Annotated in this window: 342 protein-coding genes, 2 tRNA genes and 2 rRNA genes (1 of these 346 only partly in view); 209 read left to right on the top strand and 137 right to left on the bottom strand. The window is 34.7% G+C overall.

What is annotated here, in order from left to right; translation table 11 throughout:
• Positions 1-41: 41 nt before the first annotated feature.
• From nagB to N4T20_RS11885, 4 genes are all read right to left on the bottom strand, one after another.
• Entirely contained in the window at positions 42-1,970 is a 1,929-nt protein-coding gene (gene nagB / locus N4T20_RS11900; protein WP_260669373.1) for a glucosamine-6-phosphate deaminase, read from the bottom strand.
• A gap of 24 nt (positions 1,971-1,994) precedes the next feature.
• Entirely contained in the window at positions 1,995-3,374 is a 1,380-nt protein-coding gene (locus N4T20_RS11895; RefSeq protein ID WP_260669372.1) for a sugar MFS transporter, read from the bottom strand.
• Between the two features lie 165 nt (positions 3,375-3,539).
• Positions 3,540-4,421: a sugar phosphate nucleotidyltransferase gene (locus tag N4T20_RS11890; RefSeq protein WP_260669371.1), complete on the bottom strand. Its 882-nt coding sequence runs from the start codon at positions 4,419-4,421 to the stop codon at positions 3,540-3,542.
• 19 nt (positions 4,422-4,440) lie between these two features.
• Positions 4,441-5,520 (bottom strand): mevalonate kinase, encoded by a 1,080-nt coding sequence (locus tag N4T20_RS11885; protein ID WP_260669370.1) that lies wholly within the window; start codon positions 5,518-5,520, stop codon positions 4,441-4,443.
• 231 nt (positions 5,521-5,751) lie between these two features.
• Between N4T20_RS11885 and N4T20_RS11880 the strand changes: the two genes are divergently transcribed.
• On the top strand, positions 5,752-6,792 hold the full coding sequence (locus N4T20_RS11880; protein ID WP_260669369.1) for a LacI family DNA-binding transcriptional regulator: 1,041 nt from the start codon (positions 5,752-5,754) through the stop codon (positions 6,790-6,792).
• 204 nt (positions 6,793-6,996) lie between these two features.
• Here N4T20_RS11880 and N4T20_RS11875 read toward each other — a convergent pair whose 3' ends face one another.
• The gene (locus N4T20_RS11875) at positions 6,997-7,635 is read right to left on the bottom strand and encodes a carbohydrate-binding family 9-like protein (protein ID WP_260669368.1); all 639 of its coding nucleotides are present in this window, start codon (positions 7,633-7,635) and stop codon (positions 6,997-6,999) included.
• A gap of 680 nt (positions 7,636-8,315) precedes the next feature.
• On the opposite strand from N4T20_RS11875, the gene N4T20_RS11870 reads away from it, so the two are divergent.
• From N4T20_RS11870 to N4T20_RS11835, 8 genes are all read left to right on the top strand, one after another.
• The gene (locus tag N4T20_RS11870) at positions 8,316-11,414 is read left to right on the top strand and encodes a SusC/RagA family TonB-linked outer membrane protein (protein WP_260669367.1); all 3,099 of its coding nucleotides are present in this window, start codon (positions 8,316-8,318) and stop codon (positions 11,412-11,414) included.
• Positions 11,415-11,445: 31 nt separating this feature from the next.
• Entirely contained in the window at positions 11,446-12,957 is a 1,512-nt protein-coding gene (locus N4T20_RS11865; protein WP_260669366.1) for a RagB/SusD family nutrient uptake outer membrane protein, read from the top strand.
• Between the two features lie 97 nt (positions 12,958-13,054).
• Positions 13,055-14,458 (top strand): aryl-sulfate sulfotransferase, encoded by a 1,404-nt coding sequence (locus tag N4T20_RS11860; protein WP_260669365.1) that lies wholly within the window; start codon positions 13,055-13,057, stop codon positions 14,456-14,458.
• A gap of 111 nt (positions 14,459-14,569) precedes the next feature.
• Positions 14,570-15,565, top strand: coding sequence for a c-type cytochrome (locus N4T20_RS11855; RefSeq protein WP_260669364.1), 996 nt, complete (start codon positions 14,570-14,572; stop codon positions 15,563-15,565).
• A 37-nt stretch (positions 15,566-15,602) separates the two neighbouring features.
• Complete coding sequence (locus tag N4T20_RS11850) at positions 15,603-18,605, top strand: glycoside hydrolase domain-containing protein (RefSeq protein ID WP_260669363.1); 3,003 nt, start codon at positions 15,603-15,605, stop codon at positions 18,603-18,605.
• 149 nt (positions 18,606-18,754) lie between these two features.
• Complete coding sequence (locus tag N4T20_RS11845) at positions 18,755-21,850, top strand: DUF5107 domain-containing protein (RefSeq protein ID WP_260669362.1); 3,096 nt, start codon at positions 18,755-18,757, stop codon at positions 21,848-21,850.
• Positions 21,851-21,871: 21 nt separating this feature from the next.
• Positions 21,872-24,055, top strand: coding sequence for a M1 family metallopeptidase (locus N4T20_RS11840; protein WP_260669361.1), 2,184 nt, complete (start codon positions 21,872-21,874; stop codon positions 24,053-24,055).
• Between the two features lie 286 nt (positions 24,056-24,341).
• Positions 24,342-25,721 carry a Gfo/Idh/MocA family protein gene (locus tag N4T20_RS11835; RefSeq protein WP_260669360.1) on the top strand — a complete coding sequence of 460 codons (1,380 nt, stop codon included), beginning with the start codon at positions 24,342-24,344 and terminating at the stop codon, positions 25,719-25,721.
• Between the two features lie 348 nt (positions 25,722-26,069).
• Here the strand turns inward: N4T20_RS11835 and N4T20_RS11830 are convergent, their stop codons facing one another.
• The 4 genes from N4T20_RS11830 to guaA all read right to left on the bottom strand — a co-directional run bounded on the left by N4T20_RS11830 (position 26,070) and on the right by guaA (position 32,144).
• Positions 26,070-26,471 (bottom strand): OsmC family protein, encoded by a 402-nt coding sequence (locus tag N4T20_RS11830; protein WP_260669359.1) that lies wholly within the window; start codon positions 26,469-26,471, stop codon positions 26,070-26,072.
• On the bottom strand, positions 26,471-28,546 hold the full coding sequence (locus N4T20_RS11825) for a LysM peptidoglycan-binding domain-containing protein (RefSeq protein WP_260669358.1): 2,076 nt from the start codon (positions 28,544-28,546) through the stop codon (positions 26,471-26,473). The genes N4T20_RS11830 and N4T20_RS11825 overlap by 1 nt, the downstream gene beginning before the upstream one ends.
• A gap of 94 nt (positions 28,547-28,640) precedes the next feature.
• Positions 28,641-30,551, bottom strand: a complete 1,911-nt coding sequence (locus N4T20_RS11820) for a LysM peptidoglycan-binding domain-containing protein (protein ID WP_260669357.1) — start codon at positions 30,549-30,551, stop codon at positions 28,641-28,643.
• Positions 30,552-30,614: 63 nt separating this feature from the next.
• Positions 30,615-32,144 (bottom strand): glutamine-hydrolyzing GMP synthase, encoded by a 1,530-nt coding sequence (guaA, locus tag N4T20_RS11815; protein ID WP_260669356.1) that lies wholly within the window; start codon positions 32,142-32,144, stop codon positions 30,615-30,617.
• Between the two features lie 709 nt (positions 32,145-32,853).
• Between guaA and N4T20_RS11810 the strand changes: the two genes are divergently transcribed.
• Positions 32,854-33,381: a hypothetical protein gene (locus tag N4T20_RS11810; protein WP_260669355.1), complete on the top strand. Its 528-nt coding sequence runs from the start codon at positions 32,854-32,856 to the stop codon at positions 33,379-33,381.
• A 141-nt stretch (positions 33,382-33,522) separates the two neighbouring features.
• On the opposite strand, the gene N4T20_RS11805 is transcribed toward N4T20_RS11810, so the two are convergent.
• Positions 33,523-34,236, bottom strand: coding sequence for a hypothetical protein (locus N4T20_RS11805; RefSeq protein ID WP_260669354.1), 714 nt, complete (start codon positions 34,234-34,236; stop codon positions 33,523-33,525).
• 294 nt (positions 34,237-34,530) lie between these two features.
• Here N4T20_RS11805 and N4T20_RS11800 point away from each other — a divergent pair, with 294 nt between their 5' ends.
• From N4T20_RS11800 to N4T20_RS11730, 15 genes are all read left to right on the top strand, one after another.
• On the top strand, positions 34,531-35,451 hold the full coding sequence (locus N4T20_RS11800) for a J domain-containing protein (RefSeq protein ID WP_260669353.1): 921 nt from the start codon (positions 34,531-34,533) through the stop codon (positions 35,449-35,451).
• Entirely contained in the window at positions 35,448-35,753 is a 306-nt protein-coding gene (locus N4T20_RS11795) for a chaperone modulator CbpM (protein WP_260669352.1), read from the top strand. Before N4T20_RS11800 ends, N4T20_RS11795 begins: the two co-directional genes overlap by 4 nt.
• Positions 35,754-35,898: 145 nt before the next feature.
• The gene (locus tag N4T20_RS11790; protein WP_260669351.1) at positions 35,899-36,279 is read left to right on the top strand and encodes a RidA family protein; all 381 of its coding nucleotides are present in this window, start codon (positions 35,899-35,901) and stop codon (positions 36,277-36,279) included.
• A gap of 96 nt (positions 36,280-36,375) precedes the next feature.
• Entirely contained in the window at positions 36,376-37,620 is a 1,245-nt protein-coding gene (locus N4T20_RS11785; protein ID WP_260669350.1) for a voltage-gated chloride channel family protein, read from the top strand.
• A 97-nt stretch (positions 37,621-37,717) separates the two neighbouring features.
• The gene (locus N4T20_RS11780; protein WP_260669349.1) at positions 37,718-38,722 is read left to right on the top strand and encodes a DHH family phosphoesterase; all 1,005 of its coding nucleotides are present in this window, start codon (positions 37,718-37,720) and stop codon (positions 38,720-38,722) included.
• Positions 38,723-38,730: 8 nt separating this feature from the next.
• Positions 38,731-39,387: a gliding motility-associated peptidyl-prolyl isomerase GldI gene (gene gldI, locus N4T20_RS11775; RefSeq protein ID WP_260669348.1), complete on the top strand. Its 657-nt coding sequence runs from the start codon at positions 38,731-38,733 to the stop codon at positions 39,385-39,387.
• A gap of 15 nt (positions 39,388-39,402) precedes the next feature.
• Complete coding sequence (locus N4T20_RS11770) at positions 39,403-40,479, top strand: peptidylprolyl isomerase (RefSeq protein ID WP_260669347.1); 1,077 nt, start codon at positions 39,403-39,405, stop codon at positions 40,477-40,479.
• Positions 40,480-40,509: 30 nt separating this feature from the next.
• Entirely contained in the window at positions 40,510-41,637 is a 1,128-nt protein-coding gene (locus tag N4T20_RS11765) for a peptidylprolyl isomerase (protein ID WP_260669346.1), read from the top strand.
• A 222-nt stretch (positions 41,638-41,859) separates the two neighbouring features.
• A complete protein-coding gene (locus N4T20_RS11760; RefSeq protein WP_260669345.1) occupies positions 41,860-42,759 on the top strand; it encodes a DMT family transporter in 900 nt (299 codons plus the stop codon).
• A gap of 87 nt (positions 42,760-42,846) precedes the next feature.
• Positions 42,847-43,203, top strand: coding sequence for a DoxX family membrane protein (locus N4T20_RS11755; protein ID WP_260669344.1), 357 nt, complete (start codon positions 42,847-42,849; stop codon positions 43,201-43,203).
• Positions 43,204-43,228: 25 nt separating this feature from the next.
• Positions 43,229-43,936: an aquaporin Z gene (gene aqpZ / locus N4T20_RS11750; RefSeq protein WP_260669343.1), complete on the top strand. Its 708-nt coding sequence runs from the start codon at positions 43,229-43,231 to the stop codon at positions 43,934-43,936.
• 36 nt (positions 43,937-43,972) lie between these two features.
• Positions 43,973-44,212, top strand: coding sequence for a GlsB/YeaQ/YmgE family stress response membrane protein (locus tag N4T20_RS11745; RefSeq protein ID WP_260669342.1), 240 nt, complete (start codon positions 43,973-43,975; stop codon positions 44,210-44,212).
• Between the two features lie 126 nt (positions 44,213-44,338).
• Positions 44,339-45,166 (top strand): sterol desaturase family protein, encoded by an 828-nt coding sequence (locus N4T20_RS11740; protein ID WP_260669341.1) that lies wholly within the window; start codon positions 44,339-44,341, stop codon positions 45,164-45,166.
• 121 nt (positions 45,167-45,287) lie between these two features.
• Positions 45,288-45,566 (top strand): DUF2805 domain-containing protein, encoded by a 279-nt coding sequence (locus N4T20_RS11735; protein ID WP_008462445.1) that lies wholly within the window; start codon positions 45,288-45,290, stop codon positions 45,564-45,566.
• Between the two features lie 111 nt (positions 45,567-45,677).
• The gene (locus tag N4T20_RS11730; protein WP_260669340.1) at positions 45,678-47,534 is read left to right on the top strand and encodes a peptidase M61; all 1,857 of its coding nucleotides are present in this window, start codon (positions 45,678-45,680) and stop codon (positions 47,532-47,534) included.
• Between the two features lie 200 nt (positions 47,535-47,734).
• Here the strand turns inward: N4T20_RS11730 and N4T20_RS11725 are convergent, their stop codons facing one another.
• A complete protein-coding gene (locus N4T20_RS11725; protein WP_260669339.1) occupies positions 47,735-48,178 on the bottom strand; it encodes a hypothetical protein in 444 nt (147 codons plus the stop codon).
• A 184-nt stretch (positions 48,179-48,362) separates the two neighbouring features.
• Positions 48,363-50,690, bottom strand: a complete 2,328-nt coding sequence (locus N4T20_RS11720) for a GH92 family glycosyl hydrolase (protein WP_260669338.1) — start codon at positions 50,688-50,690, stop codon at positions 48,363-48,365.
• A gap of 136 nt (positions 50,691-50,826) precedes the next feature.
• Here N4T20_RS11720 and N4T20_RS11715 point away from each other — a divergent pair, with 136 nt between their 5' ends.
• Positions 50,827-51,450 carry a M949_RS01915 family surface polysaccharide biosynthesis protein gene (locus tag N4T20_RS11715; protein ID WP_260669337.1) on the top strand — a complete coding sequence of 208 codons (624 nt, stop codon included), beginning with the start codon at positions 50,827-50,829 and terminating at the stop codon, positions 51,448-51,450.
• 20 nt (positions 51,451-51,470) lie between these two features.
• Here the strand turns inward: N4T20_RS11715 and N4T20_RS11710 are convergent, their stop codons facing one another.
• The 10 genes from N4T20_RS11710 to N4T20_RS11665 form a co-directional block, all read right to left on the bottom strand.
• Positions 51,471-52,001: a hypothetical protein gene (locus tag N4T20_RS11710; RefSeq protein ID WP_260669336.1), complete on the bottom strand. Its 531-nt coding sequence runs from the start codon at positions 51,999-52,001 to the stop codon at positions 51,471-51,473.
• A 24-nt stretch (positions 52,002-52,025) separates the two neighbouring features.
• Complete coding sequence (locus tag N4T20_RS11705) at positions 52,026-52,382, bottom strand: hypothetical protein (protein WP_260669335.1); 357 nt, start codon at positions 52,380-52,382, stop codon at positions 52,026-52,028.
• A gap of 361 nt (positions 52,383-52,743) precedes the next feature.
• Complete coding sequence (locus tag N4T20_RS11700; RefSeq protein ID WP_260669334.1) at positions 52,744-53,922, bottom strand: AIR synthase related protein; 1,179 nt, start codon at positions 53,920-53,922, stop codon at positions 52,744-52,746.
• 155 nt (positions 53,923-54,077) lie between these two features.
• Positions 54,078-55,556, bottom strand: coding sequence for a carboxypeptidase regulatory-like domain-containing protein (locus tag N4T20_RS11695; protein ID WP_260669333.1), 1,479 nt, complete (start codon positions 55,554-55,556; stop codon positions 54,078-54,080).
• Positions 55,557-55,640: 84 nt separating this feature from the next.
• Positions 55,641-57,014, bottom strand: a complete 1,374-nt coding sequence (locus tag N4T20_RS11690) for a CsgG/HfaB family protein (protein WP_260669332.1) — start codon at positions 57,012-57,014, stop codon at positions 55,641-55,643.
• Positions 57,015-57,068: 54 nt separating this feature from the next.
• On the bottom strand, positions 57,069-57,536 hold the full coding sequence (locus N4T20_RS11685) for a curli assembly protein CsgF (protein ID WP_260669331.1): 468 nt from the start codon (positions 57,534-57,536) through the stop codon (positions 57,069-57,071).
• A 67-nt stretch (positions 57,537-57,603) separates the two neighbouring features.
• The gene (locus tag N4T20_RS11680) at positions 57,604-58,341 is read right to left on the bottom strand and encodes a curli production assembly/transport protein CsgE (protein WP_260669330.1); all 738 of its coding nucleotides are present in this window, start codon (positions 58,339-58,341) and stop codon (positions 57,604-57,606) included.
• A 3-nt stretch (positions 58,342-58,344) separates the two neighbouring features.
• Positions 58,345-58,824: a hypothetical protein gene (locus N4T20_RS11675; RefSeq protein ID WP_260669329.1), complete on the bottom strand. Its 480-nt coding sequence runs from the start codon at positions 58,822-58,824 to the stop codon at positions 58,345-58,347.
• A gap of 65 nt (positions 58,825-58,889) precedes the next feature.
• A complete protein-coding gene (locus N4T20_RS11670) occupies positions 58,890-59,516 on the bottom strand; it encodes a hypothetical protein (protein WP_260669328.1) in 627 nt (208 codons plus the stop codon).
• A gap of 403 nt (positions 59,517-59,919) precedes the next feature.
• Positions 59,920-62,109: a glutamine synthetase III gene (locus N4T20_RS11665; RefSeq protein ID WP_260669327.1), complete on the bottom strand. Its 2,190-nt coding sequence runs from the start codon at positions 62,107-62,109 to the stop codon at positions 59,920-59,922.
• Between the two features lie 428 nt (positions 62,110-62,537).
• Between N4T20_RS11665 and N4T20_RS11660 the strand changes: the two genes are divergently transcribed.
• From N4T20_RS11660 to N4T20_RS11650, 3 genes are all read left to right on the top strand, one after another.
• Entirely contained in the window at positions 62,538-63,554 is a 1,017-nt protein-coding gene (locus N4T20_RS11660; RefSeq protein WP_260669326.1) for a glutamine synthetase beta-grasp domain-containing protein, read from the top strand.
• 271 nt (positions 63,555-63,825) lie between these two features.
• Positions 63,826-64,797 (top strand): TerC family protein, encoded by a 972-nt coding sequence (locus N4T20_RS11655; RefSeq protein WP_260669325.1) that lies wholly within the window; start codon positions 63,826-63,828, stop codon positions 64,795-64,797.
• A gap of 193 nt (positions 64,798-64,990) precedes the next feature.
• Positions 64,991-66,799 carry a T9SS type A sorting domain-containing protein gene (locus N4T20_RS11650; protein ID WP_260669324.1) on the top strand — a complete coding sequence of 603 codons (1,809 nt, stop codon included), beginning with the start codon at positions 64,991-64,993 and terminating at the stop codon, positions 66,797-66,799.
• A 73-nt stretch (positions 66,800-66,872) separates the two neighbouring features.
• Here the strand turns inward: N4T20_RS11650 and N4T20_RS11645 are convergent, their stop codons facing one another.
• The 3 genes from N4T20_RS11645 to N4T20_RS11635 form a co-directional block, all read right to left on the bottom strand.
• Positions 66,873-67,391, bottom strand: coding sequence for a hypothetical protein (locus N4T20_RS11645; protein ID WP_260669323.1), 519 nt, complete (start codon positions 67,389-67,391; stop codon positions 66,873-66,875).
• A 90-nt stretch (positions 67,392-67,481) separates the two neighbouring features.
• Positions 67,482-68,351, bottom strand: a complete 870-nt coding sequence (locus N4T20_RS11640) for an alpha/beta hydrolase (RefSeq protein ID WP_260669322.1) — start codon at positions 68,349-68,351, stop codon at positions 67,482-67,484.
• A gap of 161 nt (positions 68,352-68,512) precedes the next feature.
• Positions 68,513-69,385, bottom strand: a complete 873-nt coding sequence (locus N4T20_RS11635) for an AraC family transcriptional regulator (protein ID WP_260669321.1) — start codon at positions 69,383-69,385, stop codon at positions 68,513-68,515.
• A 450-nt stretch (positions 69,386-69,835) separates the two neighbouring features.
• Here N4T20_RS11635 and N4T20_RS11630 point away from each other — a divergent pair, with 450 nt between their 5' ends.
• The 4 genes from N4T20_RS11630 (at position 69,836) to N4T20_RS11615 (ending at position 72,978) form a co-directional block, all read left to right on the top strand.
• A complete protein-coding gene (locus tag N4T20_RS11630; protein ID WP_260669320.1) occupies positions 69,836-70,201 on the top strand; it encodes a T9SS type A sorting domain-containing protein in 366 nt (121 codons plus the stop codon).
• Positions 70,202-70,915: 714 nt separating this feature from the next.
• The gene (locus N4T20_RS11625) at positions 70,916-71,320 is read left to right on the top strand and encodes a T9SS type A sorting domain-containing protein (protein ID WP_260669319.1); all 405 of its coding nucleotides are present in this window, start codon (positions 70,916-70,918) and stop codon (positions 71,318-71,320) included.
• A gap of 505 nt (positions 71,321-71,825) precedes the next feature.
• Positions 71,826-72,227 (top strand): T9SS type A sorting domain-containing protein, encoded by a 402-nt coding sequence (locus N4T20_RS11620; RefSeq protein WP_260669318.1) that lies wholly within the window; start codon positions 71,826-71,828, stop codon positions 72,225-72,227.
• 364 nt (positions 72,228-72,591) lie between these two features.
• Positions 72,592-72,978 (top strand): secretion protein, encoded by a 387-nt coding sequence (locus tag N4T20_RS11615; protein WP_260669317.1) that lies wholly within the window; start codon positions 72,592-72,594, stop codon positions 72,976-72,978.
• 66 nt (positions 72,979-73,044) lie between these two features.
• Here the strand turns inward: N4T20_RS11615 and N4T20_RS11610 are convergent, their stop codons facing one another.
• Positions 73,045-73,578, bottom strand: coding sequence for a Hint domain-containing protein (locus N4T20_RS11610; RefSeq protein WP_260669316.1), 534 nt, complete (start codon positions 73,576-73,578; stop codon positions 73,045-73,047).
• Between the two features lie 313 nt (positions 73,579-73,891).
• On the opposite strand from N4T20_RS11610, the gene N4T20_RS11605 reads away from it, so the two are divergent.
• Positions 73,892-74,278 (top strand): flagellar motor protein MotB, encoded by a 387-nt coding sequence (locus N4T20_RS11605; protein WP_260669315.1) that lies wholly within the window; start codon positions 73,892-73,894, stop codon positions 74,276-74,278.
• 156 nt (positions 74,279-74,434) lie between these two features.
• Complete coding sequence (locus N4T20_RS11600; protein WP_260669314.1) at positions 74,435-74,929, top strand: GNAT family N-acetyltransferase; 495 nt, start codon at positions 74,435-74,437, stop codon at positions 74,927-74,929.
• Positions 74,930-75,349: 420 nt separating this feature from the next.
• Here the strand turns inward: N4T20_RS11600 and N4T20_RS11595 are convergent, their stop codons facing one another.
• Positions 75,350-77,053: a DUF262 domain-containing protein gene (locus tag N4T20_RS11595; protein ID WP_260669313.1), complete on the bottom strand. Its 1,704-nt coding sequence runs from the start codon at positions 77,051-77,053 to the stop codon at positions 75,350-75,352.
• Positions 77,054-77,236: 183 nt separating this feature from the next.
• On the bottom strand, positions 77,237-80,677 hold the full coding sequence (locus N4T20_RS11590) for a methylmalonyl-CoA mutase family protein (RefSeq protein WP_260669312.1): 3,441 nt from the start codon (positions 80,675-80,677) through the stop codon (positions 77,237-77,239).
• Positions 80,678-80,968: 291 nt separating this feature from the next.
• Between N4T20_RS11590 and N4T20_RS11585 the strand changes: the two genes are divergently transcribed.
• The 5 genes from N4T20_RS11585 (at position 80,969) to purU (ending at position 85,599) form a co-directional block, all read left to right on the top strand.
• Complete coding sequence (locus N4T20_RS11585; RefSeq protein WP_260669311.1) at positions 80,969-82,543, top strand: murein L,D-transpeptidase; 1,575 nt, start codon at positions 80,969-80,971, stop codon at positions 82,541-82,543.
• Between the two features lie 218 nt (positions 82,544-82,761).
• Entirely contained in the window at positions 82,762-83,184 is a 423-nt protein-coding gene (locus N4T20_RS11580; protein ID WP_260669310.1) for a cytochrome c oxidase assembly factor 1 family protein, read from the top strand.
• Positions 83,185-83,215: 31 nt separating this feature from the next.
• Complete coding sequence (locus N4T20_RS11575; RefSeq protein ID WP_260669309.1) at positions 83,216-83,779, top strand: hypothetical protein; 564 nt, start codon at positions 83,216-83,218, stop codon at positions 83,777-83,779.
• A 143-nt stretch (positions 83,780-83,922) separates the two neighbouring features.
• Positions 83,923-84,642 (top strand): DUF4197 domain-containing protein, encoded by a 720-nt coding sequence (locus N4T20_RS11570; protein WP_260669308.1) that lies wholly within the window; start codon positions 83,923-83,925, stop codon positions 84,640-84,642.
• A gap of 102 nt (positions 84,643-84,744) precedes the next feature.
• Positions 84,745-85,599 carry a formyltetrahydrofolate deformylase gene (gene purU, locus N4T20_RS11565; protein WP_260669307.1) on the top strand — a complete coding sequence of 285 codons (855 nt, stop codon included), beginning with the start codon at positions 84,745-84,747 and terminating at the stop codon, positions 85,597-85,599.
• A 1,021-nt stretch (positions 85,600-86,620) separates the two neighbouring features.
• Here purU and N4T20_RS11560 read toward each other — a convergent pair.
• Both N4T20_RS11560 and pyrF read right to left on the bottom strand, forming a co-directional pair.
• Positions 86,621-87,421 carry an ABC transporter substrate-binding protein gene (locus tag N4T20_RS11560; protein ID WP_260669306.1) on the bottom strand — a complete coding sequence of 267 codons (801 nt, stop codon included), beginning with the start codon at positions 87,419-87,421 and terminating at the stop codon, positions 86,621-86,623.
• Between the two features lie 125 nt (positions 87,422-87,546).
• Positions 87,547-88,368, bottom strand: coding sequence for an orotidine-5'-phosphate decarboxylase (gene pyrF, locus N4T20_RS11555; RefSeq protein ID WP_260669305.1), 822 nt, complete (start codon positions 88,366-88,368; stop codon positions 87,547-87,549).
• Positions 88,369-88,707: 339 nt separating this feature from the next.
• Here pyrF and N4T20_RS11550 point away from each other — a divergent pair, with 339 nt between their 5' ends.
• The 11 genes from N4T20_RS11550 (at position 88,708) to N4T20_RS11500 (ending at position 95,237) form a co-directional block, all read left to right on the top strand.
• A complete protein-coding gene (locus N4T20_RS11550; protein ID WP_260669304.1) occupies positions 88,708-89,181 on the top strand; it encodes a Dps family protein in 474 nt (157 codons plus the stop codon).
• Positions 89,182-89,337: 156 nt separating this feature from the next.
• Positions 89,338-89,523: a CsbD family protein gene (locus N4T20_RS11545; RefSeq protein WP_008462351.1), complete on the top strand. Its 186-nt coding sequence runs from the start codon at positions 89,338-89,340 to the stop codon at positions 89,521-89,523.
• Positions 89,524-89,680: 157 nt separating this feature from the next.
• Entirely contained in the window at positions 89,681-90,232 is a 552-nt protein-coding gene (locus N4T20_RS11540; RefSeq protein ID WP_160783337.1) for a helix-turn-helix domain-containing protein, read from the top strand.
• A gap of 21 nt (positions 90,233-90,253) precedes the next feature.
• Complete coding sequence (locus N4T20_RS11535) at positions 90,254-90,703, top strand: response regulator (protein ID WP_129747364.1); 450 nt, start codon at positions 90,254-90,256, stop codon at positions 90,701-90,703.
• Between the two features lie 13 nt (positions 90,704-90,716).
• Positions 90,717-92,504: a CHASE3 domain-containing protein gene (locus tag N4T20_RS11530; protein WP_260669303.1), complete on the top strand. Its 1,788-nt coding sequence runs from the start codon at positions 90,717-90,719 to the stop codon at positions 92,502-92,504.
• 134 nt (positions 92,505-92,638) lie between these two features.
• Positions 92,639-93,208 (top strand): DUF4142 domain-containing protein, encoded by a 570-nt coding sequence (locus N4T20_RS11525; RefSeq protein WP_260669302.1) that lies wholly within the window; start codon positions 92,639-92,641, stop codon positions 93,206-93,208.
• A gap of 36 nt (positions 93,209-93,244) precedes the next feature.
• Complete coding sequence (locus tag N4T20_RS11520; RefSeq protein ID WP_260669301.1) at positions 93,245-93,892, top strand: porin family protein; 648 nt, start codon at positions 93,245-93,247, stop codon at positions 93,890-93,892.
• Between the two features lie 37 nt (positions 93,893-93,929).
• Positions 93,930-94,082, top strand: coding sequence for a lmo0937 family membrane protein (locus N4T20_RS11515; RefSeq protein WP_111365189.1), 153 nt, complete (start codon positions 93,930-93,932; stop codon positions 94,080-94,082).
• 58 nt (positions 94,083-94,140) lie between these two features.
• On the top strand, positions 94,141-94,425 hold the full coding sequence (locus tag N4T20_RS11510; protein ID WP_129747360.1) for a YtxH domain-containing protein: 285 nt from the start codon (positions 94,141-94,143) through the stop codon (positions 94,423-94,425).
• Between the two features lie 49 nt (positions 94,426-94,474).
• Positions 94,475-94,834 carry a hypothetical protein gene (locus N4T20_RS11505; RefSeq protein ID WP_260669300.1) on the top strand — a complete coding sequence of 120 codons (360 nt, stop codon included), beginning with the start codon at positions 94,475-94,477 and terminating at the stop codon, positions 94,832-94,834.
• Positions 94,835-94,862: 28 nt separating this feature from the next.
• Positions 94,863-95,237: a hypothetical protein gene (locus N4T20_RS11500; protein ID WP_260669299.1), complete on the top strand. Its 375-nt coding sequence runs from the start codon at positions 94,863-94,865 to the stop codon at positions 95,235-95,237.
• A 240-nt stretch (positions 95,238-95,477) separates the two neighbouring features.
• Here N4T20_RS11500 and N4T20_RS11495 read toward each other — a convergent pair whose 3' ends face one another.
• Positions 95,478-96,809 (bottom strand): DUF5723 family protein, encoded by a 1,332-nt coding sequence (locus N4T20_RS11495; RefSeq protein ID WP_260669298.1) that lies wholly within the window; start codon positions 96,807-96,809, stop codon positions 95,478-95,480.
• A 219-nt stretch (positions 96,810-97,028) separates the two neighbouring features.
• Positions 97,029-98,105 (bottom strand): peptide chain release factor 1, encoded by a 1,077-nt coding sequence (gene prfA / locus N4T20_RS11490; protein ID WP_119789747.1) that lies wholly within the window; start codon positions 98,103-98,105, stop codon positions 97,029-97,031.
• Positions 98,106-98,611: 506 nt separating this feature from the next.
• Between prfA and N4T20_RS11485 the strand changes: the two genes are divergently transcribed.
• From N4T20_RS11485 to N4T20_RS11450, 8 genes are all read left to right on the top strand, one after another.
• On the top strand, positions 98,612-99,922 hold the full coding sequence (locus tag N4T20_RS11485; protein ID WP_260669297.1) for a hypothetical protein: 1,311 nt from the start codon (positions 98,612-98,614) through the stop codon (positions 99,920-99,922).
• An 8-nt stretch (positions 99,923-99,930) separates the two neighbouring features.
• Positions 99,931-100,287, top strand: coding sequence for a hypothetical protein (locus N4T20_RS11480; protein ID WP_260669296.1), 357 nt, complete (start codon positions 99,931-99,933; stop codon positions 100,285-100,287).
• A 231-nt stretch (positions 100,288-100,518) separates the two neighbouring features.
• On the top strand, positions 100,519-100,917 hold the full coding sequence (locus tag N4T20_RS11475) for a hypothetical protein (protein ID WP_260669295.1): 399 nt from the start codon (positions 100,519-100,521) through the stop codon (positions 100,915-100,917).
• A gap of 11 nt (positions 100,918-100,928) precedes the next feature.
• A complete protein-coding gene (locus N4T20_RS11470; RefSeq protein ID WP_260669294.1) occupies positions 100,929-101,354 on the top strand; it encodes a hypothetical protein in 426 nt (141 codons plus the stop codon).
• A gap of 4 nt (positions 101,355-101,358) precedes the next feature.
• On the top strand, positions 101,359-101,724 hold the full coding sequence (locus tag N4T20_RS11465; RefSeq protein WP_260669293.1) for a hypothetical protein: 366 nt from the start codon (positions 101,359-101,361) through the stop codon (positions 101,722-101,724).
• Positions 101,725-101,855: 131 nt separating this feature from the next.
• A complete protein-coding gene (locus N4T20_RS11460; RefSeq protein WP_260669292.1) occupies positions 101,856-102,245 on the top strand; it encodes a hypothetical protein in 390 nt (129 codons plus the stop codon).
• Between the two features lie 566 nt (positions 102,246-102,811).
• A complete protein-coding gene (locus N4T20_RS11455) occupies positions 102,812-103,576 on the top strand; it encodes a carbonic anhydrase (protein WP_313771871.1) in 765 nt (254 codons plus the stop codon).
• Positions 103,577-103,820: 244 nt separating this feature from the next.
• Complete coding sequence (locus N4T20_RS11450) at positions 103,821-104,642, top strand: DoxX family membrane protein (RefSeq protein ID WP_260669291.1); 822 nt, start codon at positions 103,821-103,823, stop codon at positions 104,640-104,642.
• 13 nt (positions 104,643-104,655) lie between these two features.
• Here the strand turns inward: N4T20_RS11450 and N4T20_RS11445 are convergent, their stop codons facing one another.
• Positions 104,656-105,447 carry a DUF5995 family protein gene (locus N4T20_RS11445; RefSeq protein WP_260669290.1) on the bottom strand — a complete coding sequence of 264 codons (792 nt, stop codon included), beginning with the start codon at positions 105,445-105,447 and terminating at the stop codon, positions 104,656-104,658.
• A 162-nt stretch (positions 105,448-105,609) separates the two neighbouring features.
• On the opposite strand from N4T20_RS11445, the gene N4T20_RS11440 reads away from it, so the two are divergent.
• Both N4T20_RS11440 and N4T20_RS11435 read left to right on the top strand, forming a co-directional pair.
• Positions 105,610-106,104, top strand: a complete 495-nt coding sequence (locus tag N4T20_RS11440) for an SRPBCC domain-containing protein (protein WP_260669289.1) — start codon at positions 105,610-105,612, stop codon at positions 106,102-106,104.
• A gap of 3 nt (positions 106,105-106,107) precedes the next feature.
• The gene (locus N4T20_RS11435; RefSeq protein ID WP_260669288.1) at positions 106,108-106,347 is read left to right on the top strand and encodes a hypothetical protein; all 240 of its coding nucleotides are present in this window, start codon (positions 106,108-106,110) and stop codon (positions 106,345-106,347) included.
• A gap of 69 nt (positions 106,348-106,416) precedes the next feature.
• On the opposite strand, the gene N4T20_RS11430 is transcribed toward N4T20_RS11435, so the two are convergent.
• Positions 106,417-106,785: a GreA/GreB family elongation factor gene (locus N4T20_RS11430; protein ID WP_260669287.1), complete on the bottom strand. Its 369-nt coding sequence runs from the start codon at positions 106,783-106,785 to the stop codon at positions 106,417-106,419.
• Positions 106,786-107,214: 429 nt separating this feature from the next.
• Between N4T20_RS11430 and N4T20_RS11425 the strand changes: the two genes are divergently transcribed.
• From N4T20_RS11425 to N4T20_RS11405, 5 genes are all read left to right on the top strand, one after another.
• Complete coding sequence (locus N4T20_RS11425) at positions 107,215-107,640, top strand: copper resistance protein NlpE (protein WP_260669286.1); 426 nt, start codon at positions 107,215-107,217, stop codon at positions 107,638-107,640.
• A gap of 76 nt (positions 107,641-107,716) precedes the next feature.
• Positions 107,717-108,121, top strand: coding sequence for a hypothetical protein (locus tag N4T20_RS11420; RefSeq protein WP_260669285.1), 405 nt, complete (start codon positions 107,717-107,719; stop codon positions 108,119-108,121).
• A 200-nt stretch (positions 108,122-108,321) separates the two neighbouring features.
• Positions 108,322-110,646, top strand: coding sequence for a type IA DNA topoisomerase (locus tag N4T20_RS11415; protein ID WP_260669284.1), 2,325 nt, complete (start codon positions 108,322-108,324; stop codon positions 110,644-110,646).
• 317 nt (positions 110,647-110,963) lie between these two features.
• Positions 110,964-111,440, top strand: coding sequence for a DUF6265 family protein (locus tag N4T20_RS11410; protein WP_260669283.1), 477 nt, complete (start codon positions 110,964-110,966; stop codon positions 111,438-111,440).
• Between the two features lie 31 nt (positions 111,441-111,471).
• Positions 111,472-111,609 carry a hypothetical protein gene (locus tag N4T20_RS11405; protein ID WP_260669282.1) on the top strand — a complete coding sequence of 46 codons (138 nt, stop codon included), beginning with the start codon at positions 111,472-111,474 and terminating at the stop codon, positions 111,607-111,609.
• 91 nt (positions 111,610-111,700) lie between these two features.
• Here the strand turns inward: N4T20_RS11405 and N4T20_RS11400 are convergent, their stop codons facing one another.
• A complete protein-coding gene (locus tag N4T20_RS11400; protein WP_260669281.1) occupies positions 111,701-112,861 on the bottom strand; it encodes an MFS transporter in 1,161 nt (386 codons plus the stop codon).
• A gap of 217 nt (positions 112,862-113,078) precedes the next feature.
• Here N4T20_RS11400 and N4T20_RS11395 point away from each other — a divergent pair, with 217 nt between their 5' ends.
• From N4T20_RS11395 to N4T20_RS11380, 4 genes are all read left to right on the top strand, one after another.
• A complete protein-coding gene (locus N4T20_RS11395) occupies positions 113,079-115,382 on the top strand; it encodes a TonB-dependent receptor (RefSeq protein WP_260669280.1) in 2,304 nt (767 codons plus the stop codon).
• A gap of 183 nt (positions 115,383-115,565) precedes the next feature.
• Complete coding sequence (locus N4T20_RS11390; RefSeq protein ID WP_260669279.1) at positions 115,566-116,291, top strand: DUF4198 domain-containing protein; 726 nt, start codon at positions 115,566-115,568, stop codon at positions 116,289-116,291.
• Between the two features lie 285 nt (positions 116,292-116,576).
• Positions 116,577-118,877 (top strand): TonB-dependent siderophore receptor, encoded by a 2,301-nt coding sequence (locus tag N4T20_RS11385; RefSeq protein WP_260669278.1) that lies wholly within the window; start codon positions 116,577-116,579, stop codon positions 118,875-118,877.
• Between the two features lie 332 nt (positions 118,878-119,209).
• Positions 119,210-119,833, top strand: a complete 624-nt coding sequence (locus N4T20_RS11380) for a GyrI-like domain-containing protein (RefSeq protein WP_260669277.1) — start codon at positions 119,210-119,212, stop codon at positions 119,831-119,833.
• 152 nt (positions 119,834-119,985) lie between these two features.
• Here N4T20_RS11380 and N4T20_RS11375 read toward each other — a convergent pair whose 3' ends face one another.
• Positions 119,986-122,619, bottom strand: a complete 2,634-nt coding sequence (locus tag N4T20_RS11375) for a valine--tRNA ligase (protein WP_260669276.1) — start codon at positions 122,617-122,619, stop codon at positions 119,986-119,988.
• 288 nt (positions 122,620-122,907) lie between these two features.
• On the opposite strand from N4T20_RS11375, the gene N4T20_RS11370 reads away from it, so the two are divergent.
• Positions 122,908-123,288: a DUF1573 domain-containing protein gene (locus N4T20_RS11370; RefSeq protein WP_260669275.1), complete on the top strand. Its 381-nt coding sequence runs from the start codon at positions 122,908-122,910 to the stop codon at positions 123,286-123,288.
• Positions 123,289-123,389: 101 nt separating this feature from the next.
• On the opposite strand, the gene N4T20_RS11365 is transcribed toward N4T20_RS11370, so the two are convergent.
• The 5 genes from N4T20_RS11365 to N4T20_RS11345 all read right to left on the bottom strand — a co-directional run bounded on the left by N4T20_RS11365 (position 123,390) and on the right by N4T20_RS11345 (position 131,131).
• A complete protein-coding gene (locus N4T20_RS11365; RefSeq protein ID WP_260669274.1) occupies positions 123,390-123,875 on the bottom strand; it encodes a hypothetical protein in 486 nt (161 codons plus the stop codon).
• 65 nt (positions 123,876-123,940) lie between these two features.
• The gene (locus tag N4T20_RS11360) at positions 123,941-126,070 is read right to left on the bottom strand and encodes an OmpA family protein (RefSeq protein WP_260669273.1); all 2,130 of its coding nucleotides are present in this window, start codon (positions 126,068-126,070) and stop codon (positions 123,941-123,943) included.
• 10 nt (positions 126,071-126,080) lie between these two features.
• A complete protein-coding gene (locus N4T20_RS11355; protein WP_260669272.1) occupies positions 126,081-127,007 on the bottom strand; it encodes a type IX secretion system membrane protein PorP/SprF in 927 nt (308 codons plus the stop codon).
• Between the two features lie 30 nt (positions 127,008-127,037).
• Positions 127,038-129,671 carry a gliding motility-associated C-terminal domain-containing protein gene (locus N4T20_RS11350; RefSeq protein ID WP_260669271.1) on the bottom strand — a complete coding sequence of 878 codons (2,634 nt, stop codon included), beginning with the start codon at positions 129,669-129,671 and terminating at the stop codon, positions 127,038-127,040.
• Between the two features lie 128 nt (positions 129,672-129,799).
• Complete coding sequence (locus N4T20_RS11345) at positions 129,800-131,131, bottom strand: PDZ domain-containing protein (protein ID WP_260669270.1); 1,332 nt, start codon at positions 131,129-131,131, stop codon at positions 129,800-129,802.
• Between the two features lie 123 nt (positions 131,132-131,254).
• Here N4T20_RS11345 and N4T20_RS11340 point away from each other — a divergent pair, with 123 nt between their 5' ends.
• The 5 genes from N4T20_RS11340 to lgt all read left to right on the top strand — a co-directional run bounded on the left by N4T20_RS11340 (position 131,255) and on the right by lgt (position 136,279).
• On the top strand, positions 131,255-132,451 hold the full coding sequence (locus N4T20_RS11340; RefSeq protein WP_260669269.1) for a pyridoxal phosphate-dependent aminotransferase: 1,197 nt from the start codon (positions 131,255-131,257) through the stop codon (positions 132,449-132,451).
• A gap of 204 nt (positions 132,452-132,655) precedes the next feature.
• Positions 132,656-133,327, top strand: a complete 672-nt coding sequence (folE, locus tag N4T20_RS11335) for a GTP cyclohydrolase I FolE (RefSeq protein WP_260669268.1) — start codon at positions 132,656-132,658, stop codon at positions 133,325-133,327.
• A gap of 130 nt (positions 133,328-133,457) precedes the next feature.
• The gene (cysS, locus tag N4T20_RS11330; RefSeq protein ID WP_260669267.1) at positions 133,458-134,939 is read left to right on the top strand and encodes a cysteine--tRNA ligase; all 1,482 of its coding nucleotides are present in this window, start codon (positions 133,458-133,460) and stop codon (positions 134,937-134,939) included.
• Between the two features lie 95 nt (positions 134,940-135,034).
• On the top strand, positions 135,035-135,283 hold the full coding sequence (gene yidD, locus N4T20_RS11325) for a membrane protein insertion efficiency factor YidD (protein WP_008462282.1): 249 nt from the start codon (positions 135,035-135,037) through the stop codon (positions 135,281-135,283).
• A 63-nt stretch (positions 135,284-135,346) separates the two neighbouring features.
• Positions 135,347-136,279, top strand: a complete 933-nt coding sequence (gene lgt / locus N4T20_RS11320; RefSeq protein ID WP_260669266.1) for a prolipoprotein diacylglyceryl transferase — start codon at positions 135,347-135,349, stop codon at positions 136,277-136,279.
• A gap of 56 nt (positions 136,280-136,335) precedes the next feature.
• On the opposite strand, the gene N4T20_RS11315 is transcribed toward lgt, so the two are convergent.
• The 11 genes from N4T20_RS11315 to N4T20_RS11265 all read right to left on the bottom strand — a co-directional run bounded on the left by N4T20_RS11315 (position 136,336) and on the right by N4T20_RS11265 (position 154,805).
• Positions 136,336-136,950, bottom strand: a complete 615-nt coding sequence (locus N4T20_RS11315; protein ID WP_260669265.1) for an acyloxyacyl hydrolase — start codon at positions 136,948-136,950, stop codon at positions 136,336-136,338.
• 83 nt (positions 136,951-137,033) lie between these two features.
• Entirely contained in the window at positions 137,034-140,024 is a 2,991-nt protein-coding gene (gene secDF, locus N4T20_RS11310; RefSeq protein ID WP_260669264.1) for a protein translocase subunit SecDF, read from the bottom strand.
• A gap of 225 nt (positions 140,025-140,249) precedes the next feature.
• The gene (mdh, locus tag N4T20_RS11305) at positions 140,250-141,185 is read right to left on the bottom strand and encodes a malate dehydrogenase (RefSeq protein WP_260669263.1); all 936 of its coding nucleotides are present in this window, start codon (positions 141,183-141,185) and stop codon (positions 140,250-140,252) included.
• Positions 141,186-141,294: 109 nt separating this feature from the next.
• On the bottom strand, positions 141,295-143,235 hold the full coding sequence (gene gyrB, locus N4T20_RS11300) for a DNA topoisomerase (ATP-hydrolyzing) subunit B (protein WP_260669262.1): 1,941 nt from the start codon (positions 143,233-143,235) through the stop codon (positions 141,295-141,297).
• A gap of 341 nt (positions 143,236-143,576) precedes the next feature.
• Positions 143,577-145,190, bottom strand: a complete 1,614-nt coding sequence (gene asnB, locus N4T20_RS11295) for an asparagine synthase B (protein ID WP_260669261.1) — start codon at positions 145,188-145,190, stop codon at positions 143,577-143,579.
• 308 nt (positions 145,191-145,498) lie between these two features.
• Complete coding sequence (asnB, locus tag N4T20_RS11290) at positions 145,499-147,175, bottom strand: asparagine synthase B (protein WP_260669260.1); 1,677 nt, start codon at positions 147,173-147,175, stop codon at positions 145,499-145,501.
• Between the two features lie 614 nt (positions 147,176-147,789).
• Positions 147,790-148,239 (bottom strand): hypothetical protein, encoded by a 450-nt coding sequence (locus N4T20_RS11285; protein WP_260669259.1) that lies wholly within the window; start codon positions 148,237-148,239, stop codon positions 147,790-147,792.
• A gap of 66 nt (positions 148,240-148,305) precedes the next feature.
• Positions 148,306-148,836: a GNAT family N-acetyltransferase gene (locus tag N4T20_RS11280; protein WP_260669258.1), complete on the bottom strand. Its 531-nt coding sequence runs from the start codon at positions 148,834-148,836 to the stop codon at positions 148,306-148,308.
• A gap of 131 nt (positions 148,837-148,967) precedes the next feature.
• A complete protein-coding gene (locus N4T20_RS11275) occupies positions 148,968-150,719 on the bottom strand; it encodes a TonB-dependent receptor (protein WP_260669257.1) in 1,752 nt (583 codons plus the stop codon).
• A gap of 127 nt (positions 150,720-150,846) precedes the next feature.
• The gene (locus tag N4T20_RS11270) at positions 150,847-151,710 is read right to left on the bottom strand and encodes a PhzF family phenazine biosynthesis protein (RefSeq protein ID WP_260669256.1); all 864 of its coding nucleotides are present in this window, start codon (positions 151,708-151,710) and stop codon (positions 150,847-150,849) included.
• Between the two features lie 80 nt (positions 151,711-151,790).
• Positions 151,791-154,805: a tetratricopeptide repeat protein gene (locus tag N4T20_RS11265; RefSeq protein WP_260669255.1), complete on the bottom strand. Its 3,015-nt coding sequence runs from the start codon at positions 154,803-154,805 to the stop codon at positions 151,791-151,793.
• Positions 154,806-155,115: 310 nt separating this feature from the next.
• On the opposite strand from N4T20_RS11265, the gene N4T20_RS11260 reads away from it, so the two are divergent.
• Genes N4T20_RS11260 through N4T20_RS11250 form a run of 3 tightly spaced genes read left to right on the top strand, consistent with a single transcriptional unit; the run spans position 155,116 to position 157,625 of the window.
• Positions 155,116-155,799, top strand: a complete 684-nt coding sequence (locus N4T20_RS11260; protein WP_260669254.1) for a cell division ATP-binding protein FtsE — start codon at positions 155,116-155,118, stop codon at positions 155,797-155,799.
• Positions 155,799-156,683, top strand: coding sequence for a glycosyltransferase family 2 protein (locus N4T20_RS11255; protein ID WP_260669253.1), 885 nt, complete (start codon positions 155,799-155,801; stop codon positions 156,681-156,683). The genes N4T20_RS11260 and N4T20_RS11255 overlap by 1 nt, the downstream gene beginning before the upstream one ends.
• Positions 156,684-156,689: 6 nt before the next feature.
• A complete protein-coding gene (locus N4T20_RS11250) occupies positions 156,690-157,625 on the top strand; it encodes a glycosyltransferase family 2 protein (protein ID WP_260669252.1) in 936 nt (311 codons plus the stop codon).
• Here the strand turns inward: N4T20_RS11250 and N4T20_RS11245 are convergent.
• Positions 157,612-158,025 (bottom strand): sugar 3,4-ketoisomerase, encoded by a 414-nt coding sequence (locus tag N4T20_RS11245; RefSeq protein WP_260673085.1) that lies wholly within the window; start codon positions 158,023-158,025, stop codon positions 157,612-157,614. The two genes, N4T20_RS11250 and N4T20_RS11245, sit on opposite strands and share 14 nt — an antisense overlap.
• Positions 158,012-158,857 carry a glycosyltransferase family 2 protein gene (locus N4T20_RS11240; RefSeq protein WP_260673084.1) on the bottom strand — a complete coding sequence of 282 codons (846 nt, stop codon included), beginning with the start codon at positions 158,855-158,857 and terminating at the stop codon, positions 158,012-158,014. Before N4T20_RS11240 ends, N4T20_RS11245 begins: the two co-directional genes overlap by 14 nt.
• 103 nt (positions 158,858-158,960) lie before the next feature.
• On the opposite strand from N4T20_RS11240, the gene N4T20_RS11235 reads away from it, so the two are divergent.
• A complete protein-coding gene (locus N4T20_RS11235; protein ID WP_260673083.1) occupies positions 158,961-159,845 on the top strand; it encodes a glycosyltransferase in 885 nt (294 codons plus the stop codon).
• Here the strand turns inward: N4T20_RS11235 and N4T20_RS11230 are convergent.
• The 6 genes from N4T20_RS11230 to N4T20_RS11205 form a co-directional block, all read right to left on the bottom strand.
• A complete protein-coding gene (locus N4T20_RS11230; RefSeq protein WP_260673082.1) occupies positions 159,842-161,083 on the bottom strand; it encodes an O-antigen translocase in 1,242 nt (413 codons plus the stop codon). The two genes, N4T20_RS11235 and N4T20_RS11230, sit on opposite strands and share 4 nt — an antisense overlap.
• Positions 161,084-161,117: 34 nt before the next feature.
• On the bottom strand, positions 161,118-162,254 hold the full coding sequence (locus tag N4T20_RS11225; RefSeq protein WP_260673081.1) for a DegT/DnrJ/EryC1/StrS family aminotransferase: 1,137 nt from the start codon (positions 162,252-162,254) through the stop codon (positions 161,118-161,120).
• On the bottom strand, positions 162,251-163,198 hold the full coding sequence (locus tag N4T20_RS11220; RefSeq protein ID WP_260673080.1) for a FemAB family protein: 948 nt from the start codon (positions 163,196-163,198) through the stop codon (positions 162,251-162,253). The genes N4T20_RS11225 and N4T20_RS11220 overlap by 4 nt, the downstream gene beginning before the upstream one ends.
• Positions 163,199-163,200: 2 nt before the next feature.
• Complete coding sequence (locus N4T20_RS11215; protein WP_260673079.1) at positions 163,201-163,803, bottom strand: trimeric intracellular cation channel family protein; 603 nt, start codon at positions 163,801-163,803, stop codon at positions 163,201-163,203.
• 80 nt (positions 163,804-163,883) lie between these two features.
• On the bottom strand, positions 163,884-164,735 hold the full coding sequence (locus tag N4T20_RS11210; protein WP_260673078.1) for a hypothetical protein: 852 nt from the start codon (positions 164,733-164,735) through the stop codon (positions 163,884-163,886).
• A 109-nt stretch (positions 164,736-164,844) separates the two neighbouring features.
• Complete coding sequence (locus N4T20_RS11205; RefSeq protein WP_260673077.1) at positions 164,845-165,588, bottom strand: RDD family protein; 744 nt, start codon at positions 165,586-165,588, stop codon at positions 164,845-164,847.
• 20 nt (positions 165,589-165,608) lie between these two features.
• Here N4T20_RS11205 and N4T20_RS11200 point away from each other — a divergent pair, with 20 nt between their 5' ends.
• The 15 genes from N4T20_RS11200 (at position 165,609) to N4T20_RS11130 (ending at position 182,029) form a co-directional block, all read left to right on the top strand.
• A complete protein-coding gene (locus tag N4T20_RS11200; protein ID WP_260673076.1) occupies positions 165,609-166,589 on the top strand; it encodes a stage II sporulation protein M in 981 nt (326 codons plus the stop codon).
• Between the two features lie 9 nt (positions 166,590-166,598).
• Positions 166,599-167,375, top strand: coding sequence for a DUF4129 domain-containing protein (locus N4T20_RS11195; protein ID WP_260673075.1), 777 nt, complete (start codon positions 166,599-166,601; stop codon positions 167,373-167,375).
• Positions 167,368-168,570, top strand: coding sequence for a DUF4350 domain-containing protein (locus N4T20_RS11190; RefSeq protein WP_260673074.1), 1,203 nt, complete (start codon positions 167,368-167,370; stop codon positions 168,568-168,570). The genes N4T20_RS11195 and N4T20_RS11190 overlap by 8 nt, the downstream gene beginning before the upstream one ends.
• Positions 168,571-168,608: 38 nt before the next feature.
• Entirely contained in the window at positions 168,609-169,622 is a 1,014-nt protein-coding gene (locus tag N4T20_RS11185) for an AAA family ATPase (RefSeq protein ID WP_260673073.1), read from the top strand.
• 191 nt (positions 169,623-169,813) lie between these two features.
• Complete coding sequence (locus N4T20_RS11180) at positions 169,814-170,425, top strand: hypothetical protein (RefSeq protein ID WP_260673072.1); 612 nt, start codon at positions 169,814-169,816, stop codon at positions 170,423-170,425.
• Between the two features lie 67 nt (positions 170,426-170,492).
• On the top strand, positions 170,493-171,779 hold the full coding sequence (locus N4T20_RS11175) for a DUF58 domain-containing protein (protein ID WP_260673113.1): 1,287 nt from the start codon (positions 170,493-170,495) through the stop codon (positions 171,777-171,779).
• Between the two features lie 119 nt (positions 171,780-171,898).
• Entirely contained in the window at positions 171,899-172,984 is a 1,086-nt protein-coding gene (locus tag N4T20_RS11170; RefSeq protein ID WP_260673071.1) for a phosphoglyceromutase, read from the top strand.
• Positions 172,985-173,137: 153 nt separating this feature from the next.
• On the top strand, positions 173,138-173,926 hold the full coding sequence (locus tag N4T20_RS11165) for a TrmH family RNA methyltransferase (RefSeq protein ID WP_260673070.1): 789 nt from the start codon (positions 173,138-173,140) through the stop codon (positions 173,924-173,926).
• Positions 173,927-174,126: 200 nt separating this feature from the next.
• Positions 174,127-176,346: a RelA/SpoT family protein gene (locus tag N4T20_RS11160; protein WP_260673069.1), complete on the top strand. Its 2,220-nt coding sequence runs from the start codon at positions 174,127-174,129 to the stop codon at positions 176,344-176,346.
• A gap of 88 nt (positions 176,347-176,434) precedes the next feature.
• A complete protein-coding gene (locus N4T20_RS11155) occupies positions 176,435-176,899 on the top strand; it encodes a Fur family transcriptional regulator (protein WP_250835238.1) in 465 nt (154 codons plus the stop codon).
• Positions 176,900-176,995: 96 nt separating this feature from the next.
• The gene (locus N4T20_RS11150; protein WP_177210430.1) at positions 176,996-178,267 is read left to right on the top strand and encodes an adenylosuccinate synthase; all 1,272 of its coding nucleotides are present in this window, start codon (positions 176,996-176,998) and stop codon (positions 178,265-178,267) included.
• Positions 178,268-178,317: 50 nt separating this feature from the next.
• Complete coding sequence (locus tag N4T20_RS11145) at positions 178,318-178,902, top strand: NUDIX domain-containing protein (RefSeq protein WP_260673068.1); 585 nt, start codon at positions 178,318-178,320, stop codon at positions 178,900-178,902.
• Between the two features lie 116 nt (positions 178,903-179,018).
• Complete coding sequence (locus tag N4T20_RS11140; protein ID WP_260673067.1) at positions 179,019-179,903, top strand: L,D-transpeptidase; 885 nt, start codon at positions 179,019-179,021, stop codon at positions 179,901-179,903.
• Positions 179,904-180,269: 366 nt separating this feature from the next.
• Entirely contained in the window at positions 180,270-180,860 is a 591-nt protein-coding gene (locus N4T20_RS11135; RefSeq protein ID WP_260673066.1) for a TetR/AcrR family transcriptional regulator, read from the top strand.
• A 29-nt stretch (positions 180,861-180,889) separates the two neighbouring features.
• Positions 180,890-182,029, top strand: coding sequence for an NAD(P)/FAD-dependent oxidoreductase (locus N4T20_RS11130; protein ID WP_260673065.1), 1,140 nt, complete (start codon positions 180,890-180,892; stop codon positions 182,027-182,029).
• A 203-nt stretch (positions 182,030-182,232) separates the two neighbouring features.
• Here N4T20_RS11130 and guaB read toward each other — a convergent pair whose 3' ends face one another.
• From guaB to N4T20_RS11110, 4 genes are all read right to left on the bottom strand, one after another.
• The gene (gene guaB / locus N4T20_RS11125; protein WP_260673064.1) at positions 182,233-183,705 is read right to left on the bottom strand and encodes an IMP dehydrogenase; all 1,473 of its coding nucleotides are present in this window, start codon (positions 183,703-183,705) and stop codon (positions 182,233-182,235) included.
• Between the two features lie 268 nt (positions 183,706-183,973).
• Positions 183,974-185,371, bottom strand: a complete 1,398-nt coding sequence (locus N4T20_RS11120) for a DUF5723 family protein (protein WP_260673063.1) — start codon at positions 185,369-185,371, stop codon at positions 183,974-183,976.
• Complete coding sequence (locus tag N4T20_RS11115) at positions 185,368-185,916, bottom strand: hypothetical protein (protein ID WP_260673062.1); 549 nt, start codon at positions 185,914-185,916, stop codon at positions 185,368-185,370. Before N4T20_RS11115 ends, N4T20_RS11120 begins: the two co-directional genes overlap by 4 nt.
• 78 nt (positions 185,917-185,994) lie before the next feature.
• On the bottom strand, positions 185,995-186,861 hold the full coding sequence (locus N4T20_RS11110; RefSeq protein ID WP_260673061.1) for a hydroxymethylglutaryl-CoA lyase: 867 nt from the start codon (positions 186,859-186,861) through the stop codon (positions 185,995-185,997).
• A 213-nt stretch (positions 186,862-187,074) separates the two neighbouring features.
• Here N4T20_RS11110 and N4T20_RS11105 point away from each other — a divergent pair, with 213 nt between their 5' ends.
• Both N4T20_RS11105 and N4T20_RS11100 read left to right on the top strand, forming a co-directional pair.
• On the top strand, positions 187,075-187,686 hold the full coding sequence (locus tag N4T20_RS11105) for a hypothetical protein (RefSeq protein ID WP_260673060.1): 612 nt from the start codon (positions 187,075-187,077) through the stop codon (positions 187,684-187,686).
• Positions 187,683-188,399 (top strand): DUF3307 domain-containing protein, encoded by a 717-nt coding sequence (locus tag N4T20_RS11100; protein WP_260673059.1) that lies wholly within the window; start codon positions 187,683-187,685, stop codon positions 188,397-188,399. Before N4T20_RS11105 ends, N4T20_RS11100 begins: the two co-directional genes overlap by 4 nt.
• Here N4T20_RS11100 and N4T20_RS11095 read toward each other — a convergent pair.
• On the bottom strand, positions 188,385-189,419 hold the full coding sequence (locus tag N4T20_RS11095) for a quinone-dependent dihydroorotate dehydrogenase (protein WP_260673058.1): 1,035 nt from the start codon (positions 189,417-189,419) through the stop codon (positions 188,385-188,387). The two genes, N4T20_RS11100 and N4T20_RS11095, sit on opposite strands and share 15 nt — an antisense overlap.
• Positions 189,420-189,744: 325 nt before the next feature.
• Here N4T20_RS11095 and N4T20_RS11090 point away from each other — a divergent pair, with 325 nt between their 5' ends.
• From N4T20_RS11090 to N4T20_RS11055, 8 genes are all read left to right on the top strand, one after another.
• Positions 189,745-192,183 (top strand): arylsulfatase, encoded by a 2,439-nt coding sequence (locus N4T20_RS11090; RefSeq protein ID WP_260673057.1) that lies wholly within the window; start codon positions 189,745-189,747, stop codon positions 192,181-192,183.
• Between the two features lie 91 nt (positions 192,184-192,274).
• Complete coding sequence (locus tag N4T20_RS11085; RefSeq protein WP_260673056.1) at positions 192,275-192,853, top strand: hypothetical protein; 579 nt, start codon at positions 192,275-192,277, stop codon at positions 192,851-192,853.
• Positions 192,854-192,875: 22 nt separating this feature from the next.
• Positions 192,876-194,096 carry an OprO/OprP family phosphate-selective porin gene (locus tag N4T20_RS11080; protein ID WP_260673055.1) on the top strand — a complete coding sequence of 407 codons (1,221 nt, stop codon included), beginning with the start codon at positions 192,876-192,878 and terminating at the stop codon, positions 194,094-194,096.
• Between the two features lie 72 nt (positions 194,097-194,168).
• Complete coding sequence (locus tag N4T20_RS11075) at positions 194,169-195,167, top strand: DUF3300 domain-containing protein (protein WP_260673054.1); 999 nt, start codon at positions 194,169-194,171, stop codon at positions 195,165-195,167.
• Positions 195,168-195,264: 97 nt separating this feature from the next.
• Entirely contained in the window at positions 195,265-196,395 is a 1,131-nt protein-coding gene (locus tag N4T20_RS11070; RefSeq protein ID WP_260673053.1) for a formylglycine-generating enzyme family protein, read from the top strand.
• Positions 196,396-196,514: 119 nt separating this feature from the next.
• Positions 196,515-197,792 (top strand): peptidase T, encoded by a 1,278-nt coding sequence (gene pepT / locus N4T20_RS11065; protein ID WP_260673052.1) that lies wholly within the window; start codon positions 196,515-196,517, stop codon positions 197,790-197,792.
• On the top strand, positions 197,792-198,265 hold the full coding sequence (locus tag N4T20_RS11060; protein WP_260673051.1) for a DUF1801 domain-containing protein: 474 nt from the start codon (positions 197,792-197,794) through the stop codon (positions 198,263-198,265). The genes pepT and N4T20_RS11060 overlap by 1 nt, the downstream gene beginning before the upstream one ends.
• A 12-nt stretch (positions 198,266-198,277) precedes the next feature.
• The gene (locus N4T20_RS11055; RefSeq protein ID WP_260673112.1) at positions 198,278-198,376 is read left to right on the top strand and encodes a hypothetical protein; all 99 of its coding nucleotides are present in this window, start codon (positions 198,278-198,280) and stop codon (positions 198,374-198,376) included.
• A gap of 260 nt (positions 198,377-198,636) precedes the next feature.
• On the opposite strand, the gene yajC is transcribed toward N4T20_RS11055, so the two are convergent.
• The 3 genes from yajC to N4T20_RS11040 all read right to left on the bottom strand — a co-directional run bounded on the left by yajC (position 198,637) and on the right by N4T20_RS11040 (position 201,294).
• Positions 198,637-198,912, bottom strand: a complete 276-nt coding sequence (gene yajC / locus N4T20_RS11050; RefSeq protein WP_008462186.1) for a preprotein translocase subunit YajC — start codon at positions 198,910-198,912, stop codon at positions 198,637-198,639.
• A gap of 104 nt (positions 198,913-199,016) precedes the next feature.
• Positions 199,017-199,928: a transcription antitermination factor NusB gene (gene nusB, locus N4T20_RS11045; RefSeq protein WP_260673050.1), complete on the bottom strand. Its 912-nt coding sequence runs from the start codon at positions 199,926-199,928 to the stop codon at positions 199,017-199,019.
• 259 nt (positions 199,929-200,187) lie between these two features.
• Positions 200,188-201,294, bottom strand: a complete 1,107-nt coding sequence (locus N4T20_RS11040; protein WP_313771889.1) for a Glu/Leu/Phe/Val dehydrogenase — start codon at positions 201,292-201,294, stop codon at positions 200,188-200,190.
• Positions 201,295-201,498: 204 nt separating this feature from the next.
• Between N4T20_RS11040 and N4T20_RS11035 the strand changes: the two genes are divergently transcribed.
• The 4 genes from N4T20_RS11035 (at position 201,499) to N4T20_RS11020 (ending at position 205,272) form a co-directional block, all read left to right on the top strand.
• Positions 201,499-203,277, top strand: a complete 1,779-nt coding sequence (locus N4T20_RS11035; protein WP_260673049.1) for an ABC transporter ATP-binding protein — start codon at positions 201,499-201,501, stop codon at positions 203,275-203,277.
• A 68-nt stretch (positions 203,278-203,345) separates the two neighbouring features.
• Positions 203,346-203,714: a PUR family DNA/RNA-binding protein gene (locus N4T20_RS11030; RefSeq protein WP_260673110.1), complete on the top strand. Its 369-nt coding sequence runs from the start codon at positions 203,346-203,348 to the stop codon at positions 203,712-203,714.
• A 160-nt stretch (positions 203,715-203,874) separates the two neighbouring features.
• The gene (locus N4T20_RS11025) at positions 203,875-204,699 is read left to right on the top strand and encodes an alpha/beta hydrolase (protein ID WP_260673048.1); all 825 of its coding nucleotides are present in this window, start codon (positions 203,875-203,877) and stop codon (positions 204,697-204,699) included.
• A gap of 24 nt (positions 204,700-204,723) precedes the next feature.
• The gene (locus N4T20_RS11020; RefSeq protein ID WP_260673047.1) at positions 204,724-205,272 is read left to right on the top strand and encodes an alpha/beta hydrolase; all 549 of its coding nucleotides are present in this window, start codon (positions 204,724-204,726) and stop codon (positions 205,270-205,272) included.
• 667 nt (positions 205,273-205,939) lie between these two features.
• On the opposite strand, the gene N4T20_RS11015 is transcribed toward N4T20_RS11020, so the two are convergent.
• Complete coding sequence (locus N4T20_RS11015) at positions 205,940-206,275, bottom strand: tRNA-binding protein (protein WP_260673046.1); 336 nt, start codon at positions 206,273-206,275, stop codon at positions 205,940-205,942.
• 130 nt (positions 206,276-206,405) lie between these two features.
• Between N4T20_RS11015 and N4T20_RS11010 the strand changes: the two genes are divergently transcribed.
• The 3 genes from N4T20_RS11010 (at position 206,406) to N4T20_RS11000 (ending at position 208,762) form a co-directional block, all read left to right on the top strand.
• The gene (locus tag N4T20_RS11010) at positions 206,406-207,299 is read left to right on the top strand and encodes an alpha/beta fold hydrolase (protein WP_260673045.1); all 894 of its coding nucleotides are present in this window, start codon (positions 206,406-206,408) and stop codon (positions 207,297-207,299) included.
• A 128-nt stretch (positions 207,300-207,427) separates the two neighbouring features.
• Positions 207,428-207,982: a thioredoxin family protein gene (locus N4T20_RS11005; RefSeq protein ID WP_260673044.1), complete on the top strand. Its 555-nt coding sequence runs from the start codon at positions 207,428-207,430 to the stop codon at positions 207,980-207,982.
• Between the two features lie 384 nt (positions 207,983-208,366).
• Positions 208,367-208,762, top strand: a complete 396-nt coding sequence (locus N4T20_RS11000) for a GreA/GreB family elongation factor (protein ID WP_260673043.1) — start codon at positions 208,367-208,369, stop codon at positions 208,760-208,762.
• Between the two features lie 102 nt (positions 208,763-208,864).
• Here N4T20_RS11000 and N4T20_RS10995 read toward each other — a convergent pair whose 3' ends face one another.
• From N4T20_RS10995 to N4T20_RS10955, 9 genes are all read right to left on the bottom strand, one after another.
• Positions 208,865-209,176 carry a cytochrome c gene (locus N4T20_RS10995; RefSeq protein WP_260673042.1) on the bottom strand — a complete coding sequence of 104 codons (312 nt, stop codon included), beginning with the start codon at positions 209,174-209,176 and terminating at the stop codon, positions 208,865-208,867.
• A gap of 100 nt (positions 209,177-209,276) precedes the next feature.
• The gene (locus tag N4T20_RS10990) at positions 209,277-210,209 is read right to left on the bottom strand and encodes a peptidylprolyl isomerase (RefSeq protein WP_008462165.1); all 933 of its coding nucleotides are present in this window, start codon (positions 210,207-210,209) and stop codon (positions 209,277-209,279) included.
• A 42-nt stretch (positions 210,210-210,251) separates the two neighbouring features.
• The gene (locus N4T20_RS10985) at positions 210,252-211,400 is read right to left on the bottom strand and encodes an MFS transporter (protein WP_260673041.1); all 1,149 of its coding nucleotides are present in this window, start codon (positions 211,398-211,400) and stop codon (positions 210,252-210,254) included.
• Between the two features lie 202 nt (positions 211,401-211,602).
• Positions 211,603-211,944, bottom strand: coding sequence for a cupin domain-containing protein (locus N4T20_RS10980; protein ID WP_260673040.1), 342 nt, complete (start codon positions 211,942-211,944; stop codon positions 211,603-211,605).
• Positions 211,945-211,946: 2 nt separating this feature from the next.
• The gene (locus N4T20_RS10975; RefSeq protein WP_260673039.1) at positions 211,947-212,816 is read right to left on the bottom strand and encodes an archaemetzincin; all 870 of its coding nucleotides are present in this window, start codon (positions 212,814-212,816) and stop codon (positions 211,947-211,949) included.
• A gap of 9 nt (positions 212,817-212,825) precedes the next feature.
• Complete coding sequence (locus N4T20_RS10970; RefSeq protein WP_260673038.1) at positions 212,826-213,698, bottom strand: sugar phosphate isomerase/epimerase; 873 nt, start codon at positions 213,696-213,698, stop codon at positions 212,826-212,828.
• 32 nt (positions 213,699-213,730) lie between these two features.
• Positions 213,731-214,267: an NADPH-dependent FMN reductase gene (locus N4T20_RS10965; RefSeq protein ID WP_260673037.1), complete on the bottom strand. Its 537-nt coding sequence runs from the start codon at positions 214,265-214,267 to the stop codon at positions 213,731-213,733.
• An 18-nt stretch (positions 214,268-214,285) separates the two neighbouring features.
• Complete coding sequence (tnpA, locus tag N4T20_RS10960; RefSeq protein ID WP_260673036.1) at positions 214,286-214,747, bottom strand: IS200/IS605 family transposase; 462 nt, start codon at positions 214,745-214,747, stop codon at positions 214,286-214,288.
• Positions 214,748-214,967: 220 nt separating this feature from the next.
• A complete protein-coding gene (locus N4T20_RS10955; RefSeq protein ID WP_260673035.1) occupies positions 214,968-215,318 on the bottom strand; it encodes a hypothetical protein in 351 nt (116 codons plus the stop codon).
• A 184-nt stretch (positions 215,319-215,502) separates the two neighbouring features.
• Between N4T20_RS10955 and trmD the strand changes: the two genes are divergently transcribed.
• From trmD to uvrB, 17 genes are all read left to right on the top strand, one after another.
• Positions 215,503-216,183, top strand: coding sequence for a tRNA (guanosine(37)-N1)-methyltransferase TrmD (trmD, locus tag N4T20_RS10950; protein ID WP_111365359.1), 681 nt, complete (start codon positions 215,503-215,505; stop codon positions 216,181-216,183).
• Between the two features lie 76 nt (positions 216,184-216,259).
• Positions 216,260-217,084 carry a GyrI-like domain-containing protein gene (locus tag N4T20_RS10945; RefSeq protein ID WP_260673034.1) on the top strand — a complete coding sequence of 275 codons (825 nt, stop codon included), beginning with the start codon at positions 216,260-216,262 and terminating at the stop codon, positions 217,082-217,084.
• Positions 217,085-217,189: 105 nt separating this feature from the next.
• Positions 217,190-218,311: an agmatine/peptidylarginine deiminase gene (locus tag N4T20_RS10940; RefSeq protein ID WP_260673033.1), complete on the top strand. Its 1,122-nt coding sequence runs from the start codon at positions 217,190-217,192 to the stop codon at positions 218,309-218,311.
• A 283-nt stretch (positions 218,312-218,594) separates the two neighbouring features.
• On the top strand, positions 218,595-218,945 hold the full coding sequence (gene rplS / locus N4T20_RS10935; protein WP_008462155.1) for a 50S ribosomal protein L19: 351 nt from the start codon (positions 218,595-218,597) through the stop codon (positions 218,943-218,945).
• Between the two features lie 205 nt (positions 218,946-219,150).
• Positions 219,151-220,245: a hypothetical protein gene (locus N4T20_RS10930; RefSeq protein WP_260673032.1), complete on the top strand. Its 1,095-nt coding sequence runs from the start codon at positions 219,151-219,153 to the stop codon at positions 220,243-220,245.
• A 79-nt stretch (positions 220,246-220,324) separates the two neighbouring features.
• Positions 220,325-220,984, top strand: a complete 660-nt coding sequence (locus tag N4T20_RS10925) for a hypothetical protein (RefSeq protein ID WP_260673031.1) — start codon at positions 220,325-220,327, stop codon at positions 220,982-220,984.
• A 298-nt stretch (positions 220,985-221,282) separates the two neighbouring features.
• Positions 221,283-223,502: an NADP-dependent isocitrate dehydrogenase gene (locus N4T20_RS10920; RefSeq protein ID WP_260673030.1), complete on the top strand. Its 2,220-nt coding sequence runs from the start codon at positions 221,283-221,285 to the stop codon at positions 223,500-223,502.
• Positions 223,503-223,644: 142 nt separating this feature from the next.
• The gene (locus N4T20_RS10915) at positions 223,645-226,029 is read left to right on the top strand and encodes a TonB-dependent receptor (RefSeq protein WP_260673029.1); all 2,385 of its coding nucleotides are present in this window, start codon (positions 223,645-223,647) and stop codon (positions 226,027-226,029) included.
• A gap of 27 nt (positions 226,030-226,056) precedes the next feature.
• Positions 226,057-226,878, top strand: coding sequence for a DUF4249 domain-containing protein (locus N4T20_RS10910; RefSeq protein WP_260673028.1), 822 nt, complete (start codon positions 226,057-226,059; stop codon positions 226,876-226,878).
• 2 nt (positions 226,879-226,880) lie between these two features.
• Positions 226,881-227,363 (top strand): GyrI-like domain-containing protein, encoded by a 483-nt coding sequence (locus tag N4T20_RS10905; RefSeq protein ID WP_260673027.1) that lies wholly within the window; start codon positions 226,881-226,883, stop codon positions 227,361-227,363.
• A gap of 4 nt (positions 227,364-227,367) precedes the next feature.
• A complete protein-coding gene (locus N4T20_RS10900; RefSeq protein ID WP_260673026.1) occupies positions 227,368-227,814 on the top strand; it encodes a DinB family protein in 447 nt (148 codons plus the stop codon).
• 57 nt (positions 227,815-227,871) lie between these two features.
• Entirely contained in the window at positions 227,872-228,531 is a 660-nt protein-coding gene (locus N4T20_RS10895; RefSeq protein ID WP_260673025.1) for a thiamine diphosphokinase, read from the top strand.
• 148 nt (positions 228,532-228,679) lie between these two features.
• Positions 228,680-229,630: a 23S rRNA (adenine(1618)-N(6))-methyltransferase RlmF gene (gene rlmF / locus N4T20_RS10890; RefSeq protein WP_260673024.1), complete on the top strand. Its 951-nt coding sequence runs from the start codon at positions 228,680-228,682 to the stop codon at positions 229,628-229,630.
• An 81-nt stretch (positions 229,631-229,711) separates the two neighbouring features.
• On the top strand, positions 229,712-229,948 hold the full coding sequence (locus tag N4T20_RS10885; RefSeq protein WP_260673023.1) for a uroporphyrinogen decarboxylase: 237 nt from the start codon (positions 229,712-229,714) through the stop codon (positions 229,946-229,948).
• 86 nt (positions 229,949-230,034) lie between these two features.
• Positions 230,035-230,976: an alpha/beta fold hydrolase gene (locus N4T20_RS10880; RefSeq protein WP_260673022.1), complete on the top strand. Its 942-nt coding sequence runs from the start codon at positions 230,035-230,037 to the stop codon at positions 230,974-230,976.
• A gap of 365 nt (positions 230,977-231,341) precedes the next feature.
• Positions 231,342-234,449 carry a TonB-dependent receptor gene (locus N4T20_RS10875; RefSeq protein WP_260673021.1) on the top strand — a complete coding sequence of 1,036 codons (3,108 nt, stop codon included), beginning with the start codon at positions 231,342-231,344 and terminating at the stop codon, positions 234,447-234,449.
• A gap of 137 nt (positions 234,450-234,586) precedes the next feature.
• The gene (uvrB, locus tag N4T20_RS10870) at positions 234,587-236,578 is read left to right on the top strand and encodes an excinuclease ABC subunit UvrB (RefSeq protein ID WP_260673020.1); all 1,992 of its coding nucleotides are present in this window, start codon (positions 234,587-234,589) and stop codon (positions 236,576-236,578) included.
• On the opposite strand, the gene N4T20_RS10865 is transcribed toward uvrB, so the two are convergent.
• The gene (locus N4T20_RS10865) at positions 236,575-236,976 is read right to left on the bottom strand and encodes a TerB family tellurite resistance protein (RefSeq protein ID WP_260673019.1); all 402 of its coding nucleotides are present in this window, start codon (positions 236,974-236,976) and stop codon (positions 236,575-236,577) included. The two genes, uvrB and N4T20_RS10865, sit on opposite strands and share 4 nt — an antisense overlap.
• 57 nt (positions 236,977-237,033) lie before the next feature.
• Here N4T20_RS10865 and N4T20_RS10860 point away from each other — a divergent pair, with 57 nt between their 5' ends.
• The 4 genes from N4T20_RS10860 (at position 237,034) to N4T20_RS10845 (ending at position 240,449) form a co-directional block, all read left to right on the top strand.
• Positions 237,034-237,831: an alpha/beta hydrolase gene (locus N4T20_RS10860; protein ID WP_260673018.1), complete on the top strand. Its 798-nt coding sequence runs from the start codon at positions 237,034-237,036 to the stop codon at positions 237,829-237,831.
• A 28-nt stretch (positions 237,832-237,859) separates the two neighbouring features.
• Complete coding sequence (locus N4T20_RS10855) at positions 237,860-238,870, top strand: dipeptide epimerase (protein WP_260673017.1); 1,011 nt, start codon at positions 237,860-237,862, stop codon at positions 238,868-238,870.
• A 1-nt stretch (position 238,871) separates the two neighbouring features.
• On the top strand, positions 238,872-239,897 hold the full coding sequence (locus N4T20_RS10850) for an aminotransferase class I/II-fold pyridoxal phosphate-dependent enzyme (RefSeq protein WP_260673016.1): 1,026 nt from the start codon (positions 238,872-238,874) through the stop codon (positions 239,895-239,897).
• 84 nt (positions 239,898-239,981) lie between these two features.
• The gene (locus N4T20_RS10845; RefSeq protein WP_260673015.1) at positions 239,982-240,449 is read left to right on the top strand and encodes a DUF1456 family protein; all 468 of its coding nucleotides are present in this window, start codon (positions 239,982-239,984) and stop codon (positions 240,447-240,449) included.
• Positions 240,450-241,292: 843 nt separating this feature from the next.
• Here N4T20_RS10845 and sucC read toward each other — a convergent pair.
• A complete protein-coding gene (gene sucC, locus N4T20_RS10840; RefSeq protein ID WP_091131042.1) occupies positions 241,293-242,486 on the bottom strand; it encodes an ADP-forming succinate--CoA ligase subunit beta in 1,194 nt (397 codons plus the stop codon).
• A 416-nt stretch (positions 242,487-242,902) separates the two neighbouring features.
• On the opposite strand from sucC, the gene gltB reads away from it, so the two are divergent.
• From gltB to N4T20_RS10755, 17 genes are all read left to right on the top strand, one after another.
• Positions 242,903-247,417, top strand: a complete 4,515-nt coding sequence (gene gltB / locus N4T20_RS10835) for a glutamate synthase large subunit (RefSeq protein ID WP_260673014.1) — start codon at positions 242,903-242,905, stop codon at positions 247,415-247,417.
• Positions 247,418-247,540: 123 nt separating this feature from the next.
• Positions 247,541-248,995, top strand: coding sequence for a glutamate synthase subunit beta (locus N4T20_RS10830; protein WP_260673109.1), 1,455 nt, complete (start codon positions 247,541-247,543; stop codon positions 248,993-248,995).
• Between the two features lie 651 nt (positions 248,996-249,646).
• The gene (lysA, locus tag N4T20_RS10825; RefSeq protein WP_260673013.1) at positions 249,647-250,939 is read left to right on the top strand and encodes a diaminopimelate decarboxylase; all 1,293 of its coding nucleotides are present in this window, start codon (positions 249,647-249,649) and stop codon (positions 250,937-250,939) included.
• A gap of 295 nt (positions 250,940-251,234) precedes the next feature.
• Complete coding sequence (locus tag N4T20_RS10820) at positions 251,235-251,696, top strand: RDD family protein (protein WP_260673012.1); 462 nt, start codon at positions 251,235-251,237, stop codon at positions 251,694-251,696.
• 56 nt (positions 251,697-251,752) lie between these two features.
• On the top strand, positions 251,753-252,205 hold the full coding sequence (locus N4T20_RS10815) for a hypothetical protein (protein ID WP_260673011.1): 453 nt from the start codon (positions 251,753-251,755) through the stop codon (positions 252,203-252,205).
• A 59-nt stretch (positions 252,206-252,264) separates the two neighbouring features.
• A complete protein-coding gene (locus N4T20_RS10810; protein WP_260673010.1) occupies positions 252,265-252,630 on the top strand; it encodes a hypothetical protein in 366 nt (121 codons plus the stop codon).
• Between the two features lie 36 nt (positions 252,631-252,666).
• A complete protein-coding gene (locus N4T20_RS10805; protein ID WP_260673009.1) occupies positions 252,667-253,026 on the top strand; it encodes a hypothetical protein in 360 nt (119 codons plus the stop codon).
• A 588-nt stretch (positions 253,027-253,614) separates the two neighbouring features.
• Positions 253,615-254,166, top strand: a complete 552-nt coding sequence (locus tag N4T20_RS10800) for a hypothetical protein (RefSeq protein ID WP_260673008.1) — start codon at positions 253,615-253,617, stop codon at positions 254,164-254,166.
• A gap of 31 nt (positions 254,167-254,197) precedes the next feature.
• Complete coding sequence (locus tag N4T20_RS10795; RefSeq protein WP_260673007.1) at positions 254,198-254,665, top strand: DUF1572 domain-containing protein; 468 nt, start codon at positions 254,198-254,200, stop codon at positions 254,663-254,665.
• A 15-nt stretch (positions 254,666-254,680) separates the two neighbouring features.
• Positions 254,681-255,391, top strand: coding sequence for a M949_RS01915 family surface polysaccharide biosynthesis protein (locus N4T20_RS10790; protein WP_260673006.1), 711 nt, complete (start codon positions 254,681-254,683; stop codon positions 255,389-255,391).
• Between the two features lie 108 nt (positions 255,392-255,499).
• Positions 255,500-256,687 (top strand): hypothetical protein, encoded by a 1,188-nt coding sequence (locus N4T20_RS10785; RefSeq protein ID WP_260673005.1) that lies wholly within the window; start codon positions 255,500-255,502, stop codon positions 256,685-256,687.
• A 153-nt stretch (positions 256,688-256,840) separates the two neighbouring features.
• Positions 256,841-257,167, top strand: a complete 327-nt coding sequence (locus tag N4T20_RS10780) for an ArsR/SmtB family transcription factor (protein ID WP_260673004.1) — start codon at positions 256,841-256,843, stop codon at positions 257,165-257,167.
• Positions 257,157-257,654 (top strand): SRPBCC family protein, encoded by a 498-nt coding sequence (locus tag N4T20_RS10775; protein ID WP_260673003.1) that lies wholly within the window; start codon positions 257,157-257,159, stop codon positions 257,652-257,654. Before N4T20_RS10780 ends, N4T20_RS10775 begins: the two co-directional genes overlap by 11 nt.
• 48 nt (positions 257,655-257,702) lie before the next feature.
• Positions 257,703-258,203: an SRPBCC domain-containing protein gene (locus N4T20_RS10770; protein ID WP_260673002.1), complete on the top strand. Its 501-nt coding sequence runs from the start codon at positions 257,703-257,705 to the stop codon at positions 258,201-258,203.
• A gap of 109 nt (positions 258,204-258,312) precedes the next feature.
• A complete protein-coding gene (locus N4T20_RS10765) occupies positions 258,313-258,699 on the top strand; it encodes a hypothetical protein (protein ID WP_260673001.1) in 387 nt (128 codons plus the stop codon).
• A complete protein-coding gene (locus N4T20_RS10760; RefSeq protein WP_260673000.1) occupies positions 258,699-259,562 on the top strand; it encodes an alpha/beta hydrolase in 864 nt (287 codons plus the stop codon). The genes N4T20_RS10765 and N4T20_RS10760 overlap by 1 nt, the downstream gene beginning before the upstream one ends.
• A gap of 359 nt (positions 259,563-259,921) precedes the next feature.
• Positions 259,922-261,148, top strand: coding sequence for an outer membrane beta-barrel protein (locus tag N4T20_RS10755; protein WP_260672999.1), 1,227 nt, complete (start codon positions 259,922-259,924; stop codon positions 261,146-261,148).
• A 72-nt stretch (positions 261,149-261,220) separates the two neighbouring features.
• Here the strand turns inward: N4T20_RS10755 and N4T20_RS10750 are convergent, their stop codons facing one another.
• A complete protein-coding gene (locus N4T20_RS10750; RefSeq protein ID WP_260672998.1) occupies positions 261,221-262,756 on the bottom strand; it encodes a YifB family Mg chelatase-like AAA ATPase in 1,536 nt (511 codons plus the stop codon).
• A gap of 80 nt (positions 262,757-262,836) precedes the next feature.
• On the bottom strand, positions 262,837-263,811 hold the full coding sequence (locus N4T20_RS10745; RefSeq protein WP_260672997.1) for a Gfo/Idh/MocA family protein: 975 nt from the start codon (positions 263,809-263,811) through the stop codon (positions 262,837-262,839).
• Positions 263,812-264,128: 317 nt separating this feature from the next.
• Here N4T20_RS10745 and N4T20_RS10740 point away from each other — a divergent pair, with 317 nt between their 5' ends.
• Positions 264,129-265,445, top strand: coding sequence for an ammonium transporter (locus N4T20_RS10740; RefSeq protein WP_260672996.1), 1,317 nt, complete (start codon positions 264,129-264,131; stop codon positions 265,443-265,445).
• Positions 265,446-265,649: 204 nt separating this feature from the next.
• On the opposite strand, the gene N4T20_RS10735 is transcribed toward N4T20_RS10740, so the two are convergent.
• The 3 genes from N4T20_RS10735 to N4T20_RS10725 form a co-directional block, all read right to left on the bottom strand.
• The gene (locus tag N4T20_RS10735; RefSeq protein ID WP_260672995.1) at positions 265,650-267,731 is read right to left on the bottom strand and encodes a protein-disulfide reductase DsbD family protein; all 2,082 of its coding nucleotides are present in this window, start codon (positions 267,729-267,731) and stop codon (positions 265,650-265,652) included.
• On the bottom strand, positions 267,731-269,041 hold the full coding sequence (gene tilS / locus N4T20_RS10730; protein WP_260672994.1) for a tRNA lysidine(34) synthetase TilS: 1,311 nt from the start codon (positions 269,039-269,041) through the stop codon (positions 267,731-267,733). Before tilS ends, N4T20_RS10735 begins: the two co-directional genes overlap by 1 nt.
• Positions 269,042-269,212: 171 nt before the next feature.
• Entirely contained in the window at positions 269,213-270,511 is a 1,299-nt protein-coding gene (locus tag N4T20_RS10725) for an anthranilate synthase component I family protein (protein ID WP_260672993.1), read from the bottom strand.
• A 298-nt stretch (positions 270,512-270,809) separates the two neighbouring features.
• On the opposite strand from N4T20_RS10725, the gene N4T20_RS10720 reads away from it, so the two are divergent.
• On the top strand, positions 270,810-271,184 hold the full coding sequence (locus N4T20_RS10720) for a DoxX family membrane protein (protein WP_260672992.1): 375 nt from the start codon (positions 270,810-270,812) through the stop codon (positions 271,182-271,184).
• A gap of 56 nt (positions 271,185-271,240) precedes the next feature.
• Here N4T20_RS10720 and N4T20_RS10715 read toward each other — a convergent pair whose 3' ends face one another.
• From N4T20_RS10715 to N4T20_RS10705, 3 genes are all read right to left on the bottom strand, one after another.
• On the bottom strand, positions 271,241-271,783 hold the full coding sequence (locus N4T20_RS10715; protein WP_260672991.1) for a lipocalin family protein: 543 nt from the start codon (positions 271,781-271,783) through the stop codon (positions 271,241-271,243).
• 144 nt (positions 271,784-271,927) lie between these two features.
• Positions 271,928-273,331 carry a dihydrolipoyl dehydrogenase gene (lpdA, locus tag N4T20_RS10710; protein ID WP_260672990.1) on the bottom strand — a complete coding sequence of 468 codons (1,404 nt, stop codon included), beginning with the start codon at positions 273,329-273,331 and terminating at the stop codon, positions 271,928-271,930.
• Between the two features lie 436 nt (positions 273,332-273,767).
• Positions 273,768-274,226 (bottom strand): Lrp/AsnC family transcriptional regulator, encoded by a 459-nt coding sequence (locus tag N4T20_RS10705; protein WP_260672989.1) that lies wholly within the window; start codon positions 274,224-274,226, stop codon positions 273,768-273,770.
• 452 nt (positions 274,227-274,678) lie between these two features.
• Between N4T20_RS10705 and N4T20_RS10700 the strand changes: the two genes are divergently transcribed.
• Positions 274,679-275,905, top strand: a complete 1,227-nt coding sequence (locus tag N4T20_RS10700; protein WP_260672988.1) for an aminotransferase class I/II-fold pyridoxal phosphate-dependent enzyme — start codon at positions 274,679-274,681, stop codon at positions 275,903-275,905.
• A 115-nt stretch (positions 275,906-276,020) separates the two neighbouring features.
• Here the strand turns inward: N4T20_RS10700 and N4T20_RS10695 are convergent, their stop codons facing one another.
• The 4 genes from N4T20_RS10695 to N4T20_RS10680 all read right to left on the bottom strand — a co-directional run bounded on the left by N4T20_RS10695 (position 276,021) and on the right by N4T20_RS10680 (position 282,814).
• A complete protein-coding gene (locus tag N4T20_RS10695) occupies positions 276,021-277,115 on the bottom strand; it encodes a DUF695 domain-containing protein (RefSeq protein ID WP_260672987.1) in 1,095 nt (364 codons plus the stop codon).
• Between the two features lie 74 nt (positions 277,116-277,189).
• Positions 277,190-277,597: a hypothetical protein gene (locus N4T20_RS10690; protein WP_260672986.1), complete on the bottom strand. Its 408-nt coding sequence runs from the start codon at positions 277,595-277,597 to the stop codon at positions 277,190-277,192.
• A 52-nt stretch (positions 277,598-277,649) separates the two neighbouring features.
• A complete protein-coding gene (locus N4T20_RS10685; RefSeq protein ID WP_260672985.1) occupies positions 277,650-279,575 on the bottom strand; it encodes an amino acid permease in 1,926 nt (641 codons plus the stop codon).
• A 329-nt stretch (positions 279,576-279,904) separates the two neighbouring features.
• Complete coding sequence (locus N4T20_RS10680) at positions 279,905-282,814, bottom strand: FAD-binding and (Fe-S)-binding domain-containing protein (protein ID WP_260672984.1); 2,910 nt, start codon at positions 282,812-282,814, stop codon at positions 279,905-279,907.
• A gap of 361 nt (positions 282,815-283,175) precedes the next feature.
• On the opposite strand from N4T20_RS10680, the gene N4T20_RS10675 reads away from it, so the two are divergent.
• From N4T20_RS10675 to N4T20_RS10590, 18 genes are all read left to right on the top strand, one after another.
• Positions 283,176-283,988 (top strand): mechanosensitive ion channel family protein, encoded by an 813-nt coding sequence (locus tag N4T20_RS10675; protein WP_260672983.1) that lies wholly within the window; start codon positions 283,176-283,178, stop codon positions 283,986-283,988.
• 355 nt (positions 283,989-284,343) lie between these two features.
• Positions 284,344-285,552 (top strand): anhydro-N-acetylmuramic acid kinase, encoded by a 1,209-nt coding sequence (locus tag N4T20_RS10670; RefSeq protein WP_260672982.1) that lies wholly within the window; start codon positions 284,344-284,346, stop codon positions 285,550-285,552.
• A gap of 241 nt (positions 285,553-285,793) precedes the next feature.
• The gene (locus N4T20_RS10665) at positions 285,794-287,365 is read left to right on the top strand and encodes a glycoside hydrolase family 10 protein (RefSeq protein WP_260672981.1); all 1,572 of its coding nucleotides are present in this window, start codon (positions 285,794-285,796) and stop codon (positions 287,363-287,365) included.
• Positions 287,352-288,626: an MFS transporter gene (locus tag N4T20_RS10660; protein ID WP_260672980.1), complete on the top strand. Its 1,275-nt coding sequence runs from the start codon at positions 287,352-287,354 to the stop codon at positions 288,624-288,626. The genes N4T20_RS10665 and N4T20_RS10660 overlap by 14 nt, the downstream gene beginning before the upstream one ends.
• A gap of 21 nt (positions 288,627-288,647) precedes the next feature.
• Positions 288,648-288,989, top strand: a complete 342-nt coding sequence (locus tag N4T20_RS10655; protein ID WP_260672979.1) for a hypothetical protein — start codon at positions 288,648-288,650, stop codon at positions 288,987-288,989.
• A gap of 21 nt (positions 288,990-289,010) precedes the next feature.
• Positions 289,011-289,460, top strand: a complete 450-nt coding sequence (locus N4T20_RS10650; RefSeq protein WP_260672978.1) for a GNAT family N-acetyltransferase — start codon at positions 289,011-289,013, stop codon at positions 289,458-289,460.
• Positions 289,461-289,462: 2 nt separating this feature from the next.
• The gene (locus N4T20_RS10645; protein ID WP_260672977.1) at positions 289,463-291,076 is read left to right on the top strand and encodes a glycoside hydrolase family 3 protein; all 1,614 of its coding nucleotides are present in this window, start codon (positions 289,463-289,465) and stop codon (positions 291,074-291,076) included.
• Positions 291,077-291,202: 126 nt separating this feature from the next.
• The gene (locus tag N4T20_RS10640) at positions 291,203-291,841 is read left to right on the top strand and encodes a peroxiredoxin (protein WP_111365461.1); all 639 of its coding nucleotides are present in this window, start codon (positions 291,203-291,205) and stop codon (positions 291,839-291,841) included.
• 238 nt (positions 291,842-292,079) lie between these two features.
• Positions 292,080-292,388 (top strand): thioredoxin family protein, encoded by a 309-nt coding sequence (locus N4T20_RS10635; RefSeq protein ID WP_007805605.1) that lies wholly within the window; start codon positions 292,080-292,082, stop codon positions 292,386-292,388.
• Positions 292,389-292,496: 108 nt separating this feature from the next.
• Entirely contained in the window at positions 292,497-292,754 is a 258-nt protein-coding gene (locus N4T20_RS10630; RefSeq protein WP_260672976.1) for a DUF6952 family protein, read from the top strand.
• Between the two features lie 696 nt (positions 292,755-293,450).
• Positions 293,451-293,948 (top strand): thiol peroxidase, encoded by a 498-nt coding sequence (tpx, locus tag N4T20_RS10625; protein ID WP_260672975.1) that lies wholly within the window; start codon positions 293,451-293,453, stop codon positions 293,946-293,948.
• A gap of 13 nt (positions 293,949-293,961) precedes the next feature.
• A complete protein-coding gene (locus N4T20_RS10620; protein WP_260672974.1) occupies positions 293,962-294,333 on the top strand; it encodes a diacylglycerol kinase family protein in 372 nt (123 codons plus the stop codon).
• An 18-nt stretch (positions 294,334-294,351) separates the two neighbouring features.
• Complete coding sequence (locus N4T20_RS10615; RefSeq protein WP_260672973.1) at positions 294,352-296,805, top strand: DNA translocase FtsK; 2,454 nt, start codon at positions 294,352-294,354, stop codon at positions 296,803-296,805.
• Positions 296,806-296,812: 7 nt separating this feature from the next.
• Complete coding sequence (locus N4T20_RS10610; protein ID WP_260672972.1) at positions 296,813-297,505, top strand: outer membrane lipoprotein carrier protein LolA; 693 nt, start codon at positions 296,813-296,815, stop codon at positions 297,503-297,505.
• Between the two features lie 8 nt (positions 297,506-297,513).
• Positions 297,514-298,968, top strand: coding sequence for an LptF/LptG family permease (locus tag N4T20_RS10605; RefSeq protein WP_260672971.1), 1,455 nt, complete (start codon positions 297,514-297,516; stop codon positions 298,966-298,968).
• 2 nt (positions 298,969-298,970) lie between these two features.
• Positions 298,971-300,104 (top strand): 3,4-dihydroxy-2-butanone-4-phosphate synthase, encoded by a 1,134-nt coding sequence (gene ribB / locus N4T20_RS10600; protein ID WP_260672970.1) that lies wholly within the window; start codon positions 298,971-298,973, stop codon positions 300,102-300,104.
• Position 300,105: 1 nt separating this feature from the next.
• Positions 300,106-300,504: an acyl-CoA thioesterase gene (locus N4T20_RS10595; protein ID WP_260672969.1), complete on the top strand. Its 399-nt coding sequence runs from the start codon at positions 300,106-300,108 to the stop codon at positions 300,502-300,504.
• A 151-nt stretch (positions 300,505-300,655) separates the two neighbouring features.
• Positions 300,656-300,743 (top strand) — tRNA-Ser (locus N4T20_RS10590).
• A 423-nt stretch (positions 300,744-301,166) separates the two neighbouring features.
• On the opposite strand, the gene N4T20_RS10585 is transcribed toward N4T20_RS10590, so the two are convergent.
• The 24 genes from N4T20_RS10585 to N4T20_RS10470 all read right to left on the bottom strand — a co-directional run bounded on the left by N4T20_RS10585 (position 301,167) and on the right by N4T20_RS10470 (position 375,155).
• Entirely contained in the window at positions 301,167-303,107 is a 1,941-nt protein-coding gene (locus N4T20_RS10585; RefSeq protein ID WP_260672968.1) for an alpha/beta hydrolase, read from the bottom strand.
• A gap of 12 nt (positions 303,108-303,119) precedes the next feature.
• Positions 303,120-303,770 (bottom strand): 4'-phosphopantetheinyl transferase family protein, encoded by a 651-nt coding sequence (locus N4T20_RS10580; RefSeq protein ID WP_260672967.1) that lies wholly within the window; start codon positions 303,768-303,770, stop codon positions 303,120-303,122.
• An 18-nt stretch (positions 303,771-303,788) separates the two neighbouring features.
• Complete coding sequence (locus tag N4T20_RS10575) at positions 303,789-308,234, bottom strand: amino acid adenylation domain-containing protein (RefSeq protein ID WP_260672966.1); 4,446 nt, start codon at positions 308,232-308,234, stop codon at positions 303,789-303,791.
• Between the two features lie 189 nt (positions 308,235-308,423).
• Complete coding sequence (locus N4T20_RS10570) at positions 308,424-310,067, bottom strand: cyclic peptide export ABC transporter (protein WP_260672965.1); 1,644 nt, start codon at positions 310,065-310,067, stop codon at positions 308,424-308,426.
• Positions 310,068-310,228: 161 nt separating this feature from the next.
• Positions 310,229-312,676 (bottom strand): outer membrane beta-barrel family protein, encoded by a 2,448-nt coding sequence (locus N4T20_RS10565; RefSeq protein ID WP_260672964.1) that lies wholly within the window; start codon positions 312,674-312,676, stop codon positions 310,229-310,231.
• A gap of 365 nt (positions 312,677-313,041) precedes the next feature.
• Positions 313,042-313,407 (bottom strand): hypothetical protein, encoded by a 366-nt coding sequence (locus N4T20_RS10560; protein WP_260672963.1) that lies wholly within the window; start codon positions 313,405-313,407, stop codon positions 313,042-313,044.
• Positions 313,408-313,476: 69 nt separating this feature from the next.
• The gene (locus tag N4T20_RS10555) at positions 313,477-314,832 is read right to left on the bottom strand and encodes a M56 family metallopeptidase (protein WP_260672962.1); all 1,356 of its coding nucleotides are present in this window, start codon (positions 314,830-314,832) and stop codon (positions 313,477-313,479) included.
• Positions 314,833-314,848: 16 nt separating this feature from the next.
• Positions 314,849-315,229 (bottom strand): BlaI/MecI/CopY family transcriptional regulator, encoded by a 381-nt coding sequence (locus N4T20_RS10550; RefSeq protein WP_260672961.1) that lies wholly within the window; start codon positions 315,227-315,229, stop codon positions 314,849-314,851.
• Between the two features lie 91 nt (positions 315,230-315,320).
• Positions 315,321-316,022, bottom strand: a complete 702-nt coding sequence (locus N4T20_RS10545) for a thioesterase II family protein (protein ID WP_260672960.1) — start codon at positions 316,020-316,022, stop codon at positions 315,321-315,323.
• An 87-nt stretch (positions 316,023-316,109) separates the two neighbouring features.
• On the bottom strand, positions 316,110-317,738 hold the full coding sequence (locus N4T20_RS10540; RefSeq protein WP_260672959.1) for an MBL fold metallo-hydrolase: 1,629 nt from the start codon (positions 317,736-317,738) through the stop codon (positions 316,110-316,112).
• 35 nt (positions 317,739-317,773) lie between these two features.
• A complete protein-coding gene (locus tag N4T20_RS10535) occupies positions 317,774-328,153 on the bottom strand; it encodes a non-ribosomal peptide synthetase (protein ID WP_260672958.1) in 10,380 nt (3,459 codons plus the stop codon).
• Positions 328,154-328,263: 110 nt separating this feature from the next.
• Positions 328,264-329,640, bottom strand: coding sequence for an FAD-binding oxidoreductase (locus tag N4T20_RS10530; protein WP_260672957.1), 1,377 nt, complete (start codon positions 329,638-329,640; stop codon positions 328,264-328,266).
• A 4-nt stretch (positions 329,641-329,644) separates the two neighbouring features.
• Positions 329,645-330,760 carry a VOC family protein gene (locus N4T20_RS10525; RefSeq protein ID WP_260672956.1) on the bottom strand — a complete coding sequence of 372 codons (1,116 nt, stop codon included), beginning with the start codon at positions 330,758-330,760 and terminating at the stop codon, positions 329,645-329,647.
• Between the two features lie 10 nt (positions 330,761-330,770).
• The gene (locus N4T20_RS10520; RefSeq protein WP_260672955.1) at positions 330,771-332,090 is read right to left on the bottom strand and encodes a PLP-dependent aminotransferase family protein; all 1,320 of its coding nucleotides are present in this window, start codon (positions 332,088-332,090) and stop codon (positions 330,771-330,773) included.
• Positions 332,091-332,141: 51 nt separating this feature from the next.
• Positions 332,142-336,710, bottom strand: a complete 4,569-nt coding sequence (locus N4T20_RS10515; protein ID WP_260672954.1) for a MupA/Atu3671 family FMN-dependent luciferase-like monooxygenase — start codon at positions 336,708-336,710, stop codon at positions 332,142-332,144.
• Positions 336,707-339,718: a beta-ketoacyl synthase N-terminal-like domain-containing protein gene (locus tag N4T20_RS10510; protein ID WP_260672953.1), complete on the bottom strand. Its 3,012-nt coding sequence runs from the start codon at positions 339,716-339,718 to the stop codon at positions 336,707-336,709. Before N4T20_RS10510 ends, N4T20_RS10515 begins: the two co-directional genes overlap by 4 nt.
• A complete protein-coding gene (locus N4T20_RS10505) occupies positions 339,702-340,604 on the bottom strand; it encodes a non-ribosomal peptide synthetase (RefSeq protein ID WP_260672952.1) in 903 nt (300 codons plus the stop codon). The genes N4T20_RS10510 and N4T20_RS10505 overlap by 17 nt, the downstream gene beginning before the upstream one ends.
• A gap of 18 nt (positions 340,605-340,622) precedes the next feature.
• The gene (locus tag N4T20_RS10500) at positions 340,623-343,751 is read right to left on the bottom strand and encodes an amino acid adenylation domain-containing protein (RefSeq protein ID WP_260672951.1); all 3,129 of its coding nucleotides are present in this window, start codon (positions 343,749-343,751) and stop codon (positions 340,623-340,625) included.
• Positions 343,752-343,756: 5 nt separating this feature from the next.
• Positions 343,757-354,991 (bottom strand): non-ribosomal peptide synthetase, encoded by an 11,235-nt coding sequence (locus N4T20_RS10495; RefSeq protein ID WP_260672950.1) that lies wholly within the window; start codon positions 354,989-354,991, stop codon positions 343,757-343,759.
• Positions 354,991-364,668 (bottom strand): non-ribosomal peptide synthetase, encoded by a 9,678-nt coding sequence (locus N4T20_RS10490; RefSeq protein ID WP_260672949.1) that lies wholly within the window; start codon positions 364,666-364,668, stop codon positions 354,991-354,993. Before N4T20_RS10490 ends, N4T20_RS10495 begins: the two co-directional genes overlap by 1 nt.
• 157 nt (positions 364,669-364,825) lie before the next feature.
• Positions 364,826-370,426, bottom strand: coding sequence for a non-ribosomal peptide synthetase (locus tag N4T20_RS10485; RefSeq protein WP_260672948.1), 5,601 nt, complete (start codon positions 370,424-370,426; stop codon positions 364,826-364,828).
• Between the two features lie 732 nt (positions 370,427-371,158).
• Positions 371,159-372,397, bottom strand: a complete 1,239-nt coding sequence (locus tag N4T20_RS10480) for a Glu/Leu/Phe/Val dehydrogenase dimerization domain-containing protein (RefSeq protein ID WP_260673108.1) — start codon at positions 372,395-372,397, stop codon at positions 371,159-371,161.
• A 382-nt stretch (positions 372,398-372,779) separates the two neighbouring features.
• Entirely contained in the window at positions 372,780-374,816 is a 2,037-nt protein-coding gene (locus N4T20_RS10475; RefSeq protein ID WP_260672947.1) for a tetratricopeptide repeat-containing sensor histidine kinase, read from the bottom strand.
• A 75-nt stretch (positions 374,817-374,891) separates the two neighbouring features.
• Positions 374,892-375,155: a hypothetical protein gene (locus N4T20_RS10470; protein ID WP_260672946.1), complete on the bottom strand. Its 264-nt coding sequence runs from the start codon at positions 375,153-375,155 to the stop codon at positions 374,892-374,894.
• Positions 375,156-375,366: 211 nt separating this feature from the next.
• On the opposite strand from N4T20_RS10470, the gene N4T20_RS10465 reads away from it, so the two are divergent.
• Together N4T20_RS10465 and N4T20_RS10460 are read left to right on the top strand one after the other, a co-directional pair.
• On the top strand, positions 375,367-376,035 hold the full coding sequence (locus tag N4T20_RS10465; protein WP_260672945.1) for a response regulator: 669 nt from the start codon (positions 375,367-375,369) through the stop codon (positions 376,033-376,035).
• A gap of 264 nt (positions 376,036-376,299) precedes the next feature.
• A tRNA-Ser gene (locus tag N4T20_RS10460) sits at positions 376,300-376,387 on the top strand.
• A 207-nt stretch (positions 376,388-376,594) separates the two neighbouring features.
• Here N4T20_RS10460 and N4T20_RS10455 read toward each other — a convergent pair.
• From N4T20_RS10455 to N4T20_RS10415, 9 genes are all read right to left on the bottom strand, one after another.
• Positions 376,595-377,494, bottom strand: coding sequence for an ROK family protein (locus tag N4T20_RS10455; RefSeq protein WP_260672944.1), 900 nt, complete (start codon positions 377,492-377,494; stop codon positions 376,595-376,597).
• Positions 377,495-377,518: 24 nt separating this feature from the next.
• The gene (locus tag N4T20_RS10450; RefSeq protein ID WP_260672943.1) at positions 377,519-378,982 is read right to left on the bottom strand and encodes a glycoside hydrolase family 125 protein; all 1,464 of its coding nucleotides are present in this window, start codon (positions 378,980-378,982) and stop codon (positions 377,519-377,521) included.
• Between the two features lie 6 nt (positions 378,983-378,988).
• Entirely contained in the window at positions 378,989-381,274 is a 2,286-nt protein-coding gene (locus tag N4T20_RS10445; protein WP_260672942.1) for a GH92 family glycosyl hydrolase, read from the bottom strand.
• 304 nt (positions 381,275-381,578) lie between these two features.
• Positions 381,579-383,840 (bottom strand): GH92 family glycosyl hydrolase, encoded by a 2,262-nt coding sequence (locus N4T20_RS10440; protein WP_260672941.1) that lies wholly within the window; start codon positions 383,838-383,840, stop codon positions 381,579-381,581.
• A gap of 319 nt (positions 383,841-384,159) precedes the next feature.
• Positions 384,160-386,148: a beta-mannosidase gene (locus N4T20_RS10435; RefSeq protein WP_260672940.1), complete on the bottom strand. Its 1,989-nt coding sequence runs from the start codon at positions 386,146-386,148 to the stop codon at positions 384,160-384,162.
• A gap of 431 nt (positions 386,149-386,579) precedes the next feature.
• The gene (locus N4T20_RS10430) at positions 386,580-388,094 is read right to left on the bottom strand and encodes a SusD/RagB family nutrient-binding outer membrane lipoprotein (RefSeq protein ID WP_260672939.1); all 1,515 of its coding nucleotides are present in this window, start codon (positions 388,092-388,094) and stop codon (positions 386,580-386,582) included.
• 12 nt (positions 388,095-388,106) lie between these two features.
• Positions 388,107-391,199, bottom strand: coding sequence for a SusC/RagA family TonB-linked outer membrane protein (locus N4T20_RS10425; RefSeq protein ID WP_260672938.1), 3,093 nt, complete (start codon positions 391,197-391,199; stop codon positions 388,107-388,109).
• 251 nt (positions 391,200-391,450) lie between these two features.
• Positions 391,451-392,461 carry a LacI family DNA-binding transcriptional regulator gene (locus tag N4T20_RS10420; RefSeq protein ID WP_260672937.1) on the bottom strand — a complete coding sequence of 337 codons (1,011 nt, stop codon included), beginning with the start codon at positions 392,459-392,461 and terminating at the stop codon, positions 391,451-391,453.
• Positions 392,462-392,984: 523 nt separating this feature from the next.
• Positions 392,985-393,650, bottom strand: a complete 666-nt coding sequence (locus N4T20_RS10415; RefSeq protein WP_260672936.1) for a S24 family peptidase — start codon at positions 393,648-393,650, stop codon at positions 392,985-392,987.
• A gap of 300 nt (positions 393,651-393,950) precedes the next feature.
• On the opposite strand from N4T20_RS10415, the gene N4T20_RS10410 reads away from it, so the two are divergent.
• From N4T20_RS10410 to N4T20_RS10245, 33 genes are all read left to right on the top strand, one after another.
• Complete coding sequence (locus N4T20_RS10410) at positions 393,951-394,088, top strand: hypothetical protein (protein WP_260672935.1); 138 nt, start codon at positions 393,951-393,953, stop codon at positions 394,086-394,088.
• The gene (locus tag N4T20_RS10405) at positions 394,081-394,359 is read left to right on the top strand and encodes a hypothetical protein (protein ID WP_260672934.1); all 279 of its coding nucleotides are present in this window, start codon (positions 394,081-394,083) and stop codon (positions 394,357-394,359) included. The genes N4T20_RS10410 and N4T20_RS10405 overlap by 8 nt, the downstream gene beginning before the upstream one ends.
• Positions 394,360-394,386: 27 nt before the next feature.
• Positions 394,387-395,103, top strand: a complete 717-nt coding sequence (locus N4T20_RS10400; RefSeq protein WP_260672933.1) for a DUF3164 family protein — start codon at positions 394,387-394,389, stop codon at positions 395,101-395,103.
• A 268-nt stretch (positions 395,104-395,371) separates the two neighbouring features.
• On the top strand, positions 395,372-395,608 hold the full coding sequence (locus tag N4T20_RS10395) for a hypothetical protein (protein ID WP_260672932.1): 237 nt from the start codon (positions 395,372-395,374) through the stop codon (positions 395,606-395,608).
• Between the two features lie 736 nt (positions 395,609-396,344).
• Positions 396,345-396,638, top strand: a complete 294-nt coding sequence (locus tag N4T20_RS10390; protein ID WP_260672931.1) for a hypothetical protein — start codon at positions 396,345-396,347, stop codon at positions 396,636-396,638.
• A 1,291-nt stretch (positions 396,639-397,929) separates the two neighbouring features.
• A complete protein-coding gene (locus tag N4T20_RS10380; protein ID WP_083219804.1) occupies positions 397,930-398,217 on the top strand; it encodes a methyl-accepting chemotaxis protein in 288 nt (95 codons plus the stop codon).
• Entirely contained in the window at positions 398,214-398,666 is a 453-nt protein-coding gene (locus N4T20_RS10375) for a CHAP domain-containing protein (protein WP_260672929.1), read from the top strand. Before N4T20_RS10380 ends, N4T20_RS10375 begins: the two co-directional genes overlap by 4 nt.
• 28 nt (positions 398,667-398,694) lie before the next feature.
• On the top strand, positions 398,695-399,186 hold the full coding sequence (locus N4T20_RS10370) for a hypothetical protein (protein ID WP_260672928.1): 492 nt from the start codon (positions 398,695-398,697) through the stop codon (positions 399,184-399,186).
• Positions 399,187-399,259: 73 nt separating this feature from the next.
• Positions 399,260-401,326, top strand: coding sequence for a hypothetical protein (locus N4T20_RS10365; RefSeq protein ID WP_260672927.1), 2,067 nt, complete (start codon positions 399,260-399,262; stop codon positions 401,324-401,326).
• 31 nt (positions 401,327-401,357) lie between these two features.
• Entirely contained in the window at positions 401,358-405,041 is a 3,684-nt protein-coding gene (locus N4T20_RS10360; protein ID WP_260672926.1) for a hypothetical protein, read from the top strand.
• A gap of 92 nt (positions 405,042-405,133) precedes the next feature.
• Positions 405,134-406,267 carry a hypothetical protein gene (locus N4T20_RS10355; protein ID WP_260672925.1) on the top strand — a complete coding sequence of 378 codons (1,134 nt, stop codon included), beginning with the start codon at positions 405,134-405,136 and terminating at the stop codon, positions 406,265-406,267.
• Between the two features lie 589 nt (positions 406,268-406,856).
• Positions 406,857-413,867 carry a hypothetical protein gene (locus N4T20_RS10350; RefSeq protein WP_260672924.1) on the top strand — a complete coding sequence of 2,337 codons (7,011 nt, stop codon included), beginning with the start codon at positions 406,857-406,859 and terminating at the stop codon, positions 413,865-413,867.
• Positions 413,868-413,880: 13 nt separating this feature from the next.
• The gene (locus tag N4T20_RS10345) at positions 413,881-419,664 is read left to right on the top strand and encodes a VWA domain-containing protein (RefSeq protein ID WP_260672923.1); all 5,784 of its coding nucleotides are present in this window, start codon (positions 413,881-413,883) and stop codon (positions 419,662-419,664) included.
• A gap of 94 nt (positions 419,665-419,758) precedes the next feature.
• A complete protein-coding gene (locus N4T20_RS10340) occupies positions 419,759-422,005 on the top strand; it encodes a hypothetical protein (RefSeq protein ID WP_260672922.1) in 2,247 nt (748 codons plus the stop codon).
• 2 nt (positions 422,006-422,007) lie between these two features.
• Entirely contained in the window at positions 422,008-423,588 is a 1,581-nt protein-coding gene (locus tag N4T20_RS10335) for a BspA family leucine-rich repeat surface protein (protein WP_260672921.1), read from the top strand.
• Positions 423,589-423,635: 47 nt separating this feature from the next.
• Positions 423,636-423,908: a hypothetical protein gene (locus N4T20_RS10330; RefSeq protein ID WP_260672920.1), complete on the top strand. Its 273-nt coding sequence runs from the start codon at positions 423,636-423,638 to the stop codon at positions 423,906-423,908.
• 262 nt (positions 423,909-424,170) lie between these two features.
• A complete protein-coding gene (locus N4T20_RS10325) occupies positions 424,171-425,001 on the top strand; it encodes a DUF5977 domain-containing protein (protein ID WP_260672919.1) in 831 nt (276 codons plus the stop codon).
• Between the two features lie 12 nt (positions 425,002-425,013).
• Positions 425,014-425,895 (top strand): Hint domain-containing protein, encoded by an 882-nt coding sequence (locus tag N4T20_RS10320; protein WP_260672918.1) that lies wholly within the window; start codon positions 425,014-425,016, stop codon positions 425,893-425,895.
• A 205-nt stretch (positions 425,896-426,100) separates the two neighbouring features.
• The gene (locus tag N4T20_RS10315) at positions 426,101-426,562 is read left to right on the top strand and encodes a hypothetical protein (protein ID WP_260672917.1); all 462 of its coding nucleotides are present in this window, start codon (positions 426,101-426,103) and stop codon (positions 426,560-426,562) included.
• Positions 426,563-426,564: 2 nt separating this feature from the next.
• Positions 426,565-428,790, top strand: a complete 2,226-nt coding sequence (locus tag N4T20_RS10310) for a BspA family leucine-rich repeat surface protein (protein WP_260672916.1) — start codon at positions 426,565-426,567, stop codon at positions 428,788-428,790.
• Between the two features lie 70 nt (positions 428,791-428,860).
• On the top strand, positions 428,861-429,325 hold the full coding sequence (locus tag N4T20_RS10305) for a hypothetical protein (protein ID WP_260672915.1): 465 nt from the start codon (positions 428,861-428,863) through the stop codon (positions 429,323-429,325).
• Between the two features lie 2 nt (positions 429,326-429,327).
• The gene (locus N4T20_RS10300) at positions 429,328-430,323 is read left to right on the top strand and encodes a hypothetical protein (protein WP_260672914.1); all 996 of its coding nucleotides are present in this window, start codon (positions 429,328-429,330) and stop codon (positions 430,321-430,323) included.
• Positions 430,324-430,368: 45 nt separating this feature from the next.
• Complete coding sequence (locus tag N4T20_RS10295; protein WP_260672913.1) at positions 430,369-430,506, top strand: hypothetical protein; 138 nt, start codon at positions 430,369-430,371, stop codon at positions 430,504-430,506.
• 44 nt (positions 430,507-430,550) lie between these two features.
• Positions 430,551-430,676, top strand: a complete 126-nt coding sequence (locus N4T20_RS10290; RefSeq protein ID WP_260672912.1) for a hypothetical protein — start codon at positions 430,551-430,553, stop codon at positions 430,674-430,676.
• Between the two features lie 361 nt (positions 430,677-431,037).
• Complete coding sequence (locus N4T20_RS10285) at positions 431,038-431,748, top strand: hypothetical protein (protein WP_260672911.1); 711 nt, start codon at positions 431,038-431,040, stop codon at positions 431,746-431,748.
• 34 nt (positions 431,749-431,782) lie between these two features.
• A complete protein-coding gene (locus N4T20_RS10280) occupies positions 431,783-432,112 on the top strand; it encodes a hypothetical protein (protein ID WP_260672910.1) in 330 nt (109 codons plus the stop codon).
• A gap of 6 nt (positions 432,113-432,118) precedes the next feature.
• A complete protein-coding gene (locus N4T20_RS10275) occupies positions 432,119-432,733 on the top strand; it encodes a hypothetical protein (RefSeq protein WP_260672909.1) in 615 nt (204 codons plus the stop codon).
• A complete protein-coding gene (locus N4T20_RS10270; RefSeq protein ID WP_260672908.1) occupies positions 432,717-433,634 on the top strand; it encodes a hypothetical protein in 918 nt (305 codons plus the stop codon). The genes N4T20_RS10275 and N4T20_RS10270 overlap by 17 nt, the downstream gene beginning before the upstream one ends.
• 61 nt (positions 433,635-433,695) lie before the next feature.
• Positions 433,696-436,485 (top strand): pyocin knob domain-containing S74 family peptidase, encoded by a 2,790-nt coding sequence (locus tag N4T20_RS10265; RefSeq protein ID WP_260672907.1) that lies wholly within the window; start codon positions 433,696-433,698, stop codon positions 436,483-436,485.
• A complete protein-coding gene (locus N4T20_RS10260) occupies positions 436,485-437,057 on the top strand; it encodes a hypothetical protein (protein WP_260672906.1) in 573 nt (190 codons plus the stop codon). The genes N4T20_RS10265 and N4T20_RS10260 overlap by 1 nt, the downstream gene beginning before the upstream one ends.
• Complete coding sequence (locus N4T20_RS10255; protein WP_260672905.1) at positions 437,057-437,884, top strand: DUF6734 family protein; 828 nt, start codon at positions 437,057-437,059, stop codon at positions 437,882-437,884. Before N4T20_RS10260 ends, N4T20_RS10255 begins: the two co-directional genes overlap by 1 nt.
• Before the next feature lie 207 nt (positions 437,885-438,091).
• Complete coding sequence (locus N4T20_RS10250; protein WP_260672904.1) at positions 438,092-439,696, top strand: class I SAM-dependent methyltransferase; 1,605 nt, start codon at positions 438,092-438,094, stop codon at positions 439,694-439,696.
• 7 nt (positions 439,697-439,703) lie between these two features.
• A complete protein-coding gene (locus tag N4T20_RS10245; protein WP_260672903.1) occupies positions 439,704-439,859 on the top strand; it encodes a hypothetical protein in 156 nt (51 codons plus the stop codon).
• Positions 439,860-440,060: 201 nt separating this feature from the next.
• Here the strand turns inward: N4T20_RS10245 and N4T20_RS10240 are convergent, their stop codons facing one another.
• The 5 genes from N4T20_RS10240 to N4T20_RS10220 all read right to left on the bottom strand — a co-directional run bounded on the left by N4T20_RS10240 (position 440,061) and on the right by N4T20_RS10220 (position 448,715).
• Complete coding sequence (locus tag N4T20_RS10240; RefSeq protein ID WP_260672902.1) at positions 440,061-441,878, bottom strand: alkaline phosphatase; 1,818 nt, start codon at positions 441,876-441,878, stop codon at positions 440,061-440,063.
• 244 nt (positions 441,879-442,122) lie between these two features.
• A complete protein-coding gene (locus N4T20_RS10235) occupies positions 442,123-443,658 on the bottom strand; it encodes a RagB/SusD family nutrient uptake outer membrane protein (protein ID WP_260672901.1) in 1,536 nt (511 codons plus the stop codon).
• Positions 443,659-443,677: 19 nt separating this feature from the next.
• Positions 443,678-447,058 (bottom strand): TonB-dependent receptor, encoded by a 3,381-nt coding sequence (locus N4T20_RS10230; RefSeq protein WP_260672900.1) that lies wholly within the window; start codon positions 447,056-447,058, stop codon positions 443,678-443,680.
• Between the two features lie 65 nt (positions 447,059-447,123).
• On the bottom strand, positions 447,124-448,044 hold the full coding sequence (locus N4T20_RS10225) for a FecR family protein (RefSeq protein ID WP_260672899.1): 921 nt from the start codon (positions 448,042-448,044) through the stop codon (positions 447,124-447,126).
• Positions 448,045-448,157: 113 nt separating this feature from the next.
• A complete protein-coding gene (locus N4T20_RS10220) occupies positions 448,158-448,715 on the bottom strand; it encodes an RNA polymerase sigma-70 factor (protein ID WP_260672898.1) in 558 nt (185 codons plus the stop codon).
• A gap of 470 nt (positions 448,716-449,185) precedes the next feature.
• On the opposite strand from N4T20_RS10220, the gene N4T20_RS10215 reads away from it, so the two are divergent.
• On the top strand, positions 449,186-450,106 hold the full coding sequence (locus tag N4T20_RS10215; protein WP_260672897.1) for a bifunctional helix-turn-helix transcriptional regulator/GNAT family N-acetyltransferase: 921 nt from the start codon (positions 449,186-449,188) through the stop codon (positions 450,104-450,106).
• A gap of 258 nt (positions 450,107-450,364) precedes the next feature.
• On the opposite strand, the gene xylA is transcribed toward N4T20_RS10215, so the two are convergent.
• The 5 genes from xylA to N4T20_RS10190 form a co-directional block, all read right to left on the bottom strand.
• The gene (gene xylA / locus N4T20_RS10210) at positions 450,365-451,690 is read right to left on the bottom strand and encodes a xylose isomerase (protein WP_260672896.1); all 1,326 of its coding nucleotides are present in this window, start codon (positions 451,688-451,690) and stop codon (positions 450,365-450,367) included.
• Positions 451,691-451,702: 12 nt separating this feature from the next.
• Positions 451,703-453,184, bottom strand: a complete 1,482-nt coding sequence (locus N4T20_RS10205; RefSeq protein ID WP_260672895.1) for a xylulokinase — start codon at positions 453,182-453,184, stop codon at positions 451,703-451,705.
• Between the two features lies 1 nt (position 453,185).
• Positions 453,186-454,193 (bottom strand): GntR family transcriptional regulator, encoded by a 1,008-nt coding sequence (locus tag N4T20_RS10200; RefSeq protein WP_260672894.1) that lies wholly within the window; start codon positions 454,191-454,193, stop codon positions 453,186-453,188.
• A gap of 287 nt (positions 454,194-454,480) precedes the next feature.
• Entirely contained in the window at positions 454,481-455,218 is a 738-nt protein-coding gene (locus N4T20_RS10195; RefSeq protein WP_260672893.1) for an SDR family NAD(P)-dependent oxidoreductase, read from the bottom strand.
• Between the two features lie 619 nt (positions 455,219-455,837).
• Complete coding sequence (locus tag N4T20_RS10190) at positions 455,838-456,275, bottom strand: PepSY-like domain-containing protein (protein ID WP_260672892.1); 438 nt, start codon at positions 456,273-456,275, stop codon at positions 455,838-455,840.
• 289 nt (positions 456,276-456,564) lie between these two features.
• Between N4T20_RS10190 and N4T20_RS10185 the strand changes: the two genes are divergently transcribed.
• Together N4T20_RS10185 and N4T20_RS10180 are read left to right on the top strand one after the other, a co-directional pair.
• A complete protein-coding gene (locus N4T20_RS10185; RefSeq protein WP_260672891.1) occupies positions 456,565-458,754 on the top strand; it encodes a tetratricopeptide repeat protein in 2,190 nt (729 codons plus the stop codon).
• A gap of 12 nt (positions 458,755-458,766) precedes the next feature.
• Positions 458,767-459,408 carry a response regulator transcription factor gene (locus tag N4T20_RS10180; RefSeq protein WP_260672890.1) on the top strand — a complete coding sequence of 214 codons (642 nt, stop codon included), beginning with the start codon at positions 458,767-458,769 and terminating at the stop codon, positions 459,406-459,408.
• Positions 459,409-459,733: 325 nt separating this feature from the next.
• On the opposite strand, the gene rrf is transcribed toward N4T20_RS10180, so the two are convergent.
• Positions 459,734-459,843: ribosomal RNA gene (gene rrf, locus N4T20_RS10175) — 5S ribosomal RNA — on the bottom strand.
• 181 nt (positions 459,844-460,024) lie between these two features.
• Positions 460,025-461,373, bottom strand: a 23S ribosomal RNA gene (locus N4T20_RS10170) (it continues 1,534 nt past the right edge of the window).

The following is a 461,373-nucleotide window of genomic DNA, read 5'->3' as shown; positions in this document are numbered from 1 at the left end:
GAAGCCTTTGCACCTTTGTCCCTCAGCGCCTTAGAACCTTTTTAATAGTGCCATCTCACGAAAGCCTCCATTGCAGCGTACGTTGCCAAACCTAATTGATGGTACAATTCTGCTGTTTCGCGGTTTCTGTCTTCTGCTCTCTGCCAGAACTCTCTTGCGTCTGTTCCTTGGAAAACAACACCATCTTTTTGAGATTGATGCTTGAAGATTCCGTGACGTTTTGCCAAAACTTGATCTGGACTCATTGGAACAGCCATTTCAACTTCGTCAATTCCCCATTCTTGCCAAGCTCCACGGTATAACCATAACCAGCAGTCATCCATAAATGATTTAGGTTTTAGATTTTTAACCGCTTCAAAAATAGCATCCAAACAAACTTTGTGTGTTCCGTGCGGATCTGCTAAATCTCCCGCCGCATAAATTTGGTGCGGTTTAACCTTTTCGATTAAATCCATTGTCAGTTGTACATCTTCTGGACCGATTGGTTTTTTCTCAATTGTTCCTGTTTCATAAAAAGGCAATTCCATAAAGTGAATTTGAGAATCTGGAAGACCAACAAAATAACTTGTAGCTCTCGCCTCTCCTTTTCTAATCAAACCTTTGATATAACGAACTTCTGGAATATCAATTTCGCTGTTCTTTTTGTTCTGCAAGAATGCTTCTGCTTTTTTGTAGATGTTGTCTGCTTCTTCGCTTTTGATTCCAAATTTCTCATTGTAATCAATTACGAATCTTGCAAAACGCAGAGCTTCATCATCTGCAACTGCAATATTTCCAGATGTCTGGTACGCTACGTGCACCTCATGCCCTTGCTCTTGCAGACGCATAAAGGTTCCTCCCATACTAATAATATCATCATCAGGGTGCGGAGAGAAAATCAATACACGTTTTTTAGCCGGCTCTGCTCTTTCAGGACGATTTGTATCGTCTGAATTTGGCTTTCCGCCCGGCCAACCTGTAATTGTATTTTGTAATTTATTAAATATCTTAATGTTAGTATCGTAAGCTGGGCCTGAATCTGCCAATAAATCGCTCATACCGTTTTCGATATAATCTGCATCAGTAAGCATTAAAATTGGTTTTTTTAGGTCTAATGCCAACCCCAAAACTGCTTTACGAGTCAATTTATCTGTCCAAACAATTTTCTCAACCAACCAAGGCTTGTTAATTCTTGTTAGTTTTGAAGAAGCTTCTTTGTCTAAAACAAAAACCGCATTGTTGTGCTCTTGCAAGAATGACGCAGGAACTCGGTTTGTAACTTCATCTTCAACAGATTTTTTTACAATGCTTGCTTTTCCTTCACCCCAAGCTAACAAGATTACTCTTTTTGCTTCCATGATTTTTTTAACTCCAAGCGTAATTGCTGTTCTTGGCGTATTGTTTAAACCAAAGAAATCTTTGCTTGCAGCAACTCTTGTAATATGATCTAAAGCCACTAAACGTGTTTTAGAGTTTTGAAGCGAACCCGATTCGTTAAAACCAATGTGTCCATTACCTCCAATTCCAAGAATCTGAAGATCGATTCCGCCTAAAGCTTCAATTTTAGCTTCATATTCGTGGCAGTAATCTGCGATTTGCTCTTTAGTCAAAAGACCATCTGGAACGTGTGCGTTTTCAGGTAAAATATCAACATGATCAAACAAAAGCTCTTTCATGAAACGAACATAACTATTGATTGAATTTGGTTCCATTGGATAATATTCATCCAAGTTAAAACTGATTACATTTTTGAAGCTCAAACCTTCTTCTTTGTGCAGACGCACTAATTCAGCATACAAACCTTTTGGAGAAGATCCTGTTGCCAATCCTAAAATACATGGCTTTCCTTCTTTTTGTTTTTCTCTGATTAATGCCGCGATTTCCTGCGCCACTTCTTTTGAAGCTTCAGTTGAGTTTTCAAAAACAACTGTATTGATGTTTTCGAATCGTTTTTCGAAACCTGTTGCTTTGTCGATTTTACTTTTTAACATGATATATTAATTTTTATTTTTTGTTCAACTATTCCATTTCCTGTATTTATGCCCTTTTACAGCATAAAACAAAATCATTGCGTATGAAGGCAGTAGTATTAAATATGCCAATTGGTTACCGCTTTTTGAAATATCTTGCATATTTTTTGCAAGATTTGCAGAATTGATGCTTTCTGTAATCATTCCATAAAATAAAGGAAAAACTGCTCCACCGATAATTCCCATAATCAAAATCGCGCTTCCTATTTTGGTATAGCCTCCTAAATCCTGCAAAGCCATTGGCCATATTGCCGGCCAGCATAGTGCATTTGCCAATCCTAAAAGTGCCACCAAAAATATTACCAAAGGTATATTTGGAGTTCCTGGCAATGCAATCATTATTTTTGGCGAAATCAAAACAATTGCTAGAACCAGTACTAGACCTAGCATTCCAGATGCTTTTAAAGCTGTAACCTGAGAAACATATTTAGGAATCAGCACTATTCCAAGAACATACCCAACAACCATTGCTGACATGGTAAATGAGGTTAATTTGAGATAGAAATTTCCTTCTTCGCCATAAACTCCGAGTTGTTTACCGAAAGCTCCAATAGAATCTCCCGCCAAAACTTCTGCAGACAAATACAGCATTAGCGTAATTACTCCTAAAACTAATTGCGGATGTTTGAAGGCATTTTTAATCTGTTTAAAAACACTTAATTCTGAGACATTACCTTCCTCATCCAAATCAATTTCTGGAAGCGGAGAAAATTTTACCATTACAGCTAAGACAGTAATAATCAACCCCATATAAAGATACGGTGTTTGCAATTGCAAAGCAAGAGAATTTAGCGCGCTGTTTTTTGCAGCTTCATCCATCAAAGCAATTTTGTCTGCGGTAAAGTCCTGCATATTAGACAAAACCAAAACCGTAAGCACAATTGGCGCAACAAATCCTGCTAATTTATTTGCAATTCCTAAAACGCTGATTCTAGCGGCCGCACTTTCTCGCGGACCGATTACAACTACATAAGGATTTGACGCTGTCTGCAAAACCGCCAAACCGGTCCCCATTACAAACAATGCCAATAAAAACAAGAGAAATGTACGGCTAGAAGCTGCTGGATAAAACATAAAAGCTCCCGCAGCGATAATTAATAAGCCTAAAGAAATTCCGTTCTTATACCCTACTTTTTCAATGATATATGAAGACGGAACTGCCATTACAAAATAAGCAATATAAAATGCAAAAGTCACAAAATACGCTTGTGAAGAAGTCAATTCGCAAGCTAATTCAAAAAACGGAATAAGCGGTCCGTTAAGCCAGGTTACGAATCCTAGAATAAAAAACAATAAGGTCAAAATCACCATCGGAACAATGGCACTTTTTTTCTCTACCTGTAATGTACTTTGAATGTTTGTCATAATTTTTGGTTGATTAGTTTATAGATTTATTTAATTCAAAATCTAAATTAGAATCAACTCTCACATTATTGATTGCGTAATTTATGCAAATATCTGCATTTTTTTTGCAAAACAAAAGTACTACATTAAATTTCCTTATTCTCTAATTTAGATATGAAAGTTTTGTTAATTTTTGTTATTCCAGTTTAAATCAGGATAATATTTTGCCAAATATGTTTTTACATCGGCAATATCATCTTTAGCGGTAAGATCTGGAACGTGCTCAGAAAACGGAATTCCGACAGTAGTTTGCGGATTTTCCTTAACAGAATTTAAAAGAACCGTCGGAAGCTCCTTTTCATCGCGCTCTGGATGAACAGGACAATTTTTCAGATGCGTATATAAAGTCTTGCCATTAAATTTAAAAGCATTCATACTAACACGTATCTTCCCTTCAGCATCTTTATATTGCTCCAAATCCTCTTCTGATGGTTTTTCTAAAATATCCAGCAGCTGATTGTTCTGGTCTAATTTGGCAATTGCAAAACGTGAAATACGCTCAAGAGGAAAATCCATCGCATCGCGGTCATAGCTAATAAAAGCATTTGGACTTTCGGTCTCTCTCAACGCACGCAAAGCTTCTGCAGAATACAAATTATCGCTATTGCAAACTGAGTAAAACTGCGAATTTAATTCCGGATATTGCTCCACAGCCTGAAATAAAGCATCTGCAGTTCCAAAAGGCTTCACTCTTCCCTCTGGAATATATTGAACCGCAAACGAAATATTGAGTCCATGAAAATCATTATCCTTTGTTTTGCTCCCATAAAACTCTTTAAACAACTCTCCTTGTTCTCCTATAATAATGTATATATTTTTATAGCCTGCTTTTCGGGCATTCCATAAAAGATAATCCAAAAGAGGCCTTCCGCTTGCGCCAACTCCGATCAAACCTTTACTTCTTTCGTTGGCCTGAGCTATTTCTTCTGGAGATAAATTATTTACAACCGCTTCTTTTTTCATTCGAGAAGAAGCTCCGCCGGCTAAAATCACTAAACTGTCGTGCATTTTATTTTAATTTTCAATATTATTCAATAATTCGTACTCCGGGATCAACATTTACCGCATAGGCTTCTTGAGCCCCTGCGTGCAAAATCGCTTTTATAACCGTATCTTCATGTTTAGGATCGGCGATTACAACAATACTTCCACCACCGCCAGAACCAACTATTTTCGCTCCATATGCACCAGCCCTTAATGCCGCTGTAATCATAGCATCAATTCTTGGAACGGTAATTTTAAGCAAATCGCGAAGAACCGCATGATGGCCATTCATTAAAGCGCCAATTTTTTTTAGATCCAAAACTGGTTTTTCAAATTCTTTTAAAGCTTCTTGGGTATAATGGTAATTCATAATAGCAGCTTCAAAATACGGAATCAAGCGATCTGGAAGACAATTTTTATATTTGCCAATATCTTCTATTTCAGAAGCATTTAAATCAAATTGCGGATAATTTTGCTTTACAAGATCAATTGCCATCAAAGCGTTTCCTTTCAATTCTCCGAGCAATCCGATTGTTTCCTTCGGAACACCAGAAACACCGGTGATCAATCCTTTTAACTGCGTTCCAATAACATTATAAGAGAATGGCTTTTTGGTATTGATGTAAACAATATTTCCAACTCCAATACTAAAATGATCCATCATTCCGCCTGGTTCTCCATGCTCTAAAACTTCAGACTCGTAACCTAATTTTGAAAGAAAGTCAGGAGTAACTTCGTGATCTATCCCAAAAGCTTCTATAAGAAAACGAATCCAGGCCATTAATAAGGCCGAAGAACTTGAAGTTCCTGAATTAATCGGAATATCTCCAGTAATTGTAATTGTATAACCAGATGTTGGTTTACAGCCATATCTGCGCAAAACGCGCAATGAGGACGCAAAATAATCTCTTGGTTCTAATTTTTCGAAAGCCTCATGTATATCGATAACCCGAATTTCATTAATATCAATCATATTCAGAACAAAAGTTTGAGTCTGATTTTCTTTTGCAATTAATTTTATATTCCGATCTATCGCACAGGCTATAACAGGCAGCCCTAAATAATCTTGATGATCTCCAAAAAGACAAGTTCGGCCGGGGGCTAATGACGTAATTTTTTTCACTTAAGCGATTTGTATTAAAACACTACAATTCAACAAATTAAAGTGTTAATTAGTTATAAATTTATTTCAGTTTTTTGGTTTTGATTTCACGAAACTAGAGATTATATTTTTATAAAACAAGAAAAAACACAAAAATGTGCTCGAACACACTTTTTTAATGTTCTCGAGCACATTTAGTAATTCTTACAAAAAATTCATGTTTATTAAATCAAAGTTTTTATATTTGCTTATATGGACAAAAAGTACACAATTAAGGATATAGCACAAATGGCTGGAGTTTCTAAAGGAACTGTAGACCGCGTGCTGCACAACAGAGGAAAAGTCTCTCCTGCGGCGCTTGAAAAAATCAACGAAGTTTTAAATGTTATTGATTACGAACCCAACTTAATTGCGCGAAATTTAAAAAGCACCAAAGTATATCGCATTTGCGTGTTGCTTCCTGATCCTGTATTTGATCCCTATTGGCTTCCTTGCGTTAACGGAATCCAAGATGCCATTAAGGAATTTAAAGCCTACAACGTTATCATACAGACTCATTACTTTAATCCAGAAAGCACCAAATCTTTCCTTAAAACAAATGAAGCCATTATCGCGCAGTCGCCAGATGCTGTTTTATTGGCTCCGCTTTTTCATAAAGAAACAGTAGAAATCATAAAACAATATGACGAAATGGGAATTATGGTAAACACTTTTAATAACCAAGTTGAATCTTCTTCGATAAAAAGTTTTGTCGGACAAGATTTGTATAAAAGCGGACGGGTGGCCGCGAGTTTAATGAATCTGATCCTGCCGAAAGGCCAGATTGCGATTATCCATATTGACGAAAGTTTAAAAAATGCCGTCCATATGCAGGAAAAAGAACGAGGTTTCAGAAGTTACTTTGACGAAAAAAATCTTTCTGATTTCTCTTTAACCACATTAAAACTGAAATACTCCAATATCGAAACCAAACTCACCACTCTTCTGGAAGAAAACCCAGATTTGTGCGGTATTTTTATAACCACTTCTAAAGCCTACCAAATTGCCTCTGCGTTATCCAATTTAACAGACAAAAAAATTGCCTTAATTGGATATGATTTAATTGATAAAAACATCAGCTTTTTAAATCAGGGACTGGTTCATTTTTTAATTCACCAAAACCAGAAGAGACAGGCTTATTTGGGCGTAAGCACTTTGGCAGATCACTTTATATTTAGAAAAGACATTCCAGAAACTATTTTGCTTCCTATCGATATTATAAATGTCGAAAATGCTTCTTTTTATGTTAGCTAGGAATATTTGCCACTAAGGCGCTAAGACGCAAAGTTTTATTTTTTTTACTTACGGGGTTAGGCTAAAGCCTTTTCACCTCTTTAACTTTAATATCTCCAGCTAAAACTGAAGGCAATTCAGATGACATTCTTTTCTTCCAATCAAAATTTCACAAAACATTAAGCCAAATTAAAAAACTTTGCTTCGTTGCGCCTTTGCGGCAAATCATTTCACCAAAACAAACTTTCCAAAAGAAGATGCGATGTGAAAATTTGGCTCCGGCGTATTCGGATTCACCCATGTAATCCAAGTTGGCTCATAATTGCCATTTTCATCTTTGGAGAATTTCGCTCTGTACACTCCTGCTTCAATGGCATTATCGTGAATTAAATTTAGATTTTCTAAAGATGCAATACTTATTATCCCTGCAACCGTAAAAGAAATCTCATCAGTAGCAGATTTCAATTGAATGTGATTTTCAGGCCATTTCCAATTATAATCGAAAATCTTATTTGGGCGAGCATAAAAATCGAGCAATCTTGTCGAAGGATCAATTTCAAGACAGTAATACGGATTAAGCTTATCATTACTTCTAAAAAAGAGCTCCACTCGATCTGAATTGCAAATGCTCTCTACACTATCGTCTTTCTGATCGATATAGACATCTGTATCAAAAACTCTAAAACTAAAATAGAAGTTTTCCTGATCCCAAAGCGCACGAAATTCAATTTTTAAAACAGAATCGCTACTCCATGGAGAAACAAAATCGGTTAAACAATTTGCTTTTTCCCAAAAAAAAGAATCCAAAATATCAGCTTCATTCTTTTGATTTTTATCTATTATCTGTACGTGGTATTCTTTCAAAATTCTTCTTCTTAAAATTTGTTAATTTTTCTTTTTCAAAAAAGGTCAAAATGACCATTAATTCATTTTCCAATTTTAGCTTTTTTCTGCAAGACCAATATAGTTCAAAAATTGAATTGAAAAACAAATCAAATTCATAATTAAATCTAAAATTCCGCTCCCAACCAACATAAGAAAAGACTGCTTAATTTTTACGTTTTTATATTAGTCATTGCGAAATTCACAAGTTTTTACAAAAACAGCTTTTATTATTCAAAAAACGCTCTGTTTTAAGAACTACATTATTTCTAAAATATTTTAAAAATATCTCATCTTTTTAAGTGTAAAAAAACGTTTCGCACAATTTTATGTGCTCGAGAACATAAATTTTGTGTGTTCGAGCACATTTTTTGTGTTTTTTCTTGTTTTATAAAAATATAATCTCTAGTTTCGTCAGAGATTAATCTTAAAACTAAGTTAATTATGCAAAATTTCAGGTGATTTTTAAGCTTCAAAAATGAAGAGAAACAAACTAAACAATCAGTGTTTAGGAACAAATAGAAGACTTGTATTTGTATAAAAAGCAATTCAATCTAAAAACTCAATTACAAAGACAAAATGAATTTCCAGATCAAAAAAGAAATCTAAAACCTACAAACAAAGAAAAAACAATTAAACATTAACCAAAACCAATTTACAGTATGAAATTATTAACCCAAAAAAAGCCAAGAGATTTTCGGATTAACAATTTATCCCGCAAAGAAATCGGAATAACGGTTCTCTCGTTATTAGTTTTTACATTTCAAGCTTCGGCAGCTTCTTCTATAAACATTTCAGACAAAAACAAGACTGCGCTATTTTTTGAAAAAACAATAAAAGGTACCGTAACAGATCAAAACGGAATGCCACTTCCTGGCGCCAATGTTGTTGTAAAAGGCTCTAAAAAAGGTGTTCAGACAGATGTAGACGGAAGTTTTGCTATTACTGTTCCTGACAATGCTACCAAACTTGTGATTACGTACATTGGTATGGAAGATCAAGAAGTAACTATCGGAAGCGCTCCTCTAAAAATTGTCATGAAAGAAGCAGGACAAAAATTAGAGGAAATCGTTATTGGATATGGTAAAGCGAAGAAAAAAGATCTTACAGGTTCTGTCTCTTCTGTTGGAAAAGACAACTTAAACTTAGGCGGTACCGTATCAAATGTTGGGCAAGCTCTTCAAGGACGTGCTTCTGGGGTTCAAGTTCAACAGAACAGTTATGCACCTGGAACTACTCCTACTATTGTTGTCAGAGGAGGAAACTCTATTACAACATCAAATGCTCCATTGTATGTGGTCGACGGCTTCATTACAAGCACGGGTGCATCTATAAGTCCAAACGATATTGAAAGCATCCAGATTCTTAAAGATGCTGCTTCTACTGCCATTTATGGTTCAAGAGGTGGAAACGGTGTTATCATGATTACGACTAAAAAAGGAAAGTCTGGAAAAATGCAGATTGAAGGTGAAATTTCAGATGGTTTCCAAAATATTATTCAGGAACCGTCGTTGCTAAATGGGCAGCAATATGCTTCTATTCAGAATGCCATTGCAGCCGAAAATGGCAGACCGCCAGTTTTTCCTTCAAGTTTTCCAATTGCCAATACAAATTGGTTTGAGGCAGCAACTCGTCCAGGCGAAGTTTTAAACAGAACATTGACTTTTAGTGGAAGCGATAAAACTTCTAAATTTTTCTTATCCGGAAATTATTTAAAACAAACTGGAGCTATAGAAAACACCGATTTTACAAGATATAGCGTTCGTATTGGAACAGAGAAGAAATTCACAGATAAATTAACCGTTGGAGCCAATGTGTATGGAGCCGCAAGTGAAGGGCACAATAGCGATTTTGGCGATAATATTTTATCTCCAATGTTTTCTATTCAGACTGCTCCTCCTTCTATTCCGATTTACAACGCGGATGGTTCGTACTACAAATTTCAAGGAAAAGATAACGCTTTAGCTCTTTTACTAGAACCAACGGACCACACGATCAACAGATTAGTAAACGGAAATATGTTTATGGATTATGAGATCATTAAAGGTTTAACATATCATTTTGGTGCCGGTGCAGAATGGCAGGAAAATATTCAAGGAAAATACACGCCACGTACACTTGTTGCTGGAGCAGCGCTAAATGGTACTGGATCTGAAGAAAACAAAACATACTTCAGATGGAGCACAGAACAATACTTGACTTACAAATTTAATCTCAAAGAGCACCATTCGTTTACTGCCATGATTGGAACATCAAACCAAAAAGACACTTATGAAAGATTGAAAGCTTCTGGTTCTGGTTTTTCAAATGATATCTTAACTTATTATAAGCTTGAAAGTGCTGCGGTTTATTTGAGACCTGAAACTCAAAAACAAGAAACAAAATTGACTTCGTATTTTGGAAGGCTAGGCTATTCTTTTGATGACAAATATTTGGCTTCTTTTACTATTAGACGTGATGGTTCTTCTCGTTTTGGTCCAAATAACAAATATGGAACTTTCCCTTCTGGAGCCGTTGCATGGAGAATATCTAAAGAGGCATTTATGCAAAATGTGGAGACACTTTCAGAATTAAAACTAAGAGTAAGCTACGGTATTACAGGAAATGATGGAATTTTAGACTATCAATATATGTCAAATCTATCGCCTTGGAACGTTACCATTTCTGATGGCTCTTTTGTAGGCGGTACAGAACCTAACAATTTATCAAATCCAGATTTAAAATGGGAGCAGCAAGCTCAAACCAATATCGGTTTGGATATGGGATTCTTCAATGATAGGCTTACAGCTACAATTGATGTATACAAAAAGAGAACAACTGATGCTCTTTTAGACGTGCCTGTTGGAGGATGGTGGGGATTTAACACCCAAACGCTTAACTCGGGTACCGTTGATAATAAAGGAATTGAATTAGGCATCAGCAGTGAAAACTTCAAAAATGACAAATTTTACTGGAGAACATCTTTAAATCTTGCTTACAACAAACAAGAAGTTGTTGCGCTTGCTGATAATGTTAAAATAATCAGCATAAATACTTCTAACCCAAGCGGTACGGTTTCTGGACGTGAGTTTACTAGACTTGAACCTGGAAAAGAAATGGGATTATTGTACGGATTTAAATATGCTGGAGTAATAAAAACAGGTGAAACTTATGCGGCACAGCCAGGATCTAAACCAGGAGACCCTAAATATGAAGATTTAGATGGTGACGGACTAGTTACAGCAAAAGACAGAACATATTTAGGAAATTCTACTCCTCACTACGTTGTTGGTTTTAATAATGACTTTAGATTTGGAGATTTTGATGTGAATATGTTTTTTCAAGGCGCTCTTGATTACTCTGTCTATAACATGACCAGAATGGTTGGAGAATCAACGACAAGCACTGATGCTTTGAATAGATGGGTTGCTGGTACAAATGAAAATACTGATATTCCAAGAGATGGCTATTACAAAAGCGCTTATGGCAGCTACGTAAATTCAAAATTTGTTGAAGATGCATCTTACTTGCGTCTTAAAAATTTATCTATTGGATATTCAATTCCTGAAAGCCTTCTAAAGCCAACTAAATTTATTGACAATATAAGATTATATGCTATTGGTCAAAATTTATTGACAATTACAAAATATTCTGGAAATGATCCTGAAGTAAATGGACATACCAATACTGCTAGGGCGCAAAATCTTGGCGGAGGAATTGATTTTAACTCATTCCCAGCTTCCAGAACGTTTATATTAGGAATCAAAATAGCAATTCATTAATAGCTTTTTCAATAACATTAAACTTATCAAAATGAAAAAATATACAATTCTATTGCTTTTACTTGCTGCAGGACTGCAATATTCCTGCAATGAGGATCTTGATCCTAAAGTATATAGCAGTTTGACGACCACAAACGGATATCAAACCAAATCAGATGCTATTGCCGCAGTCAATTCAATTTACGGCAGATTAAAGGGGCCATCTGTAGGCGATAACTTTTCTTATTGGGCTACAAGACACTTCGCACTGACTGATATTGCAACAGATTTAGGACACTGTCAATACGGAGGTGATCCAGGACAACTGTCTTTGGGCGCATGGAGTTCTACAAATGGCTTGCTTTTAGAAGATTGGAATGCTATGTATAAATTAATTTCTAATGCTAATAATGCGATTTATTACATCGGAAAGATGTCTTCTATTTCGGATGCTGAAAAAGCGCAGTTCATTTCGGAAGCAAAATTTTTACGAGCATCTGCTTACATGGATTTGACTGATTCTTGGGGTCCTGTTATTCTGATGACCGAAGAAAATATAGCAAATCCAAATTACTTGGCGCAGACACCTCCAACATCCGTTGAAGAAATTGATGCTTTTATCATCAAAGACCTTACTGAAATTGCTACTATCTTACCAGTAAACTATAAAGAAAACGCAATTTATGGAAGTAACGATGTTGGCCGTGCTACAAAAGGCGCTGCGCTTACATTGCTGGCAAAATTATATTTGCGCAGTCACGATTGGCAAAAAGTAGTTACACTTACCCAGCAAGTAATAGATTTAAACGAGTATCGTCTTTATCCTTCTTACTTAGGTTTGTTTAAAGAAAGTAACAAATGGTGCAGCGAAAATATCTTCTCTTCATTGAGTGATGCCAACACAAACGGGACAGAATTATTGAACCATTTTGGCCCTATTGATCATCCTGTCGTTCAAAACAGATGGCAGTATTACACTGTAAACTGGGATTTCTACAACACTTTTGGAGATGAAGACGAAAGAAAACAATGTTTCTTCCCAGAATTTGAAGGAACAGACGGCTTACTTCACAAACAAGCTCCATCATTGGGTGCTCAACCGCCTAAAGGAGAATTCTATATGCCAGATGTTTCTACTAGAAAATATGCAGATGATGAAACGACTACTTATTATGATGGCCATAGTGTAAATATCCTTCGTTATGCAGATGTTTTATTAAGCCGAGCTGAAGCCTTAAACGAAATCAGCGGACCGACTCAGGAAGCCATAGATCTTATTAATCAGGTGAAAGGAAGATCACATGCTAAGCTTTTGGCTTTATCTGGTCAAACGCAAACTAGTTTAAGAGATGCTATCTTACAAGAAAGAGGCTGGGAGCTTTTCTACGAAGGAAAACGCCGCGCAGATTTGATCAGAATGAATAAGTATGATGTTTTGGTAAATGCATACCACCTTAGGGTTGGAGAAGCAGCTTTAATCAAAATGCCACAAAACAAATATTATACATATCCACAAAGTCAAGTTGACCTTAATCCAAATTTAAGCAACGCCGATAGACAATAAGAACACTCAATCAAGAATAGACAGTTAAATGTCTGTCTATTCTTGATTTTTTATAACAATAAAAGTATTTTTCTGTTTCACAAAAGAAGCTTTTCAGATGATCAAAAAATTAATATTAAGAGGAAGTTTTATTTTACTGCTTACTTTGGCAAGCTGTTCTAAAAACCAAATTATCTCCACTATCAACATTGGAACTCATAGCAACAACGAATTGAAAATTCAAATCGATGTTACTACGAATGACCAAGCTCAGGTATATGCAGAATATTGGTCAGACAAAAAAGGAAATCAAAGTAAAATGACCTCTCCTATTTCAAATTCTGGTTTAAAACATTCATTAGTACTTTGCAACATAACTCCAGAAACCAACTATAGTTTTCAATTAGTTACAGTTCAAGACGGCAATAAGCAAACTAGTAAAGTTTACACTTTCAAATCAAGAAAGCTTCCAGAATGGCTTCAAAAACAATTCAAAGCCAATTGTCCGAAACCAGAATTGCTTCCTAAGAATTTCAAAAAAGGCTTTATGCTTTTAGCAAAAAGAGAAACTCCTGGAACTGCTTATATTGTTGATTATAAAGGAAATTTGAGGTGGTATCATACAATTGAAGGAACTGGTTTTAAAGTTGTTCATTTTACAAAAGACCAAACCATTCTTTCGATTTTGGGAACAAACGATGAGCCAACAAGCTACGGAAGCGAAATTCTTGAAATCAATCTTCAAGGCGATACTTTAACGCATATTAAAAAAGGACAAGGTGATTTAAAACAAGTTATTCACCACGAAATCATTAAAAAATCGGCTAACGAAATTGTTACCATCACAGTCGATCAAAAAATAATGGATCTAACTGCTATTGGAGGAAAAAAACAAGATACCATCAACGGAGACGGAATTCTGATTTTAGATAAAAAAGGAAAACAGCTTTGGAAATGGAGTGTTTTTGATGACTTAGATCCGCTAAAAGATAAAAATCTATTAAAAACCAAAAAAGACTGGACACACGCCAATAGTTTGAGTTATGATGCAGATGGAAATTTCTTAATCTCTTTCTATAATAACGGCCAGATTTGGAAAATCAATTCGAAAACCGGAAAAGTAATCTGGAAACTAGGAAAAGGAGGAACAATGAAAATGGCTCCAGATACCAATTTCTCTCAGGCGCACGCCGCACATATAGATCAGGAAGGAAGTTTATTGTTTTTTGACAATGGTGTCGATATAAAACAATCTTCTGTTTTTGCCTTAAAAGCTGACGAAAAAACCAATTCAGTAAAACTGGATTTTCATATACAATTGCCAAAAGATATTTATAACGACAGAATGGGAAGCGCTTATATGATTAATAAAGACCTCTTTTTAGTTTGCTGTTCAAAAAGACATATCACGGTTTTAACCAATAAAAAAGGAGTTCTGTTATGGGCTTTAGAATCTGAAATTCCGCCATACAGAACCATCTTTATTCCAGAGGAAAAATTAAAACCTTTTCTTCTGAATTAAAAAAATGATTTCCTGCAAGGTTTTAAAAACCTTGTAGGTATAAAATTTAAAAAAATACCTAACAGGTTTTTGAAACCTGTTAGGATAAGAACAAGATTAAAAATAATGGACATGAAAAAAACAATTCTTATCGGACTTTTTTCAGCATTTTCAGTAGCTGTTTTCAATTCCTGCACCAAATCAAATTCTCAAACTTTGGCTTCAAAAACAGCTGAAGAAGAAGACGAAGGCTACATCACAATTGATACGTCTAAAATTCCAGACGATCAGTTTGGAGAATCGGTTCGCTACGGAAGAGAATTAATGCTGAAAACAGCTTATTATATTGGTCCAAACGGAATAAACGGAAAATATTTAGGCAATAAAATGAATTGCACCAACTGCCATCAAGATGCAGGAACAAAACCTCATGCGTTCAATTTAATGTCTTCACACGATAATTATCCGCAGTATCGCGGGCGCGAAAACAAAGTGCTTACACTGGCAGAAAGAGTTAATAACTGCATTATGCGTCCGCATTCTGGAAAACCGCTTCCGCTGGACAGCAAAGAAATGGTGGCGTTTTTATCTTATTTCAAATGGATCAGCAAATTTGTTCCAAAAGATGGTAATTTTAAAGGAGCCAAAAACTTAGAAATCGAATTTCCAGATGTTGCTGCAAGTCCAGAAAGAGGAAAAGTTTTATTTGCTGAAAACTGTGCAAGATGCCACGGAAATAATGGTGAAGGAGTTTACAATGCCGATAAATCGGGCTACACCTACCCGCCTCTTTGGGGACAATATGGCTATCAGCCAGGTTCTAGTATGCACCGTGTAATCAAACAAGCGCAATGGCTAAAAAACAATATGCCGTATGATAAAGTGCTCCTTGGAAAGCCGTATCTTACAGACAAACAAGCGCTTGATATTGCGGCTTATGTAAATGACGATTCACAGCATACCAGACCAAACCCAAAAACGTTTGATTATCCAGACAAAATGGGCAAACCTATAGATTATGCGCACAGTCCGTTTAGCGACAACTTTTCAGAGGAACAGCACAAATATGGCCCTTACAAACCAATTATTGCTTACTGGAAAAAACAAGGCTGGAAAGCGGTTTACTAAACTCAAAATATTCTATTTAACCTGATTATACAATACAATGAAACTAAACCTAAACAACACAACGCTATTAAGCCGAATATTGATCATGTGTTTTATCACAATCAGTATTCCTCTAACTGCACAGATAAAATATTCAGACGGGAATGACAGCTGGAATCCAAACCAATTAGGAAACCATCGCGCTGTAATTGCCTTTTCTGGCTCAGGGAATGTTGCCAAAACTACAATCGAATGGCGAAGAAGAGATACCAATCCAGAACTTAAAAAAATTATTGTTCAAGATGCGTCTGGAAAAGAAATTCAGAACATAAAAACCGAAAACATCAATAGAGAAAACGGAACTATTTTCTTTGAACCTATTTCTGGAAAAGGAACTTACTATGTTTACTATATGCCTTACGTTGATGAAGGAACTGCAAATTATCCGAAAGGAATTTATCAGAAACCTGAAAATAAAGCCGATGCAAAATGGCTGTCTAACATTAAAGCAAACTTAAAAGACAATGCATCAGTAACTGAAATCCAAAGCGTAAATGCTTTCAATAGCTTTTATCCAATGGAAGTGATTGCTACAGCATCTGAAACTTCTGCTCTTGTGGCAAAAAACAGCGGAAATTCATTTTTAGTTTTCCCAGAAGACAGAGAACATTCCATCAAGCTAAAATCTGATTTGCCGCAAAGATGGATTCAGAAAGGCGTTCAAAACAGTTTTTCTGATACGGCAATGAAAGGCGAGTATTTGACTTTTCAATTAGGAGTTTACGCTCTTGAAGATTTAAAAAATGTAAAAGTATCTTTTACCAATTTAGTAAGCACGACTGGAGCTGCAATAGAAGCTAAAGACATCAGCTGCATCAACACTGACGGAACTCGTTATGATGGCACTCCTTTTACGAACACCGTTTCGGTTTCAAAAGGAAAAATTCAAGCAATGTGGTGCGGCATCGATATTCCGCAAACCGCTGCAACTGGAATTTATAACGGAAAAGCAACTGTAAGCGCTGACGGAAAATCAAAAGAAATTACACTTCAAATTACAGTTTCTAATGAAGTGACAAAAAACGGAGGCATTGACAGTCCAGAAAAAATGACGCGCCTAAAATGGCTCAATTCTACATTAGCTCAAGAAAATACTGTTATTGCGCCTTATACTCCATTAACAGTTAACAATTCTGAAATTGCTTTATTAGGAAGAAAACTAATCTTGGCGCCAAACGGGTTTCCTGCACAGATCCAAACATTCTTTACTCCAGAAATGACTTCTGTTACAGCAAAAGCAAATGATATTTTAAGCTCGCCGATCGATTTTCATTTTGTTGACGCTTCTGGAAAAGAAGTACAATGGAAAAATAGTGGTGTAAAATTCACTAAAAAAGAAGCTGGAACGGTTTCTTGGGAAAATACTTCCGCTTCAAAATCAGTTCAAATGGACGTAAACGCTTCTGTTGAATTTGATGGTTTTGTACATTATACAGTAAAAGTTACAGCTCTTGAGGATGTGTCTTTCAATGACATTAATTTCCAAATGCCAATGCAGCCAACTTCTGCAAAATACATGATGGGATTAGGTCAAAAAGGAGGCGATCGTCCTGCAACTTTCGACTGGAAATGGGATGTCGCTCATAAAAATCAAGACGGTGCGTGGATTGGTGCCGTAAATTCTGGATTGCAGTTTTCTTTGAGAGACGAAAAATACAGCCGCCCACTAAACACAAATTTCTATTTGCAAAAGCCTTTATTATTGCCAACTTCTTGGGGTAACGATAACAAAGGTGGAATCACGATTACGCCAAACCAAAAATCGGTTGTAGTAAATGCGTATAGTGGCGCTAGAACAATGAAAAAAGGCGATGTTTTGTATTATAATTTCAACTTGTTGATTACGCCATTCCATACTATTAATACCGATTTTCAATGGGATACAAAATTCTACCACAAATACAGCCCGATCGATTCTATTGCTAAAACTGGCGCGACTGTAATCAATATTCACCATGCCAATGCAATCAATCCATACATCAATTATCCTTTTATCGAATTTAAAAAGATGAAATCGTATATCGATGAAGCACACGAAAAAGGATTAAAAGTAAAAATTTACAACACCGTTAGAGAGGTTTCAAACAAAGCTTATGAGACTTTCGCTTTAAGAAGTTTAGGCCACGAAATTTATTCTCCAGGAAAAGGAGGCGGATTCTCATGGCTGCAAGAACACGTTGGAGATGATTATATCGCGGCTTGGTTTGTTCCAGAAATTAAAGATGCCGCAATCGTAAACAGCGGAATGAACCGTTGGCACAACTACTACGTAGAAGGAATGAATTGGCTTACTCAAAACGTTGGCATTGACGGAATTTACCTAGACGACGTTGCTTTTGACAGAATCACGATGAAACGAATCAAAAGAGTTTTAACTAAAGATGGCCATCCTGGAATTATCGATTTACACAGTGCAAACCAATACAACAAAAGCGACGGATTTAACAACAGTGCCAATTTATACATGGAGCACTTCCCGTACATCAATAAATTATGGTTTGGAGAATATTTTGATTACGAAAAAAATCAGCCTGACTTTTTCTTGACTGAAGTAAGCGGAATTCCGTTTGGACTAATGGGCGAAATGCTTCAAGACGGTGGAAATCCTTGGAGAGGAATGGTTTACGGCATGACAAACAGATTGCCTTGGAGCGACGGCGCTGACCCAAGAAATATCTGGAAAGTGTGGGATTCTTTCGGAATTAAAGGTTCTGAAATGATCGGATATTGGAGCGAAAACTGTCCTGTAAAAACAAACAACGATAAAGTTCTAGCAACAGTTTACAAAAAGAACGGAACAGCCTTAATTTCAATCGCAAGCTGGGCAGATGCTGATGTAAATGTAAAATTGAATATTGACTGGAAAAAACTAGGAATCAATCCTGCAAAAGCTACAATTACAGCTCCGGAAGTGACCAATTTCCAACCGGCAAAAACGTTCACAGCAAAAGACGAAATACCAGTTTCTAAAGGAAAAGGCTGGTTGCTGATTGTGAAGTAATCAACAATTACCTCGTACTGTTTGTCATTGCGAGAAACGAAGCAATCTCACTAACAAAAGATACAAAGTGTGATTTAGCAAATGAGATTGCTTCGTTCCTCGCAATGAAAAAACGAAAAAAAACAACCACAAAAAACTAGCTATCCATCATGAAAATTAAACCTTTCTTATCAATTCTACTCCTTGGAAGCCTCTTTGTCAACGCACAAAACAAACCCACTGTAAAAGAATACAAAAAAGTATTTACCACATATCCGTTCTCAGATCCTGATCCGATTCCGAAACCAGATACCAAGTTTTATCCATATTTCCGTTTTGATGGTTTTACCGATAAACCCGTCCAAAAAGAATGGAAAGTAATCGAAATTGAAAACGATTATATCAAACTAATGATTCTGCCTGAAATTGGCGGAAAAGTCTGGTCGGCAATAGAAAAATCTACTGGAAAAGATATTGTTTACAATAATCATGTGGTAAAATTTAGAGACATTGCCATGCGCGGACCGTGGACAAGCGGAGGCGTTGAGGGCAATTACGGAATTATCGGCCACACCCCAAACTGTGCAACTCCTGTCGATTATAAAATCATAAACAGAGAAGACGGAAGCATCAGCTGTGTGATTGGCGTTTTAGATTTATTGACGAGAACTTCTTGGAAATTAGACATCAATCTGCCAAAAGACAAAGCATATTTTACCACAAATTCATTTTGGTCAAACACAACCGAATTCGAACAGCCTTATTACACTTGGATGAATACTGGAATAAAAGCTGCCGAAAATCTGCAGTTTATTTATCCAGGGCAGACTTACATTGGCCATAACGGAGAATACAATTCATGGCCAATTGACAAAGAAAATGGCAAAGATTTGTCATTCTACAAAAACAACAATTTTGGAGGCTACAAATCGTATCACGTATTCGGGAAATATGATGATTTCTTTGGAGGATATTATCACGACGAAGATTTCGGGATGGGAAGATATGGCAATCACGATGATAAACCGGGTAAAAAAATCTGGATTTGGGGATTGTCTCAGCAAGGCATGATTTGGGAAAAATTATTAACCGACACCGACGGGCAATATGTAGAAGTGCAAAGCGGAAGATTGTTTAATCAAGCGAGCGAAACCAGCAGTCTCACGCCATTTAAACAGCGTTCGTTTGCACCATATCAAACCGATACTTGGACAGAATATTGGTTTCCCGTAAAACACACAAAAGGCTTTGTAAAAGCCAATAATTATGGTTCAGTCAATATTAAAAACGAAAATGGCTGGCTGAAAATCTATTTTTCTCCGCTTCAAAAATTAAATGAAAAAATTGAAGTTTTTGAAAACGATAAAAAAGTATATTCTAAAGATATTGCATTGAATACCATGCAAACTTTCAAAGATTCCATTCAGGTAAAAGTGGATTCTAATAAATTGAAATTTGTTTTAGGCAGCAATAAACTGGTTTGGAATTCAGCTCCAGAAGACGGAAACATCAATCGTCCTGTCGAAATTCCAAAAGATTTTGACCATAATTCAGTTTACGGATTGTATCTGCAAGGGAAAAATTACATCAGTTTTAAAGATTATGTTCTGGCTGAAGAAAAACTAAATGCTTGTTTAAAACTAGATCCGAACTACGCTCCTGCCCTTTCTGCATTGGCTTCTTTACAAATCAGAAAATTAGATTACAAGGCAGCTGTAAATTCAGCAAGCAAAGCTTTATCAATAGATACTTACGATGCTTCCGCGAATTATTTTTATGCTTTGGCGAATTTCCATTTAGGAAATACTATTGATGCAAAAGACGGTTTTGATATTGCAGCTGCAAGTGTCGAATTCCGCAGTCCAGCTTACACTGCTTTAAGTAAAATTTATTTAGCAGAAAACGACCTGTCTAAAGCTGTTGAATATGCCGAGAAAAGTTTAGTATACAATCAATACAATATAGAAGGCTTACAGGTTTTAGCAGTTTTATATCGTCTTCAGAATAATTCAGAAAAAGCAAATTCAGTTTTAAAAACCATAGCACAACTGGATCCGTTGAATCATTTTGCTGATTTTGAAAAATACCTTTGGCACAATTCAAACGATTCGAAAAATGCTTTTACCGCAGCGATTCAAAACGAAATGCCAGAGCAGACTTTTCTTGAATTAGGAATTTGGTACCATAATATAAGCCGAAAAGAAGACGCGTTAAAAGTATTTTCTATCGCAGAACCAAGCGCTGAAATTATCTATTGGAAAGCTTTCTTAGAAAATAAATCGGTTGATGTAAGCAAAATCAAACCGGGAACAAGTTTTCCTTTTAGAAATGAAACTGCTGAAATCCTAAAATCATTAATTAAAACAAATGACCAATACCAATTAAAATATCATTTAGGTTTAATTGAGTGGAATCGCAACAGTATTTCAGAAGCTAAAGAATTGTTTTTGCAATGCGGTACAAAACCAAATGATCCTGCATTTTATGGTGCAAAAGCATCTTTATTTAAAAACGATGCTTCGGTAGTATTGGCAAGTCTTCAGCAAGCCATAAAATTAGATCCGCAAGGCTGGCGATACCATAAAATGCTGGCAGAGCATTACATCGCTCAAAAACAATTCGACAAAGCGCTTGCAACGGCTGAGTCTTTCTATAAAAAACATCAGGACAATTATTTGATTGGAATGCTGTACGCCAAAACTTTATTGCTGAACAAAAAATACCGTGAAGCTGATACGTTTTTAACCAAATTGCAAATCCTCCCATTTGAAGGCGCAATTGCAGGCAGACAACTGTATCACGAAGCAAAATTGATGCAGGCCTTGGCTGAAATGAAAAGCAAAAATTATAAAAAAGCATTACAATTTATTGCCGATGCCAAACTGTTTCCAGAAAATTTAGGAGTAGGAAAACCTTATGACGAAAATATCGATGAAAGACTGGAAAATTGGCTAGACTATCAATGTTATAGCAGTCTTGGAAACAAAGAAATGGCTTCAAAATCTCTAGAGAAAATTGTTGCTTTCCAGCCTGTAGTTGACAATACGGTCATGAACTTTCTTCCTGCAAATCAATTGGTTTCGGCTTGGGCTATCGAAAAAACTTCTTCTGCTCAAGAAGCTGAAAAATGGATTAAAAAGCAAGCAGAATTATATCCGACAAATAAAATAGTTCAGTGGAGTTTATTGGCTTACACCAAAAAACAGTCGAATATTTTAAGTGAAGATGAAAAAGACGGCGAAGTTAGAATTATCGAAAAATTGTAAAATACTTTCAAAAACAATAAAATGAAAAACCATTTTTTAAAATATACTTTTTTGGGTCTTGTCCTTTTGACGGCTTCAAAAATAGAAGCACAAAACAAAACAGAAAAGATAGATGAATTGTCCATTTATCGCACGACTCCGTTAAAAACGCATGATTTAATTCATACCAAACTAGAAGTGTCGTTCGATTACGGAAAACGTTATTTGTATGGAAAAGAATGGATTACTTTAAAACCTCATTTTTACGAAACCGATTCGCTTAAACTTGATGCAAAAGGAATGGATTTTAAAGAAATTGCTATTATCGATGGCAAAAAAAGTATTCCGCTGCAATACAAATACGATAACGAAGAACTTTCGATTGCTTTAAACAGAAAATATAAAAGAACTGAAAAGTACACGATTTTTATTAATTACACCGCAAAACCAGCAGAACTGAAAAGCAAAGCCGGCGAGTCGATTACGAACTCAAACGGATTGTATTTTATCAATCCTGACGGAAAGGGAGACAAACCAACGCAAATTTGGACTCAAGGCGAGACAGAAGCTTCGTCTTGCTGGTTCCCAACCATTGACAAACCAAATCAGAAAACAACTTCTGAAATTGCGATGACAGTTGAGGCAAAATATACAACGCTTTCAAACGGTAAATTAACCTCGCAAAAAGTGAATAAAGACGGTACAAGAACCGATGTTTGGAAGATGGAACAGCCAAATGCTCCTTATTTATTTATGATGGCTGTTGGTGATTTTAAAATCTATAAAGACTCTTATAACGGAAAAGAAGTCAGCTATTATCTTGAGCCAAAATATGCGCCGTATGCCAAACAGATTTTTTATAAAACGCCAGATATGATGAATTTTTATGGCAAAATGCTTGGCGTAGAATATCCTTGGGCAAAATACGCGCAAATTGTAGTGAAAGATTATTTTGGCGGTGCGATGGAAAATACTTCAGCGACAGTTCATGGCGAATATGTTCAGAAAACAGAACGAGAATTATTAGATGACAATCAAGAAAGTACTATTGCTCACGAGCTTTTTCACCAATGGTTTGGAGATTATGTAACAGCCGAATCGTGGTCAAACTTAACAATGAACGAATCGTTTGCCACTTTTGGAGAAGTGCTTTGGCACGGCCACGATGCTGGACAAGATGCTGAAGACCGTTCGCGTTACGAAAAACTGCAAAATTATTTGCGTTCGCAAAAAAATGGCGATAGTCCTATTCTAGCACGTTTTCATTACAGAAATGCAGACGATATGTTTGATAACATTAGCTACTCCAAAGGTTCTATCATCTTGTATGCCATGAAAAACCAAATGGGTGACGAAGCATTTTTTAAAGGATTAAATCATTATTTAACCACAAATGCTTACAAATCTGGCGAACCGCATCAACTGCGTTTATCGATGGAAGAAGTGACAGGAAAAGACTGGCTGCCTTATTTTGATCAATGGTACTATAATGCCGGAAGTCCGATTCTGGATGTGAACTACAAATATGCCAATGGAAAAATTACCATTACAATAAGCCAATCTCAGGATAGTACAGTGCAAACCTTTACGCTTCCTTTAAAAGTTGACTTTTACGTAAACGGAACTAAAATAAGAAAGGATATTTTAATTGATAAAAGAGAACAAAGCTTTAGTTTTGATCTTCCTTCAAAACCTGAATTTATAGATTTAGACCCAGATAAAATCTTAGTGGGTGAAATTAATGTAGATAAAAAAACTGCAGCCGATTATCTTTTTCAATATAAAAATGCGCCATCGTATTACAATCGAATTGAAGCTATAAAATTTGCTTCAAAAGACAGAAGTCAAGAATCGCAACTTATTTTACTGGAAGGCTTAAAAGATCCGCAAGAAGATTTAAGAGTGCTGAGCATAAAAGCAATCGATTTAAATGAAAAGCAAACAAAAGACCAAGTTTTAAAAACGTTGCTTGATATGGCTAAAAATGATAAAAAAACAATTGCCAGAGCCAATGCTATTGTAAAACTGGCTTCGACAGGAGACGCTTCTTATAAAAACTTAATGGACGAAAGCATTAAAGAACAGTCGTACAATGTAATTGCAGCTGGATTAACAGGATTAAAAAAATACACGCCAGCAGAAGCTGATAAAGCATTGGCCTCATTAGATGACGATACCCAAAAACACGTAACGCCATTAATGAAAAGATTTAGTAGTCAAAAATAATTATTAAGAGTCCTTTAGGTCTGTTTTTGTTTTTGAAAACCTCTCTAATTTGGTTCATTAGAGAGGTTGTTTTTAAAGTTTAATTAAACACATAGAAACAGAGAGTTTTGTTGTTTTTGTTTAAGATTAGGAAAAAGCAAGCTTTTAACACATATTTCTATGTCATTAAAATTAGTGAAATGCCTTTTTTAAGCTTACAATGACTATGTTTCTATGTGTTAAAAAATTATACCCAACGAATTAAAATAGATGCCCGATAAGCATTGAACAAATAAATTACCCGCTTATGAAAACTACTTTTTTTAAATCTGCTGCAGTTTTAATTCTTTTGTTTGGATGGACAATCGCCTCTGCACAAATGATTAAGACCAAAACGCCTTCACGCCCTAAAGGACAGCAAGATGTTTTGAGAATGGCTGCTGATCCAATTCCAACCGTTCGCGTTGCTTTCATCGGACTTGGAATGCGCGGTCCTGGCGCTGTCGAACGCATGACACATATTCCGGGTGTAGAGATTGTGGCGTTGTGCGACATGACTCAGGAAAATACTGCAAAATCAAATGAAATTTTAACCAAAGCTGGTTTTCCAAAAGCGCAAGAATTCTATGGTGATGAAAATGCTTGGAGAAAAGTTACGGCCTTGCCAAATGTAGATTTGGTATATGTTGCCACAGATTGGAAACATCATGCTATAATTGGTGTTCAGGCCATGAAGGATGGAAAACACGTTGCAATTGAAGTTCCGGGCGCTTTAACAATGAAAGAAATTTGGGAATTGATTGATACTTCAGAAAAAACGAGAAAACACTGTATGCAACTGGAAAACTGCGTGTACGATTTCTTCGAATTGACGACTTTAAATATGGCACAGCAGGGTGTTTTTGGAGAAATTCTCCACGCTGAAGGCTCTTATATTCATGGATTGCAACCTTTTTGGGGAGAATACTGGAACAACTGGAGAATGGATTACAACATTAAACACCGTGGCGATGTTTATGCGACACACGGAATGGGACCTGCGTGTCAGGCACTAAATATTCACCGCGGTGACAAAATGAATTTCTTGGTTTCTATGGATACAAAAGCCGTTGGAAATCCTGCTTACATTAAAGAAAAATCAGGACAGGAAATTAAAGATTTTAGAAACGGAGATCATACGATGACAATGATTCGTACTGAAAACGGAAAAACAATCCACATTCAGCACGATGTTACTTCTCCTCGTCCCTACAGCAGAATGTATCAATTGAGCGGCACAAAAGGTTTTGCCAATAAATACCCGTTAGAAGGTTATGCCCTTGATGGAAAAGAATTAAGCGACGATGTAAAACCAAATCACGAAAAATTGAGCGCGCACTCTTTTGTTCCTGAAGAAGTGAAAAAAGCGCTAATGGAAAAATACAAACACCCAATCGCAAAAGGAATAGAAGAACAGGCCAAAAAAGTAGGCGGTCACGGCGGAATGGATTTTATTATGGATTATCGTTTAATTCATTGCCTGCAAAAGGGACTTCCGCTAGATATGGATGTTTACGATTTAGCCGAATGGTCTTGCCTTGGCCCATTGACAGAAATTTCATTAGACCATAATTCTGCTCCTGTAGAAATTCCAGATTTCACACGCGGAGGCTGGAACAAACTTAAAAAATTAGAGTTTTCAGAATAAATATTATTGGTTAGTTAAAAAGGGACAAGAGAGCAAAGTAGATGTTGCTCTCTTGTCTGTTTTAGACTATTCATAAAATTTAGATTCTAAAATATGTCGCTCCTACGGAGCTTTATATTGTAATCCTAATTCTTTGCTATAAATATTTCGCTTCTCCGAAGCTTAAAAAAAATGAAAAGCCCCAGAAGGGCAAAATATTTATAGCATTTCAATCACGTTAATGAAAAAGCTCCAGAGGAGCGACATATTTTAAACGTTTATTTTTGCTATACATATTCCGTGTCTCCAAAGCTTAAAAAAAAGGAGTTGCCTTTTTTTAAGACAACTCCTTTACTATTCAGTTAAGAATTAGTTCCAGTTGAAACTAATTTTCTTTTCAATTTCACTGCTTAAACTTAAAAAAACTGGACAAGTCATTGCAGCACGCTCCAAAATTGTTTTGCTCTTTTCGTCAGCGTTGCTTTTCATTTGAAATACAATCTCGATTGCTCCAATTCTTCTTGGCTCTGCATTCATAATTTTAGTTACTTCTGCTGTAGAACCAACAAAATCAACTTCTAAATCGCGGGCTTTGATTCCCATAATAGTCATCATGCAGCTTGCCAAAGCGTTTGCTACTGTATCTGTTGGAGAAAATGCTTCTCCTTTTCCGTTATTATCTAATGGTGCGTCAGAAATGATTTCGCTTCCTGACTGCACGTGAATCGAACTTGTTCTTAAATCTCCTAAATAGGTTACTTTTGATGTCATTAATTTGCTACTTTTAAAGTTAAGTCACTATCATAATATAAGATGTACACCCCTTTATTAGCGTGTCCGCCATCTTCTTTTCTATAATATTGAAATTTATTATCTACCTGCTGAGTTGTCATCAAATCAGCTGTTTCTTGGAATGTTTTTCCTTGCATTAAACGCATCATCGTATCAAACGTTACGTCAAATCCTCTTGTTGCGTAAGTCGTCGGATTTGCTTTGTTTTTCAAGCGATATTGCTTTTCATAAATTAAAACTGGCTGCTCATCGCTTTCACGAGTTACAGAAGGATACATTAATTTTAGTTTTACCAAATTATCAAAAACAATTTCGTCTGTATCCAATGTGCTATTCGGCTCTAAAATCACCAATTGAACCTGACACGTTTTTTGAGAATCGAGCATCGCTTTTATCGTAGCTTTTACCATCGCTGTATTACCTGTTTCCATCACAACATAATTCATTCTGTTTGGTATCAGCAAGCTCTTCAAATTGGCAACGTCCAAACCGCCAGTTTCAGTCAGAGACGCAAATGCAACCCCTTTCTGATTTTGTTTGATATAATTAATTACCGACTCTTTTTTCTTATCGATTACTGCTACAATATTTCCGTTTTTAGAACGCATATAATCAAAAACTGCATTTCTGATCACATCATTTGAAGGTATTGTTTGGTACAAATTATCAATAGGATTTGCGCTATCTTTTGACAAAGGTGAAATTACAGGAACATTATACGAACGGAGCATACTTGCAGCCGTTTCTGCGTTACTTTGGTAAAATGGTCCAATTACAGCATCTGCATCTTGAAGTTTCTGAGTCAAACCTACAACATTCGAAGTCGTTTTTGTTTCTTGCGAATCGTAAATAGCAACATCAATTGGCAATTTCAATGTTTTTGCAGAATCAATCGCCATCAAAGCTCCAGAATAAAAATCTAAGGTCATATTTAAGAACTTATCATTTTTAATTCTGTTAGCAGTTCCCGAAGTATCGCTTTGCACTTTAGCCAAATTAAAAGGAAGCAATAAAACTACTTTTTTACGTTCATTAATACCTCTTTTTTTGGTTAATTCTACAATTTCTACATTTTCATTTTCCGTTGATTTTACTTTATCAACAATCTTAATTCCTCCGCCAGAGCTTTCTACTGATTTACTTACCGAAGAATCGGCAGGTTTTTCAGCAGGCACTTGCGCAGCTATAATAGGTGCAGGAGCTACATATCCAGCAGGCACTTTCAAAACCATTCCTTCTTTTACTCCTTCAGAAAGTGACGGATTTAATGCCAATAATTCGTCTTGCGATAAATGAAAAACTCTACCTAAACTATAGAAAGTTTCTTTCGGTTTCACCTGATAATCCATATACGTTACCGCTTTTTTAGAGGATTCAGCAGGCTTCTTGCTTTCAGCAGGTTTTGTAGCTTCTGTTGCAACGTGTTCTGTCTTTGGTGCAGTCCCTTTTATTGTAAGCCTGTAACCAACTGGCAAGCTCGAAACAATATCCGGATTGCGTTTTTCTAATTCTTCTACAGTCATATTGTACTGTTTTGCAATTCCAAATTTTGTTTCTTTTGGCTGAACGTCATGGTAAACATATTTTTCGGCACCTTTTTCTTTAGCAGGTTTTGCAGCTGTTTTTGGAGCCGATCCTTTTGCTGGAATAACCAATTTCTGTCCAATCTGAACGCCTGTCTTCTCCAAAAACGGATTTGCTGCTTTTAAAGCTTCGTCAGAGATTCCGTATTTTTTCTCAATGCTGTAAAACGTCTCTTTTGGCTGCACTTCATGAATAATCTCTTTTCCTGAAACCGCTGCAGTTTTAGCCTCAGCAGCTTCTTTTTTTGCCTCCCCTGTTTTAGTTGGAATCAACAGCACAGAATTTGGCACCAACCCTGTTCTTGCGTCTGGATTAAGTTGATAAATATCATAAGGCGTAACCTTAAATTTTTGAGCAATCTGATTAATAGTTTCACCGCTTGACACTTTATACTTCACCACTTTTTCCTGAGAAAAAGCACTTGAACTGATAAAGAATACAAGAGACAATAATGTTAAATAGTATTTCATAATATGGCTTAAAACAATTTAATTTCTTAATTTAAAAATATCTCACAGAGTTGCTAAAAGCAAAATTCGAGCCGTTTGTTATTTCAATCGAAAATCATCTCAAATCGATTTCTACTTTGGCAATTAAGATTTCTTTATATAACTCATCTTCTTCTTTTTTCTTGCATTTATAAAGCACTTCTTCCATGTTTTCGAATTTATCGCTGTAAACATAGTAGGAAAGACTGTTAATATTGAAAAAGAAGCTAGCGTTAAAATCTCCAGAATCAATGAGTTTCATAATAAGCTTATCTCGGTCAACTGCGTCTGTAAATATACCCAAAACTAAGTAATACCCGTTCGAAACTTCTCGAAGATTATCATAAACTTCTACTTTTACTGTTTTATCGGCCCTTAACGGATTGTCTTTCAATTCTTGTTTCATTTCTTCCAGCGAAATTATTTTTGAATTTTCAACAGTATTGTTTTTCTTCTGTTTTTTGACTGCTTCATCCTGATATTTTTTCAGTTTAATCAAAGCCAGTTTGTCATCAAACTTTCGAGCTTCCATACTATAATAGGAAGCCTTGCTGATGTGTCTTTTTACTTCAATTTTTTTCTGAATATCCAGCGAATCCATTTTGGCTATTAAAAGCTGGTTTTGCACATCCCCTTTTTGCTGCTCATCTTTATAACGCTTAATTTCTTCTAATGATAAACGCTGCTGCAAAGGTTCTGCATTGGCCTTTTTCTCGCTTTCGCGAATTTTCTTCTTGTATTCCTGATTCTCCTCAACAGCGATTTTCTCCACTTTATTCATCAAGCCTGCATAAACTTTTCGGTTTTCTGCCAATTCTTTCTTCAATTGAGAAGACAGTTCATTGGTTTTATTGATGCCTTCAAAAGATTGTTTCTCTAATCTTTTTGATTCTTCAACATTTAGAATGTCCATTCGTTTCAATTCTTTCAAATCATCATTCATTGCCACAACAAGCGAATCTAATTTTGCCATTAAAACATCCTGCACATTTTTATTGGCTTCCAAAACCAAACGCAATTTTTCAACCGAGTTTTCTTTAGAACCATTCATATCATTCAGATTCACTTTTAAATCATTAATCTTGATAATTTTCTGATTCATTTCTTTCTGAACAACCAAACGGTCTTTCAAATCTTCTATTTCAACTGTTTTGGCTTTTGTTTTTTCAACCACAACCTGTTTTTCGGCCAGAGCCAGCATCAATTCTTCGCTTTCATTTGCTGGTTTTATCTCTTTGGTATTAATAGCCAATTTGTTTCCAACAATTAATCCGTTTACAATTTCAGGATTTTGAGATTCTAATTGATCTATTGAAATTCCGTATTTCTTGGCAATCGAAAACTTGGTTTCCTTTGGTTCAACGACATGAAAAACCGTTTCCTGATTGATAACACGAACTCTTCCGTCCAATGTTTTTCTTTTGTTTGGAATCGAAATCGTCTGACCAATCTGCAATCCATTAATTAAAATATCTTTATTGAGATTTTCTAAATCCTGAACCGAAACATTGTACTGTCTCGCAATGCTAAACAAAGATTCTTTAGCCACAACTTGATGTGTCGTTTTTGAAAGAACCACATTTTCTGTTGGAGAATGATCTGAATTTTGAGGAATAATCAGTTCTTGACCTATTTGAAGTCCGTTGGCAAGAGTTTCCTGATTGGCTTTCTGAATGGCTTCTACAGAAACCTGATATTGTTTAGATAAGCCAAACAATGTTTCTTTTGGCGCAACAATATGGGTTCGCTGCTTTGAAACCGTGTTTTCTAGGTTGTGAACTGGAATCTTTAAAACCTGATTGTCTTTGATTCCGTTTTGCGATTCGGGGTTGAGTTTGTAAATCTCATCGATAGAAACCTTATACTTTTGGGCAATAAAATAAGCGGTTTCACCTTTTTGAATCTTGTGCTCGATAATTGAATCTTGCGCAATTATTTTGTTAAAAGACAAAATAAACACAAGAGAAATTGTTAAAAGTTCTCTCATAAATAGTAGGTTATAAAAAATTAAGGCCTTACAAATGTAAGACCTTAATTTTAAATTATGCTACTATTCCCACTCAATTGTTGCAGGTGGTTTTGAACTAATATCGTAAACTACACGATTCACACCTTTTACTTTATTGATAATATCATTAGATACTTTCATCAAGAAATCGTAAGGCAAATGAACCCAGTCAGCAGTCATACCATCTGTTGATTCTACAGCTCTAAGCGCCACTACTTTTTCGTACGTACGCTCGTCGCCCATAACACCAACAGAGTTTACTGGAAGCAAAATTGCTCCAGCCTGCCAAACTTTATCGTATAATCCCCAAGACTTTAATCCTTCGATAAATACAGAATCTACATCTTGCAAAATTCTAACTTTCTCTGGAGTAATATCTCCTAAGATTCGAATTGATAATCCCGGTCCTGGGAAAGGGTGTCTTCCCAGCAATTCAGGATCTATTCCTAATGTAGCTCCTACTCTTCGCACTTCGTCTTTGAAAAGCATTCTAAGCGGTTCTACAATTTTTAATTTCATATAATCTGGCAACCCACCAACATTGTGGTGCGATTTAATTGTAGCTGATGGCCCTTTTACCGAAACAGACTCGATAACGTCTGGGTAAATAGTTCCTTGCGCCAACCATTTTACGTCTTCTAATAGGTGCGATTCATCATCAAAAACTTCGATAAATACACGACCGATTGTTTTACGTTTTGTTTCTGGATCACTGATTCCTGCTAATTCGCCAAGAAAACGATCTCCCGCATCTACACCTTTTACGTTTAATCCCATTCCTTTGTATTGGTTCAATACATTTTCGAATTCGTTTTTACGTAAAAGACCGTTATTTACGAAGATGCAATATAAATTTTGTCCGATTGCTTTGTTTAACAAAACTGCTGCCACTGTCGAATCTACTCCTCCAGATAAACCAAGAACTACTTTATCATTTCCTAGTTTTTCTTTCAATTCTGCTACCATTTCATCAACGAAAGCATTTGGAGTAAAGTTTTGAGGAACTTCAGCAATTTTTACTAAGAAGTTTTCAAGCATTTTCTTCCCATCTGTAGAATGGTAAACTTCTGGATGGTATTGAATTGCATAAGTCGTTTCGCCTTCAATTTTGTAAGCAGCAAATTCTACATCATGCGTGCTGGCTAATTTTACAGCATTTGTTGGAAGAGCTTTGATACTATCGCTATGGCTCATCCAAACTTGGCTATTTTCTGAAACTCCTTCAAAGAAAGTTTCGCCTTCTTTAATATAAGACAAGTTTGCTCTACCGTATTCTCTTGTATTAGAAGCAGCTACTTCACCACCGCTGAAATGAGCCAAATATTGTGCTCCATAACAAACGGCAAGCAAAGGCATTTTGCCTCTAATTTGTGATAAATCAGGATGTGGCGCATCTTCTCCTCTTACAGAGAAAGGGCTTCCTCCTAAAATTACGGCTTTATAACTTGATAAATCACTTGGAATGTGATTGTAAGGAAAAATTTCGCAGAATATATTTAATTCGCGAACTCTACGCGCAATAAGCTGAGTATATTGCGATCCGAAATCTAAAATAAGTACGTTGTGTTGCATGCGCAAAAATACTTTTTATATTCGAAATTGAAAAATCGGAACGTTGAAAAAATAAATATTTTTTTTCAACGTTCCGATTTTTAGGATCAAAGGCTCAAAGCGACAAAGGTTCAAAGGTTTACAAAAAACACCAAAGACTATTTGCTTTGTTCCTTTGAACCTTTGCATCTTTGAACCAAGAAAAAAATATTTTTTTTCAACGTTCCGATTTTTAGGGTCAAAGGCTCAAAGCGACAAAGGTTCAAAGGTTTACAAAAACAACAAAGATTATTTGCTTTGTTCCGTTGAACCTTTGCATCTTTGAACCCAGAAAAAAATATTTTTTTTCAACGCTCCGATTTTTAGGGTCAAAGGCTCAAAGCTACAAAGGTTCAAAGGTTTACAAAAACAACAAAGATTATTTGCTTTGTTCCGTTGAACCTTTGCATCTTTTAACCCAGAAAAAAATATTTTTTTTCAACGCTCCGATTTTTAGGGTCAAAGGCTCAAAGCTACAAAGGTTCAAAGGTTTACCAAAAACACCAAAGACTATTTGCTTTGTTCCTTTGAACCTTTGCATCTTTGAACCAAGATTTTTTTTTTCGGTGTAGATTCTAAGATGCTATCCCGAACCGTCGGGATAGAATCTTAACAACTTAGTATCTTCGCAAAAAAAATCCAAACAATCCAAAAATTCGTATTTACGAAAAAAACAAATTTTAAATTAACTATGAAATCAAAAATTATTGCCTTGACTGCTTTTGCATCAGTCTTTTTCTCTTCTTGTAACACGGTTGATGATTTATTGACATTTACCATTTCGAATAATGCTTCGATTAAAATTCAAAGCACTTCTCCAATCAATCTGCCTTCGGAAATAATCACTCCAGATGTTACAACCAATTCTTCGGCTGAGTTTGAAAACAATAAAACAAAAGCAAGTCTGGTAAAAGATGTTAAAATCAGATCGCTGAAATTATCCATTACTGATCCTTCTGACAAAACTTTTACGTTTTTAAAATCGGTTCATCTGTATATTTCGACATCAAATTCAGATGAAATCGAATTGGCTTATTTAGACAACATCAATGCATCCAGCAACACAATCGATTTGATTTGCACCGATCAAAAACTAGATCAATACATTAAAGCAGACAGCTATAAAATAAGAACCAAAGTAACCATAAAAGAAACCTTAACAAAAGATGTTACGGTAAAAGCAGATATGAAGTTTAAGGTGACTGCGGATCCGTTTTAACTTTTTAGGTTCAAAGGGCCAAAGCAGCAAAGGTTCAGAGATTTATACTGCAACTCAATAAAAAAGGTTCAAAGGCAAACGAAGTATAAAAACTTTGTCCCTTTGAACCTTTGTTACTTTGAAACTAGCGCTAAAAGCGCTCTATTCTTTCGTCACAACAATAGACGCCTTAAATCCTGCGGCCAGATTATCCCAATAATCATTTGTTACGAGATTGCCTTTATCGTCATAGACTTGTATCTCTGCTGTGTTTCCTCCTAGCGTACCTATATTTAAGGCTTCAAAATCTAATTTGTTAAAGCCTTGCGTAAGATTAATTTTTACTTGCTGGAAATTAGAATCCAATAAAATTCTGTCGCGGATTACATTATCATTCGAAGAAACCTTAACCAAATCTCCGTCAATTGCTCCAAAATCACGGAACTTTACAATAAAATATTCCGATTTGGTTTTAAAATCTCCTAACGAGATATTTCGCTTTACCAAAACGCCGCGTCCTTCTCTTAAACCAGCATCTTTTAAAGCTTTATCTAAATCTTTCTCCATTTTAGCCACATATCGATCGCCTGGATTGGCAAAATCGGTTTCTGTAGACATTGTAAATTTACTTTTCTCTTCTCCAATCTGAAACTTTGATTTTGGAGTTATAGTCGTATTTTCAAAGACATTTGGAGTTTTAATTGCCGGCATATCATTAAATTCTGCCAACGGATCTTTGGATTGAGGAATCGGAGTCTTTTTAGGCTTTGCCGTAAACTTTCCACCTGAAATAGTTTTGAATTTTGTATTAGACTCGATTTGGGCTGATACAGACAGTGCAGTAAAAAATAATATGAAAAATAAAATGTGCTTCATTGAAAAAAGGATTATCGAATCGGCCTTTATAATTAATATAAACCAAAAGTCTAGCATCACAAAAATAGTATAATTTACTTACTTGCTACAACTTTAGGAGTTTTATAACATATAATTAAGCTAATTTTTGGAATCAAAAAACCTGCCAAGATTTCTTATTTCATAAAAAATAAATTTCAAGTTCTATATTTTACAAATTCAAAAAAATCATATTATAAAAACATACAGCATTTTGATTATTAACAACTTATTCTTAACTTCAAGACTTTATTTTACCATTTAAAATCTCAGAAAATGGATTATATCGATTATTATAAAGTATTAGATGTTACCAAATCTGCAACCGAAGCAGACATCAAAAAAGCATATCGAAAACTGGCAAGAAAATATCATCCCGATCTCAATCCGAATGATAAAGAGGCTGAAAAAAAATTTAAGGAAATTAATGAGGCAAACGAAGTCTTAAGCAATCCTGAAAATCGAAAAAAATACGACAAATACGGAAAAGACTGGAAACACGCTGACGAATTTGAAAAGGCAGGTTATGATCCTAATCAGCAGCAAAGCAGACAGCAAGGCGGTTACCAATATTCTGAAGGCGATTTCTCTGGTTTTGGTGGAGGAGATTTTTCGGGCAGCGATTTTTCAGATTTTTTTAATTCGATGTATGGCGGAGGCAGAAGCAGATCGCAGTCCAAATATAGAGGTCAGGATTTTAATGCCGAACTGGAATTAGATCTTAAATCTGCTTACACAACACACAAACAAAATTTGACCGTAAACGGAAAAAACATCCGAATTACGATTCCTGCGGGCGTTGAAAACGGACAGATTATTAAGATTCCAAATCATGGCGGACCTGGCGTAAATGGCGGACCAAACGGAGACTTGTACATCACATTCATAATTTCGAATAATTCAGATTTTAAACGAGAAGGAAATAATTTATATGCTGATGCTCCAATTGATCTGTACACGGCAGTTCTAGGCGGAGAAACGTACATAAATACTTTTGACGGAAAAGTAAAAATCAAAGTTCCTGCAGAAACACAGCCGGGGACAAAAGTAAAATTGAAAGGAAAAGGCTTTCCTGTTTACAAAAAAGAAAATCAGTTTGGTGATTTATACATCACTTACACTATAAAAATTCCAACAAAGCTGTCGGATAGAGAAAAAGAGTTATTTGAAGAACTAGCAAAACTAAGAAAATCATGAAAAATAGAAATTTAATCCAGATCAAACAGTTTTGTATCTACCACGAAATTGAAAATACCTTCATAACCGAACTTAATAACTATGGCCTCATTCATATTATAACAGAAGAAAATGAAGGATATTTGGAACCCGAACAGCTCCCAACAATCGAAAAAATGATACGTATGCATTACGATCTTAAAATAAATCTGGAGGGGATTGATGCCATTGCAAACCTTTTGAATAAGATTGAAACCTTACAGCAAAATTTGAATACGGTGCAAAACAAGCTTCGTCTTTATGAAGAAAAAGAAACCGAATAAAATATCACAAAAAAGCTTGATTTCTGAATTGATTTCAAGCTTTTTTTTATCGCACACAGAAGCATAATTCTTAAATTGCGGCTACTTTAATTAACCTGAATTTGCTTTTAAAACCGTATAGACAAATTCGCAAAAATTATAAAAAATGAAAAGAGAAAATATCTTAACTGGATCACCGTGGGAAGACAAAATGGGATATTGCCGTGCCGTAAGAATTGGCAATATTGTTGAAGTTTCTGGAACTGTAGCCATTGTTGACGGCGAAAAAGTAAAAGCTGATGACGCTTATGCTCAAACGTATAATATTTTGGAACGAGTAGAAAAAGTTTTAGAAGATTTGAATGTAGGCATGAAAGACGTTATTAGAACAAGAATTTTCACAACAGACGTTTCTACTTTCGAAGAAGTGGCCAGAGCACACTCTGCTTTCTTTAAAGATGTAAAACCAACTACAGGATTTTACGGAATCAGCAAATTGGTTGCTCCAGAATATTTGGTTGAAATCGAATTTACAGCTGTAGTATAATAGTTTTTTGCCACGAATTCACGAATTGTTTTTTATTAAAAAGAATCCAATTCTTTAAATTTGTGAATTCGTGGCAAAAAAATCACTCAAATCTTAATGACTACTCAAAATACAAAACAATTCCTGCTTTCACTTCCTAAATGGATTCTTATCTGTGTTTTAGTCGGTATATTTTCAGGTTCTGCATCTGCTTTCTTTTTAGTTTCTTTAGAATGGGTTACACAATTTAGAATTCAGCATGACTGGATTATTTGGCTCTTGCCTTTCGGCGGATTTTTGGTCGGATTGAGTTACTACTATTGGGGAGAATCTGTTGCAAAGGGAAACAATCTTTTACTTGAAGAATACGAAAACCCTAAGAAAGTCATTCCCTTTAAAATGGCTCCTTTGGTTCTTTTAGGAACATTGCTTACACATTTATTTGGAGGATCTGCAGGACGAGAAGGAACGGCAGTTCAGATGGGGGGCGCAATTTCCGATCAATTTGCCAAATTCTTCAATCTTGACAATTCAGAACGCAGAATTTTAATCATTCTCGGAATCAGTGCCGGATTTGCTTCTGTTTTTGGAACGCCTCTCGCAGGAGCTATTTTTGCTTTGGAGGTTTTATACTTCAGTAAAATTAATTTTAAAAGCATTCTGCTTTCTTTTCTAGTGGCTTACGCTGCTTATTTTACTGTAGAATTCTGGGAAATAAAACATACCCACTACAGCATTCCAACTATTCCCGAACTTAGTTTAAACAATATTATTTTTACCCTAATTGTTGGCATTTTATCAGGATTTGCTGCCTTATTATTTTCCAGAAGCACTCATTTTTGGGGTTCTCTTTTTTCAAAAAGCATTAAATATCCACCGCTTCGTCCTGTAATTGGCGGAGTCGTTTTAGCCATTGCCATTGCAGGTTTAGGATTTACAAAATTCTCAGGATTAGGCGTTCCTGTTATTGTTGATTCCTTTTCAAATCCTAGCCAATGGTACGATTTTCTGCTAAAAATTTTATTTACAGGATTCACACTAGGAGCTGGTTTTAAAGGCGGCGAAGTAACTCCTTTATTTTTTGTCGGAGCAACTTTAGGAAGCGCTTTATCAACAGTAATTCCGATGCCCATTGCACTTTTAGCAGGAATCGGATTTGTGGCTGTTTTCTCTGGCGCGACCCACACTCCTATTGCCTGTACGGTTATGGGAATGGAATTATTCGGAATTGCTCCTGGAATCTTCATTGCAATCGCCTGCACAATTGCGTATTTCTCTTCTGGTTCTGTTGGAATCTACAAATCTCAGATTGTAAAAGGCGCGAAATATAAATTATACCAGAGGTTAAACTCCTATTTTTAAAACTACAAAATCCAAATTCCAAATTTCAATCCTAACTGCCTTTTGAATTCTAAAATTATTTTCAGCATTACATTAAAAAAATGTAAATTCGCACACTATGAAAATACAAGATATTCAAGCAATTCAGTTATTGCTTGCTGCGCCAAAGAAAATCGCAATAATTCCGCACAGAGGACCAGATGGTGATGCCATGGGTTCTACTTTAGCTTTGTACCATTTTTTACTCAAAAATAATCATCAGCCAACCGTTATTTCTCCAAATGATTTTCCTGATTTCTTAGCTTGGCTTCCAGGTTCAGAAACTGTAAAAATCTATGAAAAAGACACTCAAAACTGTATTAAAATATTAGAAGAAGCCGAGCTTATTTTTACGCTTGATTTTAATGCTTTTCACCGCACTGGCGAAATGGAGCATACTCTCGCAAAACTTACTGCTCCGTTTATCATGATCGATCATCACGAGAAACCTCATGATTACGCGGCTTACACATACTCAGACACCTCGTACGGATCTACTTGCGAGATGGTTTATAATTTTATCAGCTTCTTGAATAAAAAAGAAGATCTTGACAAAAACATCGCCACTTGCATCTATACAGGAATTTTAACCGATTCTGGTTCTTTCCGTTTTCCGGGAACAACTGGAAATACGCATAGAATTATTGCCGAACTGATCGATTTAGGAGTCGAAAACACCCAAATTCCAGTCTTGCTATACGATAATAGTTCTTTTAGCCGTTTGCAGTTATTAGGCCGTGCGCTTCAAAACATGAAAGTTTTTCAAGAACATAAAACGTCTTACATGACGCTCACACAGGAAGAACTTGATTCGTTTAACTATGTAAAAGGCGATACTGAAGGAATCGTAAATTACGGATTAAGCATACGCGGAATTGTTTTTACAGCTATATTTATTGAAAACAAAGAAGAAAAAATCATTAAAATTTCTTTCCGTTCTCAAGGAGGATTTGATGTAAACCAGTTTGCAAGAGATCATTTTAATGGTGGAGGGCATATCAATGCTGCCGGCGGAAGGTCTGAAGCTTCTATGGAAGAAACAGTAAATAAATTTGAAGATTTAGTCAAAAAACTAAAATTATAGTCCAAATCATGAATTACCTAAAACTTAGCATTTACACTTTGCTTTTTGCTGTTTTCTTAAGCGGCTGCAAGCATCATGAAGAAGCCAGAAGACCTATTTCTAGAGCTTCAGGAACATTCATGAAAAAATCGGCTGACCGAAATAAAAAGTTAGTGGCAAACGAAGAAGATGTTATTAAAAAAATCATCAAAAGCAATCCGAAAGTAAAATACTACGCCACTCCAAAAGGGTACTGGTTTTGCTACGAAGAAAAGAATGCAGCAGAAACCACAGCACCTAGAAAAGGCGATATTGCATACTTCAATATGGAAGTAAAAGATATTAAAGGAAATGTCATTTATTCTGAATCTGATCTTGGTCCGCAAACCTATTATGTAGACAAACAAGACATTATGATGGGTTTACGCGATGGAATTAAGAGAATGCATAAAAATGAAACGGTTACATTTTTATTTCCATCGCATATGGCATACGGATATCATGGAGACAACAAAAAAATTGGCCCAAACGAATCTTTAATCGTTACCGTTACACTTAGAAATTTTGTTCCAGACCCAACGGCGCAAACAGCAAAACCAGCTTCGCAGTCGACACAAACTGTAACACCGAAACCTACTGTGGCAAAACCTGCAGTACAACCTAAAAAAGACACATTAACTCAATAAAAACAATATCTTAAAATGAAAAAAAGTATTTTATTATTACTAATAGCTGTAAGCTCATTTTATTCTTGTAAGGACGATCACAGTAATCTGCCAGATGGTTTATATGCCGATATCGAGACAAACAAAGGTCACATCATCGTAGAACTTGACTACAAAAAAGCTCCTATAACAGTAGCTAACTTTGTGACTTTGGCTGAAGGCAAAAACGAGTTTGTAACGCACGAAAACCTTAAAAAGAAGCCATTCTTTGACGGTTTAAAATTTCATAGAGTAATTGAAAGTTTTATGATTCAAACCGGAGATCCATTAGGAACTGGTTCGGGAGATACAGGATATAAATTTAAAGATGAATTCTCAGATTTAAAATTTGACAAAGCTGGAGTTTTAGCAATGGCCAATAACGGTCCTGGCACAAACAGCAGCCAATTTTTTATCACTCATGTCGAAACTCCTTGGTTAAATAATCTTCATACTATTTTTGGCCATGTTGTAAGCGCTAAAGATCAGGAAGTGGTAAACAAAGTAGTTCAAGGCGACAATATAGTTTCTGTTACTATTATTAGAAATGGTGAAGCGGCTAAAAAATTTGATGCCGTAAAAGTATTCCACGATTATTTTGCCGACATCGCAAAAGAGCAAAGCAAATATGCAGGAGTTCAAAAAGAAAAAGTAGATTCGTATGCTGCCTTAAAAGCAAAAGCAACAAAAACTGCAAGCGGTTTAGAATATGCAATTACAGAAAAAGGAAATGGCAAAAAACCTGCAGCCGGAAGCCAAATTTATATTAGCTACGCAGGTTTCCTTGAAAACGGAACTTTATTTGATACTAGCATTGCAGAAGTAGCAAAACAATTTGGAAAATATGATCCTGCAAGAGAAGCACAAGGCGGCTACCAGCCAATTCAATTTCAAGCTGGAAAAAAAGACGGTTTGATCCCTGGTTTTATTGAAGGAGTAGAACAATTGTCTTATGGAGACAAAGCAGTTCTTTTCATTCCATCTCACTTGGCTTATGGAGCAACTGGTGCTGGAGGCGTAATACCGCCAAACGCTAATATTATTTTCGAAATTCAGATTTCAGATAAACAATAGTTGAATTATAGACTTAAAAATTAAAAAGCAATGAAATTTAAATTTCTGTTTTTATTTTGCTTAGCAATAGTAAACATTCAGGCTCAAACTAAAAAACCTGCTGCAAAACCAGCAGCAAAGCCTGCAAGTAAAACTGCTGTAGCGGCCAATCCTAACGAAGGGATTTTTGCTACCATCTCTACTACAAAGGGAGATATTGTAGTTTCTTTAGAATATGTAAAAGCGCCCGTGACGGTTGCTAACTTCATCACTTTGGCAGAGGGCAAAAATCCTTATGTAAAAGTAGAGCGTTTAAAAGGAAAGCCATTTTATGATGGCCTAAAATTTCATAGAGTAATAAATGATTTTATGATTCAAGGTGGCGATCCGCAAGGAACTGGCGCTGGAGACCCTGGTTACTCTTTTAAAGATGAATTTGTTGGAGAATTAAAATTTGAAAAAGGCGGCGTTTTAGCTATGGCAAATTCTGGACCCGCAACAAATGGAAGCCAGTTTTTCATCACACACAAAGAAACTCCTTGGCTAAACGGAAAACATACGATATTCGGTCATGTAGTTTCGGGTATGGACAATGTAAATAAAATTGTTCAGGATGATATCATGAATAAAATTACCATTACACGCAAAGGAGCAGCTGCCAAGAAATTTGATGCAGTCAAAATTTTTAGCGATGAAATGAAAAAAGGAGAACTGCAAAAAGAAGAAGCTAAAAAAATTGTGGCTGCAAAAGCGGCTTATTTCAAAGACATGAAAGCTAAAGCTACTGCAACTGCTTCTGGATTGAAATATGTAATCACTCAAAAAGGCAATGGCGTTAAAGGCGCTGAAGGATCTACAATCTACTTTCACTATGCAGGATATTTTGAAGACGGCATCTTATTTGACAGCAGCATGGCTCAGGTGGCAAAAGCATACGGAAAATATGATGCTAACAGAGATGCCCAAGGCGGTTACAAAGCTTTTCCTTTTACAGTTGGCAAAAAAGACGGTATGATTCCAGGCTTTCTTGAAGCGCTTGATATGATGACAGACGGAGAAAAAGCAATTTTCTTCCTGCCTTCAAATTTAGCTTATGGTGAAAAAGGTGCTGGCGGAGTAATACCTCCAAATGCAACTTTAATTTTTGAAATTGAAACCTATCAAAATCAGCCTAAGTAATTGCTAAAGAGAAGATTTATTCTTTATAATCATAAAAAGCCATCAGAATTATTTTTTGATGGTTTTTCTTTTTCAAACATTTTCTTTTTTTAAAGAATCCTTAATTCATGGCCTTAAATTTAAACTTTATTGTCATTAAATCACTATTTTCAACATAGTACGATAGAATCCTAAACAAAATAGCTTACCTTTGCCGGCTTAATTTTTTAAAAATAATAATTTATGACGTCGCAAAATAATGTATTAAAAGGTGTTTTTCTTGTTGCTTTGGGAGCAACCACTTACGGAATGTTGGCCACTTTTGTAAAAATGGCTTATTCTGAAGGATACACAACTGCAGAAGTCACAACCTCACAATTTATTTACGGAATTCTTGGTATTCTTCTAATTAATCTTTTTCAACGCATTAAAAACAAAAATGCAGCCGTAAAAGCATCTCCTAAAAACATTTTCAATTTAATGCTTGCCGGAACTTCATTAGGAATGACAAGCTTATTTTATTATTTGGCCGTAAAATATATTCCTGTTTCTATCGGAATCGTTTTATTAATGCAAACCGTTTGGATGGGAGTTTTACTGGAAATGTTTTTAGAGAAAAAACTGCCCTCAAAGCAAAAAGTAATTGCGGTTTTTATAGTGCTGTTTGGGACCGTTTTAGCAACAAATATTATCAATAATGATATCGAGTTAGACTGGAGAGGATTAGTTTGGGGAATGCTGGCTGCAGCGTCTTTTACTACAACTATGTTTACTGCAAATCGTGTAGCTACAGAAATCTCTTCGGCGCAAAGAAGTCTTTATATGCTTCTAGGTGGCGCTATAATTGTTTTTTCGTTTGCTTTTGCAACTCAGGCAACTGCTTTCAATCTAGAAATTTTCCTAAAATGGGGAATTGTTCTATCGCTGTTTGGCACTATTATCCCGCCTCTTTTAATGACAGCAGGTTTTCCTCTAACGGGAATCGGATTAGGAAGTATTGTTTCTGCTCTTGAACTGCCAGTTTCTGTCATGATGGCCTATGTTTTATTAAACGAAAAAGTAATCTTTTCGCAATGGGTCGGAATTGTATTGATCATTCTTGCCATAATTATTATGAATGTAAATTTCAAGTTAAAAAAATAACTCTCAATAAGCATTATTAAAAAAAGTACATCTGTAATGCAATAATTGTTAATTTTTTTATAAATTCGTGATAAACAATTAAATATCATGATTTTACCTTGGCATTTATATTTAATGGCTTGCTTATATATTCTTGCTGGAATAAATCATTTTAGAAGTCCTGGAATGTATGTAAAAATCATTCCTCCCGCATTTAAAAACCCCAAATTAATAAATATTTTAAGTGGTGCCGCCGAAATCATTTTAGGCATCTTTCTAATCCTGCCTTTTTCGTCACATTTTGCTGCCTGGGGAATTATAATGCTATTAATTGCTGTTTTTCCTGCCAATTTGTATATGTTTCAAAATAAAAAAGCAGGTTTTGGTTTACCAAGATGGATTTTATTTGTACGTTTGCCCTTACAATTTGTTTTAATTTATTGGGCATACCAATATACATTCTAAACATTAACCATTAAATTATTTTATTATGAAAAAATTATTTGCAGAGTTTTTTGGGACTTATTGGCTTGTTTTTGGCGGATGCGGAAGCGCTATTTTTGCTGCTGGAATTCCAGATTTAGGGATCGGATTTGCGGGTGTTGCTTTAGCTTTTGGTTTAACGGTACTTACAATGGCATACGCTGTTGGCCATATTTCTGGCGGTCATTTTAATCCAGCGGTTTCTTTTGGTTTATGGGCTGGCGGAAGATTTTCTGCCAAAGATCTTATTCCGTACATCATTGCACAGTGTGTGGGAGCTGCTGCGGCAGCAGGAACTTTATACACGATAGCCTCAGGAAAAGCGGGTTTTGCAATAGACAATACAAAAGCCGGTGCCTTTGCATCTAATGGTTTTGGAGCTTTTTCTCCTGATGGTTATTCGTTACAGTCTGCCTTTATTGCAGAATTTGTGCTTACTTTATTCTTTTTACTAGTGATTCTAGGAGCAACTGATAAATTTGCAAACGGAAGATTTGCAGGAATTGCAATCGGTTTGGCTTTAACTTTAATACACTTGATCAGTATTCCAATTACGAATACTTCTGTAAATCCAGCGAGATCCTTATCCCAAGCTATTTTTGTCGGCGGGGAGCCATTATCTCAGGTTTGGCTATTTTGGGTTGCCCCTATTCTTGGTGCATTAGCTGCCGGGTTTCTTTATAAGACACTGCTTCAAAATCATGAAGAAGCATAATTAGAAGAAAGAAGTCAACTATCTCATCAAGAAAATATGGAATTTTTATACTTCTTACTTATAGGTGCCATTTCAGGATGGCTTGCTGGTCAAATCTGGAAAGGTTCAGGTTTTGGTTTACTTGGCAATATCATTGTTGGAATTGTAGGCGGATTTATCGGAGGATGGATTGCCGGAAAACTTGGTATTGGAGGCGGAGGCCTTCTGTGGCAGATTCTGATTGCTGTAGGTGGCGCATGGGTTTTACTATTTGTAATAAGCCTCATCAAAAAATAATAGCCAATTATTGGCGCACAATTTAAATCGAAAGAGAAAATCTGATATATTTATATTTGATTTTCTCTTTTTTTTTGGATCAAGATCGACAAAGAAACTTTATTTCAACTCAAATATTATTGTATTATGAACGAAATCATTTCTTACTTCAGTACGATTCCATCGTCGCACAGAAGCCTAATTCTAGTTGGCGGCATTACCATTTTTTGGCTTATCGAAAACAGTTTCCCTTTGTTTAAAATGCAATATAAAAAATGGCCTCACGCTGGGATAAACTTCTTTTTTACGTTCACGACTATTGTGGTCAATTTTATTCTTGCTTTTATTTTAATAAAAACTGCCGCTTGGACAATTGACAATAATTTTGGAATTCTGCAGTGGCTTCCTAAAATGCCAACTTGGCTCTATACCATAATTGGCTTGCTGCTTTTGGATTTGATTGGAGCTTACCTAGCCCATTTGGTAGAGCACAAAGTAAAAATTCTTTGGCAGTTTCATTTGGTGCATCATACCGACACTTGGATTGATACTACGACAGCAAACAGACATCACCCAGGAGAAAGCGTAGTCCGTTTTATTTTTACCACTTTAGGCGTTTTAATTGTTGGAACTCCAATGTGGATGGTTTTTCTATATCAGTCCTTATCGGTTATTGCTTCACAATTTAATCACGCCAATATTTCACTTCCAGAAAAGCTAGACGTTTTTTTAAGCTATTTTATTGTTTCTCCAAATATGCATAAAGTGCATCATCATTACGTGCTGCCTTATACAGATAGCAATTATGGAAATATCTTTTCTGTTTGGGATAGAATTTTTGGAACGTTCACCTATTTGCCCAAAGACCAGCTCGTATACGGTGTAGACACCCATATGCGTGCTGAAGAAAACAATCAATTGAAGAATCTCTTAAAAATTCCATTTCAAAAATCAAGATCCTTTAAAAACAGCTAAATTCTCTAAAAAAAGTGCACTTTACTGAAACAACTTATTATTTTTTTTTTTAATATTGATACAAGAATTGAAAATCAATCTATTAATAATTAACACCCTATTTTGAATTAATTTTCACGAGATGAAAAAGAGTAGCCGCAAAGAATTGACTCCGGAACAGACTGAAAGACTTGTTTCGTTAGCTTTAGAAGAAAGAAATCCATTTGAAATTATAAAAAAAGAATTTGGATTGGCAGAAAAAGAAGTCCTGGACATCATGAAAAAGAAAATGCCTCTTGAAAAATTTGAGATGTGGAAAAAGAAGGCAATTGCAAATAAACCAAAACCAAAACCAGTAAAAATAGATGATTTTGATGAAGATTTGGATGGAAAATATTATATCAAAAACAAATTAGACTAACATAAATGCTCCTGTTTTTCAGGAGTTTTTTTTTATTTTTAAATTTAATGTGATTTTTTAGTAACTTTTTGGTGTTTTTTGTGTCAAATATAATTAACTAAACATATAGAAATGAAAAAAATACTTTACACCTTAGCTCTAGCGGTTACTTTATGGAGCTGTAAAACAGGTAGCACTGGAGCCGCAAAAAGCAATATAGTTGAAGTGAATATCAATTTAACCGATGTTAAAGACGATAAAGTCTTAGTAACTGTGACACCGCCAGCTATAAAAACAGATGAAATTGTTTATAGCATTCCGAAAACTGTTCCAGGAACTTACTCAACAGACAATTACGGAAAATATTCTGAAGATTTCAAAGCATTTGATGCTAAAGGAAACCCGTTAACAGTAAAGAGATTAGGCGACAATTCTTGGTCTATCTCAAACGCAAAAGCATTAAAAAAAATCACTTATTTGGTAAACGACACTTTCGATACTGAAAAAGGAACTGGATTTGGAAATGATGATGTTTTCTCACCAGCAGGAACAAACATCGATGCAGGCAAAAATTTCATGGTAAATACTCATGGATTTGTGGGGTATTTTCAAGACAAATTAGATATTCCGTACAAAGTTACCATTACGCATCCTGAAACACTTTGGGGAGCAACTTCTATGACAGATCAAGATGCAAGCAATACTTCTGATGTGTTTACCACTTCTCGCTACGCTATTTTGGTAGAAAATCCAATTATGTATTCTAAACCAGATTACACTACTTTTAATGTAAACGGAATGGATATTTTAATTGCCGTTTACTCTCCTACTGGAAAATATACTGCAGAAAGCATTACTCCAGAGATGAAAACGATGATGACGGCACAGAAAAACTTTTTAGGAAAAGTAAATTCTACTAAAAAATATACTGTGCTATTGTACTTGTCATCTATGGCAAAAGACGATGCTCATGGATTTGGAGCTTTAGAACACCCAACGGCTACAACTGTGGTTTTGCCAGAATCTATGCCAAAAGAAAAATTGGTAGAATCTATGAAAGATGTTGTTTCTCATGAATTCTTCCATATTGTAACTCCATTGACTATTCACTCAAAAGAAATTCAGTTTTTTGATTACAATACACCGAAAATGTCTGAGCATTTATGGATGTATGAAGGTGTAACAGAATATTTTGCTAATCTTTTCCAAATCAATCAAGGTTTGATTAACGAAGCTGAATTCTACACTCGTATTGCCGATAAAATTCAGCAATCTAAGCAGTTAGACGATACAATGTCATTTACTGTAATGAGCAAAAATGTATTAGAACAGCCTTATAAAGACCAATACTTAAACGTATACCAAAAAGGAGCTTTAATCGGAATGTGCATAGACATTATCATTAGAGAAAAAAGCAATGGCGAAAGAGGCATTTTGGATTTAATGCATAAATTATCTGATGAATACGGAGTTGAAAAACCATTCAATGATGATGAATTATTTGCTAAAATCACTTCATTAACTTATCCAGAAGTTGGAGAATTTTTAAACAAATATGTGGCTGGAACTACTCCAATTCCTTACGATTTCTACTTGGCCAAAGTTGGTGTTACAAAAGCAATGGAGAAAAAAACAGGAAATCCGTTCATCAAAGGACAAACTCCATACATTACAGTTGATAAAGCAACCAAAGAAATTGCTGTTCGTCCAGATTCAGAATCAGTTGAATTCTACAAAAATCTGAATTTAAAAGCCGGCGATAAAATCTTAGCCGTAAACAATAAATCATACAATTTGGATAACATTTATGATTTGGTTACTGAGAGTGAAAACTGGAAAGATAATGATCCAATCACGTTGAAAGTAAAACGCGGCGGAAAAGAAGAAACTATTAAAGGAACCGTAAAATTACCATTCGAAGAAGCTGAAACTTTTAAAGCAACAGATGCTTCAAAAGAGAAACTTAAAAACGCATGGCTAAAAGGATAATTTCTTTTTACAGCATAAAAAAACCGACAAGTGATTGTCGGTTTTTTTTTGTTGCAACTTTGCTAGACTTGTCAGGCTGAGCGGAGTCGAAGCCATCGCAGTTTAAATCTGCACTGAGTTGGGCTTCGACTCCGCTCAGCCTGACAAACTTTACATTTTAACTTTATCAAAGTTTAAAACTTGACGAAGTTTTCGTTGTATTATTTCTTCACAGGAAATTTCCAGTCAAATTCGTCTTTACTATTGATAATAGCTCCAATTTCAAACTTCACAACCTCATCAAATTCAGTTTGAAGAATAAACCAATTGTCTTCGTTGAAGTAATTTTCGAAAGTGTCAAAAGTTTCCTGAGTGTATTTGTTGATTCCTTTTGCAGCAAAATCTTTCTTTACATCAGCAATTTTTCTTCCGATTAATTTGAATCCAAAAACTTCCAAATCATTACTAGAAGCTACAATATATCCTAATTTAAGATCTTCTTCCTGATAGAAAGTCAATCTCATTTTGTGAGCATTGTAAACAAAAATTACATTGTCGTCTTCGTCTTTATAGTTTTTATCAGGTTTTCCTAAGGCTGCTGTTACATCATTCTGCTTCATTCCGAAAAGCAGTTTATCTATTCCCGATTTTAAATTGATTTTCATATTGATTGTTTTATTTGAAGTGCAAATTTCGTGAAGTTTTTTTGTTGTTCTGCCACGAATTGCACAAATTTTCACGAATTTAGATATTACACCGTTTGGTTCATTTACTAACTTTTGTCACCCTGAGCGAAGTCGAAGGGTTTATGTAGCGAATAGCCCTTCGACTTCGCTCAGGGTGACACGTCTAATAACCCTTCTTGTTTGGTTTACTAGCCATATAAAATGTTATTTTCCCGCCATTCATAACATCGCTATGCTTTAAAAATGGTCTTTTTAATTGTTTTCCGTTCAGCAAAACCTTACTCACAAAAACATTTTTATCAGATTGATTAACCGTTTCAACTTCAAACGTTTTTCCGTTTTCTAGATTTAAAACGGCATTCTTCATCAGCGGACTTCCTAATGCATACTCGTCTGAGCCTGGAGCGACAGGGTAAAAACCTAAACTGCTAAAAATATACCAAGCGCTCATTTGTCCGAAATCATCATTTCCTCCCAATCCATCGGCTCCATTTCGGTACATTTTTTTCAAAATCATTCTAATCTTATCTTGTGCTTTCCAAGGAGAATCTGTCCAATTGTATAAGTACACCACATGATGCGAGGGTTCATTTCCGTGAACATAATTTCCTATGATTCCGTCTCTGGTAATATCTTCTGTATTTTCAAAATATTTGTCTGGAAGATGCATATTGAATAACGAATCTAAACGAACTTTAAATTTTTCATTTCCGCCCATCAATTGAATCATATCCGCAGGATCTTGCGGAACGTACAAACTGTAATTCCACGAATTTCCTTCAATAAAACCTTGCCCGTGCGTATCAAGCGGATCAAATTCTTTCTTAAATGTTCCATCATTCAATTTCGGGCGCATAAAGCCTGTCTTCTCATCGTAAACATTTTTATAATTTTTAGATCTGGTGATGAATTCATTATAAACATCCGTTTTCCCTAATTTCTTTGCTGCTTGAGCAATAGCCCAATCGTCGTAAGCATATTCTAAAGTTTTGGAAACCGAAGCGCCACTTTTATCTTCTGGAACATATCCTTTATTCATGTAAAATTCCAGACCATCATAATACGGCACTTTTGCAGTGTTTACACAAGCCTGAAGCGCCTTTTCTGCGTCAAAACTGATATTTCCTTTTACAATGGCATCTGCCACTACCGAAACGGAATGATACCCAATCATGCACCAATTCTCATTTGCATAATGTGACCAGATTGGCAGCATTTTATGCACACTTTGATCAGAATGTGCCAGCATCGAACTCACCATATCGGCATTTCTTTTGGGCTGCACAATATTAAACAAAGGGTGCAAAGCGCGATAGGTATCCCAAAGCGAATAGCTGGTATAATTGGTAAAATTTTCGGCTTTATGAACATTCATATCCAAACCTTTATAATTTCCGTCTAAATCCATGTATTCGGTTGGGCCTAAAAACGCATGATACATTGCTGTGTAAAAATTTACCAGATCCTCTTTTTGGATAGTTTGAACCTGAATTTTATTCAATTCGCTATTCCAAATTTCCTGACTTTGTTTTTTTACTTTTTCAAAATCCCAATCAGGCGTTTCTTTTTTCATGTTTTCCAACGCTCCTGCAGAACTCACTGGCGATAAAGCCATTTTTATTTTGATTTTTTCACCCTCATTCGTATCAAAATCAAAAAACAATTTTAAGTTTTGTCCAGCCATTTCAGGAAAGTTCTTCGTTTGATCAAATCTTCCCCAAAACCCTCTGTAAACGCTTTTTTCCTGAGCTGCTTGTCCGTAGCTTTTAATTGGTTTGCTAAATGTCATTGCAAAATAAACCGTTCTGGTTCTCGCCCAACCATTTGTCTGGCGGTAACCTGTTATCAAAGTATCGTTTTCTACACGAACAAATGTCCAGACATTCTTTTTATCATAATTATAAATCCCTGAAATCAGATCCAGAATAATATGCGATTCATCAGATTTTGGAAAAGTGTATTGATGCATTCCCACACGGGTTGTTGCGGTAAGTTCTGCCTTAATTTTATGATCTTCCAGAAAAACGCTGTAATAGGCTGGTTCTGCTTTTTCTGTCGAATGCGAAAATGCCGATCTATAACCCGACAATGGTTTTGATGCCACGCCCGGATTCAATTGCAGTTTGCCAGTTGTTGGCATAATTAAAAAATCACCTAGGTCTGAATGTCCCGTTCCGCTGAAATGAGTATGGCTGAAACCTACAATCGTTTTGTCTTCGTACTGGTAACCGGCACAGTATTTATAGACTTCTTTATTATATTTTCCGTTCAAACTGTATGCAATTGTATCGGTTTCTGGACTTAATTGCACGCTTCCAAAAGGAACTGTTGCTCCAGGATAAGTATGTCCCATTTTTGCAGTTCCTATCATCGGATCTACATATTGAATGAGGTTTTGCTTTTGAATTGTCTTTCTCTGCGCCATTACTTGGGTTACAGAAAGTAATACGAATGCTCCAAGAAGAAAATTACTGCGTTTTATTTTGATCATTTTTATGGTTTTTCTTTAAAATCTTTGCTTTTCTTTTAATGTAGAAAAGTACAACAAATTCTATTTTTAAAAAACATAAATTTGGCAGGACTCAAATGGTTTAAATATCTTTGATGTACTAAAAGTCAAGCAAAACATGAAAAAATATATTTTAATTTTACTTTCTTTTTCTTCTTCAATTATTTTTTCTCAAAAAATTGAAAGCCATAAATTAACCAAACAGGAAATTACGCAGCGAGAACTTGAAAGCTTAACCGATTTTCCGATTTACAGAGCATTTGAATTTAGCGATAAAGGCGGTGTTTATGAATTGGTTTTAGGCGAAAATCAGAAAGTGATTTCTAAAAAAGATACTTTAAATACTAAAATACAGGCGATTTGCGCCATAAATGATCACGGTGGTTTTTTGGAAAAATGGAGAATTAATGATTTGCTTGAAGATTATGATCCTAAGGAAACTAGTATTTGGTTCTGGACAAAATATTGCAGCACAAAAGATATTGACGGAGACGGCTATACTGATCCTGTGATTGTTTACGGAACAAGGACTGAATACAATGAAATAAGACGGGTGAAGATTATAACGGTTTATAAAAACAAAAAATACGCCATTCGTGCTGTTGAATGCGATTTAGATTATTGCAGAACTTTTAAAAAGGATCAAAATTGGAATGCGCTTCCGCAAAAGATAAAAACGTTTGTCGATCAATTGACTGAAAAAATCAGAAAAGAACAGAATTTGCTGTTGAAAAATGGCTAAAGATATAATTGATATTGCCTTTATAATTTAATTCTATTCTTTAATAAAATTTTTATGTGCCAAAAGATTCCAAATATACCCCCAATTGCCCCTCCTGCGTAACTAAATTTATGCATTTCAGAAACAGCAATTAGATTTTTCACGTTTTCTATTTGCAGAGGAAAACAACAAGTGGACTCTAAACTTGAAAAACCTAGAAAGCCGTAACATAGCCCTAGTAAACCAATTATTATTGTCACAGCCAACATTATAATTATTGCTGTACTAATACTTTTTATCATTTCTTTTGTATTACCACTAAAGAACCCGATAAAACTAAATATAAATCCTGCAGATAAACCGATCCACCAAACAGACCATACGCCAATAATTGAAGCAGTTAATCTTGGAGTATTTCTTCCGTATTCAACAAAACCAAATTTTTCAAACAGATATTCTGTAAAAAATTCATCAGAAATTGTATAAGTGAATTGATTGTGTAAAACGCCGAAAAGTGTGGCGATAAAAATACTTAAGAAGATACTGGAAACAAAGACAATTGCTTTTTTCATTTTACATTTTGTAATAAATGAAACCTACTCGCTCATTTCGTCGTAACGTTCTGGAACTTGGGGATCGTAAAGCGGGCATTTGAATTCTTCCATGACATCAACTAACTTGTTCATGGTTTTTCCTTCGGTTCCGTAACAGTCAATTTTTATGCTTTGCGGTGTGGTAATGACTTGAAATGCGCCTTTCCCTTTTGGGTTCTTCCAACTGTTTTCGTCAACACGCTCCCAGTCTGAAAAGACAGAATTAATTCTATTTACGATTACTTCAACTTGAAGCGCGGCCAGACCTTCAACTTCTTGTTTTTCTACAAGAGCTTCATAAACTTCCTGATTATTCAGGTAAATTTCATCTAGATATCTCCAAAAAAGTAATTCGTACATAGTAAAGTATTTTTAAACCATATAAGTGATATAAGAAAATATAATTTTTTTCTAAGTGAAACAGAAAAGCTGCCATCAAAGTAAGGCTTCTCCCGAAATCTCAGGATCGCTCTGCCTGACAATCTAACTTAAAATGAACTTATATCACTTATATGGTTATTTTTTTTAATAATCCAAGAAGGGCTTCACTCGAAATCTCAGGATCGCTCTGCCTCACAATCTAACTTAAAATGAACTTATATCACTTATATGGTTATTTTTTTTAATAAACCAAGATAGGGCTTCACTCGAAATCTCAGGATCGCTCTGCCTCACAATCTAACTTAAAATGAACTTATATCACTTATATGGTTATTTTTTTTTAATAATTGAATGTTCCGTATTCGCTACTAATAGTCAGCTTTTTATCATCTGAAGCTTCTACTCTACCTACGATCTGTGCATCAACATTGAATGATTTCGAAATTTCGATAATATCTTGTGCGATATTTTCCGGAACATAAAGCTCCATTCTGTGACCGCAGTTGAAAACCTGGTACATTTCTTTCCAATCTGTTTTTGATTGTTCTTGAATTAGCTTGAACAATGGCGGCACTGGAAATAAATTGTCTTTTATAACGTGCAGATCTTTTACGAAATGTAAAATTTTAGTCTGTGCCCCACCGCTGCAATGCACCATTCCGTGAATGTCTTTTGGCGTGTACTTATCTAAAATCTTTTTGATAATTGGCGCATAGGTTCTTGTTGGAGAAAGCACTAATTGTCCTGCATTTATCGGGCTGTTTTCAACTTCATCAGTCAGATTTACTTGTCCTGAATAAATTAGTTCTTCTGGAACTGCTGCATCATAACTTTCAGGATATTTTTTAGCCAAATATTTTCCGAAAACATCGTGACGCGCAGAAGTTAATCCGTTACTTCCCATTCCGCCGTTATAGCTTTTTTCGTAAGTTGCCTGACCAAAAGAAGCCAAACCAACAATAACGTCTCCTGCTTGAATGTTTGCATTATCTACAACATCAGAACGTTTCATTCTTGCCGTTACAGTAGAATCTACAATAATGGTACGAACAACATCTCCAACATCGGCAGTTTCTCCTCCTGTTGAATGAATGGTAACTCCAAACGATTTTAATTCGCTGATTAATTCTTCTGTTCCGTTGATGATTGCAGAAATAACTTCGGCAGGAATTAGGTTTTTATTTCTTCCTATAGTTGACGAAAGCAAAATATTATCTGTCGCACCAACACATAATAAATCGTCAATATTCATGATTAAGGCATCTTGAGCGATTCCTTTCCAAACTGAAAGATCGCCAGTTTCTTTCCAATACATATACGCTAGGGACGACTTTGTACCTGCTCCGTCAGCGTGCATGATCAAACAGTGTTCCTCGTCTTGTGTTAAATAATCAGGAACAATTTTGCAGAATGCCTGTGGAAATAAACCTTTGTCAATATTTTTTATAGCGTTATGTACGTCTTCTTTTGATGCCGAAACACCTCTTTGTGCATATCTTTTGCTAGAATCTGAACTCATGAAAATTAGTTTGTGTTGATGTGGTGCAAAGATAATCCCTTTTTTTAATTCTTTGACTTATTCGATTATTTGATTGATAAAAAAATCGGCAGAAGTTTATATTCTGCCGATCATCCGAAATAAAAATTAGTCATGAAACTATTTATTGCTATCAATTATTTCCAATCTGGCATTGAAGCGTTTTGGAATAAAGTTGTCCTTGTACTGCTATCGGTTGTGCTGGCGGTTTGGATATTTTTTGCCGAAAGTCCATCGTTTGATGTATTCACAAAGATCACTTCTGCTTCATTTGGAGAAAACTTCACATCGAGATCATTGAAACCATTTTCTTTATTTGTAGCCAATTCTGCTGATGTGTTTGTTGCCACAGTGTAAATAAATATTCTGGAATCTAGTCGTCTGTAATCTGAATTTTCAAACCCAGAAACATCTCTTGTATAGACGACTCTTGCATTATCGACCGAAATATCAATTCCGCTTGCACCTCCTGTCACTCCAGAAAGCACTTGGTACAAGACATTTCCATTCATATCTATTGCATAAATTTCTACGCCATAACCTGATACATCATTTACTTTTAAGACAATCTGGCTGCCATCGCGGCTCCATTCGCATTCCGAAATAAATTTGCCGTTAGGGGTTTTAAACAGCTGTATTAAACCTGATCCATCTGAGTTTATACGATAGAGTTTATCAAAATTCGGATAAACGAGCTGGCTTCCGTTGGTGCTCCAAGAATAGCTTACGTTATCCATATTGAAGCCTGCTATCGGTATAAAATTGGTGATTTTTTTTGCATCGGTACCGTCAGGATTCATACTGAAAATCTGGTATAAAGATCCATCAGAACTTATGTAAGCAATTCTATTAATGCTCAAATTTTTTCTTGGTCTAAAGCTATTCACCTCAGCTGATGACAATTGGAGTTCATTTCCGTTTTCATCTGCTGTAAATATGACATTGTTGTTTTTTATCTTTTTAACATACATATACCTTGGGTTTGGAAAGGCTAATGTTCTAAATGAATTTGTCACACTGTTTATGGGCTTATTTATTCCGTCGCTAACCGATACCTGCCAATAATATTTGGTGCTATAACTTAAATCTTTAATATTTAGAGTTGTCGTTTTTAGGTCAGAATATGTTTTGACTTCATCAGTAGTTCCGTTTTTTACCGTAACCGTATAAGTAAGCGGATCTCCTTCTGGGTCTTTGGCTGTCCAGGTCAGATCAAGGCTTAAAGCTTGTCCCGTTGCATTGTCTGCAGGCGCAGTAAGCACCGGAATTTCTGGCGGTTTGTTGGTCGCAGTTGATACTTCTAACTCAAAAATGACTTCTATTTCAATATCCGCTTCGATTGTTGCAGGTACAAATCTGGCAATAAAACCATCTTTTTGAGCCTGAAAAGCATATTTTCCTACGGGTACTTTTTCTATTGTAAAGTAGCCATCTTTATCTGTATAAACTGTGCTTGTAGTGGGGTTTGAAGAAACACGAGCATTTTCGATTCCTGTGTATCCGCGCACGTCTACAACTCTTCCTTTTATTTTTCCTGTTCCTGTATTGTCAAGCTGTTCTTCGCTACAAGACATTAAAAGAATAAAGCACGCCAAAATTTTTAAACCTATTTTCATTTGAGACCTATTTTCATTAAACCTGTTTTGTATTTACTCTTGTAACCACTTTATAAAAAGCCTAAAAAATATCACGAGGGTTTACTATTTTTTCTTGTAATTGCTGCTTTTTGGAAAATAATAGGTTAATCCTAAACCAAACCGCCAATAGTAATCGTCTCGAACACCGTTAACTACATAATCGACATTGTCACTAAAAGGAGCGTTAAACTCTCCATAGGCTTTTATTCCTAAATAGTTTGTTGCGAGATATTCTACTCCAGCCCCGCACTGGACTTTGCTGGCTATATTTTCGTATTTTTTATTAAACTCAACTCCAGTTCCAGCAAAAACGTAGGGAGTAAAGACATCTCGCGGCAGGACTAAACATTCTAAATTGAGGTCTAACGAAACATATCCTACATCGAGCCTATCTTTATTTGCCAGCCAAAATGCATTTGATGAAGCGCTTAAAGCAAATGTTGGCGTAAAGAAAAATTTTGCAGCACCTCTAATCATTGGTTTCGGAACCGGATTTGGATAATCTCCTTGCATTAGAGCAATTCCACCAGAAGCTTCAATTCCAAAACGGGCTCGTCTTTCGGTTAAATTTCTATTGTACAATTGTGCCAAATCGGCTTCACTTCTTTCTCTGTCATATTCTGCTACGAAATCATCAACTTGTTTTTGAGGGGCATTTACTTCCCACAGTTTGTCTTTGATTCCATCAACTATAAGCCCTTCAACAGCTTTTTCTATGGCTTCTGTTACGGCCATCTGAATAGGTTCGTTTCGGGTAAAACCGGTTTCAACCTCCAAAAGCCTGTTTAAATTGACATATCTAAATAAACTCGCATCAATGCTTTGCGATAAGATAGTTTTAGAAACGTAAACCGTATTTAATATTTTTCCGTTTGAAGTGGAAACTAATCTTAAATAAACCGTAACTCTGTCTTGTCTGTATTGGGTTGAACCGCCCGCACCAAAATATCTGGCACCAAAACCGCCTGTAATAATATTGGTATCATAAGAAATAATTCCTCCTTCAAGCAAAACTCCTGCAAACAAAAGCGGTGTTAAGACTGCTTCGTTAGGTTCTGTTTTAGAAGCATATTCCTGACGGGTAGAACGAATAATATTTCTTTCGTTTAAAAGATTCCCCAGATTTTCACGTTCTATGGGCACAAACCATTTTGAATCTTGCAAGGCTTTTATCAAAATAGATGTGGCTCCTTGCGTAACAGCGGTGCTAAAGGTGCTTCCAAGTTCAGTAGGTTTATATTGCCCAGTCTGATCTTTAAATTTGTACACACCAACAACTATCTGCTCTTTGGGTTTTGGCATTTCTACCAATTTGGCAGTCGCAGGAGTATTTTCTCCATATACCGCTTTCTGCACTCCCACAGGCTGATTAAAATATGCTCCACAACCTGAGAATAGGCAAATTAATAAAAATAGAAAAAGGGGACTTTTATTCATAATCTCAATTATTTAAAATAATACCTGAACCTTTTTTTATGGACAAACCAAAATTTATTGCCCTGGAAGAATTACCTGTGTCTGCTCACCTGTATCTGTATCCAAAACATCGACCACCAATCCTAAATTAGAATGGTAAATATCAACTGACAAGGATCCGAAAACATAGGTTCCTGGAGAAAGACTACCGTTTCCAGTACCTGTGCCTGTACCCGTTCCCGTTCCCGTGCCATTACCTGTACCTGTGCTGCTTCCAAATTGGTTTTCGAATAATGAATTTGAAAGCCTGTTTAGCAGCTGATTATTCAAATTGCTTTTAAATCGTTCCAAATCTGTCTGCTGTTTATAGCCCGTATTGGTATTATCTTTATAATCATTTTGGGCCTGCGCCGAACTGAGCAGCCATGGGTAATTGAAGGTTTCTCCTCCAAAATTTGGGTTTGCCGGCTTATAAGCAAGGTTTTGCGCAACAGAAATTGTACTAAAACCCAATAAGCATAGTAATAAAGCTATAGTTTTCATATAGAACTTTTTTAGTTTGAATTAAATAGTAAACTCTTTATCGAAATAGTATACTCAATCCTTGATTTTAGTATTGAGTAATCATTTTGCTCTGCTTTTCTAGATCTTTAAAGTACTTGAACACTTTTGAAGCCGCAGAATCGGCCATGTACTTTAAAAAGTCTTCGTCAGGACGTGAAATAAACTCCTCTATAATATCACTGTCTACCAATATTGTAATTTTTGTCGTGCGCCCAAAAGTCAATTCTTCTTGAACGGTTACAATTTTAGTGGTATGGATCTTCAGTTTAGAATACTGAGCATAAAACGTGTCATAAAAATCATTTCCAAGCTTAGTTTTGGTGTCATTGGCTACAATTCCAACCATTTCTATGCCGTCAGCAGGAATAGATTTTCCCGCATCAGATTCTGTTTCTTCTCCAAAAACAATTCGGTCTTTACCAATTATGGCATCTTTTTCATCATAAATCAATAACATTACAATCACTTCATCCTCTTTTGTATAATTGACTTGTGTTTTGGACAATTCAATTTTTTGAATGGGTTCTAATGTTGCTCTTCCGTTTTGTGCATTGGTTGATTTATTTGAACTTGATTTGTTTTTTTTGAATACACTTAGTTTATATGAAATATTCTTAAACTCTGATTTTAAATTTTCTGCAGTTCCGGTTATAAATAACAAATTCTCAATTTCTTTGACTTCGATTTTCGCTTTTACCTCTTTATTGTATTCGGCTTGTGAAAATCCGTTTTCAGAAAAAAAAATAAAAAAAAATGCAACAATTATGTTTTGATACTTTTTCATGACCTAGCGATTGAATACGTAAATTGTACCAGAATTTCCAGACTGATTAATGATCATATCCTTAGATATTGAATTTGATCCTGAACTGAAAACCGTTAAATTATTGCCATCTTGATTGACCTTCATCGATTCGACTCCGCGGGAGTACAATGAAACATCACTTATATAGTTATTATTACCTGACTGTATATAGGATTGATTTATTTCGTCTGCTTTTTTGTAGACATTCATGTAGTTGTTGTTACCAGTTTGCTGTGCAGTTACATATGCATTGTTACTGATAATGGTGAGGTTGGCTTGATTGAAATTGCCAATTTGTGAAATTTTTACTATGTTATGGCTTATAATGTATTGATTGGTGTTTTGCTGATTTTTATTGTTTGATTCGTTTAAGGCTATTACAAAATCATTTATATTCCTATCAATTGATTGTGAGAATATCATTTCTGTAAAAAGAAACAATATGATTATAATAGCTTTCATGATTTTTTGAAATAATAAAAAAAGGAAGAACTGATATATCGAGTTCTTCCTTTTCCTGGTTTGTTTTAGTTAGATTGGATTACTAAGCTTCCGTTAAGGAATCCAGTTTGTGTAACAGTACTATTGTGAGAGTCTCCAAATTGAGCTGTTGCAGCAAAGTTACCAATTCCATACTGTTGGATGCTTGACATATTGTCGTATCCTAGTTGAAGAGTAAATGCATTATTGAAGATTCCATATTGTTCTGTATTAGCCCAGTTATCATATCCAGCTTGAGCTGTGATTGAATTGTTAAGCCAGCCTACTTGAGTAGTAACAGCTGTATTATCATCTCCTAATTGGTAAATATCTGAAGAGTTGTCTGCTCCAAATTGAGTTACAAATGCTTGGTTTCCTACCCAAAATCCTTGGAAAATATCAGATTCATTGTCATTTCCAATTTGTGTTACAACAGCAAGGTTTCCTGCGCCTAATTGTAGAATTTGAGAATCATTGTTGTCTCCATATTGTCCAACAATAGAAACGTTTGCAATACCAATTTGGTCAACATCTGAAACATTTTGTTCTCCAACTTGAACCACTAACGCACCATTCAACAGACCTGTCTGGTCTACATCACTAGTATTAGCCTGTGCAAAGGCTGCTACACCTGCAAACAGCATCGCGGAGATGCTTAGAATTACTTTTTTCATAATAAATATATTTAATTGGTTATTAATACAACTTATTATGTAGGTTCTTCTGTAGGTTATTATCCTGGGCAGGAAAAGAGGAGCTTTAGACCGTTTTTTGAGAATAATTTTATGCTATTTTCTCAACTTCATGATCAAAATTAGAAAACTTTCTCGAATTGAAACCTAGGTATAAATACCTATTTTACAAGATATTAACCTCTTTTCGATAAACTGTAAAACTATCTCGATGAACTGCCAGAATGATTAAAAATTTTCATAGGAAAAAAGCGACTTATTACAATTTATTTACATTTAAGGCTTTATAGACGCTAAAAAAGAGTTTATGAACAGAAATTTTATTATAATCTCAAAAAAAAGCCTGTCTTTTTGAGACAGGCTTTAACAAAATGTTACATTACTGTTATTTGGTAAACAATAATTCCCTGTATTTAGTCAATGTCCAGCTTTCGTCATCTACTAATAATTCTAATTTATCACAGTGATTGCGAATTTCATCAAAATATGGTTTTACATTATTGCAATATGCTTCTGCCATTTTTTGAGCATCTGTAAGCTGATTTGCTTTTTTTCTTTCATTAGTCATCGCCAACACCTTAGAATTGATCCCTTCTATATGACCTGAAATTTCTTTAATTAAAACGATCTGCTCTTTTGCAATAGTCTCAAAGTCTTTTCCGAAGATTTCTTTTAAACCTTTTACGTTTTCAATTAAAGTATTTTGATAACGAATAGCGGTCGGAATTACATGGTTTCTAGCAATGTCTCCCAAAACTCTTCCTTCGATCTGGATTTTTTTAGTGTATTCTTCCAATTCAATTTCGTAGCGTGCTTCAGCCTCAACATGATTAAAAATTCCCAGCTCTTCAAATAAAGTCAAAGCTTGTTTTGAAACCTTAGCCTTAATAGCTTCTGGAGTTGTTTTAAAATTGCTTAAACCTCTTCTTTCGGCCTCTTTTTCCCAAGCTTCGCTATAACCGTCGCCTTCAAAAAGGATTTTTTTAGATTGCTTGATGTATTCTCTTAAGACATTAAAAATAGCATCATCCTTTTTCATGTCTTTGGTCTCGATCAGGTTTTCTACTTCATTTTTAAAGTCAATTAACTGTTTTGCTACAATCGCATTTAAAGTTGTCATTGCATTTGAACAGTTTGAATTGGACCCTACAGCTCTAAACTCAAATTTATTTCCTGTAAAGGCAAAAGGAGAAGTTCTATTACGATCGGTGTTATCTAATAATACGTCTGGAATTTTACCAACCACGTTCAATTTAAGATCTGTTTTTTCTTCTGGAGAAAGTTTTCCAGTTGTAACGCTTTCTAATTCAGACAAAACTTTAGTCAACTGAGCTCCAATAAATACCGACATAATTGCTGGCGGCGCTTCATTTGCACCTAACCTATGATCGTTGCTTGCCGTTGCGATTGAAGCTCTTAAAAGAGTTTCGTTATCGTTTACAGCTTTTATCGTATTAATAAAGAAAGTCAGAAACTGCAAATTACTCATTGGCGTTTTGCTCGGACTCAATAAATTTACTCCAGTATCAGTTGCCAAAGACCAGTTATTATGTTTTCCTGAACCGTTTACGCCTTTAAATGGCTTTTCGTGAAATAATACTTTAAAATCATGACGCTCTGCCACTCTCTGCATGACATCCATTAATAAGGAGTTGTGGTCAACCGCTAAATTTGTTTCTTCAAAAATCGGAGCCAATTCAAACTGATTTGGCGCAACCTCATTGTGACGCGTTTTTACCGGAATTCCTAATAACATACATTCCTGCTCCAAATCTCTCATATAAGTAAGAGCGCGTGTCGGAATTGATCCGAAATAATGATCGTCTAGCTGCTGCCCTTTTGCAGAAGTATGCCCTAATAATGTTCTTCCTGTCATCATCAAATCAGGGCGAGAATTTGCCAAGGCTTTGTCAATCAAGAAATACTCTTGCTCCCATCCCAATGTTGCCGTTACTTTTTTTACGTTTTTGTCAAAGTACTTGCAAACTTCTGTAGCCGCTTCGTCAATTGCAGATAATGCTCGCAATAAAGGTATTTTGTTATCTAAAGCTTCACCTGTATACGCAATAAAAACGGTCGGAATACATAAAGTTGTACCATATATAAAAGCTGGAGACGTTGGATCCCAAGCTGTATAACCTCTTGCTTCAAAAGTATTTCTAATTCCGCCGTTCGGGAAACTTGAAGCATCTGGCTCTTGCTGCACCAATTGCGCGCCGCCAAATTTTTCAACTGGATCGCTTCCGTCGTAAGAAGTCTCAAAAAAAGCATCATGTTTTTCTGCTGTAGTTCCTGTAAGAGGCTGAAACCAGTGCGTATAATGCGTAACGCCTTTTGCCAAAGCCCATTCTTTCATTCCCATGGCAATATAATCTGCCAGCTTTCGGTCTATTTTTGTACCATGCTGGATAGCATCTCTTACTCCTTTAAAAGCATCTGAAGTTAAATATTGCTTCATTGCTTTTTCATTAAACACATTGGCTCCGAAAAGATTTGACTTTCGGCCAATTTCTTCAAAATGCACCGGCTTTCTGTTAGAAGCTTCTTGTAAAGCTTGGAAACGTAATGTTGACATGGTTATGTATATTTAAATTCGTAATAATTTTCATTAAAAAATGATCAGCAAATATAAACAAATAAAGTACCTACTTGGAATATAAAATTTAGATTTTTGAACGACAATTTTTCAACATAAAATGCTTTTTTCGAAGAATAATGAATTCAAATCATAGAAATATAACAAAACTGTACGGTATTATTGATTAAATAAACATTTTTTCATAATTTCTTAACTCAGAAATTCAAAAATGAGCTGTTATTATTACGAATTTATTTTTTTAAGGTTAATAAAATTGCTTTTTTTAAAATATACCCCTATCAAAATTGCGCTTATCCAAAAAATTATACTTCGTAAAACAAAATAGCCCCCTAATTTTTGGGACTGAAAAAATAAATCTATATTTGACCCAACGAAAAAAAACAAAAAAATTAATTTATATTATTATGGCTAAAATTAAGTTAGAGTACATTTGGTTAGACGGATATGAACCAACTCAAAATCTTAGAAGTAAAACTAAAGTTGAAGAGCACGAAAACTTCAAAGGGACATTAGAAGAACTTGGAAATTGGTCATTTGATGGTTCATCAACAAGACAAGCTGAAGGTGGATCTTCTGACTGTTTATTAGTTCCTGTTGCAATCTATCCAGATCCAACTCGTATCAACGGATGGTTAGTAATGTGCGAAGTTATGTATGCTGACGGAACACCACACCCTTCTAACGGTAGAGCTACAATTGATGATGATAATGATGATTTTTGGTTTGGATTCGAACAAGAGTATTTCATCATGGATACTAAAACTCAACTTCCACTTGGTTTCCCAGTTGGAGGATACCCTGCTCCACAAGGGATGTACTACTGTTCTGTAGGTGGAAAAAACACACACGGTAGAAAATTAGTTGAAGAGCACGCTGACTTATGTATTGCTGCAGGTATCAACTTTGAAGGAATCAACCAAGAGGTTGCTTGCGGACAATGGGAATTCCAATTATTCGCTAAAGGAGCTAAAAAAGCTGGAGACGAAATCTGGGTTGCTCGTTACCTATTAGACCGTTTGACTGAGAAATATGGTTACTATATCGAATATCACCCAAAACCTCTAGGAGACACAGACTGGAATGGTTCTGGAATGCACGCGAACTTCTCTAACACAGTTCTTAGAACGTGCGGTTCTCAAGAAACTTACGAGAAAATCTGCGAGGCTTTCCGCCCTGTTACAAAAGAGCACATCGCGGTTTACGGAGCTTACAACGATCAGCGTTTAACTGGTAAACACGAAACTGCTTCTATCAACGATTTCTCTTACGGAGTATCAGACAGAGGATGTTCTATCAGAATCCCTTTAATGACTGTTCAAAAAGGATGGAAAGGTTGGTTAGAAGACAGAAGACCAGCTTCAAACGGAGACCCTTACAAAATTGCTGCTAGAATTATCAAAACTGTTAACTCAGCGCTATAATTCGAAGCTTACCATACATCTTGAAAGTGCCATCATTTGTTTGATGGCACTTTTTTTTTATCAAAAGCATTTCGACTTCGCTCAATGTGACAACCTTTATCTCAAATTTTCCTTGTGTCAGTTCAAACGGAGTCCGGAACCCCTTTTTACATTTCACATCTGACTCTTGTGCTAACAAAAATTACTTCATTTTAAAAGTAAGTTTCTGATAAATTTAATTTTTAAGTTAGAATTCAAAACTTATCTTTGTAAATCATTAAAAAAAATCATTATGATAGTCTGGTCACTCTTTTTACTTGCTGTAGTTTTTATTCTTGCTTTAGACTTAGGTGTCTTCAACAAAACGCCACATATTATTAGTACAAAAGAAGCCAGCAAATGGACTTTGGTTTGGGTTACTTTATCTTTTCTTTTTTCAGGAGTAATTTATTGGTTATACACCACAGATTATATTGCAAATCCAGACAACTTAAAACCGGCTGTCGCTTCCATGAAGTTTATAACAGGGTATCTGATCGAGCTCTCGCTTAGTGTCGACAACATTTTTGTTATTGCCATTATTTTTGCTTCATTCAAAATTCCGCAAAAATACCAACACCGTGTTTTGTTCTGGGGAATCTTGGGCGCTATAGTTTTCCGCGGATTGATGATTTTCTTCGGAGTAATGCTGATTAATAAATTTGCTTGGACAACTTATGTTTTTGGAGTTTTCTTGATATTTACTGCTATAAAAATGCTTTTTTCTGGCGAAGAAGAAGATTTTCACCCAAAAGATTCTTTTATCTATAAAGCTTTGGGTAAAGTTATGCCTATAACATCTGAAACGGACGGAGAGCGATTTTTCATTTCAACCAAAACAGCAAAAAAAGCCGCTACTCCATTATTTGTAGCTCTAATTGTTATTGAGGTAATGGATGTTTTATTTGCTGTAGATAGCGTTCCTGCAATTCTTGCGATTACCAAAGATCCGTTTTTGGTATTTAGTTCGAATATATTTGCTATTTTAGGATTGCGTTCTATGTATTTCTTCTTAGCAAATATGCTGGCAAAATTCAGTTATTTAGAATACAGCTTGGTAGCAATATTAGCTTTCGTTGGATTAAAAATGCTTTTGCACGATTTCTTCCACGTTCCAGAATGGGCTTCTTTAGGATTTATTGCTTTATCTCTTCTAGTAGGAATTTTGGTTTCTCTTAAGTTCGGCCCAGAAAAAGTTTTAAATGATTCGTCAAGCGAAGAATAATTAGCATCAAAACATATATTCATAAAAAAGGAAATCTTGCGATTTCCTTTTTTTACTACAAACATCTGTATAACTCATTACTTTTCCTATAATTTAACATTAAAAATTAGAGAAATTACCTACAAATAATTATCTTAGACTTTTAATTTAAATTTTTATGAAAAAGAATTACTTACCAATTATTATAATGCTAATGCTAAGCACATTAGTATTTTCTCAAAAAGTCACTTTAACGCCTACAGCGGTAAATAATACTAACGTAAATGCTGGGCCAATTAATCTAGCCTCTGTCCCAAATTCAACTATTTCATTAAATATTAAAGTTGAAATCCCAAGTAATGTCGCTGTCAATGATCAAGGAACAATAACTGTTTACTACTCCAATTTAAACATTGCAAATGCCAATGTTGCAGCTGGCGGAAATGGTGGTAATTTGTATTTTGGTGGTGGAAAAACTGCAACTCGAAGCATGGTAATAAATTTATACTGGACTGATTTTCTAACGTCTGGTGGGTTTATATTTGCCGAATACAAAACAACTGCTGGAACAGCTTATAGAAGTTCGAATTTAGCTGTAATTAAAAATGCAACAATGACAACAGGAACCACTCTAAACCCTCCTGCTGACGCACCAAATCCAACAAAGATAAACAATACATTATGCTGTAATCAAACTGTTAGATTAGGAGACAAGCCACAACTCATAACTGGTTCTCAATTTTTAAATCCTTACGAAAAAGAACCTTATGGCATTAATACTAAATGGGAAACAAAAGGCAACAGCAGCTTAAACACAAAGGCAGATTTTGCTAACAAAACCCTAGACATAGATTATATAACATCTCCTGAAAACTTTACAGTAACAAGAAGTTTAGGATATGTTTATAGAAATGAGTATCCTAACAAAAGCAACACCATCACTGTTACTGTAGTTCAATCTCCAATATTAACCAACAATATTTCCTCAACTGATGGTTCTGTTCCTAACCAAGAAGGGTATTACGAGTTATCTAGCCTCAAAACTCTAAATATAAACGGTCCCGTTTCTAAAGTAAATTTGAATATTTTAAGCGATCCAAATCATACAAATCAAAGAGGTGATGACATTAAAGATGTAGATAGCTATAAATGGGAATATAAAGACATCAAATACAATAGCAATCCATGGATTACTATTCCTAATGCAAATAGCGAATCAATTGATTTTTCAGATCCATCGCAACTTTCAAATTTTGAAGATACATATTACACAGTAAGAAGAATAGCAATTTATAAAAACATTTCAAGAGTAAGTAATGAATTTAAAATTATCGTTAGAAGGTTGCGTTTTAATAATACTATTTGCTGTGATCAAGTTTTAAAGATTAATTCTGAATCGGATTTTGAAAAACCATCAATAATTAATGGCACAACACCAATTATTGATAACTCTGGCATAAATGGGACAAACTTTACCATTAAATCAACAACATTTCAATGGCAAGTACAGAGCATAGACAGATCTTCTTCGACATGGATTAATATACCTGGAGCAACATCAAAAGATTACCTTCCCAATCAAGTTCTTCAAGTAATAAATACAGGACGACAAGGAGCCCAATACAAATTTCAAAATGATTACAATTATCGAAGAATTGTAAAAGCTAATTATGAAATTTATGACAAAAGTTGGATTTCAGGAACATTGATAAGTTATAGTAATGAAACAAATTTAAAATCTATTAGTTCTGAAAACACAATTCCATCGATTGTTGTTTACCCAAATCCAGCCACTTCTATTATTTATATTGAAAATAGCAGAGGCGACATTTTTATCAAAATAGCTTCAAAATCAATAACCATAGCCAATACTAATGGAATAATTGTCAATTCTAATAATTATTCAATAATAAGTCCAACCAAAATAAGTATGGACATTTCCACCTTACCGCCGGGAGTTTATTTTATAAATATCAATACTGGAGATCGCAGAAGCACTCAAGTAACATTTTTAAAAAACTAAAAATCTTTTTACATTCATCCAAAAAAAAAGGGAATCTTACGATTTCCTTTTTTTTATGAAGTTCTCAAAAACATTACAACTTAATTTTTTGGACTTGACTCTCACTTAATTTAGCGGCTTTCATTACATCATTAAGACTATTTTTATTAACTGTCGAAGCTAAGGCAGAAGGAATTATAACAATACGAAAAGATTGGTTATTTATATAACTAGGAGTTTCCGCAAGATTGTAATTTGCTCCTACATAAATTTGAAAATCTTTTTTACTGAAATCATAATCGTATGTTATTTCATCTCCATTATTAAAATAGAGCGTAGTTGGAATTAATTGCCAAATAGGAGTTTGCGGATTTATTGTTCCTTTTAATCTATAAATTAAAACCGTTTCATCATCAAACAAATCATCTCCAATTCTATTTCTAAAAGATCCAGAGATGAAATAACCGTTGTCAACATTATATGAAAAATTTGTGTTTAAAATTTCGAATGCTTCTCCAGTCAAACCATCTCTTCCCGGAGGCCCTTCTGGTCCTTCACAGCTAGAAAATGCAATTAAACCGATAACTGCAAATAAGGTAAGTATCTTTTTCATAATTATTTTTTTTTAAGGATTATACTATAAAGGTATTCCAAAAATTAAACCAAAAAAAGAGATTTGGCTTATTTTGAAATAAAAATGTTCCTATTTTTTCGCAGCACCCTGATTTTTAGCTAGTATTTTATTAAAAAATAATGCGTGGTACGGAAGCGAGTTTTCCCAATAATCCCAAGTATGAGCTCCTGGACGTTCTATATAATCGTGGTCAACTTTATTGTAAACCAATCTTCTGTGCAATTCTCTATTAGGTTCAATCAAAAAATCATCAACACCGCAGTCTATTATTAGCGGCAATTTGTTTGCTTTTATTTTATCTGCCATTCTTAAAACAGAATTTTGCTCGTACAATTCGGTATTTCCGCTTTTGTCTCCAAAAACTGGCTGCATTAATTTTACAATTTGAGCGGACGAATCTCTATTAAGCATCGTACTCATATCTACCGCACCACTCATACTCCCTGCCGCACAAAACAATTCTGGATGTCTGGCCGATAAATACAAAGCACCATGACCACCCATAGAAAGTCCCGTTATTACTCTTCCGCTTTTATTGGCAATGGTTTTATATGTTTTGTCTACTTTCTGGATGACTTCCTGAGTTATAAAAGTCTCAAACTGGCTTTCTTTATTTACAGGACTATCAATATAAAAACTAAACGTCTCGCCTTCTGGCATTACGATAATCATGTTATACTGATCTGCCAGGTTATGAACCAGTTTTTTGTTTGGCGTATTTTTTAGCCAGTCGCTAAAATGTCCGTACGCGCCATGCAGCAGGTACATAACCGGAAAAGCGGTTTTACTTTTAGTATACGAATTTGGCAAAACTACCGCTGCTTTATAGGTTTTACCCATTGCGGTACTGGCAACTTGAAGTGTGTCTACTTTTGCGGCGTATGTCATGGTGGCAAGACACAGCAAAAATGCAGACAATAGCATTTTAAATTTCTTCATTTTGATTTTTTTTCTGGTTAGGGTTTGTAAATATACCTTTTTTCAGAATAAAACATATGAAAAATCCGACCTGTTTGGATGGTGAAAAAATTAGCCACGAACTCACGAATTTATATTAAAAAATTCGTGAATTCGTGGCTGAAAAACTTTTAACCTATAAACTAACTAATTATAATCTTATGTTCATGACGGTATTGCGAAGCGCTTTTACCTGTATATTGTTTAAACGATTTACTAAAGTGGCTGAAATTATTGAAACCGCTTTCGTAGCAAACTTCATTAATACTCATAGGCTGTTCTGCCAAAAGTTTAGATGCGTGCACTAAACGATATTCGTTTACAAACTCTGTAAATGTTTTGTTTGAAATTTTCTTAAAATAACGGCAGAAAGATGGAGTTGTCATACTTACCAGACTTGAAACCTCATCTATTGAAATAGATTCCTGAAAATGATCTTTCACAAAATTGAAAACCACATTCATGCGGTCATTATCTTGAGTCTGAAGTTCCATCGAAAATCCGTCTGCGTTTAAAATGGTATATTCATCAGCCGATTCTAATTCGTCTAAAACACTCAAAAGCGTCATTAGTCTCTGAAACGGCGGTTCATTTTCCATCATTTCGATTTTCTTTCCGATGCGTTTTTTCGTTTCTCCGCCAAAAGCAATTCCGCCTTTAGCCTGCTTCAAAATATTCTGCACTTTTTTCATTTCGGGAGCGACAAAAAAATCGCTTCCTAAAAATTCAGGCTTAATATGGATAACGGTTTCCGTTGTATTCCCTGTCTGTTCGTTTGTAAAACCGCAATGCGGCAAATTAGCTCCTATTAAAAGCAAACTACCATTGGTATAATAAGAAACATGGCTTCCTATTTGTCTTTTTCCAGCCCCACCATTTATATAAACCAACTCAATTTCTGGATGATAGTGCCATAAATGAGCTTTGCTATTGGTCTTTTCGGCGTGTTTAGTGTAGGTAAAAGAACTTCCATATGAGTTAGTTATCACTTCAAGAGCAGGGGCAATTGTCTTCATGATAATTTCTTTAAAAAATAATAGCAAATTTAACAAAATCACCTAAAATAATTTAAATTTTAACCTATAACGGTTTCGTAAATGCGAATTTTACATTAAAACAACACTCAAAATACTGAAAAATTTATATCAAAATTGGCTTTTTTTTAGGGTCTTATTTTTTTTTCCTGTTTTTTTTCTATTTATCCCATTTAAACCTTCTTTTTATGTCAATATGCTAAAAATTGTAAGAAAGATGGAAAATTTAAGATATATATAGTTTTTAAAAAAATTTGAAGAAAAACAATCAAATTAACAAAAACACAACATTAAAGCCAAATTTTAACATATAACGGTTTCGTAAATGAGAATATAGCATATAAATTGGAAAATACAGATGTTAAAATAACACAGATGCCATTATAATTTTGCCTCAGAGAAATGAACGAAAAAAATTTAATACTACAGAATATGAAAAAGATTATGAAATTAAGTTTAGTGTGCGCAGTACTGCTAACAGGAATGAGCACTTATGCAATTGATGGAAATGAAGCGTTAAATCTTCACGTATTAAAAGGAAATGGCAAGGTAATTGCTTTTGGAATTAATCAATTACAAAAAGCAGTAATTAGTATATATGATACAAATGGTAATTTAATCTATACTGAGAATGCTTCTGGTAAAACAGGAATCTTAAGAACTTTCAGTTTAGAAGAATTTCCTCAAGGAAAATACATTTTAGAAGTTGCTGATAGCTTCAAAAAAGTAAAATACGATATTACTGTTAACAATAATAGTTCTGTTTTGTCTTCAAAAGGAACAGTTTCTATTAACTAAGAAAAATATTAAAGTTAAGTGCAATTCTTCACGGCACTTAAAACTTTATACTCTAATACAGTATAAAAAGTGAGGTTAGATAGTTAGTAAGTTAAAAACTTTCAAAAGTTTTAAAAACAGCTCTTTGTGGTTACTGAGCTGTTTTTTTTTGCTCTTTACTTTCCTTAACCATGGAAGTTTTTTAATGCGAAGATTTTTTACCGCATAGTTCGCAAAGTTTATTTTAGACAAAGCTTCGCAGTTAAATTCAGATTTTTTTTTAACGCAAAGGCTTAGAGGTTACGCAATGTTCACAAAGTTTTTATCTAAAGTGATGCATATAAATGTAAAGTTCGCAAAACTATATCTAGATAAACCTTTGCGAACTTTTTTATTCAATAAAATTTACTCAAAAAACCTTTGTGAACTTTGCGTTACAATACACAATCCAAATAAAAACTTAGAATCTCAGCATCTTGGAACCTTAGCATCTTTATAATTCTTACATTTTTAAAACAAATCGTTATCTCATTGTAAATTAAAAATCACGAAAAACGTTAAAAAATAATAATCGAATTGGCAAAAACGATAAATATAATTCAAATTTTAACCTATAACGGTTTCGTAAATGAGAATATAGCATATAAATTGGAGAATATAGTATTGATTTTTTACTTACAACTGAAGTAATTTAGCATCAGAGAATTAGAACTATTAATTTAAAAACTAAATACCATGAAAAAGATTATTAGATTGAGTTTAGTAGCAGCATTGCTTTTCACAGGAATAAGCACATATGCAATTGATGGAGCAGCAGATTTTAATCTGCACGTAATTAGAGCTAATGGCAAAACAATCACTTTTGGTCTTAACCAAACACAAAAAGCCAACTTAGCTATTTATGACAAAGATGGATCTCTAATTTATTCTGAAATAGCTTCAGGAAAAGATGGAATTTTAAGAACTTTCAGTCTTGAAGAGTTTCCAGAAGGAACTTATTTCTTAGAAGTTGAAGACAATATGAAAAAAGCAAAATACGAAATCACAATAACTGATGATGCTTCTGTTTTATCTAAAAACGCAGTTTCTTCAGTTTACAAAGCTGGTTTTGCTAAAAATACAAGCGTGGCAACACGATAAAAAGTTTATGCTTTCATAAAGTATAAAGTGAGGTTAGATAGTTAGTAAGTTTAAAAACTTTCAAAAGTTTTAAAAACAGCTCTTTGTGGTTATTGAGCTGTTTTTTTTTTTACCACAAAGTTTTTTACCGCAAAGCTCGCAAAGATTTACGCAAAGTTCACAAAGTTTTTTTTCACATAACTTTGCGAACTTTTTCGTTTTTATAAAACTCTTGTATAATAATTCTTAGCGCCCTTTGCGTAAATCTTTGCGAACTTTGCATTTAAACACACCTTTTATATGTAAAAAAAACCTTAGCTCAATGTAAAATCAAAATCAAGAAAAAAATTAAAAAATAATAACTGAATTAACAAAAACGTTAAAAATAATTTACTTTTTAACCTATAACGGTTTCGTAAATGAGAATATAGCACAGAAATAGGAAAATACAGTTGCGCTTTTTCATGTAATACATAAGTAATTTAGCATCAGAGAATTAGAACTAATAATTTAAAACCTAAGTACCATGAAAAAGATTGCAAAATTGAGTTTAGTAGCAGCGTTGCTTTTCACAGGAATAAGCACGTACGCAATTGATGGAAATGGAGAATTTAATCTTCATGTATTAAAAGCTAATGGAAAACTGATCACTTTCGCACTTAATAAAGTACAGAAAGCCAATTTAGCTATTTATGACAATGATGGAACTTTAATCTATTCTGAAAGCGCATCTGGTAAAGATGGAATTTTAAGAACTTTCAGTTTAGAAGAATTTCCAGAAGGGACTTATTTCTTAGAAGTGGAAGACAATGCAAAAAGAGCGAAATATGAAATTACGATTAATGATAATGCATCTTTATCAAAAAATGCAGTTTCATTAGTTTACAAATCAGGTTTTGCTAAAAATTCAAGTGTTGCAGCACGTTAAGAATTTATAGAGCCAAAAAGGTATAAAACAAGGTTAAAAAATTTAAAAATTACGATTTAAGAAACAGCTCTTTGTGGTTATAGGGCTGTTTTTTTGTTTAGTGACAAAAGCAAAACAATAAAACGAATCAATTTTCTGAAAATTATTCTTATTAATTACAACCCTTTGATTTTTAAGCACTAAAAAATATTCACAAAAATAAATCCGCGAGCCCAGTAATTACGTACATAGTTCAAACAAAATACAGAAATAATTACAATTCAACAACTTATGCATTTAAAAATGCCTTTTTATTGCAAAAAATTAAATTTGTATTTGTAGTTTTACGCGTTCCACATTTAGTAATTAACAATTTAAAAAAAACATGACAAAATTTACCAAAGCTGGTTTAGTTGCTGCCTTTTTTTTAGCGACTGTGTTTACCTACGCCATTGATGGAAAAGGTGATTACATTTTAAATATCAAAACAGGAAACGGAAAAGTAGTTAGCTTTACTTTAGACACTGTAGAAAATGCATCTTTCTCTATCTACGACGAGAATCACAACTTACTTTATGCGGGAGAGTCTGCAGCAGACAAATTGGAAGTTTCTAAAACAATTAGTTTAGAAAGTTTTCCTGCTGGAACTTATGTTCTTGAAGTGAAAGCAAATGACAAAATTGCGAAACACGAAATTAAAGTTGCTGCTAAAAAAGTTAAGACTGTAAAGTTAGACCAATCTGTAAACCAGAGTCCGGCTTTCCGTCGTTAATTTTTTGCCCTAAAAATTAGAAAAGCAGCTCGTACCAGGAGCTGCTTTTTTTATATCTTCTTTTTTCTATTCTTTTAAACTATTGGGAAGAAAATCAAAAGACACCTGAAAAGCAAAATCTCCTATTATGACTCCTTGAGCCAATAATAAATGGCCATTAGGACTGGTAAATTTATAATCACCAACAGAAATGTTATAAATTATTCCAGAGTATTTTCTCAACGAAATAGTTTTAATCCTAACAGCGTTGCCTTGCCCATCTACAAGTTCCTGTCCTGGTCTTAATTCTGAACCTCTAGCATATTTGCCATTTTTAAGTAAAAAGGGCTGCTCTCGAGTGCAAACAATTTCTCGAGAATTCTCTAAAAGAACATAAAGTTCCTGAGCTTTCTCTGTCGTGCCACTGCTAAAAGTAACTTTTGCTTCTGATGAAGATAATTCAAGTCGGTTTGATTCTAATTTTACAGAAAATGCCAAAACTGAGTCTCCTATTTCGAAATCTAAAATAGATCTTTCTCCTGAAGAAGTAGCAATTTTAGTGTCTCCTGCTGTACATTTAAGAGATAAATCTTTTAATAATTTATCGGAACCTGATTCCATAGTTTTATGTTTTTTAAGTATTGACCAAAAATACATTATAAAAAACTTCCTTTTCAAGGTATAAACACCTGTTTTTAAAGCAACAAGTAATTACTTTAAAAGTGCAATACAACGGGTAAATTCAAAAAACAGCGCTTAAAATCGGTTCATGTTATTGATTTCCATATATTTGCACTATAAAACTCACATTAAGCATACAATAAAAACAAGGATTTGAAGTTTATAATTGTTTTATTGCTGTTTTTTACTGTGAAAAGATTTTCAAAAACAATTAATGAATACGATTAAATACCACAACCAAAACTAAAAACCGATGCAGAAAAAACTAGCTATTTTAGTATTGTTAATCGTATTTTCATTTCGTGCAGCTTCACAAAATGAAACCTTTTATAAAACCGATAAAGTCGGCGATAAGTACGCCTATGTGGATGTGATAAAAACTTACGAAAGGGTGGCTGCAAAAGGCTACAAATCGGTAGACTTGTTTCAAAAACTGGGAAATTCATCGTATTCAAATTGCGAACTCGAAAAAGCAGCCGAATGGTACAGCAAACTATTTTCCCTTACCACAGATTTAGAACCTGTATATTATTACCGTTATGCAGAATCGTTGCGATTTATTTGTGAAAACGCAAAAGCCGATGCTATTATCGAAAAATTAAAGCGTAAACCAAAAACGACTATAAAAACTAAAGTTTAACTAAACTGAAACAGATATAAAAGACCTCTCAATAACGAGAGGTTTTTTATTTAAACTATATTTAATCATCATATTTGTTTTTCAAAAGAATATTCAGGAAAAGGTTTTAGCATAAATACTTATTCAGTCAGAATTTATTTTCAATATATTTGAAATATGAATCAAGACACAAAAAATATATCGATCAGGCGAGCTCTAACTACCGATTTACCTAGACTTGCCGAATTGCTGCAATTATTAGTAAAGGCAGAAAGACCCTTTGACGTAACACTAAAAGACGGAGAGCTTTTTTATTATGATATAGAGGAGCTTATTTTAGATAGCAAGTCAGAAGTTTTGGTTATAGACTTTAACAATCAAATTATTGGTTGCGGATATGCCCAAATCCGACAAGGCAAATCTTACCAAAAACATGATTTTTTTGGACATCTAGGTTTTATGTTTGTCGATCCGGAATTTAGAGGACGAGGGCTTAATAATCTATTAATTGACCATCTAAAAAAATGGATTTTATCTCAGGGAATAACCGAGGTTAGATTAGAGGTATACCATGAAAACAACGCAGCGGTCAACGCTTATAAAAAGGCTGGATTTAAACCAATATTGACAACCATGCGCTGTGATTTAAGCGAAATGGATGGTAATATTTAATTGCAACATTTATACAATTTTTCTAAAAAAGATAAAAATGCGACTATAAATGTTTCGTTGATTTTGAAAATGATTCTGCATTTTTTCCTATGGATGAAATGGAGTTTTTAGGGTTTGTTGGGAAGTTTTTGAATGAATGATTTCCTTTTTTTATTCTAAAACGGTATAGGCATAGCCCGTGGTTTCAACCACGGAAACCTAATATTGTCTTACTCGTTATTGTGTACCCGTGGTTGAAACCACGGGCTATATTTGACAATAGGATTTTGTTTTGTTGCTGGCGCGAGCGTCTCGCTCGTGCATTACTTACTTTGCGCTCACGAGCGGGATGTTAGCGCTAATGGAGGATTTCTTTTATAAATAAAAAAGTAACTCTTAAAAAAATGCTTTTTTTATTATTTTTTTCATCTAATTTTATATCTAAATTTCTAAAAGAGGAAAACTCCATCTCTTCACAGCAAACCGATGTATTTTATCGTGTCTTTTATTAATAGCCTCTATATCCCAAATCGGATCGTCTTCTTTTCCACTATAATATAATTTAATTTCTCCTTGTTGATTAAGCAATGGGTTATTATTATAAGACGCCAATTTATTCTTAAATGGTTGATTTCCTATTGATGCATTATGAGAACCAGAAATCAACATTAAATTCCCTAAACAGTTCAAATAATTATTTTTAAAATTATCAGAATATAAATTATCATCATTGACATCATAACCAGAGGCAATCTTTTCGTTATTAGGAGGAGTTTGAGGAGAAATATGTTCTATCTGTTCTCTATCTAATGACATCGTACCTATTACATAACCAGTATTCTGAATATTAGTTTCATATTCCCAAAGCAAATAGTTAAGAACAGAATTCTCATACATCCATTCATTTAAATAATTTTTAGTTCTTTCATCTCCCCAATACCAGCTTTCATTTAATTTGGATTTAAGGCTTATCAACAAATTATCAATGTTTCCTTTAAACCCCACTAAAACTTCATTGAGCCTAGCCACTATGTCTGCTCTACTATTTATCAAATTATAACGGAATACTAATATTTCCATCATTTTAAACAATTTATCCATCTTATCATTATCATCTCCAAAATATTTATATCCTTTTATAAAAAAAGGGTATATAAAAGCTGGTATTTTCAATTGAATTAACTTATGATAATATTTATTAGTACAATTTTCCAATTTTTTGATATTCGAAAAAGTAGTATGCAATTCGTTCGTAAATTTAATAATCCAATCAACTTTGTCAGATGACTTTTTATATTCCTCTTTAATATCATCCAGTGTTCGATATCCATACCCCTTTTTTAAAAAAGCATTACAATGATAAATTAAGACACTATCTTCATTTAATTTTATATCATTTATCATAACATAAATCAACTTAAATATATTCGAAATACTTTCGATATTCGAATTTGTTTCTTCAGCTTTACTAAAGACATACATTTGATACATAAAGTATGATTTAAGCTTCTCCATGTTGGTTAAATCTCTTCCTCTATTATTTTGTAGTTCAAACATTAATGCCGCATCTTTCTTTTGTTCGAGAGCAATAGTAGTTAATTTAGTAGTTTCTATTTTTTTCAATAAATCTAAAATTAATTCCGAAGTTAACTTTTGAACTTCCTTATTAAAATAGATTTTAGCATCTTTTATTTTCTTTTGAGATATCGAAGAAGTAATAAACGAATTATTACCTTCAATTATTAATGCGTCATAACATGCACGATCATAATCGACTGGTCTTAATTTTTTATTCCCGCTGATTTTAAAATATAAAGACTCTTTTTCTCTAGCTTCTAATTCAATCATTTCTCCATTTTTTTGTCGCTCCATAACAACATCCAAAATTGATCTAATAAGTATTGTGAGTGTAGTTAGTCTTTGTTGACCATCTATAATTTCATATGTTCTATCCTCCGAAATTGTCTCTAGAAGAATATTTCCAAAAAAATAATCATTCCCTCCTTGTGTTTGTTCTCTCAAATCATCCAATAAATCTCTCCATTGATCTCTTTCCCAAGAATATGCTCTTTGATAAACAGGTATAATATAGTTTTTTTGAGAACTATCAAAAAAGCCTAAAATAGTTTGATTAGTAAATTTCATTTTATTTAGTTGTGTAGTGTTATAAATTACTTTATTACAGGCAAATAATTTCTGCTAATATATAGAAACATTTTCCCATAAAATTGAGGAAATCCGTAAACGAAAATATTTAATTAAAATAACAAAATAAAAAACCTCTCATATCCTGAGAGGTTTTTCGATATCATTAAAAAATCAAAATCCTTACATATTCCTTCTATACTGCCCACCAACTTCAAACAAAGCTGAAGTAATCTGGCCTAAAGAACAAACCTTTGTAGCTTCCATTAAATGCTCGAATAAGTTTTCGTTTTTAATAGCCGCTTGTTGCAACGTATTTAAATGCTCGTTTACTTTTTCTTCATGGAAATTGTGCAGATTGTCCAGCATCGTAATCTGGTATTGTTTTTCTTCTTCGGTTGCACGAATAACCTCAGCCGGAATTACCGTTGGCGAACCTTTTGAACTCAAGAATGTATTTACACCTACAATTGGGAAATCTCCGTTGTGTTTTAAGGTTTCGTAATACAAACTTTCTTCCTGAATTTTAGAACGCTGATACATCGTTTCCATAGCGCCTAAAACCCCTCCTCTTTCTGTAATTCTGTCGAACTCTTGTAAAACGGCTTCTTCAACTAAATCGGTTAATTCTTCAATAATGAACGAACCTTGAATTGGGTTTTCGTTTTTCGCCAAACCTAATTCTTTGTTAATAATCAGCTGAATTGCCATTGCACGACGTACAGATTCTTCTGTTGGCGTTGTAATCGCTTCGTCATAGGCGTTGGTATGGAGCGAGTTACAGTTGTCGTAAATCGCGTATAAAGCCTGTAATGTTGTTCTAATATCGTTGAAATCAATTTCCTGCGCGTGTAACGAACGCCCAGAAGTCTGAATATGGTATTTCAGCATTTGTGCTCTTTCGTTGGCTCCGTATTTGTTTTTCATGGCTTTCGCCCAAATTTTACGTGCCACACGACCAATTACCGAATATTCAGGATCGACTCCGTTAGAGAAGAAGAATGATAAATTTGGCCCAAAATCGTTGATGTTCATGCCGCGGCTCAAATAATATTCCACGTAAGTGAAACCATTGGAAAGCGTGAATGCCAATTGGGTAATCGGGTTTGCTCCCGCCTCAGCAATATGATATCCTGAAATCGAAACCGAATAGAAATTACGAACGTTTTTGGTAATAAAATATTCCTGAACGTCTCCCATTAATCGCAAAGCAAATTCGGTTGAGAAAATACAGGTATTCTGTGCCTGATCTTCTTTTAAAATATCGGCTTGAACCGTTCCTCGAACTTGAGCTAACGTTTTTACTTTTATATCATTATAAATTTCCAAAGGTAAAACCTGATCTCCCGTAACGCCCAAAAGCATTAATCCTAAACCGTTGTTTCCTGCTGGAAGTTCACCTTGGTATTTCGGTCTGTCGATTCCTTTGTCTTTATATAATTTGCTGATTTTGGCCTCAACTTCTTTTTCTAAATCATTGGCTTTGATGTAAATCTCACATTGCTGATCGATCGCCGCATTCATAAAGAACCCTAACAACATTGGTGCTGGCCCGTTGATTGTCATACTTACCGAAGTCAGTGCGTGAACCAAATCGAAACCTGAGTATAATTTTTTAGCATCGTCCAAACAGCAGATGGATACTCCCGCATTCCCGATTTTTCCATAAATGTCTGGACGCAAATCTGGGTCGTTTCCGTACAAAGTTACACTGTCAAAAGCCGTAGAAAGACGTTTTGCAGGCATTCCCGCGCTCACATAATGAAAACGCTTGTTAGTTCTTTCTGGTCCACCCTCGCCCGCAAACATTCTTGACGGGTCTTCGCCCTCACGTTTAAACGGATACAATCCCGAAGCAAAAGGAAATTCGCCAGGAACATTTTCCTGTAAATTCCAACGCAAAATATCACCCCAGCCTTCGTATTTCGGCAAAGCAATTTTTGGGATTTGTAAATGCGATAAACTTTCAGAATGTGTTGCAATCTTAATTTCTTTATCACGAACTTTAAACGAGTAAACCGGATTTTTGTATTTTGCTACTTTATCAGCCCAATTCAGGATAATTTCCCAGTTGTATGGGTCTAAATCCATTTTTACTTTATCGAATTGATTTAGTAAAAGGTTTAAAAAGATTCTGTTTTCATCGTGTTCTGCAATTCCACTTGGCAAAACTGTAGAATCGTCGATTCCGGCTTTTGTAATTTGAGGAACTTTTCCGGAAACGGATTCTATTGTTTTGAAAATTCCGTATAATTTCTGCGCTACTTTTTGCTGTGCAATTGCTGTTTCGTCATAACTTCTGTTATTCTCAGCGATTTCAGATAAATAACGAGTTCTTCCCGGCGGAATCACGAATATTTTCTCGCTCATTTCTTTTGTGATGGTGAAAGTCGATTTCAATTCTGAAGCCGTTTTCTCTACCACTTTATCCATAATCGCTTTGTAAAGCGTGTTCATTCCCGGATCGTTAAACTGTGAAGCAATCGTTCCGAAAACTGGCATTTCATCAGGATTTTTATCCCAAAGATTATGGTTTCTCTGATATTGTTTTTTTACATCGCGCAAAGCATCAAGTGCTCCACGTTTATCAAATTTGTTTAAAGCCACTAAATCAGCAAAATCAAGCATATCGATTTTCTCCAATTGAGTTGCTGCTCCAAACTCTGGCGTCATTACATATAAAGAAACGTCTGAATGATCCATAATTTCGGTATCAGACTGTCCGATTCCCGAAGTTTCCAGAATAATCAAATCGTATTTTGCGGCTTTCAAAACCTGAATCGCTTCGGCTACATATTTTGACAAAGCCAAATTCGACTGACGCGTTGCCAGCGAACGCATATACACGCGAGGATTATTAATGGCATTCATACGTATTCTGTCTCCTAAAAGTGCCCCTCCCGTTTTTCTCTTAGAAGGATCGACAGAAATCAATCCGATTGTTTTTTCTGGGAAATCAATTAAGAAACGGCGAACCAATTCGTCTACCAAAGATGATTTTCCTGCTCCTCCTGTTCCTGTAATTCCTAAAACCGGAATTTTAGATGTTGCATTGTTTTCGTGGATTTTATCGAAAACTGGTTTTGCAATTTCAGGGAAATTCTCAGCCGCAGAAATCAATCGGGCAATTGCTGTTGGAACTTTATTTTCGATATGATCGATTTCTCCATTCAATTTATCTCCAATAGGAAAATCGGCACGCTGCACCAAATCGTTAATCATTCCCTGAAGACCTAAAGAACGGCCATCATCTGGAGAATAAATTCGCGTAATACCATATTCGTGCAATTCTGAAATTTCACTTGGCAGAATTACACCACCTCCTCCACCGAAGATTTTGATATGCCCCGCTCCTTTTTCGCGAAGTAAATCATACATATATTTAAAGTATTCGTTGTGCCCGCCTTGGTAAGACGTCATTGCAATAGCATTGGCATCTTCTTGAATAGCGGTATTTACCACTTCTTCAACGCTTCTATCGTGGCCTAAATGAATTACCTCAACACCTGTAGACTGAATGATGCGTCGCATAATATTTATGGCTGCGTCATGTCCGTCAAAAAGCGAAGCAGCAGTAACAATCCTTACTTTATTTTTAGGAATATATGGTATTTGTTGTTCCATTTTATGAATATGATAATTTTAAGCGACCAATGTACAAAATATTTTAATATTTGATTAAGACTATAGCTTTATGTTAACAAAAATAAATCGATTTCGTGGCGCTGCAGGGTAACAAATCTACTAACTAGCTGATATAGTTAAAGAAAGCTTAAAGACATGGCAATTTCGCAACATTTAAATAAAATCTGAAAACGTGTTTTGAGTGCTCTAATAGTAATTTAGCAGTGTAGAAAGGCCCCAAATTTTTACCTACGACTTACATAGAAAAGTAATAACGTAAAAATTAAAAAAATGAAAACATTTTATTCATTCACCGTAATTTTAGGTTTGAGTTTTTTTGTATTTTCTTTTAACAGCATTGAAAAAAGTGATTTTACATATAAGAATACAAAAGCTTCAAATCATTTAACCGTTTACAATAATTCAGATGATGTAAACGAAATTTCGAACGACTTCTTTAAAAGATATTCAGATTTGAAAAAATACAAATCAGATGTCATGTCGCTGTACAAAAACAGAACGCTTGGAACGATTTGGTTTGACGAGAACGAAATCAACGAATTTGGCTCTGTTTTGTATGAAAAAGCAAAAAAAACAAATGATTTAATTATTCCTTATCAAAAAGAAATTGACCAGCTGTTTAATGCTTCATCAGATAAAAGCACCCTTTCTCAAACAGATGCAGATATGCTTTTGAGTTCATTGTATGTATTGTACACCAAAAAAAGCAACACCGACAAGAAAAAAATTGCTTATGATGCCATGCTAAAGGATTTCTTAAACTATAGCACTATAGAAGAAGCTACCACAGCAACAGCTGATGCAAAGGTTGAATATGACCAATACTACAAATTGCAAGACGTTCTAAAAAAATACAAAAGATTAGAAAAATCCAGCAAATGGAAACCAATTGTTCCAGCAGAAACTCCCTACAAAGATTTGCGCCCAGATGCCGTTTCGAGCACTATAGCACAAGTTAGAACTCGTTTATATTTGTTGGGTGATTTAAAAACCGATTCGAAAAGCGATGTTTATGATCGTGAATTGATGGATGCTGTAATGAAATATAAAGTTCGCAATGGTTTTAAACCTAATTACATTTTAGCTGAAGAACATATTAAAGAAATGAATGTTCCGCTTGAAGATAAGGTTGCGACTTTAAAACTTAATATGGAAAGATGTCGTGAAATTTCGGCTCAACTTGCTGCCAGCGATGAGTATGTTTTGGTCAATGTTCCTTCTTTTGAATTGATTTATGTAAAAAACGGAAAAATTCAATTGACTTCGCCAGTTTTTGTTGGTGCGCCTTTAACCAAAACAACCATTTTTAATGGCGAAATTGACAGAATTGTTTTTAGCCCTTATTGGACAGTACCACAAAGTATTGTAAATAATGAGTTGAAATCTAAAATTGCTGCAGATCCCAATTATCTTGCAGAAAAAAATATGGAAATCGTTAACGGTCAAGTAAGACAAAAACCAGGACCAGAGAATTCTTTAGGATTAGTAAAATTTATGTTTCCAAATCCTGATGACATTTATATGCACGATACGCCATCTAAAACTTTATTTGATTTTGAAAAAAGAACTTTCAGCCACGGATGCATTAATGTGAAAATGGCTAAAGAACTGGCTGTTGCCATGCTGCAAGATTATCCAGAATGGACACAGGCAAAAATTGATAAGGCTATGGCTGGCAAAGTAGAAAACAGTTTTAAACTGACGAAAAAAGTACCGATTTACATTACTTATTTTACTTCGTTGGTAAATGAAAATGGAGAAGTTGGCTTCTTTCAAGATGTTTATGAAAAAGATGCCAATTTAAATCAAGAATCGCTTCCCGACACTTCAATTGTAAATCAATAATTTACGCCAATAATTTTGAGGGAATGTATCAAATATACTTTTGATGCATTCCCTCTTTCAATTTTACCAGCTAAAGCAAAAAAAGCTGAAATCACAATTCCCTTAAAAACAGCTGTTTTTTAAATATTTGAGCATCAAATCTTTTTACACAAAAAACTCTCAATACATAAGAATTTTATCCTTATTTTAGCTTTGTCATTTCACCAAAACTCAAATTTATGGAAGATTCTAACGAATTAGTGCAAAGTAAAAGCTGGCTAAACAGAAACTGGAAATGGCTGATTCCCAGCGGCTGCTTAACTCTTATATTATTAGTGGCTTTGTTTATAGGGGGAATTTTCTATGAAGTTACTTCTGTATTAAAAGATTCTGAAGCGTATAGAGAATCTATGACGGCACTGCAAAACAATAAATTGGTAGTCGAGAAACTTGGCTCTCCTATAGAAACAGACGGAATTGTTTCTGGAAGTGTCACTTCTTCCAATAGTGTTAAAACTTGCGATGTGCAAGTTCCAATAAAAGGCCCTAAGGGAAAAGGAACTTTGTTTGTTGTGGGCGAGAAAAGAGGAAAATGGAAATACAGTGAAATGTCGGTTTATATTGAAAATACTCAGGAGAAAATAGATTTATTGCAGAAATAAAAATCTAACTTGCCTACACAAAAATGATATAATGAAATCTGTTTTTACGCTATTCCTAGGGCTTTTTCTATATGCTTCATCTTTTGCACAATCTGCCGAAAATTATCAGATTTACGCCAATCGAATCAAACAATTCTCCAAACCTGCTAGACTAGTGCGCAAGGATGTTAATGCGCAGGGAAATGGCTCTATCGAATTTACAAATGCCAAAAAACAGATCCTTCGTTTTCGATTGCAGAACAATAAACTTCAATTGGGGTCTTGCCGAATTGCTTTTGAAATATATTATTATGAAAATAATTATTTGAGAAGAATTGAATCGCTTGACAGCAGCGGGAATTTAATCGGATGCAATCTAAAATTAAACGGAGAAGCTGTTACAGAATTTAGCATTGAAAAACCAGCCTTATATCTTCAAAAAAAGAAAATGATTGATGATGCCGAAGGAAACATTGATATGAAAGATGATTCCGATGAAAAAATTATTCGAGTCCAATATTTTGATGCATACAATAACCCCATAATACTGCAAAAGCCCGTTTATATTTCGAGTAAAACCTACTGGCAGGACAATATTCGAATGGCTTGGCCGTAAATTGAAATTCTAAAAAAAATGAGATTCTAAGTTACTAAGTTCTCTTGTGTTAAGTTTACAACAAAATGTTAGTTTGCTTAAAATAAAATTGTGGCGTTGTTTTTGAATAAGTAGTATTTTTGAAACTTAAATAAAACCCCATAATGAAAAAGATTTTACTATTAGCCGTTACATTTTCGCTTACTTCTTGCGCACAGGTACAACAGACTTTAAATCAACTGCCTCAAATCGCATCTCAGATTCCAACTACCGGAACTGTTGACATTGCTTCTGGATTAAAAGAAGCTTTAAATAAGGGAATTACACAACAAGTGAGCAAATTAACTGCTGTAGATGGTTTTTATAAGAACGAAGCTGTAAAAATTTTAATGCCCGAAGAATTGCAGAAAGTAGACGCGACCCTGCGTAAAGTGGGATTGAGCTCTCTCGCAGATGAAGGAATCAAAATGCTGAATCGTGCTGCTGAAGATGCCGTAAAAGAAGCAACTCCAATTTTTGTTACAGCAGTAAAAAACATGACTTTTACAGATGCTAAAAACATTCTTTTAGGAAATGACAATGCCGCAACAAATTATTTGCAAACTAGTACAACCACTGCACTATACGCCAAATTTAATCCTGTAATTAAAAGTTCTTTCGAAAAAGTTGGCGCAGATGCTGTATGGACAAAAATTATAACCAAATACAACACTATTCCGTTAGTTAAAAAAGTAAATCCAGATTTGACTGATTATACAACCAATCAAGCTTTGTCTGGTGTTTTTAAAATGATTGCTGTTGAAGAAAAAGAAATCAGAAACGATATTTCTGCAAGAACAACGCCTTTATTGCAAAAGGTTTTTGCTATGCAGGATGGAAAATAAATTTAGAGGTTCAAAGGTTCAGAGACACATAGGTTCAAAGATAAGAAGTAACCTATGTAACTTTGAACCTATGTACCTTTGTCACTAATCAAAAAAACTAAAATGCAAAAAATTACCATACTTATTCATTGCAAGGACCAAAAAGGAATTATTGCTGCAGTGACTACTTTTATTGCTAAGGTAGAAGGAAACATTACATACATCGACCAGCACGTTGATGTAGAACAAAATGTATTTTTTATGCGTTTAGAATGTGAATTTACCAATCAGGGCAATAGTATTGATGCCATAAAAGAAGAATTCAGCAGAACGCTTGCCGCCGATTTTAATATGTCTTGGGATTTGTACAATCAGGAGCAGAAGCCTAAAATGGCTTTGTTTGTTTCTAAGTACGATCACTGCTTATTCGACATTTTAGGACGTTACAGTGCTGATGAATTGGGTGTGGAAATTCCGATGATCATAAGCAATCATAATGATTTGCGTTCGATAGCTGAACGTTTCGATATTCCGTTTCACTATGTTCCTTTTACAAAAGACAATAAAGAAGAAGGCGAAGCAAGGCAAATAGAGCTTTTGAAAAGATATCAGATCAATTTTATCGTTTTGGCGCGTTATATGCAGATTGTCACGCCAAAAGTGATTTCGCTTTACGAAAATAAAATCATCAATATCCATCACTCCTTTTTACCAGCTTTTCCAGGTGCAAAACCGTATCATTCGGCTTTTAAACGCGGCGTAAAAATTATTGGAGCTACAAGTCATTACGTAACAGAAGAATTAGACGAAGGTCCAATCATCGAACAAGATATTGCTAGAGTCTCACACATCCATTCTGTAGAAGATTTTATCATGAAAGGCCGTGATTTGGAACGAATTGTTCTAGCACGAGCCATTAAACTTCATGCCGAAAGGAAAACAATGGTTTATAGCAATAAGACGGTTGTTTTTTCATAAGTTTTATTTTCTTAAGATTCTAAATTTTTAATCTATATTAAATAGCAAACCCGACAGTTTTTAAAAATCTGTCGGGTTTTATTTTGCGCTTTTTGCTTCAATTGTTAATTTTTTATTTTATCACAAAATACTGACTTTCAATACTTATCATGCAATTAGACTTATCATTAGCACATTCATAAGTAAAATTGATAATTATTACATTTTAATAACCAACCATTATTTAACACTGTAAAAATCTCAAAACAGGCGCTTTACAAATCTTAACTTATGACCAACAAAGTAATAACAAAACCTTAACAGCATAAAATTGATATATGTCGGACATTTGTAATGTAATAAACTGGTTATTTATTATTTTGGTTTTGGTTAGTTAAATGATGCCGGCGTCTTCGAGATGCCGGCATTCTTTTTTTGCGAAAACTTGTTTTGTTTCAGGTTTCAAGTTTCAAGTTTCAAGTTGCTTACTTTGAACATAATTACTTCGAGCACGCTACAGTTTTTTATTCAAGAGAATTTGCACAAAACGCAATCCCAAAGCCTCGGCATCGCGTAATTCTTAGCTATCTATAACTATCTGGACTTATGTTAAAAAAAATCTTTGCAACATTAACTTATATCCAACAAAGTAATAACAAGATCTTAACAGCATAAGATTGATTTATGTCGGACATTTGTAATGTAATAAACTGGTTATTTATTATTTTGGTTTTGGTTAGTTAAATAATGCCGACGTCTTCGAGATGCCGGCATTCTTTTTTTGTGAAAACTTGTTTTGTGTCAGGTTTCAAGTTTCAAGTTTCAAGTTTCAGGTTTCAAGTTTCAGGTTTCAAGTTTCAGGTTGTTGGAAGTTTAACGCAAAGGCCGCAAAGTTATACGCAAAGTTATACGCAAAGTTTTTTACACAAAGTTTTACGAACCTTGCGATAAAATTATGTTCAAAGTAAGCAACTTGAAACTTGAAACTTGAAACTTGAAACCTGAAACTTGAAACCTGAAACAAAAAACTTAAAACAAAAAACTAATTCTTCAATCTTTCGTGCAGTAATTTAAAATACGAAAATGCTTTTAGCAATCTGCTGCCGTGCCATGAGAACATTTCGCCATCAACAAAAACAGTTTTGGCGTGATGCGTAAACCTTCCTATTTCGAAAGCATCTTCTTCTTTGAAAGGATACGGCTCAGAAGAAAGGAAAACAATATCTGGATCGCCTTCCAAACGCATTTTCTTTAATTCAATTTCTGGATAGCGCCCTTTATCTTCGTAAATATTTTTAAAATGATTGAGCTTTAAGATCTCATTGATATAAGTATCTTTTCCTGCGACCATGTAAGGATTTTTCCAAATAAAATAGGCCGCTTTCTTTTCCTTTATATCTTTTATATAATTTTTAAAATCGCTTAAGGCAAAAGCCAGTTTGTCATTCCATTTTTGAGCTTCGGTTCTGCAATTGAATAATTGTCCAAAATCTGAAATCATCTGAAAATTATCTTCAATTGTAATGATATTCGTCACCCAAACCGGACAGATTGCGCTTAACTGCTCTACAATCTCAAGTGTGTTTTCTTCTTTATTGCAGATAATAATATCGGGCTCAAGAAGCTTTATTTTTTCGAAGTGAATTTTCTTGGTTCCGCCAACAGTTTTTTTGGTAGATTTAAAATGAAACGGATGAACACAGAACTTCGTTATTCCGATAATTTTTTCTTCTAAACCTAAATCATAAAGCAATTCTGTTTGCGAAGGAACTAGGGAAATAATACGTTTTGGAGCTGTTTCAAAAGTATGAACAGTACCAAGCTGATCGGTTAGTTGTTTCATGTTTAGATTGTGTTTTTTAACCGCAAAGTTCGCAAAGTCTTTCGCTAAGCACGCAAAGTTATGTTATTTGCGAACCTTGCGTAATCCTTTGCGAACTTTGCGGTTAAATCTGTTTTGTATTGTAATTAAAATCTGCTGTCAATAATAGCTGCCATTTCTTTTTGAACTGATAATGCTTCTTCTCTAGCTTTTTCAGCAAAGTCTGTTCCTTTTGAAGCATAAATAATTGCTCTTGCAGAATTTACCAAAAGTCCCACTTTATCATTCATCCCGTATTTGCAAACCTCAGACAGACTTCCGCCTTGAGCGCCAATTCCTGGAACCAATAAGAAACTGCCAGGAACAATTTTTCTAATTTCGGTAAAATATTCTGCTTTTGTTGCTCCCACAACGTACATTAAGTTTTCGCTGTTTTTCCAGGTTTTAGAAGTTTCCAGAACTTGCTTGTACAACTCTCTTCCGTTTGTATTTAAAGTCTGAAAATCAAAAGCTCCTTCATTTGAAGTCAAAGCCAACATAATGGTATGCTTGTTTTCGAAAGCCAAGAAAGGCTCAACAGAATCTTTCCCCATATAAGGCGCAACCGTTACGCTATCAAAATTCAAATCTTCAAAAAAGGCTTTAGCATACATACTAGACGTGTTACCGATATCGCCTCTTTTTGCGTCTGCAATCGTAAAAATATCAGGGTAATTTTCGTTAATGTAATTAATCGTTTTCTGCAGAGACATCCATCCTTTTATTCCGTATGCCTCAAAAAAAGCGGTATTTGGTTTGTACCCTACAGTCAAATCGTGTGTTGCATCGATTATCGCTTTATTAAATTCAAAAATAGGATCTTCCGTTTCTAATAAATGCTGCGGAATTTTAGTCAGATCTGGATCTAAACCAACGCATAAAAATGATTTTTTTTGAAGAATTTGTTCGTGTAGCTGTTGTGTTGTCATATTCTTTTTTTGCTTGTGCGGCAAAATTACAAATTATAATGGTTAATGAGTTAATGGTTAATGGTTAATTGTTGATGGTTGGTGGTTGGTGGTTGATGGTTGATGGTTGATGGTTGGTGGTTGGTGGTTGGTGGTTGGTGGTTGGTGGTTGGTGGTTGGTGGTTGGTGGTTGGTGGTTGGTGGTTGGTGGTTGGTGGTTGAACGTCCCGAAACTTCGGAACGTTCAACCTGACATTTATTTATGTCAACATTAAATTCTATAACATCTGTCAAAAATTGTGTAATAGAAAAATTTGGAACTAAAAGTAACTTTGAAAATAAACCATTAAAAAGACAATTATGAGCCCAAATATTGGAATTACACCAAAAAACTTAAAAAAGAGCGCGGCAATATTGGCCACAATTTTATCAAACGAAATGACTTTGTACGTAAAAACCAGAAAATTTCATTGGAATATTTCTGGAAATAGTTTTATGGAACTGCATAAATTATTTGAAGAACAATATCGCGTACTTGAAGCTCAAATTGATGAAGTCGCAGAGCGCATTAATCAATTGGGAGAAAAAACAATTGGCACGATGAAAGAGTTTATAGATAATTCTACACTTAAAGAATCGCCCAAAGAATATGGTTCGCAAAAAAATATGCTGTCTGAGCTTCTAGAAAACCATGAACAGCTGGTGACAGAATTTAGAAGCTACATTCCAGTTTTTGAAAATGAGACTGACGATGCTGGTTCTGCCGATTTCGTAACTGGCTTACTGCAGGAACATGAAAAAATGGCTTGGATTCTGAGAAGATACCAGGTTTAGTTATGAGTTATGAGTTATGAGTTATGAGTTATGAGTTATGAGTTACGAACTTTAATGAAAGTGAAAATTATGCAACAGTCAGAAAAATAAATGTAACGCGATGTTGGCTGATAATTTGCAATTTTACCATACAATAAAAAACTTAAAAGAGATACCATGAATACTACCGAGATAAAAGGAAACTGGAACGAGTTGAAAGGAAAACTAAAGCAAAAATATGCCGAGTTAACAGATGACGATTTGATGTTTGCTGAAGGAAAAGAAGACGAAATGTACGGAAGACTTCAGCAGAAACTGGGAAAAACAAAAGAGGAATTTCATCAAATCCTGTCAGAATTGTAAAACCTTGCAACTCAATCAGGGAAATACCGTCTAGTAAAAATATTAGACGGTATTTTTTTGAAAATTTTATTTTAAAATGACATTTACTTGTAATTCTATATCCTTTAAAAACAAAAACACAAAATAAAATAAGTATCTTTAACCAAATTTCTATAAAATGAAACTATTTATAAAGTTCGACATTAATACCATTTGCTCTCTTTATTTAAAACAAAATCTGGAACAAAATAATGTAAATTTTACAACTCTAGGATTTGGTGAAATTGAGATTGAAGACAATCTTGATGCCGAAGCATTGGAGAATTTAAAAACCAAATTGGCTCCGTGCGGTTTTGAAGTAGTTGAAAATCAAAAAAGTGTATTAGTCCAAAAAATAAAAGATGCGATTATCGAGCTTGTATTTATGGATGACAATAATAATTACAAGAGTTCTGTGTTTTTGGCAGAAAAGCTGAACCACAGTTACGGATATTTATCTAATGTTTTCTCAGAAGTAACTTACTCTTCTATAGAAAATTTTATTATTTTACAGAAAATTGAAAGAGCAAAACAGCTGATTATTATCAACGAAATGAGTCTGACCGAAATTGCCTTTTTACTCAACTACTCTAGTGTTGCCCATCTGAGTACGCAGTTTAAAAATACAACCGGTATTACTCCGTCTGCTTTTCAGAGAATTATTAAAAAACGAAGAGAAAATTTAAAATAAAAACCCAAATACCACATTAAAATGCAAAAAAACGCATTACACATTTTATTGGCTGATGATGATGAAGATGACCGTCTTTTCTTTAAAGATGCATTTGAAGAAATAAAGATACAAACAAATGTAAGTTTTGTTCATGACGGGATGCAGCTTATGGATCATTTGATGGATACAAACAATAAACTTCCAGATATTTTGTTTCTAGATTTAAATATGCCTAAGAAAACAGGTAAAGAATGTTTGATTGAAATCAAAAAAACGGATCATTTAAAAGATATAATTATTGCCATCTACTCTACTTCTTCATCTGAGGAAGATATCGAGGACACCTTTATTCAAGGCGCTAATATTTACATCAAAAAGCCAAGCGATTTCAATACGCTCAAAAAAATAATTAATGAAGTCGTGACCGTAAACTGGCATTATCATACTTCTGGTCTAAACCGTGATAATTTCTTGCTGCGACTAAAATAAAGCATACCAAATAATGAAGTGGATACCCAATTTTAATTCTTCAAACTCTTTGAGAGTTATTTTTGTAATCGCAGTTTTCATTCTGTTATTTCTTTCTTCAATTGCTTACAAACATAATCAGGACTTGAATGCATCGAGCAAACTGGTTATGCACGCTTACGAAATCAACATACAGCTCGAACGATTAATGTCGGCTATTAAAGATGCAGAAACGGGCCAGCGCGGGTATATTATTACTCGCAATGCCCGTTTTTTGACTCCGTACATTTATTCTCGAGACAAGGTAAATACTTCTTTTATTACCTTAAAAAAACTAACTGCTGATAATCCGAAACAGCAGGAAAACCTTCAAAAACTATTCAAACTCATTACACAGCGTTTTGTTTCTTTTGAAAATTGCCTAAAATACAGCGATCCCAAAACGTACGACAAAAGAAAACTGGACAATCATATGTTCGGCGGCCGAATTTTAATGGAAAACATCCGTTTTAAGGTTGACGAAATGAACGATATTGAAAAAGAGTTTCTAAAGAAAAGGCTTAAAATTTACGATTCGGAGATCTCTTTGAGTCCGCTTTTCTCGATTTCATTATTTCTGGTGGCGTTGAGCTTTATTTTATTGGCTTACCGTCAGATTAGCCGTGATTTTGAGCGTTTGAAAGTATTCAATAAAAAACTTCTCATCTCAAGCGGTTTAATTTCTGAGTCTGAAAACATTGGTAAATTCAGCACTTGGCAATGGGATTTGGATTCTGATAAAATAGATTTTTCAGACAATCAGTTCCGATTATTGGGCCTTGAGCCAAAATCTTTTGCTCCTAACAAAGCTACGCTTATAAAATATGTTCATCCAGATGACAAAGAATCTGTCGCGAAAGCCATAGACGGAATTGTAGAAAAGAAGCATCTTCCGTTTGTGTATTATAAAATCGTACGTCCCGATTTTGAAGTGCGCTATTTTAAAACTACAGGCAAATTGGTGACCGACCAGCAAGGCAGTAAAATTTTACTCGGAATCAATTTTGACATTACAGACGAGCATCTTCTTAACATTGAACTTCAGGAACGAAATAAAGAACTGGAGAAAAGCAATAAAGAACTGGCTTCTTTTAACCATGTGGCCAGCCACGATTTACAAGAACCGCTTAGAAAAATACAAACCTTTATTTCGAGAGTTTCTAGTGCCGACAAAGAAGTCATGTCTGAAAGCGGTAAAAATTATATTACCAAAATAGAAAGCTCGGCAAAAAGAATGCGTGTTTTAATAGACGACCTTCTTTTGTTTTCTAGAACCAATACCACGAAAAAGGAATTCATTAAAATCAATCTTAATGAACTTCTGGACAATGCAGAATCTGAATTGGGAGAAGTGATCGAAGAAAAGAAAGCCGTAATTCAGCGCATTGGCAAGCTTCCGAAGCTTTCTGTTATTCCGTATCAGATTGAGCAGCTGTTTATTAATTTAATTGGAAATTCACTAAAATACAGCAAACCAGATGCTGATCCGGAAATTTCAATTTCGAGCGAAAAAGTAAGTTCTTCCGACTATCCTGAAATCTTAGAACAGTCTGTAAAGAAATTTCACAAAATCACTTTCACAGATAACGGAATGGGATTTGATCCTCAATTTAAAGAAACTATTTTTATTCTTTTTCAACGTCTGCATTCCAAAACAGATTATCCAGGAACCGGCATCGGATTGGCAATCTGCAAAAAAATCGTTGAGAACCACAAAGGCCATATTATTGCCGACAGTACTTTAGGAAAAGGCTCTGTATTTACGGTATTTCTACCCGATTAAATTTCATCAAAAAAACACGTAAAAAACGTTATATAAATCTACTATGGGAATTATATAACGTTTCTTTTTTATGCTGTAAAGCAAAATCTTTCATTCGTTAGCATCTTTGTAATGTAATACTTTAGGAAACAATAATGAAAGTAATCCCACCCTTAAAGACTGCATATTTTAGAGTCTTTTTCTTATTCGTATTAGCACTCTGCACGACGTCTTGCAGAAAGATTAATCCGATTGAAAACACTTTAAAAAATCAGGCTTTTGCAAAAAATGACAGAGAAGAAACAGAAGTCTTCTTTTTCATTTCGACGGCGAATATTAGCAAATCGATTATTTCCAAAAGTCAAATTGCACAACAAAAAAGTTCAGATGTTATTGTTCAGGAACTAAGCAAAAGAATAGAAGTTCAAGAAAGCCAATTGTTGGAGGAAATAACCAAAATGGCAACATCAAAGCTTATCGTTATTACCGAAATAAATGCCACGCACAAACGAGATCTGTACAACCTCATAGATGCCAGCAGCAACGATTTTAACAATATCTATCTAAACGCCATGAAAGAAACGATATCCGATCAGATTGAGCTGTTTGAAAAGATTTCCAGAGAAACCAACGATAAAGAAATACTTGAACTCGTTCTTAGATTTTTACCCGAACAATACAAACTCTTACGAGAGACTGAAAGAATACAAAAACAAAATGTATAAACGCCTATTATCTATCTATTAACTAATTTTTTTACTATGAAATTACAAGCCAATTTTTTATGCGCCTTAACACTTTTTTTATCAGCATCATTCGGAATGCTGCACGCTCAGGACAATAATGTAAATACCGAGTTCGGTGTAAAGGGAGGATTTAATATGTCTAACCTATATGGCAGCGGGGACGATGTAGATGACAACAACATTTTATACGGATTTAATGCTGGGGTTTATGCCACGCTTCCTATCTCAGATTTTGTTGCGATACAACCAGAGCTTTTATTTACGACAAAGGGTTCAAAATTAGAATACAATAGCGCTTTTGCAAGTGGGGATGCAAAATTTAGACTGAATTATATTGAGCTTCCGCTTTTGGTTCGAGTTAATGTTACTAAAAACTTTAACATTCACGCCGGTGGTTATGCTTCTTACCTAGTAAGTTCTAAAGTAAGCGGAAATGGCAGCTTTGATTTTGAACAGGAAATTGACACAGACGATCTAAACAAGTTTGACGCAGGTATTTCTGCAGGTGTTGGGGTCGATTTTAATCCCATCAGCATCGGATTGCGTTACAATTATGGTTTGACCACTGTGGGTAAAGAAAGAACTGTTGCAGGAACTACATACACCTTTCCTGATGCAAAAAACAGCAACCTGACATTATACCTTTCGTATAAGTTAAACTAAACAAGAAATTGATTATTAACCGCTAAAATATAAAACCATGTCAAACTTATTATATACCATAGCAGTGATTCTGGTAATACTTTGGGCTCTAGGGTTCTTTGTCTACAGTTTCGGAAGCATTATCCATATTCTGCTCGTAATCGCCATTATTGCCGTATTGCTTCGCTTAATTAAAGGCCGCGAAGTTTAAAAATCACATTTATTAAATCAACAAATTATTAATATTAATCCATTTAAAATTATTTATTATGAAAACTAGTAGCACAATTTTAGGAATTTTAGGAGCCGCAGCGGCGGGAGCATTCATAGGTGTTTTATTTGCACCAGACAAAGGGTCAAACACAAGAAAAAAAATCAAAGATAAATCAAAAGATTACGGGGATAACTTGAAATCAAAATTTGATGGCATCGTAAACACAATCACTTCAAACGGTAAAGAAATTATCGAAGAAGGAAAATCTAAACTTAACCAAGTTAAAGAAGATTACAACACACTGAAAGACGATGTGAAAACAGTAAAATCAAACTATTAATATTAGTTGTATTAATTAGTGAAATTTTCAAACCATAAAACCCTATATCATGGAACCAAATGCAACAACAAACGAGAATTTAAATCTTTATGAGAAAGCAGAAAACTATGCTAAAACAAGTTTAGAATTATTAAAACTAAAAACAGTATGTTCTGTTGCTGATGGTGCATCATCATTGGCATCTAAGATAGCGATTGGTATTGTTGTTGCATTTTTTACCTTGTTCCTCAATATCGGGATAAGTTTATGGATTGGAAAAGAACTTGGAGAGTATTACTACGGCTTTTTTATCATGGCACTATTCTATCTCATTCTAGTGATTATTGTGGTAAAATCACATCATAAATTGATCAAAACTCCGATTGGAAATACAATTATCTCCAGCATTCTGAAAGAAACAAAAAACTGATTTAATTTATTAATAAACATAAAAGACTATGGAAGCCATTTACAATATTGATCAGTTAAATCGAAAAATTGAGGAATTAGAAGTTCGCCAGGATGCAGAATGGTGTGCCATAAAAGACCATATCGATGACATTAAGGAAAACTTGAAACCGATTAACCTGATTCGCAACACGGTTGAAGAAATTAACGAAACTGTTGGTTTTAAAAGTCATATTGCCCAATCGGCAATCAGTATCGGAATTGGGTATTTGGCCAAAAGATTTATTGTCGGAAAAGGCGACTCGATGTTTAAAGGAATTCTTGGCTCAATCGTTCAGCTTATTGTAACCAATCTGGTTTCGAAACCTCATCATGAGTCTTCTGAAGATGAAGAAGATTCTCAATACGAACCATCAAGAGAGTAATTTGTCTAACTTAATTTAATTATTATGGAAAAGCTAAGCGAAATAGTAATAAAAAATGGTGTATACGTTTACTCGAATCTATATAAATGTTTTGAATACACAAGGGTATTTTTAGGGGTATAGCCTTTTTTAAGGTACAAAGTTACAAAGGCTCAGAGGTGCAAAGTTTAAATACTTTGTGTTTTCTGAGCCTTTTTTTAAACCTTTGAGCCTTTGCAACTCTGAACCTTTGCCCGTTTCCTACCTATAATCCTGATAAATAGGCAATTTCAGACCTGCATAAATATTACACCCTTTTGAATTGTTTGAAAACAGACTCGAAAAAAAAGTTCCTGAACCAATAAATATAGGGCCAGCTCTAAAACCTGCTCCGATAGCTGTTCCGCTGTATTGCATATAGGTTACAGGAACATAGAAACTAAACTGCCTAGTCTCGTATCTTGGAGTAAAAGTTACAGAATTGGCAATTGCCGTTCCGTTTATTTTTTTAGCATTTACTAAATTGAAATCACCGCTTACATTCAAGTAAAATCTCTGATCGATATTCCAATCAAAATTGGTGTGCAAAGCCGTTGGAAGATTTGCCTTTACTCCTTTTTTAGAAGAGATTTTAGTATAGTTCGAATCAAAAAACTCAAAAATATCATCGGCGTTGTCTACATCTGCCTGAGTTACTCTTCCTGTTATATTATAAGTGTTCTCGACAATATTCTTATAATTTAATTTTCCAATATCAGTTACAGAAGCTGCTGCTTTAAACTTGTAACGGTTTCCCTCGCAAGTATGGCAGTTCGTGCGGTATTCGTACGTGAAACCTAAATCGACACCCACTCCAGCCGAAGCTGCATCAAACTTTGCATTATCTCCATTTGCATAATCGTAACTTGCAGCTGTTCTGATAGTTCCTGTCGAAATATATTCGCTCATAGCAGGATCAGTATTGTTTTTATTGAAAGCTACGCTCAAATCGCTTCCGTTAATGTAGCCGTTTACTCCTGCCATTAAGTATTTTAAAGTAATCCCGCCTTTTACAAAATGATCGTCACGATCCATCAGAACCGTCGCATAACTCGCTCCTATTTCAGCCCAAGAATTTGTAACCCCATTCGGATTCCCGCCGGTGATTAAAAAGTTTTTTGAAGCATTGACATCTTTGTTCACCTCATCAATAAGCTGACCGTTTATGCCGACAAGATTCGTAACACTTCGCACACGCGTAAAAAGTGCTACGCTATGCACAGGCGTAATATTCATCATAAAAGAAGGTCCAAGCATATCGACATTAAAATTCCCTCTGTTGTTCGATTTGAAATTTTTACTGGCATCGGTTGCCAAATCATAATCGCCATCTAATGCGTCTAGAATATTAACTCCATACAAATCATTTTGCACGGTTCCGCTTGCAGAGAAAAGCGTAACATCAGCACGATACTTAGATTCAACAATGTTAGACGGATTAAATAAAGCACTTTGAACTCCAGCATAATTATCATCCCTAAATCCGAAATACGATTGCGACCGCGCATAAAAAAAGCTTCCAAAGAAGCAAAATAAAAGTAAAGTTCTCTTCATAAATTAATGTTAGTTGGTTGTTTTTAGCACAGCAAATATGAGGTAAAAAAATTAAAAAAAATAGATTTTTTTTAATAGGCGCTAAGATGCTAAGCCACTAAGAAGCTAAGCTTTTTTCCATAAAAAAAGCCGAACAAAAGTTCGGCTTAAAAATATATTGAGTTCTAAGAGGAAAACCTCTGAACCTTTGCATCTATGTCCCTTTGAACCTGTGCACAATTAGTACACCTCAGAAGCTTCTTTCAATTTCTCCATATTATTAACCAGTTGAAGCTCAGAAACGATTTTCTGAATATCTCCATTCATAATATTTCCTAAATCGTAAAGCGTCAAACCAATACGGTGATCGGTTACACGGCCTTGCGCATAGTTGTACGTACGGATTTTTGCCGAACGGTCTCCAGAACTTACCTGAGAACTACGCTTTTTAGCATCTTCTTCCTGCTTTTTGGCCAATTCCATTTCGTACAGACGAGAACGCAATACCATCAAAGCTTTATCTTTATTCTTATGCTGCGATTTCTCATCCTGACATTGCGCTACCAATCCTGTCGGAATGTGCGTTAAACGCACAGCCGATTTCGTTGTATTTACCGACTGTCCTCCAGGTCCAGACGAACAGAAAAAATCTACACGAACATCATTCATATCTACCTGAACATCAAACTCCTCAGCTTCTGGCAATACCATAACCGTTGCAGCCGATGTATGCACACGTCCTTGAGTTTCTGTCTGCGGAACACGCTGTACACGGTGAACACCCGCTTCAAACTTCAAAGTTCCATACACATCTTCTCCCGTAACTTCAAAAATAACCTCTTTGAAACCTCCAGAAGTACCCTCATTCATATCTACAACAGATGATCTCCATCCCATAGATTCGCAATATTTCGTGTACATTCTAAACAAGTCACCTGCAAAAATACTCGCTTCGTCCCCACCCGTACCGGCGCGGATCTCCACCATAACGTTTTTCGCATCTTCAGGATCTTTAGGAATCAGCATAAATTTGATTTCCTCCTCCAATTCTGGCAAACGCTCTTTTGCTTCATCCAATTGCATTTTAGCCATTTCCACCATTTCAGCATCGCTTCCGTCAGCAATAATTTCGTTTGCTTCGTCAATATTTGCTAAAACTATAATGTACTCTTCTCTCTTTTCAACCAGCGCTTTAATACCTTTATATTCTTGGTTAAGCTGCTTATAACGTTTTTGATCAGAAATAACATCCGGCTGAATAATCAAATCCGAAATCTCATCGAAACGCTGCTTTACATATTGAAGTCTATCTAACATTTTGTTTTTCCTTTATTTTGGACTGCAAAATTACAAAATTTTTATCGAAAATTCTAGTGTTGATTTTTTAGGGATTTTAAGTTGAATATTTTGAGGAATTAGCGTGATTTTTAGGAGCTATTTCCTGCTCCCGAAGCCTCGGGACGCTATATCTTTTTAGGCAGAAAGTCTCGATTTTAATTAAGAAGTTTTTATTTCCCTAAAAAGGATGCCGCTGCTATCAGGGCTAAAAGTTTAAATATTCAAAAGAAACACTACTTTTTCTATAAAATTATTGAAGCAAAGAAAGTCAATCTCACCTAATCGATTTTGTTTAGTTATAACTTAAAATAAAAATCCACCATTTTTTCTTTCCAAAATCAAAATAGCAATCATGATTTTAGTAATTTTTACAATAAAATCGTAATCTTTTTCCTAAAATTTTTAAAATAACACTTACATTTGTAAGAATTAAACTATTTAACCATTTTATTATGAAAAAATTTATAAGCCTTATAAAGGGCAGTATGCTTCTAGTATGCGTTCTTTTAATTACAAACTGCGCCTCTGAGGATAACAGCAGTAATCTGAATGTCCAACCAACTGCAGAAGCAAAAAGTTGGTTCAATAATCACGAAGCAGACTACAATACTTCTATTCTTCAATATATTGGCAGTTTGCAATGGGAAAATGCCATCGTATCAGACGGCAAGGATGGAGAGGTAATTGAAGTGCCTTTTACACTCAAAGAAAACTTAAGCACTTCAGATGAAAAAGGAAAATTATACAATGACCATCACCGTTTAGTATTTATAAAAAATGAACCTAATAACTTTAAAATGTACTATGTCCAAGCATTTACAGAAAGTGAGAGTGCTAATATCTCAGATAAAAACTACAGTTATTACTCTATAAAAGATAATTTTAACGGCCAGATATTTATACAAGACTTAAGTTCAAACAAAAGCAATGCTTTTCAATTTAAGAATGGCCAAAAAACTCAGCCGTCATTAACTGCAAAATGGCGTGAAGAGTATTACGACTATACTTTTATAGGTTATTGGAGCGAGGGAGGCACTTTTTCACCAATAAAATTGTTATATTGCAATGGAGGAAGTGGCTCTGATGATGGGGGACCAACTTATGGAGGTGGACCAATTGCAGGCGGTGGCGGATCAGGGACAAAAAATCCGACAGAAACAACTATAATAATAATTACTGATCCGTCATTTTCGAACAATCCTTGTTTAGCTTCTATATTTGCTAAGTTGGGAGGGTCAGCAACTTTTCAAAAATATCTAAGTAATTTTGATGGTAATTTTTCGGTTGCAAACTTAAAATTATCTGCAAGTAGTACTATATCAAATGGTGTAAATGCAGAAACAAGTCCTCCTTCAAATTATCTTATTGATATTTCTTTTAATCTCAATAATTTGAATAGACCAGGGCTTGATGTAGCAAGAACGTTTATGCACGAAATGATCCATGCTGAAATGTTTAGAAAACTATTAAGCCTGTCTTCTGTTAATGGAGAAATTGATGCTACTAAATTAAATCAAATGTTAACACAACATAATTATCCAGGTCTTTATGACTATTACACAAGATATGGTGTAAATGGAATGCAGCATGAACAAATGGCAGCTCATTACATGGATACAATTATTTCTTTTTTAAGAGGATATGATTCTGGACTAACTCAGTCTCAGTATGAAGCTATTGCTTGGGCAGGCCTAAAAGGGACTGCATCTTGGAATGCATTATCAGAAGCAAAAAAACAAAGTATTACAAGCACATATAACTCATGGCTTTCAACGGGGAGTACACAATGTAATTAACATAGAATATGAAAAAGATTTTAATAACAATATTAATGACTGTGAGCTTGCAAGTTTTCTCACAAAATCAGAAAAAAATCATTTTTAAATTTGACAAGAAAGTTGATGAAATCGTGTATAGAAAAAACACTAACAATCAAGAAATATCAGGTTTCAAATTTATGATAAATAATAAAAAAATTTTCTTTAGTTCGAATCCTATTTCAAGTAGTAATAAATTAACAATAAATACCAGTAGAGACCAGCTAAATACTATTGTACAAAATGACAATGCAAATAAAAATTATTACTTCGTTGTCTATTTAAAAGACAAAAGAAAATCTTATGCTGTTGACCATCTTGTAAGGAAAATTATTTGCGAGTAAAATATCTAAATATACCCTGCTGACATTAGTGCTTATACTGCATTCTATGGCGAAGCACCAAATGATGCATTTTACGAGGCTCTTGCGTGGGGAGGGTTGAGAGACAGTAATGTAAAAGCTTGGAATGAATTACCAGCTGCACAAAAAGCATCTATAGAAGCTCTTGCTAGTAGAGTGGAGAAATTCTCCAAAACAAGCCCGTGTGGTAATTAATAATAAAAAATAAACGATATGAAAATTGCCATACTTATTATTTTGTCTTTATTTCCAAGGTTTGTAAAAGCTCAAGAAAAAGTAAAAGACACACTATTCTTTTCTTATGATAGCCAATATATTATTACTCACACAGAAATTCCGAATCATTTTTACATAAAAGATGGTAGTGGTGCAAATATCGGGGACTTTTACTTTACAGGAGTTCAAAAGATACAGAATTACGAGACTAAAAAAAGAGAAATTGGTCTTAAAGAATTTATTAGATCATCTAAATTCTATGATGAAAATAGAAGGTTAAAATTAAGAGATTATGACCTTTGGGATTACCTTAAAAATTATGTTATTTTTTTAGTCAAAACTGAAAATGGTGAAAAAAGTTACTTACAAGTAGAAGCAAGTTTTGAAATTGAATAAAAAATCAAAGCATGAAAAATAAGTTTAAAAATATCTTTTTAAAAACCAATATTAGTCTTTTACTGGTAGCTATGATTTCAATAAATCTTCAAGCTCAAAAAAAAGTAAAAGACACACTTTTTTTTGCTTATGATGGTAATTATATTACTATACATACTGAACCAAACTATTATTATATACAAGATGGGAGTGGTGCTCGTATTGGAGGCTTTTACTTTACTGAAGTTCAAAAGATAAAGAATTACAAGACTAAAAAAAGAGAAATTGGTCTTAAAGAATTTATTAGATCATCTAAATTCTACGACGAAAATAGAAGATTAAAATTAAGAGATTATGAACTTTCTGACTACCTCAAAGATTACATTATTTTTTTAGTCAAAACTGAAGATGGCAAGAAAAAATATATACAAGTTGAAGCAAGTTTTGAAATTGAATAAGAAAATGAAGAATAATTTTTTAGTGTTTTTAACAATTATAATGGCTGCGAGCTTTCAAGTTTTCTCACAAAATCAGAAAAAAATCATTTTTGAATTTGACCAGAAAGTTGATGAAATCGTGTATAGAAAAAACACTAACAATCAAGAAATATCAGGTTTCAAATTTAGGATAAATAATAAAAAAATATTTTTTAGTTCGAATCCTATTTCAAGTAGTAATAGATTAACAATAAATACTAGTAGAGACCAGCTAAATAGTATTATCCAAAATGACAATGCAAATAAAAATTATTACTTTATTGTCTATTTAAAAGATAAAGGAAAATCTTATGCCGTTGACCATCTTGTAAGAAAAATTATTTGCGAGTAAAATATTCAAATAACTCTCCAAGAGTCTTGCTGGAGGAGTTTGTTCACTATTTGTTAATGAAGCTATACCTTATGAGACTGTTCCATACGAGGAAGAATCTATAAATCTTTAAGAAATAAAAACTAGCAACAATGATAAATATAGAGTTAAATAAAACTGTAGAAATGTTAGAGAAATTCAATTATAAATACAAATTAAACAGCAGCTATATTACTGTAACTCTTGAATTTTCTCAAAATGTTGTAATTGATTTATCGAATCCTTCAAAAATTATCATTTCAGATTATCTTGAAAATTGGAATTTTTTAACAGGATGTATCAAAATGAGTTTAAAAAATGCGATTCTATATAATTTTTTCCTGCTTTTATTCTTTGGCTTTTTATGCCAATATTTACAATTTACAGGAAGCTCATTAACCAATTTACTTTTAACTTTCATGGGATGGGTATTGTTATTTTCAACATATTATTTAATTAAACTTGAAGGTTTTAAATTACAACTCAAAACAATAGTAAAGTAATTTTCCCTCGCTACACGAAGTGTTTAACTAAAAAGCTACGCAAATGTCTCTGACTTTGCGTTTTTTTATCCCGCTCCACGAGTCTTCAACTGAAACGCTACGCAAATGTCTCTGACTTTGCGTTTTTTATTTCATATAAATCTTAAAACCACTTAAAAGTCTCCGACTTTTTATTGATTGTTCTAAAAATAATTAATTTAAGACATGACTAATATAAAGTCAGAGATTTTTGAGACGTTTATGTTTTCAGATTAATAATCGTGAAAATGGCGCAAAGTCGGAGACATTTGCGCAGCACCGAAAAACAAATTAAATCAGTATTCTAGACGAACCTTACAGAAACCATCCAACAGTTCCATTCCATCTTCTGGTAATAATTGCACGGGAATTTCAAGTAAAGTTGTTACATTCCTAAAGTGATTAGAAGATTTAGCTTATTTTGTTATTTTTAAAACTTATAGGATATTATTTACAAAAACATTACAAGTAATTTCGTTTCCGCTGGTGCGAGCATCTCCTTACGGGCGCGACCTTCATTTTACTTTAATATTTAAATAAATATCTTGATGAAACATCTTATAACTGTATTTTTTACTATCGTTCTTTTTGCCAATCAAAACACATATGCTCAGAGTATAACCGATTCTATACGTTGGAGAAAAGAAAACAACATTGTGAATCGCGATTCTGCTTATGCTAATCCATATTATGGAATGCAGAAGTTATTAGGAGGAAACAGTAGATTTCAGCGCGGAAAAAGTATTTTCCCAAGGCAGAATCATAAAGTAATCAAAAAATTATCTGAAGGACAGCATCCATTTGCAACTATTGTCGGGTGTTCAGATTCACGGGTTTCGGCAGAAATCCTTTTTGATCAGGGTTTTGGCGACCTATTTGTTTGCCGAACCGCTGGTCAGGTGATGGCTGAAGCTACTTATGGAACTATTGAATACTCGTATCTCAATCTCGGAACAAAACTTATTGTAGTACTGGGACATACGGGTTGCGGTGCAGTTCATGCCGCCATTAAAAGGCCCGAAGCTCCCCCAGGTCATATTGTTTGCCTGATTAATGCCATAAAGCCAGCGGTTAAAGAAGCAGAAAATATGCCCGGAAATAATGAACATAATGCTATACATCTAAACGTAATCAATCAGGTAAATCAACTCAGACAGCTAGAACCAGTACTTAGCCGAGCTTATGAAAATGGTGAGTTATTGATTGTTGGAGCGATTTATGACCTTGGAACTGGGAAGTTTGAATTTCTAAAAGAAACTATTGAAAATTTACCTCCAACCCAATATTCTAAACGCAACATTACGGGATTATAACACCTCATAAAAAAGTTCATATTTAAAAAAAACTGCGCAAATGTCTACTATTTTGCGCTTTTTTTTACATCAGTAATCTGCTCTTCCTTTATTTTGTGTTTCCATGCTTCTTAATTGTTTTTCTTCGAAACGAATTAAAAGACAAAATAAAAAAAATACAATCCTCATTAAATCAGTATTTTAGTCAATAAATTTATATATTTGGTCATACCAAAAACAAATTTACTATCTAAAACCACTATTAATGAAAGGACTTATTAAAATCGGCCGTTTATTTTACGGTATCGGTATCATTGCCTTGGGAGTGCATCAGCTTATTATTAAAGATTTTCGATCTGAAATTTTATCTCCTTTTCCCGCTTGGGCACATGAATATCCTGTTTTTTCCATCCTTACCGGAATCATTTTAATATTGGCAGGAATCATTATTTCAGGAATCGTTACCATTAAATTTATAGATGCCAAAAAAGTCTGTCTCTATTTAGGTTTTGCTTTTCTTGCCGCTTTTATTGTTTCTCATCTGCCTTTTATTTTCGTTTTTAATACCGATAAAACCAACGCTACACAAATTTGGATCAATGCTATTGAAGAACTAACATATAGCGGTGGAGCGTTTGTATTGGCGGGTTCGTATAGTGCGCACAAAAGCGAAAGCAAATTTGACTCATTTCTAGAAAAACTTATTCCAGTTGGGCGAATTTTCTATTCGCTTTTAATGCTTTTGTTTGGTTTAAGCCATTTTCTTTTTGCTGAGTTTGTGTCAACAATGGTTCCTAAATGGCTGCCAGGAACAATGTTTTGGACTTATTTTGTAGGTGTTGCACTTATTTGTTCGGGCATTGCGATTATTTTCAAGCTTTGGATAAAACCAATTTCGCTTCTTTTAGCTTTAATGCTTTTACTTTTTGTACTTTTTTTCCACCTACAAGATGCTATTGCAAATCCGACTGTGGGTGGCGGAAATGAAATTGTACGCGCTATTATTGCTTTACTTTTCTGCGGAATTGCGTTGGTAATTGCTCTAACTAACGATTCTGAAAAAAAACTTTCAACTGAAACCATTTAAACGTAACTGTAAATCAAGCCACGACACATTCCATATTTTTTTCTTCCATGATTTGCATATCGATTATTTTTTGAGCGATAGTTCCTCTTTCAAATAAGCGAATGAATTTAAAAACGGCACTCACAAAATAACCCGGATTCGAAACCAATCGGGCGATTTCGGTTATTCGCTGGTCTCTTAGCTGTGTGCAGGCTTCTCTTTCGCTTTCTGGAACTGCTACAAATTCGTTGGCAAATTTCCATGCGCCGTTTCTTGCTGTTTCCATGCTGAAATCTATAAAGAAATTGTCTGCTTTGCCTGTAACTTTTAATATCCACGTAAGTGTTGGCCAAATTTTAATTAAGCATTTTTCGACACCGCCAACCAAACTGCTCAGAATGAAATTTATTTTATCAAAATCGGCTTTTAAATCCTCGATATTTTCTACTGTGCTGACTTCTGCTGAGGCAATTCCTAAATCGAGGTTTATATGCGCGTTGATTCCGAGTAATAAATGCTGCAAAACTATTGGCCAGAAATTTTCGGCTTGTTCAAAAGCAAACGCCCAGCATTCAGAAGGTTTTTCTTTGGCTTGATATTGATAATACGCTTTTAGATATCTGTTAGCAAAAATAACATCGAGTTTTTCCATTCTTTCGCCATTCTGAAAAGAACCAGCCAGAATACCTTCTTTTACTCTTACCGTAACTTCGCGATATAAAATAGCAAATAACCCTAAATTGCTCTGATCTATTTTTGATTTTTCTATTATTTCATCCAAAAACAGAATAACTTCGTCTATAGTTTCAGCTTGTTTCATACTCATTTATAATTGGTTATGATTAAATTGAGAAGAACGAATTTAATTATTTTAAGCTTTCAATGAACGGATTTTGATAAATCGCCTCGAGATTTACAATGCTTTTTTTAGTACCAAAACCGACACGAAATATCTTATATTTGATAAAGCAATAAAACCTGATATCAAATGGAAAACTTCGACTGGACATCTTTCACGAAAAAAATAGCAGTTAAGGCAAAACTTACAGACATTTATAATGCCTGGACAATTGCAAATGAACTGGAAAAATGGTTTCTAGAAAAAGTATCTTTTTTTGATGCTACTGAAGATCCAATCGGCAAAGACCAAAATATTTTAGAAGGTTCTACTTATGAATGGCTTTGGTACTTGTACAACGACTCAATGAAAGGAAAAATTACTGCTGCCAACGGAAAAGACTATCTGCAGTTTACTTTTGAAGGAAATTGTCTGGTAGATGTAAAATTGAGCGAAACAAATGGCTACACAATTATTGAACTTCGCCATCATAATATTCCAACAGATGATTATTCGAAACAATACATCAGATTGGGCTGTTCCAACGGCTGGCATTTTTATTTGACCAATCTGAAATCGGTTTATGAAGGCGGATTGGATTTGCGCAATAAAGATGAGAATTTGAATCCTATGATAAATAATTAAATAATGGATCTTGAAGAAATAATATCTGGGCGAATTATTCTAGAGTTTTTGGGAGCTTCTACACGATTTTTAGGTTTCAATTTATGGACTCTTTCCAATGATAATGATTTTAGAACATTTTCAAGTTTCTGGTCGGCAGGCGGCAGTATCAAAAAAAGAGATGGTAACAGCGATCGAAATCACATGATTGGAGGTATAACGTTAGGAAGTTTTGTTATATTGCTGATTATTTTTAATTCGTAAGCAATAAAAACATCCCAAAAGAAATCTCTTTTGGGATTGTTACTAAACTTAAAACGAAACGTATTACACCTATTCTTCGACTTTTAAAATTTCTAGTTTCAGATTTCCTTTTTTAGCAGGCCATTCAATAATATCGTCTTCTTTGTAGCCAATCATTGCAATCCCTTCGTCTGAAAGAACCGAAATTTTGTTTTTGCTCACTTTTGCTTTTTCAGGACCTACTAGAAGAATGGTTTTTTCTTCGTTATTAATGTGGTCTCTGTAAGTCACTTTTCGATCTATCGAAACAACATCCTCAGGCAGATTTTTTCGCAATACCTGAGAGGCATATTTCAGTTCGCCTAACAAAAGCTCTTCTTCTTGAGCGGTTACTTTTTTTCTTCTTACGTGATCTTTAATTAAATCGTAGGTTCCTGTGGTTAAAATTATATGTGACATGACTTTCTTGTATGCTTCATTTTTTTCTTAAATATAACGCAACTCTTTACTGAACAGAACGCAAAGCGAACTGTTCAATACCATCATATCCTAAAAAAAAATGAGATTAAATAATAAAAAATTAAGCTATAAAAAATATCCCCTGTCTAGAGTTGTGACAGGGCAAAAGAAATAAACTCTTTTGAGCTTTTCAAGAAAGTATCGTCATGCAAATACAGCAATGTGCACATTAAGCACATCAGACAGCTGTTTATTAAATAAAAATTTGCAGTGATCATTACGGTATTAATTCTAATCTTTTCAGCAAGATACATTTTTTTTGACAATAAAAAAACTATAAAATTTACAATACGGTTTTACGTAAGGATTTTGATTTAAAACCTTTTATTTTTGAAAAAAACTCTTAAAATCATCCGAAAAACCAAACCCATGAAACTAATACTAGCTGCGTTACTTTTAATTTTAAAACTAAATTTATTTGCACAGTCTAATCAGTTTGCAGGCGATTACACTCGTTCGCTTTCTGGCGAAGATCATAAAATTGAATATCAAATGACTTTAAATCCAGACGGAACTTTTGAGTTTCACTATTATTCCAATATACAAGGGCGAACTCCGCAAGAAGTCAATAAATACGCAAAAGGAAAATGGAATGCAAAAGACAATTTAATTACTTTCTCTTCAGATAAAAAAACAGACTCAGACGAAAAATACAATCTAGATTTTAACAATTCAACGGCAAGATTTATCACTAAAAACCCAAGAGATAAAAGTGACAAAATTGTGAAAACAAAACTTCAATTTTTGGAATCGGAAATTGGTTTTATGAAACGAATTGATATTTTTAAAATATAAAGCTAATCTGTTCTACAAGTATTCAAATCAGTTTTTAACATATCAAATAAATTATACAAAAAGAGCCTTTAAACGCATGAAAAAAATCGTTTTTGCAGTTCTAACCTCTATTATATTAACTTCTTGCTTTGGTTTTTACGATTATGAAGTCGAAACGATTATCGATGACTATGAAGTTCTTTGGATTGATGTGCATGAATCAAGATCTTTAAAAAAAGGAGAAACATTAATTCCTGCATTTGTTTTTGCCACAGGGTATAACTCGAAATATATTTATTCCAAACAGCATCCGCTTTTAGAAAACTCCAAAGAAAAAATAAACATCAGCATAACCAACTATTATATTATTGAAAGGACAAAAAGCATTTTTCAAGACAAGCCAATTTTTGGACCATTCAATAAAACGGAGTTTGAAAAAAAATGCCAAGAGCTCGCCATCAAAAAACCAGAATTCAACTTAACTTTTTCAACCGAATTTTAATTAAAATTCAAGCCAATAAAAATTTGCCCTTTTTTGATGTAAACAACTTATTATCATTAGTCATACCCTCCGACTCCGCTCAGGGAGACAAAGAATGAGAATTACAGTCCAGAAAAACTTAGAGCCTTAGTATCTTAGAACCTTAGCAACTTTTCAGCAAAAAATCCCTATTTTCGCTCTTTCAATAAGAAAAGGAAAAAATGAAGGTCTGTATTGCTGAGAAACCAAGTGTAGCACGTGAAATAGCATCTGTTTTGGGCGCAAATACCAAACATGACGGCTATTATGAAGGTAATGGATATGCCGTGACATACACTTTTGGGCATTTATGCACCTTAAAAGAACCCAACGATTACAAACCGCACTGGAAAAGTTGGGATTTGAACAATCTGCCAATGCTTCCTGAAAAATTTGAAACCAAAGTGGTTCAGAATTCAGGAATTCAGAAACAGTTTAAAATTATTAAAAGCCTTTTTGAAAAAGCCGAAGTGGTCATTAACTGCGGGGATGCTGGACAAGAAGGAGAACTGATTCAGCGTTGGGTAATGAATGAAGCGCATTACAAAGGCGAAATTCAGCGTTTATGGATTTCATCGCTAACTACTGAAGCAATTAAAGAAGGTTTTGAAAACCTAAAACCATCAGCCAATTACGACAATTTATATTACGCCGGATTTTCCAGAGCTATTGGCGACTGGCTGCTGGGTATGAATGCCACACGTTTATACACTGTAAAACATGGCGGCTACAAACAAGTTTTGTCTATCGGGCGTGTGCAGACACCTACGCTCGCAATGGTTGTAGACCGTTTTAGAGAAATTGAAAACTTTAAACCCCAACCTTATTGGGAATTGCAGACTTTGTACAGGGAAACGCTTTTCAGTTATGAAGAAGGCCGTTTTTTAAACAAAGAAGATGGAGAAATTATCGCTGCAAAAGTAAAAGAAAGCGATTTTGAAATTGTTTCTGTAGATAAAAAGAACGGAAACGAATATGCTCCGAAACTCTTTGATTTAACAGGTTTGCAGGTTTATTGCAATCAGAAATTTGGATTTTCGGCAGAAGAAACGCTGAAAATTGCTCAGACTTTATATGAGCAGAAAGTAATCACCTACCCTAGAGTTGATACGACTTTTTTGCCAAATGACATTTATCCTAAAGTGCCGGGAATTTTGCAGAAATTGACCAATTATGCCGAATTGACCCAGCCTATTTTAGAGAAAAAAATCAAGAAATCGCCAAAGGTTTTCAACGACAAAAAAGTAACCGATCACCATGCGATTATTCCAACCGGAATTCAAAACAATCTGCCTCATAATCAGCAGCAGGTTTATGATATTATCACCAGACGCTTTATTGCCGTTTTTTACGATGATTGTCTTGTTGCCAATACCACGGTAATCGGAAAAGCTGCCGATGTGACTTTTAAAGCAACAGGAAAAGAAATCTTGAAAAAAGGTTTCCGTGTTGTTTTTGATACTTCGTCTTCGCTCAGTACGAACGCAAAAGAAAAAGAACCCGATTTATTACCCAGTTTTACGGTGGGTGAAAAAGGTCCGCATGAACCGTCATTTCTTCAAAAAGAAACCAAACCGCCCAATCAGTTTACTGAAGCGACTTTACTGCGCGCTATGGAAACGGCTGGAAAACAGGTTGACGACGAAGATTTGCGCGAATTGATGAAAGAAAACGGAATCGGGCGTCCGTCAACTCGTGCGAATATTATTGAAACACTTTTCAAACGCCAATATATAGTCCGAAACAAAAAACAGGTTTTACCGACTTTAACTGGAATTCAATTGATCGATACGATTCAGAACGAATTGGTAAAATCAGCAGAACTAACAGGAACTTGGGAAAAACAGCTGAAAGATATTGAAAAAGGCACTTTTACGGCTGCCGCGTTTATCAGAAATATGAAACATATGGTGGAATCATTGGTCTATGAAGTTCGAAGCGAAACCAAACACGCCAATATTTCTCATGCTGCAACGATTCAGAAACCTGTGGCAAAGGCTGAAAAAGAGAAAAAGAAAGCTTCTGGAATTTCGGCAGAAACTTGTCCGAAATGCCAAAAAGGAAATATACTGAAAGGAAAATCGGCTTTTGGATGCAGCGAGTACAAATCGGGTTGTGATTTTGTACTGCCTTTTGTTTTCCATGATAAAAAAATTACGGAAAGCCAGTATTTAAGACTGGTTCAAAAAGGCTCTACGGTAAACATAAAAGGTTTTAAAACCGATTCTGGAACCGTTGAAGGTTTAATTCGTTTTGAGGAAAATTACAAACTGAAATTAGAGCCAAAGAAAACCGATAAAAAAGCAGAGCCAAAAGAAAACTCAGATTCTTTGATGTGTCCGAAATGCAAAAAGGGAACTATTCTAAAAGGCAAAACGGCTTATGGCTGCGCCGAATACAAATCGGGCTGTGATTTTAAAGTCACTTTTGATGAAGTTCGAGAAAAACTAAAAGATCAAAAACCAACTAAGGAATTGGTTTATTCTATTTTGAGTGAAAGTGTTTGATTTTTTTTTAGCCACGAATTACACGAATTTTCACGAATTATTTTTTAAAATTACTGTGTCTTTATTATTTGCCACAGATTAAAAGGATTAAAATGTTTTTTTTGCTACAAATTGCACAAATTTCCACGAATTTATTTCACACAGATTTAATTTGATTTATTATTAAATCTGCTTAAATCTTTTTAAATCTGCGTGAGACAAAATCATTTTAATCCTTTTAATCTGTGGCAGATATCAAAAAATTAATTCGTGAAAATTAGTGCAATTCGTGGCAAACATTTTTTTCATACATTAGTGCTATCAAAAACCTTATAAATATGTTTCAGAAAATTACTCTTTTAGCACTTGTATTAGCTGCAGTTTCTTGCCAGAAAAAAGAAACGGTAGAAAAAGATAAAATCAAAAAAGCCGACTGGCTAATCGGGAACTGGGAAAATAAATCTCCTGAAGGAGTTTTATCTGAAAACTGGCAAAAGTTAAACGACAGCACTTTCAGCGCTTCTTCTTATTTCATCAAAGGAAAAGACACTTTGCACTTTGAAACTATTATTCTTGCGCAGCTAGGCGAAACGCTTACTTACAAAGCAACCGTAAAAGGACAGAATGACGATAAACCGGTTTTCTTTCCTTCTACTTCTGAAACAGAACAAAAATTGGTTTTTGAAAATCCAAAACACGATTATCCTCAAAAAATCACGTATACAAAAGGTGTAAATAATACTTTAACAGCAGAGATTTCTGGGAATTTGAACGGAAAACCGAGTTCTGAGAAGTTTGTGATGACGAAGAAATAAACTAAAAATCTATCTCAAAAAACATTTTTGAATGGAAGATATTGCAGTACTTTTAAATGGTTTCGATGGCTTTGATGGAATTGTAGATAAAATATCAGTTGAATATAATTCTAAAAATATCCAATTAGCCATTAAACAGTGGAGTTATGGTGAAACACATAATCTTTAACTTTTAAATCCTTAACTATATTTTCAAAATAAAACTCAGTAAAAGAAAGCCTTAGAACCTCAGCATCTCAGAACCTCAGCACCTTAAAAAATCACTCATTCTCCCCGATCTTATTCACCATAAAAATCATCAGAATTCCGAGAAGTGCCATAATAAGAAACGCCCATTTCATACTCAGGTATTCAGAGATAAAACCAACCATTGGCGGCACCAATAAAAATCCGAGGTAGCCAATTGTGGATATCGAAGTTAAAGCAGAACCGCTGCTTAATTTTGATGATCTTCCAGCAATGCTAAACACTAGCGGAACTACGCAAGAAACCCCAAATCCAATTAAAACGTAACCGAAAATAGTTGGGTAAGCATACGGCATGATAAAACAAATTCCGAAACCTGTTGTTATTAAGATTCCGCTGTAAAGCAGTATTTTTTTAGTTCCAAATTTCATTACGCCATAATCGCCAAAAATACGTCCCAAAGTTACTGCCGAAGCAAAAAATACAAAGGCAGCACTGGTTAGTTTTGGAGAAGCTTTTAAGATATTTTCAAAATAAATTCCGCTCCAGTCGTACATCGTATTTTCGCACGCCATCGAAACGAAACAGATCAAGGCAAATTTTATCAGATTTTTTTCTGGCATCGAAAAGAACTTCTTTTTAACGGGAACAGGTTCGTTGTGAATGCTCATCGGATAAAAACAAGCCGTCAGCGCCAGCATGAAAACACTTACTCCCAATAAATGATGCGATGGCGCAATATGCTGTGTTACCATTACGTAACCTAATCCTGCGCCCGAAAAGACAGCTATACTCCAAACCGCATGGAATCGGGTTATAATAGATTTTGGATATAATTTCTGCACTTCAAGAGATTGCGCATTAATCGATAAATTGAAAATATTACGAGAAGCTCCAAAGAATAAAAGTATGATGACCAACTGCCAAACAAATGCGGCCAAACCGGGCAAAGACAACGCAACATTAAACATAACTGCTCCAAGCAGCATAATGTAACGGCTGCTGTATTTATTTAACAGTTTTCCTGTAAAGGGCATTGTAAGCATTAAACCTATTGGAAAAGCAAATAAAACCGCTCCAAATTCGGCTTCAGAAAGTTTCAATTGGGCCTGTATGTGTGGGATTCTTGAAACCCAAGAAGAATAACCAAAACCCGACAGAAAGAAAAAAACAGTGTTGGCAATGCGGTATCCTGTAGGCGTATTTTGAATCTTTTTGAAGAATGGTAAAATCATTGGGTCTTTTTTCTAGCCGCAAAATTAAGGCTTTTTAAACTTTATACTGCTAAAACATCTGCTAAGAATTTTATTTAATTGCTTTCAAAATCACCTTTTAACAATTTAATCTGCAAATGATAAAAATAAAAATTGTTAAAGTTATTTTAATTTCTACATTTGCACTGTTTTTATTTGTTCTAAATAAAATTAATTACAAACCAAATTTAAAATAATAATGAATTATCTCAATTTGAAAACTTCGCGTTTTCTATTTTCAATCAGTTTTATATTTTCGTTTTTATCTGCCTTTGCACAAAACCATGGAAAAATTAAAGGGACAATTACAACATCTGATGGCGATGCCGCTGCTGGCGTAAATATCATCCTTAAAAACACTAAATATGGTACCGTTTCTACTGATGACGGCAATTTTGACTTTAATAAAGTAAGAGCCAATTCTTATACGCTTCAAGTATCTTTAACGGGTTATGAAACCTTAGAAACTGAAGTTACCGTAACAGAAAACGAAACCACTACGGTCAATTTACAGCTAAAGGTTTCTAATAAGGAATTACAAGAAGTGGTAATTAGCAATCCAAAAAGCATTATATCTAAAAAAACAGACTACGTTGCCAGAATGCCGCTTAAAAATTTAGAAAATCCGCAGGTTTATAATGTGATTCATAAAGAGCTTTTATTAGAGCAGGTTTCTGTAGATGTTAGAAGCGCTGTACAAAACTCTCCTGGCGCTGTACCTGTAACTTATCCTTCTGGCGGCGTTGGCGTAACCTTTAGAGGTTTCACCACAGGAATTAATGCTAGAAACGGAATGGAAACGGCAACAAACCGTTCTTCTACAGATCTTGCCAATGTGGAAAGAATTGAAGTTTTAAAAGGGCCATCAGGAACTTTATTCGGGTCAACTATTTCTTCTTTTGGGGGCGTGGTAAACTTAGTTACCAAAAAGCCTTTTGAAACAGCCGCAACCGAAGTATCTTACACAATGGGAAGTTATAACTTAAATCGTTTTACTGCAGACATCAACACTCCTTTAAAGAAAGACAAAAGTGTTTTATTCAGATTAAATGCAGCGGTCAACAGAGAAAAAAGCTTCTTGGATTTTGGCTTCAACAATACTGTCGCTATAACGCCTAGTTTGACTTATAAGGCAAGCGAAAAATTAACTTTTAATATTGATGCAGAATACATTAGCTCAAACAATACAAGACGCACTTATCACCGATATGATGCCAAATCTGGAATCACAAATCCTAGAGATCTACAAGTGGGCTACAGAAAATCGCTGTTTCATGATGATAATGATGCTAAAACTTCGGCGAATAAAGTTTTTGCTCAAGCAGAATATCAAATATCTGAAAATTGGAAATCGACAACATTATTCTCTTTTATGGGAGAAAATGTAGAAAGAAGCTACCAAACCTACACCCTTTGGCTTACACCATATCTGGCCGCAAGAAGAGTTGGCAATTGGGGACCTATTTACAACAACTACACTAATATTCAAGAAAATATAAATGGACAATTTGCAACGGGAAGCATCAAACATAGACTTTTAGTAGGTGCAAATTACAGTTTCAATAAAAATAGTTTTTCTTCTGGAGTTACAGCTTACCTAGATACTGTTGATGTTCGAGCACCTTTCGATCCTTTAAGAAGAAAAACAGTCGATGCAACTCTAAAACAGACAACATATCCTGTTGATGGCGACCAAACCTTTAGTATCTACGCTTCTGATGTCGTAAATTTTACCGACAGATTATCTGCTATGCTAAGTCTTCGTGTAGACAATTACAAACGCAAGGAAGTCGAGGGTACTGAAGGATATAATCAGACTGCTTTATCTCCAAAACTTGGATTGGTCTATCAGGTCGTTAAAGATCAGGTTTCTGTTTTTGCCAATTACATGAACGGATTCCAAAATTCTCCTCCCGCAACGCAACCTGACGCAACAAAATTGATTTTAGACCCTGTCTATGCCGTACAATATGAAGCTGGTGTAAAAATCGAAGCGTTTAATAAAAAACTGAGCACTACTTTGAGTTATTACAACATCACAATTGATAATGCAATTCGATATGATTCGAATGGCTTTGCATTTCAGGATGGAGTTCAAAAAAGCAAAGGCTTAGATTTTGAATTAATAGCCAATCCAATAAATGGCTTAAACATTATCGGGGGGTATGCATACAATGAAAATCGTATTCAAGAATCTGGAGCTACAGCCCCTGGAGCTCCAGAAAATGTAGCCAACTTTTGGACCACTTATACTTTGCAAAATACTGTAAAAGGCTTAGGAGCTGGTTTTGGATTAAATTATGTTGGAAAAAGCTATCTGTTTGAAGACAATGTTTTCTATATGCCATCCTATACAACTGCAAATGCTACTGTCTTTTATGACCAGCCTACTTGGAGAGTTGGAATTAAATTCAATAATATTTCAAGTGAAAGATATTGGGATTTTTACGGAAACTCACAAGCGTTGTCCAATTTCTTGGTTAATCTGACATTGAAATTCTAAAGTTTTTCTCTTTTCTAAAAACACCTCTGCCCTTTAGAAAAAGAACAGAATTGTAAAAACATAACATAAATCCTAGAAATCTTTGGCTTTTCATTGCAGTTTTCAAGACTTTTTATTTTTAATTATTCTAAATAAAACTTATGTTTGTAAAAAATATCATTCTAATAATTTAAACTTGATCGTATGAAATCAAATATTTTAAAAACAGCGAGCTTTTTATTTCTAATGCTTTTTGCCGCACCTCAGCTTTTCGCCCACGCACTTTGGATTGAAACTAAAGCAACAGGAACAAAAGGCAAAGCTCAAGAAATTTCGGTTTACTTTGGAGAGTTCTCTGATAACGACATTACAAAAGCTGATAAATGGTTTTCTGATTTAAAGGATTTCTCTTTAGTGGTAATTTCTCCATCTAAAAAAGAGGTTAAATTAACCTCTAAGGCTTTAGATAATAAATACCAAGCTTTTTTTACACCAGAAGAAGATGGGGTCTATACCATTGTGATGCACCATACCGTAAAAGACGTTTATGGCACTATGAAATTAGATTATAATTCTAGCGCAACTGTTGTAGTTGGAAATAAAACTGCTGGAAATACTATTGCTTCTAACACGAATAAAATTGCCGTTTTCTCAGAAAATGCGGACACAGCAAAGAAAGACGCTAAAATTACAGGCGTTGCCTCTTATGACGGAGCTATTGCTAAAGAAGCTAAAATTAAAGTAATTGCACCAAACGGCTGGGAAAAAGAATTGTGGACAAACGATAAGGGAGAATTTTCTTTTACACCAATCTGGTCAGGAAACTATATGGTTGAATATGCTCATACAGAAAAAGCTTCTGGAGATCATAACGGAAAAAAATACGATGAAATCTGGAAAATGGCAACTTATCAAATTGTTGTAAAATAATTTCCAGAAACTTCATTCTTAGGTTTTAATTTCAATTTAAAATAGGGTTGACTCAAAATTGAGACAGCCCTGTTTTTTTTTGCAAAATAGCCTTTACAGCACACCCTATCACTATTTAAACTCAAATTATTTACAAAATTAAAACAACATTAAAAAATTCTTAAGCAAATATTAAGACAAAACTAAGTAAGGTTTAAGCAATAAATCCATCTCATAATTTCCTGTTAAAGTGTCTGTTCATTTATATTTGCACTCTATAATTTTTATTGAATCTAAATAAATACCATGAAATATAATTTACTACTTGCACTAGGATTATTAAGTTTTGCCTCTTATGGTCAAGATTATTCAAGTAATGAAACGACTTCTTCTGTTACCGACACTGTAAAAAATAAAAAAGGAGAAATTCTAAACGAGGTTGTGGTTACCAAAACTAAAGAGCCAAAACCAGTAACAGCAGTTCGTTCCGGATTGAAACCTATGGATAATCCGCAAACCTTACAGGTTATCGGTTCTGAAGTTATCGAACAGCAGCAAGCCATCAGATTAAGCGAAGTTCTTAAAAATGCCAACGGTGTTTATGTAAGTTCTGCTCGTGGTGGCGCGCAAGAATCTTTCTTCTCAAGAGGTTATGATATGTCTGCTAATAATATGTTTAAAAACGGATTCCGTTACAATTCTGGCTCTATTCCTGATGTTTCAGGTTTAGAGAAAGTAGAATTTCTAAAAGGTGGTTCTGCACTACTATACGGAAATGTTGCTCCGGGAGGAATTGTAAACCTAGTAACCAAAACGCCACAGTTTAAAAGCGGAGGAGAAATCTCTATGCAAATGGGAAGCTACGCTTACTACAAGCCTGCTTTTGATTTTTATGGTGGCCTTACAAAATCAATTGCTTTTAGAATTAATGGTTCTTACGAAAACTCAGAAAGCTTTAGAGATGTTGTAAAAAACGAACGTATTTATGTAAATCCATCGTTGCTTTTCATTATTAACCCAAAAACTCAAATCACTGTACAAGGAGATTATTTAAGCGCAGACTGGACACCAGATTTTGGAACTGGAATTATTGGTAAAGAAATTTTAGATTTACCTCGTAGTGCTTTCTACGGGTCACTTTGGTCAAATGGAAATACAAAATCTGCTAGTGCATCTGTATTATTAAATCACGATTTTAACAAAAATTGGAAATTAAACTTTAACTCATCTTTCCAAAATTATAATAGAGGAAGCTATTCTACAGCACAATTATCAGGTCTTGACACTTATCCAACTCCTGGTGACTGGAATAGAGGTTTAACTAAAAACAAAAACTTAGAACAAATTCTTGGAGACCAATTGAGTTTACAGGGAACTTTTAATACCGGATCTGTAAAACATCAAATCTTTACTGGTGTTGATTGGGAAAACTCATTTGCAACAGCTTACACTTTTACATTTGATGAAAAATATGTGCAAATCGGCATTAAAGATGGCAAACCTGTTTATGGACCAACACTTTATGACAAGATAAACTTATTCACTTTTGATCCTGCAGACCAAAGAATGGACATTCCAACAACTGACAGAGCAACTCAAATTACAAAAACAGACACAAATCGTTTTGGGGTTTATTTTCAAGATTTCATTTCGATCACAGATAAATTTAAAGTCTTGGCAGGTATAAGATGGTCTTGGCAAGAAGCTGAAGTTAGCACATACAAAGAAACTAAAACTGGTGCAGGAAATCCTCAAGATGCTGTTCCAACAGTAACGCCAAAACGCTTAGATAATGCATTTTCTCCAAAAGCTGGATTAGTGTATCAGCCGACAAAAGATATTTCAGTATTTGGAAGCTATTCTACTTCTTTTACTCCAAATACAGGAACAACTGTAGATTTACAGCCTATTGAAGCTTCTATTATCGATCAATACGAGGTTGGAGTAAAGAAAGATTGGTTTAACGGATTGTTAAGCACAAATGTTACAGTTTATCAAATTACAAACAGCAACTTGGCTCAAATGGCACCATATAAAGCTGACGGAAGCGATAATTTTGATGCAAACATTAAAATGCTAAGCGGAGAAACCAAAAGTAAAGGTGTCGAAGTTGATGTTACAGCAGCGCCAGCAGATGGTTTAAATATTATTGCAGGATACAGCTACAATGATATGCGCTACACCAAAACTTCAGGATTGAACGGTAGTTTTGTTGAAGGAGACCGAGTAGCGAGAACGCCGCTAAATACTGCTAACTTAAGTTTCTTTTATACTCTGCAATCAGGATTATTTAAAGGAGTTTCTTTTGGAGCAATCGGAAACTATATCGGAGATCGTTTAGGAGGATGGAATGATGATTATGTATGGACAGAAAATAAACCTTCAACAAACCCGAAAACGTACACTGTAACAATTAGAGATCGTGATATTCCGCTAGAAGGTTATTTTACAATTGATGCTTCTGTTGGATATACTTGGAGAAAATTCTCGATTCTTTGCAAATTATCAAACATTACAAACACATTAAATTATACTGTTCACGAAAATTATAGCGTGAACCCAATTGCTCCTCGTCAGGTTATGACAAGCTTGCGATACAAGTTCTAAAATATTGAATTAGATGTTTTTTTATCCCAAGATTTTCTGACTTTCTAAAACAGAAAAATCTTGGGATTTTTATTTTAAGTTCAGCTCAAATCCAATTGCAATATTTTTTCCTTGAGTAAAAAACAGCCACGACGCAAGCGAAAGCGAACAAGCAAAGCATTTCAAGATTTTTATTTTTAAAATCTATTCGTGAATCATTATTTCATTCAAAGATTGTAAAAAATAAAATTTGTGAATTCGTGGCAAAAAAAAAAAAAAAATAAAGCACAACTTCTGCTGACATACCCTTGTCACTTCATCCCTTTTAATTTGCATTATAAAACCTAAAAAAGATGAGCAAATTAGATTTAACCAAAACAGACAAGACTTACTATAATGCTAAAACTATTCCCGAAATCGTTTATATAGAAAAAACGAATTACATATCGCTTATAGGTCAAGGAGATCCTTCTGGAAAAGAATTTTCAGAAAAAATTCAAGCATTGTACACCACGGCTTATGTCATTAAATTTATGCAGAAGGCAATGAACAATGACTTTGTTGTTCCAAAACTAGAAGCATTATGGAGTTTTGACGATAAAAAATACGCATCTATTTCTATGGATGAAGCTCCGCAAAAAATACCCCGTTCTGAATGGAATTACAGAATCATGATTAGAATGCCCCATTTTGTAACAAAGGAACAAACCAAAGAAGCTATTGCAATTGCGGTCAGCAAAAAACAAAATGAATTAGCAAACGCAATTGAGTTCTTTGAACTAAAAGAAGGCAAAGTCATTCAGATTCTTCACATTGGCCCTTTTGATACTGAACCACAAACTCTTAAAAAAATTCAAGATTTTAGCATTCAGAACAATCTGCAGCAAAATGGGCTGCATCATGAAATTTATCTTTCAGATTTCCGTAAAACAGCTCCCGACAAATTAAAAACAATACTTAGAGAGCCTGTAAAATAGTTTTTTTTTACAGCCACAAATTCACGAGTTTTATTCTTAAACTAATATTTCACTCAAAGATTGTGAAAAATAAAATTCGTGAATTCGTGGCAAAAAAAAAGACCTAACAAGTTTTAAAAACCTGTTAGGTCTGCTTATAAAAGAAATATTTTTTATTTCAAGCCAGCCAAACTCTGCTCGATTGTAGCAATTTTTGCTAGAGCATCTGCTTGTTTTTGTTTTTCTAAATTAAGAACCTTCTCTGGAGCTCCATTTACGAATTTCTCGTTTGAAAGTTTTGCTTCAACAGATTTCAAGAATCCTTTTGTGTAATTTAATTCTTCTGTAAGTTTTGCAATTTCAGCTTCTACATCAATATTTCCTGTAATCGGAATGAAATATTCATTTGATTTTACACGGAAAGACAATGCTCCGTCTACTTTTTCAGAAACATATTCGAAAGCCGAAACATTTCCTAGTTTTGTTATGATTGAATCAAAATAAGTAGAAACATTTTCGCTGTTGATTCCTTTTAATTCGATTGCATCCTTAAACGGAATATTTTTGTCTTTACGAATCGTTCTGATTCCAGAAATCACTTCAATTGAATTTTCGAAATCAGCAATCAATTTGGCATCAAATGGTTTTACTTCTGGCCAAGTTGAAACAATTAAAGCTTCTTCTGGGGTTCTTTCAGCAATTAATTGCCAGATTTCCTCAGTCAAGAAAGGCATAAACGGATGCAATAACTTCAAGTTGTTTTCTAGCATTTCGATCGCTTTCGCGAAAGTTACGCTGTCAATTGGCTGCTGGTAAGCCGGTTTGATCATTTCTAAGAACCATGAACAGAAATCATCCCAAACCAATTTATAAATTGCCATCAATGAATCAGAAATTCTGTATTTCTCAAAATTATCTTCGATATCTACTAAAGTCTGCTGCAATTTTGCTTCGTACCATTCGATTGCCACTTTTGATGATTCTGGCTGTGGAATTGTTTCAGAAACTTCCCAACCTTTAATCAATTTGAAAGCATTCCAGATTTTGTTTGAAAAAGCTTTTCCTTGAAGGCATAATTCTTCGTCAAACATAATATCGTTTCCTGCAGAAGCACTTAAAAGCAATCCTACACGAACACCATCGGCACCAAATTTTTCAATTAAATCTAAAGGATCAGGAGAGTTTCCTAATGATTTAGACATTTTACGGCGCTGTTTATCACGAACTAAGCCTGTTAAATATACATTCGTAAATGGTTTTTCACCTGCATATTCGTAACCCGCAATAATCATTCTCGCAACCCAGAAAAATAAAATATCCGGACCGGTTACCAAGTCATTTGTTGGATAGTAATATTTAAAGTCTGGACTTTCTGGATCCATAATTCCGCCAAAAACTGACATTGGCCATAACCAAGATGAGAACCATGTATCTAAGGCATCAACATCTTGTTTTAAGTCAGATGTTGTCAGTGAGCTGTTAGATGTTTTTTCTTTTGCTAAAGTTAAAGCGTCTTCAATATTTTCTGCAACTACGAAATCTTCTTTTCCGTCTCCGTAATAGTATGCCGGAATTTGTTGTCCCCACCATAATTGGCGAGAAATATTCCAATCGCGAATATTGTTTAGCCAGTGCGCATAAGTATTTTCAAAACGTTTTGGATGCAATTTAATGTCTCCCGTCTCTAAAACCGACTTAATGGCTGGTTTTACCAATTCTTCCATTTTCAAGAACCATTGGTCTGATAATCTTGGTTCGATTACCGCTTTTGTTCTTTCAGAAGTTCCTACTTTATTTAAGTGCGTTTCTGTTTTTGCCAAAGCGCCAATTTCTTCCAATTCTTTTGCAATTTCAGTACGAACCACAAAACGGTCTTTTCCTTGATAGTGCAATCCGAAACTGTTTAAAGTAGCATCTTCATTAAAAATATCAACGATTTCTAAGTTGTGTTTTTCACCCAGCGTTTTATCGTTCATATCGTGCGCAGGCGTAACTTTCAAACATCCTGTTCCGAATTCTACGTCTACATATTCATCTTCAATAATAGGAATTACTCTTCCGCAGATTGGAACAATGGCTTTTTTACCTTTTAAATGTGCAAAACGCTCATCGTTTGGATTGATACAGATTGCAGTATCTCCAAAAATAGTTTCCGGACGTGTTGTAGCGATGGTTAAGAAATCTTCTGAACCTTCGATTTTATATTTTAAGAAAAATAATTTTCCTTGCTGTTCCTCATAAATTACTTCTTCGTCAGAAAGAGTAGTTTTTGCTTCTGGATCCCAGTTCACCATACGGTATCCTCTGTAGATTAACCCTTTGTTGTATAAATCTACAAACGATTTAATTACAGATGCAGACATATCTGGATCCATCGTGAATTTCGTACGTTCCCAATCGCAAGAAGCACCTAATTTTTTAAGTTGCTCCAAGATTGTTCCGCCATATTTATCTGTCCATTCCCAAGCGTGTTTTAGGAATTCTTCGCGGGTCAAATCGTTTTTATTAATTCCTTCTGCTTTTAATTTCGCTACTACTTTTGCTTCAGTAGCAATAGATGCGTGATCTGTTCCAGGTACCCAACAAGCGTTGAAACCTTTAAGACGCGCTCTACGAATTAAAACATCCTGAATCGTATTATTCAACATATGTCCCATGTGAAGGACTCCAGTGACGTTTGGCGGCGGAATTACAATGGTGTACGGTGTTCTATGATCTGGTTCTGAATGAAAATAGTTGTTTTTCATCCAGTAATCATACCATTTACTCTCAATCGTCTTAGCGTCAAATTGTGCTGGAATTGTCATTTACTAGGGTTGTTTAATCGTTAATTTTTTAACCGTTTTAATCGGTTTTGATCATTGGATTTCAAATTGAACCGTTTTCTTAATTTTCTGTTTAAAGCATCATTTATAATTCAATCTCAACGACTAAACAAATAAAGGATTAAACGGTTAAATAAAAAACTGGTTCAATTTTTGTATTTATAACTGACAGCAAAAGTAAATAATTAAGTAGACTATAAAAAGAGAAATAATAATTTGTGTGTTAATTAAAAGAATGTATATTTACTTACAATTAAAAAAAGATTTCATATGAAAAATGCAGCCTCTTTTATTGCAGTTCTAGTATTTAGTGCAATAAGTTATGCTCAAAACGGCCCAAAAATTGAATTTGCAGCCCCAGACAATACTATTGATTATGGAAAAATTTCTAAGGGTGACAATGGGCTTCGTTCCTTTGAATTTACAAACACTGGAGATGCTCCTTTATTAATTACAGGGGCAGAATCTACTGTAAGTTCTATTGTTGTAACAAAACCTGCGGCAGCAATTATGCCTGGCAAAAAAGGAAAAATCGATGTAAAATATAATATGGTCGCAGGACCGATCCGTAAAACGATTACTGTTGAAACAAACGCAGTAAACTATCCTGACGGAAGAGTAGCTCTTAAAATTAAGGGTGAAGTTCAATAAGAACAAAATATTCTAAAAGAACAAAAGCCGTTTCTAAATCTAGAAACGGCTTTTTATTTTAAAGTAAAAACATCTTCTTGTTAAGTCTTTCTTCTGAGACTTTATTTTTTCTCAGCGCATTCAGCAGTATCAAACTTGTATTTTACGCTTTCAAAATCAATAGGTTTGTCTTTTACCAAATAAGTAACTCCCATTGTAGTCTGCATGGTTCCGTTTCCTAAAATAAGCTGATTGTTACGTTTTAAAAACGCCATCGGATTTTTGAATGTTTTCTCTCCGTTTACATTATCTTTAAAAGTATAATCTACAAACAAAGTATCTCCATGAAACTCGCCCGCAACTTCTCCTGTTCTAACAGTTGAAGGCGCAACCTTCATAATCATGTCTCCAGCCAGTTTTCCATTCTTTAAAGTATTCAATTTTAAATCTATTGTATCCTTTTCATAAATTGCTTTGTAGCAAGCTGTGCTTACTACGGCTTCACCTTCTGCTTTTGCAGCTTCGGCAGCTTTTTGTTTTTCTTCATTTTTACAGCTTTGCAATCCAATGAAGGATAAAAGCAAACAAGACAAGGTTAGATTTCTCATAATTTTTCTATTTTATTGATGTCAGCATAAAATTAAAGAAAAAAGATTTTCTTCTGATCATAATTTTATAAATTTTTAATTACAAATTCAGATCTTCTGTTTAATTCGTGTTCTTCTTCTGAGCAAGATTCATCTGTTTTGCATTTTACAATCGGAACCGATTCGCCATAGCCTTTTGCAGAAACCCTTTTGGCTTCAATTCCAGATTGGACAATAAAATCTCTAGTTGAGTTTGCTCTTTTCTGAGATAAATCAGCGTTGTACTTCTCGTTTCCTCGTGAATCGGTATGCGAGCCTATTTCGATTGCCATATCAGGATATTTCTTCATCAATTCGACAACTCTTCCTAAAATTACTTTTGATTCTTTACGAATGTACCACAAATCATAATCAAAGTAAATTGGATCTGTTTTAATGATTAAACGGTCTTTGTCTTTTACGACATCTTTTTCCTTTGCTAGAATCTCTTTTACCTTTTCCTGCTTTTTAATTTCAGCAGCAACGATAGCCGCTTCTTTGGTTTTTTTCTCTTTTTCTTTTAACTCAAGTGCCGCCAAAGCTTCTTTTTTCTTGTTTTCTTCTTCAATAATAATTTCCTGCTTTCTCTTATTTTCGGCAATCTGTTTTTCTTCTTTTTTAATTGCTTCTAAAGATTTCAAAGCCAAAGAACCATCATTTACTTTATCTCTAGTTTTATCTAATGTTAGTATTTTAGAAGCATTCGTATAATTTTCTTTGAAAGCGCTAATTTTGTACGAAGCCTCACAAGCAACCGTAAAACTAAATTTCCCGTCAGCAGAAGTTGTAATCGTGCTTAAGGTTTTATTTTCTGAATCTTGCAGTAATACCGTTGCGTTTTCAAGAGCCAACCGGGTATCAATATCGGTAATGGTTCCAGCAATAAACTGTTTGCAGTCTTCAACAATCAAGTCTTTTATTTCCTTGAATTGATAAATATCGTCGCTTCCTTTCCCTCCTTCTCTATTCGATGCAAAAAATCCTTCTTTGGTATTGGAATCAATATTAAAAGCAAAATCATCTAAATTAGAATTCAGCGGAAGTCCGACATTTACAGGTTTTGAATATTCATTTCCATTAATTTCCGAAACAAAAACATCTAAAGATCCGTAACCTAAATGCCCATCTGATGAAAAATATAATTTATTGTCTGCCGAAGCAAAAGGAAACTGTTCTCTCTTGTAGGTGTTAATTTCAGAACCTAAATTCTTCGGAGTATCAAATGCGCCTTTATTTATGTTTACTGAATAAATATCAAAAGACCCCAAAGACCCGGGCATATCTGAAGCGAAGTACAATATTTTTTCGTCTGCGCTCAAAGCGGGATGCTCAACAGAATAATTAGGGCTATTGAATGGAAGCGACGTAATATTTGTCCATTTTCCTTCTACCAGTTCTGCTTTAAAAATCTGAAGATTGGAAACTTTTTTATCATCTTTTTTCTTCTTTCCGTTTTTAGAATTGTTTCGGGTAAAATATATGGTCTTGCCATCTTTTGTAAAAACGGCATTCGATTCGTGCATTCCTGTTTTTAATTCTTTGGCAAAATAATGAACGATGGAATCTGCCGAATTCATGTTTTTTAAAGGAATTGAAACCAAATTCAAATAGGTTTCATTGTCCCATTTAAATTTTTTGTCAAACAGGCCTGGCTTCAACTTTACTCCCGCAAAAACTAACTTTTCTTGGTATTTAACCGCTCCGAATTCAGAATTTGGAGTGTTTATGGCTAGATTTTTTATTTCGAAACGCTTGCCGATTGCGGTAACATTTTCTAAAGTTTTAAGTTCTTTTTCAAAATTGGCAATATCTTCTGGATTAGAAGATTTGGCATAATATTCTTTTAAATTGGCGTTTGCATCATCGGTGCTATTGGTTGCTTTTAAAGTCTGCGCGTGTCTAAAGTAATATTCCCGGTCTACATTATTGCTGTAATTTGAAATTAAAAGACGATAATAACGCTGTGCTTTTACCAAATCATTAGTATAGAAATAAGAATCGGCCAAGTTTTTAATGACTTCTTGCGAAGGTCTTTCGTCTGCTAATTTTTGGTATAAAATAATGGCTTCGCTGTAGTAGGTTTTATCAAAAAAACGTTTTGCTCTAATCAATTCCTGATCCTGGGCTTTTATAAACTGTATTGAAAATACGAATATAATAACGAGTAATTTTTTCATATTTTTCATTTTAGAAGAATCTTGGTGATTTATCAAATCCTTTTCCTAACAAGTCCAAATCAAACAGCAGCATAATTTCATGCGTTCCAGAATTAAACTGGCCAAAGTTTGTGAGCGTATAATCATACGCATAACCTACTCTCAGCGTAGGCGTAACATTGATATTGAATAAAGCGCTTACTGAATCATCAATTCTGTATGCGGCTCCAAATTCAAACTTTTCGTTGTACAGAACATTCGCAGTAACATCTAAAGTGATTGGCGCGCCTTTTACAAATTTTGACATAAAGGCAGGCTTTAATTTCAGCTTATCGTTAACTTGAAAAACATAACCAGCCGTTAAAAAAGTGTGCATTTCTTCAGCACCAAAAGCATTAATTCCTGATTTTTCTTCAATGTATTTTGATTTCAGCAGATTAGGCACAGATAGTCCAACATACAGATTATCTCTAAAATAGTAGGCTCCAACTCCAATATTTGGTTTTGTTGCATTTATATTTTCTGAAAAGGCAAAATCTGTCTGGGGATCTGTAAAATGAAAACCGTTAAAATTGGTTTGCATAGATGAAAATCCAGCTTTTAAACCCAGCGACAATTTATTTTTTCCGCCTAATTTTAAAACATAGGCAAAATCAGCGTAAACATTATTTTCTTTTTTGGCTCCATCACCAATATCATCCGAAATAAAAGAGATGCCTGCTTCTATTTTGTCATTGATCGCAGTATGTCCAAAAAACGTAAATGTTTTTGGAGAACCGTATGCGCCCACCCATTGCGTTCTGTACAACCCGCCAAAATTCATCATGGCAGGAACTCCCGTTGCATACGCAGGATTGACCACGCTCATATTGTACATATAATGCGTGTATTCTGGATCTTGCTGCGCTGAGACCGATAAATAGAAAAGGAAATGTATAAGGAGTATTATTTTTTTCATTTGAAAACCATATTAAAATGTAAAAAAGGATTATCGATTTAAATAAAGACGGCCTTGTTTTGGCGGTTTATTGTCTTTATTGAAATGCAGCACATAAAAGTAAACTCCATTGGGTGCAATGCCTCCAGCGATACCGCTCTTTTCATAGTTTTTGCCATCCCAAGCTGGCTTACTGTTATCTCCTTTATACATTCCGTTTCCGTATCTGTTATAAATTTCAAGCGTATAATTTGGATATAAAAATTCAATATCTTTTATCACAAACGAATCGTTTACGCCATCTCCGTTTGGCGAAAATCCGTCTGGAATAAAAAACTCATACGCCGCAACCTCACAGTCCTGCAATGAAACTTTTATTTCTTTGTAGTTTTCTGAAAGGCATCTAGTTGTTTCGTTTAAATCGTATCCGTAATAAGTTGCATTATGAACTAATAATGTTGCAGAAGGCAATAAATTACCGTCTACTGCATCGTACCAAGAAACTGTTGAAGGAACATTTGTTTTGTTAGAAAGATCACTTATTTTAGGGTTTGCCAATCCGCAGAAGTCTGCTGTTCCTGTCATTTCTGGTGCTGGCGTATCATGAATAATGACCGAAACTTTTGCTGGTTCTGATGTACATCCTGCCGTAGAAGTTTCTCGAACGAAATAATCTTCTGTTTTTAAAACATAATCAACCGCAAGGGGCGCTGTTGCTGCTGCAGCATTATACCATTTATATTGCGATCCTTTTGGTTCTAAATTGGCTATTACGGCTCCATCAACTTTACAAAACTGCTGGTCTGCAACAATTGGCGCTAGCGGAATCGGATTAATTACAAAATCATCTGCGGCATTGCTTAAATTTACATTACAGTTTGTAACTGTATTAGTTAAATTCAATAATGTAATTTTTGTCGTTCCTGCAGTTAAAAGCAATTCGGCAGGAATAACAAAATCTAATCTGCCATTTGCCACAGCTTTGGCAATTGTCTGTACAGAAGAAGAATTAGCTCCTGAAAGCGTGTATGAAATACTCGCATTTGTCAAATTGCCTAAACCCGAAACTGCGACTGTAACGGGTGCATTCAGACAGTAATCATTAACTTTTGCAACCACCGTTACGGCATTGGGCAACGGATTTATATTTAAATTTCCTGCAACATTTGCTGTATTGGTGCATTGAGGTGAAGGGTTTGTAATATCAGTTATGCTATAAATGGTAACCACAGACAATCCGCTTCTTACAGTCAGGTTTCCGGGAATTGTAAAAGATGCTTTTCCGCCAACTGCAAGCATTTCTGCTGTTTCGCCAAGAGCCAGATTTTCTCCATTTATGTTATAAGAAATAAGATATTTTCCGTCTGGCAATTGAGGCGTAATAACTTGAATTGTCGCAGGATCATTTTGACAAATAGGAAGTGCCGATAATGTGGCATTAGTCAATCGCGGTAACGGATAAATGGTTAAAATAGTTGAAAACGGACTAAAAATATCTACACATTTTCCTTTGCTAGATGTTGAGACGATGCGCGTAACCGTAATAGTATACTTGCCCACTTGTCGAAAATAAGCGGATTTGATTGGAAAGTTAAATACTCCATTCACAAAATCACCTCTTACATTTTCAAATCCAGATGTTTCAGGTCCTGCAACACTATAAGTAATGTCATATTCTCCATTTGGAATACTTTCTGTCCCTTGTATAATCTTTGCCGAATACGTTGCCGTGGCAATTTCCGATTCGCAGATATCTTTACTAACTGCGATTTTTGATCCTGTAAAATCAAGTCTTTTTTCAAGCAATATCTTTACAGTAGCATCATCATTTTCACATATATAGTTGTTAGGAACTGCTAAAACAGTATAAGTATAAAAATATTCTCCTGGCCCATTTGCATCGAACAATTCTTGAAGATTAATATTATGATCCGTGGCCGATGATATTCCGATGCCTGTCCATGTGCCTCCGCTGTCTTCACCAGTAAGCTGATCATTTAAATCTAAATTGGTATATCCTGCTAAATCAGTAGTGCCGCATAATTCCAAATTTTGAGGGTCTCCTGCTTCTGGAGCTATATAAATTGTCACCTGTACATTGGTCGATTTTTCGGCAGGAGAACAAGCGGGCACGGCAGGCACAGTATAGATAAAGTGAAGCGTAGTTTTAGCTGTATATTGGTCAATCTTTATGCTGGATTCTACAGGCACCCCTTTGTCGGTTGTAAATTTACCATTTACATGAGGCCCCATTACTTTACTGTCAAAAGCTGTAAAAAGATTAAAAAACCTATCTTTACTACAAACTGTTGCTTCCGATCCAACTCCCACATATGCACCTATCGTAATCGTGACTACAGCCTTGTTATCTGTACATCCGGAAGTTGCTGGAGCGGTATAAGTATAATAATATGTTCCGCCGCCAAGAATAAGCTGTGCGTTTAAAATACCATTGGAAGCATCTAGACCTTGCTTACTACTCCCCGTCCATGTTCCGCCAGGAACTGGAGAACCGCCTAATAAAGAAAATAAATTTACAGATTGATAGATTGGATTAGAAACATCGCAAATTAATTCATTTGTATTATCGTCACCAGCACATTGTGCCGTTAGTTTGGAAGGAAATAACGTAAAAAAAATAAAAAACAATACAAAATGGAGGGGGCTAATGTAGTTTTTTGCCATAGATTAAATTTTCCCTAAACATAAGAAAATATTTAACAAAAAAACTATTTTTTAGTAAACTTATTTTCACAAAAAAGAGACAATCCTCCAATACAGCATCGTAAAACGTAGTTTTTATAATTTATAATTTACAATTCATCTTCAAGCTTAAATCTAAATTTTAGCACCAAACTATTTCGTTCAACCTCCATATTAATCCAGATATCATCTTCTGATTTTAAAAGATTGTTGATCTGCTGCAGAGTATATTTATAGGGCTGTGTGTTATTAATGCTTACAATTATATCTCCTTTGCGCAATCCGCACTTCTCGGCGGCAGAATTCTTGCGCACATTTACAATTTCGTAAACTGGCTTAAGAGCAAATTTATATTTAAAATTATTGTTATTGTTATTTTTATCTTTCTCCTGCAATTCTTCCATCGTCGAAGCAACTCGCACTGTTTCTAAATGCACTGTTTCCTGCACCCACTGAAGTCCGTTGTGCTGAATTGAGATTCCGCTCTTATTATAAGTAAACGGCTCTCCGTATTTGGCATTTTTTCTTAGGTACAGTTTTTTTTCTTTATAATCCAAAACCAGTGTAAATCGTTTCAAGACTTCGCCCCCAACAGATCCAATACGTCCTGGGACCATCTTAACATTACGAACCGAAACAGAATCTGGAAAAGAAACTATTGGTTTTTTAAAATCAAATTCATCGATCGAAAATTTATCAATTTTAGCGCGGTGCCCTTCAATGTCTCCGCTAAATCCTTTTCCCAAAAAGTCCGGAAAATTTTTGTTAGGAAGTTTGATTTTATCATTTTCAAAAATCCAAAAAGCATCACTATTTCCAATATCAATTAAAAGCTTTGCCGGAATTTCTTCATTGTTTACTGTAGCTGTTGTCATGATATAAGGTTTAGCTTTTTCTACAGTGATCGGAACCATTCTAAACTGTTTGTTTAGTTTTTCCTCAAACTTGGCACTCTTAGCATGAACTATTATTTTCTTTTTTTGGTAATTCACTTCAACCAAATTATTTCTAAAGAATTTATGGCCGATAATTCCGTTAACAGGAATTCCGATATGAGAAGACAGATTAAAACTTTGATCCAAAATAATAAAAACCATATGGTCATTTGATTTCAGACCATGTGTTTCTAGAATATTTTTTGTCGATTTTAGACCTTCAATTTCTTCCTCGCTTCCTAAACCGCGAAGTTTGATTTTTTCCACATTATTAAAACTGACTTCCTGTTTTTCTTCCATACTAAACAGAATTGTTTCTTCAACGCCAGAATCTAAGAGGAAATTTAACTCTACTCCATTTACTTTTATAGGAATAAAAATAAGATTGTTGATCAATTTAAAAGGTATTGTGGCCTTTGTTGCATTGTTTTCCAATAAAAAATCGCCTTGTCCAAAAAGCAAAAAAGGTAAGAATAACCCAAAAAACAACACTATATATTTTTTCATTGACAATATTTTATTATAAAATTAGTAAATATATTTATTATTGTTACATTTTTGCAAGTCCTTGTATTGTTTACGTTAAATTGGAAAAAAAAATGCAAATTTGCACTTCAATAATTTATACTCATGCCGACAATTTCACTTAAGGGAAAAAATATGCCCGAATCTCCGATACGCAAGCTGGCTCCTTTTGCTGATTTAGCAAAGAAAAAAGGACACAAAGTGTATCACTTAAACATTGGTCAACCGGATATCAAGACACCGGAAGTGGCCATCGAGGCGGTAAAAAATATTGATTTGAGTATTATAGAATACAGTCCGTCTGCCGGATATGAAAGCTATAGAAAAAAATTAGCTCATTTTTACCAGCGCCAAAATGTAAACGTTAACACAGAAGACATCATTGTTACCACTGGTGGTTCTGAAGCCTTACTTTTTGCACTGGCCACAATTACAGACCCTGGAGATGAAATTATTATCCCAGAGCCTTTTTATGCTAATTATCACGCCTTTGCTTCTTCTACAAGCGCAACGGTAGTGCCTCTTGTTTCTACTATCGAAACGGGTTTTGCTCTGCCTAGCATTGATGAAGTTGAAAAATTAATAACACCAAAAACAAAAGCCATTCTGATTTGCAACCCTGGAAATCCGACTGGATATTTATATTCTGAAGCCGAAATTAAACAGCTGGCTCATTTAATTAAAAAACACGATTTGTACTTAATCGCTGATGAAGTGTACCGTGAATTTTTATATGATGGAGACGATGTTCATTTTTCTGTAATGAATCTTGAAGATGTACAGCAAAATGTAATCATGGTCGATTCTGTTTCTAAACGTTATAGTATGTGCGGAGCAAGAATTGGATGTCTGGTAACAAAAAACAAAGACGTTTTGGCAACTGTAATGAAGTTTGCCCAAGCGCGTTTGAGCCCGCCAACTATTGAGCAGATTGCGTGCGAAGCCGCTATAGACACTCCGCAAAGTTATTTTGACGAAGTAATTGGCGAATACAAAGAACGTCGCGATACCTTGATCGCCGAATTAAACAAGATTGAGGGTGTTGTGGTTACAAAACCAAAAGGCGCTTTTTATTGCATTGCCGAGCTTCCGATAGCAGATTCAGATGATTTTGCACAATGGCTTCTTGAAAGTTATAATTTAAATGGCGAAACGGTAATGATTGCTCCAGCCAAAGGTTTCTATTCGACACCTGGAATGGGACTTAATCAAGTTCGTATTGCGTATGTTTTAAACAAAAAAGATTTGATTACAGCCGTAAATATTTTAAAAGAAGCTTTATTGGTTTACAACAACAGATAATCAATTCATTATAATGCACTTTAAAAAGACAATAACGTTTTTCGTTGTTGTCTTTTTTGTTTTTAATAACAGTATTTCTCTCCAAAATTTAAATTATATCCAAAAAGGAGTAATTAAATCCTAAAAACCATAGAAAAGGTTTCCCATTTATTAATTATCTTTACCGCCTTAAAAAGATATACCACATTATAATAGTAGTTCTTAATGATAAATAACGAAGAATTTTTAGACGAAATAGGTGACAGTCATTTCAGCAGTAATGCAAAAAACCCTTTAAGAGAGGATGCTTTTGACATCACTGATGAAGAAAAAATAGAAAAAATTAAAAAAGATGTCGAAAACATCCTGCAAACATTAGGAATGGATTTGACAGATGACAGCATTAAAGGAACTCCAAACCGAGTTGCAAAAATGTTTGTAAAAGAAATTTTCGGAGGTCTTAACCCTGCAAAACAGCCAAAAGCCTCTACTTTTGACAATAATTACAAATATGGCGAAATGCTTGTAGAAAAAAACATTACAGTATATTCTACCTGCGAACACCATTTACTGCCTATCATTGGGCGCGCTCACGTTGCTTATATCTCAAGCGGACGCGTAATCGGTTTATCAAAAATGAACCGTATTGTAGAGTATTATGCCAAAAGACCTCAAGTACAAGAGCGTCTAACTATGCAGATTGTTCAAGAACTTCAAAAAGCTCTAGGAACTGAAGATGTTGCCTGCGTAATCGATGCAAAACACCTTTGCGTAAACTCTCGCGGAATTAAAGATATCGAAAGCAGCACTGTAACTTCTGAGTTCGGAGGAAAATTCAAAGAGCCACAAACAAAAAGAGAATTTTTAGATTATATCAAACTAGACACTCAATTTTAGTTTTATATAGTATTTCTATTATATTTATGATTTAGCCCTGATAGAAGCGGCATCCTTTTATGGTGGGGTTCACCATAAAAGATACAGCGGATAGCAGGATTAGCTCCTATAAAACATCAATAAACTTAATATGCCATTATATACAACACAACCCCTGAAAATATACAATTCACTTTCGGGTGAAAAAGAAGATTTCAAACCAATCCATGAAGGAAATGTTGGAATGTATGTTTGTGGACCTACCGTATATAGTAATGTTCACTTAGGAAACGTGAGAACTTTTATGTCTTTTGACGTAATCTTCAGGTATTTTCTGCATTTAGATTATAAAGTTCGCTATGTTCGAAATATTACCGATGTTGGACATATCGTAGATGATGTGGATGAAGGTGAGGATAAAATTGCTAAAAAAGCACGTTTGGAGCAACTGGAACCAATGGAGGTTGTACAGCGTTACACCGTAGATTTTCATAACATCCTAAAGGCTTTCAACTTTTTGCCTCCAAGTATTGAGCCAACAGCAACTGGCCATATTATTGAACAAATTGAAATCATCAAAAAAATTATCGATAAAGGCATTGCTTACGTTGCCAATGGATCGGTATATTTTGATGTTGTAAAATATAATGAAACCAATAACTACGGTATTTTAAGCGGCAGAAATATCGATGATATGCTGGCGAACACTAGAGATCTTGACGGACAGTCTGATAAGAGAAACCCACAAGATTTTGCATTGTGGAAAAAAGCCGAACCAGAACATATCATGAGATGGCCTTCTCCTTGGAGCGATGGTTTCCCTGGATGGCATTTGGAATGTACTGCTATGAGCACCAAGTATCTTGGCAATCATTTTGACATTCACGGAGGCGGAATGGATTTAAAATTCCCTCACCACGAGTGCGAAATCGCGCAAAATGAAGCTTGCACAGGTCAGGCTCCTGTAAATTACTGGATGCACGCCAATATGCTTACCTTAAACGGGAAGAAAATGGCTAAATCGACTGGAAACAATATTCTTCCGGGCGAAATACTTAGCGGAGACAACAACATCTTAAGCAAACCATTTTCTGCTTCTGTAACTCGTTTTTTCATGCTTCAAGCACATTATAGAAGTATTTTAGACTTCTCTGATGATGCTATTGTTGCAGCCGAAAAAGGGTACAAAAGATTAATGGAAGCGCTTGATGCTTTACCAAATATTACGGCAGGAAATTCAAGTTCAATAGATTTTACTGCATGGAAACAGCTTTGCTACGATGCTATGAATGATGATTTCAACACGCCAATTTTAATTGCACAGCTATTTGAAGCCGTTCGTTACATCAACTTGTTAAAAGACGGCAAAGAAACCATTTCTACCGAAGATTTGGCCGATTTCAAAACAGCCGTAAACGCTTTTGTATTTGACGTTTTAGGACTTAGCGACGATAAAGCTGCTGATGGCGATAGCGGCAAATTGGACGGTGTGGTTAATATGCTTATTGAAATGAGAAATCAAGCCAGAGCAGATAAAAACTTTGCTCTTTCTGATCAGATTCGCGACCAATTAATTGCTTTAGGAATTCAGCTTAAAGACGGAAAAGAAGGAACTACTTTTAGCATCCAATAAAAAAGTGACCCAGTGTTCAGTTTTTTTTTTAGTTTCAGATTCAAACTTTAAACTGACTGAACACTGAACACGAACCTAAACGATACAAGAAAAATATGTTTTCAAAAATTCTAATATATCCGTTTGTATTGTTAGTTCGGTTTTATCAGACTGCTATATCTCCGTTTACCCCGGCTGCTTGCAGATTTGAACCAACTTGTTCGACTTATATGATTCAGGCACTACAAATTCATGGATTATTTTACGGAGGATTTTTAGGCATCAAACGCATTTTAAGCTGTCATCCTTGGGGAAGAAGCGGTTATGACCCTGTGCCAGAAAAGAAATGCAACCACAAACATTAACTTTTTAGAAAGCGGTACTTTACATTAAATATTTATTTTTACAGCTATATAAAACATTTATACATGACACACGCCTTAAATTTAGTTTGGAATCCTTCTGAGGGAATCAACTTAGGATTTTTTATGATTCGCTATTACAGCTTAATGTTTGTAATTGCTTTTGGTTTAGGATGGTTCCTAATGAAAAAGATGTTTGAAAGAGAAAACGAATCGATTGAAAAACTAGATTCTCTATTTGTCTGGACTGTTTTAGCCACTTTAATAGGCGCTCGTTTAGGTCATGTTTTCTTTTACGATTGGGAATACTTCAGAAATCATCTACTTGAGATTTTCCTTCCATTTAAATTTGAACCAGAATTTCAATTTACAGGTTTCCAAGGATTAGCAAGTCACGGAGCAGCTATTGCAATCATAGTTGCCATGTACTACTATAGCAAAAAAATCCTAAAACGTCCATTGCTATGGATTTTAGACCGAGTTGTAATTCCTGTTGCAAGTGGCGCCATTTTTGTTCGTTTAGGCAATTTCTTTAATTCAGAAATTATCGGTCACGAGACTACATCTGCATTCGGAATCCGTTTCCTTCACGATAAATTCAGCAAAACCGAAGCTGTACAAAAAACTGGAATAGCTGATCCAAAAGAAGCTTACAATGCAATAGCTACAGATCCAAGATTTGCGAATATATTAGCCGAAGTGCCTTCAAGACATCCTACTCAATTGTACGAAGCTATCTGTTATGTTTTTGTATTTGCAATTTTATACTTTTTATACTGGAAAACAAATGCTAGACTTAAATCTGGACTTTTATTCGGATTGTTTTTAGTTCTTTTATTTGTTGTGCGTTTTATAGTAGAATTTGTAAAAGAGAGCCAAGGCGGTTTTGAAAGCGAATTAGGGTTATTTTCTACGGGACAATGGTTAAGCATACCTTTTATCATTATTGGGCTTTTCTTTGTTATTAGAGCGCAAAGAAATCCATTAGCAGAATCATAAAACAATTTCAATTCATAAAAAAATGCCCAATATCTCAAGTATTGGGCATTTTCTTTTTACAACTGATAGGAAATACCAAATTCTATGTTCTTGGTATTATATCCCGCGTTATTGCTTCCTAAGCCAGCATTAGAAACGTGACGTAAACTCGGACGAATATCAAACTGCATTTTATCATAACTAAAGGTAAAACCAAGCGCTAAAACATCAGCAAAGGCAAAACCTTTAGACATTCTTTCTGTTTCTGTATCTGTAATTAAAGGCCCAACACTTCCTAATACATATAGCGAGCACATCTTGCCAATAGGTTTTCTAACTATAAAGCCGATGTTCAAGACATATTCCCTCACCTCTTTCAGTTTCATGTACTCTATTCTTTTCTGCTCAAAATTGGGTCTCTCAGGTTTTACAAAATAATAATTCAGCAATTGATGCTTTCCAAAATTGATTTCAGGCTGAACCAAAATTTCGTATTGGAAATTTTTGGATTTTTTTAATTTATAATACAGCTGTACTTTATAAAAATGATTCTCAAAAGTGTAATCGGCATTATTAAATTCACTTCCAAAACCATAACTCAAACCTACTTTATAATCACCGCTTTTCTCCTGTGCTGTGAGCTGCATTGCCATTAATAAAACAGCAATAAAAAATACTTGTTTTTGAATCATAATTTGTTTTGGGTTGTCAGATACAAACATAAAAAAAAGATCCAGTTTTCACTGGATCTTTCTATTATATAAAAAAGGTTTAATTATGCCTTATTATGTTTGTCTTCGATTGTGTGTTTCTCATCACTTGAAATCGTATCAACCAATACTGGCGTAGCGATAAATAATGAAGAGTAAGTACCCACGATAATACCAATTAACATTGCGAAGATAAATCCTCTGATAGACTCTCCACCGAAGATAAACATTGTTAATAATACAATGATCATCATTAATGAAGTATTCAATGTTCTAGATAATGTAGTATTAATAGAAGCGTTTACGATATCTTCGAAACTTCCTTTACGGTTTCCGATGATAAACTCTCTCACCCTGTCAAATACGATTACCGTATCGTTCATAGAGTAACCAATTACAGTTAAGATCGCAGCGATAAAGTGCTGATCCATTTCCATGTGGAATGGCATGAATTTGTAGCATAATGAATAAACTCCCAATACAAAGATTACGTCGTGCGCAACAGCTGCAATTGCACCTAATGAATATTGCCATTTACGGAAAGAGACCATCAAGTATAAGAAAATAACTGCCATTGCACCAAGAACCGCCCAGTAAGAGTTAGTCTTAATATCTTCAGAGATAGAAGCACCTACTTTAGAAGCTTGCAATACTCCAACTTTTTTACCATCAAAAGAGTTGATGAATTTATCGTAAGTTGTATTTGGGAAATATTTCTGCAATGCAGCATATAATTTCTGGTTCACTTCTTCGTCGATAGCTACACCATCTTCTTTGATTTTATATTTAGTCGTGATTTTCAATTGATCATCATCACCTAAAATCTTAGCTTCAACCGGAGTACCAAAAGCAGCAGACAATTCATCTGAAACTGCAGTTGCATCGACTGGTTTTTCGAATTTAACTTGGAAAGTTCTACCTCCAACAAAATCAACACCTTCATCTAATCCGTTAACGAAGAAGATAGAAACTAAACTTACTACAACTACGATAGAAGAGAAGATATAAGTGAATTTTTTGATTTTGATGAAATCAAAATGGAAGTTTGTAAACCAGTTTTTAGTAATATTTGTTGAGAAAGTCAAATCTCCTTTTCCTGCAATATTTCTGTCAATAAAGATTCTCGCAATAAAGATTGATGTAAACAATGAAGTTACGATACCAATTAATAATGTTAATGCGAAACCTTTGATAGGACCTGTTCCAAAGATAAATAAGATAGCTCCAGTTAAAACGTGAGTAACGTTAGCATCAATAATAGAACGCATTGCACCATGCCATCCGTAAGAAGCTGTAACTGCTTCAGAAAGTGATTTTCCTTCACGCAATTCCTCTTTCGCTCTTTCGTAGATAATAATGTTCGCATCTACCGCAGTACCTAATGTAAGTACGATACCTGCAATACCTGGCAATGTCAATACAAAACCAAAACTTGCCATAATTCCGAATAAGAATAGTAAGTTTAATAATAAAGCAAGGTTTGCATACCAACCAGCTTTACCATAATAGAATACCATCCAAACACATACTAGTAAGAATCCTAATACAGAAGAAATTGTACCTGCATCAATAGCCGCTTGCCCTAAAGATGGACCAACAACAGTTGATTGGATAATATCTGCAGAAGCTGGTAATTTACCTGCATTTAATACGTTAGCTAAATCTTTTGTTTCAGCTACATCAAATGAACCTGTAATCTCAGATCTTCCTCCAGCAATAGGACCGCTTGTTACACCTGGAGCAGAATATACGATATCATCTAATACAATAGCAATGTAGCTTTTTTGAGCGAATGCTCTTCCTGTCAATTCTTCCCAAACTTTAGCTCCTTGGCTGTTCATTTGCATAGAAACAGCTGGTTTACCCATTTGGTCAAAAGTATCTTTTGCATCAGTTACAACTCCACCGCTCATTGCTGGGTTATTGTCTCTGTTTCCTTTTAAAGCATATAATTCAACAGCTTCGATATCAGCTGCACTTTTTATGTCTTTAGCTTTTGGATCTTTTATAGTTGTTGGCTTACTCCATACAAATTTTGCATAGTGCTGGTCAGCAGCCAATAATACTCTAATTTCTGGTCTTTTGAAATATTCATTGATAGCAGCAGTATCTTTAGGAGCAAAATAACCTAAAACTGGTCCACCACCGTTAACAATCATTTTATCAAATAAAGGATTGTTTCCTTTTTTAACATCTGAAGAATCTTTAGCATCAGTTAATAATGCATTTAATGAATCTTTAGCAACAGTTTTAGTTTCTGTCTTTTTAACTTCAGTTTTCTTTAAAGCTTCGTTTGCCGATACTAGGAAATTACCGATTTCTTCAATTTTGAAAGTTTCCCAGAACTCTAATTGAGCTTTTCCACCTAATAATTTTTTAATTCTATCAACGTCCTTAGCACCTGGAAGCTCTACCAAGATTCTTCCTGTTTCTCCTAATTTTTGGATGTTTGGCTGTGTAACACCAAATTTGTCGATACGCTCTCTTAATACTTTAAAAGCACTTTCTACAGACTCATCAACTTTTCTTTTGATAACTTTTTGAACTTGTGCGTCAGACATTTGAAAGTCTACCCCACCTTCTCCTTGAAGACTTCTGTTAGCAAAAATATCTGGAGATGCTAATTTTACAGTTCCTTTTGAATTTGCTTCAAAAGCTTCAAAAAACTTATTTAAATATGTTTTGTTTCCTTCTAAGTTTGCAGATGCATCAGCTAATGATTTATTAAAAACTGGATTTTTAGAATTATTAGCCAAACCTTTTAATACATCTTTAATAGAAATTTGAAGAATTACGTTGATTCCTCCTTCTAAGTCAAGACCTTTATTAAGCTGTTTGTTTTTCACTTCGTTATAAGTGAAATCAGTAAAACCAAGATTTAATACTTTTTCTTTACCAATAGAATCTAAATATTTCAGCTCCTTATCAGGATTATCTCCTGCAAAAGCTTTAGCTTCACTTTTGACACCATTTGCCACAAAAGTGAAGGATAGTTGGTAAATACTTACCAATGCAAATAGAATTGCGAAAAATTTAATAAGTCCTTTATTCTGCATTATTACTAAAAATTAATTATGTTTTATTTTTGTTTTTGTTTTAAAGTCCCATAAAATAAGCCCTGACATGATTTTTTAAAACAAAAAAACGAGATCACGAATTACCAATTTTTTTTTAAACCGAGCAAATATATAATTAACGAAAATATTAACCAATTTATTTATTAATTAATCTCAAAAAAAAAGCTGCAAAAGTGCAGCTTCTTTTCTTTTTTTCGGTTTTTATTATACTAAAATCGTTTTTAGGGCATCATTCATACTACGAACTGCATCTGCACTTTTAGCAAATAACGCCTTTTCCTGATCGTTTAAGTTTATATCTAGAATTTCTTCTACTCCGTTTTTACCAATTATACATGGCACTCCAATACAGATATCATTTTGGCCATATTCTCCTTCTACGAATACAGAACACGCAATCATTTTTTTCTGATCATTCAAAATGCTGTCTACTAAATATGCCACAGAAGCACCTGGAGCGTACCAAGCCGAAGTCCCCAGAAGTCCTGTAAGAGTTGCTCCTCCCTCCATTGTATCTGCAGCAACTTTCTGCAGCACTTCTTCCGAAAGAAACTGTGACACTGGAATTCCGTTATAAGATGCCAAACGTGTTAATGGAATCATAGTAGTATCACCATGTCCTCCAATTACCATTGCCGAAATATCGTTTGCTGGTTTATCTAAAGCTAATGAAAGGTAAGTTCTAAAACGAGAACTATCCAAAGCACCGCCCATACCTATAATTCTATTTTTTGGAAGTCCTGTAGCTTTTAAAGCCAAATATGTCATAGTATCCATTGGATTAGAAACTACAACAATTATAGTATTTGGCGAATATTTAAGCACATTTTCGGCAACTGTTTTTACGATACCCGCATTAATGCCTATTAGTTCTTCTCTTGTCATTCCTGGTTTTCTTGGAATTCCTGATGTAATTACAACTACATCACTTCCTGCAGTCTTAGAATAATCGTTGGTAACTCCAGAAACTTTGGTATTAAAACCTGTGTTTGTGGCGCACTGCATTATATCAAGTGCTTTACCCTCTGCAAAACCCTCTTTAATATCCAACAGCACTACTTCACTTGCAATTCCTCTATAAGAAATAACATCTGCACAGGTAGCTCCAACATTTCCTGCTCCTACAATGGTAACTTTCATATTTTTTACTTTATCGGTTATTAATTCTGTCTATTCTTTAAAAAGACAATTCGTTTAATTGTCTAGTAAATTTAAACATTAAACGAATTGAAATTATTAATTTTTTATTTTATGCGTCGATATTTGCATAAACTGCATTTTTCTCGATAAATTCTCTACGAGGAGGCACTTCATCCCCCATTAGCATAGAGAAAACCTGATCTGCTTCTGCAAGACTTTCAATATTCACCTGACGCAGTGTTCTGAAATTTGGATCCATTGTAGTTTCCCACAATTGCTCCGCGTTCATCTCTCCAAGACCTTTATAACGTTGAATGTTTGCACTTCCTCCCATTCTTTCGTTAGCCTGATCACGCTGAACATCATTCCAAGCATATTCTTTTTTATTTCCTTTTTTAACTAAGTACAAAGGCGGAGCCGCAATATATACGTGCCCCTCTTCGATAAGCTCTTTCATGAAACGGAAGAAGAACGTTAATATTAAGGTAGAAATGTGGCTACCGTCGACATCGGCATCACACATGATGATTACCTTATGATATCTAAGTTTTTCAAGATTTAATGCTTTACTGTCTTCAGCAGTACCAACTGTCACTCCCAAAGCCGTAAAAATATTTCTAATCTCTTCGTTTTCGAACACTTTATGATGCATCGCTTTTTCTACATTCAGAATCTTACCACGCAATGGCAAAATCGCCTGAAAGTTACGATCACGACCTTGTTTTGCTGTTCCACCAGCCGAATCTCCCTCGACAAGGTAAACCTCACATCTTGCTGGATCCTGCTCAGAACAATCTGAAAGTTTTCCTGGCAATCCGCCACCGCCCATAACGGTTTTACGCTGTACCATTTCACGCGCTTTTTTCGCTGCGTGACGTGCCTGAGCCGCTAAAATTACTTTTTGGATGATTACTTTAGCATCATTTGGATTTTCTTCCAAATAATTCTCCAACATCTCTCCTACCGCCTGAGAAACCGGAGAAACTACTTCTCTGTTTCCAAGTTTGGTTTTAGTTTGCCCTTCGAATTGAGGTTCTGCAACTTTTACCGAAATAATCGCTGTTAATCCTTCACGGAAATCGTCTCCTGAGATTTCGAATTTCAATTTATCTAACATTCCAGAGGCATCAGCATATTTTTTAAGTGTTCTTGTCAAACCACTTCTAAAACCTTGCAAATGCGTTCCTCCTTCGTGCGTATTGATATTGTTTACATAAGAAAAAATATTCTCAGTATAACTTGTATTATAGATCAAAGCAACCTCGACTGGAATTTCTCCTTTTTCGTGATCCATACTGATTACATGAGAAATAATCGGCTCACGGTTTCCATCTAAATAACGAATGTATTCTTTTAATCCTTCATCAGAATGGAAAACTTCGCTTCTAAATTCTCCTTTTTCATCAACTTCTCTCTTATCGGTAAACGTAATTGTGATTCCTTTATTCAAGAAAGAAAGCTCACGCATACGCGCTGAAAGCGTATCATATGAAAACTCAGTTGTCTGAGTAAAGATTGTATTATCTGGATAAAAAGTCTGACGAGTACCTCTTTTATCTGTTTCTCCGATTTGTTTTACCGGATACAAAGATTTTCCTCTTTCATATTCCTGCTCATAAATTTTACCTTCTCTAAATACAGTAGATTTCATGTGAACAGAAAGGGCGTTTACTACAGAAACCCCAACCCCGTGCAAACCTCCTGAAACTTTATATGAATCTTTGTCGAATTTACCTCCGGCACCAATTTTTGTCATTACAACCTCAAGTGCAGAAACACCTTCTTTTTTATGCAAATCAACTGGAATACCACGACCATTATCCTCAACCGTTACCGAACCGTCTTCGTTTATTGAGACACCAATTGTGTCGCAATGTCCTCCCATCGCCTCATCAATAGAGTTATCAACAACCTCGTAAACCAAATGGTGTAGTCCTCGAACCCCTACATCACCAATATACATCGACGGACGCATTCTTACGTGCTCCATCCCTTCTAATGCCTGAATACTATCTGCTGAATAATTGTTCTTCTTGATTTCTTCGCTCATATAATTTATTCTAAAAATGTAATTAATGTCTAACACGCAAATATATAAAAACGCGAGCTATATACCCAGTAAATTACAACTTAAAGCACCTAAGTTATTAACACAATCGTCTGAAAAACCAAAAAATAAACCCAAAAATGAATTTAAATTCCAAATTTCTGAAATTCCAAAACTGGAAATAACGCAAAAAAATAAAATTCAAAATTCAAGTTTCTAAAACTTCAAATTCTTAAATTGATTTTCTGTTATATAAAAAAGCCGAAACTACATTTTTAATGCATTTCGGCTTTACAATATTTCACTCCTAAATTGGAGTTTATTATATTTTTGAAATTTAATTTTTATACAGTCATTCCAGATTTTACATTTTCAAAATTACCGTTTAAGTGTGCAGCATTTGCTCTTCCGCTCGGATCAAGGTTTTCCTGCCATTTTGGTATCCATTTGCGAACTGTCTGCGCAGCGCTAACCTGCGGGTAGAATTTATGAAAAATTGATCGATACAAGTATGCTTCTTTAGTTGTTGGCGAATTGTATGGAAATTCTGCACTTGCACCAGCTAATTGTTCATCTGTAACTTGAGAAGCACAATATTCTATCAATTCATCTACCCAACTGTATCCTACGCCATCAGAGAATTGCTCTTTCTGACGCCATAAAACTTCTGAAGGCAAATAAGGATCTTCTGTATCAAAAGCTTTTCTTAAAATGTATTTTTCAACACCGTCATAAGTTTTTGGCTGCTTCTCTTCTGTTTTTATTCGAATGGCAACATCTAAAAACTCTGTATCCAAAAACGGAATTCGAACTTCCAAACCATTTGCCATTGTCGTTTTATCTGCACGTAGCAAATCGGCTGTAAAAAGCTTCTGTACTCGTTCTATCGTTTCATCCTGAAATTCTTCTTCTGAGGGCGCATTTCTAAAATAGAGGTGGCCTCCAAAAACCTCATCTGCTCCCTCGCCAGACAAAACAACTTTAATTCCTTGCTCAGCAATGGCTTTCGAAAGCAAATACATTGGCACTCCAGATCGCACAGAAATGATATCGTAAGTTTCGATATGATAAATTACTTTTTCTAAAACTTTAACGCCTTCTTCTACAGAAAAATGGATTTCATGATGTTCTGTCCCCAAAAATTCAGCTGCTTTTCTAGCAGAAACATTGTCTGGAGCATTTGCATCCAATCCGATAGAAAACGAATGCAGCTTTTCGCCTTTTTCTTTTAGCAATCTTGAAGTAATTGCCGAAATTAAAGAAGTATCCAAACCTCCTGACAGCACCACTCCTAAAGGCACTTCTGCCAACAGACGTTTGCGTGTTGCTTGAATGAGGCTTTCACGGATTAACTCTAAATCTAATGGCTGATTTGCATTTTTATGATCCTCGTATTCTGGGCGGTAATATTTTACAAAACCAGTTTTTGCCGTATAATAATGGCCCGGAGGAAAAGTAGAAAACGATTTGCACTGATCTGCAATAGATTTCATTTCTGATGAAAAATAAATTCGCCCCCTTTCATCTAAGCCATAATACAAAGGTTTCACACCAATTGGGTCACGGCCTGCAATATATTTATCTCCATCAATAACCACAAAGGCAAAATCTCCATCTAGTTTGTTACAGAAATCGTATCCAAATTCTTCGTAAAGATGCACAATCACTTCTGAATCTGATTCTGTTCTAAAAGTATGGTTCTTTAAAACTGTATTTTTAAGTTCCTGATAATTATAGATTTCCCCGTCATGCACCATCCATGCCTTATTGGTTCCTTGGATAGGCTGTCTTCCTGAGTTAAGATCAATGATCGATAAACTTTCATGGCAAAGTATGCTGCCATTTTCCATGATATGAACATCACTTTCATCAGGACCGCGGTGAGACATTCTTTCTGAAAGTTCTTTAACAAGTTTTGGGTCTTTTCCTTTTCCAATTACGGCCAATAATCCAGACATAATACGCTATTTTTATTTTATTTTCTATTCAGTTTTTAGGCTAACTGAACATTAAAAAATCATTAAAATTTTTCGAACAAAGCAAAACTAAATATTAATTTTTGCTTTCTGCCATTAAATTCTTAAAACATAAAGGCATTTAACGTTTTTTCTATGGGGTTTCAAATATATTAAAAGAAAGTTAAATAATCGCAAATAACAAATCTTAGAAAGGTCTTAATGCTTATTTTAACAGTCTAGACAAAAAAACGCTCTCAAAAGAGAACGTTTTTCCGCAATATATACTAATTCTAAAAATTTAAACTTAATTACGCTTTAACGTAAGCATCATCGTGAACATTTGCTACTGCTCTTCCTGATGGGTCGTTTAGGTTTTTGAAAGCTTCGTCCCACTCCAAAGCGATTTTTGTACTGCAAGCCACACTTGCTTCTTGAGGCACACATAATGCTGCAGCATCACTTGGGAAATGTTCAGTAAAAATTGAACGATAGTAGTACTCTTCTTTTGAAGTTGGCGTTTGCAATGGGAATTTAAATCTTGCATTTGCCAATTGCTCATCAGATACTTCTCTTGCTACCACTTCCTTCAAAGTATCAATCCAACTGTATCCAACTCCATCAGAGAATTGTTCTTTTTGTCTCCATGCTACACTTTCTGGAAGCATATCTTCAAAAGCTTTACGAACTACCCATTTTTCCATCGGATGCTCTTTGTTGATCATTTTATCTTGCGGGTTGATGCGCATTGCAACATCCATAAATTCTTTATCCAAGAACGGTACACGACCTTCAATTCCCCATGCAGCCAAACTTTTGTTTGCACGTAAGCAGTCGTACATATGAAGTTTTCCTAATTTACGAACGTTTTCTTCGTGGAATTCTTTAGCATTTGGCGCTTTATGGAAATATAAATATCCTCCGAACAACTCATCTGCTCCTTCTCCCGAAAGAACCATTTTGATTCCCATAGATTTGATCACTCTTGCCATTAACCACATTGGAGTTGAAGCTCTTACAGTTGTTACATCATACGTTTCAAGGTTGTAAATTACATCGCGAACGGCATCTAATCCTTCTTGGATAGTGAATTTAATTTCGTGGTGAATTGTTCCGATATGATCTGCCACTTTTCTTGCTGCAGCCAAATCTGGTGAACCTTCTAAACCAACTGAGAAAGAGTGCAATTGCGGATACCAAGCATCTGTAGTATCATCTGACTCAATTCTTTTTTGAGCAAATTTCTTAGCCACAGCCGAAGTAATAGAAGAATCTAAACCTCCTGAAAGTAAAACTCCGTAAGGAACATCACTCATTAATTGTCTGTGAACCGCAGCTTCCAATGCTTTTCTGATTTCAGGAATGCTTGTTTCGTTATCCTTTACTGCATCATATTCTGTCCAGTCTCTTTTGTACCATTGCACAAATTCACCGTCTTTACTTGATAAATAATGTCCTGGAGGGAATAATTCGATTTTTGTACAATATCCTTCAAGAGCTTTTAATTCAGAAGCTACATAAAAAGTTCCGTGCTGATCCCATCCAATATATAATGGAATGATTCCCATATGGTCACGAGCTACAAAATATTCATCTTTATCTACATCATAAATTGCAAATCCGAAGATTCCGTTTAATTCATCAACGAAATCTGCTCCTTTTTCTTTGTATAACGCCAAAATAACTTCGCAGTCGCTTTCTGTTTGAAAGTTGTATTTTCCAGCAAATTGTTTGCGAAGGTCTCTATGGTTATAGATTTCACCATTTGCAGCCAAAACCAATTTTTTATCTTCTGTAAATAAAGGCTGTTTTCCGGACGCTGGATCTACAATTGCCAAACGCTCATGAGAAAGAATCGCTTTATCATTGCTGAAAATCCCGCTCCAGTCTGGTCCACGGTGACGAATGATTTTTGACATTTCTAATACTTGAGGTCTTAACGCTTCGGCTTTTTGTTTAAGATCAAAGGCACATACAATTCCGCACATAATTTTATATTTTTATTTTTTAAATTTTAATTTGATAGGGCAAAGATGGAGCATTAGTTACAATTAGAAAACACATTTGGTAATTTCAATTACAATTTTAAACCACAATTTAATTTTTACATACAAAATGTAAAATTTAAACAATAAAAAAAGGTTTAAACTTGAAAATTCTAATTTCAGGTGTAAAACTGCTTTAAAATTTAAAGTTTAAAACGGTTTTTTGAATTAAATTATAAGTTATTTCAAATCTAAATGAAGAATTCGTAAAGAGAAGACAGAAAGCTGTTCTGGAATTATTGTTTATACAATTACGTATTAATTCCAATAAAGAAAATCCTTAAAAGTAGTTCGACAAAGTTTTTGCATTATTAATTTTAAAATATAGCCCGCGGTTTCAACCGCGGGAAGCAATATATACAATACGTTTCCCGTGGTTGAAACCACGGGCTATGTTTAATAAAATAAGTAGTTGTTTACGAAGATTTGCTTCGCCTATTCGCTATCGCTCAGCTCTTGTTCGAAATGATAAACTGTGTGGAATTACTTTATGTCTAATCTTTAGAGAACTTTGTCAAAGTTTGAAACTTTGACAAAGTTGTTCATAAACGAATACATTACTCAACGCTTTGAATAGTATAATGCGTCTTGTTTATTTCAAACTGAAACCCCGCTTTATTTCCCATTAAATGATTTCCTAAGGGAGATTGCGGAGAAAGCGCAATAACATTGATACCATCAATTGCAATTTTCGGAAGAGCTACACTCACGTACAAATAAATTCCGTTTGCTTTTACCAAGCTTCCTAAAACAATATTTTCTGTTGTCTTAAGCGGATCTATTTTATCTAAAATTGCTTTTTGCTCTAGCGCTTCCTTTAATTTATTAGTCAATTTTTCCTGCTCGATATGCATCATCGACAGAGCTGTTTCGTGTTTATCGCCTGCCGAGCCTTTGGCATCGTTTTTTGAATCTTCGGTTAGACCAGAAATCATGTCTCTAAAAACATCAATTCGATCCTGAACCATTTGAGTGTAGTGGGAATATATTTTTTCTTTGAAAGTCATTTTTTTTTAAAGGTACTGAGGTTCTAAGGAACAAAGGTGCAAAGGTTTTTTTCTTTGTCTAAATTTTTATTCAAAAAAAACACTTGGATAAACTACTTCTCCATTTACATTCTTTAAACCATCTTCGGTTAATGCAATAACCATACAATTTTCAGCTGGAACATCAAACGGCATTTTGATATTGTATTTTTCACAAAGTTCATATCCAAACCTTGGATAATAATCCTGATGTCCTAGTAAAATTACCGATTTATAACCTAAATCCTTTGCAATTTCATGTCCATGCAAAATTAATTTTGAGCCAATTCCCTTTCCTTGAAATTCTGGCAAAACCGAAACTGGGGCGAGTGCCAGAGATTCAAATGAATTTAAATCGTTTTTTATTTTCAGTTTGGTAAACAAAATATAACCGACAATTTTACCGTCAAGTTCTGCAACGATAGATAGCTCAGGAATAAAAGCATCTGATTTTCTAAGTCTTTCTACTAAAAACTGCTCTTTATGATCGCTGTATTCTTCCTTTTCAAAAGCTTTTTCTATCAATTGAAAAACACTTTGAAAATCATTTTTATTTTCTTGACGTAATGTAATTTCCATTTTATAAAATTAAAAAAAACAGCCACGAATTCACGAATCTACTCCAAAAAATTCATGAGCTCATGGCTGAAAAAAAAAAGGCACATTCATTTTAAATGTTTTAGTGCCTTGGTATCTTTATGGCAATACGCCTAAAAATCGAACTTATAATTTGCACCTCCTAAAACTTGGAATCCTTGCACTGGATAATTCAGCCATTTTTCATAAGCTTGATTTCCAATATTATTTAGTTTTAAGAAAAACGTCAAACGCTCGCTGAATTTATAACCAACGTGCGCATTGGCATCAAAATAACTTTTTAAAGTAATTGGAGCAGCATCTATTCCTAAAGAAGTATTTGTCTGCATATCTTTTCTTTCTCCAACATAAAATACATTCAGTCCAGCATACCACTGCTTTGTAATATTAACGTCTAAAGTCGAACTTAATTTCATTGATGGTAAATTCCATGCTTCAACTGCGTTATCAGTATTGTAGCTATTAAAGGTTCCGTTGATTCCAAAAGTTACATTTTGAGAAAAATCAGCTTTTAATTCTCCATAAAAACGGAAAGTTCTAATGTCTTCATACACTACCCCAAATGAGTTTCCGAAAGCATAATCTTCATTTGTAATTACTTCTGTATAATCATTTGCCTTAAACAATGCTTTATCTTTTTCATTTAAATAAGAAGCTGTCAAGTTATAATTTACATTGCTAGCCAATTTTCCTTTCAAACCTGCAAACACATTATATTGCGTGCTTGACGGACGCATATTTAGGGTTGGAGACACAAACGGATTATCTGTGACAAAATCTGCATATGAATTTTGGTTTAAAGCTCCATTTACACCAGTATAAAAAATCATTAAATCGCCAACCAATCGGTAAGAAGCATTTACTTTTGGATAGAAATAGAATTTATTTCCGCTGTTTTCAGAATCTGCACTGTAATAAATTCCCGCTCCCAATTCCAAAGTCCACTCATTTTCATTGATTACAAAACTTGGTTCAATTCCAACATTTGTAAAACTATATTTTAAAGCTTCTGTATTGTCTTGAAAATAATTATTTTTGAAAGAACCGCTTACATGATCCACGATTACATTTGTTTTAATTGCCTGATCCATTACATCAACAGTAAAAGTTGGCTTGACAAAAAACCTATTTTCTGAGGAAGAATAGCTGTCTGAAAAATGCGTAAATTTTGCCGAAAGTTTACTAAAAATACTTTCTGTAAATTCAGCATTTCCCCCAACCCAAATGGTATTATAAGAATGATCTGGATTGATGCTGTTTACCAAATCATAACGCTGGTCTGGAATGGTTGAACCAAAATCTGACGGAAGTCCGTACCAATTGTAAATCTGATTTTGATACCCTAAATCGACACCCCAAGTCACATCTCTGTTATTTTGGCCGTAACCTACATTAATTGACGTATCATAAAACTCATCATTCAATTCGACATCTTTTATACCGCCTTGAGAAGAATGATGGCGAAACATTCCTGCCACATAATCATTGTTTCCTAAATCTTGGTTTACAAACAATTCTCCATTCAAAGTACTGTAATTTCCAAGTCCTAAAGTAGCATAATTATTAAATAATCTTTCTTTTTTAGCTTTCTCAACTCCCTCTGCTTTTCCTTTTGAAGGCGTAAAAGTAGATGCCACAGGAACAGACAAAATACTGTATTTAATCACTTCTTTCGGCTGATTCCCGCTATCGTCAAGCGAAGGCGTTTCTTTTACTTTAAAAGCATCTGAAATAGTCGGCGAATACGGTTTTACCACGTTTACTGTCTCAGTTCCGATACTCTCATTTTTCTTCTGGGCAATCGAAAACTGGCCTACAAATAACACTAGCAAAACGATAATTTTATACTGGCAATTTAATTTCATATTTCTTTTATTTTGTGAAATGTTGTTCATGAAATGTAAAATATGCTATTTTCACATTTCACCTTTCACATTTGACATTTCACTCTTTACATTATCTAATTTTCTAATTATCTTAATTATCTAATTTCTAAGCTTCCCATTCGCCTTTAGCAATAAATTGAGCTTTTCCTCCTATTCTAATATCAAACTGATCATCGCTTAGTTTTCCATTAAAATAGATTTCAGATGGACGGCCAATGTAATCTCCCTGATAATTTATCAATTCAAATTCAGGTTTATGGTATTTTAAAAGAAAAGCCTGCAAACAGGTGCTGGCACTTCCCGTAGCAGCATCTTCAACCAATTGATTATGCTCAATGCACAACATTCTGCTAAATAATTTTTCTCCTTCTAAATAATAAAAATATAAAGCTCTATGATCTGTTTTACAGTGCTGTTTCATCCATTCATCTGTTTTATCTTTATCTAAAACCAAATTTTCCAAAGCTCTTTTACTGCTTAATCCAACCATCACAAAAGCGCTTCCTGTTGTCACTTCTTGAATTGGAAACTGATTTTCGAAATCGCTTACCTGCAGGTTGCTGAAAAATGTAAAATCTATTTTAGAAAAAGTATCCCAAAACTTCGGTTGCGCTGCTTTTAGCCAAATCAAATCTTCTGTTTTATTAATTGAAATTGGTCCAATTGGAACTTCTAGTTTTATTTCATTAGGCGAATTCTCAAAAATCTTATTCATCAGAACCCAAGAAGTTCCAATGATCGGATGACCCGCAAACTGCATTTCGTGAGCAGGAGTAAAAATTCTTATCTCTGCTTTGTTATTTTCTTTGTCTATTTTCGTCACAAATGTGCTTTCCGCAAAATTAATTTCGCGTGCCATCTGCTGCATTTCTTTCGAACTTAAATTTTCCGCATTCAAAAAAACCGCCAACTGATTTCCAGCGTATTTTTTATCAGCAAAAACATCAACTATGTAAAAAGGTAAACTCATTTCTTTCTTTTATATTTAAAGAGGCAAGAAGAAAGACTTTTACAAAATCTTCCTTCTTGCTTCTTTCTTCTACAACATTCTTATCTATTAATCGACGAATTCGTTTTTGACTCTTCTGCTTTTATAGCCGTCAATTCTTTTTTCGCCTCTTCTACAACATCTGGATAATCTGTAAAATTGTTGATTACGTTATCCAAAATATAAGTTGCCTGATAGCTGTCTTTTAATCCGTAGAAGTTTTTCGCCATCAGAACCAAACCTTTTGCTCCATAATATTTATAGGCAGAATAGCTTTTTGCCAATTTCTGCACAGCAGTGTTTGACGCTTCAAATTTTCCTTCTTTTGTTTTAAAATATGCATCATAATATAAAGCTTCTGCAGCTAATTCTCCTTTTGAAGTCGAAAGTAATTTAGCGTAAGCTGCTTTTGCTTTATCTTCATTTCCTGTTTGAATCGCGGCTCTGGCTACAATAATCTGCGCATCGGCTTTTACTCCTGCATCAGATTTTGGGTTTTCTAAAACTTTTTCAGCCGCAGTAACCGAATTGTCATAATCTTTTTTGTCATAATAACATTTCATTAGGTTTGCTTGCGCGAAAGTTTTGTTCTGCGGATAATCTGCTTCGCTTTCTAAACGTTTTAAAACCATAATTGCTTTATCACAATCTTTTGCTTTCAAATGAATCTGAGCCAATCTGTTTAAAGCCTGTTCGGTAAATTCATTTCTTGGCTGATCGATCACAAACTGATAATTAGCAATCGATTTTGTTTCAGAACCTTCTGCATAAGTAAGTTGCGCCAAATAGAAATTTGCTTCTAGCGCGTGCATTCCGTTCGGGAATTTTGCGATATAACCCGAAAATCCTGTAATAGCTTGTTTTGAATTGTTTTGACTGTATTGCTTGAAAGCCGCATCGTACGTATCATTGTCCAATTCTGCATCTGTAACAGCCACAAAATCAAGCGTACGTACCCAAGTCGCATATTCGTCTACTTTTCCAGAATCTACATAAATCAATCTTGCTGTTGCAACTGCTTCTAGGGCTTCTGGAGTTTTTGGAAATTCAGCAGCTACTTTCTTGAATTTTGTCAAAGCCTGTTCGTCACGATCAGAATTATAATAAATCAGACCTTGTTTTAAGATGGCTTTTGAAGTAAAAGATCCGTTTTGAAATTCAGAAATCAACTGATCATAAGCCTTTAAAGCCTGATCGTTTTTCTTCTCCGCAACGTAAGTATTTCCTAATTCGAATAACGCATCATCTCTATAAGATGATTTTTTGTACATCTGAAGAAAATTATTCAACTCATCAACTTTCTTCGCATTATTTGACATAAATCCATAAGAAAGCGCTTTTTGAAATTGCGCATAATCGGCATCTACACCTTTTGCAGCAATTGCTTTTGCGTATGCCTCGTTTGCCGCGCTGTATTTTGAAGTCACAAAACGGCAGTCTCCCAAACGCAGATAAGAATCGTTTAAACGGCTTTTGTCTGAAGGCGAATTATCAATCTGAGCTTGAAAAGAGTTTGCTGCCTGATCGTATTCTTTCAATTTAAAATACGTGTAGCCAATATTGTAATTGATGTTTTTATACTCGTCTGTAGATTTTGCTGCGGCCATTCCGGCAAATTGCTTGTAAGTGAGCAAAGCATTTTGCATATCATCATTCAGATATTCTGTTTCTGCTTTCCAGAAAGTCGCACGAGCAGTAAACTCAGGCGTTTTTTGTTCGCTGATAGCATTTTTGAACATTTTACCAGCTTCTTGATAATTCGATTCGTTGTATAATTCCAAACCGCGATAAAAAAGCACTTTTTGGTATGCTGCTTTGTTTTCAGAGGTTCTATTTTTCTCTAATAAAACCAATGCTTCTTTGTAGTTTTTAGAAGAAATATAAGAATCAACCAGCAGTTTTTCTACTTCTGCACGGCTTGAATTGTTTGGATATTTTTTAAGGAAATCTAACAAAATACCCGGAACGGCCTGATAGGCATTTCCGATATCGTAACTCAATTTAGCATAATTTAGAGCTGCATCTTCCTGAATCTGAGCATTGAAATCCATTTCAGAAGCATTCTTGAAAGCGTTCAAAGCTTCCTGCTTTTTACCTGTATTTAAATAACTTAAACCTAAATGATAGTAGGCATTCTGAGCCACAAAATCTTTTCCTTCGATAATTTTATTAAACTGAGAAATTGCTTTTTCATACTCTTTCTGTTCATAATATGCATAGCCTAACTGATAGAAATCGGTATTATTCCACTTTCCTTTTTTACCGGCATACTGCTCTAAATACGGAATTGCTTTGCCATATTGTTTTAGGTTAAAATAACTTTCTCCAATAATTTTATTCAGCTCCGATTTTTCAATATCGTTCGATTTGTTCATGGCTACCAATCCTAAATCAATCGCTTTTTGGAAATTCCCTAATTTGAAATTCATATCGGCCTGATAGTACGACAGTTTTTCTTTATATTTTTCTTCGCCAGAAACCTCATCAAAATATTTGGTCGCCTCTTTGTAATCGTCACCCTCATATGCCATAAAACCTAAGTAATATTTGGCTTGAGAACCGTATTCTTTAGAATTGACAACTTTGTTGAAATAATTGGTGGCTTCTTTTTTCTTTTTAGCATTAAAATAGCTGTAGCCTTTCATGAAGTTAAACTTATCCGATTCTGTTTTACTCATGTAACTTTCGTCTACTTTATCAAACCATTGCAATGCTTTTGGATAATTTCCCTGTTCGAAAAAATACTGAGCCGCCTCAATGTAAGCCTGATTTTGTTTGGTGCTCGTTGGATAATCATTCACAAATTGCTCTACCAAAGCATCCGCATTTGCTTTATTGGTTCTTATTGCACAATTAGCAATATAGTACGCACAATCAGACTGAACTTCTTCGTTGGTCGCATTATATTTTACTTTTTCAAAAATCAATTGGGCCGAAGCATATTGCTTGTCATTATATAAAGCCAGTGCTTTGTCAAAATCCTTTAATTCGTAAGTATAAATAGCCGATTTTTGTGCCGAAGCTATAGTCGAAGCAAGGATAATTTGGAATAAAAAGAACCTGGAAAGTTTACGCATTTTAATAATATTTAGTATTCAAATGTATCATTTTATACGGGTTATAACGAAACGTTTTGAGGTTTTATTATGAACAAATATTCGACAATAAGCATTTAATCGCATTGTAAAAAACGAATCTTAACGATAAAGGCAATGATAAGTTATTATAAGCTAGCAACTTTTATAAGATTAAATAAGAATGAAGCCGCATAACTTACAAGGTTTAAATTTTCGTTCCTTTTTCTAGAATTTTTCTTAAGAAATGATTCAAATTTATTTTGAATACAAGCGTTATCTTATTACTTTTACCATTCAAACCAATTTTATTATGTCACAAACCGTACTATCTCTTAAAGAAGTCACTATATATCAAGAAGGAAGAAAAATTATATCTCACATTAATTTAGATGTTAAGCATGGTGAGTTTATCTACATTATCGGGAAAACAGGTTCTGGAAAAAGTAGTTTCCTAAAAACTTTATATGCTGATTTACCGCTAATTGAAGGTGAAGGGCATATTGTTGAATTTGATTTGGCCGCACTAAAAGAAAAAGATATTCCTTTTTTGAGACGTAAGATCGGAATTGTATTTCAAGACTTTAAGTTGCTTCCAGACCGTTCTATAAAAGATAATATGCTTTTTGTGTTAAAAGCTACAGGTTGGCATGAAAAAGATGCAATGTATCACAAAATTGATGAAGTTTTGGACAAGGTAGGCATGAAAGACTTTGTAAACAAAATGCCACATCAGCTTTCTGGAGGAGAACAGCAGCGTGTTGCAATTGCTAGAGCATTGCTTAACGATCCAGAATTTATTTTGGCCGATGAACCTACAGGAAACCTTGATCCTCAAACCAGTTCTGAAGTATTGGAAGTGCTAAAAGCTATTAATGCCGCAGGCAAAACAGTCATTATGGCAACTCACGATTATGCTTTATTGATGAAATTTCCTTCTAAGACTTTAAAATGTGAAGATGAAAGAATCTTCGAAGTGGTGCAAAGAAGCGTGTAATGCTTTCCATTTTAATTCCAGTTTACAATTATGATGTTTTTAAACTTGTTTCAGAGCTTAAACATCAGGCTGATAATTTAGGAATTACATATGAAATCATTGTTCAGGATGATGCTAGCGTAAGTTTCAGCAGCGAAAACAATCAAATAAATTCTCTAGCAAACTGTTTTTTTTCTATCAATAAAGAAAATTTAGGAAGAGGCAGAAACATCAACTCATTATGCTCTAAATCAAAATATGATTATGTCTTGATTATGGAAGCTGATGCTCTGCCGCAAAACAAATCGTATCTTAAAAATTATATCGATTTACTATCAAAAAAGCCTGAAGTAATCTTTGGAGGCGTTAAATATCCTGATAGCATTCCTCCAAATGAAAAAATACTTCGATGGAAATATGGCAGAAACAGAGAAATAAAAACTTTATACCAAAGACTTCAAAACAAATATGATTTTGTACTTACTTGGAATTTGCTTTTAAAAAAAGACATTCTTTTGCAATTTCCTTTTCCAGAATTTATTCATGAATATGGTTATGAAGATCTTGTTTTCATAAAAAAGCTGCAGTTGAATTCGGTTTCTATTACTCATATCGAGAATGCACTGATTCATTATAATGATGAAGAGAATTTGGATTTTATCAAAAAAGCTGAAAAGGCCGTTAAAAATCTTCACGACTTAATTTCTTCTGAAAAAATAGATTCTAAAGACGTTAAACTCAGTAAGATTTATGCCTTTCTAAAAAATCTTCGCTTAACGGGAGTTTTAAAATCGATATATAAAAGAAGTAAAAAACGAATACTTAACAATTTAACTTCAAGAAAGCCTAATCTGTATTTGTTAGATTTTTATAAATTGGGTTATTATTGCGATTTAAAACAATAAACTGTTATGGTCTTTTTTTCTGTTGTTATTCCTTTATTCAATAAGGCAAATCATATTGAAAACACAATCAAAAGCATTCTCAACCAGACTTTTACTGATTATGAAATCATTGTAATAAATGACGGTTCGACTGACAATGGTGAAGCTTTGACACGGGGTTTTAATGATGGCAGAATCCAAATTTACAGTCAAAACAATCTGGGTGTTTCCACTGCACGAAATCTCGGAATAGAAAAATCAAAAGGAAAACTGATTGCATTTATGGATGCAGACGATTTTTGGTTTCCGAATCATTTGCAGGAGTTAGCCAATTTATATTATGATTTTCCAGATTGTGGCATTTATTGTTCACGTTATAAAATCAGAATTTCTAAAAACCACTTTCAAACTACTCTTTTCAACGGAATTGAGCAATCTTTTAGAGGAATTGCAGCTGATTATTTTTTTTCCAACAGGCCCTTTAGAATAACATGGACTTCTTCTTTGGCAATTCCTAAACAAATTCTAGAAAAAATTGGAGGATTTACGCCTGAAGTAACAAACGGTCAGGATTTAGAGCTGTGGACTAAAATTGGCATCAAATACCCTGTTGCCTTAACCAATAAAACAACAGCAATTTATAACAATAATATTCCAAACAGTCTTGCTAAAAACCATTTAAACTCAATGCAATTAATGGATTTTGAGCAATTCAGACTTTCTGAAAAAGATAACCCATCGCTTAAAAGTTTTCTCGATTTATACCGCCTAGAATATGGTCTGCACTATTGTATTTTTGGAAATAAGGAAAAAGCGAACTTTTATTTAAAAGATGTTGATCAAAAAAATAGCAGTTTAGCGGTTCGGCTTTTACTAAAAATGCCTGCTGTTTTTTTACGCTTTTTTTTAAGGCTAAAAAATGCTTTAAAAAGAATAGGATTTGACTTTTCTATCTACCATTAGTATATTTCATAAATTCATCAAAATCCCGAATGTAATCTTCTTCGATATAAACTTCTGAAGCCACAACCAAACAAATCGAACCTGAAGAAAAATTTTGCAGCTCTCTCCAAATTCCAGATTTAATCAAGAGTCCTTCATACGGTTTATTTAAAGTAATAATTGTCTCTTCTTTTCCGTCGTTTAAAACTACATCAAAACTACCGCTTAAAGCGACTAAAAACTGCTGAAGGTCTTTATGTGCGTGTCCGCCTCTTTCTGATCCCGCTGGCACATCGTATAAATAATAAACCCTTTTTATGGCAAAAGGAATAGTATCATTTTCTATTACAGATAAATTTCCTCTTCGCTCCTCAATTTTAGGGATTGGTATAATTTGGATTCCGTTATTATGTATTTCCATTTTGGATTTGTTCAAATTTATTATGTCCGCTTTTTGCACTTTTTAAAACGGTTCTGATGTTTTCTAGTTTAATTTTTTTCTGTTTTAAATCAAAAAACAATTTGAGATACAGCCAAAAAACATATTTCTTTTTAAACATTCTCGTAAATAATGCTCCTTGAATATAATATTTTTCTTCTTCATTTTTCCTTACCGAAGAAGTCTGACTTTCATGCTTTACAATTATCTGCGGTTCAAAAACAAGCTGTTTCTGTTTTGCTTTCAAATCGGATAAAAAGATAGCTTCTTCTCCCATTTCGAAAACTGCCCCTAAACCAAAATTTTGATCAAATTGAATTTGAGATGCGACAATAACTTCTTTATTCAGGGTTACTTCTATTGAACTCGTATTTAAAATATCGAAAATACTCAAATCAGCTTTAGTATCAGAAGGATATTTTTTAATTAAATCTCCATTTAAATTTACTGCCGAAAAATGTATTGCAGCCGCTTCTGGAAATTTATTATAAGCGCCAATTATTTTGGTCAAAAATCCATTCTGATACACGACATCATCATCAGCAATGACCAGAATTTTTCCGAGAGCATTTTCAAGAGCTAAGTTTCTGCTTTTTGACAAACCCTTTTCAAAGGAGTTTACCACTCTTACATTCGAATAAGCCGAAGTTAAAATTCGCTCGCTTTGGGTTTGATTTACTATTAAAATTGAAAAATCAGAAAAATGGGAATAAGGAAACATCGGAATCAAAAATTCTAATGAATCTCGATTCATTGTAGAAATTAAAATTTCGATATCAGTTTCTTTAAAAAAGCTATTTGCCTCATTTTTCATAGTGAAACAAATATAGAAATACTAAATATAGTTTGTCCTTTAATTTTTATAAAACCTTTACAATATTCATTAATTTTGGCTGTTTCAAAGCGCAATTCTTTTTATGCAAAACCTACCTTTAGTTACTGTTATTTGTTTGTGCTACAACCATGAAAAGTTTGTAGTTGAAGCATTAAATTCGGTATTAAACCAAAACTATCAAAATATCGAACTTATTATTGCAGATGACTGCAGCAATGATAATTCTAAAAAAGTTATTACAGATTGGCTACAAAATCACCCAACGGTTCAATTTATTTCAGGCAAAATTAATTTAGGCAATACAAAAACATTCAACAAAGCATTGCAACTTTCAAAGGGCGAATATATAATAGATTTAGCTGCTGATGATGTTTTACTAAAGGATTGTATTGAAAAACAAGTAAATGCTTTTTTAAATTCTGATAAAAAAAATCTTGCCGTAGTTTATGGAAATGCAGAACTAATTTCAGAAAAGAACAATCACATTCGTTATTATTATGAAGTTGACACTGAAAAAAAGGCGGTTAAAAAACCCGCATCTGGAGATATTTATTTAGCAATGTTAAACCAAAGCAGTATGATTTGTTCTGTTTCTTCAATGATGAAACGAGAAGTTTTGGAACAACTCAATGGCTACGACGAAAATCTTGCTTATGAAGATCTGGACTTTTGGATTAGAGCTTCTAGAGATTATAGTTTTGAATTTATCGATTCTATTTTGGTTCAAAAACGAGAAGTTGAAAATTCTCTGGGAAATCAATTTTATAAAAAATTTAATTCTCGAACTAGAAAAATAAACCATTCTTCGTATCTGGTTATTAAAAAGGCAATTGCTTTAAATAAAACTAAAGAAGAAAATAAAGCGCTAATGAAAAGATTGCATTTTGAAATGGGAAAAGCGTACAGAACCTTAGATATTTGGTTGTTTATCAAATATATTCCTCTTGAACTAAAGCTGCGATTCTAAAATAAGCTCTTTCTAAAGTAAAAAATTAAAACTAGTAGATAAATTAAATTTTGAAAAGCATAGGCTACGACAACTCCTTCAATTTGAAATTCCTTAATAAAATACAAACTCGAAAAATACAAGAGTGACAAGGAAAAGAATTCAGTTAAAATAAACATCAGCGTTTTTCTTTTTGCAAAAAACTGATAACCCAAAATTAGAGCACAAACTTTAAAAAGATCTCCCAAAAGCTGCCAAAAAAACAAATCGGTTACAGGTAAAAAATCTTGCGTGAAAAGAAGGCGGATAATAAAAACTCTTGCAAAGTAAACAGCCGTTAAGGCTAAACCAAATACTGGTAAAATGAATTTATAATACTGCAAAAAGATTTTTTTTGTTTCTAAATTGGTTTCTGCACGGGATAGCTTAGGCAGAAAATAAACACTCAGCATTGTACTGATAAACATTAAATAATAACTCGAAATGCGCGTCATGGTTTCCCAATATCCAGCCTGTTCTATTCCCAAATCCTGAATAATGTGGTTTCGAATTGCTAGAAACACAAAAGGAGCGAAAACAGACGAAACCAGCGTCATTAGAGAATAGGCCGAGAGATTTTTTAAAACTTTAAAGTCAAAGGCATACCATTTTATAAATTCAAAAATCCGAATCTCTTTCTGAACCAAATAAAGCGTAATAAAAAAAAGTAGTGCCGGCGCTATAACAATTGCCAGTAAAGCTCCAATGGTTTTGAATTGCATTATCAGAAAAACAGAAGTTAAAAGACCTATTATATTTCCAATAATATTAATGGCGATTACTTTTTTGAATCTGCCCAATCCATTGATTACAGCAATAAAAAAAACAGAAACCCCATAAGTAGGCAGGACGAATGATAAAACTTTAAAAACAATTAAATATTCAGTGTTATCGCCAAAAATTTTTTCATTCCAATAGGAAACAGAACAAAACAAAATACAGCTTAAAACAATCGCGACTCCCACTAAAGCAATAAAAACGGTCGAAATAATTTTTTGAAGTTCAATTTTGCTTTTTTCGCTTTCAGCGGTATATTTTACAATTCCGTTTTGAAAACCTAAAGTCGAAATGTTTTCAAGGGAAGTCAAAAAATTACGGAGATTCCCAACAAAAGCCATCCCGCTCGGACCAACAAAAACTGCTAATATTTTTGAAGTAATTAGTCCGATTCCGATTTTTAAAGCAACACTTAAACTGTTTAAAGAAGTAATCTTAAACAAAGTTGTTTGAATTATTTTTCTATAAAAATTCAAATTAATATTGATTTAAAATTTCAATAACATAATCTACCTCAGATGCTGTCAAAACAGGACTTATCGGCAAGCTTAAAACTTCTTTGTGAATCTTTTCTGTTATTGGGAACGACAATTTATTCCATTGCGAAAAAGCTTTCTGCTGATGGGGCGGAATTGGATAATGTATAACCGTTTGGATATTATTTTGAATGAGATATTCTTGCAGTTTTTCTCTATTTTCTGTTCGAATGACAAACAAATGAAAAACATGATTATTAGAGAAATCCCAAAACGGCAACACGATTTTATTGTTTTTAATTTCAGACAAATAACGTTTTGCAATTGCTCTTCGCTTTTCATTATCTGAATCTAAATGTGGCAGTTTTAAATTTAAAAACCCAGCCTGCAATTCATCAAGTCTTGAATTTACACCGATACATTCGTTGTGATATTTTTTTTCTGAACCATAATTGCGAAGCGAAAAAAGCACTTTTGCCAATTCTGGATCGTTTGTTGTAATCGCACCGCCGTCGCCGAGACAGCCTAAATTTTTTCCTGGATAAAAACTGTACGCAGAAGCTTGCAAAAGCTCTTCGACTCCGCTCAGAGCGGTATCCGAAAATTGTAGTTTCTTGTCTGATTTGAATTTGGAATTTACCCCATGAGATTGCGCGCAATCTTCGACAACTATTAAATTGTGTTTTTCTGCAATTGCATTAATTGCTTTCATTTCTGCCAATTGTCCATATAAATGGACAGCCAAAATAGCTTTTGTTTTTGACGTGATTTTTTCCTGAATTAATTCTGGATTTATATTATAAGTTTCCAATCTCGGCTCAACTAAAATCGGGATCAAATCGGCTTGCAAAATAGCCAGGATGGTTGCAATATAAGTATTGGCTGGAACAATAACCTCGTCGCCTTTTTGGAGTTTCCTCAGTTCGACGCAACCTTTAAAAATGAGAACCAAAGCATCAAGACCGTTTCCTACTCCAATGCAATATTTTGATTCGCAATATCCTGCAAAAGCTTTTTCAAATGTTTCCACTTCTTTTCCTAAAACATACCAGCCATTTTCTAAAACTGATTTCAGTTTTTCCTGAAAAGCAATTTCATATGGTTTATTTATTTTTTTTAGGTCTAAAAATGGTATCACTTTATTTCTATTTTATAAAAATCCTGATTGTAAACAGTACAGCCTAATTCTTCTTTCTGCGATAAAAGCCCTTGATTATAGCCTAATTCATTTTCTTCACCCACAATGCCCATATCAAAAAAGTGTTTCCCTTTTCGTTTGTATTTATGAATCAGATTAATGAATAAAAAATCAAGCGCTCTAAATTCTTCTCCGAGTTTTGAAGTCGCACCATATTGTGATTTAATCACGTTTTTGGTTTCAAAAATGGTTATTCCAGCGATAATTTCGTCATTTCTGTAAGCAGAATACTGCCTGATATTTTTAGGAAATTTAGATTTTAAAAGTGCTATTTCTTCTTTGGAATGCACTGGCTTCACATCAAACTTTTCTGCTAATCTGGGTTCTAGAATTTTTTTCCAAAATGGGTCAAAATTTTCTTCTTCCAAAATATCCAGATCAAGATTTTGAATTCTTCTGAAATGTTTCATCTTACTCTTAGAAATCTTCAAAGGAGCAGTTAAATTTAGTGCCAGATTCATTTCTTTGCGTTCTAAAACCGCTCCTCTTTTCATCAAAAAAAAGTCCATGGCTGCATTTCCTTCAGAAAAATAAAACTCTGGAATTGGTCTATAATAAAAGGTTTCGAATTTGTTCTCTTTCAAAAAAAGTAAAATTTCATCTAAAATCGATTCTACTTTTTCTGTTTTCAATTTCGGTAAAAATACCAATCCGCCATAAGTTAAGCCTTGATGAGAATAAACGGCATTTCCTTTTTTATTGGCAGGAAGAATGGCACGCAGCTTTTTATCTTCAAAAACTAAAAGTGAGAAGTCTTCAAAACGATCTTTGTGATATTCCATAAAATCGCGATGGAATAAAAATGTGGCATTTTTAGATTGGTCGACAAAATCGTTCCACATCGAATAATCATCTTGCGAATATTTCCTTATGGTATATTTCATGCTTATTTATGATCAAATGCTTTTAAATGCCATTTATACTTAACTGCCATTAATCTAATCATAATAATCACAAGAGAGGTAACCAAATAGAGAATATCGTCGTTTAAATTCAGTTTTCTCAATCCAAAAAACACGATTCCGCCAAAAATACAGATTGTGGCGTAGATTTCTTCTCTAAAAACGTTTGGAATTTCGTTACATAAAATATCGCGAATTACGCCTCCAAAACAAGCTGTCATAGTTCCAAGTGCAATGCAAATCGCTGGATGAAGGCCTGTTAGAATTCCTCTTTCCAGACCTATTAAAGTAAAAACTCCGAGCCCAATTGTATCAAAAAAAAACAATGAGGTACGAAGTTTATCGAAGCTTTTTCTAAAAAAAATGGCCAAAAAAAATCCTAAAATGATCACGTACACGTATTGCATATCGCGCATCCAGCCAACAGGAGTTCTTCCTATTAAGACATCGCGAAGCGTTCCGCCTCCAACGGCAGTAACAAATGCAATGATAAAAACCCCAAACGGATCTAGTTTTTTGTGCATTGCGGTCAAGGCGCCTGACATTGCAAACGCCATTGTCCCAATAATATCAAGTAAGTGAAACATTTTTTTTTGAGTTACAAAGATGCAAAGTTACAAAAGTTGTAAGGAATAATCTTAGCAAATCTGACTCGCAAAAAGATCTATCACTTCTTTACATAAATAGGGCTTCTTTTTAGCAAATACGAGATAGAATCCATCCAGCCATCTTTTACCGCCAACAAAGGTTTACGGGTTTGGGAGTAGATTTTGTCTGTATTTCTATACATATCAAAATAAACCGTATAATAGTAATACGTCTGATTGTTTGCTGTCGTTGTTGAGATGTCGCTTGTGCTTACTTTTTTGTTATTGTTGCTCACTTTGGCATTTCCGCTATTATAAGTAGTCGCTGTTGTACCTGTTCCAATTGTGTATGAAACTTTTGCCGCAACAATGTTATCAACTCCTAATATTTTTTCAAGATCTTCTATTGGCGTTTCGTCAATGTTATTGTGATCGATTCCTGCTTTATGCAGCAAACTATTTGTTGTTCTTAAATCTTGAACAGTTAACGGAAAAATATTAGACGATTTATCTAACAATTTGTTGTACAAATCGTTTTGCGCAAATTTTGCCATATCCTCAGAACCTTGCTGATTGTCTGCATTTATATACGGAATTGGCAATACCGCGATTGTATTGTGCTTCATGTCTGCAGCTGCTACATTTTGAGAGGCGCTCTGAGGTGCATCGCTTGTGCCTGAAGAAACATCGAAGGTTTGAGATCTCCCGCTTGCAAAATCTATTTTGGCAATTTGAGAAACATCCAGCGAAATCTGAACGGTCTCACCTGGAAGAGAATATTCTACTGTTTTATCAGACATTTTTAAAACCGTACATTCAATAATCTGATAATCTCTTTTTATAATTTTATCTAATTTTTTTCCGCTTTGGGCAAAACTCACACAAGCAGATAATAACACTAATAAAAACAGAAATGGCTTTGTAATTTTCATTGGATTTAAAAATTTAAGAATTAATTATCTATATATAAATTTACGAATAAATTTTAAAGAATTATCAGTAAATTACAAAAATCATCAGCAATTATTCAAAGAAAAAAAATCACATATTTTGCGTGTAAAAATTATAGTCTTTTAAAATCACCCTAATAAAATCGTCATAATTTCCGGATTGATTTTTAATGCCAGTTACACTTTCAATTTTTGCCACTAATTTGTAAATAACTTCGTGATCATTTTTAGCGGCAGCTTTTTGATAAGTTTCCTTAATAATGCGCATATCATTGTCTGAGAGCTTAATAACCAGAGGATATGTAGGTACATACGCTTCGCCGATCTCTTCTAAAATAGTATGGCTAATATTAATTTTATTCTTTAAAGTAATCACAGCTGTCCCGGCTGCCATATCGCCCAATCGCTGTGATTTTTGACTGGTTATTACCGAAATGAGTCCTGGAAGTCCGAAAAAAGTAAAAAAGTCAATTACTCTAAAAAACCAGCGAATCAAATAGTCGCCAAAACCTGCCTGATAGCCGTCAATTTTTACGACTTTAATTTTCAGTATTTTTTTGCCAAGCGACTGTCCTTCAAAAACATTTTCTAAAACCAGCGAGTACACAATTACCGGGGAATAGAGCATTAAGAAAATCGCACCGCGAGACCAGCCGTCCAAATTAACCATCAGACGATCAAGTCGCAGCCAGTCGAAAAGAACTATAGAAAGTGCTGTTATATAACAAATTATAATAAACAAATCGATAAAAAAAGCACCCAGCCTTTCGCCTACAGAAGCGGCAATAAAATTTATTTTAACATTTTGTGTCGTGTTAATAGATAATTCTGACATATTTCATATTTTAGCCTACAATGAGAGAAATCGCCTTTATAAAACAAAACAGAGAAAAATGGCTCGAATTTGAGCTGGCAATTTTTGGTAAAGCTAAAAAAAATCCTGATGAATTAGCTAATTTGTACATTCAAATGATGAATGATTTGTCGTATGCTCAAACGTATTATCCTAAAAGCAAAACGGTTGTATACCTTAATCATCTTGCTTCTCAGATTTATCAAAAAATTTACAAAACCAAACGCACCGACCAAAATAGAGTTATAGATTTCTTTAAGATCGAAGTGCCTTTATTGGTTTACGAATACCGAAGATATTTGGTTTATGCTTTTGCCTTATTTTTTGTTACCGTTTCAATCGGAGTCCTTTCTGCCCGTTACGATCGCGATTTTGTACGCTTAATTCTAGGCGACCAATATGTCAACATGACCTTAGAAAACATCAAAAAAGGCAATCCGATGGCCGTATATGGTTCGGGCAGCAATTGGGGTAGTTTTATTGGCATTACCGTAAATAATCTTTTTGTAGGCGCCAGATGCTATTTCTACGGAATTTTTGCTGGAATTGGAACTTTCAATGTTTTTCTTCAGAACTGTATTATGCTGGGGTCTTTTCAATATTTTTTTTACGAGCAGGGCGTTTTCTGGAAAAGCGTCAGAGGCATCTGGATTCACGGTTCTATGGAGATTTTTGCCATCGTAATTGAAGCGACAGCCGGATTCATTTTGGGGGCTTCCATCCTATTTCCAAAAACTTTTTCTAGACTAAATTCTTTTAAGATTGGCTTTAAAAACAGCTTTAAAATATTCTTAAGCACTTTTCCATTCACAATAAGTGCAGGATTTTTAGAAGGTTTTATCACCCGATATTCTATTGATATGCCCAACTGGCTAAGCAGTTTTATTATCTTAGCTACATTATCGATTATATCATTTTATTACTTGATTTATCCTTTTATTGTACACCGAAAAATTCATTCTCTAACCGCCGAAAATCTTTAAGACCAAGTAATGACAAGATTATTATTTATTTTATCGTTTCTTTTGTGCTGTGGTATTTCTCAGGCTCAGGATTCTATTGTTGCACCTGTAGATCCTCCAAAAATTGCTGGAATTAAGTATACCGAAAAAGATATTCAAATAGATTCTGGAAATGTAGAAGCTAGGCATTTCGAGAAAAATTTCAAGAAAAAATATACTGATAAAGACTTTGTTTACGAATACAAAGAGCCCAAAAAAAACTGGTGGGATCATTTTAAGCATTGGCTGGCAAGACAATTTTTTAATTTGTTTAATTTCAGCAGTGTAAAAACCTCTCTAGATTTTATTGCCTTTCTATTTAGAGTCATCGCTATTCTAGTGGTTATTGTTCTAATTTATTTTATTGCAAAAGCACTTACCAAGCAAGAAGGGCGATGGATTTTTGGAAAAAATGCCAACAAAAGAACCTTGTTTTATTCTGACGCCGAAAAAAACATTCATCTTTTGGATTTTGAAAAACTGATTAAAGAAAGCATCGAAGCTGGCGAAAAAAGAATTGCCATACGATACTATTATTTATGGCTTCTGAAAGTAATGGCACAACACCATTATATTGAATGGGACATCGAGAAAACGAATTCTGATTATTTGTACGAACTGCATAACCCTGCACATAAAGAAGAGTTTACCTATCTTTCTTATTTGTACAATTATATTTGGTATGGAGAATTTGAAATTGACGATTCAACCTTCAGAAAGACTGAAAACAGATTTAAAAAAGCACTAAAAACCTTTGGCAATGGATAATAAAGTTAAAATATACATTGCTATTCTGGTTTTACTTTTCGGAATAACACTGCTGGTAGATAAAGGACAGCCAAAGCCTATTGACTGGACTCCAACTTATTCTGTCGAAGACAAAATCCCATTCGGGCTATACATTTTCGATCAGGAAGCGGATGGCCTTTTCAAGCAAAAAGTCGAACGAATTTCTACACAGACTCCTTATGAATATCTGGATTCTCAATATAATTCTAGCGAGAATGTAGAATCATATAATATTAAAGGCACTTTCATGAATATTTCTGAGGTCGATAATATTGATGAAGGATCAATGAGAGAAATTTTACATTTTGTTTCTCAAGGCAATAATGCTTTTTTAAGCATGAAAGAATTTCCAAAAGTATTGTTAGACTCTTTGAAAATTGAGCTAAAAACAGATTTCATGCCCAATGACAGCATTTCGGTTTGGATGGCAAATAAAAAAGTTAGCGCTAAAAAATATACTTTAAATACTGGATTAAGCGATTATTTTTCTAAAATAGACACTTTAAATGCAAAAGTTCTAGGCTACCAGATCAGCAGTAAAAATAAAAGGCAAGTCAATTTTATTGAGGTTCCTTACAAAAATGGCTATCTCTATCTGCATACGCAGCCAGTAGCTTTTACCAATTACAATCTGCTGAAAAAAGATTATTATCAGTATGCAGAAAATGTGCTGTCTTATATTCCAAAAGGAAATATTTTCTGGTATAACAAAAGTTTAAACGATAAACGAATTTCAAGTTCTCCGATGCGCTATATCTGGAGCCAACCCGCATTAAAATCGGCTTGGTATCTGGGCTTAATCGGGATTCTTATTTTTATGGTTTTTAATGCAAAACGAAAACAGCGCATTGTACCCGTCATAAAACCATTGCAGAACTTAACGGTCGATTTTACCAAAACTATTGGAAATTTATATTATCAGGAAGGCGATCATACCAATATTATCGATAAAAAGATTATTTACTTTTTAGAAAAAATCAGAACCGATTATCTCATTGACACCAGCAGCCTTAATGACGATTTTATCACCAAATTGCATTATAAAACAGGAAAAGACGAAAAAGACATTCGAGAAGTGGTTCAGTTAATTAATGACCACCGAAACAGTTATCATGGAAGTCTCGAAGAAGATTTGATTAAAATAAACACAGCAATAGAAAAGATTTTACATTAAAATTCTAAACGAAATTTAAAAAGAAAATAGACCAAATTATGGACGACATCAATACAACATCTAGCGAAATCACAAATGAAAATGTGAATTTTGAAACCAGAATTAATTTAGGGCCGCTTTTAGACCACGTAAATACAATCAAAAAAGAGATTGAAACGGTAATTGTGGGGCAGCACAAAATGGTAGACCAGCTTTTGGTTGCAATTTTGTCAAATGGCCATGTTCTTTTAGAAGGCGTTCCGGGAGTTGCCAAAACCATAACGGCTAAACTATTGGCTAAAACGTTAAATATTGGTTTCAGCAGAATTCAGTTTACGCCAGATTTAATGCCTTCTGATATTTTAGGAACTTCCATTTTTAATCTCAAAAATTCAGAATTTGAATTCAAAAAAGGGCCAATTTTCTCTAACCTGATTTTAATTGATGAAATCAACCGTGCTCCTGCAAAAACACAAGCAGCTCTTTTTGAAGTTATGGAAGAACGCCAAATTACGATTGACGGTTCTGCATATCAGTTAGAAGCGCCATTTTTGGTGATTGCCACGCAAAATCCGGTTGAGCAAGAAGGAACCTATCGTTTGCCAGAAGCACAATTGGACCGTTTTCTTTTCAAAATCACGATCGATTATCCAAAACTGAATGAAGAGATTTTAATTATTCAAAGAGAACATTCGCTTCAAGATCACGGAAAACTAGATGCCGTTCAAACCATTCTTTCTGCCGAAGAAATTAAAGAATATCAAGCTTTGGTAAAACAAATCAGAGTAGAACAAAATTTATTGGAATACATTGCGAGAATTGTAGTCAATACGCGCGAAAATGCCTTTTTATATTTAGGAGCTTCGCCTCGTGCTTCAATTGCCATTCTAAATGCTGCAAAAGGTTTTGCCGCAATCCGCGGACGTGACTTTGTCACCCCAGAAGATATTAAAGAAGCTGCAATTCCAGTTTTACAGCATCGCGTTATTGTAGCGCCAGAACGCGAAATGGAAGGCATTACGAGCCCAGAAATTATTAAACAGATTATTGAAACAGTAGAAATTCCGAGGTAATTATTTGATTATTAATGGTGAATGGTGAATGGTGAATGGTGAAAAACGTAAAGGGCTTCGACTCCGCTCAGCCTGACAAAGAAAGGCACATCTTGAAACTTGAAACCTGATCCCGAAGCTTCGGGAGAAACTTGAAACTTGAAACTTGAAACTTGAAACTTGAAACCTGAAACAATAAAAAACTAAAAAAATTGAAACCATCTAAACTTCTTATATCCTTTTCTTTACTATTGCTGATTGCTGTTCAGCCATCAAATGCTGCTTTTTTAAAAGCCAAAAATGATGCTTTTTATTTCAAAAATGACAAACAGGAAATTGAAACTTTGGTAAAGAAATTGTACGAATGGGTAGAAACTAAAAATAACAACAATGATTTCGACCCGATTGCAAACAAAAAAGGAGACAAATACATTGGTTTGGATTTGAATGCGCATAAAAAAAGACTGGAAGAACTCAAGAAAACCAATTTCTTTTCACAGCAGTTTTTAGATAATTACAATAAAATCGCTTTAAGAATAGACTCCAATCTTAAAACTAAAAAGATAGAATGGTTGGAGGGAGACCTGCCTCCTTTTGGAAATGATTCCAATCCGTGGTGCAATTGTCAAGATAATCCAGAAAATTATTGGAAAACAATGGCTATTAACCATTTGAAAATTGAAAATAACAAAGCTTCTTTTGATTGGACTTGGTCATGGAAAGGCAATTTTAAATACAAAGTGAAAGCAATTAAAGAAAACGGCGCTTGGAAAATAGCTTATTTAGAAGGCTTTGATTTTGATGATTTCACTAAAATTTATTAGAAAAACATAAAACCAAGAAAACTTGAAATTCATAAAAAGTCTGTATCTCAACAATTTCTTTTTCTATATGCTCATTGGCATTATAGGATTGTTTATCTGCGCTTTTATTTTTCCGAATATGTATAATGCCGTTTGGCTGCTTGTTTTGGCTTTGGCTACTTTTTTAGGACTAGACATACTGCTTTTATACGCATCTAGAACTGGACTTGAAGCTGAAAGAATTACACCCGAAAAATTATCGAATGGAGATTTAAATCCAATAAAAATTGATTTAAAAAATCATTACAATTTTCCTGTTTCGGTTAAAATTATCGATGAAGTTCCGTTTCAATTTCAGATTCGAGACTTCAAAATTGTAAAAACAATAAAAGCGGCGACACAAAAAGAAATTGGTTATGATCTTCGCCCGACAGAACGTGGAGAATACCATTTTGGCGCTTTGAACATTTATGTTTCTTCGCCATTAAGATTGATTTCGAGAAGATTTACTTTTGACAGGGATCAAATGGTTCCGACCTATCCGTCTTACATTCAGCTGAGAAAATACGATTTGATTGCTTTTTCAAATAATTTATTCCAATACGGAATCAAAAAAATACGCCGAATAGGCCATACAATGGAGTTTGAGCAAATTAAAGAATATGTTCAAGGTGACGATTTGCGAACATTGAATTGGAAAGCCACAGCCAAAAAAAATTCGCTGATGGTGAACCAGTTTCAGGACGAAAAATCGCAATCGGTTTATATGGCAATCGACAAAGGACGTGTTATGCAAATGCCTTTTGACGGATTAAGCTTATTGGATTATGCGATTAATTCGGCTTTGGTTTTATCCAATGTAATTCTGAAAAAGCAGGACAAAGCGGGACTTTTTTCTTTTTCTAAAAAAGTAGAAAACAGAGTTTTTGCCGAAAGAAGAGGCTCGCAGATGCAGAAAATCCTCGAAACTTTGTACAATGTAAAAACCGATTTCTTCGAAAGCGATTACAGCCGATTGTATGTTGACATCAAGAAAAACATCAACCAGAGAAGTTTAATCATTCTGTACACCAATTTTGAAACCATGGACGGTTTAAATCGTCAACTGCCTTATTTAAAAGGAATTGCCAAAAGCCATCTACTGGTTGTAGTTTTCTTTAGTAATACAGAATTAAACAGCATCATCAATAAAAAAACCACCACAATTCAAGAAGTTTACGACAAAGTAATTGCTGAGAAATTCATGGTCGAAAAGCGATTGATTGTAAACGAATTGAAGAAATACGGAATCCATTCTGTCTTAACGCAGCCAGAAAATCTTACGCTCGACGCAATCAATAAATACTTGGAAATTAAGTCGAGAGGGATTTTGTAATCGTCCTTAATCTGTTAACTTATGGTTATTTTACAGATTGGCTTCACTGTTATCTTTATTATTAAATTAGTTTTGAAAGAAAATAACAATCTGAATACAACAACTAAAAACAGATAAAAATGAAAAAAACAATTCTATATCTTTTCGTTTTATTAAGCATTCAATCTCAAGCTCAAAAAACAGAAAACATCATCATTATTACCACTGACGGCTTTAGATGGCAAGAAGTTTTTAAAGGAATCGATCGTGCCATTGCCAATGATAAAAAATTCAATCAGGGAGACAGTGCTTACATTTATAAAAAATACAGCGATGCTGATGTCAAAGAAGCACGTAAAAAACTAATGCCTTTTTTCTGGTCTGAAATTGCCACTAAAGGTCAGATTTACGGAAACCGCGATTTAGGAAATAAAGTCGATGTTGCCAATCCGTATTGGTTTAGCTATCCTGGCTATAGCGAAATCATGACTGGAAATGTAGATTTAAAAGTCAATTCGAACAGTTACAAAGCCAATCCAAACGTCAATGTTTTAGAATTTTTAAATCAGCAATCTAAATTAAAAGGTAAAGTTGCCGCTTTTGGCGCTTGGGATGCTTTTGATAGAATTTTAAACGAAGAAAGAAGCAGTTTCCCCGTAATTTCTGCATTTGATAAAGTAGGCGGCAATAAACCAACAGCAGCTCAGCACTTATTGAATGAGATGCGTGACAATTCATACAAACCTTTTCATATGGATGAATGCCTAGATGTTTTTACGCATTATCAGGCGTTAGACGAACTAAAAAATAAAAAGCCAAAAGTGCTTTACATTGCCTATGGCGAAACCGACGAGTGGGCGCATCATGGACAGTACCGTTCGTATTTAGACGCAGCCAACCAAGTCGATAAATGGATTGAGGAAATTTGGAATTTTGTTCAAAATGACCCTCAGTACAAAAACAAAACAACCTTATTCATAACGGTCGACCACGGACGCGGAGACAAAGTAAAATCGCAATGGACAGATCATGGTTCTGATGTTCCTGGCGCATCTGAAATTTGGTTTGCCGCAATGGGGCCAGAAATTGCTCCAAAAGGCGAAATCAAAACAGAATCTCAATGCTACCAAAAACAGTTCGCGCAGACATTGGCAAAAATAATGGGCTACAAATTCGCAACAGATCATCCCGTAGAAACTGAGATCAAAGAAATTTTTGAGAAATAGTTTTTTTATAGCCACGAATTCACGAATTTTATTTTAATAATTCGTGAATTCGTGGCTATAAAACTTTTGAGACAAGCCTACAAGGTTTTAAAACCTTGCAGGAAGAAAAAAACTCTGTACCTTTGCCCCTCTGCAACTTTGAGCCTTAAAAAAATGAAACAAATTACTTCAGTTCAAAATCCGTTTATCAAATCTTTGGTTTTACTTCAAGAAAAAGCCAAAGCCAGAAAACAAACCGGAACATTTTTGATTGAAGGGCAACGTGAAATTTCACTAGCCATAAAAGGCGGTTACGAAATCGAAACTGTTTTATTTTTACCAGAATTAGTTTCAGAATCAGAAATTAACAAACTGATTAACGCTCCTTTTCAAATTATCGAAATCAACAAAGAAGTTTACCAAAAACTAGCGTATCGCGATACGACCGAAGGAATTCTAGCTGTTGCCAAAACCAAATCCTTAAAACTATCTGACTTAAAATTATCTGACAATCCATTAATTCTTGTGGTTGAATCTTTAGAGAAACCAGGAAATATCGGTGCTGTTTTACGAACTGCAGATGCGGCCAATCTGGATGCTGTTTTAATCGCCAATCCAAAAAGCGATTTATACAATCCGAACATTGTGCGTTCGAGCGTTGGATGCCTTTTCACCAATCAGATTGCAACGGGATCATCAGAAGAAATCATTGCCTTTTTAAAAGAAAAAAAGATCAGTTTCTATAGTGCCACTTTGCAAAATTCAACTTCTTACCACACTCAAAACTTTACCACTCCAACAGCTTTGGTGGTAGGCACAGAAGCAACTGGCTTAACACAGCAATGGCGTGACGAGGCAACGCAGAATATCATTATTCCGATGCAGGGAGAAATAGACAGCATGAATGTTTCAGTTGCGGCCGCTATTTTAATTTTTGAAGCCAAAAGACAACGCGGTTTCTAGTTTTTTTTTAAAATTTTCTATTCTTTATGAGCCTTGGCTTCACTCAGCCTGACAAAGAAACTATTGCACTACAAATCAAAGCCGAATAAAACGTCTTTCTTTGTAGTAAAAAATCTACGTTAATAGTTTAAAATGTACAGCTCTAAAGCCTTGCGTATGTTCAAACTAATTCTTATTTTTAGTACTTGAACTATGCCGTTATGACAGAAATTGATATTGAAAAAGAAAACAAAGCTATTGCGCAGGAATACAAGGAATTACTTCGAATAAGTTACCAAACTTTAGACACCGCCGATAAAAAATTAATTAGAAAAGCTTTTGATGTAGCCGTTGATGCTCACAAAGATCAGAGACGTAAATCTGGCGAAGCGTATATCTTTCATCCTATTGCAGTTGCAAAAATTGTTGCCTCAGAAATTGGTCTGGGCGCGACCGCTATCGCTGCGGCTCTAATGCACGATGTTGTGGAGGATACCCCAATGACTGTTGAAGACATTGAGCGCTTATTCAATCCAAAAGTGGCACAGCTAGTTGAAGGCCTTACCAAAATCTCATTGGTTCAGAAAGATTTAAACGCCTCTATGCAGGCTGAGAATTTCAGAAAAATGATTCTGACGCTGAATGATGATGTTCGTGTAATTTTAATTAAACTGGCAGACCGTCTGCACAATATGCAGACTATGGATTCGATGGCGGAATACAAACAAACCAAAATCGCATCTGAAACTTTATACATTTATGCTCCCCTAGCCCACCGTTTGGGACTTTATAACATTAAAACCAAACTTGAGGACTTAGGATTAAAATATACTGAACCAGCAGTTTATGACGACATTGTAAGTAAAATTCGTGAAACCAAAGAAGAGCAAGATGCTTACATCAAAGATATTTCTGATGTTTTAAAGAAATCTCTTGACAATGAAGGCATCGACTATATCATTAAAGGCCGACCAAAATCAATTTACTCTATTCGTCGCAAAATGCGTGCGCAAAACGTAACTTTCGATGAAGTTTATGACAAGTTCGCACTTAGAATCGTTTACAAAGCCGATCCGCATGAAGAAAAATTCATTGCCTGGAAAATATATTCTATCGTAACTGACCATTACAGACCAAGCCCTAGCCGTTTGCGCGATTGGATTTCATCACCAAAATCTACGGGTTATGAAGCACTTCACATTACGGTTATGGGACCAAAAGGGCGCTGGGTTGAAGTTCAGGTGCGAAGCGAGCGTATGGATGAAATTGCCGAAAAAGGTTATGCAGCGCACTATAAATATAAAAATGGCGCAACAGAAGAAAGCGGTTTAGACACTTGGCTAAACTTACTTCGCGAAGCATTAGAAAATCAAGAAACCAATGCGGTAGATTTTGTGGAAGATTTTAAAATGAATTTGTATTCTAAAGAAATCTTCGTCTTTACTCCAAAAGGAGAAATCAAATCGTTGCCAAAAGGCGCCACTTCTCTTGATTTTGCTTTCAGCATTCACTCAGAAATTGGAATTAAAACCCGCGGAACTCGTGTAAACGGAAGGCTAGTTCCTTTAAATCATGAATTAAAAAGTGGCGATCAAGTCGAAGTAATTACGTCTCCAAACCAAAAACCAACGGTAAACTGGCTTGACTATGTAACAACTTCGAGAGCTAAAAATAAAATCAAAAATGTTCTTAACGAGAACACTAAAAAGATTGCAGAAGAAGGAAAAGAGTTACTGGTCAGAAAATTAAAACACTTAAAAGTTACTTTCAACGAACAGGTAACAAATGAGCTTGTAAACTTTTTCAAACTAAAAACAAGCTTAGATTTATTTTATAGAGTTGGAATTGGAGCGATCGAAAATCAGCAACTGAAAGATTATGCTGCACAGAAAAGCAATTCGTTTATCAATTTCTTCAAAAATAAAATTAAGCGAAATAAAGATACTGCAGACGAAGATATTCACAAACCAGTCATTAGCAGCAATTATGATATGCTGGTTTTTGGAACAGAGCATGACAAACTCGATTACAAACTTTCGCAATGCTGCAACCCTATTCCTGGTGATGACGTTTTTGGTTTCGTAACCATCAATGAAGGAATTAAAGTGCATAAAAAAGATTGTCCGAATGCAATCGGAATGCAGTCTAATTATGCGTATCGCATTATGAGCGCCAAGTGGATCGACTCTTCTCAGGAAGAATTCAAAGCCATTATCAATATTACCGGAATGGATGTTTTAGGACTTACCAACCAATTGACAAGAGTAATTTCAAACAATATGAGCGTTAATATTCAAAGCATTTCTTTGAGCACAGATGCAGGAATTTTTCACGGTCAGATTGCTGTAATTGTAAAAAATAACACCATTTTGAAGAAAATGATCAATGCAATTAAGAAAATTGACGGGGTAGATAAGGTTACTAGAGAGTATAGAACCTAACTTTTTAGGGAAACTATAAGAATTTTGTAACGAAACTTTAAACCCGAAACTTTTATTCATTAAAAATAAAAAATTATCTTTGCCGGATATGACACTTATTTCAACTGACAACACTAAGAATCAAGAAATTGTAAAAAATGTTTTTACATTGTATCTTGAACAAAAAGGGCATCGCAAAACTCCTGAGCGTTATGCTATACTTCAGGAAATTTACGACAGCGAGGAACATTTTGACATAGAAAACCTTTATATCAAAATGAAAAACAAGAACTATCGTGTGAGTAGAGCTACTTTGTACAACACGATTGAGTTATTGTTGGACTGCGCTTTGGTTAGAAAACATCAATTTGGACAAAATCAGGCTTACTACGAAAAATCATATTTTGATAAACAGCATGATCACATCATTATGACAGATTCGGGAGAAGTGATTGAATTTTGCGATCCAAGAATTCAAACCATCAAAAAGACTATCGAAGAAATTTTTGATATTGAAATCACTAATCATTCGCTTTATTTCTACGGAAACAAAAAGCAAAGCTCAAATTCATAGTCTATTCAATTAGACTTTTTCAAAAAAAGAAAAAAAGAAAATTAACTACATAATCAGTAGGACAACTGAGATTGTCCCAACGCAAATTAAAGAAGAATGACCGTAGATTTATTACTAGGATTACAATGGGGAGATGAAGGTAAAGGAAAAATTGTTGACGTACTTACCTCAAATTATGATATCATTGCACGTTTTCAAGGAGGACCTAACGCAGGGCATACATTAGAATTTGACGGAATTAAACACGTACTTAGAACGATTCCTTCTGGAATTTTTCATAAAAACTCAGTAAATATCATCGGAAATGGAGTTGTAATTGATCCTGTAGTTTTCCAAAAAGAAATTGAAGGTTTAGAAAAATTCAACCTTGACATCAAAAAGAAATTAATCATTTCTAGAAAAGCACACTTAATTTTACCAACACACCGTTTGCTTGACGCAGCTTCTGAAGCATCAAAAGGAAAAGCTAAAATTGGTTCTACTCTTAAAGGAATTGGACCAACTTATATGGATAAAACAGGTAGAAATGGTTTACGTGTTGGAGACATCGAATTAGAGGATTTTAAAGATCGTTACAGAGCTTTGGCTGACAAACACGAAGCAATGATCGCTTTTTACGATGTGAATATCCAGTACAATTTAGCTGAATTAGAAAAAGAATTCTTCGAAGCTATTGAAGAATTAAAGAAATTAGACTTTATTGACAGTGAAGAATATATGCACCAAGCTCAGAAAGCTGGAAAATCTATTCTTTGCGAAGGAGCTCAAGGGTCTTTGTTAGATGTTGATTTCGGAACTTATCCTTTCGTAACTTCATCAAACACTACTGCTGCTGGAGCTTGTACAGGTTTAGGGATTGCTCCTAACAAAATCAAAGAGGTTTACGGAATTTTTAAAGCTTACGTTACTCGTGTGGGTAGCGGACCTTTCCCAACTGAGCTTTTTGACGAAGTTGGCGCTACAATGGCAAAAGTTGGTAACGAATTTGGTTCTGTAACAGGAAGACAAAGACGTTGCGGATGGTTAGACCTTGTCGCTTTAAAATATGCAGTTCAAGTTAACGGAGTTACTCAGTTAATGATGATGAAAGGTGACGTTCTTTCTGGTTTCGAAACTTTAAAAGTTTGTACAGAGTACAACTACAAAGGACAAAACATTTCTCACTTCCCTTATAACATTGAACCAGAAAATGTTACTCCGGTTTACAAAGAATTCAAAGGATGGAAGCAAGATTTGACTGGATTGACATCTTACGATCAATTGCCAATTGAGCTAAAAGAATATATTGAGTTTATTGAAAAAGAAATCGAAGTGCCAATCAAAATCGTATCGGTTGGACCAGATAGAAAACAAACAATAACAAAATAATACACTTAAACGCTCTGATTATCAGAGCGTTTTTTTTGACTATTACTGCCATGAGAAAAAATCCAGAAATCGAAATTACAGAAACCAAATTGCTTTCAGACAATTGGTATGTATTAAACAAAGTAACTTTTGACTACAAAAAAGAAAACCAGCCTGCTGAGTCGCACATTCGCGAAGTTTATGACCGCGGAAATGGCGCTGGAATTTTACTATATAATTCAATAAAAAAAACGGTTATCCTGACGCGACAATTTCGTTTGCCAACCTTTTTAAACGGAAATAAAACCGGAATGATGATTGAAGTTTGTGCCGGGCTTTTAGACAAAGACAATGCAGAACAAGCCATTATTCGTGAAACTGAAGAAGAAACAGGCTATCGTTTAAGCAAAGTGCAGAAAGTTCTCGAAACCTATATGTCACCAGGATCAGTAACAGAAATTTTATATCTTTTTGTTGGAGAATATGACGAAAATATGAAAGTGAGCGAAGGCGGCGGATTAGATGCCGAACAGGAAAATATAGAGGTTTTGGAATTTACGTTTGACCAAGCCTACGCTATGATCGAATCTGGAGAAATAACAGATGCTAAAACTATCATGCTATTGCAATATGCAAAAATTAAAAGTTTGATTTAAGTTTTAAAAATACTTTGCTTTTTATAATTAATGAAAATCCCGAAACCAATTCAAAAAATTATGTAACCCTTTTCAGCTATCAGATTTATAACTTTATATTCATAAAAATACGACCTATGAAAAAGTTATATTACACAGCAAACGCCCTACTGATTTTAATGTTAGTCTTATTAGGTTCTTGCAAAAAAACCGATACCATAACATTGACTGAAAATAAAAAAGAGAAAAAGAAAGTAATCGAATATAAAAAGCCAGAAACTGCTGCTTATCAAATAGCAAACACTAAAGAATGGCTAAAACTAAATGAAGCTGACAGCTCCAAAATGGATATTGTTTATGCTTTAAACCGAACAGATAAAGCTAACTTTAAAAAACTGGATTCTGTTGTAATTCCAGAAGATTTTAGCGGAGACTTGGTCTATTACTTTCCGTTTCCGTTACACGTCTCAGCTTTAGAAGAAGTTTCAAAAATCATCCTTTTTTCCTATCCTACACAGGCTTTTGCCGCTTATGAAAATGGCGAATTGGTTCGTACAGGACCAACCAATATGGGAAGAAAAAAAGACCCTACTCCTACGGGATTATTTTTTACGAATTGGAAGGCAGAAAAAACAACCAGCACATTTAATGATGAGTGGGAACTAAAATGGAACTTTAATATTGAAAACAAACTTGGAGTTGGCTTTCATCAATATGATTTGCCAGGATATCCTGCCTCACATTCTTGTTTGCGATTATTAGAAAAAGACGCCAAATATCTTTACACTTTTGCTGATGAATGGATCCTAAAAGACAAGGAAAACATTAAAGTAAAAGGAACTCCTGTAATCGTTTTTGGAAACTATGATTTTGATGGACAAAAACCTTGGCTCAAATTAGCATCAGATCCTGAAGCTTTAAACATTGCAGAATCTGAAATTGAGACTCTAGTCAAGCCTTTCTTAAAAGAAATTTTAAAAAATCAAAATCTAAGAGAAGCAGAAGCAACCAAAACTTTATAAAAATATACTCTCGATATAAAAATCAGCTGAAATGATATACATTGTTTCAGCTGATTTTTTTTTAAAATTCAAAAGCATAAAAATTTGGCTAAAGCCTTTCACTAGGCTTTTTTTTTTAAAACCTCCAGCTAAAGCTGGAGGCAATTCAAATTTCAACCCCTCCAACCTTTACATCTATGAATCTTCGCCTCTTTCAACCTTTGCCACTTTAAACCTTTAAACCTAAAACAACCTCTCAACCTAAGAAAACCTAAGAACCTCAACACCTTAGTCCCGAAGCCTCGGGATAGCAGCTCAAAAAAAAAACCAAAAATAAGCGATCGTTCATTTATTATTTATATCTTTGTGCCATAATAAATTAGAATTATGAGAACGCGAGATAGTAATAAAGAGGAAATTGTAAAACAAAAAGCAATAGAAATGATCGTAAACCAAGGCATAGAAGGCTTTGGAATGAATCGTCTGGCAAAAGAATGCGGAATTTCTGTTGCGACGCTTTACATTTATTATTCAGACAAGGAAGATTTGATTCGAAAAATCGGCATTGAAATTGGCCAAAATTTCTTTGAAAAAATGTTTGACGGCTTCTCTTCAGATATGTCTTTTAAGGATGGATTGCGAAATCAATGGGAAAACCGTATTTATTTCAATCAAAATTTTACGCTGAAGGCAAGTTGTTTCGAACTTTTGAGACATTCCACTCATGGCGATGCAATCATACAGGAGGTAACGGGAGAATACAAGCAAATGATGACTGCATTTATGCTTTCTGCAATTGAGAGAAAAGAACTTATTTCAGTGTCTTATGAAGTCTTTTGGAGTATTGCCTATGGCTCGCTTTATTCGCTTTTAGAATTTCATAGAGACGGAAAATCAATGTCCGGAAAATCTTTTGTTCTTAATGAAGAGATCAAAAATGAAGCCTTTAATCTCGTTTTAAAAGCGCTTACTCCATAAATAAATTTCAAAATTCAATTTTAAATACAATGAAAAATTCAATTATAGAAAATAAAAAAATTGCCATTATTGGCGGCGGTCCAGTTGGATTGACTACGGCTAGAATTCTACAGATTAATGGTGCTGATGTTACGGTTTACGAAAGAGACATCAACGCCCAAGCTAGAACTTCGGGCGGAACTCTTGACATTCATTCAGATTCTGGTCAATTTGCAATTCAGAAAGCAAGTTTAATGGATGAATTCTACAAATATGCAAGACCAACAGGAGAGAAAATGGCAGATATGGACGGAAATATCACTTCTGATGAAATGCCAGACGAAACCAATGCTTTCTCACGCCCAGAAATTGACCGTAATGATCTTAGAAAAATTATGCTGGACAATCTTAAAGAAAATACTGTTGCTTGGAACAGCCAATTGATTAACATTGAAAAAACAGAAGACCAGTATGTTTTAGAATTCAAAAACGGAACGAAAGCAACTGCAGATTTTGTTATTGTCGCAAACGGAGGAAGATCAAACGCCAGAAAATTTGTAAGCGACCAAGAACCTCAGCTTTCTGGAACTTACATTATTCAGGGTGAAATTGTAAATCCGGATCAAGATTACCCCGAATTTAAGCCTAAATACGGAAACGGAAATGTGATGGCAATGGGCGAACATAAAATGTTTTACACCCACACTATGCGTGATGGCTCGGTTCATTTCGGCGTATCTTTTAAAGCTGATGAAGATTGGATTTCAAATCACGGAATCGACTTTGAAGATGATAAAGCTGTGATTGCTTTTTTAAATGAAACTTTTAAAAACTGGGGAGACGATTACAAAAAATTCTTTGCTGTTTCTACTGAATTTTCCGGGTTGCCATTGCGTTTATTTTCTTTGGAAGAGCCTTGGAAAGAACATTCGAACATTACGCTTGTTGGCGATGCAGCGCATTTAATGCCTCCGTTTGCTGGAGAAGGTGTGAATATGGGATTGTTTGATGCTTTTCATTTGACCGAAAATCTAACGAATGGAAAATTCGAAACCATCGATGATGCGATTGCCGATTATGAAAAAAAGATGTTTGGCTATGCTTTGGAAGCGCAACGAATGACTAAGAAAATGGAAGATTTATTACATTCTGATATTGTTGCCGAAGATATTTTAAATAGCCGATTTTAATTAAATTATGGTTTGGTCAGAAATTCTGTAAAACCAGCGGGGTAGAATATTTATAGATTTTCAATTACGCAAATAAAAAAAGCTCCAGCGGAGCTTTATATGGTAAACTCCTAAACTTTTCTATAAATATTTCGCTTCTTCGAAGCTTATAAAAAAAGGAGTTGTCTTTTAAAACAACTCCTTTTTCTTATGATACCTCTGAATTATCTCGAATAATTCGGAGCTTCTTTTGTAATAGTTACGTTATGAGGGTGGCTTTCAGTGATTCCGCTTGAAGTAATTCTCACGAAACGTCCTGTTTCCTGTAAAGTAGGAATATCTTTTGAACCGCAGTATCCCATACCTGCACGAAGACCTCCAATAAATTGAAGCATACTTTCGTTTAATTCACCTTTGTAAGGAACACGTCCAACAATTCCTTCTGGAACTAATTTTTTAACATCATCTTCAACATCTTGGAAATAACGGTCTTTAGAACCTGTCTGCATAGCTTCAACAGAACCCATTCCGCGGTAAGATTTGAATTTTCTTCCTTCAAAAATGATGGTTTCTCCCGGAGATTCTTTTGTACCCGCTAATAATGAGCCTAACATTACGCAGTCAGCACCTGCAGCGATAGCTTTAGGAATATCTCCTGTGTAACGAATTCCACCATCAGCAATTACAGGAACACCAGTTCCTTTGATAGCTGCAGCAACTTCTAAAACTGCTGAGAATTGCGGGAAACCAACACCTGCAACGATACGAGTTGTACAGATAGAACCTGGTCCGATTCCAACTTTTACACCATCTGCTCCGTTTTCTACTAAATACTTAGCCGCTTCTGGAGTAGCGATATTTCCAACCACTACGTCTATTTGAGGGAATTTTGATTTTACTTCTTTTAATACATTCACCACACCTTCTGTGTGTCCGTGAGCTGTATCGATAATGATTGCGTCTACACCAGCAGCAACCAAAGCTTCAGCTCTTTGAACTGCGTCTCCAGTAACTCCAATTGCAGCAGCAACTCTCAAACGTCCAAAAGAATCTTTGTTTGCGATTGGCTTTTGAGTCAGTTTTGTAATATCTCTAAAAGTGATTAAACCAACTAATTCGTTTTTATCGTTTACAACTGGTAATTTTTCGATTTTATGACCTTGTAAAACTACTTCTGCTTGCTCTAAAGAAGTTCCTTCAGAAACAGTAACTAAATTTTGGCTTGTCATAACCTCAGCGATTGGTCTTGCACCATTTTTTTCGAAACGCAAGTCACGATTGGTAACAATTCCTTTAAGAATTTTATTTTCGTCAACGATTGGAATACCGCCGATTCCGAATTCTTTCATGGCATTTTTAGCATCAGCAATTGTAGAGTTCATTGGTAAAGTTACCGGATCGATAATCATACCTGCTTCTGCACGTTTTACTTTTCGAACTTTTCCTGCTTGCTGTTCGATAGTCATATTTTTATGTAAAACACCAATTCCGCCTTCTTGTGCCATAGCGATTGCCATTGCACTTTCTGTAACTGTATCCATCGCAGCCGATACAATTGGAACGTTTAATGTGATGTTTTTTGAGAATCTTGATTTAATGCTCACTTCGCGAGGAAGCACATTCGAGTAGTTAGGTACTAATAATACATCGTCGTAAGTTAAACCTTCGCCGATAATCTTGGAGTTGTGTGCTATCATGGTGCAATTTCTAGTTGAATTGCGTGCAAATATAGTGAATAAATTGCTAACTTGAATACTAACTTATTCATAAATTTAACTTTACACGAATCGTCTTACAAAACGTTCTGTCCTAGCCCAGATGGAAATGGAAAGCCACGGAAAGCTAAAATACATTTTTTTCTGGCTTAAAAAAGCGACCAGCGGAAGCTCTTTTTATGCCTTGAAAAAAAGTATTTTGGCTGGAGTGCTTGAAATGGACAGCTGGAATAGCTTCTAATTATTAAAACTAATCTTCTTTGTCTTGAAAAACAAAATTGATTCCGAGCTGAAAGGCTGCGCTATTGGCTTTTGAAATATCTTTATACTCTAATACATTATTGACCAAGGCATAAATATTTACCGGACCAATTGTTCCTGCAAGCCCTAAACCAATATTGGCATTTGAAAAAGTATCTAAGGTATAAGTTGCTTTAAGATCTAATTTTCTAAAAATATTTCTTCTGTAAAAAGCTGTTATCGCAAATAGAGGCGTGCGAGGCGCAGACATGGCAAACAATTGTGCTCCTACGGCATTTTTATAATATTTGTTGACTTTTCCATGACAATTGCATTCGTCATCGGGACGTGCTTCTCCAAATGAATACTCTATAGAAGAATACAATTTTGTCGGTCGCCAAGTGGTATATTTATTATAAAGCGTATCTCTAGGTATGGCTTTGTCAAATTCGTCAAAAACATTTTCTGGGTCATCTGTACCCGAAAAATCTGGATTAGCGCCATTGTACTGGTAAGTTCCTTTGTAAGTTAATGTTTCTATGTCTTTGGTCTGCCTTACAAAACCCAAATCGATAACACTGGCCGTTAGCTGTAAATTGTCTTTTATGTAATAGGTGATTCCCGCATCAACGCCAAAACCGAGACTTCCGTTAAAAAAAGTATTATTGACAACATCACGGGCGATGTTTCCTTCGTACTCATCTTTGGTAAAACGGGCGATTCCAGAAGTTTTTAGTTCTAAATTGGAAGAAATAACCTGATTGTAAAGATTTGGAGTTCCTGCCTGCTCGCCGGTATAAATGTATCCTGAATTTTTTGTAGAAGTAGCATTTGCACCGCTTGAATAGATTTTGGCGCGTCCTCCGTAAACAAATTTATCGTTTACCTTTTTATGAAATCCGACATGAAAGACAGAAAGAAGTTCGGCTTTCATACTTAAATCGCCAAGATTAAACGATTTTCCAATATAATCTCTATTTCCGTTTAAAGCTAACAGAGCCAAATCTTTTGGAACAAACATAAAGAAATCGAATTCTTGATACAATCCGAATGAAATATAGGAACGGCTTTCTCTTCCTCCTATTCTGAATCCGCCAGAAAATATCTCCAATTGCTGATTGGTCACTACTTTGTCATTGCTCGAAGATTTATTGACAACATCTCTAACTTTTTGATTAAAATCGACTCCATTTTTGGCGAATAAATCATAAGCCGAAAAACTGCTAGAACCGACATTTGCTGAAACTCCAGACAAAACCGGAAATCCAAAATAATATTTATACGAAACATCAGCTCCTGGATTCACAAGTGAAGATTGCGGAATTGAAGTAAAATTATAAAGCAACTCTCTGTTTTGAGCCCAACAAGAAAGATTAAAAACCAAGAATAAAATCAGTACCTTTCTCATTCTACCACTAAATAAGCTGTTGCACTTGACCTTAATTTTAAATTTCCTAAGCTTTCGCTATTTAATGGAGGCCCAGCTGCAATTATTACCACAAAACCAATTTTTTGGGTTTGCTTTAAAAGATCTAATCGCGCGTTTTCAAAAACTTCTGTAGGGTATTTAATAACATTTGGAGTTCCTTTATAAGATGGGACGGCAAACGATAATGTCTGCAAGACCTTATTTTGATCATCTAGCAAAAGCATATTTATGATAAAAGAGCGATTTATAGTATTCTCGATTTCGAAATCAAACTCGGCTTTTTTAAGACGTTCATTAAAGAAATTATCTTTAAAAACATCAAAATCTCTTACATCAGGATAGACATTTGTGCCTCCATCGTCTACGAGTTTATTTGCAGGAATATCGAAGTAAGCTAGGTTTGCTACAAATACGGGCTCTATCTTAAAATCATTTACTTGATCGAAATCTAAATCGCTCGAACAGGAAAACAATAAAAAGACTAAGAAAATTACGCTTGAAATATTGCGGTATCTAGAATTCATGATTATAATTAGGTCCGTAATAAATGTAACGCTCAATGGTTACAATCATTATCTAAGGTAATAAAATATAACTATTTATTAATGGAACTTTCCAAACAATTTTGAGGCTTCATTGTACGCACTTTCAAAACTGAGAGAGTTAAGTCCTGTTATTTTTTTATTGGCTGTAAAATAGGAAATCAGTTTTTCTGTCGGCATATTTCCTGTCAGTTTATCGGTTGCCATAGGACAGCCTCCAAAACCTTGAATAGCTCCGTCAAAACGAGTACAGCCTGCTTTTGCCGCCGCATCAATTTTTTCGAACCAGCTTTCGGGTGTTGTATGCAAATGGGCTCCAAACTCAATTTCTGGATATTTCGGAATTAAATTTGAAAACAAATAGGTAATTACCTCTGGCGTAGATGTTCCGACGGTATCAGAAAGCGATAAAATTTTTACGCCCATTCCGGCCAATTTTTCAGTCCACTCCCCTACAATTTCAACATTCCAAGGATCTCCATACGGATTTCCGAAACCCATAGAAAGATAGGTAACCACTTCTTTATTTTTCTGATCAGCCACTTCAAGAATTTCTTGCAGCGTAACTAAGGACTCCGTAATCGTTTTGTGGGTATTACGCATCTGAAAGTTCTCAGAAATAGAAAATGGAAAACCTAAATATTGAATCTGCTCATAACTTGCTGCTGTTATCGCGCCTTGCGTATTGGCAATAATAGAAAGCAGTTTGCTTGTCGTTTGCGAAAGGTCTAATTGCGCCAAAACCTCAGCAGTATCCTGCATCTGCGGAATAGCTTTTGGAGAAACAAAACTTCCAAAATCAATGGTATCAAAGCCAACTCGCAGCAAAGCTTGTATATAAGCGACTTTATTTTTTGTCGGAATAAAGTCTTTTATACCCTGCATAGCGTCTCGAGGGCATTCGATAATTTTAATTTCTTTACTCAAAGCATATTCTTTTGTAAAGGCTAAGTTAACTTCTTTTTTAATGAAATAAAAGATATTTTTAATTTATGAAGTTAATTATTACAAAAGATAACCATATCTCCAATTATTACATAAAAGCGTAATATTATAAATTATTACCAAAAAACGTAATATATAATTTTATTACTTATATTTGTAATATAAAGTTTATATTTTTTTAATTATATTTGATTTATGACTAGTGTAATAACAGGCGATATAATTGGTTCAAGACAGCAATCTGAACATTGGGTCGAGGATTTAAAGAAAATCTTAGCTCCTTTTGGCCAGACGCCAAGCCAGTGGGAAGTATATCGAGGAGATGAATTTCAAGTTGAAATACCCAATCCTGCCGATGCGTTACTGGCAGCAATTCTAATAAAAGCACATTTGCGCTTCATAAAATCTGATGCTCGCATGAGTATTGGTTTTGGAGATAAAACGCATAATGCTGAAAGAATTTCTGAGAGCAATGGCTCTGCCTTTATTAATTCGGGTGAGCTTTTTGAAACCTTAAAAAAGCAAAAAGTCACGTTAGCGCTACGAACTGGAAATACTGATTTTGATGAGAAAATGAATTTAATGCTGCAGCTGGCCTTAACTTTTATGGACAGCTGGCTGGTACAATCGGCAGAGTTTGTGGCAATGGCTATTGAAAACCCTACTTTATCTCAAGAAGAATTAGGACAAAAATTAGGGATTAATCAAGCTGCGGTCAGCAGAAGGCAAAAACGCGCACGGTTTGATCTGGTTCTGAATTTAGATCGATATTTTAGAAAACAAATAAAACAACTTACAGCCCCATGATCTTATTTATAAAACTGCTTCTCGCCCATTTGTTAGGCGATTTTATCTGGCAGCCCAACTCTTGGGTCGCCGACAAAGAAATCAAGAAACATAAAAGCATTTACTTATATGTTCATATTTTGCTTCACGGAATTTTAGCGGCAGTTTTAGCGGGCGAAATCAGTTTTATACCCTATGCTATTGTAATCGCTGTTACACATGGCATTATCGATTCTATCAAACTGAATTTTCAGAAAGACAAAACCAAACGCACTTGGTTTGTAGCAGACCAAATTGCGCATATTCTTATTTTGATTGGAATTGCACTGCTCTATGAAAATAAGCCTATTCCTAATTTTTGGAAAGATAATCAGTTCTGGATTCTGCTAACTGGAATTTTGTTGCTGACCAAACCAGCATCTATTTTTATAAAAACCATAATCTCAATCTGGGCACCAGAAAGCAAAAACAGCAATCAGGATAATTCTCTAATTGCTGCTGGAAATTATATTGGTATTTTAGAACGCTTGTTTGTTTTCGGTTTTATCTTAACCGGCCATTTTGAAGCAATCGGGTTTCTGCTGGCTGCAAAATCTATTTTCAGATTTGGAGATTTAAAAGAAGCCAAAGACAGAAAATTGACCGAATATGTTTTAATTGGCACCTTAATCAGCTTTGGGATGGCAATACTTGCCGGCTTAGCTGTTCAGGTATTGCTTTTACAATTGCTCTAAAACTTTTTTATTAATCGCTTTTATCAATGCTGGGCCTTCATAAATAAATCCAGTATACAATTGCACTAGACTTGCTCCTGCATTTAGCTTTTCAATCGCGTCAGCGGCAGAATGAATTCCTCCTACGCCAATAATCGGGAATGCTTTATTGCTTTTTTCTGAAAGAAAACGAATTACTTCTGTAGAACGTTTGGTTAATGGTTTTCCAGACAAACCTCCCATTTCTGTTTGGTTAGCCGATTGCAACCCTTCTCTAGATATAGTAGTATTGGTCGCAATTACCCCTGCAATTTGGGTTGTTTTTACAATATCAATAATATCTAGCAGCTGATCATCTGTAAGATCTGGAGCAATTTTTAAAAGAATTGGTTTTACTTTTTGAGAGCTTGTCTTTTGCTTTTCGATATTTCTGTTTTGCAAAGTCTGCAATAAAGCCGTCAGAGGCTCTTTGTCTTGTAGCGCTCTTAAATTGGGTGTATTTGGCGAACTCACATTTACCACAAAATAGTCTACATGATTAAAAAGCGCATCAAAACAAATGATATAATCTTTTACAGCATCTTCGTTATCAGTCACTTTATTCTTTCCTATATTTCCACCGATCAAAACTCCTGAGTTCTTTTTTAGACGCTCTACAGCTTCCAGAACACCACCGTTATTAAACCCCATTCGGTTAATAATCGCCTGATCTTCTTTTAAACGGAATAAACGTTTTTTTGGATTTCCTTCTTGTCCAACCGGTGTTACCGTTCCGATTTCGATAAACCCAAAACCAAAATCGCCTAGTTCTTTATACAGTTTCGCATCTTTATCAAAACCCGCCGCAAGTCCAACTGGGTTTTTAAATTTAATTCCGAAAACTTCTCTTTCCAGTCGAGTGTCTTTTACTTCGTAAATCGATCTTATAATTGCCGAAACTCCAGGGATTTTTGAAATGAATTTTACAAATGAGAAAGTAAAGTAATGCACTTTTTCAGGATCAAAACAAAAAAGTATCGGACGAATTATCAATTTATACATAAGAGTTGTGTTGTTGTTATTTTGGCTGCAAATTTAAATATTATAGTTTAAAAAGGTTCCTTTTTACCAAAACAAATAAATTCTATTTTGTTCGATTCTTATATGTATTGCAACTGACTTCCAAAAAAAGCACCTCAAAAAACTGTTTTTTCATGTTGCAAATTATAAAATGAAACCATTTTCGGACTTAAACAAAACTCACTTGGTGAAACATATACCTAATTTTGATGTAGTTAACGAAAAAATTTCGATTTCGTAGAGCAATTTGCATTTTTAGATTTTCTAAAGCAATTAATTACATCAATAACATTCAAAATAAATAATTATGAGAGCCAGCAACAAATCAATACTTCAAAAAAGTATTCTCCCGTTTCTGTTATTCCTTTTACTAGGCATAACCTCGAAATTATCAGCGCAGGCTGATCCACAGGAAGTAACCAAGAAGAATTTTCATGGTGTCATCGAACTTGACATTAGAAATTCAAAACCAGACTGGAAACCCTACACTAAAAAATCAGCTCCAGAAGGTGCGCCAAACATATTGTTTATCTTATACGATGACACAGGACAGGCTGCCTGGTCACCATATGGAGGAGCAATCAATATGCCAACACTACAAAAATTAGCGGACAATGGTATTACTTATACTCAATGGCACACTACAGCATTATGTTCGCCAACTCGTTCTACTTTATTAACCGGTCGTAACCACCACTTAAACGGTATGGCATCCATCACCGAAACTACAGATGGCTATCCTGGAGCAAACGGACAAATCCCTGCTCAGTGTGCTACTATTGGCCAAGTATTACAGCAAGCAGGATGGAGTACTTTCTGGATTGGAAAAAACCATAACGTACCGGAACAAGACGTTTCTTCTGGAGGCTCCAAAGCACAATGGCCAACCCAAATGGGCTTTGACCGCTATTATGGATTCATAGGAGGCGAAACCAACCAATGGTATCCTGATTTAATAGAAGATAACCACTTTATTGAGGCTCCTTACACTCCTGAAGAGGGGTATCACTTATCTAAAGATTTAGCTGATAAAGCCATTGAATATATCAAAGACCAAAAAGCCACCAACCCTTCTAAACCATGGTATATGTGGTATTGCCCTGGAGCGAACCATGCGCCACACCATGCACCAGCAGAGTACATTGCTAAATACAAAGGAAAATTTGATGCTGGTTACGATGCTTACCGTGAATGGGTATTACCTCGCATGATTGCTAAAGGAATTGTACCTAAAGGAACTAAAAACACCGATTTCAATTTCTTACCTCCTAATATTGCTAATCCTGGTGATTATGTAAAACCATGGAATACACTAAGCGCTGATGAGAAAAAATTATTCTCTAAACTAGCCGAAGTATATGCCGGTTTCTCAGAATACACTGATGCTCAAGTAGGACGTGTTATTGAGTATTTAGAAAAAACAGGTCAGTTAGAAAATACTGTGGTTCTTTATGCTGCCGATAATGGTGCTTCTGGCGAAGGTTCTCCTTCTGGATCTGTAAACGAAAACAAATTCTTTAACGGTTATCCTGATGAATTATCTGAAAATTTAAAATATTTGGATAAACTAGGAGGCCCAGATACTTACGAGCATTATCCTACTGGTTGGGCTGCGGCGTTCTCTGCTCCTTACAAAATGTTTAAACGTTACAGTAATTATGCAGGAGGAACTTGTGATGCATTAGTAATTTCATGGCCAAAAGGAATTAAAGCCAGAGGTGAAATCCGCAATCAATACCACCATTCTACCGACATTGTACCGACAATTTTAGACATATGTGGTTTGCAAATGCCTACTAAATATAATGGTGTAGATCAATATCCATTATCTGGAGTTTCAATGAAATACTCGTTTGATGCTAAACCAGATGCTCCTACTCAAAAACACATTCAGTATTACACTATGTTAGGTACTCGTGCCATTTGGAAAGACGGTTGGAAAGCAGTTGCTGTACACGTACCACTTACGGGTAAAAGCAACTTTGACAAAGACGAATGGGAATTGTACAATGTAGACGTGGACAGAGCTGAGTCAAACAATTTGGCTAAAAAGAACCCTGACAAATTAAAAGAACTTAAAGATGCTTGGTTTGAAGAAGCGAATAAAAATTTAGTTTTACCTCTGGACGACCGTTCTCCTATGGAATTGCTAAGCACGGAACGTCCTTCTCAAGAAAAGCCAAAAACTCGTTACATTTACTATCCCGGAACTGCTGCCGTACCAGAAGGTGTAGCGGTAAACGTACGTGGTCGTTCATACAAAATTGTAGGCGATGTAGATATTAAATCGGGAGCTTCAGGAGTAGTTTTTGCTCACGGATCTCGTTTTGGAGGACACTCTTTATTCATCAAAGACAATAAATTATACTATGTTTATAATTTCTTAGGAATTCAGCCAGAACAAACTTTTGTTTCATCGACTACCGTAACTCCTGGTAAACATGCCTTAGGATTTGAGTTTATAAGAGAAAGTACCGGTAAAAACGGAGAACAAATTGGCACAGGTCATTTATACATTGACGGCAAAGAAGTAGCCAAAGGTCCTATGAAAACACAACCTGGTAAATTCACACTTTCTGGCGATGGTCTTTGCGTAGGATTCGATAGTGGCGACGCCGTAAGTCATCAATATAAATCGCCAGGCACTTTTAAAGGTGGAGAAATCTTAGGTGTTGGTGTTGATATTAGCGAACAAAGCTATGAAGACCTTAACAAAGAAGCTTTAAGAATTATGAAAAGTGAGTAGTCTATAGAAAAACAAAATTAAAGAGGTATTTATATGCTGAAAAAAGTGAATAAATACCTCTTTTTTATTAAAGATTAAAAACTAAATCACAATGACTAGGACAAGCTATCTTAAAAAAACACTTTTTCTAGCAGCCCTTTTGTACTTAATCATTCAAAACAAAATCTCAGCTCAAGAAAACGAAGAAAAAAAATTCAAACCGCATCATCAAATCGGAATTTCAATCAACCATGTTCATGTTTTTGAGGGCCGTGATGAAGAAGGAAATCGGGAAACTTTAACGCTTCCTGCTTGGGGAATTGATTATACATTTCAGTTTCATGAAAGGTGGGCCATTGGTCTTCATACCGATTTTATAATGGAAAAATATAAAGTCAAAAAAGTATATGCCAGTGAAGAAAATAAAGAAACTGTTGAAAGAAGTTACCCTATTGCCCCTGCTCTTATGGGAATTTACAAACCAAATGAACATTGGAGTTTTCTGCTAGGTTTTGGCGGAGAATTTGCCAAAGAAGAAGATTTTTTCTTAACCCGAGCTGGTGTAGAATACGGTTATGAACTTCCTAAAGGATGGGAAATTTTTGGCACTGCAAGCTACGATTTTAAATGGAACGCATACGACAGCTGGGGAATCGGTTTAGGAATTGCAAAAAACTTTGGAGGAAAATAATTTATACAAATCTATTGATCTTATGTGCAGCTCAAACAAATCAAATCGCATTTCTAACAGCCTACTCTTCATTTTCCTTTTATTAATTGGTTTTAAAGGGCTTTCGCAACAAGAAAAAGATACTACCAAACTAATGAATGTTCGTTATGGCAGTAAGGGAATTGAATTGGAGACACGCGACAAAAAATTCCTGTTCCAATTGGCAAGCCGTCTGCAATTTCGCTTTTCAACGCCAAATGATACAGACCCTTTAACTTACGATGATTATAGCCAAGATGCTAAAACAACTTTCAAAATAAACCGCGCCAGATTAAAAGTTGGCGGTCATGCTTTTGAACCTTGGCTTAAATATTATTGGGAATATGAACTGAGTCAGTCCAATTTGCTTGATTTCAGAATTATGATTGAAAAATGGGATTGGCTAAGTTTCAAGGTCGGACAATGGAAAACAGAATTTACGCGTGAACGTTTTATTAGCAGCGGTGAACAGCAAATGGTAGATCGATCATTAATTAACCGCCCTTTTACAGTCGACAGACAATTGGGAGTTGAAGTGTACGGGCATTTAAAAGGAGCTGGAATTGCCGATTTTAATTATTGGGCTGCGGCATTGACAGGAACTGGACGAGGCAGCACTTCTAATGACGATAATCATTTAATGTATTTTGGAAGAGCGCAATGGAATTTCTTAGGAAGATTTCTTGATTTTGAAGGCTGCGATTTAGAATTTCACGAAAAGCCAACTCCGATTATTGCTTTCTCAGCCATAACCAACCGAAGCCCATACACACGATTCTCACAAGCTGGAGGAGGTTCTTTAGATGGTTTCGAAAATGGATTGCCGGGACAGTACAGAGTGAATCAGTGGAATCTAGAAAGCGCTTTTATGTACCGCGGTTTTTCTTGGCAAAGCGAATGGCATACCAAAGAAATCATTGATAAAATAAACAATGACGACACGACCATTATGAAAGGATATTACGTTCAAGCGGGATATTTCTTCCATAATGTTTTTGAATGGTGGCCAAAACGCCTAGAAATGGCTGGCCGTCACGCGGCATACAGACCCGACAATTCGATAAGAAAAAATAGACAGGACGAATCTACATTGGCTTTCAACTGGTTTTTTAAAGGACACAAAAACAAACTGACTTCAGAGGTGAGTTATTTTAGTTTTCAAGACAAAACACTTCCATTACAGGAAGGATGGCGATTTAGAATACAATGGGATATTTCATTATAATTCAAACTTTTAGCCCATTAACAAAAATAAAACATTTTTTTTCATAACTTTAAATCACATAAATTACTGAATATGAAAAATATATCCAAAACAGTAAAAAAAGTGGCACTTTTAACGTGTTTAACCGCAACCTTTTTCTTTATTTCAATTGATGGATTGGCCCAACGTCATCGTGCGGGCGGAGGCGGTGGAGGGTTCAACAGATCTGGCGCAGGCGCAACGCATACCAGACAAGCTAGACCTGCTACACAATCTAGACCAAATGTAAGCAGACCTAGCACAACTAGACCTGCGGCAACAACTAGACCTGGGGCAAATAACTCAGGAACTAAAATAAACAGGCCATCAAACAATTCCAATAGAAACGGCACTGCAAACAGAAATAATACCGTAAACAGAAACAACACTGTAAATCGAAACAATGTAGGTAACAGAAACACCAATATAAGTGGCAACACAGTTAATAGAAACAGAAATAATGTCAATATTAATGTGAATAACAGTGTTCATGTTCGCAACAATCGTAATACCGTGGTTCGACCAGGGCCTAGGCCATATGTGCGCCCGCCATATGTTTATGGAGGTTACAGATACAATTGCTATCATCCCTATTATCCTCGTCCATACAGACCGTTTTATTGGGGACCGGTATGGCATCCTTGGGGATTTTTTGTAGCAACTTTGGCAGTCACAGCAATAGTAGTTAGCGTCGAAAACACACAATACCATTACGACCAAGGCGTTTGGTACACCTCAACCAACGGCGGTTATACAGCCGTACCTGCACCAGTTGGCGGAACCGTGAACAATATTCCAAGCGGAGCAGAAACGGTCAATACCGGAACAGTAAACAATTACTATTATGGAGGAACATATTATGAAAAGGACGGAGGAAAATACACTGTAGTTGCCCCTACCGCTGGTACGATCGTAGAAAATCTTCCAGAAGGCGGAGAAGAAGTAACTATTGGCGATGTAAAATATGTAAAATTTGGCGAAACGTATTACCAGCCCGTGAAAATTGATGGAAAAGACAAATATGAGGTAGTGTCAGTTGAAAAAGATAGTTAACTTTATTAATTCTATAAAATTAATATACTTTTAAAAGTTATTTTGCCTAATTTTATGCCCGTTATTGACAACCATTATAAGCTCAAAATAATAAACCATGAAAAACAAAACCTTTTGGATTTTTGCGTTACTCACATTATCCATTATTTCAATCGCATACAGTTATACAAAATTTACTCATAAAGCAGAAAAAACAGCTGTAGAATGTCACGAAACGCCAACTGCAATAGAGTCTGAATTTAAACCAACTGTGGAAAATAAATTTAAACCGACAGAAAAAGCCCCGAAAGGCATGGTTTGGATTCCTGGTGGCGAATTTTCAATGGGTACCAATGTAGAAGACGAAAGCTTATGCAGCATAAAAGGAGTTACCAAAGATGCTGCTCCTATCCATAGAGTTTATGTAGATGGCTATTATATGGATGAAACCGAAGTTACCAATGAAGAATTTGAAAAATTTGTAAAAGCCACGGGTTATGTAACTGTTGCCGAACAAAAACCAACGAAAGAAGAATTTCCGACAGCAAATGAAGAAGATTTAGTAACTGGGTCAGTTGTCTTCACTCCTACTCCTTCAGCAGTTAATTTGAACAATTTTCTGCAATGGTGGCGTTACGAGCCAGGGGCAGATTGGAGACATCCAGAAGGTCCGCAAAGCACCATTAAAGGAAAAGAAAAATATCCTGTTGTTCATGTTGTATACGAAGATGCTGCCGCTTATGCAAAATGGGCAGGAAAAAGACTTCCTACTGAAGCAGAATGGGAGTTTGCGGCACGCGGGGGCAAAACAGGAAATCTTTACACTTGGGGAAATGACTTAAAACCTAAAGGAAAATTTCAGGCTAATATTTATCAGGGACACTTTCCTATTAAAGATGGCGATACTGGCGAAGACGGATTTAAAGGAATCGCTCCAACAAAACAATATGCTCCAAACGGTTACGGTTTGTACGATATGGCAGGAAATGTATGGGAATGGGTAAACGATTGGTACAGCGTAGATTATTACAAATCATTGGCTGAAAGCGGAAAAACAGCAAAAAATCCGCAAGGGCCAAGCGCTTATTATGACCCTAATGACCCTTCTGAGGTAAAACGCGTACACCGAGGCGGCTCTTTTTTATGCACCGATCAATATTGTACAAGATACATGGTGGGAACAAGAGGAAAAGGCGAAATCAGATCAGCAGCCAATCACGTTGGTTTTAGATGTGTAAAAAGCAAATAACCAATTTTCAAATACAGAAAAGGGATTCGATTCAGAATCCCTTTTTTTATTAATTCAGATATAGGAAGCTAAATTTGGCAGCAGAAAAAATTTTCTATATTTGCTAAAAATCTAAAAAAATGCAACATATCATAGATCGTTTTATCAGTTATGTAACAATTGATACGGAATCAGACCCAAATTCTCAAACAACGCCCAGCACTCAAAAACAATGGAATCTTGCCAATAAACTAGTTGACGAACTAAAAGCAATTGGACTTGAAGATGTAACAATTGACGACAAAGCCTACATCATGGCAACGCTTCCTAGCAATGTAGATCATGAGGTGCCAACAATTGGTTTTGTTTCTCATTTTGACACTTCGCCAGATTTTAGCGGTGCAAATGTAAAACCTCAAATTGTTGAGAATTATGACGGAAAAGATATTGTGCTGAACGCTGAGAAAAACATTATTTTATCTCCAGATTACTTCAAAGATTTACTTCAATATAAAGGCCAAACCATCATTACAACTGACGGAACAACCCTTTTAGGCGCTGATGATAAAGCCGGAATCACCGAAATTGTTTCAGCAATGGAATACCTGATTCAGCATCCTGAAATTAAACACGGAAAAATTAGAATTGGCTTTACTCCAGACGAAGAAATTGGCCGTGGAGCGCATCATTTTGATGTGGAAAAATTTGGAGCGCAATGGGCTTACACCATGGACGGAAGCCAAATTGGAGAATTAGAATACGAAAATTTTAACGCAGCTGGCGCTAAAATCACTTTCAAAGGAAAAAGCGTTCATCCGGGTTATGCAAAAGGAAAAATGATCAATTCTATGCTTTTAGCAAATGATTTCATCAATGAACTTCCAAAAGGTGAAACGCCACAGGAAACTAGAGGTTACGAAGGTTTCTTTCACGTGCATCACATCAAAGGAAACATCGAAGAAACAGTTTTAGAATTGATTATTCGCGACCACAACAGAAAGAAATTTGAAAAGCGAAAAGAATTGATTCACAAATTGGCGAAACAGTTCAATAAAAAATTCGCAAAGAAATTTGGTGAAGACATTGTTGTTGCCGAAGTGAAAGATCAATACTATAACATGAAAGAAAAGGTTCTTCCTGTAAAATATATTGTAGACATTGCCGAAAAAGCAATGAGAGAATTAAACATCAAACCGATCATAAAACCAATTCGCGGCGGAACTGACGGTTCTCAACTATCATTTATGGGACTTCCTTGTCCGAACATTTTTGCAGGAGGGCACAATTTCCACGGAAAATACGAATATGTTCCAGCAGAAAGCATTCTGAAAGCTACTGATGTTATTGTAAAAATTGCTGAATTGACCGCTATCCCAGGAATTTTTGACGCACCAGAAAAATCTAAGAAAAGAAAATAATGGAATCAAAATCCGAAAATAAAGGCATTTGGAAATACGGTGAGCAATGGGAAGAAGAATTGCTTTTCCTAAAATCTATCATTGACAAAACAGAACTGACCGAAACCACAAAATGGGGTGGTCCAGTTTATGTTTATCAAAAGAAGAACGTAATTGGCCTTGGCGGATTTAAAGATTATTTTGCAATATGGTTTTTCAACGGTGTTTTCTTAAAAGACGAGAAAAAGAAACTCATTAATGCTCAGGAAGAAATAACAAAATCTTTACGTCAATGGCGCTTTACTTCTAAAGATCAGGTGAACGAAAAAGACGTTTTAGAATACATTTACGAAGCGATTGAAAACGAAAAACAAGGAAAAGTCATAAAACCTGCAAAAAAAGAAGCCATAATTTCAGAACTTCTAAATGCAGAAATGGCTAAAAACCCAGATTTAAAATCTGCCTTTGAAAAATTTTCTCCTTATAAACAATAGTTTTTAGAATATATTGAAACCGCAAAACAGGAAAAAACCAAACTTTCTAGAATCGAAAAAGTGATTCCGATGATTTTAGCAAATGTTGGTTTGAATGATAAATACAGGTAGATTCTTTAAAATTTTCAATATTTAAATTACAAATTCCAATCTATACAAGACGAAACCTTTGTCAAAGTTTTAAACTTTGACAAAGGTTTTTCTTTTCACAAAGATTGTCATTGCGAGGAATGACGCAATCACACTATTTGTTATACGTGATGCGATTGCTTCATTCCTCGCAATGACAAGATTGAGGTGAATTCTATTAAACAAAAAAAATCCCAAACTCCTATTTGGAATTTGGGATTTAAAAATATTGTAACTTAAAATTAAGCTTTCTTATTCAAAGCAGCACTCAATTCTAAAGAAATAGCAGAACGCTCTAATTTTAATTTTCCAGACATTGTTTCAATTACAACAGTAGTTTCTGCTAATTCAGCAATTTTACCGTGGAAACCACTTTTTGTAACTATTTTATCACCTACTTTTAGGTTGCTTTCAAATTCTTTTTCGTTTTTAGCTCTTTTTTGCTGTGGTCTGATCATAAAGAAATAGATTACCACAAACATTAAAAGGAATGGCGCAAATTGAGATAATTGTCCCATAATTTAAATTTGTTTTTGATTTATATTTAATATTTTTTTTAACTCTTCGACTTCGCTCAGAGAGACAAAGCAGTTGGAATTTCAAAATTGATTATTTCAAACTTTTACATTAACCCTCTTCCAACTTTTACCATCTTTTTATTGGCAGTAAGTTCTTTAACAAGATTATCTAAAATTCCGTTGATAAAAATACTACTTTTTGGTGTAGAATACTCTTTCGCAATTTCTAAATATTCGTTAAGAGTTACTTTTACTGGAATTGAAGGGAATTTGATAAACTCGCAAATTGCCATTTTTAAGATAATTGTATCAATTTCGGCAATACGGTCACTGTCCCAATTTGGTGTTTTATCTTCGTATTCTTTTGCAAAAGCACCTTCATTCAGAACTGTTCTTCTAAACAAATCTTTAGCAAAATCTTTATCTTCAACATCTTTATACAATTTTGGCACTCTAAAATCGTCTGGATCTTCTGTTTTGATAGCTTTCAATTGTTTAACAATATGCGTATTTACAACAGGAATATCATCAACCCAAGTCAATTTATCATCCTCTAAATATTCATATAATTTTTCATTTGGCACAATAACATTTTCAAACAAATCAATAATAAATTGTCTGTCTTCTTCAAACGTATTCACGTTATTGCTCATGTATTTTTTGTAGATATCGCTTGCTTTAACATCATTTAACAGCAAAATAATATAATCGTCATTTAACGACCAGTTGTTAATTTTGCGGTTTTCCAAAGCAATGCTAAGAGAGTTGCTCTCTGCTAAAAGCTGAAAGATTTTGTTTTTGATAAATTTTTCGTTCGGATTACGTTCTGCTGCAGTAGCAAGGTGTTTTTTACTTGAAAGATGCAAAAAGACAGCTTCTTTTTTACAAATTTCTATCAATGAAGAAAGCATTATAAGATATAAGTCCTGAATATTATCAATGCTATAAAAAAGGAATTTCTCTTCTTTTTCCATATTTTCAGAACCGCTTTGATGCATTGCATAAATGGATTGCATTACTTTAACGCGTATGTGTCTTCTATTTACCACCTTGTAAGAACATTTAAAAATTAGTCTGCAAAAGTATAACTTTTGATGCGTATTTTAAAATTAATTCGTAAAAAAGTCGTGTTTTTTGAGTATTCAGTAATCAGTTTTCATTAATTAGCTGCACATCATCCGCAAAAAAAAGTCTCAGATTACAGATTTAACCGTAAACTGAGACTCTAAATTATTAAGACTGATCACTTAAAAAAGTGAACACTGAACGCTTAAATTACTTCGTTGCGTTCTCGATTCTTCTTTGATCGATACGGTTTTGAGCAATTGTAAGCGCCGCTTTGTGAGTTGTAATATTATTTTTAGCAGCAAAATCTATAATTTCTAAAGTCGTATTATAGATATTTTCTGTTTTGCTCATGATTTCTGCTTTACCGTAGTTAGCTAATTCAGCATAAACATTGATGATTCCCCCAGCATTGATCAAGAAATCCGGAGCATATAAAATACCTCTTTCCTGTAATCTTGCACCGTGAACATTTTCGTCTGCCAATTGGTTATTTGCCGCACCAGCAATAACTTTAGCTTTAATTTTATCTACTGTATTATCATTGATTGTTGCTCCCATTGCACATGGTGCGTAAATGTCAACATCTGCAGTATATAAATCTTCACCAGTATAAATTGTTGCATTGTATTTTGAAGCAACTTGGTATAATTTTTCTTCGTTAATATCAGAAATCGTTACCTGTGCTCCTTCTTTAGTCAAATACTCAACCAAAGTTTCACCTACGTGCCCGATTCCTTGCACCAAAACTTTTTTACCGTCTAAAACATCAGTTCCAAACTGACTTTTAGCAGCAGCTTTCATACCTAAATAAACTCCGTAAGCTGTTACAGGAGAAGGGTTTCCAGAACCACCTCTTTCTTCAGAAATACCCGTAACATAAGGCGTTACGTCTCTTACTGTATCCATGTCTTTTGTTTCCATTCCGACATCTTCAGCAGTAATATATCTTCCGCTTAATGAATGAACAAATTCACCAAACTTACGCATCAACTCAGGTGTTTTTTGTGTTTTAGCATCACCGATAATAACGGCTTTACCTCCACCAATATTAAGCCCAGTAATCGCAGATTTAAACGTCATACCTCTAGAAAGGCGTAAAACATCATTCAAAGCTTCCCATTCTGTGTTATAATTCCACATTCTGGTTCCTCCCAAAGCTGGCCCCATAACCGAATTATGAATACCAATAATTGCTTTTAAACCTGTATCTTTGTCATTGCAAAATACAATTTGTTCGTGATCGTCAAAAGATAATTGACCAAAAACAGGATCCATTTTTTGAAGTTCCTTTCCAGTTGCGAAAGTTGCATCCATAGCGCTAGTATTAATTAGGTTAAAATTATGAATTTGTCAAAAAGACATCTCAAACATAAATAAAAAATACATATGTGCTAATTTTTTATCCTTAAAATAACAATTTTACAATATAATTGTTTTGATTAAATCGCAAATTATTATAATTTTATTTAATAATAATTCTTAAATATAAATCAATTCAATATCAGATTTCTTAAAAAAATGAAAGAACTAAGCTATTTAAACAAATATTTCATCAAATATAAATATAGTTTCTCGTTAGGAATTTTAATCACCATAATCGCACAAATATTTTCTCTTTTTACTCCAAAGCTCATTAGCAAGTCTTTAAACGCTATTGAAAATTTTGATAAACTTTCTGCTGCAGAGCAAAATTCTGAAGCAGTAATTGCTCATTTTCGCCAGGATCTCATTCATAATGTGCTACTTATCATAGGAACTACGATTGTTGCAGGATTCTTAACCTTTTTAATGCGCCAGACATTAATTGTAATGTCTCGCCATATTGAGTTTGATTTGAAAAATGAAGTTTTCAGGCAATACGAGAATCTTTCACAGAATTTCTACAAACAAAACCGAACAGGAGACTTAATGAATCGTATTAGTGAAGACGTTTCAAAAGTTCGTATGTATGTTGGGCCAGCAGTAATGTATACTATAAATACAGCTATCCGTTTTGCGATCGTTATATTATATATGTATAATGTATCGCCGCTGCTTACCCTATACACGATACTGCCCTTGCCTATTCTTTCGTATTGTATTTTCAAATTAAGTTCTGAAATCAATAAACGAAGCACAACGTTTCAGCAGTATCTTTCTAAAGTATCGAGTTTTACTCAGGAAATCTTTTCGGGAATTCGTGTAATTAAAGCCTATTCTCTAGAAAATCAGCACCAAAACAATATGGTTGACCTTGCCGAAGAAAGCAAGCGCAAAAGTTTGAGCTTGGCAAAAGTGCAGTCGTTGTTTGGCCCGTTGATGATTGCCCTTATCGGAATCAGTAATTTGGTAGTTATTTATTTTGGAGGCGTAATGTACATCAACGGAAGCATTCCAAATATCGGAACCATTGCAGAATTTATATTGTATGTAAATATGCTGACTTGGCCGGTTGCTTCTTTAGGATGGGTTTCTTCGATGGTTCAAGAAGCAGAAGCTTCTCAGAAACGTCTGAATGAATTCTTGAAAATTGAACCAGAAATCAAAAACAACAACGTAAACACATCAGAGATTCAAGGAAATATCTCTTTTGAAAATGTTTCCTTCACCTATCAAGACACTAACATTGAAGCCTTAAAAAATGTTTCTTTTACAGTAAAAAAAGGAGAAACACTGGCAATTCTTGGAAAAACAGGTTCAGGAAAATCGACCATACTTTCTCTGATTTCAAGACTGTATGATGTAACCGAAGGAGAGGTTAAAATTGATGAAAACGAAATCAGCACTTTAAATCTGAATGATCTTCGCAACAATATAGGAATCGTGCCTCAAGATGCTTTCTTGTTTTCTGACACCATTAAAAATAACATCAAATTCGGCAATCAAAATGCAACCGATGAAGAAGTTATTCAAGCTGCAAAAAACGCTGTTGTCCATGACAACATTATTGCATTCAACAAACAATACGACACCGTTTTAGGAGAAAGAGGAATCACGCTTTCGGGAGGACAAAAACAGCGTGTTTCTATTGCAAGAGCAATTATCAAAAATCCTGCAATCCTTCTTTTTGACGATTGTTTGTCTGCCGTTGACACCGAAACCGAAGAAATGATTTTGAATAATTTATTTGAAATTTCTAAGGACAAAACAACCATTATTGTAAGTCATCGAGTATCATCTGCCAAGAATGCAGACAAAATTATTATTCTCGAAGATGGCCGTATAATTCAACAAGGGTCTCATAATCAATTAATAAATCAAGAGGGTTATTATGCATCGTTATATTTAAAACAACTTTCGGAAAAAGAATTACTTTAATTGTTGCGTAATAGATAATTTTTTATGATTTTTGATTACTATTAATTCCAAAAATGATAGAACGTATTATGAGAGAAAATGACATGTTAGAAAAAGAAGAGATTTTTTCTAAAGTATTACGCGCAGGAAGAAGAACTTATTTCTTTGATGTGAGAGCTACCAAAGCTGATGATTATTACATTACTATTACCGAAAGCAAAAAATTTACTGAGGAAGATGGTTCTTTTCACTTCAAAAAACACAAAATCTATTTGTACAAAGAAGATTTTAGTGCTTTCTCTGAAATCTTAGAAGAAATGACTTCTTATGTTTTAAACCACAAAGGCGAAGAAGTAATTTCTGAAAGACACCAAAAAGATTTTAAAAAAGAATACAGCTCTGAAAAGGCTGAAAGTTCAAGATCTAGTTTTACAGATATTGATTTTGACGATATTTAATCCAAAATCATCTATATAGTAAGAGTCCAATTTGTTTTGCATTTTGGACTTTTTTTATATATTTTTATCTGAGATGTGAATTGTAAAATGTGAGACGTGCAATTCATACATTTTTCACTTCAAGCATTTTCACAAATTACATTTTACTTCTATCTAAAAAATGAAAAAATTAATCATTCTTCTAAGTTTCTTCTTCTTTGGAATTTCTCTTTCTGCACAGAATATAGAATATGAAACGAAAAACAATATTCAATATTATAATGCAAGTATAAATAAGTCTGATAAATATATTAATGAGAGATGTGTTTTGGATATTTATTATCCGAAAAACAAAACAGGTTTTGCTACAATTGTCTGGTTTCATGGCGGGGGATTGACTGGAGGAAATAAAGAAATTCCTGAGGCCTTAAAAAATAAAGGTTTTGCCATTATTGGCGTAAATTACAGATTATCGCCAAAAGTAAAAGCCGCAAAAGCAATTGAAGATGCTGCTGCAGCGGTTGCTTGGACTTTCAACAATATTGCTAATTATGGGGGCGATAAAACTCAGATTTTTGTTTCTGGACATTCTGCTGGAGGATATTTAGCAATGATGATCGGTTTAGACAAAAAATGGCTTCAAAAAGAAAATATCGATGCCAATCAAATTGCGGGGCTTATCCCGTTTAGCGGGCAATGCATTACACATTTCGAAATTAGAAGAGAAAACGGAATTCCTGAAAAGCAGCCAACAATTGACCAATTTGCCCCTTTATATCACGTTCGTGCCGACGCTCCGCCAATGTTATTGATTACTGGAGATCGCGAACTGGAAATGCTTGGGCGTTATGAAGAAAATGCATACATGGCCAGAATGATGAAACTAGTTGGGCATACACAAACTAAATTATACGAACTGGATGGCTACGGCCACGGAATGACAGAACCTGGATTTCCATTATTGGTTAATGAAGTAAACCGAATTTTAAAAGAACGTAAAAAATAATCACTAAATAAAAATTCCACGGCAATGGAGACACAATTATTAATTATACCAGGACTTGGAGATTCTGGAGAAAAACACTGGCAAACCTTTTGGCATAAAAAATTCGAAAACTCAATTCGTGTTGTGCAAGACAATTGGGATGAACCGATTCGCGAAGAATGGCTTGACCGATTAAACGAAAATATTTCCAAACTTGATAAGCCAACTATTTTAGTTGCACATAGTTTGGCGGTTTCTTTGGTTTTGCATTGGGCAGAAAAACACAATAATCCGAATATAATCGGCGCTTTTTTAGTCGCTCCCGCAGATGTAGATTCACCTCAGCACTCGCCAGAATGCATAAGAAATTTTTCACCGATTCCACTTTATAAATTGCCTTTCCCTTCTGTGGTTGTGGCGAGCGAAAATGATCCTTACGCTTCGTTTGAAAGAAAAAAACTCTTCGCTGAAAAATGGGGAAGTGATTTTGTGAATATCGGCCAGCAAGGACACATTAATTCCGATTCTGATTTGAAATATTGGGAAGAAGGACAGGAGATTTTAAAGAAGTTAATTGAAAAGATAAACTTTTAATTTGACCGCAAAGACCACAAAGGTTTACGCAAAGAGCGCAAAGCTTTGTGCGGAGTTTTTGTCGATAAAGTTCGCAAAGCTTTGCGGGTATGAACTTTGCGTCCTGAGCCTTCGGGATTGCGTAAACCTTTGCAAACTTTGCGGTTAAAAACTGAGCCTTAAAATTATCCTATTCGCACTTGAAATATTGGGAAGAAGGACAGGAGATTTTACAGAAGTTAATTGAAAAGATAAACTTTTAATTTTACCGCAAAGGCCACAAAGGTTTACGCAAAGAGCGCAAGACTTTATGCGAAGTTTTTGCCGATTAAAGTTCGCAAAGCTTTGCGGGTATGAACTTTGCGCCCTGAGCCTTCGGGATTGCGTAAACCTTTACGAACTATGCGGTTAAAAACTAAGCATTAAAATTATCCTATTCGCACTTGAATTCCGATTCTGATTTGAAATATTGGGAAGAAGGACAGGAGATTTTACTGAAGTTAATTGAAAAGATAAACTTTTAATTTTACCGCAAAGGCCACAAAGGTTTACGCAAAGAGCGCAAGACTTTATGCGAAGTTTTTGCCGATTAAAGTTCACAAAGCTTTGCGGGTATGAACTTTGCGCCCCGAGCCTTCAGGATTGCGTAAACCTTTGCGAACTTTGCGGTTAAAACTAAGAACGAAAACTATCCGATACGCAATCCGTTAGGGATTTTAAAATCAGGAGCCAATAAAATTACGTCTCCCTCCTCGCCTACAGCACCAAGAACTAAACACTCGCTCATAAATTTTCCGATTTGTTTTTTAGGAAAATTGACAACTGCCACAATCTGACGATTTACCAAATCTTCTTTCTGATATCTTTTGGTAATTTGTGCCGATGATTTTCTAATTCCGATTTCTGAACCAAAATCAATTGTCAGCTGAAAGGCTTGTTTTCTGGCTTCAGGAAAATCGTTCACCTCTATAATTGTTCCTACGCGCATATCTGTGCGCTCAAATTCGTTCCAAGTTAAATCCATTTCTAAATTGTATTATTTACAAACCTATAAATTTTGTAACTAATGCGCCTAATTCTATAACCTATTTCTTTTGTTAAGAATCTAATTTTACGAGAAGAAAAATAATGACACTCACTCAAAAAGATATAAAATGGAACATACACTTAGTAATGCTAGCTTATCTTTAAAAGATTTTGAATCTAATTTAAAACAAATTCACACCGATAAATATATAGAAACGGCCCAAAATGTAAGGCTTTATGTTAAAGATTACGGCCAAGGAAAACCAGTAATTCTGATTCATGGCTGGCCGCTTTCTAACGAAATGTGGGAATATCAGATCGATCATTTGGTACAAAATAATTATCGTGTAATTGCCTATGACCGCCGCGGATTTGGAAAATCTTCTCAGCCGTGGGACGGTTACGATTACGATACTTTGACAGATGATCTTAAAGAAATTATCGAGCAATTGGAATTAGAAAACGTAACTCTTGTGGGCTTCTCAATGGGTGGCGGTGAAGTGGTTCGCTATTTTAGCCGTCACGGTGGAAAAGGCGTTACCAAAGCAGCTTTAATTTCGTCAATTATTCCTTTTCTTCTAAAAACAGACGATAATCCTGATGGACATCCAAAAGAAAAAAGCGAAAACACGGCAGCGGCAATCAAAGAAGACAGAATCGGGTTTGTAGATAATTTCGGAAAAACTTTTTTTGGGGTAAATATCATCAACAAACCGCTCAGCACTCCGTTATTAGAATATTATAGAAACTTATGTTCATTGGCATCTCCAAGAGCTACTTTAAAATGCGCTGAATCTTTTTCTTATACCGATTTTAGAGACGAATTGGATTTTATAAAAGTCCCAACCTTGATAATTCATGGTGATGATGATAAAATTGTACCGATTGACCTTACCTCAAGAAAAGCTGCAAAATCTATAGCAAACAATACTTACATCGAATATGAAGGTGCTCCTCACGGCTTATTTTATACCGATAGAGAAAAACTAAATGAAAATTTACTTGAATTTCTGAATTCATAAAAAATTAAAAAAAGTATCCAAAGAAGCAAGCTGAATAGGCTAACTGCTTTCTTTGGATATTTTTTATTCTTGTGCTCTTTTATTTACAGATTTTTAAAACTATTTTTGGTATTCAAATCTCAAATAAAATGGCTCGAACAGAATCAACAATGCTTCCTTTAGGAACAATTGCACCTGACTTTTATTTAAAAGATACCAATTCGAACAATAGTTTTTCTTTTGAAGACTTAAAAGGTTCAAAAGGCACTTTGGTAATGTTCATTTGCAACCATTGTCCGTTTGTGCATCATGTTATTACAGAAATTGTAATGATTGCCAATGATTATCGCGTTCAGGGATTAGGAGTAATCGCTATCTCTAGCAATGATGTTGTCAAATATCCTGAAGACAGTCCAGAATTAATGGCTGATTTTGCATTGGAAAATAAAATTGATTTTCCTTATCTATACGATGAAACTCAAGAAACTGCAAAAGCTTATCAGGCAGCTTGCACTCCAGACTTTTATCTATTTGATAATCAAGACAGATTATTTTATCGTGGGCAACTAGATGATTCGAGACCTGGAAACGGAATTCCTCTTAGCGGAAGCGATCTTAGAGGTGCAATTGACGCTTTAATTTACAACAGAAGTTTAAAAGAACCGCAGAAGCCAAGTTTGGGTTGTGGCATTAAATGGAAGTAAATACGCACTAATTCCAAAAAGATTACGTATCTTTGCCGTTCAATTTAACAATCCTTATGGGAAATATAATATCACACACAGCCGTTTTGACGCCGTTTTGCATAGCAAAACCGGTTCCTGCTGTCATTATTTCGCATAATAAGGCCTTTATTAATTAGGCCTCCGTCTTACTTCACTTTTTCTTCTTTTTGACGGAGGATTTACATCAGCTTAAACATTTTCTTATTTGACAAAAATCATTTTTGGTCAGATATTTTTTTGTTTTCCCGATTAAACATTTTGGATTCTTCGCCATTTTAGGGACCAAAGCGCCATTAGCTCGTAAACCATCACAAAAGAACAAACCATTTAAAAATTTTAATAACAATAAAATTCAATATAGATATGAAACCAACACCCACTTTCTCTAAATCAGACTATCAATTTCTAAGAGAATTAATTTTAAAAAGTAAAAACTCAACAAATACTAAAGAAGCCAATCTGCTTTCGCAAGAATTAGATCGTGCAATAATAAGTAAAGAAAGCGAACTTGACAGTTCGGTAATCCGAATAAACTCATTTGTAACGATAGAAGATGTAAAAGCCAAGAAACAAATGAAAATTCAAATCGTTTTACCTTCTGCAGCAGACGTGAAACAATCTAAAATCTCCATTTTAGCGCCTTTAAGTGTTGCCATTATCGGTTTTAAAGAAAATGATGAAGTAGATTGGGAATTGCCAGCTGGCATCAAAACTTTAAAAGTAATAGCTGTAGACAACTCTGCTGTACATCATTCTTAAATTTTAAAACACCTCATTCTGTGACGGTGTTTTTTTTTATATCTATTTGAAAATAAAAAAACTGTTCGATTGAACAGTTTTTTTTATGCTTTTTTCTAAAAATTACAATTGTGAATGAATGTAATTTGTAACAGATGCTAATTGGGTTTCATTCAATTTGGCTTTCTTTCCCATACTTACCAAAATCGGTGCCCACTCTTCTTTTGTGAATTTTTTAGGCTCGTACAATTTATGGCATTTAACACAGCTGTTTTCATACAGATTTTTACCTTCTGCCAATTCTGGCGTTAATTCTACTGTTTTTGCTTCTTTTGCTGCAGGAGCAGTTTCTGCAGATGCAACAGCTGTTTTTTTAGTTCCACACGCTGTCAAAAGCAGCACTAAAGTTATTAAGCTTAAAATCTTTGTTTTCATTTCTTGGTTTTGTTTTTAATTCGAGTAAATATAAAAAAATCCCATACGCCACGGCGCATGGGATTACTATTTAAAACAATACTAAATTGCTTTTAAACTCTTATTTTACATCCATTAATTCAACGTCGAAAATTAAAACTGCGTTTGGCGGAATAACTCCTCCTGCACCAGATGGACCGTAAGCTAAATCAGATGGAATTACAAAACGAGCTTTGTCTCCAACTTGCAATAAAGCAATACCTTCGTCCCATCCTTCGATAACTTGTCCAATTCCTAATTTGAATTCGATTGGTTTTTTACGCGGGTAAGAAGAATCGAATACTTTTCCGTTTTCTAAAGATCCTTCATAGTGAACAGAAACAGTTTTTCCAGCTTCCGCTTTTTTTCCTTCCCCTTTTTGAATCATTTTATAACGTAAACCGCTTTCTGTTTTATCAAAACCAGCAGCCAATTGTTCCATTTTTGCTTCAGACTCTGCTTTTAAAGCTGCCTCACGTTTCATACGAGCACCTTTTAAACCAATGAAAGCTTCAATTGCATTCCATTTTTGAGCTTCTTCTCCAACTCTGATAATTTCAACAGACTCTAAATTGTCACCTTGAGCAACAGCATCAACAACGTCTTGCCCTTCAACAACGTGTCCAAAAACACTATGTTTGTTATCTAACCAAGGAGTTGGAACGTGAGTGATGAAAAACTGAGAACCGTTGCTTCCTGGACCAGAGTTTGCCATAGACAAAACTCCTGGACGATCGTGTTTTAAACTTGGGTGAAATTCGTCATCAAATTTGTAACCTGGATCTCCAGTTCCAGTTCCTTTTGGACAACCTCCTTGAATCATGAAATCTGCAATTACTCTGTGGAAAGTTAATCCGTCATAGAATTTTTGCCCTTGAGGTTTCACTTTGTTTTCCATATTTCCTTCTGCAAGAGCAACAAAGTTTCCTACAGTTCCTGGTGTCAAATCATGTGTCAATTTTACTAAAATTGAACCTTTGCTAGTATTGAATTTAGCGTATATTCCGTTTTCCATGTTGTTATTTTTAATTTGAACGCAAATTTACAAATTAATTTTTTAATCAATTTGCGCTTTCACTTTTTTAGATTTATATGTAAGTCCGTAAATAATCAATGATAATAAAGATAGCGCCATGCAGCCAATTGTTACCGCTGGCCATCCTCCCATTTTCCATAATAATAAGCCGTATGCAGATCCTGCCGCTGTTCCTAAAAATGTCAGCGACATAAATACGGTGTTCAATCTGTTTCTTGCTTCTGGCAATAATGAATAAACTCTAGTTTGGTTTGAAATGTGAACCCCTTGAATTCCAATATCAATAAACACAATTCCGATTGCAATTCCGATAACGCTTTCAATTGCAAAATAAAAGATAATGAAACTTATTAATACCAATAAACAGCCGTAGCCCACTGCAATTCTTGAGTTTCCTTTGTCTCCCAATTTTCCTACCAAAGGCGCTGCCAGAGCTCCAGACGCGCCAACAATTCCGAACAAACCGATTGTTGCACTATTAAAATGGAATGGTTCTCCAGAAAGCAATAATACCATTGTGGTCCAAAATGCTCCAAATTGAGCAAAACTGAAAACATTGATTGCTGTTGCTTCACGCAAAACTGGCTGTATTTTTATAAGCGTAAACAGCGACTGAATCAACTGTCCGTATGTTCCTTGAAATTGTGGTTTGTTCTGCGGAAATTTGTTTTGAATGACAAAAAAGATCAAAAGACAAATTCCTGATGCGATATAAAACATGGACCTCCAGCCCAAAACCTGACCAATAAACCCGCTTAAAGTTCGCGAAAGCAAAATTCCGACTAAAAGTCCGCTCATGATAGTCCCCACGACTTTTCCTCGCTGCTCAGGGGCGCTTAAAGAAGCTGCCAATGGCAAAATAAGCTGCGGTACAATCGACGTAATTCCGATTAACAGTGAAGCGATTTGTAAAACAAGAAAACTTTTGGCAGTTGCTGCAATTAAAAGGGCAATTACAGTTGCAAAAGTGGTCATTAAAATTTGCCTTTTACGTTCTATTTTATCGCCAAGCGGCACCATAAAGAACAATCCGATCGCATAACCCGCCTGAGTAAGATAGGTTATCGTTCCAGCACTCTCTTCTGGAATTTTAAATTCGTTGGCAATTAAAACAATCAAAGGCTGGCAGTAATAAAGATTTGCAACTATAAGACCCGTGCAAACTGCCATAAACAGTACATTAGTTTTTGATAAATTCATGCTGCAAAAATACCACTCTAATCTTTAGCAAAACTTTAAAAAAAATATAATTTTTAAGTTTTTTTTTTAAAACCATATAAGTGATATAAGTTCATTTAAAAATATCTTGGCGAAATTTACAGCCAAACTTAAATTTTCTTAAATCACTTATATGGTAGTTTTTTTAAAGTTTTTAATATTGTAAAAAATCTTCTCTTGCAGGACTAAAAACATCTGTAAGCATACCTGTTTCCAAACATACAACACCATGCACAGCGTGAGGCGGAATATAAAAACTATCTCCTTCTTTTAATGTTTGCGTTACTCCGCTGATTGTGACATCAAACTTACCGCTTGCGATATAAGTTACTTGCGAATGGTAATGATCGTGCAAAGTACCTATGCCGCCTTTCTCAAAATGAACGTTTACCAGCATCACTCTTTCATCAAAAGCCAAAATCTTGCGTTTGATTCCTTCGCCGACTAATTCCCACTCTATTTCGTCTCCTTTTATAAATTCTTTGCTAGTACTCATTTCTATTTATTTTTAATTTTTTCAAAATCTTTTTTCATCAATTCAGCTCCCGTAACCAAATTATTTTTCTTAAAATACTTTTCCAATTCTACTAATCTTTTCTTATTATCGTATTTTATACTCGAATTTAATTTCCTTTGGCAATTAGAACACAATCTCAACGTATGTTCATCTGTTTCTAATAAGCTATTAGTTCCATTCATCACACAATTAGCATCGATACAATGATGCAAGCCAAACATATGTCCAATTTCATGAGAACAAATTTTTAATAATCTTTCTAAACACAAATTAAAATCTTTATTCTTTAATCTTTTGTCATACAACCTGTAGATTGAACTTACCGCAATTCTATCCCTGTACGATGCCAAGCCAAAAACAAAACTCCATTCTGGTTTTGGATACAAATCTACTTCGGTCAACGCCATTAATCCTATTCCATTATGAGGCTTTTCTTTCTTCAAAACACTATCCAAAATAAATCCCGCAAGAAATTGTTCGTTTTGATCTGGACCAATTCTTCTAGCTTGTTTCGGAATAACATCATTTGAAACATTATCAAGTGTTTTGACCTTCAACTGAAAAAATATTTTCAAATATTCTTCAACTAATTTTATTTGTTTGCCTTGTAACGAGTCAAATTTCCCTATTGGCTGGAGATAAATAATATTATTTTCTGTTGTTGGAATTACATGTTTTGAGTTAAGAAACTGCTCAAAACTCTGCCCCTTTTCTTTATAAGAATACAACCAATCACCTGGTTTTGGAGGAAAAAGTTTTATATCGTTTTCCGCAATAGCCTCAAAATAATCACTTTTATTAGAATTGCAAGACAAAAGAATTACAAAAACCAGCAAAAGAAATTTCTTCATAAAGATGAATTAGATTAAATTTTTCGAAATAAAATCACAGCTCGACTTGATAGACTCAAAAGAGTTTGAAGCAAAATTATTTTCCTGTTCTACAAAAAAATGAATCATTCCCGATTGTTTTGCTGCTGCAAAAAAAGGTTTAAAATCTATTGTTCCAGAGCCAACCTCTGTGTTCAAATCGCTGTTTTTTCTATCTTTATCTTTTACGTGCCACATTTTGAAACGTCCAGGATTTTCTTTGAATAATTTTAAAGGATCATTTCCAGAATGAACTACCCAGTATAAATCTAATTCAAAATAAACCAGATCTTTGTCGGTTTCTTTTAATAAAACATCAAAACCAGTAGCTCCGTTGTGCTTTTGAAACTCAAAATCATGGTTATGATACGCCAGTTTTAAGCCTGCTTTTTTACACATTTTTGCCGCTTCATTTACACGGAAAACTATCTTTTTACAATCTTCTATACTTCTTCTAAAAGGTTCGTCGACCCAAGGCACAGTCAGAAATTCATTTTTAAGAACTTTTGCAGCCTCAATCGCAGCGATTAATTCTGCCGTATTTCCATCATACAAAAAGCTTCCCAGATTATAATGTCCGCTAACAGCTTTTAGTCCGTTATCATCCAAAATCTTTTTTAATTCTTGAGGCGTTAATCCCCAAAATTGGTCTTTGATTGAAAAACCATATGTCTCAACAGTTGTATAACCTGCTTTTGCTACTTTTTCTAATGTTCCTTTTACGTCTTTAGGAAGTTCCTCACGCAGCGTATACAACTGTAAACCAATTTCTTTTTTATTCATAGAAAGTGCAAATGATGGCGATGCTAAAACTGCTGTTGTGGCAAGACCTGTGGTTACGATAAAGTTTCTTCTGCTAATCATTTTAATGATTTAAATTTCAGAAAGTAAATATATTATAAAAATTGATTCTTAAAGTTTTCTACAAAATCTTGAAGCGCTTTTGCAGTTTGTTCTGAAACGATTTCTCCTTCAGCATTAACTTTTCCGCGCACTCCCTGAATCAGGAGCTGCGTTGTCTCGTCAAACTTAGCTTCGAGTGTTTTCATTACCAACAGCAATTGTTCATGACCCATTTCGCCCGAGGCGGAAGCTGTAATAAGACCCGTTTTTTTATTTGAAAAAATAGTTGTCGAAACGCACCATTCTAAAGCATTTTTTAAACTTCCCGGAAGACTAAATACGTATTCGGGAGTGCAAATGATAACGCCATCAGCATTTATGATTTTATTTCTAAAAGAAGTTATTTCTTGCGGAGGATTATCTGTATCTAAATCGGGATTAAAATGAGGAAGGCGCTCTAGGTCTTCGAAAATTTCAACTTCAAATTCTGATTTTAAATGGTTTGAAATGTATTTCAGAATTTTGAAGTTGCTAGAATTGTTTCTGGTGCTGCCAGATATCGCGAGTATTTTTATTTTGGTTGAAGTCATATTCAGAATCAAGGAACATTAAATTAATTCCTTAAAAATAAACTTTTCATCATAATCGACTTCAAATTTTTCAAGAAAGTTAATATACTCTTCTCTAAATGTTTTCTTCTTATGATGTTGCTCTTGATTTTGAATATAATTAATAACAGCATCCAATTGAGATTTGCTATAAGAAAATGCTCCATATCCTTCTTGCCATTCAAAATGGCCATTTACGAATTTATTGTCATTTATCCATTTTGATGAATTTTGTTTTATGCTCTTCATCAATTCTGATACAGATTGTAGAGGCCTTATTCCTATCAAAATATGGACATGATCAGAAACTCCGTTTATTGCAAGAAGCTTATGGTTATTATTTTTTATAATTCCTGAGATATATCTAAACAACTCATCTTTCCAATTTTTGTCGATAATTGTTTTTCTATACTTGACAGCAAAAACAAAATGAATATGGATTTGAGTATAAGTGTTTGCCATTATGAATGCAGTCCTTACGGGACATCGATGATCTACATGAGTTTTTTACAAATATTTTATTCCTAGCGGAATATTTTTGGAATGCAAACATAACAAAAAAGAAAGAAATATCCTTCAAAAATATAATTTAAGAAAAAAAGACTTTTGTTCCGCTAGGAACAAAATATTGGTAGAAAACCAAAAGGAATCGCATTTTATTTTTGTCGCGTAGGGACTGCATTTATTTTGCGGTTAGCAAGTTTAATCCTTCTATTTTTTGAGAATCAATAGCTTGCGGCGGATAATTTTGTTTTTCTTGTCGCGTGAATGTGACTTTGCCTTCTTTATTTACATACACATAATTGTAGCGCCAGTAATTTGATCCTGCCAATGATGTTCCATCACCATCAAAAACCTGATCTGCATAAACAAGAATTTCTCCATTTTGATTATTGTCTAAAGTCCTTATTGGGTTTCCTAAGGTCTTAAGCACTTTCGACTTGTTTTCTCCTATAGCAACAGTAGCCGAATTAGTACTTGCGCAGGATAAAAAGAGCGCAAGAACTGCAGTTATTAATATCGTTTTTTTCATCATTAAGTGTTTAGATTTTACGTTCGAATTTGGGTGGTATGTCTTGATAATTAGGAATGTAATTATAGTTAAAATTAGCCCATTAGATTTTACATAATTTTATGGAGGTGTTATATAATTATTATCAAAACACTCAATGGCTTTATTTGTATCTTTGCCGTCAAGAAAATTTACCTAATCAAAGATGCGAATTGACATTATTACTCTTTTACCTGAATTATTAAGAAGCCCTTTTGAGGCTTCAATTATGAAACGTGCCATTGATAAAGGTTTGGTCGAAGTGCATTTTCACAATCTTCGCGATTATAGCACCAACAGACAGAAAAGCGTAGATGACTATCCTTTTGGAGGAGGCGCTGGAATGGTAATGACAATTCAGCCTATAGATGATTGTATTACGCATTTGAAAAGCCAGCGCGAGTATGACGAGGTAATTTATATGTCACCTGATGGCGAAACTTTAAATCAGAAAATGGCCAATAAAATGTCAATGTATGAAAACATTATCATTTTATGCGGACACTATAAAGGTGTGGATCAAAGAGTAAGAGATCATTTTATCACTAAAGAAATTTCTATAGGCGATTACGTTTTATCTGGAGGAGAATTGGGCGCAATAGTTTTATCTGATGCTTTAATCCGATTAATTCCTGGAGTTTTAAGCGATGAAACTTCTGCTCTTACAGATAGTTTTCAGGACAATTTGCTATCAGGTCCAATCTATACAAGACCTGCAGATTATAAAGGATGGAAAGTTCCTGAAGTTCTAACAAGCGGACACGCTGCTAAAATCGACAAATGGCGTGAAGATATGGCATACGAACATACCAAAAACAGACGCCCAGATTTGTTAGAAGGCCATTAAAAAGCATTCTTTCACAGCTTTCAGTCTCAGTTTGTAACTACTAGAACCGAGACTGAGACCCTAAAACTGGATAAAAATGAATGATTTTAACCTAAAACGCATTTATAATACCCGAAATTATATTGAGACGCATTACAATCAAATGATCTCAATAGATAATCTTGAAGATATTTCCAGTTACTCGTACAGAAATTTACAGCGCGTTTTTTATTCTTTATTTCAGGAAACAATAGGCGCCTATCAGACTCGGCTGAAAGTAGAAAACGGATATAAAAAGCTTTTGTATTCCAACAAACAAATTTCAGATATTGCTCTTGAAGTTGGCTTTGCAGATGTACAGTCATTTTCCAAAACCTTCAAAAAGCATTTTAACTGTCCACCTTCTAAAGCACGAAATCAAAAAGAATTGCTGTTGCATGATTTTCATGAGCAACAAACCATTTCTTCTGCCTTAGAACCCGAAATTGCTTTTATCCCCGAAATAACAGCTTACTATTCGAGCTGCAAGACCTTCTACATTAATCCTGAAATAGAAAACCTATGGGACGCTCTGCTAGAAAATGAAATTACAGAACCTATTTCTGATTTCTTTGGCATTATTACAGATGACATTGTAATTACAGAAAAATCAAAATGCACTTACGAAGCTTGCATTGTCACCAAGGCAGTCGTTAAAAATCTTCCTGTAAAAAAACTTTTCGGAGGCAAATATGCTCGTTTTTTTCATCATGGCAGTTACGAAACTTTAGAAGAAACGTATCAGCAAATCTTTGGAGGGTGGTTTCTCAATAATGATATTGAAATATCTCATTTACCTGTTATTGAACAGTATATAAAAAATGACTCCAATAGTGTCAGTCCTGCCGAATATCTTACCGCCATTTTTATTCCTCTCATTTAATTTGTCCATTTTGGACAACTTTACAATTGCGCTTTAGAAATACATTTGTTCTGTCAAGTTATCGGTACAAAATGACATTAGATATTTAAAATTAAACCAATTAACATGAAAAAAAACTTTCTAATATTAATATTATTTCCTCTTCTTTCTTCTTGCCAAGGAGATGAGATAAACACAATTACAGACGAATTAAAAGATACTGAAGTTATATATACGATGCCCGAAGAATCGGCTCCGCATAAAGGCACTTGGCTGCAATGGCCTCATCAATATCAATACGGCATTGATTATAGAAATGATTTGGACGCCACGTGGGTCGCTATGACGAAATCCTTAATACAAAGCGAAAAAGTTTTTATTGTTGCCTATGATGCCACAGAAAAAGAGAGAATTGAAATTTTATTGCAAGAATCAGGAGTTTCATTGTCTTCGATTGCATTTAAAATATATAAAACTGATGACGTTTGGGTGAGAGACAATGGACCAATTTATGTAAAAGACAAAAACAATCAGCTAGTCATACAGGATTGGGGTTTTAATGGCTGGGGCAAAAAAGCCGCTTTTCAGAACTGCAATACGATTCCGTCCCAAATCGGGACAGACCAAAAAGTTACGGTTCTAGACTTAAACAATATCATGATTAATGAGGGCGGAGCTATAGAAATAGACGGAAACGGCACTTTAATGGCGACCAAAAGCTCAATATTAAATTCGAATCGTAATCCTTCAATGACGCAGCAACAAGCCGAAGCAAATTTTAAAAAATACCTTGGCGTAACTCATTTTATATGGCTGGATGGCAAAGCAGGAAGAGAAATCACAGATATGCACATTGACGGGTTTGCACGTTTTGGCAACAAAAATACAATTGTAACCATGAATGAAAATGATTTGCTGTATTGGGAAGTTCCTCAGCATGACATCACGGCCTTATACAATTCAAAAGACAAAAACGGCAAAAATTATACTTTCTTAAAACTGCCATTATCCAAAAATAATGTTGTAACAACGTATGGCAAAAAACTAGGATACAAAGGCTCTTATGTTAACTTTTATATTGGAAACTCTGTAGTCCTTGTTCCTAATTATAATGACCCAAATGACTCGGTAGCCAACCAGCTGATCCAAAGTTTGTATCCGACCAGAAAAGTAATCGGCATTGATGTCCGTAATTTATACGCAAATGGAGGAATGATTCATTGCGTTACACAGCAGCAGCCGAAGTAAAAAAGTTTCAAGTTTCAGGTTTCAGGTTTCAAGTTTCTCCCGAAGCTTCGGGATCAGGTTTCAGGTTGTTTTTTCTCGTTTTACACTCTCCGAAACAAAAGAAATTAAAGCCTTAGAATTGCAGCAGAAAAAACTTAACAATCAATTTATCAAATAGTTAAAATAATTTACAATTTATAACTCATAATTTATAATTATTTTTTACATTTGCACCCGAATTTGACCAACCTCTGGCGAGATCCGTGAATGTTGCTCTAATATAAAACCATAATTTATAATTATCATGGCAGATTTATTAAAATTCGTTCAAGACGAATTCGTTGCTAAAAAAGATTTCCCAGATTTCGGAGCTGGAGACACAATCACTGTTTTCTACGAAATTAAAGAGGGTGAAAAAACAAGAACTCAGTTTTTTAAAGGAGTTGTTATTCAAAGAAGAGGTTCTGGTGTTACAGAAACTTTTACTATCCGTAAAATGTCTGGATCTGTTGGTGTTGAGCGTATCTTCCCAGTAAACTTACCAGCTTTACAAAAAATCGAAGTGAACAAGAAAGGTGCTGTACGTAGAGCTAGAATTTTCTACTTCAGACAACTTACTGGTAAAAAAGCTAAGATTAAAGATAAAAGAAGATAATTTATTTTTTCTAAGGTACAAAAGTCCCAAACTGATATTTCAGATTTGGGACTTTTTTTGTTTTAAAACTTATGGAAACTCTCTAGAAAGTTCTCTCTACCGCTTTATTTATCTTGAACTGAAATTTTTTTTCAATAATAAATTTAAATCATAAAATTTTACTTACATTCGTAGTCATTAACAAACTTTTAACAGTATTAACACTATGAAAACCAAAAAAACCATTAAATTTTTATGTTTATTACTTTTTTCAATTATTTTTTCAAATTGTGAAAATGAAAGTACAATCCAATCTAATGCCGACCCAGCGGTTATTGAAGCAAAAAATTGGTTTGAAAAAAATAATCCAAAATTAACAATTCTGAATTATACTAAACAAATTGATTGGAATCAAGCCATAATAACTGATGGTAGCAAAGGGAAGGTTGTAGAGGTTCCTATTACTTTAAACAATAATACAGAAATAAAAAAAGGAGATAAAATAATTAAATCTTACAATAGATTGATGTTTATTAAAGACAGTAAACTTACATACAAACTATCGCATGTTTTAATCACAAGTGAAAAAGAAAATTTTGACGTTACAGATGAAAAATTTAATTTTTACAACATAAAAACAGATTTTGAAGGCACTGTAACTGTTTTAAATATTGATGATAAGATAGATTCTTATTGTACAATTTCAAAAAAATCTATAACTTCAACAAGCAACAAAACGAAACTTGAAGAACAAACTTGTCTTTATCTAGTTAAAACTTATGATGACGGTAGTTTTGATGTAATCTATTTAATCTCGTGTCCTGACCAAGGTGGTGGTGGCGATAATGGTGGAGGATCAGGTGGTTATGGCGACAATCCTAATCCAGAACCAACCCCATGTGAAAAAAGTATTGAAGAACTTATCTCTTCTTCTTACCCAACCTCAGAATTATTAGAATCAACAATTAAAGAAGAAAACAGCACAACAAGAAAAAAAATTTATAAATGGATAGTTTTCAAAGGACCAGGATTTACAATAAATTCTAGTGAAACAGGCATACACCAAAAAGTCGCAAATAGTAATCCTTCATTGCAATGGCAATGGGTAAGTTTGACACATAATACTCTTTACAAAGAAGGAACTGTAATTGGTGGTGAAGTATCTTCCTCATTAGTATCCGCTCTGCCGAAACCTTTAGGATTATATAATTATGCAATGTATTTGAATTTCAATGTTAATTTTTCAGGTTCTTTTTGTGGTATATCTTTTTCAAAAGAACTAAATTATGACGCTTCCAAAAGTTTTTCAATCAATGACTAATACATCTAAAACTCTGAATTCAAAAATGTTACTATACATTTTTGGATTCTTTATCTTTTTGTCAATTTCTCTATCATGTATGTCAAAAGATGAAATTACCAAAACCTATCTATGCGCTAGCCTTCCTGTTTTTAGATCTGATACAAATTATGTGACAATACTTGATAGCGTTGCTGTTATTAATTACAAAAATTACGCATTATACGAATTTGAAGATATTCACACTGTTCAAAACGATACAGCAATTATTGAAAGAAAAGTAATCAACAGATACTTTTTGCTTAAAGAAAAAGAAAAATATGGCTACTATTATGACTCCTTAAATGCGAAAAGCGGTAAAAAAGCCAGAACTGATTCCATTCTGAGTAAAAAAGCATACTATAATCAAACTTTTTACTTTCCTTCAATTATGCAATTGATTAGCTCTAAAAAAGACCAAAATGGCTATAAATTAATAGAAAAATATAAATGCAAAACCAAAGTAGATCTAAGCTATCCAGATACCGTAATTGTATATTATTCAAACAAAATGAAAAATACAAGTTTCACCCTATCTAAAGATCTTGATTCAATAAAAAAATTGAAAGTATTAAAAACAAGGGCTATATTTAACTCCCAATTTATCAAAGGTCATCCTAATAAATTTCCACAATTTGAATATAAGCGTGAATTAAAAAATGATTCAATTTCTAATCTAAAAAAGTACAAAGATTTTATTGAAAAAGAAATCAGTAAATAGTTTAATATTTTTATAATAATTTACGCGGAGATGTTATAAAAAACTCGTTTCATATCGTTTGAAACGAGTTTTTTTTATGTTCCAATTTCACCGCTAACAAAACTGTAATTTTTTAATATCAAAATCATCGATTTAGCAATTTAATGAGCTCGAAATAACAATCTGTTAATTTCATCATTTCTCTTCAAAACTCAACCGATTTCGTTGTGATTTTATTATATTTGCTCCGCTCATTTTGAGCCGAATATATCTTTTACATCGTTAACTCCTGACGATACGATTATAAAAAAAAAAGAAAATGAATAAATCAAAAATTTTTTACACCTTAACTGATGAGGCGCCTCTATTGGCAACTTACTCTCTTTTACCAATTGTTCAAGCTTTTACAGCAACAGCTGGAATTGAAATCGAAACCAGAGATATTTCGCTGGCAGGAAGAATTTTATCAAACTTCCCTGATTCTTTGACAGATGCTCAAAAAACGGGAGATGCGTTGGCAGAACTAGGCCAATTAGCAACTCAGCCAGAAGCAAACATTATTAAATTACCAAACATTTCAGCATCTGTACCGCAATTAAAAGCGGCAATTGCTGAATTGCAATCACACGGATACAATGTACCAAATTTCCCAGAAGATCCTCAAAATGATGCTGAAAAGGAAATTAAAGCAAAATATGCAAAAGTATTAGGCTCTGCTGTAAACCCAGTTTTACGTGAAGGAAACTCTGACCGTAGAGCTCCAAGAGCAGTTAAAAACTTTGCAAAAGCAAATCCGCACTCAATGGGTGCTTGGTCTGCTGACTCAAAAACTAAAGTGGCTTCTATGTCAGGCGGCGATTTTTACGGAAGTGAAAAATCTTTGACTGTAAACGAGGCTAATGATGTAAAAATCGAATTTGTTGCTAAAGACGGAACTACAACTGTTCTTAAAGCAAGCACTCCATTAAAAGCGGGAGAAATTATTGACAGTTCTGTTTTAAGCGTAAGCAAATTGAAAGCTTTTGCTGCTGATGTAATTGCTGAAGCTAAAGCTGCAGGAGTTTTACTTTCTGTGCACTTAAAAGCTACAATGATGAAAGTTTCTGATCCAATTATCTTTGGCGCTATCGTTGAAGTATATTTTGCAGATGTTTTCAAAAAATACGCTTCTTTATTTGCTGAATTAAACGTTGACACAAGAAACGGTTTAGGTGATATCTACGCTAAAATTGCTGGAAGACCTGAGCAGGCAGAAGTTGAAGCTGCGATCGATCAGGCAATCGCTAACGGACCAGCTTTAGCAATGGTTAATTCTGATAAAGGAATTACAAACTTACACGTTCCTTCTGACGTAATTGTTGATGCTTCTATGCCGGCAATGATTCGTACTTCTGGACAAATGTGGAACAAAGAAGGAAAAGCACAAGATACATTCGCAGTTATTCCAGACAGATCTTATGCTGGAGTTTATACAGCTACTATCGATTTCTGTAAAAAACACGGTGCTTTTGACCCAAAAACAATGGGAAGCGTTCCTAACGTTGGATTAATGGCTCAAAAAGCTGAAGAATACGGATCTCACGACAAAACTTTCCAAATTAAAGGTGATGGTGTTGTACGTGTTGTGGATGCAAACGGAAATGTTTTAATGGAACAAAATGTTGAAACAAACGATATTTTCAGAATGTGCCAAGCAAAAGATGCTCCTATTCAGGACTGGGTCAAATTGGCTGTAAACAGAGCTCGTTTGTCTAGCACTCCTGCTGTTTTCTGGTTAGACGAAAACAGAGCACACGACAGAGAATTGATCGTAAAAGTTCAAAAATACCTTAAAGATTACGATACTACAAACTTGGATATCCGTATTTTAAACCCAGTTGCTGCTACAGAATTTACTTTAGACAGAATTATCAAAGGTTTAGATACAATTTCTGTAACAGGAAACGTTTTACGTGACTATTTAACAGATTTATTCCCAATCTTAGAACTTGGAACTTCTGCTAAGATGCTTTCTATCGTTCCGTTAATGAACGGTGGTGGATTGTTCGAAACTGGTGCTGGAGGTTCTGCTCCAAAACACGTTGAGCAATTTACAGAAGAAGGATATTTACGTTGGGATTCTCTTGGAGAGTTTTTAGCTCTTGGCGCTTCTTTAGAGCATTTAGGACAAACTTTAGACAACTCTAAAGCAATTGTTTTATCTGAAACTTTAGATCAAGCTAACGATAAATTCTTGGCAAATGATAAATCTCCAGCTCGTAAAGTTGGTCAGATTGACAACCGTGGTTCTCACTTCTATTTAGCATTCTACTGGGCTCAAGCTTTGGCTGCTCAAACTAAAGATGCTGAATTGAAAGCGATCTTTACTCCAATTGCTGCTGAATTTGAAGCTAACGAAGCTAAAATAGATGCTGAATTAATTGGTGCTCAAGGAAAACCGCAAAACATTGGAGGCTACTACCAGCCAACTCCAGAATTGGTAAGCAAAGCAATGCGTCCAAGCGAAACTTTCAACGCTATTGTTGCTAAAATCAAATAATTCAGAATACAGCTGTATTTCTAAATAGACAAAAAGGACAACTCGCAAGGTTGTCCTTTTTTTATCTTAACTTATGTTTAACAAAAGTTCCGTAAGAATATTTAGCAAGAATTTGTTAACTATGTAAATCAAAATCAATATAATGATTACAAAAAATACCTGCACATTTTTTCTATTTATTTTAACGATTCTCACCTCATTTGCGCAGGAAAAATTTACTCTAAGCGGAACTATCAGCGACAGCAAAAACAACGAAACCTTAATTGGTGTCAATATTTACATCCCTTCTTTAAAAATCGGGACCACAACAAACGAGTATGGATTTTACTCGCTTTCTGCTCCAAAAGGCGAATATGAAATTGAAATCAGTTACATCGGCTACCAAAGTATTCAAAAACATATTGCCCTAAATCAGAATACAAAAAGCAACTTCTCTATCAGCGAAGGCAATGGCGAAGAACTTCAAGAAGTTGTCATTACAGAAAACAAAGGCAAAATAAATGTCAAATCGCCAGAAATGAGCGTCAATAAACTTTCTATTACAACCATAAAAAAAATGCCTGTTGTTTTAGGAGAAGTTGACGTTTTGAAATCTATTTTATTGCTTCCTGGAGTTACCAACGCAGGCGAAGGCGCTTCGGGATTTAATGTCCGCGGAGGCGGTGCCGACCAGAATCTGATTCTTTTGGACGAAGCTACGATTTTTAATTCGTCTCACGTTTTCGGATTCTTTTCCGTTTTTAATCCTGATGCCATCAAAGATTTAAAATTGTATAAAGGAGGAATTCCTGCCCGTTATGGCGGGAGAGCTTCTTCTGTTTTAGAAATCTACCAAAAAGACGGCAGCAGTAAAGACTTTCATATGAATGGCGGCATCGGATTAATTTCCAGCCGTTTATTGGCTGAAGGCCCAATTGTAAAAGACAAAGGTTCTTTTCTAATCGGAGGACGAGCATCTTATGCCCATCTTTTTTTAAAACTATCTGAAGAAAATAAAAATAACTCTGCCTATTTTTATGATTTAAATACCAAACTCAACTACAAACTCAACGATAATAATAGTTTATATCTCTCAGGTTATTTTGGCCGCGACGTTTTCAGATTAAACAAAAGCTTTACCAATACTTACGGAAATTCGACTTTAAACCTGAGATGGAATCATTTGTATTCTAATAAATTATTTTCCAATCTCTCTTTAATTTACAGCGATTATTATTATGGTCTAGATCTTGATTTTGTTGGATTCATATGGGATTCGGGAATCAAAAACTACAACATCAAATATGATTTCAAACATTATCTTTCTGATAAATTAAAACTGAATTATGGCGTAAACGGAATTTATTACGATTTTAATCCCGGAACCATAAAACCGACAGGAGAAGATTCTGGCATTAATCCGGATCAATTAGATAAAAAATATGCTTTTGAACCTTCCATTTATTTGGATGCAGAAAGTCAGCTTTCTAAAAAAATCACCATCGCATACGGGTTGCGCTACAGCTTATTTTATCGATTGGGAGCATCGACTATAAATTATTACGATAATAATCAGCCAGTAGTTTTTAATAGCGATATGCAGATTTACGAAAAAGGAACGCCAACCTCAACTCAATATTTTGGAAAAAATAAAGTCATTCAGAGTTATGGTAATTTTGAACCGCGTTTTTCTATTTCTTACCAATTAAATGAAGATCAAGCCATAAAAGCGAGTTATAATAGAATGGCGCAATACCTTCAATTAATCTCTAATACCTCTTCTCCTACTCCTCTTGATGTTTGGATGCCTAGCGACAATTACATCAAACCGCAGCTTGCCGATCAGGTTGCCGTGGGGTATTTTAGAAATATTTATAATGATGCTTATTCTTTAGAAGTCGAAACCTTTTATAAAAAAGTAAAAAACAGATTAGATTATATCGATGGAGCCGATTTGATTGCCAATAATGCTATCGAGCAGGTCATTTTAAACGGTCATATGCGCTCGTATGGTTTGGAGCTAATGATAAAGAAAAACAAGGGCAAATTTAACGGATGGATTTCGTATACCCTTTCCAGATCAGAACAGCAGACTCCAGGCAGAACTCCAGAGGAAACAGGAATTAATAACGGCCAATGGTATGCTTCGGCTTATGACAAAACTCATAATCTTGCCATTACATCTGCATACAACTTAAACGAAAAATGGTCTTTTGGCGCTAACTTTGCTTTGCAGTCTGGACAGCCGGTCACGTATCCGAATGGCCAATACGAGTATTTAGGAATCACAGTGCCAAGCTACGGGTTGCGAAATGAAAACAGGCTTCCTGCTTATCACCATTTGGATATTTCTGCAACTTTGACACCTAGAAGCAATAAAGACAGAAACTGGAAAGGCGAATGGGTTTTCAGTATTTATAATGTTTACAATCGTATGAATGCGGCTTCGATCAACTTTCGCCAAAATGTTGATACAGGGGCCAATGAAGCCATAAAAACGTCTATATTCGGAATTGTACCAGCGGTTAGTTATAATTTCAAATTCTAAAAATCAGTGAAAACTAAAAATTTAGCTATGAAAAAATTAGTTTTTTTAATCCTATTCTTCACCACTTTACTTTTTGCTGGCTGCGAAGAAGTTGTTGATGTGGAATTAGATACAGCAGATCCAAAATTAGTAATTGAAGCTTCCATCAATTGGGAAAAAGGAACAAAAGGAACTGACCAGACCATAAAGCTGACTACAACAACTGGTTACTTTGAAAATGTAATTCCAACTGTTTCGGGCGCAATTATTTATATAGAAGACAGCCATAAAGAAAGATTTAATTTTATCGAAATTAAAAAGACTGGCCAATATGTGTGCAATAATTTCAAACCGATTATTGACGAACAATATACATTGACTGTAATTAGCAGAGGAAATAGATATATCGGAACCGAAACTTTAAAATCTGTAGCTCCCATTACCCGAATCGAACAAAATAATCAAGGCGGTTTTACAGGAAAAGACATTGAAATAAAAGCGTTTTACGATGATCCTGCCGATGCCACTAATTATTATTTATACAAATATCTATATTCTAATAAAATCAAATCTACGTTCTATGTCGACGAGGATAAATTTTTCAACGGTAATGAATTTTTCAGCCTTTCGGATGATGAAGATCTGCAGATTGGAAATGAAATTGAAATTACCCACTACGGCATTTCAAAACAGTACTATAATTATATGAATATTTTGGTCAGCATTGCCGGAAGCTCTGTCGGAGGGCCATTTCAGTCTCCGCCTGCAACCGTAAAAGGAAATATGATTAATGTAACCAATAAAGACAATTATCCGCTGGGATATTTTTCTCTAAGCGAAACCAGCACTAAAAAATACAAAATCAAGTAACTATGCAGCCAATAATAAGAAATTTAACCGAAAAAAAACTCCTTGGGCATTTTATAGAAATGTCATTTATTGAGAATAAGACTTTTCAATTATGGAACGGTTTTATGCCAAACCGAAAAGAAATAAAAAACGCAATTGGCGCTAATTTATATTCCTTGGAAGTTTATCCCGAAAATCATTTTGATAATTTTGATCCTAACAAGCCTTTCAAAAAATGGGCTGCTGTAGAAGTTGCAGATTATGAAAATGTTCCAGAAGGAATGCAAACTCTAATTGTTCCAGATGGCCTATATGCTGTTTTTCTTCATTTGGGTCCGGCTTCAGAAGGACATAAAACCTATCATTATATTTTTGCAGAATGGCTCCCAAATTCTGAATATACCGTAGACAACAGACCGCATTTTGCTGTCATGAATGAAAAATACAAAAAAGACGATCCAGCCTCTGAAGAAGAAATCTGGATTCCTATAAAAAATAGAAGCTAAGATTATGATACTAGAATCGCTAAAAACACTATACAACCGAGATTTAAACAAACTAAAAGAGGAAATTGGATTGTATCAAAATGAAAAACAAATTTGGGCAATTGATAAAAACATTTCAAATTCTTCTGGAAATCTGTGCCTGCATTTAATCGGGAATTTAAACACTTACATTGGCGCAGAAATAGGCAAAACAGGTTATGTGCGAAATCGTCTTTTAGAATTTTCATTGAAAGATATTCCAAAATCAGAATTAATTCAGAAAATTGAAGACACCATTTCAGTTGTAAACAACGCCCTTGACAGTCTAACCGAAGCTGATTTAGAGGCCATTTACCCGCAAATTGTTTTTGAAAAAGAAATGCCTACAGGTTTCTTTTTAATCCATCTTTCAACACATTTGGCTTACCATTTAGGGCAAATCAATTATCATCGCCGTTTATTAGACTTCTGAAAAAATCTAAAATCAGAAATCTAAAGCGTACCTTTGCACCACATTAAAAAAACTCTTATGTCATCACATCACATCGTTCGCGACGATCAGGAACCTGCTTTAATCATTGCAAATGGCGCAGCCTGCGATCCCGAATTATTAGGACAATTGCTAGAATGGTCTCCTTTGGTTGTGGTTTTAGATTCGGCTATTGAAAGAGTGATTGAATTAGGCATAAAAGTAGATGTCCTTTTGGGCGATTTTGACCGCGGATTTGATCCTGAAATCTACAAATCGCAATTCCCTATAGAAATTGTCCATACGCCAGATCAAGACAAAACCGATTTGGAGAAAGCTTTTGATTATCTTATCGAAAGAAAAATTCCTGCAGCAAATGTAGTTTGGGCAACAGGAAAACGCGCCGATCATACCATCACCAATCTTACTCAAATTGTTCGCTACCGAGATTTGCTCAAAATTGTAATTCTCGATGATCATTCTAAAATATTCTTGCTGCCAACAAAATTTGAGAAATGGTACACAGCAAATACGCCAATTTCGCTTATTCCTATTGGTGTCGTAAACGGAATTTCTTCAACAAACTTGAAATACGAACTAAACGACGATACGCTCACAATGGGCTACAGAACCGGAAGCAGCAACTCAGTTGAAAAAGATGGAATCGTAACCATAACGCATCGTGAAGGCGATTTGCTTTTAATGGAATGTTTTGATTAGAAGCTATTTCCTGCTCCCGAAGCTTCGGGATGCTGTATCTTTTCCTGGCTAAAAAAGCCAGAAAAAGGATGCCGCTTCCATTTGGGCCAGGGAACTCATTTTCAAAACAACACTTTCTTACCTATCTTTGCAGTCGAAATCAATGAAAATGAAAGCAAACGATAATTCTGAAAAAGGCAATTTACATCCAAGAAATCTTCATCGAAACCGATATGATTTTGAAAAACTAATTTCGACTTGTCCTGAATTAAACGATTTTGTTTCCATCAACAAATACGGAATAGAAACCATCGATTTCAGCAATCCTTCTGCTGTAAAAACATTAAACAAAGCTTTACTGCAAACGTATTACGACATTCAAAACTGGGAAATTCCAAAAAATTACCTTTGCCCGCCCATCCCCGGACGTGCAGATTACATCCATTATATCGCCGATTTGTTGGCAGAAAGCCATAATGGCCAAATTCCTGAAACCAGTTATGTTTTGGGATTAGATATCGGAACGGGTTCAAATATGATCTATCCGATATTAGGGAATGCGATTTACAATTGGAGTTTTGTCGGAACAGACATTGACAAAAATTCAATAGAAAATTGCACTAAAATTATTGAAGCCAATCCAAAACTAATCGATTCCATCAGCTTACAGCAGCAGACCGAACCTCGATTTATTTTCAAAAACATCATCACGCCCGAAGATCGTTTCACTTTCACAATTTGCAATCCGCCTTTTCATGCCTCAGCCCAAGAAGCGAACAAAAGCAGCGCTAGAAAAATTTCCAATCTTAATCCGAAAGATAAAAAAAGTGCAAATCCAGTTTTAAACTTTGGCGGACAAAATGCAGAATTATGGTGCAACGGCGGCGAAATCGGGTTCATCACACAAATGATTTACGAAAGCACCAAATATCCTTCGCAGGTTTTATGGTTTACTACTTTAGTTTCTAAAAAAGAAAATCTCTCTTCGATTTACAAAACTTTAAAGAAAGTAAATGCTGCTTTGGTAAAAACAATCGAAATGTCTCAAGGACAAAAAAACAGCCGAATTGTGGTATGGAGTTTTTTTGAAAACCCAAATTCACAGAAACATTTCTTTTAACACGCTCATTTCCAACCCTAAAACCTTGATTTTACAATTTACTTTTGCTATATTTATTGTAAACAATTTAAAATCAAGATCATGGCAGAATATATTGGTTATCTCGCATCGGTATTTATTGTTGGTGGCTTCTTGCTGAAAAACCTTAGAACAATCCGATTTATTAATATGTTTGGCTGCATCTGTTTTGTCATTTATGGCATCTTCCTAAATGATTACAGAGATTTCAATCAGTGGCTTTGGCCAGTAATTATTCCAAATGCCATTTTAGCTTTTGTGCAGATTTACTATCTGACTTCCAAAAATGAAAAATCTTAAAATTATAATATTTTAAAATAAAATTCTGATACGTTTTTTGCCTACTCGACGTGTAACTTTAAGCTGAAAATTGAATTTTATACTCTATGTTAAAACTATATTCCCGATTGGCCATTGCACTTTTTTTAGTGGCAAGCTGTGCTTCAAAAAAAACAAAATTTGAAGATTACGTTTTTAAAACCAAAAGTGAAGAAACAGCATATCAAACAGCTTACGATAAAGCTTTACAACTTTGGAACATTCCTTATACCGAAGAAGATGTAAAAACCAGTTTCGGCACAGCTCATGTTGTAATAGCTGGACCAAAAAACGAAAAAGATTTGGTTTTACTCCACGGGATGGATGCCAGTTCTACCATGTGGTATCCCAATATTCAAGCTTTAGCCAAAAACCATCGCGTTTATGCCATCGATTTTATCATGGAACCCAACAAATCTAATTTGACAGCAAAACCGCTCTCATCAAACGAAATTGCCATTTATTACAATGAAATATTCAAGCATTACAAATTGAAGAAATTCGATGTCATCGGCGCTTCTAGAGGTGGTTGGATTGCGACTCTTCTGGCAACACAAAAAAACAATCCGATGGACAAAATTGTTTTATTGAGTCCAGCGCAGACTTTCAAATTTATAGATAAACCCAGAAAAACATCTTCTGCTCTGCTTTTAAAACTTTTTCCAAGTGAAAAGAAATTCGAAAAAACTTTGAAAGCCTTTTCAACGCATCCTGAAAAAATCAGTCCTATTTATAAAAGACAATTTTATTTAGCCAATAAGTATGCTAAATCAAATTCGAGTATGCTAAAAATGAAGCCTTTTTCAGATGCTGAATTAAAATCGATTCAAAATCCTATGTTGGTTTTAATTGGCGACCAAGATGTCATCAATTCAGATGAAAGCCTGGAACGAGCAAAAAAATACGTTTCAAAAATCGACACAGTTAAAATTAAAGATGCAGGTCATTTTTTAAGCATCGACCAATCAAAAATCACTAACGATGCGATTATTAACTTTCTGAAACACTAAAAACTGACTGTAAAATATTCAAATTTTTAGCTTAAGTAATCTTTATTAAATAAAAAATTACGAAAAAAAATTATATTTTTTTACTTTAAAGTAAGAATTGTAATACATAATTATATATATTTACCACTGAATATCATTTTCTATTTCTCAGTTTTTTGGGGAAATTAAAATACCGCAGGGTTCTGATGTACGACTTGCTCAGTTGAAAGTAGTGCGCAGAAAGCCCATCCTATAATTAGATTCTTAATTATAAAACTTTCCAGATCAATTTAAAATCCTTCAAATAACTTATTCTAGCCTGCAAAGGGCTATTTAAGTTGTTTTTGTTTTTCATACTAATACTCAATTAATACAAACCAAAATTTATGAAAAAGGATTTATTTAAAAATGGAGTGTCTTTACACTTCAAAAAAATGTTACTTTCTCCATTTGCCCTCGCCGTTATTATATTAAACAGTAATGGCCTTATTGCAAATTCATACAAAAAAAACACAATTCTAACGAATCAAAAGCAAACTGATCTCGTAAAAGGAAAAATTGTCGATGAATCTGGAGCTCCTTTGCCAGGAGTTACAGTCTTGGTCGTAGGCACTAAAAAAAGTACGGTTACCGATATAGAAGGAAATTACGCTATCGCAGCTCAAGCTGGAGATGTTTTGCAATTTTCATATGTTGGATTAAAGACTAAAACCGCAACTGTCAATGGACCAATTTTAAACATTACTTTATCTGCAGGAAATGCAGAAGCACTAGAAGATATTGTTGTTATCGGGTCACGAAATCCTGCTAGAACCGTGACAGAATCAGCAGTTCCTATAGATGTTATTGGAATGAAAGATATTGCGACGCAAGGTCCGCAAACCAATTTAAATCAGATTTTAAATATGGTTGCTCCATCGTTTACTTCAAATACTCAAACGGTAGCCGACGGAACAGACCACCTTGATCCTGCCCAATTGAGAGGCTTAGGGCCAGATCAGGTTTTAGTTTTATTAAACGGCAAAAGAAGACACACCTCATCATTGGTCAATGTAAACGGAACTCCCGGAAGAGGATCAGTAGGAACCGATTTAAATGCCATTCCGTCTTTTGCCCTTGAAAAAATTGAAGTATTGAGAGATGGCGCTGCTGCTCAATACGGATCGGATGCCATTGCAGGAGTAATCAATCTTAATGTAAAAAAAGACACTAAAAAACTGGACATCAATCTCTTTTCAGGAAGTAATTTCTCTAGAAATGCCAACAACCATACAGGAGGAAATGATGGTAACCATTACCAGTTGGATCTAAATTACGGAACAAATTTAGGCAAAGAAAAAAGTTTTATTAACGTAACCGGAAGCCTGCAACTGCGTGACGCAACAAGTAGAGCCAATGATGCCACTGGCACGATTTACAATGCTTACAATGCTATTGAACAAAGAGCTTTTCAGGACGGAATAAACATCAATTCTTTATTTGGCAACATTAACAACACGCCAAATTCGGCTCAGATTCTTAGTTTAATCAAAGGATATGCCCCAAAAATAAATTATTTCACAAGCGCACAGCAAGCCGCTATTAGCAATGCAACAACAATTCCGCAAATGCAGACGGCTTTAAATTTTGACGCTACTGATGGAGAACTTGCTTACAGAAACCTTCAGCGAAAAGATTTCAACATGAGAGTCGGCCAATCTTCATTTGAAAGTGTGCAATTCTTTCTGAATGCTGCCTATCCAATAAACGATAAATTAGAAGCTTATGTATTTGGTGGCACCAGTTACAGACAAGGTGAATCTGCTGGTTTTTACAGAAGACCAAATCAGGCAAGATCATACACTGGTTTGTATCTTAACGGTTTCTTGCCAGAAATACACTCAACAATTAATGACATTTCTGCAGCTGCAGGAATTAAAGGTACTATTTTTAAAGATTGGAAATTTGACCTGAGCAATACATACGGGCAAAATGCTTTCGATTATAACATAGAAAATACTGTGAATGCTTCCTTAAGAGAAGCTTCTCCTACCAAATTTGACGCAGGAGGATTACGTTTTGCACAAAATACAACAAACCTTGATTTGAGCAAAAAATTCAATGCTTTAAACGTAGCTTTTGGAGCAGAATCGCGTTATGAAATGTTCGGGATTAATGCTGGCTCACCTGATTCTTACAGCCAATATGATATTAACGGAAATATCGTTACTGCGACAACTCCTTCAAACATAAGAGTGACAGATTTCTTTGGAGCTGCCAGACCTGGAGGAGCACAAGTTTTTCCTGGTTACAGAGCACAAAATGCAAAAAATGAGTCCAGACACAGTTACGCCTTATATACCGATTTAGAATTAGATGTTACCGATAAATGGCTGCTAAATGGTGCGGTTCGTTTTGAAAACTATTCTGATTTTGGAAGTACCACTACTTTTAAACTGGCAAGCCGTTACAAACTTAGCAATAATGTAAATTTACGCGGTGCTTTTTCAACTGGATTTAGAGCACCGTCTTTACACCAGATTTATTACGAATCAACTGCTACTCAATTTACAGGAGGAGTTCCTTTTGAAGTAGGAACTTTTAGCAATGATTCTGAAATAGCAAAACTATTAGGAATTCCTAAATTAAAACAAGAAGAATCTAAAAGTGTAAGCGCTGGATTTACAGCCAAAATCCCAGCCGCCAATATTACGATCACAGCTGATGCCTATTTCATAAGGATAAACGACAGAGTTGTGCTTACAGATCAATTTACGCCGACACCTGAAACAAAACCATTGTACGATCAGGCAGGTGCAACTGCAGCAAATTTCTTTGCCAATGCAATTGATACTGAATCTAAAGGTTTTGATGTTGTAATTACCAACAAACTTAATTTGAATGAAAATCTGACTTTAAAAAATGATTTATCAGGCACTTTTTCAAGAACACATAAGGTTGGCAATATTCATGCCTCTCCTATTTTAGAAGCAGCTGGACAAGTAAACACTTACTACTCTGAAACTTCTAGAATTTATTTAGAAGAAGCTATACCAAGAGTAAAAGTAAACCTGACCAACAATCTGTCTTATAAAAAATTCGACTTCTTTTTAAGAAATGTCTATTTTGGAGCTGTTACAGATCCAAACGTTGCTGACGTAAATGGTGATGGTTATGTTGGTGCAACTATAGTAAATGGCAAAGCTGTAGAAAATGAGCATCCTATTTGGGGCGCTAAAATTATCACTGATATGTCTGTTGGCTTCAAAATTACTGCCAGTACAAAAATTGTAGTTGGCGCCAACAATATTTTTGATATTTATCCAGATAAAAACTTGGGGCCGCAAATGGCTAAAAGAGCTACTGGTGTTGATTCAAACGGAAACATTACTTATGCACCAGCTGCAACGGCTATAGATTTATCAAACCAAAATCAATTTGTATATTCAAGAAATGTATCGCAGTTTGGTCAAAACGGCCGTTTTATCTTTGCAAGATTAAACTTTAGCTTCTAACAAATTCAGTTTTAGTTAATTTAAAAAAAACCGTCAGCATTCATTTGCTGGCGGTTTTTTTTTTGAATATTGCTTTCCATCTAAAAATAGCACTCAAACTTCGTATCTTTACAAAACCAAATTTTCAGTGTACGCAAATGAAATTCCAAGTTTCTTCAGAATATAGTCCAAAAGGCGATCAGCCGCAGGCGATAGAAAAGTTAGCGCAAGGTGTAATCGACGGAGATAAATACCAAACTTTGTTGGGAGTTACAGGCTCGGGAAAAACATTTACCGTTGCCAATGTGATTCAAGAAGTGCAAAGACCCACTTTAGTTTTGGCTCATAACAAAACTTTAGCAGCACAATTGTATTCAGAATTCAAGCAGTTTTTCCCTAATAACGCTGTTGAATATTTCGTTTCTTACTACGACTATTATCAGCCAGAAGCCTTTATGCCCGTGACTGGCGTTTTTATTGAGAAAGATTTATCTATCAATGAAGAACTCGAGAAAATGCGTTTGAGTACTACCTCTTCTCTGCTTTCTGGACGCCGTGATGTGCTGGTTGTAGCTTCTGTTTCTTGTTTGTATGGTATTGGAAATCCTGTTGAGTTTCAGAAAAATGTAATTGAAATCAAAAGAGATCAGGTTATTTCGAGAACCAAATTATTGCACAGTCTAGTGCAAAGTTTATATGCGAGAACCGAGGCCGATTTTAACCCAGGTACTTTCCGAATCAAAGGAGATACGGTTGAAGTTTACCCGAGTTATGCAGACGATGCGTATCGAATACATTTTTTTGGAGATGAAATTGAAGAAATCGAATCGTTTGACGCCAAAACCTCTCAAGTAATAGAAAAATTTCAGCGATTAACGATTTATCCCGCCAATATGTTTGTGACTTCCCCAGAGGTTTTGCAAGGTGCGATTTGGCAGATTCAGCAAGATTTGGTCAAACAGGTTGATTATTTTAAAGAAATAGGGAAACATCTCGAAGCGAAACGTCTGGAAGAAAGAACCAATTTCGATTTAGAAATGATTCGAGAATTAGGTTATTGCTCTGGAATTGAAAACTATTCGCGTTACCTTGACGGACGTGAAGCCGGAACAAGACCTTTCTGCTTGTTGGATTATTTTCCAAGCGATTATTTAATGGTTGTCGACGAAAGTCACGTAACCGTTTCACAAGTACACGCCATGTACGGAGGTGACCGCAGCCGTAAAGAAAATTTGGTGGAATACGGTTTTAGATTACCTGCCGCAATGGACAACCGCCCTTTGAAATTTGAAGAATTTGAAGCCTTGCAAAATCAGGTAATTTATGTTTCTGCAACTCCTGCTGATTACGAATTGCAAAAATCAGACGGAATTTATGTAGAACAGATTATTCGTCCAACTGGATTATTAGATCCTGAAATTGAAGTTCGCCCAAGTTTAAATCAAATTGATGATTTAATTGAAGAAATTCAGGTTCGCTGCGAATTGGATGAAAGGGTTTTAGTAACCACTTTAACTAAAAGAATGGCCGAAGAATTGGCCAAATATCTAACCAAAGTAAGCATTAGATGCCGTTACATCCATTCTGAGGTAGATACTTTAGAACGTATCGAAATCATGCAGGATTTACGAAAAGGTCTTTTTGATGTTTTAATTGGAGTAAACTTGCTACGTGAAGGTCTAGATTTGCCAGAAGTTTCTCTTGTTGCCATTTTAGATGCCGACAAAGAAGGTTTCTTGCGTAATCACAGATCTTTAACTCAGACAATTGGCCGTGCGGCTAGAAACTTAAATGGTAAAGCAATTATGTATGCCGACAAAATTACAGCGAGTATGCAAAGAACAATTGATGAAACCAACTACAGACGAACCAAACAGATTAATTTCAACGTAGAAAACAATATCGTCCCTCAGGCCTTAAACAAAAAAATCGAAAGCGCGTTTACCAAAAACCCATTGGTAGAATACGAATTAGGACATCCAATTCCTGTTGCTGCTGAGCCAGAAACGGCTTATCTTTCTAAAACAGAATTAGAAAAAATGATTCGCGAAAAGCGCAAAACAATGGAAAAAGCCGCCAAAGAATTAGACTTTTTGCAAGCAGCTAAACTTCGTGACGAAATTAAAAAACTCCAGGAACAGCTGGCTTAATTATGCTGTTCCTTAAAAATTTCTAGCAATACTATTGGATTGATTACTGTATTGGGAGATTTTTTCATCATTTCTAAAACACGTTTTACAGCAGATAGGTTCAATCCCATTTGTAAAGCAATCTGTTGAATGGCTTGAAATTCTCTTTCGTGCAAAACACCGTCGCAATGCATTAGGAGAGCCAATCTGTAAAACTGGTTGATGCGCTGAATCTCAGATGGTATCGGCAGTGATTTTGTTTCCTGATGAAATAAATCCTGAAATTCTTCTTCGCTAATATTCAACTCTACAGCTACAAGTCTTAAAAATTCCAGCTCTCGTTTGTGCAAATGTCCGTCTACAGTGGCGAGCGTAATCATTTCTAAAAGTAAACTTCTTTTTTCTGCTTCTGTATTCATCAATTTATTATTTTTAGCTAAAATATTGCTTTTAAATAAAAATACAAAACACGGATAATGAAGAGGATTTTCTTGGCAATTTTACTTCTGTCTACTCTTATTGGCAAAGCACAAAGCACCGCTTCAAAAAACGTATCGACTTTTACGATTGAAGCGCCACAGCTGAATACTTCAAAAAAAATCTGGATTTATCTTCCGGAAAATTATTCTAAAAACATTCAGAAAAAATATAGTGTCATTTATATGCACGACGCTCAAAATCTGTTTGATGCCAAAACTTCTTATTCTGGCGAGTGGAATGTTGATGAAAAGCTGGACAGCTTAAAAGCCCAAATAATTGTTATAGGAATCGAACACGGAAATGAAAAACGCATTGACGAACTGACTCCGTTTAAAAATGAAAAATATGGTGGCGGAAATGCTGATAATTATCTTGAATTTATTGTAAAAACATTAAAACCATACATCGACAAAAATTACAGAACCAAAACAAAAGCTAAAAGTACGATCCTTTTCGGAAGCTCTCTCGGCGGATTGGTTTCTTTTTATGGCGCTTTAAAATATCCTGAAACTTTTGGCAAAGCAGGTGTTTTTTCACCATCATTTTGGTTTTCAAATGACATTTATGCTTTCGCAGAAAAACAGCCTAAAATTAAAACTAAAATCTATTTTCTGTGCGGAGATAAAGAAAGTGACGATATGGTAAAAGATTTAACCAAAATGAAACGTTTACTAGATACAAAACGCTGCTATTGCCTCCATCTCGATAAAACCAAAATTGTAAAGGGCGGCGAACATAATGAAAAATTGTGGCGCGACTATTTTGTAGAGGCGTTGCTTTGGCTAGGCTATTAATTAAAAAAAACAAAAACATCGCATACTAATGAAACTAATTTTAAGAGAATACAATCTGAAACTAAAACACACTTTTACCATTTCGAGAGAATCTATTGATTTTCAGCCTTCGTTAATTGTCGAATTGCAAAGTGAAGGTTTTTCTGGTTTTGGAGAAGCAACTTCAAATCCGTATTACAACACTACCGTTCCAATGATGATGCAGGATTTGGAAAAAATCAGAAGCATTATTGAAAATACTGAAAATGAAACTCCTGATGCTTTCTGGGCAAAAATCCATCCGTATTTAAAAGACGATATGTTTGCTTTATGTGCTTTAGATCTCGCCTACAATGATTTGTTTGCCCGCAAAAAAGGCAAAAAACTTTACGAATTGTGGAATTACACCACTGAGAGAAATCCGATGACAGATTATACTATCGGAATTGCTTCTATTGACAAAATGGTTTCTAAAATGCAGGAGCTTCCATGGCCGATTTACAAAATAAAATTAGGGACAAAGGAAGACATCGAAATTGTAAAAGCGCTTCGAAAACACACTAATGCCATTTTTAGGATTGATGCCAACTGTGGCTGGACTGTTGAAGAAACGATAAATAATGCGGTTGAATTAAAAAAGCTAGGCGTTGAATTCTTAGAACAGCCAATGAAAGCAGACAATTGGGAAGGCCATAAAGAAGTTTTCAAGCATTCTGTTCTTCCTGTAATTGCCGATGAAAGCTGTATTATTGAAGAAGATGTAGCCAAGTGTTTCAATCATTTTCATGGTGTGAATGTAAAATTGGTAAAATGTGGCGGTCTGACACCTGGAAAACGCATGATCGAAGAAGCCAAAAAATTAGGATTAAGAACAATGGTGGGCTGCATGACTGAATCTACTGTCGGAATTTCTGCTATTGCGCACTTGCTACCTCAATTGGATTATGTAGATATGGACGGAGCGCTTCTTTTAGCAGAAGATATTGCAACTGGCATAACTATTAAAGATGGCATAATTAGTTATTCAGATCTTAACGGAACTGGCGTAACACTTTTATAGAATGAAAGTCGAAAAATTTCCAGATCGAATTATTGAAATAGACCAAAAGGAGTATTTGTATTTTGGAGGAACAGCCTATTTAGGACTTCCGACAAATAAAAAGTTTCAAGAATTGGTGGTTCAGAATATTTTGAATTGGGGAACTACATACGGAAGCTCCAGAACTGCCAATATTCAGTTATCGGCTTATGATGCAGGCGAAACTTTTTTAGCTTCTCACATCGGTTCAAAAAGCGCTGTTACTGTTTCTTCGGGAATGCTAGCTGGAAAACTCGTTATTGATTTACTGAAAACGCAAACTGACTGCTTTTTTCATTTAAATGATACTCATAATGCCATCCAAACTAAAAATAGTCTTCCAATATTCGTAGACGGAAATGTAAATGGCCGTTTATTAGATTCAAAATTTGAGAAAATAACAATTTTGACTGACGGCGTACCTTCTTTTGAAACAAATCCAGCCGATTTATCATTTTTAGAAAAAATTTCAAAGAATAAAGAAATCACATTAGTTATTGATGAATCGCATTCGTTAGGAATTGTAGGCCAAAATGGCTGTGGAATTTATTCCTCTGTTTCCTTTCCTCTTAAAAGAAAAATCATGGTTTCTTCTTTAGGAAAAGCTTTTGGATTAACTGGTGGCGTTATTGCTTCAGACTCTGATTTCATCAATCAAATCAAAGAATGGGAAACTTTTACAAGTGCCGCGGGAATGAATCCTGCTTTTGTACAAACACTTTCTGATGCCAAAGAAATTTATAGAATACAACATCAAAAATTGCTGGATAATTTAAATTATATCGATTCTATTCTAGTTAAAAATGGCAATGTCAAATTTGATAAAAGCTATCCTTTAATTTATCTTTTATCAAATGAACTTGTAGAGAAACTAAGGGAGGAAAAAATCATTATCGCCAGTTTCAGATATACCAAAGATACTGAACCACTAAATAGAATTGTAATTACAGCTAATCATTTAAAAGAAGATTTGGATAAAATTGTTGGCATTTTAAATTCGAATAAGTAAAAAACTATTAAGTCGTGGGTTTAATTGTTTTAATTCGTGAATTCGTGGCAAAAAAATAAATCCTACCTTTGTAAAAAATAAACGATGACAAATAACGATATACTTAAAAAACTTCGCGTGGCTTTGATGCTCCGTGACGACCAAATAGTTGAAATTTTAGAATTGGTAGATTTCAGAATTTCAAAATCAGAATTAGGTGCTTTTTTTAGAGCTGAAGACCATCCAAATTATATGGAATGTGGTGATCAGGTTTTACGTAACTTCTTAAACGGATTAGTCATTCATTTAAGAGGAACTAAAGAAAACCCAAAAAATCCAAACGAAGTTTTAGCCAAACATAAAGCTGAAATTCCAAAAAGAGAAACTACTAAAGAAAGGCCAGAATTTAAAGCTGGCCCAAAAGATTCTGAAAAATATAGAGGAGACCAAAGTCCATCAAAGTCAGGTTCATCAGCCGGAAAACCTAAAAAGAAGTCATTCCCAAAAGGAAATGGGAAACCCGTTGTTGTAGAAAAAGTGGTTTACAAAAACGGGAATAAGAAAAAATCTTAATTGAGGGATTTAACCGCAAGGAGCGCAAGATTTTTTACTTAAAAGACTAAATATAAACGCAAAGTTCGCAAAGCTATACGGATAAAGCTTTGCGAACTTTGCGTTTTAAAAAGATTCTAATTACGGTCTAATTTTAAAATATAGTCCGTTGCTTCAACCGCGGGGGCGCCAGAAATGCATTGCGTGACGTACATTGCGCACCCATGGTTGAAACCATGCATATCACAATACGTATATTCCGAAACGTTCCCGTGGTTGAAACCACGGGCTATATTTGACAATAAACCCAAAAAAAACTTTATTGAAATAGCTTTAAAAAAAGCCAATATCAAATTTAATTCAAATATAACTCGTGGTTTCAACCACGGGAACGCAATGCATATCATAATACATATATAACATCCACGCGGTTGAAACCATGCATATCACAATACGCATATTGCGAAATGTTCCCGTGGTTGAAACCACGGGCTATGTTGACAATAAACTCCAAAAACTGTATTTGAAATAGCTTTAAAAAAAGCCAATATCAAATTTAATTCAAATATAACTCGTGGTTTCAACCACGGGAACGCAATGCATATCATAATACATATATAACATCCACGCGGTTGAAACCATGCATATCACAATACGCATATTGCGAAATGTTCCCGTGGTTGAAACCACGGGCTATATTTAACAATAAACCAAAAAAACTGTATTTATTGAAATAGCTTTGCGAACTTTGCGTTTGTATCCACAATCCTTGAAAAAAAACCTTGCGTGCTTTGGGTTAAATAATAAAAAAAAATCCACTCCTTTCGGAATGGATTTTCTATATCAATTGATTTCTTATTTTAATTAAGAAAGAGCAGCTTTAACTTGATCAGCAGCTTCTTGGAATTGAACTGCAGATAAGATTGGCATACCAGAGTTGTCAATTAATTCTTTTGCAATTTCAGCATTTGTTCCTTGCAAACGAACGATAATTGGCACATTGATAGCGTCTCCCATATTTTTGTAAGCGTCAACAACACCTTGAGCAACACGGTCACAACGAACGATACCTCCAAAGATGTTAATTAAGATAGCTTTTACGTTTGGATCTTTCAAGATAATTCTGAAAGCTGTTTCAACACGTTTTGCATCAGCTGTTCCTCCTACGTCAAGGAAGTTAGCAGGCTCAAAACCAGCATATTTAATTAAGTCCATAGTTGCCATTGCAAGACCAGCTCCGTTTACCATACATCCTACAGTACCGTCAAGGTCAACATAGTTAAGACCAACTTCTTTAGCTTCAACTTCGATTGGATTCTCCTCACGGATATCTCTCATTTCAGCATATTTAGGTTGTCTGTATAAAGCGTTATCGTCGATATTAACTTTAGCGTCAACAGCTAAGATTTTGTTATCAGAAGTTTTTAAAACTGGGTTGATTTCAAACATAGAAGCATCAGAACCAATGTAAGCATTGTAAAGTGCATCGATGAATTTTACCATTTCTTTGAAAGCGTTTCCAGAAAGCCCTAAATTGAAAGCAATTCTTCTAGCTTGGAAACCTTGCAATCCTACAGATGGATCGATTTCTTCAGTAAAGATTAAATGTGGCGTGTGCTCAGCAACTTCTTCGATATCCATTCCACCTTCAGTAGAATACATGATCATGTTGCGTCCTGTACCTCTATTCAATAAAACAGAAACATAAAATTCAGAAGTTTCGCTTTCACCTGGATAGTAAACATCTTCTGCAACTAATACCTTATTTACTTTTTTACCTTCAGGCGGAGTCTGAGGTGTAATCAACTGCATTCCGATGATTTGTTCTGCTAACTCTTCAACTTGTTGTAAGTTTTTAGCCAGCTTAACTCCACCACCTTTTCCACGACCACCTGCGTGAATTTGTGCTTTTATTACATGCCATCCTGTACCAGTTTCGGCAGTTAATTGTTTTGCAGCAGCTACAGCTTCAACCGCATTGTTAGCCACAATTCCGCGTTGTACGCGTACTCCGTAACTCGCTAAAATTTCTTTTCCTTGATATTCGTGTATGTTCATAATATAGAATTTGTCTGGTTCTGAATTTATTTCAGAATAAAAGTGCGACAAAAGTAACAAAATACAACTTAATAGTAAAATCTTTTTCAATTAAATAAATGTTATATATAGGTATTAAGCGTTGATAATTTTTCTAAGCAAACAAATCGTTAACGGAACAATTTGTTAATGTTAACACAATTCGCATAAAACGTTTGATATTTAACAAAAAAATCATTGATTTTATTGGCTTCCCGATGATTTTTCCTAATATATTTTAAGAGTAATTATATTTTTAGCAATTCGGGATGCCTTCTATAATAATATTAATAATTAAGAACCCTTTTTCTAATATTACAGCAAAAATGAAAGCAAAAGCACTATTTCAATACATTATATTTAACGAAATCTTTATTTTTGTAAAAAAAATATCAAGAATGAGAGTTAAAGAACAAGGGCTTTATCTGCCTGAATTTGAACACGACAATTGTGGTGCAGGATTTATTTGTAATTTGAATGGTATTAAGTCAAATGATATTATTCACAAAGCATTAGACATCTTAATTAAATTGGAACATCGTGGTGCCGTAAGTTCTGATGGAAGAACTGGTGACGGAGCCGGAATTTTATTCGACATTCCTCATGATTTTTTTAAGAAAGTTTGCGACTTTGAAATCCCAGAAGCGCGTGAGTATGCAGTAGGAATGGTTTTTTTACCAAAAAGCAAAAACCAGGTTTCTTTTTGTATTAATGCATTTGAGGCAACAATTAAAGATCAAAACTTAAAAGTTTTAGGTTGGAGAGATGTGCCGGTTGACGTTGAAAATTTAGGTGAAATCGCCGCAGAAAAAGAACCAACAGTTAAACAAGTTTTCGTTTCTAAAAACGGTCAGAATTTAACTGAAAATGAATTTAATGCAAAACTTTTTGCAGCTAGAAAAATTGCTGAACACGCCGTAAGAGGATCTAAGACTTCTGAAAGCCATATGTTTTATTTTACTAGTTTATCGACAACTACTATAATATATAAAGGTCTATTGATGCCAGAAGACATCAGCCGTTATTATATAGATTTGAAAGATCCAGACTTGGTGACGCGTTTAGCGCTTGTACACCAACGTTTCTCTACCAATACATTCCCATCTTGGGACTTAGCTCAGCCGTTTAGATATATGTGTCATAATGGTGAGATCAACACGCTTCGTGGAAACGTAAGCCGTATGCGTGCTCGTGAAGAGCTTATGCAGAGCAAAGTTTTTGGCGATGATATCAAAAAATTATTCCCTATTATCTTAGAAGGAAAATCAGATTCTGCTTCTATGGATATGGTGATTGAACTTTTATTAATGACTGGGCGTTCTCTTCCAGAGGCTATGATGATGGTAGTTCCTGAAGCTTGGGAAAAACATCAGACTATGTCTCCAGAAAAAAGAGCTTTCTATGAATACAATGCTTGCATCATGGAGCCTTGGGATGGTCCTGCTTCTATTCCGTTTACAGATGGAAACGTAATTGGGGCTTTACTAGACAGAAACGGTTTGCGTCCTTCTCGTTATACTTTAACTAAGAGCGGATTCGTAATTATGTCATCTGAAATTGGTGTATTAGACATCGATCCAGAAGATGTAATTCAGCACGGACGCTTGGAGCCAGGGAAAATGTTCTTGGTAGACATGAATGAAGGCCGTATTATCGAAGACGAAGAAGTTAAGAAAGCGATCGTTACAAAACGTCCTTACAAACAATGGGTTGACGAAAACCTATTGCCATTGGCTAGCGTTCCTTACACCAACAACCCTACTCCTGTTGAAAAATTAGATTTCTTGACTAGACAGCGTTTGTTTGGTTATACAATCGAAGATTTAAAAACAATCATCAACCCAATGGGTAGCGACGGAGCTGAAGCAATCAGTTCTATGGGTAACGATACTCCTCTGGCAGTTCTTTCAGATCAGCCTCAGTTATTGTACAACTACTTCAAACAATTGTTTGCTCAAGTTACAAACCCACCGTTGGATGGTATTCGTGAAGAAATCATTACAGATATCAGTTTAGCGATTGGAGGAGATTTCAATATTTTCGAAATCGAATCAAAACAATGTAAAAAATTAAAAATCCAAAATCCGGTTATCTCTAACGAGGATTTGGATAAAATCAGAAATATCGATCACGCAGATTTCAAATCGGCTACTATTTCTACTTTATATAAAATAGAAAAAGGAGTTAACGGTTTAGAGCGTGCGCTTGAAAAATGCGTTCAGGCAACTTTCAAAGCGGTTAATGAAGGATGCAACATCATCATCTTATCTGATAGAGGCGTTAGCGAAGAATTAGCTCCAATTCCAATGTTATTGGCTTGTTCTTACATTCACCATTCATTGAATATTTTACAGGTTCGTTCTAAATTCGGAATCATTATCGAATCTGCTGAACCGCGCGAACCGCATCATTTTGCTTTATTGTTCGGATACGGCGCAAGTGCGATCAACCCTTACATGGTAAATGAAATTATTCACGATCAGGTTGAAAAGGGTTTCATTACAAAAGTAAAAGCGGATTATGCAGTTGTGAACTACAACAAAGCAATTGCAAAAGGAATCGTGAAAATCATGAACAAAATTGGTATCTCTACTTTACATTCGTACAGAGCTGCTCAAATTTTCGAGATTTTAGGTTTAAACAAAACTTTCACATCTAAATACTTCCCTTACACTCCATCAAGAATTGAAGGAATTGGTTTAATGGAAGTAGAGAAAGAGGTTAAAAAACGTTTCCAAAAAGCTTTCCCAAATTCAAAAATTGCAAACTTGCTTTCTCTTGAAATTGGAGGTATTTACAGATGGAGACGTGGTGGTGAAAAACATATGTTTAACCCAACTACGATTTCTAAATTACAGCAGGCAGTTCGTTTAAACAGCCCAGAAAGCTATAAAGAATATGCAAATGCTGTAAACGAGCAAAGCTCAAACTTAATGACAATTAGAGGTTTATTTGAATTTAACAACTTAGATCCTATTTCTATTGACGAAGTAGAACCATGGACAGAAATTGTGAAAAAATTCAAAACCGGAGCAATGTCTTACGGTTCTATCAGCCAGGAAGCGCATGAGAACTTAGCTATTGCAATGAACAGAATCGGAGGAAAAAGTAACTCTGGAGAAGGTGGAGAAGATCCAAGACGTTTCCAGAAAGAAATTAACGGAGATTCTAGAAACTCTGCAATCAAACAAGTAGCTTCTGGACGTTTTGGAGTTTCGATCAACTATTTGACAAACGCCAGAGAAATCCAAATCAAAATGGCTCAGGGAGCAAAACCTGGAGAAGGTGGTCAGTTACCCGGAGAAAAAGTAGTGCCTTGGATTGCTGAAACTAGAAACTCTACTCCTTATGTAGGTTTGATTTCGCCTCCGCCTCACCACGATATCTACTCTATTGAGGATTTATCTCAGTTGATTTACGATTTGAAAAACGCAAACCGCGAAGCTCGTATCAATGTGAAATTAGTTTCTGAAGTTGGAGTTGGAACCATCGCTGCTGGTGTTGCCAAAGCAAAAGCTGACGTTATCTTGATTTCAGGTTATGACGGAGGAACGGGAGCTGCTCCATTAACATCTTTACAGCACACAGGTATTCCATGGGAACTTGGTTTAGCTGAAGCACAGCAAACTTTGATTTTAAACGACTTAAGAAGCCGTGTCGTTTTAGAGTGTGACGGACAGTTGAAAACAGGTCGTGACGTGGCGATAGCTGCTTTATTAGGAGCTGAAGAATTTGGATTTGCAACTGCACCGCTTGTAGCTTCTGGATGTATCATGATGAGAGCTTGCCACTTAAATACTTGCCCTGTTGGTATTGCAACTCAGGATCCTGAATTGAGAAAAAATTTCAAAGGAACTCCAGAGCACGTAATCAACTTCATGTATTTTATTGCTGAAGAGTTAAGAGAAATTATGGCGCAGCTAGGTTTCAGAACTTTAAAAGAAATGGTAGGTCAGTCTCAAAAATTAAACGTAGACAAAGCTATCAAACATTATAAAGCTAATGGCTTAGACTTATCGACTATTCTATACAAACCGGAAAAAGCTAAAACAGTTCCAAATCATAATACAACAACTCAGGATCACGCTCTTGAAAACGTATTGGATTTTGACATCATCAAAGAAGCTATTCCGTCTATCTATAGAAAAGAGAAAACGAGAGTTACATTCAAAATCAAAAACACAGACCGTTCTGTAGGTGCGATTTTGAGTAACGAAATCTCAAAAATTTATGGCGCACAAGGATTACCAGATGACACTATTTTAGTTGATTTTGAAGGTTCTGCCGGACAAAGTTTTGGTGCATTCGCAACAAACGGATTGTCATTTAAAATTCACGGAAACTGTAATGACTATTTAGGAAAAGGTCTTTCTGGAGGAAAACTAATTGTAAAAGTACCTCCTACTGCGACTTTCAACCCTGAAGATAACATCATTATCGGAAACGTTGCCCTTTACGGAGCTATTACCGGAGAGGCTTATATTAATGGTATCGCAGGAGAGCGCTTCTGTGTGAGAAACTCTGGAGCAACAGCAGTTGTAGAAGGAATTGGAGATCACGGATGCGAGTACATGACAGGTGGTACAGTAGTAGTTTTAGGAAAAACAGGAAGAAACTTCGCAGCTGGTATGAGCGGTGGTGTGGCTTATGTTTACGATCCAAACAAGAAATTCGATTCTACGGTTTGCAACATGGAAATGGTTGCATTCGACCCAATGGAAGAAGAAGACGTTACTAAACTAAGAAAACTGATCAAAAACCATTCGTTGTACACCAGCAGTCCATTAGCTAAGAGAATTTTAGCAGACTGGGAAAATGAACAACAGCACTTCGTAAAAGTAATGCCTACTGATTACAAAAAAGCATTAAAACGAATTGCAGAAGAAAAACAAATAGAAGAATTAATAGCTTAATTAAATGATTTTAGAATTCAGATTTTAGATTTTAGATTTCTTCACTATGTCTTCCTGAGCGAAGTCGAAGGATTTTAGAATTTGGAATTTGGGATTTAAAAATTGAAAAATTATTTAAATGTCATGGGTAAAATAGGCGGATTTAAAGAATATAATAGAGCCGACGAAAGTAATTTAGCAGTTGCAGAACGTGTTTCGAACTACAACGAATTTACTATTCCGGTACCAAAAGATAAATTAAAAGAACAAGGATCAAGATGTATGGACTGCGGTATTCCTTTTTGCCACAGCGGTTGTCCGTTAGGAAATTTAATTCCTGACTTCAACGACATGGTGCATCAGGAAGAATGGCAGAGCGCATTAGAGATTTTACAATCTACTAACAACTTCCCTGAATTTACAGGACGCTTATGCCCTGCTCCATGTGAGAAATCATGTGTATTAGGAATCATTAAAGATCCTGTTTCTATCGAAAACATCGAAAAAAGCATCGTAGAAAGAGGTTTCGCTGAAGGATGGATTAAACCACAAGCGCCAAAAACAAGAACAGGTAAAACTGTTGCCGTTATTGGTTCAGGACCTGCAGGTCTTGCAGCTGCTCAACAATTAAACAGAGCGGGTCACACTGTTACTGTTTTTGAAAGAGACAACGCAATTGGAGGTTTATTACGTTACGGAATTCCAAATTTCAAATTAGAAAAAGGAATTATCGACCGTCGTGTAGCTATTTTGGAAGCGGAAGGAATCACTTTCAAAACGAATGTAAATGTTGGTGTTAACTTCAGCGTTGAAGAATTAAACGCATTCGATTCTATCGTTTTATGCGGAGGAGCAACTGAAAGAAGAAGCTTGCCAACTAAAGGAATCGAAAGCAAAGGCGTTGTTCAGGCAATGGATTTCTTGACACAGCAAACTAAAGTTTTATACGGCGAATCTATTCCAGATCAAGTTAAAGCTACTGGTAAAGATGTAATCGTTATTGGTGGTGGAGATACTGGTTCTGACTGTATCGGAACTTCAAACAGACACGGAGCTAAATCGGTAACCAACTTTGAGATTTTACCAAAACCTCCTGTTGGAAGAAGCGAGTCAACTCCTTGGCCTTTCTGGCCGTTGCAGTTAAAAACATCTTCTTCTCACGAAGAGGGTTGCGACAGAAACTGGTTGATCAACACAAAAGAATTTATTTCTAACGAAAAAGGTGAATTAACTGGATTAAAAACAGTTGAAGTGCAATGGAAAATGACTCCAGGCCAACGTCCTGAATTAATCGAAAAAGAAGGTTCTGAGAAAATCTGGCCTTGCGATTTAGCTTTACTAGCTCTTGGATTTACAGGTCCTGAGAAAACGTTAAGCGAGCAATTAGGAATCGAAATTGACGCAAGAAGCAACTATAAAGCGCACAACTACCAGACAAACGTACCTCACATTTTCACTGCAGGTGATATGAGAAGAGGACAATCATTAATCGTGTGGGCTATTTCAGAAGGTCGCGAAGCAGCAAGAGAAGTAGATTTATTCCTTATGGGATCTACAAACTTGCCTACTAAAGGAAAAGGAGATTTACCGAGCTTATAAATCTTAGGTTCTGAAATACTAAGATGCTAAGATACTAAGTTTTTCCCCTAGCATTTTATTAAATCTTTATTCTGATAAACAACATAACTACTAACAAACCCTTGAATTTATATTCAGGGGTTTTGTTTTTGCCATAATTTTTTTTAGCCACGACCCGAGCGATAGCGAACTGGCGAAGCAATTCACGAATTACTCTAATTTATATTTGATATTTAAACTATTCTTTCCTTTAAATTTCACGAATTATATTCTAAATATTCCAATAACTTTCAGCGATTGATTCAGAATAAGAAATTAGAATAATTCGTGAATTCGTGGCGAAAAAATTTTCTCATTTTAAAGCATCGCAATAGGCATTTTAATAAACATAGTTCCCGCTTTCGGCTATATCTCTCCGTTCCACTGCGAGGATACCGCCTCAATCGGGGCTAAATACAATCATCTGGCTTCTTTTAAAAATTACGATAAAAAGAAATGCATTTAATTCATAAAAAAAAACAATTTCAACAGCATTTAAAAATAAGTTAAATTCGTGAATTCGTGGCAGAAAACCTTTGTATCTTTGTACCTCTGCCCCTTTGAACCTCCTACCACGTTATAAAATTCCAAAAACACCAACTTTTTGTTTAAAATAAAACAATTTGTTATATTTTGTTATTTTTCTGCAAATTATTTGCTGGTAATCAAAAGTGTAATAACTTTGCCCAAAATGATTTAAAAATGCAAGCAAAAGATTTACTGCAGTTAGCAGACCAATTTGGAAGTCCATTGTATGTTTACGATGCTGAAAAAATCCAATCTCAGTACAACAGATTAACTAAAGCTTTCTCTAAGGTAGAAAACTTAAGAGTTAATTATGCCATGAAGGCATTGTCTAACATTGCGATTCTACAGTTATTAAAGAACATGGGGTCTGGCTTAGACACTGTATCGATTCAGGAAGTTCAGTTAGGGCTTCATGCTGGCTATGAACCCGAAAGAATTTTCTTTACACCAAACGGCGTTTCTCTGGAAGAGATTGAAGAAGTTGCCGCAATGGGTGTACAAATCAATATCGACAATTTATCTATTTTAGAGCAATTCGGAACAAAACATCCACATATTCCGGTATGTATCCGTATCAATCCACACGTAATGGCCGGCGGAAACGCTAACATTTCTGTTGGACATATCGATAGCAAATTCGGAATTTCTGTGCATCAGATTCCGCATATTTTGCGAATTGTAGAGAACACAAAAATGAGTATTATTGGTATTCACATGCACACAGGATCTGATATTTTAGATATCGAAGTATTCTTATATGCTGCTGAAATCTTGTTCGATACCGCTAAACATTTCAAAGATTTACAATTCTTAGATTTCGGAAGCGGATTCAAAGTTCCTTACAAAAAAGACGATATCGAAACAGACATCGAAGAATTAGGTAAAAAATTATCTAAAAGATTCAATGCTTTCTGTGCAGAATACGGAAGAGATTTAACATTGATTTTCGAACCAGGAAAATTCTTGGTGAGTGAAGCAGGTCATTTCTTAGTAAAAGTAAACGTAGTAAAACAGACAACATCAACAGTTTTCGCTGGAATTGACAGTGGTTTCAACCACTTAATCCGTCCGATGTTTTACGGATCTTCACACCATATCGAAAACATTTCTAATCCAAAAGGAAAAGAGCGTTTTTACTCTGTTGTAGGATACATTTGCGAGACTGATACTTTTGCCAACAACCGTAGAATTGCAGAAATCACTGAAGGTGACATTTTAGAATTCAGAAACGCTGGAGCATACTGTTTCTCAATGTCTTCGAACTACAACTCAAGATACAAACCAGCCGAAGTGCTTTGGATGAACGGACAAGGAATCTTGATTCGCCAAGCTGAAACATTTGAAGATTTACTTAAAAATCAAATTCCGTTGCCACAAGAAACTGCAGCTACGGTTTAACAATAGAAAAAAAGAGAATATCACTTTAATCCCGTTTCTTAATTGAGGCGGGATTTTTTTATTGTAGATTTCTGACTTTAGATTTTAGATTGCTTCACTTTGTCAGGCTGAGCGGAGTCGAAGCCCACTCAAAGTAACCGCCCAAATGACAAGATTGTGGAAAATTGAATTCAAAACTGAAACTTATAACAATCTATTTTAGCTAAGAAAAAATAAATTCCTTAAAAAATAAAATTTTACAAAAGCACAAATATTTTACGATTTTATGCTTTTTTTGTAAACTAAAATACCAAAAATGAACTCTAGACAAATAGCCACAAAACCAAATTTAAAAAAAAGAATTCTTGCTGGATTGATTGACTATTCATTAATATTTGGAGTACTTCTAATAATGTTTATTTACTTTGGAGAAAAAGACTCAGAAGGCATACATATAACAGGTTTTCCTGCATTTGCAAACATACTAATATGGTTTGCATATATGGTAGGATTTGAAGCAAAATATGGCGGTACTCTAGGAAATCTTGTATTTGATTTACAAGTTATTTCTATAAAAGATAGTAATTCTACGAGTTTGACTTTAGGACAATCATTTATAAGACATTTATTTGATATGCTCGATTTATGGTTCTTTGGACTATTGGGAATATTGCTCATAAAAAACACTCAATATAATCAGAGGCTTGGAGATTTATGTGCTCAAACAATTGTAATTGACACAAAAGACCAAAGTCAATTTTACAAAAGATTCGCTTAATAAATCTCAAATAAAAAGCCTATTTTTAAAAACCCGAACAAACCCCCAAAAATCAAATGAAACCTACAATCCTACTATCAACACTATTACTATTATTTGCAACCAATTTATTTAGCCAAACCCTAGCCGATTTAAAACTAAAACCAAAAGAAATTCCGAAAGGCGGCTATATGGTAAGTGACGGCAATATCTGCATTACGCCGCAAGCTTGTAGCTTTTATAATGATATAGAAACCTACAGCAACATTGTTGGAACTATAAAAAGTAAAGCTATTCAGAGTTTTAAAAGCAAAGCAGATCGCGGTTCTATTATGTACTTTGAATTTGATCATGTATTCAAAGGCGACCGTTTTCTGCAAGGTTTGCTTTGGGGAAAAGCTGGTGAACCAACAGATGAGCATCCAGAAGAATATGTTGTAAAAGGCAAATTTTTAATCATTTGGAGCTTAAAAGCAGATAGTCCGCTAAGGGAAAAATCGGAAACCAAAATAGAAACGCTTTTGCCATAAAAACCTAATCAGAGCTTCATTTTAAATGCTTAATTTTGCTCGATAAAAAACAATACAAAATGAAACCACAAATACGAATCCTAATTTATTCCATACTTTTCTTTTTATATCTTACTTCTACACATCTTCTACTTGAATTAAACGAAAAGTTTAAAGGTGATCCGTTTGTGACTTTGGGTGTTGGTTTCGGCATTTTGAATCTTATTTATGTTTTTACAGCTTTAAAATGGAAACCTTTGCTAAATGTGCTTTGCGCTGTAGGAATTGCGGCTTTAGCAATGTTTCTCGCTTTACAGTTTACCAATTTACATCTGTTTGTCAATTACGATCCTTATCAGGTTAAAACTGCCATTTTTGCTAATGCTGTTTTCTCAATTATTTTTTGGGAAATTGTGTATCAGGTGAAGATTAGGAAATCCAAATAATTTTTTAAAATTTTACTAAAAAAAGAAAAAGCAAAAATGAAATTAAAAGCTAGAATCTTGATCTATTTGATAATGCTTATAGTGTATTTTTTTGCTGCTTCCTTTTTGTTTGAACTTTCTGACAGACTAAATAGTAATTTTTTTATTACGGTAAGTTTTGGATATACATTCTTAAATATTATTTATGCTTGTTTTGTTTTGAAATGGAGCTTATTATTAAATATTATTTGTTCATTCCTAATTGCATTTTTAAGTGTATTTTTAGCTATAAAAGCAGGAGAAATGCTTTTGTTTAGAACATTCACTGAGAATGTCCAAACCGCCATTTTTGCCAATGCCATTTTTTCTATTATTTTCTGGGAAATTGTATATCAGGTGAAGATTAGGAAAAAATGAAAAATATAATATTTACTCATTTTTTAGTCTGCATTTTTTCATTTTGCATGATTAAAGTAACCAATTTGTTTCTAATTATTCCTTTTTTTATAGCTACTATTTTAATCTATATTTATTCTGGTTTTATAACCTCCATAAAAAACATAAAAAGCTAAAATATTGTATTCTTGGATTCCTTGGTTTATTTTTATTTATTATTTCTTGCATTATAAGTCCAAACCAATTACCTAATAAAAATATAGATTCAAGTTTTATTTGGATTATTGTACAGATGTATTTATTTCCTTTTGAATGGCCCTTTTTGACAATATTCTCTAACTTTTTAAAATACCCTTCTTTTATAGAAAGAACTGGATTCTATTTAATCGAAATTATTATAATTGGAATATTGCCACTCTTAGGAGCACTTTTAAGAGAAAGACTTCAATTTTCAAAAATTCGATAGCAGTTTTAATATTAAAACAATTCGCTCTTTTTGAATCTCTAAATTAAAAATGAACTGAAAGACTGCTTAACTACAATAAAAAGCAATCTATTTTCGTACGTAATTTTTTTATATTAGCATTTTAAAATTTATCTAAGCCTAATATGAAAATTAGAACTCTACTCCTTTTGTCTGTACTTACTATTTCTTGTAAAAAAGAAGCAAAAACAGAAACTTCTAAAAATGCTCCAAAAGATTCTTTGAAAATAACTGAAAAGAAAGAACCAGAAACACAAAAAGCAGATACGATTGTGTTATCTACAAAACATAAAACCAATAAAATTTTATGCGATCTTGACGGAGATAATCTAGACGAAACTGTAGAAATCTTTAGAAGCACAAACAACAAAAAAAGCGGTTTCAAAATCACTTACGGAAACGGAAAAAGAACTGATTATTTAGGGTTTGGAAATGATATTTTAGCACAAGGTTTTGACGAAATTGATTGGGCAGGAATATTTGAAAAAGCGCCTAAAAATGAGGTTTACTTTAACAATGTAAATGAAAATGGCGATATTATTGGCGAAGAACAAGTTGCAGAAGAAGACAAAATAAAACTGCCAAATGACGGAATCTTTATTCATGCCGAAGAAAGCTGCGGAGGCGGTGTTATTTATCTGAAAAACGGAAAATACGAGTGGATTCAGCAGGAATAAACTTTTAATAGTAACTCTTAAATTACTGAATATGAAAAGTACAACAGAAATTGCCAATCGTTTCAGAGAAGTTATTTTAAACGGAACTTGGATTGCGAACACCAATTTTAAAGATCAGCTCGAAAATCTCGATTGGAAAATAGCAGTTAGTCCGATACAAGGTTTAAATACTATTGCCGCTTTGGCTCAACATATTCATTATTATATAAATGGAATCAATCAGGTTTTTAAAGGCGGAACATTGGATATAAAAGACAAATTTAGTTTTGACTTTCCTCCCATTCATTCGCAGGAACAGTGGGAAAATTTTCTAACTAAATTTTGGAATGAAGCCGAAGAGTTTGCTTCCTTAGTAGAGCAGATGTCTGACAGTAAACTCCATGAAAACTTTGTAGATGTTAAGTACGGAACTTATAAAAGAAATATCGAAGCTATGATTGAGCATAGCTACTATCATTTGGGACAGATTGTATTGATAAAAAAACAGCTCACCAAATAAACACACACATCTTTTATGAAAAAAATCACAATTCTTTTACTATTTATTGCTCTATTTTCAAATTGTAAACCAGAGAAAAAAGATGAAGCAACAACTGTCGTTTCAAATGAAAAACCTTCAACTGAAGAACCTTTTGTCTTAACAGTTGAAAAAATCGATTCCACTCAATTTCCTGCTTCAATTAAATACGAAGGCTTTATAAAAAATGCTGTTCGCTGGAAAGACAAATTGGGAGATAATATCGTAATCACTACAGAAACTGGCTATCACATCAACAAAAAATTCACTCACGAAACAGAAGGCTCTGATGCCGAATTATTTGCGTATCATTTTATTGCATCAGGCAATGAGGTAAAGCAAACTTGGAGAGTTTATGATTATATTTCAGATTGTCCGGTTGACATTGTGGCTTCATTTGTAAAAAATACATTTCAGGTTACAGATTTAGACAAAAATGGAATTGCTGAAACCTGGCTCATGTATAAAACGGTATGTCATGGCGACGTAAGTCCTTCTGACATGAAGATTATCATGTATGAAGGCAATACAAAATATGCCATGCGTGGCGAAAATAAAGTGGCTGTTGGCATAGATGATAATGGCAAAAAACAATTTGAAGGCGGAGAATATAAAATGGATGAAAACTTTAAAAAAGGCTCGAAAGCTTTTAAGGAATTTGCTGAAAAACTATGGAGTAATAATGTAATCGAAAACTGGGAAAATTAGTTTTTTCTTATACTCAAAAAATCTCTTTTCTACTCTCTAAAAAAACTAAAAAAAGGCATAGTTGTTGAAAATTAAATGAAATATATTTACACCCTCAAAAAACACACTATGCAAAAAATTACTTTTCTATTTTCTATATTGTTTTTAGCTTTTGCTTCTTGCGGGGTAAAAACAACGCAATCAATGCTTAGCGACGGAAATTATGATGGCGCCATTGATCGCGCTGTGGAAGCGCTTCGCACCAAAAAAGATTCTAAAGGAAAACAAGATTATGTTTATTTACTGGAAGAAGCTTTTGCAAAAGCCAAAGATCGCGATCTTCGAAATTTGGAAATGCTCAACAAAGAGAATAATCCTGCCAACGCTGAACGCATTTATAACACTTATTTACAGCTAAATAACCGTCAGGAAAAAATTCGCCCTTTATTGCCTCTGCCTTTATTAAAGCAGGGAAAAAATGCTTATTTCCCTTTTGATAATTATTCGAATGAGATTGTAAACAGCAAAAATGCCCTTTCAAAATATTTATACGAAAATGCTTCGTCGCTTTTGAAATCAAATAACAAATTGGATTTTAGAAAGGCATATGATGATTTTGCGTATTTAGAAAGCATTAATCCAAGTTACAAAAACACCAAAAAACTGATGGACGACGCTCAGTTTAAAGGAACTGATTTCGTTGATGTTTATGCTAAGAACGAAACCAATATGGTAATCCCGAAAATGCTTCAGGACGATTTATTGGATTTTAAAACATATGGCTTGAATGATAAATGGACGGTTTACCACAGCACGAGACAAAAAAATGTGTCGTATGATTATAGCCTGATACTAAGTTTTAGGCAAATTGCCATTTCGCCAGAACAGATTAAAGAAAAAGAATTTGTTAAAGAAAAACAAGTTAAAGATGGTGTAAAAACGCTTCTGGACAGCCGCGGAAGACCTGTAAAAGACAGTTTGGGCAAAGAGATTAAAGTTGACAATTATAAAACACTTCGCGCAACGGTATATGAATTCAGACAGTTTAAATCATGTCTCGTAACAGCAAAAGTGGATTATGTAGATTTAAAAAGCAATCAGCTGGTACAGACTTTCCCAATAAGCAGCGAATATGTTTTTGAGAATATTTATTCTACCTACAAAGGAAACAGAGGTGCTTGCGATGATAATTATCTCGGATATTTTGACAAACGTGCTGTTCCTTTTCCGAACAACGAACAGATGGTTTACGACACGGGCGAAGACTTGAAAGCCAAGCTGAAAGATATCATTGTAAAAAATAAATTTAGACGATAATTATGTAACCCCGATTACAGAGAAAAGACGCATTTTTGATGCGTCTTTTTTTGTTTAAATACTTTTTCAATTAAAAAAAATCAAATTTTTAATTGCGCAACCAAAAAGTTGCGTATATTTGCAACTGATTAGTTGCTTAATTTATATTTAAAAATGAAACGAGATATTTTTCAGGCAATTGCCGATCCGACGCGAAGAGCGATTTTAGTTTTGATTTCTTCGAGTGCATTAACCCCAAATACTATTGCAGAGCAGTTTCAAACTACAAGACAGGCAGTATCTAAACACATTAAAATACTGAATGAAAGTGATTTATTGGAAGAAAAGAAATTGGGCAGGGAAATTTATTATCAGCTCAAAATTGAAAAAATGAAGGAAATTGATCAATGGCTGGAGCAATTTAAAGCAATTTGGGAACAGCGCTTTAGTCAATTGGATCAAGTATTATTAAACTTAAAAGCTAAAGAAAATGAAAACTGATTTATTAATGAATTTTTCTGTAGACAAGGAAAATAAAACTGTAAATATAAAACGCGAATTTGCCGCTCCTTTGTCTAATGTTTGGTCTGCTTGGACAGAAGCCTCAATTCTTGATCAATGGTGGGCGCCAGCTCCATTCAAATCGGAGACAAAAAGCATGGAATTTAAAGAAGGCGGCAGAAGATTATATGCAATGGTCGGGCCCGAAGGCACGCAAGGCTGGAGCACTTTTGATTATACTTCGATTTCTCCTAAAACAAATTTTAAATATACCTCTACTTTTTGCGATGCTGACGGAAATCCAAATTCTCAATTTGGAAGTTCATACTGGAATGTCTCGTTTTCTGAACAGGGAGATTTAACTATAGTAGATATCACAATTACTAGAGAAAGTTTTGAAGAACTGGAAAAAATAATCGAAATGGGATTCAAGCAAGGATTTACTTCTGCAATGGAAGGTTTGGATAAAATCTTAGCCGAAAAATAAAAACATTTCAAACGAATTATTATTAACGAATTAAAAAATCTAAAGAAAATGAAATCAAATCTTTTAATGAATTTTACTGTTGATAAAGAAAATAAGACTGTCAATGTAAAACGAGAATTTAACGCTTCGCTACCTCAGGTTTGGTCTGCTTGGACAGAACCTCAAATTCTGGACTTGTGGTGGGCTCCAGCTCCGTGGAAATCCAAAACAAAAAGTATGGATTTTAAAGAGGGCGGACGAAGATTATATGCTATGCTTGGGCCAGATGGTGAAGAACATTGGGCAATTGCCGATTTTACTTCAATTAACCCTAAAACTAATTTTAAGTACTTAGATGCTTTTACCGATAGCGAAGGAAATTTAAACAAAGAATTTCCGCGTTCTGACTGGGATGTGACTTTCTCCGAAAAAGACGGTTCTACATTTGTTGATGTGGTAATTAAACACGAAAAACTATCTGACTTGGAAATGATTATTCAAATGGGATTCAAAGAAGGTTTCACTATCGCCATGGAAGGCCTAGATGCTATTTTTGCCGAAAAAAAATAAAGTTTAAATAATAAACGCCTTTTGTTAAATCCTGCATTTTTGCAGGATTTTTTTGTATTTTCGAATCGAAAATTGATTTTCTAAATTCTAAAAACTAAAAAAAATACAAATGATGAAATTCTTTACCATTCTGTTTTTGTTCATTTCTGCTGCTGTTTTTTCTCAAAACAGATACGAGCTTTCTGATGAAGGACAAGACAAACTCTATCTTTCCGATTCTATTTCAAATCTTGCCAAAGCAGGAAAAATCACTGACCATCCGATTGTAGTGGTTGATGGAATTCCGCATCGCTTTGAAGATTTAGAAAAAGAAAAACTTGTGCTTTCTAAAATTGAAATCAAAAAAATTATTGCCCTTGAAAAACAGAAAGGCATCAACATTTATGGCAATTATGGTGAAGCTGGCGTTCTCATTGTTACTACAAACAGGAGCAGTTACTACAAACCTGAACAAGAAGTAAAACAAGAATCGTTGCCACAAAATTTCAAAAATTAATGACCAGATTTATTGCCTTAACCTTTTTACTCTTTTCTTTTAATGCAACATTCAGCCAAAAGAGCAAAACAAAAAACATAGAAACTTCAAAGCCTTTCGTATTAGGCGTAATCGAAGAAATTCAATCAAAAGAATTAAACGAAAAAAGAATCTTAAACATTTACCTTCCAGAAGGCTACAATCCTGCAGAAGCTACAAAATATCCTGTCATTTATTTATTGGACGGCTCTGCTGATGAAGATTTTATTCATATTTCGGGGTTGGTTCAGTTTAATAGTTTTGAATGGATCAATCAGGTGCCTAAATCAATCGTGGTAGGGATCGCTACAGTAGACAGAAAAAGAGATTTCACCTTTCCTACTACTCTAGAAAAAGATAAAACACGTTTTCCGACAACAGGACATTCTGATCAATTTATTGCTTTTATCGAAAAGGAGTTACAGCCTTTTATTGAAAAAAAATACAATACAAATGATTCTAAAACCATTATTGGCCAGTCTCTTGGCGGTTTATTGGGAACTGAAATCCTGCTTAAAAAGCCCGCTCTGTTTAATAAATATGTTATCGTAAGTCCAAGTTTATGGTGGAATAACGGTTCTCTGCTAGATTTGGATTCTGAAATGTTAAAAGAAAATTTCAATCAGCAAACAGAAGTTTATATCGCTGTGGGAAAAGAAGGACTTACTCCAACAGAAATTCCGCGTGTTATGGAAGTTGATGCGAATTTATTAGCAGAAAAATTAAAGGAATCTAAAAGCAAAACTGTAAAAATCTATTTTGATTATTTTCCAGAAGAAAACCACGGATCGATTCTGCATACAGCTGTTTCTAATTCTTTTAAATTCTTTTACCCTCACATTTAAGGATAAAACAAGTTTTTTTTACAAAAACGTCTCGTTTTGTTTAACCAAAAAAATCATAAAAGCGACTCTTCTTTTATGATTTTTTATTTATAAGACAAACAGTAACCAACTATAAATCAGAGGACAATAAAAGCGTAAAAAGCAGCAACAAGCTATAAACATTTTTTTTTGAGAAAAATAAACAAAATTACGTTTTCCCGTAAAGATCATAGGCCCTTGTAATAGTATATTTGGCAAAAAATCATATAATAATTAAACCTATCTACAATAAACGCAATTATTTCACTACTCAATTAAAAAAAGAATAACTCTTTTTATTCACCAAAATAAAACAAATCTATAATAACCTATTTAATTTAATGAAAAAACAAATTTTATTTCTTGCTTTAACTTTACTTCTAACTGTTAAAAACTATTCTCAAATAGCTTTCGAAAAAGGATTTATTATCTCAGAAAACAATCAAAAAACAGAATGCCTCATTGAAAATATAGATTGGAAAAATACGCCTACCAATTTCAGATATCGACTTTCTACTGATTCGCCTATTATCGATGCAGACATTAAAACTGTAAAAGGTTTTGGAATTTCTGGTCAAAACAAATTTATTAGAGCAACTGTAAACATAGATCGCTCCACAAAAAACCTGCAAAACATGAACAAAGACAAAAATCCTGTTTTTAGACAGGAAAATTTGTTTCTGCAGGTGCTAATGGAAGGAAATGCTTCTTTGTATTTGTTTGATGATGGAACTGTAAGACGTTTCTTTTACAAAATGAATGATTCTGAAATAAAGCAGCTTGTTTACAAAACCTACTTTGCAAATGACGACCAAATTGCTAAAAATAATCAATTCAGAGAGCAGCTTTATCTTGATTTGAAATGTGATAATATACAGCAAAACGAATATGAGACATTAAGTTATACCAAAAATGCTCTGATGCGTATTTTCACAAAATATAATAAATGCACAAATTCTGAATTTGTTGATCTAGAAGTAAAAGAAAAGAAAGATTTATTTAACCTTACGCTTAGACCTAGATATAATAACAGCTCACTATCTATGGACAACTCTGTCTTTGAAGGAATGGATTTTGACTTTGGCGGAAAATCAAGCTTTAGCTTAGGAATTGAAGCTGAATTTATTTTGCCATTCAATAAAAACAGATGGTCTGTTATTGTTGAGCCAACCTATCAATATTATAAAGGAGAGCAATCCATACAAAATTCTCAAGTTGTTGGCGGAACACTAATAGGGAAAGTAGATTACAAATCTATTGAATTGCCAATTGGGCTTAGACGTTATTTCTTCATTAATAAAAATGTACAAATATTTGCTAACGGATCTCTTGTTGTAGATTTCAGCAATAACTCTAAAGTCAGTGTAACGAGAAAAGATGGTTCTGAACTAAATAAATTGGATGTAAAATCTGGTATCAATTTTGGGTTTGGCCTAGGATGCAAATTCTTAGATAAATTTAGTGCAGAGGTAAGATATCAAACTCCTAGAGGTATATTGGCTGAAAATCCTAACTGGGGTTCGTCTTATCAAACTACTTCTTTGATTGTCGGATATTCTTTCTTTTAATTTTAATTTTTCTAATTATATATGCTAATTGAAAAATTTTCAATTAGCATATATAATTTTAGCATTAAAAACTTACCCCAACCACCCTTCTCTATCCAGACTTCTATATTGAATTGCCTCTGCAATATGCGAACAAACAATATTTTCTGAATGGTCTAAATCGGCAATGGTTCTGGAAACTTTCAAAATTCGATCGTAAGCTCTGGCTGAAAGATTTAATCTTTCCATAGCTGTTTTAAGCAATTCTTTCGAAGATTCATCCAAGACACAAAAATCTCGAATCAGTTTGCTGCTCATTTGCGCATTGTAATGAACATTTTCTACAGTTTCAAATCGCTTGGTTTGAATTTCTCTTGCTGCTGTAACTCGTTTGCGAATTTCAACACTGCTTTCTGCTTTTCGCTCATCTGACAATTTCTCAAACGGAACAGGCGTAACTTCTATATGAATATCAATCCGATCCAATAACGGTCCCGAAATTTTACTCATGTACCGCTGCATTTCGTGCGGCGAAGAAGTATTTGGCATACTCGGATCATTAAAAAACCCGCTTGGACTTGGATTCATGCTTGCCACCAGCATAAAAGATGATGGGTAGGTAATGGTAAATTTTGCACGCGAAATCGTCACTTCTCGATCTTCCAAGGGCTGACGCATTACTTCTAAAACATCTCGTTTAAATTCTGGCAATTCATCTAAAAACAAAACACCATTATGTGCCATCGAAATCTCGCCTGGCTGAGGATAACTTCCGCCACCGACCAGAGCCACATTTGAAATAGTATGATGCGGACTTCTAAATGGTCTCTGATTCATTAATCCGACTTCTTTTAGTTTTCCTGCAACGCTGTGAATTTTAGTTGTCTCCAAAGCTTCGCGCAATGTCATAGGAGGCAAAATACTCGGAACTCGTTTCGCCAGCATGGTTTTACCTGCTCCTGGCGGACCAATCAATATGATGTTGTGCCCGCCTGCTGCGGCGATTTCCATACAGCGTTTTATGCTTTCTTGCCCGCGTACATCTGAAAAATCGTGTTCGGGAAAATCGAGCGTTTTGTAAAATTCTGCCCTTGTATCAATAACAGTCGGTTGAAGAGTTCCTTTTCCAGCAAAAAAATCTATAATTTCTTTTAAATTCTCAACTCCGTACACATCTAAACCAGATACGATTGCAGCTTCTTTTACATTCTGAATCGGAAGAAAAAATCCTTTGTAGCCTTCCTCTTTAGCTTTGATTGCTATGGGTAATGCTCCGCGAATGGGCTGCAAACTTCCATCAAGAGAAAGTTCTCCCATAATAATATACCGATCAATTTCTGGTGCTTTTATCTGATCTGAACCGACCAAAATTCCCATTGCCAATGTCAAATCATATGAAGAACCTTCTTTTCGAAGGTCGGCAGGCGCCATATTGACCGTAATTTTCTTTCCCGGAAAATTAAATCCGTTATTCTTTAAAGCAGCGGCAATTCTAAAACTGCTTTCTTTTATAGCATTGTCTGGAAGCCCAACCAAATGATAACCAATCCCTTTATCCATATGCACCTCAACTGTAATCGTTGTGGCCTCAACTCCAAATACGGCACTTCCGTAAACTTTTACTAACATAAATTATCTTTCATTAATTGTTTTTAAAACTAATGAAAAAAACATAAAATGTAAATATTTTATTACAAATTATTCTAAATCTAAAACGGAAGTTTAATTTGATTTTTAATTTCCTCCACTATACCGCTCAAATCCAAGCTATTCTGGTGCGACCAAAGCTTACTTTCAATTTGATTATGCAGAATACAATTTTGACATTCCATAATTTCATGAGAATATCCTTTTCCTAAAGCTGGCAAAATAAATGTTGCTTCTTTTTCTTCATTTGCAAACAAAGAATATCCATCGGCAATAAACCAAGGCGCGTTTAATTCTATTCGTCCTTTTGTCCCTGAAATAATAGCTTTCATATCAGATTCAGAAACTATAGAAGCGTGCAAAACCGATTGAGCTGTTTCGTATTGCAAAATCATCGAAGTCTGCAGATCAATGTCATTTTTATGTTTTATTGCTTTTGCTAAAATCTCTTTTGGTTTTCCTAATACTATATAAGACAGAAATAAAGGATAAACACCAATATCAAACAAAGCTCCTCCGCCCAGTTCTTTATCAAAAAGTCTTTTGTTTTCTGTTTCACTTCCGTGAAAGGCGAAATCGGCTTTTATATAATTGATCTTTCCAATTGCTCCATCATTTATTTTTTGCAAAACGTCCTGCATCGATGGAATAAACCTTGTCCAAAAAGCTTCCATAAAAAACCTATTATGTTTTCTAGAAGCTTCAATCATTCTTTTTGCATCTTCGTAAGATAAAGACATTGGCTTTTCACACAACACGTGTTTACCATTTTCTAATGCTTTTATAGCTAATTCGGCGTGCGAATTATGAGGAGTTGCGATGTAAACAATTTCAACTTCTGAATCTTCAAAAAGCATATCATAGGAATTATACATCCTTAAAGCATTAAATTTTGCCCCAAATTCTTCAGCTTTAGCAAAATCTCTCGAAGCAACTGCCGTCAATTCAGCATTTTCAATCAATAATAAATCTGAGGCAAATTGGCTGGCAATATTTCCTAGTCCGACAATTCCCCATTTTATGTTTCTATTTCCCATTCTTAAATTATAATCATCAAAATTGTTAAAAAGATTAAAAAATTTTCACAACAACACCTATACAGACGTTTTATAAACAACAAATATCCATTATCCTACAAAAAATAGCAATCAATTACCCCAAAAATTATCAAAAATGATGTTAAGTGAAAAAAAAATGTTGCCAAATTGTAAATTTTAAGTTTGTTTTAAGAAATTCATACAAAATCACGGGGGTTAAATTTTAAATTTGATAAAAATCAACCATCTAACCCCATTTTTTAATGGGGCATAAAATGATTTTATACTTTTATAAAAAATTTTAAAACTAAATAACTATGCGAAAAATTATTTTAAGTGTGATTCTCATCACGATTTTAGTCCTAAGCTTTATTTCGAACTTTATTATTGCAGACAACCCAATTCCTGCAGAAGCAGTAAAGTTTGATACGGGAGATACTGCCTGGATGATCGTTGCAACCGCTTTTGTATTGCTAATGACACCTGGATTAGGTTTTTTCTACGGAGGTATGGTTGGTAAGAAAAACGTAATTAGCACTATGCTTCAGAGTTTTATGGCTATGGTAATTGTTACTATTCTTTGGACTGTTGTTGCTTTTGGACTTGCTTTTGGACCAACTATCGGAGGGATTATCGGGGATCCGTCTCATAATTTATTCTTTGAAGGAGTTGGAACCAATACAGCTTGGAGCCTTGCGCCAACAATTCCATTTATTTTATTCGCATTATTTCAGGCAAAATTCGCTATCATCACTCCTGCATTAATTACAGGCGCTTTTGCAGAACGTATCCGTTTCTGGGCGTATTTGTTATTCATGGTTTTATTCATATTATTAATATATGCTCCACTAGCTCACATGACATGGCATCCTGATGGAGTTTTCTTCAAAATGGGAGTTCTTGACTTCGCTGGAGGAACTGTAGTTCATATGAGTGCTGGATGGGCTGCTTTGGCTGGCGCTATTTTCTTAGGAAAAAGAAAAGTTCAAAAAGTAAATCCTGCTAGAATCACTTACGTATTATTGGGAACTGGTTTGCTATGGTTCGGATGGTTTGGTTTCAATGCTGGATCTGCTTTAGGAGCAAATGGCCTTGCTGCTCAAGCTTTAGGAACAACTACTGTTGCCGCTGCTGCTGCTGCAATGGCTTGGGTTTTCCTTGACAAAATTTTAGGACACAAATTATCGGCTCTTGGAGCTTGTATCGGAGCCGTTGTAGGTCTTGTTGCCATTACACCTGCTGCTGGTTTTGTAAGCATTCCTCACGCAATCTTCATTGGTTTATTCTCTGCAATTGTAAGTAACATTGTAGTGAGCAAATTCCCTAAAGGAAAAATCGACGATGCTCTTGACGTATTTGCTTGTCACGGTGTTGGAGGTATGGTAGGTATGCTTTTAACTGGCGTTTTCGCATCAAAAGCAATCAACCCTGCTGTTGGAGACAATCAAGGTTTAATTTTCGGAACTCCAACTTTATTCATTAACCAATTGACTGCTTTGGTTGTGGTTTCAATCTTTGCTTTTGTTGCTTCTTACGCATTGTTTTTCATCGTAAATAAAATCACTCCGCTAAGAGTTACAGAAGAAAAAGAAGAACTAGGATTAGACATCTCTCAACACGGAGAATTCTTATAAGAAATTAATTTTCACTTTCGCTTGATAAATAGAAAAGCACTCTAAATTTGACTTAGAGTGCTTTTTGTTTGGAATCATTTTATCTTCAATCCATTCCATTACACCCAGATAATAAAAAAGCGCTCTAATAAATTAGAACGCTTTCGTTTGAATTAATTTCAACCCCAAGAAAATATTTATTTTTAGCTTCTAAAGCTATGAATCTTATTTAAAATTAGAAATTCCTTCTTTTAGCCATTGCAGATATTCTTCTGTACTCACATAACTGATTGTCGGCTTTGTGCTATTCAAATTATTTCCTTCCAAATCGGTAATCACATACAGCGGCTGCGTATTGGTTTTATATTTAGAAATCATAAAATCGGTCCATTTGTCTCCAACTGTAATGATTTTGTCTCCTGCTTCAGTTGTAAATTGCTCTTCTTTCGGCAATTCACGTTTATCATCTACATAAAGAGAAATCAAAACCACATCATTTTTAAGGATTGGCAAAACTGAAGGATCTGACCAAACGTTATTTTCCATTTTTCTGCAATTCACGCACGCATAGCCCGTAAAATCAAGCATAATTGGCTTATTGATTTCTTTTGCATATGCTAATCCATCTTCGTAATCATGGAAAACCATAATTCCATGCGGACCTAATTCAGCTCCTTGCGGCATCCCTTTTATAGATTCTGCAGAAACCGCTCCATTTCCTGAACCTCCTACTCCAAACGGACTTTCGCTATACTGAGGCGGCGGTGGGAATGCACTGATTAGTTTTAAAGGAGCTCCCCAAAGTCCAGGAATCAAATACATTGTAAATACAAATGTCAGCAATCCTAAATACAGTCTTCCTACAGAAATATGATTGGTTGGACTATCATGCGGCAGCGTAATTTTTCCGAATAAATATAAAGTCAAAGCTCCAAAAATAGCAATCCAAATTGCGATAAATACTTCTCTTTCTAAAAAATGCAATTGTAAAACCAAATCTGCATTTGATAAAAATTTGAATGCCAAAGCAAGTTCTAAAAACCCTAAAACAACTTTTACAGTGTTTAGCCATCCTCCAGATTTTGGCAATGAATTTAACCATCCTGGAAACATGGCAAATAACATAAATGGAAGCGCTAATGCCAATGAGAATCCTAACATTCCAACAATCGGAGCTATTCCTCCGTTTGAAGCCGCTTCAACCAATAAGGTTCCCACAATTGGTCCTGTACAAGAAAACGATACGATTGCCAAAGCTAAAGCCATGAACAATATTCCAATTAATCCGCCTTTATCTGCCTGCTGATCAGCTTTGTTTGCCCATGAGTTCGGAAGCATGATTTCGAAAGCACCTAAAAATGAAGTGGCAAAAATGACCAAAATCACAAAGAAAATCAAGTTAAACCAAACGTCTGTAGACAATGCATTCAAAGCATCCGCACCAAATATTTTAGTTACAATAAGACCTAAAATCACATAAATTGCTATGATTGAAAACCCGTAAATAATAGCGTTTCTAATTCCTTTTGCACGGCTTTTGCTTTGTTTGGTAAAAAAACTTACCGTCATTGGGATCATTGGGAAAACGCAAGGCGTCAACAAGGCTGCAAATCCTGATAAAAAGGCAATAAAAAAGATAGACCACAAACTTCTCGAAGGCGCTGGCGCGGGAATTTCTGCCGCAGCACTTCCAGCTGTTTTCTCTACCTTCGGCTGAGCAGCTTCTTCTTTTTTGACAGTATCAACCGCCAAACCGGCTACTTTTGTTTCATCTAGTTTAGCTTCAGCTACGACTGGAACTTCATCCATTTTAAAAGTTGAAGGAACAGCAATCGAGAATTTCTTGCTAGAATTGATGCAAACTTCTTTACAAACCTGAAAATCAAAATCTACATCAACCGTTTTTAAATTTGGGTTAATGATTTTTATCTCTTGTTCAATATGCGCTTTGCCTTCAAAGAAAGTCTCATCTACACCAAAAACATCATTAAAAGCGGTTCTTGTTTTACCTTCTTTTGCTTTTCCGATTAACTCGTAATTTCCTTTTTGATTTTTAAACGAAATCTCCAAAGCAAGCGGACCGCCGTCTGGTGTAAACTGCGAGTACATATGCCAGTCTTTTTCGATTGTTCCATCAAAAATTAAAATAACCTTATCTCCTTTCTTCTCCATTTTAGAAGTCCATTTTACAGGCTCCAAAATCTGAGCTTTGCTTGTTAGGGCAAAAAAGAAAAAGAGCAGAAAAACAGTTATTTTATTCCAGATACTTTTCGAAGTTATCGACTGATGGGCTTGTGTAAAGTTCATTATAGTAATTCTATTTTAAGTATTTTATTTGTGGCATTTTCTATTTTAAAACGTTCATCCTGTCTCATTCCGATTACCCAGACAATTTGATCATCTGAGCACAAAATCCAGGTCTTTTCTTTTTCGATCAAGGATAGTTTTTCGTCTTTAAAAAGTTTGCTTACTTTTTTTGATTTTCCATTCATACCAAACGGCTGAAAAACATCTCCTTCTTTCCATTTACGCAATATCAGGGGGTAACGGATTTTATCGGAATCAACAAATATAACTTTATTTGAACCGAATGTTGTGTGACCTACGTTACAAAGGCTCATTTTTAAGGGAAAATTAACGTCTGTATCGTTTTCACCAATTTCATATTCGTCTTTTTCTGACGTTTCAGAAAACGGACTCAAAATAAGTGTTTCTCTATTTTTCAATAATCTAAATTCCTCTGAAAGAACTTGTTTCCCAGACTGCCCTTCAACCAAATCATAAATATCATTCCAGGCAGAAAAACCAAATTCTTTCAGCCATTGATAGAGATACGATTTATAATTCGGAAGTTTTTTTAGCTGATTTAAATCGAAATGTATATCATCGCCTTCTTCTTTTGCCACCTGCTGATAAACAATAATCGAGGCATCTTCTACCATTTCTTTTGATTCTTGAAGAAAAGATTGCGTTTTCTGAAAAGCATCCAAAAAATTCGGATTGATTTCTTTTAAAACCGGCACCAAATTATGGCGAATCTTATTTCTGAGATATTTAGTCGAAGCATTACTGCTGTCTTCCCTCCATTCGATATTATTTTCTTCTGCATATTTCAAGATTTCTTCTCTCGAAAAAGGCAGTAGAGGACGAATAATTTTATCGTTTTGTTCTGGAATTCCAGTCAAACCTTCTAATCCAGTTCCGCGAGTTAAGTTGATAATAAAAGTTTCCAGATTATCGTCAGCATGATGAGCAGTCAGAATATAATCGAAATTTTCCTTTTCCAAAAGCTCATAAAACCAGCTGTAACGCAATTCTCTCGCCGCAACTTGTGTAGAAAGCTTGTAATCTTTCGCGAAAGCTTCTGTATCAAAATGAGTCGTAAAAATTGGAATATTATTTTGACTGCAATAATCCTGAATAAACTCTTGATCTCCAAAACTTTCCATTCCTCGAAGCTGAAAATTACAATGCAAAACTGCAATTTCATAAGGCAATTGATTCAATAGATGCAGCAAAACCATACTGTCTAGCCCACCGCTTACAGCCAGAAAAAGTTTTTTTTCGGCTAAAAAGGGAAATCTTGAAACGATATGATTTTGAAATTTTGAAAACATCTGATAAAAGTAAAAAATTAAATTTGATCTATTTTTAAATGAAATGTTAAGCATAGAGTTTTTTCCGCCACGACTCGAGCGACAGTGAACAGGAGAAGCAATTCACGAATTTATTTTAATACAGCGCGGGCATAAATAATTCGTGAATTCGTGGCTAAAAAAAAAAAAAAATCATCGCAAAACTTCGTGCATTGCTTTTGCTTTCAGCAGACATTCTTCATATTCTTTTTCAGGAACTGAAAGCGATGTTATGGCACTCCCAACTGAAAAAGAAACATACTTATTTTCCTGATTGTACAAAATACTTCTGATTACGACATTGAAATCAAAATCGCCTTCAGGTGTAAAATATCCTATTGCACCGCTGTACAAACCTCTTTTGGTTTCTTCTAGATTTTCAACAATTTCCATTACCGATATTTTTGGTGCACCAGTCATGCTTCCCATAGGAAAAGTTGTTTTCAAAACGTCTACTGGAGAAAATTTAGAATCTAATTTTGAAGTTATTGTCGAAATCATCTGATGCACCTGCAGAAACGAATAAATGCCGCAAAGTTCTTCAACCTCAACTGAGCCTTTTTGCGCTGTATGCGATAAATCATTTCTGACCAAATCGGTTATCATGATATTTTCAGCTCGCTCTTTGGCATCTGACGCTAAAACTGATTTTGATTTTTCGTCTTCAACAACATCACTAAAACGTTTTGAAGTTCCTTTAATGGGCTGTGAAATGATTTTTTCTCCTTCCTTTTTCAAATAACGCTCTGGAGAAGCTGAAAGCAAGTAATTTTTGTAATTTTTGAAAAAAACCGAAAATGGCGCTTGCGAAATTTCATTTAGCTTCTGAAACTTTTCTAGCGGATTTATAACGGCTTCTTCAGCATAAAATTCCATACAGAAATTTGCCTCGTACATATCGCCAATACGAATATGATGAAGCAGTTGATTCACTTTGTGAATGTATAATTCTTTAGAAATGCGCTGCTTCACTTCTCCCGAAGCCTCGGGACCGCTCAGTGTGACAAATATTTCACTTTGAGTTTTTATTATTTCTTCAAAATCTTCTTCAAACTCGTCATCGCAAAGCATTAAATACTGAATTTCGAGTTCATTTCCTTTCAGAATAAAAACTTTTTTAGGCTGAAAGAAAAATAAATCCGGAAAATTCAAACCATCAAAATTATTCGATTGAAGGCGCTCAATATCATTCTTCAAATCATAAGAAAGATATCCAAAAAGCCAGTCTTTTGTGTTTTGCTGATATTGTTTTAAATCTTCAAAAGCATTGTAATAATCTGTTTTTAAAGAAGTAAAAGCATCAACTGCCAAAATGCAGTCAAAACTAGAATACTGCTGCGGATAAGAATTACTGTCTAAAAAAACGACTTCGCGAAATTGCTGCGCCCAACTTAAAAGCTGTTCTTTAAACAGTTTCGGATTGGCAATATTTTTATGAATGGAAACTCTCAAAAATGGTAATTTTAAAGGTCAAAATTACGACAAAATTCTTTCATTAATAGAAAACAAAAAAATAATCAAATGATTCGAATTGCATTGCAAAACTGTTAAAAAGACGTTCATTTTATAAGAAAAAATTCGTTATATTTGATATACAATTAGATTAATCCCAAAAGAGCGTTAATTTAATTGTAAGATCCTTAAAAAAGAACCTCAAAAAAAACAATTTGCGATTCTAATTTAAGCTTATAGATTGTTTCTTTTCCAATAACTTAATTATGTTTTTTAACCTTAAAAAATCCTAAGTATTATGAAAATTGCCACAATTATTGTCCGCGTTTTAATTGGCCTTTTGCTGCTGTTTGCCTCTATCAGTTATTTTTTCCATCTCATGCCCGAACCAGAAACTACGGGAAACTTTAAGGCTTTTAACGTAGGTTTAATGGCTTCCACGTATTTAATGCCACTGGCAAAATCTATCGAGTTATTGTGCGGAATTGCATTTGTAACTGGGCGTTACGTAACGCTAGCAAACATCTTGATCTTACCCATTACGGTAAATATTTTGTTTATCAATTATTTCCTAACTCCAGATGGCCTGCCTATTGCAGCGCTTCTTTTTATAGGAAACCTTTTCTTGATTTACAGATACTGGGATAATTATAAAAGTGTTTTTACAGCATAAAATTATTTTCAAAAAAGAACAAAAAGCCCGTCAGACGATATGACGGGCTTTTTATTTTAATTTGTTCTCTCATGTTTAACCCAGACCAAATCGGTTACATTATATCCAATTTCCTGAGCCTTGATAAGAAAATCTGCTTTTATACTTTCCGGAATTGTTTTTTCTCTAGAAAGTATCCACATATATTTTAAACTTTCTCCAGCTACAAGTGCGTATTTGTAATCAGGATCGATTGCTACGACATTGTAACCAGAATAAAAAGGACCAAAAAATGAGACTTTTAGCATACCAATGTTGTCTTTTTTGACAAATCTAGCTTTCCCGACACTTTGTTCCCATTTGTCTTTTTTGACATTATAGCCCTTATTATCGACTTTTATAGTTTTATCTTCGTTTAAAGAATACTCGGCAGTTACATTGTCTAGATCTCTTTCCCATTTATAATCCAATCTGGCAATTTCGTACCACTTTCCGAGATATTTTGCGCTGTCAAAGTTTGTTACAGCTTTTGCATTTGTTGGAATTCCGCCTCCGCATGAGTATAACGCGATTCCGATTCCTGCTCCAATCAAAACTGGAACTATATATTTTGTTTTCATAATACTATCTTTTTAATTATCATAAAGATAGCATCTGAAACATACATCTAATTTACAAAATTATTTTTGATTATTATATTATACAAAGCATAAAAAAACCGTCGAATCACTCCGACGGTTTACCAATATCATTTAACGTAAAAACTATACGTGTAAAGCTCTATTTTCAGTTGCTGCCAACGCTGCTTCTTTTACCGCTTCTGCGAAAGTCGGGTGCGCATGGCTCATTCTTGAAATATCCTCAGCAGAAGCTTTGAATTCCATTGCAGTAACCGCCTCAGCAATTAAATCGGCTGTACGAGCACCAATCATGTGAACTCCTAAAACCTCATCAGTTTTCTCATCAGCCAAGATTTTTACAAATCCGTCTAAGTCAGCACTTGCTCTAGCACGTCCTAAAGCTTTGAATGGGAAACTTCCTGATTTGTATTTTACTCCAGCTGCTTTCAATTGCTCTTCAGTTTGTCCAACCGCAGCAACTTCTGGCCAAGTATAAACTACTCCCGGGATTAAATTGTAATCGATATGAGGTTTTTGACCAGCTAAGATTTCAGCAACCATTACTCCTTCTTCCTCTGCTTTGTGCGCCAGCATCGCTCCACGAACAACGTCACCAATTGCATAGATATTTGGAGTGCTAGTTTGTAAATGATCATTTACTTCAACTTGTCCTCTGTCTGAAATTTTAACTCCTGCTTTGTCAGCGTTTAATCCGTCTGTGTAAGGACGACGACCAACAGAAACCAATGAGTAATCTCCCTCAAGAGTAATCGTTTCTCCTTTTGCATTTTCAGCCTGAACCACAACAGCATCGCCGTTTCTTTCAACTGATTTTACTTTATGAGAAACATAGAACTTCATTCCTTGTTTTTTCAATACTTTAGTCAATTCTTTAGAAAGAGCTCCGTCCATTCCTGGAATAATTCTGTCCATGAATTCAACCACAGAAACCTGAGTTCCTAAACGAAGGTAAACTTGTCCAAGCTCGATTCCGATAACACCACCACCAATGATCACTAAGTGTTTTGGAACTTCTTTTAAAGCTAAAGCCTCAGTAGAAGTGATGATTCTTTCTTTATCAATTTTGATGAACGGTAAAGAAGATGGTTTTGAACCTGTAGCAATTACAGTATATTTTGCTTCGATAGTTTCTGAAGTTCCGTCAGCTTTTGCAACAGCAATGTGAGTTGCATCTACGAAAGAACCTAAACCATTGAAAACAGTAATTTTATTTTTATCCATTAGGTAGTTGATTCCACCTACAGTTTGATCTACAACGGCTTGCTTGCGCGCGATCATTTTCTCTAAATTGATCTTTACATCACCAGAAACTTCGATTCCGTGATCTGCAAAATGAGCAATTTCTGCATAATGATGTGAAGAAGATAATAATGCTTTTGAAGGAATACAACCTACGTTAAGGCAAGTACCGCCTAATGAATTATATTTTTCTACAATGGCAGTTTTGAAACCTAATTGTGCGCAACGAATTGCTGATACATATCCACCAGGACCTGAACCTATAACGACTACGTCAAATGAACTCATAGTTTGTCTATTTTTATTTTAGCGGTTACAAAATTAAGGAATAAAGTTTTGTTTGAAGTTTAAATTTCAATGTTTTTTGTGTGAAATTTTGGAGGAAGGTTTTACCGCAAAGAGCGCGAAGAATTACGCGAAGGTCGCAAAGTTTTTTGTTTTTAATCTCGCAAAGACGCGAAGCCGCAAAGTTTTTTTAGCAAAGATTAACACGTACCATTTGTCATTTCGACGAAGGAGAAATCTCCGCGAGAAGCTCGACAAAGATTGGACTCTCTTTACGGAGTTACTTGCGAAGATTTCTCCTTCGTCGAAATGACATAAAATGAGAGTAAAAACCTCAGAACCTAGTCCCTTAAAAAAAAATCACCGTTGCGTTAGACGCACTGCAGTGCGTCTCTACAGAAAACCTTTGCCCCTTAAACCTTTGAACCTTTGAACCTCCCTAAAAAGAAATCACCGTCGAGTTCTTAACCTCACTAATCATAAACATACTTTGCGTGCTCCCAATATGCTGCAATGAGGTTAATTTGGTTACTAAAAATTCTCGATAGGCTTCCATATCTTTTACCAAAACTTTTAGGATGTAATCGTAATCGCCGCTTACGTGATGGCATTCTAAAACCTCATTGAGTTTTATGACTTCGCTTTCGAATTTGGTCAAAAACTCTTTAGTATGTTGAATGAGTTTTAAATGGCAGAATACTACAAATCCTTTTTCGATTTTGGACTTATCGACTAAGGCTACGTAGTTTTTTATTATTCCCTCTCTTTCTAACTTTTTGATTCTTTCATAAACCGCTGTAACAGAAAGATCAAGTTTTAATGACAATTCTTTAGTTGTTTTTTTACTGTCGGTTTGTAATAAGACTAAGAGTTTTTTGTCTATAGCGTCTAATATCATTGTTCTCGTTAGTTGTTTTTGTTTTTGTTGAAAAGAAAGAAAATCTATACAACTGTACTTTTTATCTCAAAATTAAATTAAAAATCACTATAAACTCATTTTTATAGTTTTAAAATCTAAATATACATTTTATTATTGATTAATTTTCTAAATAGATCTTATTTTGAACAGAATTTATTTTTAAAATGAGTGCCCGAGCCCTGATTGTAGCGGAAAGCCCGGAGTAAAAAAGGCATAAGTTTCTTGTTTTAGAAAAGCGACCCACGGAAGCTCTTTTTAGAACATTAGAAACTTTGATTTTTTTATGTCCCGATAGCTATCGGGATGAAACGGAAAGCGGGAATAGCTCCTAATCCTTCGACCACGCTTAGGATGACAATGACAGTTACAATTCAAAAACGATAAATATAAACCTGAGGATGAGATGTTTCATTCCTCACAATGACTTAAAAATGAAAGACTTCAACCCAGCAGATAAAATTCAGGATTTGCAATATTTTGGCGAATTTGGCGGTGTGAATCCGTCGATTTCTGATTCTTCTACTTATACTTTTCTATCGGCTAAAACCATGTTTGATACTTTTGAAGGCAACGTGGAAGGCTGCTATTTATACTCCCGCCATTCCTCTCCAAGCAATTTATATTTAGATCAGGCTTTGGCGGCAATGGAAGGAACAGAAACTGCAAATGTTTCAGCATCTGGAATGGGCGCGATTACGCCTACTCTATTGCAATTGTGCGGTGCGGGCGATCATATCGTTTCAAGCCGAACGATTTATGGTGGAACTTACGCTTTCTTAAAAAACTTTACGCCAAGATTCGGAATTGAAACGAGCTTTGTTGATATTACAAAACTAGATGCTGTTGAAGCCGCAATTACTTCGAAAACTAAAGTTTTGTATTGCGAAACCGTAAGTAACCCATTATTGGAAGTTGCTGATATTCGTGGGTTGGCAGAAATCGCTAAAAAACATAATTTGAAATTGGTTGTCGATAATACGTTCTCACCATTATCTGTTTCGCCTGCAAAATTGGGTGCTGACATCGTGATTCATAGTTTGACAAAATATATCAACGGAAGCAGTGATACGGTTGGCGGCGTGACCTGCGCTTCTAAAGAATTTATCAACTCGCTAAAAAATGTAAATTCTGGAGCGAGTATGCTTTTAGGACCAACAATGGACAGTCTGCGTTCTGCTAGTGTAATGAAAAATCTACGTACCCTTCATATCCGAATTAAACAGCACAGCCATAATGCTCATTTTCTAGCCGACCAATTTGAAAAAGACGGTTTAAAAACAGTTTACCCAGGATTGAAAAGCCACCCGAGCCATGAATTGTACAAAACAATGATTAATCCAGAATATGGTTTTGGCGGAATGCTGACGATTGACGTAGGTTCTTTGGAAAAAGCCAATGAATTAATGGAACTGATGCAGGAACGAAATCTAGGCTATCTAGCGGTAAGTCTAGGTTTTTATAAAACGTTATTTAGCGCGCCGGGAACTTCGACTTCTAGTGAAATCCCGTTAGAAGAACAGAAAGAAATGGGATTGACCGATGGCTTAATTCGTTTTTCTATCGGACTAGACAACGATATTCAGCGCACTTACGAAATGATGAAAGCTTGTATGATTGAGCTTGGAGTCTTAAAACAGGAAACATTACTCTATAAATAAATTTGCACATTTTTTATTAGATTGTTTTGAATCCGCTGGAGATCTTTCTTTAAGCGGATTTTTTTTTTGGAAATCAAAAAGCCGTTCGGAATTTTCCAGAACGGCTTTTTGCACTTTATCTTGGCTCAAAATGTCTAAACGACTGCCAATATTTGTCTTTATAGATTTCGTAACTTATTTCAAAAACACCGCTGTATTTTTTAATTAATTCATCGGCAATTTTGGCTGGTTTTCTAAAGTCTTTGCAAGTAAAAAAGATTTCCCTTTTATTGTTTGCCGTTTCTCGCCCAATATTTAAATAACCTTCAGAATCTGGTAAATTATGGATAATTTCTTCTTCGATTTCATCTAACAGCTTATATGTTTTTTCGTCTGGCAATCCTCCATTATCGCAGTCATCAAAAGGAATTGCTACTATAAAAACCCACGGATGCGATGCTTTTTTATCCCACTCAATAATTGTAGTATTGATCAGAGCCAGAACTATTGAGCCATCTTGTTTTTTACCTTCAAAATTAGCATAACTGTCATTCTCTGTATTATGTCGGGTTCCTTCGTATTTCTCAACAAATTCTTTTTCTCTCCAAATTAAATAATCTTTTAATTTCTCGATTGGTATTAACTCTTCCGAAGTTTGCTCAGGTCCAGCCACTAGAAGATTATCAATTAACGTGACAGAATGCAGTTCTCCCAAATAATTATCCAGAAAAATATACACTCCGTTGGTAATATTAGATTTTTTCGCTTCTACAAAATGATCATAAACAATCACTAAATCTATTTCGTCAGGATAACCTTCATGAATTCGAGGATAAAATTTTAAGTTTTCTTTACTGAATTCAAAATCCTGATATGTTATGCTTACATTATTGATGTCTGATGCTGGTTTTAGAGCAGTAAATTTCCAGCCATTAATTTTGGGAGCATTAGCCACTAATTCTTCAATTGCATAAACATTCCTGATTGCTCCGTCGGGCGTAAGAACTAATTCGGCAGTCTGATCATCAAACATTCCAGTAAGAAAATAAATTCCTTCGTGTATTTCATCCAGTTTTGGAGCCAATCTATCAAAAAAACCTTGATGTATATTTTCTCCGCTTTGAACGGTTTTAAAAAAGTCTTTTTCGTTTGCTGAAAACCAATTCCAGAAATCATTGTAAGATTGTATTGGAGCATCTTTTCTGCCCAATATTTTATCGAGAAAACTCATGTATTGCTAATTAAATTTAAAATTTTACAGAAAACAAACTTAAGGAAAAGCGTTTTTAAAACATAAGAATACTTCTATAAAATATTAAGAATGCAAAAAGCCGCTCTGAAGCACTCAGAACGGCTTTTAAATATATAATTTTCAACTTTTCTCAAATAAAATTTAACAAAATTCGAACCAAAAAAGATTGCATAAAAAATAACTAAAATAAACAAGAATATTCTAATAAATCTTTTTTTGTATGGAAGCACTTTATTCATAAAAAGTGCAATTACAGCAGCTATAAAAGCAAAAAGTAAAGGAAAAGAAATTACAATTCCGAATAAAACACTTACAATTAATCCAACACTATTAGCTTCACTATAACTACCATTTAAATTATAAGCTCCAGTTTTTTGTGTTTGGAAAATCAATCCAATTATATCTAATATTAACAGGACGACAAATATTGAGAATAGTTTTTTATTTGAGATATTTTTCAAATGATTTTAATATTAAGTGTAGAAAAAATGTCTAATTCTTAAAAAAAAGCTCCTAAATAGTATTCAGTTTACTGTTTTTTCGGCTGTAGCCAAAATAAATCAGAAGTCCGATTATTAGCCAAACGGTAAAATAAATCCAGTTCCAAACACTTAATTCAGCCATCATGTACAGACAGCAGATCAATCCTAAAAGCGGAATTAAAGACAGGTTTTTTCTGAATGCCCAAACAGCCAATCCAACTAAAACGAATAAGAAAATCCACATTGGAATTTTGTGTTTAAATAAGCTAAGTCCTGATTCATATTTTGCCGAATCAGCAATTGGCAGACCTTTTACTACCTCAGCATATTTTGCTTCATCATCTTGATATTGGGCTAATAAATGCTCTAAATCGGATGTTTCTGCAGTCTTATTGTTTACTTCGATACTTTCTAAATATTTGAAAACTTGTTCTGACTCTGATTTATCTAAAGAAGTTACAATTGAAGTCGCATCGTAAATCTGCGGATCGTTATTGATGAATGCCATTGTCGCCTTATTATTGAAAGCAAAAGCATAATACAATCCTGCAATCATTAATATTGGCAAAATGAATTTTGAATTGATGTAAGGCGTCTTGAATTTCCCTCTTGGAATTTCAGGCTTGTTTTGTAACACTAAAACTCCCGCGCAAACTAACACAAAGGCAAACAATGTTCCGATACTGCATAAATCGGTTACCATTGTCAAGTTTAAAAATAATGCCGGAATTGCCACTACAAAACCTGTTACGATTGTAGCGAAAGAAGGTGTTTTGAATTTTGGGTGAACAGTTGAGAATTTCTTTGGAAGCAAACCATCACGGCTCATACTCATCCAGATACGAGGCTGCCCCATTTGAAAAACTAATAAAACGCTCGCCATTGCCACTACTGCACTTACAGCAATAATTCCTGACATCCATTTTAAATCTAATTTATCGAAAACAAATGCCAAAGGGTCTCCAACATTTAATTCGTGGTATTTTACCATTCCAGTTAAAACAAGAGCAATGGCAATGTATAAAAGTGTACAGATAATAATGGCCCACATCATTCCACGAGGCAAATCTCTTTGCGGATTTTTGCATTCTTCTGCTGTTGTAGAAATCGCATCAAAACCAATGTAAGCAAAGAAAACAGCTGAAACCCCTTTTAAAACCCCGCTAACTCCATTTGGCGCAAACGGATCCCAATTTGCTGTGTCAACATAAAATATTCCGACTGCAATAACCAAAAGCACTACGCAAAGTTTTACCACAACCATTAAATTGCTGGCATTACGAGATTCTTTCATTCCTCTATAAACCAAGGCTGTAATCAAAATAATAATGAATAAAGCTGGTATATCAGTAACGAAATGAAAAGATCCAATTGTTGGTGCTGTCGCCCATGCGGTATGCGCCTGCTGTAAAGCAACACTTAAATTTTCGAATGATTTTCCGCCTCGCATTAAAGCTTCAGCATCTTTAAATCCGTTTGAAGCAGTCAAATAATCCATCTGGATCCATTGCGGCAAATGAATTCCGCCACTCTGGAGCAGTCCAGTAAAATAATCGCTCCACGATATGGCAACTGTTATGTTTCCAACGGCATATTCCATAATCAAAGCCCAGCCAATGACCCAAGCAATCAATTCTCCAAAAGCCACATACGAATACGTGTAAGCACTTCCAGAAACTGGAACCATTGACGCAAATTCTGCATACGCAAAAGCGGCAAAACTACAAGCCAAAGCTGTAAATAAGAATAAGAAAATTACGGCTGGCCCTCCGTCTGCACTAGCTTTTCCGATAGTGCTAAAAATTCCTGCCCCAACAATCGCCGCTATTCCAAAAGCCGTTAAATCTCTAGTAGTCAAATGTTTCCCTAAAGCATTATGACCATCTGTTTCGTTCTGCGCAACCTGCTTCAGAATATCCTGTACTGTTTTCTTTCGGAATAAGCTTGAAAATGCCATATATGTTTCCTGTTATAAATTAATTTAATTCAGTGCTTTTTGTTTTATTTTGCAAATAATGCAAAAAATATCTTTATTTCAAACATTATAGATGATTTTGTTTCTACAGGTATTTTTTTCTGCCGCGAAGACGCTAAGTCACAAAGTTTTTTTCTGCCACTACCCGAGCGATAGTGAACAGGCGAAGCAATTCAAAATTATTTTTTCAAATCTTTGTCTATACATTTTCTCCCGCAGATAACGCAGAATTTTATTATGCTGAAAAGATTTACGAAGATTTTTTTCAAACTAAATCTGCCAAATCTGCGAGAAATAAAAAAATCTAGAACCTAACCTTTTAAGCAATTTCTCAAAATACTAACCGGATGCTGAGCCTCGCGTTTGGTTCCGTCATAAATCTGATGGCGGCAGCTGGTTCCTGCAGCGGCGATTTTTACATTTTCGGCGGTGTTGCGCACTTTAGGAAAAAGCGTATCCTCACCCATCTGCATACTTACCTGATAATGTTCTTTTTCGTAGCCAAAAGACCCCGCCATCCCACAGCACCCCGAATTATAAATGGTAACCGTGTTATTTTTAGGCAGATTCAGCATTGCGAAAGTCGCTTCGACAGAACTTAACGATTTCTGGTGGCAATGCCCGTGGATTTTAATTTCTTTCGTTTCTTCTGAAAAAGAATCTGAAGTGATTTTTCCGTCGATAATTTCTTTTTTGAAGAATTCTTCAATTGTAAAAGCATTTCCTGATAATTTCTCTGCTGCCTCTTTATCATCGGCTAAACGAAGGTATTCATCCCTGAAAGTCAAAATTGCTGAAGGCTCAATTCCGATTAAAGGTGAATTTGCTGAAACCAAATCCTTGAAAACATTTACGTTGTGATTGGCAATTTCTTTAGCTTCCTCCAAAAATCCTTTTGAAAGATAAGTCCTTCCGCTTTCTTCGTGATCTACAACCAAAACCTGATAGCCCAATGCGGACAATAATTCGAAAGCATCAATTCCGATGTTTACGTCATAATAATTGGTAAATTCATCTACAAACAGATACAATCTGCCGTTTGGAAAATCAGTTTGAGCAGTTTTATGATTTTGATGCCATTTTCTAAAAGTCTTTTTCGCCAAAAGCGGAACTTGTCTTTCTGGGGCAATTCCCATTGTTTTTTTAACCAAAGCCTGATTAGAAATAAAATTCGTAATCGATGGAAATTTGCTTCCCATTTTATTGAGTTTGGCATTGTTGGCAAAAATTTTATTTCGAGTCGAAAATCCGTTTGCTTTTTGGTATTGATATAAAAATTCTGCTTTAAGAGTCGCTGCGTCTACATTACTTGGGCATTCGCTCGCACAAGCTTTACAGCTTACGCACAACTCAAAAACTTCGTATAATTCTTTCTGGTCAAATTTATTTTCTTTTTCAGAATACGTCAAATATTCTCTCAGCGCATTCGCTCGTGCGCGAGTCGTTTCTTTCTCATTTCTGGTTGCACGATAGCTTGGGCACATCGCTCCTCCTGCCGATGGCATTTTTCGGCAATCTCCAGAACCGTTGCACTTTTCGGCTGCACGCAAAATTCCTAAACTATCTGAGAAATCCTGAAACGTTTTTATATCCGGCTCTACCCTACCTGAAACTACACGATGATTTTCATCCATCTTTAAGGCCTTGACAATCTTCCCGATATTTAAAACCGAATTCGGGTCAAATGCCAATTTTAATCTTTTCAGCAATTCGTAATTTTTATCACCAATCATAAACGGAATAAACTCTCCGCGCACGATTCCGTCTCCGTGTTCACCGCTTAACGAACCTCTGTATTTTTTGACCAAATGTGCCACTTCTGTAGCAATGGTTCTAAATAATTTTAAATCGGATGTTTTTTTCAAATTCAAAACAGGACGCAAATGCAACTCTCCCGCACCTGCGTGAGCGTAATAAATCGCTTCCTGTCCGTGACGCAACATCATCGCCGAAAATTCTGCAATATAAGCTGGCAAATCGCTTAATTCTACCGCTGTGTCTTCGATAGAATCTGCCGCTTTATCATCGCCTACAATACTTCCCAAAAGTCCGAGTCCGGCTTTTCTTAATTCGTTCGCTTTATCAATATCAGGCCCGTAAATCTTTACAAGCGCGTAACCAAAATTGTTTTTTTCTAAATCGGCAATCAAATCATTGGCTTGCCTTTCAGCATCTTCTAAAGTATTGGAAGCGACTTCAAACAACATAATCGCTTTGGGTTCTCCAACCAAAAAGAAGCGGTTTTTAATATGCTCACGACTCGTTTTGGTGCAATCCAAAATGGTATCATCGATCATTTCGCAAGTGTACAAATGATGTTTCATCGCCACCACAACCGATTCTAAAGATTCCTGAATCGTATGATAATGTGCCACAACCATAATACTATGAGGAGGAGGCAAATCATCAACTTTTAAAGTTACTTCGGTTGTAAAGGCCAAAGTTCCTTCGCTTCCGCAAAGCAGTTTTCCTAAATTTATGGTGGGCTCAGTTCCGCCAAACAATTCAGATTTCAACAAAATATCAACGGCATAACCTGTATTTCTACGGTGAATTTCTGGCTTTGGAAACTCTTTTATAATTTCCTCCTGATTTTCTTTAAGCGAAAGTTCGTCATAAACACTTTTGTAGATTTTATTTTCTAAAGAATCGCCTTTGGTTTTCTCGATAAATTCTGCCGAAGTCAATTCGCCAAAGGCCACTTCAGTTCCGTCACTCAAAATCGCTTTCACCTCAGCAATTTTATCGCGCGTAACACCATAACGTATCGAAGTTGTTCCAGAAGAATTATTTCCGACCATTCCGCCGATCATCGCACGATTTGAAGTTGATGTAATAGGAGCAAAAAATACGCCGTGAGGTTTTAGATATAAGTTCAATTCATCACGAATAACGCCAGGCTGAACCGTAACAGTTCTTTTCTCTGCATCATAACCTAATATTTTGGTAAAGTGTTTCGAAACATCAACCACGAGGCCATCTCCAACCGCTTGTCCGGCAAGAGAAGTTCCAGCTGTTCTAGGCGTAATCGAAATATTATGCTCTGCAGCAAAACGAATTAATTTGCTGATATCCGCCACAGATTTAGGCAAAGCCACCGCATTGGGCCGAATGCGATACACCGATGCATCTGTCGAATAAAGTGTTTTATGAAGATCGTCGTATAAAAGTGTGCCTTCGAGTTCGCTGGCTAATTGCTCTAAATGAGATTGGGTCAACATATTAAATGGTGCTTTTTCTTAAAATAATTCCTCAAAAATTGAGACAACAAATATAAAGATATAGCATGGCAAAATGATTCTATTTTGGGAATTTATCCCATAACTGCATCATATTCTATAAAATTCCGAGAGAATCCTGTAAGGCATTTCATTTACTAAAAAGGTAATTTTAAAGTTTTGTTTAATTGAATTAAAATTTTTAAACACATAGCACTATTAAAATTTTTAAACGCATAGCACTGTAAACTCAGCTGTATGAATTTAAATAAATGAAACGCCTTTAAGCGCAAAGAAAAACTATGTTTCTATGTGTTAAAAAAATTGATTAAACGATTTAAAAATTTTTTACGCCTTTATTATCATGGAAAATTTCGTTCGGGACGTTTTTAAACATTTAGAAAACTATTATTACAGTATTGTCGATCTTACGCCAAAATTTATTCTGGCCATTTTGGTCGTTCTCATTTCGTGGTTTATCGCAAGCCGTGCGGGCATTTTTGCAGGAAACCGACTTAAAGCTAAGATGCATGATCGTCTTCTGGCAGTTTTTATTGCGCGTTTGATCAAGTCTGTTCTTATCATTATCGGGCTCTTGTTTATGTTCCGAATTATCGGCTTGGAAGGCGTTGCACAGAGTATGCTTGCAGGTGCAGGAATCTCGGCTTTTGTAATTGGTTTTGCACTTAAAGATATTGGCGAAAATTTCTTGGCAGGAATTCTGCTCGCATTCAAACGTCCGTTTTCTATTGGCGATATTATCGAAAGCAACGGCGTAAAAGGCGAAGTCATCAACCTCAATCTGCGCGATACCGAAGTAAAAAGCGATTCTAAAATCATTTACATTCCAAACGCGCTGCTCATAAAAAACACTTTAATCAACTACAACAGCGAAGGTTTTTTGCTCCAGACTTTCACTGTCGGGCTAGAATATGGCTCTGATTATACCCGTGCCATCGAACTCGTAAAAGAGGTTCTCGGAAATAGTGAAGAAGTAACCCAAAAAGACCACGATAACGCCGCCGTAATTACCGATGTTATTGCAGGCGGAATTATTCAGCTCAATGTCCGCTATTGGGTTAAAACTGCATCAACGATTCAAAACTCAGAATGCCGTTCTAAAATTATTGCTGCGGTTTTGAAGAAACTGAAAGAGAATGAGTTTGTGCTTAAATAAGGTACAAAGGCTCATAGTCGCAAAGTGACAAAGGTTTTCTCTCCTTACTTAATTGTCATTAAGCAAAATCCCGATAAGTATTTGGAAAAGCAAAAACGATTGTCATCCTGAGCGGAGTCAAAGGCTTATGAATTTGAAATTAGCTTCAGAGAAGCGAAATATTTATAGCCATTTTGATTTACCGTCACTAAAGCTCCAGCGGAGCGACATATTTAAGTATTAATATTTCATTCCTATTGATTTTTTGTTAATTCTTGCAAATCGAAACAATAAAATCTCTTTTTTCTAAATTTATACGCAAAATAATCCCATTTTAGCGTTTCCAAATAATTGCGTTTTTTTAAGATTAGTTAAAATGAATAAAAACATAAAAGCCCTCTACGAAATTGCTCAAAAAGAGACTCGAAAAATAGTAGGTTTAATGTCGGGAACTTCGCTCGACGGACTTGATTTGGCTCTTTGCAAAATTTCGGGCGAAGGCGGAAATACAATTGTGAAAATTGAGCAGTTTGAAACCATTGACTACAACGATGATATTAAAACCGAAATCAGAAAAGTGTTTGCTCAAAAAACAATTGATTTTCAGCATTTGGTTTTGCTCAACGAATGGATTGCAAATCTTCACGCCGAAATGATAAATGATTGTCTTTCAAAATGGAACATTCCTGCAACCGAAGTCGATTTGATTGCTTCGCACGGACAGACGGTTCTGCACGCTCCGAAGTTTTTGCATCAGAAGGAAAAATTTCCAAATGCAACTTTGCAAATTGGCGATGGCGATCATATTGCGGTAAAAACCGGAATTATCACACTTTCAGATTTCAGACAAAAACACGTCGCTGCGGGTGGAGAAGGCGCGCCTTTGGCTGTGTATGGCGATTATTTATTATTCAGCAAAAAAGGGGAAAACCGAATCATGCTTAACATGGGCGGAATTGCCAATTTCACTTATTTGCCCGCTTCACAAAACGCCGAAGAAGTTTTCGTAACCGATACGGGAACCGCAAATACATTAATTGATATTTTCACCAAACAGTTTTTCCCTGAAAAAAGCTTCGATAAAGATGCTGAAATTGCTAAAAAAGGAACCGTAAATCAAGGACTTTTAAGCGAACTGAAAAGCGATGCTTTTTTCCAGAAAAGCTTCCCGAAAACTATCGGTCAGGAATTATTCAATCACGAATTTGTAAATTCAGCTTTGGAAAAATTAGAATTGCAAAATATTTCGGCATCAGATTTGCTGGCAACTTTAACACGTTTAAGCGCAGAAACGATAGCCGAAGCCGTTTTGTTTGTTGTAGAAAATACTAAAACGCCAATCGAAGAGGTTACAGTTTATATGTCTGGCGGTGGTGCCCGAAATCCGTTAATGGTGAAGTGGTTACAGGAATTATTGTCATGTAAATTTGAAAAAAGCGACGTACTCGGAATTTCTGGTGACGCAAAAGAAGCGGTTTTATTTGCGGTATTGGCCAATGAAACCATTTCTGGAGGCAATTACAATTTCGGAAACAGCAAAGGAATTCCATCGGTAACAATGGGAAAGATTTCGTTTCCTGATTAAAAAAGATAGCCACGAATTCACGTATTTATTTATAATCAATGCAAAATAAGTGCGGTTAATTTCACAGATTATACTGGATTGGATTATTTTCAATCATTTAAAAAAAATAATTCGTGACTCGAGCGACAGCGAACAGGCGAAACAATGCTTGGCAGAAAAACACGCAATCATTAAAAAAATAATTCGTGAATTCGTGGCGGAAAAAAACTATTTTTGGTTCTTGTTAAAATAAACATTTAAAATGCATAAAAATCAGCACTTACTATACTCTCTCCTATTTTTGTTTTTCTTCGGATGGAAATCTGTTTCTCAGGAAAAAATAATGCATCCTAAAAATGAATTTAGAGGTGTTTGGATTGCAACAGTTGTCAATATCGACTGGCCTAAAACAGCAACAGACAACGTAGAAAAAGAAAAAGCTGATTATCTTGAAATTTTAGAAGCCTACAAAAAACTGAATTACAATGCTGTAATTGTTCAAATTAGAAGTGTAGGCGATGCTATTTATCCTTCAGAATTTGCTCCTTGGTCAAGATTTTTGACTGGAAAGGAAGGTTCGGCTCCAAATCCGTATTATGATACTTTGGCTTGGATGATTGAACAGGCTCATAACCGCGGATTTGAATTTCACGCTTGGTTAAATCCTTATCGTGCCACTTTCGATTTGAACAAAAATCTTTTAAGCCCAAATCACGATCTATTTAAACACCCAGAATGGATGATTGAATATGGAGGGAAATATTATTACGATCCTGCTTTGCCAGAAGTTCAGGCACATTTAACTAAAGTGGTTAAAGAAGTTGTTGACAAATATGATATTGACGCAATTCATTTTGATGATTATTTTTATCCTTATGCTGTTCCTGGAAAAGTTTTTAACGATTCTGCATCTTACAAAAAGTACGGAGCAGGTTTAAGCCTTGCGGACTGGCGCCGTGCAAATGTGAGCAACTTTGTGCACGCGATTTCGAATACAATTAAAGAAAGCAAACCTTGGGTACAATTCGGAATAAGTCCGTTTGGCGTTTGGCGCAACAAATATCAAGACCCGAAAGGTTCTGAAACACAATCTACTTCTAATTATGATGATTTATATGCTGATCCAATGCTTTGGATGGATCAAAAATGGATCGATTATATTCTGCCTCAATTGTATTGGAGTATGAACAACACAAGAGCATCATATTCTAAATTGGTAAAATGGTGGTCTGAAAACGCTAATAACACGGCTATTTATATCGGTCACGCTACCTACAAAATTAGAGCTGACGGTGATAAAAACTGGAATTATATGACTGAAATTCCAAATCAGATTGATCTTCTAAGAACCTTTAAAAATGTTTCTGGAAGTGCTTATTTCAGTTCAAAATGGTTTATGGGCAAAAACTTCGATGTGGTTCGCCATTTAGAAGAAAATCAATATAAATATCCTGCGCTTCCTGCGGCAGTTCCAAATTTAAGGCACGTTATTATCGATACTCCAAAAGTTTTGGAATATAGTAAAGACAGCATTAAATATAATTTTACATTTCAAAGTCCGCTGAATACAAAGGTTCGCTATATGGTGGTTTATGGAGGCGAGCATATTTCGAAAATTGATATCAATGATGCAACAAAAATCATTGAAAAAGTGACCGTAAAAGAAGTTGACGGAAAAATTACTTTCGCGATAGCGGCAGGAAAGTTAAACCTTTACAAAGCCTGCGCTGTCACTTTTATTGATTATTATGCTAATGAAAGTACGCCAACTGCTATAGACCTAAAAAAACCATTTAAAAACTATACACCAAATCAGCCTAATGAAAATAGATAACAAACCTTGGTTCTGGATACCGCTTCTAAACTTCGCATCTGGATTGCCTTATGCCATAATTATTTCAGTTTCAGTAATTATGTACAAAAATCTAGGTATTTCTAACGAAGATATCGGTGTTTACACCAGTTTGCTTTATCTGCCGTGGGTTATCAAACCGCTTTGGAGTCCTCTTATTGAATTGATCGGCACCAAAAGAAAATGGTTTCTGCTAATGCAGCTCATCATTTCTATCGCTTTTCTGCTGGTCGGTTTCACCATTCCGCTCAATGGTTTTTTCATTATGACATTATCCATATTCTGGGTTGCGGCCTTTGCTTCGGCATCTAACGATATTGCCAGCGATGGTTTTTATTTATTGGTTTTACCAGAAGACAAGCAATCTTTCTTTATCGGCATCAGAAGTACTTTTTACAGACTTTCCATGCTTGCAGGAAACGGATTGGTGGTGCTTTTTGCAGGATATTTAGAACATAAATTTGGAGACAATACCAAAGCTTGGTCTTATACCATGATTTGTGTCGGTTTGTTGATGACTTTTATTACGGTTTACAATTTCTTTTTTACGCCAAAGAACGAAATTAATATTGTAGAAAATAAAAAGGAAACGCCTCATCAAAACTTCGGAACCATATTTGTCAGTTTCTTTCAGAAAAAACAAATCGGATTAATTCTGACGTTTATCCTTGTTTTCAGATTAGGAGAATCTCAATTGCTAAAAATGCTGAGTCCTTTTTTATTAGATTCAAAAGAATTAGGCGGAATGGGATTGGACACCGAAGCTGTTGGAATCATTTACGGAACTTGCGGAGTTGCGGCCTTAACTATTGGAGGCATATTAGGCGGAATCGCAATTTCTAAACAAGGGCTTACAAAATGGATGTTTCCGATGTTTTTAGCCATGCACCTTCCAATTCTAGGATTTATACTATTGGCTTTCTTTCATCCTTCCTCAATTTACTATATTTATGCCGTCGTAATTGTTGAGCAATTTGGTTACGGTTTCGGTTTTACGGCTTTTATGATGTATTTGATTCATGTTGCAGAAGGAGAATCGAAAACAGCGCATTATGCACTTGCAACTGGTTTTATGGCATTAGGAATGATGCTTCCAGGAATGTTAAGCGGTTATATTCAAAAATTTTTAGGCTACCAAAACTTCTTTATTTGGGTTTTAATAGCTACAATTCCAGGTCTTATTTTATCACGTTTTTTAACTTTCCCAAAAGATTTTGGGAAGAAATCAGAAGAAGAAGTTTAAACCCCAAATCAAACTTTACCTATGGAAATCAATGAGAATTTGCAGAACGAACGAAATCTGAAAGGATCTGAGTTCGAAAAAAATGGAAATCTTGAAAAAGCGATTGAGTTGTATAAAGAAAATGTTGCAGAAGGCTTTAAAGGAAATCACCCTTACGATCGACTAGCTACGATCTACAAAAACGAAAATGACCTCGAAAATGAAATTCGGGTTTTAGAAAAAGCAATTGTAGTTTATGAAATTATCACAATCGAAGATCGATTGGAAGGTCTGCCAAAACTTTTCAGATTTAAAAACCGATTGGAAAAAGCTCTTGAAACCAAAAAACAATTGGCTAAACAAAAGAAAGCAAAGTTGAAATAAAAATACTTTTATAGTTTTATCATGATTACTTTAAAGCGTACCAATTCAGACGATATCGACTTTATAAATCTGGTTGTTTTACTAGACCAGGATTTAGCGATTCGAGATGGCGAAGACCATGCTTTTTATAATCAGTTTAATAAAACGGATAAAATAAAACACACGATCGTTTACTATGAAAACGGGATTCCTGTTGGATGTGGCGCTTTTCGCGAAAAAGAACCAGAAATAACAGAAATCAAACGAATGTACGTTCATCCAGATCATAGAAAAAAAGGAATTGCTTCCGCCGTTTTAAAAGAGCTTGAAATCTGGGCAAAAGAAGTAGGTTATACCTATACTATTCTCGAAACCGGAAAAAACCAGCCGGAAGCCATCAACTTATATCAAAAATTAAATTATACCATAATCCCCAATTATCCGCCTTACGAAAAAATGGATAATAGCGTTTGCATGAAAAAGACTTTATAATAATGAAAATCACAGCCGAAGCATTAAAACAAAAAATAGGACAATTTTTCTTTCCAGCAGTATTTATCAACGATACTGAAGAAAATATTCAAGAAACAGAGCGCCTTATTAAAGAACATAATATTGGGGGACTGACCTTTTTTCACAGTCGTGCGAGTGCTGCAACCAATTACGAAAGCAAGAAAAAGGTAGTTTTTAACGATGACAGTTACGAAAAAATCAAAGCTTTGATTGTTCGTTATCAAAAAGCCGCTTCTACCCCACTTTTGATCAGTATTGATGCCGAATGGGGATTGGCCATGCGAATCGAAAAAACACCGCAATATCCGTATGCGATTACGCTTGGCGCTCTGCCAGCAAATAAATCAAATCTAGTTTACGAAGCTGGAAAACAGATTGGTTTAGATTTGAAAGCTGCCGGAATTCAGTATAATTTATCGCCTTTGGCAGACATTAACAACAACCCAAACAATCCAGTAATTGGTTACCGTTCTTTTGGAGAAGATAAAAAAAAGGTAGCCGATTTTTCTATTGAATATTTAAAAGGAATGTCTGAAGCTGGTGTTTTAGGCTGTCTAAAACACTTTCCTGGACATGGAAATACGAATGTCGATTCACATTTAGGATTACCGGTTTTAAAAGAAACTTTAGAAGAATTGTTGGATAACGAATTATATCCTTTCATTAAAGGAATTGAAAACAATGTCGATTCTATTATGATCGGGCATTTGGCTGTTCCGAGTTTAAACGACGGAAAAGATACTTCTGCTACGTTATCAAAAGCGATTATTCAGGATCTTTTGCGTGATAAATTAGGGTACGATGGCTTAGTAATTTCTGATGCTTTAAATATGCATAGCGTTTCTAAATTGTACGAAACCAAAGGACAATTGGAATGGGAAGCTTTCAATGCCGGAAATGATGTTTTGTGTTTCGCTGAAAATGTTCCCGAAGGAATTGAAGCAATCTATAAAAACGCTTCTCCTGACCGTATTTTCGAAAGCTACAACCGAATTATGAAAGCCAAAGAAAAAGCTGGAATCCTATCTGGAAATACTGCTGCTTCAGGCGAATTAAATTTCGAAAAAACATCAAAAATAAACTTAGAAATTGCACAAAATGCAATTACCGAAATTATAGACAATTCAAGCGCTGAACTGGCTTTTGACGCTCAGAAAAGCAACAAATTAGCCAAACTGAGTTTATATAAGAATACTGAAAATACATTTTTCAAAACATTAAATGCAAAACTTGATTCTCCAGAATTTGCTTTTGAAAATTTAGAAGCTTCAGATATTGCAACAATCAGAAAGGAATTAGAAAATTTTGAAACAATCATCATTTCATTATTTGTTCCAAAAGCAAAACCGCTGAATAATTTTGAAATTGATAATGAAGTTTTAGAATTGCTTTCTGAATTACTGCAGACCAAAAAATGCATTGTTTTTGTGTTCGGAAATCCATACGCATTGCCTTTAATTCCTAACCTCAAAAAGGCTTCAGGATTAATTCAGGCATATCAGGATTTTGAAGAATTTCAAAAAACAGCAGGAGTTCAATTTTTAGAGAAAAATATTTTCAACGGTGTTTTACCAGTAAACATTGAGATTCAATAAGTTAAAATTAAAAATAGTCAAAATTTATCGACTTATAAAATTTTATAATCACATCTTATTGTAAGAATCTGTACTTATGCCCTACTTTTGCACCAGAAAACAAATTTTAATTTTAAAACGAATAATATGTCTTTAGTAGGAAAAAAATTCCCAAGTATTGCAGTAGATGCTATCTCAGAAATGGGTGACAATTTAAAAATCAACATTTTTGAAGAAGCAGTAAACAACAACAAAAAAGTATTATTGTTTTGGTACCCAAAAGATTTCACTTTTGTATGTCCAACAGAATTACACGCCTTTCAGGCTGCTTTACCAGAATTTGAAAAAAGAAATACTATCGTAATCGGTGCTTCTTGTGATACAAACGAAGTTCACTTTGCTTGGTTAAATACTCCAAAAAACAATGGTGGAATCGAAGGTGTTACTTACCCAATCTTAGCAGATACAAACCGTAACTTAGCTAACATTTTAGGTATTCTTGATATCGAATCTACAAGCTATAGCGAAGATACAGATTCAGTTATCATCGAAGGTTCAAACGTTCCTTACAGAGCTACTTACCTAATTGACGAAACTGGAAAAATTTTCCACGAAAGCGTAAACGATATGCCATTAGGACGTAACGTAAACGAATACTTAAGAATGGTTGACGCTTACACTCACATCCAAACTAAAGGTGAAGTTTGTCCTGCAAACTGGGAAGCTGGTAAAGAAGCAATGACTGCTGACAGATTAAGCACTGCTGAATACTTAAGCGCAAACTAATTTTTTATAAAGGTACAAAGGTTCAGAGGTACAAAGTGGCAAAGGCTTTTTTGCTGCTTATAAACAAAGTCAAAGACTTTGCCCCTGAACTTTTGTTACTTTAAAAATCCCTTCTAATTAAACATATACAAAGGTCAAAATGCAAAATAATCTAGTTTTGCAAAATACTTAAACATAAAGTTTCCAAAAACTTTGTCTCTTTGAACCTTTGCAACTTTGAACCTTAAAAAATAAAGAAATGTTAATCGACTTAAACGAAGATACGTTAGCAGATTTAGTTGCTAAAAACGAAAAAGTAGTAGTGCAATATTCAGCTTCATGGTGCGGAAATTGCCGTATTATGAAACCAAAATTCAAAAAATTAGCAACAGAAAATGAAGCTATCACTTTTGTTTTGGTTGATGCAGAAAATTCTCCTGAATCAAGAAAATTAGCTAATGTAAGCAACTTGCCAACATTCGCAACTTTCGTAAACGGACAATTGGTTGGTGAAACGCAAACTAACAAACAAGAAGTTTTAATCGATCTTGTAAACGCAATTGCTTAATTTCAGATCGTTAGACTTCCTTAGATTTTTAGACATCTTAGATGATGTAAAAAATTTATGGAAAGTCTAAAAAGTCTAAGCAAGTCTAAAAATCTAAGAAATCTAAACATGAAATTACCAGTAATTAAGCATTTAACGCAATTCATCGAAGAAAACGATCAAGATTACATTATAGAAACTATCGAAGTTCTAGAAGCCATGACTGAAATTCCTTCTCTAAAAGATGAAGAATTAGATGTAATCGGCGAATTGATTTCAAATATGTACGGTGCCCTTGAAGTGCAAAAATTGATAGCACAAGGAACAGACAAAAAAGAAGCTTTAAATACGTTCATGAAACGTGTACTAGGCTCTATCGATAAATAATATCGACCTCTTTTTCAAAGAAAAAACAAAAAACATGACTAAGAAAGCGTTTCTATTTTGGGGACGCTTTTTTTGTTTTTAGTCGCAGTTTTTAGTCACAGCTTACACGCAATATTTGTCAGGCTGAGCGGAGTCGAAGTCCACGTACGTAGCTCTGCAATCTTTGTCAAAATTACTTTGCGCGGGCTTCGACTCCGCTCAGCCTGACAAGCGTGAAGCAAATCTAAAATTTATCCCGAGGCTTCGGGACTAAAATCTAAAATAATTTGGGCGAGCCACCATCCCGATAAAAGGGCCAACCCATTTTGCGCATATGCGCCCTTTTATCAGGATGCTGTCGGGCTATCCGCGCTACTCCGGTAGCCAGCTCCTATCCCTCTCGCGGGTAAACGGTTTCAATTGACTTTTATATTTATCGACAAAGAATTGTCAGGCTGAGCGTCCCGAGGCTTCGGGAGAAGCCCGCGCAAAGTACATCGCCAAAGATTTGCGACTTAGATTGTGGAACCACTTATCTGGGCCTCGACTACGCTCAGCCTGACAAACTAAATATAAAACGTGCTATTTCAATATAAAATTCGTGAATTCGTGGCGATCCAAAAACCAACCTTAATCTCTCCTTAAACCCGTAACAAATACTTTTAGATTCAAATATTAATCCTTACTTTTGAGCCTCATTAATTTTAAACAAAAATCATGGCATCTATCACATTAGGAGGAAATCCAGTTCATACATCAGGCGAATTGCCAGCTGTTGGATCACAATTAGCTGACTTCAAATTAGTACAAAACGATTTATCAGTTGCTTCTTTAAGCACTTTCGCTGGTAAAAAATTAGTTTTAAACATCTTCCCAAGTGTTGATACAGGAACTTGCGCAACATCTGTAAGAACTTTCAATGCAAGTGCAAGCGGATTGGAAAACACAACAGTTTTATGCATTTCTAGAGATTTGCCTTTCGCTCAAAAACGTTTCTGCGGTGCCGAAGGTTTAGAAAATGTAGTAAACTTATCAGATTTTCAAACTGGAGCTTTTGGTAAAGCAAACGGTTTAGAAATCGTTGACGGACCTTTAGCAGGTTTACATTCAAGAGCCATCATTGTTGTTGATGCTGACGGTAAAATCGTTCACACAGAACAAGTTGCAGAAATCGCAAACGAACCAAATTACGAAGCAGCTTTAGCCGCATTATAATATTTTCCTATAAATGGAGTTTCAAAAAGACAACACATTTGTTACAGGCCGTTTAAAAAGCATGACTTATGCTTTTAACGGCGCTGTAAAATTAATTAAGACAGAACACAGCATTATGGTCCAATTTTCATTAGGAATCATAATGACTATTTTAGGTTTTTATTTTCATATTTCACAAACCGAATGGCTTTGTCAAACTCTGGCAATCGGTTTAGTTTTAGCAATCGAAGGATTAAACACAGCAGTTGAAAAAATTGCCGACTTTATCCATCCTGATTACAGCAAACGAATCGGATTTATTAAAGATATTGCTGCTGGAGCGGTATTTTTTGCCGCAATGACTGCAATTGCAATAGGCTTGATTATTTATATTCCAAAATTTTAGGCAAAGGAAAACGCAAGAATGGCAAAAAATAAAAAAGAAACTGCAGATAAAAAAAACGACAAACAAGAAGGAAATAAAAAATCTTTTAAGATATCTAAACAGCAAAAATTTGTTTTAGGATGTCTTTTGGTTCTTTTTTCTATCGCCCTATTGGTCGCATTTATTTCTTTTTATGTAAATGGACAATGGCAAAACGATCAAAGTGTTGTAAACCAACTTAGCGACCGTACTGAAGTTGCAGAGAACTGGCTCGGAAAATTCGGAGCTTATCTTGCTGATTTAATTATCTACAGAGGTTTTGGACTTGCTTCTTTCGTTTTCGTGCGTTTATTTTTCCTTACCGGAATGTTTTTAGCGTTGGAACTTTCAACTCAAAAGCTAAAAAACACTTGGTTCTGGGATATGTTTGCCATCATTATCGTTTCTATATTATTTGGCTTCTTTGCTACTTCTGCACCAGAATTAGGAGGAACAATTGGGTATGAATTAAATTTATTCCTGCAGGATTACCTAGGAAAAACAGGTACTCTGCTTACACTGCTTTTTGGTTTGATTGTCTACTTGATTTTCAAAATCAAATTATCGCCAGAAAAAATCCAATCGTATTTTGATTCAACCAAAAAAGAATTCAAATCTGAATTAGACACTTTAAAACCTGCTGTAAATGAACCAGAAAGCGCTTATAATCTGGAAGAATTTGCAATTAAAGAAGAAGTAGAAAGCGATCCTGAAATAGATGATATTCACATCAAAACAGTTGACACGCAATTCGAACTTAACAAGGAAGCTTTAAAGCCAACAATTTCTCATGCTTCAGAAATTGAATTAAACCCGATTTTAAAACCTATTCAACCGCCGCCTGTACAAATTACTGCCACTCCAGAAGAGGCATTTGTAATAGAAAAAGCAGAGGAAGAAGATATTATTGAAGAAAACTTGGCTTCACGTCTCGTTGCCGATTTCGGATTATTTGATCCAACTTTGGATTTATCAAATTACAAATTTCCAACCATCGATTTATTAAAAGAATATTCGACAGGCGGAATTACGATAAATCAAGAAGAATTAGAAGAAAACAAAAATAAGATTGTAGATACGCTTCGCAATTACAAAATTGAAATCGCACAGATTAAAGCAACCGTTGGACCATCGGTTACTTTATATGAAATTGTACCAGAAGCGGGAATCAGAATTTCAAAAATTAAGAGCCTGGAAGATGATATCGCTTTATCATTATCAGCATTAGGAATTCGTATTATTGCACCAATTCCAGGAAAAGGAACTATCGGTATTGAGGTTCCAAACAAAAACCCAACTATGGTTTCTATGAAAAGCGTCATTGGAGCCGCAAAATTCCAAGAAGCCGAAATGGAATTGCCAATTGCACTAGGAAAAACCATTTCTAACGAAACTTTTGTTGTCGATCTTGCTAAAATGCCTCACTTATTGATGGCGGGAGCAACTGGACAAGGAAAGTCTGTTGGATTAAATGCGGTTTTAACTTCGCTTTTATACAAAAAACATCCAGCAGAAGTAAAATTTGTTTTGGTCGATCCGAAAAAAGTTGAGCTTACGCTTTTCAACAAAATTGAAAGACATTATTTGGCCAAACTTCCTGACACAGAAGATGCTATTATTACAGATAATGCAAAAGTTGTCAATACTTTAAATTCCCTTTGCGTGGAAATGGATAATCGCTATTCTTTATTGAAAGATGCGATGGTTCGTAATATTAAAGAATACAACGAAAAATTTAAGTCTAGAAAATTAAATCCAGAAGCTGGCCACCGATTTTTACCATACATTGTTCTGGTTGTCGATGAGTTTGCCGATTTGATTATGACCGCAGGAAAAGAAGTCGAAGTTCCAATTGCACGTCTGGCCCAATTAGCCCGAGCCATTGGTATCCACCTGATTATTGCTACACAAAGACCATCTGTAAACGTTATTACAGGTTTAATCAAAGCCAATTTCCCTGCCAGAATTGCGTTTAGAGTAACTTCAAAAATTGACTCTAGAACTATTTTAGACACTCAGGGAGCCGATCAGTTGATTGGACGCGGAGATTTATTATACACCAATGGAAACGATGTAATTCGTGTGCAATGTGCTTTCATTGACACGCCTGAAGTGGAAAAAATTACAGACTTTATTGGAGGACAAAAAGCATACGCTACAGCTTATTTGCTTCCAGAGTTTGTTGGAGAAGAAAGTGGCATCAATCTTGATATAGATATTTCCGAAAGAGATACTTTATTTAGAGAAGCGGCAGAGATAATTGTCAATGCACAGCAGGGTTCTGCTTCTTTATTGCAACGAAAACTAAAATTAGGATACAACAGAGCGGGTCGTTTGATCGACCAACTTGAGGCAGCAGGTATTGTTGGTCCGTTTGAAGGCAGTAAAGCACGCAGTGTAAACATCTTAGATTTAAATGCTCTTGATCAATTTTTTAATAATGAACAAAATTAATCCAATCATGAAAGCAAAAATTCAAGAAATCAACAACAATTCTATCACAAACATGACTAAAAAGTGTCTTCAAATGGCAGTTATTTTGCTTTTGAGCTTCACTTCTATTCAGGCTCAAGATAAAAAAGCGAAAGATTTATTGAACGAAGTAACTTCTAAAATAAAAAGCTACGACAATATTGTTATCGATTTTAAATATTCTTTGAATAATGCCAAAGAAAACATTAATCAAGACAGTAAAGGAAACGTAACGATGAAAGGAAATCAATATGTTTTGAATTTCATGGGTGTTACCAAAATCTTTGACGGTCAGAAAACATACACTATCGTTCCTGAAGACGAAGAAGTTACTATTTCTAAAGTAAACGAGAAAGATGATAACGCAATTACTCCTTCAAAAATGCTTACTTTCTTCAATTCTGGCTACAAATACAACATGGACATTGTTCAGAATGTAAAAGGAAGAAAAATTCAATACATCAAATTAGTTCCAACTAGCAGAAAAGACCAAAGAAAAGAAATTTTGTTAGGTATTGACGTTCAGACAAAACACATTTACAATTTGATTGAAACTGGGAAAAACGGAACAAAAACAACTTTAACCGTTAATTCTTTTAAAACCAATCAGCCATTATCAAAAAATCAATTTACCTTTGTAGCGAGTAAATACCCGAAATACTACATCAATAAATTAGATTAATCAGAAGGTTGAAAATTCTAGACAAATACTTATTAAAAACATTCTTACTTACATTTACCACGGTATTTGTAATCTTATTTTTCATATTCATACTACAGACAGTATGGCTATTTATTTCAGAACTAGCAGGTAAAGATCTCGACTTGATTTTGGTCGTGAAATTCCTGCTTTTTTCTATGCCGCGTATTATTCCGCTGGTTTTACCGCTTTCGGTTTTATTAGCCTCTATCATGACTTTCGGAAATCTGGCTGAAAACTATGAATTTGCCGCAATGAAATCTTCAGGAATCTCCTTGCAAAGAGCGATGCGAGTATTGATTATTTTCATTTTCGTTTTAAGCATTGTTGCTTTTTGGTTTGCCAACAATGTTATTCCTTATGCCGAATATAAATTCGTTAACTTTAGAAAAAACATCGCGCAAGCCAAGCCTGCAATGGCTATTGCCGAAGGTCAGTTTAATGATGTTGGAACTTACAATATTAAAGTAAACAAAAAATCTGGCGAAAACGGCAATCATCTGGCAGGTGTAACTATTCACGAAAAAGCGAATAATATGGGAGAAAATAAAACCGTTATTAAAGCAAAAACTGGTGAACTTGTAAGCAGTGAAAAATCTAGCATTTTAAAACTGGTTTTAAATGACGGTTACTATTACCAGGATGTTACTCCAAAAAAATATGAGGATCGTGCAAAAATGCCTTTCATTAAAGGAAAGTTTAAAACGCAGATCATCAATATCGATTTATCTGAGCTTAACAAAGTTGACGACAGCAAAGAAAGCATTGCAGGAACAAATGCAATGCTAAATGTTAACGAGTTACGCTACACTCTAGACTCATTGAGCAAAAATTTAGATAACGAAATTGTTTCTTTTTCTGAGAACATTAATCAGAGAGTTGGAATTAAAAGATTTGCTATTGATTCTCAAAAAAATATCAAGAAGAAACCACTTCCAAACGATGTGTTATCTATTTATTCCAACAAAGACAAAGTAGATGTTTTAAAAATGGCTGGAAGCAATATAACCAGCAATATTTATTCTATAGAAACTACTCAGCGAGATTTAAAAGATAAAGAGCGAGAAATCAATAAACATTATAATGCATTATACGAGAAATTCGTTATTGCTTTTGCCTGTTTCCTAATGTTTTTTATTGGGGCTCCTCTTGGTGCTATCATTAGAAAAGGAGGGCTTGGGCTTCCTATTGTATTTGCGGTCTTAATCTTTATTACTTTCCATTTTATCAATACATTTGGAAAAAGGCTGTCTCAAGAAGGCGGAATGACTCCTTTTATGGGTTCTTGGATGTCTTCTTTTATATTGTCTCCACTTGCCATATTATTAACCTATCGTGCCACAAACGACAATGGATTAATTAATTTTGACGCAATTACAACTCCAATTTCACAACTAATTCAGAAAATCTCTGAGCGGTTTTCGCCTGCTCAAAAGCAAAAATAATTATGTCAACAACAAAAATACAATTGAATACCATTGAAGAAGCTATAGAAGATATTCGTCAAGGTAAAGTAATCATTGTAGTCGATGATGAAGATCGTGAAAATGAAGGTGACTTTTTGGCTGCTGCCGAAAAAGTAACACCAGAGATGATCAATTTTATGGCTACTCACGGACGTGGTTTAATTTGTACGCCTCTTACAGAAAGCCGATGCAAAGAACTGGATCTTCGCGCAATGGTGACCAACAATACAGATCATATGGAAACAGCTTTTACTGTTTCTGTTGATTTAAAAGGTCAAGGTGTTACAACTGGAATTTCTGCTGCAGATAGATCTAAAACAGTTGAATCCTTAGTTGATCCAAATACAAAACCTCACGATTTAGCTCGCCCTGGCCATATTTTCCCTTTAATCGCCAAACAAGGCGGTGTTTTAAGAAGAACAGGACATACTGAGGCTGCTATTGATTTTGCGCGTCTAGCTGGATTTAAACCTGCAGGCGTGATCTGCGAAATCTTAAACGAAGACGGAACAATGTCCCGTTTGCCAGAATTGGTTAAAGTGGCTAAAAAATTTAATTTAAAATTAGTTTCTATAGAAGATCTGGTTGCTTATAGAATGCAGCACGATAGCTTAATCGTTAAAAAAGAGGATTTTGATATCGAAACTCGTTTTGGAACTTTCCGCTTAAGAGCTTACGAACAGACCACAAACAAACAAATCCATATTGCTTTAACCAAAGGAACTTGGAATCTTGGGGAGCCTATCTTAACAAGAATTCACTCTTCTCAGGTAAATAATGACTTATTAGGCACATTGACCAATAATGCCGAACAGCAATTGGACGATATGTTTAAAGTGATTAATGAAAATGGAAAAGGTGCTGTAATCTTTATCAATCAAGACATGACGGCTGTTAACCTTTTGAATAGAATTTCTGAGCTAAAAACATTACAAGCTAACGGAACTTTAAAAGCACCAAAAGTTATCATTGACAGCAAAGATTATGGTATTGGAGCTCAAATTCTTCATGATATAGATATTTCTAAAATCAGATTGGTTTCGAATACAGAACAAACAAAACGAGTTGGTATGATTGGATACGGACTTGAAATTACAGAATACGTTAATTACTAATATGGGAACAGTAGAAGAAAGAATACAAAAATCGGAAACTCGAATTTTTAAAGCCGTTTTCCCTAGTACAACGAATCATTACGACACTTTGTTTGGAGGAACAGCATTGCATCTTATGGATGAAGTTGCTTTTATCTGCGCTACGCGTTTCAGCCGCAAAAAAGTAGTTACAATTTCGACAGGTCAGATTGATTTCAAAAAAGCGATTCCAGCAGGAACTTTAATTGAATTAGTTGCAAAAGTAGACAGCGTTGGAAGAACAAGCTGTAAAATTCACGTCGATATTTTCATGGAACAAATGTATTCGGAGCTTCGCGAAACGGTAGTATCTGGAACTTTTTCGTTTGTTGCTGTCGACGAACACAAAAAACCAACGCCAATTTTAGACGATTTGATTTAATTTTCAAAAAAGCGTCGCTTTCGGAAATACTGATAATTAGACACTTGTAAATTATCTCAAAAAACTTTAAAAAAAAGTCCAAAAAAAGTTTTGATAACCGAAAAACCGTCTTATATTTGCACCCGCAATCAGGCACTGATAGCGACATACTGGAGAAATGGCAGAGCGGTCGAATGCGGCAGTCTTGAAAACTGTTGACTGTAACAGGTCCGGGGGTTCGAATCCCTCTTTCTCCGCCAGTAGAAGTTTTTAAAAGAAACTTTAAAAATAAAAAGCCTTTAAACACAAGTGTTTAAAGGCTTTTTTATTTTTACACACTTTTCAAAAAGCATATGTTTTATCAAAGAATGGTTTCCCCTGTTCGTTACCCCGTTTCTTTAGAGTCATTTTTCTCTCAAATGGGTAACTAAATCTTTTCAAAAAATCCGAAAAAAAAATGGTAAAGCCTGCAACTCGTAAGATTTGCAGGCTTTTTCCTTTTATATCCCTTTTCTGTCATATAAAACTAAAGCGGTTTTAAGAACAAAGAGGTTAACTACATACTATCTGACATTATAACTCTAAAGATAAAGCCATTACCAAGTGAGACAGAAGCTTTACTCTATTCTAATATGCTAAAAATCTCATATCACGAACTTGAAAAACTGGCAAAAAAAATTATTTTAGAATAAAAATCCCCAATACTGGAAATAAACACCGATAAGTAATAAAGAGAACAAAATAGCTACAACAACGCTTTTATTCAAAATAGACTTAATTTTAAGAGCAAAATAAAGTATTGAAATCATAGTAAATACTATAAAAGCCCATTGAATGACAAACAAGTAATCAAATTGATTTGGAACTCCAAAAGCAAGTATGTAAAAATTGTCTTGAGCTGTACTATTTACAGCTAAAACAAAACCAATAATTGCAAATAAGCCCAATAAAGAAGTTACTATAATTAAAAACTTCATGAATTTATTTTGGGCAGCATTTTTCCTATTTCTAATTAGTGCACAGCAAAAACTGAAAATTGAAATTAACAGAATAAGAACGGCGATTAAGAACGGTACAAAAAATAACATATCGAATTCATTCAGGCTGTTAGCAAAATTAGAAATGCCTCCATTTACCTTTACATCGGTAACAAAATGAACTTTATTGTTTGATTGAAATCCTTTCGCATCAGGGCTCTTACTTGGATTTTTTATAAATTCATTTAAAATTTCAGATCCAATTTTCGAAAAACTAGGTGCATGACCAGAAATTGGAGCATTTACTAAAAAACCATTTTTGAACTTCCCAACAATAGTTTTCCCGTTTGAAGCTGGAGTAATAGGATCAAATGATCCAGAAAATACTAATACTGGAACTGTCAATGATGGCAGGTTAGATAAATCATTTAAAGCCTTAGACGACTTATCAACTCCTAAATTCCATTTATCGCATACTAAAAAGTCTGATTTATAAAAAGACAATCCTCCTTTTAATTTTTTATAATTAAGCGCCTCCTTGTTAAATTCTGAAATCGAGTTATATGGAATTGTTTCGTTACAGCTCACACAATAATACGCTCCATAATCTAATCTTAAAGCCCCTGAAAAAGCAGCGACAAGCGAACTCAAAGTACTTTTGTTTCCTTTATTAAATTCTGTAATTAACAAGGGCAATACTTCAATTAATTTTCTTTGATAGAGGGATTGTTGAATAGCAATTTTAAAATCTTCTGCATTATAGGTAAACTCCCCGCTAGGAATGATTCTCTTATCAACTTTAATCGTTATAGGATTTTTATCTAATTTTTCTATTGTTTCATAATAGGTACTCTCCAGATTTGGGTATTGCGCATTACAATTAGGATCGTTTTCACAGGCGCTAAAAACTTTTTTAAGGCTGTTCATGTAATTTCCAGTATTATGATTATAATATGTAGAAATATCTGAAATCGAAGAATCCAAAATTAAGGATTTAATATCCTGAGGAAAATCATTTGCATAAACCTGAGCTGTGTAAGTTCCATAAGAAACCCCATAAACATTCCATTTATTATACTTTAAAGCCTTTTTTAAAGCATTTAAATCTTTAGCAATTGATTTACTATTGTACGAGTTTATATCGATGTCTCTATTTAATAAATCTTGCTTACAGTCCATTGCAGCAATAGCTTTTTGCTGTTCATCTTGCGTGCTGTTCTGGTTTTTAGATAGTATTTCCAAGAATTTTTTTCCTAAATCAGGACAAAATTTAGGCAAAGAATTGCCAGTGCCCCTAACATCAACTAAAACAATGTCACTATTTTCTCTTAACGGATGTCTCAACCAATTCCAAATTCCTTCAATACCTCCTGCTCCTGGCCCTCCTTCAACATATAAAACAGGATTTGAGGCTGTATTTTTTGAGGTGCATTTTAAAATTGCAACTGCAATTTTAATTGCTTTACCCTTTGGTTTATCCCAATTTTCAGGGACGTTTAAGTACCTCCATTCTATATTATCTTGATTAATAATTTTTTCTTCAGGAAAGAAAGTTTTTGTTTTTTCTAATTTAAAAGTATCTGTTTGAGAAAACAAACAAGCTGGCAGCAGACATAGGAGAAAAAATAGTCCCTTTAGGTTTTTCATTTTGTTTTATGATTAAATTATTGGATTTATAGTATATTTTTTTATTGATATTTCACTGATATTTGTTTTTAGTGAGATGTAACATTTATATCTTTCATCTATTTTCATTTCCTTCAAATAGTATTTTTCTTCATCGATTTTGGTCGTATTATCCAAAATTTCAAATGATTTTAGGGGAATTGACAATCCGTGGCCATGCGCCTTTATCACGGCTTCTTTTTGTGTCCAATAATCAAAAAAAGAACGTTTTATATTATTCGCCAAAACAATATTCTTCCATTCATTTTCAGTCATTTGATCTTTAAATTCATCTATTTCAATATCGCTTACAATTTCAACATCAATCCCTATTTCATGTTTATCATTTAATGCACAGACAACAATATCTCCTGAATGTGAGATATTAAACTGGATTAAATCATTATCAAAGTAAGGCTTACTATATTTGGTGTGTTTGATCACTTTGTCGTAAGGATTATGCTTGTAAATTTCTTCAATCCCTTTAAACAATATTATTCGCCCTAAAAGTGACAATTGTGCATCTTGCCATCTTCGGTATCGCTTAATTTTCTCTTGATAATCAACTGGAAATTTCGGCAGATCATTTTTCAACAAACTTTCGTGATTTTCCTTAGACAGATAAGAATAATAGATGTAAATCAAAACTAGAGATGTTTTTTTTTAGAAATTAAAATCAAAATCAAGTGCCGTGCTTTTCTCAAATTCTAATCTAGCATCAATTAAATCCACTTTCATTAATGGATTTTTTACTATTTCATTTAAAATTTTATTGTATTTCAAAGCAATAATTTCTATCGTATCTTCCTCAAATAAATCACAGTTATATTCTATAATACCTTTCAGCCTATTATCGCTTTCAAACAAATTAAACACAACAGGCATCCTGCTGTATTTGTTGTCAATAGGATAAGACGTTAATTTTAAACCATTTAATTGATCGATATTCTCAAATGAAAACTCTGGATTTTGATAAGCCAGCATAACGTCAAAAAGAGATTGAGACAGTTTCTCGAATGGGACTGCTTCATAATCATTTATTTCTAATAAATTATTTTGCGTATTTCTCAATATATCAGCAAAAGTGAGCTCTGGCTCAATTTGCGTTCTTAAAACAAGAGTCTTAACAAACATCCCAATTTGATTATGTATCTCTAGGATATTTCTTCCGTTGTTTACGGTTCCTATACAGATATCATTATGATTAGAGAGTTTATAAATGAGAACATTTAAAGCCCCTACTAAAATGGTATAAAAAGTGACTTGCTCGCAAAGCGCTAATTCCTTTAAATCTGAAGTAACATTGGTTGTCAGTTCAAACAAATACTTGCTTCCGCTTTGCTGATTGTTTTCAATGCTAAAATCCCTGTCGAAAGAATCTTTAGGATGATAGTTTTTAAGATATTCTTCCCAAAACAATTTGTTTTTAAAAATATTATCATCCCATTTTTTATTGAACCATTCCGAATAATCTTTAAATTGAAATTGCAAAGCATTTACTTTTGCTGCGTCTAGAGAAGCATGATTATTGTAATTTTCAATAAATTCTTTGATAAAAATTTCTAGAGACAATCCATCCATTATAATGTGATGCGTAGAAAAGAGCATTATAAATTGATCTGTCTCTAATTGAAGGAGTCTGACTCTTATTAATAAATCTGTTTCTAAATCAAATGCTGTATTAACTAATTGGTTTATAGTTTCTCGGGCTTTTTCACTTTTTAATTTGTCGACAGCAATTTCAAACCTTGCGTTTTCAGGAGCATTAATTTTTTGATAAGGAACTCCATCTCTTTCAATAAAATTTGTCCTTAAAATTTCATACTTATTTATTGTTTCATTTATTGCATTTGTAATACTATCCAAATTTACAATCCCCTCAATGCTATAAGCAGCTGACATATTGTAAGCTATTGAACCATTTTTTTGTTGAGACGCTAACCAAATATTGTATTGGGAAGGAGTCACATCGTAAAATTTTTTAGATTCAGACCATGATATGGCACTCGATTGACTTGGTTTTAGCTCTTGTAAATAGCCAGCTAATAATCCAACTGTTGGATAGTCAAAAATCGTTTTTAAAGTAATCGCAAACGAAAGCTGTTTGGCAATTAGTCCAATCAATTTAACGGCATTTAGTGAATGTCCGCCAAGAGCAAAAAAATTATCATTTACGCCTATAGGTTCTTTACTGTATAATACTTCTTTCCAATATTCAGAAAGTTTTTTTTCTAAATAGGAAACAGGAGCTTTAAAGTCATCATAATTCGTATTTTGCTGAATGGCTTTTTGCGATAATGATTTCCTATCCACTTTTTGGTTTGGAGTAAGCGGAAATCTTTCTAGAGGAATGATTGCATTGGGAATCATATAGTAGGGAAGATTCATTTTCAACGCTGCACTGATTTTTTCCGTATCAATTTCTTCTTCACTTTTTAAAACATAAGCCACTAAAAAAGCTTCTTGTTGATTTCCTTTTTTAGCAATTACTACAGAATCATTAATTCCTTCTATTTGATTTAATTGCGACTCTATATCCCCAAGCTCAATTCTATAACCTCTAATCTTAACCTGATTATCATTTCTTCCTAAAAACTCAATTTCGCCTTCATCATTCCACTTTCCTACATCACCAGTTTCATATAATAAACTTCCAGCATCAAATGGATTTTCAATAAATTTTTCTTTGGTCAGCGTCTCATTTTTATAATACCCTTTCGCTAATCCATCTCCTGCAATATAAATGGCTCCAGGTGTCCCTATTGGCATGGGACTTAAAAATGGATCTAATATATAAAACTGTGTATTGTTTATTGGTTTCCCTATATTGGACTCTTCTTTTGGACGTTCAATTTTTTTTATGCTGGACCAAATTGTGGTTTCTGTCGGCCCATACATATTCCAAACTTCCAAACTACTGCTGATGAGCTTTTCGGCCAATGCTTGGCTTAATAAATCGCCTCCACACAGTACTTTTAATCTTTTGTCCCCATGCCAGTCCGCATTAAACAACATTTGATAAAAACTTGGAGTGGCTTGAATTATGGTAGGCTGTATCTCCTCTATTTTTCGGATAATAGAATTAGGATCTTTTAAAATTTCCTGACTTGCGATATATAAAACAGCTCCTGAAAGTAATGGCACAAAAAACTCTAAAATTGAAATATCAAAAGAATAAGTCGTTACCGAAAACAATACATCATTTGAACTAACTCCTGGTTTTTGCTGGATGCTGATTAAAAAATTAAGCAAGGATTGATGTCCTATTTCAACGCCTTTGGGGTTCCCGGTTGAACCTGATGTGTATATGATATAGGCTGTATCTTTAGGAGAAATAGTTGCGGATCTGATGCCTTCGAATACATCAATTCCGGCTAAAATATTATCTAATGACACAATCGTGACATCTTGAATACCTTCTAATTCATACTCCTTTTCGCTAATAAGTATTTTACTTTGGCTGTTTTCAACAATATAACTTAATCGCTCTTTTGGAAAAGCAGGATCCAAAGGAATATAGGACCTGCCTGATTTTAAAATGCCTAATAAAACAGCAACCATATTGGCAGATCTTCCTAATAGGACTGCAATTGGTGACTTATCTTTTTCGCCATAAGCCGCAATAAGATGTTCTGCTAGTTGGTTTGAAAACTTGTTAAGTTCAGAGTAAGAATAGGATTTATGATCATCTTTTAGGGCTTCTTTTTCTGGGGTTTTCTCTACTTGCGCCTCAAACAAATCTATCAGCGTCTTGTCTTTCGGGTAATCAGCTTTTGTGTTGTTAAATTCAACCGTTAGCTGATTCTTTTCTTTTTTAGACAAATAGGTTAACTCTCTCAGTTTTTTATCAGGAGAAACTAAAACAGCGTTAATTAAATTTTCAAAATGATGGGTAACTTCTGTTATTCGTGAATCATCAAAATAATTCAGATTATAATCAAAGTCTATTTTCACATCTTCCTGTTCATCAAACTCTCTAATGTAAATAGCCAAAGCCACACGCTCTGACTGATGGGTTAATGGAATTACCCTTGTTTGCGTGTTTTGGAAATCATTAGAATAATTTTGTTTTTCATAAGAAAGCGTAATATTAAATAATCTTTCTTTCTCATTAAAAATTTGAAGTTCCTGAATTAGTTTACCCAGAGGAAATCTTTGATGGCGGTAATCATTTCTTAATTGATTTTTTATATCAATGATTAAATTTTCAAAAGTTGCCTCAAAATCCAAAGAGATTCTTAAAGGTGAAATTCCCATAAAGAGACCGACCGTTTTCTTGTATTTGGATTTGCTTCTATTCAAAACAGGCAAACCTATTGCAAAATCATTATTCTGGTGTTTTCTTCCAAAATAAATATATAAAACTGCGAGAATTAAATTAAATGTCGAGCATTTGTGTATAGCTGCTAGCTGATTTAATTTGTTGTAGACTTCTCTTTTTACAATCAGTTCCTTACGATTGCTTTTATTAATTTGAAGTGTATCGTCTAGTTTTTCAAACAAATTCTCAGGTAAAGACTCAAACTTTTTAACCCAGCGTTCTGCATCTTGTTTATACGATTCGGAATTTTGATATTCGGCATCATCTTCCGTAAAGTCTTTATAACTAAAAGAATACACTGTTTTAATTTCGCCAAATTCAAAAATCTCGTTATAATTTTGAACCAATCTTTGAAACATTAAGGAAGTGCCCCAGCCATCAGTTATAATATGATGGTAGACCGAAAATAAATAATGAAAATCTTCCTGAACTTTTACCAGAGTAAAAATATGCAAAAGAGTTCCCTTCAATAAATCAAAAGGTTTCATGAATTCCTGTTGCATATAGAAATTGGCATCATCAATTGCATTTTCATGTTTTGAAAAATCTATAAAACCCAATTCAGATTGGTGTTCTTCAACTATTTTGATTCTTATATCATCTTCATCCTTTATAATAATGCTTCTATAAGCATCATGTTGATTAATTAATTCAACGTATGCTTTTTTGAATATTTCAATGTTTATTATTCCTTTAATTTCAATTTTAGCTCCAATATTATATATCGGTTCATTTGGAAACAACAATTGATCAAAATAAACATCTTGCTGGGGTAGGGTAAGTTTCATTTGCAAATAAATGTTTTTGGTTTAATGACTCAGCTATTGAGGCTAAAGAATAAAGATGACAACTCATAATGTGCTCTTTCAAGCAGATGGGACTCCTAACAGATTTTTTTTAATAAAATCACAAAAAAGAATTCTCGAAAATCTGAGTGAAACTTTTGATTGAGAATTTGTACATTTTATTTATCTCTGTTACTTCACCTCACTATACCATAAACTTTCCGTTGACACAACATTGTCATCCACCTTAAAATCTTTCACAATTTGACCATAATCAAATTTTATAATTCTGTCGGCATATTTGAAATAAGCATCATCATGCGTAACCGCGATAATTGTTTTGCCTTCTTCTTTGAGTTTAGGCAATAGATTTTCATAAAAATATTTGCGGAAATGCGGATCCTGATCTGCTGCCCATTCATCTAAAACCAAAATAGGTTTGTTCTCTAAAAGCGCAAGTATCATAGACATTCTTTTGCTTTGTCCTTTAGAAAAGGAACGTCTTGCCGATTCTTCTTTGTCGTCTAACACGACTTTATCGAGTTCCATTATTTTTAATAATTTCTGATATTCTTCATTTTTCTCTAAAGAATAATTATCGTAATTATGAGAAAAAATATGATTATCAGTAAATACAGCAGCTATTAAATTTTGTGTGGCAGTACTTGAATTTGTGGCTGCCTCATTTAAAATCATTTCACCTTCCGAAGGCTGGTACAAACCTGTCAATATATTTATAAATGTACTTTTCCCGCTGCCGTTTCCGCCAATAATGAATATCGTTTCGCCTTTTTTTATCGATGTATTTATTGGCCCCAAAGCAAAAGACTTCTCCATCGTGTCGCTGTCATAAGCAAAAGAGAGATTATTGAATTCCAGCGAACTAAAACTTTCAACTGGCACATTTTTGTTATCTAAAGTTACCGGGGCAGTATCAAAATCGCTCATGAATTTTTTAATTCTGGCATTAGCAACTGTCAGACGCGTATAGACGTTCTGCATATTAATCAAGTTGTTTATAGGCCCGGCAATAAACAAGATAATAACAACATACGAAATAACATCTTCTCTTTTAAGAATATTCAATTCTGGCAATAAAAAAAGAATAACTCCGATCACTAAATACAAACCATATTGACTTATCAAATTAATGGACAAAAAGACATAATTAATTTTAAAATCCAGTCCTTTAGCGCTTTCTCTGTTAGGAGACAGGTGTGCATTCATTAGATTTTCTCTTCTCTGGCCGCTTAGTTTGAAACCTTTAAAACCTTTAATGACATCATCTACATACTTATAATAATGCTCGTTGAACTTTCTAAGATTCCCTACTTTTTGAGACATGGTATTGATTACAACAAGATAAAAAACAGCAATTAAAATTATTAAAACAATAACGACCAAAGCTGCTGCTGTCGATAAGGTAAACAAGTATATCATGCAAAGTAATACCATCAATAAAGAATTGATAGTATGGGTGACCACCTCTGGAAAAGACGAAAATACTCTTAAATCTTCTATGGCGGTATAAAAGCGTTGCGATCCCATTTTTTCAAGGGCAATCAAAGGTGCTTTCAATATTTTGTCAAATATCTTTTTTTCATTTTCATACAACATCTCAAAAGAATATTTATTGATTCTTTTTTGGAATATGATATTGAGCAGATAGGTGTAAATTACGACTGATACAAATACGATTCCCATATAATCCGTCAAAAAACCTTCTTTGCCCGAGATTACATTGTTCATGATGTATATGATTCCGAAACTGAGAATGGTGTTAGGGATCGCGTAAAGCAGAAGGTAAATAGCCTGTGAAAATTTTAGCTTAAGCATAATTTATTTCGTGTATTAGTGGTTTTTTAAATTCAAAATGATTTCTGGTAAAATTTTTCCAATTTCCAATTTGAGACACTCGTTTCTTCAACATCTCTCATAATTGCATATTGGAATCTTTAATTTTATGTCTTTTTCAAAAAAAAGTTTTCAAACAATAATTATTTAATTCTACTTCTTTCACTATCTATACTGTTGTTTTCACGCTCTTGCTTAGAAATTTTATCTCCAAAATTATACGTAAAAGACAATCTAATCTGCCTTGTATTACTCAAACTCTTGTAATCAGCTGTTGTATTGATAAGATTATTTATGATTCCTTTATTGATATTTGTTCTAAAAATATCTGTGAAGACCAATTTCAATGAGCTTCTGGTCGATAATTTTTTACTCAGCGCTATATCAACAAACCAGTATGGACTCGTAATAAATTGGGCTACATAGGTCTTTCCTACATACTTGCCCAATAATTCAATATTCCAATCTTTCTTGAGTTTAAATTGAAATATGGGGTCAATGGTAAAATTAAAACCATAGTTTTTTAATTCGGTGCCAGAAAATTCGCTTCTGCTGTCTCTATAAGATAATTGAGCATTTCCACTGAAAATCAACCAGGTAAAAATGTTAAAAGAAGAACTAATCGAAAGGTTTGAAACCTGAGTTTTTCCTATGTTCCCAGGTTTGCTATAATATATGCCATCTACAATTTGTATGGTTTCTTGAATCTCATCCTTAATTTTACTATATCCAAGATTAACATTCAAAAGACTTTTATACGAATAGACAAACTCTATACTATTAGCATACGATGGTTTTAAATATGGATTTCCTTCATAAAAAGTTAGTTTATCTACCTGAATAACAACTGGATTCAAATCTTGATAAAATGGTCTGTCAATTCGTTTTCCGTAATTAATCCCTATAGTATTATTGGCTAAAGAATCTAATTTATAAGATACATACAGGGTAGGAAACAAATTATCATAATGTGTTGTATTCTTGACCCTGGGCTTTATTTCATTTCCTAATTGTTCTCCACTAAGTTTAACATTTTCATACCTAAGTCCCAGCTGCATCGAAAACCTTCCAAAATTTCCATTCGAGTTAGCGTATAAAGCGGTGATGTTCTCATTGTATAAAAATGTATTATTCTGATTTAGGTTTGGCGTCGAAACATTGTCCACAATATCCACATAATTACTTTCATTATTTGTTTTGGTATAACTGTGTTTAAATCCTGATTCAATGGTTATTTTTTCGCTCAGCTGATTGGAATAATCTAATTTTCCAGAGTGAACCTTTACAGTAGAAGCCGATCCTCCTACCAGCATATCTGAATATTCCTCATTTGGAAGAATTATTGTATTTGTAAATTCTTGAAAAGGATCTGTATCATATGACAAGTAATCCAAGTTTACACTGAAATCACTCTTCTCATTAAACTTATGATTAAGGTTTAGGTTTATCCCGCTATTTCTGAATTTATTATCAGAATCTCCTCTTGTTTTTATAATTGAATCAAGGGCTTGTGACGAATTGTATAAAAAATTATGGGTATTATCAATATCATTGCCACTCCAAATTAAACCATCAGTAACTATTCCGATTACTGTATTTTTTGAAAGATTATAGTCTGCGCCAAATTTAAGACTGAATAGTATGCCATCCCCAACATTTTTGGTTTCCTGTCTGCTATAATTGCCTGTATCTGTATAATTTCTATTAATATAAAGATCCTGAAAACGTTTTTTATAACCAATATTGCCATTCAGAAATACATTATAATTCTCTTTTTTCTTATTCAGATTAAAGGTTGTGTTATACTCTGTGTATTTATGCTGCCTCACTCCCAAGACTACATTTCCGTTTTCTCCTTCTTTTTTACTCTTTTTTAATTTGATGTTGATCACTCCCCCATTTCCTGCCGCTTCATATTTTGCAGGCGGGTTTGTCATCATTTCAATTTTGTCGACATTATCTGAAGACAAACCGCTTAAATAACTTTCAAGTTGGACTCCTGACAAATAAGTTGGGCGGTCATCTACAAAAATGGTAACATTTGATTTCCCATTGAGGCTTACAACTCCCTGATCGTTTATACTAGTTCCGGGCGCTTTTTTTAATAATTCTAAAGCCGTGATTCCAGTATTTGATTCTAAAGCGTCAACATTTAAAATAGTACGATCGATTTTAGTCTCAACAAAATTCTTTTTCTTTTGATATACCAAAACATCGTTCAAGTTTTCTATTTTCATTGCCTTGACCATCTCTATAGGCTGCAATTGTTTTTGATTATCATCTTTTATAGTAATGACAGCAGTCTTGAACGTATCGTAATCATCGTGAATAATTTTAATGATATAGTGACCGCTTTTCAGGTTTTTAAAATTAAAATCTCCTTTATCTTGAGATAATTCACTCTTTATTAAGGTTTCATTCTCATTATTCAACAAAAGAATTGTCGCAAAAATTATTGGCTCTTTATTCCCCGCATCAATGACGCTTCCTGAAATTGATGCATTTGAGTTTTGTCCATATATTGAGTTAGATAGAGAAATAATTAGACATAGTAAAGCGATATAATTTATACGACTATAATAGTACTTCATTTTATTTTATTTTATTTTATTTTTTTAATATCTCACATTACGCAAAATGCTGTCAAACAACTAGCTTTAAAAATTTACACTGTTAGCAAATCATTTTTAATGTTCTTTGTTTGCGTCATTCCAGCTTTAAATAGGCTAAAATGGACAAAACATAATGGGTAATGTAAGTTAATATATGTAACAAGGCTACCTCTGAGAAATACCGTGAAGTAGACTCAAGCTTTTTTAGGTTAATAAAATTTAAGGAATGAAAAATTAGTATTAGACTATTGAAAATATTGAATTGATACTAATTCTAAAAGTAAGAGCATTAATAAAAGAATCTATTAAAAAACAAACTTTAGCATAATTGCAAAAGACTTCGATTATTTCATCTTATAGTTTTTGCAAATGTTCCATTTAGTATTTTTCTTGATGTATTTACTTGCATACCTTTGTTGTATTTCAGATTTTTGCAGAACTCCGTTTATTATAAATTCTTTATTATTTAGCATATAAGACAACTTTCCAGCACCCGCTACTGCTAATTTTTCTTTATATATTTCATTACTTATTTCTTCAATCAGTTTTTCAACATTACTTACCTCCGAAGACTCTTTTATAGCTTGTCCTGTAATTCCTGTAAAAGTTCGTTCATTTACTTTTGGCTCTTTTTGATTATTTTGCGCCAGACCGACAGCAGTAATGAAGAACATTAGCGAAGCTGCAATCAAAGTTTTAGTTGTTTTCATAATTCATTTAGTTTTTTAGTTAAGATTATTTGATTTTATAGTATGATTCTAAAAAGAAATCAGATCATTTTACTTTTTTATTTTAAAATTATAGCATATACGCCAATCACTCTTCTTTATATATTTGCTTTGGTATCTATTAAAAATCTCATCAGATTGCACTACTCCGTTAATAATGAGCTGATTATTATCTAATAGAAAAGATACTTTTTCGGCATTATTCGTTATAAGTTTTTCATCGCTCATTTGGTTAATCATTCTGTTTAAGACAGATACTATATTCCTGCCTTCTTTTTCAGATAATGTATTAGCGGTAATCCCAGTTAAAATAATATAATCACTATCTGCCGGAGAGTTGGCAATTTCATTTGTCAAGGTTTCCGGCTGTGTATTGAATATATTGTAAAGCTTTAGTTGATAAATAAAACCTACGAGTAAAACAAAAAGGAATATTGAGAAGCTATGAAATGCAGATATCTTGATTTTATTAAAAGAATTCTGTCCATTAAGTATGATACGTTCCACTCTGTCCAGCAAAATCTCATTATTACTGGCAAAACCAACTGCCAGCTCTTGATTTCCAACATTCATTTGGGCACAGATATATAAGGCACTGATGTAATCTTTTTTGTTGTGGGTGATTTTTAAGACAGCATCGTCACAACATTTCTCTCTTTCGATTCTGATAAGATTAGACAACCACAGCAAAGGCAAATTAAAAAAGAAGATCACTTCTAATAGATTTTGCACTAAGTTTATAATTGTGTCATATCGTTTTATATGAATGAGTTCATGATAGATAACCGCTTCAAGTTGGTCTGAAGATAGACCCGTTGTGAGTTGGATTGGTATTAATACAATTGGTTTAAAAAATCCAAAAACAGCTGGCGAACTAATTGCAGACGAAAGATATACTTTGACATTTTTTTTGATTCCTATCTTGTTACAATATTGTAGAATTTTACTATTCCAGTCGCCATTCAGTTCTATTTTGTTTTTGAAAATTAAACTTCTTATATTTTGAATTCCCAAAAGCAACTTAATCATTTTGTAACAAAATATGAAACTCCATACCAAGGTTATTTCTAACGCGAAATCATAAATTTTAAGGTATACTGTTTTAAAAAACAGGAAAGATTCTGGCATTTGTACCACGTTAGGATTATAATTTCCATCATTGTGAGACAAAATGGGCAAAACAACCTGATGATGAATGGTTTCGTAAGGATTACTTATATGTGTTATCCCAAAAAACACAATAGCTGCAACAAAAACAAATAAGAATGCTACCAACACATTATAGCGCAGCTGTGCTTTGCAATGTGAAGATAAAAGCATAAATACATAGGTGATAACTGCCAGTATAATACCAAACACAAAAGAACTAATAAATACATACAATAGTGTTTTATAAATAGCTTCCATTTGCTTCCAGTTTAGTTTAGTTCATTTTATCTAATATATTCTTAATCTTCAACAGCTCTTCTTTTGAGTTTTTTTTATTTCCAACCAATTGCATCATCAAATTTTCTACAGAACCATCAAATATTTTGCTTAAAAAAGTTTCTAATAAAAAAGTTTTGGTTTTTTCTTGGTCTTCAACTACATTATATAAATGTTTAATATTACTTTCATCTCTATACAAAATACCTTTTTCTTTCATAATCTGCATTAGCTTTAAAGTGGTTGTATATTTCACTACACGTTCCCCTTCTTCATTCAATTTATCATTTACGAAACGAACACTAGAAGCACCATGCTTCCAAAGTATGCTTAAGATTTCTATTTCTGATTTTGTTGGTTCAACTTTCCTGCTTTCCATAAGTTTCTTTAATTTTGATTTTTTAAAGGTACGAATATTTTCGTACTAAAGAATATTTTTACAAAAAATATCAACTTACAGGAATATTTACCTACGTTAAAATTTTATATTCGTTATAACTAGCCTCAAAAATTTGAATTAATTTATCTGCATTATCGTATATAAAAAAATGGTTTCCATTTAATATATAGGAATTAAACTCAGAAAGTGTGTGTGTTTTCCAATTGGAAATGCTGCCCGCATATTTCTCCAAATCTCCCATTACAGCAATGATTGGAGCTTTTACGATCGTATTTTCAACAAAAGTATCTCCCTCAACTATTTTAAAATCGGCTCTAAGTATCGGCAGCACAAAATCCAGCAATTCTTCGCTTTGCAATAATTCTTCTGTCAATCCGCCTAATTCTTTAAGCATACTAATAAAATCGGCTCTGTCTAAATCAGATCTTTTTCTTTCAGTTACCACGCCGGGACCTGGGTTTCCGCTTACTATTAAACATTGCGGCGGCGTATTATTTTTTTCTAACAAATCTGTTACTCCCAATGCCAAAGTAGCGCCCAAACTGTGCCCGTAAATCATAAAAGGCGCACCATTAAGCATCGTAATGATTTGCGAATAAATATCATTAATTGCCTCTTGATAGGAGGTTAATAATTTTTCTTTTATTCTTTTTCCTCTGCCTGGAAGCTCTAGTGGTATCATTTCAAAATCTGTATTAATAGATTTTAAAAATTCAAATGAGTATATATTTCCTCCTGCAAAATGTAATAAAAACAGTTGCTTTTTTTTCATGTAATTAAATTTGATTAATAAAGCCTTGTCTTGCCGTATCAAAACAAGGCTTTATATAAGTTAATTCATTATGGATTATCCGTAAAATTAATTAAGCATTAACTCATTTTTCATTTCATAATCATATAGCAGCTCTTTTTCTCCAAACAATCTTTCGGCAATAATTCCTTTTTCTTTACAGGTATTTATTAAATTATTTGATTCAATGATAGCAAGAGATTCCTCAGTATATTTTATGCTGCTTATAAATTCCAGCCAAGGTTCCATTCCCATGGCATACACATAAGCTTCTTTAGGTTTGAATATATCAACTAGAGAAAGTCCTCTTTGACTATCACAGCCTGCTAATCTTCTGGATTGATCATCTTCTCTATTTACATCCTGGGTCATAAGACAGCCATAGAGCCAGCTTAAAGGAGCTCCTGCACATTCCATTCCTAAAAATAAAACATCTACATTTCCTTTTATTCTATGGATATGTTCGTAGAGTCTTGGCTCCATTACCCTTGAATCGGCAACAAACAAAAAGCTTAATTCATTTATTGCGATATGGAAGCAAGATTTTGCTCTAATGTTAAGATCACTGTGTTCGCCAGTAAATGGTAAACCGGTAATAGTACAATTCTCAAATTTAATTTCTTGCATCTCATCTATTTCAATTACATTTTTAAACCCTATGCTTTCAAAGGCTAATTTGATGCTTGGGTCCTGAAGCGCGCCACTTGTTGTTACAGGCACTATGATGTTTTTGATTTTATGTCTAAGTGGCAATAGTGTTTCCAATACAATATGATCTTGATGATTGTGTGTTATTAATACATAATCAATAACATCCGGCAAGTCAATATCTGAGAAATGTTCTACCGTAGATTCGTATCCATAATAGCTGATTAAAGGGTCTACAAGAATACTAACATCTTTGGTCTCAATTAAAATACAAGCATGACCCAAATAACGCATTCTGGCTTTGTCTCCTGTATATTTTTTATAAGTTGGATGCTCTTTCTTAGTAAAAAAAGTTCTGAATAGCTCCATTTGATCTTGTGTAACGCCTAATTCCTCTGCAACATCCTCAATAGATCCTGGATTTCTTTTCATTCTGCTCAAAGTATCAATTCCTTTATGATCAAACGGAATATCCAACTGCAATACCTTAGGATCTTCTAATTGCGGCGTGCTCAAACAAAACGGACGTTCGTCATTCAATGTTTCCCATAAGGAAATAGATTGCGATTGTTTAGAATAAAAAGGGCTATGATACAATAACGATTCAAAAAAACGAAACGAAACATTATTATTTAAATCATAAACCAGTTCTACATATCCTTTTAAGATTTCCGGAACTTCTTTGTACAATGGTTCTAGAGAGGCTCCTTTTGCTTTGGATTTTAGCATTTTATCCAATTCTTTTATTGCATCAGATAATGCTATAGCGTTAGCCTGCTTATCGAGAATTTCGGCTTTTAGTTCTTTTATTTCTTCTACCCTTCTTGTTTCATAGTCCATAAAAGGACCTCCCAGCATTTTAGGATTTTTAACTGCCGCTTCATGAATCATAGGTGCTTGGATATAGGAATTCATGATTTTTAAATGTCGTTCAACAATATTCATTGCAGCTGTTGCGGGCGAGATTAAATGTGTCCAGGCGTACCATTTATCTACTAATGGACCAATAATAACGTTCGGTTTGAAATAATACTCTTCTTTAATTTCCATGATCTTAATAATTTATATTTTAAGTTTGTTTGATTTTAAATTGTTTCTATACTCGTTTTTTCAGAAATACTATTGAATACTTCACGATAGATTTCAAAATTTTGCTCAGAGACTGCATCCCAATGCGTACCTAGTAAATAATGGTGCGCGTAATTTCCGGTTGTGTAATTCTGCCAACTCTGCATATTACTCTTAAATTCATTATCGGAAGCCTCAAAAGCATAGATATTGCTGGAAATTTTCCCTTCAAGCTGATACGCGTTATTAAGCATCAAATTATTTTTTAGAAAAGACAGAATATGTTTTTCTTGTTCTTTATCCAGCTTTATAACCTTCTTAAATTCTTCAAGTAACCAATTGGCCAAAATATCTATGTCTTGTAAATCTTTTTGGTCTATATCTATACTAGATGGCCTGTCTACCAGAATTAAATCTATTTTACTATAGTGTTTTTCGAGTTCTTTCACTATTTCAAATGCAATGGCTGATCCCATAGAATATCCAAATACTATAAATGGTTCGTCAGGTTGATTATTTTTAATCTCTTCAATGAAAGACTTTGCCATTTCCTCGACAGATTGACTGAATTCTTCCTTGTGTTCAAAACCTTTGTATTGTAGTCCGATTGAATCAAATTCGTTGCTCAAAACTTTGGCTAAAGGATTATACAAGATCGAACTACCTGTTAATGGCGGAATGAAATAAATCGTGTTATTACGATTATTAACCTGCAAGTTTATTAGCAATGAATTTGATTTTTCTTTATCTGAAGCCAATCTTTTTATGGTTGGCCTGTTATAAATATCCTTTATAGAAAGATTCATATCGAGTTTTCTTTTTAACATGGACTGCAATTTGATCGCTCTTAAACTATGGCCGCCTATTTCAAAAAAGTTATCTGTAACACTTATTTCTTTTTTAGATAGAATTTCTTTCCATATCTGAAGAATATTTTCTTCCAGATCATTCTCAGGTTTTACTATTTCAATGGTCTGTGCTCCCGATTCTGTAGAGATAGCTAATAATTTTTTAGCATCCAGTTTACCATTTAATGTAAGCGGCAGCGTATCAAGCTTAACGTAATAGTTAGGAATCATGTACTCAGGAAGTTTCTTTTGCAGGAAATTTTTAATTCCTTTTACATCCAGCTCCGTACTACTTATTACAAAAGCAACAAGGTCTAACTCATTTGATGAAGATTTTCTGGCTAGTACAGCTGCAGAATCTAATGTCTCAATCTCTAATAAACATTGCTCTATTTCGCCCAATTCAATTCTAAATCCTCTAATTTTAAATTGGTTGTCATTTCTCCCTGCATAAATGATATTGCCATCAGGAGTCCATTTTCCTATATCTCCCGTTTTGTACATTTTTTCACCTAGAACAAAAGGATTTTCCACAAACTTTTCATCTGTTAATTCTTTACGGTTTAGATAGCCTCTTGCCAGTCCTGCTCCTGCTAAATAGATTTCTCCCGAACATCCTATAGGGACAAGGTTATTATGAGGATCCAGAATGTAGATAGAAGTATTCCAAATAGGTTTTCCAATTGGTATAACCGCATCTTCTTTTGAGGTCGTATAATACGTAACATCTATAGAAGCTTCTGTTGGCCCATATAAATTTTGTATAGGAGTCTTTAATTTTTCATACCACTTTTTAACGGTGTTTAATTGCAACGCTTCTCCACTGGTGATAACCTGTTTTAAACTGCTCAGATTGCTAAAATCATACGATTCATCAAATAAACTGTCAATAAAAACATCTAACATACTTGGCACAAAATGCAAACAGGTTACTTTATGTTTTTTTATTAATGATTCTATATTTTGCGGAATACTGACATCTTCATCTGAACATAAAATCATTTTTGCGCCCCAGCATAAAGGCATGAAAATTTCCCAAACAGAAACATCAAAGGTGAATGTCGTTTTTTGTAAAATAACATCTTGATGCGTGTAATTAAATGCTTCCCACATCCACTGTATCCTATTTACCACGCCTCTATGCTCTAGTATACATCCTTTCGGGTTTCCTGTAGAACCGGAGGTATAAAGTACATAGGCAATATCTGTAGGTTTATTGATTAATGTTAGATTCTCTTTAGAGTAATTTTCTGCTACCGCATGAAACTCTTTAAGCACTTTTGCATCTATGATCAATGCACTCGAACTGTCCTGAACAATATAATCAATACGATCCTGAGGATGTTTAGGATCTATTGGCACATAAGCTCCTCCTATTTTGTGTATTGCCAAAATTGATATGATCATCCACTCACTTCTAGGCAATGCTACAGCCACTAAGTCATTTGCACCTAAGGTATAGTTTGATCTCAGATAGTTTGCTAATTGGTTTGATCTTTCGTTTAGTTCGTAGAATGTTAGCTCTGTTTGCTGAAATACCAATGCAATTTCATTTGGAGCATTTTCTACTTGTTGTGCAAATAACGCTGCCAGTGTTGTTTCAGACGGAAATTCATGCTTAGTATTATTAAATTCATGCAGCAAAGTATGTTTTTCCTCTGCACTTAAATAATCAATTGATTTTAGCAATTGATTTGGAGAAGCAATGAATGATCTTAGTATAGAAAAATACAAATCATTTACTTGTTCTACAGTTAATCCTGATTTCAGTTTTTTTGTTAACGAAAGACTTGCGTGATAAAGGTCGCCTGTGGTGTTTACATTAAAATCTAAAAATGTATTCGTTTTATTGGATCCTATTAACGAAAGGCTTTCTTCTTTTTCATCCTGATTAACATTTTCTCTGATTTCGCTTTTTATCTTATCGTATGTGTAAAAATCAACATAGTTAAAATAAACATCAAAAAATGGGTTCTCATTAGCATATTGATTATCAGACAAACTAGCTATTTGCAATAAACTTAGTCTTTCATATTTTTTTAATGCGATTAATTTATTCTGAACTTCAATTATAAAATCCTTCACTGTTACATTATAATCAATGGTAAAACGCAGTGGAATCGTATTTAAAAAACATCCTAAAATTTTATCTCCGTCTTGGCAGCTTGGTCTGTTATTGGTAACCAAACCTGTTACTATGTCCGGATCTGAATTTAAGATACTTAACATATACAGGTAAGCACTCAAAGAAATCTCTTTTACGGTCGAACTAAGATTTGCAGCAAGATGCTTTAATTCGTTCACTTCATTTTCAGACAATACATTTCCGTAAATACTATTTACAGGCGTATTGGTAAATATGTTTAGTTTACTATGATCCTGCAGTTCTTCTTTCCAATACGACTGGATTTTGGCATCTTTTTTATCAATCTCATGTTCAACCACATAGTTTTTATAACTGGCTTTTATTTTTTCAGGTTTAAATGTAATGTCTTCTAAAAGGGCCAGATACAAGTTATTTAACTCTGTTAAAAGCATAGAATCACTCCAGCCATCAATAATAGCATGATGACATTGAGAAACAAAGACAATATTATCATCACCAATATTAAATGCTGCCATTCTAAAAAGCGGTGCATTACTAACATCAAACGGGTTTAGCAATTCAGACTGAAGAAACGCTCCTATAACATTTTCTTTTTCTTTTAAAGAACCTAAATGAGATAAATCTTCGTATAAAACAGGAACCTCAACATTTTTATACACAATTTGAACTTCCTGCTCATAATCCTGCATATTAAAACCTGTTCTTAAAATCTCATGTTTGTCAACCATTAACTGCATTGCCAGCCTAAAAACCGAAATGTCAAAATTTACAAATTGTCTTTGGTTAATCATTTGATCGTGATAGATACTTGTTCCTTCATATAATAAAGACTCGTATATCATTCCTTTTTGGATATCACTCATAGGATACAAATCTTCTATAGCTTCAGATTTATCTTCATCTAAAGATTCTAAAATATTGTATTTCAAAACATTCATATAGTCCAGAACGTTCTTTCTGACTTCTATGCCTTCTTCTTTTTTGCTGTCAAGTGATTTCTTATTGTTGATTATAAACTCTGATAATTTCGATATGCTGTCATACACATAGATATCTGAAATGCTGATCTCTAATTGCATTGTATTATAAATAGCGTTAACAATTTTCAGCACCTTAATAGAGTCTCCTCCTAAATCAAAGAATCGATCATTTACACCAATTTTTTCTTTATCAAGAATATTTTCCCAGATACCTGCTAAGAGTTTTTCTTCTTCCGTTTGCGGAGCAACGTATTCTTCTCCGCTTCTGGTCTCAGAACCGCCAATTTCTAATAATGCTTTGGTATCTATTTTTCCATTTGGAGTTAAAGGGAAAGTTTTCAAAATAATAAACTGAGTCGGTATGGCGTAACCAGGCAGCAAATCTTTTAAGTTGTATTTAAGATCTGAAGTATTTAAGATTTCATCTGATAATAAATAAGCAAACAGCTCATTGTCACCTGATTTATTTTCTTTTGTTAAAACCACAGCTGCTTTTACAAATTCAGATTTTTCAATCGCGTATTGCACCTCTCCTAGTTCTATGCGATATCCTCTTACCTTAACCTGATTGTCTTTTCTGCCAAGAAATTCAATTTCTCCTGCTGCATTCCATCTTCCTAAATCTCCAGTTTTGTACATCCTACCCGCTTTATTAAACGGATCTTTTACAAATTTTTGTTGGGTTAATTCCGGATTATTCAGATAGCCTTTTGTAACTCCATTACCGCCAATGTACAATTCGCCTATTACACCTGTAGGAACCAGATCTTCTTTTTCGTTTAAGATATAAATAAGGGAATTGGCAATTGGTTTTCCAATAGTTGCTGTTACCGGTTTTCCTTCTTCATATTTATGAACTGTACTCCAAACCGAACATTCTGTAGGACCATATTCATTAAACAACTGGCAACCAGACTGGCCTATATTGCTCTTAAAATGATCTTCGATCAAGCTTATCGGGCAAGTTTCACCGGCTACGGTCACTTCTTCAAGAGCTGTTTCTTTGCCTTGCAAAGCCGTTAAAAGCAATTTATAATAAGACGGCACAGTTAATAAATGACTTACTTTTTGCGCAACAATATAATCGGCAATAAAACTTACATTACCAATATTTGCATTCGTAGTAATTGCTAATTTTCCCCCATTGCTTAATGTGCCGAATATTCCTGCTATCGAACTATCAAAAGCTACAGACGACAATAATAAGAAACACTTTATTGGAGCGTAAACATAATTTCTTGGTGTCAATGAATGCTGCAAATTACCATGCGTTACCATAACTCCTTTAGGATTTCCTGTAGATCCTGAAGTATAAATAATATAAGCCAAATGCTCCGGCAATATGCTTACTTCTGGAGCGGTAACCAGATCTGTTAAAGTCTCCAGCTGTAAATCCATTGCAAATATTCCTCCCTGATAATACGATAAATCAAAGATGTAATCTGATTGTGTAAGCAATACTTTTACATTGGTATCTTGTAAGATGAATTCTTTTCTAGAAGCCGGATAATCAGGATCAATAGGCACGTAAGCGGCTCCTGATTTAAGGATTCCTAAAATTCCAATGAACATCAACTCTGATCTGTCCATCATTATTCCGACAAAATCATTGGCCTGAATCTTATAATTTTCAAGTAAAAAATGAGCCAGCTGATTCGAACGTTCATCTAATTCACGATACGTTAATTCAGTCCTTTCAAAAGCTATAGCAATGGCTTCCGGATTATTAACAACCTGCTCGTTTATGATGTCTATGACCGTTTTTGATTTGTCATAGTCTATTTTTACTGAATTAAAATCTAACAAATGCTGCTTTTCTTCTTGAGATAGCCACTTAACTTCTTGAACTGGCAGTTCTGGATCTTCTAATAAAGCAATTAATAAATGCTCCAGATGATTCCCAAATTGTTCAATTCTCTCAGAATCAAATACGTCACTATTGTAAATGATGCTTGTACCTAAACCATGCTGGGATTCGACAAAATTAAACACTAAATCAAACACACTAGAATGAGGCATTTCACCTTCAAAACTACTCACTGTTAAATTTTTTAATCCTATATCATTAGTATCCTGATTATTCTGAACGATAACCTGAACGTCAAATAATGGGTTACGGCTCATATCTCTAGTGATGTTTAGTGATGAAACTAACTCGTCAAAAGGATATAATTGGTGTTCGTGAGCACCTAAAACAACTTCTTTTACTTTGGATAAAACATTTTTGAAAGTATCGTTCTTTGAAAAACGGGTTCTTAGAGCCAAAGTATTTACATAAAAACCAATTTGATTTTCTAAATCGGCGTGATCCCTTCCTGCAATTGGACTTCCAATCGTGATATCTTCCTGATTGGTGTAGTGATAAAACAATACGTTAACCGCACTTAATAATCCCATGAACAAAGTAGATTCCTGTGTTTTAAGAAATTCACTCAATTTATGGCTTAACTCACTTGGTATTATTTTATTATAAACGCCTCCATTGTATGTTTTTATAATAGGACGCTGTTTTCCTCCTGATAAATCCAAAATTGGCAAATCGTCTTTGAACTGATTGATCCAATATCCTTTATGAAAATCTAATCTGGAGTCGCTTAATTCTTTAAGCTGCCATGATGAATAATCTTTGTATTGAATGCTCAATGGCGTTAATGCTGGTGATTCTCCTGTTAATAAAGTATTATAAAGATGTAATAATTCGTTCACAATGATTCCCATAGACCAACCGTCGCTGATAATATGGTGAATAACATTACTAAATACCCAGCTGTTTTCTGATTGTCTGTAGATGCTCGCTTTTATTAATTCGCCTGATGATAAATTGAATGGAGCCAATACATCTTCTGCCAGATATTTTTCAAGAACTGATCTTTCAGCTCCTCTCAAATCTATATTTTTTAATTTAAAAGAGATATTTTCAGGCTCAATAACATATTGCAATATTTCTCTTTGATCATCTTCTTTAAAAGAGGTCCTCAAGATTTCGTGACGCTTAATTAATTCTATAAATGCTTGTTCTAAAACAGCAGCATCCAATACTCCTTCAAAAACATAAGCACCGGACATATTATAAGCAATGTTAGCTGCTTCATACTGGCTTAATATCCATAAACGGCGCTGCATAAGCGACAATGGATAACCATTTTGTTTCGCCAAAACCGGAATTTTGTTATAACCTGAATGCTGTCCTTCAATAATTAATTTGCTTTGAGAAATCAGAGTAGGATGAGCAAATAAATCTTTTAGATACAATTTTACCTGGAATTCCTTGTGAATCTTACTGATTAATTTAGTCGCTTTTAAACTATGGCCTCCTAAATCAAAAAAGTTATCTTCAAGACCTATTTGTGAGATACTCAAAACTTCTTCCCACAACTGTGCTAGCGCTTTTTCTATTGCAGTAGAGGGTTGTTTATAATCTGTCGTTCTGTTTGATGTAGTGATTTCAGGCAATGGCAATTTAGAACGGTCTATTTTTCCATTTACGGTTAATGGAAAACTATCGAGAACTTCTATATAAGCTGGAATCATGTAAGCCGGCAAAAGAGTTGACATCCAGTGTTTGATATCCTGAATATTTGCAGGGCTGTTTAGCGTTATATAAGCCGCCAATACTTTTTCTGCCAGATTATCTTCGTGAACGACTACCAATGCCGAATTTATAAACTCATGCTGAGACAATACGTTTTCGATCTCGCCTAATTCAATTCTGAAGCCTCGTAATTTTATCTGGTTGTCTTTTCTTCCTAAAAACTCTACGGTACCATCTTTCAGCCATCTTCCTAAATCTCCGGTTTTGTACAAACGTTGGTTTTCTTTAAAAGGATTTGGGATAAATTTTTCATGCGTCAATTCAGGCTGATTAAGATATCCTCTTGACAATCCTGCTCCTCCTAGAGAAATTTCGCCGACAACACCTTTTGGTACCAAATGGTTGCTTTTGTCTAGTATATAAACACTGCTGTTAGTGATTGGTTTTCCTATGGGAATATTATTGCTGCTCACTTTTTCTACTTTATGAGTTAAAGAGAAAGTGGTATTTTCTGTTGGTCCATATCCGTTTATGATTTCTAAATCTGGATAATGATTTTTCAACTTGTTAATATGAGCAGCAGATAATTTATCACCTCCTGCCAATACGGTTTTCAGCCCCTGAAAAAGTTGAATATTTTCATCAATTAACTGATTTAATAATCCAACAGTAAACCACATAATAGTAATGGATTCTTGTTTTATTATTTTTGATAAATCATCAGATAAAAGTTCATTTTCATCACATAAAACTAATTTTCCGCCGTTGAGCAGCATACTCCAATATTCAAAAGTGGTCGCATCAAATGAAAACGAACCTGTAGACAATAGGACGGAGCTTGGTTCTATATTGATATAATTCGACTTTTTCACTAATCGCATAATCCCTCTGTCTTCTATTAAAACGCCTTTTGGCCTTCCTGTAGATCCTGAGGTGTACATCACATAAGCCAGACTGGACAGATCTCTGGAGCAGATGTCTTTTTCCTTGGAATAGTCCCCAATGCTGGATTCGAAATCCAATAGGAGTTCTGGCGTGATGACAATCTTACTTTTTGTATCAGATACGATAAAGTCTATTCTTTCTTGCGGATAATCCAAAGCGATTGGAACATAGGCGCAGCCTGCTTTTAAAATGCCTAGAATCGATATGATCTGCCAATGGCTTTTAGGCAGGGCTATGGCTATTAGATCTTCCAAAGCCAACTCACTATGCTTCTCTAAATAATGGCTGAATTGGCTGCTCAAACCATCCAGCTCGCTATACGTCAACGAGATTTCACCATAGATCAGTGCGGTCTTATCTGGAACCAAAGCGACTTGCTCCTTAAACAATCCAAGTAAAGAAATCCCTTCTTCATATGCTGTTTCTGTCGTGTTGCAATCCACCAATAGTTCGTGTTTCTCTAACGCATTTAAACAGGAAATCTCAGAGAGTTCCTGTTTTGGAGAAGCAACTATTCCTTCCAGCAGCTGCTCCATATGCAGCAAGAGCTGCTCACACAAGCTTTTACTGAAAATATCGCTATTGTATTCTATTACTACCCTTAAGCTGTCTGCTATTTCGATAAATGTAAATGTTAAATCATATTTACTTGATTCATTTTCAATTAAATTATCGTACTGATCCAAATCAGTTTGAACTAAATTATTTTCATTTTGAACAGAAATCATTACGTCAAATAATGCGCCCCTGCTTACATCTCTTTTAATGTTTAAATCATCTAAAAGCTCATCAAAAGGGTAATCTTGATGTTTAAAGGCATTAAGCGTATTTTCCTTTACCTTTCCGAAAAGAACTTCAAAACTATCTTCCGATGTAAATGCAGTGCGAAGTGCCAGAGTGTTTACATAAAAGCCTATTTGATCGTGAAGCACGGGATTGCTTCTTCCAGAAATCGGACTTCCTATGATAAATTCTTCCTGGCCTGTATATTTATGCAATACTGCATTTAAAAGGCTTAGACACCCCATAAACAACGTGCCTTCATTGGCTTTGTAAAACGTTTTGAACTGCTCATAAAGTGCCGTGTCAATTTTACGCTCTACTGTTCCTCCGTTATAGGTTTTTATTGCCGGACGGGGAAAGTCTCCAAAATGGGATAATGTTGGCAGATCGCCTTTTAAATGTTCCAGCCAATAAGCCTTGTCTTTTTCTAAATGACCATTTGCCAGCTGGTCCTGCTGCCATACGGCGTAGTCTTTATATTGGATTTCTAATGGTTTGTTTTTAACAGGCTGGCCATTTTTTCTGGCGTTATAATTTTCTAATAATTCATTAGTTATGACATTCATGGACCAGCTGTCCGTAATAATATGATGCATTACAAAAGAGAAAATCCATTTATTATCTCTAATGCGAATGAGTTTCCCTTTAAATAATGAATCCTTTTCTAAATTGAAAAGAGTAGTATATTCCTTTTCTATTATTTCCTTAAGCTTTTCCTCATCGTTATCAACATCAATTTGCGTAAATGGAAAAATAAATTCTTCTTCTGATTGTATGTACTGCCTAAGGTCTCCATTTTCATTTTCCTTAAAAATCGTTCTTAGAACCTCATGTCGATTTATTAAATCCCGAAGCGAATTCAAAAAAGCGTCTACATCAATTTCCTCATCTATAATTTGAATCCCTGGCATATTATAAGATCTATTCGATTCATCTATCTGACTTAGCACCCACAATCTGTGCTGAGATGATGACAAAGGATAATCATTGCTTTTTGAGGCTGCAGGGATTTGTTTGTAATCTGTTATTTTAGATTCTGAATATTGATTAATTAAACTAATTAAACTTTCTTTATTGGCTTTAATTTCATTTAATAACACTTCGTTTAAAACTCCTTTAGGCGCTTTAATATCCAATGTATCGTTAACTACTTTTAAATTGATATTCAGTGTTTTTAACCTTGTAAATAAATCGTTAACCATGATTATATTTTTTACTTGTTTATATTTTGAAACTCAAAATTAATCTCCATTAATTTTCAATTTTTAGAAATATATAGATTGATGTTTATAGAAATAGTGTCTTTGAATTTTTAGGGATTTATTATTTGATTTTTATCAAATGTCTTTTTAATGTTATCCATTATTATTCGAGCTGTCGGTATAGCTTCTGCTATGTAGGGAAGATTTATTTTTCCAATTCCATGTTCACCAGAAATAGTTCCTCCTAATTCTAATGCTTTTAAAAATATTTCTTTTACCCACACCACAATATCAGCTTCCCATTGTTCAATGGTTTGTTCTTTGTTTTGAAAGATATTGACATGAAAATTACCATCTCCAACATGGCCAAAAACCGTATAATTAAAATTAAATTTATTGGCTATAATGACAATTGCCTTATACATTTCATCAATTTTAGAACAAGGCACAACGATATCAACATCTCTAAAAAAAGTGTGGTTTATTACAGCTTCTCCAACTTTTGAACGCATTTTCCACAATGCTTTTACCTCGCTTGGATTATCCGCTACATGAATTTCCTCTTGTGTATATTCATTAATGTGCCGGCTGATTTTCAAGGCTTCATCCAAAAGCTTGTCTGGATAATCTCCTTCTATCTCTATCCATAGAATTCCTTCCGCAGTGGGTTTAATATGGTAGGAATTGTCCAAATATTGTGATACTAATTTAAAGCCGACTCCATCAATAAATTCAATACTTGATGCTGAGTATCCTTTGGCAAAGAATTGCTGAACGCATATAAATAAGTTCTCAATTTTAGAAAAAGGAACCATTAATACTAATTCTTTCATTGGAGGCACTAATTTTAAAACGACTTTTGTAATAACTCCTAAAGTCCCTTCGCTTCCGCTAAATAATTGAGTAAGATTATAGCCTGTTGCGTTTTTACTCACATTCTTTCCTGTCCAAATTATACGTCCGTCAGGGAGTACTACTTCTAAATTAACGACATAGTTTTTGGTAGTCCCGTATTTTAATGATTTTGGACTACCGCTGGACACAGCAACGTTACCGCCTATAAAACAGGAATCTGCACTGCTAATATTTTGCGGAAAATTTAAGCCTTCTTTTAAAACAGCATCTTTTAAATCCTTAGTAATCACACCAGACTCAACTATAGCAATTCTATCAATCGTATTAATTTCAATAATTTTGTTTAGCCGTTCTAAAGAAAGTATAATGCCGGAATGGGCTGATAATGCTCCACCGCTTACTCCTGTGCCTCCTCCTCTAACCGTTATCGCTGTTTTTGTTTCATTACATATGGCAATAATTTTAGAAATTTCCTGAGTGTTTTGAGGTAAAACTACTGCAGACGGAGGCATTACTTTATTAGAAGTACAGTCTTTAGAGTATTTATATAATAGCTCTGGCTTGGTTATTACATATTTACTTCCAACTATAATCCGGATTTCGTCTAAAATACTAAGCTTATTTTCTATCATTATACTAGTATTGCTTTTTTAGTTTTAATTCTTGCTCCATAGCATCAAACAGTGCATAAATATTATCTAGTCCAAAACCATCATAATCATTTACACGCTGTACGATTTCGTAAAAAAATGTAGCTCTGTCTCCTATTGGCACCGTAAATATTTGAAACAGCAAAGCGCCGTCTACCACATCACATAATACCCCATGTTTTCTTAGAATAGCAACATCCAACTGCGGGTATTTTTTTTCAAGTTTATCGTAATATGAGTCAGGGTATTTTGTAAACTTCACACCATTTTCTCTTAGAGCTTCTACTGATTTAAATATGTTATTAGACTCAAAAGCAATATGTTGTATTCCTGTACCATAATTTTGATCAATAAATAATTGCACTTGTGTATTTACTCCATGTTCTGGTTCGACTAAAACATTATTTATGGATTTGTTTTCGGATTGCAATACTTTTAAAAGCATTCCTATTTTCTTTCCGCTTTCTTGTCTTTCATCAAATTCTAAAACTGTTTTAGATAGAAAAATGTTATTAAAATAATTCTCCCAAAGTGTAATTTCATTTAAGCGTAAGGCACAAGCCACATGATCAATTTTCTCTAATGCCGAATCTTTAAAATCAAAATCCCATTCTTGTTCAACGTTTTTATAACCTGGAAGAAAGTCGCCATTGTAATTGTCATAATTAATTAAAACAATTTCATTATCATCGAACATTTTTAATGAGGCTTGTTCTACAAAACCCATATCATCTGATGTTATATGCGGGTGTTCTACTGGTATTGCGCCATTTTTCATAGCTCTTCCAAAAAATTCCTTAACATTATCAACATTAATGGCCATTCTTTTAATTCCGTTTCCATGTAAGTCTACAAATGATACTATTTTATAGGAACTAGGCTGCGATGCAGATGTGATTACAAGTTTTATATCATTCTTAACAATATAATATGAACAGCGATCTTTAACACCCGTCTCTGGCCCAGCATAAGCAATTACTTTAAACCCTAATGCTTTTACGTGCCAGTAAACAACCATTTTTGCCATGCCAACATAATACTCTATAAAATCGTACTCTATTTTTAAAAGATCAGATACTATTATTTCATTTTTATTTTCCATCGTTTAATTTTTATTGGTTACTTATTTTTGTTTCTATAAAATTTGCTAATCGTTCTATGCCTGTTTTCATCTCTTCTAAAGAGAGGTTGCTAAATGCCAATCGTAATTCGTTTTCTCCGCCTTTCTCTAAGTAAAAAAAGGACATGGGTGTAAAAATGACTTTAAATTTTTCTGCACAATCCCTTACATCTTGTTTTGTAACCTGAAAAGGAAGCATTATTGTAATGAAAAAACCGCCTTCTGGTTTATTCCATTTTATGTGTTTAGCCCAACTATATTTTTCAGCATCAAAAGTCTGTTCAAGGCATTTTAGGAGGTAATCTCTTTTTGTTTTCATGCCAAGTATTTTTTCTTGATTTAGTTCTTTCAGAGAATATTTATGCTGCCTTAACAGCCCGCCAAACATGGCTTGAATTATAGATGGCGTATTTACTGTGATGTATCCTTTTGTTTTTGCCATTAAATCGCTCAACCTCATTATTTTCCCTCTAACGGATATTGATTGAGTTACTACCATTAATGAAAGGCGCAGGGAAGGATATAAAGTTTTTGAAAGTGATCTTAAATAGATAACCCTATTGTTTTGGTCTAATGACTTTAGAGAAGGATATTCTTTGTCTTCATATGAAAAATCGCCATAGGCATTATCTTCAAAAATTAAAAAATCATAGGTTTCGGCTAATTCTAATAATCGATATCTATTTGCTAAAGACATTGCTATTCCTGTAGGGTTTTGGAAATTTGGAATCACATACACCACTTTAACATTTTTATCTATACTGCGGTAGTACTGAATTTTTTCTTCCACTTTTTCTAATGAAATCCCTTCGGAAGTAACTGGAATTCCATCTACATCATATCCGTTAATTTTCGAGAAATGAGTTATTCCAATATAGGCAGGATCTTCAACTAAGATAACGTCTTTGTCTTTATCGCATACCGTCATTATACCCATTGCAATGCCTTCCTGCGCGCCAACCGTAATTATTATATCTTCAGGATCTGCTTGTATAGATTCGTCTGTCAATAGATATTTTGCTATTTCCTTATTTATTATCCCTTTAGTTCTATTATACTGCCCTAAATCGTTTAGCACTTCTTTTTCTGTTATTCCCTTCTCTAAAGCTGCTGTTTTTATAAAAAAATTGAGATATTCAGAAAATTTTTCAATATTAAAATAATTGCCATCAGGACGCCCGGATGCAAATGAGATTGCTTTTGGATATTGTAATTGAACTTCGTTAAGGAACCCCATTACATCTTCGCCTAAATTGGTCAGTAGCGGATTTACGACGTCATATGTATGAGTCGAAAGAGTTTTTTCAATCATATTTCGTATTTATTTAAAACCATATTTGAAGTGACATAATTTTTCAGCTGTTTATATGATATAATTTTCAAAATCACTTTCTTCGAGTGCTTCTGCATTTACCCATATCATTTTGTCAATCTCATCAGACAGGTGTTCTATTGTTAGATTATTAAATATTGTTAGCAGATTAAGCCTTAAATTAAATTCCTTGTCGATATAACTAATTATTCTTGTAGCTTTTAAGCTGTGTCCCCCTAAATCAAAGAAATTATCTTTTATTCCGATTTTATCAACTTCTAGGATTTGTTCCCAAACTTTCACTAGTTTTTTATCGATATCATTTCTAGGCGGAACATATTTAACTTGTGTTTGTATTTCAATATCTTTTAATGAAATTATTTTTTTTCGATCAATCTTGCCATTGGAAGTCATAGGCATTTCCTTTAATTGAACAAAATGAGAAGGAATCATATATTCTGGCAAGCTTACTAATAAAAGACTGCGAAGCTTTGAAATATCTTGCTTTTGTTCGCTAACCACATAGGCAACTAATTCTTTTTCTTTTGCTTTATTAGTTTTAACAACCACACAAGCTAATTCTATGTCTTGTTGTTTTTGTAAGATGTATTCTATTTCTCTTAATTCAATTCTAAAACCTCTAATTTTTACCTGCTGATCCTTCCTTCCAATAAATTCAACAGTTCCGTCTATTAACCACTTGCCTAAATCTCCTGTTTTATATATTTTTTCTCCTTTTACAAATGGGTTTTCAACAAATTTTTCATTTGATTCCTCTATGTTATTCAAATACTCATTTGCTATAATTGGTCCTCCAACACATATTTGTCCCACTATTCCAACTGAATTTAATTGCAATTCGTCATTCAATATATATAGTTGAACATTAGGGTTTGGCTTTCCTATAATGCTTCCATCAAGCTGATCATCAGCACCTATACTTCCTCGTTTAATAGTATGGGTTGTTACAAATATGGTGCTTTCTGTAGGACCGTATAGTACATGAATATTAGCGTTAGAGAATATATTCTTCATCTCTATCAAAGTGTTAGACGGTACTATATCTCCTCCAATATATATGTCCTTAATCATATTATAATCAGTGTCTTCTTTAACATTTTTTATATGATTAATTAATTGGATCATTAATGCCGGCACAGTATGGAATGCATTTATATTTCTAAGTTTTTCAAGTAAAACACTCATATTCAGAATATCTTCACCAGCAATCATTACAGAAATTCCTCCATTAAGTATTGGATATAACGATTCGAAAAGAAATATATCAAATGCGTTTGAAGCTAAAATTGGCGAACATATTTGCTGTTCTTTTTCTTCAAATACTTTTTTAGTGCCTTCAAAAAACGCGTATAAATTATTATGCGTTATAGGAACTCCTTTGGGTTTTCCTGTTGATCCTGAAGTATAAATAATATAGGCATTACTGCTAAATTCTTCAGGTAAATTAATTGAATCTATTAGAATATGAGCTTCCTCTGCTTCTTCAACTGATAGTATTTTTAAGTCCTTGGTATTTGGTATTCCCTCTATATAAGACTGTCGAGTTAAAATATAACCAGCTCCACAATCATTCAGCATATACTCGATTCTTGATTTAGGATATGCTATATCTATGGGTACATAAACAGCTCCAGATTTTAAAATCCCCAACATTCCTGTTATCATTTCTAAAGACCTATCCAGATAAAGAGCAACAGCATCTTTGGGCTGTACTTTATTGTGTATTAAGTAATAGGCTATCTGATCAGATTTTTCATCCAGCTGTTTATAGGTAAGATAGTCATCATTAAACCTTAAGGCTATATTATGAGGTGTATTCAAAACTTGTTCTTTAAATACATCGATAATAGATTTTACGGTTGCAGTATTCTTTTCAGTTAATACCGGAGTTTTAATTTCATTTTCATGAAGGTTGTTTTTAACAAAACCGTTTTTAAGGTTCGTTAGATGTTTTAAGCCCTTCATAATATTTTCATAGTCTATTCCGAAATCGATCAGACAAGCAACCTCATCTACTCCAGCCTTTTTTACATCATTTAATATTTTTTGACATGACTGCTCTGTTCCAATTAAACTATACTTATCAAAATATTTTTCTACGGTATATGCTAGAAGTTCTGCTACTTCTTCATCTGTCACATCTTTAGCTTTTCTATCTATTTCTAATCCTTTTGTCTGTTTTTTTGACATACTTACGGACTCAAATAGATATTGACTCATTGGATTTCTGGCTATATTTTTAGCAGTTTCCATATCTTCATCTATATATGTGTGCAGCATTAATACAACATTATCCTTACCTATCGGATGTTTATGGTCTGCATAAGCTTGACGATATATTTTTATTTTTTCAGCTAAATCTTCAAATGTTGTATTTAAAAGTCCCGTAAGAATTCCTACACCTGTTTCACCTGCTTTTTTAAATGTTTCTATGCTTCCTCCGCTAGCAATCCACATTGGTACTTCTTGCTGAATAGGCCTCGGAAGTGTTGATATGAGTACATCTTCATTGTATGCATTTTTGTATGATATAGAATTACCTTTCCATAATTCTTTGATTTCATTAATGTTTTCATATAACAATTCAGATCGCTTTTCATAATTCGCAGGAATTAAGACAAAATCATTAGCATTCCATCCAGAAGCTAAACACATTCCTGCTCGGCCATTGGATAAATTGTCTACCACAGACCATTCTTCCACTATTCTAATTGGGTGATGTAAAGGGGTTACAATACTACCTGATCTAATACTTATATTTTTGGTAATTGTTGCTAGCGAAGCTCCTAATACACTAGGATTTGGGTATGGCCCTCCAAATTCATTAAAGTGTCTTTCTGGTGTCCAAACTGCACTATAATTATTTGCATCTGCATACTTTGCGCCTTCTATTAATAATTGGTAATTATTTTTTTCGGTTCCTTTATTTCCAAAGTAAAAAAGGCTAAAATCTAAGTTTTGCTCCTCTTGTTCTTTTAATAAACTATTTTCATAAATTGAAGCTCTCTCTTCTTTATTTATTGCTCCTCCAAATTCTAAAACTTGTTTCTTTTCGGCAGCTGTTAAGAGATCTATTTTAGTAATGCTTATTTTGGCATTATTTAAAACAATATCCATTAATAGCTCTAAATGATTGGCTAGCTGCTCTATAGTACTTTTATTAAAAATACTTCGGTTATACTCAATAGCATATTCAAGTCCATCTTCAGACTCTCCACAGTTTATAATTAAATCAAATGCTGCATATCTAGTATCTTTGCCTTTAAATTCACTTACTTTTAGTCCTTCAAAACTCACCGCTGTTTCTTTTGAGGCAAAATGTTCAAAATTTTGAAGCACAACAAATACATCAAAGAAGATAGTTCTGCTGGAATCTCTAATTGGGTTTAATTCCGTTATTAATTCTTCAAAAGGGTAATCTTTATGCTCATAGGCTTCAAAGGCTCTTTGATTTACATTATGCAGTAATTCTTCAAAACTGTTTTCTCCATTAAATTTTGTTCTTAATGCTAATGTATCAGCAAAAAATCCTATTATTTTTTCTAATTCCAGAAACTCTCTTCCATACATTGGAAAACCCAAAATAATATCTGTTTGATTGGTATATTTATAGAATAGAAGATTAAGCAGACTCATTAAGCCTGTAAATAATGTGGCTCCTTGATTTGAGCAGTATTTTATGAATTTATTGGTTCGTTCTTTATCAATTTTTCTTTTAATCATGCCCGCTTCAACCATTCTCTGTGCCGGCCTTTTCTTATCTAATGGCAGCTCTAAGACTGGTAATTCTCCTTCAAATTGTTTTAGCCAATATTCTTTTTGGGTTTTTAGCCCCTGGCCTTTCAAATTGGCATCTCTCCATACGGCAAAGTCTTTATATTGTATATCTAATGGCATTATGCCCTTTGAGTTATTATTTACTCTGGCATTATATGCTAATAATAAGTCTCGTTTCAAAACATCAAAAGATCGGCTATCACATATAATGTGATGAATCACAAAAAGGCAAACCCATTTATTTTCTGAAACTTGGTATAATTTACATTTTGTTAATGGACCCGTAGATAATTTAAAAACAACTTTGATTTCATCTAAAATTAATTCTTGCAATTGCTCCTCTGAAGGAGTATCCTCTTTTAAATCTACCGTTTCTAATCCAAAATTAAATTCCTCTGTTTTTCTAACAAATTGTCTAACTTCTCCATTATCGTCTTCTTTAAAAACTGTTCGAAATATTTCATGCGCATCAATTAAATCTATCAATGCTAATTGTAGTTTTTCCCCATCCAATTCGCCTTCGAGCACAAAAGCTTCATACATATTATATGCAAAATTGTACCCCTCTAACTGACTTAATATCCATGCTCTTTTTTGTGAAGGTGTTAGCGGATATCCAGCAGCAGAGTATGCTGCTTTTGGAATGGTCGGATTCGAACTATTTAAATAATCAATAATTTCAGTTTTATTTGCTTTTATTTCATTGAGAATGGTTTCTGATAAATTATCCTTAAAGTTTACCTCTAGATTATTTTTATTTCCAGACAAAACGATCTCAATACCCTGCTTTTTTAATTCTTCCAAGAAAATACCTATACTCATATTGTAATTGTTTTATATGAATTTAATTGAGGTTCATTAGATTGAAATTTTACTATTTTAGAAGTAATATCTACTATTGATTCACATTCAAAAAATTCCTGCAGTGTAAAGTCTATCTTAAATTCTGCTTTAATACTTTTTAATAAAAGCATTCCATTTAATGAATTTAATCCTAATTCAAAAAAGTCGCTTTCATCATTAACTTCCTCAATATCAAAAAAGTCTTTGAATATTTTTTTTAATTTATCCAGCACTATATCTTCTTCTACCATTGTCTCTGATCCTCTAATTTCATCCTGTTGCGCATGGGAAATATTTGATGAGTCGAAAGACGGTGCTTTTGTCTCAAACATTGCTTTGAATGGTTCTACTTCAGAGGGAAATTGACTTGTTTCAAAAGGGTATACTGGTAATGAAATTCTCTTATATTTACTTTTATCATAGTAAACTGCCCAGTTTACATTTGTGCCGTTATGCCACAGTTTTATCAATGCATTTTCTAAAACATTTGAGCCATCAGCAGTATCTTTTGCTTGTCTCGTTAAATTAATAATGGTTGTTTTTTTATTTGTTGAAACTGCTTCCCTATTTATTAATCTTTCAAGAGTATTTCCCGAGCCGACTTCTATAAAAACAAGATCCTTCTCTTTTTCTGTCAATTGTGCTATACTGCTATAAAATCTGCTTGTTTCTGTAATCAGATTTAACCAATATTCTGGTTTCGTTACTTGTTCCTCTAGCACTAATTCTGCTGTTATGCTGGAAACAAAAGGAACTTTCATTTCATTTAGCGATAAGTCATTCCAAAATGAAATAAACTGTTTTTTAAAAGCATCATTTACATTTGAATAATCTATGTGCTTTTTTTGAAGCTTAGAATTCATCACTCCCATTTCACTTAGCTGATTACTAAGATCTTCTATTTCTTTTTGCTTTCCAGAAAATGTTACTTGCTGTGTACCGTTTACGGCTGCTAATGAAATTTTATTATTAATAAACTTTTCTGCTTCTTCTTCAGTCAAGAATGCACTTAATAAAATGGCAGGTTTTTTCTCATTTAATAAACTTGATTTTAGAACCATTAACTTTAAGCCTTCTTCAAATGTGAATATTCCGCTCACACACGCGGCAGCATATTCTCCAATATTCTGACCTAATACATAGTCTGGCAATACCTCAAATGATTTTAACAAATAGGCCAACGAATATTCTGCTAAGAAGAGTAATGGCTCTGCATATTTTTGTTTCTCAATTTTTTCGTTTTCGGAAAATAAGATTGTTTTAAAATCTTCGCCAGTAAGTTCTTTTAGATAGCTACACCCTTCATCAATTTTTTCTTTAAAGACATTTTCGTTCTCATAAACATCTTTTATCATCCCGCTATATTGGCTTCCCAAACCTGGAAAAAGAAAAACAGTCTTTTTTTTCTTGGTTACATCTGCAAAAAGATCTGATCTGCCGTTATTTTCAGACAGTTTATTTAGAAGTTCATTTTTATCTTTAAATTCTAATGCTATTCTGTAGTTAAAAGAAGTTCTCCCTACTCTATATGTGTATATAAGATTATCTAAATTTACGTCTTCCGCTTCCAGAAAAGTATGAAGCTTATTTAAATACTTTTTGAGCGAACTGCTGGTTTTGGCAGAAACTGTTAAAACTCTATTTATTTGTTTTTCAACTACACTAGATATTTGCTCAGGGGCTTCTTCCAGTATCAGATGAACATTTGTGCCTCCAATTCCAAAGGAACTTACGCCAGCTCTAAGAGGTTGTCCATTACCTTCCCATTCTTTCAATTCTGCATTTACATAGAATGGCCCTTCCTCAAAATAAATTTCAGCATTTGCTTTTTTATAATGCAGAGTCGGAGGTATTTTTTTATATTTTAAGCTGAGTGCCGTTTTTATTAATCCTATAACTCCTGATGCCGCATCTGTGTGCCCAAAATTTGTTTTTACAGATCCTAAAGCACAATTATGGCTGTTATTATTATTGAATGCTAAATTTAAAGCTTCAACTTCAATTGGATCCCCTATTTTGGTTCCTGTTCCGTGAGCTTCAATGTATTCAATAGTTTCTGCTTCTACATTTGCCAGCTTATGAGCTGTTTTTATACATTCTGTTTGGCCTATAATACTAGGAGCCGCGTATCCTACTTTTCTATTCCCATCATTATTTGCGGCACTTCCTTTTATAACAGCATATATATGATCATTATCTTCAATAGCGTCACTTAATTTTTTTAAAACTACCACTCCAGATCCTTCGCTGCCCACTGTACCGCTTGCCGCATCATCAAAAGTTCTGCAATGCCCATCAGAAGAATATATCAGCTCTTCCTGATATTTATATCCTTTTTGTATTGACGTATCTAAGGAAACACCTCCAGCAACAGCTAATTTCGCTTCTCCCATTAGTAATCCTCTACAGGCTAAATGAATGGCAGCTAATGATGATGAGCATGCTGTATTTATTGAGTATGCTGCGCCTTGTAAATTAAGTTTATAGGCTATTAGTGATGCTAAATGATCTTTACTTGAAATAAAATTAAGCGTCAAATCATCTATTAAGCCATCCATATTTTTCATCATGGCATAGGCCTTCCAATTTGTATCATCCCCCACTCCTGCATAAATGCTGATTTTTCCATTAACTTGATCAGGAGTGTATCCAGCATCTTCTAGCGCCTCCCATACATTTTCATGAAATATTCTGTGTGTAGGATTCATTAAAGCGGCTTCTTTAGTTGAATATTTAAAAAAAAGATTATCAAAACTTCCTTTATTATTCACAACCGATTTTGCTTTTACATAATTCTTTTCTGAAAATACAGATTTATTTACCCCCAAATTTTCTAATTCAGCGTCTTTATAAAAATGTATGGATTCCTTTGCACCCAATAAATTGTTCCAAAATTCTCTCCAATTATCCGCACCTGGCACTTTGCAAGATATACCTATAATAGCAAGCTCAAGCCCTGTTCTATCTTTACTATAATTTTTCATCATTACTGTCTAAATTGTTTAAAATTCTAATAGTGTTTTGTATAGCCGCTACTGAAGATTCTATTTTTATACTATCTTTTTCTATTTGAGAGCGGTTGGCTTGATTTATTTTAATGCTTAATAATTTTATTGTATTATACTTATAGAAATCTGCTATAGGAATGATAACCTCAAAAGCTTCTTTAATCAGTCTCGCCATAATCATTACTTTTATAGAGTTTCCTCCTAAATCGAAAAAATTATCATCAAGACCAATATTGGGATCGGATAATATCGATTGCCAAATGCCTTCTATTATCTGCTCTGTTTCATTAAATATTAAAGTCTTTCTTTTTTCATTGGTTGTTAGAAGCGGCAAGTCATTGATTGCTATTTTTCCATTTGATGTTATTGGGAATTCCTTCATTATAAAAAAATAGGACGGAATCATATGATTGGGTAATTTTATACTTATTTCTTCTTTTAATTTGCTAAGACTTAAGCTTTCGTCCCCTTTTATATAAGCTACCAATTCTTTTTCATTATTATTGATTGCCTTATATAGCACTATCACATTTTCTACCAAAGGATTATCCTCAATAACACTTTCAATTTCATATAATTCAATTCGGTGCCCTCTTATTTTTACTTGAGAATCCTTTCGACCTAAAAACTCTATTTTGCCATTATTAAGCCATCTGGCATAATCTCCTGTCTTGTATATTTTTTTATTTAAAGCTAGCGAGTCTTTGAAGTTTCCATCTCCATTCCCATTAATATATCCTCTGGCTAATTGGTTTCCTGCAACACAAATTTCTCCAGAGACGCCAATTGGACATAATCTTTCTTGAGGATCTAAGATGTAAATTTTAATATTGCCATTTGGCACACCTATAATATTCCCCTGCATTACCCCCAATTATTATTTTCATATAACAATATCATCTGTTTCAACGCCTTTAACATCAACAGCGGCATTAACCCAGATTATATTATCTATTTGATTCGCTAACTCTCCTAAAATAGGTGCTTCAAATAATAGAGAGATATTAAGTTCTACGCGAAAATGTTTATAAATTTCTGCGATTAAACGGGTCGCTTTTAAACTATGTCCTCCTAATTCAAAGAAGTTATCGGTTATACCTATTTTTTCTATTCCTAATACTTCTTGCCAGATTTCTGCTAATTTTTCTTCGGTTTCGTTTCTTGGAGCTACATATTCTCTTTTAATAAGATCTTCTCCCGATATACCTGGCAGAGCTTTTCTATCTATTTTCCCGTTTGAGGTTAAAGGCAGGTTTTCTAAGACGACATAAAAACCTGGAACCATATAATCGGGCAGTCTGCTTTGCAGAAAGTTTCTCAATTCTAATTTATCTACATGAGTGTTCGATACTAGATAAGCGACCAATACTTTCTCCTGATTGTTTTCTTTTACTTCAACAACCACTTGTTTTATATCCTCCGAATAATGCGAAATAGTATTCTCTATCTCTCCAAGCTCAATTCTGTAGCCGCGTATTTTTACTTGCTGGTCTTTTCTGCCTAAAAACTCAATATTACCGTTGGCTAACCAACAGCCTAAATCTCCGGTTTTGTATATTCTGCCGGTTAAATCAAATGGGTTTTCGATAAATTTTTCTTCCGTTAATTCGGGTTGATTTATATAACCTCTTGTAACTCCGTCACCTCCTACACATATTTCCCCTGCTATACCCAATCCGCAAGCTTGATTATGTTCATCAAGAATATATAGGCTCGAATTTGGATTAGGGCTTCCTATTAAGGCTCCGTTGTATTCACTCTCTTTTGTAGTGCTATCATAATGATGGGCGGTAACAAATATTGTAGTCTCTGTGGGCCCATAAAGTTCGTGTATGGCTGCATTTGGAAAGACTTCTCTCATTTCTTTGAGAATACTTGTAGAAACAGCATCCCCTCCTGTAAACAGGTTAGTAATTCCTTGAAATTGGTGCTGTGTATTTGTGCTTTTTATATAATTTAATATTTGTGCCATTAACGCCGGTACAGCATGAAATCCATTTACCTTTTTCATGCATTGCGCTAAATAATTTATGTCTTTACTATTATTGTTACTTAAAATTGTTACTGTTCCTCCTGTCGCTAAAGGATAAAACAATTCAAATAAAGAGATATCAAAGGCATTAGATGATAATAATGGTAGTTTTAATTTTTCAATACCAAATTCTTTTTTGCAGCTTTCAATAAACGAAACTATATTTTTATGTTCAACCATTACGCCTTTAGGTTTCCCTGTAGTTCCTGACGTATAAATAATATAAGCCAAATCGCTACCTAACAATTTAATTTCAAAATAATTATGTACTGGCCATATTTCGGTTTTATTTTTAAACAGACTTAGTTTTTCTTCATCAATTACCACTTTAGAGTTACAATCTTCTGCGATAAATTGAATTCTTTCTTCTGGATAATTTATATCGACAGGAACATATACCCCGCCAGATTTCAATATTCCTAACAAGGCTATAATAGTCCATTCTGTCTTTTCTAGTTTAACAACAACAGTGTCGCCTAACCCAATTTCATAATTACTCTTTAAGTAATGAGCAAATTGATTCGATTTTTCTTCTAATGTCTTATATGTTATGCTTTTATCTTCATAAACCACCGCGATTTCATTAGGTGTTTTTTTTGTATATTCTTCTAAAAGAGCAATTAGATTATTTGCTTTATCATATATTAAATTATCACTATTGAAATCTATTATTATTTGCTGCTTTTCTTCTTTTGAAAGATAGTCCAGGGTGTCAATAATACTATCAGGATCTTTGGCAATCGTGTGGATACAATTTTCAAAATGCGCTTTTAATCTTTCCACTACTAAAGCGTCAAAGATTTGTCCATTATAATTAAACCTGATATCTAAACTTTCCTTTCCTGGAACAACAGCAACTGTAAAATCATAATTATTATGCTCATAAATTTCAGATTCTAATACTGCCAGTTCCTCGTCTGACGCAACTATTAAATTATCATCAATAGGAAAATTTTCAAAAACTAAAATATGATCAAATAAATCTCTTCCTAGATCACTCACTTCTAATACATCATTTAACTGAATGTAATGATGGTAGGTACTGTTAATTGACTGCTGCATAACTTGTTTAAAAAGTTCTCTTGCTGTCATGTTCTTTTGTGATTGTATACGAACAGGAATGGTATTTATGAATAGTCCTATTATTTTTTCAACCCCTATTATTTCAGCTGGTCTCCCAGATACTACAGAACCGAAAACAACATCATTAGTTCCATTATACTTGCCTAGAAGAATCCCCCATATTGTCTGAATAAAAATATTTTCTGTTATTCCCAGATTCGCACAAACTTGCTCGATGTTATTTCTAGCTGATTTTTCAATTTTTAAAGCAGTCTCTTTAGAAACAAAACCTTTGCTGGCTACTGTTTTTTTAGGTGGCGAACTTTTGGTTTCATAATTTAATAAGTAATTTTTCCAATATTGTTTTGATTTGGATACATCTACTTTTTCGAGCCATTGTATGTATTTTGAATAAGGAATAACAGGATCTAATACAGGCTTTCTATTGAGTTGTAAATCATTATAAATCTGAAAAAAATCTCTAATTAAAATACTTATACACCATCCGTCCATTAAAATATGGTGCTGGCTCCAAACCAATTCGTATGTTTCGTGTCCTACCTTTAAAATACTAATTCTCATTTGTGAGCCTCTACTCAAATCGAACCCTTTATTTCTATCTTTTTCTTTAAATTCTTGAAAAGAAAAGTTCGGATCTAAGCTTACATCTTCATAAGAAAATATTGATTCTCCTGTTTTTTTAACAACCTGCAGAACATCTTCTCCAAATTTATGGGTGAAGAAAGTTCTTAAAGCGGCGTGTCTATCAACCAAAACTTCATAGCTTTTTTCTAGTAATGCTATATTTAAACAACCTTTTAACCTATAGCTTACTTGCTCAAAGTAAGATGTTGGAGAGGCTAACCAGTGATAATACATTCCTTTTTGTAAAGGACTTAACGGATATACATCTTCCATTTTTATTAAATTTTGTTTAATTGTTCCAATTCCTGCATACTCAACCCTTTAAATGTGAAATCAGAAGGAGTTGCATAGGCTTCTTTTTCCATTGATAGCTCTTCAATTAATCCGATCAAATTAATTTTACTTTGTTTCATTATTTCCTCTATGGTTTCATCATAAAATAGATCTTGACTATAGCTTATATCTACATTTACACAGCCATCAGATATTATTGCTTTTATATCTAAAATCTGTTCTCTTTCCATTGCTAATGAACTCTCATTTCCTTTGTATTTGTCCATTATCTCGAATAATTTTGCGTCTTCCTTTATCTCTATACTATCGTTAGAATTCCCTAAATAGTTAAAAGAAATCTCAGGGTTTAAAGTATATTCTTTTGATGCTAAATATTTTAATACGCCGTAACCAATACCTTTATTAGGCACGCGCCTTAAAGTATCCTTAACCGATATTAATTCTAAAATATTTTTGTCTTCTTTTAGGCTGAAAACGACTGGATATATAGACGTAAACCATCCTATTGTCCTGCTGATATCTATATCTGCATCAATATTTTCGCGCCCATGAGCTTCCATCCAAACAGCAACTTCCTGAAGATCGAAAGCTTTCTTTACTGCAGTTACAGAACTTGTTAATAATATTTCATTTATTGTTGTGCCGTATGCTTTATTGCATTTGGTCAATAAAGTTTCTGTTAACTCTTTGTTTAAACTATACGATTGAGTTGATTCATTCTTCACAAAATTATTTCCGCCTTTTTTGTCCAAAGGAATTTTATCTATTGCGATTGTATTTACTGCTGACCAGTAAGCGTGCTCTTTTTCTAAAGTTGAACTCTTAGAATATCGCTGCAATTCTTTCTGCCAGTGAATAAATGAATCTGTTTTTAACGGTAATTTTAAGGTCTCGCCTAGCATATATTGATTAAACAATATTTCTAAATCTTCTAGTAAAATTTTCCATGAAACAGCATCGATTACTAAGTGATGAATAACAATTAGCAAATGGTCGCCGGCTGTACCTTTAAATAATCCCAGTTTTACTAGCGGCCCTTCATTTATATTTATGCTAGACTGTAATTGTTCACATTTTTCATGAAAACTGTCTAAATCATTATAATTCCATCGTTCCAAATCATACTTTAATTCTTCTCCATTATTCTTCTGCAGCCAAACATTTGATTCAGACTTATGATAAGTCATTCGTAAAGCATCGTGATGCTGCATTATTTTGTCGAATACTTTTCGAACACCTTCTTCCTTAATCCCTTCACTATTAAACAACAGTATTGATTGATTAAAATGATGATGGTTTATTGGGTGTTTTTCGAAGAAATAAGACTGTATTGGACTTAAACCAACCTCATCTTTTACGGTTTCCTGAGAAATCGTTCGATCTACTTTTTTAACCACTTTTGATAAATCTTCTATAATTGGATTTAGTAAGATATCTTGAATAGTCAAAGAGAGATTTCTTTGTTTTAAGCGAGCAACTATTTGAATTGATTTGATAGAATCTCCTCCCATAGTGAAAAAATCATCTTTAATGCCTATTTTTTCTTTTCGAAGCACTTCTTGATAAACACCTACTATTATTTCTTCTATTTCGTTTGTTGGCGAAACATAGGTTTCTTGATCCTTCAAATCTGAATGTTCTGGGTTTGGAAGTGCCTTTATATCTATTTTACCATTACTGGTGAGCGGAAATGCATCTAACTGTATAAAATAGGTCGGAATCATATAAACAGTTAATGTTTTCTGTAACATATTCCTTAAGGATTTTGTTTCTACTTCTTCATCGCTGATTAAATATGCTACTAATTCATTATTATTTTTTGATACTGCTTTTACTACTACAACTGCTTCTTTTACAAAACTTAAACTATTTAAAGCATGCTCTATTTCTCCTAGTTCAATACGATGGCCTTTTATTTTAACTTGATTATCTTTCCTTCCGATAAACTCTAAAACACCATTTGAAAGCAGCTTTCCATAATCTCCAGTTTTATATATTTTATCGTGCTCACTTTTGTATGGATTAGCAATAAAATTTTCGGCAGTTAATGCTTCTCTTTTTAAATACCCTCTTGCCACACTATTCCCTCCTATACAAATTTCACCTGGTATGCCTATACCGCATAATTTGTTTTTATTATCTAAAATTTGAGTATATGAGGCTTTATTTGGCGTACCTATCAATGCCCCATTATAATTATTTTCACTATGTTTTTTTGAGTAATGGTTGGCCGTAACAAATACTGTTGTTTCTGTAGGTCCATATAACTCATAGATAGACGCCCTTGGAAACACTTCGTGCATTTCCTTTAGCACACTGCTAGAAACTTTATCTCCTCCTATAAACAAATCTGAAATTCCATGATATTCTTCTGCTTCTCCGGTGCTTTTTATATGAGCTAATATTTGCGACATCAGCGCCGGTACAGCATGAAATGCATTTACATTTTTCAGACTATCTGCCAATAAGTACATATCCCTAATATGTTCATTTGGAAGCATTAACACAGTGCCTCCTGTCAGCATAGGATAAAACGATTCGAATAAAAAGATATCAAAGGCATTAGATGCCAATAAAGGCATTTTCATATTAGAAAGTCCAAACCTGCTTGTACAGCTTTCAAGAAAAGCGACGACATTTTTATGCTCAATCATCACTCCTTTGGGTTTTCCAGTAGATCCAGAAGTATAAATGACATACGCTAAATCACTAGGTGCATTTACAAAAGAAATGGCATCTTCTTTATAATAATGCGTTTCATTTTGAAAAGTTAAAATCTCCTCTTGATCTATAAGCAGTTTACAAGAACTGTCTTCTAACATATAATCAATGCGTTCTTGAGGGTAAGATGGATCTAAAGGCATATACGCGCCTCCGGATTTTAAGATGCCTAACATAGCAATGATTATCCACTCATTTCGCTCCAGCTTAATACCAACTAAATCTTCCTGCTGGATTTTATATTTATTTCTTAAATAATTTCCCAGTTGATTTGATTTTTCTTGAAGATCTTTGAATGTATATTCTTTTTCTTCAAATAATAAAGCAACCGCGTCAGGGGTCTTATTTGCCTGATCTTCAAAAAGTGATATTATGGTTTGTTCTTCATCATATGCCGAAGACTCAGCTCCAAAATTGTTAAGCAATTGTTCTTTTTCAAAATCATTTATATACTCTAAATCGCTTATCGACTTATTGGGCTGGGCAATAATACTTTCTGTTAGCTGTAAAAAATGTAAAGCGATTCGTTCTGCCGTTTCTTTATAAAACAAATCTGAATTGTATTCTAAGCTTAACCATAAGCCGTCAGAACTCTGATTAAAGTTAAATGTTAAATCAAATTTTGTGACTTTAACGGTTGTTTTATTATAGTTCTCTATTTGCAACCCTGAAAATGATCTATTTTCACTGCTTATTACTGCATTTTGTAATGCTACAAACACATCAAATAAAACATTCCTGCTCATGTCTCTTTGTAAATCTAATTGACCTACTAATTCATCAAATGGATATATCTGATGCTCGAGACCTCCTAAAGCTGTTTCTTTAACTTTTTTTAATAGCTCTAAGTAACTGTCATTTTCTTTAAATTGAGATCTTAACGCTAAAGTATTGGTATAAAACCCAATTTGGTTTTCTAAATCTGAATGTGTTCTGCCTCCTACCGGACTACCTATAATAATATCATTTTGATTGGTATATCGGTATAAAAGCACATTCACTATTGCTAAAAGACTCATATACAGCGTGCCTCCTTCTCTGGCACTTATTTCTTTTAAAGCTTCTATTGCTGTTTTAGAAAGTTGTTTATTAATGGTTCCTCCATTAAATGTCTTGATTATTGGTCTTTTTTTATCGGTTAGAAGATTTAATACAGGTACTTCTCCTTCAAATTGTTTCAACCAATAATTTTTATACACCTCACTATCAATTCCCTGCAACTGTTTCTGCTGCCAAGAAGCATACTCTTTGTATTGTATACGAAGTGGAGTTAATGGATTTTCTTCTCCTTTAATAAAGGCATTATACAGTATAAACAGCTCTTTTGTTAAGATATCCATCGACCATCCATCACTAATGATATGATGTATTACATAGCAAAATACCCATTCGTTATTTTCTACCTGTAATAGTGTGCATTTTAATAAATCATCAGAAGCAAGATTAAATTTATAATTACATAGTTTATCTATAAGCTGTTCTACCTTGTTGGCTTTCTCTTTATTTTCTGTTAAGTTTTTAAAGGCAATTTTGTTCTTAACGTCCTGCTGTTCTTTAATAAACTGCTTAATTTCTCCATTTTCATCTTCTCTAAAATTAGTTCTTAAGCTTTCATGGCGCAGTATTAATGTTTGATATGCGAGATTAAATACTTCTAAGTTTAATTCTCCTTTAAAAACATAAACCTCTGGCATATTATAAGTTACATTACCATCTTCCATCTGGCTTAAAACCCAAACCCTTCTTTGAGAAGATGATAATTCATAATTCTCACGTTTCTCTATTATCGGGATCTGTTTATCCGCTGTTATTTTAGATGCTGAGTATTGTTCAATTAATTCAATTAAACTTTCTTTATTTACTTCGATTTCATTCAATAACTCTTTGTTTATAACACCTTTAGGCGCTTTAACATCTAATTTGTCATTAACTACTTTTACAGTAACATTAAGTTCTTTTAACCTAGTGAGTAAATCATTAGCGATGTCTTTATTTTTGACTTCACTATTTTTAACTTCATTTATGGCTTTAACTTGATCTTCTAGCGATTGAATTTCATAGATATCTTTCAGTTCTAATTTTACATTAAACTCTCTGTCAATCAAGCTTATTAATCGAATTAATTTTAAACTATCTCCCCCTAAATCAAAGAAACGGTCTTTAACCCCTATATTCTTTTTGTTCAGTATCTCTTGCCATACCGTTACTAATATTTCTTCCTCTTCCGTTCTTGGTGCGATGTAGGCAACCCCACTCTCTAATCCTGCAATTTCCATAGATAATAAGGCCTTGGTATCGATCTTCCCGTTGGGAGTTCTAGGAAATGAGGGCACTTGTGTGTAGTTGGATGGAATAGCATAACTTGGCAATAAACCTCCTAGATATTTCTTTAGCTCTGATACATTTAAAGCCTCATCTCCAAGTAGATAAACATAGAGCTCATTATCGCCAGAAGGGTTGTCTTTGGCCAATACTACTGCAGATTCTATTGATTCGTAAGTTTCTAAAGCATATTGAATTTCTCCTAATTCTATGCGATAGCCTCGAATTTTTACTTGATCATCTTTCCTTCCTAAAAATTCAATCTCTCCTTTGGCATTCCATCTCCCTAAATCGCCAGTTTTATACATCTTCCCTCCAGCATTAAACGGATCAGCTACAAACTTCTCGTCGGTTAATTCTGGTCGGTTTAAATAACCTTTGGTTACTCCTGCTCCACCTATGCAGATTTCTCCGATTACTCCAATCGGAACCAAGGCATCTTCTTTGTTCAATATGTAGATATAGCTGTTGGCTATTGGCTTGCCTATGGTTGATGTAACTTTCTCGCCTGCCGCATATTTATGCACACTACTCCAGACCGTACATTCCGTTGGACCATATTCATTAAATAAACTACAGCCTGATTGCCCTATAGCGCTGGCATAATGGTCTGTTATTAGACTTATTGGACAGTGCTCTCCTGCTACTGTAACCTCTTTTAATGAACTTGAACCGCCTTCTGACAAGGAATTTAATAGTAAACGATAATAGGAAGGAACAGTTAATAAGTGGCTAATCTGCTCGTTGATAATATAGTCGGCTATAAAAGAGACATTGCTTATGTCAGCCCCCTTGGTCACACACAATTGTCCGCCAGTGCTTAAAGTACTGAAAATTCCGGCTACAGAACTGTCAAAGGCTATAGAGGACAATAATAAAAAACGATTTATTGTACCGTAAACAGATTCGCGCGGAGCCAATGAATGAATTAAATTACCATGAGACACTAAAACGCCTTTGGGGTTTCCAGTTGAACCTGAAGTATAGATAATATACACCAGATCATTTGCGTTGATAGATACTGATGGTGCTTGCTTGGAGTTCGTCAGCCCCAATAATTGTAAATCCATGGCAAACAAGTTCCCGCTATAGTAGCTTAAATCAAAGATGTAGTCTGATTGGGTCAGCAAGACTTTTACTTGAGTGTCCTTTAGAATGTATGACTTTCTTGATTCCGGATAATCAGGATCGATAGGCACATAGGCTCCCCCTGATTTTAAAATTGCTAAAATACCAATAAACATTAGCTCAGAACGATCCATCATAATACCAATTAAATCATTTCCTGAGACACCGCATTCTTCTATTAAATAATGGGCTAATTGGTTAGAACGGTCTTCTAGCTCCTGATAACTTAAACGAATCCCTTCATAATATACGGCTATAGCTTCTGGGGTTTTCTTTACTTGTTCCTCAATAAGATTTACTATCGTTGTAGAACTATCATAAGGAATTTTCAAAGCATTAAAACTCTCTAGCAGATGGCTCGCTTCTTGCTTTGTTAAGCAGCTTAACTGTGACAGCGATGTTGTTGAGCTCGCCAACATCTCTTTTAACAACACTTCTAAATGGTTATGTATTTGAACGAGCCAGTCATAATCAAAAACGTCCGTGTTATAGATTGTACTGATCTGGATACCGTCTTCACTTTCTATAAAGTTAAATACAAGGTCAAAAATACTTGTGTGCGATACCTCTCCTTCATAATACGTTACAGACAGGCCTTCTAATTCTTGTGAGGTGATCGTCTCTGTACTTGTTTTGTTTTGAACGATTACCTGCACATCAAACAAAGGGTTGCGGCTCATGTCGCGTTGCAGGCCTAAGCCTGAAACTAGCTCATCAAAAGGATATAATTGGTGGGCGTGGGCATCTAAAACGACTGTCTTAACCTTAGACAACAATTCTTCAAAACTGTCTTCTTTGCTGAATTGGGTTCTAAGGGCCAAGGTATTGACATAAAATCCTATCTGATCTTCTAAATCTCTATGGTCACGTCCTGCTATGGGACTTCCGATTATTATATCTTCTTGAGAGGTGTAATGGTAAAATAACGCGTTCACCGCACTCAGCAGCCCCATAAATAGCGTGGCTTCTTCTTTTTGCAATAAAGCGGCCAGAGCAGTACTTAAGGTTTTAGAGAGCTTGCTGTTATAAACACCGCCATTATAGGTTTTTATGCTTGGACGTATTTTACCCCCCGAGAGATCTAAAACCGGTAGGTCTCCCGAAAATTGATTAAGCCAATAGGCCTGATCTGAACTGGAATCACTAAGGGTATTCAGCTGCCAAGAAGCATAGTCCTTATATTGGATTTGCAATGGCGGTAAAGAGAATGACACTCCTGTTACCAGACTATTGTAAAGTATCAAGAGTTCTTTGATCAGCACTTCCAAAGACCAGCCATCACTTATAATATGGTGTATAACACTGCTAAATATCCAGCGGTCTTCTGATATTTGATATAGGTCAACGCGTAACAAAGGTCCTTGTGACAGGTCAAATGGAGTTTTTAATGTCTTTGATAATGCCTGCGAAAGGTCTGTCTCTGAGAACGCACGAGCATCTACAGATCCCAAACTGAAATCTACGGAAGCAGTAGGCTGTATGTATTGACGGATTTCTCCTGAGGCATCCTTCTTAAAATAGGTGCGTAAAATCTCATGTCGGGATATTAAGGTCTTGAAGGACTGCTCCAATAAAGATAACTCTAAATGCCCCTTAAAGACATACACCGCCGACATATTATAGGCGATATTAGCGTCTTCAAATTGGCTCATGATCCATAAACGCCTTTGCATCAATGACAAGGGATAAGAATCTTGCTGCTCCAGTCGTGGGATAGAATCGTATCTCACTGATGCTTTGGAGGATATCAGCGCACTTTGTGATTGCAAATCTGGATGGTTGAAGAATTCTAATAATCGGAGTTTGACATTGAATTCCTTATGGATCCTGCTCATTAGTTTTGTGGCCTTGAGACTATGTCCTCCTAATTCAAAAAAGTTGTCCGACAATCCTACCTGAGGGACATTAAGTATCTCCATCCAAAGCTCACTCAATTTCTTCTGCGTTTCATTCTCTGGTGCAATATATGAATCACTGTTTACGAGTACTCCAGTCATGCCTGGCAGATTAGTTCTATCGATTTTTCCATTTACTGTTAATGGAAATCGCTCCAGTATATGTATGTAACTCGGCACCATGTAAGAAGGCAATCTTTGGAACAACCAGTCGCGTAAAACACTCTCTGCTATCGTTTCTTCACTGGTAATGTATCCTAATAACAACTTATCGCCTTGACTCTCTTCTACCACTACCAAAGCAGCATTCACTCCAGGATAGGTACTCAATAGGTGTTCAATCTCACCTAATTCTATACGGTAGCCTCTGATCTTTACTTGGTTGTCTTGACGTCCTATAAATTCTATCTCGCCATTTTGATTCCTCTTTACTAAATCGCCTGTTCTATACAGACGCTGTCCTGTGATAAAAGGTGACGCTATAAATTTTTCTTCTGTTAAATCCTCCCGATTCAAATATCCTCTTGAGAGTCCGGCCCCTCCTAAATAGAGCTCGCCCACTACTCCTTTTGGCACTAAAGACATGGCTGCATCCAATATGTAAGCGGTACTATTGCTTATAGGCGTTCCTATTGGAATTGTGTGAACTCCTTCAACTGCTTCTTTTACCAAATAACTGGTTGAAAAAGTTGTGTTCTCTGTTGGTCCATAGCCGTTTATGATTTCCATCAAAGGATATCTTGAACGTAATTTTCCAATGTGTACAGGTGACAGACGATCCCCTCCGGATAATACAGTTGTCAAGCCTTCAAATACATCTATGGCCTCGTCTATTAGCTGGTTGAGTAAGCCACAGGTAAACCACATCATTGTGACTCCTTTGGCTTTTATTAAAGAAGATAAATCTATGGGAGACAAGAAGAGGTCTTCTTCACTTAAGATCAATGTCCCGCCATTTAATAACATTCCCCAATATTCAAAAGTGGTCGCATCAAATGAAAACGAACCTGTAGACAATAGGACGGAGCTTCGTTCTATATTGATATAATTCGACTTTTTCACTAATCGAATAATCCCTCTGTCTTCTATCAAAACGCCTTTTGGCCTTCCTGTAGATCCTGAAGTGTACATCACATAAGCCAGGCTGGACAGATCTCTGGAGCAGATGTCTTTTTCCTTGGAATAGTCTCCAATGCTGGATTCGAAATCCAATAGGAGTTCTGGCGTGATGACAATCTTACTTTTTGTATCAGATACGATAAAGTCTATTCTTTCTTGCGGATAATCCAAAGCGATTGGAACATAGGCGCAGCCTGCTTTTAAAATGCCCAGAATCGATATGATCTGCCAATGGCTTTTAGGCAGGGCTATGGCTATTAGATCTTCCAAAGCCAACTCACTATGCTTCTCTAAATAATGGCTGAATTGGCTGCTCAAACCATCCAGCTCGCTATAGGTCAACGAGATTTCACCATAGATCAGTGCGGTCTTATCTGGAACCAAAGCGACTTGCTCCTTAAACAATCCCAGTAAAGAAATCCCTTCTTCATATGCTATTTCTGTCGTGTTGCAATCCACCAATAGTTCGTGTTTCTCTAATGCATTTAAACAGGAAATCTCAGAGAGTTCTTTTTTTGGAGAAGCCACTATTCCTTCCAGCAGCTGCTCCATATGCAGCAAGAGCTGCTCACACAAGCTTTTACTGAAAATATCGCTATTGTATTCTATTACTATACTTAAGCTGTCTGACACTTCGGCAAATGAGAATAATAAATCAAATTTACTTCCAAAATGTTGTTCATTTTTATAAGGCGAAATAGATAAGGAAGTTCCTTCTAGTATGTCTGCTATTAGTTTTTCTTTTGAATCTTGAACTACTAGCATTACATCAAATAATGCATTTCTGCTTAAGTCTCTTTTAACGTTTAGATCATCTAAAAGCTCATCAAAAGGGTAATCTTGGTGCTCAAAGGCATTAAGCGTATTTTCCTTTACCTTTCCGAAAAGAGCTTCAAAACTATCTCCCGATGTAAATGCGGTGCGAAGTGCCAGAGTGTTTACATAAAAGCCGATTTGATCGTGAAGCACAGTGTTATTCCTTCCAGAAACCGGGCTTCCTATGATAAATTCTTCCTGGCCTGTATATTTATGCAATACTGCATTTAAAAGGCTTAGACACCCCATAAACAACGTGCCTTCATTGGCTTTGTAAAACGTTTTGAACTGCTCATAAAGTGCCGTGTCAATTTTACGCTCTACTGTTCCTCCGTTATAGGTTTTTATTGCCGGACGGGGAAAGTCTCCAAAATGGGATAATGTTGGCAGATCGCCTTTTAAATGTTCCAGCCAATAAGCCTTGTCTTTTTCTAAATGACCATTTGCCAGCTGGTCCTGCTGCCATACGGCGTAATCTTTATATTGGATTCCGAGTTCCTTTTTTGAGTCAGCTCTATTTTCACCTATTAATTTGTACAGCATTATCAATTCATTCATCATGACGTCAATAGACCAGCCATCACTTATAATATGATGCATGACAAAACAAAATATCCATCTTTCATTAGATAAACGAATTACAACACCTCTTAATAAAGGACCTTCTTCTAAATTAAACAGTAATGCGCACTCTTTTTCTAGATATGTTTCTAGTTTCTCTTTATAGGCATTGATTCCTCTAAAATCGATCTCTACTAGGGAGAAGTTTATCTCTTCAACGTTTTTTACATACTGCTTTACATTCCCTAGCTTGTCTTCTTTGAAAACTGTTCTAAGGATTTCATGACGGTATATTAAATTTTTAAAAGATTGATTTAATACTTCAAAACTAAACTCGCCCGTTAATTCGTAGATGCTAGGCATATTATATGAAATACTGGCGCGATCTACCTGACTTAATGTCCATAACCTTTGTTGGGATGATGATAAAGGGTATCCATTTAACTCTGGAGTTTTATGTATAGTGTTATTTACACTATTTGAATTATCAAGGCTTCCATTTTCTAAAATAATTTCTGTTAACTCTTCTTTTCTTGCCTTTATTTCTTCAATTAAATTTTTATCAATGTCTGCTCCATTAGTAAACACTTTTAGTTTACCATCTACAACTTTTAATAATAAATTATTCTCTTGTATTTTATTTAATAAATCTTTCATTAATCTATATTTATTTCTTGAAGTTCTTTGTTTTCAGATAACTCTTTTTGCTGTAACATAAATTTCACGTGTTCAGAAATTCCAGATATTGTAGGGTCTTCAAAGATTCTCTTTATCTTAATTTTAACTAGAAACAATTCATTAATTTTATTTATAAGCCGTGTAGTTTTTAAACTTTCGCCTCCTAAATCGAAGAAATTATCGTAAATGCCAATGGATTCTTTTTCAAGTAAATCTTTCCAAATTTGCGTTATCTTACTTTCAATTTCATTTCTTGCCGGTACAAATAGAATTCCGGATTCCAAAAGACTTCCATTTTGTTCAGGAAGCGCTTTTTTCTCGATTTTCCCATTCGTATTTAATGGCATTTTATCTACTCTGATATATTTGGAAGGAATCATATAATCTGGCAGTATTTTATTCAGATACCTTCTTATATCGAGTATATTCAGTTCTTCTTTCAATACAAAATAGGCTGTCAATTCATTAATTCCCTCATTATTTAAAGTTGCTAGAACGGCTGCACTTTCTACGGCAGGATGATTTTGCAAACTATTTTCAAGCTCTCCTAATTCTATTCTATATCCTCTAATTTTTACCTGGTCATCTTTTCTTCCTATAAATTCAATATTCCCATCTGACAGCCATTTTCCTAAATCACCTGTTTTATAGGTTCTGCCGTGCAATTCACTTGCAATAAATTTCTCTGAAGTTAATTGGGATTGATTTTTATATCCTCTGGCTAACCCGGAACCGCTTATGCTGATTTCTCCAATAATTCCTACAGGCTGAAGCAGTCCTTTATCATTGGTAATAGTTATGGTTCTGTTTGTTATCGGTTTTCCGATGATACATTTTTCAGAAATGTCATTAATTTTATAGTAGGTACTGCATACTGTAGCCTCACTTGGGCCGTAAGTGTCATATACTAGGGCTGCATCTAGAAATTTAGAGACATAATTTCTTTTAAGTTTATCTCCTCCGCTTATTAATAATCTTAATTTGCTCACATTAAACTCAGACTCATTTAATGCTTTTATTATTAATGGCGTAGAACTTAAAACCGTAGCATTTTCTTCTTCTATTAGATATTGAATTTCTTTAATATCTCTACCTCCGGTTACTCCCATTAAAATTGTTGCTCCTGTCATTAAAGCGGGGTATATTTCTTCTACATGGGTATCAAAAGATATTGAAGATTGCTGGATGATACTATCCAATTCATTTATCTTGAAGGTTTCGATAAAGGTTGAACAATAATCAAATACACTAGCGTGTTCAACCATTACTCCTTTTGGGTTTCCTGTTGTTCCTGAAGTATAAATTGTATAGGCTAAATCTGAATTTTTAATATCCTTTTCTAAATTATTTTTATCTAGTATGTCTATATCGTGTTCAAACTTCAATAATTCAACTTCATCAATTATGCAACTGCAAAAGCTGTCAGATTTTATAAATTCTATACGCGCCTTAGGATATTGCGGGTCTATAGGTAAATATGCTGATCCTGTTTTTAATATTGCCAACATACTTATAAGCAGCCATTCACTTCGTTCAAGTTCAATCCCAATTAATACATCAGATCCAACAGTATATTTTGCTTTAAGATAGTGCGCTAATTGATTTGCTTTTTCATTTAACTCTTGATACGTAAAAAACTTGTTGTCAAATAACAATGCTTTGTTTTCTGGGTATCTCAATACCGTGTTTTCAAATTCTTGTATAATTGTTTTTTCAGAAATATTCCTTGAATCCGTAGAACAGAATTTCTCCAACAACAGCTTCTTTTCTGTTACAGTTAGAATATCTATATCATTAATTTTGATGTCAGGATTTTCTATTACGCTTAAAATTACCTGCTCTAAATGCTGCAACATTCTTTGAGCTGTTTCTTCAGTATAGATATCGCTATTATATTCTATACCAGCTTCTATTTCTCCATTGGCTTCTAGGAAGTTAAATGATAAATCAAACTTACTCACTTCGTAATCAAAATCCTGAAAATCAGAAATATGAAGTCCTTCTATCTGGTATTCTTTATTTTTAGTAAGTTGATTATTTGTTGCATTTTGCAATACCACCATTACATCAAATAGAGCATTTTTGCTCATGTCCCTGCGCAGTTTTAAATCGTTTACCAATTCATCGAAGGGATAGGCTTGATATTTATAAGCTTCTAGTGTATTTTGCTTTACTATCTGCAATAATTCATTAAATGAATCAGTGCTGTCAAACTGTGTTCTAAGTGCTAACGTATTTAAATAAAAGCCTATTTGATCTTCTAAATCTGCGTGTTCTCTATTAGCAATTGGACAACCAATAATGATATCTTGAGAGTTTGTATATCTGTATAATAAAATCTTAACTATTGTGAGTAAACTAATAAATAAAGTAGCTCCCTCCTGATTAGTTTGATATTTAAGTTTCTCTGTTACATCTGCAGCAATTCTTGTTTGAATTATTTTACCATTATATGTCTGCACTAAAGGTCTCGGCTTATCTTCGGGTAATTGAAGCACAGGCAATTCTCCTTCAAATTGCTTGAGCCAATATTTTTTATGAAGCTCTAATTTTCCTTCTTTAAATTGATTTTGCTGCCAAACAGCATAGTCTTTATATTGAATTTTAAGAGCTTGTTTTTCTATGTTTACACCTTTGTTGTATTCATCATATGTTTCTAATAGTTCTTTAATTAAAATGTCCATAGACCACCCATCACTAATTATATGATGCATGACATAACTAAAAATCCATTTATCATCTTCTATTTGATACACAGAAGCTTTTAATAGTAGTCCAGACTCTAAATTAAAGTCGGTTTCAACATCATCTTTCAGATACTCCGCCAACCTTTGTTTTTTATTGGTAACTTCTTGAAGATTCTTATAAGCTACCTTAAAATCAACATTTTCAGCTGGTAAAATATATTGTCTGGCTTCTCCTTCTTTATTTTCTTTAAAAACAGTTCTTAGATTTTCATGACGTTCAATAAGGCTTTCAAAAGCAAATGCTAAACTATTATAATTTAAAGTTCCTGTAAATTCAAAAACCGCTGGCATATTATATGCTGTGTTGGCATCTTCAAACTGACTTAAGATCCATAATCTTTTTTGAGAAGAGGAAAGCGGATAATTGGATTGTTCTTCAACTTTCGGAATTTGATAATAATCACTTTTTACAGCATTATCAATTAACATTGCCTGATCTTGCAATATCGTTGTTTCGAATAGTTTTTTCAGTTCAATTTTAACGTCGAACTCCTTGTGTAACTGACTTATTAATCTGGTTACTTTTAAACTATGCCCTCCTAAATCAAAGAAATCATCAGTGATGCTTATCTGATCAAAATCTAATATTTCTTTCCAAATTTCAACTAGTTTGGCTTCTGTTTCGTTTCTTGCTTTTAATATTACTTTTTCAGGGTTTAAATCTAGTTCTGGTATCGGCAGTTCTTTCTTATCTACTTTCCCGTTGGAATTTAAAGGCAATGCTTCTAACCATACAAAATATTTTGGAAGCATATAATCTGGCAACTGCTCTTTTAAATATTTTCCAAGGCTTGGTATTTCTTTAGCTTTACTAGTATAGTATGCAACGAGTTCATTATCCTTATTTTTAGTTTCTCTTGCTATGACAATGCATGAAACAAGGTCTTCATGATTAGACAAAATATTTTCTATTTCCCCTAATTCTATGCGATGTCCTCTTATTTTTACTTGATCGTCTACTCGACCTATAAACTCAATGCTTCCATCTGGAAGCCATCTTCCTAAATCTCCTGTTTTATAAATGGTCGTATTCGGTTTATAAGGATGAAGTACAAATTTTTCGGCAGTCATTTCAGGATTATTCAAATACCCTCTTGACAATCCTGCTCCTCCTACATATATTTCGCCAACAACGCCTATTGGCGGAATTGTTTTTTTATAATCTTCTTGATTTAGTATGTAACATTCTGAATTTGAGATTCCTTTTCCTATAGGTATCGTGTTAACATTATCGCCAATATGTTCCACATTGTAAAATGAAGAAAATGTCGTGTTTTCTGTTGGCCCGTAAACATGGACTAAATTGACTTGATTATAGCGTTCTTTAAATTGTTTTACATGGGATACTGAAACTCTTTCTCCTCCAAACAATACATATTTTAAGCTGTCAAATCTGGAGAAATTAATATCAACTAAAGAATTAAACAGTGCTGTAGTTAAAAAGAATGTAGATATTTTATTGTGATTAATTGTTTCTCCCAAAACTTCATAATCGAGAAAACATTCTTTAAGAGGAATATAAAGCGTAGCACCATTTAATAGAGATCCAAAAATGTCAAAAACAGAGCCGTCAAAAGCAAAATTCGATAAACTTAAGATGTTATCTTCAGCATCTATATTTACATAATTCATAGACTTTATTAATCTGACAATACTTTTTTGTTCTACCATAACCCCTTTAGGTGTTCCGGTAGATCCAGAGGTATACATTACATATGCCAAGTCGTTAGCTGCTGAGTTTGCAGTGATTTGATTATCTGGAACATGGATGTCATTCAATTGTACATCAATTGCAAAAAAACCTCCTTGATAGAAATCGTAATTGAAAAGATATTCTGTTTGGGTAATTAGTATTTTTATTGCTGTATCTGAAATGATATATTCTTGACGTGCTCTAGGATAGTCAGGATCTATAGGAACATAAGCTGCTCCAGATTTTAGTATTCCTAAAACCGCAACAATATACAGGTGTGACCTGTCTAAAGCAATACCAATAAGATCCTCTTTTTTTAGATCGAAATTTTGCTTTAAAAAGACTGCTACCTGATCTGATTTATAATCTAATTCACTATAAGTCAACACTTCACCATTAAACACAAGTGCTTTTTTATGCGGATGCTGCTTTACTTGATCTTTAAATAATTCTATTATATTCTTATCATTTGGAAACTCTACAGCAGTATCATTAAAATCTACAAGAATTTTTTCTGTCTCTTTTTGGCTTAAAATATTGATTTCATCTAGAGTAGATTCAGGTTTTTCACTAATAACATCTACTATTTTTTCAAAATGCTGCAATAATTGATTAATAGTAAGCTCATTGAAAATGTCTGTATTAAACACAATAGTAGTTAAAAGCTCTCCTTGGGTTTCAATGAAGTTAAAACTAAGGTCAAACCTGCTTACATTCAATTCGCATTCTTTGTAAACTTGAATGTCTAAATCTCCCATTTTTTCTAATGTGACTTTTTCGTCCAAGTCTGCATTCTGTAAAACAACTGTTACATCAAATAAAGGATTACGGCTGACGTCATGCTTTAATTTTAAATTATCTATTAGCAAATCAAAAGGATAGAGCTGATGCTCAAAAGCTTCTAACGTTCCTTTTTTTACATTTTGCAATAATTCTCTAAAGCGGTCTACTCCTTTAAATCGAGTTCTTAAAGGCAGAACATTGATGTAAAGACCTATTTGGTTCTCTAAATCAGTGTGCACTCTGCCAGACATTTGACTTCCTATTATAATGTCTTGATCATTTGTATATTTATAGAGCAAAGTATTCACAATGGCCTGCAATCCCATGAATAGCGTAACTTCTTCTTCTTGAAAAAGTTTTTTTAAAGTGCTTAAACTTGAGGCATTTATTGTTTTTTCTTTTATAGCCCCATTGTAAGTTTTAATATTTGGACGCGCTTTATCTCCTAATAAGTTAAGTACAGGAATATCTCCTTGAAATTGTTCAATCCAATAATCTCCATGCCCTCTTAATACTTGGTCGTCTAATTGTTTGTTTTGCCAAGCAACATAATCTTTGTAATGAACTCTCAATGGATTTGGCATCTTGGAATCTCCATTTACATATATGTTGTAAAATAAGAATAGCTCTTTTATAAGAATTTCCATAGATAAACCATCGCTTATTAGATGATGTAATATGCAGCTGCAAACCCATTTTTCATCTTCAAGCTGAATTATGTCTACTTTTAATAATAGCCCTTCGGCTAAATTAAATTGAGTTTCTAATAATGTCGATACTTTATTTTTTAATTCATTCTCTTTGTCTTCAAGCCTTCTAAAGTCATGGTAATCAATATTAAAAATGTAATCAGCACCTGATAATATATATTGTCTTGGCTCTCCTTCTTCTCCTGCTTTAAATACTGTTCGCAGGCTTTCATGACGCTCGATAAGCGTTTTAAATGCAGACATTAAAGCCTCTCTATCAAGATTTCCCGTAAGAGTATAGATACCAGAAATATTGTAAGCTTTTACAGCGCCTTCAAATTGGCTTACAGCCCATAATCTTCTTTGAGAAGAAGATGTCAGGTAACTTTCCTGCTTAGGCAGAGGCTCAATTTCAGTAAATTTGGTTTCGTTTAAAGCCTCAATCGTTTTTGAGAGTTCAACAATTGTTCTTGCTTCAAAGACATTGCTAATTCGAATTTTAACTCCTAGTTCTTTATGAATCATAGACACCAAATGAGTCGCTTTGATACTATGTCCTCCAGATTCAAAGAAATTATCTGTAACTCCTATCTTTTGGATTCCTAAAACTTCCTGCCAAATCTCTGCCAGTCTTTTTTCAAGCCAATTTCTTGGAGCTACATATTCTTTTCTTACAATATCTTCGCCCGAAATGCTTGGCAATGCTTTCCTATCTATCTTCCCATTTGTGGTTAAGGGCATTTTATCCAATTTTGGATAAAAACTTGGAACCATATAATCTGGTAATTTTTCCTGCAGAAAACTTCTCAATTCCGATTTATCAATGTCTGCAGCAGAGACTAAATAAGCAACTAATACTTTCTCTCCGTTTATTTCCTTGGCCTCTACAATTACTTGATTTAAATCCTCTGAATACTGTAAAATAACATTTTCTATTTCTCCAAGCTCAATTCTGTAGCCTCTAATTTTTACCTGATGATCTTTTCTTCCTAAAAATTCAATATTCCCATCAGATAACCAGCAGCCCAAATCTCCCGTATCATACATTCGCTCTCCTGCTTTGAAAGGATTTGCAATAAACTTCTCTTTTGTTAGTTCTGGTTTATTTAAATATCCCCTTGAAACTCCAGTACCCGATATGTAAATTTTACCCGTTACTCCTATTGCCACTGATTGCAAATTTTCATCTAGTATATAAATCTGGGTGTTTGAGATTGGGCAGCCAATGGGCGGATTATATGTAATGTAATTGTCTTCTATTGTAATTGTTGTTACAACATGGGTTTCAGCTGGACCATAATGATTATGGAGTTTTGTATCTGATTCACTAATTCTGTCTATCGCCTCATTACTTAAAATTAGCTGTTCTCCAGCAACTATAATATTTTTTATTACATTGAACTTTAATAAGTCATAGAAGGGCTTAACCTCAATTAATATCTTAAAATATGACGTTGGTAAAAAAACCGTATCAATAGCATTGTTTTTTATAAATGCAGATAGCTCGTTTGAATCTGTTTTAACTATTTCTGTAACTGGATATAAGGTTGCTCCTCTTGTTAATGTTGTAAATATTTCCTGAAAGGAGACATCAAAACTTATGCTTGTAAACTGTAATACTTTAGAAACCTCACTGTCCTGAAATTGCTTGTTGTGAAAAACGATTAGATTGAACATACTGATATGTTCCATCATAATCCCCTTTGGAGTTCCCGTAGATCCAGAAGTATAAATAACATAAACTAGGTCATTGTTTTTAATAATTACATCTTCTTTCTTATGAGAATATTTTTCCTTGACTGCATCAAATCTTTCCAATTCCTCCTGGTCAATAACAACTTTACAATTACTGTCTTTTTCCATATAGGCTATCCTCTCTTTCGGATAATTGATATCTATAGGAACATAAGCCGCACCAGCCTTTAGCGCACCTAAAATTGCAATGATAAATTTTTCGTTTCTCTCTAGCTTTATACCTATTAAATCATCGGATTGAATCGCGTAGTTTTTTCTTAAATAAGATGCAAATTGATTCGTTTTTTCGTCGAGTTCTTGATAAGTTAATTCAGTTTCTTCAAACACAACTGCAATATTATTTGGTGTTTTCTGCACCTGCTCTTCAAATAAATCGATTATTGTTTTATCTTTAGGATAAACTGCTTCTGTGTTATTAAAACCTGACAACACCTGATCTTTTTCAGATTCTGTCAGATAATCTAATGAACCAACGGAAATTTCAGATTTTGCAATAATGCTATTCAATAAGACTTCAAAATGGCTTACTATATTTTCCGCAAAATATTTTGAATAAATATCAGTGTTGTATATCAGTGTTAAAACCAGCCCTTGAGCTGTTTCTTTAAAAGCAAATTCTAAATCAAACTTGCTTAGAACTTTTTCTTCAGATTGATATCCTTTAATTTTAACTTCTCTTTCTTTTTGGCTGCTTACTTTAAATAAATCATCATTCTGAACTGTAAGTAAAATATCAAACAATGGATTACGGCTTGTATCTCGATCAAGAGGCAAATACTCCACCAGCTCATCAAATGGAAAAATTTGATGTTCGTATGCTCCTAGGGTAACCTCTTTTACTTTTGCCAACAACTCTTTAAAACTGTCATTTGCTTCAACCTCTGTTCTTAATGCCAAAGTATTTACATAAAAACCAATTTGATTTTGTAAATCTATATGTTCCCTTCCTGCAACAGGACTTCCTACAACTATATCTCTGTGATTGCTATATCTAAACAATAATACTTTTACAGCCGTTAGTAATCCCATAAACAAGGTGCTCCCTTGTGATTGGCATAATTCATTGAAATCATTTAAAAGACTCTCTTTGTAAAGTTTTTTTACAGCGTTGCCATTGTAGGTTTTAATTAATGGTCTTGTTTGATAAGAAGGTAAGTCTAATACCGTAAGTTCTCCATTAAATTGTTGCAGCCAATAGGATTTATGGGCTTCCATAGCATCATTCTTCAATTGTTCCTGCTGCCATGCAGAATAATCCTTATACTGTATTTTTAGTTCTGGCAGTGGATTAGGATTTCCTTTTATATGGGCATCATACAATTCAAATAATTCATTGGTCATAATTTCTGATGACCATCCATCACTTATAATATGATGCATAACGCAAATAAATACATAGACATCTTGTGAGGTACGCACTAATTTGGCTCGAAGTAAGGAATCGGCTGATAAGTCAAAAACATACGCAGCTTCTTCTTCAATAATAGATTTTATTTTTCCTTCCGAATTGGCTTCTTTGCTTAAATCTTCATATTGCAATTGGAACTGAATATCTTCCAAATTCAGTATCACTTGCCTAACCTCCCCTGATTCATTTTCTTTGAACAGGGTTCTTAATGATTCATGGCGTTCTATAAGCGACAAAAAAGCACTTTGAAAAGAAGGGATGGATAATTTGCCTTCCAACTCAAAAACATTCGGCATATTATAAGCTAAATTTCCTCCTTCAAATTGGCTTAACAGCCATAACCTGCGCTGGGAAGAAGATAAAGCATAACTAGATTGTTCAGAAACTTTAGGGATAAATATAGGTCTGTCTTTTTTTGCTTTGTATAAAGTAATAAATTCTATTAACTCCTTTTTATTTAACTTAATTTCGTTTAATATATCCTGAGTCATAACTCCTTTAGGAGCTTGAATATCAAGATTATCATCAAGTAAATCAATTTTTATATTAAACTCATTTAATTTTTTAAGTAATGTTTTCATTTCTCTTTTCGTCTCAAAATTTATTAATTCCCTATTCTAATTATTTCCACTTCATTACCCTTTTCTCTTTGCTTAGTTCTAATTTTTTTATTCCCAAACCAAATACTTCACCAACAAAGCAATTGTCTGATTTACAATAAACTACATCAATAAAAAATCATATATAAAACTTTTCAATTTCAACATTGCTTTTATCTTGATCCGCATCAACACCAAACGCTGCATGAATATTTTCAATAAAAACAGCTTGATCTTCTAATGTTCTATTTTTGAATAAATCATTAATAGAAATTTTTACTTCAAATTCTTTATGTATAAGACTAATTAATCTTGTCGCACTTAAACTGTTTCCTCCTAATTCAAATAAACTGTCTGTAACCCCTATTTTCTGAATTCCTAAAACTTCCTGCCATATTAAAACCAGCTTGTTCTCAACCTCATTTCTTGGAGCTGTATACTCTTTTCTCATAATATCATCTCCAGATATGCCAGGCAAAACCTTTCTATCCACCTTTCCATTTGGAGACAACGGTAATTTTTCCAATTGAACATAAAAGCTTGGAACCATATAATCTGGCAGCTTTTCTTGCAAAAATTTCTTTAGGTCTGCCTTATCTAGGTCTGCATTCGATACTAAATAGGCAATTAATACTTTCTCCTGATTTACTTCTTTTGACTCAACAATTACTTGCTTCAAATTCTCTGAATACAGTAATATCGCATTCTCTATCTCACCAAGTTCGATTCTGTACCCTCGTATCTTAACCTGCTGATCCTTTCTTCCCAAAAATTCAATATTACCGTCTGGCAGCCACCTGCCCAAATCTCCCGTATCATACATTCGTTCTCCCGCTATAAAAGGATTCGAGATAAACTTCTCTTTTGTAAGTTCTGGTTTGCCAAAATATCCTCTTGCTACTCCTGCCCCCGAGAGATACAGTTTTCCTACTGCTCCAACGGGAACTAAATGAAAATCAGGATCTAGAATATAAACCTGTGTATTGGATATTGGTTTACCAATTGGAAAATTGATATAGGTTTGATTGAGTGCTTTATAACTTGTACTGTAAGTTGTATCCTCTGATGGTCCGTATAAGTTTCTGACCTCTATTTTTTCTGTCTGAAGTTTTTCCACAATATCAGGAGGTACAATTTCTCCTGCCATATTGATAAAAGTTGCATTCTTTAAATCTATGTTGTCTTCCAATAAGTTTCTAACAACAGAAGGCACCGTATTTAAGGCCACTCTGCTTTCCTCATTTATATGATTTTTTATTTCCAAAGCATTATTTAAAACCCTGATCTTTTTCCCTATTGCTAAGGTGTAAAACATCTCATACACTGATAAATCAAAACAATAGGATGTTGCCGCGTACATGATTTCAAATTTTGACTGATCAAATTCCAATTTTGACCAATTGATCAGTGCCACTGCATTACCATGCTCTATCATAACTCCTTTTGGATTCCCGGTAGTCCCAGATGTATAAATTACATATGCTAAATCCTGCGGTTTGTTTATTTTGCTTGGATTCTCTTTCGAATATTTCTGCTGCATTTCTGTAAATACACCTAAAGCTTTTTCATCAATAACAATCTTGCTATTGCTGTCCTTCTCAATATAAGCGATTCTCTCCTGAGGATAATTAACATCTATTGGCACATAAGCCGCCCCCGATTTTAATATTCCCAGAACAGTGATGACCATCTTCTCGCTTCTATTGAGCTTTATACCGATCAAATCATCGGGTTCAACAGCGTAATGTTCTCTTAAGTAAAAAGACAATTGGTTTGCCTTTTCATTTAGCTCCTGATATGTTAGCTGTATATCTTCAAATACAACAGCAATATTATTTGGCGTGCTGGCAACCTGTTCTTCAAATAAGTCTATTATTGTTTTATCTTTTGAATAAGCTATCGCTGTATCATTAAACCCAACCAATAGCTGCTGCTCTTCTTCTTTAGTGAGGTATTGTATCTCCTGAATAGGTATTTCTGGCTGTTCCAGAGCTGCCGTAACGAGATTCTCAAAATGAGGAAACATTCTTTCAATCAAATACGCATCATAGATGTCGGTATTGTATTCAATAGTCAAGTCTAACCCTTCTGTTTCTGTAAAGGTGAAACTTACATCAAATTGGGATGTTTTTCTGGAAAACTCATAATCACTTACCTGAAAATTTGCCAGTTCTACATTATTAAGATTGTTCAATTGTCTCTGATTTTGCAAAACCACCAGAACATCAAACAAAGCGTTACGGCTCGTGTCTCTTTTTAAATTCAATTTGCCCGCCAATACATCAAAAGGATAACTTTGATATTCATAAGCTCCCAATAAAGTCTCCTTTTGGGATGCTGCCAGATCAGAAAAACTGGTTTCTTTTTGCAATCGCGTCCGTATGGCAAGCGTATTGAGATACAAGCCTATTTGATGCTCCAGATCCGGATGTTCTCTTCCGGCTATTGGCGTTCCTATTATAATGTCGTCCTGACCTGTATATCTATGCAGTAAAGCATTTATTCCCGCCATTAAACTCATAAACAAGGTAAGCCCCTGGTCTTTCGAGTATTTCTTTAATTTCTCTAAAAATACCCTCGAAAATCTGTGTGTAAGGCTCTCTCCATTATACGTCTGAATTAGCGGTCGGATTTTAAAACTTGGCAAATCCAATACTGGCAGCTCTCCCTCAAATTGTTTAAGCCAATAATGCTCAGATGCCTGATACTTCTCCTGCTGTATTTCGCTGTTGAACCACACTGCATAGTCCTTGTACTGAAGTTTTAATTCAGGCAAGTCAATTTCTGTCTCTTGCATGAGCGAATTGTAGGTTTTCACAACCTCAGACATCAATACTTCTACTGACCATCCATCTCCAATAATATGATGAAGGGATAAGAAAAACACATATTCGTCTTCTTTTAATTTGATTAAAGATGCTCTTACAAGTGGTGCCTGTTCTAAATCGAAAGGCTCACTGTTTATTGCTTGCAAATAAGCTGCAATGGTTTCTCCTTGATTTTCTTTTGCACTATAGTCCTGCTCTGCTATTTTAAAATTAATTTGCTCTGCAGGTACTATAAATTGTCGAACATCTCCTGACAGATTTGTTTTGAAGGTGGTTCTCAAAATTTCATGACGGTCAATCAATCGTTTAAAAGATTCTTCAAATTTAGTCCCATCAACAACTCCTGTTAGTTTGACAGCCGCCGGCATATTATACGCCAATGAACCACCTTCCAATTGGGTCAATATCCAAAGTCTGCTTTGCGAAGGTGTCAAAGGATAAGACAATGCTTCTGCTGCTTTTGGTATTGCTGTAAAATCCTTCTCCTGTAACTCCTTACTCAGGCCTTCTATCGTTGGATTGGCAAAAAACGCCTTAAATGATACCGTTTTTCCTAATTGCTTACGGGTACTGTTGATTATTTGAGCTGTACTAAGACTATGTCCTCCTAACTCAAAGAAATTATCGGTTATTCCTATTGGCTCTATTCCTAATACTTCCTGCCATATTAGAACCAAATTTTCTTCCGTTCTGTTTCTTGGCCCCACATACTCTTTTCTTATAACATCTTGTACAGAAATATCGGGCAAAGAGTTTCTGTCTATTTTTCCATTAGGGGTTACTGGCAATTTTTCTAATTCAATATAAAACCCTGGAACCATATAATCTGGCAAATTCGCTTGCAGGAAGCGTCTCAGTTCTGATTTATCTATGTTTATCGTCGATACCAGATAAGCAGCCAATACTTTCTCTTGGTTGTTTTCTCTTACCTCAACAGCTACTTGTTTTAAATTTTCTGAATACTGCGAAATTGTGTTTTCTATTTCTCCCAGCTCAATTCTATATCCTCTGATTTTTACCTGCTGGTCCTTTCTTCCTAAGAATTCAATATTGCCATCGGGTAACCAACACGCTAAATCTCCCGTATCATACATACGTGCCCCTTCTATAAAAGGATTTGCAATAAATTTTTCTTCTGTAAGCTCAGACTTGTTTAAATAACCTCTAGCCACACCAGAACCCGAAACATACAGCTTTCCTGTTGCTCCAATCGGCAATGGCTTTAATGCTTCATCCAATATATAAACTTGAGTATTTGATATTGGTCGGCCAATTGGAATCACTGACTTTTCAAAATCATCTTTGGTTACCTTATAAATCGACACACAAACAGCACATTCTGTAGGTCCATAGGCATTGTAATAATCAATTCCTGATTCTACAACCGCTTTTGCTTTAGTTGAATTAGCAGATTCTCCGGCAGTAATTATACATCTCAATCCAGAAATATCGTTTTCAGAAAGTAATCCTAAATAACTTGGAGGAAAAGTAACTACCGTTGATTTTGTCTCTTTTAAAAAACTTATAAATCGATCTTTGTCTTTTATTATTTCTTCTGTCGGAATGCATAATGTGGCACCACTATACAAACTCATCATAATCTCAGATATGGATGCATCAAAAGCTACTGAAGCAAACCATACAATCTTGTCATCTTCATTAATCCCAAAAGACTTAATCTGATCCAAAGACATATTTATATTACTCCTATGTTCAACCATCACCCCTTTAGGTTTTCCGGTAGAACCAGATGTATAAATTACATAGGCTAAATCTTTGGATAAAATAGATGCATTAATATTATCGCTGCAATTGTCTTCAAAATTTATTGATTTTAGAACTATTGTCTCACAATTATCAATATCTAATTTGATACTGTCACTAATTAATAATTTTAAACCGCTGTCTTGTATTAAATAGTCTATTCTTTCTTGAGGGTAACTTGTGTCTATCGGTAAATAAACCGCACCTAACTTTAGTATTGCCAATATTGAAATGATTCCAATATCAGACTTTGGCAAAAACACACCAATTATGTCGCCTTTATTTATAGAATGTTTGGAAGAAATATAATGAGCTAACTGATTGGCCTTTTCGTTTACTTCCTTATACGTTAATTTCGTTTCTTCAAATTGAACAGCAATATTATTTGGAGTATTTTCAACTTGTTCTTCAAATAAATCTACTATCGTTTTATCTTTCGGGTAAGCAGTATCGGTATCATTAAAATTCACCAATAATTGGTGTTTTTCATTTTCAGAAAGCAATGGATATTCCCATAAATTAAATGTTATGCTGCTTTCTAAACTAGTTATAAAACATTTAAAATACTGAACCAAACGTTCTGCTACTGCTTTTTTTACAAAACCTTCCAAATAAGAGGCGCGAATTTCTATATCACCTCTCTCATTTATTTTTGTATCAAACAAAAGACCATTACAATATAACTGAGATTCAGAATTGATATTTATACTATAATTAGAGAAAACATTTAAATCAGTAATACCTGTTTTTTTAGATATACTATCAGTATTGTAATCAGAATGATTTAATGTCTCTAGAATTTCAAGTTTAATCTGGTTTAGATATTCCTTAAAAGATGTTTTTAAATCTGTGGAATATGATAATAGCAAGGAATTATTTTTACCACCAAAATTTGATACGACAAAACCGTCAAATTCATTAATCAGTTTCTTTAGCAAAAAAGAATAAATAGCGCTTATAACAGTATATTGAGCTATTGGGTTTTTATTGGTAAGACTGTTAAAATAGTTTAGTTCATTGGCATTAACAGTGACACAAGGCAGACTATTTGGTTTCTGATGCCCCCCAAGAACTTCCTCTCTGTTTAATATCTTTTTCTTCCAATATTTTGAAACCAAATTAATATTATTTGACATCGTATTATCCATAAATTTAGCATTCCTTTTTTCTGGCCACAACCAGTATTCTATTGTACAATTTTATTTAATATCAACTCTGAAGGATCATGTAAGACTCTTCATTTCTACTCTAAACTATTTTCTTCAAAGTCTAAATCTTAAACCATCAAAACTTTATTTTTTAACATTTAGACTCAATTAATTTTATGCCAAAATAGCAGTAACATTCATCTAAAAATTACGGGGTTTTTATAAAAAAATTACGGACTTTTAAAGCGTCCAAACCATTAATCATGAACCGAATAACAACATGGATTCTTATTCTCTTTTTTTTAATCTCCTTTAAAACACATAAAGAATAGCATTCCTAAATTTTGTGAGATACACCTATGTTTATGCTGTTTCTCTTCGGTTATTTTTAAAAGATTGAGGTAATTTTTTATTTTAATAAGTTTTGAAATAGGAAAACATATTTCAGTTTCAATTCGCTTCTTTTGGGCATTCTAAAGAAGACGCTTCAAATGGATTTGCTTTCAGAGATGCCAAACGATTAATAGAAATAAAATACGTGTGAAGTTTCGATCAGGAAAAGATTGGTTTTAGCATGAGCATCCGGTTAACCTGTCTGGATTTTCCAAAATGGATTGGCTTTTCGGATGAGAAAAAAGCCATTCTCAATGGTTGATTGTAAAACTTTGGACATAATTGGTTTTCTTAAGCTGTCGGTAAAATCTGCCAAGCCCTAAAAGCAAAAGTTCATTTTTAAGACTCAACTTTGTCAAGTTCTTTTAATGCAATCTCAAAAGCACGAGCACTAATATTTGTTTTGGAAGTATTTAAACTATAAACTTTCATTATAGCATCTTTTATCGTCTGGGAAATATCATTAAAAATGGTTTCATCATCCATTTTTACTTCTTTTTGCATAAAGTAAGCAAAAAGTCGAGCCATGCCGCAGTTTGAGATAAAATAAGGCAATACACTTACTTTGTTATCAGCATATTCCATAGTTGGACCATAAAAAACGGCTGAATCTGCAAAAGGCATATTAACGCCGCATGAAATAATTTCTAGTCCGTTTAAAACTAAAAGCTCAACTTGATTTTGAGTTATTTTCTCAGATGTAGAACAGGGCGCAAATATTTCTGCGCCTATTGACCAAATTTTCTCGTTAATCACTTCAAAAGGGATTTTATTTTTACTGACAAATTTGTTCGCGTCTTTAGTCAGAAACAACAAGCGAATTTCTTCCATAGAAAACCCCTCCTCATTAATTAAACCTCCTTCACTATCTATAACTCCTATAATCTTTGCACCCAAACTAGTTAAGTAAAATGATGTTGCAGCGCCTACACTTCCAAAACCTTGAACGATGACCTTTTTCCCTTTTAATTCTCCTCCATAAAGCGTATAGTAATGTCTAATTGCTTCTGCGATACCATAACCATTGATCATTTCAGAAATAGTATACTTTTTACTAACGTCAGGCGAAAATTTCGAATTCTCAATTATTTTTAAAACACCATAGCGCAATTGGCCAATCCTATTAATTTTATCTGCCTCTGTATGTTTGAAATGTCCGTTAGAGATACCTTCTTGCGGATGCCAAATACCACATTCTTCTGTAATGGGCACAACTTCATTAATATCATCAACATTAAAATCGCCGTAGGTTCCATAATAACTTTTCAATAAAGGAGAAACCACTTTATACCAACGCTTAAGCACCTCTTTTTTTCGCGGATCATTTGGATCAAAGTTAATCCCAGATTTAGCGCCCCCAATAGATGGCCCAGACACTGAAAATTTCATCTCCATCATCTTGGCTGAATACAGAACTTCTTTCATATCAAGTCCTTTTCTCATCTGTGTCCCGCCGCCCGCAGCATCACCGCGAAGAGAATTGATAATAGTCCACCCTTCAGCCTCAGATTCAGAATCTTTCCAATTAAAAACAAGCAAAGGTTCTTTACTTTCAAAGTTATTTAGTGCTTTTTTCATTTTAGCTTGAATATTATTTATTGGGCTATTCTGGTTGTCCGTATATTTATTTTCATTAGCAAATACAAGCATACTATATGTACTTTTTATATGTTATTTAATTTGACCTCTGATTTAAAACATTCACAATTCCATTACAATTCTGATAGACAAAAGGCAGTTAATTCTTCTTTTAAATTATTTTTCAACTTAAAGAATTATCTTTTTTACGAAAATAATAGGAACACCCATCTGAAAATTACGGGCTTTGTGTATAAAAATTACGGACTTGAATTTATTTGCAGATGTAATACTTAAAATCAGCAGTTTGAGGCAATAGCAAACTGCCGCTAATAGCAATTGTTGCTTTTAGGGGCAGTTTTAAATTTTGTGAATTGCAGATTTAGAAGTGAAGCGTAATTTGTATTCTGGTGCCTATCCCAATTTTTGATTCCACATAGAATTCACCTCCCATAGACTCTGTTCTCTCGCTCATATTAGTTAATCCTATACCATTCTTTTTGGCTCTAACATCAAAGCCCTGACCGTCATCCACAATACTCATTATCAAAGATTTGCTGCTGTGTTTTTGGATACAGATCTCACAATTTTTGGCATTGGCATATTTGTTAACATTTAAAATAGCTTCCTGAACGATGCGATATAAATTTATCTTGCAAATATTTTGGATGTCTCCCCACTCAAAATCTGAATCTGTTATGTACTTGAAGTTAGTTTTACTAATTTCTTTTTGATTTTCGATTAAGCCCATCAATAAACTATTAAAATCATTACCATCCAAAAAAGAAGTTCTGCTTAAATCATGAGATATGGTTCTAATTTCATTTTCTATAACTTGCAACTCGGATATAAACTCTTTTCTCTTCTCGATGATTTGTTGATCGACCTTAGAATTAAAAAAACCTAAATTCATACGGACACTATAAATTTTGTTCATGATACCATCGTGTAATTCTCTGGCAATTCTAGTTTTTTCATTTTCTTTGGCAGAGTTAATTTTTTCATGCTGTTCTGTTAACAACAAATATATTTCCTCATTAGCCTTTTTCTGCAACTTTAAAAACCTGATTTCGCTATTTTTAAATTTAAAATATCTCAAAATAAAAACAATGACTAATAATAGAATCACACCAAATGAAATAATTATAATATAGAGGTTCTTTGTCGTTAAAATTCTATTTTCATCTTCAATCTTAGAAGTTTCATATTCAATTCGCGCATATTTGTTATGCGTATTTTTTTGAACAATATTTATACTATCGCTTAATTTTATATATTCATTTGCATAGTAAAATCTATTTTCTTTATCTAAAACCGAAAGTAGTTTTAATGAAGTTAAAATTTCATTGCTGTTCTTAATTCTAATTGCCAATTGCTTTGCTTCTTTAAGAATTTGAATTGCTTTACCAGTATCTCGTTGGGTTAAAAAATATTCGCCGATATGAATTTTTTTATAGAGAATATCAGATTCATTTCCGCTATTTTTTACTATTTCTAAGGATTCGGAAAACATCCCATAAACATTATGAAATTGTCCGCTTTTCATTTTTGAATAAGCCAAATTGCTGAGAACATTGGCATATAATCTAGGTGATTTTTCTTTTAAATGATTTGAGAGTAATTCACTTAATTTTTTAATAGATTTTGAATATTCACCTTTTATATCGTAAAGATTACAGATGTTGATAATAGATGTTACATCATAATTAAGTATTTCATCTTGATCTATATCTTTAGACTTCATTGTCTTAAAAGTATTTAAAGCCAATTGATGATACCATAATGCTTTATCATAATTTGCTAACTTCTCTTGACAATTTCCCATTAAGGTATTACAGGAATAAATTAGTCTTTCATCTTTGGAGGCTTTTAAAAGTTTTAAAGCTTTAGAAATTTCAACTTCACATTCTGTATAATTTCCATCATAAAAAAGTACATAAGCTTTATTGAATAACATTCTTGCCGTATTATCATAATCAGATAATTTGTAGTACAATTTTTCTGCCTGCAAATAATAGAAATAAGAACTATCTTTTTTTACATTTACATAACTATCTCCAACATAATAAAGCGCTTTTGCAATTCCTTTTTTATCATCTACCTCCTTCGATAGCTTAAGAGCCATTAAACTTGCCGATAACGATTTTTTAAAATTATTATTATTATAAAATTCTGTAGAAATCTTAAAGTAGAAATTTCTAATAACAGAATCATTTTTTTGATACTTTAATAAAGCATTTATAGAATCGAGATACCTCTCTTTTGATTTACTATCTAAATTATTAACAAATGAAATATCTCTACTCAATTCCGAATTAGTCGATTGAGTTTTCTTACATGAGAAAATTAGCAGCGCTAGAAATAAAAAAAATAAATTAAATATAGTTTTCAATAGTTTAATTATTATTTTATATTTCAAATATAGTCTTTTGAATAAAAAAGACTATTAAATTTAAAATAAATAAAAATAGTCTTCTTCAAAATACTACAAAAATTAATCTTTTCTGGGCGGCCTAGGGTTACTTGGATCACCGTATGCACCAGATGTAACGTTTATCTCTCGATTTACAGTAGACTCTATAGTGTCTTGCGAATGCTGCATATTTGCGTTTTCATTGAGATTGTTTAATGGGTATTTTGGCACAACTTTTAATTCTCTGCTATTATCCTGCGGTATTTCATAATCATCATTTGTACACGAAGAAGTCAGCGATAAAACAAAAATCAGCACTCCTGAAATAAATAATTTGCTTTTCATAAAAATAATTTTAGTTGATTATTTTAACAAAAAAACTACTATAACTAAATTAAAATGTACGGTAAATCCGTAAAATTTACTCTACCATCCAAAATAATATAATTTGATTATTATTTATTAACTATTCACTAGCATTAGATTGCATTTAATTTACAGTACGGAAAATCCGTAATATTTCTTACATTTGTTAAAAATCCCAATTACACAATTTATGAACCTAAATATTTTAATCGTCGACGACCATCCGATGACTGTGGATAGTTATGTCAACCTTTTATCCGACGGTCAATTTCAAGAAAATACTCCAAACTTTATAAAGAGCTATAATTGTGAAGATGCTTATAATAAAATTATTTTAAACCTAAAACAGAATATTAATATTGATATCGCATTGCTTGATATAAATCTGCCCCCACATAAACAATTAAATATTAATGACGGTATTGATTTAGCATTTGTTCTAAAAGAAAAATTCACAAAATGTAAAATAGTTCTTCTTACAATGCGCAGTGAGCCTTTGACTGTGGACAAAATAATAAAAGGCATAAGACCTGAAGGCTTTATATCAAAAAATGATATCAATTTTGAATCATTTCCTGTGATTTGCAAAAATATTATTGATGGCGAAATATTTAGGAGCAGTACAATAGTAGAATCCCAAAGAGAATTATTTAAGAAAAACATAAATTGGGATAATCATGACAACCAAATTTTAATTTTAATTTCTGAGGGAGTAAAAACGGTAAATCTTCCAGATTATATTCCTCTTTCGATGAGTGCTATAGAGAAAAGAAAAGCAAACATTAAAGATCAGCTGTTAAAAGGAAAAGGAAGCGATAAAGATTTAATAGAAAAAGCTAAAAACTTAGGATTATTATAGGGTAAAAATACTTTAAAGTTTCTAATTGAGTGTTATAAAAAAGTGGAGTGGCCAGAAAACAGCCTTCATCGAAGATTTCTTATTCTAGCCATTGTCATTTCTACTACGCTGTATATTATTTCTTTACTCTTAAATTTTAGACAGGATTTCTTTCACTTGAGATGAGGATATCATTTTTCTTCATAAATAGTATCAAAAAAATTTCTGCAATCAAAAAAACATTCTATCTTTGCACCCGCAATCAGGCACTGATAGCGACATACTGGAGAAATGGCAGAGCGGTCGAATGCGGCAGTCTTGAAAACTGTTGACTGTAACAGGTCCGGGGGTTCGAATCCCTCTTTCTCCGCCAGTAGAAGTTTCAGAAGAAACTTTAAAAATTAAAAAGTCTTTAGATACGAGTATTTAAAGACTTTTTTTATTGCTTTTAAAATACATTTCTAAGCTTTTGCATTGCTTAAAATTATGCAGACACAGTTAAAAAGCTGAAAACATTATTTAGTATAGGCTTAAAACAAAAAAGGATGAGTTCATTAAAACCTCATCCTTTTTTGTTTTTTTAATCGCAAAGAAAACTGACTGCTCCTAGTAACGCTGCGATTTCATTGTCATTTGAAATGGAGACTTCTATGTTTAAACCAGACTCCTGAATTGTTTTATTAAATGAAGATAAAAACAAATCGCTTGCATTAGCAATTTTTCCGCCGATAATGATATGATCTGCTGCAAAGCTTTTAATCCACGGAATAGTAACAGCCGCTAGATCCTCTCCCATTCTTTCAAATACCAGAATTGCTTGCTGATCTCCATCTTTTGCCAAACCATAAAGTTCCAAGCCATTATTAAGCTCCGTACCCGTTAAAGATTTGTAATGTGACAAAAGGCCTCTAACAGAAACATAATCTTCGGCCATTTTATCCTTATAAGGCAGATTGTATATTTCTCCATCAGCTGGAACAGAATTTCCTGAACTGATCGAAACTCCTTTATCAATAAAACAAGCTCCTAATCCTGTCCCCAAAGTAACAGCCATTACTTTTTTAGAAAGATTTTCCTGTAGTTTAAAGACTTCTCCTTTTCCAAAGCAAACGGCATCATTTTCAAAAAGAACTGGAAAATCTGCAGGAAAACCAAGTGTTTCCAAAAGCAATTCTCTAATGTTTAACCCGTAAAAATGCTCGTATTTTGATTGGCCTTTAATCCAGCAGATGCCATTTTTATAATCAAATGGTCCCGGCATACAGACTGCGATACCTGTAATGTCTTTTACTTTAGAATTTTCTATTGCGGTGCAGATTACTTTTTTCCAGATTTTCATGACCTTATCTGCTGGCATATTCGAATCAAAAGATTCTTTGCAGAGCGAATAGTCCAAAACTTTCATCTCTGTTTTATTAACAACTGCAGCTGTAATATGCGTTCCTCCTATATCCAGCCCAATGGCGTGTGATGTATTCATTTTTATTTATTTAGCTTTTTAGTACTAGATATTTTTATCTTTTAAAATTTGAGGATAATGAATACTGGTGTGTACAATCATTTCGCCAAATAATGTATTTGCCCAAGCAAACCATTTGCGGGTAAATTTATTTACATCGTCTTTATGAAACGATTCGTGCATGAATCCTGTGTCGGCATTGGTTTTGATCAAATTACTGATACAGGCTTTTATTTCTTTTTCATCGACACTTGTAATCGCTCTCAAAACAATACTCATTGGCCAAATGGTATCGACTCCTGTGTGCGGGCCGCCAATGCCTTCGCCTGCTTTTCCTTTGTAGAAAAACGGATTATTCTCTGAGAGCACCACTTTTCTTGTATTAAGGTACAAAGGATCATTTGGAGCAATGGCACCTAGATAGGGCAGCGACAATAAAGACGGCACATTTGCATCGTCCATCATGTGGAAACTGCCATATCCGTTTACTTCAAAAGCTATAATTCTGCCAAATTTTGGATGATTGATAATTCCGTGTTCTTCTAATCCTTTTTGAACCTCATCTCTTAATTTTGTGGCTTTCGCAACCAAATCATTGTCTTTTAGCGCTGGAAGAGAGAAAATTTCAATCAGATAGCCTAATATTTCAATAGCAAACATATTGCTCGGAATCAGATAACCGAATAAAGTTGAATCGTCGCTTGGCCTGAAAGTCGAAACAATTAATCCGCAAGGTTTTACAGGATAGCCGTAACCTCCTAATGGGACACCATCTGTTGCCCAAGCTGTCTGACGCTGAAAGCTGTATGGTCCGCCTTTACCGTCCATTCGCTGCTGCTCTTTAAACGTCTGCAGGACTAAAAGCATGGCCTCTTTCCATTTTGCATCAAATAGACTGATATCTCCGGTTTCCTTCCAATATCCGTGCGCTAATCGAACTGGGTAACATAAACTGTCAATTTCCCATTTTCTTTCATGGATTCCAGGCTGCATTTTGGTAAGGTCATGCTTCCATTCGCTTTCCTTCGTAAAATCTTTATAAAAAGCATTTGCATACGGATCCAGCAGAATGCATTTCGCTTGACGATTAATTACTCCTTTTACCAATTCAGCCAGTTTTGGATCTTCTTTTACAAACGGAATATACGGCCAGATCTGTGCTGTACTGTCTCTGAGCCACATGGCATCAATATCTCCTGTAATGACATAGGTATCAGGTTTTCCGTCAATGATTTCAAAATCGACTGTGGTGTCTAATGTATTTGGAAAACAGTTTTCAAATATCCACGCCAGTTCTGGATTGGCAATTTGCTTTTTAATGCGTACGATAGCAGCTTCTATCGCCTTGCTTGTAAATTTTCTTTCGGCAACAGGAGGTCTTTTTGAAACAAAATCTTTTAGCGGGAAGGAAAAAGCTTCTGAATTAAATCCGAAAGCTTCTGTTTGAAGTGCCAATAATCCTGCTGAAAAAATGCCTGCGTTTTTTATAAATTTTCTACGTGACTGCATATCTTTTTATTTTGAAGTTGAATAAGAATATGGAAATGCTTCTTTTGTTGTGCCCCTTTTAAAATTTGGAGAATCTGTCATATCAAAATTTAATTCGCCTCCTTTTAATACATCAAAATGGTTGATGTAATTTTTAGAATGAGGAGCATTATCCCATTTCAATTCGTTTACATATTTGTTAGTTTCTGAATTGTTTGGCGCATTGATAATAAGCTGTTTTCCGTTTTCTAACTGTAAAGTTGTTTTCTTAAATAAAGGCGCTCCCAAAACATATTCTTCTGTTCCTGGGCACACAGGATAAAATCCCATTGCTGAAAATATATACCAGGCAGAAGTCTGTCCGTTATCTTCGTCTCCGCAATAGCCGTCTGGAGTCGGTTTGTACAAACGGTTCATGACTTCCCTTGACCAATATTGCGTTTTCCAAGGTTCGCCTGCATAATTGTACAGATAAATCATGTGCTGGATGGGCTGGTTTCCATGCGCGTATTGCCCCATATTCATAATCTGCATTTCACGAATTTCATGAATAACAGATCCGTAATAACTGTCATCAAAAACTGGAGGCATTGTAAATACAGCGTCTAATTTTGCTGTAAAATTCTTTTCGCCCCCCATTAAATCAATCAAGCCTTGAATGTCGTGAAAAACGCTCCAACTGTAATGCCAGCTGTTTCCTTCGGTAAAAGCATCTCCCCATTTGAACGGATTAAAATTGGCTGGAAAACTGCCGTCTTTATTTCGTCCGCTCATTAATCCAATTGACGGATTGAAGAGTTTTTTGTAATTCAGCATTCGTTTTTCATAGAGGCTGATTTCTTTTTTCGGGCGATTTAATGCTTTTGCCAGTTTCCAGATCGCAAAATCATCATAAGCATATTCTAATGTTCTCGCTGCATTTTCATTGATCTTCACATCATATGGAACATACCCTAAAGCATTGTAGTATTGAACTCCTTTTCTGCCCACAGCATCCATTGGCCCCTCATTATTCGCACCATGCAATAACGCTTCGTACAAAGTTTTGATGTCATAGCCACGCAATCCTTTCATGTAGGCATCTGAAACCACCGAAGCTGAATTATTTCCTACCATGACATCCCTGAAACCTGGGCTTGACCATTCTGGCAAAAATCCTCCTTCTTTATAATCGTTTATTAACCCTTCCTGCATTTCTTTGTTTATAGAAGGATAAACCAGATTTAACAAAGGATATAAAGCGCGGAAAGTATCCCAAAATCCTGTACCTGCGTACATATAACCTTGCAGCACTTTTCCGTTGTATGGACTGTAGTGCACAATTTTTCCTTCTTTATCGATTTCATATTGCTTCTGAGGAAAACAAACTGTACGGTACAAGCAGGAATAAAAAGTCTTTAGCTGATCTGCATTGGTGTCTTCTACAGCAATTTTTCCTAAAACTTTGTTCCATTCCGCTTTAGATTGTGAAACTGTTTGCTCAAAAGTCGATGTGCCTAATTCGTTTTTCAGATTCAGTTCTGCCTGTTCCTGACTTATAAAAGAAGACGCCACTCTAACATTTACTTTTTCTCCTTTTTTGGTCTTAAATGTAACAACAGCCCCGACATGGTTTCCTTCTGCTTCCAACTTATCAGCAGTCAAAACTTTATCAATCCAAGTTGAATTGGTTTCAAACTTTTTATCGAACACGAGCACAAAATAGTTCTTAAAATTTTGAGGAACTCCGCCACTATTGCGTGTCGTATAGCCGATTATTTTATTTTCTGATGGAATTATTTTAATGTAAGAGCCTTTATCAAAAGCATCGATTACAATAGAAGATTTATCGTTTTCGGGAAATGTAATCTGAAAATGCGCAGCTCTTTCTGTTGTGGTAATTTCAGTCGTAACATCATGATCAGCAAGATAAACGCTGTAATAATAAGGTTTTGAAACTTCTGCTTTATGGCTGAACCAGCTTGCTCTTTCCTCTTCGGCGAAAGCCAATTTACCTGTAACAGGCATAATCGAAAACTGACCATAATCGTTCATCCAAGGCGAAGGCTGATGGGTCTGCTTAAATCCTCTGATTTTTTCTGCCGTGTAGGTATAAGCCCATCCGTCGCCCATTTTCCCTGTTTGCGGCGTCCAGAAATTCATTCCCCATGGTCTGCAAATGGCAGGATAAGTGTTTCCGTTTGAAAGATTGTGCAAAGACTGCGTTCCCATTAACGGATTTACATATTCAACAGGATCTAAGGCTTTTACCTGTGCATTCAAAAAAAGAGAGGACTGTAAAATTCCTAAAAAAATTAAACTTTTTATTTTCATACTCTGTGTTGTTATCCTAACAGGTTTTTAAAACCTGTTAGGTATTTATTTTTTATACAATGCGAATCTCTACTGTCTAAACTTTGTCAAAGTTTAAAACCTTGACAAAGCGACCATAAATCTTGAACTTAAATCACACCTAACAGGTTTTTAAAACCTGTTAGGCATTTATTTTTTTATACAATGCGAATCTCTACCGTCTAAACTTTGACAAAGCGACCATAAATCTTAAACTTAAATCACACCTAACAGGTTTTTAAAACCTGTTAGGAAATCTAAAATCTATATTCTAAAATCTAAAATCCTAAAGCGGTCTGTCTTCTTTCTTAACTCCAAATGTAGTTGATGGTTTGCTTCCCATATACAATTTCAGCTCTCCTCCTTTTACAATCATTTCTTGTGTGATATAGGATTTTGCATAAGATTTTCCATTGTATTCTGCTTTTTGAATATAGATATTTGAAGCGCTGTTGTTAACGGCATTTATCGTAAATGAAATTCCTTTTTTATGATGAATTACAGCATTATTTACCAACGGACTTCCTAAAACATATATTCCGTTAGCCGGATTAACCGAATAGAACCCCATAGAAGATAAAACGTACCAAGCCGACATTTGTCCTAAATCTTCATTGCCGCATAATCCGTCTGGCTTTGTTGAGTAGAATTTCTCGTCGATTTCTCGAATTAATTTTGCTGTTTTCCAAGGCTGTCCTGCGTACGCATACAAATACGGAATATGATGATTGGGTTCGTTTCCGTGAGCATATTGGCCAATCAAACCGCTGATATCTGGCGAAACGTCCTCGCCTTCTACTTTATCTGTCAACAGGAAAAGCGAATCCAATTTTGCGATAAATTTATCTTCGCTCCCAAACAAATCGATCAAACCGTACGGATCTTGCGGTACCAGCCAAGTGTATTGCCATGCATTTCCTTCAACATAGTCGTCTTTACGGTGTGCCGATGAAAGCGGATTAAATGGCGTTCTCCAATTGCCATTTGCCAATTTACCGCGCATAAAAGTGGTTTCTTTATCAAAATACAATTTGTATAAATTGGCTCTTTTGGTAAAATAATTATAATCGTCTGTTTTGTTTAAAGCTTTAGCCATTAAGGCGATGCAGTAATCATCTATGGCATATTCTAAAGCGTTTCCGACAGATTCTAAAAGTTTATCGGCTGGAATATATTCTAGTTTCTGAACATAGTCCATTCCGTCTCGGGTTTGCATTGCCGTTTTTTTAATGGCTTCGTATGCTAGATCGGTATCATAATCGCGGTATCCTTTTAAATACGCATCGACAATAACGGCTATCGAATGGTTTCCGTTCATCGTATTGGTTTCGTTGCCCATTAAATGCCAAACAGGCAATCTTCCCTGCTGCTGATAAATCGCTAAAAACGATTTTACAATATCATTGATTTTTTCAGGCTGCGTAATAGTATATAATGGATGCAGTCCGCGGTAAGTGTCCCAAAGCGAAAAAGTGGTGTAATTGGTAAAATTAGCTTTTTCGTAGACTTTTTTGTCTGTTCCTAAGTAATCTCCATTGCCATCATTAAAAATCGAAGGTGCAAACATTGTATGGTACAATGACGTATAGAAAACTTTCCTTGTTTTTTCGTCTGCTTTGATCTGAACTTTATTAAGCTCTTTGTTCCATTTTGAATCCGCCAGTTTTACAGTCGCTTCAAAATCCCAATTCGGAATTTCTGCTTTTATATTAGCAGATGCATTTTCTGCACTAACTGGAGAAATTCCGACTTTTACCAGAATCTGTTTATTTTTTAAGGTTTTGAAATCTAAAACTGCTTTTATTTTTAGGCCTTCGCCTTCTGTTCCTTTCACCACAGCTGTACTGTCATAAACCATCATATTTGCGATTGGTTCAGAGAATTCCATTGCAAAATAAATGCGCTGATCTGCTGCCCATCCTGAAGAATAGCGATAGCCTTCTATTTTAGTTGCACTAATTTTTTTAATGAACGTTTTTACGGGTCTGTCCCAGCCAATTCCATCAGCAAGATCAATTAAAATGTGTGAATCGTCTGTGTTTTCAAAAGTATATTTATGAAAACCGACTCTTTCGCTGGCTGTCAGTTCGGCTTTGATTTTATATTTATCCAATAAAACGCTGTAATAGCCTGGTTTTACAACTTCATTTTTATGAGAGAAATATGAACCGTAACCGTTCGCCATATCTTCTTTTGTTCCTTTGGTCAAGCCGACTTTTCCGCTGACAGGTAAAACGAGAATATCATTTAAATCGCCAATTCCCGTTCCGCTCAAATGCGTATGCGTAAAACCTAAAATCGTATTGCTGGCATAATTGTAGCCGCTGCACCAGTCCCAGCCTTCAAAAATATTTACCGGTCCAAGCTGCACGGCTCCAAACGGAACATTTGCACCCACAAATACGTGCCCATGACCCGCCGAACCAATAAGCGGATCTACATATTGCGTATAACTTACATCTGTTTGTTTTGCCTTTTTTTGCTGTGAAATTATCGGATTGGCAAAAAGTAAGCCTAATGCCAAAAATCCGCTAAATGCTATTCTCATATATTTTAATTTTTTATTCTGTGTGTTAGACACGTTGCGGTGCGTCTCTACGGTCAATTTATAGAACGTTATGATAAAAAAATGAACTCTCATCTTCGTAAGGAGACGCACTGCAGTGCGCCTCTACAGAAAACCTTGGTCACTTTGCAACTTAGAACCTCAGTACCTTAACTCCTCAGTGTAAGACGCACCGCAGTGCGTCTCTACAGGAAACCTTTGTCGCTTTGCAACTTAGCACCTCAGCGTAAGACGCACCGCAGGGCGTCTCTACGAAAAACCTTTGCCCCTTTGCAACTTAGAACCTCAGCACCTTAGAACCTTAGTACCTCTTTAAAACCTCAAACAAAGAATAAATCTTAATTTCAGGCTTCGCTATTTTGCCTTCAAACGAAATTGTTTTTTCTTCTCCCGCTTTTAAATCAAAGTAATTGTCGCTCCATTTTCCGTTATACCCTTTCATTGAAATGCAAACGTATTTTGCCATTTTCTGCGCTTTCACAATTACATTATTTCCTTTTATCTCCCAACTGATTTTTGGGTCTTCTAATGCCAAATCTTTTGGATGCGTAAAATCGGTTTCTGGTTTTATATCGTCTCTGTATGCTTCTTTTATGGCATACCAAGCTGCTTTGGGCTGTCGATTATTGTAATCGGTAATGCTCCAACTCGCTACAGGCCAGCAGTCATTTAGCTGCCAGACTAAAGTTCCCATGTTGTAAGGCGCTTTAGCACGATGAATGCCGACAATGTTTTTTATTGCATAATAATGCATACACTGGCTCAAGTAGGCATAATCTTCCAGATTCATGTTTTTTATTTTGGATGCATCGATGAAATACTTACCAAGATAGGTGTCTAATTTTTCAAAACCTTTTCCCGCTTTTAAATGTACTTTTAGTATATCTGAATACAAATGTCGATCCTCTGGAGAAGTAAAACTTTCAATTGAATTATAATTTGGCAAAGACAGCATTCCGTATTCGCTTACAAAACGTCCTGTCTTTTTCTGAACGGCTTCAATATCTTCCAATCCCCACCAAATTCCCCAATAATGGCTATCTCCTTCGGTTACACTTTTTGCTTTTGACCAATGATATAATGGCGAAGAGCTTAAATATGGACGTTTGCCATCGACTTCTTTTACCCATTTTGGAATACTGTCATGAAATAAACGCGTGTAATCTTTCCATAATTTGGTTGAATCTTGCTTTGAAATTTTGAAGCTTTTCATCCAGCCCCAATTTTTAAAAGCTTCATCAGATTCATTATTTCCGCACCATAAAACAATGCTCGGATGATGGCGCAATCTCTTGACCTGATATTGAACTTCTTTTTTTACATTATCAAAAAAGGCATCGTCTCCCGGAACCATTGTTCCGGCAAACATAAAATCCTGCCAGACGTTTATGCCGTATTTATCGCATAAATCGTAGAAATAATCGTCTTCATAAATGCCGCCTCCCCAAACGCGAAGCATATTCATATTGGCTTCTTTGGCAGATAAAACTATTTTTTCATACTCCTTTTTGGTTACTCTAGAAAGAAAAGCGTCTGATGGAATGTAATTGGCTCCTTTCATATAAACTGGCTTTCCGTCAATTTTAAAATAAAAAGAGCGGCCGAGACTGTCTTTATCTTGTATCAATTCGATTTTTCGATTTAAAACATAAGGCTTCTCAGGTTCTATTTCGTCGTAAGCTTCAAATCTTGGCGTTTTCCATATTCCGCAGGTTGTAAATTTTGGTCCCCAATCCCAACCAAAATGATATTGCGCCTTGCGAACATAGGCGCGAGGATTGTCTGGAATTACAAATGGATCATCTTTTTTTGCCAGCGAATCGACTACATTTTGTGCCGATTGAAATACGATTCGCAAATTATTATTTCCAGATTTCAAGGCTTTTTTAACGTCAACACGCCATTGACGGAACATATTGTCGGCTTTTAAAACCAGCTGATTGTTTACATAAACAGATGCATACGTATCTAATCCGTCAAAAACTAATTCTGTATTTTTCTTTTTCAGCATATTTGCCGTAACCTGAAAAACTGTTTTATATTCCCAATTTTTGCGTTCAATCCATTGCAGTTTTTCCTCGTTATCTCTGTAAAATGGATCGGGTATTAATTTGCTGTTTAACAAATCGGTATGAATTTCTCCGGGAACAGTTGCCGAATGCCATTTCTGTGTTTTTTCTTCACGGTACGACCAATTATTTTTTAAATCAATTTTCTGCGCAAAAGCAATTGATGTAAAACTTGCCAGGCAAAGGCACATTATCCAATGAAGTTTATTTTGATAATTCATTTTACTGAGTACTATATTATTACCTTCTAAATTTAGCAAAAAGGTAAGTAATTTGGCAGTTTAGAGAAGGAAAGAACTGACTGCCGTTCCTTCTCCTAGAATTTATTCTTTGTTAGTAACTCTAAATACAACTAGAAATATTTTCTTTACCACTGCCTTATGCTTTATTATGATTTTGATATGGATTGCCTTTAAATTCAAATAATTGAAATCAACTTTAAATATACCGTTTTGAAATTTTTTAAAATCCAGAAAATAAAATCCATCTTTTTCAGCAGAATCGCATTTGTTTGCTGCGAAAAAAAAGCATTTAAATCTGTAAAATAATTTTTCAATCCTATACTTCTCAGATCAATCAATTTTATGATTTTAAAAATAAGCCGGGTATGCTCAGTACCCGACTTATCCTAACTAACCAACCAATTTAAAAATTATTTATCCCACCAGATTCTTGTGGTCATTAAATCTAAACCTTGACGTTGAATTGCTTCTTTATAATTAGCCTCATTTGTGATAAGTTCTGACTGATCATAAATTAATCTTCTCGGAATTGTTCCTTTTGTATCTCCAGTTGGATCATTAACAGGAACTAATACTGGATAGCCAGTTCTTCTGTATTCTGAGAATGCTTCAAAACCGTTGAATAATAATACAATCCATTTTTGAGTGATAATCTGCTCAATTTTCTGCGCTTCTGTTCCTGCAGATTTAAATGGATAGGTTGTAATGTAAGTGTTGTATTCTGCCGGTGAAACTGCAGGCACTTTATCTCCAAAAATGGTTAAAATGTTCATTGCTGCTCTTACTCCATTTTCATAATACGTTTGAGCCGATCCGCCTACGTTCCATCCTTTTACTGATGCTTCTGCCAATAAAAACTGAACCTCAGCATAAGACATGATTAATGTTGGAGCGTCTAAACGCAATACTGTAGATGTGTTTGGATCTGAGAACAGTTTTTTGTCTCCGCCTGGAAATTCTTTTGCGTCATTTGCCAAACCTTGCTGACTTGCTGGGTTATTGTTTCCTGTTGCTTCCAATTTTGCATAAATTCTCAAACGAGGATCGTTTGTGTTTTTCAACAAATCGATAAATGTTTTACTGAATTTAATGTTAGATTCTCCTCCATTCAAATCGTTTCTAACCCAAGAAGATGTAATCGGATTGGTTTTTACTCCCGCAGGACCTGCATCATGCTTTAAAACCAAACTGTCATCATTTGATGTAAAAACTCCTTTTGCATAGGCTTTTTCTACAAATTCTTTTGCTTTCGCTGGATTTACTTTAGACAAACGCATGGCTACTCTTAACATTAGTGAGTTTGCCAATTTTTTCCATCTTGCGACATCGCTCTGGTAATACAAATCGGCGTTTCCAACAAATGGTTTGCCTGCATCCAATGCAGTTCCAGCTTCGTCCAATTCTTTTAAAAGGTCATTGTAGATGGCTTCTTGTGTGTCATATTTTGGAGAAAATACGTTTCCGTTGTACCCTTTTCCAGCGTCGAAATAAGGAACTTCACCATAAGTATCCGTTAATTTTTGGAACAAGAAAACTTTCATGATTCTGCAAGCTTGGATCATATTAGAATTCTCTGGCGTATTCTCAACTACAGATAATAATTGGAAAATCTGATTTAATCCTTTACCGTAAGTTTCGCCAAAAAGCGCTGCAGAATATTCAGAAGAATAGGTGTATTTTGAACCTGGCCCTCCAAGCGAAGAAAACTGCTGCACGATTTGAGCTGCATATAAATTGTTTCCTCTTGTGTTAGAAAAATCTTGTCCGTCAACATAAATCTCAGCAAGTGTAAACATTGATTTTACTGCTGGATCTGTTAAAGCATTTGGATTCTTATTCATTTCTTCGAATCCTTTATCGCATGAAGCTAATGTCAAAGCACCTACAATTGCGACACAAAATATTTTTATATATCTATTTTTCATCTTTCTTAAGTATTAGAATTTCACATTAAGTGCAAAACCATAGTTTCTTGTCAAAGGCATTGAAGCTCTCTCCATACCTTGAGCGTTACTGTTTGAGTAGTTTGACTCAGGGTCGATGTTTGGCACTTTGTCATAAATAGTCCATAAATTATGAGCTGAGAATGCTAAACTAACAGACTGGAATGGCGTTTTTTGCAGATATGCTTTTGGGAAATTGTAAGCAAATGAAATTGCTCTAAGCTTAACAAAATCAGCATCGTAAACAAAGTTTGATGTTACATCACTGTAGCTTCTCCAGTAATCATAAGCCGAAACTGTTTTATTAACCGGATTTCCGTTAACATCTGTTCCGCTTACTGCAACACCGCCTTCACGACCTGGAAGTGTAATTTCAGATAATCCGTAGCGTGTTCCTAACTGGTTTGTAGCCGAATAGATTTCTCCTCCAAATTTAGCATCAACAAAAACCGAAAGTGTGAAATTTTTATATGAGAAATCATTTGAAAGTCCCATAGACATTGGCGCAACACCTTGTCCTGCTATGATTAAATTTCCTCTCAAGAATTTACCGTTTGTATCTAAAACAATATTTCCGTTTGCATCTCTTAAATAGTCATAAGCTTTAATAACTCCAAAAGGCTGTCCTTTTTCTAAAACTACAGAAGCTCTTCCGTCTCTGTTTCCTTCTAATGATTTTGTTGTGATTTTATCAGAAAGATTTAAAACTTCACTGTCATTGTACGCAAAATTATAGCCTACGCTCCAAGTAAAGCTTGGTGTTTTCACTGCTTTCACATTAACAGCAAATTCTACCCCTTTGTTCAAGATTTCACCAACGTTGATTTTTGTAGTTCTATAACCAGAAGCTTGAGAAACGTCAGCATCTGTAATATCATTTGTAGTTTTCTTGCTGTAGAAAGTCAAATCTGTACTCACTCTGTTATTGAAGAATGTATTTTCAAAACCAAACTCTATTGTGCTTACATTATAAGGTTTCAAAGTTCTGTTTGGAATTGTTTCTCCATTTACACCCAAGATTGGCTGTCCTAATGAATCTGTCTGTCCGTCTGGCGTTGTATACGTCAATGCTAAAGCATAAGCATCTGGCAATGCTCCTCCAACGTTACCCCAGCCTGCTCTAACTTTACCGTACGAAATCCACTCAGGAAGACCAACAACTTCAGAATAAATGAAACTTGAACTCACAGAAGGATAGAAAGTGCTGTTGTTTGCAGGATCTAAAGTTGAAAACCAATCTTCACGGCCTGTTAAGCTTAAGAATAAGAAATCTTTATACCCAAGATCGGCAGAATAGAAAAGAGAGTTTACTTCGCTTTCAGAGAATAATTTTTCTGTTTTATCAGGCTGTGTATTTCCGTAGAAATATTTGAATGGAACAATAAAGTTGTTTCCTTTCATTTTGATGCCGCTGTATCTGTTATGCTGACGGTTGGCTCCAATAAAAGCATCTAACGAAAGATCTTTAGCAATATCTCCTTTGTAGCCTAAGAAACCAGAAGCGTTTATTTCAGAACGCGTTTCAATTCTGTTCTCAATAGATCCGCCTGGATTGTAATTTATTCCAGTAGGTTCAATTTCAGTATACTCATAATTAATATCATCAATACCAATAACAGCTTTAGCATAAATTTTATCTGTAATGTTGTAATTTACTTTTGCCGATCCGATAAAACGCTTTCTAAGGTCGTCATTTAAAGGCGATTTTGTAGCAAAATAAGGATTTGTATGATATACGTTTGCTCCTAAAAAGTCTTCTTCGCCTCCATTAGCATCATAAGGATTGCTTAACCATCTAATATCTGAACTTGGCGTCATGAAAGTAGTTGGGAAAGAAGGGTTTCTTGGCGAATCATTCAAATATGGACGATTGTGGCTTTTCTCAGAAATGTATTGAGCATTACTCTCAATGCTGATTTTTTTATTTGGAGCCGAATTTAAACTCAAAGCTACGTTGTTTCTTCCAAAAGTAGTTTCTGGCATAATAGATTCGTCCTTAGTATTTCCGAAAGACAATCTAAAGTTTGTTGATTCGTTTCCTCCAGAAATTGCTAAAGTATTGCTGAAAGAATATCCAGTTCTGTAGAAATTCTCCACATTATCTTTTCCATAAGCTTGATAAGGTCTTGTTTTGCCATCAAGCGATAATGAAGGCGTCCCATCATATTTATCTCCCCATGCAAAATAATATGAATCTCTCAGTTCTTGCAAATTCGTAAATCTGGTTGGCACACCGCTCGCATTTGGAGCTCCCGCACCGTATTGATCCTGCCATTTTAAAAGGCTCGCAGGTGTATTGAAAGAAGAGTTTGTACTGAAGTCTACTCCTATTCCTGTTCCGTTTTTACCTTTTTTGGTTGTAATTAAGATAACACCATTTGATCCTCTGTACCCATAAAGAGCAGAAGCCGCACTACCTTTTAATACAGACATCGAAGCAATATCATCTGGGTTAAAAGATGACATACCGTCTCCTTTATCGGCACCACCCCACATTCCTGCATTTCCCTGCTGTGTATTGTCAATAGGAATTCCGTCTACAACATACAGCGGCTGGTTAAGTCCAGATGCAGAAGTTGCTCCACGAATTACGACACGGCTCGAACCAGATGGTCCCGTAACTGGTGCAGAAACGTTTACTCCGGCAATCTTACCTTGAAGCGCGTTTCCTAAGTTAATTTCTTTATTTTTTGTCAGATCCTCGCCTTTCAGCTCTCCAACTGCGTAACCTAAACTTTTCTTTTGTTTTTTTACACCAAAAGAAGTTACGACAACATCTTTTAATTCTTGTGTAGTTTCTACTAAAGTAACTGCCACTCTTGTATCTTTTTCTTGAAGTGCCACTGATTGCGGCTTAAACCCTATAGAAGATACATTAAGGGTCACTTTACCATCGGGAACATTCATTCTAAATCGGCCTTCGGCATCTGTAATAGCACTAAATGGTTTTCCCTGAACTTCGATTGATGCTCCTACAACTCCTTTGTTCTCTGCATCTGTAACTATGCCGGTTATTAATCGATTTTGCGCGGCAGCACTCAAACTGCTAAGCAATATCACTCCTAACACTGCTAATATTCGTCTCATAAGCGTTTTTTTTGGTTATTGGTTTTGATTTTGTTTTGTTTGCGTTTTTTTTAAATAATTAGTAAAAATTTGAACTCTATTTTCAATTTACAGCTCCGAATAACAAGTTATTGCGATGACTGTTTTCGTTTTTATGGCTAATAATCATAAGCAAATCAAGAAATAATCTTACTAAATCGTTTTAGTGAAATGATTAAAAAAAAGCCTTGCTCTTTTTTAAAATCGAATTTTGATTTAGAATATTGTGTTTGTTAAACCGATTCTCTCACAATTAATGTTCCTCTTTTGAGAACCTTTTCTATTTTATAATCCTCAAAATTTGTCATCTGGCTCATTAACAGCTGTATCGATTTGACTGCAATATCTTCAATTGGCTGGGCAATGACTGAGATTGTGGGGGTATGCAGTTTGAAGCTGTCATGATCGTCAAAACTTATAACGGCAACATCTTCGGGAATTTTGTATTTCAGCATCCTAAAAGCCTGAAGTCCTGCCAAGCCAAGATAGTTGGCCAAAAAAAGAACTGCATCTATTTCTTTATTTTCCTTGAAGAAATTTATAATTGCCTCAATTCTGCTTTGTTCATTTGCATGATAATCTAGGTGCAGCGTATACTTTTCGTTATAAATTCCTTCCTCTTTTAACGCTTCAACGTAACCTTTCTCCCTTAATTTCATCTGAATCATTCCTGACTCATTGTTTACAACGGCAATCTTTTTTCTTCCTTTACCGATTAAAAATTTAGTTGCTGAGTAAGATCCTTCGTAATTATCCATTACCACATGGCTTACTTTTTGATTGGCGAAATATCGGTCAATCAGCACAACAGGTTTTTGCAGTTTTAAAAGCTGGCTGATTGTTTTCTCCAAATTTTGAGTCGGCGTAATAATAAAACCTTCAACATTTGCCTGCAAAAGACTCTGTATCAACTCTTCTGAACGATCATTATCATTGCCTGTACTGCAATAAAAAACTCTGTAATTGATATTTTTTGCTTCGTCTTCTATCACTCTAGCCAAATCAGCAAAAAATTGATTGGAAATATCCTCTACAATAAGTCCGATTGATCGCGTTTTTCCAGTTCGTAAACTGCTGGCAATCATACTTGGTTTATACTGCAGTTTTTGTGCTACATCCTGAACCTTTTTGATTACAGTCGGACTAATAGCCATTTTTTCACCTTTTCCATTGATAACAAAAGATACAGTAGAAATAGAAACTTCTGCTTGTTTCGCAATATCTCTAATTGTAATCTTTTTCATTGGATAAAAAATTTATTGTTGAATATTTTAGCACATCACAAATATAGGCAAGTGAAGCTTACAAAAACGTTTTAGTAAAATTTTTTTTCAATAAATCTCTTTTTTAACGCTTAAATAAAACGAAATATTCAGTAAATACTACATTTCGATAAGTTATTGTCATTTTGACTTTTAATATAAATTTTATGATTATAATGCCAATTTAAACGAATTTTGAAATAGTTTTTAGCAATTTTACGTTTTATTTTTTGCAAAAAAAGTTCAAAAACTGGCAAATTAGGACAAAATATTTTTTACAAAACCCAGTGAGGTCAAATATTTATAAAATCAAGATAGGACAAATAAAAAAAGTCCATAGAAATGACAAATTAAAAATGTCGCTCCTACGGAGCTTTATGCTGTAGGCATTTACCCTTTGCTATAAACATTTCGCTTCTCCGAAGCTGAAAAAATTAGTTTTACTACATTTAATATTAAAACATTTTGCTTCCCTAAAACTTGCAAAAAACATTCTTACCGATCCTTACATCATTGTATTGATTCGAATACTAGCTTTTATAAGCGCTAAAGCTGATATTTTTGAAATATGAATATCTTTTGGCTGATGATGCGAATTTTGGCTAACCAATTTCACATACTCTGCACCCTGCTCAGATTTCTGGACATACTTTACTGTAATATATTCTTCCCACTCATTTAGCTTTACACTTAAGAGATACATTTCGCCAAAAAAGATATTTTCAAATTCAGTTTCTTTATACAAGACAATGTCCCCAGATTTCAATAACGGATACATACTATCTCCCGTGACCGAGATTGCGCCATCGCATTTAGGGAGATTCGGAATTTTTATGGTATCCAAAACTCTTTGCGGCTCACCGCTGTTAAACAATTCCCTTAATCCAGCAACGGCTTCGAGATCATACAATGGTATTTCCTGATTCATATGGATAGAATCTACTGTTCTTCTATCTGTATTCATAATCATCACACTTGTATTATCTTCCTTAATCATAGGGCCGTTACCCGTCAAAAGCCACTCCGAATTGATTTCCGGATAATGATGTAAAATTTTACACGCTTTATCGGTACCCATATTGCTACTATTATCTAAAAATTTATTAGAAAAGCCCAAATCATTGCAAAACTTATACTTAGTAATCCCTTTGTAATCAAGGTACTCTCTCATCCTATCAGTTGACCCCATAAAAAATCGTATTTTTTTACGTTAAAAATTTGTTTTGATGTATAATTTTACATTATATTTGCAAAGTAAAGAAAAATAAAGTTTAAAAACAACAGAAATTTTAACAAATTCATGCAGCAGACAAATTATAGATCAGCAAGAAACTATATACAAATAAATAATTATCAAACACTTACACACATAAAAACACTCAAAACAAAAACAACTTACATACTACGCCAAATAGGAATAAAACTACGAATACCATGTAATATTAATCACGAAACCTAAATAACTAGCCTAATGAAGACCTATCAAATCAAAGAAAAAATTCAGGAATTAGAAGAATGGCTCATTAAAAATACAAGCAGTCCTGAAAGAAACTTAATAACCTCTGATATCAAAAAATTAAAAACCTTATTAAATAAAGATCATGAATAAAAATCAAATCGAAGTGCGCATTGCGCAATTGTATCTGGCTCTTCAATATTGTTCTGAAAGAACCAAAACATTTACAGCCGGAGAAAGAATCTGCATTAACCAGGAACGTTTTCAATGGATGCATATTTTGAATGACGAGACCGCTTCTCCCCGTCCCGTTTCTCAAAACATTGAAAACAAATTAAAAGAGGTCTCCAAACTTGCTTTACAGCACAATTTTAAGCCTTATTACGGCGATCCTTTTAAAGATGAAATCGTATTGTACAACTAATTATCACAACATTAAAAACAAACCATTATGAACACTTCTTTAACAAACACAATCAACGCCCCTATGGATTTATCTCAATTTTCTGCTCAGGAATTAAAAGATGCTTTGAACCGAATTGAAAATAAAAAGAATGAAGAAAGAGATGCTTACAAAAAACTAGTTGCAGAAACCATTCCTAAAGCGCTTTCAAGACTGCACGAAACATCGGAAATGATGAGAAATGCCAAAACTGAAACTTTTCAATTATTTGAGACCATTTTGGATTTAAAAAATCAGGTTTATGGTTTTAAAGAGAAACAAATGTCGCATACTTTCTCTAACGATAAGGAAGAAATAACGATTGGATACCGCATAAATGAGGGTTGGGACGATACGGTAACTATTGGCATTGAAAAAGTTCAAAATTATATTTCGTCACTTTCTACGAGTAAAGAGACAGCATCATTGGTAAAAATTGTTTTTAACCTTCTAAAAAAAGATGCCAAAGGAAATTTAAAAGGCTCGAGAGTTCTTGAACTTCAAAAACTAACAAAAGAGTTTAACAATGAAGAATTTACGGATGGTGTCGAAATTATCGCTTCTTCTTTTAAGCCTGTGCGTTCGAGTTGGTTTATAGAAGCTAGCAGAATTGACGACAATGGGGTAAGAACCAATATCCCGCTATCTATGTCATCTGTAGATTTTTTACAAGGATATGCTTTTAACTTTTTTAACCAGCAAAACAATCAGAACCATGCAGCCTAATAATGATATTTACGCATCGATCCTATTATCCTTATTGCTAATAGCGACCAATTTAAAACCGATTTTGATGTTCCGAGAATGGCTGAGCTTCAAGATAAGCACCACTTTCAAACAGTATCAAAACGAGCGCAAAAAGAGAACTACAAATAGATCTTAAAATACCACAAGAAAAATTACACGCCATCTTAAAAACACTTATTCTTAGCAGGGTAAACAACAGCGTTAAGCACATTAATTCATTTATTTTAAAACATTTAATCATTTTACTATGCCTATATCTAATCAAAGAAGCCTTGGAATTCAGAAAAATAAATTACTTAGATATAAACTTATAAAAGAACTTTATCAAAAGCACAAAACTGAAGACATTCCAACTACGGTAGTTTGGCGTAAATACATTTATCCTATTTACCCAATCTCAAGAACGACATTATACGAAATTCTCTGTACTCCCATAACCATTGAATTGAAAAAAATTGAAGAGTTGAGCCAAAAAACGGCTTAACAACAACTCCCGACATACTGACAATTAGACTTCCAATAAAAGCATTTGCTTTACTGTACAAATCTGTAAAAACTTCGAACACGAATGTTCAAACACCTTGCACGCTTTTTTATTAAGCATTTAAAGTTTACATCTTTGCCTTTCACAATTAAATTCACATTGTTTTTGTGATAAAAGCGGCATCAAATCGGTAAACGATTTAAAATCAAAATCTTAAAAAATACGTTCTCTAAAATCCTCACAAAGAAAAAAAGCCTGTAGCAATCTATTTTTTACAGGCTTTTTCTTCTAATCCAACTTAACATTTTACAGTTTATAAAATACCCAAGAGAATGTAAAACTATTGCCAGAAATTTGAAAATTGGCGATCTAAACCATTTTACAGGTTTTATACTTTTTCCATAAAAGCTCCGATTTGATTTTCCTCTGCGCACTTCTTTATTTTCTGCCAATTAAAAAAGGGAAAACTCAAAATCATTTTCTTTTTAGCAAATAAAACACTGACTACAAACAAAATACAAATACCTCAAAAAAGTTTTGCTCCTGTTTTGATGTTCGAAATAATTTTTGGAAAAACTCTATTAATCTTAAAACTAAATCGAAATGACTATTTCACAAATAATTGAAAAAATACAGGAATTGGAATCCTGGCTCGTTAAGAATCCGAACAGTGCGGAAAGAAGTCTTATCGAGTATGATTTAAAAAAATTAAAAACCATTTTACAATTACGAAAAAATGAATAATTACCAAATTAAAGAGCGTATTGCACAGCTTTACATAGCGCTTCAGTTTTGCTCAGAAAAAATAAAAACATTTACGGCTGGAGAACGCATCTGCATCAATCAGGAACGTTTTCAATGGATGCATATTTTAGAAAATGCCGATGCCGAGCCAAGACCAGTTTCAGAAGCTCTGGAGAATAAAATAAAAGATGTCACCAGACTTGTTGCAAAATATGATTTTAAGCCTTATTACGAAGATCCTTTTATAGAAGAAGATGAATTTAGCGCTGTAGGGGAAAGAAAATAGGACGCAATCTAAGTTTAAAAAACCCACATAAACACTACCAAAAACAACCCAAAAACTATAAATCAATGCAACCAAACAATGACATTTACGCTTCTTTACTTTTAGGAGCCTTACTAATTGCCACAAACTTAAAACACATCCTAACTTTTCGCGAATGGATTAATTTCAAGATCACTTCTACTTTTAAACAATACCTAGATGAGCGCAAAAAAAAGACTCATCACAGATACTAAAATCTGTTTTCCTTCTTAAAAAAACAAGTATTTTAAAAATAACTATAGGAATTAAAATACTTGTTTTTTAAATATAAGCCTTCAATAACTGCCAAGTCCAAATCTATCCTAAAATATATCTTTTTTTTAGCTTTTTAAAATAAAAAAGGTTCCTGTTTTTCTCAAAAGATTAAGAAAACAGGAACCGAAAAAGCGGGCGCTTACTGCCCTTATCAAATAACTCAAAACCATTCTTTTTCCCGAGATGTTCCAGCATTTTTAAAATACTGGAGCAGGATTGTTGCGCGGACTCTGCAGACTTAAACAATTAAGTTCTTATGACAGAATGGCTTCAGGACGAAGCTCCGGAACATTTCGGCATTAGAAGAAAGAGCTGCCATTGATATATTAGGATCAAATGGTTTTGGCTATCTGTGATGTCACTTATATTATTCATTTATGCCTTGAAGGCAATACTACTTTAATCTAAAAACAATTCATTTAATCTTTTTTTTACTCTCATTATGGCAATATCGAACAACAGAAGTCTTGGAATCCAAAAAAATAAACTTTTACGCTACAAGCTTATCAAGGAATTGTATCAAAAACATAAAACCGAAGATATTCCGACTACTGTAGTGTGGCGCAAATACATCTATCCAGTCTACCCGATTTCGCGTACTACATTGTACGAGATTCTTTGTACTCCGATTACTTCCGAGCTCAAAAAAATTGATGAACTAATGCAAAATCAGAACAAAACTTTATAAACAGTTAAGCTTATTTGACAACTGCTATTGCGTCTGAATTGCTCTGCAAAGATGTGTCTTTTTTTGCATTAAAAACAGCTGCTGTTCGTTGACTGAACAACTCTGTAAAGCGCCAGAATACAAGTGTTTAAAGACCTTTCATTCGTTTTTTTTACTGTTTTTTTAGGGCAATCTTTGTACCCACAAAAAGAAACAACTGCAGCAGATTAATACAGAAATTTAAGGCCTTATTTCTTCCAAATAACATTACTCAAAAGCTGTTTCTCTCAGAACAAAATTCAATCCTAACGCATATTTTTTAAACACTAAATGGAACAGTTTCTATACCCCACTCTTACCGCATTTTTTGCCGCATTTATTACTTGGTTTTTCTCGATGAGGAAATCATTGGCTGAGGACAGAGCAGCCGAACTTGATAATGCCGTGAGCGCCGTAAAATATTACCGCGACTTACTTGATGACCTTACTGCACGACTGACCTCTGCAACCGAAACCATCAAAAAAATGGAAATACAGCATAAAGAACTGATGCTGATAAATCAGCAATTAGTCGATGAACTACAAAAATTTAAACAACTAAACGGAAAACAGCAATGACATTAGCCCAAAAAACCTTAGAAAATGCAATTGCTCAGGTTGGCGTTGAAGAAATGCCGCGAAACAGCAATTCTGGTCCTGAAGTCGAGATTTATTTGAGAAGTGTCGGACTCTCAAAGGGATATCCGTGGTGCATGGCTTTTGTGTACTGGTGTACTCAAAAGGCGGCATTACAATTAGGTGTCAAAAATCCTTTGAAGAAAACAGGCGGCGTACTGGACCAATACAATTCGAGCAAAGCCTTGGTAAAAAAAGAACCTCAGCCAGGCGATGTTTTTATCATCGATTTTAAAAATGGAACTGGTCATACCGGAATTGTCGATAAAGTCGCTGGATCACTTATCTACACCATTGAAGGAAATACAAACGATATGGGGGGCCGCGAAGGCTATAAAGTGGCTAGAAGAAAAAGAGAGATTAAAAGCATTAAAGGCTTTTTAAGACTCTAAAAATCAGCAAAAAATCAAATTATAACTTATGATACTTAATTTAAAACGTCTTGTTTTTTTGTTTTTTTTAGCCTTAGTTCTGGTTTCGTGCAAAAGCCCGAAACCGGTTCTAAGTGAAGAAAAAGCAAAAACGATCACTATCAAAGAAACGGTACACGATACTGTTTTTAAAATTCAGAAAGACAGCAGCTCTTATAAAGCTTTGCTGGAATGCCAAAACGGGAAAGTAGTTGTTAAGAATGTTACTCAGGCCGAACCAGGGCGTACATTAAAAAGCCCAAAGGTTCGTCTTGAGAACAACAAACTCAACGTAGACTGCGAACTCAAAGAGCAGGAACTCTACGCCCGCTGGAAATCACAACAGGTAAAAGAAACCGAAGTAAAAACCATCAACACCACAAAATTTGTAAACTATTTGACTTTTTGGCAAAAAGTGCAGATTTGGCTGGGGAGGATTTTTCTTTTGATGGTGGTTTACTATGCAGTCAAACCAATTGCAAGATTCTATAGGCTATTCTAGAATTAGATAAACAATTTTAAAAATAATTCATTCTAAAATTTTCAAATGGGTTTTAGAGTATAAAAATAAACATATGTCAAAAATATATTTTTTTACAAAAGAAAGTTCAATAGAAACAGATCAATTAGCAGAATTGGCTTTTGGACAGCAACCCGACGTAGGAACTGTTGAAAAATACAATTTAGATAATAATTTTTCAGTATCTGAGGATGCTCCAGCCTATGCCATTACAAAATCCTTAGTACTGGCAATGCCAAATACCAATCCTTCATTATTAAACATCGCATTGCTGCCATTGAATACTTATGTGAGTGGCTTTCCTGTAAAAATGTTTATTTACAGAGGAATTAAAAAATTATCATTAGTTGATGCGCTTCAAAACATTCCAGAATCTGATGGAACATGGGATTCAAACAATATTCTTAAAGTCATAAAAGAAGTACAAGATAAATTAAATGCAAAAAATGGCACTGATTTAATTGCTAAGCCAGATTGCTTAGGTCTCAACTTTTCAGAACTTCCAGATACTACTTTTATCGAAAAAATATTTTTTGATGACACAGACAGCTTCCATCCATTGATTGTTGAAGCAGGATGCCAAATTGGAAAATTTGCCGGAGGATCTACCCTTGCAGGAATTGAAGTAATACTTGATATGATTGGTTACGAGCCAACATTAAAACTATTAAAGGCTTCAAACCATACTCTTGAAATTAATAAGTTGGTTATTGGCGAAAACTTAACCGAAGTTGAAAAACTAAAACTAAAATTCAACAATAGATTTAAGAAAGAAGAAATCTTAAACTATGTTGATATTACAGCATTTTATGGTGCCACAAAAAATCAGGGATTAAGAATAAAAGGTGCCGATAGCGGTGATAACTTCTTAAAGAAGTTTTACAATAAAAATACGGTTTATATTGATATCAGAGATGATTGGGGTTTTTCATACAATCACTTCTTTAAGTTCAAAGACGAACTAAGAGTTGGTTTTTACTCAGCAGATAGTGCTGTCAAGGATCCTGTATATACTGATATGAATTATTATACTGATTGGCCAATTCTTAAAATTACTAATCAGACTTATAATAATAGCAAAAAGTGGTTTCATATCAAAATTCCTATTGGAATTGGCAGCCCTGAAAATGCAAACTTTTTATCTTCTTATGTTGGAAAAATCTCAACTGAGAAAGATACTACGCAAAAAAAACATTTCATAATTGCTGATGGTAACGGCAGTAATTCGATTCAGCTTGAAGACTCTGAAGCTATTAAATTAAAGAATTGGAAATATGATGATCAAAAATTAGGATCAAACTATTTTCTTCTAAAAAAATCGACGAAGGGTAATGGTAACGATCAACAAAATATATCATCAATATGGAATAATTTTTTCTCTCTTAAAATGAACAACATTTTTGGATTTACTGATTTAGTTGATGGCGACTTTAGAGTTTACACTTATTCTTCTATTAACTCCCCTATTATCATTGATTCCGCAAAAGGAGAAGCATATTTACCAACTTCTGGTATCGCAATTGATAAAAACCACGTTACCTTTTTTGCTTATAAAGATGAAGTTGTATACAAAAATTCAGAAAGGAAAAGTGATAATCCTATCGCTATAATTGGTAAAGGTAAATTTAATTTAGATTTTGAAACCAGCGATTATGACTACGAAAATGCTGAAAATCCACACATTGGCTTCTTAAATCAAATTGTAAAAACCTCTAAAATCAGAAATTTTGAATTAAGTAAATTTTCAATTCCTGATAATGAAAATATTACCGATACTATTAAATTTCTTACTTACTCAAAATTAGAAGATTCCATTGAAACCGATGCCATTTTTGAAACTTTTGAGTCTATTACCTTCACTCACAATGAATATGACGTATTAAAGACGCTTCAGAATAATGAGACAGGTGAATTTACAAAACATCCATTATACATAAAGTGTAAAGAACATACATCAGAGGAATACAACAAATTCGTATTGGAAAATTACACATTAACTATTGGAATTCCAACAATAAAAAATAACGAAAAAGATCCTAATTTGAGTTTCGTTGACATTAATGATTCTGTTAATGATATCGTTTACAATAGCTTACCAATTAGTTTTACAAGTATAAATTAAGAACAATCATTTTTACAAATTATATCAAATTATGTCCGTATATATAACCAAAAATGCCATTAATAATATTCCATTACCAGAAAAAGTTATAAATGGTGATGAGAGTGGCGGTCAGCTTACAAGTCAGCTCTTAAGCAGCAACAAACAATTAAAGAGAATTGCGAGTAATAATGTTCCTAATTGTTCTCTTAAAATTGGAATGGAAAATGAAGCCGTTGGATTAATAAAAGTTGCTTTAAATTTTATTGATGAACAAAATGGCTTTTATCCCCAATATAATATTACTCCATTAAACACTTACTCGTATAAGTTCGATGAAAACTTAAAAGAGGCAATTGAAGCCTTTCAAATTTGGTCGGAAATAAAAGTAACAAGGGAAATTGATACCGAAACATTACTAAAAATAGATAGTAAATTCTCAGGAAAAGAACTTTTTGATGCTGCCAAAAAAAAATATATTGGAGAAGCCTCAGATATTGAATTTAGCATCCAACAAGAAAAATCTTTAATAAATAATAAATACAGTTACTCGATTTCTTTAGTCGGATATCAGAAGAATTTTAAAATTGAAACCTCTAAACCACTCAATGTAAAAAAAATAAAAAATAAACAAGCAGGTAATTCAGACAAACTTGATTTTGTAGTCGACGAGAAGACTAAACAAGAAATAATAGAAAACAACCCAGAAGTAAAAAAGTTTGTGAATGAATCTGAAATAAACAATCCTTATTTTTCTGTCAACCCTGAAAATACTAAGATTGTATATGCTAAGTTAAATATTCCTATAACAGATTATGATTTAGAAGAAACAAATACCCCTCCAAACTTATTTAATGACGAAGATGCTAAATTACACAAAATAGAATTTGGCGACACGCCTTCAAAAATAGTCTTAGAAAATTACTATGGTGAAGAAGAATATCTCATCAGAAACCCATACAATAACGACGTAATTTTTTCTTTACCCAAAAGAACGCCATTTCCTGCTTCAAAGAGAAGCGAAGATGCGCGCTTTCAGTTTTATCTTAATTTATTATACTATTATAATTCAGAACAGCAAGGAACAAATCTTAAGGAATGGGGGCTTAAGAAAGCTGATGCTTATGAGAGATATTCCATTGATCATCTGGATAATGTAAATATTTTTGAAAATAAATTTGACAGTCAGAATCCGGATACCGGTTTACCAAACTACTATCGTTTTCTAAAAAAAATGGAAGCTCAAAATGCCGATAGTAAAATTAAATTTGATGATTTAGGAAATACAACATCATTTGAAACAGTTGTAAATAAAAATATTAGAATACCTTCGAGAAAATTTGCGGACTCAATGTACTATTTTCTAAATTTCAGACACAATGAAATGTTAGTACCTACTGAAGTTCCTCCTGTTAATCCAGATGACGAACCAACTTCTATAATGGATTATATTACAGATGCTGCTTTAGATGCAATCGTTGAGATTGTAACTGATGTAATCGATATAGCAGAAGAGGTAAAGGCAGATGCTATTGCATTATATAAAGAAGCTGCAGATTTTTTTAATAAAGTGTACAATTTTGCCATTGATTTTTTAACGCAATATTGGCCCAGAGGTGCGGGAGGAAAAGTTGCTCTTGGTGCAAGTGTCACTTGGGGAATACCAATTGAGACTGAAGGAAAAATTGAAAAAAGTCTTTGGCGAAAAATGTCAACAAATAAGGAGTTGACTATTATGTACAAAAAAGAATCAACATTAGGGATTGGAACTAGTACAGCTGCCGGCTTAAACTGTAAAATTGGTGGATATTCTGGACATGGAAGAGCTAATAAAAAGGGTTTAGGAATTGATGTCGGAGCTTCAGCTAGTGCAAGTTTAAAAACTATCGTATCAACAGAATATGAATTTCCGATAAGAAAAGATGAAACCGCTCTATTAACTATGATTATAACTGTCTTTGGCGGTTCTATTGTAAGTGATCTTTCAGATATATTAAATTATTTAGATATCATTAATCTTGATTCAAGGCAATATATAACCAAATTAGAAGTAAAATTAGAGGGTAACACCAAAGGTAAAATTTGCGCTAAAATTGGAGGACCTGGTAAAAAAGGGCTTAGTATGCCAAATGGAAACGCGGATAGCGTTGCTGAACAAGATAGAAATAATAATCATGGATCGGTCGATAATATTTTCAGTAAACTACCTGGCTTTAGTTCTGAACTTGAGTTAACCGGATGCGTAGCTTTTGAATATAAAGTTAAATATGGAACCAATCCTCATACAAGTGACCATGCTACCAGAGTGTTTGAAGTTATAGAAATTGACAGAAAGCTGTCTATTCAAACAAAGCTTACAACCGAATTAGTAGGAAGCTTTTTCCAAAAGCTTTTTGTAAATTCAACTCCAGTTGGGGCGATTGCAAATACCATTTTTGATTTGTTAACATTTGATATGGGAGCCATGCTGGGAGTTCATTATAAATTAGAAAGAAAAACAGACCCTAATTCAATAAAAGACTCTGATTTTAAGTTTAATGTGTTTGATCAAGCAGCCTTAAATTCTGTAAGTGGACGTTCATTAAAGTACACTCCCAACGGAAATGTGAGCAAAGAGGTTTCATTCTATTTCGGTACATTTAGTGGAGATGCTGGTTCTCTTTGCGAGCCGGGCACTGAGGTAAAATACAACATTGATCCAGGTGTTTTACACGATATGTGGTATAATAGATCGAATTATGTCTATTCTTTTGACAATGTTTTTAAATTGTTTAAAAGTATCGAATATCATAAAAAGGTAGGCTTTTTTAATTATGATCCTGCTCAAAAAAAGAAAATAGTAAAAAAGACAATAAATGATAACGCATTAACCAGTCAGGTAATCGATGCTCACAGGTCAGGTGATCAATCCAATACAGAAATAAGCTTAACTACAGCAATTTTGGATGCTTCGTTGAAGAATATAAGCTCAAAAAACTTTTTTGTGTCTGGTGGCTTAGCTCTTGATATAAAAATGGAAATTAAGTTTGATAATTTAAAAAATATAATTGAGTTTTATTTTCGAAAATTATATTTAAAATATGTACTTAACCCAGGTAACAAAACTAAATATAAATTCATAGAAGATGGAATCGACAAACAAAAAGATCTGATAGATGCTGCGCTAAAAGCTATTCCTGAGTTTAAAGAAAAAATAGGAGGAAAAGAGTATTATGAACTTTTGTATAGTAATGAAGAAGTAACTCCTGAAAGCGGAATCAAAGGCCTTTTGGGCTACATTACAGATGAAATTCCAAGTGGTGCGACCGCAAATTATAAGGGAGCTGCAGTAGAATTTGTAAAAGGGCTTATGCTTAACATTTCCTATCTAAATGGTATAATTCCTGAAAACAAGAAAGATCTTGATAAAATGAATGATGACTATGGGATAACTAAAATTATACATGCTTTTACATTTATTCCGGCACTAGCAGGACTTGAAGTAACGCTTGAAGCCAAAGCAGGGCTAGGATTTGGAGGATCGGCTAAAGCAGGTGAAGGTCTTACTGTGGGTGTAGCGCTAGATGCATTAGCAGAAGTAAATTATCAAGGCGCTCTCTTTGAAAACGGTAAACTAACAGATGTGGGAGATGGTCTACTTAGTGCTGTTTTTAAAAAAATAGAGGGTATCTTAGGTTTGCCTAATACCAACAAGCAGATAGGTGCTAAAACAGTCTTTAGGGTTTTGGAAAAATAAGAGGGTAAGAATTGAAAAAAAACCTTTGAACTATAAGCTAAAATGACTAAAATTAATGCTATATTTCGATACCAAAATTAAATCATTGATCTATGAGAATTCTTTTCACCTTTTTATTCTTTGTTTTATCATTTGCAATTAATCTAAATGCCCAAAATAATGGAAAGTATATCGGTTTGTGGATGGAAAAGTCAAGCATCTATAGTGGAAAGAACTTAAATGATTCAGTAAAAACAGTTTATTTCAAGCTTAATAAACCTAAACAAAGCTTATCTGATTCAGACAAAGATTATTTCATACTATATAATGATATTCGAAATTTTATTTATTTGAATATCGACAATTATGGAAGGATTAAATCTGAACTAGGGCAAGGAGGTTTAACTGGAGATGCTTACTTATCCAATATTGATTATAAAAAAACTAATGATTACATATATGATGATAAAGACTGGATTGCAAAAAGTAATTACAAAACGACATTAAAGCAATATTTTCCAGTATCTAATAATAATTTACTCCTAAAATTAAATCGTTCTGAAGTCGAAAAAAAAACAATAAAAATTGGAGGCAAAATATGGCATCAGTTTAGTAAGTATGTTTATGTTTATACATTCGATGAATTTGGAAAAGTAAAAGAGGAACAAGAATTTCTAATACATCGAACTGGGGAATTAATAATAGATACCATTCAAAAAAAAGAAGATTTATTTAGTCGCAAAATCTTTACTTATAATGCAAAAGGGCAAGTCGCAAATCAAAAAATTATCGCTGGTACGTATGCAAAGCAAAAAGGCAGATCTTATTCAGATCTGGGCACGGAGATTTCTTTTTGTAATGATTTACAATTAAAATATTTCTATGATCAATCTGGACGCATTATACAGGTCGTAATGTATGGTTGCGGTGAAGTTGCTGCTAAAGAAGAATATACTTATCATCCAACCAAAGATTACGTAGAAAAGGTTAAATGTTTCGTTACTGGACCTGGAGAAATTTCCAATCCTACCAAAAAATTTATAAAAACTTACAATGAAGAAGGTGATATTATAAAAAAAGAGTTTGTTCCTGACAATCCAGAACAAAACCTCAAGGTAAAAACTCGTTACTATACCTACCAATACGACAGCCACAACAACTGGATAAAATGCAATATGTTCCTTGAAGGAACACCAGATGGAGAACCAACTTTGGTTGCTGAAAGAAAAATCGAATATTACAATTAGTCTTTTACAAAATACTATCCCAATACTGCGCTTTATTTTAAGCGCAGTAAAAGATAGTTTTCATTTACTTAAAGCACAGACATCTTTTCTGATGCCATCTTTCCGCAAGCGCATTAAATTCTTATTTCAATAGAGATTCATAGCTCTACCTTTCAAAAAGGCTCCATTCGAGCATGCAATCTCAATTTATAAATATTGAGAAATATCCCTTTTCTTTTCATTCAAAGACTAGCTTTTTCATCTTGAAAAAGCATAGCTGTCCACTTTCTGTACAACTCTGTTAAGTACTACAATACAAGTGTTCAACAGCTTTGCAGTTGTTTTTTAAAGCCCTTTTTTTTCTAAATCTTTGCAATGTCAAAAAGAAACAAACATCTGATTAAAAGCAATATGCATCAAAAAAACTACTTCATTATTAAGTAGTAAAACAAAATCAAAAATACTTTTCAAAACCCTTCCTGTCCTCTCTTTCAAGAAAGGAATACAGAATACTTATGCCTTTTTCAAAAGATAATCATTCTGGCATAATTAGAAGGCAAATTTTGAATTGTAATCGACAAACCATTAACAAAGAAATAAACTTAAAAATATGTCAAATCAAATAATGCACCCGTCATTAAGCCAATTATTACCATTGGACAAGATTCCAAATGAGCTAGAGGCAATTAGAGATGCACTTGCCAGTCTTTTTGATTCTGTATTTGTAAAAAATCTTATTGCCAGTCAAAGCTATGACAACTCTTCTGGTTTTTACAGCATGACATTAACCACGTACAATTCTCTAGGACTTGATATTCCTCTTGCACAAGATTTAAAACTAGTTTTGAATCCAACCGTAGATGGCAATACCGAAATTCCAATCAGCTTTGATTATTCCTGGATTATTTTAAAATACATCAATGATTTCAATTTCGAATCATTTGATAATACTGTTGAGTCCGTTTTACGCATTCTTTTTGAATTGGCAGAAATAAACGAAAAAACATTTTTAAATGAACTGATCAATACATTTTACCCTGGTGCAAATGCATTGGTTGATTTTGTTAATCAATTCAATAGTGTGCATACAGATGCACTAGCAACTTTAAACGATACTAATGCATCTTTTGACAATCAGGTAGAACACTTATCGCAGCAAATTGGAAGTCTTGACATTGACCTTCTAAAATTTGCTTACGAAAACCTTTTAAACGTAGGCGACGAAGGATTAGACCGCTTAAAAAAATTGTTTGCACACTACTTCGACAATATCGAAAAAAACATAAAAGAGGCTCTAACACTCCAGTTTAGAATGGCTATTAACGAAATTAGCGTAGGCCTTCAATTTCCTCATAAATGGCTACAACCAGTTTACACCGGTACAGAAAATGTTACCGGCATTGCCCTTGATGATCCATTGCCAGAAAATTATTTTAGCTACTTAAAATTTGATGTCGGCAGTTTAGAATATTCTTCTAATCGCGGTTTTATCTTTAACAATATCTCCAGTTTTAGCTTAAACAGATCTATGATTGGAAACACTGGATTAATTGCAGAGTTTTCTGGATTAAAAGTAGATTTAAGCAGAGATAAAAATATTCCTGAGGCAGATGCTGACGGAAGAGGTGCAGCATTTAGAGGCGTGTATGCTGAAAAAGCAGCAATTACATTACCTAAAAAATGGTTCAAAAAAGAAAATGGCGCTACACTGCAAATTACTGGAAAACAACTATTAATTGGAACTGAAGGCGGAATCTCTGGAACAATTGGATTAGAATCTCTAATTGTTGGAAATCCTGCTAGTGAAACTGATTATATGTGGTTTAAATTAGCTAACAGCTTCAGAGTTGGCTTTAACAAATTTGACATTACCTTTAAACAAAATAGAGTTACTTCTTCTAATATAAAGGGCGCATTAGAAATTCCAAAATTAAAAAAAGGCAATGCTCCATTTATTGTAGACATTGAAGGACACCTATACGACGATGGCGACTTCAACTTAACGGCCTCTTTTGACAAAGCAAGCGAACCTAAAGCTAATTTATTTGGGCTAGTTGATTTCGATTTTCACAGCTTCGAGCTAGGAAAACAAGATGACGATTATTATGTAGGGACTTCTTGCTACGTTTCGTTTCCTGAAGGAACATTAATGAACAAATTGGCTAAAGGCCAAGGATTTGATGTGGAAAAACTTCGTATTTACAGCGACGGAAACATTGAGGTTGAAGGTGGTTCTATCCCGATTCCAATCAATTTATCTGTGAATCTTGGACCGGTTCAGATGGCGGTGAGCAACATCAACTTTGGTTCAACGCAAATTAATGGGCGCAAATATAACTTCTGGGGATTTGATGGCGCTATTAGTGTCAATCCGTTAGGGCTTGATGCGCGTGGAGAAGGTATTAAATACTATTACTCTACAGACAATATAGATGGTGATCCATCAAAAAAAGCAGAATCTTTTATCAGAATTCAAACTATTGAAGTCGATTTGATGATTCCTGGAACAGCTTCAGAATCATCTGCTATGGCTATTATCCACGGTATGATTTCGCTTCCTCAGCCTGGGGTTTCTCCTGAATTTATGGGAGAGGTTTCATTAAAGTTGCCAAAAGCTAAAATTACGGGAAGTGTCGGAATGCGTTTTGCCCCTAAATACCCAGCGTTCTTAGTTGACGCAGGCATTGAATTGCCTACAGGTATTCCGCTTGGATTTTTATCAATCACTGGTTTCAGAGGTTTATTAGGATTTAGATATGTGGCTACAAAAAAAGCTGCTGGTTTAACCGTAGATAATTCTTGGTACGAATTTTATAAACATCCAAAAGCCGGAATCAATATTAGAAAATTCAGTGGACCGCCAGATTCTATGCAATATGACTCGCCTTTTTCTATTGGAGCTGGTGCAACATTTGAATCTACAGGTGGAACTATTTTAAATATGAGAGCCATGTTACTGCTTTCTCTTCCTACTCTATTTTATATCGAAGCAGGATTAAATGTTCTTGGCGATAGATTAGGTCCTATTGAAAAAGATCAAAGCACTCCCCCATTCTTTGCAATGGTTGCCTTTGGGGATGATTCTCTTGAACTGGCCGCTGGAGCAGATTTCCAAATGCCAAAAGATGGCGGAGAAATCATTCAACTGCACGCTTTATTGGAAGCTGGTTTTTTCTTCAAAAATCAAAAGCCTTGGTACATCAATCTTGGTTCTAAAAAAGATCCAATCATGGCGAGAATCTTAACTCTCTTTACTGCCAAAGCATTTATTATGCTATCAGCTCAGGGAATTGAAGCTGGCGCCAGATTAGACTTTAAATTGGAGAAAAGCTTTGGCCCTGCTAAGGTTAAGCTATGGGCTTACTTAGAAATGGGCGGAAAAATTTCGTTTAAACGTCCGCAAATGGGCGGATACATTGCTGCCGGAGGAGGAATTCAGATTAAAATCTGGATTATCAATGTTGAGATCGTTTTAGATACCATTTTCTCTGTAGAATCATTTAAGCCATTCCTGATTTATGCAAAATTAGAACTGAGCGTGCGTGTCAAAATTGCGTTTGTCAGAGTACGTAAAACATTCTTAATTGAGCTTCAATGGGATATTAACAGAATCGTTGACCGTACGCCTTACAGCCCGCTCCCAAAAGGAACTCACGGAGATGTTAATGACAATCGAACTGCCGATGCTGTAAAAGGGGTGCATATGCTTACAAATGAAGCTTTCTTATTGGATTATTTTAATGCAATGCCTGCTCCATCAGCAATTTCTAAAGTACTACCATTAGACACCTACATTGATATTAAACTGGCCAAAGGAGTATTGCCAAACAGCAGTCTTTCTAAAATAATTGGAGGATATACAGCCGACGCAAAAAATTATACCGATATGATGCCGCCCGAAGCAACATCAAAAGCGGGAAGAAAACTACGCCAGGTAAAACATCAATATGCAATTGAATCGATGGAATTACTTTCTGCAAATGGAGGCGCTTGGGAATCTTATCATCCTTTTAAAGCTGTTGTCGATGCAAATTCGAGAACGCTTGTAGAGAATTTACCTTGGGCACAATGGCAAAAAGTAGTAGATCAGTATGACAGCATTCGTGTTTTGGCAACCAATCCATTCTCTTATTTAAGTGCGGGAGAACCAGGCTGGCACGTTCCGGAACAATTCGGAATTACGCCTTCTAAGCTGTTCTGCGTATCAGATAAGATTGATAAGGAGTATGTTAATTTCTTAAACAAAAAAATTGGAAAACGTTATTATGTACCTACTCAATATGAAGCAGATAGAATCAATGGTCTGTTCTTTAAACTCGTTGGTGAAACCCCTGAAATTGTGGATGGCGCGCTTATTGGCGGAGATTTTATGAGTATTTCTGCAGAAAGCAATCCATTTGGTTTTAGAAGGTCTCTTTCTTTCAAAAACTATAATAAACTGGAAATTATTTTCCCTGAAGCTGCGATTGAACCGACTTTAAAACTGACAACACAAGCTAAAACGGTAAAAATTAGCGCCTACACTTCTGTCTTCAAAAAAGGAGACAAGTTAGCTACTTATGACCGTGTTAAAATCCGTAAATCTCCTGATTCAGAGGCTTTAGATGAGGTGACTTACACCAAAGCTGAACTAAAATTACCAATAACGCTATATGATATTAACAGTGCTATTTTAGACAAAAATAAAATTGACAAAATTGTAATCAGTCCAGTTGCTGCAAATGCTGACGCTATTTTAGATGTTAGAAATAAAATTGCCGCTTTATTTAATGACACTTATGCTTCAACAGACGGTGAATTCATCATTTCTGAACCTAGTAATTTGGCAGAATATGATAGGTTGGTTGCCCAATTGACTCAGTTAAAAGCAGATGCTGGAAATGATAATCCGACAGCGGCTCCTACTCCATTGACGTTTACGCGTTTCTACGGATATAACGCAAATGAGCTTTATGCCTTCGACAAAATTTTCAAATACAATGACACTTATTTAGTTTCATTTCATCCGAAGCCAAATACGACCGTAATTGCACAAATCGATGCTAAAGGAAATTTGGTAAGAGAGCGTTTATTGAATGGTTTGGTGACCTCAATGCAAGTGGTAAATAATAATTTATTAATTACTCAAGCTTTAGATGCAGCTCAATGCAAAGGAATTGGTCAAGCAATTGTCAATGATGATTTTATTGTTGGCTGCGCAATTCCTGCCAAAACAACTGCAATTGTTGAACTTGATTCTGAATTAAACAGAACTTTCGGAATGCAGTATGCCAATACGTATTCAACAGGTTTTAACAAATTGGTGCCATTACAGAATAATGAACTGCTTTGGATTAATGCATTGGAAAATGAAACGCAGATCAACTGGGTTAACGGTACCGATCGTTCTATTGTCCATCGCATAAAAATTGATGAAATAGCGCTTAAAGTGCTGCAGCACAACAATACTGATTTCAGTCTGATTACAAAAAACAAAAAAATCGTTCGCATCAGCATTAATGCAAGTACAAAAGCAATCGCGATTACAGACACAAAATTAGTTTCTGAATCATCTATTGCTGAAATTACAGATGCAGTGATTGCAAATGGCAAAGTCTTGCTAACTGTTAAGCTGACTAACGAAAAATTTGGATTGGCTCAAATTGACGGGACAAATATTACGCTAGTTAAAAATGATGCCATTTTTGATTCTGCTATTTACTTGTCAAACAAAACGCTGGCTGACAATGCGGTTATTGCCTACAATAAAAAATATTTGTTTGTATTTAATACGTCATTACAGCTTGTTAGATTAATTGAAAGAGGAAACGCCACTGATAAAGCAACGGTTCTTCATATTCAGAACGAACCATCAGAAAATGAAATTTTGATGCTTTCTTCTAAACAAAATGAAAAAGGGATTTATTTCTCTCTGTTTAATGATCAATTTGACAACTGTTCTTTACACCCAACACAAACTGTTTCGGTTGCATCATCAGCAGCTGCTTTAACCAATTCGACTGCTAATCTGACTGAATTAGACATTGTCGCTAAATCGGTCTATATCAGACCAATTAAGGCTTCAAAATTATTAACAATTAATGCTGTACTATGTTCAGCAGGCGGAAATCCAGATGAAGACAATGAAACGGGCTATGCTACTTACATTCAAGAAATTGGGTGGCTAACGAAAGAAAGTGCGATGCACAATGAAACCATTCCAGGTTCTGATGCTGTCGCAGAAGACAATAAAGCAATGGAAGCCGCGATTCAAAATACGGTTCAGCCTATTTGGAGACCAAATTCAACTTACTGTTTAAAATTTGTTTTAACAGATAAAGTCGATGATAAAGATACCACTAAGTTCGAATACTATTACGGATTTAAAACATTAGGTCCTGTCGGCCACTATCCTGTTCCTGATGAAGATCTTGCTTCTGGCCAAAAACCAGCTGTTAAAAATGAATTGACTGAATTGGCAAAATCGCCATTGACTTCGTTAAGACAGTATTTAGACTACAACCGTTCATACCCAAATGCCGATGGAAGTTTGTTATTATCTAAACCTTCATTCTACGGAAATGAGCAGTGTAAAGTATCGATGTTCTTCAAGAATCCATATGTGTATCATATGCTTAAAGATTGGGAAGATTATGGAGCAGGCAGACCAAAAATTAAAGGTGTGATGAACCTTATCATCAAAGATCCTTTAAATGACGTTCTTATTCCGTATCCGTTACCGACGACAGCAACCACTTATCCAAAAGCAGAAGAAAAAGACATAAAGTGGGTTGATGACAATGATCCTAGAATTCCTCTAAACATTCAAATGTTGCAAAACATGATTAAAGGAAGCACTGGCGCAATAAAATGTGAAATTACAATTGGAGATGCTCTAAAACCAAAATCTTATGGATATGAGGTAAAACTAACCGATTTAAAGCCTTCTAAACTGTATACCATTTTAGTTAAAAATTATTTCGATGAAAATCAGGATAATACTCCAACGGATAAAGAAAATGTATTGATACACCAGTTTGGATTCCAGACATCGCGATACAGAGACTTTGCCGAACAGGTAAATAGCTATAAGTTAAGCGCAGATCCAGTACGCAACGCTTTATTTGATATTCCGTTGAGTTTAAGCGAAAATCAGATTGGTTCTTTAAACAATATCATTTTTGGACAGGAAGATCCGTTAAGCGACGCATTTGCTTTGAAATATCAGCATTTATTTGATCGCGCCATTGAAGGAGTTCTGAAAATGTCTCCTCTAGATCCTGCCCAGTCAACAGAAGTTAACCGAGTTATTGACACCAATACTGGAGATGTTGTAGCGCTTTTAGTCCGCAATCCTGAACCATTCAATATTCCGAAAATTCCTTTAGAAGAAATTAAGAATACTGTTGCTGTGGTTGATGATGCCGGTGCAGCAAAAGCAAATTACAAAGTATTGTATTCTAAAGATTACGCTCAGATGCTGATCATGAATGAAAGTAAAAAAATTACTGAAAACAGTTTAAAACTGAAGTTTGAATACAGAATGTGGAATAACAACGGAATCGTTGGCCCTAACGCCACTGCATTGACAGTTCGTGTTGGCGAACCAGTAATCTTACCTATTGAAAATATAAATCTTTAAAAAACAATAAAAAATGAGTTCTATAAATCTTCAAGAAAGCCAATCCACAGGTTGCGAAACATATATCGCTATCGTTGTCGATGAGTCGGGTTCGATAAATGGTAATGAAGCGCAGCAGATACGTGAAGGGCTGACTTCATTTATCAATTCTCAGGCTCAGAGCAAAATTACGCTTTCGTTAATCGGAATGTCCAACAACGACAGTAATTCTAGGTCAGAGCATATTATTCAAAAAAGAATTTCTGGCAATACCTCCAGTTTTTTAAGTTGGATTAATGGTTTTGGATCAAGATCTGCCGATCCTCAGTCTGATCATTGGGCATCTGGTTTAGAGGTTGCAAACAGCTTAACAGTAACTCCAGACATCATTGTCGTTGTTACTGACGGTTTGCAGGTTAACGATGTTGATGCTCTCAAAAACTTGTATCAGAATCTAAATGATAAATCACACATTTTTGTTTACGGTGTCACAAGCACCGTAAACAATGCTTCAGAATTGATTACGCCAATTACTAACTTTTTAGGAAAAGCGCCTGCTGTAAAAAGCACTGGTCTTTCTATGCTGGACACAGATTACATCAGAGTTCCTGATTTCAGCACTTTAGGATCTGAATTAAACCAATTAAGCAGCGATTTATCGGGCGCACAAATTGGGTGTCTTTCAAATGTAATTATCACCCAAAATAATTTGGTTTACCCTGTCCTTAAAAAAGGTCTTGCGGTAAGTCAAAGTGCCGGACAATTAACGCTTAGGAACAAAAGCCGTGTGGCTCTTTCTCTTCCTGCCGGAACAAGAATTCATACGGTAAGCAATATAAGCGGACTGGTTTTTAAACTTCAGAATGCCGTTGTTGTACCTGCTCTAGGAACTATTGATGCTGCAATTCGAATAGACGGAAAACCAAGCGCATTAGGCGATAACTCAGCCAAAATTGCTTTGCCAAATGTTAACAATCCTAGCGGATTTAAAATCAATTTTAATGTTGGCAAAGAACTGCATATTGTTGATCTTAATTCTGGAAAAACTGCTTTGCAGTCTACAAGTCTGCAAATTGCTGCTGCAGGTTCTAAAGGGCTTGACAGTACAAAAGGAATTCATCTTCGCTGGCTTTTGGCTGGAGAATTAGGCGCAAACCATCTTCCAAAAGGTGATTTGTATAAAGGTGCCAATTCTAATTCGCATTTCAACAAACCTGAAGATTTTGTAAAAGTATACAGAGCTCCATACACTAAAGTCGCTTATAAATTAGACTTAACAAAAAAGCCAAAGTCAGTAGATATTCAAAAAGCATTTTGGTTTTATAAAACAACAGATCCGCAAAGATCGATTTATGTCTATTTCAAAAACAGAGCAAAATATCTGTCGACAAGAGCAAGTATTGATCCGATGGTAAATCCATCAGGTTTTATTCAGGCTTACGGAAATGAAATTATCGAAATTGAAAATAAAAGCGAATTATTTTTTGCCGCAGAACTTAAATTCAGCGCTGCAAATAACTCAGGTGTTGTTAAACTAGAAACACTTTCTGTAGCCGAAAATACTATTGTAGCATCAAAAAGAGTTACAAATCGCAAGACTTTTTCTTCTACAGAAGTTAACGCAATTCGCGTGGTAGCAGAAAATGGAAGAAGCATCCGATTTAAAGCAAGCAACTGCCTGTTGAACGAAATCAATTTCGAATATTATGGCGATTTCATCCAAAATGCAAATGATAGAGGGACTTGGGATCTAAAAGGAAAATATGCTTTGACTCTTGATGACAATAAAGCGTTTGAGCAATTGGAACCTAAATTAAATTGCATCCACGGGAAATGGCTAAAATTTAATGATGGCGAATACGTAGACGTCAATAATTACAAAGATAAATGGAAGCGACCAACCGATGAAGAAGATAAAAACATTAAGGAAGTTATTGAGAGCTATATTGGCTTAAGTGCCGATGGACTTAATCCGACTGCTTTAGAAACCATTAAGTTTAAGGACAGCATTCCTACCAATGAACCTCAACCTGGAGAAACGGCAGAATTTGCAGAAAATTCTACTGAAATATCCAATCTAGATTTATTAAACATTGCTGCAAATGATTATCATATTGCCAGAATGTTAGGTTTAGGATGCATTGATATTGATGAAACGGTTCTTTCGGGAGAATATATTTACTTAACAGAATATGTTACGTTCAAAAATTTAGAAGGAGGTCCTGACAAAAAAGAAGTACAGCACCTTTCTATGAGTATTCCGACTTCTGTAAACACAGAACGTTTGCCTCTTCCTGTACAATTAAGCAAATATTTGCCAGGCCTTAATGCGGGTGCAGACGAAGATAATGAAACTGCAAAAATCACAGATCCAGAAGGATATAGTTTTGATGGCAAAAAAAGATATGTAAGTCTGTTTATGAGCGACATCAAAGATTACAGTGTAGACACTGCTTTCTTTAGCTCTACAGAAGAATATGATGGAAGCTCTTTTACTTTTCCTATCTATGCAGGAGTAGATTATAAATTGAAAGGCGAAGCCAATTGGCAAAAGCCAGAACTATCTGCTGACACGGCATATTCTAATGTCAAAAAAGATCTGAGTACTGGTGCTTTTGAGCCTGCTCCAATTATTATTCCAGACTCAGGAAAATCATTTTTAAATGTTCGTCAGGAAAAAACAGGGTTGAAAACTTATGTTTATCAAGGCTACGGAATTAATATTTTCTCTAGAGCAACATCTGGCAGACAACTAGAAATTACTTCAAACATTAAACCGAAAAATACTTTACTGCCTCCAACTGGCATTAATTCGCTATTAATTACAAAAGAAAATCCGTTGATGTTTACGTCAATGAGCGAACAGCTTAAACTGAAAGCCTTATTAGAAAATGAATCCATAACAGACAAAACTTATATCCGTCTTCTTTTTGAATATTATGCTATCCAGGAATTATTGAACTATACCGTTCCTGATGGGGTAACTAATGCAGAAGCTTTGCTTTCTGACAAAATTTATCCGGACAATGAAGAGCTGTTTGCAGATTATTTTAAACTTTATTTTAGGGATAGCCTTCCTCAAATTGAGCACGCTAAAATCACTAATATTTCAAATAGTCCAACAAGTGAGCTTACTTCGATTATTACAATCGGGGAATACAGAATCCTAAGCAGTGGCGAAGAAATTAAAATCAACTTAACCGATGCCAATAAAGACCGATTTATTGGAGGTATTTTAACCGTTGGAGATCAAAACTATATCATTCAAAATATTGCTGTGGTAACTACTGCAGGAAAATTTAGTTATGCCAATGTTGAAGTTCTTAAAAAAGAAGTAAGCGACCGTCTTGTTTCTGATGGTGATGCTACAATCGATTCTGAGCAAATTAAGGAAATTAAAAAGCCAATAAACGAATTATGTTCTTTGGTTGAGAATATGCTAACGCCTGAAAATTGGCGTCAGCCAAGTCCAATTGGTTTTCAGGTTCAATTGCCAGAAGTTTTAAAAACTGTTCATAGAGAACTTGTCCTTCAAAAAGACAGCCAAGGCAGCGATAGTTTACAGATTGAAAAAACTCGAGGAATCTGGAACAAGAGAGTCATTATTGAAAAAGTTCTGGAAAAAGCTTTTCAAGTTGACGCAAACGGCAATTATGTATTGGATGAAAATGAAGAACCAATTCCGCTGCCTGAAGATCAGAAAAAACACTTTGGCTTATACAAACTTACTTTCAAAGGACTAAAATTGGCTCAGCATCCTCAATACAACCAAGACAATGGAAATTCTGTTGAATGGATGAATGGTACTGTCCGTCTATTTACCAAGAGTTGTTTTGAAGGCTCGAATCCAATTCCTGTAAAATCAAGAAAAGAGTTTAAAGTCGTACGCGCAGATAATATTGGAACCGATCTGGATTTGGAATTAATTGTTAATGACCCTAATTTCAAATTAAAAAAAGATGCAACTCAAGAAATGGATCCAACTTATGATCATATCCTTATCGAAGAGAATGCATTGCATGAGCCACAAGAACAGGAAGTAAACTATTATCCTAGCTATAAAGTTTATCTTTTTGCTGATCCTTCAAACGGAATCACAGCAGCAAATATTCAGCCAAGAGAAGGAGAAAACACGCATTACTCCATTTTTGGAATCAGCGCGCATTCAAATTTATACGACTATGATTCTAAAATTAGTGCGCCAAATCCGATGTACGCGGTTAGAATTGAAAAACCTGTTAAACCAGAAGATGTAAAAGGTCCTTTGTATGCCACTAGACCTGACTTTTTTAACAGATCTACATACACCTTTACGACCAGATATACGCACAAACCTTACGGAATGCTGCATTACAGAGCAAATGATCAGGCCTTATTAAATGTTTTGTACGAAACTGCAACGATTGCCACAATTCGTGAAGAAATTAGCAAACTTGGCGGGAATAATGAACAATATTTCACTAACAGATGGCAAAATTTCTTAGACTTTAATGGACTTCAAAATGCTGCAAACTATGCAACTTATCCTCCTGAGAGCGTCTCTGGAGAGCATTACCATTTTCCAGTGCCAGACAGTGTATTGCTGAAAGCGGAAATTAATGAATTTATCAAATGGCATAATACAACTCAGAAACAAAATGTTCCGACAATAACCAGTTTAACTGCCCTCAATCAGATTATTATTCCTAAAAGTGCAGGGGTTGAAGAAGATTTATTGGCCATTCACTTCATTGAACAAGCCATTCATTCTGTTTTTGTGCCTTTAACTGAAGTACCCGTAATTTACGAATACATTAAGGATAATGACTATGTGCCTGTTAACAAAAAACAGACGATTAAAGATAAGAACGGAAATATCCTGAAATATCCTAATCCTGATCTGGACATTGCTCCAATGATGAAAATCACTGATGCAGCGCAATTCAGAACCCAATTTACAGATTTTAATCTGGATGGAAATTCGCAAAACATTTATTTCTACGGTGTTCGCGAAATGGATATCAAATTGAATTTCAGCGAATTTAGCACATTTTTAGGTCCTGTAAAATTAGTTCCTTCAAATCCGCCGCAGACGCCAGAAATCAAGCGAATTATGCCAGTGCTGGAAAATCAGCTTTTAGGAATCAAACCAGCTATTCAAATAGAATTGAACACCTACAAGCCAGAATACAACATCAGAAAAATAAATGTTTATCGCGCCAAAAATATGCTTGATGCACAATCGATCAGAACCATGACGCCTGTCAAAGAAATTTTGATTGACGAGAATACTTTATCTACTGATTTTAATAGTGTATGGACTGTTTATGACGAATTTGAAGATCTGGAAAATGTTCCTTTTGGAGATGGTCTTTTCTATAGAGTTACAGTTTCCAGAGAAATCGAATATGCTGATCCGAGTTCAACAGATCTTAATCCAATTACCAATATTGATTATACGCCATCTCAGCCATCAAAAATTACCGCTACAGTAATTGCCGATACTGCTATTCCAGAGTCTCCTATATTAACAGCTTCTGGAGAAGCAACAGGAGCAAATGAATCTATACTGAAACCTATTGTTTTCAGTTGGGAGAAAACGGTTCATAATGGCAAATATCATTTGTACAAAATGAATAATCAAGGAAACTGGGATAAAATTCAGGAAAAAGTTTCTAATGACGAAACGGTAACATTGTCTTTACTTGAGACCAAACTTGGAATTGACGAATTGACTATTAAAAATGATGATGGCGACAGAATTTACCATCATTTTAAAGTGCTTGCCGAAAACTCTTCGGGTATGTACAGTAGTGAAGAAAAAATTCTAACACTTTAATTTTAAATGAATCCCAATGCAAATTATGCATTGGGATTCAAAAATCTAGCGAATCAAAAATAATATTTACAGAAAGAAATAAATTTCAAACAACATGGTAACAGACAGAACTAACATTGGCTACAAATTCGAGGACGGCGATATTCCGTCACAGGCGGACTTCCAGGAGGTTTTTAACAGTTTTATCCACAAAGACGAAGACAAGGCCGATTTTCAAATGGTTGAAGATGGAAGGGATAACGAACATTATGTCACTCCTGCCCTATTGTATACTGGTCTACAAAATATCGGCATTATTACCGGAAACTGCTATATGCCTTACAAAGAACAGTTTGACGGTTTTATCGGCAATACGCTTCCTTTAAGATATGCTCCAGTAAAATTTAGCGTAAAGGCATTTAAAAATGGTCAATTATTGTTTGAAAAAGAAAGCGAAAGCGCTGACGGAGATTATATCGTAAATTATGATAATGCGGTAATCACTTTTTCAGCAAATATTGACAACAGAAATATTGAGGTTGCCTATTGGTACAAAAATTTAACGCCAAATCCAGGAGGAGGCACAGGCCAGCAAATTGACTTCACAAGTTTCTTGCATACTTCTGGAAACGAAACCAAAAACGGAATCTTAACTTTCAACAACACAACTCCAACCTCAACAAGCGGAATTGTATTGACAAATAGCGGAGCCGATGCTGGCGCAAAAGTACTCGACGTGACGGTGAGTGGAGCCGGAAGCGGGGTTTCTGTTCAAAATACGGCATCAGGAACTGGCATTAAATTATCCAATACTGGAGCAGGAGTTGGCGTACAATTAAACTCGTCTGCAACCGCAACTGGCGATGCTTTGCAAGTCACAAAAGATAATGTTGTAAAAGCTAAAATTAATTCAGAGGGAACTGTAACTGCTAAAGAATTTGTTTCTGCTGGTGGCCAACGTACACAATTTGTAAAAGGAGATGGTTTTCTTGATCCTACAGCATACGCAGACGATACGACAGTAATTCACACAACAGGAAATGAATCTAAAGATGGAGCTTTAAAACTAACGCACAATAATTCTGTTGAAGATGTTCTAACCATCACCAAAAACAATAGTGCCAATTGCTTAAAATTAGTTCAAAACTCTCCTTCTAATGCAACCACTTCTACTTTTGACACAAATGCTGAAAATGTTAATAGAAAAGCAATTAGTGTTCAAAAAATACAAGTAGAAAAAGCATTTATCACGCACGATGGAAACGTATCTGGAACTTCATTTACAACCTTAAACGAAAAGGCAGATATTACCGACGGTTTATTAACCCTAGCCCCTTCTGAATCTGGATCTCCAACCACAGCAACAGCAGGCCACGCAAAATTATATGCCAAAACAAACGGCACGACAGATTTGTATGTTATGGGCAGTGATGGTGTTGAGAAAAAGATTGGTGAGAATTCGCTGCAAGGAGTATTACTAACATCAACAGATCAGTCTTTTACTGGAATTAAATCTGTCACCAATACTGGAAACACACAAACTAACGGATTAGTCATTACCAATAATGGCGGTGGCGGAAGCAATTCTGTATCATTAACCAATAATGGTGATGGAATTGGTTTAAAATCAAACAATACCTCGACAGGTTTTGGTATCTACTCGCGCCAAACTGGCGAAGGTGGACACGGAATCTATGCTGGTAACTCTACCGATTATGGTTATGGTTTATTTTCTCATAACACTGGAAATGGAACAGGGATATTTGCACATACTGAATTTGGATCTGGAAATGCTATATCGGCTATTACTAGCGGTGATGGAATTGGTATTCTTTCCACTACATCATATGATGGAATTTGTATTGCTGCTAATGCTGCATCTGGAGCAACTGGTCTACTGTATGTTGGAAAAAATAACGGAGTAAACACTTTTACTGTTGATAAAACTGGTGATGTAAAAGCTAATTCTTTTGTAAAAACTGGCGGTACAAGTTCTCAATACTTAATGGCGGATGGATCTGTAACCACGTCTACAAGCGCCTTACCTGAACCTTCACAAATTACCATTACAACAAGTACAAACATTACAACTGATACACTTGACACAAATGGTAAAAAACAACTTGGCAAAAATGTCATCATTAATAATGGAGCAAGTGCAATAAACATTACCGTAAATGGTGGTACAGATTTTTGTGCATCGTACTTAAAACATGGTGCAGGTGCAATAACATTTGTACAAGCAGCAGGAAGAACATTAGTACAAGTTAATGCGTCTGCGACACTAAACGGAGCCGCAGGAAGCACGGCAACTATTTCGAGCATTGGCACTACAGATTATTTAAGAATTTCAAATATGTAATTATGAATCCATTATTATTTTATGAATATGGGTTAAGCAAACCCGTTGGCCTTCCATTTGTTTCTACTTGGAAAACTGATAATGTTTCTTCAGGTTCTAGTACGGCATCACAAGTGAAATTGCCCTTGATTTACAGCGGTACTTATGCTTTTAACGTAGATTGGGGAGATGGTTCCTCAAATTTCATCACTTCATACAGTCAACCTCAAACCTTACATACTTATAGTACACCAGGCACATATACAATTACAATTACTGGTACGTGTAAAGGATGGAGATTTTATGGTTTGGGAGATGCATTAAAAATACTATCTATAAGTTCTTGGGGAAGTTTAAATCTTGGAACTACCGAAGGGGGATATTTTTGGGGATGCTCAAATTTAAATTTATCGAATGTATCAGATGTATTAGACTTGACAGGAACAACAAATTTATATTATGCGTTTTATAAATGTACCTCTTTAACAACTATAAACAGAGTAAATGAATGGGATACTTCAAGAGTAACAATCATGCAAAATCTGTTTGCGTCTACAAATTTCAATCAAAACATAGGAGCGTGGAATGTTAGTAAAGTTATAAATTTTAGACTTATGTTTAACCCTGTGTTTAACAATGGGGGAAGTTCTGATATAAACAATTGGGCAATAAATACAAATGAACCTGTTACTTTTGATGGTATGTTTTCCAATTGTCCAAATTTCAATCAGCCTATAAACAACTGGAATACATCAGCTGTTACAGACATGAGTTATATGTTTGCTAACGCTACAAACTTCAACCAAAATATAGGTGCGTGGAATGTCAGTAATGTCATAAGTTTCAAACTTATGTTTCAAACTGCAATAGCCTTCAACAATGGCGGAAGTCCTGATATAAACAATTGGTCATTAAACACTAATGCTGCTCCTGATATTATGGCAATGTTTCAATATGCTGACAATTTTAATCAGCCTCTTAATAACTGGAATACGTCAGCTGTTGTAAATATGAATTCTGTCTTTAGATATGCCAAAAATTTTAATCAGCCTTTAAACAACTGGAATACATCAGCTGTTACAGATATGGGTTATATGTTTGGGTATGCTGCTGCATTTAACCAACCTTTAAACAACTGGGACGTTTCTGCCGTAAAAAATATGGATTCTATCTTTGAGTCAGCTACTGCATTCAACCAAAATATTGGCTCTTGGAATACTTCTTCCGTAACAAATATGGGGTCTATGTTTGCTTCAGCTACAGCGTTCAACCAAGATATTGGCTCTTGGAATACTTCTTCTGTAACAAGTATGCTACGTATGTTTTATAATACACCAGTATTCAATCAAAATATCGGTAATTGGAATGTATCAAACGTTACAAATTTTTCTAGCTTCAAGCAAAGAACAGCTCCTTCAGACTTAGGCTTATCTCCTTCCAATTTAAATGCACTTTATAATGGGTGGAGCTCAAGACCTGTAAAACCCTCATTAACTATTCATTTAGGTTCTGCAAAATATACTTCAGCTAGTTCTGCTTCTCGAGCAATTCTTACAGGAGCACCAAACAATTGGGTAATTAGTGACGGTGGAATAACGACATAATAATTTATTCTTAGAACAAAATTCAAAACATTAAAAACAAATAAAAAATGAAAACACAAGAAATCAATAAAGAAGAAGCAAAAACAATCAACGCTGAGCAATTAAAGAAATTAAAGGATTTTAATGCCTTTATGGACAAGGCGAGATTATCGTTGGGAGAATTGTCTATTCAATACGAGTTTCAAAAAGCAGATATCTTAAGCCAGATTGCCGTTCAGCAGCAAAACTTCAACGAACTGGAAAAAGCCATTAAAGATGAGCACGGAGATATTCGCATAAACATTGAAACTGGCGAAATTGTAAAACAGGAACAAAAATAATCCTTGAAAATATTTTTTAAATAGTTGTTTAGGAACCACAAATTTAATAGCCTTCGTGGCGTGGTTCCTATCAACTTTACTACTCCCCTCTCACAATTTTTGTCTATTTACTTTTAGACAATCTGCTTACATATTGCTTTTTTATAAAAATTCAATTTACTGTACGAAATCAAATCATAAAAAGTGAGATCAAAAAGCGCGTAAAAAGCGGTTTTTTCACCTCTTCAAACTTAGTTATTGCCTCAAGCAAACCTTCGCTAAGTTGAGACAAATCATAATCAATTATAAACAAAGTATGGAATATTACAATATAGCCAGGTCATTGACTGCGGCAAAAAATGATTGCGCTGCCGGAGTCATGGGCACTTCCGTCACGCTTACTGCAAATGCAAATCAATTTGTATCTACCATTAGTGTCGAAGATGCCAATGCAAAAGCTGATGCATGGTTATCGGCAAACGTTCAGGCTTATGCAAATAACGCGGGTTCTTGTAGAGCTACTGCCTGGAGAGGAATAAATCCTTCTTGTGTTGTTGAACCCGATGTAACATTATCTCCTTTCAACTACATGGTTATTAGATATAAATGGGCATTGGGAGCAGGAGAAGATTTTGACACTTATACCGGAATTGTTAATTCGGGAACATCCTTAGACAATAAATGGATGGGATGGGGTCACGGATTTAATAACGAAATTCCAGTAAATGCCCTAGCAGCCGATTCTTACATCATGTGGGCTGGCGATAATACGCAAGCAAATGGTGTAGAAAGTTGTCTTGTGAATTTCAGTAAAATAATAGCCGACAACCCTACTTTAAATACTGTTCAAGTAAGAATGGCGGGATCATGGTACAGAAAATTAGGCACTGGAAATATCGATGTTGAGATAGTGACCTATCTGGGCGGTACAATGGTAAAATCAGGATATGACATGATCAATGTTGGCGGAACTCTAGTTGATCAGAAGAACTTTTCTAAAAAAGTTTCAATCCAAGGTACCAATCTAGCCAAGAATATTGAAGCTGTTACTAATCTCGGATACATCACTTACATTAAAGATTCATCTACAGGACGAATCGTAATTAAATATTAAAACCAAAAAAATATGGGAAATACAGGATATAAATCTTTTGCCAATCTAGAGTTATACTATACAGATAATGGCAGCCCTACAGGAGCAGACCCAAAACCAAATGTAGTTACAGATCCCGATTATATTGCACCCGTTTTAGATACTGCCACTTGCGCTCCAAGCATAAGATATTATAGTGTAGAAAAAAGACGGAGCGCCCAAAAAAATAACTGCGGAGCAGGATACAGCGGCAGCATCGTGACACTTGTCGCCGATGCAAATCTATTTTTTTCTACCGTAAGTCTTGCCGACGCCAATGCACAAGCCGATGCATGGTTGGCAGCAAATGTACAGACTCACGCAAACAATGCGGGAACGTGCGAAATCACATATACACCACCAACTGGAGGTGGAGGTGGTGGAACCGGATGTCTCGTTGAAGGCACGCTTATCACATTGCCTGATGGCAAAAGAAAAGCAATTGAAGAACTGACTCTCGACCAGCTATTGCTTTCCTCTGAAATTGAAACTCTTAATGATACCAATAATGCTGAAGAGTTATACAAATGGTCTTGCGGTCACTTGTCTGAAAACAGAATTACTTCTCCAATAACGAAACTCTCTCATAAAGTCGCCTATAAAACAATTATTGTAAATGATGGCTTGCTTGAAGCCACACCTAGCCACCTGCAATTAATTCAGCGCGATGGTCATTGGCGATTTATTCCTTTGGGAGATATTTTGGTTGGAGATAATTTATACACGATAGATAAAGAAGTTATACCTGTTACAGCCGTAACAGTCAATTTAGAAAAGCGAAACATCTATCCAATGACACTAAATCCATTTCACACCTTTTTTGCTAATGGAATTTTAACACATAACTACAAACAACCTCTGGCAAATAACGATTAAAAAGGGATGTCAACTTTGACAAATAAAAATTGTTCTTTCCTATTAAGAGTCTCATAAGTATTTAATCCAAATTCTACAGAAAAAATCTTTTTTAATTGACCATCAAAAAAAATAGTCAAAAGAAAAAATGACTGTGGAATTTGGATTTACGTGTATACTATTCCCTCAGAAAGGTTTTAAACAACTTGCAATTAACAATAAAAACATGAGCACAAACCATAACAGAATAAAAGTCGCTGACTTAGAAACAAATGAATCAAACAAAATCCTAATTACCAATGAAAGAGGTGAATTAACTTTTAATACTATTCCTGAGAAAACTTTTAAAACAGTTAATGGAGAATCAATCCTTGGAAACGGAGACATCGATTTATCAAATAAACAAGATATTTCGAATCAACTGGAAGTAAATTCAAACCAAACCATGCTTTCTAACTGGCATGGCAAAACCGTCCTTTTTACGGCCAACTGCACAATTACAGTACCTGCTTCATTGCCTCGAAGCTTCATCTTTAATGGAATCACCTTGCCTGGAGTAAGTGTGACTTGGGCAATTACAGCACCGCATACTTGGCTATTCGGAATCCCTTCAGTAACATCCGAAAAACAGATTTTCACTTTTACGAAAAGAGGCAATACAAATAGCGTTTTATTATTAGGAGTATAATTATGGGAGCTTTATTACAAAATACTGTTTTCGGAAGAAGTAAAAATTCTTTTGTTTCTACTTGGAGAACTTCAAATACATCTACCGGATCTAGTACCGCCACGCAAGTGAGACTCCCATTAGTTTCGTCGGGAACATACAATTTCACTGTTGATTGGGGAGATGGAAGTTCTAGCAAAATCACTGCTTGGAATCAATCTGAGATTACGCATACTTATGCCGCAGCAGGAGATTATACGATTAAAATAAGTGGTACTTGCACGGGATGGCAATTTAATAATAATGGAGACCGATTAAAATTATTATCTATACAATCATGGGGAAAATTAAGACTTGGAGCTACGTTTGCGCAATTTAATGGATGTAGCAATTTGAATCTATCAGGTGTTTCAGATGTGTTGGATTTGACGGGAACAACATCATTATCAAACTGTTTTGCTGCTTGTTCTGTATTAAATACAGTTAACTTTATGAATGACTGGAACACGTCAGGAATAACAAATATGATTGGTATGTTTGTTGGAGCCATTAATTTCAATCAAAACATTAGCAATTGGAATACGGCAAACGTTACATCAATGGCTGCTATGTTTGATGGAGCCGCTTCTTTCAATCAGCCAGTAGGTTCTTGGAACACTTCTAATGTAACAAGTATGGGTAATATGTTTAGAAGCGCAACTAATTTTAATCAGAATATAGGCGCATGGAATGTATCAAAAGTTACCAATTTTTCTCAATTCCTTATAAATACAAATTTTAATAATGGTGGCAGTCCAGAAATTAATAATTGGACAATTAATACATCTGCAAGTGTAAACATGAGTAATATGTTTACTTCATGCTCATCATTCAATCAGCCTTTAGGCAGTTGGAACACATCGAAGGTGACGACAATGCAAAGTATGTTTGCGGGAGCAACAGTCTTCAATCAAAACATCGGTTCTTGGAATGTTTCTGCAGTTACTAATTTTGCAGGTATGTTTCAAGGCGCAAGCGTATTTAATAACGGAGGAAGCAACACAATTAATAATTGGAATACTTTGGCATTGACAACAATACAAAGTATGTTTCAATCGGCTACTGCGTTCAATCAGCCAATAGGCTCGTGGAATATGTCACTTGTTACAAATATGCAACAATCATTTAATAGCGCTTCATCGTTTAATCAAAATTTAGGAGCGTGGACTGTATCTGCTGTAACTAATTTTGCAAGTATGTTTTTATTTGCGTCAGCTTTCAATAATGGTGGAAGCAATTCAATAAACAATTGGGTGATTAATACAAGTGCAAGTGTTGCAATGAACGGTATGTTTCAATCAGCATCTGCGTTCAATCAGCCTTTAAGTAATTGGAATACATCAAAAGTGACAACGATGGCTGCCATGTTTCAAAATGCAAACTTATTTAATCAAAATTTAGGAGCTTGGAATGTGTCGAATGTTACAACTTTTCAAAATATGTTCAGGGCAAATCCTGCTTTCAACAATGGCGGAAGTAATACCATTAATAATTGGGTATTGAAATCTACAGGAGATATAAATGTTTCTGGAATGTTCAATGCAACAGTTGCGTTTAATCAGCCGCTTGGAAATTGGAATACGTCAAATATTACATCTATGACAAGTATGTTCGGATTTGCTACAGGATTCAATCAAAACTTAGGCGCTTGGAATGTGTCAAAAGTTGTGAATTTCTTATCGATGTTTGATGCAGCAACAATTTTTAATAATGGAGGCAGTTCAGACATTAATAATTGGGTGATTAATACAAGCGAAAGTGTAAGTATGAGCAGAATGTTTGCAGGTTCAAGCATCAACCAACCTCTTAATTCTTGGAATGTTTCAAGTGTGAGTAATATGTCTGGTATGTTTGAATCATGTCAGTATTTTAATCAAAATATTGATTCTTGGAACACCGCGGCCGTTACGAATATGTCTGGAATGTTTGGCGCTACCAATGGCGCATTTGTAACTGCTTTCGATCAAAATATAGGAATGTGGAATGTGTCAAATGTAATCAATTTTACAGATTTCATGAGGTTTAAAAGGGTTAATAAATTATCAATGGCAAATTTGGATGCAATTTATAATGGTTGGAGCAGCAGACCAGTTAAACCAAATATTACAATAACATTTGGAAGTGCAAAATATACCTCTGCATCAAGCGCAGGAAGAGCAATTTTGACAGGTTCGCCTAATAATTGGGTAATTACTGATGGAGGAATATAAATGCATTCTGCTAAATTCTTTTTTAAAGCCTCTTAGACAAACATTTTAACACATATAAAATACTAAAATAATGAGCACAAACCATAACAGAATAAAAGTCGCTGACTTAGAAACAAATGAATCAAACAAAATCCTAATTACCAATGAAAGAGGTGAATTAACTTTTAATACTATTCCTGAGAAAACTTTTAAAACGATCACTGGTGTATCAATTTTGGGAAACGGAGATATAGCCTTAGCAAACAAGCAAGATGTTTCTAATCAGGTTAGCGTAACATTGCCCGCAACAGTTCAAGATTCATGGCATGGAAAAACGGTAAAATTTACAGGGACAGGAATCTTAACAATCCCTAATTCGTTTATTAATTCAGGAATGTGTTTTGAAGGAATCACCAAGGTAGGAACATCTTTAACTTGGTCTATCACCTCTCCCAAAACATTTGAATTTGTAACGCCTCCTGCAGTAAGTGAAAAACAGATTTTTACATTCATGCAAAATGAGGGGCAGCATTCAATAATGATTTTAGGACTATAATTATGGGATTAAGAAAAACAATTTTTGGTCGCAAAAAAAGTAGTTTTTATCTCTATTTTAAGACTAAATCAAATTCAAGCATTTTTAATATACAATTGACACCAACTTACACCGGTATCATTAATGTAAAGCTTGTAGGACTTACATCAAACTTTATTTACTATGAGGGCTTACATACAAGTAACCAAAATTTTAATTTATCAAATAACACGATTAGTGAAGAAATAGGCTATTTTCTTTCAGTAAAAGAGTTTGTGTGTTTTTATATTAACTTACCAGCTAAAAGTGTTACAATGGTTGACTTTTCAAGATTTAGATGTACGTGGCGCTCTATCAATCAACTCCAAAATAATAACATCACAGCTTGTGTTTGGGGAGGTGCTCATCTTTCAACATCTTCCATAGGCTATGACTTTTCAGGCAACTTAAATTTTACTGAAACCATGCTTCCTATTAATTCGACCTCTACAAGTGCGTTCAGTGTTTTGAGTGTTGCTGAAACTAAAGTCACTGATGTTTATTTTTTACTGGATAATTTTCAAAATTTATCAGAACTCACTATTGGGAATTCTTTCAATAATTTTGCGTTTTCGGCACCAATTACCAGCTTAAAGCTCTCAAGGTTTACTATAAAGTCGGTACAGAATACCATATCCGATATAATATTTGAGAATTGCCCCATGCTAAAATTCTTTGATTTTCTTAGCATAAATATTCTAAACATTACCCTAAATAATTGTCCTTCATTCGAAACTTTTAACGCGTGGAACAATACATCAATACTTGATATTAATCGAATTGGAACTTCTAAAATTAAATCAATCAATATAGGAGCAAACAGATTTACATCAGCAATTAAGAATAAAATAATTGATTACTGTGTAGATGATGGTGAGTTAAATGGTTGGCTCCAAATTTCAAAAACACCAAATTCGCCAACAAACACATCTGGACTTGCTACTTTAAAATCAAGAGGTTGGACAGGGAATTCATTGTAATAAAAACAAAAATATCATAAGATTTAATCTAGAAATTAAAATGTGATGCGAGATGTTGAACAAGAGGCTCTAGTTAAAGTCATTATTGTAAGCCAGAATGCAAATCTGTTTGGGGTTACTTATATGGTTCTTAATCTCGATTTAGAAAATGATATTAAAAAAATTACTGTTAACTATTATTAGAATCCCTGTCTACTCTTACCCTTCAATAAAAAACAAAAAACATAATGAGCACAAACCATAACAGAATAAAAGTCGCTGACTTAGAAACAAATGAATCAAACAAGCAGGATGTTTCTAATCAGGTTAGCGTAACATTACCTACAGTGGCCCAAGATCAGTCATTAAAATAAACTTTCTAAACCCTTATGATTTGGCTGGTGCAATTACCTCTGAATCAATCGACTTATCAGCTATAATACCTGGAGGTAATTTTTACACTGTTAATTTTAGTCCTGATGGATCAAAGATGTTTTGGAGCTCATATTTTACAAGTATATGGGAATTTGACCTCTCTAAACCATTCAAAATAAATACAATTTTAAAAATAGTTTAAATACTGGCCAAACTGCAAATCCTCCAAATACTGATACGAAAAAACTTTACAACCTCATATAGTCGATAAAATTACCTCCAAAGATCTTCTTTCTGATTCGGAAATTGGACTTATAGCAATGCTTTCAAATATTATTTATTAACCAAAATAAACAAGTAATGGCTTTAAATTCTAGCGGCCCGTTATCATTGGGCAATATCTGTGCAGAGAAAAACATATCATCAACAAACGCTTCTCTGACGACATTATCTACAACGAATATTACTGCAGCAAGTAGTGCAAAGCCTAATGGAACCACTCCTCATAGCATCAGTGAATTTTACGGTTACAATCATGCAGCAATACCTCCTTCAATAACGATTACTAATTATAGTGCTGGATATCTTTATTTTACTTTAAGCGGAACAGGATATTCAACCTCTGCGATAACTGTTAAAAAAAGCACGGTCTCTGCAAGTGGACCTTGGTCAAATGACACTGGTTCACCCAGCTCGCCTAGAAATGTTGGCATTCCTTCAGCAACGACTTGGTACCAAATAGAAGATGCAATTAATCCGTCCATACTTTCTAATGTGTACCAATACCTAAAAACTGATAATACTCCTCCTCCTGCCCCTACTCTTACCGGGTCTTATAATAACCCTGGCAGAGCTCTCACTTTGTCATGGAACGTTGTTACAGACCCTTCTAGTCCGGTTACCTATAAACTTTATTCTAGCAATGTTTTTCAGACTAACAACACATCAAATACGGTAACCTTATATGGAGCGTGGATTAATCAGGGAAGCAATTCATGGACAGTAAGGGCTGTAGACGCTGCCGGCAACATCTCTGGCAATAGTAATGCCTATACATTCACCGCTTCATAAAAGTAATCACAGTTCAATTAAAACAATATAAAAAATGACAAAACTAATCAAACACAGTAAAGAGAATATCAATGTAAAACTAGAAGCCACAAATTACACCGCGACAAGCAATGATTTAAAAGGTCATCTCCAAGGTATTGATAATGCATTAGGAAATAATCCTGGAAATGGAACTTCTGATCAAAACAACTTTGTAAGGAACATTTACATTGATATCAATAGTCTAAATGCAAGTGAATCATCAGAAATTACAGCCGATATGCTTAATGAATATTTTGCAGGTTTACCCGATGAAGAAAAAACAATTTTAGACACCGACAGCAAAACAAATATTGTTGTTTTCAAACAGATTTATTCGAGCTAAAATGATATGAATGTTTATATCATTAGCTGGTTTAACAGCCGTTTAAATCGGGTTCATAGCTTTAAAAAGTTAATCCATTACTATTTAAAACTAGATTATAAAATAGTGGTTTTATGGATGAACGATGAAAAGCACAAAATTTTACATCCAAACATCAGCTACATCAATTCTGAGGTAATAAATGCATCTGCAGCCAGAAACAAACTTCTCAATATATTTTATAATTCAGATCAAAATGAGGCGATTTTTAGCGATGATGATGTACAAATCTTGACCTACGATTTACTGCAGGAAAACTTTAGTGGCAACGATATTATCTCCTTTATCAGCCATATAAATCGTAAACCGAAAACCTTCAGGTATCCGCTTTTCTCAAGCACGCTTTTTAAAATTAAAAAAAATAATTCTAGAATTTATTTTGACGAAAACCTGCAAGCAAACCAAGATCTAGATTTTGGCTACAACTGCTTTTTCAACAAATTGAAAATTAAAGAAGTGTACACTCAAAAACTCTACAACAATAAAGAAAATTCGGTAATGTTTCTAGATGAGGACGACCGGAAAAAAAAGAAAAAAGAAACATTTAACTTAATAAATAAAAAATATGGAATTACCCTATAATGCAGAAATTTTACATGTTATAGAATTAATCAACATAGGAAAAGGTCTGATCCCAGTCTTAAGTGACAGCAATCTATTGGCTATAAAAGAGCCATCAGAAAAGACTGTTCCCACAATGAGCGATATTATCCAAGTCTCAAATTCAAACGGATTTTGGGATAATTACTTTACCGTTTATCAAAATTCTTCTAGGGCCGGTTTTTCAATTAATAATTATAATTATTCAGACTTTTACCAGTTTCCAGTTTTGGAATTGGGTATTTTTAATTACTACGGAAATGGTCTGGCAAAAGGTTTCTCTTTTTATTATGACAAAACTATTTTTAATGACAACCAACAAAAAGGAATAGAATATGAAAGTGTAGACCCGCTTTATGCAACTGTAAATACTTTGGCTACCAGAGGATTTGTCCTTAAAACAAAATACAAGCATATTTCTGAAAATAACACCGAAGAAGGTGTTTACAATGTTACAGAAGAGGATTTAGGAAAAACTCTTATTGTTTCGGCGCCAATTCCAATTTCAATAAAACTTGAAGCTATTACCGAATTTAGCTTTGAAGTTTTTAATAACTCCCAATTTCCAGTTACGATCTCTTCTCCAGATCCGCTGGTTTCTTTTTACAGCAAAGCAAATAGCAATACAATCAATATTAAGAAAAAAGGGTTAGTAAAAATATTCAATGGTTCTTTCACCCAATTATATCAAGTTGCTGGAGATATTGACAATACGGTAAACAACACAACAACCTCAGCATTAAACAGTTCACAGCTAAACACAGCATATCCTTCAGCAGAAACCGGATTTAAAGTGCCTTGCCTTAATATCGCTTCGGGAGCATTAATGTATGAAAAAACAGCAAATGGCTGGATACAGTATACTATACAAACCGTTAGTTAACACGTAAGGCCTATTTTATTTTTTCGTAAACGAGTAAAACTATTAATTTCAATCAATTCAAATGAGTACAAATCATAACAGAATAAGAGTATCCGACTTAGAAACAAATGGACCAAACAAAATCCTAATTACTAATGAAAAAGGCGAATTAACCTTTAATAATGCCAGTGAGTTAGGATTAGGTGCAAATAAATTCCGAAAAGAAAACTTTGAATTTACAGGTTCAAAAATATTTACCTTATCAGAACCGGCATTAAATGTTTTAGCAGTAATTGTAGATGGCATTACCTTAAACGGCACACCTGGCGCACCATTACAATACCGAATGAACACCTCTACATCATTAGAAATACTTGATGAAATGATTGTTGGTGAAGACTTTTGGGTAAGCATCACATACAATTATGCAGGATCTATTGACGGTGGACAGCCTGGAACTGGAAATTATACTGCAGATCAGATTACCGAAACAGCAAACAGAAAGTTTCAATCGGCAAACCAACAAGCTTTCAACGATGCAACTTCAAGCATTCAAACTCAATTAAACTCAAAAGAGCCATTGATAGCGGCAGGTACAAATGCTCAATATTTTAGAGGTGATAAAACTTGGCAAACTCTTGACAAATCAGCTGTTGGCTTAAGCAATGTTGACAATACCGCAGATGCCGTTAAAAATGTCCTTTCTTCCACTAAACTAACAACTGCTAGAACAATCAATGGTGTTTCTTTTGACGGATCGGCAAATATTACGATTACTGACACATCTAAAGAAAACAGCATTACCGCTGGTACAGCCTCACAATACTGGAGAGGAGATAAAACATGGCAGACTTTAAATACCGCGAATGTTCCCGAATCTACTAACTTGTATTTTTCTAATGCCCGTGCAATTGCTTCAACATTAACAGGCTACAGTTCTGCTTCGGGTACGATTTCAGCAACCGACACTGTCTTATCTGCTATAAATAAACTGAATGGCAATAATGACTTAAAAGCTCCTTTAGCTTCTCCTACATTTACAGGATCTGTAACTGCTCCAACATTTACAGGAACATTAACCGGAAATGCTTCTTCTGCTACAAAATTAGCAACTGCGAGAACAATTAATGGAGTTTCTTTTGACGGATCAGCAAATATTATAATCAATGCTGCCGATTCTACTGCGCGAATTGCTTCTAGCGAAAAAGGAGCCGCAAACGGAGTAGCAACTCTTGATGCCAGCGGAATTATTCCAACTTCTCAATTGCCAAGTTATGTTGATGATGTATTAGAATTTACAAACTTAGCAGGATTTCCTGCAACTGGCGAAACAGGAAAAATCTATATTGCAAAAGATACCAACAAAACCTATCGTTGGGGCGGATCTTCCTATGTCTACATTACAAGCGGCGCAGTAGACAGTGTTGCAGGTAAAACAGGTGTGGTGACATTAGCCAAAGCAGATGTTGGTTTGGCAAGTGTAGACAATACTGCAGATGCTTCTAAAAATGTTTTATCAGCCACTAAATTAACAACTGCCAGAACAATCAATGGCGTTTCTTTTGACGGATCGGCAAATATTACGATTCCTACTAATGATGCCGACAAAGTTCCTCATCAAGATGGTACTCGAACAGATCTTAATTACAATTCGGCCATTACTTCTGGTTTTTACAATGTCAACTCAACAGGAACAAATGGTCCTGGTTCATCGTATAACAATTTAATTGTTGTAAAAGGTATTGATACTGGTCTTCAGATTGCCGGAGGACATAATACAGATTCATTATGGTTCAGAGGATGGAGTTCTAACGGGACAACTTTTACGCCTTGGAGAAGAATATTGCATGATGGCAATTATAACTCATATTCGCCTTCTTTGACAGGTGCAGGCGCTAGCGGAAACTGGGGTATCAATATTAGCGGTAGTGCTGGAGGGGCTTCTAGATTTGTAGATCTTCTAGCCAATAGAACAGATGCTGCTGCCTATCCGATACTTTGGGGAGTAAATCAAGGAACAAATCCAATGACTGGTAACGCAACAACTTATGCCTTTTCTTGTGATGCAGTTAAAATTCAGTCAAGTACAGGAACCGTAATCGCTAATAACTTTAGCGGAAACGGAACGGGTCTTACTGGAACTGCTGGTTCATTAAATATTGGCGGAAATGCAGGCACTGCAACTTCTGCGCAAAGAATATCATTCAATGATGGTCCCCGAACATTAAGCGATCGTCTGCCAAATACATTTGCCAGAACAGTTAGTTTCGATTTTGTCAATTCGGCAACTGTCGGCGGTTCTGGAAATTATGGAGGAGTTATGACATTTTTCCCATGGGATGGTCTTACATCTTCTACTGGAGACTCTTCTTATCAACTTGCTTTTAGAAATGAAAGCGGTATAAACGGTTCTGGATTGCCAGGTCTAAGACTTCGTAAAGGAATTGATACAACATGGGGAGGATGGTATGATATTTTACATTCAGGTAATTATGCCTCTTTTTCAGCATTTTCGGGTGCCATAACTGGCGCTTCTTTAACAGTTACAGGAGATGTTACAGCTTTTTCTGATGCAAGGGTGAAAGAAAACATCAGACCAATTAAAAATGTTATCGAAAGAATTCAAGCCTCAAGGGGAGTTGTATACGACAGAATTGACAATGACCAAAAAGACAATATCGGTTTTATCGCTCAGGAACTTGAAGAAAATTTCCCTGAATTGGTACTTACACGCGAAGACGGAACCAAAGCTGTAAAATATCAAAATGCTGTTGCTGTATTATTTGAAGCAGTTAAAAAGCAGCAAACTCAAATTGAAGAACAGGATAAAAAACTAAAACTTATTCTTGAACATTTAAATTTAAATTTATAATGGCACTCTCAACAACTGGCCCACTTTCCATGGGAGATATAAATGTCGAATTAGGCAGAACTAGAACAGCATCCATATCTTTGGATGCTGCCGAAAATGGCAGTTATGCCACAATTAACCAAAATAGTTCTTCTAAGCCTTCTAGTTCAAATCCAGCGACAATTAGCGAATGGAGAGGATACAATCATACTGCAGCTTCTTCTGGAGGAGGATCTGGCGGTGGCGGTACAGTAAATACTGGCTACATACTAAATAGCACAGGACGTACAATTGATGCTGCTTTTATGTCTATTAAGGCAAATGGAACAATTGTCGCCTATAATGACTTTCCTTCATTAGCAGATGGTCAAATCTATCAATTCAATACATCGTACACTAATTTATTGTTTTCTAATGGAACATTCATTTTAGATTTAACGACTCCAACTATAGGTTTAACAACATCAAATTACATTTATATGACAGGCGGATCTACCAGCACAAGTGGCTACTTCAATAACAATGGAACTGTATTTTCTGCCACCGTCACTTCTTCAGGTCCACAATACTCGATCAATATAACCATCAAATAATGAAAATAGTTTACAGTTACTGGAATACTAGTAGCGGCTTGCAAAAACCCAGCAATTGGTTCAGCTCAAAATTAATGTTGTCGTCTATGGTCATCTCTGTACTCAATAGCTACAAACATTACGGAAGAGTCGAAATGGTGACTGACAGTGTAAGCAAAATATGGATAGAAAAATTAGGACTGCCATTTGAATCGATAAAAACTGATCTTGACGAACTGCAGAAATATGACAAAGGCTCATGGGCACTAGGAAAAATAAAAGCTTACAGCATCCAGAAAGAACCATTTTTGCACGTTGATCTAGACGTCATTCTATTTGAACCTTTTTCTAAAAAACTGATAACCAACGATCTTTACGTGCAAAATATTGAACCCTTTCATATCGATACGTACCATAAAACCTATATGCCTTATATTGAAATGCTAGAAAACCTCGGTACAAATTTGCCTTCTGGGTTCTCCAATAAAAAACAGGCGGTCAATCTCGGCATTTATGGCTGCAATAATCTTGAGTTTAATAAATTATTCTGTGATTCAGTATTTACTTTTATAGATCACAACGAAAAAAAATTCAAATCTCTTGTTCCCCTTCACAAATTGTGCGTCGTATGGGAGCAATACTTTTGGGCCGTCATTGCAGATCAATTAAAAATGACTGTAGGAACCATCATAGATCCTCATTACAAACTAGCAACTGAAAATGGATACACCCATTTGCTAGTTGATAAATACAAGGAAGGAGTAGCCGATAATTTTAGCGAATATGTGAAAAACGAATACCCACACTATTATCGATCGATTGAAGAAGTTTTAAAAAATAATACTTAAATAAACCATTTCGATAGCCTGACTAGGGCCAGCAAAAGAAGACTTTTGTCTTCCAATGCTGGCTTTGTTTTTTTAGGGTTATAATTAATTCATTTCATGCCTGCCATCTAGGTAGTCCTGCCTAAAATTGCCATTTTGAAGACAATTCTTTTTATTTCAACCAATCAAAAAAATCACTATTTTTAAACTAACCTTCACTCTTTTGTTATGAACGATAAATCACAGCTTTTAAGCTCCATTTTCAGACATCTCGACGGATTAGTTACGGCTCCTGTAGCAATCGCGCTCAAAAACAAATCTGTTTTAGAATTTATTTTAAACAAAAAACAGCTCACATTATCTGAGCTTACTGCTGCCTTTAATGCCAATGAAGGCTATCTGAATGTGGGTTTGAGAGTTTTGGCATCTCAAGGTTTTCTGGATTATGAAGTTGATAACAAAAAGCAGGAAATTACAATTTCAGTAAACGAAAAAACAAAAACGGCATTTTCACTGTTTTATCTCTATGAAGATGTAGTGAGTCTCCTTCAGCTGTCAATACAATTCCATCCGCGTTTGTTTGATGATGTTCCTTTTGAAAAACTCAACGCTATTTTTGAAAAATATAAAAAAAGATACGGAATTGAACCTTCAGACGATGTGCTGAAAAACAGCATTCAGGAACAGATTTTAAAACATATTGAAGGTTATCTGATTGGCCCAACAATTGTGCGGCTGGCAATGAACGGAATGTTTCATAAATATTTTATGGAAACATCTTTCAGACCCGAAGAATTTCATAAATCGCCAGAAAATTTTAAAAAAATCTTAGATTTCTTTGTCCATCTAGGCTGGTTTCTAGAAAAAAACGGCAATTACCAATTTACCGAAGCTGGTTTGTTTTTTGCCAAAAGAGCAAGTGCCTATGGCGTTACAGTTTCTTATCTTCCTACTTTTGCTAAAATCGAAGAATTGATTTTTGGCAATCCAAATATTTTAAGAACTGGTGAAGGCGAAAACGAAATTCATGTAGATCGTGAAATGAATGTTTGGGGAAGCGGCGGCGCTCATGATACTTATTTTAAAGTAGTCGACGAAATTCTGATCAAGCTTTTTAATCTTCCTATTGAAGAACAGCCTAAAGGAATCTTGGATATGGGATGCGGAAATGGCGCATTCCTGCAGCATATTTTTGAAGTAATCGACAGACAGACTTTAAGAGGAAAAATGCTCGACGAATATCCGCTGTTTCTAGTTGGAGCCGATTATAACCAAACCGCTTTAAAAGTAACCAGAGCCAATCTGATCAATGCAGATATTTGGGCAAAAGTAATCTGGGGCGATATTGGACGTCCTGATTTGCTTGCCAATGATTTGAAAGAAAATTATAATATTGATTTGAAAGATCTGCTGAACGTAAGGACTTTTTTAGACCATAACCGAATCTGGCAGGATCCTAACCATATTGACGAAAACAGAGTCAGCACCTCAACCGGTGCATTTGCGTACAGAGGAAAAAGAATTAGCAACAATCTGGCTGAAGACAATCTTTTGGAGCACCTTCAGAAATGGTCGCCGTATGTCCGCAAATTTGGTCTGCTTCTGATTGAACTTCATACTATAAATCCAAAACTTACAGCCCATAATTTAGGCCGAACTCCTGCAACAGCTTACGACGCCACGCACGGTTTTTCGGATCAGTATATTGTTGAAATTGATGTTTTTAACGCAATCGCAGCAGAAGCAGGATTATTTCCAGATAAATCAATTTTCAAAAGATTTCCTGATGCCGATACTGCAACGGTAAGTATTAATTTATTGAAAGGGAAATAAATTATAAATGCAGAATGTGAAACGTGAAATGTGGAAATTAGACAAACCATATATTTCGCCCCGTTGGGGCTCGTTTGTAAACCGCAATTCCAATTTCTACAAATATTTCGTCCCGATGGGACTTTTGAAAAAACATTTTCAAGCTTTAGGGACTTTTACATAAACATTTTTAAGCTCTGGAAGAGCGAAATATTTATAGATAAAAATTAAACGCACAAACAAAAAAAGCCCCAGCGGGGCGATATATTTATAGCTAAAAATTCAACACAAAGAAAAAAAGCTCCAGCGGAGCGATATATTTCTAAAATAAAAAAAGGAGCTCTTTTTGAGACGCTCCTTATAATTTGAATTTATCTAAAAGAAATTATTTCCCCAAAATCAACGCCATAATCTTGTCGTAAATTGCTGTGTTCTGATAAACTCCCATGAATTTTTCAGAACCTGGCCCATAGGCAAAAACAGGAACCGGAATTGCCGTGTGGTCATTGGTGCTAAAGCTTCCGTGAACATATCCTTTTTCAATGCTTCCGTCAATTAGAGACAATCCTCCCGTTTCATGATCTGCCGTTACGATTAATAATGTTTCCGGATTTTTATCTACAAATTCCATAGCCTGCCCCACCATTTTATCAAAATCCAGCATTTCTCTCACCACATATTCTACATTATTCTGGTGTCCGCCGTAATCAATTTGAGCGCCTTCAGCCATAATAAAAAACGGATTTTTTGTTTTCGAAAAAGTATTTGTCGCTTTCGCTAAAGATTTCGTTAGAAAATCTCCTCTTCCATTTTTCATAGAAACCACCGCTGCATCTTCTAAAACAACAAATCTGTTATTCTTGATCATATCCAAACTCGCAAATTTATCTGAGAAAGCATACCCTTTTTCAATTAAAATTTTAGACAGATCTCTTCCATCTTTTCTGGAAACAAATTCTTTCTGTCCTCCTCCAATTAAAATATCTGAAGGATTCGAAAGAAAATCATTTGCAATAGGTTCGCTTAAACTTCTTTCTGGCTGATGCGCATAGAACGCTGCTGGAGTTGCATCTGTAATATTTCCAGCAGAGATAATCGCCGTTTTATAGTTTTTCTTTGCCAGTTGCTGCGTCATTAATTCAAGCGGCTTACCATTTTCATCGACACTTATAAATCGATTATTGGTTTTATGTCCCGTAGCCATTGCCGTTGCGCCAGCTGCAGAATCTGTAATATAACTATCAGAAGCTTTTGTGATCGAGAATCCTTGTGTGGGAATATTGAACAGATTCAGCTGTCCTTTGTTTGCCGTGTAGCCAGAATAGATTTGCGTTAATCCCATTCCGTCTCCAATTAAGAGAATAACGTTTTTCGGGCGCTTATTCTTGAAAACATTTTTAGGAGCATAAGCTTGGTGAAATTCTGTATTCTGGTAAAATGTCGTTTTAATATTATTTATAAATTGAGTCAGCTCGGCTACTTTATCTGTTCCGATAAAATCAACTTTTAAATTCATCAAAGTCATATACGTATTCACATTGTCTTGCGTAGCCCAGAATCTTATCTTTTTGTTTTGATCGTGGACTTTTTTAATAATTGCCTGAATTTTTTCAGCATCTGGCTGTGTCAAAACACCTTTTCCGTTCCAAACTGTGATTTCATGCAAATCTTCGCTGATCATCTCAACTCTTGCCAATTGATCTTGAGTATAATTTTCATTCAGCCTTCCGTCAAAATAAATAAAATCTGGATATGCTGCCCAAATTGACTGCAAAGGCCTGTTTCCCGAAATAACCACTTTTATGTTTTTATTCAAAATAATATCTGGAAAAGCCTTTAACTGCTGTACAATTGCTTTTAGAGTCGAGTCAGCATCAGACTTAATATCAATCATTAAAATCAAAGGTTTATTGCTTGGATAAGCTTTCCCTTCTAGCGTTTTTAATTTAGCAGAAAGCGGTTCCAAATACAGACTTTTAAGTGTATTGTGAGAAGCAATTTCTTTAGAAGTGTGAGCCACAAACAATTCATTATTTACTAAAAAGACATCGGCTTCTATAACTCCTGTTTCGTTAGAATAGGCACCATAAAATGGCAATTTACTTTCGTAATCGTTATGAGAATGAATGTTAGACGAAGTGTACTCTTGCGCTTGAGCAAACAAGCAAAATTGAAGGCAAAAAAGGGTGATTATTTTTTTCATCGAAAATGATTTTATTCTTTTAAAGCTGTAGGTCACTTTATTCGAAATAGATTTTTGTAATTTATTTTAATACATAGAAACATAGCTTTTCTTTATGCATAAAGACGTTTCACTTGTTTAAAGGCACATAGTGAAAAGTAATCTTGTCATTACTCAGAATGACAATCTTTACTTTTTTACAACTGCAGTCTCCTGACTAAGACTGCAGCGTAAAAAAAATAAAAAAACACAATGAAATTACGTATTACCAGCCTTGGTTTTGAGTCAAAGCACCTTTACTCACTGCAATTTCATCTGGCGGTATTGGCCAAACATGATGAATTGCAGGATTGAAATTACGAGCAGGATAAATAACGCTTCCGTTATAATGGTGCAATGGTTTTGCATAAGTTTCTTTCGCATCTCCCCAACGCACTAAATCAAAATGGCGGTCAGTCCATTCGCCTGCCAGCTCACATCTTCTTTCTCTTTTTAAATCGACCATTGTTGCTCCAGAAATATCCGCAAGACCTGCTCGGTGGCGAATCATGTTGATTTCTGCATCTGCATTTTGGCCTTTCATTAGTTTCGCTTCCGCTAACATCAAAATCACATCGGCGTAACGTAAAAGAGGAACGTTTAAAGCTGTTGAAGGCTTGTCACCATTGGCATTTACATAACGAATATCTACTCCACCCGAAGTTGTTTTTGGATAACTGAATGGCTCCATATATTTTTTAAACTGATAACCTGTTCTATTACTTGAACTTACTACGTGGCTGCCTTCATTGAAAGTTACAGTCTCTCCGAAATAAACAAATTTGTCTCCCTTTTGCAAAATTGTAGCGCTGCGTCTTTTGTCGTTTGGAGCATACGTATCAAACAATTCCTTTGTCGGATAGAAATTTCCCCAACCGTTATAAACTCCCCATCCTTTATCTTCTAGACAAACTCCAGGAAAAATAGAACCTAAAGAAGTATTTTCTGCACTTGATGTTACAGACCAGATATATTCTGAAGACCAGTTGTTGCTGATTTTAAATACATCTTCAAAATTGTCCAATAATTTGTGCTTTCCGCTAGCCACAATCATGTTGGCATATTTGATGGCATTGTCCCAATCTTTTGCGTACAAGTAAGTACGAACCAAATATGCCCAGGCCGCAGTTTTGTGAGCTCGTCCGCGATTGTCTGGCGTAAGCTGATCAAAATAAGGCAATAAATCTGCTGCTTTGATTAAATCTGCTGCAATGTAAGCGTAATTTTCGGCTACATTTTTTGCGCGAGGCACATAAACATTTGTCGGGTTTGCTCTGTCCTGAATCGGAATTCCTGCACGATCGTCTCCATAGTGGTATGCTAGTTCTAAATGCATTACAGCATGGTTAAAATAAGCTTCGCCCAACATTCCGTTTTTTGTTTTTTCGTCCAATGCAATATTTGGAATATTACGAATCACGTCGTTGCATCGTTTCATAATTTCGTAGTGAATTCTCCAAATATCTTTCGTATCCGATTCTGATCCGTCTACAATAAAATTTTTGATTCTTTCTGCGTTTTGTCTTGGTTTTGTTCCAATATCATCACTGGCATTATTCAACCAAAAGAAACCGCGACCGTACATATTATCATCTGAGTACAAAGCATAAATTGCATTTACTCCTGCTTTTGCATCTGCTGGCGTTTTCCAGAAATTCCCGCTCGAAGGAGCTCCTTGCGGCACAACATCAAGTTCGCTTTCGCAAGCCGAAGTGCTTACCAAAAGCACAAAACTCAATAATAAAAGACTTATTTTTTTCATTTTAATTGTTTTTTATTTTTTAAAAAGTTACGTTAACACCTGTCATGTAAATACGAGAAAGCGGGTAACGTCCTAAATCCATTCCGAAGTTTTTAAGCCCAACCTCAGGATCCATTCCAGAATAATTGGTAATCGTAAACAAGTTTTGTCCAGAGATGAAGAATCTCAATTTTGCTTTTCCGTTTAGCCAGCTTTCTTTTACAGTATACCCGATAGAAACGTTTTTCAACCTTAAGAAAGAAGCGTCTTCGATATATAAATCAGAAATACGTCCGAAGTTGTTATTGTTGTCTGTTGACGAAAGAATTGGAACATTTGTATCGGTATTTGTTGGCGACCATGCATCTTTTGATTCGGCTAACAAATTATATCCTGGGAAAGAAGCGTTTAAACCTGTGTGTTTTACGGCATTGAAAACACTGTTTCCTGCGGCACCTGTAAAAAACACATTCATATCAAATCCTTTGTATCTGAAATTGGCATTTAAGCTGTAAGTTGTTTTCGGGAAAGGGCTTCCTAAAACTACTCTATCGCTATTATTGATTACGCCATCGCCATTTTCATCCCTAAATTTAATATCTCCAGCAACCGCATTTGGCTGATACATGACGCCGTTTTTGTTTACATAAGCTTTCACTTCCTCATTGCTTTGGAATAATCCGTCAGTAGCATATCCGTAGAAGGCTCCAACCGGGCTTCCTACTTGGTAAATATTAGCCAATGGCAAACTGCGAACCCTGCTTAAACCAAGAGGTTCTAACGAATTCAAATCGTCTTTAATTGAAACAATTTTATTGCTTAAAAATCCAGCGTTTGCCGTAACATCAAATTTAAATTCTCCTCGAGTTTTCTGATACGTTAAACTCACCTCGATCCCTTTGTTTTCGACATCTCCGGAGTTTACAATTCTTCCTTGCGGCGTTCCTGAAACTCCTGGCAATTGATCGCGAACCAGCATATCTTTATTTTTTTTCACATAAGCGTCAACAGATCCAACGAGGCTATTGTTTAGCATTGTAAAGTCTAAACCGATATTGGTCTGCTCAGAGCTTTCCCATTTTAAATTCGGATTTGATAATTCACTTTCTGCATAACCATAATTAATGGATGGCACTGCTCCAATTAACGCCTGAGTCTGAACCAAAGGCACACTAAATTGGTATGGCCCAAGGTTTCCTAAGTTTCCAATTTGCCCCCAGCTTGCGCGAAGTTTTAAATTGCTGATGATTGGCTCAATGCCTTTCATAAAACTTTCTTCAGAAATCAGCCATCCCGCAGAAACAGAAGGATAAACTTTCCAGCGGTTTTCTTCTAACAATTTTGAAGTTCCGTCACGACGTACAATTCCCGAGATTAAATATTTTTGGTTGAAGTCGTAATTGATTCTTCCCACATAAGACGAAATAATTTCATCAGATCTTCCTGCTGCCGTCTGCTGGATTAATTTTGCATTCAGCAAATAACGCTGTGATGGGTCTTCGTTGTCAAAACCAGTTCCTTCAACGGTGTAGAAATTTCTTTTCGTTTCTTGATACGTATATCCGGCCAAAGCTTTCAAATTATGTTTTCCGAATGACTTCTCATAAGAAATAGTCTGCTCACTCAATAAATCGGTAACTGTCAAGTTTTTCAGCGTCAATCTATTGAAATCAAATATTTTTCCTGGTTCTGTAACTTTTACCGTAAAATCTGTTGCATTGTCCTGAATTCTGGTATAACCCCAGTTTGATTTTACTTTTAATCCTTTTACAATTTCCCATTCTGCGTACGGATTGATCAAAATTGTTGAAATAGGATTTTTATTGTCTAATCTCTTTAGATAAGCCACAGGATTGATAACGTCTCCGTAAGAACCAATATATTTTTCTGGAACACCGCCAAATTGACCTGATCCATCTTCTCTGTAAATCGTCGCGTTTGGCGGATACAAAATCGCTGCTTGAATTGCTCCCGTGTACGAACTTGACGTATTTGCTGTCTGACCATCTGTCAAAGAGTACGAAATATTCTCTCCAATGGTAAAATTATCTGCCAATTTGAAAGAAGAGTTTGCTCTTACTGTGTAGCGTTCTCCATAAGTATTTAACAGAATCCCTTCGTTTTTTCTATAACTTCCCGAAAGGAAAAAATTAGATTTTTCTGTTTTTCCGTTTACCGAAAGAGACAAGTCCTGAATTTCTCCTGTACGGAAAATTTCGTCCATCCAGTTGGTTTTTGTTGTTCTTGCCGTTGGTTCAAATGCAGGATTAAAAGCAGGAATTCTCGGCAAACCTGCATTATCTCTTGCAAGATTCATAGCATCAGCATATTCTGCAGCGTTTAAAACTTCTAATTTTTTGGCTACATTCTGAAAACCTCCTTGATAGTTTACGTTTACATTAATTTTATCCGAAATTCCTTTTTTTGAAGTAATTAAAATTACCCCACCAGAAGCTCTTGCACCATAAATTGCTGCAGAAGCCGCATCTTTTAGAACGTTTATCGAAGCGATATCATTTGGATTTATTGTATTTAATGATCCGCTGTAAATGATTCCGTCTAAAACGATCAAAGGCGTTTCAGCGTTCAAAGACCCAATACCTCGAATGTTGATTGTTGGCGATGCAGTCGGATCACCTCCATCGTTGATTACCGTAACTCCGGCAACCGTTCCTTGCAATAATTCCGCGGCATTATTATAGGTTCTGCTTGAAGTTTCTTTCATAGAAACAGACCCAACCGCTCCTAAAACTTCATTCTTTTTTACGCTTCCATACCCCATTACCACAACTTCTTGAAGCTGTTTTACATCGGCAGCCAATTTTACGGTAATATTTTGTGAGCTCGTTACTTTCACTTCCTGCGTTATATAACCCACGTAAGAAAAAACAAGAGTCGCTTCAGAAGCGCTTACTTCCAATTTGAATGTTCCATCAAAATCGGTTGCTGTAGCCGCGTCAGAACCTTTATCTTTAATTCCAACTCCTGGCAAAGGCATATTATCGTCTCCGCCAAAAACAGTTCCCGAAACAGTAATTTTATTTTGGTCTGCAGAAGCAACCTTCTGATTTTTCTTGATTACAATATTGTTGCTCACAATCTCATATCGAAGCACATTTCCGCAAATTTTATCCAGCGCTTGCTCCAGCGTTACATTATTAAGTTTTAAACTTAATTTTTGATTGGCGTTTACCTGGCTGCTTTCGTACATAAAATGCACATCAACCTGATTTTCAATTTTTTGAAATATATTTTTTATACTCTCATTATCAACTTTTAAAGTCACTCTTTTGTTAATGTCAACATTCCCGGCTTTTACCGTAAGTGCGGCAAAAAACAAAGTCATAAACAGGAATAATTTTGTTCCCATTGTCCTTATGCTCTGCCATTTTGCGGCATACCGCATTTGTTTTTCATTCATAGTTTTTAGATTTAGTGTAATTGTTTTGTTTATCAGTTTGCTACGTAGTTTTATTTTTTTTAAGATTATTCGATTTTGTAAACCCCAGAATCTATTTTGTATTCGGCGTTAATGATATTGCACACCAAACCAATTACCTGATCGGCAGGCAGTTCTTTAAAATAGGCGCTAATTTTCAAAGCATTTAAATTCTTGTTTTTGACTTCAATCGCAACATTATAATTCCGGTTAATGGTCGCTACAACCTCTGGCAGAGGCGTTTCTTCAAAAACCATAATATTTTTGCGCCATAACGAAATGGTATTCAACGGAATATCCTTAAAAGCCTGAAGCTTGTTGTTTTGCGATTTAAAAACCACTTTCTGTCCCGGAGTTACATACACATTTTCTTCTGTAACAGTCGATTTCACGTTTACTCTTCCGGTCGCAACCGAAACTTCTTGCGTAGTCTGGTCTGGATAAGCTTGAACATTAAAGCTGGTTCCGAGAACTTTGGTATCCATTTTATTGGTATGAATGATAAAAGGATGTTTTTTGTCTTTGGCGACATCAAAAAAAGCTTCGCCACTCAAATACACTTCTCTGGTATCTCCCTTAAATGCTGTAGGATATTTAAGAACACTCCCTGCATTTAGCCAGATTTTTGTTCCGTCACTTAATTTTATTTGAGCGTGCTCGCCTAGTTTTACCGCAAATTGCTTGCTTTCGATAGTATTTGTTGTCGAATAGAAAAACACTGATAATCCTAAAAGGAAAACTAAAGAAGCAGCAACAGCCCAATTTTTGTATGAAAGAGCAATAACTTTATTGGTGTTTTTTATTTGTCTTAATTCTTTTTTCAGTTTTGAGCGGTCAGATTGAACCAGTTCCATATTGTCAAAAAAATCATCGGTACGATCATACCATTTATTCCACATTTCTTGTCCTTTTGGGGAATACTTTCCTTCTAAAAAATTTTTGATTTCGTTATTTGAATTTTCAGGCATTATAATTTCTTTATGTCTTTAATAGTATGTCTTGGGAATTGTAATTTTAGGTAGGCGCAAAAGGTTACGCTTCTGTTAAGAAAAAAGCTGAGGTCTTAATCTGAAGTTTACTTTTAATTGAATTCGCCCAAATACGTGCGCATGAATTTCAGCGCATACGCAATATGATATTTTACGGTTTCGATCGAAACATTCAATTCTTCGGCAATTTCTTTGTTGGTGTAATGTTTTACGCGGCTGAGAATAAAAACCTCTTTTGATTTTTTAGGAAGTAATAATGCCGCTTCGTCAACCGCTTTTTGCAGTTCTTCATAATAAATAGAATCTTCGATTGCATTATAGCTCGTTTGCGAAACCGTATTTTTTTCTAAAACCTCCTGAATATACTGGTCAGTAACTTCATGCGATTTTATATAATCTAAAGTCATATAGCGAACCGAAGTATAAATGTAAGCGGCAAAACTTTTCTGGATTACAATTGTTTTGCGTCTTTCCCAAATAGAGGTAAAAACTTCCTGCACAATTTCTTCTGAAATGGCAATCGATTTCATTCGGAGATATACAAACCGGACAAGCAGGTCCCGATATCTAAAATAAAGTTCATCAAAAGCTTTATCCTTGCCCGATTTAAGTAATTCGACAAGTTCTTCGTCTGTAAACTTCTTATACATGATACATTATTTTGGTATGAATAATCAAATAAAAAGCGTGAGCCAAAACACTTTTTCTGATTTTGTCTTGATAATGATCGTGCTGTTTAAAAAATGGCATATACAAAGTATTGGTTTCTTCTTATATGTCTCCAAAATTAAAGCTGAGGGTAGGTCGATGAGGTTACGTTTACATTAATAAAGCCTCCCTAAAACGAAACATAATATTAACATTTGAAGTCAAAGACCAGCTGTAAAATAAGCGTTTGCACTATTTGGCGCAAAAAATCAAATACTTTGTCGGGTATAACAATCTTTCTCTTATAAAAAGCAGGATTGAAGCAAAAAAGCGCTTAACAAAAAATTAATGGGAATGTCTTAAAATGAATCTCGAACTACTTAAAATTTTCTTCAAAAAAATAAAAATTTAAAATATAGTTGACAAAAGCAACTAAAATTATATATTTGTATTTCAACAATACATTTCAATTATGAATACTACCACTTCAAAAATTAGAAGTTTCAATAGATTTTATACAGCGCATTTAGATATTTTAAGCCAGCATTATTTAGACAGCGAATATTCTTTGACCGAGATACGAATCCTATATGAAATCAGCGAAAGCAAAACTATAACGGCACAGAAAATCACTGAAATATTAAATCTTGATAAAGGATATTTAAGCCGAATTTTAAAACGTTTTTTGAAGGAAAATTTAATTCTAAAAATTGCTTCAGCAGAAGATAAACGCGCTTTCGACATTAAACTGACAGATTCTGGAAATCAATTATTGAGCATTTTAAATGCTAAATCTGAAAATAAGATTGAAGGCAAAATTGAAAAATTGAATTCTTCGGAAAAAGAAATTTTGGTTGATTCGATGAATACCGTAAGAAATCTGCTGACGGAAAATAAAATAGTTCGAGAAGATATTACGTATCGTCATGAAATTACGCCAGGAGATGTCGGTTACATTATTCATCTGCATGGTGCCATTTATGGTAAAGAATATCATTTTTCTACTGATTTTGAAAAATATGTAATCAAAACTTTTTACGATTTCTTAGAAAAATATTCTCCAGAAAACGACCGAATCTGGATGGCCGAATACAATAATAAAATTGTAGGATGTGTTGCCATTGTACATCAGCCAAACGAAGAAGCGCAACTAAGATGGTTTCTTCTCGATCCTGCTTTTAGGGGTCTCGGAATTGGCAAACGATTATTGACCGATGCAGTAGAGTTCTGCAAAGCGAAAAAATTTAAGAATGTTTTCCTTCTTACGACAAATCTGCAAGATAAAGCACTTCAAATGTATAAAATGATGGGATTTGAACTTACGAAATCTGAAGAAGTTCAAGAATGGGGAAAAACGTTTTACGAAGAGCGTTACGATCTGAAGCTTGAATAATAATATTAATTCTGAGGTTCTGCCCATTTTTAATTTCAAAACTTTGCTATTTAAAATTTTAATTGAGTGCATTTTTTTAAAAAGTCAATTGCCCACTGCTTTAGCTGGAAGTTCATTAAATGCAAATAGCAAAAGGCTTTAGCCAAAACTTTTAGTTCGGCTAAAGCCTTTTTTGCATAACTTATTCTATTCCAATTTTTGCAGAAACCTTACCGATTTGTAAAACCTGTTAGGTTTAATATTAAAATCTAAAGCAATTTAGATATATTGATTGATAATGTTTTCGAACAACTCTTGTTTACCGCTTTGAAGATTTAACTCTCCATTTTCGTGCGCGATTGTGTAAAGATCTTTTAGACTTAATTTTCCATCAGCAAAATCTTTACCTTTTCCAGAATCGAATGAACTGTATCTTTCTTTTCTTAATTTTTCGTAAGGAGAAGAAGCAATAATTTTATCAGCTGTCAGTAAAGCTCTTGCGAAAGTATCTGCTCCGCCAATGTGCGCTAAGAAAACGTCTTCTAAATCTGTAGAGTTTCTTCTGATTTTAGCATCAAAGTTAACTCCTCCGCCTTGCAGTCCGCCAGCTTTTAGGAAAACCAGCATCGCTTCAGTAGTTTCCTGAATGTTGTTTGGGAACTGGTCTGTATCCCAACCGTTTTGGTAGTCTCCTCTGTTGGCATCGATGCTTCCTAACATTCCTGCTTTTGCAGCCACTTCCAATTCGTGCTGGAAAGTGTGCTGTGCCAAAGTAGCGTGGTTTACCTCGATATTGATTTTGAAATCTTTGTCTAAACCGTATTCTTTCAAGAATCCAATTGCTGTAGCCGAGTCAAAATCGTACTGGTGTTTTGATGGCTCCATTGGTTTTGGCTCGATGAAGAAAGTTCCTTTGAAACCTTGCGCTCTTGCATAGTCCCTAGACATCGCTAAAAATTGCGCCATGTGGTCCAATTCTCTTCCCATATCTGTGTTTAGCAAAGACATATAGCCTTCTCTACCGCCCCAGAATACGTAGTTTTCTCCGCCCAAAGCGATTGTTGCGTCCAAAGCCAATTTTACCTGTCCACCCGCTCTTGCCACTACATTAAAATCTGGATTTGTAGCCGCACCGTTCATGAATCTTGGGTTTGAGAAGCAGTTTGAAGTTCCCCAAAGCAATTTGATTCCAGATTCTGCTTTTTTCTGTTTTAAGTATTCTGTAATAAATGCCAAACGTTTTTCTGATTCTGCGAAAGTGGCTCCTTCAGCAATCAAATCGTAATCGTGGAAACAGAAATAATCGAATCCCATTTTGCTTATGAATTCAAAAGCAGCATCTGCCTTATCTTTTGCAGCCTGATACGGATCTGATGATGCATCCCAAGCAAAGTTTTGAGTTCCCGGTCCGAATGGATCGCTCCCTTGTCCGCAGAACGTATGCCAGTAAGCGATAGCAAATTTAAAGTGCTCACGCATTGTTTTTCCAGCTACAACCTGATCTGGATTGTAATATTTAAACGCCAAAGGATTATCGGATGCTGCCCCTTCAAATTTAATCTGGCCAATGCCTTTGTAGTATTCTTTATCTCCTAAAACTATCATTTGATTTTCTTTTTATTTAGTAGTTAATATTAATTCTAATTCTTTTTTCCATTTCTGATATGCCGCTTCGTAAGGTTCTTTGTTGTGAAGCGGTAAAAACGTCATTACATGGTCGTTGTCGCTTACATTTGCTCCAAACTTGCTGTAATCGCCATCTTTTAAGCCAACTGCACGGGCCGCTCCGACAGCTCCTGTTGTATTGTAAATCTCGATTTCGTGACCGATTAAAGTCGCCACGGTATTGGAGAAAATCTCCGAACGGAAAAGGTTATCATTTCCGGCTCTTATGACATTTATCGTCGCATTATCTTCTTTTAAGCATTCCATTCCGTACACAAACGAAAAGGCTATTCCTTCTAAAGATGCTCTAAACAAATGCGCACTATTGTGAATATTTAAGTTGAGGTTTAAGAAATGGGTTCCGATCGTTTTATTGTTGAACATACGCTCTGCACCATTTCCAAACGGAATTACCACAACGCCCTCTGATCCAATTTCAATACTCGAAGCCTTTTCGTTCATCGCCTCGTAACTCTCGCTGCCCATATTATTTCGGAGCCATCTGTACTGAATTCCTGCTCCGTTAATATTCAAAAGTTTGCCAACTCTCGGCGTTTCCAATTCGTAGTTTACGTGAACGAAATTATTTACTCTAGTGCTTTTTCCGGAAGACATCTCGCTTACCGCATAAAAAACGCCCGAAGTTCCGCCTGTGGCCGCCACTTCACCGGGATTCAAAACATTTAATGACAAAGCATTATTGGGCTGATCTCCTGCTCTGTACACGATCGGAATTCCTGCCGGAAGTCCAGATTCTGCAGAAGCTTTTTCAGTGACAGCTCCCTGATTCGTGAAATTTTCAACGATATTTGGCGTCAAAGACTGATCGATTCCGTAGTAATCCAAAAGCCAGTCGGCTACTTTGTTTTCTTTGTAATCCCAAAGCATTCCTTCAGACAAACCGTTTTTGGTAGTGGTTGCTTCGCCTGTCAGTTTCAAAGCGATGTAGTCTCCGGGAAGCATATATTTGGCAATTTTATTGTAAACTGCCGGTTCGTTTTCTTTAACCCATTTCAGTTTCGAAGCCGTGAAATTTCCTGGCGAATTCAGCAAATGCTCCATACATTTTTCCTGCCCAATTTCGGCGAAAGCCTTATTCCCGATTTCAACCGCGCGGCTGTCGCACCAGATAATTGAATTTCGCAGCGGAGCGCCTTCTTTGTCTACAATCACCAACCCGTGCATTTGGTACGAAATGCCAATTCCCTGAATTTTAGATGCATCAATATTTGACTCTTTAATCGCTCTTTTCGTTGCGGTGCAAATGTGCTTCCACCAGATTTCAGGATCCTGCTCTGCCCAATCTGGGTGAATTGATAGGATTTCCATTTCATTTTGAGGCTCATTCAGAACAATGATTTTTTTGCCTGTTTCTGCTTCTACCAAAGCTGCCTTGACAGAAGAACTTCCAATATCATAACCGATATAATACATACTATAATGATTCTCTTATTATTAATTTTGTCGGCACATAAAACCTTGTTTCTTCGTCATGCGTAATAAATGCCGATGCTTTGGTTCCCAATTCGTTAAAATCAGTCGAGACAACTGAAATCCCCTTGTATATAAATTTCTTCATTGGCGTTTCGTTGTACGATAAAAACCCAACATCCTTCCCAGGTTCAAAATCTTTCTCTTTGCACTGTTCCAAAAAATATCCTAAAATCCTGTCGCTTACGCTGATATAGGCAATTCCTTTCTCGATATTAAACTTCTTCGGATCTGTAATTACTCCAAACTCAAAACCAAAATCAGCACAGAACTTCTTGAAAAATTCCACCGTTTCCCACGGATGATTCGTAAAATCAGGATACACAAACTGTATCTTTTTATACTTTTTAAACAAATCAACCGCCCCTGTCAAAGCATCATAAAATGCTTTCCCGAAATCCTGAAAAACATAATTATTCGCTTGCTCTGCCCTGATATTCCAGTCAATCAAAAGCAATTTATCTTTTGAAATTGCCGATAATGCTGACGAAATGTCTTTATGGTCAAAATTCATCACCACATATTTGTAATACTTCCCGATTCCGTTATTAATGATCGTTTTAAAAACATCAATATTATAATGGTGAAACTGCACATCTGTAATCACATTATCGGGCAGATTATTCACAAACGAATGATACAAAACCTCCTTATAAGCCTTAAATGTATCCAAAACCAAAAGCACTTTTCTCGTTTCTCCCGCCACATAATAACCTTTATTAGGCACAGAATCAATTACTTTTTGATCTTTTAAAATCGAATACGCCTTAAAAACCGTGTCTCTGGAAAGCTGATACGTTTTACAAATCACATTTACAGATGGAAGCAAATCTCCCTTCTGCAAAATATTCTCCGCAATAGCATTCGTAATCCCGTCAACCAACTGCTGGTACTTCGGAATATCACTTTCGTGATTTATTATAAACTCAAATTTTTCTTCTTCTTTTAGCATACCGTTCTGTTCCGTTCTGTTATGCTAAAGTAGCTAAAAAAATTTTACAAAAAATTATTTTTTAGATCAATTATGTTATTTTTCAATCTCTTTTTGAAATAATTTGGGCGTGCCCCGCCAAAAAAGCGGGTCGGGCTATTCGTTTCAAGTCCTCGCTCTTCCTTCGTCAGGCTGTGGGCTTTCCACTGCTATCCCTCACGCAAGACAATTTCATCAGAACATCTGCGTAATATCTTTTTAATCTGCGACTTTAAAATAAAAGCCTTTGCAATCATTTTTAACATTTATTAAAACCCAATACTGTTCCCGCCATCAACTGGCAAAACTGTACCCGTAGTATATTTTGATTCGCTTAAAGCGAAATAATAAACTGCATCTGCAATATCTGACGGTTCTCCTAAATAACCCATCGGTGTTCTGCCAAGCACTTTATTTTTTCTTTCGGGATCGTTATCAAGCGCTGTCGATGACATCTTTGTTTTTATGAACCCTGGAGCAATACAGTTCGCACGAATGCCAAACTGAGCCAATTCAACCGCCATAGCACGTGTCATCGCTTCAATTGCACCTTTGCTTGACGAATACGCAATAACTTTTGGAATTCCGTACTGCGACGCCATTGAACTGATGTTGATTATGCTTCCGCCTCCGTTTGCTTTCATGTTTTTCACCACTTCACGGCTCACAGCAAAAACGCTCAAAAGATTAGTATGAATAATCGATAAAAAATCTTCATCAGTCACATTAGCAAATTCTTTTTTCATATTGATTCCGGCATTGTTAACCAAAATATCGATCGGACTATTTTTTGCAATGCTTTCGATCATCGCAGGAATTCCTTTCAAATCATTTAAATCGAAAATTACTGGAATCGCATTTTCTCCAATCTCTTTGCAAGCTTCTTCTGTTTTTTCTTTTGACCTTCCAATGATGTAGGTTGTAATTCCGCTATCACAAAGTTTTTTTGCCGTTGCAAAACCTAAACCCGAATTTCCTCCGGTTACTATTGCTGTTTTCTTGCTCATAATTTTTAAAATATATTTTTTGGCCCGCTGATGGCACTGATTTCCCTATATCAAAAATGCATTTGCACAGTTTTTTTTCTCAATTTTAAGTAAAAAAACAGTTCTTTTCCGCGTCTTCGCGATAGCTAATCCGCCTAATCCGTGTTACAATTATTTTTTATACATTATCTAATGCAAAAGGAATTTTTAATGCCCTTGTTTTACGCCTTCTGAATCGGTTGTGTTAAAATGTAAGATTGTTATTCAAGAAAAAAATTGACTATCATTTTTTCAAAAAGAATATTACCATTACAAATTAAAGCAGGATAATTTTAAAAACTATCCTGCTTTAACGGGGTTAAATGAGACTTTCAGTTCTCAAATTCTATTTAATCAACAGCATGATCCTGCTTGTATTTTTTTTAATTTAATTCGTTTTGAGCTATCATTATTTTCATAAAATCTTCAACTTCAATCTTATGATCTTTTAAAGCTCGCGAAATTGATATTGCCAAATTGGGCCTCTCTGCAATACCGTAAATCATTATTTGTTTATTTTCTTCCATAAAACAAATCATAGGAGATATAAACTACTTTCTCTCACATTATATTTTCCGAAAATAGCCATTACTTAAAGATGCTAATCATTCTTTTTATCTTTAAGTATCTTACCATCTTTAGTAAACTCCAAATCAATTTTATTGGTCAAATCGACATCGAGATCTTTGTGCCCATAATCAATGTGCGTTATTTTTTCATTCGGATGATTTTTGGCCACATAAGCTTTGATATTGTCTGGGATAAATTCGGTCGGAATTGGATTGTCTCCCCCGTCAACTTCACGATACGATCCATCTTTCCAAAATTCTACTTCTGTACCATCTTTTAATTTAACCTCATATCCTTTTTCTCCATGCTCTGCATCCTTTTTAGCAACTTCTACAGTCGTATAACTAAAATGTTTCTTCAAAAAATCTTGCGCAGGTTTTGGCAATTCTGCCACCTCTATTTTCTTTTGTGCGCTGGCCGAGATTGTTAAAACTAACAATGCAACAGCTAAAAATATTTTCGTTTTCATAATTAAATTCTTTAAGTATAGTCTCACTAATTTACTACAACAAAAAATGCATTCAAATTATTTTAAGAAACTTTTAGCCTTTAAAACAAACATAACAACCTGATTCAATAATATTTAAAAAACACAATTTACTCAATAATATATCACAACTTCATTTCAAAATTTTATTTTTCGAATGATTTTTTACATTGTTTTGTAGTACTTTTACCTAACAGTCAAATCAAATTAAGCTTTCAAATCCCAAGTTTACAAAATTCTAATTCTTAGTTAGATTACAAACCAAAAACGTATGGCAATCTGGTCGGAAAGGTTTTATTTAATGATATTCGTCTTTTTATCCTTCAGTCTCCAAGCACAGATTGAAAATAAGAAGCACTCTTTTGTCACCAAAAAATCTTCGAATATTAAACAAGATGCCAAAATTCTGAATCTTTACAATTTATATAATAGCGGAGAAGAAAAAAAAGCCTATCAAAAAGCTCATATCCTCTTAAAATCCAAAATAGACAATAGATCAATAGCAAACACAAATCTTCTTCTTGCCTACTATTTTAATAAAAGAGCCGTAATCGATTCTTCTATTTATTACACCAATCAGGCTTTTAAATATAACACCGTAGCCAACGATTCTTTGAGAAACCGACTTTTTGCTTTGGGATACAATCTTCTAGCAATTAATTACAATAAGCGTGGTCTTTTTAACGAAAGTAAAAAATGGCATCTTAAAGGTATTGAAGCTTCTCAAAAATATAACGAAAAGGACCTCTTTTATACGCATACGCACGGTTTAGCACAGACATATACAGAATTGGAAGATTATCAAAATGCTTTAAAACTGTTTAAAGAATGTCTAGAATATAAAGATGATCCCGAAATAATCCTTGGAAGTTATATTAACATTGGTGACCTTTATTCGAGACTGAAAGATTATGATAATGCTGCTTTTTACTATAAGAAAGGAAAAATACTCTGCGAAAAAACAAATAACTTTCAAGGAAAGTCGATTATTCTACTAGGTTTAGGTGAAAATTACCAGTTACAAAGCAAATATCAGGAAGCATTAAAAATGTTTCAAGAAGCTCTTACAATAGCCGATGAAAATGAACTGAATCAATTGGCAATTATCTCCAGAAGCACCATTGGCGATTGTTATATCGCTCAAAAAAAATATGAAGACGCAAAATTAATTTTCTATGAAGCGCTAAAAAAATCAGCTGATTTCGGATTGCTTCAAAACCAAATAGACATTTATGATGAACTGCGAAAAATTGCCATAAAGCAAGAAGACTTTAAAAATGCCTATTTATTATTTGAAAAATCAGTCCATCTCAAAGATTCGATATCGAAAATGGAGCGGATTAAAGAAATCAATGAATTGGAAATCAAATACAAAACAGCTCAAAAACAAAAAGAAATTGAATCGTTGAAATTTGAGAATGAAACCAAAAAATTAACCTTGGCTAGCCAAGAAGAAGCGATTAAAAATATGATTCTTAGAGAAGAAATATTGAATAAAAACAGTGAAAATACAATTCTCTCCTACCAAAACTCATCCAACAAAAAACGAAATGAAATATCGCTTCTAAAAAAAGACCAGCAATTAAAAGCTCTTGAAATCAATCAACAGAAAAAAATCAAGTTATTTGCCGTCACTGCTTTTTTCATTCTCTTGATTCCAATAATCGCGCTTTTATTTCAGTTTTATAAACGGTTTAAAGTACAGCACTTATTAAACATTAAACAAGCCGAAATTAGCACGCAAAAAATAAACAGCATTTTAAAAGAACAAGAATTGGAGCTAATCAAAGCCTCAATCAGCGGTCAGGACAAAGAAAGGCAACGTATTTCTCAAGAACTCCATGACAGTATTGGCGGCAATTTGGCAGCCATTAAACTACAAGTGAATCACCTAAACCCTACTAATTTTTCTAATATTCAAAATATTAGCCATCAGCTTGATGAAACATATCAGCAAGTACGAAATCTATCGCATACTTTGCTTCCAAAAAAATTCAATCAAAATAAATTTCTCGAAGTTTTAGAATCATATTTGAACAATATAAGCGATGCAAGCGGCATTAAGATTAGCTTCATTCCTTATCCCAAAAAAGAAATTAACGAGTTAGATGAAAATATTCAGATTGAAGTTTTTAAAATCACACAAGAACTTTTGACCAATACGATTAAACACGCCAAAGCCACCGAGATAGAAATGCAGCTAAATTATATCGAAAATACCTTAAATCTTTTATTTGAAGATAATGGAGTGGGTTTTGAAATCGAAAATAATACAACAGGAATAGGTTTTGCTAATATGGAAAATCGAATTAATAAATTGAACGGTTCATTTATTATTGATTCAAAACTAAAAAGAGGAACTATTTTTAATATTGAAATTCCAATTTTAGGACCGAAACCCAAAACGAAAATAAAAGGCATCGATTTAAAAAATCAACTTGACGAATTTAAAAGCAACTAACATATTTATTGAATGAATAAAATTAAACTACTTATCGCTGACGATCACACGATGTTTCTTCAAGGAATTATCTCCTTGCTCGAACAAGAACCAAATATTACTGTTATTGACAAGGCTTTAAATGGAGCAGAAGCGTTAGAAATCGTTAAGAAAGGAGTTGTTGATTTTATTATTTTGGATATCAGTATGCCAGAAATGGATGGAATTCAATTGAGTAAAATCTTAAAAAAACAATATCCCAATATCAAAATTCTGATTGTTAGCACTCATAGCAATGTGATGATCGTGTCAAGGCTAATTAGAATTGGTGTAAATGGTTATTTGCTAAAAAATGCTGAAAAAGAGGAACTTTTAAAAGCTATAAATACAATTGCTTCAGGAGAAAACTATTTTGCCGAAGAAGTAGAAGAAAAACATTTTATTAATAGTTCAAAAATTGAAAAACAAATTTCTAACCTAGCAGAATTAAGTTCAAGAGAAAAAGAAATTTTAGTATTGATCGCTCAAGAATACAATACCGCAGAAATCGCAGAGAAAACTTTTATAAGCTTAAATACTGTAAACACACACCGACGTAATTTGCTATCAAAATTAAATGCCAAAAACACAGCTGGTTTAGTAAAATACGCTGTTGAAAACGGCTTAGTAGATTAATGCATCTAATTTCTATATATCACGAAGCTCGAATAAAACAGTAAAGCCCCCCAATGCTATTACTAATTATTCGAGCAAGTAATATGAGTCTGACTATGAATCAAACTAAAAATTGCATGATGCTAATCAATATTTAATTCTCCAAAAATTATAGTTTGATACACCTCATTTGCATGACAATTTAACACGAAAATAGCACTATATTTTTTCTTGCAAATCATTAGAAATAGTGATTTTCATTTAATTTTTACTGTTCAATTAAGTCAGGAAAACCAAAATTCCGCATACAAAAAAACCCCATCCGTAACGGATGGGGTTTTCAAAAGAAAGGCGACGACATACTCTCCCACAATACTGCAGTACCATCTGCGCAGGCGGGCTTAACTTCTCTGTTCGGGATGGGAAGAGGTGAGCCCCGCCGCAATAACCACCTTAAGGTTTTTAGTCCAAAGTCACAAGTCTTAAAGTTTTAAAGCCTTTCGGCTTTTGGCTTTAATCTTTCGGCTTAAAGACTGCCCGCGACGGGCAAATATTTTAACATACTGGGATAAAGAAACAAATAAGCTTTATTTTTTAGAAAGTTCCTTCCTCCCGATTGCCCGGGAGGAAAAAGTCTGTGCATAAGCTTACGGATTATTAGTACTACTCGACTGTGACATTACTGCCTTTACATCTGTAGCCTATCAACGTGGTCATCTTCCACGATCCTTAAAAGAAATCTCATCTTGTGGTGGGTTTCGCGCTTATATGCTTTCAGCGCTTATCCCTTCCAAACGTAGCTACTCTGCGGTGCCCCTGGCGGGACAACAGATACACTAGAGGTTTGTCCAATTCGGTCCTCTCGTACTAGAATCAGATCCACTCAAATTTCTAACGCCCGCAGTAGATAGAGACCGAACTGTCTCACGACGTTCTGAACCCAGCTCGCGTGCCACTTTAATGGGCGAACAGCCCAACCCTTGGGACCTTCTCCAGCCCCAGGATGTGACGAGCCGACATCGAGGTGCCAAACCCCCCCGTCGATATGAGCTCTTGGGGGAGATCAGCCTGTTATCCCCGGCGTACCTTTTATCCTTTGAGCGATGGCCCTTCCATGCGGAACCACCGGATCACTATGCTCTACTTTCGTACCTGATCGACCTGTATGTCTCTCAGTCAAGCTCCCTTATGCCATTGCACTCTACGCACGGTTACCAAGCGTACTGAGGGAACCTTTAGAAGCCTCCGTTACTCTTTTGGAGGCGACCACCCCAGTCAAACTACCCACCAAGCACTGTCCCCCACATCGCGGGGTTAGGCCTCAGATAAACAAAGGGTTGTATTTCAACAATGACTCCACAACGCCTGGCGACGCCGCTTCATAGTCTCCAACCTATCCTACACATCATTTATCCAAGGTCAATACTAAGCTATAGTAAAGGTGCACAGGGTCTTTTCGTCCCACTGCGGGTAAACGGCATCTTCACCGTTACTACAATTTCACCGAGCTCATGGCTGAGACAGTGTCCAGATCGTTACACCATTCGTGCAGGTCGGAACTTACCCGACAAGGAATTTCGCTACCTTAGGACCGTTATAGTTACGGCCGCCGTTTACTGGGGCTTCAATTCAATGCTTCTCCGAAGATAACATCTCCTCTTAACCTTCCAGCACCGGGCAGGTGTCAGGCCCTATACTTCATCTTGCGATTTTGCAGAGCCCTGTGTTTTTGATAAACAGTCGCCTGGACCTCTTCACTGCGGCCCCGATTGCTCGGGGCGACCTTTCTCCCGAAGTTACAGGTCTATTTTGCCTAATTCCTTAGCCATGAATCTCTCGAGCACCTTAGGATTCTCTCCTCAACTACCTGTGTCGGTTTACGGTACTGGTTCTTACTGCCTGAAGTTTAGAGGTTTTTCTTGGAAGCCCTTAGGCGCACTATCTCTTTGTCCGAAGACTCCGAGTACTATCGCATTTCGCCATCTT

It is taken from the genome of Flavobacterium sp. TR2 (assembly GCF_025252405.1).
In the GTDB taxonomy this organism is placed as follows: domain Bacteria; phylum Bacteroidota; class Bacteroidia; order Flavobacteriales; family Flavobacteriaceae; genus Flavobacterium.
The sequence above is the reverse complement of the archived record's forward strand: the minus strand, read 5'-3'. Positions and strand labels throughout refer to the sequence as shown.

Excerpts from the sequence above, each read along its gene's own strand:
- nagB (WP_260669373.1), bottom strand. The coding sequence starts at position 1,970 with ATGTTAAAAAGTAAAATCGACAAAGCAACAGGTTTCGAAAAACGATTC.
- N4T20_RS11895 (WP_260669372.1), bottom strand. The coding sequence starts at position 3,374 with ATGACAAACATTCAAAGTACATTACAGGTAGAGAAAAAAAGTGCCATT.
- N4T20_RS11890 (WP_260669371.1), bottom strand. The coding sequence starts at position 4,421 with ATGCACGACAGTTTAGTGATTTTAGCCGGCGGAGCTTCTTCTCGAATG.
- N4T20_RS11880 (WP_260669369.1), top strand. The coding sequence starts at position 5,752 with ATGGACAAAAAGTACACAATTAAGGATATAGCACAAATGGCTGGAGTT.
- N4T20_RS11870 (WP_260669367.1), top strand. The coding sequence starts at position 8,316 with ATGAAATTATTAACCCAAAAAAAGCCAAGAGATTTTCGGATTAACAAT.
- N4T20_RS11865 (WP_260669366.1), top strand. The coding sequence starts at position 11,446 with ATGAAAAAATATACAATTCTATTGCTTTTACTTGCTGCAGGACTGCAA.
- N4T20_RS11860 (WP_260669365.1), top strand. The coding sequence starts at position 13,055 with ATGATCAAAAAATTAATATTAAGAGGAAGTTTTATTTTACTGCTTACT.
- N4T20_RS11855 (WP_260669364.1), top strand. The coding sequence starts at position 14,570 with ATGAAAAAAACAATTCTTATCGGACTTTTTTCAGCATTTTCAGTAGCT.
- N4T20_RS11850 (WP_260669363.1), top strand. The coding sequence starts at position 15,603 with ATGAAACTAAACCTAAACAACACAACGCTATTAAGCCGAATATTGATC.
- N4T20_RS11845 (WP_260669362.1), top strand. The coding sequence starts at position 18,755 with ATGAAAATTAAACCTTTCTTATCAATTCTACTCCTTGGAAGCCTCTTT.
- N4T20_RS11840 (WP_260669361.1), top strand. The coding sequence starts at position 21,872 with ATGAAAAACCATTTTTTAAAATATACTTTTTTGGGTCTTGTCCTTTTG.
- N4T20_RS11835 (WP_260669360.1), top strand. The coding sequence starts at position 24,342 with ATGAAAACTACTTTTTTTAAATCTGCTGCAGTTTTAATTCTTTTGTTT.
- N4T20_RS11830 (WP_260669359.1), bottom strand. The coding sequence starts at position 26,471 with ATGACATCAAAAGTAACCTATTTAGGAGATTTAAGAACAAGTTCGATT.
- N4T20_RS11825 (WP_260669358.1), bottom strand. The coding sequence starts at position 28,546 with ATGAAATACTATTTAACATTATTGTCTCTTGTATTCTTTATCAGTTCA.
- N4T20_RS11820 (WP_260669357.1), bottom strand. The coding sequence starts at position 30,551 with ATGAGAGAACTTTTAACAATTTCTCTTGTGTTTATTTTGTCTTTTAAC.
- guaA (WP_260669356.1), bottom strand. The coding sequence starts at position 32,144 with ATGCAACACAACGTACTTATTTTAGATTTCGGATCGCAATATACTCAG.
- N4T20_RS11810 (WP_260669355.1), top strand. The coding sequence starts at position 32,854 with ATGAAATCAAAAATTATTGCCTTGACTGCTTTTGCATCAGTCTTTTTC.
- N4T20_RS11805 (WP_260669354.1), bottom strand. The coding sequence starts at position 34,236 with ATGAAGCACATTTTATTTTTCATATTATTTTTTACTGCACTGTCTGTA.
- N4T20_RS11800 (WP_260669353.1), top strand. The coding sequence starts at position 34,531 with ATGGATTATATCGATTATTATAAAGTATTAGATGTTACCAAATCTGCA.
- N4T20_RS11795 (WP_260669352.1), top strand. The coding sequence starts at position 35,448 with ATGAAAAATAGAAATTTAATCCAGATCAAACAGTTTTGTATCTACCAC.
- N4T20_RS11790 (WP_260669351.1), top strand. The coding sequence starts at position 35,899 with ATGAAAAGAGAAAATATCTTAACTGGATCACCGTGGGAAGACAAAATG.
- N4T20_RS11785 (WP_260669350.1), top strand. The coding sequence starts at position 36,376 with ATGACTACTCAAAATACAAAACAATTCCTGCTTTCACTTCCTAAATGG.
- N4T20_RS11780 (WP_260669349.1), top strand. The coding sequence starts at position 37,718 with ATGAAAATACAAGATATTCAAGCAATTCAGTTATTGCTTGCTGCGCCA.
- gldI (WP_260669348.1), top strand. The coding sequence starts at position 38,731 with ATGAATTACCTAAAACTTAGCATTTACACTTTGCTTTTTGCTGTTTTC.
- N4T20_RS11770 (WP_260669347.1), top strand. The coding sequence starts at position 39,403 with ATGAAAAAAAGTATTTTATTATTACTAATAGCTGTAAGCTCATTTTAT.
- N4T20_RS11765 (WP_260669346.1), top strand. The coding sequence starts at position 40,510 with ATGAAATTTAAATTTCTGTTTTTATTTTGCTTAGCAATAGTAAACATT.
- N4T20_RS11760 (WP_260669345.1), top strand. The coding sequence starts at position 41,860 with ATGACGTCGCAAAATAATGTATTAAAAGGTGTTTTTCTTGTTGCTTTG.
- N4T20_RS11755 (WP_260669344.1), top strand. The coding sequence starts at position 42,847 with ATGATTTTACCTTGGCATTTATATTTAATGGCTTGCTTATATATTCTT.
- aqpZ (WP_260669343.1), top strand. The coding sequence starts at position 43,229 with ATGAAAAAATTATTTGCAGAGTTTTTTGGGACTTATTGGCTTGTTTTT.
- N4T20_RS11745 (WP_260669342.1), top strand. The coding sequence starts at position 43,973 with ATGGAATTTTTATACTTCTTACTTATAGGTGCCATTTCAGGATGGCTT.
- N4T20_RS11740 (WP_260669341.1), top strand. The coding sequence starts at position 44,339 with ATGAACGAAATCATTTCTTACTTCAGTACGATTCCATCGTCGCACAGA.
- N4T20_RS11735 (WP_008462445.1), top strand. The coding sequence starts at position 45,288 with ATGAAAAAGAGTAGCCGCAAAGAATTGACTCCGGAACAGACTGAAAGA.
- N4T20_RS11730 (WP_260669340.1), top strand. The coding sequence starts at position 45,678 with ATGAAAAAAATACTTTACACCTTAGCTCTAGCGGTTACTTTATGGAGC.
- N4T20_RS11725 (WP_260669339.1), bottom strand. The coding sequence starts at position 48,178 with ATGAAAATCAATTTAAAATCGGGAATAGATAAACTGCTTTTCGGAATG.
- N4T20_RS11720 (WP_260669338.1), bottom strand. The coding sequence starts at position 50,690 with ATGATCAAAATAAAACGCAGTAATTTTCTTCTTGGAGCATTCGTATTA.
- N4T20_RS11715 (WP_260669337.1), top strand. The coding sequence starts at position 50,827 with ATGAAAAAATATATTTTAATTTTACTTTCTTTTTCTTCTTCAATTATT.
- N4T20_RS11710 (WP_260669336.1), bottom strand. The coding sequence starts at position 52,001 with ATGAAAAAAGCAATTGTCTTTGTTTCCAGTATCTTCTTAAGTATTTTT.
- N4T20_RS11705 (WP_260669335.1), bottom strand. The coding sequence starts at position 52,382 with ATGTACGAATTACTTTTTTGGAGATATCTAGATGAAATTTACCTGAAT.
- N4T20_RS11700 (WP_260669334.1), bottom strand. The coding sequence starts at position 53,922 with ATGAGTTCAGATTCTAGCAAAAGATATGCACAAAGAGGTGTTTCGGCA.
- N4T20_RS11695 (WP_260669333.1), bottom strand. The coding sequence starts at position 55,556 with ATGAAAATAGGTTTAAAAATTTTGGCGTGCTTTATTCTTTTAATGTCT.
- N4T20_RS11690 (WP_260669332.1), bottom strand. The coding sequence starts at position 57,014 with ATGAATAAAAGTCCCCTTTTTCTATTTTTATTAATTTGCCTATTCTCA.
- N4T20_RS11685 (WP_260669331.1), bottom strand. The coding sequence starts at position 57,536 with ATGAAAACTATAGCTTTATTACTATGCTTATTGGGTTTTAGTACAATT.
- N4T20_RS11680 (WP_260669330.1), bottom strand. The coding sequence starts at position 58,341 with ATGAAAAAGTATCAAAACATAATTGTTGCATTTTTTTTTATTTTTTTT.
- N4T20_RS11675 (WP_260669329.1), bottom strand. The coding sequence starts at position 58,824 with ATGAAAGCTATTATAATCATATTGTTTCTTTTTACAGAAATGATATTC.
- N4T20_RS11670 (WP_260669328.1), bottom strand. The coding sequence starts at position 59,516 with ATGAAAAAAGTAATTCTAAGCATCTCCGCGATGCTGTTTGCAGGTGTA.
- N4T20_RS11665 (WP_260669327.1), bottom strand. The coding sequence starts at position 62,109 with ATGTCAACATTACGTTTCCAAGCTTTACAAGAAGCTTCTAACAGAAAG.
- N4T20_RS11660 (WP_260669326.1), top strand. The coding sequence starts at position 62,538 with ATGGCTAAAATTAAGTTAGAGTACATTTGGTTAGACGGATATGAACCA.
- N4T20_RS11655 (WP_260669325.1), top strand. The coding sequence starts at position 63,826 with ATGATAGTCTGGTCACTCTTTTTACTTGCTGTAGTTTTTATTCTTGCT.
- N4T20_RS11650 (WP_260669324.1), top strand. The coding sequence starts at position 64,991 with ATGCTAAGCACATTAGTATTTTCTCAAAAAGTCACTTTAACGCCTACA.
- N4T20_RS11645 (WP_260669323.1), bottom strand. The coding sequence starts at position 67,391 with ATGAAAAAGATACTTACCTTATTTGCAGTTATCGGTTTAATTGCATTT.
- N4T20_RS11640 (WP_260669322.1), bottom strand. The coding sequence starts at position 68,351 with ATGAAGAAATTTAAAATGCTATTGTCTGCATTTTTGCTGTGTCTTGCC.
- N4T20_RS11635 (WP_260669321.1), bottom strand. The coding sequence starts at position 69,385 with ATGAAGACAATTGCCCCTGCTCTTGAAGTGATAACTAACTCATATGGA.
- N4T20_RS11630 (WP_260669320.1), top strand. The coding sequence starts at position 69,836 with ATGAAAAAGATTATGAAATTAAGTTTAGTGTGCGCAGTACTGCTAACA.
- N4T20_RS11625 (WP_260669319.1), top strand. The coding sequence starts at position 70,916 with ATGAAAAAGATTATTAGATTGAGTTTAGTAGCAGCATTGCTTTTCACA.
- N4T20_RS11620 (WP_260669318.1), top strand. The coding sequence starts at position 71,826 with ATGAAAAAGATTGCAAAATTGAGTTTAGTAGCAGCGTTGCTTTTCACA.
- N4T20_RS11615 (WP_260669317.1), top strand. The coding sequence starts at position 72,592 with ATGACAAAATTTACCAAAGCTGGTTTAGTTGCTGCCTTTTTTTTAGCG.
- N4T20_RS11610 (WP_260669316.1), bottom strand. The coding sequence starts at position 73,578 with ATGGAATCAGGTTCCGATAAATTATTAAAAGATTTATCTCTTAAATGT.
- N4T20_RS11605 (WP_260669315.1), top strand. The coding sequence starts at position 73,892 with ATGCAGAAAAAACTAGCTATTTTAGTATTGTTAATCGTATTTTCATTT.
- N4T20_RS11600 (WP_260669314.1), top strand. The coding sequence starts at position 74,435 with ATGAATCAAGACACAAAAAATATATCGATCAGGCGAGCTCTAACTACC.
- N4T20_RS11595 (WP_260669313.1), bottom strand. The coding sequence starts at position 77,053 with ATGAAATTTACTAATCAAACTATTTTAGGCTTTTTTGATAGTTCTCAA.
- N4T20_RS11590 (WP_260669312.1), bottom strand. The coding sequence starts at position 80,677 with ATGGAACAACAAATACCATATATTCCTAAAAATAAAGTAAGGATTGTT.
- N4T20_RS11585 (WP_260669311.1), top strand. The coding sequence starts at position 80,969 with ATGAAAACATTTTATTCATTCACCGTAATTTTAGGTTTGAGTTTTTTT.
- N4T20_RS11580 (WP_260669310.1), top strand. The coding sequence starts at position 82,762 with ATGGAAGATTCTAACGAATTAGTGCAAAGTAAAAGCTGGCTAAACAGA.
- N4T20_RS11575 (WP_260669309.1), top strand. The coding sequence starts at position 83,216 with ATGAAATCTGTTTTTACGCTATTCCTAGGGCTTTTTCTATATGCTTCA.
- N4T20_RS11570 (WP_260669308.1), top strand. The coding sequence starts at position 83,923 with ATGAAAAAGATTTTACTATTAGCCGTTACATTTTCGCTTACTTCTTGC.
- purU (WP_260669307.1), top strand. The coding sequence starts at position 84,745 with ATGCAAAAAATTACCATACTTATTCATTGCAAGGACCAAAAAGGAATT.
- N4T20_RS11560 (WP_260669306.1), bottom strand. The coding sequence starts at position 87,421 with ATGAAACAACTAACCGATCAGCTTGGTACTGTTCATACTTTTGAAACA.
- pyrF (WP_260669305.1), bottom strand. The coding sequence starts at position 88,368 with ATGACAACACAACAGCTACACGAACAAATTCTTCAAAAAAAATCATTT.
- N4T20_RS11550 (WP_260669304.1), top strand. The coding sequence starts at position 88,708 with ATGAGCCCAAATATTGGAATTACACCAAAAAACTTAAAAAAGAGCGCG.
- N4T20_RS11545 (WP_008462351.1), top strand. The coding sequence starts at position 89,338 with ATGAATACTACCGAGATAAAAGGAAACTGGAACGAGTTGAAAGGAAAA.
- N4T20_RS11540 (WP_160783337.1), top strand. The coding sequence starts at position 89,681 with ATGAAACTATTTATAAAGTTCGACATTAATACCATTTGCTCTCTTTAT.
- N4T20_RS11535 (WP_129747364.1), top strand. The coding sequence starts at position 90,254 with ATGCAAAAAAACGCATTACACATTTTATTGGCTGATGATGATGAAGAT.
- N4T20_RS11530 (WP_260669303.1), top strand. The coding sequence starts at position 90,717 with ATGAAGTGGATACCCAATTTTAATTCTTCAAACTCTTTGAGAGTTATT.
- N4T20_RS11525 (WP_260669302.1), top strand. The coding sequence starts at position 92,639 with ATGAAAGTAATCCCACCCTTAAAGACTGCATATTTTAGAGTCTTTTTC.
- N4T20_RS11520 (WP_260669301.1), top strand. The coding sequence starts at position 93,245 with ATGAAATTACAAGCCAATTTTTTATGCGCCTTAACACTTTTTTTATCA.
- N4T20_RS11515 (WP_111365189.1), top strand. The coding sequence starts at position 93,930 with ATGTCAAACTTATTATATACCATAGCAGTGATTCTGGTAATACTTTGG.
- N4T20_RS11510 (WP_129747360.1), top strand. The coding sequence starts at position 94,141 with ATGAAAACTAGTAGCACAATTTTAGGAATTTTAGGAGCCGCAGCGGCG.
- N4T20_RS11505 (WP_260669300.1), top strand. The coding sequence starts at position 94,475 with ATGGAACCAAATGCAACAACAAACGAGAATTTAAATCTTTATGAGAAA.
- N4T20_RS11500 (WP_260669299.1), top strand. The coding sequence starts at position 94,863 with ATGGAAGCCATTTACAATATTGATCAGTTAAATCGAAAAATTGAGGAA.
- N4T20_RS11495 (WP_260669298.1), bottom strand. The coding sequence starts at position 96,809 with ATGAAGAGAACTTTACTTTTATTTTGCTTCTTTGGAAGCTTTTTTTAT.
- prfA (WP_119789747.1), bottom strand. The coding sequence starts at position 98,105 with ATGTTAGATAGACTTCAATATGTAAAGCAGCGTTTCGATGAGATTTCG.
- N4T20_RS11485 (WP_260669297.1), top strand. The coding sequence starts at position 98,612 with ATGCTTCTAGTATGCGTTCTTTTAATTACAAACTGCGCCTCTGAGGAT.
- N4T20_RS11480 (WP_260669296.1), top strand. The coding sequence starts at position 99,931 with ATGAAAAAGATTTTAATAACAATATTAATGACTGTGAGCTTGCAAGTT.
- N4T20_RS11475 (WP_260669295.1), top strand. The coding sequence starts at position 100,519 with ATGAAAATTGCCATACTTATTATTTTGTCTTTATTTCCAAGGTTTGTA.
- N4T20_RS11470 (WP_260669294.1), top strand. The coding sequence starts at position 100,929 with ATGAAAAATAAGTTTAAAAATATCTTTTTAAAAACCAATATTAGTCTT.
- N4T20_RS11465 (WP_260669293.1), top strand. The coding sequence starts at position 101,359 with ATGAAGAATAATTTTTTAGTGTTTTTAACAATTATAATGGCTGCGAGC.
- N4T20_RS11460 (WP_260669292.1), top strand. The coding sequence starts at position 101,856 with ATGATAAATATAGAGTTAAATAAAACTGTAGAAATGTTAGAGAAATTC.
- N4T20_RS11455 (WP_313771871.1), top strand. The coding sequence starts at position 102,812 with ATGAAACATCTTATAACTGTATTTTTTACTATCGTTCTTTTTGCCAAT.
- N4T20_RS11450 (WP_260669291.1), top strand. The coding sequence starts at position 103,821 with ATGAAAGGACTTATTAAAATCGGCCGTTTATTTTACGGTATCGGTATC.
- N4T20_RS11445 (WP_260669290.1), bottom strand. The coding sequence starts at position 105,447 with ATGAGTATGAAACAAGCTGAAACTATAGACGAAGTTATTCTGTTTTTG.
- N4T20_RS11440 (WP_260669289.1), top strand. The coding sequence starts at position 105,610 with ATGGAAAACTTCGACTGGACATCTTTCACGAAAAAAATAGCAGTTAAG.
- N4T20_RS11435 (WP_260669288.1), top strand. The coding sequence starts at position 106,108 with ATGGATCTTGAAGAAATAATATCTGGGCGAATTATTCTAGAGTTTTTG.
- N4T20_RS11430 (WP_260669287.1), bottom strand. The coding sequence starts at position 106,785 with ATGTCACATATAATTTTAACCACAGGAACCTACGATTTAATTAAAGAT.
- N4T20_RS11425 (WP_260669286.1), top strand. The coding sequence starts at position 107,215 with ATGAAACTAATACTAGCTGCGTTACTTTTAATTTTAAAACTAAATTTA.
- N4T20_RS11420 (WP_260669285.1), top strand. The coding sequence starts at position 107,717 with ATGAAAAAAATCGTTTTTGCAGTTCTAACCTCTATTATATTAACTTCT.
- N4T20_RS11415 (WP_260669284.1), top strand. The coding sequence starts at position 108,322 with ATGAAGGTCTGTATTGCTGAGAAACCAAGTGTAGCACGTGAAATAGCA.
- N4T20_RS11410 (WP_260669283.1), top strand. The coding sequence starts at position 110,964 with ATGTTTCAGAAAATTACTCTTTTAGCACTTGTATTAGCTGCAGTTTCT.
- N4T20_RS11405 (WP_260669282.1), top strand. The coding sequence starts at position 111,472 with ATGGAAGATATTGCAGTACTTTTAAATGGTTTCGATGGCTTTGATGGA.
- N4T20_RS11400 (WP_260669281.1), bottom strand. The coding sequence starts at position 112,861 with ATGATTTTACCATTCTTCAAAAAGATTCAAAATACGCCTACAGGATAC.
- N4T20_RS11395 (WP_260669280.1), top strand. The coding sequence starts at position 113,079 with ATGAATTATCTCAATTTGAAAACTTCGCGTTTTCTATTTTCAATCAGT.
- N4T20_RS11390 (WP_260669279.1), top strand. The coding sequence starts at position 115,566 with ATGAAATCAAATATTTTAAAAACAGCGAGCTTTTTATTTCTAATGCTT.
- N4T20_RS11385 (WP_260669278.1), top strand. The coding sequence starts at position 116,577 with ATGAAATATAATTTACTACTTGCACTAGGATTATTAAGTTTTGCCTCT.
- N4T20_RS11380 (WP_260669277.1), top strand. The coding sequence starts at position 119,210 with ATGAGCAAATTAGATTTAACCAAAACAGACAAGACTTACTATAATGCT.
- N4T20_RS11375 (WP_260669276.1), bottom strand. The coding sequence starts at position 122,619 with ATGACAATTCCAGCACAATTTGACGCTAAGACGATTGAGAGTAAATGG.
- N4T20_RS11370 (WP_260669275.1), top strand. The coding sequence starts at position 122,908 with ATGAAAAATGCAGCCTCTTTTATTGCAGTTCTAGTATTTAGTGCAATA.
- N4T20_RS11365 (WP_260669274.1), bottom strand. The coding sequence starts at position 123,875 with ATGAGAAATCTAACCTTGTCTTGTTTGCTTTTATCCTTCATTGGATTG.
- N4T20_RS11360 (WP_260669273.1), bottom strand. The coding sequence starts at position 126,070 with ATGAAAAAATTACTCGTTATTATATTCGTATTTTCAATACAGTTTATA.
- N4T20_RS11355 (WP_260669272.1), bottom strand. The coding sequence starts at position 127,007 with ATGAAAAAAATAATACTCCTTATACATTTCCTTTTCTATTTATCGGTC.
- N4T20_RS11350 (WP_260669271.1), bottom strand. The coding sequence starts at position 129,671 with ATGGCAAAAAACTACATTAGCCCCCTCCATTTTGTATTGTTTTTTATT.
- N4T20_RS11345 (WP_260669270.1), bottom strand. The coding sequence starts at position 131,131 with ATGAAAAAATATATAGTGTTGTTTTTTGGGTTATTCTTACCTTTTTTG.
- N4T20_RS11340 (WP_260669269.1), top strand. The coding sequence starts at position 131,255 with ATGCCGACAATTTCACTTAAGGGAAAAAATATGCCCGAATCTCCGATA.
- folE (WP_260669268.1), top strand. The coding sequence starts at position 132,656 with ATGATAAATAACGAAGAATTTTTAGACGAAATAGGTGACAGTCATTTC.
- cysS (WP_260669267.1), top strand. The coding sequence starts at position 133,458 with ATGCCATTATATACAACACAACCCCTGAAAATATACAATTCACTTTCG.
- yidD (WP_008462282.1), top strand. The coding sequence starts at position 135,035 with ATGTTTTCAAAAATTCTAATATATCCGTTTGTATTGTTAGTTCGGTTT.
- lgt (WP_260669266.1), top strand. The coding sequence starts at position 135,347 with ATGACACACGCCTTAAATTTAGTTTGGAATCCTTCTGAGGGAATCAAC.
- N4T20_RS11315 (WP_260669265.1), bottom strand. The coding sequence starts at position 136,950 with ATGATTCAAAAACAAGTATTTTTTATTGCTGTTTTATTAATGGCAATG.
- secDF (WP_260669264.1), bottom strand. The coding sequence starts at position 140,024 with ATGCAGAATAAAGGACTTATTAAATTTTTCGCAATTCTATTTGCATTG.
- mdh (WP_260669263.1), bottom strand. The coding sequence starts at position 141,185 with ATGAAAGTTACCATTGTAGGAGCAGGAAATGTTGGAGCTACCTGTGCA.
- gyrB (WP_260669262.1), bottom strand. The coding sequence starts at position 143,235 with ATGAGCGAAGAAATCAAGAAGAACAATTATTCAGCAGATAGTATTCAG.
- asnB (WP_260669261.1), bottom strand. The coding sequence starts at position 145,190 with ATGTCTGGATTATTGGCCGTAATTGGAAAAGGAAAAGACCCAAAACTT.
- asnB (WP_260669260.1), bottom strand. The coding sequence starts at position 147,175 with ATGTGCGGAATTGTATGTGCCTTTGATCTTAAACAAAAAGCCGAAGCG.
- N4T20_RS11285 (WP_260669259.1), bottom strand. The coding sequence starts at position 148,239 with ATGACTTTCAAAGAAAAAATATATTCCCACTACACTCAAATGGTTCAG.
- N4T20_RS11280 (WP_260669258.1), bottom strand. The coding sequence starts at position 148,836 with ATGGAAATTACATTACGTCAAGAAAATAAAAATGATTTTCAAAGTGTT.
- N4T20_RS11275 (WP_260669257.1), bottom strand. The coding sequence starts at position 150,719 with ATGAAATTAAATTGCCAGTATAAAATTATCGTTTTGCTAGTGTTATTT.
- N4T20_RS11270 (WP_260669256.1), bottom strand. The coding sequence starts at position 151,710 with ATGAGTTTACCTTTTTACATAGTTGATGTTTTTGCTGATAAAAAATAC.
- N4T20_RS11265 (WP_260669255.1), bottom strand. The coding sequence starts at position 154,805 with ATGCGTAAACTTTCCAGGTTCTTTTTATTCCAAATTATCCTTGCTTCG.
- N4T20_RS11260 (WP_260669254.1), top strand. The coding sequence starts at position 155,116 with ATGTCACAAACCGTACTATCTCTTAAAGAAGTCACTATATATCAAGAA.
- N4T20_RS11255 (WP_260669253.1), top strand. The coding sequence starts at position 155,799 with ATGCTTTCCATTTTAATTCCAGTTTACAATTATGATGTTTTTAAACTT.
- N4T20_RS11250 (WP_260669252.1), top strand. The coding sequence starts at position 156,690 with ATGGTCTTTTTTTCTGTTGTTATTCCTTTATTCAATAAGGCAAATCAT.
- N4T20_RS11245 (WP_260673085.1), bottom strand. The coding sequence starts at position 158,025 with ATGGAAATACATAATAACGGAATCCAAATTATACCAATCCCTAAAATT.
- N4T20_RS11240 (WP_260673084.1), bottom strand. The coding sequence starts at position 158,857 with ATGAAAAATGAGGCAAATAGCTTTTTTAAAGAAACTGATATCGAAATT.
- N4T20_RS11235 (WP_260673083.1), top strand. The coding sequence starts at position 158,961 with ATGCAAAACCTACCTTTAGTTACTGTTATTTGTTTGTGCTACAACCAT.
- N4T20_RS11220 (WP_260673080.1), bottom strand. The coding sequence starts at position 163,198 with ATGAAATATACCATAAGGAAATATTCGCAAGATGATTATTCGATGTGG.
- N4T20_RS11215 (WP_260673079.1), bottom strand. The coding sequence starts at position 163,803 with ATGTTTCACTTACTTGATATTATTGGGACAATGGCGTTTGCAATGTCA.
- N4T20_RS11210 (WP_260673078.1), bottom strand. The coding sequence starts at position 164,735 with ATGAAAATTACAAAGCCATTTCTGTTTTTATTAGTGTTATTATCTGCT.
- N4T20_RS11205 (WP_260673077.1), bottom strand. The coding sequence starts at position 165,588 with ATGTCAGAATTATCTATTAACACGACACAAAATGTTAAAATAAATTTT.
- N4T20_RS11200 (WP_260673076.1), top strand. The coding sequence starts at position 165,609 with ATGAGAGAAATCGCCTTTATAAAACAAAACAGAGAAAAATGGCTCGAA.
- N4T20_RS11195 (WP_260673075.1), top strand. The coding sequence starts at position 166,599 with ATGACAAGATTATTATTTATTTTATCGTTTCTTTTGTGCTGTGGTATT.
- N4T20_RS11190 (WP_260673074.1), top strand. The coding sequence starts at position 167,368 with ATGGATAATAAAGTTAAAATATACATTGCTATTCTGGTTTTACTTTTC.
- N4T20_RS11185 (WP_260673073.1), top strand. The coding sequence starts at position 168,609 with ATGGACGACATCAATACAACATCTAGCGAAATCACAAATGAAAATGTG.
- N4T20_RS11175 (WP_260673113.1), top strand. The coding sequence starts at position 170,493 with ATGCTCATTGGCATTATAGGATTGTTTATCTGCGCTTTTATTTTTCCG.
- N4T20_RS11170 (WP_260673071.1), top strand. The coding sequence starts at position 171,899 with ATGAAAAAAACAATTCTATATCTTTTCGTTTTATTAAGCATTCAATCT.
- N4T20_RS11165 (WP_260673070.1), top strand. The coding sequence starts at position 173,138 with ATGAAACAAATTACTTCAGTTCAAAATCCGTTTATCAAATCTTTGGTT.
- N4T20_RS11160 (WP_260673069.1), top strand. The coding sequence starts at position 174,127 with ATGACAGAAATTGATATTGAAAAAGAAAACAAAGCTATTGCGCAGGAA.
- N4T20_RS11155 (WP_250835238.1), top strand. The coding sequence starts at position 176,435 with ATGACACTTATTTCAACTGACAACACTAAGAATCAAGAAATTGTAAAA.
- N4T20_RS11150 (WP_177210430.1), top strand. The coding sequence starts at position 176,996 with ATGACCGTAGATTTATTACTAGGATTACAATGGGGAGATGAAGGTAAA.
- N4T20_RS11145 (WP_260673068.1), top strand. The coding sequence starts at position 178,318 with ATGAGAAAAAATCCAGAAATCGAAATTACAGAAACCAAATTGCTTTCA.
- N4T20_RS11140 (WP_260673067.1), top strand. The coding sequence starts at position 179,019 with ATGAAAAAGTTATATTACACAGCAAACGCCCTACTGATTTTAATGTTA.
- N4T20_RS11135 (WP_260673066.1), top strand. The coding sequence starts at position 180,270 with ATGAGAACGCGAGATAGTAATAAAGAGGAAATTGTAAAACAAAAAGCA.
- N4T20_RS11130 (WP_260673065.1), top strand. The coding sequence starts at position 180,890 with ATGAAAAATTCAATTATAGAAAATAAAAAAATTGCCATTATTGGCGGC.
- guaB (WP_260673064.1), bottom strand. The coding sequence starts at position 183,705 with ATGATAGCACACAACTCCAAGATTATCGGCGAAGGTTTAACTTACGAC.
- N4T20_RS11120 (WP_260673063.1), bottom strand. The coding sequence starts at position 185,371 with ATGAGAAAGGTACTGATTTTATTCTTGGTTTTTAATCTTTCTTGTTGG.
- N4T20_RS11115 (WP_260673062.1), bottom strand. The coding sequence starts at position 185,916 with ATGAATTCTAGATACCGCAATATTTCAAGCGTAATTTTCTTAGTCTTT.
- N4T20_RS11105 (WP_260673060.1), top strand. The coding sequence starts at position 187,075 with ATGACTAGTGTAATAACAGGCGATATAATTGGTTCAAGACAGCAATCT.
- N4T20_RS11100 (WP_260673059.1), top strand. The coding sequence starts at position 187,683 with ATGATCTTATTTATAAAACTGCTTCTCGCCCATTTGTTAGGCGATTTT.
- N4T20_RS11095 (WP_260673058.1), bottom strand. The coding sequence starts at position 189,419 with ATGTATAAATTGATAATTCGTCCGATACTTTTTTGTTTTGATCCTGAA.
- N4T20_RS11090 (WP_260673057.1), top strand. The coding sequence starts at position 189,745 with ATGAGAGCCAGCAACAAATCAATACTTCAAAAAAGTATTCTCCCGTTT.
- N4T20_RS11085 (WP_260673056.1), top strand. The coding sequence starts at position 192,275 with ATGACTAGGACAAGCTATCTTAAAAAAACACTTTTTCTAGCAGCCCTT.
- N4T20_RS11080 (WP_260673055.1), top strand. The coding sequence starts at position 192,876 with ATGTGCAGCTCAAACAAATCAAATCGCATTTCTAACAGCCTACTCTTC.
- N4T20_RS11075 (WP_260673054.1), top strand. The coding sequence starts at position 194,169 with ATGAAAAATATATCCAAAACAGTAAAAAAAGTGGCACTTTTAACGTGT.
- N4T20_RS11070 (WP_260673053.1), top strand. The coding sequence starts at position 195,265 with ATGAAAAACAAAACCTTTTGGATTTTTGCGTTACTCACATTATCCATT.
- pepT (WP_260673052.1), top strand. The coding sequence starts at position 196,515 with ATGCAACATATCATAGATCGTTTTATCAGTTATGTAACAATTGATACG.
- N4T20_RS11060 (WP_260673051.1), top strand. The coding sequence starts at position 197,792 with ATGGAATCAAAATCCGAAAATAAAGGCATTTGGAAATACGGTGAGCAA.
- yajC (WP_008462186.1), bottom strand. The coding sequence starts at position 198,912 with ATGGGACAATTATCTCAATTTGCGCCATTCCTTTTAATGTTTGTGGTA.
- nusB (WP_260673050.1), bottom strand. The coding sequence starts at position 199,928 with ATGCAATCCATTTATGCAATGCATCAAAGCGGTTCTGAAAATATGGAA.
- N4T20_RS11040 (WP_313771889.1), bottom strand. The coding sequence starts at position 201,294 with ATGGATGCAACTTTCGCAACTGGAAAGGAACTTCAAAAAATGGATCCT.
- N4T20_RS11035 (WP_260673049.1), top strand. The coding sequence starts at position 201,499 with ATGAAAGAACTAAGCTATTTAAACAAATATTTCATCAAATATAAATAT.
- N4T20_RS11030 (WP_260673110.1), top strand. The coding sequence starts at position 203,346 with ATGAGAGAAAATGACATGTTAGAAAAAGAAGAGATTTTTTCTAAAGTA.
- N4T20_RS11025 (WP_260673048.1), top strand. The coding sequence starts at position 203,875 with ATGAAAAAATTAATCATTCTTCTAAGTTTCTTCTTCTTTGGAATTTCT.
- N4T20_RS11020 (WP_260673047.1), top strand. The coding sequence starts at position 204,724 with ATGGAGACACAATTATTAATTATACCAGGACTTGGAGATTCTGGAGAA.
- N4T20_RS11015 (WP_260673046.1), bottom strand. The coding sequence starts at position 206,275 with ATGGATTTAACTTGGAACGAATTTGAGCGCACAGATATGCGCGTAGGA.
- N4T20_RS11010 (WP_260673045.1), top strand. The coding sequence starts at position 206,406 with ATGGAACATACACTTAGTAATGCTAGCTTATCTTTAAAAGATTTTGAA.
- N4T20_RS11005 (WP_260673044.1), top strand. The coding sequence starts at position 207,428 with ATGGCTCGAACAGAATCAACAATGCTTCCTTTAGGAACAATTGCACCT.
- N4T20_RS11000 (WP_260673043.1), top strand. The coding sequence starts at position 208,367 with ATGAAACCAACACCCACTTTCTCTAAATCAGACTATCAATTTCTAAGA.
- N4T20_RS10995 (WP_260673042.1), bottom strand. The coding sequence starts at position 209,176 with ATGAAAACAAAGATTTTAAGCTTAATAACTTTAGTGCTGCTTTTGACA.
- N4T20_RS10990 (WP_008462165.1), bottom strand. The coding sequence starts at position 210,209 with ATGGAAAACGGAATATACGCTAAATTCAATACTAGCAAAGGTTCAATT.
- N4T20_RS10985 (WP_260673041.1), bottom strand. The coding sequence starts at position 211,400 with ATGGCAGTTTGCACGGGTCTTATAGTTGCAAATCTTTATTACTGCCAG.
- N4T20_RS10980 (WP_260673040.1), bottom strand. The coding sequence starts at position 211,944 with ATGAGTACTAGCAAAGAATTTATAAAAGGAGACGAAATAGAGTGGGAA.
- N4T20_RS10975 (WP_260673039.1), bottom strand. The coding sequence starts at position 212,816 with ATGAAGAAATTTCTTTTGCTGGTTTTTGTAATTCTTTTGTCTTGCAAT.
- N4T20_RS10970 (WP_260673038.1), bottom strand. The coding sequence starts at position 213,698 with ATGATTAGCAGAAGAAACTTTATCGTAACCACAGGTCTTGCCACAACA.
- N4T20_RS10965 (WP_260673037.1), bottom strand. The coding sequence starts at position 214,267 with ATGACTTCAACCAAAATAAAAATACTCGCGATATCTGGCAGCACCAGA.
- tnpA (WP_260673036.1), bottom strand. The coding sequence starts at position 214,747 with ATGGCAAACACTTATACTCAAATCCATATTCATTTTGTTTTTGCTGTC.
- N4T20_RS10955 (WP_260673035.1), bottom strand. The coding sequence starts at position 215,318 with ATGAAAAAAACGATATTAATAACTGCAGTTCTTGCGCTCTTTTTATCC.
- trmD (WP_111365359.1), top strand. The coding sequence starts at position 215,503 with ATGCGAATTGACATTATTACTCTTTTACCTGAATTATTAAGAAGCCCT.
- N4T20_RS10945 (WP_260673034.1), top strand. The coding sequence starts at position 216,260 with ATGAATGATTTTAACCTAAAACGCATTTATAATACCCGAAATTATATT.
- N4T20_RS10940 (WP_260673033.1), top strand. The coding sequence starts at position 217,190 with ATGAAAAAAAACTTTCTAATATTAATATTATTTCCTCTTCTTTCTTCT.
- rplS (WP_008462155.1), top strand. The coding sequence starts at position 218,595 with ATGGCAGATTTATTAAAATTCGTTCAAGACGAATTCGTTGCTAAAAAA.
- N4T20_RS10930 (WP_260673032.1), top strand. The coding sequence starts at position 219,151 with ATGAAAACCAAAAAAACCATTAAATTTTTATGTTTATTACTTTTTTCA.
- N4T20_RS10925 (WP_260673031.1), top strand. The coding sequence starts at position 220,325 with ATGTCAAAAGATGAAATTACCAAAACCTATCTATGCGCTAGCCTTCCT.
- N4T20_RS10920 (WP_260673030.1), top strand. The coding sequence starts at position 221,283 with ATGAATAAATCAAAAATTTTTTACACCTTAACTGATGAGGCGCCTCTA.
- N4T20_RS10915 (WP_260673029.1), top strand. The coding sequence starts at position 223,645 with ATGATTACAAAAAATACCTGCACATTTTTTCTATTTATTTTAACGATT.
- N4T20_RS10910 (WP_260673028.1), top strand. The coding sequence starts at position 226,057 with ATGAAAAAATTAGTTTTTTTAATCCTATTCTTCACCACTTTACTTTTT.
- N4T20_RS10905 (WP_260673027.1), top strand. The coding sequence starts at position 226,881 with ATGCAGCCAATAATAAGAAATTTAACCGAAAAAAAACTCCTTGGGCAT.
- N4T20_RS10900 (WP_260673026.1), top strand. The coding sequence starts at position 227,368 with ATGATACTAGAATCGCTAAAAACACTATACAACCGAGATTTAAACAAA.
- N4T20_RS10895 (WP_260673025.1), top strand. The coding sequence starts at position 227,872 with ATGTCATCACATCACATCGTTCGCGACGATCAGGAACCTGCTTTAATC.
- rlmF (WP_260673024.1), top strand. The coding sequence starts at position 228,680 with ATGAAAGCAAACGATAATTCTGAAAAAGGCAATTTACATCCAAGAAAT.
- N4T20_RS10885 (WP_260673023.1), top strand. The coding sequence starts at position 229,712 with ATGGCAGAATATATTGGTTATCTCGCATCGGTATTTATTGTTGGTGGC.
- N4T20_RS10880 (WP_260673022.1), top strand. The coding sequence starts at position 230,035 with ATGTTAAAACTATATTCCCGATTGGCCATTGCACTTTTTTTAGTGGCA.
- N4T20_RS10875 (WP_260673021.1), top strand. The coding sequence starts at position 231,342 with ATGAAAAAGGATTTATTTAAAAATGGAGTGTCTTTACACTTCAAAAAA.
- uvrB (WP_260673020.1), top strand. The coding sequence starts at position 234,587 with ATGAAATTCCAAGTTTCTTCAGAATATAGTCCAAAAGGCGATCAGCCG.
- N4T20_RS10865 (WP_260673019.1), bottom strand. The coding sequence starts at position 236,976 with ATGAATACAGAAGCAGAAAAAAGAAGTTTACTTTTAGAAATGATTACG.
- N4T20_RS10860 (WP_260673018.1), top strand. The coding sequence starts at position 237,034 with ATGAAGAGGATTTTCTTGGCAATTTTACTTCTGTCTACTCTTATTGGC.
- N4T20_RS10855 (WP_260673017.1), top strand. The coding sequence starts at position 237,860 with ATGAAACTAATTTTAAGAGAATACAATCTGAAACTAAAACACACTTTT.
- N4T20_RS10850 (WP_260673016.1), top strand. The coding sequence starts at position 238,872 with ATGAAAGTCGAAAAATTTCCAGATCGAATTATTGAAATAGACCAAAAG.
- N4T20_RS10845 (WP_260673015.1), top strand. The coding sequence starts at position 239,982 with ATGACAAATAACGATATACTTAAAAAACTTCGCGTGGCTTTGATGCTC.
- sucC (WP_091131042.1), bottom strand. The coding sequence starts at position 242,486 with ATGAACATACACGAATATCAAGGAAAAGAAATTTTAGCGAGTTACGGA.
- gltB (WP_260673014.1), top strand. The coding sequence starts at position 242,903 with ATGAGAGTTAAAGAACAAGGGCTTTATCTGCCTGAATTTGAACACGAC.
- N4T20_RS10830 (WP_260673109.1), top strand. The coding sequence starts at position 247,541 with ATGGGTAAAATAGGCGGATTTAAAGAATATAATAGAGCCGACGAAAGT.
- N4T20_RS10820 (WP_260673012.1), top strand. The coding sequence starts at position 251,235 with ATGAACTCTAGACAAATAGCCACAAAACCAAATTTAAAAAAAAGAATT.
- N4T20_RS10815 (WP_260673011.1), top strand. The coding sequence starts at position 251,753 with ATGAAACCTACAATCCTACTATCAACACTATTACTATTATTTGCAACC.
- N4T20_RS10810 (WP_260673010.1), top strand. The coding sequence starts at position 252,265 with ATGAAACCACAAATACGAATCCTAATTTATTCCATACTTTTCTTTTTA.
- N4T20_RS10805 (WP_260673009.1), top strand. The coding sequence starts at position 252,667 with ATGAAATTAAAAGCTAGAATCTTGATCTATTTGATAATGCTTATAGTG.
- N4T20_RS10800 (WP_260673008.1), top strand. The coding sequence starts at position 253,615 with ATGAAAATTAGAACTCTACTCCTTTTGTCTGTACTTACTATTTCTTGT.
- N4T20_RS10795 (WP_260673007.1), top strand. The coding sequence starts at position 254,198 with ATGAAAAGTACAACAGAAATTGCCAATCGTTTCAGAGAAGTTATTTTA.
- N4T20_RS10790 (WP_260673006.1), top strand. The coding sequence starts at position 254,681 with ATGAAAAAAATCACAATTCTTTTACTATTTATTGCTCTATTTTCAAAT.
- N4T20_RS10785 (WP_260673005.1), top strand. The coding sequence starts at position 255,500 with ATGCAAAAAATTACTTTTCTATTTTCTATATTGTTTTTAGCTTTTGCT.
- N4T20_RS10780 (WP_260673004.1), top strand. The coding sequence starts at position 256,841 with ATGAAACGAGATATTTTTCAGGCAATTGCCGATCCGACGCGAAGAGCG.
- N4T20_RS10775 (WP_260673003.1), top strand. The coding sequence starts at position 257,157 with ATGAAAACTGATTTATTAATGAATTTTTCTGTAGACAAGGAAAATAAA.
- N4T20_RS10770 (WP_260673002.1), top strand. The coding sequence starts at position 257,703 with ATGAAATCAAATCTTTTAATGAATTTTACTGTTGATAAAGAAAATAAG.
- N4T20_RS10765 (WP_260673001.1), top strand. The coding sequence starts at position 258,313 with ATGATGAAATTCTTTACCATTCTGTTTTTGTTCATTTCTGCTGCTGTT.
- N4T20_RS10760 (WP_260673000.1), top strand. The coding sequence starts at position 258,699 with ATGACCAGATTTATTGCCTTAACCTTTTTACTCTTTTCTTTTAATGCA.
- N4T20_RS10755 (WP_260672999.1), top strand. The coding sequence starts at position 259,922 with ATGAAAAAACAAATTTTATTTCTTGCTTTAACTTTACTTCTAACTGTT.
- N4T20_RS10750 (WP_260672998.1), bottom strand. The coding sequence starts at position 262,756 with ATGTTAGTAAAAGTTTACGGAAGTGCCGTATTTGGAGTTGAGGCCACA.
- N4T20_RS10745 (WP_260672997.1), bottom strand. The coding sequence starts at position 263,811 with ATGGGAAATAGAAACATAAAATGGGGAATTGTCGGACTAGGAAATATT.
- N4T20_RS10740 (WP_260672996.1), top strand. The coding sequence starts at position 264,129 with ATGCGAAAAATTATTTTAAGTGTGATTCTCATCACGATTTTAGTCCTA.
- N4T20_RS10735 (WP_260672995.1), bottom strand. The coding sequence starts at position 267,731 with ATGAACTTTACACAAGCCCATCAGTCGATAACTTCGAAAAGTATCTGG.
- tilS (WP_260672994.1), bottom strand. The coding sequence starts at position 269,041 with ATGTTTTCAAAATTTCAAAATCATATCGTTTCAAGATTTCCCTTTTTA.
- N4T20_RS10720 (WP_260672992.1), top strand. The coding sequence starts at position 270,810 with ATGAAAATTGCCACAATTATTGTCCGCGTTTTAATTGGCCTTTTGCTG.
- N4T20_RS10715 (WP_260672991.1), bottom strand. The coding sequence starts at position 271,783 with ATGAAAACAAAATATATAGTTCCAGTTTTGATTGGAGCAGGAATCGGA.
- lpdA (WP_260672990.1), bottom strand. The coding sequence starts at position 273,331 with ATGAGTTCATTTGACGTAGTCGTTATAGGTTCAGGTCCTGGTGGATAT.
- N4T20_RS10705 (WP_260672989.1), bottom strand. The coding sequence starts at position 274,226 with ATGATATTAGACGCTATAGACAAAAAACTCTTAGTCTTATTACAAACC.
- N4T20_RS10700 (WP_260672988.1), top strand. The coding sequence starts at position 274,679 with ATGAAAGACTTCAACCCAGCAGATAAAATTCAGGATTTGCAATATTTT.
- N4T20_RS10695 (WP_260672987.1), bottom strand. The coding sequence starts at position 277,115 with ATGAGTTTTCTCGATAAAATATTGGGCAGAAAAGATGCTCCAATACAA.
- N4T20_RS10685 (WP_260672985.1), bottom strand. The coding sequence starts at position 279,575 with ATGGCATTTTCAAGCTTATTCCGAAAGAAAACAGTACAGGATATTCTG.
- N4T20_RS10680 (WP_260672984.1), bottom strand. The coding sequence starts at position 282,814 with ATGTTGACCCAATCTCATTTAGAGCAATTAGCCAGCGAACTCGAAGGC.
- N4T20_RS10675 (WP_260672983.1), top strand. The coding sequence starts at position 283,176 with ATGGAAAATTTCGTTCGGGACGTTTTTAAACATTTAGAAAACTATTAT.
- N4T20_RS10670 (WP_260672982.1), top strand. The coding sequence starts at position 284,344 with ATGAATAAAAACATAAAAGCCCTCTACGAAATTGCTCAAAAAGAGACT.
- N4T20_RS10665 (WP_260672981.1), top strand. The coding sequence starts at position 285,794 with ATGCATAAAAATCAGCACTTACTATACTCTCTCCTATTTTTGTTTTTC.
- N4T20_RS10660 (WP_260672980.1), top strand. The coding sequence starts at position 287,352 with ATGAAAATAGATAACAAACCTTGGTTCTGGATACCGCTTCTAAACTTC.
- N4T20_RS10655 (WP_260672979.1), top strand. The coding sequence starts at position 288,648 with ATGGAAATCAATGAGAATTTGCAGAACGAACGAAATCTGAAAGGATCT.
- N4T20_RS10650 (WP_260672978.1), top strand. The coding sequence starts at position 289,011 with ATGATTACTTTAAAGCGTACCAATTCAGACGATATCGACTTTATAAAT.
- N4T20_RS10645 (WP_260672977.1), top strand. The coding sequence starts at position 289,463 with ATGAAAATCACAGCCGAAGCATTAAAACAAAAAATAGGACAATTTTTC.
- N4T20_RS10640 (WP_111365461.1), top strand. The coding sequence starts at position 291,203 with ATGTCTTTAGTAGGAAAAAAATTCCCAAGTATTGCAGTAGATGCTATC.
- N4T20_RS10635 (WP_007805605.1), top strand. The coding sequence starts at position 292,080 with ATGTTAATCGACTTAAACGAAGATACGTTAGCAGATTTAGTTGCTAAA.
- N4T20_RS10630 (WP_260672976.1), top strand. The coding sequence starts at position 292,497 with ATGAAATTACCAGTAATTAAGCATTTAACGCAATTCATCGAAGAAAAC.
- tpx (WP_260672975.1), top strand. The coding sequence starts at position 293,451 with ATGGCATCTATCACATTAGGAGGAAATCCAGTTCATACATCAGGCGAA.
- N4T20_RS10620 (WP_260672974.1), top strand. The coding sequence starts at position 293,962 with ATGGAGTTTCAAAAAGACAACACATTTGTTACAGGCCGTTTAAAAAGC.
- N4T20_RS10615 (WP_260672973.1), top strand. The coding sequence starts at position 294,352 with ATGGCAAAAAATAAAAAAGAAACTGCAGATAAAAAAAACGACAAACAA.
- N4T20_RS10610 (WP_260672972.1), top strand. The coding sequence starts at position 296,813 with ATGAAAGCAAAAATTCAAGAAATCAACAACAATTCTATCACAAACATG.
- ribB (WP_260672970.1), top strand. The coding sequence starts at position 298,971 with ATGTCAACAACAAAAATACAATTGAATACCATTGAAGAAGCTATAGAA.
- N4T20_RS10595 (WP_260672969.1), top strand. The coding sequence starts at position 300,106 with ATGGGAACAGTAGAAGAAAGAATACAAAAATCGGAAACTCGAATTTTT.
- N4T20_RS10585 (WP_260672968.1), bottom strand. The coding sequence starts at position 303,107 with ATGAAAAACCTAAAGGGACTATTTTTTCTCCTATGTCTGCTGCCAGCT.
- N4T20_RS10575 (WP_260672966.1), bottom strand. The coding sequence starts at position 308,234 with ATGAAACTTACCCTACCCCAGCAAGATGTTTATTTTGATCAATTGTTG.
- N4T20_RS10570 (WP_260672965.1), bottom strand. The coding sequence starts at position 310,067 with ATGCTTAAGCTAAAATTTTCACAGGCTATTTACCTTCTGCTTTACGCG.
- N4T20_RS10565 (WP_260672964.1), bottom strand. The coding sequence starts at position 312,676 with ATGAAGTACTATTATAGTCGTATAAATTATATCGCTTTACTATGTCTA.
- N4T20_RS10560 (WP_260672963.1), bottom strand. The coding sequence starts at position 313,407 with ATGAAAACAACTAAAACTTTGATTGCAGCTTCGCTAATGTTCTTCATT.
- N4T20_RS10555 (WP_260672962.1), bottom strand. The coding sequence starts at position 314,832 with ATGGAAGCTATTTATAAAACACTATTGTATGTATTTATTAGTTCTTTT.
- N4T20_RS10550 (WP_260672961.1), bottom strand. The coding sequence starts at position 315,229 with ATGGAAAGCAGGAAAGTTGAACCAACAAAATCAGAAATAGAAATCTTA.
- N4T20_RS10545 (WP_260672960.1), bottom strand. The coding sequence starts at position 316,022 with ATGAAAAAAAAGCAACTGTTTTTATTACATTTTGCAGGAGGAAATATA.
- N4T20_RS10540 (WP_260672959.1), bottom strand. The coding sequence starts at position 317,738 with ATGGAAATTAAAGAAGAGTATTATTTCAAACCGAACGTTATTATTGGT.
- N4T20_RS10535 (WP_260672958.1), bottom strand. The coding sequence starts at position 328,153 with ATGGTTAACGATTTATTTACAAGGTTAAAAACACTGAATATCAATTTA.
- N4T20_RS10530 (WP_260672957.1), bottom strand. The coding sequence starts at position 329,640 with ATGATAGAAAATAAGCTTAGTATTTTAGACGAAATCCGGATTATAGTT.
- N4T20_RS10525 (WP_260672956.1), bottom strand. The coding sequence starts at position 330,760 with ATGGAAAATAAAAATGAAATAATAGTATCTGATCTTTTAAAAATAGAG.
- N4T20_RS10520 (WP_260672955.1), bottom strand. The coding sequence starts at position 332,090 with ATGATTGAAAAAACTCTTTCGACTCATACATATGACGTCGTAAATCCG.
- N4T20_RS10515 (WP_260672954.1), bottom strand. The coding sequence starts at position 336,710 with ATGAGTATAGGTATTTTCTTGGAAGAATTAAAAAAGCAGGGTATTGAG.
- N4T20_RS10510 (WP_260672953.1), bottom strand. The coding sequence starts at position 339,718 with ATGATGAAAAATTATAGTAAAGATAGAACAGGGCTTGAGCTTGCTATT.
- N4T20_RS10505 (WP_260672952.1), bottom strand. The coding sequence starts at position 340,604 with ATGCAGGGGAATATTATAGGTGTGCCAAATGGCAATATTAAAATTTAC.
- N4T20_RS10500 (WP_260672951.1), bottom strand. The coding sequence starts at position 343,751 with ATGGAAGATGTATATCCGTTAAGTCCTTTACAAAAAGGAATGTATTAT.
- N4T20_RS10495 (WP_260672950.1), bottom strand. The coding sequence starts at position 354,991 with ATGAAAGATTTATTAAATAAAATACAAGAGAATAATTTATTATTAAAA.
- N4T20_RS10490 (WP_260672949.1), bottom strand. The coding sequence starts at position 364,668 with ATGAAAACATTACTTAAAAAATTAAATGAGTTTAATATAAAAATTGAT.
- N4T20_RS10485 (WP_260672948.1), bottom strand. The coding sequence starts at position 370,426 with ATGGATAATACGATGTCAAATAATATTAATTTGGTTTCAAAATATTGG.
- N4T20_RS10480 (WP_260673108.1), bottom strand. The coding sequence starts at position 372,397 with ATGAAAAAAGCACTAAATAACTTTGAAAGTAAAGAACCTTTGCTTGTT.
- N4T20_RS10470 (WP_260672946.1), bottom strand. The coding sequence starts at position 375,155 with ATGAAAAGCAAATTATTTATTTCAGGAGTGCTGATTTTTGTTTTATCG.
- N4T20_RS10465 (WP_260672945.1), top strand. The coding sequence starts at position 375,367 with ATGAACCTAAATATTTTAATCGTCGACGACCATCCGATGACTGTGGAT.
- N4T20_RS10455 (WP_260672944.1), bottom strand. The coding sequence starts at position 377,494 with ATGAATACATCACACGCCATTGGGCTGGATATAGGAGGAACGCATATT.
- N4T20_RS10450 (WP_260672943.1), bottom strand. The coding sequence starts at position 378,982 with ATGCAGTCACGTAGAAAATTTATAAAAAACGCAGGCATTTTTTCAGCA.
- N4T20_RS10445 (WP_260672942.1), bottom strand. The coding sequence starts at position 381,274 with ATGAAAATAAAAAGTTTAATTTTTTTAGGAATTTTACAGTCCTCTCTT.
- N4T20_RS10440 (WP_260672941.1), bottom strand. The coding sequence starts at position 383,840 with ATGAGAATAGCATTTAGCGGATTTTTGGCATTAGGCTTACTTTTTGCC.
- N4T20_RS10435 (WP_260672940.1), bottom strand. The coding sequence starts at position 386,148 with ATGAATTATCAAAATAAACTTCATTGGATAATGTGCCTTTGCCTGGCA.
- N4T20_RS10430 (WP_260672939.1), bottom strand. The coding sequence starts at position 388,094 with ATGAAAAATAGATATATAAAAATATTTTGTGTCGCAATTGTAGGTGCT.
- N4T20_RS10425 (WP_260672938.1), bottom strand. The coding sequence starts at position 391,199 with ATGAGACGAATATTAGCAGTGTTAGGAGTGATATTGCTTAGCAGTTTG.
- N4T20_RS10420 (WP_260672937.1), bottom strand. The coding sequence starts at position 392,461 with ATGAAAAAGATTACAATTAGAGATATTGCGAAACAAGCAGAAGTTTCT.
- N4T20_RS10415 (WP_260672936.1), bottom strand. The coding sequence starts at position 393,650 with ATGAGAGAGTACCTTGATTACAAAGGGATTACTAAGTATAAGTTTTGC.
- N4T20_RS10410 (WP_260672935.1), top strand. The coding sequence starts at position 393,951 with ATGAAGACCTATCAAATCAAAGAAAAAATTCAGGAATTAGAAGAATGG.
- N4T20_RS10405 (WP_260672934.1), top strand. The coding sequence starts at position 394,081 with ATGAATAAAAATCAAATCGAAGTGCGCATTGCGCAATTGTATCTGGCT.
- N4T20_RS10400 (WP_260672933.1), top strand. The coding sequence starts at position 394,387 with ATGAACACTTCTTTAACAAACACAATCAACGCCCCTATGGATTTATCT.
- N4T20_RS10395 (WP_260672932.1), top strand. The coding sequence starts at position 395,372 with ATGCCTATATCTAATCAAAGAAGCCTTGGAATTCAGAAAAATAAATTA.
- N4T20_RS10390 (WP_260672931.1), top strand. The coding sequence starts at position 396,345 with ATGAATAATTACCAAATTAAAGAGCGTATTGCACAGCTTTACATAGCG.
- N4T20_RS10380 (WP_083219804.1), top strand. The coding sequence starts at position 397,930 with ATGGAACAGTTTCTATACCCCACTCTTACCGCATTTTTTGCCGCATTT.
- N4T20_RS10375 (WP_260672929.1), top strand. The coding sequence starts at position 398,214 with ATGACATTAGCCCAAAAAACCTTAGAAAATGCAATTGCTCAGGTTGGC.
- N4T20_RS10370 (WP_260672928.1), top strand. The coding sequence starts at position 398,695 with ATGATACTTAATTTAAAACGTCTTGTTTTTTTGTTTTTTTTAGCCTTA.
- N4T20_RS10365 (WP_260672927.1), top strand. The coding sequence starts at position 399,260 with ATGTCAAAAATATATTTTTTTACAAAAGAAAGTTCAATAGAAACAGAT.
- N4T20_RS10360 (WP_260672926.1), top strand. The coding sequence starts at position 401,358 with ATGTCCGTATATATAACCAAAAATGCCATTAATAATATTCCATTACCA.
- N4T20_RS10355 (WP_260672925.1), top strand. The coding sequence starts at position 405,134 with ATGAGAATTCTTTTCACCTTTTTATTCTTTGTTTTATCATTTGCAATT.
- N4T20_RS10350 (WP_260672924.1), top strand. The coding sequence starts at position 406,857 with ATGTCAAATCAAATAATGCACCCGTCATTAAGCCAATTATTACCATTG.
- N4T20_RS10345 (WP_260672923.1), top strand. The coding sequence starts at position 413,881 with ATGAGTTCTATAAATCTTCAAGAAAGCCAATCCACAGGTTGCGAAACA.
- N4T20_RS10340 (WP_260672922.1), top strand. The coding sequence starts at position 419,759 with ATGGTAACAGACAGAACTAACATTGGCTACAAATTCGAGGACGGCGAT.
- N4T20_RS10335 (WP_260672921.1), top strand. The coding sequence starts at position 422,008 with ATGAATCCATTATTATTTTATGAATATGGGTTAAGCAAACCCGTTGGC.
- N4T20_RS10330 (WP_260672920.1), top strand. The coding sequence starts at position 423,636 with ATGAAAACACAAGAAATCAATAAAGAAGAAGCAAAAACAATCAACGCT.
- N4T20_RS10320 (WP_260672918.1), top strand. The coding sequence starts at position 425,014 with ATGGGAAATACAGGATATAAATCTTTTGCCAATCTAGAGTTATACTAT.
- N4T20_RS10315 (WP_260672917.1), top strand. The coding sequence starts at position 426,101 with ATGAGCACAAACCATAACAGAATAAAAGTCGCTGACTTAGAAACAAAT.
- N4T20_RS10310 (WP_260672916.1), top strand. The coding sequence starts at position 426,565 with ATGGGAGCTTTATTACAAAATACTGTTTTCGGAAGAAGTAAAAATTCT.
- N4T20_RS10305 (WP_260672915.1), top strand. The coding sequence starts at position 428,861 with ATGAGCACAAACCATAACAGAATAAAAGTCGCTGACTTAGAAACAAAT.
- N4T20_RS10300 (WP_260672914.1), top strand. The coding sequence starts at position 429,328 with ATGGGATTAAGAAAAACAATTTTTGGTCGCAAAAAAAGTAGTTTTTAT.
- N4T20_RS10295 (WP_260672913.1), top strand. The coding sequence starts at position 430,369 with ATGCGAGATGTTGAACAAGAGGCTCTAGTTAAAGTCATTATTGTAAGC.
- N4T20_RS10290 (WP_260672912.1), top strand. The coding sequence starts at position 430,551 with ATGAGCACAAACCATAACAGAATAAAAGTCGCTGACTTAGAAACAAAT.
- N4T20_RS10285 (WP_260672911.1), top strand. The coding sequence starts at position 431,038 with ATGGCTTTAAATTCTAGCGGCCCGTTATCATTGGGCAATATCTGTGCA.
- N4T20_RS10280 (WP_260672910.1), top strand. The coding sequence starts at position 431,783 with ATGACAAAACTAATCAAACACAGTAAAGAGAATATCAATGTAAAACTA.
- N4T20_RS10275 (WP_260672909.1), top strand. The coding sequence starts at position 432,119 with ATGAATGTTTATATCATTAGCTGGTTTAACAGCCGTTTAAATCGGGTT.
- N4T20_RS10270 (WP_260672908.1), top strand. The coding sequence starts at position 432,717 with ATGGAATTACCCTATAATGCAGAAATTTTACATGTTATAGAATTAATC.
- N4T20_RS10265 (WP_260672907.1), top strand. The coding sequence starts at position 433,696 with ATGAGTACAAATCATAACAGAATAAGAGTATCCGACTTAGAAACAAAT.
- N4T20_RS10260 (WP_260672906.1), top strand. The coding sequence starts at position 436,485 with ATGGCACTCTCAACAACTGGCCCACTTTCCATGGGAGATATAAATGTC.
- N4T20_RS10255 (WP_260672905.1), top strand. The coding sequence starts at position 437,057 with ATGAAAATAGTTTACAGTTACTGGAATACTAGTAGCGGCTTGCAAAAA.
- N4T20_RS10250 (WP_260672904.1), top strand. The coding sequence starts at position 438,092 with ATGAACGATAAATCACAGCTTTTAAGCTCCATTTTCAGACATCTCGAC.
- N4T20_RS10245 (WP_260672903.1), top strand. The coding sequence starts at position 439,704 with ATGCAGAATGTGAAACGTGAAATGTGGAAATTAGACAAACCATATATT.
- N4T20_RS10240 (WP_260672902.1), bottom strand. The coding sequence starts at position 441,878 with ATGAAAAAAATAATCACCCTTTTTTGCCTTCAATTTTGCTTGTTTGCT.
- N4T20_RS10235 (WP_260672901.1), bottom strand. The coding sequence starts at position 443,658 with ATGAAAAAAATAAGTCTTTTATTATTGAGTTTTGTGCTTTTGGTAAGC.
- N4T20_RS10230 (WP_260672900.1), bottom strand. The coding sequence starts at position 447,058 with ATGAATGAAAAACAAATGCGGTATGCCGCAAAATGGCAGAGCATAAGG.
- N4T20_RS10225 (WP_260672899.1), bottom strand. The coding sequence starts at position 448,044 with ATGCCTGAAAATTCAAATAACGAAATCAAAAATTTTTTAGAAGGAAAG.
- N4T20_RS10220 (WP_260672898.1), bottom strand. The coding sequence starts at position 448,715 with ATGTATAAGAAGTTTACAGACGAAGAACTTGTCGAATTACTTAAATCG.
- N4T20_RS10215 (WP_260672897.1), top strand. The coding sequence starts at position 449,186 with ATGAATACTACCACTTCAAAAATTAGAAGTTTCAATAGATTTTATACA.
- xylA (WP_260672896.1), bottom strand. The coding sequence starts at position 451,690 with ATGATAGTTTTAGGAGATAAAGAATACTACAAAGGCATTGGCCAGATT.
- N4T20_RS10205 (WP_260672895.1), bottom strand. The coding sequence starts at position 453,184 with ATGTATTATATCGGTTATGATATTGGAAGTTCTTCTGTCAAGGCAGCT.
- N4T20_RS10200 (WP_260672894.1), bottom strand. The coding sequence starts at position 454,193 with ATGCTAAAAGAAGAAGAAAAATTTGAGTTTATAATAAATCACGAAAGT.
- N4T20_RS10195 (WP_260672893.1), bottom strand. The coding sequence starts at position 455,218 with ATGAGCAAGAAAACAGCAATAGTAACCGGAGGAAATTCGGGTTTAGGT.
- N4T20_RS10190 (WP_260672892.1), bottom strand. The coding sequence starts at position 456,275 with ATGAAAACGAAAATATTTTTAGCTGTTGCATTGTTAGTTTTAACAATC.
- N4T20_RS10185 (WP_260672891.1), top strand. The coding sequence starts at position 456,565 with ATGGCAATCTGGTCGGAAAGGTTTTATTTAATGATATTCGTCTTTTTA.
- N4T20_RS10180 (WP_260672890.1), top strand. The coding sequence starts at position 458,767 with ATGAATAAAATTAAACTACTTATCGCTGACGATCACACGATGTTTCTT.